Genomic DNA, 461,373 nt, shown 5'->3' on the forward strand with positions numbered 1-461,373 from the left:
GTCCTCCAAAGCTTGTTCCGAGGGCTACACAGATCACTAACGGCATTCCCTGTTTTCTTGCCAGGTCATTCAGATAGCGGAGTCCCAGCATAATATCATTTTCCTGATAACATACGGCATCCTGTGCTATCGCGAAAAATTCTTTCAGATAATTTTTTGCCGGCTTTAATTTGACCATTGCAATAGAAGCCTCCGGTGCGGCCCCGAGAAACTGTTTTCCAACTTCTGCTCCTCCTGCAGCCGCACTTGCAACAAATGTTCCATGTCCGTCTGTATCCACACTCGGTACTATCTGAAGCGGATCCTCCGATCTAAGTGCTGTATTGATCATTTCTTCCGTATATTCCGTTCCATAATAAAGCCCCTGTGGTGTTCTTCCCGTCTGAATCGTCTGATCCCAGATTCCCACAATCCGTGTCGTCCCGTCCAGATTGCGAAACACACGATTCTGATAATCTATCCCGGTATCTAAAAAGCCGATCATGATCCCATCCCCCATCAGCTGAAGTGTCGGATAGTTCTGCAATGTAATAATTCCTGCTGCATCTAACGGCTGCATATCCAGAAGTGTATAACATTTTGGGATCGTACTGTACCAATATTCTCTGAACGATAATGGAAGCAGAATCCTTCTGTCTACAGATACACTTTTATATCCAAAATCCATCTCCTGAATACACGCATTTTCCGGATTCACTTCCTTAAGTTCCTCATCTCTGTATAATGGAATAATAAAATCCCAGTAATCTTCGGAAATAATCTTTTCTTTACAGTTCTCTTCCAAATCAAAAAAAACCTTTCATATACATTTGTTTTATGTATATGAAAGGTTCCCTGTCATTCATTAATCTTTTATTATGAATTCGTATTCTGGTTCAGCATACGTTCAATAATGTCTACCGACTCTTCAATACCATAACTTGCACTGTTAAAACAGATATCATAGTTCATAGCATCTCCCCATTTCTGACCGGTATAATAATTGTAATATCTTGCATGTTGACGATCCAGCTTTTTAAGCAGACGTACCGCTTTCTTATGATCCAGATCATTGACCTCCATAATACGACGCACACGCTGTTCGAACGGTGCCGTAATAAAAATACTGATATGTGGAATATGGTTATTCGCAAGTATCACATCTGCACATCTACCCATTACAATAAAATCTTCTTCTTTTGCCATTTTGCAGATCAGGTCACTCTGATTGAAGAAGATCGCGTCTTCTCTTGTCAATCCATGATAGCGGTCAAAGTCTTTCAGACGCTCTTTGATCGTCCTTCCGGATCCCTGATATTTGTTCTCGATCAGATCCGTTCCCAGATCCGCCACATCTGTCACAGAATCCTTCTCCGCATCCAGTCTTCTTAATACTTCATTAAAGATTTCTGCATCATAGTAGTTGATTCTAAGTGCATCTGCCAGTGCAAATCCAATATCATTTCCGGCACTTCCCTGCGTTCTTCCGATACAAATAATAAGATGATCGTCTTTTGAAAACTTCTGACGCAGATTCGCTGTATTCAACTTCGCCCTGTTTTCATCCAGAATTTCAACCTTACCGAAACTTGCAGGAAGCTCTGCTATTTCCTTTAATATCTCATCGTATTTTTTCATCAGTCTGGAACGGTCTTCATCCTTTCGGATCGTACGTGCCATGTTACTGATCAATGCCAGCTCACTTCTAAGAAGATGTCCCTGCGGCTTGGTACGCATCAGCATAACCAGATTGTTCACACAGGTACGTTTATCTCCTGTAAAGGTACGGCCCAGAGAAGATCCTACACATTCATATACTTCTCCGTCCAGATCATAGATCCGTTCTGCAATGTCATAATATTTATTCTTATTCTCCTGCATTTTCCGCACCCCCTTCTATAAAAAGAATATCAACATATCGATAATAAATACCGGTATCAAAAATGTCAGTGACCATGCCATATATCCGAAGAACGACGGCATACGCACACCGTTTTCATCCGACATAGATTTTACCATAAAGTTCGGTGCATTTCCTATATATGTATTTGCTCCCATGAATACAGCACCACACGAGATTGCCTCCAGCATCTTAACCGGAACAGCACCAAGCGTTGTTGCCACACCGCCCTTGAATCCAAGTGCTCCTGCTGTTGTAAGGAACACAAGATATGTCGGCGTATTATCAAGAAAACTTGACAGAGCTCCTGTAGCCCAGAACATCTGGAATGGTTTGCTGATTCCAAGCTCCGCTCCATTCGCTTTCAGGATCATAAGTGCCGGCTGCATAGTAATAAAGATTCCGATAAACAGAACCGCAACTTCCTGGATTGCACCCCAGGTAAAGTGGTTACGGATACGGACTTCTTCGTTCGTCGTCTTAAACGATAAGAATGCAGCCAGAAGGATGATCACAACCTCAATTATTGACGGGAATCCAAGTGTAACTTCTCCAAGGATATGAAGTCCTTTTACGGTTCCGTCTGCATTCTGGAATGCGGACATTCCCGGAAGTGTTCCACTTAAGATCACGGCTCCGACGATCATCGCTACATAGATAAGATTATGAAGTCCTACAATTTTAAAATGTGTTCCCGGCTCTCTGATATCCGGTTTTCTTCCTTCTGCAATATCTTTTCTGTATGCTCTTCTGTCCAGGAAATAGAATATCACCAGAAGGATCACCATATTAAAAACCAGAATATGGAATAACTTCATACTCCAGAAAAAAGGTACCCCACGCATGAATCCCATCAGAAGCGGCGGATCTCCGATCGGTGTCAGACATCCTCCCATATTAGAGATCAGGAAGATAAAGAAGATCATGATATGACTCTTTCTCTTTCTCCATGAATTCATCTTAATAAACGGACGTACAAGAAGCATACTTGATCCTGTAGTTCCGATCACACTGGAAAGCAGTGTACCAAAAACAAACAACGCCGTATTAATCCTCGGTGATCCGGCAAATTCACCGTCAATCGTAATGTTACCTGCTACACAGAATAATCCAAACAGTAAAACGATAAATGTCAGATAATCATTTACCACACATTCCAGAACAGTCTCACTCATTGTAAATATTCCATATTTCGCTGTAAAAGGAATAATAAACAAGATTGACCAGAATGCAACTGCCAGCGGCTGATGTTTTTCCCACCAGTCCGGCTTGAACAGCGGCATTACCGCAATACTAAGCAACAGCCCTGCAAAGGGTATGCAGAGCCAGATTGGAATAGCTGATAATTCCCCCATCGCTGTCTTTCCTCCATTCTTCTCCAAGTAAAAAAATTATATAATAGTCTATATGTAAAATGTATTATTGAAGTCTTGGTACTTCCTGACCTCTCAACATAATTACCGGTCCTCCGGTTCCTTCGATATATTCCTTCGTGATGATAACCTCTCCGATATTGTCATCCTTCGGGATTTCATACATGATATCCAGCATGAATTCTTCAATGATCGCACGAAGTGCTCTTGCTCCGGTATCTTTCTTCAATGCCTTCTTCGCAATTGCATGAAGGGCATCGTCATTGAATTCCAGTTTTACCTCATCCAATGCCAGCAGTTTCTGATACTGTTTTAATATTGCATTCTTAGGTTCTTTTAAAATCTCTACCAGCATCTCTTCACTCATACCCTGTAAAGTGAACACGATCGGCAGACGTCCTAAGAACTCAGGAATCATTCCAAATGCACGTAAATCTTCTGTTGTTACTTTCTTCAGTATCTCTTTATCGTTATTATACTTGTCTCTTAAGTCTGCTCCAAAACCAATTGCTGCCTGTTTGGTCAGACGCTCTTTGATGATTCCGTTAAGATCCGGGAACGCTCCGCCGCAGATGAAGAGAATATTTCTTGTATTCACGGTTGTAAGCGGAACCATGGCATTTTTACTGGTTGCGCCGACAGGTACTTCTACATCGCTTCCTTCAAGAAGTTTTAACATTCCCTGCTGTACCGACTCACCGCTTACGTCTCTCTGACTTGAATTCTTCTTCTTTGCGATCTTATCGATCTCATCGATAAAGATGATTCCCTGTTCTGCCTTCTCTACATCATTATCTGCAGCTGCAAGCAGTTTGGAAACCACACTCTCAATATCATCTCCGATATATCCGGCTTCCGTAAGTGAAGTCGCATCTGTGATCGCAAGCGGTACATCCAGAATCTTTGCCAGTGTTTTTACCAGATACGTCTTACCGGAACCTGTAGGTCCGATCATGAGCATATTGGACTTTTCAATCTCAATATCATCCATAGAATCAGTAGCCACACGTTTATAATGATTATAAACAGCTACAGACATAACTTTCTTTGCATATTCCTGACCTACCACATACTCATCCAGTTTTGCCTTGATCTTATGTGGTGCCGGAAGATTCTTTATATCTACTAACGGTTTATATTCTTCGCCCTCTTTTTTCTTTTTGATCTTCTGCTGCTTTGGAATACTCTGTTCCATATCAGCCATATTAAATACCTGTACTCCCGGAATATTCATCAGCTGACTGTAATCAATCGGGCCATTTGACATTGCATCAAAGCTTTTCTGCATACAGTCATTGCAGACACAGATATGATTCGGAAGTTCAATCATTTTTCCTGCAACGCTCTCTGGACGTCTGCAGATAAAGCATACTTTTTCATATCCATCGTCATTATTTTGTTTCTTATTATCTGTATCAGATGTATTCTTTGTTGTCTCAACCTCTACATCTTCTACTTTTTCAATTTCCTGATTATTGTTATCATCCTGATTTGCCATTATTCTCTCCTTCTTAACGTAGTTTACGCATTTCACTCTGACTTTTATCCTGCTTTTATGTTTCCTCCTGATTTACCAGTTCCAGAAATGTCTCTTCTGAAATAATCGGTATTCCCAGCTCATTCGCTTTTTTATTCTTGGATGACGTACTCGTCACATCATTATTGATCAGATAGTTTGTCTTTGATGTGACTGATCCAGTCACTTTTCCACCCAGACTTTCAATCAGCTCTTTTACTTCTCCACGATTGGCAAAATGCTTTACGCTTCCGGTAATTACAAAATTAACGCCTTCAAAAATCTGCTGTTTTGTTACAGTCTCTTTCGGAATGGTCAGCTCATTTAAAAGCCTTCTGAAATTCTCCACATGTTTTGCATCTGCAAAATATCCGACGAACGCTTTTGCCAGAACCTCTCCGACTCCCTGAATCTCATTTAATTCTTCTTCCGAAACCTTCAGAAGAGATTCTACATCATATTTTAATTCTCTGCAAATAACTTTTGCATTGGCAAGTCCGATTCCTGCAATTCCCAGAGAATAAATGACTCTCGGCAGGGTCGTCGTTCTTGCCTTTTCTATACTTTCTGTCAGTTTTTTATATGATTTTTCTCCGAATCCTTCCATCTTTTGAATTTTTTCTTTGTATTGATCCAGATGGAAGATGTCTGCAAATGTATGAATATATCCTCTGGAAATGAATTTTTCCAGTGTTGCTTCTGATAATCCTTCTATATTAAGTGCATCCCTGCTGACAAACAATGCAAATGATTTGACGTGCTTCGCCTGACATTCCGGATTCATACAGTACAATGCTTTTGCGTTGCCGACCTGCCGGATCTTTGTCTCTCCCTGACAGACAGGACATTTACACGGAATATCTTTTACTCCGCTTCTTGTCAGATTCTCTGCAATCTGCGGGATGATCATATTAGCCTTATATACTTCAATCTTGTCACCGATCCCAAGTTCCAGTTCTTCCATAATACTGATATTGTGAACACTTGCACGGCTTACTGTTGTTCCCTCAAGTTCTACCGGATCAAAGATTGCAACCGGATTGATCAGTCCGGTTCTCGACGGACTCCACTCAATCTCTCTTAATACTGTCTCTCTGATCTCATCCTGCCATTTGAACGCAAAAGAATCCCTCGGAAATTTTGCAGTTCTTCCAAGCGACCGTCCATACGCTATATCATCATATGTTAATACAAGTCCGTCCGACGGGAAATCATTTTCACTGATCTTAGACGAAAATTTAGCAACTTCGTCCTCAACAGTATCTCTGGTCACCATATAATACTCCACTGTTGTAAATCCCTGTGACTTCAGCCATTCCATCTGACAGGCTCTGGAATTCTGAAAATCAACTCCGTCTGCCTGCACCAGTGTAAATGCATAGAACATTACATTACGTTTAGCCGTGATCTGGTTATTCAGCTGTCTGACAGAACCGCTGCACAAATTTCTTGGATTCTTGTACCTGGCATCTACATCTTCAATCTCCTGATTGATTTTTTCAAAATCCTTATATCCTATGACTGCTTCTCCTCTTAAGATCAGTTCTCCCTGATATGCAATCTGGACCGGCACATTTTTGAATACTTTCGCATTGTTCGTGATCACTTCTCCGACTTCTCCGTTACCTCTGGTGACCGCCTTATAAAGCTTTCCATCACGATAAGTCAGTACAACCGTCAGACCATCCATCTTCCATGATATCAGAACTTTCTGATCTCCCACAAAGTTCTTAAGTTCTTCTACTTCTTTCGTCTTATCCAGAGAAAGCATCGGGCTTTCATGTCTTTCTTTCGGCAGTTCGCTTACCACTTCATATCCGACATTTACCGTCGGACTGTTTGACAAGGTAATACCAAGCTCATCCTCAAGCTCCTTAAGTTCATCATACAATCTGTCATATTCATAATTACTCATGATCTCCTGTGCTTCCTGATAGTATGCTCTGGAAGCTTTATTCAGAAGGCTGACCAGTTCTTTCATTCTCTCGTTCTTTGACTGTCCCATATAATTCTTTTAACTCCTGTTCTGTTAATCCTCTTACCTCTCCCGGTTTCAGATTACCTAGTTCTACATTCATAATGCGGATTCTCTTCAGTGTTGTCACCTTATAGCCAAGTGCCTCACACATCCTGCGGATCTGTCTGTTAAGGCCCTGCGTCAGAATAATGGAAAATGTGTATTTTCCATTCTTTCTCACTTTACACGGCCTGGTCACCGCATCCAGGTTCTTCTCCCTGTCTCTGATATGTACTCCGCGACTCATTTTTTCTATGAACTCCGGTGTGATTTCTTTATTAACTGTGACCTTATATTCTTTCTCATGGGAGAATCTTGCACGCATCATGCCATTGATCAGATCACCATCATTGGTCATGATCAGAAGTCCTTCCGAATCTTTATCCAGTCTTCCCGCATAGGTCACGCGTAGCGGATAATTCAGGAATCTGATAATATTCTTCTTTTCCCTTTTATCTTCTGTGCAAACAATCCCAGCGGGTTTATATACCGCCAGGACTGTCTTTTTTGTCTTGCTTTTTATCCGTTTTTTCCCCACACAGACTTCCTGTCCGTCTTCAACCTTCATTCCAGGTACGGCATTTTTTCCATCCACCGTTACAACGCCAGATTCTATCAGCCGGTCCGCCTCTCTTCTTGAGCACACACCGGCTTCGCTTAAATATTTATTCAGCCTAATCATTCTGTAACACCCCGCTGATACTGTTATCTTTTACAAAAGTATTTCCATTATATAAAAATAATACACTTGTGATATTATCCTTCTTCATGACCTTTTCAATATCATCATAATAATACCTTGGATCGACAACCACAATTTCCCTGTAATAAGGTATCAGGAACGGAATCAGACTATTGGCATAAGAATCCTTGATGATCAGAAGCCTGTCTGTCGAATCTGCCGTCGTCTTGATGTCAAGGATCGGATAATTTCCGCCAAGAAAAAGTGCATATTTGTCTTTTCCTTTAAGCTTGGAAGTATCATAAAGAGTTGCCGTCTTCTTTTTTTCATTTACATTATTTACTACAGCCTCTGTTGCATTCTTAAGATTGTCGGGTGCATAGATATATATCGGTTCTTCATATCCCGTTTCATATCCGCTCGTCGAAGCCAGTGTTCCGTTAAATGCATTGGTCACCGCATAAGGCTTCATGTCAGAGGTTTTGGATGTATCAAGCTTCATGCTTTTTGAAAGAGCCTGATAACCGTAATACGCGCCAAGTGTTGTCCAGTGATGATCTGTGTGATAATAGATTTCTTCTGATCTGTGTTTTTTTAAAATATCACTGACATCCACCCATGTATAAACAGATCCCAGTGTACTGTGAATTGCTTTAAATTGCTTCTCCTGATTCTCTGTAACTGCATATCCCGGAAGTTTATCCGATTCGATATTAGCCGCATTCGGAACCAGCATCATGTACATTGGTATATCTTTATATTGTTTTTGAAACATTTTCATTGCAGACAGATTTTCTTTCATCTGATCTTCATCCGGTTTTGCAATATCCTCCAGAAGATAATGGTCTTTTCCTTTGAACACGCCATTCGCTTTTCTCTTTCCTGCCAGCAGATCCACCCTGCTTTTTAGCATTACCCAGAAATCTCTTCCCGCGAACTGATCTGATACATAGGATTCGTACTGCTCCATCCATCTTCCGCTTTCTATTCCTGAAATTGTAAGTTCCGGTCTCTGTTCCAGTGCCCGGTTCTCTGTCGCCGAGAATTCCCGGTCACCCGTTGCCAGATTCACAACACAGAAAGCGATCATCATTATGACAAATATCACCGCTGCTAATTTATTTCTATGCACTTCTCTTCTTCTTTCCCATTTTTTTCTTGACTGTCTCATTTTTACTCCTAAAATCTGAAATACAGGAACGGATTATATGTCTCTGTCACTAGATATGCGATACACAAAATGAACAGTACCGCATATACGATTCCATTCAAAAGCGTCGTATTCCACTTCTTCTGACGCAGCATATGCTGATATCTGACATCTGTAAGCGGAGTAGAACCAATGATCAGAATGATCCACAATACCAGATTCGTTGTAAGCAGATACAGGCTTTCCCTGTCTGCCACTCCGTGTGCTCCTGCTCCAAACATCATTCCCAGATATCTGGCCGCCCCTCCAAGTGAAGGACTAAAGAATAATACCCATCCGATCACAACCAGCACAATACTGTAAATATGGCGTACAACCGAAGGGAGTTTATCCAGTACCGGTGACAGGATATATTTTTCAATGATCAGTATGATCCCGTAATACAATCCCCATGCCACGAAATTCCATGCAGCTCCGTGCCATAATCCGGTCAGAAACCATACAACCATTAGATTGAAGATATGCCGGCTCTTCGATACTCTGTTGCCCCCGAGCGGAATGTATACATAATCCCTGAACCAGCTGCTCAGAGAAATATGCCATCTGCGCCAGAATTCAGTAATACTTTTCGCTATGTACGGATAATTAAAATTCATACAGAACTCAAATCCAAACATCTTTCCAAGTCCCACTGCCATATCCGAATAACCACTGAAATCAAAATAAATCTGAAACATATAGGCAAAAGCACCAAGCCATGCACTCAGTACCGACACATTGCCCTTTCCAAGTCCGGTTACTTCCGTAAATATCATACCAGAAGTATTCGCAAGCAATACCTTTTTTGCAAGTCCACGTATAAAATACATGCACCCTTCTCCGAACTTGTCCCATGATGATTCGCGGTTTACAAGCTGCTCTTCAACATCTGCATACTGTACGATCGGTCCTGCGATAAGCTGCGGAAACATTGTTACATATAATGCAAAGTTCAGGATATTCTTCTGAACTTTAACATTTCCCCGATAAACATCTATAATATAAGACAATATCTGGAATGTATAAAATGAGATACCGATCGGCAGTGCCAGCGGATGATATGTAATATGCACCGGCAGCACCGCATTCAGTGAATCCAGCACAAAGCCTTCATATTTGAAAAATCCCAGGATTGCAATGTTCACCACAATATTGAATATAAGGCTTCTTTTTGCCAGCCTTCTGTCCGTCAGATTTCTTGCTATATCAAGTCCACTGAAATAATTGAACAAAATGGATAACAGCATCAGGAAAATATAGACCGGTTCACCCCATGCATAAAAAATCAGACTTGCAAGCAGCAAAACCGGATTGTGGAATCTCTCCGGCAGCAGGTAATACAACACCAACACAGCCGGTAAAAATGTAAATAAAAAAACAATACTGCTAAATAACATCTTTCTAATTCCTCTGCCTTCTAATAAATACTATTCTTAAATGCGGCTTCTATGCGGTCCGCATCTTTTGAAACAGCTAATAATATGTAATACCCCCTGGTTTCATCGATTGCAGAATGAAGAAGCCTGGTCTGTTTTACACCATAGCCCTCAAAACTCTTCTTCTGTGTAGACAAACGCTCCTCTACAGCCTTCTCCACATCTTCTACCTGGCTCTTATCTTTTACTTTTACTACCAGTATCTCATTTACACTCATGACATCATCCGGTATATACAACATTGTTCCGGCATAATCGTTGGCATTCAGACCATAATACTTCTTAAGGTCCTGAGAACTTCCCTTTTTCATGCCTTTCAGAGAAACAGATTTTTCAATATTCTTTTGTATCGTATCTACGGATACGGTATTATCTCCCTCTCCGGAAACCAGCAATACCACATAGGCAATCAGTGCGATCACCATCAGATACTTACATGTATTAATAATATCCAGTCTTCCTTTTCTCATTATAATCCTGCTGCCTCCGCCATATGATCTACCCATTTCGTATAATAAGATGGTGACATATGGATCCCATCATCGGCATAATACTCCTGTTTTACCAGATCTGTATTATCGATGAATGTCACTTTTTCTTTTTTACATAATTTTTTCAGTTTTTGATTGAACTTTGGAACATTGGCAAATAAAGGTCTTGTTTCAATCGCCGACTGCGCCGCCGGAAGAATACAATTGACATAAATCTTCGTATCCGGCAGGGACTCTTTCAGATCCTCTATAACATTTTTATATGCTTTCACAAATCCGGACGCATTTCCATTCTGTGCTTCGATATCATTCATTCCATAGGCAAGAAACAGCACTTCCGGCTTCATCTCTTTGGCTTTTTTTATATGTTCCACAATCTTTTTACTGCTGACTTCCGAAACTTCCGTTCCGCGGTCTGCCTGTACATTCGCCTCATCCAGCACTCCGTACTCATATAAGCCCTGTGTGATCGAATCTCCAAGGATCAGACAATCCGCAAACTTTTCGCTTACGGATCTGTTATCTGCTGCTTCTTCCTTCACACGTTCTTCCTCTTCAAGTTTCTGGATTTTTTTATTTACTTTTCCGACATCCGTACGATCCATCTCACTCAGGATCTTCCTGCCTTTCGTTGTGTCCTGCTTTGGATTATTAAGCCTTACTGCTACAACGATTCCTCCAAGCACAATGATCACTGTTGCCAGAATTACTGCAGTCCTAAGCACATGATCCTTTTCTTTTTCCGGAATCTCTGCCGGCTGTTTAGCTTCCTTCTCCTCAGAATTTTTATTATCTATTTCCAAAAAAATTCCTCTCTTCTACATTTCTTTTTGTTGATAAATATATATTCAACTTATTTTACTGTTTTTTCATTCCCATGTCAATTTATATCAATTTTTGTGCTATAATACAGATTACATTTATTTTTATCCGGAGGTTATTCCTTATGAACGTATACCAGTTATCAGCCAAAAATTGTATGTCCCATCTTCTTTTAAAGGATACTTTTGATACATTTCTCTTTATCGAAGGAGAATTCACTACATTTAACAAATTCACCATAAGCGGTTATCTCCAGGAAGACTTCTTCGACGAAAAACTGGAAGAGACTTACTCCCGCTGGGAAAAGATCCGTGACTTCTGCTTCCAGATCATCCGTGGCAAACGCACTCCTCTGAACTTCAAGATTGTCCTTGCTCTCCCGGACGATCAGATTCCTGCCTTCCTGACAGCCCACGGCCTGACCGCTTACCGCCCGGAAGATATTCAGGGACTCTACCTCAATTTCCACTACGATGGAAGCACCCTCCAATGCATCACCGGCACTTCCCTCAAAACCTTTTCTATGGATAAGTCCATCGAAAGAGAATGGGATACCGAAGTAAAATCCATCTTAAAATCCAAAAATATCGAAGGCGAATACTAGAATACAAACAAAAACCATGCAACTATGGATTTCTCTTTCCACAGCTGCATGGTCTTCTTTACTTCAACTCTCTGCCAGACTTACTTCGTAAGCAGCATCATAATCTCATTACTTCTCTTTACAAACGCTGTCATCTCTTCAGGATTCAATGGCTTATGTGCCAGCATTGCCAGATCATACAACTGTTTGCAGATAATACTTGTATTCTCGCTGCCCTTATGATCAACTACATACTGAACCAGCGGATGATTTGCATTCAGGATCAGTGTACTTATTGTACCCATATCCATTCCGCTCATGCCGTACATCTTCATCATTTCCTGCATACGGCGGTTCTCTTCAGATAATGTCATCATAGAAGCTATATTTTCATCTTTTAATTTTTCGATCTTAACATCCAGTTTCTCGTCACCAAGCTCTTTACGGAAGATTTCTACCAGGCTGTCAGATGTCTTCTGGAATGCTTCTTTTTCCTCTTCGGCAACTTCTTCTTTTGCTCCTGCTGTTACATCTGCATCAATTCTCTGGAACTTGATGTTCTGATTGCGCTGCTCTAACTGTGTAATAAACGGTGAATCAATATTGTGGCCGAGGATTACTGCATCCATGCCCTGTTTCTTAAACATATTGATGTACTGGCTCTGCTGGATCTCATCGGTTACATAGTAGATGATCGTCTTGTCTTCTTCTTTCTTCTCTGTGTTCTGATCATCTGCTTTGTTGTCCTCTGTCTTGGCATTCGGATCTTCTACGGTTCCACCATTTGCCTCGATACAGTCTTTCAGTGTCAGATACTTGTGATCCAGATTCTTGAACAGAACCGCGTCTTTCATCTTGTCACAGAACTTTTCATCTTTCAGGCATCCGAACTTGATGAACGGACTGATGTTATCCCAGTATTTCTCATAGTCTTCTCTCTTTGTCTTGCACATTCCGGAAAGCTTGTCTGCAACCTTCTTGGAAATGTATTCAGAGATCTTATTCACAAATCCGTCATTCTGTAATGCGCTACGTGATACGTTAAGCGGCAGATCCGGACAATCGATGACTCCCTTTAATACCATCAGATATTCCGGAATGACTTCTTTAATATTGTCCGCGATAAATACCTGGTTGTTGTATAACTTAATTGTTCCTTCAATAGAATCATACTCTGTGTTGATTCTTGGGAAGTACAAAATTCCTTTTAAATTAAATGGATAATCCATATTCAGGTGGATCCAGAACAGTGGCTCTTTGTAATCCATGAATACTTTGCGGTAGAAGTTCAGATAATCTTCATCACTGCATTCATTCGGATGCTTTGTCCACAGTGGGTGGATATCACTTAATGAAACTGGACGTTTTTTGATCTTTACTTTTTCTTTGGCAGGTTCTGTCTCTACCATTTCTTTCTCGCCGTTTTCATTCTCTTTTTCTTCCATCTTGGCATCTTCGTGAATATGCTCGATTACTTCATCATCATCTTTCAGATCTGCTTCGTCGATCGTCTCATATTCAGGCTCTGCATTTGCCTTGGAAAGGAAGATTTCTACCGGCATAAATGAACAATATTTCTCCAGAACTTCTCTCATTCTATATTCATTAGCGAACTCCAGGCTGTCCTCATTCAGATACAGGGTCATTGTAGATCCGACTTCCTGTTTGTCGCCTTCTTCCATCTCATACTCAGTTCCGCCGTTGCTTACCCAGTGTACCGGTTTTGCGCCTTCTTTGTAAGAGAGTGTATCGATATGCACCTCATCTGCTACCATAAATGCAGAATAGAATCCAAGACCGAAATGTCCGATCATATCATCTTCTGTTGTCTTATCTTTATATTTTTCAAGGAACTGTGTAGCTCCTGAAAATGCAATCTGTGTAATATATTCTTCTACCTCATCGGCTGTCATTCCAAGACCGTTATCTGTAAATTTCAGAGTTTTTTCTTCTGGATTAACCTCAACTTTGATCGCCGGTTTGTAATCATCCGGTAACTGGTATTCACCCATCATATCCAGCTTCTTCAGTTTTGTGATCGCATCACATCCATTGGAAACCAACTCACGTGCGAAAATATCGTGATCGGAATATACCCATTTTTTAATGATCGGGAAAATGTTTTCACTGCTGATTGACAAACTACCTTTCTTTGCTGCCATTGTAAATCACTCCTATTTCTACTTTTATATTTCTATCATATTAGTGACAAAAGATGCCGTATTGCCGACTGGCCCACATCTTTTTGTTACATTTTTCATCTAACAGATATGATAATACTGCATATTTTAAAAGTCAATAGAAAATTAGCACTCTTTTAAAAAGAGTGCTAACAATTCTATGAAATTTATAAACCATTTATAAACTTTGATATTTTTATGATATTTTCGCCGAATATCCTTATATTAATATTATATGTGCCGTACCATTTTTCCGGCTACTCTATGCTTTTCAATGATTCTACCATGTCAATTTTCTTTAACTTGAAATACATTACCCAGTTTACGAATAATGAAAATCCTATCGTAAATAAAAAGCTGTAGATATAACTCGGAAGATAAATGCTTCGTCCAAACATCGCCGCATCCACTTCCACCGTCTGAATTACGAACAGGTGCAGGACTTTACCGAATATCACACCTACGAAAGCTCCAATTAGCGTCAGCAGGATATTTTCCCGGAATACATATTCCGCTACTTCCACATCATAGAAGCCAAGCACTTTCAAAGTTGCAAGCTCTCTCTGACGCTCTGTAATGTTAATACTGTTCAGATTATAAAGTACTACGAATGCAAGCATTCCCGCCGAAACGATCAGGACTATGATCACCAGATTCAGGCTGGCAAGCATATCATCCAGCTGATCCTTAATATCATGCAGATAAGAGATTGTCAGTACCTGATCTTTCGCAAGGATTTTTTCTCCGGCTTTTTTCACCTGCTCTTCTGAATATCCATCCTTTGCCCGGAACATGATACAGTTATATTCTGCTGTCTTTCCATATACTTTCTTATAATACTGCGGCGTAAAATACATGTAATGTCCCATATAGTTCTCACAGATATACGCAATTTTTACTGTGACACCTTTTGCCATACCGTCCTTAAGATTTATCGTATCACCTTCTTTTACATTCAGAAGTTTTGCCGTCTTCTCACTGACAATTGCACCATTGTCTGTAAGTTTGTATGATTCTTTCGTCTTCCTGTCATGGAAATCTTCATATTTTCCGACAATATCCGGATTGCCAAGTACGCACTGATAAACGCTGCGTTTTTTATTTCCCTTTGATGCCGTCACGCTCTGCATCCTCGCATCCATATAAGTCTGAATATCCGTATCTTCTTTCAGATATTCCTTCAACTCTTCTTTCTCTGTCTTTGTTACATCATCCTTGTAGAAAATATGCCCGTCATACAGTTGGATCTCATCGTACTGAATATCTGCGATCTCATATACCGAATCCTTTACCCCATATCCAACCAGCATCAGTGCCATACAGCCGCCAATTCCAAATATCGTCATAAAGAAACGTTTTTTATAACGCATCAAGTTTCGGATTGTTGATTTCCATGTGAAATTCATTCGTTTCCAAATAAATCCAATTCTTTCCAAGAACACTCTTCTTCCCTTTTTTGGTGCCGGCGGACGCATCAGCACAGCCGGTTCTGCAGCCAGTTCTTTATAGCAGGATGCAAGTGTCGCTCCCATGGTACACACGATCGAAGCGACCGATGCCATCACCGCATAACTCATATGATATGGTACATAAATCTTCGGAATATGCGGATACATAATCTCATATGCATAAATGATAATATACGGCAAGATCTTTTCTCCTGTCAGCACTCCCAGAATACTTCCTCCCGCTGTTGCAAGAAACGCGTATCCCAGATACTTGGAAGCAATAGAAAAATTACTGTATCCCAGTGCTTTCATTGTACCGATCTCAATTCTCTGCTCTTCCACCATACGGGTCATACCGGTCAGACTGATCAGAGCAGCAACTAAGAAGAACATCACAGGAAATACTTTTCCGATTGCACGCATACGGTTTGCATTTTCCCCAAATCCATCATATTCTACCAGTGTACTTCTATTGTATACATACCATTTTGGATTTTTTATCTTCTTAATCTGTTCTTTTGCATCAGCAAGCTTTTTCTCACCTTTTGCGATTTCTTCCTCAGACGTCTCTTTTCCGTCCTCATATTCTTTTCTCGAATCGGCAAGTTTGGCTTCATTTTGAGCAATTTCTGTCTCGCCATTTTGCAATGTCTGTTCCTGTGCTTTCAACTCTGCTTTACCGGCATCTAATTGTTTCTGTCCGGATTCTATACTTGCGGCTGCACTGGTAAGCTTTGCCTCACAGGCGTCCAGCTTCGCTTTTGCCTGGTCAAGCTCGGCTTTCCCATTTGCGAGCTTTTGCTTTGCTGCATCAAGTCCGGCCTTCTGGGTCTGATAATCCTGTTCTTTTGCATCCAGTGTCTTCTTGGTCTCCTGCGCCTGCTGCTCCATTACCTGGATCTTCTGTAATAATTCCTGATTCTGGTTGGGATTCTCCTGATCCGGATCCTGTCCCGAACCGCCTGCTGCCTGTGCTTTTAGTGCCTCAATCGTATTCAGAAGAGTCTGATATCCCGCCCAGCCTTTATCCAGTTCGGCTCTGTATGTAACCAGGCCTTCCTCTCCTGCCTGAATCTTTGCCTGCGCTTCTGCATACTGGGAATCATACGCAGCTTTTCCTTGTTCGTACTGTTTCTTTCCCTGGGAAAGCTCTTTCAGTCCATTTTGATACGTCTTTTTCGCCTGATCCAATTCTTTTTGTTTTGTATCTATCGTCTGCTTTGCTGCTGCAATCTGCGACTTTCCACTCGCAATCTTTTCTTTTGCCTGCGAAACCTGCGTCTCTCCATCCGTAATCTGCTTTTTGGCATCCTCAAGCTTCTGCTTCGATTCCGCTTTGCCATCATCCAGCTTTTTCTGCGCTTTCGCAAGTTTTTCATTTGCCTTATCTTCAAGTTCCGACTTCCGGATCTTTCCTCTTTCTTCTGTGATTGCTTCGATTCTCTTTTGGACGGTCTTTACTTTCTCTTTATATGCCTTCGTATAAGCAGTCAGATCTTTTGCACCTGCCACCTGTACGTACATTTCCGTATACACATCCAGATCAAAGGTTTTCTCCGGAACCACTACGAATCCGCTTATCGTACCGGTTCCAATGGTTGTGCTTCCTCGGCTCAGTGAAATGTAGTATGGGGAATTTCCTTTTCCGACTACTTTTAATTCGTCCGTCTTCAATGTATCTGTCACCTTGTCATCTGTTCCGGACTTTAATTTTATCGTCTCGCCGATTTTATAATTCATCTGGTCATCAACCAGACATTCCCCTGCTTTTTCCGGCATACGTCCTTCCCTTACCGTGATCTTATTCATATCCTCCATCGCTGACATCACATGAAGTACATATTGCTTCTTATTCTTTATATTCAGGAAATCTGCACTGTAGGCACCTTCAGCCTTTCCCACTCCCTTTATGTTTCCGACCGCACTTACATCCTCTTTCGTAATTCCAAGCGTACTGACAGCCTTAATGTCCATCAGATCCGATTCATCAAAATACGCATCTCCCGTAATTCTCATAGATGGTTCCGATGCCCGGATTCCAGAAAAGAACGCAACCCCCAAAGCAACAATAAAAAGAATTGAAATAAAACGGCCAAAATTCCGTCGGATCTCCATGTAAAAATTCTTTCGTGTTATCTTTCTTGCCATCTGTTATCCTCACCTCTTTGTCTTACCATTCTATGGTCTCAACCGAAACCGGCTGTGGATTTTCGATGATCTTATCAACCCGTCCGTTCTTGATCTTGATCACCCGGTCTGCCATCGGTGCTATTGCCGAGTTATGTGTGATCAGTATAACTGTCATACCATTGTTCCGGCATGTATCCTGAAGTAATTTCAAAATGGATTTGCCTGTATTGTAATCAAGCGCTCCCGTTGGTTCATCACAGAGTAATAATTTCGGATTCTTCGCAAGTGCCCTTGCAATCGACACTCTCTGCTGTTCTCCTCCTGATAACTGAGCAGGAAAATTATCCAGACGGTCCCCAAGTCCTACTTCTTCCAATACCTCTTTTGCATCCATCGGATTCTTACATATCTGGAGTGCAAGCTCCACATTCTCCAGTGCCGTCAGATTCGGTATCAGATTATAAAACTGGAACACGAATCCGATATCATCTCTTCTATATGCAGTCAGCTGCTTCGTTGAATACGTAGCAATATCCTGCCCATCTACCAGCACCTGCCCCTCAGATGCCGTATCCATGCCGCCAAGAATATTGAGAACTGTGGTTTTCCCGGCTCCACTCGGACCAACAACAACTGCAAATTCTCCCTTTTTAATCTCAAAATCAATTCCTGCGGCCGCCATGATCTCAACTTCGCCCATCTGATATATCTTCTTAACATCTTTCAAAGTCACAAATTCACTCATGCATACTTCCTCCGTGTGCGTATATTCGTATGTCAATTATACCATCTTTTTCGTGGAAACCACAGGGGCAATTTTCTATTTAATGCATTAAGCGGTTGATACCCGGCCGGAAGAAAAGGAAGAGAGTCCCGCTGCGTGCTGATTCAATCATGGAGTATTTCTAAAGCATAAAAATTGTCCTAAAAGCAGCAGTCAAAAAAACATAACTCGCAAGCTCAGACAATGATTTTTTGACTGCTAACGGCCAATTTTGATGCTTAAGAAATACTAACCATGATCTCATATGCACGCAGCGGGACTCTCTTCCTTTTCTTCCTTACGTTATCGCATACTGTAATGATTCAATAGTGGAAGCGTAACCGGCGTGATACCGAAAGTGTACAAAAAATCCGGAAAATCAAGGCTTCCACCTCAACTTTCCGGCTGCACACAAAGGTTACAACCCTCTATTGAATTCATTATCATTGGCCAAGCACGACATGAGAAAGACTTGGTGCTCTGTTTGTCGCGTATATGGAGTGATGTTTAGAAAAACTTAGGGTGTTCAAATCTCCGTTAAAGGCATGGAACGAATTGTTTGAGCGAAACGAGTTATGAGTGGAATGCCTTTGCTTTTAGGAGATTTGGACATCCTTAGATTTTCTTACATCACGGAATCTTAGTAGCAAACAGAGCACCAAGTTTTTCTCATGGACTGAGAGGCCGCGATAATTAATTAAATAAAAAATTACTTCAACATCTCCCGCAATTTCTGATTCACCATTCCAGGATTTGCCTTTCCTTTCATGGCTTTCATAGTCTGTCCGACCAATGCGCCGAGTGCTTTTTCTTTGCCGCCTTTGTAATCGGCAATGGCTTTTGGATTCTTCGCAATGACTTCTTTTAACACTTCTTCCAGTGCGCCTTCATCATTGACTGTCTTTAATCCGTGTTCTTCTACATAACTTTCCGGATCTACATCTTTTTCAAATACCTGTTCGAACACTTCTTTGGCAACGGAACTGTTGATGGTTCCTGCTTCTGTAAGCCCGATCAGTTTTGCAAGATTTGCCGGTGAGAAGCTGATATCTTCCGGTTCCATGCCGTGTTCTTTTAACAGACGCATGGTTTCTACCATCAGCCAGTTGGATACTTTCTTCGGTTTTCCACAAATTACTGTTGTCTCTTCAAAGATATCCGCCATATGCTTGGACTCTGTGAGAATTTCTGCATCGTACTGTGGAATATCGAACTCTTTCTTATAACGTTCCAGTTTTTCATCACGGAATTCCGGCTGTTTTGCTTTGATCTTTTCAATCCACTCATCGTCGATCACGATCGGTACAAGATCCGGTTCCGGGAAATAACGATAATCCTGGGCATCTTCTTTGGAACGCATTGCGTGAGATGATTCTTTATTGTCATCCCATCTTCTGGTCTCCTGGATAACAGCTTTTCCTTCTTCGATAAGTTCGATCTGACGCTCTCTTTCTCCTTCAATGGCTCTTGCGATTGCCTTGAATGAGTTCAGGTTCTTCATCTCTGTTCTGGTTCCGAATTCCTGTGTGCCGACTTCTCTTACCGATAAGTTCACGTCCGCTCTCATCGAACCTTCCTGAAGCTTGCAGTCTGATGCTCCCAGATACTGGATGATCGTTCTTAATTTTTCCAGATAAGCGATAACTTCTTCTGATGAACGCATATCCGGCTCGGATACGATCTCTACAAGCGGCACACCACTTCGGTTAAAATCTACCAGAGATGTATCATCCCATTCATCATGAACCAGCTTTCCGGCATCTTCTTCCATATGCATCTCATGGATGCGAACTTTCTTCTTTGTATCACCAACTGTGATCTCTACATAGCCATTTCTTGCGATTGGCTGATAGAGCTGTGAGATCTGATAGTTCTGCGGGTTATCCGGATAAAAATAGTTCTTACGGTCGAATTTGCACACTCTTGTAATATCACAATGTGTTGCAAGGCCGATTCCCATTGCATATTCTACAACTTGTTTATTTAATACCGGAAGTGATCCAGGCATACCGGTACAAACCGGGCATGTATGTGTATTCGGTGCTCCTCCGAATGCCGTGCTGCATCCGCAGAAGATTTTTGTCTTTGTTGCAAGTTCTACATGGACCTCAAGTCCAATGACTGTCTCATACTGTTTTGCCATGACTATCTGTCCTCCTTTGCAAGTTCTGGTGCTTCATATGCCTTCGTCTGTTCAAATGTATATGCGGTCTGAATGATTTTGTTTTCTTCGAAACAATTTCCGATCAACTGCATACCTACCGGAAGTCCTTTGGAATCTTTTCCTACCGGAATTGTGATTCCCGGAAGACCTGCCAGGTTGACAGAAATTGTGTAAATGTCTCCCAGATACATCTTGATCGGATCACTTAAGCTCTTTCCAAGTTCCGGTGCTGTCGTCGGAGCCGCCGGAGCTACGATCACATCATATTTTTCAAACGCTTTATCAAATGCTTTCTTAATTAACGCTTTTGTTTTCAATGCTTTCAGATAGTATGCGTCATAATATCCGGAGCTCAGAACGAATGAACCAAGCATGATTCTTCTCTTTACTTCCGGTCCGAAACCTTCAGAACGGGATTTCTTATACATATTGTGAAGGCCTTCATATTCTTCTGTACGGTAACCATATTTCACACCATCGAATCTGGCAAGGTTGGAGCTTGCCTCAGCGGATGCAATGACATAATATGCAGGGATCGCATATTTTACAAGACTTAAGTCAAATTCTTCTACAACCGCACCTTTTTCTTCCAGTACTTTCACTGCCTGTAAAATATTTTCTTTCACCTCAGCGTCCAGTCCATCTCCAAAATAATCTTTCGGGATACCGATTCTCATGCCTTTTACATCATCTACCAGTGCAGATGTGAAATCATAGCTTTCGCGTTTGATCGATGTACTGTCCTTTGGATCATAGGATGCAATCGTCTCTAAGATTGTTGCACAGTCCGTCACATCTTTCGCAACCGGCCCAATCTGATCCAGTGAAGAACCATAAGCGATCAGTCCGTAACGGGATACCGTTCCATATGTTGGTTTGATTCCGACTACACCACAGAACGAACTTGGCTGCCGGATAGATCCGCCTGTATCGGATCCAAGTGCATATGGTGCTTCTTCTGCTGCAACCGCTGCACAGCTTCCTCCCGAAGATCCCCCCGGAACATGCTCTAAATTCCACGGGTTCTTTGTCGGTCCGAAATAAGAAGTCTCTGTCGTACTTCCCATGGCAAATTCATCCATGTTCGTCTTTCCTAAGATAACTGCTCCTGCTGCTTCCAGATTCTTAACTGCCTCTGCGGTAAACATCGGTTGGAAGTTGCCGAGAATCTTCGAACTACAGGTTGTCAGCATTCCTTTCGTACACATGTTATCTTTGATCGCCACCGGTACACCTGCAAGCGGTCCTGTAAGTGTTCCATCATCAATCAATGTCTGCACTTCTTCTGCACGCTTTAATGCACCCTCTTTATCAAGTGTTACAAAACTATTTACATCTTTTTCTACTTTTTCAATCTGTGCAATGGAGGCTTTCACGGCTTCCACAACAGATATTTCTTTTGCTTTGATCTTCTTTCCAAGCTCTACTGCTGTAAGACTTGTAATATCCATAACCGTTTTCCTCCTATCCGATCGTCTTTGGTACTTTGAAGCTCTGGTCTTTTTCCAACGGTGCATTCGCCAGTGTCTCCGCACTGCCGTCTCCATTTGTCACGACATCTTCCCGGAATACATTCTTCACCGGAAATACATGTGACATTGGCTCGATTCCATCCGTATCCAGTTCATTTAAAGTATCTATATAATCTAACATTTTTTCCATATCTGCTTTGGCATCTTCTTTTTCCTGACCGGATAATTCCAGTTTTGCAAGAATACCAACGTATTCTATGGTCTCATCTGATATTTTGTTTGCCATCTTTCTGCTCCTTCTTTCCTGATGTTATCAATTCCCCTATACTTTATATTCAGTAAACTTATCTGTTATAAAAGCCATAATAATCTGTTGATGCAATCTGTTCTGACGGTGTAAGCCTTATTTTCAAGTCTTCTGACACTTCCATTGTTGCATTTTCCGGAATTACCAGATAATGGAATGTCTCTCCGTCTATTCCATCTTCCGACAGACACTGGCTCCATGAATTTATTTCTTCCTGTTCGTCCGAATAAATAATTACATCCACATTTCCAGCCCCTGATACACGGCTGAGATCATATATTCCCGGTTCGAGATTTCTTCCAGCCGTCAACGTTTTCTGACCTGTGATATCCACTGATTCTGTGAGCGGATTACTCTGTCCGGCCGTTTCCATTGCCTCTACATCCTGTGCATTATCGGTATGCAGTTTTACTGTTGTCCTACAATTTAATGTAAGATGCGCTCCTTTATAAAGACGGATATCCTTAATCTTGTCTTTCTTGCCCTCGGTATATTCATACAGATAGATGCTGTTCTCAGGATCATCGATCTGCACGGTGTCATAGTCATCTTGCGGTGTCACTGTATAGATTCCCTCCGGGATCTCCACACCTGCCACATAATTGCCGGAAGCAAGTTCATAGTCTGCACTTTCTCCTTCTTTCGGGATTTCCCAAGTCACATACTGATAATGATCATAGTCTGTTTCATCCGTATCATTTGTCTTTTGATCTCCCGTATCCTGAAATACACCTTGAACTGCATCTCCAACTGCATATTCTATATCGTACTTATGTTCCTCATAGAGATTACCCAAAACTGCAATCACGATAATTGCCAAAATCACTATTTTCAATGGTCTTCTCCGGTTTGTAATATCCGGAGTCTGCACATGCTTTCTCCGTTTTTTCCCGGTCATATCAGACTCATTCATACGGTAGCCTTGTTTTCCGTAATCTCTTTTTTTATGATTTGTCTCTTTGTGATTTATTTCCCTGTGATCTGCTTTCCTGTCCGGTCTGTGTTTTTCTTTCTCCTCATGTACATGTGTAAGCGGCATTCCGTCACAATCACTCCGGTTGATCCGGTAATTCTTATCCGATTTGCTGTTATCAAGCCCACATTCCGTACAGATTCCTCTACTGTTTAACTTTCCTCCGCATAAACTACATCTTTTTCCAAACATATGATTTCCCTCTCATGATATGTTATCACCGGTATCATATCTATGATACCTTACTTCCCGCTATGGTTCCAGTCTGCTTAAATCTCTTGGGAATAATGTAGTCTCTCTTACGTTGTCTTCTCCTAACAACTGCATCGTCAGACGTTCCAGTCCGATTCCAAGTCCTCCGTGTGGCGGCATTCCGTGCTTAAATGTCGCAAGATACTGTTCCATTCCTTCTTCTGTCATTCCCCTTGCCGCAATCTTGTCTGTCAGCATCTTATAGTCATGAATACGCTGTCCGCCTGTCGTGATCTCCAGTCCTCTGAACAACAGGTCAAAGCTTAATGTATATCTTGAATCTTCCGGATCATCCATAGCATAGAATGGACGCTTCTTGGATGGATAATGTGTAACAAATACAAAATCACTTCCCCACTCTTCTTTCGCATAACGTCCGATCAGTACTTCTTCTTCCGGCTCAAGGTCGAATGGATTTCTCATCTTATGGTTGTATTTCTCTGCAACAATTTCTTTGATATCTGCAAATTTCACTGCCGGGATCTGACTCACATCAGGGAGTTCAACACCCAATACTTTTAACTCTCTTGCATAATCTTTTTTCAGCAATTCCATCGCATACTGGAGGAATCCTGTCTCCATTGCCATGATGTCTTCAAATCCATCAATATATCCCATTTCAAAATCAAGACTGGTATATTCGTTCAGGTGACGCTTTGTGTTATGTTTCTCTGCCCTGAATACCGGAGCTGTCTCAAATACTCTGTCAAATACGCCGACCATCATCTGCTTATAGAACTGTGGACTCTGCGCCAGCACTGCCGGTCTGTGGAAATATTCCAGTTTGAAAATGTTGGCTCCCCCCTCGGCTCCTTTCGCTCCGATCTTCGGTGTATGGATCTCTGTAAATTCCTGACTGTAGAGGAAATCTCTGAATGCTCTTGTAAGTCCTTCCTGGATTCTGAATTTGGCACGCTCCCGGATATTTCTAAGGGAAATGGAACGGTAGTTTAATTTCGCTTCCAGAGATGTATTCAATTTCCATTTTGAAATTGCAAGCGGCATCATCTCGTCTTCCGGCTCACTTAAGATTTTTACGCTCTCCATACGGATTTCAATTCCATTTGGTGCTTTTTCATTCTCTTCTACGACGCCTTCTACTTCGACTGTTGCTGCTTCTTTGATGTCTTTCAGTTCGAAATCAGCACTGCCTTCTTCATAGACACACTGAAGCAGACCTTCTCTTTTTCTTAAGATCACAAATGCAACAGTTCCCATGTCACGGATCGTATGCACTGCTCCGTTGACTTTTACCTTTGCTCCTGCTTCTGCCTGTTCCAGTAATTCACTGATTTCTTTTGTCTCTTTTGGCTTTACACCTGTTAAATACTCCATGTTCTTTTCCTCCTTTTCTTCCCGGGACGAATAACGGTTATAAACATAAAAATCCGCCCTGGAATACATACTTGTATCCCGGGACGGATATCATCATCGTTATCCGCGGTACCACCCGCATTGAATCTCAAAGCTGTATAGTGCTTTCTAAGATTCCTCTTTTCGTGCGTAACGTGCAGTCTACGTACCAACCTACTTTTCATTCAGCTTTACCATATTTACTTGTTCAGCTGGTCTGCTCCAGAGTGTTCCCTATTGTCCTCATTCCCCAAGCAGTGCTCTCAGTCGGTGACACCACATTCCTGTCAGGTTCCAGAGTCCAGAGTCTCTTTCATCGCTTTACTATACTAAAATTTGTTTTAAATGTTAGCACATGTTTTTTCAGATTGCAAGAGGGTATTCTGAATTTTATGTAAAATGTCTTCCTGGCTTTTCATTTATGACTTGTTATGGTATTATTTACTAAATTAGTGCAACTCTATTTTTGAATGTAACCCTATCATTCCACGCAAGGAGGATATATTATGACTCAGAAAAAGAAGTATTACTTTTGTTTTGCACTTGCCATATCCATCTGTATGACCGTGCTGATTCAGGTATTTCAGTTGTATTCTTTACCGATACTTGGTATATTGGAGCTTTTTATGCTCGTGAATGTATGTATGATCGCAGTGAATATATTTAACCGCAAGTGTTTGAATCATGTTGGAACGCTGATTATTACAGGAAGTTTGTTTCTTTTCCTACTTGCGCGGAATACATTTTTATTTTTGTTTTCTTTTTCTATTTAGTTCATCATCGTGGCTTACCCCGGTCCATGAGAAAGACTTGGTATTATGTTTGTTGCTGGATGTCACGATGCAGAAGTTCTAAGGCAGTCCGCCTTCCCTAAGAACGAAAGGGTCTCCGCTCAAAACTCACCCCTACGGGGTTCAAACAGTTCGCTCCGTCCCTTTAACGGGAAGTCAAACTGCCTAAGAACTTCTACACATCGCGCCAAAATACGCATCAAACACAATACCAAGTCTTTCTCATGTCGTGATTGGCCAATGATAATGAATTCAATAGATGGATTGTAACCGTTGTGTAGCCGGAAAGTTGTGGTGAAACCATTGATTTTCCGGCTTTTTCGTACACTTCCGGTATCACAAAGGTTACGGTTCCTCTGTTTAATTATTATGGCATGCGAAACCTCAGGAATAAAACTACAAGGTCCCAGCCTGTGCATACGGACTCATGGTTGGAAATTCTTAAGTAAAAAAGTTGACCGTTTGCTCACAAAAATCCACTGTCTGAGACGAATGTCGAGTTTGGATTTTTTGTGAGCTCGTTTTTAGGTCAACTTTTTTGCTTTAGAATTTCCCCATGTTGGAGTCAGCACAGGCTGGGACCTTGTAGTTTTATTCTGGTCGGTGACAGCCGCCATGATGCATTAAATAGAAATCAATTCTAAAATCCGGAACTCCTCTGCCTCTTTCCCTATCTGACACAACAAGCACCGCATTCCCGCATCCGTGATCTTACCATCCAGTGTCATAGTTACTTTCTGATTCCCATTTTCTGTCATCAGATTCATAGCATCAATCTGGATTCCATTTAACTTTGTCATGTTCACGAACAGGTTCAGATCACTTGTCTCTTTTGGGCAGGTAAATCCAATCTTTACCTGTGTATGTTCGGTCTCAGCTGTCAGTCCTGCTGCCGCCAGAGCTGCCGTCATAACTTTTTCCTGCATCTCTGGTAATAATTCATATTCATATTTTCTGCAAAGGCTCATTAAGTGTCTCAGGAATGTTTTATATTCTTCCTGAATCTCCGGATCCACATCCGTGGCTCTTTTTTCAATGATTTCAAGTTCTCTTTCGAGAACAAATACATCTCCTCCGGTCTGAGCTTTTACTTCTGCTACATGTTTCCCACACTCCATGCGTTTCAGAAACAGTGGTTTCATCTGTGTATCCACCGCATCAATACCTGCACGTACTTCTTCCAATGTCATAACTTTTTTCCTCTCTTACTATCAACATATACGATCGGCATACCAGAATATCTTCTATAATAAAGCTCTCTGTCTGTCCAGTTCTGCTCTGATCTTTCTTATATCTGCTTCGCCGTATTCTGCCTGTACAGCGGCTGCCACTCCGGCCGAATGTCCGGTGGCAAAACAGGTTCCCATAACCCTTACTGCCGCAAATGCTGCTTCATCTGCAGATATCATCCTTCCGGCCGCATACAGATTCCCGATATTATCTGACTGCAAAGCCCCAAGTGGTATATCGAACCAGCTTCCTTCTTTCACATCCATATATGTTGCCATCTTATCTGTATCTTTGTGGATCTCCGGCTTCCATCCGCCTCTTGCCACACCATCTTCACATTTTTTTCTGTTCAGTACATCTTCCGCTTTTATCATCGACTTTCCTTTGATCCTTCTTGTCTCACGGAAACCGATAGACGGACCGATCATCGTCAGTTCACATTGCTCCATCCCCTTAAGATATCTGCGGAATGCCTCTACATAATACAACACCTGCCTTCTGGTGTCCAGTTCCATCTTCGTAAGTTCCTGACTGCTAAGCCCGGTCGGCATAACACTTGGAAGTAATACTGCTACCTGATTCGATCCTTCTCTTTTAAGAATAAATCCTTTTTCTCGCGTGAGATGCTGGATTCCTGCTTTTTTTGCCTTGATCACGGCCTGTTCTACAGCTTCCGGAGTCAGATCACAGGATATATCAACGCCACTTAACCGAAATGGAAGAGTTGCAGCCTGTACATTTCCCTCTTCATCCCGCCAGACGTATTCTCAATGATATGATACAGAGCAGTTAAAATACAGCATGTTAAAATACAGTTCTTTGCAGACAGGAACTCTGAAACTAGGCATGTTATGGGTTGGAGGTTATCTGAATCTTCCACAGCTGATCACGGATTATCATGACCGACATCCACTTGTCACCTGCCATCTTGATGTAGAAGGAAGCAAAACACTGTTTCATATGCTTAAAGCAAGAGATCTGCATGCAATCTTCATCATCGGTTCTGAAAAACAGCTGCGAAACCAGTCAGTCTGATATTGTAATACAGCTTGTCTCCAACAATCTGGCCATTGGATTTTCTTCAAACTCAATTGCAGTCCGGTTAAAGAATCCGGGATGTAAGATCGTGCCGCTTGAAGTTACTTTATCAAGACCGATCTACTATGTAACACACAAAGATATGCTGAATTATCCGACCGTTCATTCCTTTACAGACTTTATAAAAGACAGATTTCAGCCAGATAAACCAATACCGTAAAATGACTTGCGGATTTCTCTCTTCACCAGTTATAATAAACAGGAGAGAATCTATCTTTGGGGGATTATTATGATAAAAACATTGTTCAAACACATTTCAAAATACTACAAGGACACTTTTGTCCTGGCCATCGCAGGTGTTGCTGTCGGCGTCCTTGTCGGACTCGTTGATGCAGCATTCGGGCTGGGACTTAATGCCTGTACCGCTATCCGGACGAAATACTTCTGGTATCTGATCTGGTTCCTGCCTCTTGGCGGCGTCTTCATCTGGTTCATCTACCACCAGTTTGGCAAATCTGTCGCCAATGGTATGAAGATGGTCTTTCACGTCGGCCTTGGTAAAAACACCAAACTTCCAATCCGTATGGTGCCACTATCCGTCATCGGAACCTGGACAACACACCTGTTTGGAGGAAGTGCCGGACGAGAAGGTGTTGCTGTTCAGATTGGTGCGGCTGTTTCTAATAATATAGGACGTCTGGTTGATAAGACCATCGATATTGAGAACAGCCGTAAAATGTTCCTGATCACCGGTATGGCCGCCGGATTTTCTGGACTTTTCTGTACTCCGCTTGCTGCAATCTTTTTTGCATTGGAAGTACTGGTTGCCGGAAAACTTGAATATCATGCTTTGATTCCAGCAACGGTAGCCTCCATCAGCGCTGCATTTACATCCAGAGCACTCGGGCTTCGGAAATTCCATATTAATATACTGGAAACCTTGAATTACCACCCTTCTACCTACAATGCCGTTTTACTCTTAAAACTGGCTGCGATGGGACTGGTCTTTGGTATCGTTGGTTCTTTATTTGCTCTGATTCTTCGGTATCTGCGTTTAAAATTCGCTTTCCGTTTTTCTTCGCCTGTAAAAAAGGTTCTGATTATGGGATCTGTTGTCGCAATTCTTATGATGATCTTTCATCAGGGAAGATACTCCGGAACAGGCTCTAACCTGGTTGCTCTGTGCTTTGACGGTATTACAGACGATATATATGCTTATGACTGGATTCTTAAGATGGCTCTTACGATTCTGACACTTTCCTCCGGATTCATCGGCGGTGAAGTTGCACCTCTGTTTTCCATCGGTTCCTGCTTAGGATATGTACTTGGACCGGTATTCGGATTTGATCCGATGTTCGGTGCAGCTCTTGGATTCGCTTCCGTGTTCTGCAGTGGATCAAATACTTTGCTTGCAGCTATCCTGGTCGGCGTGGAAAGTTTCGGATATAATATGCTCCCATTCTTTTCGGTTGTATGTTTTGTATCGTTTATCTTTAACTTTAATAATTCGATCTTTACAGCACAGAGAGTTGCATTTACGCATCCTGTACGGCATCAGCGGTTGAAACAGCGGATTGCACCAAAGGGGAATTAACGTATTAGCATATACATAATAGTTCCTGCAAGTAGCAATGTATCTTACATACTTTGTATCTACAGGACTTACCACTGGCAGCTCTTTACGAATGCATGACAATAAAAAATAAGTGTACATCCTTCCACCGAAGAATTGTACACTTATTTTTATTTTCTTATTTCAATCTTAATTTCTTATAACACAACTTCCGTGTCTTCCAGAACCTGCCTCAGACTCCTATGCCATGATTGGTTTCAGTGCCTCAGCAAGCTTGTCCTTCTCAGCCTGTGCCTCAGCAAGATCATTACCAAGTGTTGTGTAGTAAATCTTAATCTTAGGCTCTGTTCCTGAAGGACGTACGATAACTGTCTCATTGTTCTCAAGCTTGTAAACTAATACATTTGCTGCCGGAAGTCCTGTTTCTTCTGTCTTAGTATAATCTGTTACTTCTGTTACCTTGTATCCAGCGATCTCTGCCGGTGCATTCTCACGCAGGTTCTGCATGATTCCAGACATCTTGTCCATTCCACTGAGTCCAGGGAATTCAAAGCTGTCGATCTTGTTGAGGTAACGTCCGTACTCTGCATAGATCTCTTCCAGTCTCTGTTTCAGAGAGCTGCCGATACTTCTGTAGTAAGCTGCCATCTCACAGATCAGCATAGATGCGATAACGGCATCTTTGTCACGTACATATGGTCCTGCAAGGTATCCGTAGCTTTCCTCAAATCCAAAGATGAATCTGTCTACTTCGCCTGCTGCCTCTAACTGTGCGATCTGGTCTCCGATCCATTTGAATCCTGTCAGTACGTTTCTTAATTCTACTCCGTAATGAGCTGCTACTGCATCAGCAAGTGGTGTAGATACGAGAGATTTGACTGCTACTGCTTTTTCAGGCATTGTACCTTTCTCGATACGTCCTGCACATATGTAATCCAGAAGAAGTACTCCGACTTCGTTACCGCTTACTAATTCATAAGATCCATCCGGGCACTTCATAGCGATACCTACACGGTCTGCATCTGGGTCAGTTGCAAGCATAAGGTCTGCATCTGACTCTTTTGCAAGGTTCAGTCCAAGCTCCAGTGCCTCAAAGATCTCTGGGTTTGGATAGCTGCATGTTGTAAAGTATCCATTTGGATATTCCTGCTCCGGAACGATTGTGATATCTGTGATTCCGATATCTTTTAATACCTGTGTTACAGGAACAAGACCTGATCCATTTAATGGGCTGTATACCAGTTTTAATCCGGCTGTCTTACACAGTCCCGGACGAACCTGACGGGATTCGATCGCATCATAGAGTGCTCTCTTGCAGTCATCTCCTACAAATCTGATCAGTCCTTCTTCTACACCTTCTGCAAATGACATATATTTTGCTCCGGTCAGAACGTCTGTCTTCTGGATCTCTTCGTATACGATTGCAGCCGCATCGTCTGTCATCTGACATCCGTCCGGTCCGTATGCTTTATATCCGTTGTATTTTGCCGGGTTATGAGAAGCTGTTACCATAACACCTGCATTACAGTTATAATAACGTGTTGCAAATGAAAGTGCCGGTACAGGCATCAGTGCATCGTAGATTCTTACTTTGATCCCATTTGCTGCAAGTACACCTGCTGCTGTCTTGGCAAATACATCACTCTTTAAACGGCTGTCATAACTGATTGCTACAGTCTGTGTTCCGCCCTGTGTCTTTACCCAGTTAGCCAGTCCCTGTGTTGCCTGACGTACTACATAAATATTCATACGGTTCGTTCCTGCTCCGAGCACTCCGCGAAGTCCGGCTGTTCCGAATTTCAGTGCTACCGCAAAACGTTCCTTGATCTCATCATCGTTACCCTCAATTTTTGACAATTCCGGCTTCAGATCTGCATCTTCAAGATCTGCCGCAAGCCAGCGTTTGTATTCTTCCTGATACATTTTTTATCACTCCTACTTATTTCTTTTCCGGGCTTTTTGTATATTTTCACAACAAACCTATTAATAATATACCATTTTTTATACTTTCAGGCAATAAATGTACTGTAAATTATGTGAAAACTTTTCGTCATTTTTCTCAAAAATCAGAAAAAGGCGGAGGGCACATTTTCTGTGCTGTTTCCGTCTTTTTTCTGAAATTCCAAATTCTTTCTATTGATATGTTTTATTTATCTACCGACATCATATTTTCTACGATTGAACTTCCGACCTCATATACCATATTGGAATCTTTAAGCTGTACATAACGGTTATCACCATTTACATTTCCAACATAGACAGTACACGTTTTCTTATCCCCTGAAGTACTATCCTTATAAGTTGCCGTTACCGTAATCCGGTTTGCTTCATCCAGACCATATTTTGCAAGATCTTTTACATTATAATCTGCACACTGGGTAAGTGAGATGGTTCCCCATCCGCCTGCCAGTTCGGCCCGCTCTTTCTTTTTCTTATAAGTCGTAGTCTTACCGTTTTGTGTTACCTCTACCTTCTTAAGGTTTCCACTGCTGATCGATGGCAGTGTGTCATTCTCCGTCAGAGATGACAGGTCGAATACAAGATCCGATACCAGTGTACCTGAGATGGTATACACCGCATCCGAATCCTCGATCATTGCATAATAATTGTCTCCGGCCGCATTACCAATCTGAATCGTTCCTTTGGTTCCGTCCTTTGCTGCGTAGGTAACAGTGTAATCCGGACTATCCAGTCCATAGTCTGATTTTTCATCCGGATCACTTAACTTGCGGACTGCCGTAAGTCCTGTGATTTCTTTTGTCGTACTCTTGATCGTGCTCTGGTTCAGACGTACTCCGTCATCCTCATCGTATACCCATTCGCCATTCTCTTTGGTAAAGCTCATCTTACTTCCGCCGCTTTCATAGGCAAATGACTTCAGACTCTTTACATCTACCAGGCTGACTTTTTCTTTGTCTTCTTTTGCCTTCTTCTGCCTGTCACTGTGACTGTTCCATGCTTTCAGACCTCCGTACAGTACCAGCAGTACAGCAAGCACGACCACCATGATGAGCATTGTCTTTTTCTGTTTCATCAAAGTTCCCCTTTTCTGTCCATAAATATTCTTAATTTACGCTTTTCTTCTCTTCCACCAGCGCATGAATCCATAGATCAGAATTACAAGCGGAATTCCGAAGATTGTCAGGATGCTAATGATTCCCGCATGCTGCATCGTGTTGTTACTTACTTCCAGGCTCTTTGCCTTGATTGCTACGTTCTTTGTCTTGTCAAAGTTCGCTGTCACCGCGTTCATGAACAGGTCCAGGTTCTCCAGTGTTGTATACGTATCTGTAATCTGCGAATCGATCATGCTTTCAGAAGAAATCACTGTCAGACGGCTGGTCTTTGTCGCATCAGACGAGCTGTCTTTGGAAGAACTGCTGTCGGACGAATCGTCGGATGTGATCTGCTCGGTTGCGACTGCTCCCAGTGTATAGGTTCCTTCTTCCTGCTTATCCTCTGTCACGGCATAAGAATTATCGGATGTCTGCATAAATGCCGTTGTTGTGATCGTATCTCTTGCCGGATCTGTTGTAATCAGACCGTGTGCATTGATCATCAGTACCATCTCTGATTCCAGATTATTGGCCAGATCATCTGTTGCTGTGATCTCAGGAAAGATATAATAGTAGTTGCCCTGGTAGCTTCTCTGCATATCCGCAATGTAACCATCTGCTTCCTGCATACCATATTCTTTCAGTACTTCATCCAGGTTCGGTGTCTCATCCTCAGAATCTCCAAGAATGATAAATACCTTTCCGCCCTTTTTCAGGTAATTCAGAAGTAATGTTTTCTCATCATCGGAAATGTCTTTTGATGAGGCATCCATAAATAACAGATCACAATCGTCAGGAATTTCACCTGTCATCATCAGATTCACTTCATCTGTCGTCAGATTATTCTTACTGAACAGTTTTATCACAGAATCTGAAAATGTTGCTTCTCCGTGTCCTGTTGTATAATATATCTTCTCTGTCTGTTCACTTGTAACCGAATTGATCGCACTTGTAAACTGACCTTCTCCGTCGAATTCAGATGCAGAACTGCTTCCTGTCGTATAGTAGGAATAAGAATCCGAAACTAAAATATCATCAAAAGAAACGGATTTCGTTTTTCCGGTATCTTTACAGGAGATTACGATCGTATTCTTATCGACTCCCGCTTTCGTAAGTGCTGCCGGATGCAGAACAGGATCGATCCATTTTACACTGATCTTATCGGACAGCGCCGTATATTTCTTAATGAATGATTTGATCCTTGTATCTGTCGAATCTTTTTCTGCATAGATTTTAAATGTTACTTTTTTATCCAGTTTGTTCAATACCTTTTTACTGGTCTTTGATACTCCGTAAATGTTGTTATCACTGATATCTATGCTCTTAACATTCTCCGGAAGCTGACCTGCGATCAGATTGACAACGATCACCATGCAGATCACAAGTACGATCATTCCCACACTGTAACTTCCGTTTTTCGATGATGCACTCCGGAATGACTTCTTGATTTTTTCTAACATTATGCCCCTCCTAACTCCAACGTCTCTTCTGAATCATCTGCATCGTCAAAAAGAAGAACAAGACGATCAGCGACAGGTACAATATAATCCCGCTCACATCCAGAAGATGGTTATCGGCAATATTGGAAAATACTTCTGTCAGTTCCAGTTTGCCAAGTACTGTGGAAAGCAGACTTTCAAACACTGTTTTCTTTACAAAGTAAGTAATCAGTGTTCCTGCCAGTACGATCAGCTCCAGTACCCCGCTGATCACGACATTTTTCGTCATATTCCAGACTGCAAGTACGACCAGCGTCAACAACACCGCAACTGCCAATGCATTTGCCCATGCTGCCGAAGGGATAAAGTTCAGGATGCCGCTCCAGAGATAAGTCAGAAGCAGGATACCGAATGCGCCGATTGCCGCAATGATCACACTTTCTGTCAATGAAGAGACAAACATTCCAATGGAAATATATACGCATCCGAGTAAGAAGAACACAAGGATTGCCAAATAGTCTACCTTAATGTATGCCGTCCCCTGCGCTTTAATGATCAGTGGAAAGATCAGATAGATCACACACGGTACAGCCGTGATTGTTACCATTGCAAGATATTTTCCAAGCACGATCTCGAACAGGCTGACCGGTGCTGTCAGTAACATCTGATCCGTCTTATTCTTCTTATCTTCTGCAAAGCAACGCATCGTCAGGATCGGAATTGCTACCAGGTATACGAACAGAATCCCTGACAATACATAAGAAAAGTACGGATATCCATAGTTCAGGTTATACGCCAGGAAATAGATTCCCGTATAAGCTACCAGGAAAGCGATAAATACATATCCTATCATAGAATGAAAATAGGATCTTAACTCTCTTTTATAGATGGCTCTCATCTTACTTCTCCTCCTTTATCATTCTATTGCCTGACCCTTGTGTCAGCTCCAGGAATATCTCTTCCAGTGTTGTCTTACTCTGATTCAGGGTAAGCATCGGTACATCTGCATGGGAAAATGCAAGGAATAACTCTTCTCTGATATCTTCCCCGCCTTTTGCTATAATCTGTGCAGTTGTAATGCTGCTCGCACTGGTGCGGTATTTTACTTCTTTGATCTTTCCTGTCCGGCGGATAATATGATCCATCTCATCCCTGGAAGCCTTTGCTTCCACCTCGATCTGACCTTTGCCACTCATCATATTCTCCAGATTCTCGGTCGTATCACTGGCAACCAGCTTTCCTCCTGATATGATCATGATATAATCGCAGACTTCCCTTACTTCCGCAAGAATATGGGAACTCAGGATTACGGTATGTTTCTTCGCAAGCTTGCGGATCAGTTCACGGATCTCTATGATCTGCTTCGGGTCAAGACCTACCGTCGGCTCATCCAGGATGATAATCTCCGGAAATCCCAGAACTGCCTGTGCAAGCCCGACTCTTTGTTTATAACCTTTTGACAGGTTCTGGATCAGCCGGTTTTCTACATCTCTTAATTTGGCAAGTCTTATAACCTCTTCTATCTGCGATTCTCTTTTGTCTTTCTTAATTCCTTTTAATTCAGCGGCAAATTCCAGATATTCCCGCACCGTCATTTCCATATATAATGGCGGGATTTCCGGCAGATAGCCGATATTCTTCTTGGCCTCTTCAGGCTCTTTCAAAATGTCATGTCCGTCGATCAGCACCTGTCCTTCTGTAGCTCCCAGGTAACCGGTCATGATGTTCATGGTCGTAGATTTTCCTGCACCGTTTGGTCCTAAGAATCCATAGATTTTACCGGATTCTACGGTGAAATTCAGATGATCTACCGCCAGATGGTCACCATAACGTTTGGTAAGATTCTTTACTTCTATCAAATTTCCTTCCTCCTGTTAAACTCAATCTTGTAACAATATAAGAAATTTTTTTGAAAAGTATGTGGAAAATTTATGTTTATTCTGTGAAAGAAAGTTCATCGGCTAAACAAAAAAATAGAAAGAATTCCAGATTTTATAAACATAATCTTATAATCTCCAAAATTCTTTCTATCTTTAGCAACTTTTCTATACGTTTGTCTTCATAAATAATTTCATTTCTTTCAAGTCCATAACACCTGAGGTACTATCTTCTTTAGAGAGTGAACATGCAGCTGTAATAGCACCATAATATAATGCCTTCTCTATACTTTCTCTTTGATACGCTGCATATAAAACGCCCGAGCAAAATGCATCACCTGCCCCAGTCGTTCCTTTTATAAATCCTTTTGGGAGTTTAAAACTTGGAACTTTTACAAATTCTCCTGTTTGACAATTCAAACCATATCCACATTCAGGTGAATGTATTATAGCCCACTTTTTTACTCCCAATTCTTTTAATTTTTCCAACCCCTTTCTCATATTTTCTTCTTTTATTCCATCCTTATCATATAATTGAATTCCAGTCACACCGGTTCCTTCTACTTCATTTACCACACAATAATCTGTATACTTCAATGCAGGCCATACAACTTTTGGGTATCGATTTCCTTCTTCTGAAACCATATCTACTGAAGTTTCCATTTCATATTTTTGTGCAGTTGCTAATACCTTTGCGGCTTTAGTTCCATAGTCTTCATCCGGTTGATCCAGCGTTCCTAATAAAAGTAAATATTCTAAATGAAAAATATCCGCCTTTATTTTCTTAAAATCTATCTGCTTTTCATTGAATTCCAAACTGGTTCCTGGATCAAAAAAGAATGTTCTCTGCTTGCTTTCTTTTTCTGTCATTGCAAATGTAACAGCTGTTCTTCCTTTTTTTACAATCCCTTCAATGTTTATATTCGGATACTCTCTTAAAGAATCTACTATAAATTGACCATTTTCATCATCACCCACAACTCCCGATACTTTTATTGGTATTTTAGAATCTAACCTTGCCAAATCAATAATTAAGTTGTTAATACCTCCGGTATGGGCAACCGGATTTCTCATCCATGTTAAATTGCCTTTTTGAGGATATACATCTATTGTGTATACTACATCTGCAATAAGATTTCCTGCAACCGTTATTCCTTCTTTATTCATAGGTCTTCCTCCTACAAAACCTTTGGATATTCATTACATAATAAACGGTATGGTTCTTCGTCTTCATCTATAGCAGGAAAACGTCCTACTTTTTTATTATAGAAATAATTATCCGTATTATCGTCATTACACATAGAAACTTCTCCCAACAAAACGGATCCTTTTCCTTCTTCTACAGAAAAGTCATGGTACAATCCTCTTGTCACAGTAATACTTTCTCCTGGCGTTAGTCTTATCTGAGTTCCCGCCTTCACTGTATAAACACATCCATCGCTATGTACAATGACATCTGTATCTGCCATTTTTCCATCTTCCGTCGAATTATATACACGAATTAGTACATTTCCACCTCCGCGATTAATAATGTCTTCCATTTTATATACATGATAATGCATTTCCGCATGCTGACCTTCATGGAGCATCAATAACTTTTCTGCATATGGTTTATCATACTTATCGTTTTTTATATTTCCATTTCTTAACGTAATTAACGAAAATCCTGTATGTTCAAAATCTCCGAGTCCAAAATCTGTTATATCCCAGCCAAGCATATTATCTCTAATTTCATCGTATTCTTTCCCTTTTGTTTTCCACTCTTCTGGTGTCCATTCACAAAATGGAGGAAGTGATACATGAAATTTTTTGATCAAATCATGCATATCCTTCAAAGCTTTGTTAATCTCTGATCTTTTCATCTTTCACACTCCCTAATTTTTTAGTGCAAATGTTTCAATTGCCACTTTCACATTTTCTTTCATAGCTTTCATAGCAATTAACGGAATGTCATGATAGAAAATATTTTCTTCTACACTTTTTTTATCCAATGCAGCTTTGACTGCTTTTCCACCAGCCAATGTCATATACGTGTAATAATTAATTTTACGTATTCCATTTTTTACAGCTGTCTGAAACTCCTCTTTACTAAGTCCTGAACCACCATGCATTACGAATGGGATATCAATTTTGTTTTTAATTTCTGTAATACGATTCAAATCCAAAACTGGCTTCTGTGTATAAATCCCATGACTTGTTCCGAAAGCAATTGCCAACACATCCACTCCGGTTTTTTCAACAAAATCTTTTGCCATATCTGGACTTGTATACACATCATCTAAATTTGAAAAACTGTCCGCTGTTTCAATTTCTTCTGTATCTCCTAATCCTTTGTCAGATGAGAAAATATGTCCAAGTTCTGCTTCAACTGTAACATCGACTGCATGAGCCAACCTCACCACTTCTGCAGTTATTCTTATATTTTCTTCATAATCACTGCCTGATGCATCAATCATCACAGAGCTAAAACCTAACTGTATTGCTTTAATACAACTTTCAATAGACTCACCATGATCCAAATGTACACAAACTGGAACAGAGGCTTTTTTTGCAAATTGAAGCATAACTGGTGCGATATCTTCCATGGATATCAAATTTCCATGCACCTCTGCATAGTTTAATATAACTGGTGAATTTGTTTCCTCTGCAGCCTGTATGATAGCCATTACTGATTCCATATTCGGACAATTAAATGCTCCAACTGCATATCCTTTTTTCATTGCATCTTCCATCAACGGCTTTAATGAAACTAACATAATCTTTCTCCTTTTCAGTTTATCTTATTTCTTTCCTTTATTTCTAAAGTAATCAAGGAATACAGCCAGTAAAATCACAACTCCTTTTACTACATACTGCCAGAATGAGTTTACATTCAAAAGATTTAATCCGTTATTTAAAACACCTATAATCAAACCACCTATAATAGTTCCACCAATTTTACCACTACCACCAGCCATTGAAGTTCCACCAACAACAACTGCTGCGATAGCATCCATTTCAGCTCCATCACCGGCTGTAGGCTGTCCGGAATACATACGTGAAGCCAAAACAATTCCAGCAAGACCTGCCATCAATCCAGAAAATGCATGTACAAAGAATTTTACTTTTTCCACTTTAATTCCTGAAAACTCGGCCGCCTGTTGATTTCCTCCGACAGCATACATATGACGTCCCATTTTCGTCTTATTCATAATGATTGCTGTAATAATAAGAACAATTACTAAAATTACAACTGGTGTAGGAAAAATTCCAACATAACCAGCTCCTAAAAATTGCCATTCTTTTGTTACTACTCGTACAGGCGAACCGCCAGTATATACATATGCAAGTCCTTTTGCTATATTCATTGTAGCCAATGTTACGATAAATGCTGGAATTGTAGTTTTACTGATTACAGCACCATTAAACATACCAACTAAAAGTCCAACTAAAAGTCCCATAAGTAATGCTATCGGTAATGGGAGATTATATCTTGCTACACATCCTGCCGAAATACAACCTGATAATGCAATGATTGATCCAACAGACAAATCGATTCCACCAAGAATAATTACCATTGTCATACCACATGCCAGGAACAGGTTCGTAGAAATCTGTCTTAATACATTAAATATATTCTGTCTTGTAAAAAATGATCCACTTGTTTTTGGAAAAACTGATAAAAATACACATAATACCAAGAAGGCTACGATTATACCAAGATTTTCTTTAAAGTATATTTTAACAGCATTTCCAACTCCAGCTGTCGCTGTTGTTTTTTTTGTTTTTTCTTCCATTTGTTTTTTTCCTCCTTTATTATGCCCATCCTATTCAGCTGCCAGCATCATAACGCTTTCCTGCGTTGCTTCTTTATGACTAATACAGCCTCTCATCTTTCCATGTGCCATTATATAGATTCGATCACTCATTCCTAAAATTTCTGGTAACTCAGAAGATATCATAATAATTGACATTCCCTGTTTTGCCAATTTATTCATAATTGCATATATTTCTGATTTTGCACCTACATCTACACCTCTTGTAGGCTCATCAAGAATTAAAATTTTCGGATGTGTTGCAAGCCAACGACCAATTAATACCTTTTGTTGATTTCCTCCTGACAGATTACCTATAGCTTGTTCCTGTGAAGGTGTTTTGGTTGCCATTTTATCAATATATTCTTGTGTAATTTCTCTTTCTTTAGAATTGTCTACAAAAATACCTTTAATGAACTCGTTTAAAACTTCTATCGTTGAATTAAACCTGACACTTTGTACCAAATATAAACCTTCGAGTTTACGATTTTCCGGAACAAGTGCAATGCCATTTTTCATAGCATCAATTGGTGAATTAATAGTAACTTTTTTACCCTCCAGATATATATCTCCTGTACTTTTTGGCATAAGCCCAAATATACTTTTCATTACTTCACTTCTTCCAGCTCCAACCAATCCGGCAAAGCCTAATATTTCACCTTTTCTAAGTTCAAAACTTACGTTTTCTGCCAGCTCACCATCTGAGATTCCTTCGCATCGCATAATAACTTCTTCATGTTCTTCAAAATCTCTTGTATAGTAATTAGTCAATTCTCTTCCAACCATCATTGCAATTAATGCATCTTTTGTAGTGTTTTTTACAACTTCAGTACCTACATATTCTCCATCTCGCATAACAGTTACTCTATCGCAAATTTCTTCCAATTCACTCATCTTATGAGAAATATATATAATACCTACTCCCTTGGAAGTAAGACTCCTCATTGTCTTAAACAAAAATGCTACCTCTTTATCTGAAATCGAAGAAGTTGGTTCATCCATAACTAAAATTTTTGAATTATAAGAAATTGCTTTTACAATTTCAACCATCTGCTGCTGTGCTATCGTTAATTCTTTAATTAACTGATTAGCTTGTATTCCCATTTGATAGTCATCTAACAATTTTTGCGCATCATGATTCATTTTCTTTTTATCAACAAATCCGGAACTCATCGGTTCTCGTCCCAAAAAAATGTTTTCAGCTACAGTCATATACGGAACCAAAACCAATTCTTGATGAATAATCGCTACTCCATTAGCCTGTGCAGCCTTTACACCATCTATATTTACTTTTTTACCGTTTATAATTATCTCGCCTTCATCTGCTGTATAAATTCCGCCTAACACTTTGATAAGCGTAGACTTTCCGGCTCCATTTTCACCTAGTAATGCATGAACTTCCCCCGTTCGAAGTTCGAAATTAATATCCTTTAATGCATATACACCTGGGAATTTTTTGTGTATATGTTTCATTTCTAGCAATGTTGTACCACTCAAAATATCACCCACTTATATCTTTCTTTTATGCAAAAAGGTGCTTTATCCAGTTCATTTGAATAAAGCACCTTTCATATTTTTGTTAATGACTATCGTTTACTGCCAACCATCTGTACCATAATCGTTAACATTATCTGCTGTAATCAGGAATGTTTCTACTGGATATTTGTCTTTCACTTTCTTGCCATCTAAGATTTTATACATAACCTCTACAGACTTATCAGCAATACCAACTGGAGACTGTGCTCCTGTTCCTTCCATTAAAGAATCACCTTTTGCAAGCTCTGATTTAACATCCGGTGAACCATCTACTCCGTAAATTTTGCAATCCTTAATTCCTGCTGCATTTGCTGCCGCTAATGCACCAAGCGCTGTAGGATCATTTCCACCAAAGATTGCAACTACATCTCCATGTGCCTGTAATAAATCTTCTGCAATTCCCATTGACGTTTCAAGATTCCCTTTTGCATCCTGCTGTGCAACAATGTTAAATCCTTTTCCTTTGATTGCATCTGTAAATCCTTTTGTACGATCTACAATTGAATTCATAGTCGGTGAATCAAGAACAATAATGTCTCCACCCTTCGGGCATTTCTTAACTAAATCTTCTCCACAAACTTTACCTGCATTGTAGTTATCAGATCCAACATAACTTGTTACATACGACATATCGGCAACTTCTGTATCAAAGTTAACGATTGGAATGTTTGCTCCTTTTAAAGCATCCAAAGCTGGAAGAATTCCTTCAGCTTCTGCTGGATTCAGGAACATTGCATCAATTCCCTGTGAAATCAAATCCTCTACCTGCTGTACCTGAAGACTTACATCATTTGCCGGATCTACAGATACAAGCTCGTCCCCATTTGCTTCGACTTTCTTTCTGATTTCATCTTCCAATGTTACAAAGAATGGGTTCGTTCCGTCCATACAAGTATACCCAAACTTGTGACCTCCCTTTTTGTTTGACGTCGATTCAGTTTTCGTCGAACTAGATTTCTTGTCCCCATCACCGTTGCTGCAACCCATTACCATTGCTGCAACTAATGAAACACTCAATAACACGCTCACTAATTTTCTTTTCATTTCTTTTCCTCCTTGCTTGTTATTTGTTGTCTTAATATTACTAATTTTCCTTTTCCTGTACACCTGTATTTTGTAACTAAAAAAGCATTACATTTCTCACAAAAAAATGTGACAAATGTAATGCTTTTCTTATTGATTTAAAAATTTAGTAATACTTCTCTGAAATACCTTAAGCGAACTATCAATATTCTTTTCATTTTTGTAAATATCATCTATTTCATTCTCTGCTAATGCCATAGCCTCTGGATATTTCGAGAATTTTGGATTTATCCGTCCATTCTCTATCGCATCAATTAACAAACGATTATCAATAACCCTCTCATCTACATCCATATCCTTCCGAATCATGCTTTCTGCATATCTTGATCCAGTTACATATTTCAATACTGATGCACCTTGCGAATATTCAAATATTTCTCTTTGAATTGAAGAATCCGAAGTTAACATTTTCAGAAATTCCCATGCTAATTCCTTATGTTTACTTTTATTTCCAATAGTCATCAAAAGTGCATCTACTTCTGAAGTATTATGACCTCCTGGGCCTGCCGGCATGCTTGTGCAATCCCACTGAAAACTTGTATATTTTTTTATTTTATACGGATAAGTTTTATATGTCCTGTACTCAGAAAACGCTAACGGCATAAATGCCACATTTCCCGAATCAAAATCATTTTGTGTTACTTCACGGCCTCCATTCATTTCATTTAACTTTTTCACGAATTTAACTGCTTCATTCACTTTTGTTCCCGAAAAAAAAGCTTTTTTCCCATCTTTATCAAAAAGCTCTGCACCATTTGAATATACAGCTTCTTTCCAAGTATAATTATATGTCCCAAATTGATCGATCACACCATCACCGTTTTTATCCTTTGTAATCTGATCAACAATTTGCTCCATTGTACTCCATGTCCAATTTTCATTTGGGACTTCTATTCCTTCTTGTTCCAACAATGTTTTATTTACGAACATCAAAGTCGGTACTACCTCATATGGTAACGCATACTGACTTTCATGATATTTTCCAATATCTAATACTGTATCAAAAAAATACTCCTTTTTAAAATTCCTATCATTAGCAATCTGATTATCTAAATCAGATATAACATTTAATGACACATATTTATAAAAATCATCAGACAACACCATAAATACATCTGGTGTTTCTCCTTCTAATATTTTTCTATCTAACCATTCTGAATAATCTTCCTTTCTAATCCCTGTCTCATAATGAACTTTAACACCTGGATGTTCTTTTTCAAATTTTTTTATTGCATCATCTATTATTACATATGCATTCGCATTCTTAACATCCCAATTACTCTCAGCAAACATGCCAAATTCCAATACAATTGGTTTATTTTTTTGTCTATAGTTCCATGCAAGTATTATTAATATTATGCTCAAAAAGCAAACAACTAATCCGTATATACTTTTCTTTTTCATTTACTATTGCTCCGTTATTTTTGTTGCTACTTTATTCTGTACTGCCCAAATTGCCAATTGCGTTCTGTCTCTGAACTCTAATTTGTTTAATATCCCACTCAAATAATTCCGTACAGTACCTTCTGAAAGATTCAAATTTTCCGCTATTTCTTTATTCGAACTTCCCCGTCCAACTTCATTAATAATTTTCCATTCTGTTTTAGTCAGATTTTCTGTTCTCTTCTGATCTACATCAACTACATAATCAGCCTTTGCCATCTGTGAAAACAATCTTACAACTTTTGTAGCAATATCTGGATTTATCATTGCCTGTCCACTATATACAGTACGTATTGCATTAGTCAATCCGTCCATCGATACTCCTTTTAAAAGATATCCACTTGCTCCCCATTTTAATGCATTATATACATACTCATCATCATCGAAAGTTGTGAGTATAATAATTTTTATTTCTGAATAATTATCTTTTATTATTTTCGTACACTGTACGCCATCCATTTTAGGCATTCGAATATCCATTAAAATAACATCCGGTCTATTTTTTCGTACACTTGCAATTACTTCTTGTCCATTTGCAACCGTATCTGTTACTTCTATTCCTTCCTTTGTATTTAATACAATTGACAAACTTTGCCTAATCAATTCCTGATCATCTGCAATCAGTACTTTAATCATATTCTTCACCCCATCTTATAGGAATTACAACATTTGTTGTAAATCCATCACTTCCATCAAACTCTACTGTCCCATTTAATAACTTTATCCGCTCAACAATATGTCTTGTACCAAATCCTTTCTTCATATCAGTACATCCAATTCCATCATCTTTGATTGAAATATAAATATCGGAATATTTCTTTTTTATAGTAATATAAACATTTTTTGCATGACTATGTCGTACAGAATTCGTCATACTTTCCTGAACAACACGATATATCGCATTTTCTTCATCTTCATCAAATTTCAATTTTTCGACATCACATTCAAAATGTATTTTTGTATTTGTTATTGAATTTGTTTCATTTACCATCTTACGAATTGCCGGTTCCAAGTTTAAACGTTCCAGAGAATCGGGTCTTAATTCACTTACTGACCTTCTTACTTCTTTTATTCCATCCCTTGTAACTTTTGAAATAAGCTCCAATTGTCCTTTCGTTACCTCAGGAGAACTATCGATCATCGCTATACAAGCATCTACCCCCGCTGATATACCCGTTAGCGTATGCCCTAATGTATCATGAATTTCTCTAGCCAACCGGTTGCGCTCCTTTGTTTCTCCCATTTTTTCTTTCATTACAGCATATTCCTGTAATTTTTCATTTGCCTGTTGTAGCTCTTCATTTGTTTGCGATAATTTAAAATATAATTTTTTTACCTCATCTATCGTTCCACTCTGTTCGATAATAATGAATACACAAAAAACAAAAAATAAAATAATATTTAATGATGTAAGCAAATTATATAGCCAATATAATACTTTTTGGACTCCAATATCATATACATTTATATAATCACTAACAGAAAATATTTTCGTACTTACCGAGATAATACCGTGATTGGTTCCTATATAGCTTAGTAATGATATCACTGCTAATGCATATTTTCCTCCCATGTCTTTAATATGTGCAATGAGATTCGTAAAAACCCACAAAAGTATCCCATTATAATTAAAATCTAATCTATAAACAATAAAAAAACTTGCACAAAAATCTATAAGTAAAGTCAAATAATATACTCCTGTATTTTCCCTAACAAATTTTTCTCTGCATATAAAAGAAATTCCCATTATAGCTACTAATACCAAAATTTCTCCTACTAATGCAGAAGGGTTTGCCGGAATCGCATTGACTTTTTCTAAGAAATCACTTGCAACATATGCATCACATATTTTTCTTGTTGTATACAAAATAAATATTGCAATTCCAATCACTGATATACTATTAAAAGCAAATATTATCTTTCTCAAAATTAAACTATAATTTTTTTTCATTATTGCCATCCTGTCATGTCATAAAACTTTAAGTTATCTGCTGTAATTAATTCGACAGGTATTGTAACATGTTTTTTTACAGTTTCCCCTGCCAAATAGCTGTATGCTGTCTGAACTGCCTTTTCACCTATTTTAATTGGTGATTGTGCTGCTGTTCCTTCTAAAAATCCTGCCTTTATCATTGCTTTTCCATCTGGCGAACCATCCACACCATAAACCATAACCTGATCCGTCTTATCAGTCATTTGCATCGCTGCTATGCACCCTAAAGCAATTGGATCATTTCCACCCATTACAACATCATAATTTTTCTTTTCATAAATAATTTTCTCCATAACTTTCATTGCAATTTCAAACTCTGCGGCACTCTCTTTTTCTTCTACTATCTTATATTGTGGATGCCCTTTAATAGTATCCCTAAAACCTTTCACTCTCTCATTAATTGAATTCAATGCTTTCTGATTTACAATTATTATATTTGCACTTGTTTTTTTCTTCATCATATCTTTTGCACATTGAACCCCCGCATCATAGTTATCCGAAACAATCGTGGATACAACCGCTTCTGTATCCGACACTTCAGAATCAATAACAAATACAGGTATATGCTTTTTTTTACATAGTTCAAGTGCAGGCCGAACTTTATTTCGATCTACAGGTTGCAGAAAAAGTACATCAATCCCTTCATTTATCATATCTTTTATCTGTTCATTTTGTTTTTTCTGATCCTGCAGGGGATCTCTTGTAATTAAGATATCCCCCTTTGCCTGCACTGACTCTTCAATATTTTCATCCATATTAACAAAATATGGATTATTCATTGTCATATAAGTAGCTCCAAATTTTAATTGTTTTCGTGTATCTTTTTTTTCATGTATTCCTATTGCTATGAAAAGTGTTGTGCATGCCACAATTGTGGCAGCAATCATTTTTTTCTTATCTAATCTCACGCTTACTTCTCACCTTTTTACTTTTTCATATACATTCTTGTAAATCCCTGATATATCCTGCTGGATAACACTCCACGCAATACATTCGCTGCACTTCTTTTTACATCCTCTTCCAGTATCACTCCCTTGGACACCGCTTTCACAATCTCATCCACCGCACCTGCACTTCCCGGCATAATCAGATCATTCCCGGATGCAATCGCATGTGCCGAATTTCCATATTTACGCCCGGTTGCAAACCAGTCCGTCATTACAAAACCATCAAATCCCCATTCATTTCGAAGCACCTGTGTCAGAAGTCGGTAACTGTTATTGACATATTTACCATTTACTTTGTTATAACTGCTCATAATGGCTCCCGGACCCGCTTCCTTTACCGCAATCTCGAAACCCTTCAGATAGATTTCTCTAAGCGCTCGTTCATTGACATTCACATTGGTCTTATTGCGATTATCCTCCTGATTATTGCAGCAGAAATGCTTCAACGTCACATAACACCCACGATTCTTCTGCACACCTTTTGTAATGGCAGCTGCAAATTTTCCTGAAACCAGTGGATCCTCCGAATAGTATTCAAAATTGCGTCCACAAAGTGGATTTCTGTGAATATTAAGTCCTGGTGCCAGCCAATAGGTTACACCATAACATTCCATCTCTTTTCCAACTGCATTTCCCACTTCTTCCGCCAGTTCCAGATTCCAGCTCGATGCCAGTGAAATCCCGCTTGGAAATGCCGTAGTAAACTGATAGAGCAGATTCGGGCTATCCGGATTTCCAAGCATGATTTTTTTAACCGGCTCCGGAAGATATTTCATACATGAAATATTCGGCTCTATCCCTTTTACCTTTCCGGTGAATGACACAGATGAAACCTTGTTCAGACGAAGCCCTGCCGGTCCATCTGCCATTACTACATTTGGAATTCCTTTTTGTTCCAGTGTTGTGCACGTAACCCCGGCTGCACCTGGCGCTTCAAAGAATCTTGATCCAGTCATACCTCCGCCCACAGACAGTTCTGCCATGTCTCTGAGTGTTAAACGCTCCATCACGGCATCTGTCTCTTCTGAGGAATATATTTTAACCGGACCATATTCATGCACAACTTCTGTTATCTTATCCTCTTCTACCGGAATGCTTCGAATTTTTTCCATATTTTCAATAATAATCTCGCATCCTCTTCCCCAGTTTTGTCTGCAGTCACAGGTTGCATGAAGGATATCTTCTTCCTTTTGTTCCAGTTCTGTCACATGCATTGGGATTTTGCAGATATGCGAGTGTTTTTCTGTTATGATTTCACTGGATAATCTCAAGATTCCGCATACTCTGGTATTCCTGCTGGAATTACCGAGACGAATTACATATTCTCCTTTTTCAAGGACCGTTGCTGCATCTTTTTCCCTGTAGCTGGTCATATCCCGGAGATCAAAACTAAGTATAAGTTTTTCCTTTTCTCCCGGCTTTAATAACTTCGTCTTATGAAATGCAGTCAGCCGCTGTGCTTCCTTTTTAAGCTCCCCGTTCGGACAGCTTACATAGATCTGCACAACTTCTTTACCATCATAAATTCTTCCGGTATTTTCCACTTCTGTATACACATGAATCTTCGTGCCTTCCATCTGCATCTGTTCAAACCGTATTGCAAAATTAGTATACGACATTCCATAGCCAAACGGATATCTTGGTGCCACATGAAATGTATCAAAATAGCGGTATCCTACATAGATACCTTCTCTATAATATTCCTCATCCAGATTACCATTCAGGTAACTGTACTCATCTGCAAACGGAAGATCCCGGTAATGTTTTGCCCAGGTATCTGTAAGTTTCCCTGATGGCGTCTGTTTTCCTGAAATAACATCTGCTAGTGCCAGACCTCCCATTGTACCTAGCTCTCCCATAAAAATAACTGCATTAATTCCGGATATTTCATTTAAGAAATTCAGATCAAATACTCCACCTACATTGATCACTACGATCAGTTTCTTATATCTTTCTGCGCAGAATGCAATATTGATCCGCTCTATCTCTGATAGCCCATATTCATTTTCATCCAGTTTTCTGTCTGCCCCTTCACCAGCCTGTCTGGATACCACATAAATACAACTGTCTGTATCCGACTCTTCTATATCCTTCTCCTGTATGGCACGGCCATAAGGATATCTATATGGACTGCTCATCAGGTTCATAAAATCTGACAGGTTCTTTGGACTTAGTTTTTTCCTGAATTCTTCTGCATATTCCTGTTCACCCTCTTCGAATGTCTGGTCATAATCTTCGATCCACCGCATAGTAGTAACTGTAAATCCTGATTGTTCCAGTCCTTCAAAAACAGAGACTGCATGGCGCTCATTTACTTCTCCTGATCCTGTTCCACCCTTAATCGTCTTCTTCGCACCAGCGCCGTACAAAGCTATCTTTCCTGCCTTCAATGGCAGACTTCCGTCATTTTCTAAAAGAACGATTCCCTCGACTGCCGCTTTATATGCCAGTTTCTTTCCAGACTCTTCCAGTGGTGTAACCGCATCCGTCAGTGCTGCTTTATGAATACTTCTTGTTCTCATACTTCCTGTCCTTCCAGGCATTATTTACCGGATGTTGTAATATATGGTCCGAGTGCTCCTGCTACATTTGAAATCGGCATTGTCTGAAGCCATACCCTTCCTGGTCCATGAACCACGGTATTAAAGATTCCCTCTCCTCCAAACAGCATATTTTTTACTCCAGGAACACTCTTTATCTCTATCTGGCATGAAGCATCCATTGCAGCCAGATGTCCAGTATCTACGACAATTTCCTGTCCGGCGTTCAATTCATACTCCACTACATGTCCGTCAAACTCAGCAAATACAGTTCCCTGACCGGATACCTTCTGCATGATAAATCCCTCTCCGCCAAATAATCCAGAGCTGAACTTCTTATTAAAGAACACAGACAATTCTACCCCTGCTTCGCTTGCAAGGAATGCGCTTTTCTGGAATACCATCTCGCGCCCCGGTCCGATTTCAAATGCTTTGATGGATCCAGGAAAGCACGATGCAAATGCAATCATCCCTTTGCCACCTTGTGCGGTATAAATATTCTGGAATATATGCTCACCGGAAAACATTCTTCCAAATGCCTTGCCGATTCCTCCATTCGTAGTCGTCTCCATCTTCATATTCGGTGACATCCAAGACATTCCGCCTCCTTCTGTGATCATCTTCTCTCCGCCCTCCAGATAGCAGATAACTACCGGTAATGTGTCTCCTTTGATTTCATATCTCATATAAGTTTCCTCCTGAAATTTCTCTTTTAATATACTTTTTCCCGAAAAATTATATTTACATTATAGCATCTACTATCTCTATTCACAATCAGCACTTTATATTTACGTAAAATTTTGTTATATTTTCATCATAACAACTCAAACATGACAAAACGCCAAAAATCTTCCGGGCTTTTCATCCCTTCTGATTTTTGACGTTTTTCTAACATCTTATAATGTTTTTACAAATCTTAAAAATGCTTCTCTTCCCTCTTCTGTACATTTATACACTCCGGCATCCTCAAGTACATGTACAAATACTTCACCGACTTCTTTTTTCAATATATCCATTACATTTTCTTCTGTAATCCCATCATATTTTTTACAAAATGTATCTGCCCAGTCCGCATGCTTTGCAATCTTTTCATTACTTCTGATATCTTTTTTCTGAACCAGATAATCCGCAAGAATCTCCAGCTCTTCTTTTAATCTGGATGGAAGCACCGCAAGTCCCATAACTTCGATCAGTCCGATATTTTCCTTTTTAATATGATGATACTCTGCATGTGGATGATAAACGCCAAGTGGATGTTCTTCGGTTGTGATATTATTCCGAAGAGTCAGATCCAGTTCAAACAATCCATCACGTTTTCTTGCAATCGGGGTAATGGTATTGTGTGGCTCTCCATCTGTATTCGCATAGATGAATGCATCTTCATCTGTATAGTTTCGCCAGCATCTGAGGATATGATCTGCCAGATCTATCAGGCGTTTCTCATCTTTGTGACGGATTCGGATGACAGATAACGGCCATTTTACGATTCCAGCCTCAACATCTTCATATCCCGGGATTGTAATTTTAATCTCGATCGGCGCTTTTGCCATTGCAAATGTATAGTGTCCCCCCTGGAAATGATCGTGACTTAAGATAGAACCGCCAACGATTGGGAGATCTGCATTAGATCCCAGGAAATAATGTGGAAATAATTTTACGAAATCAAATAATTTCTCAAATGCTTTCTTATCAATCTTCATCGGGATATGCTGTCCGTTAAATACGATGCAATGCTCGTTATAGTACACATATGGTGAATACTGGAATCCCCATTTTCCACCTGCAATCTCGATTGGTATAATCCTGTGGTTTTCTCTTGCCGGATGGTCAAGACGTCCTGCATATCCTTCATTTTCCATACAAAGCAGACATTTCGGATATGCGGTATTCTTTGCATTTCTTGCTGCAGCGATCGCCTTTGGATCCTTCTCCGGCTTGGACAGATTAATTGTGATGTCAATCTTACCATATGGGGAATCTACTTTCCACTTCATGTCCTTTTTCACACGGTATCTGCGGATATAATTGCTGTCCTGACTTAATTTGTAGAAATATTCTGTCGCAGCTTCCGGAGATTCTTCATATTTTTCCGCAAATGTCTTCTGTACCTGAGCCGGTCTTGGTACCAGACAATTCATGATCTTCGTATCGAAAAGATCACGGAATCCGATACTGTCTTCAATGATTCCTCTTTTTACCGCCTCATCCAGTAATCCTTCCAGAACTGCTTCCAGCTCGATGGAACTGCTGTCGATTTCTACATCTTCATATGAATCTTCCTGGAATAATTCTAACAATAAATTTGTTGTGTAAATTCTCTCACATTCCGGTGTCAGTCCGGTCTGAATACCATATTCTACCAGTTTCTTAATATTTTCATACAACATATTCTGATCCTTCCGTTCTTTTTTCTATTCTGTGAATTTATACAATCTTTGCTCCGTCACCGATATCTACTACATAGAATTCTGCTTCATGTCCGACTTTTTCTTTATATGTCTTTCCAATCTCCTCGATAAACTTATCTACCGTTCCTTCTTCAACGATGCTGACCGTACATCCACCGAATCCGCCTCCGGTGATACGTGAACCGATAACCCCCGGCATTGCCTGCGCCAGATCTACCAGAATATCTATCTCTTCGCAGGACACTTCATAATCATAACGAAGTGACTCATGAGATGCATTCATAAGCTGTCCGAATAATTTCACATCGTTGTTACGGAGTGCTTCTACTGCACGAATAGTTCTCTGATTCTCATATACCGCATGTTTCGCACGCTTCTGTCTGACCGGATCTTTGATCGCATCCTTGTACTGTTCGAATCCGTCCTCTGTAAGATCTCCAAGTGTCTTTATATCTGTAACCTTCTGAAGTTCCTTTAATGCAGTCTCACATTCATTTCTTCTGTCATTGTAAGCAGAATCAACCAGACTGTGCTTTACCTTACTGTTGATGATCACAATCTTCGCATTTTCAAGAACGACCGGTGCATATTCGTATTTTAATGTATTGGTATCCAGGAAAATTGCATGATCTTTCTTACCCATCGCACTTGCGAACTGATCCATAATTCCACAGTTGCATCCATTGAAATTATTCTCCGAATACTGTCCGATCAATGCAAGATCGATCATGGAGAGATCTTCAAATCCAAATGTATCTTTTAACATCAGTCCTGTCAGCACTTCCAGTGATGCGGAAGAAGAAAGTCCAGAACCATTCGGAATATTTCCATAGATCAGGATATCCATTCCATGTGTCAGTTCATACCCTCTCTTTTCGAATGCCCACATTACTCCCTTCGGATAATTCGTCCATCCGGCATTTTTACTCGGAATCAATTCATCGAGACTTGTCTCAATGATTCCAAGCTTTTCAAAGTTCAAAGAGAAGAAACCTAATTTTCTGTCTTCTCTGTTCCTTACCACTGCCCATGTTCCCATTGTCAGTGCACATGGGAATACATGACCTCCGTTATAATCTGTATGTTCTCCGATCAGGTTTACTCGTCCCGGTGCAAAATAAGTACGGATTTCCCCGCCTTCTCCGTATAATTCCTGAAATTTTGCGATCAATTGCTCTTTCTGCATTCCATTACCTCCATTTTTAATACATTTTTATCATTTTTTCTTTCATACCTTAAGTTTCAGGCCTTCTTTAACATCCACTTACATACTTTTTTGTAGTTGACTGTCTTCTGTTATTGCTATAATATAATCATAATGAGATATGCAAATTCTCACAATAAGAATATTGGCATATTTTATAAGAATATTGAGATTTTATTTGTTTTTGACTTTTATATACGGAGGATGATATGAAAGGTATTCAGATTCTTACAGAAAAAAACAAAAAAGAAGTAAAAGAACACGGAAGTTACACTTTCCCCGTTCAGGTATCCCCAGAGGCAATACAGTCTTATGAACAGCATTCCTTCATGTGGCACTGGCATCCGGAGATCGAACTTACATGGTTCGTATCCGGACAGATGGAATATGTCGTCAATGACCAGCGTTATATTATCTCAGAAGGCGAAGGGATATTCTGCAACAGTAATGCTTTACATGCCGGATATATGATTGATGACCAGGACTGTAATTATATCTCTGTCACATTTCATCCCAAATTCATCTATGGCTACGAGAACAGTATCCTGCAGACCAAATATGTCGATTTTATCACTTCCAACGAATTCTGGTCTTCACTTGTATTAAAACCGGAAATTCCATGGCAAAATGAAATTATCGAATACATAAAAGAAATATATACATTAACCTGCCAGGTTCAATCTTCTTCCGATGCCTTCATTCCCGGATATGAAGGCATAGCGGAACAGCCGGAACTTCCTGACTATGAATTCCGTATTCATCTCCTGCTCTGTGAGATCTGGCACCGGCTTTATCTGCATTATGTCCAGATTGCCCAGGATACTCCGCATCCACAGAAGCATTTACAGCGTTTGAAAGACATTCTTTCTTATCTTCAGGAGCATGCTTCCGAAGAACTCAGTCTCGAAGATATCGCCGCCCACGCCGGACTGTGCAAAAGCGAATGCTGCCGCTTTTTCAAAAAATATATGCGGATGACCATCTTCGATTACCTGCTGTCTACACGGATTCAGAACAGTATTCCACTTCTTATGGACGGGGAGAATATTACTACGATTGCCGGACTTGTAGGATTTTCCTCACCGGCATATTATGGCCAGATTTTCAAGCGTTACATAGGCATGTCACCCAGTCAGTATAAAAAGAATGCCGCCCAGTCACCTTCCGGTGACTAAGCGGCATCTTTTATACATTTTTGCCCTCTCTGTCAAAGTATTCTTTCACAAGTCTGACCACAACTCCTGACAGCAGGAAGACTGCTATCAGGTTCGGGATAACCATCAGACCATTAAATGTCTCTGCAATATTCCACATCAGTCCCAGTTCCATAGTTGCGCCGACAATCGCTACCAGTGCATACAATATCATAAATGGTCTGTTTGCGCGGGTACCAAGCAGGAACTCCACACAACGTGTTCCATAAAGTCCCCATCCAATGATCGTAGAAAATGCAAAGCAGCACATTGCAATGGCCGTAAATATCGATACCCAGCTTCCGTAAGTGGAAGTAAATCCAAGAATCGTAAGTTCTGCACCGGCCGCATCTCCATATCCAACCGGTACGCCGCTACACAGAATGACAAGTGCCGTCAGTGTACAGATCACAATTGTATCTACAAAGACTTCGAATATTCCAAAGAATCCCTGCTTTACAGGCTTTCTTGTATCCGCACATGCATGAGCAATCGAACCGGTACCAAGTCCTGCTTCATTTGAAAAGATTCCCCTGGATACACCTTTTTTCATACTCATGAAGAAAGATCCTACTGCACCGCCGGTCACAGATGCGGGTGAAAAGGCACCTTTAAAAATAGAAGCGAATACTGTCGGGATATTTCTGTAATTCAAGATCACAACTCCGATTGCAAGAATAATATAAATGACCGCCATAAACGGAACCAGCTTTTCCGCTACCTGCCCGATTCGTTTGATTCCTCCAAGAAGGATCAGCCCGATCAATACTGCCAGAATAATTCCGATCACCAGATTCAGAGTACTCACATTCTGTTCACTGATCACACCATAATTATACAGAGCTGAATCAATTGCTGTCGTGATGGTATTGACCTGTGTTGCATTCCCCGTTCCGAATACCGTCAGTACACCAAATGCCGCGAACAGATAGGCCAGCCAGTGCCATTGCTTCTTCAGTCCATTTTTTATGTAGTACATAGGTCCTCCGACCAGATCGCCTTCCGCGTTTTTCTCCCGGAAATGTACCGCAAGCGTTACTTCTGAAAACTTTGTACACATTCCAAGAAGTGCTGATATCCACATCCAGAAAACTGCACCCGGGCCTCCGATCGCGATTGCTCCTGCCACGCCTGCAATATTACCGGTTCCGACGGTCGCAGCCAGTGCCGTACATACTGCCTGGAATGGTGTCAGTGCTCCGTCTGAAGCTTCTCTTTTTTTCAACATCCGGCCGATTGTTACTTTCATCGCATATGGGAATTTACGGATCTGAAGAAATCCGGTTCTGATGCTTAATAAAAGCCCTACTCCTACGATGCAGATCATGGCCGGTACTCCCCAGATGAAGTTATTTACCACATTGTTGATTGATTCGATTGTTGCCAACATTACTTCTAGTCCTTTCCTATTTATAAATCATATTTTTGATTTTGTATCGCATTACCGCATTATCACATTAAATTTCAACTGTAGCAGTATAGCACGATTTTATATAAAAGTACAGGATTTCTTTTTCTTTATCAAAAGATTACCCGAAATTTCATACACGTACTTCCTTTCTTTTCTAGTATTTTTACAACTGGTATGGTATATTTTCTCATAACTGGCTCTTTATCTCATGCCACTACTATTGTACAGTAATGGCAATTACGAAAGGAAAGAAGGTTTTGGTTATGAATTCCAATCTGAAAAAAATAATTATGACAGCATTATTCGCTGCGTTAGCCTGTGTTGCTACAATGTCCATCCGTATTCCGACACCGGGAACCGGCGGATATATCCATCCTGGTGATGCAATCGTAATCCTCGCAGGTATCATCCTTGGTCCTGTATATGGTATGCTTGCCGGTGGTATCGGTTCTGCACTGTCTGACCTGATCGGTGGATATTTTGTATACGTTCCGATCACACTGGTGATCAAGGGGCTTGTCGCATTGGTATCCGGACTGATTTACCAGAAGATGTGCCGTTACGGTAAGAACCGTTACGTCGCAGTTATCCTTGGAGGTATTACAGATATCGCATTCGTCGCCGGTGGATATTTTATCTGCGAGTTCTTCCTGTATGGAAGCGGCGCTGCTGCAAGTATCCCTGCTAATATTATCCAGGGAGTCGGCGGACTTATTATCTCTGCTGTATTATATCCGGTACTGATCGCAATCCCGGATGTACGCCAGGCAGCATACGAGACGAAGAATTAAATTCACTTACATACTTTGCCACATATAGGACTTGCCATTGGCATCTTCTTTCGAACGCATGGCGAAAAAAGGATAAGTTCTTTCTCTCTTCATGAAAGAACTTATCCTTTTTCCACATCTTTTTACTTTTTCACTTTACTTATCCACTTTTTCCGCATTACTTTTTCCACAAGAGCATCCGATCACAAATGCAAGGAATAAGAATGCCACGATCATCCAACCAATCAGTGTCTTCGTTCCCATTGGTTGAAATTTATCATAATATCCCTTCAGGTAAATGATAATGATCAGAAGCGGCAGTCCGTAAGACATATAACCCTTGATTCCTGCCGGGAACTTCCATCCTTCTCCTTGATTGATTTCTTCAAGGAAGCTGTTCCATCCCCAGCCATTCTTCTTTGTACAGAACAATACATATCCCAGACTTCCAAGCGGAAGCAGGTTATTCGATACGATGAAGTCCTCCAGATCCATGATTGTCGATCCTTCTCCAAGTGGAGTGAATCCGGCCAATACATTGAATCCCATAACACATGGCATACTTAAGATAATGATCAGAATCAGACTTACCAGTGTACTCTTCTTTCTTGACCATCCGAATAAATCCATATCAAAAGAAATAATATTTTCAAATACCGCAACCAGTGTCGTAAATGCAGCAAAGCTTAAGAACAGGAAGAATAATCCTCCCCATACACACCCGCCTGCCACCTGCGCGAAAATATTCGGGATCGTGATAAATATAAGGCTCGGGCCTGCTCCCGGTTCAATTCCGTATGCAAAGCATGCAGGGATAATAATGAAACCTGCCATCAGCGCTACGATTGTATCAAGCACGGTAATATTCACAGCCTCTCCGAATAATCTCTGGTCTTTTTCCATATAACTTCCAAAGATCAACATCGCTCCGATTCCAATTGATAATGTAAAGAATGCCTGGCTCATAGCCCCGAAAATTACATTTCCGATTCCAATCTCTGCCATCTGTTTGAAATCAGGGATCAGGTAAAAACGAATTCCTGCTCCGGCACCTTTCATCATCACAGAATGGATCGCAAGTACGATCATGATCAAAAGCAGTGCTGTCATCATGAACTTGGAAACTTTTTCGATACCTTTCTGGATTCCAAACGCACATACACCGAATCCAATGATACATATCAAAATCGTCCAGAATGCCATAAGCGGCATATTTCCTAGCATATCACTGAATCCTGCAGATACAGTCTTCATATCCGCACCCACAAAATCTCCTCTGAAGCTTCTGACGCAATAATACAGCATCCATCCACCAACTGTGGTATAGAACATCATCAGGAAATAGCATCCGATAACACCGATCCATTTCGTAATATGCCACTTTGTTTCTTTTGGTTCCAGTGTCTCATATGCAGCGGCAACACTGTGTCTGCTGGCACGTCCGACACCAAATTCACAGACCATAACCGGGATTCCCATGATCAGAAGGAACACCAGATAGATTAAAATGAATGCAGCCCCGCCGAACTGTCCACACATGTACGGGAACTTCCACACATTTCCAATACCAACGGCACATCCTGCAGATACAAGGATGAAGCCCAGTCTTGATCCAAATGTCTCTCTCTTCATTCCATAAACCTCTCTTTACTTTTTAAGTCAAGCATTTTTTATTATATCGTATTTTGTCTACCAAACGCAAGGACTGTCATTATGGAATTTTAAGTTTAAAAAAGATCAAGAAAAGGACCAGGAAATGTACCCTACTCATCTCCTTGTCCTTTCTTTCTCTTTTTATATGATTTTTACTATTATCAGCTCATGGAGTTTTATAAAGCTTTCATCTGGTATGAGCTGCCCCACATTCCAGATACTTATGCCGTACAGGCATTCTGAAGAATCTCATTTAAAGCATTTCCGCTGCTTGTGTGGCATCTTACGATTTGTGCATTACATTTTTCCGCTTCTGTTACTGCACAGTGTACCATCTTATGAGATACTGTATTGGTAAATAAGATTAACAGATCGGGACTTCCGATCTTCTCACTTAAGTTTCCTGACATCTGTGTGAATACTTTTGCTTTGCATTTGTACTCTTTACAGATCTTTTTATACTGATGAACCATTCTGTCATGTCCGCCTACGATTACTACACTCATGTACTGCCTCCTTTTATGTAAGTATATTAGTTAGCTTTATCTAACTAATATGATACACTTTTTTTCCGAAAATGGAAGAGGGTGTATTGAAAACTTTTCTCAATACACCCTCTTCCATTAAACACACGGAAAACAAAATCTACAGAACCTGCCACTGGCAGCTTCTTTCGAATGCATGGTGATAAATAAAAACCGGAACCACTCACCTCCACAGCATATGATCCCGGCTTCCACTCACATCATTCTCTACATATCTTCATATTTCATCAGATACTTACAAATCTTCTGCAAATCTTCTTCCTCACTTGCAACGATCTCCAAATGCAGTTCATCTGCTCTGGAGAAAAGCTGTGTCATAGACATAAACTGGCAGAGTTTTGATTTCATGTTCAATCTGTCTCCCTCACCTGTCAGTAATTCTACACGACCTTTGCAATCGTCAACAACTTTAAAGAATTCCTGCGCATTTGTAATTTTATTAATTTTCATAGCTGGTCTCCTTTTACAATGTGTAATAATCCGTTTCTTTTGATATTCCATCGATTCTTACACCTAGTGTATCATATAATGATTTCTTCAATCTTTCTGCATCTCTATCTTTCAGAGCATCGATATATCCCTGATGTTCTGCAATCATATTCTTGGCTCCATTCGTATTCTTTATCACATCCCGGCCATATATCAGTTTAAAAAATGATAACGTATCCCATAATGATTCTATCATCGCACATACTCTGTCCATTTCGCTGATGGAATAGATTGCAAAATGAAATTTTCGATTTTGCAAGTATAACTTTTTTGCATCAATCTCATCTGCTTCAACAATTGGAATATATTCCTTATGTATCTCTTCCAGTTCGTGTATCTGTTCTTCCGTAATCTTTTTACACGCTTCTCCAGCTGCAAGCGGCTCTAACAACTGACGCATCAGATATATTTGTAAAACATCCTCCTGTTCCAGCGAAACAAGTTTTACCCCTACATAAGGAATCGATTCAGCCAGTCCCATTTTTTCCAGACTCTTCAAAGCCTCTCTGATTGGCATACGACTGACTCCAAGCTGACGGGCAAGCTCTTCTGTATTCAGCTTTTCCCCCATCTTCAACTTTCCATCCATAATCCAATCCATCAGTTTGTTCAATACCTGCATTGGCAATGTATCTCTTTGCAGCATCATTGAATCATCTTGACCCATTGTCACTCGGTTACTCATATATAGCACTACTCTCTTATCTAAAATATTTACAGACCAAGCTTTTCTACCACTTTGTCCAAAATAGCAACCTGAGCTGTCTCTTCGACTAACTCAGCTGTATGCTCTGCAGCCAGTGGATCTTTTCCCATTGCAACTACACCATGATCTGCCAGTAAGAAGGCATTGATATTCGGTGTCTTTTCAAACATTGCTTCTACCATCGGTACGTCTTCCGGTCTCACCATTGCTGCATGTACGTCTAAGGTTGGATATCCTTCCGGATTCTTCAGTTTGGAATGCCATGTTACAAGCGGCAGGTCTTTCTTAGAGGATGACCATCCGATCGCATATGGAGAATGTACATGTACGACAGACTGTACATCTGGTTTCAATTTATAGATGTAGCCGTGCAGTAATGCTTCTCTCGTCGGCTTTCCTGTTCCTTCGATCACATTCCCGTCAAAATCCGTAATTAAAAATCCTTCTGGTGTGCAGTCACCCAGAGAACCGCCGCTTGCTTTTACAAGCATTGTCTCTGTTCCAGGTATTCTGGCACTTACGTTTCCTCCACTACCAGTCTGTATCCCTCTATTATAAGCTCTTTTACTTGCAATAACAAGTTTTTCTGCGATTTCATATGCTTTCTGATCCATAACTGCTATATCCTCCTGCTTTTTTAATTCTCCCCAAAGTTCTGTGGTAATTTTCCCTGTTTTTTCATTTCATCTACAATATAATGTGCTGCTTTCACGCCAAATTCCGGAGTATCCAGATTATGTGGAATCACGATAACTTCTACGTTGTCATTTACGTTTTCAATGATTGTCTGAATCAGTACTGAATCACTCTTTGGCTCGTATAATTCCTGTCCTTCCAGAGTATTGTGTCTCATTCCCTTGGTAGGAATCAGAAGTTTCACCGGATAAGTAACCTTGCTGAGTCTTTCTGCCAGGATTTTTCCTAATGCTTCGGCTTCTTCTGGAAGGATCTTGATATGTGCTGTATTAGCATTGTGAAGCATATATTTTCTTTCGTCCATTCTATCTGGAAGTTCGCTTGTACTGAAGTCTACAAAATCAAGTCCACCAAGGCTGATAACCAATGGTACTTTCTTCTCTACAGATTCTACCAGACGGATTTTTGCTTTCGGACCATATGAGAATCCACCTCCGAAATATTCGGATGTCAGTTCATGTAAAGTCAGATCCAGAATTCCATCTACCAGGCCATTTGCTGCCATATCTTCCATTGTTGCTCCACCGACTCCTGTTGCGTGGAAACCAATCACTTCAAGTCCCATCTTCTCTAATTCTTCTACTGCTGCAACAGCTCCTGTATTTGTTACACCCATCAATGTAACTGCAACAACCGGTTTATCACCTTTTGTCAGAACCTGTCCTGCACATTTTACCATTCCCACGCAACAAGCACAGGCATTGGAGATGACCTGACGTGTTACAATATTAAGTCCTGTAAAATCACAGATTGCAGGCATAACCGTAATATCTTTATCCCCTACAACAAGGTCAAATTTTCTTGTTCCGCTTGCTACAGTTGTAGCCATAACTTTTGGAAAACCAATCGGCAGTTTCTGCATTGCATTTGCCGCCATGACTGTGTTCTGAAGTCCTCCGACAGAAATTATTCCGTCAATCTTTCCTTCTTCATATAATTTTACTACATAAGCTGCAACGGCATCTTTCATGTAGTCTATCTTTTCACCTTTTGATTTTGGTTTCATCTCTTCCCAAGGTGTGCCATAACTTTCTGCGATTTCTTCTCTTGAGATGTCATAATTATAAGATGGTGCAGGACCTGTTGCTGTATTGATAACCAGAGCATTTAATCCTTCATTTTTAATAAAATCGCTGATAAACTTCGCTTCTTTGAACTTTGTATCGCAACTTTCGATTACCGCTATCGTCTTCATATTCTCCATTAATCTCCTTCTATACAGATATTGTGAAGACCACCCCTTTGGATAACCTCCACAACATCCCACTCTCGTCCAGATTCTTATTCTCTCTCGACTATATCACATATTAGTTCTGGCTGAAATATTTTGTCTCAGCTTTCTTTGCTGCTTTTCTAGCATCTTTGTCAATGATTGCTGTCTTGTACTCATCGAATACGAAGTCAGTATCTTTCTTTCCGATTACCGGAAGTTTATTGTCATGAGAATCTTCATATTTCTCTACTGCTGCAGATAAGATTACGTCATGAGCAAGTAACAGATGTTTGTGAGGATCTACTCCTGCCTCTTTACAACGACGGACTGTATCACGTACTGTCTTCCATGCAGCTACGATATCAACATAACGTCCTGGAGGGCAGATGTCGTAATGTAATTCATCCTGCATTTCCTGTGGAGCATCAATGTTACCCATTACGAATACGGAATCTCCAACGCAGAAGTATGGTCCTTCTTCTGTCTCAACAACAACTGTCATATGTCCTGGACAATGTCCAAATGACTCGTATACGCTTACGCCCGGTGCGATTTCAACTTCGCCTTTTACGGTTTCAAATCTTTCATATACGCCTGGCTGATCGTATGGTGCAATGAACTGGTCTCCACATGTTACATCACCATCTTTTGCGATGATCGGACGGCAGTATGATTTGTAGTGAAGCGGTACTGGATTGTGTGCATAATCCCATTCAACTTCGTTGCAGATAAAACGAGCTTTTGTAAATTTCTCAAGGTAGAAGATATGATCCCAGTGAAGATGTGTAAATAATACGATATCTACATCTGATGGTTTGTATCCTACCTGAGCCAGACGTGACTCGATGTCATCGATTCCTGGTCTCTGAAGAGATGGTCCGTGATGATATTTGTCTGCATGCTCTGTCCATGACATACCTGTGTCAACCAGGATCAGCTGATCGCCGCCTTCAATTAAGAATGTCATATCTGGAAGCTGATCTGATTCATTTGTGATACCCATTTTTTCAACATATTTCTTGCATGAGAAATGATACCAGTATTCCAGTGGTTTTGTTGGGATGTAGCCTGAGTTAAGTGGTCTGATTGTTAATGACATAATATAGTCCTCTCTTTCTTATTGTATATGTAGTGTTATTTGTTTCCTATTAAAATTTTGAATATATTTAATAATTTATATTACTTTTATGCTCCTTGTTTTTCCTTTGCCTCGCGTTCTGCGATCGCTGCATCAGAATAAATACCAAGTTTTTTCTTTCTCATGTGTTTATCACACATAGATGTAATGATTGGTGCGGTAAACGCTGTTACAATGGCTGCTACTGCAAGCTGTGCTGTTGCCGTACTTGCTGCTGACTGCCATGCCGGATCAACCTCTGCAAGAGAAGCCGGAACACTTGTTGCATTTGCTGCTGTCGTACCGATTGCAGCTCCCATAGCATTTCTCTTGTTCTTTGGCAGTGTAAGCTGGAACAGGAAGTAGAATAAAAATGCTGACAGTGCTGAGATGATTGCCAGTACTACTCCGCCAACTCCACCTAATGCAATACTCTTAAGACTCATTCCTGCTCCGATTGGGATCATCATGAAGAATGTGATGATCGGCATTGCATCTGCTGCAACTTTACGGAATGTCTTGTCCAGATTTCCCCAGATAATACCGATGATCAGAGGAATCAGTGTTGCGATAAATGATTCGATCGGGATGGAAGCCATACCAGCTGTTCCCATAGCAATCATTGTAAAGAATGGTCCGTCGTTCAGTGATAAGATAGAAATTGCTCCGGCATCTGTTTCATCACCATACTGCTGCGCAAGTCCTAAGTACAATCCTCCGGCTGAGTTTGTGATACCGGCGATCATTGCCATGGAAGTGATTCCACAGAATCCTGCGGCTCCGCCGATCTTTGCTACCAGAAGTCCGAGTACAATACCAACTACAAATTTCATAAGAGTCAGTGTACATCCTTTGTACAGCGGCATTCCGATCTTCTTTACATCGATGGATGCTCCGTTCAGTAAGAGGAACATTCCTAACAGACAGGCGGTTCCGGTTTTGAACATTCCAGATGTAAATCCTCCGATCTCAAGTACATTTGGAATAAATGTGTTAGCAAGTACTCCGATCAGCATTGGCACAATGATTAATCCCCCAGGTACCTTCTGCATAAGTTTAAAAAAACTTTTTTCTTCCTTCATCCTTTCTTTACCTCCTTAGTTTTGTTGTTTGGATATTGGATATTGGATACGATTCATCGTGCTTTTATCATACAGCTGGATCCAATCTTTGTCAACATGACTAATTATCTAATTTCCCTATTCGTTTTTTGTGCATTTTTAACAATTGTGTTCTGCATATACTTTCATTGCATCACGAATCAATGTGTCGAACTTATCTGCATCCCATGCAGCTCTTCCGACAAAAAGACCATCTATCGATGGCTGTACGATCAGTGACTCCGCATTGCCCGGATTGACACTTCCACCGTACAGGACAGGAATTTCCTCAGATTTTTCACCAAAGATCTCGTATAATGCAGTTTTGATTTCCTTGTGCATAGCTTCTGCATAATCCGCAGATGCAGGTGTTCCATTGACACCGATAGACCATACCGGTTCATATGCCACCCAGATATTCTTGCACTCTTCCGGTGACACACCGTAGAATCCTATTTTGAGCTGGCTGCGCAGAGTCTCTGCACTGATTCCATATTCTTTCTGCTCTGCTGTTTCGCCGATACAAAGTAACGTCTTAAACCCATGTGACAGGGCCGCTTTCACCTTTTTATTCTCTTCTACATCACTTTCGCCGAATACATGCCGTCTCTCAGAGTGTCCGATCATCACAAGATCCAGCCCCATCTCTTCTAACATGCATGGTGAAATCTCGCCTGTAAACTGTCCCTGGTCTTCCCAGCACATATTCTGGGCACCAAGTCTTACAAATTCACGGTCACAGCAGCTTGTTGCAGTCTGAAGCGTCGTATAAGACGGAATGATAAAAAGCTCGATATCATCTCTGCTGATGTCCTTTGTATTTTCAACCAGTTTCTGAAGATATTCTCTGGTCGCACTGATGCCCTTATACATCTTCAGATTACTTCCGAAATATAGTTTTTTCATAGAATTTTCCTCTCTTTTAGCGGTTCTGATCATACTCTCTGAATGCATCTACTTTAGGCTGTGAAGAACATCCCGGTACGAATTCGTTCGTAAAGAAAGCGTCCACAAGCATCTCACGTACTTTTGCACCTGTCGTGAATGCTCCCATACAGACAATGTTGGCATCGTTACTGAGTCTTGCTCTTGTCGCAGAATATACGTCAGATACCAGTGCGGCATATGCACCTTTTACCTTATTGGCAGCAATAGATACCCCAAGCCCTGTTCCGCAGATCAGCACACCTCTGTCATATTCCCCGGATGCTACATGTTCTGCTACATCAATTGCTACATTCGCATAGATCGGATCTTCACTTCCGAAGTCTGTCACCTCTCCATAGCCTTTCTTTTCAATGTAAGCAATGATTTCCTGCTTTGCTTCTTCTGCATTTGGATCACAACCGATTGCAATTTTCATGTTCATTTCCTCCTTCTTTGTATCGGATATTGGATATTGGATACGATTTATGTTTTTTATAATAGCACCGGTTGTTTTTTATGTCAATAAATGCTGCTTTCTCCATTCATTTTCTAATAAAATGCACAAAAATAAAGTTCTGTTATCGTGCATATAGCCAATTAACAGAACTTTATTTATTGTATCATCATTATTATATTTTTACGCATCCACCTCATCCAGCGGCATCTCACAGTTGAACACTTCGATATGATGTCTCACATTCTCATACGTTCCCTGTACCATAGCCAGATTCAGATCAAAATAATTATGTGCTCCTTCTGACTTCAGATACTCTTCCGCATGTTTTGTCAGACGATTAAAGCTTGCTGTCGCAATATTCACTTTCACAATTCCAAGCTCGATTGCTTTTCTAAAATCTGCATCCGTGATTCCACTTCCACCATGAAGAACCAACGGAATTCCTGTCTTATCATGGATCTGCTCCAGTACATCAAATGCAAGCTTCGGTGCTACCGGATAATTGCCGTGTGCATTTCCGATTGCAACTGCCAATGCATCGATTCCGGTGCGTTCAACAAATATCTTTGCATCATCCGGATTCGTACAGCGGATTCCATGATCTTCACTTCCGTCTTCGCTTCCACCTACCAGTCCCAGCTCAGCCTCTACGGTTGCCCCGTATTTCTTTGCCAGTTCTACTATCTTTACTGTACGCTCGATATTTTCTTCAAATGGATATGTAGAGCTGTCGAACATGACGGAGGTAAATCCAAGTTCCAGTGCTTTCTCTACTGTCTCCATGGTAAGTCCATGATCCAGATGCACTGCCACGTCTACTTTCGCCTCTTTTGCAGCCTGTACCATCATTGGTCCCATAAGTGCAAGCGGGGAGTGTTTCAATCTTACTTCTGCAATCTGCAAGATGATCGGAGTGTCCAGTTCTTCTGCTGCCTGGATTGCTCCTTTTACCATCTCCATATTTCCAACACTGAATGCGCCGATTCCTCTGTAATTACTCTTCGCACGCTCCAGTAATTCTTTCATCGTTACTAATGCCATTGTTCTTCTGCTCCTTTCCATGTTCTTCTTTTTTCAGGTTATGTCCCAATATTGTCAGACAGATCAGGGCGATCACTGCAAATACAATTCCCATCCCGAATACCACATGCATGCCATATCCTTTTCCGGTAATGAATCCTGATAATGCCGGTGCGCCACATGTTGCGATTACGATACCAAGCATTACGAATCCGTAATTTTCTCCGGTATGCTCAATTCCAAAGATGGAACTTGTAAAGGATGGGAAACTTCCCATGATTCCGCCATAGCATCCATACATCAGAATGATTGCTGCGGTTACGGTATAGGATCTGGTAAATGTAAGTATTGCCATTGCCACAACAGATACTGCCAGCACGCCCTTGATACATCCCACTCTTCCTACTTTATCGGAAAGTGTCGGAAGTACCAGCCGGGTTCCGGCATTCACAATGGAACCGATCATAACTGCACTGACCGCAATTGCCGACGGGATTCCAAGTTCAATCTGATATGTCTGTGATACCGGTGACACCAGGAAATAAGAAATCAGCCCAAACAGCATCGTCGCCAGAAGAAGATAGAAGTTCTTTGTCTTCATCATCTCTGCGGATGTGTACTGCTTTTGTTCTGTCTGTGCTTCTGCATTTCCATTTGCCACGTTTTGTTCTCTTAATGCCCGTTCGGCTTTTCTTCTCCACTCTTTATCCGGAGCGGTAAAGAAGATACCGCATAAGATCCAGGAGATTGTAATCGCTGCACCAATGATCAGGAATGTCTTTCCCGGTCCCTCTGCCTGCAGGATTCTTCTGCTGATTGGTGCCAGAAAGAATCCACACAGTCCGTTTGCCGTTACGACCACACCTGATGCGAATCCCGTTCTTCCCGGGAACCATTTCTGAACAGTCGAGATAATTACGGTATAAATGAGTCCCTGTCCGAATCCCTGCATCACACCATAGGTCACATACATAGGAAGCGACGAAGGTACGATCAGGAATGCGGATGCCAGAATTCCAATGGCGAAGATACCGCCTCCGATCCATACAACAATCTTCGGATTATATTTATCCTGTAATCTTCCACCGATTATATTTCCAAATACGAATGTACTCAGTGCCAGGTAAAAACACATAGACGCTGCTGTCTGGCTCCAGCCGGCCTGTTCCATCACGTATGGCTGATAGATCGACCATACGTGAGGATAGCCGGTAAAAAAGATAGCAATGGCACCAAATATCATCGTCAGTAATCTTTGTCTTTTCTGTGTAGTTGTTAACTCCATAATTTTTTCCTCTTAATTAATAAATAAGTCCGAACTTCTGCATCTCTCTTTTTAAGATTTCTGTATGCTCCGGCTCAAGCTCTGTCAGAGGTGCTCTTACGGTTCCTCCGCATAGGCCCATCAGTTCTACCGCTTTCTTTACCGGAATCGGGTTTACTTCTGAGAACAATGCATGAATTAATGGCAATGCCTTTAACTGCAGCTCCAGACTTTCTTTTACCTTTCCATCCAGATAAAGCTGACAGATATCATGGGCTGCCTGTGGGGCTACATTGGAAAGTACGGAAATCACTCCTTTTCCGCCCAGTGACATCAATGGTACGATCTGGTCATCATTTCCGGAATACAGATCTAATTTTCCATCTGTCAGATCCATCATCTTCACGATATTGGAGAAATCTCCACTTGCTTCCTTGATTGCCACGATGTTATCCACATGATTCACAAGATAAGCCACAGTCTCTGCTTCCATCTTACATCCGGTTCTTCCAGGTATGTTATAAAGGACAACCGGTATTTTCGCTGCATCTGCTACCTGAGTGAAGTGTGCGATCATACCTTTCTGGGTTGCCTTGTTATAGTATGGTGTCACGACAAGCACGCCGTCTGCGCCATATCCGGCGGCTTCTTTTGATAATTCCATTGCCGTCTTCGTACAGTTTGAGCCGGTTCCTGCGATAACCGGAATTCTTCCTTTTGTTCGTTCAACCGTAAATTTCACACATTCCATGTGTTCACGCTCTGTCATCGTTGCAGCTTCCCCGGAAGTTCCGCAGATTACGATGCTGTCGGTTCCGTTTTCACAGTGAAAATCGATCAATTCGTCCAATCTGTCATAATCGATAGATTCATCTTCTTTGAACGGAGTAACGATTGCTACTCCTGCACCTGTAAATATTGCCATATTGCTACCTCTCCTGATTTTTACAAATGCCACACGGAACCCGTATGGCATCTGTAATATCTTCTTACATTCTAACTTTTATACTTACCACAGATTTTTATACATCTGCTCTACATCAGCCTGTGTAATCGTACGCTGTGTATTCTGCGGACTTCCGCTGTCCATTGCATCATATGCCATTTTCTCGATCACTTCGAAAAATTTCTCTTTGTCAATTCCGAACTCAGCAAGTGTCGGTGTCTCTAATTCTTCTGTCAGCGCTACGACTGCATCCAGGAATTTCTCACTGGCTGCCTGATCCGAATCTTCCGGTGTTGCAACTCCGATAGCTCTTCCGAGATCTGCAAATCTGTCATAGGCTCCCTCTAATGCGAAGCTTAAGCACTCTTTCATCAACATTGCGTTAGAAAGTCCGTGTGCTACATGGAACAATGCTCCGATCGGACGGCTCATTCCGTGGATCAGTGTTACAGATGAGTTGTTGAATGCGATTCCTGCTTCCAGAGCTGCTACAGACATCTGTACTCTTGCTTCTTCATTCTTTCCATCATGGAATGCTACTGGGAGGAATTTGAAGATTCTCTTTACAGCTGACATTGCAAAAGTATCTGATAATGTCTGTGCTTTTCTGGATGTATAAGCTTCTACTGCATGGCACAATGCATCAAGCCCTGTTGCTGCCGTAATCTTCGGTGGTGCTGTCATAGTGAACTGGGGATCGATAATGGCTAATGAAGGAATCAGCACTTTACCTTTCAGCAGCATCTTAATGTCTTTTCTGGTATCTGTAATGATCGTGAACTGTGTAGCTTCAGATCCGGTTCCTGCTGTTGTCGGGATAGCTACCATCGGAGGCATCTCTACATCGATCACTTTTCCCATGTAATCAGAAATGCTTCCGCCATTTTTCACGAGGGATCCGATTGCTTTCATCGAATCAATCGGGCTTCCTCCACCAAGTGCTACGAGGAAATCACATCTTTCTGCTTTGTACTGAGCCAGACCTTTTTCGATCATTACGTCTGTTGGTTCTCCTGCGATTTCAGAGTAAATAGTATATTCTACACCCTGGCTTTTTAATGCATTCTCTACTTTTGCACAGTTTCCAAGATCGATCATCACTTTATCTGTAACAATCATTGCTTTCTTTCCAAGTGTTCCAAGTGTATCCTGTGCCATATCAAGTGCTCCTGATCCTGAAATCATCTGTCCAGGTACGATAAATTCTCTTGCCATAATAATTATCTCCTTTTCTCTCTAAATAAGCGTTTTGCTATCTTCTTAATTAAAACTGTGCATCATGCATCCACACATATCTCTCGTCTTCACATCTGTCCGTCTGAAGCCATGGATTGCCATCAATGTGACGGATCATCCAGCATGTGTACATCTGGAATCCAGGTGCCACTGCCTGTGGATGAAGCTCTCCACCAGGAATTGCGGAAAAACTGTTGTCTACACTTTTGAATACCTGATCTCCGACAAAGCTTGCTCCGAATCCTTCCGGTCTGTCGAACTTGAACAGGTAAGTCTCCGGCTGTGGATGTCTGTGTGGCAGGTATCCTGACCAGTTTCCTCTGTCATTCAATACTTCTCCAAGTACCATATTCGACTCCGGACAGATATCGTGATCAAAGATTGTATTTACACGGCGCTTTGCCACATTTCCGAACTTTCCGACACTTGAATAGCCCCAAGGTGCATCGTCCGGTGAATACAATTTGCTTGCAAATGTTTTGTCATTGTGCGTGCACTGTACCAGAATTTCAGTATCTTCTTCTGCTGTTACAGTAATCTCTTTACTTCCGCTTACGTGCAGTGCCCATGGACCTTCGGTAAATACATCTTTTCTGCTGACCGTTGCTTTCTCATCTTCCCATGTATAGGTTACTTTTCCGGAGAGAAGGAGAACCGCCGTCTCCTCTTTGTCTCTCTTAAATGTTCTTATCTGTCCGGCCTTCATGCTGTACACACGGATGTCCATCATCATTGCCTTATATTCATTGTCATAAGTGGTAAGAATCATCTCGCCATTTTCATCGAATTTTGGATAACCAAATACCTTACTCACTGTCTTTCGCCTCCTGAATCTATCTTTATAAATCTTAATAATCTCTTGCTTCTCTTCTTCCTTCCAGAACACCAACGCATGCCTTTCTTACAGACTCCTTAGAAGAAGTAGTTGCAATTCCTACATTCCACCATGATTCATATCCGTCTGTCATGGTCTTTGGAATAACCTTTAAGTCGAATAAGCAAGCAATTTCCTGCTTCTTCGCATCTTCCAGTGCTGCCTCTAATTCTGCGATCGTCTTACATGTGTATGTCTTAAGCCCGTATCCTTCACCGATCTTCGCATAGTCAACCGGGATCAGATCCCCACAAGGCTTCTTGCCGTCTGTGTAACGGAACTCTGTTGCGATACTTCCGATACCATGATTCATTTCCAGATTGTTGATACATCCGAATCCACAGTTATCGAATACCAGAATATTGACTTTCTTTCTCTCCTGCATGATCGTCATAATCTCGCTGTGTAACATCTGGAAGCTGGAATCCCCAACTACGCAGTATACTTCATTATCCGGTTCTGCGAATTTCACACCAAGTGTTGCTGCTACTTCATATCCCATGCAGGAATATCCGTATTCTGCATGATAGCCGCCGCGCTTGTCTGTTGTCCACATTCTCTGCATGCAGCTTGGAAGGGAACCGCCTGCTGTAATAATAGTCGCATCTTCATCGATCACTCTGCGGATTGCTGCAAGTGCTGCTGTCTGTGTGATCTTTCCGTTTGTCATCTTTACGAATTCCGGAATCGTTCTTGGATCTCTTGCCTTGATGATCGGCTCGAAATCATCTCCTGTATATTCAATGCCTGCCAGGCGGACCATTTCTTTGTCCCATACCTTCTTGGCTTCTTCGATTTCTCCGTTGTATGCAGATACATAACCGCGTGCACGAAGTTTTTTGGTAAGTGCTTCTACTGTAACCTTTGCATCTCCGACTGCTTTTGCTGCATCCATCTTGTATGCGTGGAATCTGCAGTTGTTAATCGTCACGAATTTTACATCCGGATTCTTGAACAGTCTCTTGGAGCTTGTTGTAAAGTCTGACATTCTCGATCCGATTGCGATCACTACGTCTGCATCTTCAGCGATAATATTGGAAGCATAAGTTCCCGTTACTCCGATACCTCCTAAGCAGTACGGATGACTAGACTTGCAGGCACTCTTTCCTGCCTGGCTTTCGCCAAATGGAATCTTGAATTCTTCGCAGAACTTTTCAACCGTCTCACCGGCTTCTGAGTAACGGACACCGCCGCCTACGATCACGAGTGGTTTCTTAGCTTCTGCAATGATCTCTGCAAGATCTTCCAGTTCTTCTTCTACCGCTACAGGTCTTGTGATTCTATGTACACGTTTCTGGAAGAAATATTCCGGATAATCATAGGACTCACCTTCTACATCCTGGCAAAGAGCGATGCAGCATGCGCCTGTCTCGGCAGGATCTGTCAGAACTCTCATTGCATTAATGAGTGCTGTCATGATCATCTCTGGTCTTGTGATGCGGTCCCAGTACTTACACACCGGCTTGAATGCATCATTGGTTGTTGTTGCCAGGCTGTTGCTCTGCTCTAACTGCTGCAATACCGGATCCGGCTGTCTGGAAGCAAATGTATCTGCCGGGAACACCAGAAGTGGAATGTTATTAACCGTTGCTGTTGCGCATGCTGTCACCATATTTGCTGCTCCAGGTCCTACGGATGAAGCACATGGAATGATTTTCTTACGATTGCTCTGCTTTGCAAATGCGGTTGCTACATGACACATTCCCTGTTCGTTTCTTCCCTGAAGGACTCTTAACTGTCCAGGATCTGTATCCAGCGCTTCTCCAAGTCCTACTGCAATTCCGTGTCCGAAGATGGTGAAGAATCCTTCTACGAATTTTGTCTCTTCCCCGTCCATGGAAACGTACTGATTATCAAGAAATTTCACAATTGCCTGTGCAACTGTCATACGGATTGTCTTTGTCATTGTTCTCTTCCTCCTGCTGCTTTTTTATACTCTTGCGATCATTTCGCCAAATTTTTCTTTTTCTTCTTTAATAAATGCATGTACTGCGTCCGGTCCCGGAAGGGAATCTGAACAGTTGTTGCTTCTTACCATCATGGATGCTTCTGCGGAACCAAATTCCAGACAGTCGATCACTTCCCAGCCCTGATATAATCCATATAAGAATCCGGAGCCATATCCGTCTCCTCCGCCGAATCCCTTTCTTGCTTCTACCGGGAATGGCTTGATACTGAACTTCTGTCCGTCACAGGTATATGCGGTAGACCCTTTCATTCCGTGCTTGATCACTACGATCTTAGCGTTGTATCCCTGCCATAAGCTTGCGCTTTCTTCATCTGTCATGCCTTCTTTGATCAGCTTCTCTGTCAGGTCGAATTCTTCTCTGGATCCCATGATGATATCTGCTTCTTTTGCTACAATAGAGTAGTAAATGGAAATCTCATCACTGTTCTTCCAGTTATATTCTCTGTAGTCAACATCGAAGATAACTTTTGTATCATTCTTCTTTGCCAGCATCACTGCTTTGATCGCAGCTTCTCTCGAAGGACTTTCTGCAAGTGCTGTTCCAGAGATCAGGATTGCTTTGGACTGTCTGATGTATTCTTCATCGATGTCATCTACATGTAACTGAAGGTCTGCGATGCAGTTTCTGTACATCAGGATATGGCTTTCTTTTTCTGAGAGCATCTCGGTAAATGTAAGTCCGAGCTTCTCGCCGTTTGTACATCTTGTGATGTGTGATGTGTCAATTCCCTGTTTGTCAAAATATTCTGTTACATAATCACCGAACTGATCATCGGATACTTTTCCGAGGAATCCTGCTTTTAATCCGTGTCTTGTAACACCTACTGCAATGTTCGCCGGAGATCCGCCGACGAATTTTTCAAATGTGTGTACATCCTTTAATGGTTTGAACTCTTCTTTTACCTGATCGTTGTAAGCTGGGTTGAAGTCGATTGCGACTCTTCCGAGAAGTATCAGGTCCATTGGTCTTGTCTGGTCAAATTCTACATATTTCATATCTTGCATCCTCCTGCTTTTTCCTTTTTTGCTTTTGCGTGCTTTATTGTTTTATTTGTGTGCTTTTTTGCGTGTTTCATTTGTTGACTGTATATTAGCACACGCGTTTTGAATGTGCAATAGGATTTTGAATTATTTTTTATTTCCCGCATTTTCCACAATTTATGGCGTGTGTTATTGTTGTTTTTGCACAATCGCGGTTTGTATTGCACGCATTTTAGCACGCAGTGACATGGGAACGTGGGGGCCATGGGGACGTGAAAAATGGCTTTTTTAGTGTCCCCGATGGCTTTTACAGGATACTCTGACGGCTTCTCTTGCATGCTTTTGCAACAAAAAAAGCCTTGCCGTCTCCCCCTACAAAACAGCAAAGCTTTTTCTTACTCTATCTCTTTCTTCTCCTGCAATACATTTTCTCCCACATATGTATTACATCTTTTTTTCTCAGTCACTGCCTGATACAGCCAGTTTCCTCCATATTCACAGGCAAATCCTGAAAATGCCCCGATCACCAGCGATACCACTAGCACACTCCAGTTTCCATCCGCTGCGAATGTCGTAAAACATCCCATGAATGTTCCCGGACAGAAGTCAAACCACTCGTATTTTGCAATGATGCACATCACGAATGTAATGATCCCGCACCAGATTCCAAGATTCCCGAATAACGGATTGATCTTACTAAGTGTGATGATCGTCATTCCACATAGGACGCCTGTCAGATTCGTAATCATGGTCTTTTTCACCCCGCTCATGCCATGTTTTCCACAGGCAAAGTAGGTGGTGCATCCTGCAAAGCCGGCCCAGCCGATCAGTCCGGCAATTCCTGCAAGATAAGACCAGATACCACAGAGGACTGCTGTTACAATGCTTAATGCACACAAAGAACTCATATCTTAGTATCCTGCACCGTTATCTGTATTTTTCATGATCTTTACCAGACGGCTTGTTCCAAGTCTGTCTGCTCCGAGGCTCATGAATTCTTTTGCGTCGTCGAATGAGCTGATTCCGCCTGCAGCTTTTACCTTCACACCTTCTCCAACATGATCATGCATCAGTTTTACATCTTCAAATGTTGCTCCGGCTGTAGAGAATCCTGTAGAAGTCTTGATGAATTCTGCTCCGGCTTTTGTTACGATCTCACACATTTTGATCTTCTCTTCTTCTGTCAGAAGGCATGTTTCAATGATGACTTTTAAGATCTTTCCGTCGCATGCTTCATGGATCTGACGGATTTCTTCTTCTACTTCATCGTATCTTCCGTCTTTTAAGAATCCGATGTTGATTACCATGTCGATCTCAGATGCTCCGTTAGCGATCGCATCTTTTGTCTCGAATACTTTTGTTGCTGTTGTGCTGTATCCGTTCGGGAATCCGATAACTGTACAGATTGGAAGTTTTCCCTCTACGTATTCTGCTGCCTGTTTTACGTATGCAGCCGGAATACATGCAGAAGCTGTTTCATATTTGATTCCATCGTCGAGAATCGTTTTAATATCTTCCCATGTAGCTGTCTGTGTTAATAATGTATGGTCAACAATTTTTAAAACTTCACTTGTATTCATAATTTCTTGCCTTTCTTTTTTCATTCATTGTGATAGGTTTACTAATTTTCAGTTTGTCTGATTCAGTTCTTTTATTTCAGTTTGTCCAGGATCGAATGTCCGATCGTTCCTTCCGGCATCTTAACACCGAAGTTGTCTGCGATTGTTCCTCCGATAATGGCAAATGTGTCTGCTTCCTCAAGTTCTCCTGCTTCCTTCATAGATGGAGAATATGCAAGGAACGGTACCTTTTCTCTTGTATGGTCGGTTCCGGTATGTGTCGGATCATTTCCATGATCGGCTGTAATGATCAGAAGATCATCCTCTTTCAGTTCTCCTAATAATTCACCGAGTTTGACATCAAATTTTTCAAGTTCCTGTGCATATCCTTTGACATCTCTTCTGTGTCCCCACAGTGCATCGAAATCTACCAGGTTGACAAAGCAGAATCCTTCGAAATCTCTCTTCGCGATTTCGATTGTCTGCTCCATTCCGTGTACGGAACTCTTGGATTTGTTCGACTCTGTGATTCCTTCTCCGTCAAAGATATCGAAAATCTTACCAACGGAAATGACATCCAGACCTGCATCTTTCAATGCATTCAGTGCAGTTCTTCCGTATGGCTTTAATGCGTAATCATGACGGTTGCTGGTACGTTTGAACTCGCCTTTTTTCTTGCCGACGTATGGTCTTGCGATGACACGTCCGACTTTCCACTCGTCTTTCATCGTAATCTCACGGGCGATCTCGCAGCAGCGGTACAATTCATCCAGGCCAAATGTCTCTTCATTTCCGCAAATCTGAAGAACAGAGTCTGCAGATGTGTAGACGATCATATGTCCGGTTGCAATCGCTTCTTCTGCCAGTTCGTCCAAGATCTCTGTTCCGCTGGCACTCTTATTACCGATGATCGTACGTCCGGTTCTCTTTGACAGTTCATCAATCAGTTCCTTTGGGAATCCCGTCTCTGTAAATGTCTTGAACGGAGTTGTGATGTGAAGTCCCATCATCTCCCAGTGTCCGGTCATGGTGTCTTTTCCGTTGCTTGCTTCTCTTAATTTTCCATAATAAGCCAACGGTTTTTCTACAGGTGCAATACCTGCAAGATCTTTTAAGTTAGCAATTCCAAGTTTCTGCAAATTCGGAATTTTAAACTCTTCTACATTTGCCGCAATATGTCCCAGGGTATCTGTCCCCGCATCACCATAAGAAGCGGCGTCCGGCATCTCTCCGGTGCCGAGTGAATCTATGACTACGGTAAATATTCTTTTATATTTCTTTTCGTTCATATTATACACCTTCTTAATTCTCGTATGTCAAATATCTGGAACAGTAACGTATTTGCATTCCTGTTCCAGAATTCTCTATTAACTGATCTTATATTAGAACAACGTGATCAGTCCAACGATCATCGCACTTAAAATACTTACAAATACACCACCGAGCATTGCTCTGAATACCAGTCTTGAAAGTGTACTCTTCTTTTCCGGGCAGAGCACCGCAATACCGGATACACAGATTCCAAGGCTTGAAAGGTTTGCGAATCCGCACAGGGAGATGGAACATACAATTCCTGTTCTGTAGTCTAATGTTGATAAGATTTTTCCCAGATCCTGGAAAGCAACGAACTCATTTACGATCAGTTTGTTTCCAAGAAATGCACCTTCCATCAGTACCTGATTGGTATCAAGTCCCATCAGGAAACCAAATGGTGCAAATACATAAGAGAAAATCTGCTCTAGGCTGATTCCTGCAAATCCAAGAATCATATTAATTACTGCAACGATACCAATGATACCAACCAGAGATGCAGCGATAGCGATTACCATCTGCATACCTGTTCCGGCTCCTTCTGCGATGGCGTCGATCACGTTGGCGTTATTGCCCTTGTTGTCCATCTTTACGTCCGTGATAGACTGTACAGGCTCTGTCTGCGGCAGTAACATTTTTGCAACGAGGATACTTCCAACCGGTACCAGTGCGCTGGCGATCAGAAGATACTCCATCGGGATACCAAGTGCATGATATCCTCCGAGGATGGATACTGACATACTTCCCATACCGGATACCAGGATAACTAAGATCTCACTGTCTGTCAGGTTTCCGATATATTTGCTGACCAGAATCGGGCTGTCCGTCTGGCCTAAGAACATGTTGGCAACTGCAACGAAGCTTTCTACTTCTGTTGTCCCCATCAGTTTTCCAACTGCTTTACCGATCCATTTTACTACGAATCCAAGGATTCCAAGATAATAAAGTAAGCTTACCAGTGCAGATACGAAGATAATATTACCAAGTGTCTGTACGATAAAGATACTTCCTGTTGAAGCACTGCTGTCTGCCAGGCTTCCGAATACAAATGACAGACCATTCTGTCCGCAGTTGATAACTGCTGTTACACCGTCCGATATGGCAGACACAACCATCTTACCAACCGGGACTTTTACAAGTAAGATTGCAATAACAAACTGTGCAATGATTGCTTTTCCTACTGCTTTCCAGCGGATATTCTTACGATCCCAGGAAATCAGAAAGATCAGTCCGATTACAACCACAATCCCCAATAAATTTAAAAAGACTTTCATCTCGTTCCTCCGTTCTGATCTTATTTCTCGCGGTCTGCTTTGATCAGTTTTCTGATTGCTTCTACAGCAACTGTGATAGCTGCTTCTGTATCATGTACGATTGGATTTTCCATTCCAAGTGCATTTCTTTCCTGATTTCCTACTACAAGGAAGTTAGATCCGCAACGTACTCTTAAATGGCTTGCAGCGATGAAAAGTGCTGCTGACTCCATCTCAGAAGCTTTGCATCCCATACGTTTCCATGCTTCCCATTTATTAAGCAGTTCATAGCTTACCGGCATTCTCTCCGGCTCATGCTGTCCGTAGAATGCATCTTTACACTGTACCACACCTGCATGGTATGTATGTCCAAGTTCTTTTGCTGCTGCAACCAGTGCATTTGTTACATCAAGGTCTGCAACTGCCGGATACTCGATCGGTGCATACTCTCTACTTGTTCCTTCCATACGGATTGCTCCTGTTGCAACTACGATATCTCCACCTTTGACATCCAGTTCAATTCCTCCGCATGTTCCGACACGGATAAATGTATCTGCTCCGCAAAGTGTCAGTTCTTCCAGTGCGATAGATGCTGACGGTCCGCCGATACCTGTTGATGTTACACTTACTTTTTCTCCATCTAAGTAACCTGTGTAAGTGATGTACTCTCTGCTGTCTGCAATCAGTTTTGCATCGTCAAAATGTTTTGCGATCTTTGCACATCTCTTTGGATCACCAGGCATGATAACGTAACGTCCAACATCTCCCGGTCTGATCTGTAAATGATACTGTAATCCTTCTTCTCCTGAATAATTCTGCATGATATTCATCCTCCTGAAAATAAAATGTTAAATATTGTTTTATACATGTCTACTACTTGTCTCGCTGTTGTCTATTCTATATCTATACTTGTATATTTGCAACACGCAATATTTTACAAATATCCTTGTCTGTTTTTGTGCATCTTTTACAATGTCTGGTTGTGTAAATTAGACAAGTCGGAAATAACATTGACTTTTGCCATATTTGCTTTTATTATTTTAACAGGGTTTGAATCGGATTATACATGCTCATAATATATAAATAGAAGCTTCTATATAGATCTTATTCCCCTGCTATTTCTATATCTTTAATCTACAGGAGTAACTGAATTTATGGAAACAAAAACAGACAAGTCTAAAACAAGAAAATTAAAACATGTAAAAATATACAATGAATTATATGAACTGATCCAGAACGGAACTTATGAACCCGGTTCACAGCTTCCGTCAGAAACTACACTTTCCGCGACTATGAATGTCAGCCGTATGACACTGCGGAAAGCACTTACTTTATTAAGAGAAGACGGACTGATCAAAGATGTACAGGGTGTCGGACATTTTGTGCGTGAGCCTAAAGCTGCCGGTTCCAGGGGACGCAAACATCCCCAGAGAGCCGGTTCTGCAGATTCCGCAGCTGTTGCAGATGCGGAAGACAGCGCTTCAGATGAAATGCTGTCTTCTGATGGCAGTATGACACATCCTGTCTACGACAGTTGTCAGGAAGAACTGGACAGTGTCGAACTGGATTTCCGTATCGAGCCGCCGTCAAAATCCATTTTAGACAACTTCGACCACTACACCGCCGCTGTTGTCATCGTCGACCGCTGGTATAAGCATGAAGGACATACCATTGCATATTCTTTAAGCTTTATTCCGATTGAATTGGTCGGCAGGCTGCAGATCGACCTGAACAGCACAGATGCACTGTTGGAATTTCTGGAGCATACCTGCTATGAACAGGGACATCACTGCAGCCGCTGTGTTACATATTCTACTGCCGGTAACTTCTCTGCAAAGAATTATAAGCTTTCCAGCCACGATTCTTTCCTTATGACACAGGAGAATGTGTATGATGAGAATGAGGAGATACTTGTGGTTAGTAAGCATTATATACCGGCGGAGGTTTTTGAATTGAAGTTTTCCATTTAATTTATCAGGCTGGCGGATACCCGGGTCTCCATAAAAGTCAGGAACGCTTTCCTGTTCAGGTTCCGTCGGCGGGTAATACTAAAGGGTCAAAATTCTGCTAAAAGCAGGTTTCCAAAATTTGCAACTCGAATAGCTCAAAGAGAGTGTAAAATATTTTGTGTAAATCTCTTAGATTAATGAAAAAATCATAATGATTTACATTAAGTTAAAAAAAATGAATTAGGCTTGAATGGCATGATTGCTGTTTAAGCCTTATTTACTATTTAGCATGAATAAGCAGACATGTCAAGAACGCCCGCTGAAAACGGGCGTTTTTGACCCTTACTCATAGTTGCTTTTTATTCTATTCGAGATCTTCTGGTTGGATTCTGTCTCCAAAATATATGCAGAGCTGATCCAAGGTCTGTCCCCAATCCCATGTTTTTCCAGTCCATTTCTTTGTGATGTCGGTCATGGCAAGATACAGAATCTTAAAAAGCGAATCATCTGTCGGAAAGATGGTTTTTGATTTCGTCACTTTTCTTAATTGACGATTGAAATTCTCTATGGAATTCGTGGTATAAATTAGTTTCCTAATCTCTCCAGGGTATTTGAAATATGTAGAAAGTTGCGGCCAATTATTACGCCAGGACGCTATTGAAGATGGATATTTTCCACCCCAATTTTCTTCCAGCATATCTAACGCTTCTAATGCAAGCTGCTCTGTATCTGCCTTATAAACCAGTTTCAGGTCTTTCATGAAGGCTCTGATATCTTTGTAGGAAATAAACTTAGTGGAATAACGAATCTGATGTACAATACATCTTTGGATTTCCGCTAATGGGAAAACTGCATGAATTGCATCCACAAAACCAGTCAGTCCATCAACAGATACAATCATGATGTCTTCCACACCTCTATTTTTGATTTCATTCAGTACACCAAGCCAGTATTTTGCACTTTCATTACCGCCAATCCACATACCTAAAACTTCTTTTTGACCAGAAAGTCTGATACCTATAGCTACATATACAGCTTTCTTTACCGTTCTATTATCTTCTCGTACATAAAAATGAATGGCATCCATGAAAACGATGGCATATTTCTTCTCCAAAGGGCGATTCTGCCATTCTTTGGCAATTGGAAGAATGCGATCTGTCATGTGAGAAATCATCTCTGCAGATGCATCCACCCCATAGACATTAGAAAGGTGTGTTGATATGTCTCTGGTAGTCATTCCCTTTGCATACATGGACAGAACTTGATCTTCAATGTTAGAAATATCTGTTTGATGTTTTTTTACAATCTGTGGTTCAAATTCACCTCTGCGATCACGGGGAATATCAAGATCAATATCGCCCATCGAAGATGTAACCGTTTTATGGCTGTAACCGTTCCGGCTATCATCTGTCTCCTTATTTTGATAATCATACTTCGAATAGCCAAGTTTCTGATCCATTTCTGCTTCTAGCATTCCTTGCAGGGTATCTCCCAAAAGATCCTTCAACATTTCTTGAACATCTTGAGCATCGGTTGGTTGATAGTGTTCCAATAAGCCGTTAATAAACTCTCTTCTTTCTGGTGTCATTTTTCTTCTTCTTGCCATAAAAATATCCTCCTGAATTAATATTTATTTTAACATCAATCCAAGAGGATACATATCACGTATTTAGTTTACACAGAATTATTTACACACTCAGCTCAAACAGGCAAATTTTGAAAACCTAACGCAGAATTTTGACCCTTAAGTATTACCAACACTTTCTCCACATTCACTGGAAAGAGTTCCTGACTTTTATTCCGTGGATATAGAATGCCTGAAGAATTAAGTGGCAGAAGCGGTAGCCTTTGTAATATTGATAACATATTTACGCTCTCTTTAACAAGAAATTTTATTTTTATTATTGAACTTTTCTACTCTAGATTTAAAGACTCTTATATATTTTTCTACACCTTTAGACACCTTTAAATATTCTGCTCCTTTTTGAGACTCTTCCAACTCTCTATAATAATTCTCCCATTTTTCAACATTTCCTTCAAATCCCAATTCTTCATTATTTCTATAAATATACCTTCCTGCTGCCGGGTGTAACATTTCAATCCCATTTTTCTTTTCTAAGATTTTTCCCATTGGCTTTTCACCCGCACACCAGATAATATAATCTGGCTGCAAAATTTCAATTTCTTCTTTTATCTCGTTTTTATATTCTTCTACATAATCATTAAGTACTTTCTCATTAACTTTCTGTGATCCGCCACGTTTATTTAAATTCATAAATGCGACCTGCTTTACAGCATCTTGAATTTCTTTTCCGCTAGGTCTATTGGCATCTATTTTTTGATTTTTTGTGTACTTCTGTAACAAGTATGCCATTCTTCCAATTGATTCTTTTTGCGGTATGTTGTCAGATTTTTTTCTACACCCATTTTCATCTGTCCAAACACCCTCTTGTATAGTGCCATTAACAAATTCCCGATACCAGTATCTCTGATCGTCTATCCTATGCTCCTTTAACCATTCTTCCGTTTTATTATCCGCAATATTAGCTTCCTTAAGTACGACCAGAATTTTACAAGAAGAAACTTCATAAGCTTCAGGATCCACCATTCCATCCTTTGTAAAATGTATCCGTAATATTTCACGTCCTCCTACAGTAGTTTTTTCCCATCCTTTCTCTTCTCCCTGTTTTTTCATCCATCTCTGAAATAAATCTTCTAATTCTTTTTCTCTTTTAGTCATGATGCTACCTCTATTTTTATAAACATCCAAGATCCATGAAACTAATCTCGTTAATCAGTTAAATAGCAGCTATCACATCTGTCACAAGTTTTTCAAAATCTTTCGCTACGCGGTCCGCTGTCTCCTGAACTTCGGCGTGATTCAGTTTCGCATTGCTGACACCTGCCGCCATATTCGTAATGCAGGAGATTCCACACACTTCCATTCCCATATGTCTTGCTGCCATGGCTTCGCAGGCGGTACTCATACCGACTGCATCTGCGCCCCAGCTTCTGACCATGCGGATTTCTGCCGGTGTCTCGTAGTTTGGTCCGGTCAGCTGCACGTATACGCCTTCCTGAAGTGGTATTCCACAGTCTTTGGCACTTTTACGGATGATATCCTGCAGTTTTTTACTGTATACTTCACTCATATCCGGGAATCTGGTTCCGAGTTCTTCGATATTCGGTCCGATCAGCGGACTTGGTACTGCTGTCGTAATGTGGTCTTTGATCAGCATAAAGTCACCCGGTCTGAATGATGGATTGACTCCGCCTGCCGCATTGGTCAGAAGGATCTTCTTTGCTCCCATCATCCCCATCAGTCTGGTCGGAAGTACAACGTCCTGCATCGGGTAACCTTCATAATAATGTACCCTTCCCTGCATCAGTACAACCGGAACATCTTCCACATATCCGAATACAAACTGACCTTTATGCCCCTGAACAGTCGATACCGGAAAGTCTTCGATGTCTGTATATTTTACGATCTTTTCTATCTTGATCTTCTCGGCATAATCTCCGAGGCCCGATCCTAAGATGACTGCTTTTTCTGGTTTGAAATCCGTCTTTTCTCTTATGCTTTTTAAACATTTTTCCAGCTTTTTATACATACTTCAACATCCTTTCTTTCACCGCATCATCTGCAAATGCCACATCCACTGCGTTCCGCATCATAAGATGAATCTCTTCATCGGTGATTCTATAATTCTTCTGGATGAATTCCAGTTCTTTTGTCAGTGTCGTATTGCTGACTGTACGGTTATCGGTATTTACTGTTACCTTTAATCCGGCATTCAGGAATTCCCGCATCGGATAGTTCTTTGTACTTTCCACTGCCTTGGTCTGCAGATTACTGATCGGACACATCTCGATACCGATACCCTTTTTCTGCAATTCTTTCTGCACATCTGCGTATCCTCTCATTGCGATTCCATGTCCGATTCTTCCGGCTCCGGTTTCCACAGAATCAAGGATATTCTGTACACTTCCGCATTCACCGGCATGTAAGGTAAATGGCATGCCAAGTGCTTTCGTCTTTTTGAACAGTTCCATGAATTCTGACATTGGATACAGGCTTTCCGCCCCGGCAAGATCTGCCGCACACACGCCGTGTCCCAGATATTCTCTGGCAGTCCGCAGCATCCGGGCATTCTCTTCTTCACTGTGATGGCGCATCGCGCACGTGATCACTCCGTACTCTATGCCAAAATCGCGTTTTCCTTTTTCCAGTCCTGCAAGCAGTGCTTCGATCACTTTATTGCAGTTCATGTCCGGAGTCTCGGACAGAAGCGGAGCAAAACGGATCTCTGCATAGCATACATTTTCCTGTTTCATACTTTTTAATACATCATAACCGGCTTCTTTCAGTCCTGTCTCATCCATAATGCATTTGCCCGGAAGGTCGAATTTTTCCAAATATTCATTCAGACTTCTGCAGTCTTCGGATACACTCAGCTCACTTTGTGATACTTCCCGTCCCAGCCTCTTTTCTATAAATCCACGGCTCAGCGACCCGTCCAGATGACAATGCAGTTCTACTTTTGGTAGTGCTGTTAATTCTTCTGTTGTCATATTGCTTTTATCATTTCCTCCATTTTACATTCTTCATTTTTCTTCTATTTCAACATTCCACTTTTTTCCTGAATATTGCCTTTCCCCCTTATACGGTCTTCTTTTCTTTCAGATTTCCAGGTCCGAAGCCCAACGGCAATAACTCCTTCAACGTATAGATATCATAATGTTCTACATCCGTTGCAAGAATGATCTGAAATTCTTCCGGATCACAGAATTCCATCATCACCTGTCTGCACACTCCGCACGGCGGTGCATATTCTGTCAGGACTCCGTTCTTTCCTCCTACGATACAGATTGCATCGAATTCCTTCACGCCTTCACTTACCGCCTTGAAAAATGCCGTTCTTTCTGCACAGTTTGTCGGTGTGTATGCCGCATTTTCAATATTACATCCGGTATAAACCGTTCCATTTTTTGCCAGCAGTGCTGCCCCGACCTTGAAGCCGGAGTACGGTGTATAAGAATATTTCAACTGTTCTATCGCCGTCTCAATCAACTGACTTGTATGATATGTTTTGCTTTGTTCTGTCTTCCCCATCTTGTTTCCCCGCTTTTATATTCGTATTCCATTTCTGGTAATCAGTATTATACATGATTTTCCGAATGATTCTACTTATTTTTTTCATTATCCTGCCGGATCAGATTCCGGACTGCCCCGACCGCTGTCCTAACTGCCATATCAGTATCATGTACCACCGGATTTTCCAGTCCGAGTTTCTCTCTTTCCTGATTTGCCATAACAAGAAAGCATGCACCTGCTCTGACACGTAATTTACCGGCCACGATGAACAATGCCGCTGATTCCATCTCGGAAGCCAGACATCCCATCTTCTTCCAGGCCTCCCATTTGTTCAGCAGCTCATAGCCGACAGGCATTGCTTCCGGTTCATGCTGTCCGTAGAATGCATCCTTTGACTGTACCACTCCTGTATGCCAGGTGCAGCCATCTTCTTTTGCAGCCTGCACCAGTGCATTCGTTACTTCCAGATTGGCAACTGCCGGATATTCGATCGGTGCATATTCTTTACTTGTCCCTTCCATGCGGATCGAACCGGTCGCGATCACGATATCGCCGCTTTTTACTTCCGGCTGCATTCCACCGCAGGTTCCGATCCTGACAAATGTATCTGCCCCGCAGCGTACCAGTTCTTCCATTGCGATTGCTGCCGACGGTCCTCCGATTCCGGTCGACGTCACACTGACTTTTTCCCCGTCCAGCATTCCGGTATAAGTGGTGAATTCCCGGTTGCTTGCAACCAGCACCGGATCATCCAGATACGCAGCAATCTTTTCGCATCTGCCCGGATCTCCCGGCATGATCACATAACGTCCGACTTCACCTTTTGCAACCTGAATGTGATACTGTCTGCTTGCATCTTCTGAATAGTTTTTCATACCGATCCTTCCTTTCTGTACATTCTTATCTTACCATTATTTTACCACAATTCATATCAAAACGTTTTATATTCTGACTTTTTCACAAAAAGCTTTCAAATATAACCGTATCTGCAAGACCTGCCACTGGCAATTTCTTTCAAACACATGGTAATACAGAAAACTTGCCACTGGCAACTTTTCTTGCATACTATGGTATAAAAAAGCCAATGAGGACAGAAAAAATATATTTTTCACGTCCACACTGGCTCATCTTTTTTATGTCTGCTTTTTTATTTCTTTATTCACTTTGTACTTTCTCGATATAATCTATGATCAGATCTGCCGCATCTTCCAGGTCGATCTTACCGGTATTGATCATCAGATCATAATTCAATGGATCGCCCCATGTCCTGCCGGTATAATAATTATAATATCTCTGTCTGGATACATCTTCTTTATCCATCTCTTTCAGGGAAATGCCCTCGTATGCTTCTTTACTTCTTTTTTCTCTAAATGCATCGTCTGCATAAATGAAGATATGATAACAGTCCGGTGTATCTGCAAGTACTGCATCTGCACAGCGTCCCAGGAATACTCCTCCGAATTTATCTGCAAGTCTGTGGATCAGTGCTGCCTGCTCTTTATACATCTTATTATAGTCCGGGATGACATCGCTTCCGATTCCAAGTCCGCCGAAGAAACCGCTGTGACTGCCCGGCACCTTATATGCTTCTTCCAGAATGCTTTCCACATCCAGATCACCATTTCCGATTTTCTCTGCTGCCAGATATACGATCTGTCTGTCATAACAGCGCACCTGCATCTTCTTTGCAAGAATCTCTGCAACTTCTCTTCCGCCGCTTCCGTATTGGCGGCTGATGGTAACAATCGTATGTTCTCTCATTTTACAGTTCTCCTTTCGCTTCACGTTCGATCAGTTCTTTCATGATATCCGGATACTGTTTATCCAGATGATAGAACAGAAGTACTACAAGCACACCACCTGCAACGATCAATGGACCGCCTTTGTAAATGTTCACAATCATATGTAATGCACTGTCCGGCTGAGTGACACTTCCGGCCGCCGTACTGATGTATCCACCCATAGAAAGAAGTCCTGTCATAACTGCAGATGCCACACCGGCACCGACTTTCGTTCCGATCGAACCACCGGCAAAGATCAGACTTTCCTGACGTACATGTGTCTTCCACTGTCCGAATTCTACTACATCACCAATCATACCGAATACAACTGCATTCAGTGGAGCAAGGCCGACTGCTCTTGCAACACAACTCATCACCATCCATGGAATGCTGTATGGATTCAGGAAGTATAACAGATGACCCACCAGGGCAATGATACTTCCAGCCAGAGCAATGTTTCGCTTTCCGAACTTACGGATCAACGGTGCACATAAGAAAATACATACAACCAGTGTCAGAATTTCTGTCAGATACAGTGCACTGTAAAGCCATGTATCATTGTGGAAAATGTATTTGCAATAATATGGTAAGATCGTTCCTGATACGCTAAATGACACACTCTGGAACATCCAAAGTAATAATACAGCCCAGAAATACTGGTTGGTAAGAAGAAGTTTTAACCCTTTCTTTACCGGAACCTTTTCCGCCTTATCCTGTCCTGCGATCACAACAGTCTCTTTGCAGTTTATAAAGCAGATCAGAAGTAAGATCAGGGCGATGACTGCCCATACCGTCATCGTCTTTACCCATGCTGCCTGGTCATTACCGAATAGTTTAACCAGCGGAGTGGTACAGGTAACGGCAATAATCTTACCGAGCGGTGATAATCCCATTCGTACTACACTTAACATATCTCTTTCGGATGATACACGTGTCATCATGGCCGACAGACTTCCGTATGGAAGATTGATTGCTGTATAACATACAGTTGTACAGAAGTTATAAGTTACAAAAATATAGATCGACTGAACCACTCCCATCGTATGCGGTACAGTAAATAACAGGATCGCAGACAGCGCATATGGTACACTCATCCACAAGATCCATGGTCTTGATTTTCCCCATTTGGAATTGGTCTTTTCTACGATGATTCCCATGATCATATCGGAAAATCCATCGAAGAATCTGGATAACAGCATGATCAGACCTACGGTTGCTGCTGCCACTCCTACATAGTCTGTATAAAATAATGTCAGAAGTGTTCCGACCATACCGAATACTACATTACATGCCACGTCGCCTCCGGCATAAGATAATCTGACCGGCCATGACAGTTTTCCGTTTGCTGCATTGTTCGCCTTTTTTTCTTCCACGTCTCTTCTCTCCTTTTCCTCCATAAAATGACTTCCTTTTCCGGTTCATTTCATGTCTCTCTTGATATGCGAAAAGATCTGTAAATTCATGCTTCACAGATCTTTTCTTTTTTATGCCTTATACTACTTATATTCTAGACTGTGATCTCAGATATTTTAACCGGACGGTGTTCTTCCAGAGATTTCTTAGCTGCAAGTCCCATCAGTACCGGCTGCAGTCCGTCCATAACGCCAAGCGGTGTGTCTGTATCATTTTCGATTGCTTCAATGAAGCACTTGATCTCTTTTGCATAAGCTGCCATGTAACGCTCCAGGAAGAAATATAATGGTTTCTCACCTGTTACGCCATCTGCATTGCTGATGACTGCGGATGATGTAGAGTCATTGGATACGGCAACCATTCCTTTGGATCCGAATACTTCGGCTCTCTGGTCATATCCGTAAGCTGCTTTTCTGGAGTTATCGATCACTGCGATCGCACCATTTTCCATCTTCAGTGTGATGACTGCCGTATCTACATCTCCGGCTTCTCCGATTGCAGGGTCTACCAGTACGGCTGCCTCTACGTATACTTCTGTTGCATTGCATCCTGCAAGGAAACGTACCATATCAAAATCATGGATTGTCATGTCAAGGAAGATTCCTCCGGATACTTTTACATAGTCTGCACATGGCGGCTCCGGATCTCTGGATGTGATCTTGATGATATGTGTATCTCCGATCTTTCCGTCTGCTACTGCTTTCTGTACTGCTTCAAAGTTATGGTCAAATCTTCTGTTGAATCCAACCTGGTATTTTACATTGCTGTCTTTTAATGCATCGATGACTTCTTTGATCTTTGCTACATCATGATCGATTGGTTTCTCACAGAATACATGCTTTCCAGCTTTGATTGCCTCTACCGAAATTGGTGAATGTGTATCTGTGGATGAGCAGATCAGCACTGCATCGATCTCCGGGTCTGCAAGGATTTCTTTATAATCCTTTGTAACTGCTTCTACGCCCATGTCTTTTGCCCATTTTGCAGTCTCATCATTCATGAATGGGTCTGCAAGCATCTTGACTTTTGCATCCTTTACCTGTGTGCAGATACTTTCTACATGTACTTTTCCGATTCTTCCTGCTCCGATAATTCCTACGTTAACCATTTTTTCTTCTCCTTTTCGCGTTTATAATCTTTTTATTTCTATATTTTTGTTCAGTTCCGTTTTTATCCCTTTGGAAAATCTCCCGGTATTTTTCCTGGATGATTTTGTCTGCAGATTGTATTTTTCTTCTATAATCCTGTCTTTTCAGAAATGAACTTTCTTGCTTTCAGTGCATATTCCAGTGGATTGGCTTTTGCCGGATCCTGTTCTGCCTCTACTACCATGTATCCGGTATATCCTGATTCTTCCAGAACTTTGAAAATTGGATCAAAATCAATATCGCCGTCTCCAGGTACTGTGAACGTTCCCATTCTGACTCCGTCTAAGAAACTTAATTCTTCTTTCTTTACTTTCTCTACCATGTCTTTTCTGATGTCTTTCAGATGTACATGTTTGATTCTGTCTGCGTATTTCTTCACCATTTCCAGTGGGTCTTCTCCACAGTATGCGAAATGTCCGGTATCGAATAAGAGACTTACATATTCCGGATCCGTATTGTCCATCATGCGCTCTACTTCATCTGCATTCTGTACAACCGTTCCCATATGATGATGGAAGGTAAGTGCAATTCCGTATTCCTCTTTTGCGATCTTTCCAAGCTTGTTCATTCCGTCACAGAATATCTTCCACTCTTCATCATTCATCACATATTTGTGTCCGAAGATCGGTGTATCAAGCATGCCCTGTACGCTGTAGCTCTGCTCGGAAGCTCCGATCACTTTTGCTCCCATTTCTTTTAAGTATGCAAGCTGTGCACGGAACTCTTTTTCTACTTCTTCGAATGGCTTTGTGATCAGGAATGCTGAGAACCACTGGTTGCAGATCTCTACACCTCGAAGATCCAGTGCATGTTTCAGGACTTTCGTATCTTTTGGATATTTGTTGCCGACTTCCGATCCTGTGAATCCTGCAAGTGCCATCTCGCTTACGCACTGTTCAAATGTATTCTCACTTCCAAGGTCCGGCATGTCGTCATTGGTCCATGCGATTGGTGCGATTCCAAGTTTTACTTTCTTTTTGTCAAACATTTTTCTTACCTCTTTCTTTATGATGTTTTTTCTATGTCTTTCATGTTTTTCTTTGTAACTATATAATACTAAGGATCCGCCTGTTCCGGCATTGGGAGAATCTTTTGAAATGTGTACTTTATTTTTAGATGGTATTTTTCTGATTTTTGTGTCTTTTTTTCAGGTATTGCTTTCCACACTTTTTGTGTCTTTTTTTTGGGTTTTATTTTTTGATTTTTCTTTGTGCTTTCTTTTTTGCCAGGTATTTGCACGCAAAAAAAGATACAGTTGCTTTTTCCTTTACATATAGAAAAACAACTGTATCTTTTATTTTTAAGAATGCTTCCGGTACTGCGCCGGGCTCATCCCCTCTGCTTTTTTAAATACTTTTGAAAAATAATGGTAATCATTGAATCCCGATTCTTCTGCTACCTGCCACATCTTAAGATTGGTCTCTCTTAATAACTTCTTCGCATGTTCCATCCGCAGATTCAATAGATAGTTGGCAAATCCAATCCCCATCTCCTGACTGAACAGATAACTCAGATAGGTGCTGTTCACGCCTGCCGCTTCTGCCGCATCACCAAGTCCCACTGCTTCCCGGTAATGTCTCGCCGCATAATCCGCTGCAATCTTAACTGCCTGGCTTAAATCTTCCGGGATATTCGGTTCGCCACATTCAAATGCCTGCTCTGCCAGATGTTCCAGCTCTTTTTTCACCTCTCCGATATAGCCAAAATGCTGGTCCGCCCTTGAGCCGTCTACCTGTAACTTATGTTCCAGCTTCCGGAACCACTGCCGTACCAGCTGACTGTCGCACCGCTCTTTTTTGAACGCCTGTATTACTGTCCCGGCCATGAGAAGAAATTTATCCTTTTCACTTTTCTTCTTTAACAGCTCTGCCTCCTCCAAAAGTGTTTCTGCTTCTTTCGGAAGTTCTTTTCCCATCGCTCTATCTGCTTCATAATAGGCAATTCCATCCTTTTCATAGAAACTATTCTTTATCATCATCCTTGCCTGCTGATATGCCTGGCGAAGTGCATCTGCTCCAATACAGATATTACTGACACCGATCTTGTAGGCTTCCTCTTCTTCCGCACAGATCTTATAACACGCCGATGCCGTTCCGGTCAGATGCTGATACATCACACTGCTTTTGTATTCATCTGACAGATCCAGAAAGCAACAATATGTTCCATTTCCTAGATAGATCATTTCTTTTTCCGTCTCGGATTCGCCGGGTCTTGACTGTAACTTTTCCTGCATACGCCTGTAGAATTCCAGACTATACTGCTCTTTTCTTGCTTCTTCCAGCGGATCCTCGGTATACTCTGTTTCTTCTCTTTTGATCACGATCACTGCACTGTTCTTATATTTTCCACGTATTCCTGCCCGGATTCTTTTTTCTTCCCGTTCCTCTCCGGACAGGGTTCCCGCCAGGATCTGGTTAAAAAACAGGAATTTTTCATTCATATTTCCTGTCTGATCCGACTTCTCTCCCGTTTTCCCGTCAGCATCTGCATTGTTATCTTCTTCTGGATCCTTTTTCATATCCGCATGTTCCTGCGTCTGCTGTTTCTGATCTTTCACACCTGCTTCTTCCTTGCTCTGCCGGATATGTTCTTCCGCCGCTTCAAGAACCGTATACAGACTTTCTTCATTCAGTGTATTCTTTAATACATACTCGTCTGCTCCTTCTTTCATCGCCTTTTTCACATATTCGAATTCATCATGACAGCTAAGTACGATCACATAGATGTCCGGATATTTTCTCCGGATTTCCCGGATCAGTTCGATCCCGTCCATCAGCGGCATTGCAATATCAGTAACAACCAGATCTATCTTTTCCCGGTCCAACACCTCCAGTGCTTCTTCCCCATCTCTTACATCCGCCGTAATCTCAAATCCTGCCTTTTCCCATGACGACAACATCTTCAGATAACTCCGCACAAGAAAGTCATCGTCCGCCAGTAATGCTTTTCTCATGATTCTTCATCCTCACTTCTGTTCACAGGCAGATAGATCGTTGCCTCTGTACCTTCTCCGCTGCTTTTCAGCGAAAGCTTTGCCTGTGTTCCATAATATAATTGCAGTCTTTCCTGAATATTCGGTATTCCGACTGCCGTAAGTCCCTTCGTCTTCTTTCCCTTCTTTTTCAATAATTCTTCAATCTGTTCCTGTGTCATTCCTCTTCCGTTATCCCTGACCTTCATATAAAGTCTGGAGCCGGAAGTATACGCTTCTATCGTTAAATGTTTTCTGTTATTTTTCAGATCCAGTCCATGAATCAACGCATTTTCTACAAGGGGCTGTAAGATCAGTCTTGGTATCAGACATTGCTCTGCTTCGCGCTCTATCGCGTAAGCTGCCTGATATTCTTCTCCATTGCGGAATTCCTGCAGATGAATATAATTCTTCAACACCTGTATTTCCTCTGCAACAGTCAGAAATGTGCCCTTTTTCCGTATACATGTCTGCAATAACTCTACAAAATCCCCGATGACCGTTGCAATCTCTTTCTCATTGTGGATCATTGCATAACACTTGATCGAATTCAGTGTATTATACATAAAATGCGGTGTGATCTGATACTGCAGTGCCTCCAGTTCCGCATCCTTTTTCTTCTTTTCTTCCTGAATAAGCTGTCCGATCAGTTCTTCGATCCGGTCTAACATCCGGTTAAATTCTTCCGCAGCAAGACCAATCTCGTCTTTGGATACGACCTCTGCCCTGGTGTCCATCTCGCCATCCGCAATTGACTGCATTGCAGTCATCAGCTTTCTCACCGGTTTATAGACAATCCTTGAAATGTATATCGCCGCCAGCATTGCGATCAGCCCGAACACGGCCGCCACACCGAATACATATTTCCGCATCTGCGCCAGGTCACCTAATACGGCACTTCTCTTTACACTGGCAAAAATTCCGCAGCCGGAAAAGCTTCCTTCACAGTAAATGTATATATTTTCTTTATCTGCCCCGGTAACTTCAGAATGACTGATAAAATTTTTATACTTCTTTACCGGAAATTTATTGCCCATCCGGGACTGCTCTCTGGCTGCAATGATCCTGCCGTCTTCGATCAGTTCGATCTGTCCCAGTTCCTGATTCGACGGATCTTCCAGATAATCATATCTTAAGTTCTGTTCTTCGATATTCGCACACAGATAACCGATCACCTGTCCATCTTCTCCGGTTACCTTTTCCGTAAACTGTAATAATTTATCTTTGCTGTGCACCAGATCATCCATGATCGCCGGTCCGCCATTTTTTCCACATAGTGTTTCAAATTGACGAAGGTTATCCTCCTTAAGTCCACTTCTGTACACCGGATAATCCAGCGTTGTAACAAACTGACTCTCGCCTGGGATCACCAGATACATACTGGAGATTGCCTGATCCATCTTGGAAAATGTACGTAATCTTGTTGAGATATTGTTCAGCCGTTTCTCATCTTTGTCATTCAGATATTGTTCCAGTTCCTCTTTGATCTCTTTGTCACAGGATGCTTTGATATCGATATTGCATACATTTTTTAACATATCATCTACGGTATCCGTAAGCAGCCTGGTTCTCTGACTGAGCACTGTTATGTAATTTTCCTCAATCATCCGGGATGACCTTCCATAAAATACGAAAGCCATGGCTGCTGCCGTAAGCAGTGTGATCCCGGTGATTGCGATCAGGACCTTACTTCTTATACTTCTGACTTTCATCTTTTTTTCTGTACTCCTTTACATTGTCCTGTGTCAGTATCTCTGCATTCAGATAATACTTCTTTTTCAGATGCTTTCCGTTCCGCAGATTCTGGATATAGTGAATCGTTTCATAACCAATCTCATATCCCGACTGTGCCGCAAGCGCCAAGATCTGCCCATTTTCTACTGCCTTAAGGGAATCTTCCTGTTCATCCACTGCCACAATTTTGATATCAGTATCTTTCAATTCATCAACAAGTCCCATCGCAGTGACAGCACTGGTCGCCATAATTCCCCTGATTTGCGGATATTGTCCCATAAGATCCCGTACTTTCTGTTCCGACATCTGCAGATTGGCATAGCCGCTTTCTACGAACTTCACCGTCATCTCCGGTTCGGACTTCATATATTCTTCAAATCCTTCCACACGTTCTCTGTGGCCTTTCTGTTTTAAATCACCTGCCACAATTCCTACCTGGCCTTTGTGGTCTAACTGTTCTGCCAGTTCCTGTGCCAGCTGATATCCTGTCTTATGATTGTCGATTCCGATATATGGAAGTTCTCCGCCCACCATTCCATTGTCAAAACATACTGCCGTAATCTTCTTTTTCTCTATTTCATCCAGATAGTCCGGAACATGATAAGAGTCAATCGGTGCAACTGCCAGCGCATCCACATTCTGATCGATCAGCTTTTCCACCTGCTTTTCCTGAACTTCCCGGTCCAGTTCCGAATCCGGAGCAAGCGTGATCACATCCATGTCATATTTTGCAGCTGCCGCTTCCATGCCGGAATTCACCGACATCCAGTACTCACTGGTATTGGATTTGGTTACAACTCCTACCACATACCGGTCTTTTGCCTTCTGCCAGGAACTGTGATTACTGCAGCCGCAGCACAGAATTACCGTCATGAGTAATAAAGCTGATATCTGTTTTCCTCTTCTCTGTCTTATTATCATTCTAATCATCCCTTTATCTGCAAAACCTGCCACTGGCACCTTCTCTTGCATCTCTGGTATCAGGGCTGTGTACCCCGGATTATCTTACAGGTTGTATTTTGTCTTAATATCGATTCCTGTATACAGATATTCTGTGTCCGGATAGGTTCCGTTCAACAAGATATCTGCAAGGATCCTCGGCGGCCGGTATCCCTGTTCGAACCCATTCTGATCGATCAGGAAATCTGCGGTTCCTTCTTTTAACAGTGTTTCATTCTTTGCAGTCTGGTCATAGATCACAACATATGGCCGCTGCTCTACACCAAGTTTGCGGAATGCCTCGACGATGCCTTCCTGTCCGCCGGATACCACAAAGATTCCGTTAATCCCGGATATACTCATCATGGCATTCTCTATAATGTGTTCCACTTCATCTGCATTGTTAAAGCTTCCCTGCACGCCGGCAATCTCAAGCTTTGGTGAAATATTCTTTATCTCTTCTACGAATCCGTCTACACGAGAGTTATTCAGCATACTGCTGAAATATCCGGTAATGACAAGGATCTTTCCGACGCCTCTGGTCATCATCCCGAATAACCCTGCTGCTGTCTGCCCGCTTAACTTATTATCCATTCCGACAAAACAGCATCTCTTTGTTCCTACGATATCCGAGTTGAATGTCACGACCGGAATCTTCTTTTCATTCACCAGCCAGTTTAATTTCTCCCTGACGCCTTCGGTATCTACCGGCATCAGTGCCAGTCCCTGGATTCCTTCTTTCACCAGTTCGTCAATTGCACGCAACTGGTCCTCTTCACGAACGGAAGTATTCTCTTTTACGATCACTTCTACGCCAAGTTCTTCCAGTTCTTTTTTTCCGGTCTGTATTCCTCTTTTGACTTCCAGCATGAAGGAAGATCCCGAAAGCTGTGTTACGATCCCGATCTTTTTCTTTCCTCCGGCACTTTTCTGTCTCTTTCTTGCTTTGTGCACATATCCCATCTCTTCGGCGGTTCTTTTCACCATTTCTGCCACTTCCGGGTTGATCCGGCCGCGGTTATTAAGTGCCCGGTCTACGGTTCCTCTTGATACACCTGCTTTTTCGGCGATCTGTTGTATTGTTACTGACATATACGCTCTCCTTATAACTACTGATTCACTGTGTAAATCTCTGATTTCTTATCTTGCATACTATACTATAATAATATCACGCACTCAAAAAGCACGCAATATCCCACTGCGTGCTTTTCTTATTTCGTAACATTTTACAATTCTGTTCTCTCTGTAACAGGCCTTACCTCCTGTTTTTCGGCATATTGCCGATACTATCTATTCAGGCGGTATCCTGCTCCCCATACTGTCTCTATGATCTTCGGATCTCTCGGATCGTCTTCCAGTTTTTCTCTTAACCGGTTGATATGCACCGATACGGTTGCCGCATCCGACACATAATCGAATCCCCATATCTTTTCAAATAATGCTTCCTTTGAAAATACAATGTTCGGATTCTTTGCCAGAAATACGAGAAGTTCAAATTCCCTGTGAGGAAGCTTCACTTCTTCTCCTGCTTTCCATACTCTCCATGTCTGCGGCTCAATCACGACATCTTCTACTTTGATCTGCTCCTGTGCATTTTCTTTCTCTTCTCTTTCTTTATGCCTGGTCGTCAGCCTTTCATAACGCTTCAGATGTGAACGTACTCTTGCGACAAGCTGTGACGGATCAAATGGCTTCGTGATATAATCATCCGCACCAAGTCCCAGTCCCCTGATCACATCAACGCCTTCTGTCCGTGCCGTCACCATAAGGATCGGAATGTCTATCTCATCCCTGATCTTCCTGCAGATATCATATCCGCTGCATCCCGGAAGCATCAGATCCAGAAGTATCAGGTCATAATGATTCGTTTTCAATTCGGAAAGTGCCTTTTTCCCGTCTTCAATGATTTTTGTCTCATATCCGTTACTCTCCAGATAATCACTTTCTAACTGTGCAATCTTCCTGTCATCTTCTACGATCAGTATTCTGGACATCCTACATTCACTCCTCACATATTTTTATCAGCTCTTGGAAAGCGCAGTATCAATTTCAGCCCGCCGTCATTCACAGCTTCCACACTTCCTCCATGCTCTTCCATAATGTATTTTACCACATAAAGTCCGACACCGCTTCCCTTCTTTGTTCTGGCCTCATCGCATCTGTAAAACCTGTCAAATATCCTGCCGATCTTTTCTTCCGGCACGCCGTCTCCGTTATCTTTCCATTCCAGGATTACATGACTTTCATCCTTTCTGACACGCAGCCAGATCTCCACCGGTTTTCTTTCTACATATTTCCTGCTGTTCTCCAGAAGGTTCTCCAGTATACGTTGGATCTGCTCTATATCCACATTGACATCCGGAAGGATTTCTTCTTCCTGTTCCATTACAAGCTGGACTTCGGACGGATCCAGGGTCTTTTCTTTTTGTGCTGTGAATCCCTGTACATATTCTGCAAGATCGATCTGTATCATATGAACTGGCATCTGCCCGCTTTCCATTCTGGAGAAATCGAACAATTTCTGTAGCAAGATATTCATATCTTCCGTAGATTCATAGGCCGTCTCCAGATACATTGTCCGTTTGTCTTCCGTATTTGCCACACCATCCAGAACCCCTTTGATATAGCCCCGGATTGACGTAAGCGGAGTTCTTAGATCGTGAGAGATTCCTGTTACCATATCTGTCCTTGCCTTTTCATTCCGTTCCCGTATCTTCTGATCTTCCAGAATTGTCCTCTGCATCTCATTGAACGCACGGCAGACCCGTTCGAACTCTTCCTGTCCTTCATATACGATCTCTTCTTCCAGATTGCCGTCCTGGATCCTTTTTGCACCTTCAACCAGGCAGTCTAACGGCTCCATGACAAGACGGTTCATTCTTTTTGTAAATATGGATGCCAGGAGAAGCAATGCCAGAATCGCTATAATGCCTACAACCAGCACGATCAGTACCAGAAATGAAAAAGACTCCCGGATGGCTTCTTTCCCGATATCCTTCGAGATATCCCATACATCCCCGTCCATCTTTTCATATCCGATCTCTTCAAATGTTCTTTCAAATCTGTCTTCACATGCTCCTATCACAGCTGTTCCGATTAGAAGCAGCGTAACCATCGACAGGAATAAAAACAGCATATTGGAACGAAATAATTTCTTTTTTAACGGCATAGCTTCTCACCTTCTTGTTGTTCTTATCTCTTTTCTTCATCATAGCATATTCTTATCTTCTATGCATTGCCGGTCTGCAGATTTTACTTTACGCTTCTCTTTTTATTTTTTTCTTACGCATATGTGCTTTGTATTCTTCCTGCTGTCCTCTTAAATTTAATATGATCAGCAGTCCGGCAACCGATGTAAGACTTCCGATCAGGAAATGTCCCCACATTGCAACCGACATCGCACTGATCTCAAATAATCCCGGCAGGATCACAAGTGCTCCAAATGTTCCACATATCATTGTAACACAGATAAATCCACGCAATACATTAAACGGAATACAACTGCGGATCACTGCTGTCATGGAAATAATAATCAGTGTCAGGTACATGATTGTCTGTTTCTCGCCGGATGCCATCGGAAGAAAGAGCGTTGTAACACCTATCATCACCGCGGCCACAATTCCGAATGGTGCCGCATTCCAGATCGCAGTGGAAAGGAATCTTCCTTTGATCCGTCTCGTATCTGATTCCAGAATTGTCAGGAAGGACGGATAAGCTTCTATACACGCATCGATCAATGTAATCTGTATCGGAATGAATGGAAATGGCGTATTCGTAAGGACACAGAAGATGGATACCAGTACCGAATAAATCGTTTTTATAAAGAATACTCCTGCTGTTCTTGTTACATTATGGATGACCTTTCTTCCTTCCATTACTACCTGCGGAAGGTGTGTAAAGTCAGAATCCATAAGGACAACCTGCGCGATCTGTCTGCTTGCATCACTTCCGTCTGCAATTGCGATCGAACAATCTGCTTCTCTGAGTGCGAGAAGATCATTCACTCCGTCTCCGGTCATTGCCACCTTGTGCCCCTGTCTCTGGAATGCCTTTACCAGTTCCTGCTTCTGCTTAGGTGTCACTCTTGCAAATACGGTATACTCCCGGCAGATTGCATCATAATCCGGCTCCTCACCGACGGATGACATATCAATTGCATCTGCCCATCCTCTCAGCCCTGCACGTTTTGCTATCATAGCAACTGTCTTGACATGATCGCCGGAAATGACTTTGACATCTACTCCCTGTCTGTGGAAAAATTCCAGTGTCTCTTTTGCATTGCGACGGATCTGATCCTCAAGCACGACACCGTATAATGGCTGGATCTGTGCCGGTAAATGTTCCTCATCTTTCCATTCTCCGTCATAATATCCGATCGCTACCAGTCTTCTTCCATGCTCCAGTTCATTTTCCAGACTTTCCGGAAGTGTTCCAAGAATCCGCTCCGGTGCACCGACAAAAACGGTTCCCTTTCCAATAAAACTGATACTTCCCCATTTTCGTTTTGATGAAAAGGATATTTTATTCTTTATAAAGTACGTTTTATCTGTCCTGTCATTATATTTTTCTTTATATCTGATATTTTTTTCTTCCACATTTTTCTCTTCAGACTTCTTCTCCGCAAATGCTTTTTTCAGTGCCTGGAATGTTGCATTATTATCATCACTTGCATCCAGATAAGCCCGTACCAACTGTTTTTCTTCATCTTCCGTCAGATTAATTTCTTCATCTCGGTCCATCGGGATCACATATTTTACTTTCAGTTTTCCATCTGTAATGGTTCCGGTCTTATCCAGACACAGCACATCTACATGCGCCAGTGTTTCCAGTGAATAGATATTCTGAACCAGGATTTTCATCTTCGCCAGACGGATCACACCGGTTGCCAGTGATACAGAGATCAGTAACACCAGTCCTTTTGGAAGCATTCCGAGAAGTGCCGCCGCTGAAGCGACAACCGATTCATTTACCGGTGCTTTCCGCAATACAAACGCTTCTAAGAATAAGAGGATTCCAAGTGGAATAATCAAGCTACTTGTAAATCTTGTAACCTTTCTCATAGAGCCTAATAGCTCTGACTGTACCTGCTTTTCTTTTTTTACTTCGTTTACAAGACTAGTTGCATAGTTATCATTTCCTACATGGATGACTTCCGCACAGGCCTTACCGGAAATCACGGAACTTCCTGAATATAACGTACTTCCCACTTCCTTTATCACAGGATCACTTTCTCCTGTCAGAAGGGATTCATTGACCTCCAGACTGCCGCTTGTAACAATACTGTCATTGCAGATCTGGCTTCCGCTTTCCAGGATCACGATATCTCCTTTTACGATATCTTTTAATTCAATCTCCTGATCTTCGCCTTCTCTTCTTACTTTTATAGCTGGCCGGTTCAGAATAGATAATTCATCTACCAGTTTCTTGGCTTTGCATTCCTGTGCGATCCCAATCACGATATTCAGTATAATGATCGCGATGAAGATCATGTTGGTATACGCTCCCACTGCGAATAACAATCCTGCAATGATGAAATTCAACAGATTGAATAATGTCAGCACATTTTCCCGGATGATCTGTTTCTTGCTTTTTGTAATGCTTTCCGGTTCTTGCTCTCCTTCGCCTTTTTTCCTTTTTTCTTCTACTTCCTGCATGGACAGACCATATATCTTTTTTTCCATAATACAATCCCCTCCTGTACGACTTGACTTTTTTCAGTCTCTATCCTACAGAAGGGGATTAAATAAACGGATATGAAGTTTTAAATATTTTTTAAACTCTTATTATTTCTTCACATTAAATGCTGCTTTTCCAGGATATACAGCACTTGTTCCAAGTTCTTCTTCAATTCTCAGCAACTGGTTGTATTTTGCAACTCGTTCTGATCTGGAAGGTGCTCCTGTCTTGATCTGGCAGGTATTAAGTGCTACTGCAAGATCTGCAATTGTTGTATCTTCTGTCTCTCCGGAACGGTGAGATGAGATAGCTGTGTAGCCGGCTTTATGAGCCATCTTGATTGCTTCCAGTGTCTCTGATACTGATCCGATCTGGTTTAACTTGATAAGGATTGAGTTACCGCATCCAAGTTCGATACCTTTGGAAAGTCTCTCTGTATTCGTTACGAACAGATCGTCTCCGACTAATTGTACCTTATCTCCAAGTTCAGCTGTCAGTTTCTGCCATCCTTCCCAGTCTTCTTCGTCTAATGCATCTTCGATAGAGATGATCGGATACTTGTCTACCAGTTTCTTCCAGTGCTCGATAAGTTCTTCGGAAGTAAATTTTGTACCTGCTTTTGGAAGTACATATTCGCCCTTCTTCTCACCTTTCCATTCAGAAGATGCTGCATCCATAGCAATCATGAAGTCTTTTCCAGGCTCATATCCAGCATCTTTTACTGCATCTAAGATGTACTGGATTGCTTCTTCATCAGATGCAAGGTCCGGTGCAAATCCACCTTCATCACCTACGGAAGTTGCAAGTCCTTTTGATTTTAATAATGCTGCCAGTGCATGGAATACTTCTGCACACCAGCGGAGTGCTTCTTTGAAGCTTGGTGCTCCTACAGGCATGATCATGAATTCCTGTACGTCAACTGTGTTGGCCGCATGTGCGCCTCCGTTTAATATATTCATCATAGGTACCGGAAGTCTGTTACCATTTACGCCTCCGAGGAAACGGTAAAGCGGGATCTCCAGTGCATTTGCTGCTGCACGTGCACTTGCGATCGATACCGCAAGGATTGCATTTGCTCCTAAGTTCGATTTATCTTTTGTTCCGTCTGCTGCGATCATTGCTGTATCTACTGCATAAATGTCTGATGCATCTACACCTTTCAGTGCATCGTTAATCACTGTATTAATATTCTCTACGGCTTTGGTTACACCTTTTCCGCCGAAACGTGATTTGTCTCCGTCACGAAGTTCCAGTGCTTCGAATTCTCCTGTAGATGCGCCGCTTGGTGCTACACCTCTTCCTACAGTTCCATCCAGAAGATATACTTCTGCCTCTACCGTCGGATTACCTCTCGAATCAATAATCTCTCTTCCAATAACCTTCTCAATTGCTAAAAAATTCTCCATGTCAAGATCCTTTCCCATGGAACTACTTCTGCCTCTCTTGCTCAGGGATGAGACAGAAGGAGTATGCCATGATTTATTCACACGATAGTTAGATTATTCTAACTATCGTCAGCATATCATATCTTTTTAGGTGAATCAAAACGCGGCTAGCAAAGTGCCTTTCCAAGTGCCTGGCAAGCTGCAACTGCATCATCATCCGGTGCTTCATTTGCAAGTACACTATCACATGCAAGAACAGCTCCATCAGCCTTGCATGTCTCTTCCCATGTTCTCATCCATTCTCCGTCTCCCCATCCATAAGATCCGAAGAGTGCGATCTTCTTGCCTCCAAGTTTTCCTTCACAGTCAGAGAACATTGGCTCGAATTCGCTGTCTTCCAGTTCTTCTGCTCCCATAGCCGGGCAGCCGAATGCCACTGCATCGTAAGCGTCCATCTTGTCTGCGCCAAATTCTGAAGCCGTTAATACATCAACTTCTGCTCCTGCCGCCTTTGCTCCTTCTGCTACTTCGTTGGCCATTGCCTCTGTGTTACCTGTTCCGCTCCAATATACTACTGCAATTTTACTCATTGTTTCTACCTCTTTCATTGATAAATTTATATGTCAGGCAGCTACCGTAAGCTGCAAAACACTTCTTCCCTGCTGCCAGAGACGTACATAGACATCTCTGCATTTTTTATATTTTGCAAATGTTTTCCGGCATGCACACTCATCACAATATACCTTCCAGCATCCTGCGCATTTGAAATTGCGTCCCTGATTCACAATGAATCCGATCACGTCACCAAGCGGATAATCCAGAAAAATTCCGATTTCATGTGGAAATTCATTATTTTCCCCTATTCTTGACTTTAACCGGCTCAATGCATATTTGATCTCTGTGCTTTCATAGCCGTATTTCTTCAGGAACTTTGCTACTCCCGGCCGGTTCAGACTGACCTCGAGCTGTTTCTTCCGATAGACATAGACCAGTACACGTTTATCCTGTCTCTGTAATATATAGAGACGGATTCCTTTTTCTTTCATGCACTGATTCCAGAACTCAATCTGATCTTCCACGTCTGTATCATCTGCAAATGTCATATTAAATAAATTTGCTGATTTCATAGATGCCAGTGTTGCCGAACAATGTTCCACCAGACATTTTTCAATCAGATATCTGTCCATCACCTTAGTACCTCCTAACAAGCGTTAGTTATATCTAACAATCTATATTTGAATACTATATCATTCTTCCCTTGCTGTCAAGAATTATGTATAAAAAAAGAAGCTTAATGACATAAATCCTCATTAAACTTCTTAGATTGTAAATATTTTTAGCAAAACCGTCTCATATGTATAATATTCCAAATACAACTCTTCCTTATAATGCTTCTAACGCTGTATTAGATCCAACCAAAATCAAAACCATATCTTTTCGCAATACTTCTAAAGGATCCGGGTTGACTTCTACATGCGCCCCACTTTTAATTCCTACGACATTCACTTCATAGTTCCGGCGCACATCCAGTTCTTTCAAAGTTTTTCCACTCCATTTAGCCGGCATTGGAGTTTCCACTATACTATAGGCCGGAGATAGTGCAATCCAATCTGTAAAACTGGCTGACATAAGATTCTTTGCCAGACGGACTCCCATTTCTTTCTCCGGAAAAATGATGGTATCCACACCGATTTTCTTTAATACAGTTGCATGACGGTTATTTTTTGCTTTTGCGATTACGTTCGGTACTCCAATTTCCTTACACTCAAGTGCTGCCATAATACTTGCTTCCAGACTTTCTGCTTCAGCAATCACAACAGCGTCCAGATTTCTTGTTCCAAGAGATCTGATAAATTCTGGATCTCCAATATCTGCCTGCATCGCATATGATACAGAATCAGCAATTCCATTTACCCGCTCCATATCTTTATCTACAGCAACTACCTCACATCCAAGTTTTTGTAATTCTAATGCAATGCTTTCTCCAAAACTTCCCAAACCAAATACTGCAAATTGTTTCTTCATAATCTTTTCCTCCTTGTTACCCAATCATAATCTTTTCCGTTGGAAGTGTCCGCATCTTTTCTTTTAAGTTCACCTTTCCTGCAAATAATAATGCAATGGTCATAGGCCCGACACGTCCTATATACATCATTATCATCAGCACAATCTTGCTTCCCGTCCGCAAGTGTGTTGTCAGATCCTGCGAGAGTCCAACTGTCGCCATTGCAGATGCGGTCTCATACATGATTCTCTGAAATGAAATTGTATCTGGTTCAATGACAGCAACAAATGTTGTTCCTGTTATGTATATAGCTAATGCCAACATAATTGTAACAAATGCTACATGGAAGTTTTTTTCATCCACTTTTCTCCGGAAACATTCAATATCATGCCCTCCCCGAAGCATTGTATGAAATGCGAGAAATAAAAGTGCAAATGTCGTCGTCTTCAGACCACCTGCAGTTCCTCCCGGAGAACCGCCTATAAACATCAAAATAATATTTAAAAAACCAGTTTCTTCGTACATCCCAGATTGCTGAAATGTACTAAACCCAGCCGTTCTTGTTGTCACAGCCTGAAATGCGGAAACCATCAATTTCTGTCCGGTATTAAGATGCCCTATCGTTGCCGGATTATGATACTCCAGTGCAAAGTTCAAAACTGTCCCTGCTATCAATAAGAATCCCGTTGTAATGATCGCTATTTTTGAATGTAACTTAAGTCTGGTAAACCAGCATTTTCCGGGAATTTCCCGATGCCAAATCTTCTTTCCGTTATCAATCACGTCATACCACACGGTAAAACCAATTCCGCCAAGGATAATCAACAGCATTGTTATAATATTAATCAAAGGATCTGTTGCGTATCTTGCCAGACTGTCATCTCCAAGGATGTCAATTCCTGCGTTGCAAAATGCAGAAATTGAATGAAAAATTCCATACCAGATTCCTTTTGCAACCCCATAGTCCCGAATAAATTGTATGGCGTAAAAAACGGCCCCAATTCCTTCTACTACTACTGTCCCAATCAAAATTTTACGTACCAGACCTACCAGACCACCGAGAGAATTCATATTATAAGCTTCTTGAATAACAACTCTCTCTTTTACCGTAATCTTTCTTTTCAGAAGCATAAAAAATGCGGTAATACATGCAATCACGCCCAATCCTCCAATCTGAATTAAAATCAGCAAAATTACTTTTCCTGTAATTGTAAATTGGTATTTGGGAACAATTGTAACCAATCCGGTCACACATACCGATGATGTTGATGTAAAAAGCGCATCCAGAAAACTGATTGATTTTTCGTTAGATACCGGCAACCATAAAAGCACCGCTCCAAGAAAAATTACACTTAGAAAACCTACTGCCAGAATTTTCATGGTATTCCATCTGATATTTTGTTTTCCTGTTTTCTTCATTTATATTTTTCCTCTTTTCTGTCTTGTTCTTCCAAAATTGACTATCTTTTAATCTACACTTGCGCTTCGCAAAAGTCAACAGTTATTCTTCCTTCGTACAGAGAACTTGCCACCGGCAACTTCTCTTGCATACTTTGATCGGGTAGGAGGTCAATAATTATTCCCACTACTAGAGCGGATTAGGGACTTTCACCCGTTAGAAACGTGCGCCGCAAGGCGCACGTATTAAAATGAACAGGGACGACTTTTGTCATCCCTGTTCATTTCTTTATCCATTATTTTTTAGATATTTTTTCATATTGTATCTTTACTCATCGAGCAGATTCTGCATACTTCTAAGTCCAATGATCAGAGTGGATGTATTATGAAGTAATGCGGATGTTGTCGGCATGATGATACCTGCTACACCAAGTGCGATCAGTCCTGCATTGAATCCTACAATTGAATGATAATTGTGGCTGATTCTCTTGATCAGACCGTTACTGATCTTCTTTAATGTAACCAGTTCTTTTAAATTGTCTGCGCCAACTGTAATATCAGCAATTTCTCTTGCAATCTCTGCTCCATCACTGATTGCGATTCCTACATTGGCTGCGGAAAGTGCCGGTGAATCGTTGATACCGTCACCAATCATGATAACTTTACGTCCGGCTGCTTTTTCTCTTTCACAGAATTCTGCCTTATCTTCCGGTAATACCTCCGCATAATATTCATCTACACCAACACGCTTTGCAATAGCCTTTGCTGTACGTTCACTGTCACCTGTCATCATGACAATTTTGCTAAGTCCGGCCTTTCGCAGTTCACGAATCACTTCTACTGCTTCTTCACGCAGTGGATCTTCGATACAGATCACGGCTGCAAGTTTTCCTTCAATTGCCATATAAAGATGTGAATATTCTTCGGGCAGATTCTCAAATTTTTCTTCCATGCCTTCCGGTATTACTACTTTTTCATCTTCAAATACAAAGTGATAACTTCCGATTACGGCTTTCTTTCCTTCAATCTGTGTTGAGATGCCGTGAGCAACAATATACTCAACTTTTGAATGCATTTCTTCGTGATCCAAATGTTTTGTCTTTGCCGCGCTTACCACTGCTTTTGCCATTGAGTGAGGGAAATGTTCCTCCAGGCATGCAGCAATACGGAGCAGTTCATCCTCACTCATTCCGTTAAATGATACCACTTCTGCTACCGTCGGTTTTGCCTTTGTCAGTGTACCGGTCTTGTCAAATACGATCGTATCTGCTTCGGCAACCGCTTCCAGATATTTTCCACCTTTTACAGTAATCTTGTACATACCTGCTTCACGGATTGCAGAAAGTACGGAGATTGGCATAGCGAGCTTTAATGCACATGAAAAGTCTACCATCAGAATCGACAGTGCCTTTGTTGCATTTCTTGTAAGCAGATAAGTAAGGGCCGTACCGCCAAGCGAATACGGAACTAGTTTATCTGCAAGATGCTCTGCCCTGCTTTCCAGTCCGGATTTTAATTTCTCGGATTCTTCGATCATTGCTGCAATCTTCTCATAACGGCTGGAACCGCCGACTGCTTTAACATCGACTGTCACTTCTCCTTCTTCTACAACAGTTCCGGCATAAACATAATTTCCTGTAGTTCTTCTTACCGGAACAGATTCTCCTGTCAGTGAAGCCTGATTGATCATAGCTTCTCCATCCACAACCTCTCCGTCAAACGGGATGACATTTCCCATATGTACGACAACCTGGTCTCCGGATTTGATCTGATTAGAAGAAACCAGAACCGTCTGATCTCCGGTCTTTAACCATACTTTTCCTACATTTAATGACATGGTTCTTGCCAGGTCATCTACAGACTTTTTATGTGTCCACTCTTCTAAGAGTTCACCGATTCCAAGCAAGAACATGATCGAACTTGCCGTACTGAAATCACTTCTGAAGATTGATACTCCGATTGCTGTTGCATCCAGTACCGGAACTTCAATCCTTCTTTCCATCAGGGTCTTGATGCCTTTCCAGATATATTTTGCCGACATGATCGTTGTATATGCTGCCGAGATCGGATATGGCAGTAAGAATTTTCTTCCATAATGGAACAGAATCTTATCCACCAGTTTCTCCTGATACTCTGCATTCATTGCTCTTCCGGATGTCTCTAACAGGCCATTCGGCACTTCTACTTCCTCATAACGGAATCTGCGGAGTCCTTCGATGATTGTTTCTCTGTTTCCCTTATAATGAATCGTTGCGTCCGCCGTTCTGTCATAGACATCTGCGCGGAATACGCCGTCTATATTCTGCAAATAAAAGAGAAGAATGTCCGCCTGTTCATGAGTCATGCGTTTCTGCTCCATGTGGATACGGATTCTTCCTCTTATCTCATGCTTAATCTTAAATTTCACTCTTGTCACCTCTTGCTAGTCTTACAAAAGCACCTGCAGATGTTCCGCAGGTGCCTGTGTCTATGTATTTTCGGCAACTTTTCTTTATCTTCAGTGCCGGATTTTTATTCTTCTGTTGCTTCAGCAGTATCTTCTGCTGTCTCTTCTGTCTCGCAAAAATCATCTACAACTTCTGCTGCTCTGTCTTCATTGATCTGCTTTGCTTCTGCTAAAATATCTCCTGCATTCTCCTGAACGCTTGTTGCAGTCTTCATCACACAAGATTTTGCTCTTAATACGGCTGCTGTACAGTTTGTATATAATTTCTTTGCATCATCACTTGTCAGGATCTTGATTCCCGCTGTTCCGAAAGCTACTCCTGCCGCAAAAAGTCCTGGTTTTTTCCAATTAATGTCTTTTAAATTTAACATATGTATTTCCTCCATTGTATATTTATTAATTCATCACTACAAACATTATAACAAAAAGGACATCCCTTCATTTGTGTCCGGCAGTCGTTTTTGTTTCTGCAAATTATAACACCAAGGAATGTCCTTTTCAAATATTTTCAGGCTATTGATAAATTTTATCAACTGCATATTTATGACTGCACTGTTATGTTCCGTACTTTCTGATCTTCTACATAACCACATGCTTTCAGTCCTGCCTGTATCACAGCATTCCAGTTCTTTGCAGACAGATGCTTGATCGTATCATCGTCCAGTTCAACCGTACATGCATTCTGCAGGTCACAGTCCGGATCACATGCTACTTTATACATATTTCTTCGATTGATCGCTCCGATTTCCTCCAGCTTGTTGATCATCCGGTATACGGTTGCTGTTCCGATGCTTGGATCGATCCGAGATGCGCGGTAATAGATTTCTTTGCAACAGGAACAGTTTTCTTCCAGTATAATATCCAGAAGCATCAGTCTCTGCTTGGTGATCCTGCATCCACTGGCTTTTAGTTTCTGTACAATCGCTTCTTTTGCCTTATCCACCTGTCATCCTCCTATCGTATCTACTCTGTAATAGAAGCAACCTGAAATCCTGCTTTTTCAACTGTTTTTTTCAAAACATCATTTGCAATCTCACGGTCATAAGACACCACTGCTTCTTTCTTCTGTAAGTCCACTCTTGCCGAAACACCTTCTATCTCATTTAACGCTTTCTTTACTGACTGTACGCAGTGCTCACAGGTCATACCTTCGATATGAACTATCTTCTTTCCAATCACCGGATTCTTCAGTTCTTTATCGTCAGTTTTGATGATACCGGTTCCGCCGCCACAGCAGGGACTGTCACCTTTAAAATGCCTGATTGCTCCTCTCAGTGCAAATCCAAGAAGAACGATCACGATTAATACAACTATAATATCTGCCATATCTCTATCCCTCTATTCTTTGTTCTCCTCATTATCCATGCTGAACTTTTCGTCTCTTTTTTTCTCCTGCCATTTCCTGAACCAGAGAAATGCCTGATAGATAGAAGCACCGACAATGTAAAGGACAATCACGATCACGAACAGGTAGAACATAGAGCTTGTCGAATTGCCCATGACTGCCAACTCCTTTATTTACCATACATATTTTCGATCATTTTTTTCACTTCATCAGGATCTGAACTGCAGCATCCACCACCGCATCCACTGCATCCGGCACAGCTGCCGCCGCATCCCTGGATGACTCCATTTTTAAATCTCTTCACAATTCCGTATACCAGGTATGCGCAATACCCTAATATTAATGCTAAAATAATGATATCTGCTAAAATGGCTACCATGAAAACTGCCTCCTTCAAAGGGAAATCCGGACGTAAATGAGTTACGTCCGGTCCGCTCTACTTATGCATTTACAGAACGTTTGGAATAAACTTTCTGATCTTTATACGGATCAGGTCTGAATAACAGGAACAGCATGACTGCTACTACCACAAATGCCACTGCTGTACCAACTCCAAATCCGCCGCCGGTTACTAATGTACCGATCTGGTATACACAAAGTGTTACGAGATAAGCGAATACATTCTGGAACAAGATTGCAAACCAGAACCATTTCTTAGACTGCATCTGCTGTGCCATCGTTGCTATGGCTGCCAGACAAGGGGAATCTAACAGGTTGAATAACAGGAATGAAAATGCTGCTACTGCACTTGGGAACCAGTTCTGGATAGCCTGAGCTACTGTTACAGTATCTTCTGACTGGCTCTCTGCTACGTTCGCAAGTACACCCATTGTTGAAACGATTGCTTCTTTTGCTGTGAATCCGGAAAGAGAAGCTGCTACTGGCTGCCACTCTCCAAATCCAAGTGGTGCAAAGATTGGTGCGATAAATCCACCGATTGCTGCAAGTAAGCTGTCTGCACTGTCGTCTACAAGTCCGAATCCGCCATTTGTGAATCCGAATCCACCAAGGAACCACATTACTACACAAGCAAGGAACAGGATTGTTCCGGCTTTGATGATGAATCCTTTCAGTCTTTCCCATACATGGAGAAGAACTGTCTTAGCCTGTGGAATATGATACTGTGGAAGCTCCATAACGAATGGTGCCGGTTTTCCTGAGAATGGTTTTGTCTTCTTCAGGATGATTGCTGCTACTAATACTGCTACGATACCTACGAAGTACATGATAGGTGCCATAAATCCACCTGCCGTGTAGCTTCCTGTTGCATAGCTTGTCATAACTCCACCCATTAATGCGATAACCGGTAATTTAGCTCCGCATGGGATGAATGTTGCTGTCATGATTGTCAGACGTCTGTCATTGTCCTGCTCAATGGTCTTAGAAGCCATAATTCCAGGGATACCACAACCTGATGAGATCAGAAGTGGAATGAAACTTTTACCAGACAGTCCGAAGTGTCTGAATACACGGTCCATAACGAATGCGATACGTACCATATATCCGCAGTCTTCCAGGATAGAAAGGAAGAGGAACAGGATTGCCATCTGCGGAACGAATCCGAGAACAGCTCCGATACCGCCGATGATACCATCAACTACCAATCCTTCGATCACGCTGCTTACGCCGGCTGCTTCAAGTCCTTTTGAAGCGATATCCTGAATTGCAACTACGAATGTATCATTCGTCCAGTCTGTAACGATTGTACCGATTGTTGTTACGGAAATGTAATAAACAACAAACATAACTGCGATGAAGATCGGGATACCAAGAATACGGTTTGTAACAATTCTGTCGATCTTATCGGATGTTGTCAATTTGTCTTTTCCTTTTTTGACAGTTGTCTCAACGATCTTCTGGATGAATTTGTAACGTTCATCTGTTACGATACTTTCCATATCATCGTCGTGCTTTGTCTCAAGTTCTTTTCTGTCTTTATCAACTGCTGCCTTTGCTGCTGCGGAAAGGTTCATACTTTCTACAACCTTGCTGTCGTTCTCAAGGAATTTCACAGCATACCATCTCTTCTTGTCTTCTGAGATTGTATCCGGAAGAACTCCCTTCACGTCTGCAACTGCTGCTTCCATTTCTTTAGAGAAGATTTCTCTTGGAAGATCAACTTCTTTTTTATTAGCTACTTTGATTGCTGTCTCAATCAGAGTATCCAGTCCTGTCTGCTTCAAAGCAGAAGTTTCAACAATCGGGCAGTCTAATAACATTGAAAGCCTATTTGTATCAATCTTGATTCCTCTCTTCTCCAGAAGATCTGTCATGTTCAGTGCGATAACTACCGGCACACCTGTCTCGATAAGCTGTGTAGTAAGATACAGGTTACGCTCGATATTCGTTGCATCTACAAGATCGATGATAACATCCGGATCATCATTTAAGATATAATCACGACTAACTACTTCTTCCAGTGTATATGGCGAAAGAGAATAGATACCCGGAAGGTCTGTTACGATGATGTCATCGTTCTTTCTCTTTCCTTTTAATTTTCCCTCTTTTTTCTCTACTGTAACACCTGGCCAGTTACCAACATACTGGTTGGCACCCGTTAAGGCGTTAAACATTGTGGTTTTACCACAGTTTGGGTTTCCCGCAAGTGCGATCTTGATTCCCATTCCTATTTACCTCCTTGAACGTGTAAATTCTAATGCGACAATATGTATCTGTCAGTTCCTTCGGTAAGTCTTATTTTACCTGGACACACTGAGCATCGTCTTTTCTTACTGAAAGCTCATAGCCTCTTACTGTAATCTCTACAGGATCTCCAAGTGGAGCTACCTTTCTGATATACAGCTCGCTTCCTTTTGTAATGCCCATATCCATAATACGGCGCTTGTATGCGCTGTCCCCTTCAATCTTCGTTACAACAACTGTACTTCCAACTTTTGCATCACCTAAAGTCATTGCTGTTTCTCCTTTCCTTAGATTGTTAGTATCTATAATACAGCAGACACCCCGGTACTAAACCATGATGTGCCGCGCCATATCCTCATTTACTGCCACTCTGGAGTCTTTGACATTTACGATCACATTGCCTCCGATCTTCGACAGTACAACAACTTCCGCTCCTGCAACAAATCCAAGATTTGCCAGAAAACGTCTTGTCTCTTCATTTCCACCAATACGTGAGATTGTGTTTGTTTCACCGATACCGGCCATTGTAAGCGGCATAATAACACCTCGTTTTCTTTATGTATGATTTTTTGCATTTTCTCTGCCTGTTTTGATAATGATTTTGATAATGATAAATGTTTTCATTATCTCCTGCAATAGTTAGTATATGCTAACGTTCGTTAGCTGTCAACCACTTTATTTCATTTTATTGATTATTTTTTCTCATTAAGATTTTTCTTTTATTTGCCAGTAATTTGGAACTATGCTATACTAAATTCAATGTTAACGTATGAAGGAAGGAATGACTTATTATGAGCAATGTATTAAATGAATCTGCTGAGAACTACCTTGAAACGATTCTGATTTTAAGCCAGAAACTGCCTGTAGTGCGTTCCGTAGATATTGCCAATGAGCTTGGATTCAAGAAATCCAGCGTCAGTGTTGCCATGAAGAACCTTCGCGAGAAGGAACATATTAAAGTAGATGAGCAGGGATTTATTCATTTGACACCATCCGGCCTGGAGATTGCAAATATGATTTACGAACGCCACACACTTTTATCATCCTGGCTGATACATCTCGGCGTACCTGCGGATGTCGCTGCTGCCGATGCATGTAAGATGGAGCATGTGATCAGTAAAGAAAGTTTCGAAGCGATCAAGAGACATGTATACGAGAACAAAGAAGTGTAAATCATCCGTTTCGTTTTATTTTCTTTTTATATTATGAGATTTTATTTTTTCACTGTATTCTAAAGGAGTCTTGATTTATGAACGAAAGTATTAAAAACATGATCGAACGCCGCAGTGTACGCGGTTACAAACCGGACATGATCCCGAAAGAAGATCTGGATCTGATTCTTGAAGCAGGCACTTATGCCGCAACCGGCATGGGAATGCAGTCACCGGTTATTGTTGCCGTTACAGACAAAGCCACCCGCGATCAGCTTTCCAAAATGAATGCGGATGTCATGGGAACTGATACAGATCCGTTCTACGGAGCACCGGTTGTCCTGGTTGTATTAGCTGATAAGAACAGACCGACACATATCTATGACGGAAGCCTTGTCATGGGCAATCTGATGAATGCTGCCGCTTCTCTTGGAATCGGAAGCTGCTGGATCCACCGGGCGAAAGAAGTCTTTGCATCGGAAGAAGGTAAGGCTCTTTTGAAAAAATGGGGCGTGGAAGGTGATTATGAAGGCATCGGACACTGCGTGCTCGGATATCCGGCCGGAGATGTGCCGAAAGCGAAGCCTCGTAAAGAGAATTATGTGTATCATGTAGATTAAATGAATAACGAGAACAGAAAAAGAGGAATCCCGGATCAATGTGATCTTTGGGATTCCTTTTTTCTTCGAGCAGCGTATTGTAAATCTGCTGTTTGATACTTCGGTATGTATGGTCTTATGCGTCCTTCCATACCTCTTCTGCGATTTCTTTCACCAGTTTTAATTTTGCCCACTGCTCTTCTTCTGTCAGTTTGTTACCAATTTCACAGGATGCAAATCCGCACTGCGGGCTTAAACACAATCTCTCAAGTGGAATATATTTTGCTGCTTCATAGATTCGTTTGATCACTGTTTCTTTGTCTTCAAGTTCCGGTGACTTAGTTGTGATCAGTCCCAGAACGACTTTCTTATCTTCTGAAACCTTTGCCAGCGGCGCAAATCCGCCCGATCTTGCATCATCATACTCCAGGAATAAAGCGTCTACATTTTCCTTTGCAAATACATAGTCTGCTACGGAATCATATGGGCCGCTTGTGAAGAATGTAGAGTGATAGTTACCTCTGCAGATATGTGAAGTAATCACCATATCTTCCGGTTTTCCTTCTAATGCAAGGTTATTCACTTCCAGTAACTGTGCTTTTACTTTGTTCAGATCCAGCCCCAGTCTCTCATATCTCTGCTTTGCGGCATCTCCTACGATTGCGCCCCATGTACAGTCATCTAACTGAAGGTTACTGCACCCCGCTTCATAGAACTGTCTGATAACTTCCTGATATGCTTTTCCGATGTCCTGAATCAATTCTTCGTTTGTTGCATAATATTTTCTTGTATTCTCAAAGTTTGCCGGAACGATCATCTGCTGGAACATCTGTGCCGGTGCCGGGATTGTATATTTTGCAACGGTGTTCTCATCTTCGAACTGTTTTAAGAATTTGAATCCTTCTACAAATGGATGTGCTTTTGCCTTTACTTTTCCTGTCAGGTAAGTATCTTCTACTGCTGCCATCTCTGCATTGAACTGTACGCCGGCTCCTGTCTGCTCATGACCAACGCCTTCGAATCCCCACATAAAGTCCAGATGCCAGTAAGTTCTTCTGAATTCTCCGTCTGTAATGATGTGGAATCCCAATTCTTTCTGCTTTGCAACTACTTCTGTGACTGCCTTATCAACGATTGCATCACATTCTTCTTTTGTGATCTTTCCTTCGCTGTAATCTGCTTTTGCCTGTTTTACTTCCTGTGGTCTTAAAAAGCTTCCCACAAAATCATATCTGTATGGTGTCTGGTATTTGCTCATTTTCTATATCCTCCTGTGCTTTTCTTCCTGTTGTTTTTGTCTGGATATAGAGTAGCATGATTTGGATGATTTGGATAATACATATAACTTGTGTGTTGCTATAGCTTTAAGCTATAGCAATTAAAGCATCTATAAACCATATATCGCTGACGTTTTTACAAATACCAAGAATTACACTCTTTGACATAAAAAAATACAGTACCTATATCAGATACTGTATCATTCAATCGGAGTGACGTGATTCGAACACGCGACCTCTACGTCCCGAACGTAGCGCTCTACCAAGCTGAGCCACACTCCGATATATGCAATTTTAAAAAGTAACCGGACACTTTCAAAAGCATCCGGCGCCCCTGCCAAGGAACTACGGATAGAGGACTCGAACCTCTACTAACAGAGTCAGAGTCTGCTGTGCTGCCATTACACCAATCCGCATCAGTGTTATGTTCTGCATTGTTCAGCGAACAAATATTATTATACTGATTTTTAGAAAAAAGTCAATAGGTATTTTTGATTTTTTTCATACATTTCCGACAATATGAAAAACCGGATACTTCTTAATGAAGTATCCGGCATTGTAACTACGGATAGAGGACTCGAACCTCTACTAACAGAGTCAGAGTCTGCTGTGCTGCCATTACACCAATCCGCATCAATGTGACTTTTCTCTGCTGTTCTTAAGTTGTCCAGCGAATATTAATTATACTCGGATACAGAGAAAAGTCAATAGGATTTTTAAAAAAAGTTATTTTTTGTCATAAATTTTTGGTTCTACCGTTTTATTTTCAAAGTCTATGAATAACTGGAACGCATATCCGTCATCACTGGTATCCCGGACTTCCACATACTTTGGCTGTACTTCAATCAGAATCTCTGTATCTTCATGGCTGTATTTGTTATAACTTTCCCAGAGATGTTCTTTGTATCCCTTTTCAAAGCGTCTTCCCGGTTCTTCGACAACCAGGCCTTTATTCACAGCAATTTCTTCTACCTGCACACCGCTCCAGCATAATAATTGTGATTGCAGTAACATCATCTGCTAGATTTCATCTATATTCCTCTATGCTATATATGTAAATATTTCCAATTGAAATATTTTATCATTTTTCTCTTTTCCTGTACCACCGATAAAGCCCCAGTGCCAGCACCACACAGCAGCTCTCCGCAATCACCGGTGCCCACCAGATCGCTTCTCCTCCAAATACTGCCGTAAGGAACACCAGACTGATCACCAGTGCAACCAGACTCCTTGTAAGCGAGATCATCGTTGCAAATCCGGCCCTTTCTACAGAAGTAAAATATCCGCCAAGAACCACATTGAGTCCCGCAATCAGGAAAGACAGGATAAAGATACGGAACACCCTTACGGAATACTTAATCAACGATGCTTCACTTTCTTTCAAAAACAGTCTTACAATGCCGCCTGCTCCCATATAACATACGACAACTGCTCCTACGGAACCCACAAGAGCCGCCGTGATTCCATATTTCAAAAGCTTTTTATATTTACCCGGTTCATTTTTCCCATAATAATAGCTGATCAATGGCTGTGATCCCTGTGCAATGCCTGCCATGGACATGACAACGATCGTATTCACATACGAGATGATCGTATAACTTACCAGTGCGTATTCTCCGATGTACTTCAGGATTGCCTGATTAAAGAAGAAGATAATGATTCCACTTGAGAATTCCGTCACGCCGGACGACATACCATTGCGAATCTGACGCCAGATTTCTGACGGCATCAAATGGAACTTCGAAAATCTTATCGTTCCTTTCGGTCCGAGGAAATGCCACAGATACAAGAGGATCACTGCTGTCTGCGAGATTCCCGTAGCAAACGCTGCCCCCCAGACACCTTTATGTAACACCATGACCAAAATATAATCCAGGATACAGTTCAGTACGCTCCCGGACGTTACATAGATTGTTGCAAGTTTTGGATAGCCATCCGTCTTGATCAACGTCTCAAATGAATAAGAGAGAATATATACCATGGAAAATGGTGCAATTGTTCCAATATATGTTTTCGCATAAGAGAGAATATTATCAGTTGCTCCCAGAAATCTGGCAAACGGCTCTAGAAACACTATTACAAGAATTGTGATCAGAACCGATAATGTGCAAAGCAGCACAACATTCTGGGTAAACACTTCATTTGCACGTTCTTTTTCTCCCTGTCCCAAAAGAATCGCCACGATTGTCGAATTTCCCACCGCAAACAGGATAGAGATGGAAAACAGCCCCGTTGTAAATGGCATTGAGATATTGACGGCAGTTAATGCCACTTCTGACACTCCTCTTGCCACAAATATTCCGTCTACCATGGTATAAAGCGAGAATACCCACTGGGCAATGATCGATGGGATAATAAAACGTAAAAAATCACTTTTTAAAGACTTTCCCTCAAGTCTCATTCATAAAACCTCATTTCTTTTTGTTCTTTTCTTTCATTTATAGTTTAAACCTTGGTATAATACTAAGGTCAAGTATCATATTTTCATATACACAGGAGGTTTTCTTATGAATATTTTAATTTTAAACGGAAGTCCACATCCAAATGGTACAACTGCACAGCTTCGTGCCGCATTCGAAGCAGGTGCACTATCTCTTCCAAACAGTAATTATATTGTAGAAGCCGAAAAATCAGGCGCCTCTCTTTCTTAGTTCCATCGCACAAAACATATGAAGCAGTTTTACAAAATTAATGAAATATCCAAACTATACAATATCGGACCAGATTCTCTCCGCTATTATGAAAAGCTGGGCCTTCTGGCACCAAAACGCGGGAAAAATAATTATCGGCTATATACTCTTGATGACCTGTGGCGACTGAACATCATCCGCGATCTGCGTCGTCTGGGATTCCCTATGGAAAAGATCCGGGAATATATGGACAACCGAAGCGTAGAAAATACACGTAAACTACTCACGGAAGAGCTCGATGCCATTCATCAGCAGATTCAGGAATTAAATCGCCTGCAGAAAAACGTTGAAGAACGTCTGCAGACATTATCCGGTGCCGAAGACCAGACATTACTTAAAATCCGGCTGCAGACGTTCCCTGACCGCTATTGCCATACATTGAATACACCTTACCATACAGATGAGGAGATGGATCTTCTGGTAAAACAGTTGTTGAATAAAAATACGGAGAATCTTTATATTATCAGCAACCATAACATTGGCTCATTCCTTCCGCTTAAGGAAATCAATAACGGGCAGTATGAAAATTATTCCGGTGTATTTATCATCGATAATTACGGAGAGTATTGTCTCAGTGGCGGCACTTATCTTACATTCACCTACGCAGGGGATTACCGTCAGAATGTTACTTATATTCCAGAACTTTTAACTTATGCAGCCCGTCACGGTCTGGTTCCGGATGGACCTCTTCTGGAGCTGATCTGGGTAGACAACCATCAATCGGCAGATATCAGCGAACATATTACAGAACTTCAATTACGAGTATATCCGAAAGACTGATTTCAAATCTTTCTGTATGAATTGTAACCGCATGTGCCGGACACATAGCAATAAAAAAACGGTCAGTATTCGCATGCTTTTATTTTTTCAGCATACGAATACCGACCGTTTTTTTATTTCATATTTTTTCTTATGCTATAACTTTCAAGATTTACACCGTAAATGCTTCCGGATTATTACATCTTCTTAATTCTTTCAATCGCTGCAACCGTATTCTCATATGTTCCGAATGCAGTCAGACGGAAGTATCCTTCTCCGCTTGGTCCAAATCCTGATCCAGGAGTACCTACTACATTCGCCTTATCAAGCAGGTAGTCGAAGAAATCCCATGAGGTCATTCCCTTAGGTGTCTCAAGCCAGATGTATGGTGCATTGACACCGCCTGATACATTGTATCCGGCATCTTTTAAGCCTTCTTTGATGACTTTTGCATTGTTCATGTAATAAGCAACCTGAGCGCTTAATTGCTCTTTTCCTGCGTCAGAATATACAGCCTCTCCTGCTTTCTGGATAATGTAAGATGTTCCGTTAAACTTTGTACCGTGACGTCTTGCCCACAGAGAATGTAACATCACATCTCCGGATTTTACATCTTTTGGAATTACAGTGGCACTCAGACGCACGCCTGTAAATCCTGCATTTTTAGAGAAACTTCTGATCTCGATTGCACAGGTTCTTGCTCCGTCACATTCATAGATAGAATGCGGCACTTCTTTTTCTGAAATATATGCCTCATAAGCTGCATCATAAATGATGACTGCACCGACTTCATTTGCATAATCTACCCATTTCTGCAGCAGTTCTTTTGTAATCGTAGAACCTGTCGGGTTATTTGGGAAGCACAGATAAATGATATCCGGTGTCTCTTCCGGAATCTCCGGTGCGAAGTTCGTCTCTTTTGTACAAGGCATATAGATGACATTACTCCATGTTCCTGTAGCAGCATCATATGTACCTGTACGTCCTGCCATAACATTTGTATCTACATAAACCGGATATACTGGATCACATACAGCGATCTTGCTGTCCTTTGAGAAGATTTCCTGGATATTACCGCAATCTTCTTTTGCTCCGTCGGAAATGAAGATCTCATCTGCATTGATGTCGCATCCTTTTGCCTGATAATCGTTCTTAGCCATTGCACTTCTTAAGAACTCATATCCCAGATCCGGTGCATATCCGTGGAATGTCTCTGCATGTGCCATCTCGTCAACTGCTCCATGAAGAGCTTCAACGATTGCCGGTGCCAGAGGCTGTGTTACATCACCGATACTTAACTTAATAATCTCGGCTTCCGGATGTGCTGCCTGATATTCACGCTGTTTTCTTGCTACTGTTGAGAACAGATAGCTTCCTGGTAACTTCAAATAATCCTGGTTTACTTTAAACATCTTCTTACTCCTTTATCTCTGTAATGTCTATCACGCCGTCGAATACAACTTTTGCAGGGCCTGTCATAAATACATGATTCTTCTTCTGGTCCCATTCGATCTGCAAGTCTCCACCTAATAATTTTACCGTAACACGCGTATCTGTCAAGTTATTTAATATACTGGCTACGGCTACGGCACATGCTCCTGTGCCACATGCAAGTGTCTCACCCGAACCGCGTTCCCATACACGCATCTCTACTGTATTCCGGTCAATGCAATGTACAAATTCTGTATTAATACGTTTTGGGAATCTCTCATGATTCTCGAATTTCGGTCCGATCTTTTCCAGATCCAGATTCTTTACATCATCCACATAGATGACTGTATGTGGATTTCCCATAGATACACCTGTCATATGGTATACCTGTCCATCTACTTCGATTGGCTCATCAATTACTTTTTCATTTTCTGATATGATAGGAATCAGATCTGATTTCAGTTCCGGTTTTCCCATGTCTACTTTGACAAGTACCACTTTTCCATCTTCTACGGTAAGATCCAGATATTTGATTCCGCCAAGTGTCTCTACAGAGATCTGTGTCTTATCCGTAAGTCCGTAATCATAGACATATTTTGCCACACACCGGATCCCATTTCCACACATCTCACCGCGGGAACCGTCTGCGTTATACATCTCCATCTCAAAATCAGCTACTTCGGACGGATTGATCATGATCAGTCCATCCGATCCAATTCCGAAATGTCTGTCACTTACATATCTCGCCACCGCCGGCGGGTTTTCTATCTTTTCTTCAAAACAGTTCACATAGACATAATCATTGCCCAGTCCCTGCATCTTTGTAAACTTCATGCATTTCTCTCCTTTTATTGTCTCACATATTACTCTGCCATAATGCTCAGTACCATCTCTGCTGTTTCAACCATATTCGTCCCGCTGTCCATGCTGCTTTTCTGAAGATACCTGTGTGCTTCTTCCTCCGACATATTATTACGTGTCATCAGAAGTTCTTTTGCCTTTCTGATCGTCTCCTGCTGCTTCGGATCTCTGTTTTTCAGTTCTTTCCTTCGTTTCTTACGTCTCCGGTCCATGGATTGCAGCATCATATTCACAGTATTCAGAAGATCATATACTTTAATCGGCGTAGAAAGGCCTACGATTCCTTCCACATCACCACTGCTCCATTTGTCCTGTGATGCTACCAGAAGCATTTCAAATGACTCTGGTAAATATTCACGAAGCTGTGTATACATCATATCTTTCATCCGATAACCGCAGACCACGATCCCATCGTCTACAGTATCTGCATAATGCATGGCCTGCGCACCGGTGGTACACACACCAATTACATCCATGCCTCCTCTGGCCAGCAGGTTTCTGATATTGGTTGCATTATCTTTATTCGGGAATACAACAATAAGCCCTGTCACTTACGCCACCTCCTGTCAGATACTCTTTTGCCCGTTCCTTTTTGTGCAAAATCTGTATTACAGTAAGTGCAGGTATTTTTCAAGTTCCCAGTCTGTAATCTGGATTCTGTAATCCTGATACTCAGATGCCTTAGCTTCTATATATTTTCTTGATAGGTCTTCTCCTAATATCTCCTGGATAAATGTATCCTTCTGAAATTCTTTTGCTGCCTCTATTAAACTTCCCGGCAATTTTTCAATTCCGAAAATCTTGCGCTCTTCATCTGTCATCTCATATACATTACGGTTTACTGCCTTCGGCGGCATCGTTCCTTCCTTGATTCCGTCCAGTCCTGCTGCCAGGCATACCGCCAGTGCAAGATATGGGTTAGCCGACGGATCCGGGTTACGAAGTTCGACTCTTGTATACTCCCCTCGTGTTCCCGGAATACGGATCAGAGGTGTACGGTTCTTTGCAGACCATGCAATATATACCGGAGCTTCAAATCCAGGGATCAGGCGCTTGTACGAGTTAACACTTGGATTCGTGATAAAAGTCAGTGCCTTCATGTGTTTCATAATTCCGCCGATAAAGCAATATGCTTCTTTGCTAAGTCCATATTCATCACTGGCATCCTGGAATACATTGATTCCGTCTCTGCTAATAGACATGTTCAGGTGCATACCAGAACCATTGATCCCGAATTTCGGTTTTGGCATAAATGTTGCATGTAACCCATGACGTTTTGCGATCGTCTTAACTACAAGTTTAAATGTCATAATATTATCTGCGGTCGTCAGCGCCTCATCATAACGGAAATCTATCTCATGCTGCGCCGGAGCCGCCTCATGATGGGAAGATTCAATCTCAAATCCCATATCTTCCAGCGTCAACACCATATCACGTCTTGCATTCTCACCAAGGTCCAGAGGCCCGAGATCAAAATATCCGGCACTTTCATGTGACAGCGTGGTCGGCAATCCGTCATCATCTGTATGGAACAGGAAGAATTCCAGCTCAGGTCCGACATTAAATTCGTATCCCATCTCTTTCGCATCTTCCATTACTTTTTTCAGGATATATCTCGGATCACTTTCATAAGGCGTTCCATCTGGTTTATACACATCACAGATCAGTCTGGCAACTTTTCCCTGCTGCGGTCTCCATGGAAATATCTCAAATGTATTCAGATTCGGATACAGATACATATCCGACTCTTCTACTCTTGCAAAACCTTCTATAGATGATCCATCAAACATGATTTCATTATCCAGTGCTTTTTCCAGCTGGCTTGTGGTTATCGCGATATTTTTCATGGTTCCGAAAATATCCGTAAACTGCAGCCGGATAAATCCTACATCCTCTTCTTCTACCATTCTCAATATATCTTCTCTTGTGTAATTGTTCATTCTATCGACCTCCACTCAATACACGTCTTTCATATCATGACATCTGCATTCTATTGTTCTTCACTGCTTCTTATATGCATTTACATAGCATCTATGATCTGCTGTGCAAATGCATCTAAGTTATCTTCCTGATCCGCTTTTAATGTAGATTTGATCGACAGTTTCTGATCGAGTACCGTCATATTTTTCATCTCTTCTAACTGTTTTACGATCTGCTTTCCTGCTGTTGCAGCCCAGGTTCCGTTATCCATAACAGCAACCGTTCTGTTCTGTACAGCCAGTGCCTTCATGTGCGCCAGCAGATTTTCAATCGGTGGATAGATGCCTCCGTTGTATGTCGGGCATGCGATCACCACATGGCTGACACGGAAAATCTCGGCGATCAGTTCTGATACATCTGTCTTGGATGCATCATAAACTGCAATATTTTTTACACCTTTTGCACCAAGCTTTACTGCCAGTGCATCTGCTGCCTGCTCTGTATTTCCGTAAATAGAACCATAGATAATGGCAACAGCCTGGTCTTCCGGCTCGTATTTGCTCCACTTATCGTGTTTCTCAATAAAGTAATTCAGATTATTTCTCCATACCGGTCCGTGAAGCGGGCAGATCATCTGAATATCCAGCCCTGCTGCTTTTTTCAGAAGTGCCTGTACCTGCATGCCATATTTTCCTACGATATTCGTGAAGTATCTTCTTGCATCATCGATCCAGTCCTTTTCGAAATCAACCTCGTCGTTGAACAGATTGCCGTTCAATGCGCCAAATGTTCCGAATGCGTCTGCAGAGAACAGGATCTTCTCCGAATCTTCATAAGATACCATAACCTCCGGCCAGTGTACCATCGGTGCCATCACAAAATGAAGGGTATGATTTCCAAGTTCCAGCGTGTCGCCTTCTTTTACCACAACCTGTCTGCCTTCCAGATCTGCATCAAAGAACTGGCTGATCATCTGCATGGTTTTTACATTTCCAACTACTTTTGTCTCTGGATATAACTCCAGAATTCTCTGGATATTGGCACAATGATCCGGTTCCATATGCTGTACGACAAGGTAATCTAATTTCCCGCCGTTTAATGCATAAGCTACATTTTCAATAAATTGTTCGGATGCGGATGCATCTACTGTATCCATCAGGGCATTCTTCTCATCTTTAATCAGATATGCATTATAGGATACCCCTCTTGGAATCGGGAATAAATTCTCGAATAAGTTTAATCTTCTGTCATTTGCGCCCACCCAGATCACGTGATCTGTTACATTTCTTGTACATTTCATAGTTCATTCCTCCTCGTCACATAATATCACATTTTTTACCACATTAACGCACAAACTTTTAGAATTTACGCATTATTTTTAATACAATTTTTCCAGTATTCCGATTTTCTTTTTTTGTGTTATAATCTAACAATATGAAAAGAATATCTGACCGGCTTTCGGAGAAAGGAGCAACATTGAAAAAAACAGCAAAAACCGACAATTCATCTGACCCTAAGACTTTATGCTATAATATTCTTTCTACTATCTGTATCCTGACACTGGCAACGGTTCTGGCTTTCTCATTTTTTCATATTACCAGAAGCGATCCTGCCAATATTGCACTTATTTATATTCTTGCTCTTATTATCATTGCCAGAATTACCAGTGGATATGTTTTTGGTATTATTTCTGCTTTGTTTTGTGTTATATTCATCAACTGGTGCTTTACATATCCTTATTTTAAAGTTAATTTTCAGATCAGCGGATACCCTGTCACATTTGTATTTCTGCTTTCCATTTCACTGATCGTATCCACATTGACAACACAGTTAAAGAAACAGGACAAAATGATTCTGGAAAGAGAGCGTGCGATCAATGAGGCAGACAAAGAACGGATACGTGCCAATCTTCTGCGGGCAATCTCTCATGATCTTCGTACACCGCTTACTTCTATTATAGGCTCTTCGGATTCTTTTATAGAAAATTATCAGAATCTGACTGATCCGGAAAAGCAAAGTCTTGTATCGTCTATTAACGAAGATTCACACTGGCTTTTGAATATGGTCGAAAATCTTCTGTCTGTCACAAGAATTCAGGATGATACCGGAACTGTTAAAAAAGAGGACGAAGTCGTAGAAGAAGTCGTTTCCGAAGCAATCATCCGATTAAAGCGGCGGCTTCCGGATATTGAAATTCACGTAAGCGCTCCGGAAGATGTCCTGATCATTCCGATGGATCCGCTTCTTATCGAACAGGTTCTAATGAATCTGATGGAAAATGCTTTTGTTCATTCCGAAAGCGACAGGCCTATCGACCTTCGTATTACAGAAAACCCGGATACCGTTACCTTTCATATCATAGATTATGGAAAGGGTATTGACGAACAGACCATCCCACTGATTTTAAAAGGCGAATATACAGCCCCACGTACATCGGATACCCACCGTGGCATGGGAATCGGTCTTTCTATCTGCAACACTATTGTCCAGGCACATGGCGGAAAAATTGCCGCACATAATCATGCAGATGGCGCTGAATTTCTATTTACATTACCAAAGGAGGATACTTAATCATGAATGACAGCTATTCTATTTTGATCATAGAAGATGAAAAAAATATTCTGGACTTCATGTCCAGAACATTAAAGGCCAATGGATATAAAACAACTACCGTCACTTCCGGGAAGGCCGGATTGTCCATTATCAATTCACAATGTCCGGATCTGATCCTTTTGGACCTTGGACTTCCGGACATGGATGGAAATGATATCATAGCTTCTGTCCGCGAATGGACCAGTTGCCCGATCATCGTCATTTCAGCAAGAACCGGAGAACATGATAAGGTGGCCGCTCTGGATCTTGGTGCCGATGACTATATCACCAAGCCATTCGGAACTTCGGAACTGCTTGCCAGAATCCGTACTTCTTTACGTCACAGCAACCGTATGGCATCAAACTCGCCTCTTTATATCCGTCCTTACAAATGTCAGGGACTTATACTTGATTTCGAAAAAAGAATGCTGACTCTGGACGGCGAGGAGATACATCTGACACCTGTAGAATACAAAATTGTTGCCTACCTTGCGCGCAATTCCGGAAAGGTTATGACCTATGCTTCTGTAATGGCAAATGTATGGGGACCTTTTACCGACAACAATAATCGTATTCTGCGTGTAAATATGGCCAATATACGCCGCAAAATAGAACGGAATCCATCACAGCCACAGTTTTTATTTACCGAAGTCGGTGTCGGTTATCGTATGTGCGAAGATGAGAATGAAGTGTAATTTACTGCTCTATCTGCCGGGTACCCTTTTATATATACGATTGCTAAGAATGTGTTAAGGAACCCTGTCGGGTCTATACATTCACTTTAAATGTGTTATTATAATTAATGAAGTGGCATATCGAAAAGAAAAGCCTCATTCATTATTCTCTCAAAAAAGGATGCAAATTGATGCATCCTTTTTTACTATCTGTATTTATTTCCTGTATTTATTTCGAATTGATATTCAAAATGAAAAGTGTAGATAATACCAGTGCAAATCCCAGAATATCTATTGCCGGGAATGCAGTTCCTAAAAAGATCGCCGCCACGATCGTTGCCGCTACCGGCTCCACGCTTGATAATAATCCTGCATATACACTTCCTGCGTATTTTACTGCTGCCAGATACAGACAGAACGGTAAGATTGTTCCCACGATTACGATTGTCAGGAATCCTACAATCACAATCATATCCAGATGTGCCTCAATTCTCCACGGTCTTAAGAATACCGCCAGCACGCCTCCGCCGATCAGCATCGCCCATGCGCATACTGACTCGGCCGGATATTTCTTAAGAAGCGGTCCCGGAAGTACTCCGTAGAAACAGGTCGTAATCGCCAGCAGCATTCCCATGATCAGGCCTTTCGGTGAAATGGATAATGCATGGATATTTCCCTGCGTTGCCACCAGAAAGATACCTGCATTCATTTTCCGATTGTTTTTGTGCGGCTTATTCCCTTGCACACATTTTATACATGCCAGATATCTCTGTTATACTCGGCGATCGTACGATCTGATGAGAAGAATCCTGCTTTTGCAATGTTCACGATCATCCTCTTTGCCCATGTCATACGGTCTTCGTAATCTGCAAATACTCTTTCTTTTGTCTGAATGTAATCTTTTACATCCAGAAGTGTCATGAACCAGTCTTTCTGGATCAGTTCTGCGTGAATCTCAAGAAGTGTACGCACATCACCGATTTTCAGCATCTCAGGGCTGATAATGAAGTCTACCCACTTACGGATGTCTTTGTCATTGATATAGTAATCTGCTGCCACATAGTCTGATTTTGCATAGTGCTCGATTACCTGGTCGCTGCTCTCTCCGAAGATATAGATATTCTCGTCCCCGACAAGCTGATGGATCTCTACATTTGCACCGTCCTCTGTTCCAAGCGTTACAGCACCGTTCAACATGAACTTCATGTTACCTGTTCCACTTGCTTCCTTAGATGCCAGTGAAATCTGCTCAGATACTTCGCATGCCGGGATCAGTTTCTCTGCCATTGTCACATTGTAGTTCTCTACCATAACAACCTGCAGGTACGGTGCCACTTCCGGATCATTCTTGAGCAGTTCCTGTAAGCACAGGATTACATGAATAATGTCCTTTGCAATAATGTAAGCAGGTGCTGCCTTGGCACCGAAGATCATTGTAATCGGTCTCTTTGGTTTATTTCCGGCTTTGATGTCCAGATATTTGTAAATGATATACAGGACATTCATCTGCTGTCTCTTATACTCATGGAGACGTTTGATCTGAATATCGAAGATTGCGTTGTCGTTCAGTACAACTCCGGATTCTTTTTCCAGATATTCTTTTAATGCTGTTTTATTCTGCTGCTTAACATCCAGAAGCTCGTTCAGTGCTTCTTCGTTATCGATCTGTGCAAGAAGTCCTTCCAGTTTGGAAGCATCTTTACGGAACTCACTGACTCCGTATTTATCCATCCATTCTACCAGTTTCTTATCACAGTGCATCAGCCATCTTCTGAATGTGATACCATTGGTCTTATTGTTGAATTTCTCCGGATAAATGTCATAGAATGGCTTCAATTCTACATTTTTCAGGATCTCTGTGTGAAGTGCTGCAACACCATTGACACTGAATCCGTAATGCATATCCATTCTTGCCATGTGTACACGGTTCCACTCGTCGATGATCTGCACATCTTTGTTATCATATTTTGCTGCCACTCTTGCTGCCAGTTCACGGATGATCGGCATTAAGTGCGGAACAACCGCCTCCAGATAGTCGATCGGCCATTTCTCCAGTGCTTCTGCAAGGATCGTATGGTTCGTGTATGCACAAGTATTTGTCACGATCTCGATTGCTTTATCCATAGAGATTCCTCTTGCTGTCAAAAGACGGATCAGCTCCGGAATTACCATAGACGGATGTGTATCGTTGATCTGGATTACAACGTGTTTATCAAGTTCTTCCAGTGAATAGCCCTTTTCTTCACATTCTTTTAAAATGAACTGTGCACCATTACTTACCATGAAATACTGCTGATAGATACGAAGCAGTTCGCCCTGTTTGTCACTGTCGTCCGGATAGAGAAACAGCGTCAGGTTCTCACGGATATCATTCTTGTCAAATGAGATTCCGTCGCCTACGATATTTTCATTTACAGATTCGATATCGAATAAGTGAAGTTTGTTGGTTCCATTTTCATATCCGGTTACATCGATATCGTATAATTTTGAATGCAGGCTGAAATCTTTGAATGGTACATCGAATCCGATTCCTGTATCAGTAAGCCAGCTTGTATTCTGGATCCATGGGTTTGGAGTCTCTTTCTGTTTGTGATTTTCAAATACCTGTTTGAACAGTCCAAGGTGATAGTTCAGTCCGATTCCGTCTCCTTCCAGACCGAGTGTTGCAATGGAATCTAAGAAGCATGCTGCCAGTCTTCCAAGTCCGCCGTTACCAAGTGACGGTTCCGGTTCTACTTCTTCGATCTCGCAGATGTCTTTTCCATTTGCTGCAAGAAGCTCTCTTACTTCATCGTATACGCCAAGGTTGATCAGGTTGTTGGATAACAGTTTTCCGATCAGGAATTCTGCTGATATATAATATACTTTTCTTCCTTTTTCGGAAATATTTCTTCCTTTATCTGCTGCAGCTTCTTTTACTGTGTTAAGAAGTGCTGCGTAAATCTCTTCATTCGATGCATCTTTGATTGCTTTGCCAAGTGTCTGCTGTAACTTTTCTGAGAAATTCATAATTAACCTCCTGAATGTGTGCTGTCGCATGATTGTTTTTAATATTGATCTGAATCTTTGTTTCATCAGTTTTCTTTTGTTTTACACTGATATTATAATAGGATTATACATTTTATCTCTTGCATCATAGTAGTAAAAAGTAATACAATACTATCAAATATACAACTTTTTGATCATCCCAATTACTTCAGAAAGGACTTATACACATCCATGAACACACTTACCTATGAAAACCTCCATGAAACTAAAAAACACGTCAGCATCCAGTTTCCATACAATACCTATCTGTGCTCCATCCCGCTGGACTTCACACAGGTTCCGCTTCACTGGCATAACGACGTGGAGATCATTGTAATAAAAAAAGGCTGCGGCATCATTTCTGTTGATACCAAGCCCAGAGTTGTAAAAGCCGGCGACATCGTCCTTGTCCGTCCGGGCCAGCTTCACTCCATCTCCCAACATGGGAAAGACTGTATGGAATATGAAAATATCCTGTTCCAGACCAGTCTTTTATATTCTGCGGATTCCGATCCCCGGACAGTTGGATATTTCCAGCCATATTTTTCACTGGAATATGAACTTCCATGGCTCTTTGACGATACCTGTTTCTTCCATGAAGCACTTTCTTCCTGTATTGATGCGATCGATGATCTCTGCAGCAAAAGACCTGATTATTACGAATTATCGGTAAAAGGGCATCTGTTTCATTTCTTTTACCTGTTATTCTCTTCTCAGGGAACACCGGTCACTTTCAACCGGGATAAATCTCTGGATAAGGTAAAACAGATCGTGTCCTACATTGAATCACATTATACAGAACCGATTACCGTTCAAAGTACCGCTGATTATCTGGGCTTTTCCGAATCTCATTTTATGAAATTCTTCAAGCAGCATCTGCACACAACATTCACCAGCTATCTGAATGGCTACCGGCTTACCATTGCCGCCAGGCTTCTGCTCACGGAAGATGACAGCATCCTGTCCATCTCGGAACGCACAGGATTCAATAACCTGTCCTATTTTAACCGGCTGTTCAAAAAAGAATATCAGATGTCACCAAGAGCATACAGGAATCGCTAAATAACCAGTAATATAGAAAAGGGGCCGCATATAAGCGGCCCTTTTATGAAATCCTACTCAACCTCTTCCGGTTCCATACTTCTCATATGTTCCCCGTCTTTTTTAATCTCATATTTCTGATTATATTCATTCAGATATGTTTTATATTCAGAACTGTCAGAAGGATATACCTTCGAATCATGGATATGTGTATCCATATTCTCTTTGTCACTGTTCATAAGTGCAACCATCGCACTTGCACAGTGAGCTGCAATACGGTTAAAACTGTTCAGGATATCCGTAAATACAGTTCCTTCTTCCAGACCACATCCACCACTGCTCATACGTTCCACATGACGCATCTTCAGTTCATCACAAAGTGTTGTAATAACCATACCAAGCGGTGCTACTCTCTGCGCCATCTCTTTATCATTCTCAAGGAATGCCTTGCATGTAAGATTGATTTCTTCACGTACTGCTTCCATAACAACATTCAGTTCGTCCCATGCATCTTCTGAGAACTGTGTCTTATTCTCATGCATATCACTGGACATATATGCAATATAAGAAGCATGATCTCCGATACGTTCAAAGTCATTGATCGTATGCAGATAAAGTGAAACCTGTCTTGTCTGTGCTGTATTCATCTCATGCTTTGTCAGCTTGATCAGATAATCGCCCAGGCGGCTTTCATATTTGTCGATCAGGTCTTCTTTTCTCTGAACCTTGTCAAACTTGCTCTGCTGATACTCATTCAGAAGGTTCATTGCACGGTTGACATTCTTACGAAGCTTCTTCGCCATGCCACTCATTGCTCTGTGACACTGTCCGATTGCCAGTGCCGGATAATCCAGAAGACGTTCTTCCAGAAGATCGAAATCCGCTTCGTCTTCCAGTTCTTCTGCGCTGTCTTTTACCAGCCAGCATACCAGCTTCTCAAGTTTATTAATAAACGGAAACAGAATACATACCGTTACCAGACGGAACACGGTGTTCAACAGGGCAATCGATACCGGCGACATAATATTATCCAGAAAATCAAAATGGACAAATGCACTGATCGTATAGAATCCGATCGACCAGATCAACATTCCGAAGGTATCATTTAATAAATACACAAGTGCGGTTCTCTTACCATTCTTATTTGCTCCGATCGCTGAGACCAGTACCGGACAGGATGCTCCTACACCGATACCAAGAATAATCGGAAATGCACTGGAAAATGTAAGGATTCCTGTTACCGATAAAGCCTGCAATACACCAACGGTAGCAGATGCGCTCTGCAGGACGGCCGTAAATGCAATACCTACCAGGATACCTGCGATTGGATTCGAGAACATCGTCAGCATATCAATAAATACTTTACTCTCTCTTAATGGTGTAACCGCACCACTCATTGTCTGCATGCCTGTCATCAGAATTGCAAAACCAAGCATGATATTACCGATGTTCTTGTGTGTCGTTCTTTTACAGATCATCCGCATGATCGTACCAATTACCGCCACGACAGCCGCTATCGTTGCAGAAGATAAAATCTTTGCAATACCATTCGATCCTTCAATATAGGAAAGACATAAGATCCATCCGGTGATACTGGTACCGATATTGGCTCCCATGATGATACCGATCGCCTGTTTCAGTTTCATCATACCGGAGTTAACAAAACCGATGACCATAACGGTTGTTGCGGAAGATGACTGAATGACACTGGTCACTCCTGTTCCAAGTGCTACTCCTTTGAGCGGTGTGTTTGTCATTTTGTAAAGGAATGCTTCCAGTTTATTACCGGCAACCTGTTTCAGCCCATCTCCCATAAGGGACATTCCGAACAGAAACAAAGCAACTCCACTTAACAATGACAATACCATAGAAAATATTTCCATAATTTTCTCCTTTGTTGTCAGCTTATTTTACGCTTACTTAACATTCTTTTAAAATATTCTTAACCTTTTCTTTTTTATTATGTCACGTTAAACGTTTGATTACAATCGTATATTTGTCAGAAATCACATTTTTTCACATCCCGTAGAAAAATGAATCCCGTCAATTCCTCTTTTTTCATCAATTTATCCAAAAATTACGTTCTGATTTTATAATTCTTACCTTGCACTCAGACTGAGAATAAGCTATCATTTTGTCTATATGGGTAAATGTTTATACGGAGGAATATATTTGTGAGAAAAAAGGAACAGGAACACCTGATACAGACCGTCTATCCGGGTTCTATTGCTGAAGAACTGGAAATCGAACCCGGCGATGTACTGTTAAAAATAAACGGACAGAAAATTGAGGATGTCTTTGATTATCGTTATCTGATGAAAGATGAATATGTCGAAGTCCTGATCCGCAAGCCTTCCGGGGAAGAATGGCTTTTGGAAATCGATAAAGAGTACGACGATGAACTTGGAGTTGAATTCGAGAATGGACTGATGAGTGAATACCGCTCCTGCAGTAATAAATGTATGTTCTGCTTCATCGACCAGATGCCTCCGGGCATGCGTGAGACTCTGTATTTTAAGGATGATGACTCCCGTCTTTCATTTCTGCAGGGAAATTATATCACCATGACAAATATGAAGCAGGCAGATATTGACCGCATCATCCATATGCAGCTCGCACCGATCAATATCTCTGTACAGACAACCAATCCGGAGCTCCGCTGTAAGATGCTGCATAACCGTTTTGCCGGAGAAAAGCTAAAATTTCTGCAGGATCTGTATGAAGCACATATTGAGATGAACGGTCAGATCGTATTATGTAAAGGCGTAAATGACAAAGATGAATTAAAACGTTCCATTGAGGATCTTTCCAGCTATCTTCCTTTTATGAGAAGTGTATCCGTTGTACCTGCCGGACTTACAAAATACCGTGAAGGTCTCTATCCGCTGGAACTCTTTTCAAAAGAAGAAGCCGGTGAAGTCATTGATATGATTGAAAGCTATCAGCCAAAATTCTATGAAGAATATGGTCTGCACTTCATACAGGCAAGTGATGAATGGTATATTCTTGCCGAACGTGATTTTCCGGAAGAAGAACGCTATGATGGATATATCCAGCTGGAAAACGGAGTTGGCATGATGCGTCTTTTAAAGACAGAATTCCATGACGCTCTGGAAGCACTGAAGCAGAATGACAACTATGAGACCTGGAAAAATGAGACCTGCCGTACACTTACCATTGCAACAGGCAAGCTTGCCTACAGTACCCTTGCCGGATTCGCAGAGGAGATCATGAAAGCATTCCCATATATTAAGATCAATGTATTTGCGATCCGCAATGATTTCTTTGGCGAGACTGTTACCGTATCCGGTCTGATCACCGGTCAGGATCTCAAAGCCCAGCTTCTGGAAAAGAAAGCCTCCGGCACCGATCTTGGTGACACCCTTCTTATCACATGCAATATGTTAAGAAGCGGAGAACAGGTATTTCTGGATGATATGACGGTACAGGAACTGGAAGATGCATTAGATATGACTCTGGTCGCCGTAGAAAACCAAGGACAGGAACTTATCGAAGCCATGCTCAATCATCACTATACAATGCAGCGTGACAATGATACAGACAGCTTTGTATACGTAAAAGGTTATAACTCATAGCACAAACGCAACCGTACTTTCATTAACAGGATTAAATTTTTCAGACAACACCAACAAAGAAAAAATACCACAGCTTTTTCAAAATTTGAAAGCTGCGGTATTTTTTTCCATTATGCCGGATTTACATGAATCATAATATGCTTTGTATTCGGAAACTTCTTTTCTACATTGTCGTGCACATCCTCTGCAATTGCATGCGCATCTTTCAACGAAAGTGTTCCATCTACTGCAATCTCTGCATCGATATACACCTTGTTGCCGAACATTCTCGTTCTTAACAGATCCAGTCTTTCTACTCCCCGGCTCTTTCTGATATAGTCTGCCAGTTTCTCTTCATATTCTTCACTGCATGAAGTATCCAGCATCTTATCCAGTGCATCTTTGAAAATATCAAATGCTACTTTCAGGATAAAAATACAGATAACTACACTTGCCAGCGGATCCAGCACAGGAAATCCAAACATTGCACCACCTATACCAATCAGTGAACCAACGGAAGAAAATGCATCTGATCTGTGATGCCATGCATCTGCCATGAATGCTGCGGAATCTAGAATCTTCGCATAATGTCTGGTATACCAGAACATCCCCTCTTTTGTAAGAATCGACACGATAGCTGCCACAAGTGCGATTGTTCCCGGTGCCTGCAAATGACTGTAATCACCGGCTATGATCGTCTTCACACCACTCATTCCAATACCAATACCCGTTGCAAGAAGAATGGCTGCAAGCACCATCGATGCTACACATTCCAATCTGTCATGACCGTATGGATGTTCGCTGTCCGCCGATTTCTTAGATAATTTTACCCCGAGAAATGCAATGAATGTGGCAAACACATCCGATAATGAATGAACCGCATCGGATATCATGGCTCCCGAATGTCCGATAATTCCTGCCAGCAGTTTGAACGCTGTCAGAATGACATTTCCAAGAATTCCCACGGTTGATAAATGATTGATCATTTTCTGTTCATTTAATTGTTGTTTTTGACTTGTCATAAGATAACCTCCATTTTTAATAATGTCATGTCTCCTATGGCACCTAAGGTAAGACTACTGTTCCTCCGTATTCTATTTACAAGACTGCTTTTTTGCAAAAAAATACACCTGTGGAACTTTTTACTTACTGTCCCACAGATGTATGAATCATCGTCTCATCTGCTGCCGGTAATTGACCGGCCCGGCATGCACACCATTTTCTTAACATCATCTTTTTGAAAATGAATGTAGCCTGATCAGTTTGTACTGCTATCCCTTATCCTTATTGGATATATTCAGTGCAAAGAGATTCTATATATAATATTCGATTTCAAGGAAAAAGTCAACTGTTTTTTTCGGTTTTCATTCTCTTTATAAGCTCTTAAGCTCTTCTTAAGATTTTTCCGATTTCTTTAAGGAATTTAACATACTTTAGACATATTTGTTTTTTATAATAAACTCAGATAGTTGAGAGAGACAAAATCAGCTATCTCCCCCTCATAAAGTAGCACACCGGGAATTCGGTGCAACACTTTACTCTCATTCCTTTAGATAACTATAACGACAACGAACGCCACGAGCCGGAAGGTTTGTGGCGTTCGTCGTTTCTTTTTTCAGCAAAATTTAATGCTTGTTTAAAAGTTATATGCTATAATAAATTATCAACAAAACCCTTATATAGCTTATCATTTTCTCTCGTTTCCCAAAAAGAATGTTTCAAAGAAAGCGGTGGTTACTATGAAAGGAAAATATCTTTTTACAAGTTTCATTATGATTTCACTTATCATGATAGTCTCAGCCTCTTGCGGCAGTTCCAAAACTGACAAAACCTCACAGGAAACACCGGTAAATTACACCGGTGAAAATATCAATCAGCTTCTGACCTATACCGTTCCAGATGGATACCATATCGATACAGAGAATTGTACAGATAAAAACGAAGCTTCATACACAATTAATTTATCCTCTGATGACTTAGATGAAGAAGTATTTACTCTTGAGATTATCTCTTATAAAAAGCAAGGTGTATCAATCACTGACGATTGCGACATTGATATGGACTACCTGTTAAATGTTTCCAAGGATTCTGTGATTAAAAAGATAACCTTAAACGACACATTTACAGTAGATGGGCATACCTGCAATGAAGTTACAGTGTACTGGCCATATGATCCGGTTGAAGAATTCATCTCTCCATCCCAGAATCCTGTATCATATCTTTTACATGCCCTTGGATTCAAAAAGGAACAAAAAACGATTGCTTTTGAACAGGCATATATTCAAAATGGTGATTATATTATCGGAGTAGGCGTCCGAAGTTTCAATGCAGTGCAAGATATTGAAAATGATGTATTAAAAAAAGATTTGTATAAAATACTGAATTCCATAAAATTTTCAGGCAACCTATAACAAATCATCCTGAATATCTTCCTCCAGCATTCGTATCCCCGCAACACTGGTCACCGGCAGCGAGAACACTATCGTACGTTCTTTGCTGTCGAGACCGGCCTGCTCCATGATTGCTTTCATGATCTGATTCTTCTCTCTGCTCTTCGTTACGATCAGAATGACTTCTTTTTCTTCCACCAGTGACACCCCGAGATACTTTTTTGCAAGTTCCATCCCGGTTCCTTTTGCATGGATCACAGTTCCGCCTCCGGCCTTTGCTGACCTTGCCGCATCCATGACCGTGTCGATATATCCCTGATTTGCGATTGCTACCAGAAGTTCATAATCTGTATCTTTCATCGAAGTCTCCTCCTCTTTTTCAAATTCCTGTTCATTTACAAGAAACTGCAGTGTCTTTCTTCCGCCCACGCTGCTAAGCGACACAATGAACGATACCCCTGTCCCCGGTACATCGATCAGCATCTTCGTGATCAGTCCCCTGCGCAGCTTTTTCCACGTCTCTCCTGTTACGATTGCAAGAAATAACAACTTTTCCGATTCTTCCAGACCGAAATAATCCAGCACTTCACTCTGTGCCGTCCCCCTTCCGATCGTTTCCAGAAATACAGGAAGTCCGTACTCTTTAAAAAATGTCTGGAAATCTTTTCGTTTGTTTCTGTTCGTGATGGTCACCATCATATATACCTTGCTCATGAATTCTCCCTTACAACTCTATGATATCCGCATCCCCATATGCCTCCAATGGCAGTACTTTGACCGGCTCTGCGAGCATCTCTTCTTTATTCTTCTTACGCTCCTGATACTGATACACCACACCCAGGATCTGTATCGTGATAAGCGGTGTCATTGCTACCATTGCCACGACTCCGAATGCATCGGTTACTACATTTCCGCCAACGGCTTCACAGGCTCCCTGTGCAAACGGAAGTAAGAAGGTTGCCGTCATCGGTCCGGATGCAACACCGCCGGAGTCAAATGCGATCGCCGTAAATATCTTCGGCACGAATAACGTCAAGATTAGTGCCAGTGCATACCCCGGTACCAGAAACCACAGGATCGAGATACCTGTCAGCACACGTATCATCGCCAATCCAAGGGAAAATGCAACGCCAAGCGACAGGCTATATCCCATTGCTTTTCCCGGTATTGCTCCAGAGGTCAACTCTTCTACCTGCTCCATCAGCACATATACCGCCGGCTCTGCCTTTACGATAAAGTAACCGATCAGCATACCGATCGGGATGATCACCCAGCGGTAAGGAAGCCCTGCGATCACCTGTCCCAGATAATTACCTACCGGCATAAATCCTACATTTACCCCTGTCAGGAATAATACCAGTCCAATGTATGTATACAGGATACCGACCAAATTTTTGATCAGCGTTTTCTTTTTTAATTTCAGGGATACCACCTGAAAGAATGTGAAGAACAGAATGATCGGAAGCAGTGAGCCACCGATTTCCTTCATATAATGTGGGATTCCGGACTCGAATAATTTCCATAATGCTACAGATGTCTCTGCATCCGGTATTACAGTCTCGGAATAGCTGCCACCTTGTGGATGATAGATAATACCAAGAAGCAGTACCGCCAGCACCGGGCCGATCGAACACAACGATACCAGACCGAAGCTGTCCGTCTCTGCGTATTTATCACTACGTACCGCAGAGAATCCGATTCCCAGTGCCATGATAAACGGTACCGTCATCGGTCCGGTTGTCACACCACCCGAATCAAATGCAATCGCCAGAAAATCCTTTGATACAAAAAAAGTCAGGATGAACACCACCGGATAAAAGATCAACAGCATATAGGACAGCGGTTTTGAAAATAACATACGCAATACAGCGGCCACCAGAAAAATTCCGACTCCCACGGCAACCGCCAGAATCAGTGTCATATTTGATACCGAAGGTACCTGCCCGGCCAGCACCTGCAGATCCGGTTCCGATATTGTGATGATAAATCCAAGTACAAAACACAACCCGATGATCACCGGCAGCCTTTTTGACTGTGCGATCCGGGTTCCGATCCTCTCTCCCATCGGTGTCATCGACATCTCTGCCCCCAGTGTAAAGAACATCATTCCTACTATCAGAAGGATTGCTCCAATAATAAAAGCCATCAGAATGCCCGGCGGCACCGGTGCGATCGTAAAGCTTAATATCAATACGATCGCGATGATCGGTACCACCGCTTCCAATGACTCTTTTAATTTCTCTGATAATTTTGTCCGATATAAATTCAATAAATATTCATGCCTTTCTGTGTTAATTATTCTACAATTTTCTGACTATTCAATATATTCTTTATATTATCACAGAATTTCAATCCTATCTATTTTTCTACTGTTAAGATCTTGCTAAGAACGCTTACTCTGTAACCATATCCTTAGCAAATAATGCAGCTCCCAGTGCTCCACAAAGCTGTGCCTTATCGCTGATCACCAGTGTCGTTCCAAGCTTCTCTTCCAGTGTCTTCACCAGTCCCTGGTTCTTTGACACTCCTCCGGTCATCATATAGCGTTCCTCGCCGCCGACACGTTTTGCCAGTGCTGCTGTCTTGGACGCAACAGCCTTATTCAGTCCATGTACGATATCATCGGTTGCCTTATTCTGTGCGATCAGTGATACCACTTCCGATTCTGCAAATACGGTACACATGCTGGAGATTGTAATATCTTCCTTATATGACAGACCTGCCTTTCCCATATCGTCCAGACTCATTTCCATGGTTCTTGCCATCATCTCCAGGAATCTTCCGGTTCCGGCTGCACATTTATCATTCATGACGAAGTTGGCAACGGCTCCATTTTCATCCAGGCGGATGACCTTACTATCCTGTCCTCCGATATCAATAACGGTACGGACTTCCGGGTTCAGGAAATGTGCCCCTCTTGCATGACAGGTAATCTCCGTAATACTCTTATCACCATCTGAAATAGCCGTTCTTCCGTATCCGGTTGTAACCATTGCATCGATGTCTCCTCTTTGAAGTCCCGCATCTTTCAGCGCTTCCTCCAGCGCACGCTCTGCTCCGATCGCTGCTCCTGCACCTGTCGGCAGGATGATCCCTGTCACGATATTTTGGTCTTTATCAAGAATTACTACGTCTGTACTTGTTGATCCGCTGTCTATTCCGGCGAAATATCCTTTTCCCATCTTCAGTTCCTTCCCTTCCAGTTCGTCCATATTCATGCTCTCTGCAAATGCTTCTAATCTTGTCAGAAGCTGTCCGCTGCTCTGTACGGTATAATCCGATTCGATCTTCAAAAGTGGTACGGTCACATTCTGTTTGATCTGTGCGTATTCAAAACTGTAAAAATCGCAGAATTTCACGGTATGATAAATAATCCCCTTTAATCCCGGGTCATTGTATAATCTCTTTCTTCCACTGTGATCCATCATACGCATACATGGAATCTGTCCGAGAAGTTCTTTCGCATACCATACCATCAGTTCATCAAATTCCAATTCCTTTGGCGGCTCTGTCTCGCCCACCGAACGGTTGTTGACACAGGTATCATTTTCCACCGGATACGGCATACTCTTCTGCACCATATCGAAAAGTTCATTTCCCATACGTGCACCCAGCACACTGATATGCGGCTTTACAATGTGTTCCGGCTTCTTGAATGCCTGACGGAACTTTTCTTCATCAAATGTTGTGCCTTTATATTCTCCATATGCTTTCGCAAGACCTTTTAACTGCACTGCTGTACGTTCTCTGCTGCACTCTGCATCACAATGAAGCACATCGATCATATATAAGAAATCCAGTTTTCCACTGTCTTCCAGAATATCATAGACACTCCGGATCGTATCACAACAGTTGACCAGCACCAGTTCCTTTACCTTTCCGCTCATCACAGCTTCCAGAAGAGCCTTGCCGAATCCGCAGATGTTCGGATGCGCTATCTGATCCGCATGGTCAAAGCCCTGCGGCATCTCATTCAGGTTCTGGCATTCCCCGCCGAACGCTTCTAAGAGTTCGATTGGGGTATATTTACAGACATAATATGTTTTATTCATCGTGCAATTCCTCCTGTCTGTCCGTATTTTCATCCGTTTCTGTATTCAGCATCTCTAAGAATGCCCCGAGTCTGGTAGATGTCTGCCCTTCTCCGCCATGACTTCTGTCACATCCGTCGCCGTCCAGGATCAGAAGCGGGATTCCCTGTTCTTCGAATTTGCGCTTGGCAAGCTGTGCTGCTCCAATGGTATGCTTACATCCCCAGTGTCCGAACCAAACAGCACCGTCTGCTCCTGTCTCCTTTGCATGACGGATTCCTGCTTCGATTCTTCTGATTGCACTTCCATTTAATGCATGATACACCATACGTCTCGCCATCGCTTCATAAGGCTTCTCTGGATCAAAATCCGGCTCACAGACACGGCTCAGTTCACATCCGACGATCTGCGCTTTTTCCTGAAAGCAAAGTTCATTCTTCACCGCATCTGACCAAAACGGAATGGTGTGCATCCAGTAAATCTTCTTTCCCTTTTTTGCCGGGGCCTTCTTCACATCGTTCAGGAGACGGTCCACATACGTTTCCTCTTCTTCTGTTCCCAACAGCAGATTATTTGTCATACCTGCATAGAGTGGCGTAACAAGGTCTGCAGGAATATATCTGTCCGCACTTTCCTTTTCATACTGTGCGAATTTTTCCAGCGTCCGCTTGCTTCTTCTCAGTCGTTCTGTTAATGTCTCATCTGTAATCTTTTTGCCTGTGCATTCTTCTATAAAGTCTTTCAGTTTACGAAGTTGGTCTGCCACATACTGTACATTGTCTTCGTTCTGCTGCATCGGCACATCGATAGCAAAGATCGGTACATCATACATCTTTGCCAGCTTCTTAAATGTCAGAAGATTTGCATCACAGGTCAAATTCGTGTATACAATACACTTTGGTTTCGGAAGTACTTTCTTCTGCGCCGCTCCGATAAATGTCTTGTGATAACTGCAAAGTGTCTCGGATATGCCCGTATTCTCCGCCTGCTGTAAAAATGCTCTTTCTGCCTTAGATGCAGAAAGATAGCAGGAAAATCCTTCTACATTGTATGGATGTAATCCTGCTTCCTGTAAAATTTCACAAGGAGTAAAGATACTGACAATTGCACTTTCTTCCGGACGTTCCAGCGGTCTTATCATCGTATCCATCATAAGCCTTGCCAGATACTGCTCTGCCGACATCAGTCTTTTGTCCGGTGCGAACCGGAACTTCAGATTCTGTGCCTTCCATCCGGTCTTTAAAAGCCATCTGGCTCTGCCCGGATTCTCATTACTCCATTTTTCTATATAATTTCCATATGTTTCTATGATCTTCATGTTCTCATCCTCGTCTTACCCTGTTGTCTGTTTCCATTTTTCTTCCTTATTCAAGTATAAAAAAACATTTAACATCATACTCTTCTTTTTTATAAAATGCAAATATACAGCAGTGATTTTCCGCAAATCTGCTGCTGCATATAGATATCATCGTGTCATTACAATACAAGTAATAACACGAATCCGACTATTCCAATCATTGAAAATACTTTTCCTGCTGTTGCCCCCGGTGCATGATAGACGATCCTCACTTCATGCTTCCCACTTCCGATCTCACATCCAAGAAATGCTGTATTTACCTTTTGTATCTTCGTCTCTTTTCCATCGATGTACATCTTAAAATGTGTGTCATATGGGATGGATGTAATGAACCAGCCATCATTCTTTACCTGTATCGTTCCCTGTATCACATTATCTTTCGTCAGCTTTTTATCCACCTGAACTTCTGACTGATATAACGTTTTTGACCGTTCCGGCAGACTGCCGAGATATGCCTGTACATGGCTTAATTGATATTTTCCTTTACCAAATGTTACAGAAATAGTATCTTCTCCATCCTTTAACGACACTGCATAGATAAATGTTTTATTTTCATTATAATATACATGATCTTTTGCGCTTAGTTTGTTACGGATTCCGTGTGCTGGGCCTGGAATCCGCTTTTTCTGCTATATTCTATCTTTTTACTTCTTATTTCATAACCTGTCTGTAGTTTCTCAATTAAAATATGAGCTCTATCTTCGTTCCTTCGCCCAGTTTACTGTCTACATGGATCTTGGCTCCGTGAAGCATGGCTCCGTGTTTTACGATTGACAGTCCAAGGCCGGTTCCGCCGGTTTCTTTGGAATGGCTTTTATCTACACGATAGAAACGTTCGAAGATACGATCCGTTTCATTTTCCGGTATTCCGATTCCGGTATCTGTGACACAGATTTTCTTGCCCTGCAGGGTATTGCCTACCCAGACGGTTAACTTTCCGCCTTCTTTGTTATACTTGATCGCATTTTCACAGATATTGTAGATCATCTCATCCAGGATCTGGCGGATTCCCACGTATTCTACCGGCTCTCCCGTCACCTCTACATGTACTTTTCTCTTCGCTGCCTGTGGCGAAAGTCTGGTCAAGATCTCTCTTGTCAACTTATAAAGATCTACTTCTTCTTTTTCCAGCTCTACATTGCCCTCATCCAGTTTGGATAACTTGATAATATCTTCTACCAGCGTGATCAGGCGGCTTGCTTCATTATAAATACGTTCTGCAAACCCCGTCATATCTTCCGGTTTTACCAATCCATTTTTCATAATCTCCGCATAACCTGAAATAGATGTAAGCGGAGTCTTTAATTCATGCGACACGTTTGCCGAGAATTCTTTTCTCATATTGGCAACCGCATCTTTTTCTTTATTCTGCTTATCGATACTCTGTAAAAGTGGTGTTAATTCTTCGTACACGTCATTCTCCAATGGATTCTCAAGATCCAGTCTGTTGATCGGACGGATCAGTCGCGTTACCTGCCATTTTACAAGTGCACTTGCAAATGCAAGCATGATCACTGCGATCAGTCCCATCACCGGAAATACTTTCATCGCTGTCCGGAATGCGGTATCTACCGTCTTTGATACACGCAGGATATCTCCATTTTCCAATTTCACTGCATAATAGAACATCTCTTTATTCAGCGTATTGGACTCTCGAATGTCCTGTCCGCTTCCTGTTTTTAATGCTTCTTTTACTTCCGGACGGTTCTTATGATTCTGAAACGTTACTTCATCTTCTTTGGAATCATATTTTACATTTCCGTCTGAATCGATCAGTGTAATTCTTGTATCCTTATGCACCTTATCCATTATCTTCAGATAAGATTCTCCGGAGGTATCGATTGCTACATTGATATAATCCGCCTCCTGTCTGACTTCGCCTTCCATGATATGGATCGTCTGGCGATATACGACCAGTGTAGTAATCGCATAGGCTATGATCAATGTCAGCGCAATCACAAGGATCATACTGCTCTGGATCTTTTTTCTCATACTTTGTTTCATATTATTACCTACTCATACGGTATCCGACTCCCCGGACCGTCTCAATCTGTTCACCTGCATCTCCGAGCTTCTGTCTTAAGGTTCTGACATGCACATCCACGGTTCTCGTCTCCCCGTCGAAATCATAACCCCAGATATCCTCCAGAAGCTGGTCTCTGGTAAGCACAATGTTCGAATTCTTCATCAGGCGCTTCAGTAATTCATATTCTTTCAGGGTCAGATTCACTACCTCTCCATGAACTGTCACTTCATGTTTCTTTGGATCTAACCGGATCTCTCCGATCTCAAATGTATCTTCACTGGATACACTTCCCTTCGCACTGCGTCTTAATACCGCCTTGATACGTGAGATCAGTTCCATCATACCAAAAGGTTTCGTCACATAGTCATCAGCCCCGGCATCCAGTCCTTTTACTTTGTCATATTCTGCACCTTTTGCCGTAACCATAATAACAGGAATGTCTTTCGTTTTCTTTGATGCTTTTAACTTTCTCAAAAGCTCCATTCCGTCTTCTCCCGGCAGCATGATATCAAGCAGAACAAGCTCTGGCGTCTCTAATGCCAGAGCTTCAAGGAATGAACTTCCATCTTCGAATCCGCGTGCCTGAAACCCTGTACTTTCCAGGGTATACACCACCAGTTCCCGTATATTACCGTCATCTTCTACACAAAAAATCATTCCTCATTCTCCTTCTTTATACTACAGATGATTTGTGGATTCCTGTAATTGAGAATTCCACCCACTCTGCGATATTCGTTGCATGGTCTGCAATACGCTCCAGATATTTGGCAACCATAATCAGATCGATTGCTTCCACACCTTGCAGACCTTTATTTTCAGCAATGAAATTAATCAATGTCGTCTTCACTTCCTCAAAAAGTTCATCTACCACATCATCATTTTCCATTACTTTTCTTGCCAGATCCAGATCTTTCTCTACGTAAGCATTGACACTGTCACGGACCATTTTACTGGCCGCCTCTGACATCTTGATGATCATCGGAATATCCTGCGCTTCTGATTTGTCTTCAGTGATAATAATCTCTGCAATATCTGATGCCTGATCTCCGATGCGCTCCATATCGGTAATCATCTTAAGTGCTGCGGATATCTGTCTCAAATCTCTTGCTACCGGCTGCTGCTGAAGAAGAAGTCTTAAGCAAAGTCTTTCAATATCAGTCTCCGCCTGATCGATCTCTTCATCTGCAATTCTTACCTTCTCTGCCTGTTCCATGCTTCCTTCTTTTAATGCAGTCGTTGCTTTTCCAATCGCCTCTTCACACAACTCACCCATGTGAATAAGCTGTTTATTAAGTAACTCCAACTGTTGATCAAATCGATTACGCATATCTTAACCAAACCTCCCTGTAATATAATCTTCTGTTCTTTTATCCGCCGGAATGGAGAATAATTTTTCTGTCTCATTATACTCGATCACTTCTCCCAACAGGAAGAATGCTGTGTTATCTGATACACGTACAGCCTGCTGCATATTATGTGTTACCATAACGATAGTATAATCTTTTTTCAGCTCCATCGCAAGGTCTTCAATCTTCGATGTAGAGATTGGATCAAGTGCGCTTGTCGGCTCATCCATCAGAAGAACTTCCGGCTGTACAGCCAATGCTCTTGCGATACAGAGTCTCTGCTGCTGTCCGCCTGACATTCCAAGCGCGCTTGTCTTTAATCTGTCTTTACATTCATTCCAGATGGCTGCATCTCTTAAGGATTTTTCTACCAGATCATCCAGCTTTGCTTTCGAACGGATTCCGTGTGTTCTTGGTCCGTATGCAACATTGTCATAGATGCTCATCGGGAATGGATTCGGTTTCTGGAATACCATTCCGACTCTTTTTCTAAGCAGATTCACATCAATATCATGGAAAATGTCCTGACCGTCCAGAAGAATCTGTCCGTCGATCCTGCAGCCTTCTACCAGATCATTCATCCGGTTGATGGATTTTAACAATGTAGATTTACCACATCCGGATGGTCCGATAAATGCTGTGATCTTATTCGCTTCTATCTCAAGATTCACATTTTTCAGAGCATGGAAATCACCATAGTGCAGATCCATATTCTTAATACTTATTTTACTCATTTAAGATTCCTTCCTGTTCCTCATCTATTCTTTTCTTTACGATTTCGTGATTCGTTTTGCAATCATACCTGATATAGTATTGATCAGTACAACCAGTACCAGAAGCACAACTGCTGTTGCATATGCCTGATTCATATAAAGTCCTTCACTGGATAAGTTGTACATATGAACCGCAAGAGTACGTCCGGAGCCGAATACACTACTTGGTACCTTTGCAACGGTTCCCGCTGTATAGATCAGCGCTGCTGTCTCTCCGACGATTCGTCCGATCGCCAGGATCACACCTGCCAGGATTCCCGGTACCGCTGACGGAAGTACGATGCGGAATACGGTACGGAGTTTTCCTGCACCAAGTCCAAAGCTTCCTTCTCTGTATGAATCCGGTACGGCTTTCAATGCTTCTTCTGTACTTCGCATGATCAACGGAAGTACCATGATCGCAAGGGTAAATGCACCTGCTAATATGGAAAACCCCCACCCGCAGGTTGTTACGAAGAATAACATTCCGAAAAGTCCATATACAATGGATGGAATTCCCTGCAATGTCTCTGTCGTAAGTCTGATGACTTCTACGAATTTGTTTCCTCTCTTTGCATATTCCACAAGGAAGATTGCTGAGAAGATACCAAATGGAACAGCGATCAAAAGTGATAAAAATGTCATAATCACGGTATTAATAAGCGCCGGCATCAGGGATGCATTCTCTGATGTATAATGAAGCGAAAAGATCGACGGCTTCAGATACGGCACTCCGTGGACAACTACGTACACGATCAGGAATATCAGTACTGCAAATGTAAGGATCGCTGAAAGCATGACCAGAAGCATCACGATCAGAGAACCCGGTGTTCTCGTATAGGCTTTTAATTTGTCTTTCAAAGTCATTTCATTATTATTCATGATTCTTCCCCCTGTTCAAAAGTGCCACACAGAAGTTCAAAAGCAGGATGAATACGAAAAGTACCACACCTGTTGCGATCAGTGCCTCTCTGTGAAGTCCCGATGCATATCCCATCTCGATTACGATATTGGCTGTCAGCGTTCTGACTCCCTGGAAGATTCCACGCGGCATTCTCGGCTGGTTACCTGCTACCATGATCACAGCCATGGTCTCTCCGATCGCACGTCCGATTCCAAGAACGATTGCTGCGACCACACCAGATTTTGCTGCCGGAAGTACAACTGTAAAGATTGCTCTTTCATGTGTTCCGCCAAGTGCCACAGCACCTTCGTAATACTGTGTCGGAACTGCTCTGAGTGCTGATTCTGTCAGACCGATGATCGTTGGCAGGATCATCATTCCAAGCAGAATGGATGCAGTGATCATACTGCTTCCGTTGCCGCCCCGGTGAAGACTTCGTCCGATTTCTCTTACCCACGGTACCAGAACGACCAGTCCGAAGAATCCATATACAACGGACGGAATTCCCGCCAGAAGTTCCGTAGCCATTTTCAAAGGTCTGTAGATTGCTTTCGGACAATAGAAAGCCATAAATACAGCTGTCAGGATTCCTATCGGTACACCAATGATGATTGCACCTGCTGTCACATATAAACTTCCGACGATCATTGGAAAGATTCCGTAAATATCATTTTTCGGTCTCCACAACTCGCCGGTTAAGAATTTTCCAAATCCAATCTTACTCATTGCAGGAATACCATTTGCAAATAAGAATATACAAATGAGAGCAACCGCCAGCACCGAAGCGCAGGCGGCAACTGCAAATATTACCTGCATGAATTTTTCCGTCCATGCTTTTGATTTCATATTATTTTACTACCTCATCCCAGGCAACTGCATTGCCTGTGTAAATGTCTTTTACCTGATCGCTGCTCAGCTCATCTGTTGTGTTGTTTTTATTCACAATAACTGCGATACCGTCTGTTGCGATTGCCTGACTGTCAAGTTTGTCTTTCTCATCATCCTGTAATTCACGAGAAGCCATTCCGATATCATAACTTCCATCGATTGCTGATGTCATACCTGTTGTAGAGTCTGTTGTCTGAAGTTCGATCTCTGCTCCTGTGTTGACTTTCTTATAAGCCTCGATCAGTTTTTCCATAACCGGTGATACAGAAGAAGATCCACCGACTACAACTTTTCCGGATGGTTTTGTTCCTGCATAAGCTTCTGCTGAATCATCTCCGATATATCCGTTATCTGAGATTACCTGCTGTCCTTCTTTACTCATGATATATGAGATGAAGTCTTTTGCCAGTTCATTGTCTGCACCTTTCTTTGTTGCAATGTTGAATGGTCTGCAGATCTTGTATTTTCCATCTTTGATGTTCTGCTCTGTTGCTTCTTCACCATCGATCTTTAAAGCTTTTACAGTATCATTTAAAGATCCGAGTGATACATAACCGATTGCGTAATCATCTCCGGCTACTGTTGTAAGCATTACGGATGTGCTGTTTGTGATCTGTGCATCATCTGTTGTCATGTCTACTTTTTCGCCGTCTTTCTTTTCTTCAATTCCGAAAAGTTCGATGAACGCTCCTCTTGTTCCTGAGCCATCTTCTCTGGAAACGATTGTTATATCATTGGAAGAATCCCAGTCACCTTTGCTGCTCTTATCATCAGAAGAACCACTATCTGAACTTCCACATCCAACTGCAAGTCCTGCTGCCATTGTTGCTACGGATAAAACTGCGATAAACTTTTTCATTTTCATAATCATACTCTCCTTAGATTCTCATCTTTTTTTATTCTGATTTTTTTCTTTGTCGCTTTCGACAATAGCTATCTTATAAGACGTATGTTAAATCCAAAATCTGCGAATTGTTAAATGTGTGTAAAGTGTATGTAGGAAATGTATGGAAATGTAAAATTGAATTTCTTAATTTTTCATGCTATAATTCCTCTGCAGGACTTTTCCTGATCAGCTTTTTCAAAAAATATATTCGATATTAACCTTTATACAAAAAGCTGACAGTAATATGTTCTACAGATTCGAACACAATGAATACAAACATATGAAAACTTATTATTTGAGAAGAAAGAGGATATAATTCTATGTGGATTGCAGATCAATGGAAAGATTATGAAGTAATAGATTGTAGTAAAGGTGAGAAATTAGAGCGCTGGGGACAGTACACTCTGGTCCGTCCTGACCCGCAGGTTATCTGGGATACCCCGAAAACCGAGCGTGGATGGAAACATATGAACGGCCATTATCACCGCAGCAAGAAAGGCGGCGGGGAATGGGAATTCTTCAGTCTCCCGGAACAGTGGCAGATTCATTATAAAGAACTGACATTTAATCTGAAGCCTTTCAGCTTCAAGCACACCGGACTTTTCCCGGAACAGGCAACGAACTGGGACTGGTTCTCTGAGAAGATCAGAAATGCAGGAAGACCGATCAAAGTACTGAATCTCTTTGCTTACACAGGTGGTGCTACTCTCGCAGCCGCTGCTGCCGGAGCAAGTGTTACACATGTAGATGCTTCTAAAGGAATGGTTGCATGGGCAAAGGAAAATGCAGCCTCTTCCGGATTATCTGACAGACCGATCCGCTGGCTGGTCGATGACTGTGTAAAATTCGTAGAGCGTGAGATCCGCCGTGGCAATCACTATGATGCCATCATCATGGACCCTCCGTCATACGGACGTGGACCTAAAGGTGAGATCTGGAAGATCGAGGATGCAATTCATCCGCTGATCAAGTTATGTACACAGATTCTGTCGGATGACCCATTATTCTTTCTGGTCAACTCCTATACAACAGGTCTTGCACCGGCCGTTCTGACTTATATGCTTGGAACGGAGCTCAAGAAATGGAACGGACATGTGGATTCACAGGAGATCGGACTTCCTGTTACGCATTCCGGACTGGTGCTGCCTTGCGGGGCTTCTGGGAGATGGGAAGCGGTTTAACGCAATAGGAACTGACTTTCCCGGTCCTGAATAAAAATATAGAAGCGCTTTCTGTGCTGATTCAATCATGGAGTAACTCATATGCACAGAAGGCGCTTCTATATTTTTATTCAGTTACGTTTTCGCATGCTCTACTCATTAATCTTCCTTCTTCACGGCCACGTTCTATCCCCGGCTTCTGTAAAATCAATCAGCAGTTCGCCTAACGCAACAATATCAACCTCTTTTTCCATTCTTCAGATCCTCCACAATTTCATTATACCGTTTTTTATTTAACCGGTAGAAAAATAATACAATAGCTGTTACAATCCACAGAATCCCCGGAATGGTTGTAAATGCATATTTCATAATACTGATAACCGTATCATTTTGTGCCTGATTTGCCACGTATCCATATTTTCCAAGTAATGCCGCAAGCATCGCTGTACCGATCGCCATTCCAATCTTATTTCCAAGAGAAACGAATGCATATTGAAATCCATCATTCCGAAGTCCGGTTTTCCATTCTCCGTATTCCACACAGTCCGGAATGATCGCATAGATTGCTGTATTAAATCCTGAAAAAAAGAACTGTGTAACACCTGCCAAAATATAGAATACAACTGCTGAATCTTTTACATTAAAGAAATACATTGCCAGCATTGAAATACCTGTTAAAAAGGCAAATATCGAAGCTGTCCTTCCTTTATTGTTAAGTTTTCGGAATACCGGTTGAAAACATGCGGCACCGATAATGGATGGAATAATAATGCACATAGAATAAGTAGTATAATAAGATGCATTTCCTTCTACATATGTAAAATAATATAAAATGTCAGCATTTCTTCCATATAATGTAAATCCAAATAAAACCTGTCCGATTAATGCAAGTATATACGGTCTGTTCTGCATCACGGCTTTTAACTGTACTTTAATTGATATTTTTTCCTTTTCCGGAATTGTCACCTGCTCCTTCGTCTTCGCAAAGCAGAAGAAATGGCATGCCGCAAATATACATCCATAGATAATTGCTACAAATAAATATCCGTTCTTCGCACTCTGGCTTCCCAGCTTTCCAATCAAAGGTACTGTAATAATGTTGATAATCCCGATTGCAATCATAGCCGCAACCGAACGCGAAGTGTTAATTTTTGCCCGTTCATCAATGTCCTGTGTCATCGCACCGCAAAGTGTTCCATACGGAATATTTACACATGTGTATCCCAGTACAAGCAGGCAATATGTAATAATCATATAGATAACCTTTGCCGTATCTGGCCAGTCCGGATGTGCCCAGAATGTCAACATTAAAAGCACTGCCGTAATGGGTGCTGCAACAAGCAGCCATGGACGGTAACGTCCCCATCTTGTTTTTGTCTTATCCGTCAACCCTCCGACAATCGGATCATTAATCGCATCCCAGAATCTTGAAAATAACATCAATGCTGAAACAGCCGCCATACTGATTCCAAACACATCTGTATAAAATATCATTAAAAAATTACTTACAAACATCCAACTGAAATTGCATCCGACATCACCAAATCCATATGCAATTTTACTGATCAATGGCACTTTTCCATTCTTACCCTCGTTTCCCATGGCTCCTCCTTATCAGCGTTTCTGACAAAACTTCTGTTCTCTCCTGATCTAATCTTTATTCCTGTACATTAATGATTACTTTCATCGTTGTTTCCCGGTTATCATCGATATACTGATAAGCTTTCAGATACTCCTGGAATGCAAATGTTTTTGAGATCAGTGGTCTTAAATGAACCTTTTCTTCATTTACAAGTCTGATTCCGTCAACATAGTCATCGTGCCGGTACATCATTGTGCTCTTGATATCCAGTTCATGATCATTAGCCACTGCAAGATCAATCTCTGCCATTCCTGCAAACACTGCAACCAATACAATAATGCTTCCTTTTCTTGCATACTTGATTGCCTGTCCCATTGTGATGTTATTTCCTGCACAATCATAAATCACATCGGCTTTGTCTGGTCCGAATGTTTCCAACATTGCTTCACCGAAATCTTTTTCTTTTGTATTCACACAGACATCAATGCCACATTCTTTCGCCTTATCCAGACGGAGATCACTGACATCCGTGATCATAACTTTTGCTGCTCCCATTCCCTTTGCTGCCTGTGCCACAAGATTACCAATCGGACCGGCACCAAGCACGGCAATGTTCATTCCTTTCACATCACCAACCTGCTTTACTCCGTGAACTGCAACAGCCAGTGGCTCGATCATTGCACCTTCTTCATATGACATTTCTTCCGGAATTGGTGTTACTTTCGATGCATCTACTGCAAAATATTCTGATGCTGTTCCGGTTGTCTGGAATCCCATAACTTTTAATTCTTCACACAAATTGTATTTTCCGTGTCTGCATGGATAACATTCTCCGCAATAAACCTGTGGCTCAATTGTTACTTTCTGACCTTCGTGAAATACTGTCACATCTTTCCCAAGTTTTACAACTTCACCGGATACTTCATGTCCCTGTGTTACCGGATATGACGTAAATGGATGCTTACCGTGATATACATGAATATCAGAACCACAAATGCCGATATTCATAATCTTTACCAATACCTGATCATCTTTTACCTCCGGAACTGGTACCTCTCTGAAAATAATCTCTCCTGGTTTTGTCATTACCTGCTGTAACATATTGTTTTCCTCCTTCATTCTTTTGTTTTATCTTTTATTAAATGTTTTATTAAAGTAATTACATTATTGTACAACCACTCTATTTTGTCAATATATGAATGCCTATTTCTACTTGTTGCACAAGTTTGATCAACTTTTTTATGCATATTTACCAACTGGATATGCATAGAATTTGCCACTGGCAACTTCTCTTGCATACTTAGATATCTATAAAACCTGCCAATTGCAGCTTCTTCCGAACATCTGACAATAAAAAAAGAGGTAAATATTCAAAGTCCGTAATCATTACGAGCCTTGAATTTCACCTCAGTTTTTCATTCTTATTCTTTTTCCTACAACATATCAAATTTATAAATGCTGTATATATTCAGAGAGGAAATGTTTTGCCGCTCCGACAGCTGATGCCTCTCTTTTATAGGAGCAATTTTTTAAGTAACGTACATCATGTTCAAAACCATTATATGCCATCACTTTTTCCCCCAGTGGTATCATATACTCTGATAAATACCCCCCGACTTCTCCTCCAAGTATGATATCTGTGTCATACGCCATTCGCAGATTGGAAATCAAAATAGCCAGATTATCCAGATACTGATTCCATTTTTCCACAGTCTTTGTATTTTTCTGCTCCACTTTTTCCATAAATTGTTCCAACGTCATTTCCTGCTCTTCATCAGTCAATGCACTGGCTGCGCAATAGGCATCTGCACACCCGGCTTTTCCGCAATAACATTTCTTTCCTCCCGGCACCAGAATCATATGTCCGAATTCTCCTGCTTTCTGATTCTGACCAGCCACCAGTTTTCCATTAATACAGAATGCGCCGCCTAATGTATTGTTGAGCGAAAGATACACAGCATCCTGATATTCATGCATATCTTCTGCCATCATCGCAGCATTTGCATCATTTGCAAAATACACCGGATAAGAAAATACCTGTTCCAGAAAGCTCAGACTGAAATTCTCCAATTGCAGTGCATGAGATTTCACAACCATTCTATTCGCCTGATCAATAATACCGGGAATCGAAATTCCGATTCCTAATATCTTTTCCCGGTCTTCTACATCTTTCAGGAAGTCCTCCACCATTTCAGCTACTTTTAAGCAATAAGATGTTTCTGTTGAAAATTTTAACCGCATCCGGATTGTTTTTTCTATTTCATACTGCATGTTCAGCAATACGATTCCCAGATGATTTGCTGTGATCACTACACCGACTGCATATTTATATGCCGGATTAATCCCTATCCGTTTTGCTTTACGACCGCCGGTAGATTCATATTCTCCTATCTCGATGACCATATTCCGGTCGATCAGTTCGTTTACATTAGAAAGCACCGTCGGCATACTTAAGCTCAGATTCTGCGCCAGTTCTGCCTTTGATGTAATTTTATTATTGATGATATAGTTTACAATTTTAGATTTTGTAATATTCTTTTTTTCATTTCGCCCTGCCATATCAGACCTCTTTTATAAATTATTTTACAAAAGTATCTTAGTCCTTTTTTGCTATTCTGTAAAGAATAAATATGTTGCTTCTGAAAAACTTTTTTCCAAGGCACAACGATATAAAACAAGCCACCGGGACAGATACCACTCTTTTTTCTCCATCCCAATGGCTCAATTTAATATTCCTATTACATCCGCTAACGAATCACAGACCCGATACGTAAGTTCCCGTATCTCCTGTGTCGGCTGCACAAGATCCGGCACCATGATCACCTGCATGCCCGCCTGATGTGCCGACAGGATTCCTCCTGGCGCATCTTCAAACGCCATACAATATTCCGGCTGTATTCCCAGACTTTCACATGCTTTCTGATAAATCTCCGGATCCGGCTTCGCTTTCTTCACCATATCTCCACAGACCACACTGTCAAAATACGAATCTATTCCGGCCCGGATCAGATTCCCCATGGCATACTCTCTGCTGGAAGATGTCGCTACTGCCATCTTATGTCCTTGCGATTTTCCATAAGCCAGCAGTTCTTTTGCACCTTTTTTCAGCGGAAGACCTTCTTTATCCACAATTTTCCAGAAGTTATCCCGTGTCAGTTTTCCAAATTCTTCAAACGGAAAGTCTTCCCGGATATATTTTCTGAAATATTCATTCCGGCCTGCGCGGTTCATTCCGAGTGTGTGATAGATGACGTCCCCCATATGCGGGATTCCCAATTCATCACCTGCAATCTCCCATGAGCGCTGTACAATACGCTCAGAATCGAACAACAGACCATCCATGTCAAATATAAAAGCTTTTATATCCATCCTAGAACTCTATGCCTCTTCCAAGTGCATCCTTCAGATAATCTGCAACTTCTTCTAATTTATGTACGGCCTCCATCTTCTCTTCAAACTCGTCCCCGACAGATTCTTTATTAATAAGTGCCTGTTGGATTTTCTTTACATCTTTAATCAAATTCTCTGTCATATCAAAAGCCCCCTTTTTATTATCTTGCAGGAAATTTACTTTCCGATAATCGATTTATCCTAATGTATATATTATGATTATAGCATAATTTTTTTACTATTCTCTGAAATTATGTTACATTTTAATTAATTTTTACATATTATCATTTTTTTCAGATTTGTTCATGCATCATTCTGATAAATTCCTCCATCACACGTGTTTTGTACTTGTGTGTTTTGTAGTAAAAGAAGACTTTTCTCTTCGCTTCTTCTCCGTCTAATTTATAATACACCAGGTTTTCAAATGCCGGGAGCTGGCTTACCAGGATATCACTGATGAATGTTGCTCCAAGCTGCGTAGACGAGGCCATATATGCTGTCGACTGCTGATTGAATTCCAACACGATATTGGGCTTAAATCCGACGTTTCGGCACAGCCTGTCTCCTCTGGTTCTGGTATCATTTCCCTGTGTCAGCATAATAAACGGAAGATCCGCAAATCTCCCTAACGGAACTGCCGGATATTTCTGGTTCAGATAATTTTTATTTTTGATATTCTTATAAGAAAGCTGATACATTCCCAGTTCTTCATTTACGGCAAAATGTTTTGGAACCGCAAGTAATATATTTTCTTCGCAATATAATTCTTTATTATATAGAATACTGTCATAGTGATAATTATCAATGACAAAATCCAGCGCATTACTGCCCAGCATTTCTTCCAGTTCGGCTGTATTCCCCTCTATCAGCTGAATATGTACATCCGGAAATTTCTGATTAAATTGGGTGATCAGAGACGGTACCACATATGCGGCAAACAGCGTACTTGCTCCTACTGCAAGATTCCCCGTCTTCAGACCCGCCAGGTCATTGATGTAATTCTCTACCCGTTGTTCGATCTGGGTGATCTCCTCCGCTGCCTCAATATATACTTTTCCGACCTCTGTAAGCTGAAGCGGTGTTGTACTTCTGTCAAATAACGGTTCCCCGATAATCTCTTCAATCTTTTTGATCCTTGCACTCAAAGACGGCTGACTGATGTACAGATTCTGTGCCGCTTTGGTAAAACTTCTTTCTTTATACACTTCATAAACATATTTTTTCCATACAAACATACACGTAACCTCCCATATCCTGCTATCATCTGTTTCCTCTTTTCACATGACAGCTATAGTCAGACTCTTATAATTGTTATAACACTATAAGTATTGGATTCTCTGTCCACACGGACGTATCATTATATTAATGAAACAATTATTCCAATATGAATTTGGGGTTTATTGGAATAAAGATAAAATAATAAAGCGGGGAATAAAATTATGAAACCAATCGTACGCGCCGGGCGCATGAAACCAGTACACTCTGATATCCGTGGTCCATTATTCGTAGAAGCTATGAAACGCCAGAAACAGGGGATCGATATCTTAAAATTAAATACCGGGAATCCTGCAACCTTTGGCTTTTGTCTGCCTGACAGCATCAAAAACGCTCTGATGGAACACATGCAGGACGGTGTCGGCTACTGTGACTTCAAAGGAATGCCTCAGGCAAGACAGGCAATCTGTGATTATGAGACCAGTAAAGGTATCAAAGGTATCACATCAGATGATGTATTCATCGGTAACGGTGTCAGCGAAGTGGTATCTTTCGCCTTAACACCTTTGTTAAATGATGGAGATGAGGTCCTAGTTCCTTCTCCAAGCTACTCCCTCTGGGGAAATTCCATATATCTTGAAGGTGGAAAACCGGTCTTCTATACCTGTGATGAAAAAGCCAACTGGTATCCTGATATCAAGGATATCAGGTCTAAGATCACAGATAAAACTAAAGCAATCGTTATCATCAATCCGAATAACCCGACCGGTGTACTCTATCCAAAGGAACTCCTTCTTGAGATCATCCAGATTGCAAGAGAATCCGGACTTCTGATCTTTGCAGATGAGATCTATGACCGCCTCGTTATGGATGGCAAACAGCACATCTCTCTTGCTTCACTGACAGAGGATGTTCCGGTCATTACATTAAACGGTCTGTCCAAATCACACTGTCTGTGCGGATACCGCTGCGGATGGATGGTCATCAGCGGTCCAAGAGAACTGACCGAAGATTACAGACAGGGCATCATCCAGTTAACATCTCTGCGTCTGTGCGCCAATACCATGGCACAGATCGTCATCCCTGCAGCTCTTGATGATATGGAGACACCTGCTTCTATGGTCCGGCCGGGCGGCAGAATCTATGAGCAGCGTGAAGCAACCGTTCGTGAACTTGAGAAGATCGACGGTCTGTCATTTGTAAAAAATGACGCTGCATTCTATGTCTTCCCGAAACTGGACGTGAAGAAATTCAACATCACCAATGACAAGCAATTTGCTCATGATCTGCTGGATGCCACCAATATTCTGCTCGTTCCGGGCAGTGGATTCGACTGGAAAGATCCGGATCATTTCCGTATTGTCATGCTTCCGCAGGCAGATATCTTAAGTGATGCGATTCGCCGGATGGGAACATTCCTTGACGGATATAAGCAGAAATAATATGAGCAGCAGTCATCCTTAAATAGTACATAGATAAAATACATTCCCGGTAAAAATCCAATCTCTCTTTTTTCGTCGATGTTTCAGTTATCTGGGAATGTATTTTTATCTGCTTTTCACTGTATTCCAGGCTCCGACTACTTCATTTACGGTACTGACTGTCACAAATGCATGTTCATCTGTTTGGTGGATGAAAGATAATAATTTTCCATATTCATTCTTTTCTAATATCGTTACAACTTCTACATGCTCTGCATGATCCAGGCCTCCATATGCCGGATAAATCGTCGCACCTCTGCGTAATTCCTTCACAATATAATTCTGAATTTTTTCATGCTCCTTTGAAAGAATGGATACTTTCTTACGCACATGGAATCCATCACAGAACCGGTCTAATACCTGACCGTAGATCAACGTACCAACAAGACTTATTACCATTGTCTCCCGATCATATACAAAGATCGCTGCCATCGATATGAGCACACCTATGATCGTAATACTCTGTCCTATTTTAAATCCAAGATACTTATTGATCAACTTCGCAACAATATCAATTCCCCCGCTGGATGCATTCATGTTAAATAAGACGGCCTGTCCTGCGCCAACCACGATCATGAAGCATACCAGATCGATCACGATATTCCCGGACAAGGATTCCACATGCGGAGTCAGTATCTCAAAAATCCTCAGATACATCGGAAGCATAAGTGATGCAAGAACGGTCTTCACACCGAATTCCCTGCCGATAAAAATATACCCTATGACCAACAGTATCATATTTAAGACAAATGTAATTGTCGATACCGGTAACGGAATGATCTTTACCAGAACAAGAACCAGTCCTGACAGACTTCCAAGCACCAGATTATTTGGCATCATTTCATAATATACAGCTGCCGACATTAAGAACATGCCGCCCAGCATCATAATAAATTCTTTTTTTGTTATCTTCATTTCATTCTTCCTTAATTCAATATTTCCGCACAAAGATGTACTCCTCTTTTTTTGTGCAAAGAGGAGTACATCTTTTTCTGAAGGGTGTCTATGCCTAAATCTGTTTCAGGCATATCTATACAATTATCATTGTTTTTATCCAGCACCCGGCGGTTAGTCCACCAATGCCGATAATTTCTTGTCCAGAGCTATCATGATCAGTGCCGCTGCAAACGATACAACCGCAACTCCAATACATGCTACTTTGAATTCAATCTTTCCGCCAAACAGCAGTCCATATACCGGACCATAACTCTTTGCTGCGATAAATGTTGCAAATCCCCATACTGACATCATAACAGCCAGATAACGGCTCGGTGAATATTTACTGATAAATGAATGCCCCAGTGGTGAGAAGAACATCTCTCCCATTGTCAGAAGGAAGGCAAATACGATCAGCCATAACACACTTGCCTTTTCCCCACCACGCATGATATCAATTGCTGCGTAGAAGAGATATCCGACACCGATGATTGCAATTCCAAGTCCGGTCTTTCTGAACAGACTCATATCCCCCTGCGGTCTTGCCGCCAGTTTCTTCCATAATTCCGCTGTTACAGGTCCCAGGATAACACAGAACAGTGAGTTGGCTGCATCAAACCATGTAGACGGTACCTGATAACCTGCTACTACCCAGTCCATATTCTCTGCCCAGTAGAAATATACCGGCATATATCCCAGATACCAGAATATCCAGAATACGATGGAGAATAACGAAGCTACAAAGATTGCACCGATACGTTTCTTCTCGATCGTTGTAAGCGGCTGCTTTGTTCCTGTCTCTTCTTTTTTCTTTGCCTCTGCTGCTTTTTCCTCTTCTGTCAGAGTCTTCTTGAATGGAAGCTTTCCAAGATCACCTAAGAATCTCCAGCACACAAAGATATACCAGAGTCCTCCGAGAACCATCATCAATGCTGCCATCTTAAAGCATGGTGCAAATCCAAGCACACCATCTTTTGCAAATACATCCTTATACAGGATTCCCACCAGGAATGTTCCGATGAATGCACCCACATTTACCAGTGTATAACGCATCGAAAATGCCGGATCCATCTGTGATTTGTCCGTGATAACACGTCCGATGATCGCACCGTTTTTGAATAATGCAAGTCCCAGGCTTACCAGGAAGATCATCGCATATACTCCGGCAGAACTCTTTGCGATTCCTCCGGTGAAATATCCTGCCGCAGCAATAAACATACCAACCGGTGTCGTATATCTCGCACCGATATACTTATCTACGATCACTGCCCCAAACAGTGGAAGCAGATAAGAAAATGCGGTCAGATTTGACTGCATATTGGCAGCCACTGTATCCGAAAGTCCGAGTCCTCCGGTTGCAACCGAAGCAGTTACAAAAATCAAAATCAGCGAACGTCCCAGATAATATGCCAGACGTTCAAAAATCTCTGTACAGGCACATACCCAGAACGCTGCCGGAAAGCCTTCCTTTTTTGTCTCCATATTCTTTTCCCCACTTTTTTCTAAATTCAGTCCTTACTTTTTATGTACTTTTATTTTCTCTTCCTTATTTTGTACATATATCCTTGTCTGTCTTATTTTATATCTTTCAAGAATGCTTTATATCCTCTGTAAGCTTCATAAATATCAGCCTTACTTGTCACTTCATACGGTGCATGCATAGAAAGTACAGCAACACCGCTGTCAATGACATTCATGCCATAATTTGCCATGATATATGCAATGGTTCCGCCGCCCCCAAGATCGACTCTTCCCATCTCCGCTGTCTGGAATCCGACTTCGTTATTGTCTAATACCTGACGCACTTTTGCGATATATTCCGCATTGGCATCGTTACTGTTATTTTTTCCGCGGCTTCCGGTAAATTTATTAAATACCAGACCTCTTCCAAAGTATGCTGTATTCTTTTTCTCAAATGCATCTGCATACAATGGATCAAATGCTGCACTTACATCAGAAGAAAGCATATAAGAATTTCTCAGAGCTCTTCTGACTTTTAACGGATTGCCATCTTCGGTAAGTGCCATCAGTTCTGCCACATAATCTTCAAAGAATCTGGAATGCATACCTGTTGCCCCAACGCTTCCGATCTCTTCTTTATCTACCAGAATACAACAGCTTGTTCTTTCCGGATTCTCTGTTTCCAGCATTGCAAATAATGAAGTAAAAGCACAGACCCTGTCATCCTGTCCATATCCGATCACCATACTTCTGTCCAGTCCGCAGTCTCTTGCCTTTCCTGCCGGCACGATCTCCAGTTCTGCTGAGAGAAAATCTTCCTCTTCCATATCAAGATTCTCCTTTAAGAACTGTACTACGGCTGCCTTTACCAGCTCTTTTTCTTCTTTTTCTAACTCATCATTGCCTGTAAGCGGCTTTGTTGCAACGAGGATATCCAATCCTTCCCCTTCGACTACCACGCCCGCCTTTTTCTCAATCTGCTGCTGTGACAGATGGATCAGAAGATCTGAAATCACAAGTACCGGATCATCTTCCTTTTCCCCAATAATAATGTCCTGCACTGTTCCGTCTTTTTTTGCAATCGTTCCATGGATTGCAAGCGGAATTGTAACCCACTGATATTTCTTGATCCCACCATAGTAATGCGTATCCAGATATGCCATATCACTGTCTTCATATAATGGATTCTGCTTTACATCTATTCTTGGTGAATCAATGTGTGCTCCAAGAATATTCATACCTTCTTCTAACGGTTTCTTACCGAGCTGGAACATTACAAACGCTTTCCCCATGCAGTCTGCATACACCTTATCCCCGGTTTTTAAAGTGGTTCCCTCAGAAATACAATCTTCCAGATTCTTATATCCCCATGCATCTGCCATCTTCTTTCCAAGCTTTACACATTCACGCTCTGTCTTTCCGATATCTAGACATTCTTTATAGCGGACACTCAGCTCTTCTAATTCTTTCTGCTGAATTTCTGTGTATTCTTTCCACATATTTTTTCGCTGCATCTTTTCGCTCCTCCTTTTTACTTTGCAGTCTTTCTATAAAAATAGTATCTCCGTTCACAGAATATATCCAACAAGAAAAGCGCATGTACTATAAGAAAATCTTATTTTTTTCATTGTTCTGTCAAATATAAAATATGTATTTTCCCATTATAAAATCGCAAAAAATTATCGATCGTTTTTCACAATCGATAATTTTTTCTTATGAGTTCACTACATTTTTAATTTCTTCCAGAATCTCTTTTACTTTCTTTTTGTTTCTTTTTTTTCTGTAGAATGCTTTGATCACGCACTCTCCTTCATATCCCGGAAGCAGCAGCATATCTCCATCACTATAGGAGAAATACTGACTGTCTGCCAGTGCATATCCGTCGTTAAATTCTACCTTTAATTTCATGGTATCCACATTGTCAACCAATTCTATTCCTTGTGTAAGCAACTGCGGATCATTCTTTTGTCCATTCATCATACTGCATAAATATGACTTTGTTCCATATCTGGTATAACGCTCAAGATCCTTTGCTTTAAACTCCGGCTGCTCATTTATCGATGATTCCAGTCCGATATATGCTCCGATCCGGCTGGATATCAGCGGCTTTTCTCCTATTTCATCCGGCTGCTCCAACTCATTTAGTCCGTATCCAATATAAATATCCAATGTATTTTCTCTCAGCATCCGGCTGCCTATGTAGGAATCCAGTTTACTGAAGTGGAAGTCTGCTTCGGAATGCTTATCATTAATCATCTTCTGCATCTTTGCCCAGAACAATTTGTTTATAGAACTATCGATTCCGATACGGACTACGCTGCTTTCTTTATATCTTTCTATCTCATGCAGCATCCGTTCGTGCGTCTGCACCATCTCCCTGGCATACTCATAGACAATCTCCCCTAATTCTGTCAGGCAGATCTCACCATTGCCTCTCTCCAGCAGAGTCCCTCCCGCCATTTTTTCCAAAGAGGCGATCTGCTGACTTACTGCCGTCTGTGTTACATAATTTCTTGCTCCGGCCTTTGTAAAACTCTTGAGTTCCACTACATCCAAAAAATATTTATATTTCCAAAGACTCATTTTGCATACTTCCTTCCGATGACTGCTTCAGATGATATATTTTTCTTTTATATCTTTTGTCGACAATCGTCAATGAGGTTGAATGTAATATACCATATATTTGTATATTTTTCAACATATTATTTGTATTTTATATCTCTTTTTGTATTTTATGCACAACATCTGTCATTTTAAAACCTGCTGTATGTTAAAAAGATCGTTACAGGCATCTCCTTACAACACATGACAATAAAAAAGAAATGCCTGTGTCATTACACCAACATTTCTCTTTTTCATCCATCATTCATTTTCCCGGAATCATACTCTCCAAGATCCCTCTACGACTTCTTTATGAAATCAGAAAGTCCAGTGAAAACTTCGTGTCTGCTTCCGTCATTCCCTGTTCTTTTAAAAGTCTGTGGATCGTACTCATATAATGATCCGACAATACCCTGCAGATTTCTTCTTTCTTCCTGCTCTTGCATGCTTCCAGCAGTTCTTTATGTATCGGATATTGTCGTGTGATTACTGCTTTTTTGTCCGATGCCAGATTATACCCCGTTACGATATTCCCATAATTCAGACTTTTCCATGCCTTATACAGACTTTTCATTCCGGTCATTCTGATCAGACAGCTGTGGAACTTATTATCATATGAAAACAGCTGATCATATTCGTCCACATCCAGATTCTTCATGCGTTCCAGGATTTCTTCCATCTCCTGCAGCGTTTCTTCCGGTATCTTTCCTCCCAGAAGACGCACTGCCATAATCTCATAATTCGCACGCATCAGATAGATTTCAAATGATTCTTCGAATGTGATCTCTTTCACGGAACATCCGGCATTTCTTACATATTCTACCAGGCCTTCGTTCTCCAGTTCGCGCAGTGCCTCTCTGATCGGCGCACGACTGGTCTGGAATTCCTTTGCGAGTTCCTGTTCGACAATCTTCTGCCCCGGCTGCAATTCCCTGTTAATGATCCGTTTTCTTATAATATCTACAATACTTTCACGTAATGTCTTGTATCCTAATTCTGTCATAACTTCTGTTATCCTGTCTTATTTTTCTAACTACTGGTTAATCTGATAATTTCCATCCGAATCAGCCTGTATATGCGATGCATAAAATGTCTCTACCGCTTTCACCATATACTCCGTGTCCTTTACACCGGCCGTCTCATAGGCCGAGTGCATGGCAAGCTGCGGTAATCCAATATCCACTGTATTCATTGACACCTGCGTCATCGCAATATTCCCCAATGTACTTCCCCCGGCCTCATCCGAACGATTAGCAAAATACTGTAATGGTACGCCTGCTTTTTCGCAGATCATCCTGAATACTGCCACACTGACCGCATCACTCGTATATTTCTGTCCGGCATGTGATTTGATCACAATGCCGTCATTCATATAGACGCAGTTTGTCGCATCCGTCTTCTGCCTGTAATTCGGATGTACCGCATGGGCATTGTCACAGCTCAGCATAAAGCTTCCTGCTACTGCACGGTGAAATTCCTCTTCGTTCTTTCCAAGTGCTTTGTTCATCCGCCACAATACATCATAAAGAAATGTAGATGCAGCTCCCTGTTTTGTTCCCGAACCCACTTCTTCGTTATCAAAACAGGCATAGACATTGATATTCTGTTCATTTTCCGCTGCCAGGAATCCTTTCATAGATGTAAATGCACACTGCAGATCATCCAGTCTCGGACACCCGATAAATTCACGGTTGCTTCCCCATCTGACCGCTCCCATACGGTTATACAAGAACAGATCCATGCCATAGATATCCGTATCTTTTAATCCCAATTCTTCTGCAACTAAGGATCTTACCTCTCCTTGTTCTTTCACGCTTCCCGATAATACCGGTAACATATCAATCTGTTTATTAACAGCTCTTCCTTCATTCACTTTCCGGTCCATATGAATTGCAAGACTCGGTATCATCAGAAGATCTCTGTCCACCTTCACAAGTCTGGTTTCGATTCTTTCCCCATTCTTAACCATAACTCTTCCGGCCAGTGACAATGGTCTGTCGAACCATGTCTGGCAGATCATACCGCCGTAACCTTCGGTATTCAGTACCGTATATTTCTTTGCAACCTCAATCTCCGCATTTTCTTTCAGTTTAAATGCCGGCGAATCACTGTGTGATGCTGTCACATGGAAACTGTAGTTGTCCAGTTCTTTTCCGGCTTTTACTGCAATGATACTGGAATTATTTCTTGTTACATAGTATCTTTTCCCAGGTTTGACCTTCCACTTTTCTGACTCTTTTAATTCTTCGAATCCTTCCTGCTTCAGGATCTCTTTTAATTCTGCAACCGCATGAAATGCTGTCGGTGCATGTTCTATAAATGTTGTCAGTTCTGATATGATATTTATTTCCATTATATTCCTCTTCATCTTCCGTTTTGTTCCGTTCCTGTCTGACAAATGTAAACGGTTCTTTACTGTACTTCCCCATAATACAGCAGATCGTCATTACAAACAAGCACCAACCGCCAAAGAAATCCCTGTTTATTTTGCAAACATACCAACGATATCTTTTACCATCACAACAGCTTTATCCATTCCTTCTACTGTAATGTGCTCATATACCCCGTGGAATGCATATCCGCCGGTTCCAAGATTCGGACAAGGAAGCCCTTTGAAGCTTAATCTTGCACCATCCGTTCCCCCGCGGATCGGCGCAACATCTGGAACGATATCCGCATTTTCTGCGGCCTTCTTTGCATATTCAATGAGCTGCATGCATGGTTCGATCTTCTCACGCATATTGTAATAGGATTCTACGATCTCAATTTCAACCGTTCCTGCTCCATACTTTTCATTCAGACTGCCTGCGATCTCCTGCATTTTTGATGCTCTTGCATGGAATCCGTCTGTATCAAAGTCACGGATAAAATACTTCATCTTTGTCTCTGTAACATTTCCATGAAAGCTTACCAGATGATAGAATCCTTCGTACCCTTCCGTTGTCTCCGGCCTTTCTGATACCGGCAGCATCTGGTGGAATTCTGTTCCAATCGTCTGTGAATTCACCAATACATCTTTTGCAGTTCCTGTATGTACACTGACACCATGGATCGTGATAAATGCTGTAGATGCATTGAAGTTCTCATACTGGATCTCACCTTCGGCGCTTCCATCTAAAGTATATCCGTAATCTGCTCCGAATCCTTCTACATCGAAATGCTTTGCTCCCCTTGCAATCTCTTCATCCGGTGTGAATCCGATACAGATCTTTCCATGTGGAAGTCCTTCTTTCAGAATCTCATCTACGACAGTCAGCACTTCTGCAATTCCGGCTTTGTCATCCGCGCCCAGAAGTGTTGTTCCGTCTGTCGTGATCAATGTCCGTCCCTTTAAATCTGCCAGATATGGAAATTCTTCTACTTTGATCGTCTTTCCACTTGTTCCAAGTACTACGTCTTTGCCATCGTAATTCTCGATGATCTGCGGATGAATATTGTCTCCCGGCGCATCCGGTGCTGTATCCATATGCGCGATCAGTCCCAGTGCCGGTGCATTTTCACATCCCAGTGTTGCAGGAACAGATCCGTATACATATCCTTTCTCATCCACTCTTGCATCTTCAATTCCCAGTTCTTTCATCTCTTCCACCAGTAACTCTGCAAGTACCAGTTCCCTGTCTGCCGATGGAACCGTCTCGCTCGTCTCATCACTTGTCGTCCATACAGACACATACTTTAAAAATCTTTCGTAAGCTTTCATCTTACTTCCTCGCTTTCTGCATTTCTTAACTTTATTGTAAATCATTCTTTTATAAATGTATAATGGTGAATGTCGACAATTTAATGTTCTTAATTTTGTTATATTTTTCCCGGGATTTATGTTAAAATTCTTTTAGGTGCTCTGATATCAGATCTCCTGATATTCATTCTGATATTAGATGCTCTGACAACAGATACTTATATAATATCAAAGTGAGGTATATACATATGAAATTAATGATTGCATCCGATATCCACGGCTCTGCTTACTACTGCCGTAAAATGCTTGACGCTTACAAACGTGAAGGTGCTGACCGCCTTCTTCTTCTCGGAGACATCCTTTATCACGGTCCGCGTAATGACCTGCCAAAGGATTACAATCCAAAGGAAGTCATTGCCATGTTAAATCCTATGAAACAGGAGCTGCTCTGTGTCCGTGGTAACTGCGACACGGAAGTAGATCAGATGGTACTGGAATTCCCGATTCTTGCCGACTACTGCTTCCTTGAAATTGACGGGCGCACCATCTTCGCTTCTCACGGACATCATCACAATCCAAAGAATCCTCCGATGTTGAAAAAAGGAGATATTCTTCTGAATGGTCATACACACATTCCTGCAAATGAAGATATGGGGGATTTTATCTATATGAATCCAGGTTCTGTATCAATTCCTAAGGAAGGTTCTGCTCATGGATATATGATCTGCGAGGGCGGCAAATTCACCTGGAAGGATCTGGACGGAAATATCGTTGGGATTTAATTTAGAAGGCATGACTACCCGGACCTGCATAAAAAGTAGGAAGCCGTTCCTGTTCAGGTTCCGTCGGTGGGAAATACTAAAGCGTCAAAATTATGCTAAAAACGGGCTTCCGAAATTTGCAACTCGCCATTCGGCTCAAACAGGCAAATTTCGAAAACCCAACGCATAATTTTGACGCTTAACTATTTCCAACACCTTCTTCACATTCACAGGAACGGCTTCCTACTTTTTATTCCGTGGATATCAAATGCCTTAAGAATGAAACCTGCTAAGAAAAGTCAATAATTATTTTTATCTTTTTTATTTTCTGTCACAAAATATATTTGCGTACCACAAATAGACTGTCTGATTGGCAGTCTAAAAAATTATTTATTTTATATAAGATTATATATTTTTATATAGTTCGGTTACTCGAGCATAATAAATGCGTAAAAACTTATTTAATCCGGCTATCTTTGCTGATTTTTTACTTTTACCTTCTGATTCCTTTTTTACAACATATCGGTAAACCGGATCTTCTGGCCTGGAACGCATTTTTAAACTTCTCATTGTTTCGTATCCTACTTTGCGCAATGATGCTGAACCACGTTTCGAGATTTTCCTATTACAACCTACAAATTGGCCAGATTCATACGGTGGTGGATCAATTCCTGCGAATGCAACCAATGCCTTCCCGTTGCGAAATCTGCGAACATCTCCTATTTCTGCAATTAACTTTGGGGCTAATGTATTTCCCACTCCACCCATTTCTCTTACAACCGAATATTCTGGCAAAGTCTTGGCTATTTCCTGCATCCGTGATAAAATTAGACCAAGGGTTGCATCAACTTCCTTGAGCACCCGAACTGCTTCAGTCACCAGCATTTTGACCGATGAGGTTTCTGAAGGTAATGTGGGAATACTTTCCTGAGCCAGGGTGTATATAACTTTGGCTTTTTCCTGGCTTGGGACGTATTTCTTTTCTTTTGCCCAAAGTATATACTTTTCAGTAAATTCCTGTTCAGACATAGATGTTATTACATCATAATGCCAAAAACGTTCCACAAAATCACTTCTTTTATCTTTCCGATTTGTTTCATTCCAACTTGCAAGAAGATTCTTTATTCCAGGCATGGTCAAATCTAAAAGATGGGTCAATTCAGCGAGAGATAAAAGATGAAGCTTCATATAATGCCGATATTGCTGTCCAAGCAACTTCAACTCTTCATAAATCACTCCAGAAATTTGAAATTCTTTCATTTTAAACCAATGATCAATTCCATAATTAGCAATGATACGGGAATCAATCTTGTCGGTTTTGGCTTTTCGCAGACTTTCGTTACGATAACTTTTCATAAGATACGGATTAATTACAGAAACAAAAAATCCTTTTTCCTGTAAATATGTAAGAACTGGAAGATGATAAATTCCGGTTGCTTCCATAACGATTTTGACTTCATCATTTAGTCTGAAAAGCATGGAAGATAATTCGCTTAAATCCTTTTGGGTATGGGTAATATTGAAAGGCTTACTAACAATCTCTCCATATGGTTTCAAAATACATACTGTACTTTTCCCTTTTGATACATCAATTCCTACGCTGATCATAATATACTCCTTTTCTTTTTATAGAATTGCAGTTGTTTATCCCATCTACACTTATTATGATTCAGTTTAGTTCGTTACGCGAAAGCTCCTGCGAGTTTCAACCTGCTTAAATGAATGTTTATAATAAGGGGATGGCTGACGGTTTCATTCACGGATGTGAAAATCCTAATGGCAATATGTCATACCAACTACTTCCCTTATTATAATAAAATAAGTGTAGATGTTAGAGTTAATTCCTCTCTAACAACTACACTTTTATGGTACTAAATGGCAATTGCGTAACGGTTGTGACAGCGGAAGGTTACAGTAATCAGCTGTCATTAGCGGATTTTCAAGGCTTTTGACAAGATTGTGTACCGTAGTGGACTACACCAGGTTATAGTTCCGGGTATTTCATTTCTTAACATCCGCTGCCAGTCACGACTTGAAGGAAACAATAGATAAGGATTATTGTGAATGTGGAATGCCGTTAGAAACAGTTAGAGAGTCGGAATCACCGTTAAAGGAACGAAGCGAACGAGTTTGAGCGTAGTTCCTTTGCTTTTAGGTGATTCTGACTCTCTTAGTGTTTCTTATGGTATGGAACCTGAACAAGAAGCCTTATCTATTGTTTCCTTCAAGGACTGAGAGGCCGCTTCCCAGTTAATAAATGAAATCCCAATCGACTTATTCTTCTCTATGCCTTATCTTCCGATATCCTTTCTGCAATCCTCTTACCAAAAGTGTCAGGTATCGCAGTACTGCCTCGGTTGCAATCGAGAATACTACGAATAACATGATACACTTCGTTGACATTCCCGTAATTGCGAATAATTTCGGCAGGAAGATGATACATAAGATACAGCCGGTCAGGCATCCTCCCCAGACTACACCGCGGAAGATATTGACCGGTTTACAGATATTGAACAGGATGATGAATCCTACGATCAGAAGCAACATCGTTGCTGCTGTCGAGATATCTGTAGTATTTACATCAAATGTCTTACCGAATACGACCAGTGCGCCGACCATTAGTACATCGGTCAGGCCTGCCGGCAATGCCTTCAGGAATACATTGGTCAGGAAATGTCCCTGTATTCTTTCTTTATTTGGCTGGAACGCCAGGAAGAATCCAGGTACTCCGATCGTAAACATGCTAATCAGCGATATCTGGGATGGTTCCATCGGATAGGTAATCATCAGCACTACGGAGAATAGGGACAACAGGAAGGAGAAGATATTCTTCACCAGGAACAGACTGGCTGAACGCTGGATATTATTAACCACCCGTCTTCCTTCCATTACTACCGACGGCATACATGCAAAGTTGGACTCCAGTAATACCACCTGCGAAGCCTGTACTGCCGCGTCACTTCCGGATGCCATGGCTACACTACAGTCGGCATCTTTCAATGCCAGTACGTCGTTGACACCGTCTCCGGTCATTGCTACTGTCTTGCCCTGGTCTTTAAGGGCGTGTACGAATTTACGTTTCTGATCCGGTGTTACACGTCCGAATACTGTATAATTGGCAACCGCATCTGCAATCTCTGCATCACTGTGAAGAGTCGCTGCATCGACATAACGGTCTGCATTTGCAATTCCGGCTTCTTTTGCCACTTCAGAAACGGTCAGGGGATTATCTCCGGATATAACTTTCACTTCTACACCCTGCTCTGCAAAGTAAGCAAATGTCTCCGGTGCTTCTTTTCGGATTGGATTGGCAAGAAGGACATATCCAAGCGGCGTTACCTTGCCGGTCAGTGCTTTTCCGTCCAGTTCTCCGTCATACGTACCGAATACCAGCACACGGTTTCCTTTTCCTGCATACCCTTCAATCTCTTCTTTATATTCATCAAAATCATCTCTCAGCACGAATTCCGGTGCTCCAAGTACATGTACTTCCTCTTCGTATGTGACACCACTGTATTTGGTTGCAGATGTAAACGGAGTTACAGACCCGGCCTTCTTTCCTGTTCCTTCTTTAAAATATTCTTTTAATGCCTCCATAGTGATGTTATCACTGCTCATTGCTTTCGCAAAATCACCAAGCATTTTCGGAAGTTCCGGCATTTCATCTTTTTTATAATTGGATGTCGGAACCACATCCTTTACACTCATGTTTGTCTCTGTAATCGTTCCGGTCTTATCAACGCAAAGCACATTAACTCTTGCGAGGGTCTCAATACTCTTCATATCGTGAAGTAAAACCTTCTGTTTTGCCAGACGCATTGCACTGACTGCCATTGCTACACTCGCAAGAAGGTATAACCCTTCCGGAATCATACCGATCACAGCCGCCACCATAGAAGTAATACTGCTTCGGAATGGATCTCCGTTAAAGAAGAAGCTCTGCACGAACAGTATAATTCCGATTGGGATCAATGCGATACCGACAAATTTTACCAGTTTGTCAAGTGAACGGATCATTTCTGACTGCTCACCTTTCTGCATTGCTTTTGCTTCCAGTGTCAGTTTGGAAATGTAGGAATCCACACCTACTGCATCCAGTCTTGCATGACATTCTCCTGCCACAATAAAGCTTCCCGACATCAGATGATCTCCCGGATTCTTGGTAATCTCATCTGATTCTCCTGTCAAAAGAGATTCATTGACCTGCACACTTCCATGTACCACTTCTGCATCAGCACAGACCTGATTTCCTGCTTTAAAGATTACAATATCATCCAGAACCAGACTCTCCGAATTGACCCGTGAAGTCTTTCCGTCTCTGACCACTGTTGCATGTGGTGCATTTAGCATATTTAATTTTTCCAGTGTCTTTTTGGAACGGATTTCCTGTATGATACCGATCAGTGTATTAAAAATGATGACCGGAAGGAATGTCAGGTTGCGGAACGAGCCCACAATTATCAGAAGGATCGCCAGAACCAGAAAGATCAGATTAAAATATGTAAATACATTTTCCTTAATGATTTCTTCCGTTGTCTGCGCCGGAGGATCGACTGATATGTTACCCCACCCGTCACGCCTGTGTTCTTCTGCCTGCGCCGACGTCAGGCCTTCCTCATAATCCGGCTCGTATCTGGTTGTCGGTGTACGTTCTATTTCATAATCACAGGCTTCTTCCTGCAGTTTTCGTTTTCGCCTGTCGTTTTTTTTCATAGAGTTCCTCCTTATCAGCTGCATTCTACTGTTACATTCTGATTTTATCTATTATTTGTATTTAGTATACACCAGAATATGCCAATATTGTATTAACACTTTATGAATTCTGTATGTATTTTTGCTGAAAATGCAGTTCACATCTTCATGTAAACTGCATCTGCTTCCTCTATATACTCACATTTTCATCCGTACGAAGCAATGCACTTTTCGCAAGCTGATCCGCTTCTTCGTTATAATGATTTCCTGTATGCGCTGCGACTTTGCAGAAAGATATCTTTATCTGCTCTGCTGCTTCCTGCATATGTGCCGCATACTTGCTGGTAAGCGGTGTCTTGGCCCGCCACACGCCTGTCACCCATTTTTCCACACCTTCGTAATCATAGCGAATCTCTACTGCCGGATACTCATGCTCTTTCGCCCATTGCACTGCATTCATCGCGCCGAGCATTTCTCCTGCTACATTACGGATCTTCACGCCTTCCGGATCACAACCGCTTCCAGATTTTCTGAATTCTTCTCCGGCCGGTGTCAGGATCACACAGCCAAATGCATATCTTCCGATGCTTTTTTCAAAGCTTCCGTCCACATAGGCAATCACCATATTTTCCGGCACTTCAACAATTCCTGCTGCTTCTTTTTCTTCATCCTTAGATACATTTGCAGTAGTTGACATTTGCAAGAATGCCATCGCTTCTTCTCTGTCTGTGAAGCCTCTGAACTCTGCTCCGGAGTATCCGGACGTCGCTTTCTGACACTCTGCCCAGGTCTCAAATAATCCTGTCTTATGTCCTTTTCTTACTGCATATATTTTCTTTTTTGCCATATCTATTATCCCTTTCTGAGAATTTCTAAGAATCTATCTCCATACTTTTCCAGTTTATGCTCTCCGACACCCGATACTTCCAACATCTCATCCCGTGTCGCCGGACGCATTACACACATGCCGGCAAGTGTCTTATCTGCAAATACCATATACGGCGGTACCTTTTCTTCCGATGCGATCTCACGTCTGAGTTCCCGTAAGCTTTCGAATAATTCTGCATCTTTTTCTGAAAGTTCCGCTGCCACTGCGCCTTTTTTGCGTCTGTTCTTTTTCTCTTTTGATTCAGATTTCTTTTCTGTCTCTTCTTTCGGAAGCTTCATGATCAGCGGTTCTTCCGTTTTCATAAATGCTTTCCCTTCCGGTGTCAGACAGATTACCGGATATTGTTCGCCCTTTTCTTCCACATATTCGCGGAACTGTAATTCCCTTAATATCTGTCGTAATCTCGGAACCGTCCGCTCACTTAACACTGCATATTCCGGATTCTTATCCAGATTCTTGCCCAGGATCTTCTGACTCTTTCCGCCGTGCACAATATCGATCACCATCGCTGCCCCGTAATTCCAGTCCAGTGCATCCAGACACCGCAGGATTGTATTCGCCTCCAATGTGATATCTACCTCTTCAAACTGTGTCTGGCAGTTCAGACAGTTTCCGCAATAAGAACTGCTCTTTTCTCCAAAATAATTCAAGATATATTGTCTTAAGCATTCCGACGTAAAGCAGTAAAATGTCATCTGTTTCAACCGTTCCAGATCCCGTTCTTTCACAATTTTGCGCGTCTCTTCATCCAGTTCGCTGTTCTCTTCTCCATTTTCAATAAAGAGACGGTTCGTTCTTACGTCTCTCGGCTCGTAATACAGGATACATTCCGACGGCTCCCCGTCTCTTCCTGCACGTCCGGCCTCCTGATAATAGCTTTCCATATTTTTCGGCATATTATAATGAATGACAAAGCGTACATCCGGCTTGTCGATTCCCATTCCGAATGCATTTGTCGCCACCATGATCTGCCGCTTTCCATATATGAAGTTCTCCTGATTTTCCTTCCGTTCTTCATCCGATAATCCGGCATGATATCTGGTTACGGAGAACCCTTCATTTCTCAGATCGTAACAGACCTGCTCCACGCTTTTTCTTGTCAGACAGTAAATGATTCCACTGTCACCGGATGTATCACATCCTTTTTCCTTCAGATAACTGACTAATTCCTTATACTTATCCACAGGTTTCTTCACTGCGAAGAAAAGATTTCCACGATCGAACCCGGTTGTTTCCACATACGGGTTCTGAAGCTTTAAGATATCAAGGATGTCTTCTCTTACTTCTGCCGTCGCTGTCGCCGTGTATGCACCGACCACCGGACGGTACGGCAGACGATCCAGAAAATCCAGGATCTTCAAATACCCTGGGCGGAAATCCTGTCCCCACTGTGATACGCAGTGTGCCTCATCTACTGCAACGAAAGATATCTTTACATGCTCAGACAGTGCAAAATCCAGAAAACTTTCTGTCTCCAGACGCTCCGGTGCCACATATATGATCTTGTACCTTCCCTGCTTTGCAAGCTGCAGTGCTTTGTAATACTGTCCTGCAGTCAGAGAACTATTTAAGAAAGCGGCATGGACTCCCATCTGGTTCAGCGTTCCCACCTGATCTTTCATAAGCGAGATCAGCGGCGAGATCACGATTGTAATTCCTTCCATCATAAGTGCAGGCACCTGATAACACACCGACTTTCCTGCTCCGGTCGGCATGATTCCAAGCACATCCCTGCCTCCCAGTACCGCTTTGATCACCGGGATCTGTCCCTCCCGGAAATGGTCATAGCCGTAGTATTGTTTCAGTATCTTTTCCGCTTCTTTGATTGCCTCACTCATTCTGTCCTTGCTCCTTACATTTCGTCTTTTTCTACTCATCACTTTTTTGATCCGCAGATTTTCCCACACCCACTATGTCTTACTATCTTATCACATTTGCCCCTGTCTTTCATCCCATCTTTCATAGACAAATTCTTTTGACTTTCCAAACTTTTTTCAGTATAATTGTTTCAGTTTCTGAATAAACAAAATTATGTCTTAACAATATCAAAGTATTACAACAACAGCAGATTTTTCTATAATCTGTAATATTTACTGAAAAAAAAGGAGGATAAACACATGGATTTCCGACAGATCACCATGATGCAAAAGATAAAATCAGGCATGGATCGTTTTCGTGCCAACCATCCAAAATTCCCGCTGTTTTTACGCGCCGTATCACAGGACGCATTAGTAGAGGGATCAATCATCGAGATCAATGTTACTACACCGGAAGGGAAAAATTATTGTACCAATGTCAAGCTGAAAGCCGATGACATGGAACTTTTTGATTCGTTTAAAAATATGCAGGGTTAATTTTCCCTGCATATTTTTTATTCTTTGGAAACATACTAATTCTGTCATAAATATATAGCAAGGAAGGTATTTATTATGGAAGAAATGTTTTGTTTCCAGTGTCAGCAGACCGCTCATAATTCCGGATGTGAAGGGCGTGCCGGTGTCTGTGGAAAGAAAAGTGACACCGCCAATTATCAGGATGAGCTTACCGGTGCGCTGATCGGCCTGTCACGTGCCGTGCGTAAAAAGCTTGCCCTGAATCCGGATGCTTCTTTCGAACATGCGGATGAACTTATCTTAAAAGGGTTATTCACCACGATTACCAATGTTAATTTTTTCAATGATACGATTATCGAACTCATTCGTGAAGTAAATGTCGAAAAGGACCGGATCTATCCGGATATCATGAATTATGATGTCCACCATATCTGGGAAGATCAGGAAGATATCCGCTCGTTAAAGTCTCTGATTCTTTTCGGACTGCGCGGCATGGCTGCTTACGCTTATCATGCTTATGCGTTGGATTATGTAGACAGAAATGTCCTTGATTTCTTTTATGAAGGACTCGAAGCCCTCGGTTCGGAAAAAAGCAGTGACGAATTACTTGCTCTCGTATTAAAAACGGGTGAGATCAATTTCCGCTGCATGGAGCTTCTGGATCATGCGAACTCTGGTACTTATGGCAATCCGGTACCGACAGAAGTTCCACTGACCATCGAAAAGGGGCCTTTCATCGTTGTCAGCGGACATGATCTTCATGATATGGAACTGTTATTAAAGCAGACGGAAGGAAAAGGAATCAATATCTACACCCACAGTGAGATGCTTCCGGCACATGGATATCCGGAATTAAAGAAATATTCTCATTTAAAAGGAAACTTTGGAACTGCCTGGCAGAGTCAGCAGTCGGAATTTCACAACATTCCGGCACCTGTGTTATTTACTACCAACTGTCTGATGCCGGTCCGTCAGAGTTACTGCGACCGGGTATTTACCACCTCCATCGTGTCATATCCGGATCTGGTGCATATCGGAGAGGACAAAGATTTCACTCCGGTTATTGAGAAAGCTCTGGAATGCAAGGGATATCCGGAAGATCATCCGATGACCGGAATCAACGGCGGGTCTACAGTCACAACCGGATTCGCCCACAATGCTGTTCTTTCTAATGCCGGGCATATCGTGGAACTTATAAAGGCCGGCAAGATCCGCCATATCTTTCTGGTCGGCGGATGTGACGGTGCCGCTCCGGGACGAAGCTACTATACGGATTTCGCCAAAGCTGCACCTATGGACACCTTGATTCTGACTCTTGCCTGCGGAAAATACCGGTTGAATGACCTGGATCTTGGTTCCATCGACGGTATTCCAAGGATCTTGGACATGGGGCAATGTAATGATGCTTATAGCGCTATTAAAGTTGCTCTTGCACTTGCAGAAGTCTTTGACTGTACCGTAAACGACCTCCCGCTCACCCTGGTTCTTTCCTGGTATGAACAGAAGGCCGTATGTATCCTGCTTACGCTATTATCTCTCGGTGTGAAAAATATCCTGCTTGGTCCAACACTTCCTGCATTCGTCTCTGAAAATGTATGGAAGATACTGGTGGAGAATTATAATATTCAGAAGATCAGTACTGTGGAAGAGGATATGAAGAAAATCCTTGGTTAATGATCTTCAAGATTTGCGAAGAACAATTCATAGAAATCATCTTCAGCCTCGATCATCGGCGAGTTCTCCCCTCCGCCATTGGTGCTTCTTTTCATTGCGGCATGGAATTCTTCTCCTGCCGCAATTAATTCCATTTCGTATAATTCGTAACCAAGATTCCGGCAGGTCTTGCAGAAGGCAGATAGCGGGTCTGCTTCTGTTCTGGTTGCGAGGAGCTGTTGTTTTAACTTTTCGTCTTTTAATGCTTTGTTTTGTAATTCGTCTAATATACTTACTACGTCTGCCATAATCCTCAATCCTTTCCTGCTAAAAAAGAGAGTAACACATTTCCTATGCTACTCCCTCGTCTCTAAGACTATTATATGAATTTCATTTTACTTGCGCAAGCTTTATTTTCATAAATGCATTTACTTAAATATGTTTCCCACAGATATCTGCCAGACAGCATTTCTCACAATGCGGCTTCGTCCTCGCTGTACAGACGTCTCTTCCGTGATATACCAGCCTGTGGCAGAAATCACTGCCTTCTTCCGGCGGGATGATCTTCCAAAGTTCCATCTCTACTTTCTTCGGTTCCTTGATTTCATCTACCAGACCGATCCGGTTACAGAGTCTGATGCAATGCGTATCCGTAACAATCGCCGGTTTGCCGAACACATCCCCCATGATCAGGTTCGCACTCTTTCTTCCGACTCCCGGAAGTTTCAACAATTTATTAAAATCATCCGGGACTTTTCCATCATATTCATCACGGAGCATGCGCATACATGCACTGATATCCCTCGCTTTACTCTTGCCCAGTCCGCATGGTCTTACAATTTCTTCGATCTCTTCCGGTGTGGCTTCTGCCAGTGCATTGACATCCGGGTACTTTGCATATAAGCTTTCTACTACTACATTGACTCTCGCATCCGTGCACTGTGCTGCCAGACGTACACTGACCAGCAGTTTCCACGCATCGTCATAATCCAGCGTGCATCCCGCATCCGGGTATTCTTTTTTCAGGCGGTCGATGACCACCAGTGCCAGTTCTTGTTTATCCATTTTTATTACTCCTGTTCATTTCCATCCGAAAGCTTCACCGTAATATAATCATGATGGATTTCTTTCAGAAATTTATCAAATACATCCGCTGTCTTCATCTTGATACTGGAAGTGTTCACACATGGATGACATCCGAATTCTTCCTGTTCCAGAAGTTCCTCATCCACCAGAAGCTGCACTTTATTCTCCGGATCAAATATCAGTCCCATGACAGTAGCTGAGCCCGGCGTTACATTCAGATATGTTTCCATGTCTTCTCCCGATGCAAAGGATAATCTCGTGGTCGGGATCTGCTGTGACAGTTCTTTTGTCTTGAGCGCTTTGTTTCCTGGCATCAAAAGCAGATAATATGACGTTTTCTTCCGGTTACATAAGAACAGATTCTTACAGATCTCCATTCCCAGCGCTTTATCAATCTCTTCACAGGCTTCCATTGTCATGACTGCTTCGTGATCCGCTCTGATGTAGGGGATATGCAGACTGTCCAGTATATCGTAAACTTTTATTTCTTTTTCTTTTCGTCCGGATGTGTCTTCCGGGCGTCCATTGTATAACTCCATTTTATCTCTTATCCTATATCAATTTTCTTGTTCCTTCTTTTCTCACTATTATACAATTATCAATTTAGTACTACAAGTAATTTCCAGTTTATAGATTCGATTGCCACACTGTTTTGAAATGCCTGTACCCTTTATTCTCCTCTATTCCACTTTCAGATATTTCTCCATCCACACTTCTGCAAGCTGCGTCCAGCTCTGTACTTCTTTCAGCGTTTTGCGGATTCCCTCTTTCTGCTTTTCCGTCCATCTTGCCGGCTTTTTACGTCCGATACCGAACTTCACCAGAAGTTCCTCTCCTTTTTCCTTTGGAAATGGAGTCTCGCCGGCCTCGATTGCCTCTGCAAGCATCTGCACCTGTTCCTGTGTATATCTTTTTCCTTCTTCCTGCCCTATATTCTGCTCTAACCACTCTTCGGTTGCCACAGATAGTCCATGGATTCCTTCTGAAAATACATGCTGTGCAAATGGTACACCAGCCTGTGCACAAGCCTGTGCAAAGAGATAACTGTTCTCCACCGGAACTGTCTGATCTGTTACGGTCTGCCACAGGAAACATGGCGGTGTATCTTTTGTCACATGATTTTCCAGCGACATATAGTCCAGTTCCTGCTCTGACGGCTCTTTTCCAAACAGTGCAACAAAGGAATCTCTGTGTGCATATTTTCCTGAAGTGATGACCGGATAAGACAGGATTGCTGCATCCGGGCGGTTGGATACATTCTGATATGCTTCTTCCGGATCTTCTACATCCTTGTTATGTACACAAAGACTCCCACACAGATGCGCTCCTGCCGAGAATCCGCAGACTGCAACCTGATCTGGTTTGATATGGTATTCTTCTGCCCGGGAACGGATCATCCGGATGGTTCTTGACATGTCATTTAATGGCTGCAGCTTCAGTGGTGCTTCATCCAGCTGGTTTACCGTGTATTCCAGAACGAATACATTGTAGCCTGCCTGATAGAATTCCATTGCCGGCAGGTGTGCTTCCGACGGGGATGTTTCTCGGTACGCACCACCCGGCGCAATGAGCATTGCAGGATGCTTCTTTTCATCCTCATGGATATAGCTGAACATCACCGGTATGAAACCATGTGCTGCCGGATAATGGTACTCCTCTTTTTTCCATATTTCGATTCTTTCATTTATCATACCTTCCATTTCTCCTTCTATCATACACTGCTCTGATCAGCTATAAAATCTCTTTTCCAATATTTTCCAGTTCTTCCATTGCTTCCACATTTTTCACAAGTTCATCTTTTCCATTTGCATAATAAGATTTCTGGAATAATACATCCCAAGACAGATACGAAGCCATGCATTCAAACTGTTTGCGGATCAGTTCATACTGTATGTTGTCAGTTGGAGAACCACCAACGACAATCACTCCTATCTTTTTCTCCTTTAACTGCATTCCTCTGCAGTAACATTTATCAATGATCTGTTTCATCTGTGCAGACATTCCCCACCAATAGACCGGCGTTGTGAACAGAATCATATCCGCAGCTGCAATCTTATTGATTGTTGGATTGGTATCATCCTGGTCTACACATCCCTTATAGCATTGACAGACACCGCATCCTTTGCATGGAGCAATCTTTAATTTGTCCGGAGCAATGATTTCAATCTCATTCTTTTCAGCTGCTCCTTTCATAAATGCATGGATTGCTGTTAATGTGTTGCCTTTTCTTGCACTTCCGTTAATAATTACAATTTTCATTCATTACTACCTCTCTTTCGTAATATGCCTCCATTTATTATAATCCTCTATGTTTTCAAAAACAAATACGGATATTTTCTCATTTGTGCAAATATAATCGTTTCCACACGTTGTCTTATCTCTTCCGGATATTCTTCTGCATTTGCAAGCAATTCCGTCACATCTTTTTTTGTAAAACAGAACTTTAAATTTATTTTATATAAAGATTCGGAAATATCTAATTGTTCATCAAATGCACTGCATATTGTTTTTGACCGAACCTTATCCATAAGTATATAAATATTTCCTGTCAAAGGATAGTCCATCGTCGTATCTGCCAAAAGTCCTGCGCCGTTATCAAAAATCGGACAGTATGCATAATCGCCTTTTCCATTCATCAAGACAGCTATGTTGTGCATATGTCGGTCTTCATTCAGGAAAAATGCATCTATCGTCAACAATTTATTCATATATATTCCAAAATTCTGAAGTCCCGTCATCCGTTCTACCTGTTGCACTAAGAAACGTAATCTTTCCTCATGATCTGGTATTCTATACAGGCTTTTATACAAACTTTCTCCAAAAAAATTATGAAACAGCCTCTCTAAAGTTATGATCTGCCAGTCTTCACTCAGGAAATTTTTACTTTTTGCTCCGTTATAAATTACCGTTCCGTATTTTATTTCTTCCAGGTCATAACATACAAATTCTTGTTCAGACAGCGTAGATCTTTTTAGCAGATGCGATATCATATACTCTGTCAGTCCTTCATATCCTGTATAATCAGCTTTGTACCAGATTCCTTTATTCTCCCATTTTAACTGATTCCCTTTTGACGACTGCCGCTCATTTGTCCTGATATTCTGTTCAAAAAGTTCTATCATTCATTTACCTCTCTATACGGATCCAAAAATCATCCTCCGCCATCCGTCCTTCCGTTTTCTCTATGATCATGATTGGATCATAAAACGGCAGTTCCAGCTCTTTCAATATCAGTTTCATCTTATCTCTGCTTTTCGGAAAACATCTGGATTCCAGAAATTCCATATACTGATTATAATCCGGCTCTTCCATAACCCCAAATGCTCGAAACATAATCTTATCTGTATAATTTTTTATTTTTACTTTCCGTTCCCACTCATTCACATCAATTAAAGTACATACATCCTGACCATACATATACCATATCCTGAGCGGCCATACCTTTTCCGGAACTTTGACTTCCTGCTCATATTCCGGATATTTTTGCAGCATCCTAAGAAATGGAACAATTGGCCCACGGATAACTTCTTCACTTCTCTCCCAACGCTCTACTGTCGGTTTTGAACAGTTGATAAATTCCGCAAATTCTTTCTGTGTCAGATGTAATTCTTTCCGGATTCTCTTGATTTCCTTTGCTGTTGTATATTCTGGTGTTATAAATAATCTTTCTTTCATAACCTCACCTTCTGTTTTTATGATACCCGTTTTTTCTTTATTAAATCACAAACTTTATTATTTGTAAAGCAAAAGTAATTAAAATGATTGTTTTTTAATCATCAAAAACCATTATTTTAATTGTTTCATTGTTTTTAACAGCTCAAACAAAGTCTTCCGAACACATAGCAAGAAAAAATACCACCAGATTCCATTCTCGGAACCTGATGGTATCTTTTCACATAATTTCGTATTCAAAGAATCTTCTACTGCGCTGCCAGCTTCAGCATCTTCTCCAGCGGAAGCGCCGCTTTCTGGCGCATCTCTTCACCGAGATTCACCTCTGGCTGCATAGTCTCGAGTGCTTCTTTTACACCTTCCAGACGTACCATCTTCATATTCGGACAGAACTGTCTGTGTCCTACAGAGTAGAACTTCTTCTCCGGATTCTTCTGGTGCAGTTCATAGAACACACCCATCTCGGTACAAATAATGAATGTATTGTTTTCTGACTTTGTCGCATAATCAATGATCTGTGATGTACTTCCGATGAAGTCGGATAATTCCAGAATATCGCCTGTACATTCCGGATGTGTCAGTACCAGCGCTTCCGGATGCGCCTCTTTGGCTTTCTGGAGTTCTTCTTTATGGATACTCTTATGTACATGACAGAAACCATCATTAAAGATGAAGTGCTTCTCCGGAAGCTGGCTTGCCACATAACGTCCAAGATTCTCATCCGGGATAAAGAAGATATCTTTATTCGGAAGATTCTTCACGATCTTCAGTGCATTTGACGATGTTACACATACGTCTGACTCTGCTTTGATCTCTGCGGTTGAGTTCACATAACAGACTACAGATACATCCGGGTATTCATTTCTCACTTCCCTGATCTTATCTACGTCTACCATGTGTGCCATCGGACAGTCTGCATGACCGTCTGCCATTACGACTCTCTTCTTTGGATTCAGGATCTTCGCACTTTCTCCCATGAAAGAGACTCCACAGAAAACAATCGTGCTCTCCGGAACTTTGGTTGCAATCTCTGCAAGATAATAAGAGTCTCCTACATAGTCTGCAATCTCCTGCACTTCCCCATCTACATAATAATGTGCCAGGATTACAGCATCTTTTTCCTTTTTCAGTTTTTTGATTTCATTTTTGATCTCTTCGTTCATTTCCGACTTTCACCTCTAAATAAAGTATTCGATGGTCTCTTCTTCCGTAAGTCTTGTCTTTTCATTAAATAAAATAACAGCTTCCCGCCCATCGTACGGTCCAAGGGAATACATGTTAAGTGCCGTCTTATTAAAATACTTCCACGGTACGATCCGGTTACAACATGTAGGCTGATCCAACACTCTGATGATATCTTTCTGTTCATACTCCTGGTCGCAGTAATAAGGATCAAACATCCGCACATTTTTACCATCTATTCCAGTCAGCAACACATAATGCCACTCATCTGTATACAGACGCAACACAACTGCACCACCGCGTTTTAATGCATCGTTCACGTAACTTTCATTTCCGATATAGACTGACTTTCCGGACAGATATTTGCTGGAAACCGCCAGCTTGTCAATATTTCCCATGCTGTTCAGCCAGTTACTTAAGAACATCATTGCCGCACAGGAAGTTCCGCTTTCACCCGGATTGCCGTCAGAACTATAACAGTCCAGACAATATAACATGATATTTCGTAATATCTCCGGCAGGATTTCCTCCCTCTCAAATAAAAAACTGATTGCATTCTGCATAGTTGTCGGTCCGCAGTCATACTCGGAAAATTGATAGTGCAGTGGATTCTTCATGAAAAATTCCCTTCTTTAACGTATTTTCACTTATCTATCATGCACTGATTCAGCCAGTTGTGTCAATGCCTGTTTTAAAATTTCTCGCGGACACGCAATATTTATACGCTCAAATCCTTCTCCGTCCGGTCCGAACATGGCCCCGCTGTCGAGCCACAGCTTCGCTTTGTTCTCCACCAGATCTTTTAACTGCTCTTCTTTCATACCGAGACTCTTGAAATCCAGCCACAGAAGGTAAGTCCCTTCCGGCTCTGTCAGCTTGATCTCCGGCAGTTCTTCTTTTAAGAATGTACGCACATAATCCAGATTTTCTGCCAGATAGATCTTCAGTTCTTTTAACCATTCTTCTCCTGTCTCATATGCTGCCTGGCATGCCACCAGTCCCATCAGGTTCACCTGGCTGTATCCGGCAGCCGTCACTTCTGCCTGGAATCTTGCACGAAGTTCCGGGTTCGAGATCCAGATATTGGAAATCTGAAGTCCTGCAATGTTAAATGTCTTACTTGGCGCAGTACAGGTTGTAGTGATTGCAGCATATCTCTCATCCAGCGCTGCAAATACATGGTGTACATTGTCTCCATATGTAAAGTCACTGTGGATCTCATCACTGACTACCAGTACGTTATGCTTCAGACAGATATCTCCGATCTTACGAAGTTCCCACTCTTTCCAGACACGTCCGACCGGATTGTGCGGACTGCACATCAGGAATAATTTGACATTTTCATCGACGATCTTCTGCTCGAATTCTTCAAAGTTGATCTCATAATGTCCGTCGATCTGCTGAAGCGGGTTATTGATCAGGCGTCTGTGATTATCTGTAATAACTTCACTGAACGGATAATAAACCGGCTGCTGCAAAAGCACTGCATCTCCTTCTTCTGTGTAAGCCTTCACTGCCATCGCAAGTGCGAACACCACGCCCGGTGTCTTGATCAGCCATTCTTTTTCTACTTTCCATCCGAAATGCTTCTCATACCATCCGGCTGCTGCCTGGAAGTAATCATCTTTTCCTTCGCTGTATCCGTAGATTCCGTGTGCGACTGCGTCACTTAAGCTTTTCTGGATTCCCGGTGCTGTCGGGAAATCCATATCTGCCACCCAGAGCGGAAGCATATCATCACTTCTCCCTCTTTCTTTTGCGAAATCATATTTCAGGCATTTTGTTCCATGTCTGTCCACTACTTTATCAAAATCGAACTTCATCTGTGCATCCTCCTACGCAAGTGCCTGCTCAAGATCTGCGATTAGATCATCTGCATTTTCAATTCCAACTGACAATCTTAAGAAATCTTCTGTGATTCCAAGTTTCTCTCTTACTTCTACCGGCAGATCTCCATGTGTCTGAAGCATCGGGTAAGTGATCAGTGACTCTACGCCTCCGAGACTTTCTGCATAAGCGATCAGTTTCACACTTTCCAGGAGTTTCCTTGCTGTTGCTTCACTATCTACTTTGAAAGAAATCATACTCCCGAATCCGCTTGCCTGTGATGCATTTACTCCATACCCCGGATGCTCTTTCAAGCCTACATAATAGACCTGTTTTACTTTTTCATGTCCTTTTAACCAGTTCGCAATCTTTATCGCATTATCCTGCTGTGCTCTTAATCTTACAGACAATGTCTTAATTCCACGCAAGATCAGATAGCTGTCAAATGGTGCAAGACAGCTTCCGACTGTCTTATATATATAACGGATCTTCTTCGCTGTCTCTTCATCCGCCGAACACAGGAATCCTGCCAGTGTGTCATTATGTCCACCAAGGAATTTTGTCCCGCTGTGGATAACCAGATCCGCTCCCAGTTCAATCGGTCTTTGAAATAATGGTGAAAGAAATGTATTGTCAACAATAATCTTCAGATTATGTTTATCTGCGATTTCTTTCATCTTTCTGAGATCTGTGACACGCATGGTCGGGTTACTCGGTGTCTCGATATAAAGTGCTTTTGTATTCTCCCGGATACCTGCTTCTACAAGATCTGCATCTGCAGTATCTACATAAGAGAACTCCAACCCTCTCTTCCCGCCAACAGATTCAAACATTCTGACAGAACCGCCATACAGATCATCTGTACAAAGGATATGATCCCCGCGGTCAAATAACTCCAGACAAAGACCTACCGCAGCCATACCGTTTGCGCATGCTACAGTATCTACCGCACCTTCCAGTGCCGACATCGTATGCTCAAGCTCTGTTCTTGTCGGGTTGCTCTCTCTCGTATAGTCATATCCGGTAGACTGTCCAATACCAGGATGGGCAAATGTCGCTGCCTGGTAGATCGGTACTGCTACTGAACCGTAAGAATGTGTCTTTTCATCTGTTCCGTTTCCGTGTATACATCGTGTCTCAAATCCGTAATTCATTATTTATTTACCTCTTTCATTGTAATCATCCAGGAAATTATATTCCATGTCATCTTTGTGGTATCCGATAATCGTTCTTAAGTTGACATTATGCACACTCCGGAAAATATTCTTTTCGATAATATCTCCCTGTTTTCTGAATTCCTTGATCAGTTCCTTCATCTCGTCACGTTTGGAACCTCTTCCGCCGCCACAGGATACACAGTTCTCTGTGAATCTGCATGCGCACTGAATGAAGTTGAGCTGATTGTAATCCCTCCATGCTATAATGTCATCTTCCTTGATCAGATACATTGGTCTGATCAGCTCCATACCCTCGAAATTCTGGCTATGGAGCTTCGGCATCATCGTCTCCACCTTTCCGCCGTAGAACATCCCCATAAGGATCGTCTCAATCACATCGTCGAAATGATGTCCGAGCGCAATCTTATTACATCCCAGTTCTTTTGCGTGAGAGTATAGATAGCCTCTTCTCATTCTCGCGCAAAGGTAACATGGATTCTTGTCAATATCTGCTACCGTATCAAATATCTGTGTCTCAAATACCGTAAGCGGAATTCCAAGTACTTTGGCGTTATCCTGAATGATCTTCCAGTTATCTTCATTGTATCCCGGATTCATTACCAGAAATACTAATTCAAAATTCGCTTTGCCATGTTTTAACAGTTCCTGAAACAGCTTTGCCATCAGCATGGAATCTTTTCCACCGGAAATACAGACTGCAATCTTATCTCCGTCCTGGATCAGATCGTATTCTCTGATTCCTTTCGTGAACTTTCTCCAGATTCCCTTGCGGAATTTCTTGATGATACTGCGTTCAATTTCTTTCTGCTTCTCTCCGGTAGTATTTTCATCCTGTACGAACTCACTTAGTTTCTTTCTCAAAAAAGAACGGTATCCGCCTTCAATATTCGCCGCATCATATCCGGCTGCTTCCAGTTCATAAACAGCATCGACACTCCATTCACCGGTATGGCATAATACATACACCGGCTTTTCTTTCGGAAGTTCTTCCATACGTTCTTCTACTTCTGCAAGCGGGATGCTGACCGCTCCCGGTACAGAGCCTCTGGTATATGCATCTGCAGGACGGACGTCCAGCACTGTGATTGTATCCTGATCTAATTGTAATAACTCTTCTATCGTGATTGTCTTCATATCTTTTAACCTCTCTTTGTGAGTTGCTGTTCATGCAGCAGCTATTCCTATTAACCAGATAGGTTTTGTTATTTATCTGGTATTATATGACGTTTTTCCCTGTCTGTCAAGGAACTGAAATGTGTTTTAAAAACATTTATCTTTCAAATATACGCTAGAAAAGTTTACCACAAAAAAGAATACTGTACCAGTGGTTTCCCACTAATACAGTATGTTTTGTTGTGTGAACTGATATTATATATAATACATATCCTGTCCATAATCAATGTATTCCTGATACTCTTTCTCCAGATCATGCAAGGTTACTGACTGGAGGATCTCTGTCACACTGTCATTTACCCTGTCGATCACCAGTTTCTGGATTGCTTTGACACTCCCGGTATATTTTCCTTCTTTCGGAAGTTCCTCATCTTCGATGCGGTAGTCACCTTCCAAAGCTTCTATAATAGAAGAAACGGTAATCTCCTGTGGCGGACGGCTTAAGAAATAGCCGCCCTGGGAGCCTTTGATACTCTTTACGATTCCTGCTTTTCTAAGACTTGCAAATACCTGTTCCAGATACTGTGGAGATATCTTGTTCCGCTCTGCAATGCTGTTGAGCGCCACCTGTTCAGTTTTTGAATTGATGGCCAGGTCGATCAACGCTCTCAAACCATATCTGCTTTTCATTGAAAGTTTCATATATATCTCCACACTCCTTCATTATTTCTTATTCTACGGCTTTGAATGCCTCATCCAGATCCTGGATAATGTCATCAATGTGCTCTGTTCCGATTGACAGACGGATTGTATTAGGCTTGATTCCCTGATCCAGTAATTCTTCTTCTGTGCACTGGCTGTGTGTTGTTGTTGCCGGATGGATAACCAGAGATTTTACATCTGCAACATTAGCAAGCAGTGAGAAGAGTTCCAGATTATCGATGAAATCTTTTGCTTTCTGTGCGTCACCTTTGATCTCAAATGTGAAGATAGATCCTCCGCCATTTGGGAAATATTTCTTATATAATGCCTGCTGCTCCGGATCATCAGATACAGCCGGATGGTTAACCTTCTCTACCAGTGGATGGTTGTTCAGGTAATCTACTACTTTCAGTGCATTCTCAACATGACGCTCTACACGTAATGATAATGTCTCGAGTCCCTGTAAGAAGATAAATGAATGGATCGGAGAAATGGTTGCTCCTGTATCTCTTAAAAGGATCGCACGGATCTTTGTAACAAATGCTGCAGGTCCTACTGCTTTTGTAAAGCTGATTCCATGGTAGCTCGGGTTTGGCTCTGTAAGAGAAGCAAATTTTCCTGATGCTTCCCAGTCGAATTTACCGCTGTCAACGATGACGCCGCCGATTGTTGTTCCGTGTCCACCGATGAATTTTGTTGCTGAATGGATAACAATGTCTGCACCGTACTCGATCGGTCTTACAAGGTAAGGTGTTGCAAATGTATTATCTACAACGAGCGGAATCTTATGCGCATGTGCGATATTTGCAATCTTCTCAATATCTACAACGTCTGAGTTTGGATTTCCAAGTGTCTCGATATAGAGTGCTTTCGTGTTGTCCTGGATTGCTGCTTCTACTGCATCATAATCAAAGATGTCAACGAATGTGGTTGTAATTCCGTACTGTGGAAGTGTGTGCTCTAACAGGTTAAATGATCCACCGTAAATATTCTTAGCTGCTACGATATGATCTCCGTTCTGTGCGAGATTCTCAATCGTGTATGTTACTGCTGCTGCTCCGGATGCTACTGCCAGTGCTGCAACTCCGCCCTCCAGTGCTGCAATACGTTTTTCGAAAATGTCTTCTGTAGGGTTTGTAAGACGTCCGTAAATGTTACCTGCATCTGCCAGTCCGAAACGTGCTGCTGCATGATCACTGTTGCGGAATACATAAGAAGATGTCTGATAGATCGGCACTGCTCTTGCATCTGTAACCGGATCCGGACTTTCCTGTCCTACGTGTAACTGTAATGTTTCAAATTTTAACTCTCTATTCTCTCTTGTGATTTTTTCGCTCATTGGGTTGATCTCCTTTTTCTTCATAATTTTATCGTTATTTGTTGATACTGTCCGTTCTGTTTCGGATTCTATATCTTTTTATTCTGTAAATAATGGTGTTGAATAATATCTGTCACCTGAATCTGGAAGTAATGCTACGATTGTCTTACCTTTGTTCTCCGGACGTTTTGCAAGTGCGATAGCTCCTGCAAGTGCAGCTCCTGATGAAATACCTACCAGAACTCCTTCTTTCTTAGCAAGAAGTTTTGCTGTCTCAAATGCTTCGTCTGCTTCTGCTTTGTAGATTTCGTCATAGATCTTGGTATCTAATGTATCCGGAACGAATCCGGCTCCAATTCCCTGAATCTTATGCGGGCCTGCTTTTCCTTCTGAAAGTACCGGTGAGGAAGCCGGCTCCAATGCTACGATCTGAACTTCCGGTTTCTGCTCTTTTAAGTAAGCACCGATTCCGGAAAGTGTTCCGCCTGTTCCGACACCTGCGATCACGATATCGACTGCTCCGTCTGTATCGTTCCAGATCTCAGGACCTGTTGTCTTCTTGTGTGCTGCCGGGTTAGCAGGGTTTACAAATTGTCCCGGAACGAAACTGTTTGGAATCTCTTTTGCAAGCTCATCTGCTTTTGCGATGGCTCCTTTCATTCCTTTGGCTCCTTCTGTCAGTACGATCTCTGCGCCGTAAGCTTTCAGGATGTTTCTTCTTTCCACACTCATCGTTTCTGGCATTGTCAGGATGATCCTGTATCCTTTTGCTGCTGCGATGGATGCAAGACCGATTCCTGTATTACCGGATGTTGGTTCAATGATCACAGAACCTTCTTTTAAGATTCCTTTTTCTTCCGCATCTTCGATCATTGCTTTTGCAATTCTGTCTTTGACGCTTCCTGCCGGATTGAGGTACTCAAGCTTTACAAGAAGTGTTGCTTCCAAACCAAGTTCTTTTTCTATGTTTACTACTTCCACCAGTGGTGTATTTCCGATCAGTCCTAATGTTCCTTTATAAATCTTTGACATTTTGCTTCCTACCTTTCCTACTTTTTTGGTATGTTTTCTTGATGAATTTACTATACTACCTTAATTCCTATTTGTCAACTATGTTTAGTATGTTTTTTATATTTTTATTTTACATGCGCGCAAGCGCAACAACATCGCATTCGTCCCCACATTCGCTTTTCTTTTGTCATTATCCTGCACGCTCCCTTCCGTTCTTTAAACTAAATAAAGCCAATCCTTATATTTCCTATTGTTTTGATAGGTTTTATGGATTGGTTTTATTATATTACCGCTATGTCATATTTGTCAAGTATGTTTTACAGTTTTATCTGTATATCAAATCAATAACATTTAATATTCCATAATGCTCCGCAACCATCTTCAGCCCTTTTTTAATTTTTTCGTGACTATAATTCTTCGACAATAATGCATCTTCCGTCAGTTCATTTAGATATCCATAGAATACAAGCGCTTTTTCTAAAGCTCCTTCTTTATCCGCATCTACAAGCGTTAATATCTCCTCTTCTATCTTCTTAATGTTATCTATACCACTTTGTCCGTTTGCAGCTTCTAACATTTTTTTGTTTTCGCTTTTAATTGTTCCCTCTGAAATATTTACAGGTACACCTGTATCCTTGTTTAATAATAACTTCACCATTGTTCTTATAACTTCATTATTCATTCTTATTATATAATCCTGCTCATACATATATTTCACTCCTCCGATTATTAAATCATTCCAAAACTGGATGTTCCGAAATTTTAATACTAGTGTATCTCCGAAAAATACTTTCTCTAAAATATTATACATCCCGGTATCTTCCCGTGTACACTTTTATATCACAAAAAGCTGTCTGGTTAGCATACCTTCATAACCTGACAGCTTTTTTATTTTTCTAATCTCTTATATTTTATTTTTCTGAAAGCTTCTCTCTTCCATGTGGAAGCAGCCACGCTTCTTCATCCGGTCCTTTTGCAATGATCTGATGAATATTTCCAGGATTGCAGTCAATGTGATAATGTTTTTTGATTGCCGCAAAATCTGTCGTATCCCCGAATCCCGGTGTCTGATACAGGTCTCTTGCATAAGCCCACAGATTATCATAATCTCTCAGACGCTTCTTATTCACACGAAAGATATTATGATAAGCCACATCGAATCTTGTCAGTGTTACATATAACCGGACATCCGATTCTGTAATCTTATCTCCGAACAGATATCTTCTGTCGGCCAGTCTTTCCTCCAACCAGTCCAGACGGTTGAATACCATATGATAAGCTTCCTCATATGCCTCCTGGTTTCTCGCAAATCCTGCTTTGTACACTCCGTTATTTACTTCTCTGAAAATGATATCATTCAGGGCATCGATCTCTTCCCGGAACTCTTCCGGATAAAGATCCGGAGCTCCCGGTTTGTGATATTTCTTCCATGCAGTCTCAAAATACAGTGTCAGATGAAAGTAATCATTATTTACAACTTTCTTCGTCTTCAGATCAACCAGTGCCGGTACGGTAAATCTTCCCTGATAATCCGGGTCTGCGTTTAAATACACTTCGCTGATGTAGTGGATTCCAAGTACCGGATCTACGTCACCTTCATCCAGGGTAAATGCCCAGTCGCTTCTTGATACATTCGGACGCTTTGGGTCTGCTTTTCCGACACTGATCACATCCTCCAGTCCCAGTAATTTTCTCACGATAATACTTCTGTGCGCCCACGGGCATACCGGTGCCCAGAGAAGTCTGTATCTACCGGCTTCTACCGGGAGTTGTCCTTCTTCTTCTCCGAATGGTGTATCAAACCGGTTCTTCTGCCGTACGAATTTTCCACTTTTATCTACTTCTTTTCCAGTCCATTTATCTGATGATATTCTCATTCTTTTGTTCTCCTCTCGTATTCATTGTCTCCGAATCTATATCCGTCCGGCAGTCTACATTTTCTTTATCTGTTTTTATCCAAATGCTCATGTTCTAAATCTCCTGCTTATACACTAAGAACCTGCCCGCAGCAGGTTCTGTAACTAGATAGAATATTCCGGTTCCACCATACGGTTGATCTTTGCAAAGAACTCTCTCACACGATCACTCTTTGGATGATTGAACACTTCCTTCGGAGGTCCGTCCTCGATGATCTTACCATTCTCAAGGAAGATAACTCTTGTTGCAACATTCTTTACAAAGTTCATCTCATGAGATACTAAAAGCATTGTATATCCTTCATTCGCTGCCTTCTTGATCGTATCCAGTACTTCTCCTACAAGCTCCGGATCCAGTGCAGATGTCGGCTCATCGAGAAGTAACAGTTCCGGCTCCATTGCGAGTGCTCTTGCGATCGCAACTCTCTGCTGTTGTCCTCCGGATAAATGTGCCGGATAATGATTCGCCCATTCCAGAAGTCCTACGTTCTTAAGCTGTTCTCTTGCGATCTCTTCTGCTTTTTTCTTGTCCATTTTCTTTACGATGATCAGGCCTTCCATTACATTTTCCAATGCTGTCTTTTTGGAAAAGAGATTGAATCCCTGGAATACCATGCTGGTCTTTTTTCTAAGCTCTACCAGTGACTTTTTATCACTGCGTGCCAGATCTACGCTCAGGTCTCCGATGCTGATGCTTCCGCTTTCCGGCTTCTCTAACCTGTTCAGGCAGCGTAAGAATGTTGACTTTCCGGTTCCGGATGGTCCGATGATCGCTACAACATCACCTTTGTTGATGTTCAGGTCGATGCCGTTTAAGACCACGTTATTATTGAATTTTTTGGAAATATTTTTCACTTCAATCATTGGTTCAATGCCCCCTCATCTGTCTGTATTGCCGGTGCATTCTCCGGTATGCGGATCTTCTTCTCAATCAGTTTGATTCCCTGCTCTACGATGATCGTAATGATCCAGTAAATGATCGCCAGAGATACATAGACTTCAAAGTAACGGTATGTACGTCCTGCGATGATCTTTCCTGCTGCCGTCATCTCTACAACCGCACAGACGAATGCAAGCGATGTTCCCTTGATCAGTCCGATAAAGGAGTTACCAAGTGAAGGTAATGCAACTACGATTGCTTCCGGAAGAATCACTCTTCGTAATGCCTGGAAATATGTCATGCCAAGTGCATTGGCTGCCTCGATCTGTCCCTTCGGTACAGATTCCAGTGAAGCTCTGATCACTTCTGCATTGTATGCCGATTCATTGACTGCCAGTGCGATAAATGCATAGATGATCGGTGCCACGCCGTTGGCATTATAATTCGTTTCATATTTCAAATTGATGGCTTTTAAGATCATCGGGATTCCAAAGTATGTTACATACAACTGTACCAGTACCGGAGTTCCACGGATCACTGAAATATACAGATTGGCAAGCTGTTTTAATACCGGTATCTTTTTCATCTTGATCAGTGCGAGGATCAGTCCGAGGATCAGGCTGACGATCATGGATACCACTGCCAGTTCCAGTGTCACCGGCAGATAGGTTAACAGATCCGGTATCTGGGTAAATACCATCTTAATATCAAATAAATTACTCATGCTGATTCTTCCTTTCTGGATTCCAGACTGATGTTAGTTTGAAGTTTTTTCAAACTGATCATCTTCCGGAGCTGTATCCTGTCCGAAATATTTCTGGCTTAATTTGCTAAGTGTTCCATCCTTTTTCAGTTCTTTTAACTGCTCGTCTACTTTGTCTCTGAGTTCTTCCTGATCTTTCGGGAAAATGTAATAAGCATAGCTGTTATCTGCGATTGCTTTTGCATCTTCATCAGAGATCTGATTAGCAACTACATCATAGTTGTATTCTTTCTGATATGCGTTGTACATTGCCACATCAATGATTGCAAGATCTGTTGTTCCATCTTCGATATGCTGTAATGTGATTGCTGTATCTGCATCAGTATAAGTAATGTCGATTTTCTTATCCGGATTCTTTTCATTCCAGCTCTCGATTGCTGTTGTAACACTGACACCGGACTGTCCTTCAAAGGATTTTCCTGCTGCATCTGCAAATGTTTTTACTTCCGGTGCACCTTTTTTGGTAATGAATACATATCCGATTTTGTCATATGGATAAGAGTACAGATAAGATTTCGCTCTTTCTTCATTGTATGAGAAGTTATTGACTCCGATCTGATAAGTTCCGCTTGTAACTCCGGAGAATACAGAAGGGATATCTGTTACTTCAATCTGAAGATCATATCCGTCTAAACGGTCAAAGATTTCTTTTAATACTTCGACATCATATCCTGTTGTCTCATTGTCATCCCCTACATAGGTATAAGGCTTTACATTCGCTCCGGTTCCTGCTTTTACTGTTACCGTCTTCGTTCCGCCGGAACTTTTGCTGTCACTTTTGGAAGATCCGGATCCTCCGGCACATCCGGTTGCCAGTACTCCAAGTGCTACAGTGATTGCTGCTATGCTTACCAGTTTATTTTTTTTCATAATACATTCTCCCTCTTTATACTTTGTTCGTTTCTCTGTTTTTCATCTGTATTTTCTGTTCGCTGCAGGTTACAGCTGTTTTTCCGTCATGATACACTGAAATGCTCCGGTTCCTGTAATCTGCTTTGGATCAGCCACATAACCAAGCTTTTCATAAAATCCAACTGCTTCGGTTCTGGAGTTGATAAAGATCTTTTTCACACCGCGTTCTGCAAACCACTCTTCTGCCGCAGTGATCGCCGCTGCTCCATAATGCTGTCCGCGATATTCCTTAAGTGTTGCGACTCTTTCAATCTTTCCGGTATTTTCATCCAGCTGATGCAGTCTGCAGGTCGATACCGGATGGATTCCATCCAGCACCAGTATGTATTCATCGCCTGCCTTATCTTCACCGAATTCCATCTCCAGTGACACACCAAATCCATTGCACATGGCCTCAGTCCTCACATAATGGACTCCTGCGATCTCCCATTCTTTATCTGTTACACGGATTGCTTCCATCGGTTCTTCCTCCTGTTTTTTGTATCTGTTTTCTGCCTATTTTTCTGCTTTCCACTTATGAGCCGGATCCTTACTTAGTGCTTCTCTTCCGGTTGGCTGGCTCCAGATTGTATCCCAGTCCGTCTCCTGTACAACAATGTCGTAATATACATTCTCCCAGTAATCTTCCGGTGCATGCGTAAGATCCTCAGATGCTGCGAAATCTTTGAAATATGTATTGTGTCTGAATGCCGGGATCTGATACAGATCTCTTGCATATGGCCACAGGTTCTTGTAATCTACCAGTCTGTGTACGCAAGGTCCGATATTTCTGGAATAGCTGTAGTCAAATCTTGCAAGTGTTGTATACAGACGGATGTCACTGTCTGTGATGTAATCACCAAATAAGAATCTCTGATTCTCCAGACGCTTGTCCATTGCTTCCAGTCCTGCGAAGAATGTCTCATATCCGTCCTTGAATGCCTGTAAACTTTCTGCAAACTGTGCGCGGTATACGGCATTATTGACATTTTCGAATAACCATACATTCAGCTTATCGATCTCTTCTCTTAATTCTTCCGGATAAAGGTCCGGTGCGCCTTTTTTATGAAATGGTTTAAATGCTGTCTCGAAATGATTCGTCAGATGGTGGTAATCGTTATTTACTACCTTTTTCTCTTTGTAATCTACCAATGCCGGTACGGTAGTTCTTCCTTCATAATCATCATCTGCGTTGTAATATAATTCACTTAAGAACTGTGCTCCCGTCTCCTTGTTAATATGATTCGGTGAGTTTACGAATTCCCATCCAAGTGGTTTTTCATAATCGCCCCAGTCTACGATTTCAACTTTGATTGCCTTATCAAGTCCGAGTAACTCTCTTGCGATCGATGCTCTGTTGGACCAGTTGCATCCTTTTCCCCAGAATAAGATATATCTGTCTGCTTCTACCGGGTTTTCTCCTTCTCCGAATCCTTTTGTGAAATGATTCGGCTGTCTGTGAAAGTTTCCATATTCATCTATTTCCTGACCAGACTCTGTAGGTCTGACTCTGATCTGTCTTCCGTTTACTTCATAATATTCATGTTCTGCCATCTTACGATTCCTGCCTTTCTGTATTGTTCTTCTATATCGCTGCTGTATATTTTCTTAATCCTGTTTTTCTGTTCTGAATTTATTACCCGGATCGCTGCTGAGTCTTGCTCTGTTATGAGGTGCTCCCCAGTATGCATCAAAGTCAATCTCATCTAAGAATCTTGCATTGAATGACTCGAATGTTCTTCCCTGTTTCTTGTTATCCGGATTTGCAAAATCTTTAAAATATGTATTGTTCTTGAATGCCGGAATCTGATACAGGTCTCTTGCATATGCCCACAGGTTCTTGTAAGTGAACAGTGGACGTTTGGTGTGTCCGAGCTGATGTGTATAACGGATATCCAGTCTTGCAAGTGTTACATAAAGTCTCACATCACTGTCTGTTACATAATCTCCGAATAAGAATCTTCGGTTCTCCAGTCTTTCTTCCAGCAGATCCATTGCTGCATAGAAGGAATTGTATGCATCCCAGTAAGCTTCTTTTGATCTGCAGAAGGTTGTCTTGTATACTCCGTTGTTGATGTTATCGAACAACCAGTCGTTCAGTTCATCGATCTCATCTCTTAGCTCCTCCGGATACAGCTCCGGCGCATTCTTTTTATGGAATGGTTTGAAATCTACTTCAAAATAATTAGTCAGCTTATGATAATCGTTATTTACTACTTTTCCTGTCTTTACATCGATCAGTGCAGGTACGGTAGTTCTTCCTGTGTAATCATCGTCTGCTTTATAATATGCTTCACTTAAAAACTGGATGTCCAGAACCGGATCTACGTTATCTTTGTCATATACGAATTCCCATCCGAGGTTCTTTTCGTGCTCCGCATGATCTACCATATTCACGCTGATCGCTTCATCTAATCCAAGAAGTTCTCTTACAATAGAAGCTCTGTTAGACCAGTGGCAAAGCTTTGCCCACACCAGCCTGTATCTGCCCGCTTCTACCGGATTCTTTCCTTCTCCGAATCCTTCAGTGAAATGATTCGGCTGACGGACGAAATATCCATTCTCATCTACTTCTGAAACTGTCTCTACCGGACGAACTCTAATCTTTCTTCCATTTACTACTTCATAATCAAATTCTGCCATGTCACTGTCTCCTTTTTTCTGACTTTCTTCTATCTTTTCTTCTGTTTTATTCGAACAGATCTGTAGACAAATGCTGTTCTCCTTCTTATCAATACTGTATATTCTAAGCAAATTTCTCTGCTCTGTTGTTCGGTTCATTCCAGTAACTTTCATCCGGTCCAAGTCCTACGATCTGATATGGATTTTCTTCTTTGGTTCCGAGAAGTTCTTCTTGTTTGATCTTTTCGAAATCTGCAAATTCTTTATACTCCGGAATGCTGTATAATTCTTTTGCGTAATTCCAAAGGTTGTCATAATCCCTCAATGCCTTTCTATTCAGTCTCTGTTTGAAATAATAGACTGCATCGAACCGGATCAAGATGTCGTATAATCGCTTGTCTTCCTCTGTAATCTCATTTCCTTCCAGGTATCTGTTGTCATTCAACAACTTTTCCAGATTATCGAGGATCTGAAATACATGATCATATGCTTTTTCATACGCTTCCTGCTTAACTGCTTCGCCGGCCGCTTTTATTTCTTTTTGTAATTCATCAATCAGTTTTACTGCCATTTTCGAACTCCTTTCATCGTGTCCGCCTATCTGGATATAATAAAAGCGGATACATCCTGATATCGTGTACCCGCTTCTTCTTATCTCTATCTTATCTCAGGTAACATGATATGCATGATTAACAAGCTGTATCCATCATCGACATCATACAGCAACAACACATCATGTTCTTTTTGCTTGTTTCTACATATCTTCTTACCATCGCTTTGTTCTCCTTTTTTGTATTTTAGTTTTCCTATCTGTTTGATATGTTTTGTATTATATTCATATATTTCCTATTTGTCAACTATGTTTTGTGGATTTTATTTGTTTTTATTTTTGTACAATTTTAACGTGGTAAATTATTTTCTCTTATAAATGAAAACAACAAGCGCAAAAAAGGGGATGTAAAAAAACTCAATCGAGTTTTTTACATCTCCTTTTCAAAAACACAGTACTATCCTATTACATAAAATGTCGTTCCGTCTTCATATTATAAATGACGTTTCTATACAGCCTGTGCCTTGCTTCCTTTTATCATTTCTACAAAATATGCATGCACACTTGTATCATCATTCAGTTCCGGATGAAACGCAGTTGCAAGCTGGCTGCCCTGTCTTGCGGCCACAACTTTTCCATCTACTACGGCAAGTATCTCTGCCTCTCCGTAGACATCGTCAATATACGGTGCACGGATGAATGTCATTGGAATCTTTCCAATTTCTTTCATCTCATCTTCTATATAAAAGCTTCCAAGCTGTCTTCCATATGCATTCCGCTTTGCCAAAATGTTCATTGTGCCAAAGCATGGAACACCATCTTCTACCTGCTCTGCCAAAAGGATTAGTCCGGCACAGGTTCCGAATACCGGAAGTCCGTCCTCGATTTTCTTTTTCAATATATCGTAAATGTTCAGCTCGATCAGAAGCTTTCTCATAACGGTACTTTCTCCGCCCGGAAGGATCAGTCCGTCAAAAGAACGATCCAGATCTTCTTTTTTACGGATTTCGAAATGTTCCACGCCCAGGCGGTCCAGCATCTGTCCATGCTCTAAGAATGCTCCTTGCATTGCCAAGATTGCAATCGTCATCTTATTTTCCTCTTTCTGCCATTAATAATTCAATTTCCTGTTCGTTGATTCCCACCATTGCTTCGCCAAGATCTGTTGAAAGTTCAGCGATCAGTTTGGCATCTGTGTAGTTCGTAACTGCTTTCACAATAGAAGCCGCACGCTTTGCAGGATTACCAGATTTGAAGATTCCGGAACCTACGAATACACCTTCTGCTCCAAGCTGCATCATCAGTGCCGCATCTGCCGGTGTCGCAACTCCGCCTGCCGCAAAGTTTACGACCGGAAGTTTTCCATTTTCATGAACATATTCTACCAGATCGACCGGAACCTGTAACAGTTTTGCTGCTTCGAATAATTCGTCTGCTCTTAAGTTCTGGATGCGACGGATCTCCGCATTCATGGCTCTCATATGACGTACTGCCTGTACAACATCTCCGGTTCCCGGCTCGCCTTTTGTACGGATCATGGATGCACCCTCTGCGATACGGCGGAGTGTCTCACCGAGATCTCTTGCACCACATACGAATGGTACTTTGAACTCTTTTTTATTAATATGGTAAATGTCATCGGCCGGTGAAAGTACTTCGCTTTCATCAATATAATCAATCTCAATTGCTTCCAGAATCTGCGCTTCTACAAAATGTCCGATTCTGCATTTTGCCATAACCGGTATGGATACTGCTTCCTGAATGCCACGGATCATCTTCGGATCGCTCATACGGGATACGCCGCCTGCTGCGCGGATATCTGCCGGAATTCTTTCCAGGGCCATGACTGCACATGCACCTGCTTCTTCTGCGATCTTTGCCTGCTCCGGAGTTGTTACATCCATGATAACTCCACCTTTTAACATCTGTGCCAGCTGCTTATTTAATTCATATCTGTTCTCTTTCATAGTTCCTGTACCTTTCCTATATGTTTTGTCTGTAATTTCTATGAGTCTTATCATACTCTTATCTGGTATTTTTAAAACATCCAGTTTTTATGTTTTTGTGCATACCAGTTTTGTTATACTAATTTGAAATTATTTCGATACACAGAATCTGTTACTTGAGGCTTCACTTACAAATCTTCGCCAAAAAAACAGCAGGTTTCCACCTGCTGCACACAAAATTTCCCATTTTCTGTTATTTTCTCTCCACCTCTTTACAGATCCAGCTTCTCACACTTCTCTTCATGATTTTTTACCAGATCTGCGAGTGTCACACCGTCCACATACTGGTCGATTACTTTCTTAAGTCCTTCCCAGAACTCAAGTGTGGAACACTGATCCTGTCTCTCGCAGCGATTCGGCACGTCATCCAGACACGCAATCGGCGCAAGGCTTCCTTCCGTTGTACGGATAATATCTCCGGCTGTATATTCTTCCGGCTCTTTCGCCAGCATATAACCACCGTTATTGCCACGATAACTTCTTACATATCCGGCCTTTGTCAGCATCGGCATAATCTGTTCCATATATTTTAATGTAATTCCCTGTCTTGCCGATATGTCTTTCAGACGAATATATTCCCCATTTGCATTCTCTGCCAGATCAATCATAATTCTCAGTGCATATCTGCCCTTTGTTGATATCTTCATAGTACTTCACCTTTCATCCGGGTCTCTTCTCCCGGCTCATCTCCTACTTAATTACTATGATATCACATTTTTTGACAAATGCCAATCCTCCGAACCATTCGTCCGTTATCCTTTTTCGCCTTTTTTAATCCTGGAATGTCTTCAAAGCATCAATTGTTCTCTGAATCAGATCTTCCAGTGTCCATCCAAGCATATCCGCTCCGCGTTCGATGACTTCTCTGGAACATCCTGCTGCGAAATTCTTGCTCTTGTATTTTTTCTTTACAGACTTTAATGTCAGATCCTGTACACTTTTTGACGGACGCATCAATACAACAGCTCCGATCAGACCCGTCAGTTCGTCAACCGCATACAATATTTTTTCCATCTCGTGCTCCGGTTTGATATCCACTGTAATCGCATAGCCGTGACTCGCCGTTGCATGGATGATCTTCTCATCAATTCCTCGTTCTTTCATGATCTCCTGCGATTTGATACAGTGTTCTTCCGGATATTTTTCAAAATCCAGATCGTGTAAAAGTCCTACGATTCCCCAGAAATCTTCCTCATCCGCAAACCCGAGCTCTCTTGCGAAATAACGCATCGTATTCTCTACTGTCTGTGCATGCAGGAGATGAAATTCATCCTGGTTATATTCGGTTAATAATTCCCATGCTTCTTCTCTTGTCATATGGCAGTCCTCCGTTTATTTCATGTTATTTTTGTGTTCCTTTATTATATGAACATAGTTTTCTTTCTTTTCCTATATGTTTTATATGATATCACGGAACTGCCATTTGTCAATCAGATATTGGATCTACTTTATTTTATACTGAGAATACATTGCAATGGAATCACTTAGTTTTTGCCAGAAATTTTTTGTAACTGCTATCAATCGCAAATGCTCCAAGCGGTGCAGTCAGTACAATTGCAAGCACTGCTACCGTCAGAACCACATCGCCACAGGCAAATCCAAGCGCCAGAGGAATTCCTCCGATTGCAGCCTGTACGGTTGCTTTCGGTGTGTATGCCATCATCGTAAATAACTTTTCTTTTCCATTCATATCCGTTCCAAGCAGACATACAAAGACCCCTGTCATTCGGAAGATCAGTGCGCCACAGATTAAAACGACTGCCTTGAGTCCTACATGAGATAGATATCCGATATTTACAGTCGCACCAACCAGTACGAATAAGAATACCTCTGCTGCCACCCACATCTTTCCACATTTTACTGCAATCCTTTTTGCAGCCACTTCCCTGTATTTCTGTAAGCCCACTCCCAGAAACATCACTGCAATTAACGCCGAGAACGTAATTGCAGTTGTCATATGATCTTCTGCCACTACCAGTAAAAATGAAATACTGAGTAAGATTAATACCTTTACGGTATCCCGGATATGTACTTTCTCAAAATACCGTGCAAGAAGCCATCCGGCAAGTAATCCAATGATCATTCCCAGGATAATAGATATCGGAATATTCAGGAAACTCATAACCGATACGCTTTTTCCCTGCATAATCCCTGAAAAGGTCGTAAATAATACGATGACATATACATCATCCACCGAAGCGCCCGCAAGAATCAACTGTGGGATTCCTTTTTCCGTTCCATAGCCTTCTTCCATCAATCTTACCATACGCGGCACGACAACCGCCGGTGAAACCGCCGCAAGTACAGATCCTAATATTGCCGCTTCCAGCACAGAAAGTCCCAGTAACCTTGGTGCTAGCACTAACATTCCCAACAGCTCAAAACTCGCCGGTACAAAGCACATCATTACCGCCGGACGCCCGATTTTTTTCAAACCGGAAATGTCAAGCCCTAATCCGGCCCTCATCAGAATAATGATCAGTGCCATCTTCCTAAGTTCCGATGAAATATTTAACAGATTTTCATCCAGAAGATTCAGCACATACGGTCCCAGAACGATACCGGTGAGAAGCATTCCCAGAAGCCCCGGCAGTTTTAATTTTTTACAGATCCAGCTCATCCCCATACCACAGAGCAGGATCAGCGCAACGCTTAGTAACATTTTATATTCCTCCTTATCTACAGAATCTGCCACTGGCAGTTTCTTTCAACCGCATAGCGATCTATAAACGCAGAAAAAGCTGAGACTTTCTGCGTCATTATTCGCAGAAGTCATCAGCTTTATAAGCGGTTCTAGTATGATCACTAAGGGAGAACTTCATTCCCTTCTAAAAGTTATAACATACCTGTATGGTATTTTGCAACTGTAGTTTCAATTTTAATGCCTGTCCATCTCCTTATCACCGTCATTTTCTTTCTTAAACCAGGATAACAGATCTCTCCTCATCAGCTTTTCCATCAGGTTCAGATTCGGATCGGAATGCTCCAGTTCTCTGGAATAACGATATACGGTATCTATCACATCCTCCATCTCCAGTGTCTTCTCATTCTTCAGCCACTGTGCCAGCAGAAGTTCGTGGATCAAAAGTACACTGACAACCGCCATCTGTACCTTTACATAAGCTTCCCCGTCATACACTGCACCACAGAAATAAGTGCTGATAAAGTACACCAGTAACTGCTCATACTGGATCTCATAATCTGGCATATATGTATTCAGCCATTCGTGAAATTCTCGTTTGTTCTTTGTATACTGTTCTTTGTACTTTGTACATTGTTCTTCACTGTCGCTGCAACCAATATCTCCGTAAAGTAAACTTTCTGCCTCAAGAAGATGCGGTTCCCAGTCATCCCTTAAGCGTTCCATCAGATACTGATTCCGGAACATTTTCTTAATAAATGCATAGTTCTCATCTTCTGATAATTTTGCTTCAACGAATTGAACCGCCTTCTCCGTCTGATATTTTTCAAATACATCATCAATGGAAAAGATATCTTCTCTTTTGATCCGCACCTGCAAGTCATGTGCGATCGCCAGCACCAGACCAACCCGCAGATCCAGTCTCTTACTTCTGTCCTGAAGGATATTGATCATCACTTTTCTTGCATCTACCAATTTTGAATACAAGAATGGATCAAAATCATCATATTCTTCTTCCTTGTTGCTTTCATATGTCAGAAAGCGCACCGGTTCCTTTTTACCAAGCAGAATTCTTGCCACCTCCGGACAGGATACAGACAACGTCATCTCTCGGACATCTTCAAATTCTTCTACGTGTCTTGGATACATCTTACAAGTCCGGCACAGACTTTTTTCACCGAGTGCTGTATACATATCACAAAGATTTTCATCATTTAAAAAGGCACAGCGCTTATTCCTGTCCTGCTTAAAGGTTCCTTCTTTCCAGTTAATGGACTTTCTTAATCTTTTTCTAAATGATCCGGTTACTTTCTTATATTTTTTCAACGCTGCTTCGTCCGCCACAATCTGCCAGCCGGCGCAGCATGTATCTTCACATTCGCCTGCAATACAGGAAAATTCATGGTAATAATCCGGGATTGTATATAACATTGATTCTTCCTCCAGTTTTTATACAAAATCAATTCAACTTTGAGCATTATACCACATAATTTTTGTTAGAGGACAGAACATTTTTAGTTTGGTATAAAAATCCCCCGGGCTCTTTAGGAGGAATCGCCCGGGGGAAAACTGCATAACTTACATTAGTATAAAAGGGTTCTCAAGGATTTACTGTAATTATTATCCTAATTATTTAATAAAGCTTACATGCTTACAAATCTCTTCTGTAGCAGCATCTTTCTTCTTATTGTATTCAATCTTTCTTTCTTCAAAGAGGTTGTCTCCGTTTGCATCGATAGAAACAATCAGTGGTCCGAATTCTTTTACGCGGCAGTTCCAGAGTGTCTCTGGCATTCCGAGATCTCTCCACTCAGCTCTTACGATCTCTTCTACTTCTGTAGCAGCTACTACAGCGTTACCTGCAGGGAATACGCAGTGGATTGCTCCGAATTCTTTACATGCACGCTCTGTATTTTCTTTCATACCACCTTTACCGATGATCACACGTACACCAGTCTCTTTTACGAATTCGTACTCGAATTTTTCCATTCTCATACTTGTTGTCGGTCCTACAGATACCATTTCGAATTTGTCATTTTCCAGTGGACGGATAATCGGTCCTGCGTGGAAGATTGCATTATTTCTTACGTCTACAGGAAGCTCTCTTCCTTCTTCTACCAGACGGCGGTGTGCAACGTCTCGGCATGTTGTCATGCTTCCGTTCAGATATACGATGTCGCCAATCTTGATGTCTTTTAAGTCTTCTGCTGAAATAGGTGTTGTTAAGATTTTTTTACCGTTCTTTACTTCTACCATTATAATTCTACCCCCGTATGTGTTGTGATTGTGTAGTTCAGGTCCTTATCAAATACAATATGTCCTCTTCTGTGGCTCCAGCATCCTACGTTAACAGCTACACCGATTGTAGATGGGTGACGTGCTGTATTCTCGATGTTAACGCCCATTACAGAATATTTTCCGCCCATACCCTGTGGTCCAAGGCCGATTGCATTGATTCCGTCTTCGAGAAGAGTCTCCATCTTAGCTGCTCTTTCGTTCTCATTGTGTGATCCGATCGGACGCATCAGTGCTTTCTTAGAAAGAAGTGCTGCCGTCTCAACAGATGTTGCCACACCTACGCCAACGAGAAGCGGAGGGCAGGCATTCAATCCGTATGTTGTCATAACGTCCATAACGAACTTTGTAACTCCTTCGTATCCTTCACCCGGCATCAGAACCATAGCTTTTCCAGGAAGAGTACATCCGCCCCCTGCCATGTATGTATAGATCTCACATTTGTCTGAGTTCGGAACGATATCCCAGAATACAGTCGGTGTTCCTTTTCCTACGTTCTTTCCTGTGTTGTATTCATCAAATGTCTCTACACTGTTGTGACGGAGAGGTGCTTCAAATGTTGCTTTCACAACAGCGTCTTTCAGAAGTCCTTCCAGTTCGTCGATAAGTGGGAATTTTGTTCCACATTTTACCCAGAACTGTAATACACCTGTATCCTGACAGCTTGGTCTGTTCAGTTTTACAGCAAGTTCCTGGTTCTTGAACATGGTGTCATAAATTACCTTTGAAAGCGGGCTGTCTTCTTTCTCACGCAGCTCTGTTAATTTTTCAATGACATCATCCGGCAGTTTCTTTGCAATATGTGCAATAAATTTTGCCATATAATCTGTAAGTTGTGTTACCTGTTGTTCTTTAGACATTTTCATATCCTCCTTGAAATTCTATTAAAAATTTTTAGTTCCTATCTATATTCCCACAACAGTATTGTGATGAAAGACAGCGAAAACTTTTATCACAAACTGTCATGAGAGGTATGTCTGCTTACATCTTCCGTTTTTATGGAGATTAGAGGTCAAATACTTCCTTATGTTTATGGGAAGAATGGATAGAAGATTGGAAGCAAGATCATACTTACTATGGTTGCTACTACGATCATAGGAATACCTGCTTTCGCATAATCCTTGAACGTATATCCTCCTGCCGTTACTACCATGGTGTTGGCCGGCATTCCGATTGGTGTTGCAAATGCACAGGATCCTCCGATTACACATGCCATCAGTACGGCACTTGGATCTGCACCCATGCCCTGTGCGATGGATACTCCGATCGGAGCCATCAGTGCTGTCGTTGCTGTGTTTGACATAAAGTTTGTCATGATACAGCAGAGCATGAAGATTACAAATGTTAATATGTATGGTGAAGGGTTATCTCCCAGCATTCCGATTACTTTATCTGCGATCAGTTCTCCGGCACCGGTTGCTTCCAGTGCAGACGCAAGGGAAAGCGTACCTCCGAATAAGAAGATCGTCTTCAAGTCGATGGAAAGAAGCGCGTCTTTCTCACTGATAACGCCTGTAACGATCAGTGCAAGCGCTCCCACGCATCCTATGACACATAACTTAATACCAATCTGCTCTTCAAAGATCATTCCCAAAAGTGTTAATAACAGGATGATCAGTGAAAGGTTCTGTTTCCACTTTGGAACATTGCTGAAATCTTTTGTCTCATCGAAGATTCCCTCACTGCTTGTGTCCACTTTATCCGGCAGAAATTTGTATCCAAACAGTGCGAAGAAAATAATTCCTACGATCAAAATCGGAAGTCCTACTTTCGCATAATCGAAGAATCCGAATTTCAATCCGATCTTCTCCATAGATGACTGTGCGATCATGTTACCAGGTGCACCGATCAGTGAAAGGTTACCTCCCATGGCTGCTGCAAATACCAGCGGCATTAACAGTCTTGATCTTGAATATCCTGATTTTGCGGCGATACCGATGACTACCGGAATCAGGATTGCGGCTGTTCCTGTGTTGGAAAGGAAACCGCTCATCGCTCCAACGATCACCATGATCGCAACGATCAGCTGCCTCTCTGTCTTGGCGAAATGTGTAACCACTCCTCCGATCTTGTTGGCCATCCCCGTCTCAAAAAGTGCCCCACCGACAATGAACATTGCAACAAACAAGATTACATTGCTGTCGATGAATCCCGAGAATGCAACCTGCCAGTCCAAAACTCCTGTGACTACCAGTCCTACACAGACAATCATCGATGTTACCCCAAGTGGAATCTTTTCAAGCATGAACATGATGATTGCGAATGCCAGAAACAGTAATGTAATTGTTATCTGACTCATCTTCATTACCTCCTTGTAATTATTTCGTTCGATTTCTCGGATACGTTTTCGTTTGATGTCTGATATTTGATTTTGTATCCAAATCTTGATTATAAAATACTCCTTAATGATAAAAATGTCAATAGGTATTTATAGATTTTGGCATATGTTATAAAACTGTATATCGTCTTTTGTTCAAAATCACCATATTCAGCGTTTTTTGTATTGAAAGGACCTGCCACAGGCAACTTTTCTTGCATACTTAGACAAAAAAAGTGCATTGTTATTCACCACAAAGGTAAATAACAACGCACTAATTATTTATAATATGTAAGCATATCATCCCGGCTCCGCATAATATGATCATACATCGCCTTCTGTGCTTCCTTCTGATCATGAGCCTTGATTGCTCTCCATATCCTTTCATGTTCTTTAATCGACACTTTCGCATAATCCTCTTCTGATACCATGCTGCCCATAGACAGACCATTCCATAATTCAGAAATCATATTTTTCATCTTCTGGTTACCTGCTGCAGACCAGATCTCATGATGAAATGCACGGTTCAGATCTGTATATTGCTTTAAATTGCCTTCCTTCAGAGCCTCTTCTGCTTCTTCGTACACGGATTCTATCTCCGATATGTCCGTCTCCGGCTCTGCTGCAAGCAATGCTGCCGCACTTTCCAAAATTGCACGAAGTTGATAATGTTCTTTAATATAAGTTTCCGTAATTCCAAGTACTACAGCTCCTTTGTTCTTGCGCAACTGTATTAACCCATCTCTTGCAAGTATCTGAAATGCCTCTCTTACCGGCATCGCCGATACATTTAACTGTGTGGCTACACTTTCCAGTGAAAGGACTTCTCCTTCTTTCATCTGCCTGGACAAGATTGCCTTCCTAAGTTCTGCCGCTACCTTTTCCTTGGCCGACGGCATCTTAATTGGTTTTAATCCATTCATTCATTCATCCCTCTCTCTTCATTGACCGCTCTTGCAAGCAATTTAAAATATACATCCAGAGATTTTTCTACTTTCTTCAGTTCCCCATTTTCTAAAAGTTCTGTCATCTTATCCTTTTCTTCTTTTATCTTATCTGCATAATGTCCCGTTGATAGTGCAAAACGGATATAGCTGTCACTGGCATTTCTTAAAAGTCTTTTGATATACTCATTTTCCACCAGATCACACATGGCTTCTGCAGGCTGTACCTCTCCTGACAATCCCGATGTCATAAGCAACTCTTCCAACTGCGCAGTCTTTCCACTATGTTTCAGACTCTTCAATGCCTTCTTTGTCATCTCCGAAATCATACTGTAGATCAGACATATCTGTTCTTTATCCAATTCTGTCACAGTAATTCTTCTGGTTGCAAGGCGGATAATTAACCCCTGATTTTCCAGGATCTGGAAAGCTTCCCGGATTGGAATTCTGGAAGCTTCAAACGCTTCTGCCAGTTCTTCTTGTTTTAACTGACTTCCTCCGGGAATTCTTCCGGACAATATTTCATCAGCGATCTGTTCCGCCATATAGTCGCTCAATCTTTTTTCTGATATATCTTTCATAATTTTCCCCTTGATTTAAAACCTTATAACAATAATGTATCCAAAATCAAGGAAAATGTAAAGAGTTATTTTTTCGTTTTCTAATATTTTGGGCTGCATATTCCACGAAAAAATCATAATATTTTACAAATATTTCTTCATATCCTGAATCAGTTTTTCACATGTCTTTTCAAATTTCTTTGCAAGTGAAATGCTTTCTTTTTCCGCTTCCGGATAACGATTTAATTTCTCTGTAATGGATTTTATTCCCATATTTGCCCCGTCGATCATCATTTCCGCAATCTTCGAACTGTCATCATTGAGCATCATCTTTACTTCAGCACTGATCCAGGCAAATGTCTCTGCTGCCTTTTCTGACAGCTTTTCCTCCTGCAATTTTCCTTCTGACAATCTTATTGATTCCTTCTCCATTTTTTCATAGTCTTCTTTATATTTACAGAACAAGTCCTGAAGCTCCTGACTTTTCAGATATACCGCCAACTGCTCGATACTATTCAGTGCCATCCGGCATCCAGAATTACATTCCTTCAGAATTTCGTATGTTGATGTGTCCATGATACTTCCTCCTTTTTAAATTGCTTGCTATCTTTTTATACTTTGTCTTTCTTCATGTATTTTTCATTATTTTTCTTTTATAGTATGTCTCGAATTTTGTTTTCTATGTATTTACCCTAAATAACACTGGCAATTTTTCTTGCATACTTAGCTATCTACAGAACACAGGATGATTAAAAAAAGCCCTTGCAGATATCATTTTAATATCCACAAAGGCTTTTCTATCTCTCATATTCTTAATTTACCATAAAATACTTCAGACTGATTTCATTAGACGCAACATCTGCAAGGTTGACACAGCTGTTTCCCATACGATCGATCAGATGCAAGATATTCGTAAATGGTGTCGTAAGGCTTGCTTTACATTTTCCTTTATTGACACGCTGTACATGTGCTTTTCGCATCTTCAGATCCAGATCCATGATCTTATCTTTCCGTTTGATCAGCTTCTCTGTCTGAACTGACTTATCACCCTGTAATGCCTTGATTGAATCGGTAAACATCTTCTCCAGTGTCTTCAGGCTTTTCTGCAACTCTTCCATCGCTTCCGGTGTATATTTGTATCTGTTTTCAATCTTTTCCTGTACACATTTGGCAACTTCTACACTCAGCGTTCCCATACGTTCCACATCGCTTAAGATGTACATAAGACTTGCCGTCTGTGCAGCCTGCTGCTCTGTCATTGTTCCGGCAGAGAACAAAGCTGCCAGATATTCCGTGATCTGATCCGTCAGTTTCTTAATCTGCAGTCCCTTTTCCTGCAGTGGTTCCAATTCATTCATATCTTCAGTTTTGACAATTGTGATCGTATCTGCCACAACAACTTTAACCATTTCACTCACACGAAGAATTTCCTTTGCAACCAACTGAAGTGCCGCTGCCGGCTGGTTTATGATCTTATCATCCAAAAATACCGGTTTTGCAGAATCCATATCGACTGCTTTTCCATCCGGAATCAACGTCATAACAATCTTCACCATGAATTTGATCAGACAGACCCAGATTAGTGTCATTGTAATATTGAATAATGTATGCGCATTTGCAATCTGTCTTGAGATCACCTCAACTTCTGGTCCTTTCGGAGAAATATGCTGGATCAGCGCTGCAAATGGTTTCACAAACCAGATAAATAGCAAACATCCGGAAATGTTGAAAATACAGTGTGCAACTGCTGTACGTTTCGCATCTTTTGTCTGACCGATACTTGCCAGAAGTGCTGTAATTGTAGTACCGATATTATCTCCAAGAAGGATTGGGATCGCACCTGCAAGTCCAAGCATACTTGTCACACCATCAGGTCCCGGCTGTGATGCAAAGTTCTGCAATACTGCAATCGTCGCACTACTACTCTGTACTACCAGTGTCATTAGTGTTCCGACAAATACCCCAAGTACCGGAATATGTGCTACTCTTTCAATCAGATTCGTGAACACTGGGCTGGATGCCAGCGGTTTCATAACATCTCCCATGGTCTCGATTCCAAGGAATAACAGACCAAATGCGAAGATTGTCTGACCGATACTCTTCACTTTTTCAGATTTCGCAATAAACGAAATGATAAATCCAATAAAGATAATGATATAGATGTAATCGCTGATCTTAAATGCGATGATCTGTGCCGTCATCGTCGTACCGATGTTCGCACCAAAGATGATTGAGATTGCCTGTGGAAGACTCATAAGTCCCGCACTGACAAAACCGATCGCCATAACGGTTGTCGCACTACTGCTCTGTAATACCGCTGTAGTAAGTGCTCCTGCAATAACCCCAAGTACCGGATTCTTAGTCAGAAGTGCCAGGATGCTTTTCATCTTTTCTCCTGCCGCTTTCTGCAGGCACTCACTCATCATATTCATTCCATAAATAAAGACTGCCAGGCCTCCTAAAAGCCCGAATATTATCTGCAATTTTTCATTCATAATATTTTCCCATTCTCCTTCATTCGTCTTCTGTAGAACCTGCCGCCGGCAGTTTCTTTCGAACACATGATGTTCCCTCGACGTTACGGGCTTATTGTAACGAAGGTGTATGCAGCCTATATCAAATCTATGTTAAATCTATGTAAAATTGTACCCGGAGTTTATATTACATTAAATTCTATGAAATTATTTTCGAAAAAATGTAAAGGAATCATCAAATGTATACAAAATTATCTGAATACTTAAGATGATTCCTTTTTATTGTTTACTCCTATTGTTTCTAATATAACGGTTCATTCTCCATCAGATATTGCAAGAATGCCTCGCAGCCTTCTTTCACATCGTCATAAGTCACGTCAAAATTCCCCGTGTACCACGGATCTGCAATGTCTCTTGCCTCTCCTGCATATTCCAGTAACAAATGCACCTTATGCTCCGGGTCTTTCCGGATGATGCGGTTGATGTTGCGGATATTCCACTGCTCCATGCCGATCAGGTAATCAAATTCTTCATAGTCTTTTTTCGTCATCTGGCGTGCTCTGTGGTTACCGCATGGGATTCCTTCTTCTCTTAACTTGTTCTGCGTTCCGTAGTGAACCGGATTGCCGTCTTCTTCGTTGCTGGTTCCGGCGGAGTCGATGTAGAAGGATGACTCTAGGTTCGCTTTCTTTACTAGATCTTTCATTACGTATTCTGCCATGGTTGAGCGGCAGATATTGCCGTGGCAAACAAATAGTACTTTTATCATTGTTGCATAACCTCGCATTTCTTAGTTTTTCTTGGTTTTTCGGGCTTTGTAAGCCTTTGTAAATTTTTGCTTTCTGGCATAACCTGGTTTATTTTCGCATAATATCGTCAGCAAAAGGTGTAAAATAAGGTGTATGTTTTTCCATTTTACACCTTGCTATTTTCAATTAAAAATCGTAATTACACAACCTGAATCCGGGCAACTTCTTCCCTGGCATCCTCAAGATTTACATGCGTATATGTATTCAGCGTTACGCTGATATCTGAGTGGCCCATCAAATATTGCAATGCTTTTGGATTCATTCCGGATTTTGCCATATTTGAGCAATAGGTGTGTCGGCATACATGCGGTGTAATGACAGGCATCTGTACTTTGTAAGTATTATTATACTTCTGAATGATGTGTTGGAAATAATGCTCCCAGTGCAGGGAATAACAGATACTTTCATTTTTATCAAAGTATAAGAATCCACTTTTTCCATCTACCATAGGTTCTGCTTTGGGTGGGTTTCGTTTTTCTATTATTTTCCGAAAGCATTCCTCTACATCTGCAGTCATAGGTATCTTTCTCGTTCCGCTGGTTGTTTTAGTCTCTTGAATATAATATCCGATTTTTGATTTTTTCTGCAATTGATGATCAATGTTGATCGTATGCTCCTTAAAATCAATGTCAGAAATGGTCAAACCACAAAATTCCGAGATGCGAAGGCCGGTTTTAAATAATATGTAAATCCCCTCATAATACCTGCAAAAATGAGGATCCTCCTTCACAAACCGTAGGAACTTTCGTTCCTCAGCCCTGCTGATTGCCTCTCTTGTCACACTGTCATTCACAACCACTTCCATTAGCTGAAACTGAAATGAATTTTTCCTGATCAGGTCATCATCCACTGCCAACTGAAATGCCGGACGAAGAACTCCTCGGATTGAATGGATGGAACTATAACTTTTCTTTTCTACCTGCTGAAGATGTATCAGCCAACATTTTGCATCCGAAATCCGAACCGTATCAATCCTTCTTTTTCCAAATGGATCTTTCTTCAATAAATTGATAACTGTTCCGTATCCTGCAACTGTAGTAGGTCTGACACCGGTTTTTGTTGATGTATATTTTTCAACCAGTTCCAGTACCGTCATATTTCCGCCATTTGTTGCAATCTGCTCAAAATGGTCCGCCTGGATTTTCTTCTCCATCTCCCGAAGCGACAAAGTACGGCGCTTTCCTTTCGGAGTTGCATCGTTATGGTCTAAGCGCCAGCTATATACGCAGCACTCCTTTCCCATCTCATCGACATACTTAAATCGATATCTGCCATCAGATAACTGTATTTCTCCATTGTGTAATATACGTCCTCTATGATCTCTCCTTTTTTCACTCATAATTTTTTAGTCTCCTTCATCAAATGTTCATTTAACTTGGAAGACCTTCTCGGTTTATTCATTATACCACAAGACCTTCTCTTCGCTAAGATAAAATGAACATTATTTTCATTACTATTTCTTCTATTCTGTCACTTAAACTGTACTGGCTGTATCCAGATAATCTTCAAATAATTTCCTTTTAAATCGGATATGAGAACCCACTTCCAAAATAAAATCTGCTCCTTCATTTTCACCTGCAATCTGTCTTAATCTCTTTTCTCCGATTCCGTAATATTCAGCTGCTTCGGAAACATTTAAAGAATATTTCTTCCAAACAGGTATTGTTTTTTCTGTATGATTCATTCGCATTTCTCCTCCCCTCTGTTGGTATTCAACAGCGTTTTCGCTTTCTCCATTTTCATACTTGCAATCGCTTCTCGTTTGCTTGTGCCTCCAACATACATTGGCGTACACATTTCTAAAATACGGTCATAGATACGCCTTTTATCCAACATGGTCTCGCTTTTTATTTCTTTCAGTGGAAGATTAGTCGTAATGATCAATGGTCGTCCCGAACGGATCCTACGATCTATGACACTGAAAATAATTCCTAATGCATATTCTGAATTTCGTTCCACTCCAAGATCATCAATAATCAAAAGCTGATATGAAGCCAATGCATTGATATATTCCGTTTTGTCTGCCAGCGGAAATATATCATCGATAATGGTATTGAAGTTGGTCATCTTTACCGTTACCTCCTGCTTTAGAAGTTCATTGGCAATGCACCCGGCAATATAACTTTTCCCGGTACCAACCGGTCCCCAGAACAAACAGCCTATATGATTTCTTTTCATTTCCTCCCAGTTATCAACATAGCTTTTTGCCTTATGCATTACTGCATCTGACATATCTGCATTCTCAAATGTCCACTCTTCCATCCTGCTCTCGTCAAAACAGATGCTCGTATTTCTGCTGACTAATTCCCGGTGCTCTTTGTCTTTAAAATATTTTTGTTCTTCTTCATACGCTTTTCTGTCACAAGCACATTGCCTAGAATGTTTCTTCATCCCCATAAAGTCACCCTTAGGAAAAAATGCTTCTTTCGCTTCCCCACAGACTTTGCAATATTGCAAACCATCACTGCCTACACATACGGTATCTTCTTCTCTCATCACAAACTCTCTCCTTCCCCATAGCAATAATTTACTTCATGATATTTATTACTTTTATATTTCTCAGTTACTTTACTAGGTGCCACATTTCCGACTCCTGTACAGCCATTTTTACGACCAGATGAAGGTTGCTTTTCCGACTCTGTTGTAACCATCTTTTCAACCGCCTTATCGTCAACCGGCTGTAAACCTATCTCATCAGATGGAATTTTTACATATAAATGATTGGGTTTTGAAAATCCACCGGATCTACGAACCAATAATCCCTCATCATCTAATTCCTTCAATGCTGTTTTTACAGAAGATTTGCATTTGTCGATTTGAACAGACAATTCATCTATCGGAAAAATCAGATAAACATTTCCATACTTATCTATCCAGCTATTCTTTCTCGATATCCGCGCCCGGTCATACAAAACCATATAAAGAAATTTTGCAGTTTGAGAAATTCGCAACTTTAGCAAAAATTTCGGAAACTGGAAGTACTGAAGCATCTGCTCAGACTCCTTCATGTATTCATATTTCATTCTTTTCTCGCCTCATTTCTGTTTCTAATTGTTGTAAAAATCATTTTTATGCCGGCTAAAAAATCTCCTTACATATATTCAAAAGATGAAGGGCATAAATACAGCCTCTTGACGAAAAATTTTTATTTTTCCTGCAAAAAATACCCTTTCATTAATACGAAACGCTGAGAGGCATTTTTACAGCCCCCTGATGAAAATTTTTTTATTTTTTCGGTTAATTGAATATTTGAAAACAAAAAAGCACTCACCTATTCCAGGTGAATGCCTTATCAAAATTTCCTTATTTTGTTGTCTGTAACGCTTATCCAGATATGCCTGCATATCTGCTAAAATATAATTGCCAGCAATTATATTTTCACGTGGGTATGGGGACGTAACCCCCATCAAGTCCGCTACTCGTAAGTAATACAAAATTGTCAAAATGACAATACTGTTTTACACGGGTGGATCTTGCTCTTTACAATTTTTTATAACATACTTCTTTCTTTGTCATATATCTCTTTCCTCTACTCCTACCAATATCTCCGAATCATCCGCAACATATTTTCTCTACCAACAGGATTCATCGTATGAAGCCTGATTGGATAAAAACGTTCATTTTCCACCAGCCAATCCAATAATTTAATCCCATCCCCGCCATCATAAGCATAATCTCCCAAATCATGATCACAGTCAATTAACACAATCGGTTCCTCCGCTGATTCAATGGTTCTCTTGGCAATATTCACACTTTTACACCATACATATCCTTCCGGAGCCGGTCGTATATCATCCAGCCATATCTTCATACATTTTTCTCCTGACAATAATAATCCTCATTTTTTATCTGCCTTCCATCCATTGTCCAGATAAGATCTATAATGACTGCTATTATCGTAAATTATTTTTGATACGGAAACCAGTCCAAATTTCTTCATTATTTCGTCCATATATTCTTCACCTATATTGGGATTCATATATATAATACATACATTTTTTGAAGTAATTTCAACTCGCCCTCTAGGATAATAATTATATGGATATCGACACTTTCGAGGCTTTATCTCCTTCCAGATTTTTCTGTGCACATAAGAATCCCCTGATTTTGAAATCCCAGATTTATATTTTTGATTGTCAAATGGAACTGCCCAGATTTTTCCGTCTATTAACCAAAATACTCCTTTATGTGGTCTTGCTAACATTTTGTTTTCCTTTAATATAATCATCCCAATTTAATTCATCTTTTGAAACAATCTTTGCCTTATATAGCGGTGATAAATATTGATACACTTCTCTATGATTAAAGAAATAATCCCCATGTTTTAACGCACCGGTTTCAATCTCTCCTTCCGGATTCACATATTCACATTGTATTCCACAGCAATCATCTCCTACTTCTTTGAGCCGACAATAAAAAGCATCTGGTGCATATGGTCTGCAATCTATAAACAGAACATCTCCCGTCTGATACGGAACAGGCAGGTTTAAATCTGGGCATACAGAATGAAACAGCCACTCTGCCATACTTCCTAATGGTCCTTTCAAATAATTTGACGATACTTTTTCATGAATAAAATATTGAATCTCTCCATCTTTATTCATGATGTATGTGTACATCGGTGATAAAAATTCGTTTTTCTTAATCTTATGCTCACCATCAAGATATAATTCAACCCGCCAATATAAAGTGTTCCATGTAGAATCCGGTTCATTCCAGTAATATTCCTGTACTGCCTTTTTCATATCTTCAAGAGATGTCATAATATATGGACCATCTACAATATCACTTTTATTATCATCGTCATATCCCATCAATTGTATAAGAAAAATCTTTTCGCTTTCCATCGTTAAATATTGCACTGCCTGATCTATACACTCACAGCATAATTTCAAATAATCCGTATCCTGTTGCTTTGTGTCTGATGTTGCTCTCAGCTTATACAATAATCCCTGTTTTCTTTTTAAACCGACTGGTGCTCCGGCAATAATTGACACATAGTCTCTCAACTTCAGTCGTTCTGTATCTTCCATTAAATATGCATGCAATTTCGGTGATTCAATCAAATCCAAAATCTCTTGCTTTAATTCTATCATCATATAAATCTATTCACCACTTTCTCTTATCACATTATTTTCAACTCCATATTTTTCAAGCGCATCGTACACCTTGTGATACACCATCTGATTCGGATAATATCTATAATCAGCAAATATCTTAATACCGTCTTTATAGAAATATTCATGGATAGCTGCCGCACATCCTGAACTTCTACTTTCACCATATTCACATTGACAGATAATATCCTTTCCTTCCCTTTTCGCATTAAAGATAAACTCTGCAAGATCATCTGCTTCTGGAAGATATGTCTCGTAAGTCAAATGATATTTCGGCAGTACTGCCAGATCAATGTCATATAGTGCTATCTGGAATACACAGTTTGTTTTCGCCGTATAGTCTACCGGCCTGTATTCCGCATCACGGAATTTTCCTGGCGGATCATAGAAACTGATTACCACTGCATTTTTCGGGAAATCTTTTTTCAATAATTTTTCTATTGATTTTCTTGAATAAATGGATATTTTCAACTTTTTCACTCCTATCTGTGCTTGATAAGTAATAGGATATATGATTGTATGGGGCAAAAATGGGGCATTACTTCTGTACACAAAATAAAAAAACAGTGCCGAAACACTGTTTTACAACTTATTTCTTTTTGTATATTGTAGAATCGGCACTATCACATATCAAAGGTCTGATTTTAATTAATCGCTTTTCTAATATCTCATTCATATTTCCTATATCATACTTTTCACAACCTATAGCTTTTTGAACCCATTTATCATCATCCTCTTCAAAAGTTTTTATAAACTCTTCTGTAGCCATAATTTTCTGCATTTTGGGCCAAACAATAAAATCTAACTGTAATGGCGAAATCTGTCCATCATATTTTTGCTCACAATATTCTTCAATATTCTTTAAATATGTATTATAACCATATTCTTTATTTTCAAGATCCTCTTTTTCCATATGACTCCATGATTTTACACTTCCTTTTTTGAAATATCTTTTCACCCATTCCAGACTAAATTTATCTAAAGGCATATGACAGTATTTAAATCTTTCTTTTTTCTCTTCAAGTTTTTCTTTTGCATCAAATATACAATACAAATATTTAAAAGCCATATTAATAATTTTTTGAGCTTGTCCATATGTTAATTTCTCGTCCAGATACGAACTATAATCCTTTATCAAGCTTTCACACCATTCTGTATGTTTTTTATTAAATGTTTCTTTATTCTCCTCTTCTTTATTTTCTTTAAAATACTCCTGTAACTCTTCTGCAACTGTTTTTAAAGGTTCTCGCATAGGATTCTCTTCTTCTAGGGAACTTCCTTTTTTATCTCTTTTTTTGTCCCATTCTTTTTTTTCCTTTAACAATTTTTTACCGTCTTCATTTGCTTTACTATTCCAATGAATTGTCCTACAAGCATCCAAATATCCCTGATATAAAGCATCTATATAAACCTCTTTATTATTCCAGTTTACATCTGCCGGCTCTTTTGGATCAAAGTATTTTTGACAAGGTTCTTTTGTAGTTATTTTTCTAAACTTTAGCGCCTCTTCTTCAACTTCTTTTTTAATATCAACTATCTTTTTGCTTTCCACATCAATCTCCATCTTCCGTATCTCCTTCCACAACTCTCACAAGTTCTCCCCACACTTTCACCATCGCATATGTATCCAGCTCGCAATACTTCAACAAATTATGTCTTGCCTTCTTCTGTTCCTCCGCAGGCATATCTTTTATCCTCGGAAATATCGTCATTGCCTCTGAGCCATTGTGTACACCTTCCAGATTATGATAATTCAATTCCGGATCATCCGGAAATATCGCCGGCAGAACACTTTTAATTGAAAATGATCCTCCCATCGCCCGGTTATAATAATGACCTGCCTGAAATGGATCCAGTAAATCTTTGATATTCTCTTTGATATTTAATAAATGCTCAGATAAATCCGGGAACATTCCCGCCAATTCTTTAATTCTGCTGCATTCAAACGACTTATTGTACGCCGTTACACACACATTCATCGGAATATCCCTACACAAAGCTTCTGCAATTGCCTGCAATGGATTTTCCCCTGATTCTGCCAGAAATTCTTTATGTAATAACGGTCCACCTGCAGACTTTATATAATGTAATGAATACTGGAATGGTATCTGCTGATATGGCTTTGTTCCCGGGAACAACGGTATCACTGGTTGCATGGTCTCAAAATCCAGAAAGTACAACGGATAAGACAATGTACTTAAAAATTCCCGAATTCCATCAATATTTACATATGTACCTTTGTCTTCTAACGCAAATTCTATCTGCCTTAATTGCTTTTCATTCTTAATCTTTCTACAGTCTTTTAATTGTCTATAATCAGAATTTCCTTCCCGATAATACTCTAATTTCTTTTTCAACGGCATCCGATATAAGTCAAATACGGACGGAGTTGGTAATTCTTTTGCACAATATTCCCAATACGGACATCCATATGGATCTTTACAGTATAATCCCAGTTCCCGCTCCGGCTCATTCTCTGATTCCAACAATGTATCTTCCTGTAATAAATTCTTCTCTACTTCCCCAATCTCATTTCTCACAAATTCAGACACATCCGTAATTTGAAACAGCCTTTCCAAATCCAATTTTCCATCATATACATAATCGTTATTAATGGAAACTATGTACGTTCCTGTAATCCGCACTCCGCAATGTTCCAGTACGTACTCCTGATAAGCAACGTCTGCCACATATACCGCTTTCATATTTTTCTCATTTACCGTCGAACTTTTTACTTCATATATTGCCCATCCGTCATTTTCTCTTTTCAAAATATCTACCGCACAATAGCACCCCTGATAAGAAAATGATGCTTCACATATGACAGATGTCTCGTGTTCTATTTCCACTTGTGTCCGGTCTGTCATTGCAGGTAAATTTAATTGTCCATTAACAGTCTCTGTTACATCTACCGGCTTTCCAAATAATTCTCTTGCCAGCTTCCCTACTTCTGTTCCCGCTTCCATTCTGGAATCATCTGTGGCATCTTCGGCTTTCTCTTCCGGCTTGTATTTATCCATCCACAACATCTTCGGACATTGCCACAATCTGCAATATTTCGACTTTGAAAAATGATTCTTCATCTCTTATGCCTTTCTTTTAATCTTCATATGCTTCCCACGCTTTTTTCAAGTCATCCCTTAATTTATCTCTTAATCTCTTCGGCTGCAATATCACCACATCCGGCGCATAATTTTTTGCGAACTGCTCCGCTGCACGTTCATTTACATGCACGCTCACCGATACATGCGTATCCGTTTCTTCTGAAAACTTCACCCCTTTTCCAAATAAATCAATCACATCGGATATCATTGCTTTTACGATTCTAAATTTAACAAACGCATTTTCACTGGAATACATATACACATGCTCTTTCATATATTCATTCAGATTCATTGGCTGATGTCCGGACCATTTCAAAGTTTCAAATGGCTTACCTTTTTCCTCAAGAATCTGTATGTTTCGAATCCTGTCTACACGGTAATTCGAGATATCATCATATTTATCATAGTTGCAGATCAGATAATACTTTCCCTCCTGTGCAGCCATTTGATACGGTGTAACAACATATTCCCGTACACTTCCATCTTCCCGCTTTTTCAAATGCATCTTCTTATCCGTATGATACTCTGCATATTCAAATAACACTTTCTGCTTTTTGCGAATGGCTTCATCCAATATACTAATATTATAAAACACCTGCTTATTGTCCGTCCGGTCAACCGGCAACGGATAAATGTATTGCGAGCGTGATTTAAAATATATATTAGATAATGATTCTAATTTTGTAATCAATTTTTTTGCCTGGCTATAGGGTATATGCTTTGAAAATAATAGGCTGTCTATTAATAGACGCAATTCTTCATTCGTGAATTTCTGCTTCAAATAAAAATCTGTCCATAACAAATCGTCTTCCGGGATTCCTTTATCCTCCAAATCTAAGCTATCTTCGTCTGATACTACACTCTTTTTTCTGAAAATTTCTTTCCGTGATACTTCTCTATATTCAATACTGCTGCCATATTCAATCAGATTTAAGAGATTTCTCTTTATAGCTTTCCGGTCAACCGGCATTTCATACTCTTTTTTCAAGATATCCTGTATTTCTTTCTGGCTCAGCCTATGTTCTTCATCCGTATATTTCTGTAAGATATCTAAAATATACAAAATCAACAATTTTTTTGGATGTATATCACTCATACTTTTTGCTCTCCGTTCTGCGCAGTTCATATAGTATCATTGTATGCCTACATTTCACAGATTTCAACGGGCATAAAAACGAACAGCAAAATATCATTCAACATCTCATCTCTTGTACATAATTTTCGACTCTATAATTTTGTATAATCCGGCATAACAAGAAATCCGTTTTTATCGTATTGAATTTTATTATTTCCTTCATAAGTATCTATCCATGTCTGAGCAGCGGCTTCATATCCTGTCACCGCTTTAATATTACTGTTATCAATAATTGATGCAATCCAATTTCCATTACATTCCCTCGTCAATATATAGATTAGTTCTTCCTTTTGTTTTGTTGACAACCTTTTAGAATTCTTTTCTGGAACATACTCCGGTTTATCCAATCGAATAAATGCACAATTCTTCAGATTCCATGTATTATCTAAAAATACATGCAGATATGGTACTGCTGTCTTCGTATCATGCTGCTCTACTGCAACCTTAATACTTAACTTTTTACATAGCCTTGGATTTATAAGTGCCAAACAAAGATTGTCCTGCTCACCTTTTGTATTATTCCACATTTATCATTCCTCCACTACGAATTTTTACTAACTATATCTTAATGGATCTAATGGGGCAAAAAAGGTACACAGCTTGTGTTATTACTCATTCCAAATTTCTTTCGTTTTCCCTCATGATCATGAGGATTTTTTCGTTCAAATTGTGTGATTATATGCAAAAAGCGTAGGATTTTTCTCCCACGCCTTTATCTATTATTATTTCAACTATTCCGATCCGATCTTCCAAAGGTGTAAATAAGGTGTAAATTCTACGTTTCCATCCAAGAAACCCAATAAAGTCAAGGCTTTTTCCCCCGTTCCTTAAACACTGCCGTGGCAGATGAAAAGTATTTTTATCATTGTTTTGTTTCTCCTTGTTTTGCCCTGGAATGCCCTGTTTTGCAAGGGATTTCGGGAGTTTGTAAAATGTGCGTTTTAGCTGACATCTTGGCAAAATAGGGCAAGATGATGCAAGTTATTGCGGGCTGTTAGTAGTAAAGTTGGTAGTAAAACAGGGATGGATTACTACTAAGGATTTACATGTAACCTAACATCTCTTTCTACTCTAATCGCTTATTCTCTATAGATATGTAAAATAAGAAGAATTGACAATACAACTATTAATATTATATGATTTGACATCAATATCAGATTTTATCATTTCTAAATCATAGTCCGCAAGCAATGTACTTATTTCCAATCCAGTTAACTGCTTTAGATACACAATATTTATCCCATTATTAAGCATTTCATATATTGCCGTTTTCTTATAACTTTCCAGCGGATAAAGTGAAACGTTTTTTGTTCCTGACTTATAAGTTTCTAATAGTTCATCCATTTTTAATTCCTTATATAATTTTTGTAATTCTGCTGTAATTGTGCTTGGGTTCACTTTTTTCCCAATTGCATTATATAAGAAAATAAACAACGAATCTTTTTCAGAATATTTTGCATCATACTGTTTCTCTGCAAAATCTATGCTTTCAATAATATGTGTACGTACACTTTTAGGTAACTGTATCGAAATCGAATTATGTACTATTGTTCGAACTGTTTCATTCCTTAACTCTCCCACTTTTATTTCTAGTAAATCACTAGGTTTTAGTGGAATTATCAATGATAATTCTATGTACACTCTCGCTATCAGCAAATGGTAGATTTTATCTTGAGACTTACCATGGTCTTTAGAGAAATAATAATCCATTTTATATAATAATTTTTGTAATATATCCATTGGAATAATTTTTTTCTGTGATCCATTTTCAAGTTTATCCAAATATTTTTTTCTAAATTCTGCCGAACCAATATATCCTAATAAATCTCTAAAATTATACTTTTCTCGCATCAAGTATTCAAATAAACAAGATAAGGCAGCAATATATGCATTCAAAGTGCTTGATACGCCCATTTTTATCCCTACAAGCGAGTCAAAAAACTGATCAATATCATATAATGATAAATCGAAACATTTATTTAATAGATCCCTCTGCTTTAAGTAATCTAAAAAGTTTTTCAGTTCTGTATCATACTGTTGATTTTCTCTTAATAAGTTATTTAACAATCTTGTAAATTCTTTTCCTGTTTCCATTGACTTTCTCCTTTAACTTCTATTTTTTATCACATCCAAACGCTCCATTACTGTTGATGTATTCTCTCCATCTTTTACAGATTGCAAATCATCATGTAAAGACCTATGTGCCAATATATTTAACTCATCAAACGGAGCTACTTGACAACCATCCAAATAATTCGCAGTTCGTAAATTTGCCTTTGCCATAACATTCATATTTTTATTAAGTTCTCTCAAATCTATATTAAAATCCCCATATATCTTATTATCATATGAAGGTGAAAAAATTACTGTTCTCTCCATATTCACCAACTTACCTGTAACACCTTTTTTATATTGTACATTAATATCTATTTTAGGAAATGCACTTGAACAAACTGTCTCGCCCCAAAAAGCAATTCGTCCCTGTGTTGATTCACCTGGATATAACTCAAATTCCTTGTCAAATAATGCATCAAGATTTAACTCATTCCTATCACCATTATTTTCAATTTTTTTAATTTCTATTGCAATATCATTGGCTGCACTTTTCCCTGTATTAGTAATCCTTAAATACAATTCGCTCTTCAATTCAAGTAATTTAAATGATAACAATGGTTCTAAGCTTTTTAAATACTGTTTATTATTTTTGTGATTATAATATATAGATACAATAACAGCAATCAAAGATATACATGCTGCAACAATCGAAATTATAGTTTGTATCGTAATATTTTTCATGTCTGTCACTCCTTAAAATATGATTATCTTGACAATTGTTCATACATATATTATATCGTCATTTTTCCTTCTTTTCCATAGAAAAAACGCCCCAGCCAAGCCGGAGCGTTATCCATCTTCTATATCAAATTACCTTGAACATCTTCTGTGACATCGGTTTCTCCTTCTTCTGTTCAACCTCCGCCTGCGCCTTCCTAAACTCTTCCATACGTTTCAATTCTTCCTCAGCATCATCGAATCCGATATGCGTGTACACATTCATTGTAACCGATATATCCGAATGCCCCATGAGGTACTGCAACGTCTTTGGATTCATTCCCGATTTTGCCATATTTGAACAATACGTGTGTCGGCATACATGAGGCGTGATATTTGGCAACTGCACCCGGTAGATGTCATTGTATCTGCCGACCATATGATTGAAACGATGTTGCCAGTGCATTGCCACAAGTGGCATTCCATTATCATCGTAAAACAGAAATCCACTATATCCGTCTATGGTTTTCTCCACTTTCGGTGCATTTCTGTCCTCAATAATTGCCTGAAACATCTGTGCCACATCCTCTGTAATCGTCAATACTCTTGTTCCGGCATCCGTCTTTGTAGTTTCTATGATGTATCGCATATCCGATGTTCTCTGCAATTGGTGGTCGATATTTACAGTTCTGTTCTCAAGATCAATGTCCTTTAGTGTCAGTCCACAAAATTCCGATATTCGCATTCCCGTATGAAAGAGTATGTACACCACTTCATAGTATTTACAGTACACCACATCGTCATGCACAAACTTTAGAAACTTTCTCATCTGCTCTTTTGTGACTGCCTCTCTTGTGACTGCGTCATTTACCAATACCACGTCAAGCTGGAATCCGAATGGATTTTTTACCAGAATGTCATCATCCACCGCCATCTGAAAGGCTGGTTGCAGCACTCCCCGGATGGTATGAATGGAACTGTAGCTTTTCCCATCTTCCTGTTGCAATTTTATAAGGAACAGCTTTGCATTTATACACTTAAATGTTCTTTCCAATCCGTAGGAAGATTCATTGCTGCGAGACTGACCACACCATTATTATTTTGAATCAGCTTATCGAAAGCATTTACAAATACTGTCCATTCCTCATCAGATGAACGCAGGTACTTCATCGCCAGTAAGATTTGATACCAGCCATTACTTTAATTGTACTGGATATACATTTGTAGTCTTCATCTTCGGCAACGGAAATTCCCCCTCGTATTGCCTACCACCAAAGGTGGTCGGGGCTATCAATGGCTGCCCCAACACAATCTTCTTCCTGTAAAATTACTTTTTCTCCTTCGCCACATGGTTCTTGAAAATCGTTATAATGATGCTCTAGTATCTCATTTGTTATTATGAATGGAGAATTAGCATTCAAAGACTGATTCCTTTTATACAATCTTTTTTGTAAGGTTCCTTTACTAGCCTTCATATAAACAAGTTCTGGTGTACCGCCAGCTTTTTCTATAAGCCTTTTATAATACGCTCTGTTTGCCTTATTCCAAAAGCTGAAATCAAGGACTACATGTTTTCCTTGTTGAATGAGAGACAGGAGTTCCTTCTGGAGTGCCATTTCCACTATTTCTGAAAGTTTCTCATACTGTTCGTTTGGATAATCAATCCCCTTTCTCCCGTAAGTTTTCCACATTTCCTCATCAATGGACAAGCGAACATAGCCTTCTTTTTCTTTCTGCTTTGCATAAGTTGTTTTCCCGGAACCGCATATTCCACACATCATAATAACTTTAATCATAAAAATCTCCTTGTTTTACTAATCAATACAGCCTTCTATTGATACTATCAAAGCGTTATTTCTTCAACAGCTTTATCTAAAAATATTTCTCCGTCTAAATGTTCTAATTCATGGCAGAAGCACTTTGCCATTTCTGGTCCTATTTTAGTTTTCTATATTCTTCATCACTTACCGGTTCAAGCCATTCATTGGAACTATTTTCGCCCGGCACTACTATTGCCAGATGTGAAAACCATTCATCCGGTGCGGCTCCATGCCAGTGCTTAACACCTGTAGGAATATTGATGCAGTCACCTGGCTTCATTTCTACAGCGTCTTTGCCTTCTTCCTGATAATATCCTCTTCCAGCAACACATACCAGAATCTGTCCGCCTCCACTTTTTGCATGATGGATGTGCCAGTTATTTCTGCATTAAACTGGACTCCCTATTCGCAATCCCTTGTAGTTACTGGCTTTAACGGCATACACGTCTGTGCTTTGTGCGAACTTTTCGTGACGAGCAGTTTTGCCAGGTTATTCCTCTGTTTCGTCCTCGTTCCAAACCTCTTTTGCAAGGTTGAACACTGCCCAGCCTTTTGGCCAGCCTGCATAGAATGCTACGTGGGTGATAATCGCTGCGATTTCTTTCTGCGTTACCCCATGATCCTTGGCATTCTGTAAATGGAATTTCAAAGAGGAATCTGTGATTCCCTGTGCCATCAGTGCTACGACTGTGATGATACTTCTTGTTTTTAAATCAATATCTTCGTTATTCCAGTTCTCTCCGAACAGAACGTCATCGTTAAAATGTGCAAACTCCGGGGCAAATGTTCCCAGAGCATTTCTTCCCGCTGTCTGTGTGATCTTTGCCATGATACTAAACCTCCGTCTTTCTTGCTTTATGGTAATTTGTTATACTCTTCTTCCGGTAAAAACTCAAGCCATTCATTGGAAGCACCCTCTGCCGGAACTTCAACAGCCAGATGCTGGAACCAGCTGTCTTTCGCTGCTCCATGCCAATGTTTTACTTCTGGTGGAATATTTACTACATCTCCGGCTTTCAGCTCACGAGCCGGCTTTCCTTCTTCCTGGTACCATCCTCTTCCACCAGTAACCATAAGGATCTGTCCACCTTTATGATGGATGTGATATGCATTGATGGTTCCAGGAGCGAAAGTAACGAGACCAACTGGTACTCTCTCTGTTGTAAGCATATTCAGATAGCACTCACCTGTAAAATATTTTGCAAATACTACATTTTCTTCACCGATTGGAAATACGTTACCTCCACCTAAGTCTTTTTTCATCTGTTCAATATCCATAAAAAATTCCTCCTTGCTCTTTTTCTTTTATGGTACAACCTGAAGTAAACTCCAGGTCAATAGACTTTGCAGCTTTTTACATAAAGTTCATAATTTTCCTGTGGCAGTTTGCTTTTCAGGTACGCTCTATTTCTTATCGGCTCCATCATACACCCATATTACTTTCTATGTCCAATACCCATTATCATGGGTTGCTTAATGCCTTTTAAGCATAATCTGTTTCTATATCACAATGCAAAACAGATCTGCTGTATTCTGGCAGACCTACTTTGCATTATGATATAGCTTAAATCTGTTTGATAAGATTCAACTCTTTCTTGGATAGTGCTTTTTTTAACTTCTGGTTTTCCTTTATTAGATTCTCATTTTCGCTTTTCAGTTTCTGTAGCTGTTGCCGGAGCAGATTCATTTCCGCTTCCATCGCCTGACTGATAATGTTTCTCCTTGGATCCACCATACCAGCCTGCTGTTCCATTGCTGCATCAATCTCACCTCTTACAATCGGATTCTTGTAAAAGAATCCTCTAGATAAACCAGTCTTTTGCATCAGTGCTGGTACGGACACCTTTTCTCTCTCCAACACCATTGTCCGTATTGTCAGGACTGCCCGTTCCACTTTTTCTTCGCTCTTTCTTTTATTCAATTCCAGCATCTTGTCGTATTTGCTCATATTCTTCTCCCCATCCGTCCAGACTTGCCAGTATAATCTGTGACATAAAATTTCTAACTTCTCTTGTTTCATCTGCCATCCGCTGATTGCTCATTTTTCGGTAATATTGGACACTTCGTACTCCCTTATGTCCCAGGAGCTTCGCTATCGTCCAGTCATCCACATGGAGTTCCGTTAATTTTACCCCATAGCAGTGCCGGAACATATGCGTTCCAAATCCGAATAAGTTTCCGCTGTCATCCCGGATATCTTTTTCATAGATCATTCGAAGCACTTTATCCTGCAAGGTTTGGTAACTGATTGGTCTCTCCGGTTTGTTCTCGTCCGCAAAGATATAAATGCTTTCAGGATAATGCTCATTTGCATAACTGACTGCCTTTCCAATCAGCTGTGCCAGCTCCCGGCTGATCGGTTTTTCATATCTTCTTGTTTTCGGCTGGTATATGATAATCATATCCTGACGGTCATGTTTATAAAGGCAGTCTTTCCGCAAGGTCAGCGTGTCGGAAATTCTGGTTCCAAGCATCTGGTGGATGATCATTGCCCTTGCTATCTGCTCTTCCATTTTTACAATCTGGGCATTCAGTCTTTTCAGCTCACTGTCCGAATAAGATTTGAATTCTGCTTTCCGTTCTGGCGGAAAATCAGATTTTAAAAACAGTTTTGTAAGATGTGGAAAATCATAAATTTTTCCGATTGTTTCCAGCACATTTCGAAGCTTTAGCAGGTCATCCCGGATGCCATTCCCTCCGTTTGATTCTACCTTGATGTTGATTAAAAATTGTTCTATGATCTCCCGGTCAATCTCTTCGCAGGTGCTGATCTTGGAATGCTTTTCATCCAAATACTTTGAAAATTTATTCATTGCGGACAGTTCACGTTTTATACTGCCAAGGGCTTCGGTTTTCAGATGATGGTAAATTGCTTTTTTTACTTCTTCCCGAATATCTGGTTGCCGGATTCCTCTGAAATTTAGTGTCTTATGGTTGACAATCGGATTTGTCCGCAGGATAAGCGGAAGCCTTTCCAGATGCCAGATATCCTTTGCCAGCTCATTGGTTTCTGATCGATCCAGTGTAAATTCCAGAAGGCTTTCAAAATACCGGATCAGGGCAGCTTTTTCCACCGATTCAGTCTGAATGTTCGTCACTTTATGCTTCGTCAAAGCCCTACCGTTTTGTATCATCCACATTTTCAACTGCTTTATCCAGAAGTCTTTTTCTCTGTCAAGCAGGCTGTTCTCCTGATGGGATGACTTCTGAAAAAATTCACATAAGCTGTTAAAATAATGTCTTTCCCTTTTTATGGTCAGGATGGATACCTGCGTTCCACGGTAGTAAATGTATTCGACAAATTCTGTCTGAAGCTGGTTTCCCGGCAGTTTATCCAGATCAAAATATTGTTCCTTATTCAGCTTTTCCTTTTGCTCATCGGTAGCCAGCTTATAACATTCCAGTTGTTGGAATTTCAGTTTATTATCCATGCTTCTCTCCTTTCTGCATACAGGCAAGCAGGCTGTTTTCCTCTTCCTCAAAGTATGCGTCATTTTCTTTAGCAATTTTTCTTGGCATATAATCTATATACTGCATGGTCATTTCCTCAAACGTATGTCCCAGATAGTCCCGGATGCTTTGGATTGATACGCCATGCTCATAAAAATTGGTTGCTACGGTATGTCGGTAATCATGAGACTTAAAAATATATTCTCCATTCTGTATGCCTATCTGGGAGCAGTATTTTTTCATCTGCCCCATGAAGGTGCTTTTGGAAAATGCTCCACCTTTCCGATTCCGAAAAATGTATGCTTCTTTTTCGGTAGGGTGCTTTTTCAGATAAACCTGCATCAGACGATACAATGTTACCGGAATGGGAACCCTTTTATAATTTTTCATTTTCACCTGGTAGACCTTCATCCAGCAGTCACCATTCTGGATATAATACGCATCCCCTTTTAAGGTGCAGACCTCACTGATCCGGAGTCCCACACACCAGAGATGTAAAAACATCATTCTCAGGTGTTCAGGAAACTGTGAGAGGTTTTGGATAATTTCCATATACACATCCTCTTCCACACTTCTGTCATGGTGGACTGGGATCTGTTTTTCCAAGTAATACGATGCATAAAACGGAACCTTTTTTATATACCCCTTTACTTCCAGAAATTTCATAAAAAACTGTATTCCCGAAACATTGGTATTAAATGTCTTTGCTCCCATAGCACCATTCTGCAAATTCTTTAAATATACATCAATCAGGCTGGCATCACACTTGGTAACTTCCAGTTCGCTGATCTCCTGCAAAAAATTTCGAATGGTTCGGAATCTTTCGTACACCGTACTGAGCGCTAGTTCTCCGATTCCAATTTCGTACTTCATATATTCCTGAAGCAGCAATCGATTCTTGGGCTGTAGAACTTCCTGAAATGATATTTTTTCTATACTGTCACTCTGGTTTATTCTTTCTTTGGCAATACGAAACCGCTCTAAATACCAGATGGTAGCATCCCATCTTGTTTCATCAGTTTCTATAAAAATCACTTTACGGGCAGTTTCCACAATGCTCTTCAGTCGTTTTCGCCGTTGCTCTTTCTCGACTTTCTGCTTCAGGTAGTCCTGAAATGCTGTTTCCTGTTCCAGCTCCAGAAGCTGGATATCTGTAATCTGCTCCCGGATGCAAAATTCGTAAAAAAGCTGTAGCCCGGTCAGTTTATATTCCCTCAGTCTGGAAATTTCATAATTCTCCAGAATATATTCCAGCACGGTAAAAATCTGACGTTTCAGTTTCTCACTGGCTGCCGCTTTAAAATTCCAGACCATGTTGCTCCGACACCGTACCGTTTCCACACTCTTTACGATTACAGGATCTGAGTGGTATGGAACAAAAAGTATTTCATTTTTATATTTCCATTCACATTCCCTCTGTCCAGCCGGAGTTTTCATCCGTTCCCGGATGTACGCCTGCCGTATCCGGTCGAACGTTCCGGTATATCGGTAAATGTAATTTCGCTTTATCAGCGGTGTTATGTATAATTCAAATTTCATTCGCAGTTCATAATCTATTTCCGAAAGATGTTCTACCATCTCATCTGCCAGAAACAGCAGAATCTGTTCTGTAATGGAACTTCCTGCTTCCTCTTTTGCAAACTCCCGGATTTCTTTTCGTAGCTGCTCAATCCGCCTGCTCCGTTCTTGTTCTGCCTCTATAAAAGACTGTAAAAACGCAGGCATAAAAACCACCTCCTATAGCAATTCCTCAATCCCATACAGGGAGGAGTGTTTCTCGTAGAATTCCTGGCTGGCATCCAGCAGTTCATCATCCACAATGTCCAGATAATTGATGGTTGTCTGGATGTGGCGGTGTCCATAGGCCAGCTGTATCAGTTCCAGCGACCATCCTGCTTTTCTCCGCTCATTTCCAAAGTAATGCCGGAGCATATGAGGCGTGATCTTAATCCCTGTTTTCTTATCCATTCTTTTTAGCATGGAGTATACTGCTTCCACGTTCATTGGTTTTCCGATATTATCTCCGGAAATATTCACAAACAGGCTTGTCTGGTGCTGAAGGAGTTTTCGGTACTCTGCAATATACAGATTTAAAAAATCGAAGGTATCTTTGCTGATCTTCGCACTTCGGTATTCTGCATTCTTGGCTCTCGCTCCATTTTCATTGTCCTCACGGAAATATACCCGGATTATGTGGTTCCGATAATCAATGTCCTTACTATAATCAATTCCCAAAATCTCACCGATCCGGTAGCCTGTCTCTGCCAGAAGCAGCATGAGAAGCCGATCTCTTATATTGGTACACGCTTTCAGGATTTCTACAATTTCATCTTTCTTTGCTGCCCTTGCCTTATGCTCTTCCTCTTTTAAATAGCCTTTGAAGCTCCTTGACCGTATGCTTTTCTTTACACCTACCGCATCGACTGCCATAAAATAATTATAGGACAGTGCTTTCAGTTCCCCGAACTGCTGGTACTCTTCTTCTATAAAAAGATAGAACCTGAACACATCTTTTAAGTATGCGTTGCAGGTTCCATTGTTCGGAGATCTGTGATTTTCATCTTGCGTATGTTTCCCAGCTTTCAGCCAGTATAAAAACTTTACAAAGTGTTCTGTCTGTTCGACATAAGGCATTTGATATATATCTATCAATTCCTGTTCTTTTTCATGGATGTATTCCAGATAATACAGGATGGAAAGTGCGGAGCGCCGTATCGTATTCGGCGAACATTTGCTCCGTATCTTGTGCATCAGATATTTGGTAGGAAGCAGGACAATGTCCAAAGTTTCTATATCTCTGATGAAGAAATAAACTGCAGAGCCTTCTCTTTCTGTTTCCAGCTCATATCTTCTCATTTCTGCTCACTTCCTTTCCTCTAACGCTATACACAGTATACCCAACTCATGCCGATAAAGCTATCACCAATACTACCAATTCGCTCCAAACCGCCCCTGAAATACCACTAAACTTTTTGTCCTGTCTGCTACCCGGATCTGGGCAGAACCAACAACGCCACGGATGCTCTCAGCTGTAGTAACGCTCCACTTTCCGGCTTCGGATAAAATCTTCTACTTCTTCGATCCGTTCTGCCATCTGGCACTTTGGCAGTGCTTCCAGAACATCACTCCGATACCTGCCTTTTTTCGTGGCACGGTGATCTAAAATAGACACAACGCAGGTGTCCTGCTCCGTGCGGATTGCCCGGCCAAATCCCTGACGCAACTTCTTCTGCATATCTGGCACTACGATGGTCTGGATGTAGGATTTCAGCGATCGGTACTGCTCCCTCTGGGCTTCATGGATAGGGTCCGGAACAGAAAACGGTAGTTTTACGATAATCAGGGACGATACCATGTCACCCGGAAAGTCCACACCCTCCCAGCAGGAGCCGGCTGCGAACAACACGGCATTCTCCATCTTCTTAAACCGGGCGATCTCTTCCTGGGAGTTTCTCCATACCTGCACCATCGGAAACGGGATCTGATCCCGCAAAAGCTGCTGCACATTTCCCATCAGGGTATAAGATGTGAACAGTACCAGCGTATGCCCGTAAGTGGAACACACCAGATCACGGATCTGCCCGGCAAGCTGCTCGGCCTCTTCCCGGCTCCCCTTTTTTCTTGGTTTTAAATGCTCCGGGATGTAAAGCAGACAGTTCTCCTGATAGCAGAATGGGGATTCTGCCACACACTCCCGGACACCTGTTTCTTTTTCCAGCCCGGTCATCTGTCTGGTCCTTGCAAAACCGTTCCCGGCTTTTAAGGTGCCGCTGGTTAAGATCGCCGGAAATCCCTGGCTCCATAAGGTGGTGTCCAGATACTTCGGGATCTCCCGGTTGACTGCCATAAAGGTTAAATGTCCCCGGCTGTCCTGCTGCAAAAACAAAATATACCGTTTGTCGTTCTTTAAAAACCAGCCGAACAGCTCTTCCATCTCTTCCAGCCGCCGGAAAGTCCAGTAAGGAATATTCCCGGCGAGCCTTTTAATCATAAGCTGAAGTCTTTCCTGCATCTGGGCTAAGGCTGTGCCAGCTCCCGGCGGAAAATAAAAACTTTCTTTTCCAGCCATGTCCTCGATGCCATCTTTCCGGTGCTTTCGAATCTCCATCTGAAGAGCGGAAACCCCTTCCAGCAGCCGTTTTCCATCCGTGCCTTTATGCTCTCTGACTAAAAAGTAAGCAATCTCCTGCACATCTTCCCTTCCAATGCTTCTTCCATACATCTGGCTGGCGGCTTCCGGGAGTTTATGGGCCTCATCCACGACCAGAGCCCTGTAATCTGCCAGAAGCGGACGGTACCCATTTGCCCGGTGCATGGCATCTGCCAGAAGATAATTGTGATTGCAAATCTGTAAAAAAATATCCTCTTTCCTGGAAATATCCAGATGCTTCTGATAACGGCATCCTGCTTTCCCCGGACATTCCCTGGGGCAGAATTTCGGTACGCACACCAGCCTGCGGTCAAAACCGCTCAGGTTATGTACGGAATCTAAATCAAAGTTATGCCGGAGGGACTTCAATGCCTCCATCTGTGCCTGATTTTTATTCTTGTCCCGGACTGCCTCTAATCTCTGGGCCAGCCTGTAATCGCATACAAAATGTTCCTTTCCCTTGCGGACGACCGCTTTTAACTCTCCCTGAAGCAGATCTGCTTTTAACAATACGTCCGATAAGAAAGGAACATATTCCTCTATGATGGCTTTCTGTAAGGCGATACTGGAAGTGGATACCACTACAGACCGCCTGTCACATCCCGAATAACCGGAATGCAGTACACTATATTTCCGCATCAGGATGCAGGCTGTCAGATAGGCATAGGTCTTTCCGATGCCGACTCCTGCATCACAGAGCGTGATTTCATTTTTCATAAGGGCATCCAGCATTTCATGGCAGAGACGGATCTGTTCTTCCCTTACATGAAGCCCGGCTTCCGGGAGAAGCTCCCGAAAGATCTGTTCCACTTCGCCATGTGCCCTTTTCTGATATTCATTTTTATAACACATTACTTCTCCTTGTCAGAAATCTTATCTTACCGTACCCTTACAGACGGGTCTGGTCGCTTCCGGTGTATTCTGTCCCTGTTCCTGCATTTTCTTTATGGCAGCATTCCCTCTTGCCATCATCCTTCGGATATCCGTCCGGGAAACATTCCATGTCCTTACTTTCTGAGGAGCTTTCCTTACCTGCTCAGACAAATGGCATTCACAGAGTTTCGGATATACCACCATTGCTTCCGGTAATTCCAGCGGATACTCAATCATGGGATGGTACACAATATCCCGGATCACCTGCTCATAACATTCCATCTGCATTCTTGCCGTACTGTCCTGATAGATATTTTTCCCTTTCATGGCACTGTAGACCTGCGATGAGATGTATCCCAACGCTTCAAAACTACAGTACCCATACGGAGTCACGCCGGAAAGGGAATCCGGATCTTTTAAGGCATTCAGATAAACTTCTTTTCCCTGGGCGATCAGCCACATCCGAAAATCGGAAAAACTGTCATCACTGCACCCTGCTTCCATCATAATACCTGCCGCTGTCCATAAGCCGTACTTATAAGCCGCATCCCGGTAACTGTAAACAAGATTGTGGAATTGGAGGACATCCTCCGGTGTCATATAGAAGAGCTGCTGCTTGATCCACACTGCCGAAGCATCCAGATCGGTGCCGCACACTTCCTTTGCTTTTTCAATCAGATTCCAGAATTGATCCTTGCTCATTCCACTTCTTTTTGTTTCTTCCATCTGTTCTCTCCCCTTGATGTGACGTTAATACCACAAGAATACGGCTGTAGTCTCCCACAGCCGCATGGTATCTGATATCAACGACACACTTCTTCATTGATTTCTTTTTTATCTTGCTGTTCCGCATTTGACCTCGCACCCCCGGAACTATCCCTGTATTTCTTCTGGGAAAGGGGACACTACAGGCGGGCGGCTGGCCTGCCGCCGCTCACAGATGTCCTAGGGGTCTTTCTGATTACAACCCGGAGTCCATCTTCCGCTCTCTGGCTGGTAACGTGTATCATTATCCCCCGTCCGTGATCCTGGCGAAAGGCTGCCACCGCCTTATTCACAGCTATGCTTTCTCGCTCCAAGTCTAAGAATCTTTACCCTATACTTAATCATGGCGCTCATACTGTCACGCTTCTACGGTTGGGAACGTACCTGTAGTGCCGATATTCACTTGCCAAAGAACAGCCGAGGGATGTCCCTCTGCTTACTAGCCGATGGCAGTGTATTTTTTTATTCACTTCACAAAAAAATATTTTATCTTGCATCCCCGGATCTGTTTTTCTTCTTTGCCGGATTCTTTTGTTTTTCATCGTTCTTACGGCTTTCTTTCTGTTTTTTTGCTTCTTCCGGCGGCATCTTCATCACATGGAGTTCTCCGTTAAACAGAGTAAAAATTTCCGGTGACTGGTATTTTTCTTTAAATTTTTCAATCTGCCCCGGTGTCAGCGAAGTAAAATCATCTTCTGTCAGCCCTACTACAAGGAAAGTCCCGGCTATCGCATCATAGACCTGTCCATGATCATCATATAACGCCCGGTTCAGTGGCAATCCCTCAAATTTTCCATTGCCGTTTAAAAGGATTCCAACTTTATCATCAAACGGATAGGTCATTTCAATGTCACCGCCTACCGCCTGCTGCAGTTCCTCCAGCTCATTGGGGATGTTCTTGACATAGGGAGCTTTCATCGGCTCGACTACCAGTACCGTCATCATTTCTTCCTGCATTTCGGACCCTTCTTTCTCATCCATCGTATCAATCCTCCTGTCTGTTCGTTCTAATAGTCAGCCGATGAGAACCTTTTGTTTTATTCAAATTTCATGGACTTTTTGATCTTTTCCCGTAACCTCCGCAATCTTGTATAAACCGTCTGCTCCGGCAGTTCCATGTGATGACTGATCTCTTTTGGTGCATATCCCATCATCTTCAGGACAATCATCTGAAGAGTTTTCTTATCAGTTGATAACAGGATCTGAAGCAGTTCTTCGTTCTCCACGGTATCCAGCAGGGCTTCTACGCTCTCCGGCTGGGACTCTTTGGTTTCTTTTTCTTCCAGGAGCAGTTCCATACAGTCCAGAAGCGAGGTCTGGTGTTCCCGGAATCTCCGCTCTGCATTGAAATCGTCCCAGTCATACTCCCGAAGCTTCTGGATCGTCTCTTCATCCACGCCCTGTTCACGCAGGATCTTCTCTTCCTCTGCTTTCCACTGGTTCCATCTATATTCTTCTTTTGCTTTATTGTAAGCCACTTATGTTTTCCTCCGATCTGAATTTTTGCGAAATCAAATCGGAGTGTGGCGGTGCTCTGGTCCGTTCTTCCTGTCTACAGGAATGTCCGGCATTTCTGCTGTCTCCCTGCAAACACGGATCTCCTTTGTAATCATATCTTTACAAAGGCACAGTGTATCGGATGCACCTGTCAGTTAACGGTCAGAAAACTGTCAATTGACGGTCAGCTTTTATCACCTTCTTTCCAGAATAAATAAAATAAGACGAACAATCTTTTTACGGATCATTCGCCTTACTGTTGTTCGTTTTCTTTATTCAATTCAAATTTGTAACCTATATCCCTGACACTGACGATACAATTCCCAGCACCATCTTCAACAACATTCAGCTTTTTTCTCAGTCGCTTTACCAGACACCAGATGATATTTTTAATATCACCAACAGGATAATCTTTCCAGACAAGCTGGTAAATCTGTTCAAACGTGTATACTCTCATCGGTGTCGCCGCTAATAAGTATAAAAAATTATATTCTTGTCGTGTTAAATGTAACGCTACATCATTCCAAAATACTTTATGTTTCTTATGATCCATTACAAGTTTTCCCTTATTAATCATCGTTTCGGATTGCTTTTGAGTTATTTTTTGTTTATTGTTTCGTCGTGCCAATGAAAAAATCTGCAGATCTACTTCTTCTATAGTGCTATTTATATCCATTACACAATCTGCACCAGCGTATATTAATTCTTTTTTCCATGACATACACAATAAAGAAGATGCATCCGTCAAAATAATAATTGGTATCTGCGTTATCTTTCTAATAGCAGATATAATATTACTTATGTTCTCTTTATAAACGATTACTCCTATTACAAGCATATCATAAGAAAATAAACTCAAATTATGCAGTAAAATTTGTAGATTTTCTGCATAATCTGAGTTTATCTCATTGAATAGTTTTCGATATGATTGATTGTCAAAATATGCTAATATCTTGTATTTTGTGTCTTTCATATTTAATCTATTTTAGCAAAGCAACATTTTCTACTTCTTCACAGGAAAATCATCAAATGTATTGTCAATTTTTTGTGAAGCAATCTCTCTCATCGCATGCTCTTTCAGTTTTTGAAAACTTTCATCACTGACTGCATGTTCCATGCGACAAGCATCAACTTCTGCAATTTGTGGATTAACTCCAACGGATATAAGTTGATGAGTAAAAAAACAATGGCGTTCGTAAATTTTTTCAGCCACATCCCAGCCAAGGTCGGTCAGGTGTATATAATGGTTTTCGTCTGTTGTCAAAAAGCCACCCTCTCGTAAAGTTCCTACTGCGTAACATACGCTGGGTTTTGAAACTTCCATGTACCGGGCAACATCCACAGAGCGCACCATACCGAGCTTCTTTTGGAGTATAAGCACGGCCTCCAAATAATCCTCTCCGGCAGTATGAAGTTTCATAGGCAGCTCCTTTCGCCATTAAGCAAGACTCCAGCCAGCCGCACTCTTTCGGATATTGACAAAATCCTGATAGATACCAGGCTGTTTCAAAAGTTCCTCATGGGTTCCTTGCTGTGCAATCTGGCCGTTGTCTATAACTAAAATCTGATCGGCGTTCTGGATGGTATTTAGGCGGTGAGCAATTACAAGCAGGGTCTTTCCCTTCACCAATTCGGAAATAGCCTCCTGAATATAGCTTTCATTGTCCGTATCCACACTCGCGGTAGCTTCGTCCAAAATGACGATAGGCGCGTCTTTCAGGATACAGCGGGCAATCGAAATACGCTGCTTTTCGCCACCAGAGAGTGTCGCACCGCCTTCGCCAACCACTGTCTGGAACCCATCAGGCAGAGCCATAATGAAATCATAGCAGCGGGCTTTTCTGGCAGCCTCATAGATTTCTTCTTCCGTGGCATCTGGCTTTCCCATGATGATATTGTTGTAAATGGTGTCCTGAAACAGATACACGCGCTGGAATACCATGCTGATCTGATTCATCAATTCCGACAGAGGTACATTGTGAATATCCACACCCCTTATCGTCACATTGCCGGATTTTATATCCCAAAGCCGCGCCAGTAAGTTTGCAATGGTGGACTTACCACTACCGGATGGCCCAACCAGCGCTGTCATAGAATTTTTCTTCATGGCAAAACTGATATGGTGCAAAACCTCTTTATCCTGATAAGCAAATGTAACATCGTTGAACAGGACTTCCGGCTGTCCCGGCTGTGCCTGAGCCGGAATATGCTGCTTGCCGTTGTCGGAAAGTTCCGGTTCATCCAATACCGCTTCAATACGATCAAGGGCAGCGTTCATAACGGTTAGTCTGGATGCTTCTCCATAGAGAGCCTTCAACGGGCCAAAAAGATCAAATACAAATAGCAGAACACCCAACACATAAGCCAAAGAAAGCGCACCGCTCTGTTCCAACACAATAGACAGGCCGAAAATTGCCGCAATACCAATACCGTAAAGGATATTCAGCCCCATTGTCCACGGGGTCATTTTCCGTTCAAAATCAAGCGATGTATTTCTGGAACGTTTGAAATTGCCGGACAGTTCTTCGGATTTTTCTCCAAGCAGGTTATAGCTCTTAATAACACCAATGCCCTCCACAAAAGACAGCACCGCATCGGTCAGCCGTTCACTCTGCTCCTGACGGCCTGCTGCTTCTCGTAGGGAAACTTTGTTCATTCCCTTAGATACCAGCCATGCCAAAATAGTAACTATCGCAGCAATCAAGCCAAGCTGCCAATTCAGATAAAACATGAACGCCAGCAAAACCAGCGAGGACAGCAGATAGCTCATCATGTTTCCCAGCGTACTCATAGCGACTTCTTCAATGAACACCATGTCGGTACTGAGGACAGAACTGATCTTGCCAATATTGCCGGAAGTGAAATATCCCATCGGAAGTTTCCGCAGATGGCCGCCCAATTCGATACGCTTGTCAGCGAACATCAAATATCCCGCTGCACTTTGCAGGCTGTCACTAAGATAGTGGACGAGCATCTGAACCAGCACAATAGCGGCAAGGCCAAGTCCCACATAAAGACAAGTCTGCCCGGTAATCGTCTTATTTGCAAATCCACTCAAAACCACAAAGGCCAGAAAAATCGGCATTTTGGACAGAATGGATTCCAGAAACGCACAAACAAATGCGCCCTGAATACGGCTCTTATAATGGTCGGAAAGTTTCAATATTCTTGAAAACAAAGCAAACATTTATTTCCCCTCCTTTGCAGTATGTACTTTCCACTCGGCGCTGTCCTGTGCCGCTTTCCACAACTTTTGATATTCTGGGCAGGACTGGATCAGCTCCTGATGTTTGCCCGTTGCAACCAGCTTTCCGTGATCCATAACACAAATCTGATCTGCGTTCATAATGGCTGGTAATTTGTGCGCGATAACCACAAGGGTCTTACCTTTTACAAGCTCTGCAATGGCAGCTTCCATCTTTTCCTCATTTTCGGGATCGGCATAGGCAGTTGCCTCGTCAAGCACCACAATTGGAGCATCTTTTAAGATTGCCCTTGCCAGAGAAATACGCTGGCGCTGACCGCCGGAGAGCATTTTTCCTGCATCACCAGCCATTGAATGAATACCCTGCGGAAGTTTCTCAAGGAACTCCATACACTGAGCTTTCTTTGCGGCCTCCACCACTTCTTCATCCGTTGCGTTCAGCCGACCAAGCCTAATGTTTTCAAGCAGAGAGGTGTTGAACAGGTATTGATCCTGCGCCACATAGGAAATACGGCTGTTGAGTGCTTCAAGGCTCATATCGCATAATTTCTGCCCACCGATGGAAATACTGCCTTTCTGTGGGTCATAATAGTGAATCAGCAGTTTCGCTAATGTACTCTTGCCGGAGCCAGATTCACCAACAAGGGCTGTTTTCTGTCCAGCTTTTGCCGTAAAGGAAATGTCATGGAGAACTTCATCCTCAATTACAACAGGCTTTCCATCCGGGCCGGGCTGTGTGGTCTGATAAGCGAAAGAAACATGGTCATAAGTAATGGTGTCATCTTTCCCGTGGAACGCATCTTCTGTCTGCTGGAGCTCTGGCGCATCCAACACCTGCTCCAATGCAGAAATTTTATAGTTGAGCTGGGGCATGGTAGGCAGGAAACCGAGAGATTTCAGCAGTGGCATACCAATACTTAAAGAAAGACACAGTACCAAGATCAAATTAGGCAAAGTAGACCAGCCAGAGAGAACGAACCATGCGCCAACAGGTAAAGTCAGAATAATGGTGCATGGAAGCAGACTGCTGTAAATTGCCATCCACGGCCACGCCGCCTTGTACCACGCCAGAGTATAGTCCCGATAATCTGATACATCTTTGCGGAACCGCTCATAGGAATCTGCGTCCTTATTGAATACCTTGACAACCTCCATACCATTGATGTACTCAATGATCGTGTTGTTCATTTTCTGTGCAGACTGATAGTAGGGACCCATGCGCTTCATTCCAACAGAGTACATAATGACCATGGAGAGCAGGCTGATCGGGATAGAGGCCAAAGACATAAGAGCCAGTTTCCAGTCCGCACAAAACATAGCAACATAAATCACCAGCGGGATCAGTAAATTTGCGATACCCTCCGGGACTGAATGAGCAAGGAGCAATTCCAAGCTGTCCACATCATCGACAAACAGCTTTTTGATTGTCCCTGTCCCTTTTTCCTCCACAATGCCAAGGGGAAGTTTCTCAAACTTCTTTTGCAGAGATACCCGCAGCCGGAACAATGTGTTATATGCTGCTTTATGAGAAATTGATAATCCCCATCCATAAAAAAACGCCTGCAAAACAAGACAGATCAAAACCCCTATAACACGCAATAAAACAAATTCTGTTTCAACAGAATCGCCCATAACCAATGGCGAAATGACCTGATAGGCCAGCACAAAAGGCAGGATGCCCATAAGAACGCTGACCAGTACGACAACCGTGGCCACATACATATTTTTCTTATATGGCCCTGCGTACTCAAAGATTTTTTTGAACATAAGCCCTCCTTATATTGAGCCGTACTGTCTGTGCTTCAAAAAAAAGAGGCCGCCAAAGTAAAGCGGCCTCTTATCATTATCTTTCTGTCCAGTCAAGGCGGCCCTGACATTCATAATTTCTAAAATTCACTGGCGGATTCGGAAAAAATCCAAAACCTTTTTACTGCCGGATTCGTCCAATGGATAGCTTTCTTTTACTTGCCCTTTTTCCATATGGACTACATACGAACATCCCGCCATCACCAACTCCGGATCATGCGTAATAACAAGAAGCGTTTTGCCCTGATCCGCGAGTGACTTCAAACTCCGCGCAACTTCCCGCATATGTTTGAGATCAAGCCCGCTGGTTGGTTCGTCAAACACAATAATCTCCCGGTTACTCACAATGGCAGACGCGATCGCTACCCGCTGTTTTTGCCCGCCGGAAAGAGAAAGCGGGTGCCTGTCTTTATATTCCAGCAGATCAAACTGTTTAAGAATTTTATCCACAACAGTTTCATCCTTGTTGTCCATGCTCAGAAGCACTTCATCCGTCACGCTTTCGGTAAATAGCTGATGGCTGGTATCCTGCATTACCATGTAGCAATGTTTGAGCCGGGCTTTCCAATCAAGGGTTTTCCCGTCAACCTGCAAAAGGCCACACTTCTTTTCCAGTCCGCAAATACAGCGGGCCAGAGTAGATTTTCCAGCGCCATTCAGACCGATAATGGCAATCGTTTCTCCAACAGGCAGTTCTGCACTCGGAATATGGAGGCTTTCCGGTTCCCGCTTTTTATACGCAAAGCAGAAATTTTGAAATTCCATCTGTTTAGCTGTATGCGCCTGATACTGATTCGCAGGCTTCAACTTCGAGAGAGAAAACGGCCGCAGCCCCATTTCTTTTCGAATGCCATCCGATAAGCTGTCAAATTCAGCAGGCGTGTATTCCCGTTCAATCTCCCCATCTTTTACATACAGCACACGATCTGCAAGATCGTGAAGGTAGTAAAGGCGGTGTTCTGCGATCAGAATTGTTTTGCCCTGCCTTTTCCAGAGGCTCAGGACCTGCCGCAGGTCATCAATAGCAGCCATATCCAAATTAGAAGATGGTTCGTCCAGGACCATAATTCCCGGCAGCAATACACTTGATGAAGCACAGGCTATTTTTTGCTTTTCGCCCCCGGACAGAGCAAACACGCTTCGCCCCATCAAATCTTCAATATGATAATCGGAAACTGTCCGGTCAATCCTTTTCAGGATATCCTCCTGAGGATAGCCTAAATTTTCACAGGCAAAGGCTAATTCACTATCCGTATCCACGTTGAAAAACTGACTTTTGGGATTCTGGAATACAGATCCCACCATAGCAGCCAAGTCATAAAGCGGCGTATCTGATACGCTTTTTCCGTCCAGAAGGACATCGCCCTCTAAATTGCCCTCGTAATAATGAGGCACCAGCCCGTTTACCAAACGGGTAATCGTTGTTTTCCCACAGCCGGATTCTCCCGTGAGTAAAACAAATTCCCCTGTGTTTATGGTGAGATTGACATTTCTAATCCCTCCGCCGCTGGATTCTTCACCATAAGAAAAAGAAACATTTTGAAAATCTATCATGGCAAAATCCCTCCTGCGGAAATTATCGGGGAAGCAATCGCCCAAAACACTACAAAGCAACAAAACAAGATCAGCACCACATCGGCAAAATTGAATTTAAGCTGGCAAATGTTTGTGCGTTTGACAGGAGCGCCGAGGCCACGGGTAATTGCCGCAGCGGAAAGTTCCTCACCGATTTTCACGGAGCAGGTAATCATCGGGATCAGCTTATACTCCAATATTTTTGAAGATTTTTTCCCTCCAAGTTTAATCCCACGCATTTTCATAGCGTCACTGATTGCTTCTGACTCCTGAAAGACAGTTGGAAAGAAGCGGAACATGACCGTTAAGGGGATCGTCACTTCTTTAGGCATATGGATTCTTTCCATGCCGGAAATCAATTCACTGACCGTTGTTGTTTTCACTGCATAGGCAGCAATCGCAACACTGGGAAGGATTCGGCAGAAGAATCCTGTTGTAAACAGAACGAGGAAATTCAATATTCCCGTAAGGTGCGGCAAAACATAAATTTGAACAGCATAAAAAGCAGAAAACACAGCAATATAGCCCACAGCTTTTGCACATTGTTTCGAGGTAAGCAGCAATATAGCCGGAACCGTACAAAGAACAAGGCGGATCAGCCCCATAGCTTCTCCGCCTGTTCCACCCATGACAAAAATGCTTATGATGAAGATGAGCAACAGTTTTGTACGCGGATCGAGCCGTAACCCTTGTTCTGTTTTTTTGCTGAGCAGAATTTCCCGCGCCATTATGCAATACCGGCACGCTGGAAGTGCTTTTTGCAAATGGCTTTCCCAATCACACCTCCGACAAGGCCAAACACAAAGCAGGCAACCAGCAGAATAGGCGCAATCCACATAGGCATATATGTATTAAGGGTAGCTGCATATTCAGCGCCGTATCCTTCAGTCAACATTACCATATAGCTTTCACGGTTCAGGAAAATGGGAGCAAAGTTGCCAAACACCCAGATGCTGAACACGCCGCAGGAAAGAACTGTGCTCTTTGCACTTTTGTAGTCCGCCTTTTTCAGGATCACGTCGGCCAACAGGCCGCCAACGAGACCAGTTACCATAGTAAGATAGCCGTTGCCGAAGAACACCATGATTAGGCCAATCAGGAAACCCATGATTGCAGTCATCCCGAATTTTTTAGCCTTTGTAACATACAGCATATAGGGGATGCCGCCAATCAAAGGGCACAGCACCGCCATCAGCGGAATAAAAATGGGGATAAAGCCAAGCATCGCCACCAGCATAACAATCACGACATAGATGACGGTGTAGATGCCGATAGTAATTAAATCTTTTCCCTCAAGCCGGGAACTTTTTTTCTGGGAACTCATACCAGTATCCTCCTTATATCTGAGAAAATGAAAATGTGGTGCGGTTAGAGTGTTCTAACCACACCACATATAATAGCAATTTGCGCCCACGATTCCAACCCAAAACCAATTTTATTCTACCCAAAATCAGTATTTTTGCATTTATCCAATCGTAGCTTCTGCTTTATAGTTTTTCGGATTCACTCCGTATTTCCTTTTGAAGGCCGCTGCGAAATTGCTCGCTTTTGAATATCCCACCAGTATAGCCACCTGGCTGACATTCAAATTACTTTCTAACAACAGGCTTGCCGCCTTTTCTAACCGCTGGTCGATGACATACGCATGAACCGATGTTCCGAACAGGGAGGAAAAGCCCTTCGTCAATTTTGAAGTGCTGATATTGACCTGCCGCGCCAATTCCTCGCAGCTCGGAGCCAGGGCAAGCTGGCTGTCAATAATTCGCTTTGCCTCTATGATGGAATCCCGGTCACTTCTGGAAATTGCAACGTAGGTTGACGCGAGAATACTCAGCTCCAGGACCTCGCTCAAATATACCGATAGCAGCTCAAAGACCTTGCTTTCCAGAAACAGGTATCCCAACCCGCCGCGATATTGCGTAAAATCTTTTACCTCCGCAAAAATGTGTTCCATATACGGGGTAACGCTCACTTTTGAAATTCCTGTCAGTAATTTCTTTTCATAAGCGTTTATTTCACTATCTTCAAAGTAGTCATTCAAAATTTTGTGAAAATAGGGCATGGGAATTTTTATATTCTTGAAAAGAAAATCTTTCTTCCCGGAATAACACAAGTATTCCATTTTACCATGTCCTCGATAAATGCAGGATTCGCCTTTCTGGATGCTGACACTTTGACGCGCATCTGCAATATTCCACGATACGCCATCATTGAAGCAAAATAAAAGTTGAATATAATCTTCGCAGCTTACACCCTGCACATTCATATCTGAAAAATAGTTCATTTTCCAGTCTGATACAACAGCTCCTTGCTTTGTAACAACTTGCGAAATCTGACCTGTTCCCATATCAGCCGGAATATCTATTGTCACTGTCTGCGGAGAGTTGGAGAGCAGATCGTGATACAGCTTCGTCATATATTGGTTTGTCATCGTGCACCCTCCTTTTTCTAGTTAGTCGAAGCTAATCACATAATACTTTATATTTGTTTTTTAGTCAAGGTAATCTAAACTATTGACTACTCTCTAAGAGTCAACATATTAATTTTCAAAGTATGCCGTATCCCATGATCGTTCCGTTATTGATATCATAGCTTCTCTTGTTCACGGCATCACTGGAGTTTCCCTCTACCGTATATACGGTACTTCCCTCAGTTTTCTCCACGATTCCCACATGGTCTGAGGTTCCGTCCCCGTTCCAGTCAAAGAAGATCAGGGTTCCGGGTGCTGGCGAGTATCCTCTGCTCTTCCATTTCCCCTTGCTCTGGAACCATGCGATTCCGTCATCGCACAGGGAGAACTTCGGCATCTTGCCGCTCTCGATCAGTCCTGCCTGATCCCCACACCAGCTGGCAAAGCAGGCACACCACGCCACATGGCTGTCAAATCCATACCATGACCAGAACTTCTGGCCTCCTTCATTTCCAAGCTGGGTAAGTGCCACGGATACGATCTGGCCGTTGCCTCCAAACAAGCCGGCAAACAATCCGCCGCTGGAATAATACCGCAGAACGTGAGGGACGTATTCTGGATCACCATAGGCACTCCAGCCATGCGAAGCAGCCTGCTCATTGGAAAACTGCAGGGCATTTTCTGCACTGTAGCCGCCATATTTCTGAATCGCCCACGTTATGTACCCGTTTCCGTAGTTATACCCTTGCAGGGACAGCTTCAGCTTGTCCATGTCCTGTGGGCTGGTGCATCCGGCTTCTCTTAGGCAGTCCGCATAATACTGGATTCCTACCTGTATGGAGTAGTCCGCATCCTGGATGGCATTCGGGCTGTTGGAATACCGGGTGTTGTATGGGCACTCACTGCTCTGCATGGGATCGGTCCCCCGGCCGCCAGATTCCTGCATCATGATTGCCTGTATCACGGAAACGTATTCGGGGATTCCATACTGGTTGGCGTATTTCTGGATGGTTGCCGTATAGGAAAGTACTTCCTGGCTGAGTGCTTCGTTGCTCTCTGAGCTTCCAGAGAATGCCGCACCGCCAATGATCCCGACCATGATAACCAGAAGCAGAACCATGACCGCTCCGGCGGCTCCCAGTGCAGCTATCATGGACTGCACGGTTTTCGCTACCACTTCCACGGCGGCTCTAGCTGCCTTGAATGTATTCTCCCCTGCCCTTGCCGTTTTCTGTATCCGACGGATTCCATCAGAAGTCTGCAAGGCTGCTTTCTTCGCCGCCTGTTTCGCTGCCCTTCGTTCCATCTGCTTCTGCATCCGGGTTGTCAGGGCATTGGAACTGGCTACACGGAGCTTCTGCTCTGGCTGGATGCTAATCTTCGCAGATGGAGGGGCGGTCTTAATAGTACGCCGCTGTATGGTCTTCGGCTCCAACTGTTTCCGTGGCTTTTCCTTGATCCGGATGGTTTCCGGCTGTTTCTGGCAGATGGCATTCTGTCTTGCAGTATCTGCGACTGCCTTTTTCCGGCTCTGGTCTCGGATGGAGAACTGCTTCGTTCCTGATAGTTCCTGTCCATTCTGGATTCTCGGTGTCTCTCTGGCTACCCGAATTTTCTGTTCTTTTGTTTTGATAGCATCTGAAACCGCCTTTTGCCGCTTGGCTTTCTGGATCTGGACATCTTTGATCTGTGCTTCCTGAGCTTCCCGGCTTTTAATCTTCACGTTCTCAGATGTCTGTTCCCGATTCTTTTGCTCTGGTGCTTCCCGACTGACCGGATCGGGAGCCTGTGTGTCCCCTGTTCCTCTGGCAGCTTCTTTCTCCGCTTCTTTTTTGCCAGTAACTCTCAGTTTGATCTTCTCGTAGGAAGTCTGTGCTGCTGTCTTTCCGGCGCTGGTTACAGTTCTGCCAGACTTTCTGGCAGCCCATTCCTCTGCGGATGCGACTTTTCCACTGGCATACTCGGATGGGGACTGTTCCTCCATGTCATTATCCCTGGCATTTGCGATGGTCTGGGACTTTTCCTTGCTCTCCAGTATGGCCGTCCGCATCAGCTCCTTCGGGATTCTGGAGGCAGGATTTTTAGTCTTTGGTTTTGTTGTGACTTCTTTGGTTTTGATATCCTTCATCTCTCACCTCCAGTCCCGGTCTGTACTGCTCTTACGCTTCGCCCGGCTTGGTCGTCATCAGGCGGTACAGTTTTGTATTTCTTGGAAACGAGTTTTCAAACGGCACCAGATTTCCGGAGCAGCGGATCAGTCCGTGGCCGGCACCTACATTGGTGATGTAGGATAACTGGTTGTCTGAAATATTCAGAAGTGCCGCCAGCTCATCCCGGTCGGTGGTAGCCTGATTCAAAAGGATCAGGAACTCACTGTTCGCCAGCATCAGGCGGGCGGTATCGGATTTCAGAAGTTCCTCAACGTTCTGGGTAAGTCCGGTTACAAATCCGGAATACTTACGGATACGCTTGTACAGGCGGTAGAAAAAGTCCGCACTGTATTCATAGCGGAACAGCAGATAAAACTCATCCGCAAAGATCCATGTCGTTTTTCCCTTCTTCCAGTTCTGGATCACACGGTTAAAAATCGAATCCAGTGTGACCAGCATGCCAAGGGGCATCAGCTGTTCGCCCAGTTCCCGGATGTCATAGTCGATGATACGGCTCTTCGTGTTGACATTGGTTTCCTGGGCAAAGGTGTTCAGACTGCCATTGATAAACAGTTCCGAAGACAGAGCCAGCCCTCTGGCTTCTTCCTCCGGCTGGAGCATGAGTTGTCGGTACAGGTCCTTTAAGGTCGGCACCTGCCCTTTGTAACCGCCCCTCATGTAATCCCGGTACACATCTGCGGTGCAGCGGTCAAGGATGGATTTCTCCTTTGCCGAAAGGTTTCCGGCTCCTACGAGCTGCTCAAACAGGGAAAGGATAAATTCTGACTTTTCAATCAGAGGATTTCGGTCATTGCCATAGGCAGAATCCATATCCAGTGCATTCAGATGGGTATCTGAGGTTGCCGAGATCCGGATGACCTCTCCGTTTAAGGCTTCCACCAGAGAAGCAAACTCCGACTCCGGATCGAGGATGAGGATGTCATCTTCCGTGGAAAGGGCAAGGTCTACGATCTCCTCTTTTGCCGAAAAACTCTTACCCGAACCGCTGACTCCCAGTCGGAACGAGTTTCCATTTAACAGCTTCCTTCGGTCTGCCACCAGCATATTTTTGCTGACTGCATTCTGCCCATAATAAATACCGCCCGGCTGCATGATCTCCTGTGTATGGAACGGAATCAAGACGGCAGTGGACTCTGTGGTAAGGGTACGCACCGCATCGATCTTCCGCAGACCATACGGCAGGACGGTATTCAGTCCATCGACCTGTTGCCACTTCAAAGTTGCCATCTGGCAGAGGTGTTTTCTCGCAATGGAATACAGGGTTTCCGTATCGGAGTCCAGTTGTTTCTTGCTGTCTGCCATATGTACCATTGTCAGGATGCCGAACATCATCCTCTGATCCCTGGTGGTCAGATCGTCCAGCATTTCCTTGGTCTCTTTTCTCTGCAGCTCCATGTCATAGGGAACTACGGCTGAAAAGTTATTGTTGGCATTCTGGCGTCTCTGCCAGTTGGTGACGTTTGTCTCCACGCCCAGCAGTCGGTTCTGGATCTCACGCACCGCTTCGTCTGTCGGTACGGGGATGATATCAATGGACAGCATCAGGTTCCTGCCAAGGCTGCACAGTTCGGAGATCATCTCATCCTTTATATAGCTGGCGTAATCTTCCATAAAAAGGACTCTGCCGTACTGCTCGCCCAGCTTGAAATGGTCGTTGTGGAACTCCATCGTGTCCGGGCAGATCCAGTCCTTGAAGCTGTGTCCCTTTTTCGCGAAGGCTTTCATGTCAAACGGAAAGCTCTGCGGAACGTCTGCCTTGAAAAAGTCCCGGAAGATCTGGAGCCTCTGTTCTGCATCCAGCTCTTCCCCGATGGAGGACAGCTTGGCCAGATGGGTGATGATATCCGTTCCCACACGGGCGAAGTATGTCCTGGCTTCATCGATGTTCTTCTTGTGGACGCTGACGGTCAGATAGCGTTCCTGGTAAATGCTGTTGTTGGTACCGGAGATCTTGGAAAGGAGCATATTGTTATACTCTTTCCGGTACTCGTCCAGTCCATCTCCTTTCATTGGAATCAGCAGGGACTGCTCAAACTCTTCCTTGTTGATCTTACGGTTGTTCAGGGTGATCTTCGCCGTACAGCCGGAATCCAGTGCATTTAAAAGTTCGGAGTAGTCCAGGAACATCTCTGTCTTATCCGCTTTGCTGGCAATGGAATAGTTGATATCCGTAAACCGGAATGTCCGGGAATACTTGCTCTCCACCTGAAAAATACCGTCCGGCCAGATCTTGCGGATCGGGATCGCCTGCTGGGCAGACCTCGGTACTTTGAATTTTTCTTTGTCCTGTTTCAGTGTCTGACTCAGGGTTTTAATCAAAGGCATCACCCCTTCCTCCTGGCTTCTTTGGCTTCTTTGGTTTCTTCTGTTTCGTCCGCTTCTTCTCCAGAAGCTCCGCTCCGTTTCCCATCATCTTTTCACCCAGCCGCAGGCTCTCTTCCATGCAGGAAAAGTACAGGTTCTCTGATTTGAATACCAGCCGTTTCGGGTACAGCAGTTCGGATTTGATGACTGCCCATGCGAACTGTTCTGCCGTCATGCCGTGGTAACGAAAAAAGCCGCAGGCTGCAAAGGGAGCCGCCCCAAGGATGCACAGCCATCCGGTTACCTGTTCCCCGGCATATTTCCGGGTGACAAAATAGATTCCAAGGGCTGCCAGGATCGCCAGTACCGAAAATAAGCACTGCCGGAAGCTTAAGCCCCAGAACATTGACTCCTGATAGTCTCGGATTTCTTTATTCATTTTCACTTCCATGTTGTTTTCTACCTTTCTCTTTGTAATCTCTGTTTTTTCTTTTGTTTCTGTTTTGGTACATCCCTTTGCCGGATGCCATTTCTTTCCATAAATCTTTTTGTTCCTTCCGGATCAAGCTCTGCCAGTTTTTTCAGGTCGAATGCAACCCTCTGGAAAATGCAGTAACCGGAGGATGCGGTATCCGGCTGTATCGTTCCCAGCTTATGCTGCTTTATAAAACGAAGCTTTTCTTTACTGAAATTGTGGTCGATATAGGCTTCATTGATACCGCCCAGCGGAGCAAAAGGCAGGTTTACCGTAAGGTCTGCAAAGCTTTCCGGGTATCCATCTTCCATATGGTAAAGCCCGATATAGAGATTGTCATCGCTCATGTAACCGTCTACCCTGAGAAATAATTCCTCCCGGCCATACTGCCAGTCGTAGCTCAGTGTCTTTGGTTCTTCCATTTTTTTCGCCTCCTATAATCCCATGATTTCTTTTACGATACGGTCGGATGCCTTGACTGCCCCGACCAGTACCAGCAGGTTAAATACCAGTTCCCCGACGTAATTCCAGACAATGGTCACGGCGGACAGGCTGGTGTCCCCGATGGCCGGCGGACTTGATGCAAACACCGAAAAGATGATGCAGGCCAGTGCGATGATGGCTCCTTCCAGACATACCCCGGCGTAGGAACGGATAAAGTTCTTTCCTACAGACTGGGTTGGCTCCCCGGCAAAGGTTGCCAATGGAATCGGTGCGATGGCCGTGTACATGTACAGCTTGAACATTCTTCCATATACGGTCAGGATCATTACAAAGGAAAGCACGGTAATTAGCAGACTGCCTAACAGGGTTACGATCCACAAAGGGATGGATTCCAGCATCCCGACCGCTTCGATCTTGTCCACGATCTCCGAGGGCAGTTCCGTTACGGTTCCCCCTGCCATCCCGGAGTGGGACATGATGTTTGTCACGATGCCCTGCACAATGGAAAAGATCGCAGTCAGAAGCTCCATGCCGGACATAACGGCTCCCTGTGCCAGTGCAAAACGGATAAAGGCTTTCACTACGTGTTCCGGCTTTTTCATATCCGTGAAGCTCCCACAGGTTTTTATCAGCCCTGCCGCAAAGAACAGAACCAGCAGGCCGTACCCGATGGCTTTCAGTCCACCGTTGATGTTCGTCATCACGCTCCAGATTGCCCCGCCCTTGAAATTCTCCGGGCTTTGCGTCAGCAGTGTCCAGATTTCAGCCAGCTTGTCGCTCCAGGTCTGCAAGGCAGAATTTAGATTCTGTACGATCCAGTTATCACTCAAACAGTTTCACCTCCCATCCTCAAAAGTGAGCAGGGAGCCGGCATTTCGCATGGCTCCCCTTCTGGACTCTTCTCCTATCCCATGATCAGGTCCAGGATCTCTTTTGCAAAGGTAATGATGATACCGCCTGCCAGTGTCAGAAATCCGTTTGCCCTCTGGCTTGGATCGTGGCTCTTTAAGGACAGACCGACCTGCACGATACCAAATCCCAGCAGGATCAGGCCAATGGCGCGGATCAGGGAAAAGATAAACGTGGACAGGTTATTGACTACGGTCAGCGGATCGCCTGCGGCATAAACGCAGGTCGCCCCAATGCAGATCGACAGTACCGTAACTGCATACAGAGCAAACAGTTTCTTCTGCCCTCTCTTCATCTTCAGCGGTGCGGTCTCTTTCCTGATTTCTGTGTGTTTCTTATTTTTCAGTAAATTCATTGGCATTCCTCCCATCAAAAAAGCTCCCCGATGATGTCCTCATCCAGAAGCAGTTCGTAATCGTCATATCTTGTTTCGTCAAATGTAAAATCATCATGCGCCAGCGGTGCTTTCGCATAATTGAACGGGCCGGCACCTCCGTCCTCGGTATACCGGATGTTGGGATGCTTCATCAGGTCATACTTGGCATCCAGTATGGGCCGCTCCCCGCGGATAAACAGAAGTGCATTCTGGTTATCCAGCATACGGACTTCATCCGGCTGTAACAGCTCCCTTCCGCTCTGCTGGAAGTTGGTGGAGTAGCTGCCGGATTTTCCTTTGGTCTGCCCGTAGGTGTTGGTGTCTATGGTTTCTTTCCCCAGTAATTCTGATACATATTTGTGTGTCTCTTTTTCATTGCCGCCCAGGTATAAAAACTCATCGCAGTTGCCCACCAGACTTTCCCAGGAGTCCTTGAACAGAGCCTTTAGCTGGCTCATGTTCTGGATGATGATGCTGCAGTAAATGGAACGGGAACGGCAGGTTGCCAGGATCTTCTCAAACTCATTTGGCAGGGATACGTTTGGAAACTCATCCATGATGCAGTTGACCGGAACCGGGAGGGCACCGCCATGCACACGGTCTGCCATGTAATAAAGCGTCTGGAAAAGCTGGCTGTAGATCATGCCTACCAGATAATTCAAAGAGGTGTCTGCATCCGGGATACAACAGAAAAGGGCAACTTTTCTTTCTCCCATGTTGGAAAGATCCAGTTCATCAGTATTGGTCAGCTTGGCGATCTGCGGCAGATTGAAGGCTGCCAGCCGGACACCTACACTGATCAGGATGGACTTGGCGGTCTTTCCAGAGACGAAAAGTCAAGGACTTTTTCATCAAATTCAAAAAGAAGTTACATTTTGCGGACTTCCTCACGGAGCAGACGCTTGATTTTGTCCTCCATCGTCTCTTTTGCGGTCTGGCTGAAATGCACACGGACGATATAGGTTGTCTTTCCGATCTGCTTTCTGACAGTCGGGCAAGTGGCGGTGTTGGTTGCGGTATTGTTCATTCAAAATCCTCCTGTAAATGAAAAATGCCCGGTGACTGTTCATCATCGGGCGGTGTCGGTATGAGGGAACAAGGCAAGGCGGCAACATTAAGGTATCTATAAAAACCTTGCCGTCTTTGCCATGCTTGCCGTGTTCCTGTTGTCAGTTGCGGAGATAGCAGATCCATGCTGTGCCGTCTTTCTCGGTCACAAGCCTGTCCCCGATACGGCTCTTTGCCGTTCTCATGGTGCGTGAGGAAATCCCACGCTCATTGACCGTCTTTTCCAGCTCTGCACTTGGCATACGCTTTCCATCTGCCAGCAGTTCCAGAATGAGCATTTGCGCTTGTGCGGTCTTGCTCTCGGTCTTGGCGGTGTCTGTCCCGGCAAGAAGCTCGTCGGCGGTAATGTCATAAGCTCCTATCCATTCAAAGCCTTTCTCGTCTCCCAGAGAAAAGGCAAGGGACTGTCCGGGCGGCGCAAGGGAGCTTTTCTCATGGATAAGCACCCTCGTTGTGGGGCTGTCCTTCAGCTTGCCGATAAAAAGCAGACTGCGGACTGCCGCCGTAATGTCGATAGACCCTAATCCCCGATAGGTGCTTTGCGTTCCTGCGGCTTTGTTCAGGTGTCCGATCAGCACGATAGCGCATCCGGTAGCCTGTGCAATGTCTCCCAGACTACGGAAGATGGGACGGACTTCATTTGCCCGGTTCATGTCCACATCTGCGCCCAGAAACGCCTGCATCGGGTCAATGATAACCAGCCTTGCGTTGTTCTCTCGGATTGCTCTTGCGATGCGCTCATCAGCAAGGGTCAGCGGCGTGTCTCTATCATCAATAACAAGCACTCGTTCAAGGTCTGCGTCAGCTTCCATCAGCCGGGGCTTAACGGTATCGCCCAGACCGTCCTCGGCGGTCTGATAGATGATATTGAAAGGCTCAAGTGTCTCCATACCGGGTAAGGGCTTTCGGTTGGTGCAAGCCGCCGCAAGGCGCATAGCAAAGTAGGTCTTGCCCTCGCCGGGGTTGCCCTGTATGATGGTCAGCTTTCCAAATGGGATATACGGAAACCATAGCCAATCCACGCTCGTCAGCTCCACATCTGCCATACGGAGCATGGGGACAGGCTGGGCGGTGGGCAACTCTCGCAGCGTGATTGTCTCGGCTATGAATTTGCGGCTGGGAATGTCCCCCTGCTGACGGAGAACATCGTTCCAGTCTTTCCTTGCCGGGACAAGGCGAATGACGGCGATCTCGCCGGGAATGGACTGTGCCAGTCGGGTACAGGCTTCGCTTCCTGCGGTGTCGCTGTCAAGGCAGAGGAACACTTTTCGTGTGTCCTTGCGTTCAGAAAGGAAACGGTCAAGGGCTTTGCCCGAAACGCCGCCCAGGGCAAGATAATTTCTTGTCTGCCAATCCTGCGGATAAAGGCAGATAAAGGACAAAAGGTCTATCGGTGCTTCAAAGACAAAGAGCTGGTTGCCGTTTCCCTCATAGCGGAACGGATAGGACTTGTCAGACCCGGCAATGTCCTGTCTGAATGGGTCTGCCGTTCCTCGCACATGGGCGTATCTCGGCGTACCGCTTCGGTCTCTGCCGACAAACACAACATTGTGCCGCTTTGCGTCCTCGTAAATATCCCCGGAAAGAAGAAAAGCCTCAACAAGCGTTTTGTTGAGACCTCGGCTTTCGCAAAGATATTGAATTGCTCTGTCGGCTGTTCTGTTGTGCAAGGGCAAGTGAAACGCTGTGGGCGGTGCTGTGCTGGCTTCGCTCTGTCCCTCGGCGCTTTCGCCGGTTAAGAGCTGGACTGCTTCGGGAAAGGACTTGCCGTAAAACTCCATGACAAAATCAATGGGATAGCCGCCCTTGCTCTGGCTGTGGCGAAACCATTTGTTTCCCCGGACGGTCAGGCTGTCATGTTCTTTCCAGCGGTATTCCCGTCCGCTTTTGATAAGCGTCTCTCCCTGTGTACGGAGAAAATCTTCCAGACTAGCGGCATTTGCCCGGTCAATCTGCGCTTGGGTGTACTGCATGAGCGTCCTCCTTACTTCTTGAAAACAGCGCATCGTCTGCAAATGCCATGCTCACGCTCGTCCAGCGTGTAGGGGCAGTTCGCACATTCCTCGCCGTTCTGTCTCATGATAACAGGCAGATAGCCCAGCTCCTGCAACATATCAATCTGGCGGTCGGTGAGGGTGGCTTCAAAGGCAAGGCATTTCCGGGTGTGTTCGTCCAGCTCGATCAGGTCGGAAAGCGGTCTGCCATCGGTCAAAGGTTCTCCGCTCAAAAGGAGTTTTGCCGTTCTGCGGATGGGGTTGTACTCGTTCTTCCAGTCGTATTTTTTCATCGTGTCATATCCTCCTTTTTGTGTCGTGTTTGGGGTCGATTTTGGAGCTTTTGTTCCTCTGTGCGCTCGTTAAATCGGGCGGCAGTATCTACACATGACTTGACCTTCCAAAGGCGGTGTAAATCGTCTCTGACGGTCTTAAACTCGCCATAGGTGGTGTTGTGCGCCTGTTCCAGCTCGTCATACTCTTCGGTCAGCTTTTTCATATCCACCTTGCCGTCCGGGAACTCTCCGGTCAGCTTACGTCTGGCGGCGTAGAACTGTTTCAGTTCCGCTTCATGCTCTGCCTTGTACTTAGCTCTGGGCTTCTCAAACTTGATTTTCTGCAAGCCGTCATAGACAGGCTTCAAGCTCTGGAAAGCAGCGGAGCTGTCATAGAGCTGCTTAATTGCTTTCATTCGGGCGGTCTGTTCGTCCAGCGTTTTCTTCAAGCTCTCTGTGGCAGCACTGTGTTCGCTGACACGGCGTTCCAAATCCTCAAGGGAGTAAATGCCGTTTGCCCGGAGATAATTGAAAGTATCGTTCATCTCCTTTAGGTTGCTGACCTTGCCTTTCTGCGAATATGCCCCGGCTCTGCGCTGGGTGTAATAGGCGTTCAGCAGAGAAACAAGGTCGGGTGCCTGCGGCTTGGCAAGCTCCGCTTTTGCTTCGGCAATCCAATCAAACAGGAGAGCGATTTTCTTCTTGATGTCCCGGATAACGGCATTGGTTGCTCTGATCCAGCGGTTGAACTCGCCTTTCTCGGTGCGTATGCCTTTCTTCTCCATTGCCCGGACGGTTGCGCCCTCATGGACGGTGGGAAGAAGCTCCACGCCCTGACGCTCATAGCTTCGGTGGTCGATACGAACATCAAGCCCTTTCTCCGCAAACTTGGCGTTGCATAGTTCCGCCCATGTCTGCCGCCAATGTTCCAGCGTTTCGGGACTGCCCCAGTCGGTAGTGGGAACGGCGTTGAACACAAACTTTCCGTCTCCGTCTCGGATACGGTTGCCGTCCTCGTCCAGCTCATACACCCGGCGTTGCTTTAGTCCCCATTTGCCGTTCTGCTCGATGGGGCGGATAGGGCAAAGCACATGAAAATGTGGATTGGGTATGCCGCCGTCCTCCCGGTCTGGCTGGTGTACGGCGAGGTCAACCACCATGCCCCGGCTCACAAAGTTCTCCAATAAAAATTGCCTTGCAAGAGCGATGTTTTCCTCAAGGGAAAATTCATTCTGCAAGGCAATGTCAAAGCTGTATGCAAGCTGGGCGTTCTTTCCACGCTCGGCTTTTTCCACGGCGTTCCATAGGGTCTGGCGGTCTGCGTATTCGGGCGGTGCATGGGACGGCAGGAGAATGTCAGAGCAGATCACGCCGCCCTTGCGGGTGTAGTCGCTGTATTCGCCGTAATACTCGCTATACAATCGCTCCCCGGCACGGTAGGCGGCAGAAGCAATAGCGGACTGTCCTGCGCTTCGCTTAGTCTGCGTGACGCTCAGATGAAATAGTGCCATCGGCTTTCAGCTCCTTTTCTCTGTTCGCTTGGTTGGTGTGAGTAATCGCCATGTGCCGGACGGCTCGCTGGACTTCGGACAGAGAAAAGATGTGTTCCATCAGCTCTGTCATTTCGGTGCGTGTGAGATCTTTGACCTCCGGGGCAAGGCTCTCAATCGTGCCGCCCAGATTGCAAAGGCGGTGGGTGCGCTTGGTGCGTTCGCCTTTCTCCAGATACTTCTTTCTGTTCTCCAGACGCTCCAGCTTGTGCTTCTCCTGTGCAAGCTGCGTCTCAGCTCGTTCCTTTTCGGCTCGAAGCTGATCGAGGGTTTTCGGTTTTGTCATTGTGATTGACCTCCTTTTTTGATTTTTGGGATAAAAAAAGACCGTCAACTTTTCGCACATTGCGACCAGTCAACGGTCTGATTTTCGGTATTTATTTTTCCAAACTTGCTGGCGGCGAACAGCATTTCATGCTGTTTGCGGACGGCAAGTCCACAAGGGATAGACGCACAAGCGTCGCAAGGGAGTGTAGCTCCCTTGACGGAACGAAGTGACGAAACATTTTCGGTCAAGCAGTTTTTCTCTGCTGACCGGGAATGAAGCTCCGCAGGACGCACATACTCCCGATAGGAGAGTATAGAAGTGCGCCCTTTAGTTCCTAAAGGGATTTTCTTCTGACCCAAATTACATAAAATGTAGATCAAGACATTTCTAAGAGGTACTCTCAGATTTTCACAACATAAGGTTCATCTTCAATAATACCCTGATCGTGGGTAACAATGATAACCGTTTTACCTTCTTCATTGAGTTCGTGCAATAACCTCATAACAATATCTCTATTTTTCTTGTCAAGTGAGCCAGTAGGTTCATCTGCCAAAACAACAGAACATTTTTTCATCATAAGACGAGCTAAAGCAACTCTCTGTTGTTCACCACCGGAAAGCTGATAAACTTTTTTGTTAACTTCCTTTGATAACCCCACACGATTAAGAGCTTCTTTAAGTGATACTTTAGTTCGGCTTGATTTTTTAATCAAACTTAAATTTTCTTTAACTGTCTTATTTTCAAGCAGTGCAAAATTCTGAAAAAGAAACCCCACTGTATCCGCAAAAAAACTGTTTTTATTTTTAAGCCGGGTAATATTCAGCCCTTCGATTATGATACTGCCGCTATCCGGCTTTTCGATACCACCAATCATATTGAGCAAAGTGCTTTTTCCACTGCCGCTATCCCCGCTGATTACTACAAAACTTCCATCCGGAATTTCCAAATTAAAGTTGGAGAAAATTATTTTCTCTCCAAATGCTTTATTTAAGCCACGAATTATAATCATAAACATCCACCTTTCAAGGACTTTGAGATATTTGTTTTTTCAACCCACATAACATTTGTGAAAATGATTGCCATTTCAATAATGGTGAGCAATGCTCCAACCAGTAAAGCAATCCCGACACTTGCGTTAGATATAAAAAGCGAAACAATGCAAATCAATATCACAACGGCTATATTTTCTAAGAGATTAACGGAAATAAATCTTTTGTGCCTTTCATAAAAGCGATAGCCCAAAACCTTTTTGAGGGAGATTTCCATCGCATTAAGTCTAAATTCCATTTTCACTTCAGATATGATGATAGCGATATCTAACAGCAATACTAATACGCAAAGAGAGCTTATAAAGCCAATCAGTTTCACGAGGAAACTATGACTATAAGTATAATCCTCCCCGACATTCGTCAGCATAAAATAGTGTGGACCAAGCTGTTCTGCATATTTTTTCGCAGCATTACGAATTGTGCTTTCATCGCATCCGTAGATCACCTCACCATTATATGTTCCTGTTTCGATATAACTTCCATTCAAAGCAACAGCCTCATTTGCCTGATAAATAACAATCGGATTTGTTGCTCTTGACAATCCGTCAATAGCCTCTTCTCTGTTCGAATTGAGATAATAAAATTGCTCTCTGCCAGAATATTCTTTATAAACAACACGCAGTTCTTCTGCATTTTGGGTAAGAGAGTCAATTTCCTCTTTTGCGATATCTTTGTATGATTCCGCATTTTTTCCCTTTGGCACGAAGACCACGATATCCTCTTTTTCATCATCTTCAGTAAGCATATCAGAAAACCCTTGCAGCATATCTCTGGCATTATGATTTACAAAAATATAATTATCCGTATCGCTTATCCGGCTGCCTATGCAGACCACCGGATTTATAGTGTTGTATTCATTTTCGTAAAGGTCATTCCAAAATTCGCTCTCTTTGGATTCCTCCTCATTTTCTTCAAAAGGAGGTTCAATCTGCATAACTCCAAAATAGTAATCATTATAATGATTTTCTAAAAGAGTAGTGTTTGTAAGTAAATTACCTTGAATGCTACTGAGATTTGTAGTTATTGTAAAAATCGTCATAGCAGTAGCAAATACTTTAAGACCGTTCAGAAGATAAAACATACCTTTTTTATCTGAAGCATTGGCAAAGGCTTTTTTTACATCAAAGCGGACAAAAGCAGCATAAGGAATTACGGAAAGAACTGCTCCGGCACAATACACTGCCAAAATGAGATGATCTTCATACGCTCCCGATATAAATTGAGAAACAAGCAACTTTGCTAAGACGAATAATGCAGCATATGAAATCATATCAGCCACTACAGCTTTTAGAGCAATCACAGCAGCATTTTCGCCCAGAGAAGCTCGTACAACTACTTCCTTTTGTCTGCGTATCACCTCAATCATATTAAGTACAATCATCAATATGGCAACCAGGCCCCAAACAATGAACATCATATCAGTTTCGGTTGATTGCCAAAACTCTGGCTGCGATATAGAATATTCTTTTGCCAAATCTTGATATGTGGCAATAATGTCATCATCGTCACCGATATAGCTGACCATTATTTCCTGTCCATTGCCTGTGTTTTTTGCTTCTCTAAAATCTTCAAATTCTATTACGGTGATTCCGCCTATCAAAGCCGTATATGTTTTTTCCTCAATATCCATTGTGCTTTTAAGACTATCCCGAACAACGGTATCATCACCATAAATATAAAGTCTTGTCTGATAATTAGAAACTCTCTGATTAAAAGTCGAAAAAATATGAACACCATGCTTCTCAGCTGTATCTTCTGCATTGGCTAAAAATGAATCCATATCGTCATTAGTAGTTGTGTATCTGGACGATAAATAATAAGCACCATTAAAGTTCCAGAGCATATTTTGATATACTTCAGCTTGCATAACAAAAGCAAAAATAATCGTAATCAACAGCAATATATTTCTTATATGTTTCATTTAAAATTCTTAAACCTCCTTTGAATAGGTAACAGACACACGATTGCCCAAAATACTAATATGGATTTTTTCATACAACCACATTCTCTTGTTAGATTCTAATTTTCCGTTTTCTTTATTCGCATAAATTGTACCATAAAACTCGTGAACAATTCTACCGCAACTTTGGACTACATGAGAAAAGTCCGAACAGTTTTCTGCCCGGACTTCCTCGCTCAATCATAAATCAATTCCACTTTCACAATCTCCTCTGCCTGTGCCTTGCAAGCGTTCATCTGCCGCACCCATTCCATTTGGTTTTCGGCTTTCAGTTGCTCGGTCACGCCGTTTTGCTCTGCCAGTGACCGCACGATCAGCTCCATGCGGTTTCGTGCTGTTTCGTCAATCTCGGCGCAATGCTCAAAGAGCTTGTCGGATAGCACCAGCTCATTGAACAGTATCGGACGGTGCATTTCCAGATACGCCTTGCGAAGTCTGCCGTAGTGTCCGAGGGGCTTGGTCTTGCGGATAATGATGTTTGGGATAAGATAATCGCCGTTCTGTGTGTAAGTGATATTCATGCTGTTTGTACTCCTTTCATCGGCTCTCTCTGCGGTAAACTGCTGACAGGGACGAACACGCCCTTTGCAATGTCCTCCGCACGAATGGCGGCTTTCTTGGCTTCGATTTCTGCCTTTTTCCGCTTTTTGATTTTGTCCTCGTATCGCTTCTGTGCTCCGCTGGCTTTACGCTTCAAGTAGTTCTGATGAAGCCTGTCCTTGCGTTCCTCACGTTTGCGGATTTCCTCTAATTCTTCCGGGGTCAGCTCCACTTCTCCAAACGCCGGGGGAACAAATCGCCCGACAAAATTGAAGTAAATCTCGACCTCCTGTGTGGTCTGTATACTGCCTTTGCGGTCACGCTCATGCACAAGGATTTTCTCGATAAACTCGTTGAGCATAGCAATGGTCAGCTTGTCGAAGTTCTCGTATTTGTCAATCAGAGCGATAAAACGGTCAGCGTCCTTTTCGTGCTTCTCGTAGCTCTTGACTGCCTTTTCCAGAGCAGAGATTTCAGCGGTAAGCTCGGTCTGCTCCTTTTCGTATTGAGCGTCCAGAGTGGCGTATCTGCTGTCGGACAGCTTTCCTAAAATGTTGTCCTCATAGATTTTGCAGAGCAGGACTTCCAGCTCGGAAACTCTCTGCTTTGCTGTGGCAAGGCGTGTCCGCTGTTTCCTGACCTCTGCCGTCTGCTGGCTGGACTGTGCTTCCTGCACCACACGGACAAACTCGGCTCTGTCATGCTTGGCATACTCTGCAATGGCTTTCAGCATTTCAGAGACAAGGGACAGTACCACATCTTCATTGATACGGTGCTGTGTCGTGCAGAGCTTTCCAACTGGGACTTTGCTGTATTGGGAACAGGTGTATTGAGAAATGCGCTTGCCGTTATTGGTGCGGTGAACATACATCTTGCCGCCGCAATCGGCACAATAAAGCAAGCCCGTGAGGGGAGCTGCTTCGCCCCAGCCGTCCGGGTAGCGTCTGACATTCCCACGGATTTTCTGCACAAGGTCAAAGGTCTGCTGGTCAATAATGGCTTCGTGCGTATTCTCAAAAATCGTCCATTCGTCCTCTGGGACATAATGGCTTTTCTTGTCCTTGAAGTGCTTTCGGGTCTTGAAATTGATGGTGTGTCCCAGATACTCACGCTTTTCAAGAATGTTGCAAATGGTGGAAGAACCCCAGCCGTACACATCTTTGAAAGTCTTGTTTTTGTTCACGCCCTCGCCGTGTTGGGCAAGGTAAGCAGACGGAATAAGCACCTTTTCCGATTTCAGTTTGCTGGCGATCTGATACGGACCGTAACCCTCAATCGTCATGGCAAAGATGCGCTTGACCACCTCTGCGGCTTCGGGGTCAACCAACCATTGGTCTCTGGCTTCGTTCCAGAGATAGCCGTAAATGACCGTGCCTGTGAGGTGCTTGCCGGACTTGCCTTTTGACTGGAAAGTGGAACGGATTTTACGGCTGGTGTCTCTGGCGTAATACTCGTTCATAATGTTGCGGAAAGGGGTAAAATCATCGTCCCCTCTGGCACTGTCCACGCCGTCATTGATGGCGATAAGGCGAACGCCACGCTGACGCAGGATTTCCATAATCTGACCGACTTTCAGATAGTCACGACCCATGCGACTCATGTCCTTGATACACAGGTACTCCACATTCCCGGCTTCAACCTCTTTCATCATTGCCAAAAATCCGGGGCGGTCAAAGCAGGTGCCGCTAATGCCATCGTCTGTGAAATGGACAATGTTTGTAAAGCCCTGCCGTGCGGCGAACTCCTCCAACATAGCTTTTTGATTGGAAATGGAATTGCTCTCACGCTGTTGGTCATCATCTTTGCCAAAGTCATCACGGCTCAGTCGTTCGTACAGAGCAGTGATTTTCTCGTTTTTTCTCATAACTTGCGCTCCTTTCTTCGGTTTTAAGTTGTGTGTTCTAAGAGACTTCCCAACCGCTTGATTAAGAAGTCTTTTAGAGCATACAACACCTGCCGCCTGCTTGTAAATGTGATACTGCTTGACGGCAATGCTGTCCGGGTCCCGCATCTCCAGACGGTCAAACAAAATGTCCAGAGGGGACTCGTAGTCCTCGTCCTCTTCTTTTACCTGTGCCGAGCCTAACATCTCCATGATCATGGCGAAGTTCTGTTCTTCCGGTGGAGCTTCGTGGAGCAGATACAGCATCAGTGCCTGAAGCAGTGCGGTTTCGCTCTTCTCCCAGAAGGGATCGGAGGACTGGGAACCTTTGGGTGTGGTGTTTTGTATCAGATTGGAAATAAGACGGAGCACGTCTTTGTCATCGTGGACATACTCGAATGGATTGTAGCAAAAAGATGTGTCGGGATTGATGAGGTCAAAGACACGCACCTCATATCCTTTCTTTTCCAGCAGACCGCCTGTCTTTCGGAGCAGCTCGGCTTTCGGATCGGTGATGACCATCGAACAGCAGCACTGCATGATGTTTGGCAGGGCAAAGCCTCTGGATTTTCCTGCACCGGAGCCTCCCACTACGAGAATGTTGAGACATCTGCGGTGCTTGTGGGTGTCAAGGCTAATGCGGAAGTTCTGTGTCAGCAGGATGTTCTGGGAGTACGGCTTCTGGCTATATTTCTTACAGATCTGCCGGGCATCGCCCCATCTGGCAGAGCCATGTTCTTCCCCTCTGCGGTAGTTCTTCTGACTGGAATAAAAAATGCCGATCCCGGCTGCGTAAAGTAACGTGCAGACCAGCATCGACTTGATGGTATATTCCGTATAATGAAACTGGAAGGGATGGTTCAGCTTTTCTGTGAGAACCTCCATTAGCTCGAAAAGATTCCTGCCCGGCTGGATGGCATCCGCAAGCAGGATTGCTACCCACCAGATGACAGGCAGTCCGGCAAGCCAAATCACCCAGTCTGACTTCCGGCTGTTTGTTACCGGGATGGCTGCTGTTTGGGCCTCTCTGCTCTTGGCAGGTCCGTAATGTGGAAGCTGTCCACTCCCGGAACGAGGGCAAGGCTGCTTCCATTCTCCCAGTTTACGTGGATCTGCCCTGCATCGTCTACCATATCCACCTTACCTTTTAAGCCGGGTGGCATGTGGCTCTCCCCCTCCATGCTGTTAAGCGTGACCTCGGTTCCCGGCGGATATCTTCTCCGCATGGCTTCTATTCTTTCTTGTGTCATATTTCTGTATATTTGTACCACATCCTTTCTTCATCTTCCCCTTCCACGGTATGGGCGGTATCTGGATTTCATGATCTTTAACAGGACGCTGTCGATCCCATCGGAATAGCGTCCGTTTTTCAGGTATGTGTCCCGGAGCTGGTTTAAGGCTTCCACGGATTTGCTGTGTTCGGCTTCTGTCAGGTAGAGCTTTCCCTCTTCCTGCTCTGCCAGCTTCAGAACCAGATCCCGTGTGGTATCCACCGGAAGCCCCTGTTCTTTTTCCTGCCGGAACACTTCCCGGAGTGCATGGATCAGCATGTGGTTCATGATCCGGTCCATCTTTACATATCGCATTCTTGTCATAGGCGAGCCTCCTTTTTTCCTCTTTTTTCTCAACCACAACATACCACACTTCCTCCCGGAAAGCTACTGCAAAAGAGCCGGAAAAGCCCCTTTTTATCAGCGTTCCGGGGACTTTTTACTCTTGGCAGGTTTCTCCGTTTTTTCCTCCGGGATGGCAAATTCATCGGTCATAAATTCCTGCTCGCTTTTGCCAAGGTTGCGGTCTACCTGCTTGCCAATGGAATAGGCTGCACTCTTTACATCCTGGATAAAGGAGCGGAGTTCTTTCGGATCTTTCTGTCCGAATGCCTGCATCTGGCATACCTTGTCAAAGGAAAAACCGGAGACATCCACGCCGTATTTCTGTGCTGTCACATACGCCGCACAATAGGCCTGTGCCGATACCCCTGCCCGGCTGTAGCTTCCATCGTGATGGTCAAGGGATGCACAGGCCAGCTCCCGGCTGATGGAATGGAACGTTGCATTTTCGCTCATGCCATTTCGGACATAGATCGTCCGCTTGTTCGGGATATACTGTGCCTGTACCTTATCCGGCAGGTGGTCTGCAATCTGAATCCGTACCTCGCTGTCGGTCAGCAGTGCTTCCATCAGCTGGTCCATCGGCTTTGGCTCTGCCTCTTCCGGCTGCTTGGTACGGATCTGGCTGATGTCATAGGCTTTCTGGATGGAGTACCCCTGCTGGATGACACCGTCCTTTTCATATTCCTGTCCGACAATGAAGTTGTATCCCTTGCTTCCGGTCTTGACTACCTTACCTTCTTCCTTCCATTTTTCAAAGGTCTTGACCTGCCGGATCTCCGGATTCTGTGCATAAAGCAGGAACAGGTTGTCTGTCCTCTGCGGCTTGCACTGTCCCATAAAATCAAGGAATCCTTTTAAGGAGTCCCCATTCTGGAAGACCTCCTGTGCCTTTCCATCGATCATACCCCAGATTTCTTCCCTCTCCTGCTTTTTCTGTGCGGCATATTCTTCTTTCGATAACCGCTGGGTGGACTGCTCCTGCGTGTCCTGCCCTAAAAATTTTGTCAGGTCCATCTTCTACCTCGCTTTCACCTTTCGTTTATTTCTCGCTTTCTTCTGCGTTTTCTTTGGTCCACGGTTCTTTTCCCGGCTCTTCTTCTGGGATTCCTCTGCTTTCTCCCGTTTGATGTTCTCCAGCTCCCGGCGGACACTGGGACGCTCCTGTTCCCTTGGCTTTGCTCCATCAGTCCCGTTTTCCTGCCCGGTAGAAATATTTCTGCTGTGCAAGGAAGAGCCGGACAGATTCTCTTCCCCCTCTTCCTGCACCGGGATAAAATTTTCCAGTTCAGAAAACTCCTTTTCGGGGTGGTTCTGATTCTTTTCCCCTTCCGAAAAATCCATATCACCGACCTGGAATGCTTCGTCCAGATCGCTGATCTCGAACTGCACCTCGCCCTCCGGCATCTGTACGGTTTCCTGTACTGCTTCGGTTTCCGGTGCTTCCATTCCGGCAGTTACCTCATGGACAGCTTCCCCGACTTCGCTTCTTACAAAATCAAGGTTCATCTTATCCATGACACGGTTGACTTTGGCTGCGTCATCCGCAAAGACCATGACCTCGCTCATCTCCGGGTTCTTTTTATCCCGGATGATCACATAGAGCAGTCCCCGTTTCCTGCCCTCACTGCAGAATTCTCTCAGGCGGTCGGACGGCACGGTAAAGAACTTCAATGGCTTGTTCTCCTTTAACATCCGCACCATCCGGGTTCTGCCCCTCGTTTTCTTCTGGTCTTTTAATACGGCGGCAACAAATACCGCCAGATGCTTTGCCAGCGTACCCGAAAGCCTGAGCCCGTGGTCCACGCCGTCCAGCGAATACCGGACGATCTGGTCCGCCGCATCGCCTCCATAATTCATATCATTCACCTGCTTTCTGTTCTCGGTTGTCTGTTTTTCTCCGTCTGCTCTTCCTGTTCTGCCTGCCTCTGGATCTGCTCTGCCAGACGCATCTTTTCTTCCATCTCTCTGGACTGCTGTTCGATCCGGATACAAAGGCGGATATCCTTCCGAAGCGGCTTTAGTTCTTCGGTGATCTGACCGATCCTGGCACTGTCCGGTTCGCTCCGGTAGAGCCGCTTCCGTTCTTTGGTGAGTGCCTGCACCTGTTCTTCCAATGGAATTCGGTAGACAAGCAGCTCTTCACGGGTGGTGATCTGATGCTTCTGGAGAAATTCCATCTGCTCGATCCTGGCATCCAGTTTCCGGATATCTGCCCGGAGCACCGGGGAGATCCTTTTGGGTTTCTGCTTCAGAACACCCATCTGGTACAGATAGGAATAGTACAGGGCCTGTATCCCTTTTAACTTCTTTTTCGGGGGTCGGGAAGCTCCTTCTTTTCCAGCAGGTGTCCTGCTCTTTGGCTGCAAGATCCACTGTCGGATGCCCTCTTCCGAATAATTCTTCCCAAGGCTCCGCAGACGGATATACCGTTCCATTCCCGGTGCTTTTAATGCAATGTACTTCCGGTTCAGCTTCCACTGGTATCCCCTCTGCTTCATCTGATCCAGGAACTGTTTCCATGTGAAGCTCTCTGCCACTGCATCCCGGATATCCAGACGGATCGAGGTTCTCCAGGTCGGCTTTCCGTCCTGTTCTGCCATCCACTGGGCGTAGGATTTCCCCTTGCCGTTTTTCGGCTCGATGACGGATAAGCCGTATTTCAGGCATAAGGCATCCGAAGCTTTCCGCACATCTTCGTAGTAACTCCTGCTGTTGCTGTGATATTTTTTCCCATCTTCCATGCTCACGGAATTAAACACAATGTGGTTATGGTAATGCTCCGTGTTCAGATGGGTAGTGATCACTGCTTCGTATTTTCCCTGCAGGAGCCTTTTTGCCAGCTCCATGCCGATCCGGTGGGCCAGCTCTGGGGTGACTTCCCCTTTGGCAAAGCTCTGCACCAGATGGAAGCCCTGCACCCCGTCCATCTTGTGGTATCGTTTCTTTGTAGCTACCATATCTTGATAGGCAGTCTCACAGACACAGCCGATGGCATCCTCAAAAATGGAACGCTCCGTCTTGTCCCGGTTCATGGCGTAATCAATGGCTTCTTCCAGAGAGCCGGCACTTTGCCCTTTTTTTGTGGTCTTATCCTTGTTTCGGATGTACGTGATGGAATTGTCCAGACGGCTGACCGGGATGATACTGGTGTATGCCATCGGCTACCATTCCTCTTTGACCAGCCTCCATGTTTCTTTTGTCATGCGGAGCATTTCCCGGATGCTCTCTTCCCCGGCCATCCCACAGCCGTTAGCTACATGGGCAAGCTGGTTGGCATTGTTGCACAGACCGGATATTTTCCGCAAAAGCTCCGTATGATGCTCACAGGGTCTTGCCCGGACTTCGCCGCCCATGACAAGGGAACGGATATATTCCTCACGGGACAGGCCGCTTTTCTCTACCTGCTCTTCCAGAAAACGCAGCTCCTTCGCATTGAGGCGGACTGGTATCACATGGTTTCTTTTTCTCATCTCTTCACCTGCTTTCCAACGGGTTATTGGTTGTTGCTCCATTACATTTCACGATTTTTCCAGATCAGGAAACCTGCCAGGACGCCGATGGCTACCGCTGCAGCAATGATTTTTTTCTTCATATGGGCCTCACCCCCTTTCCGATACCTGGCACAGCACCATCGGGGCGAACATGATCCCTCTCTTTTCCATCTCTTTTGCAAATTCCAGAAGGTTCCATTTCTTCCCATCGATCATGGCAGAATCGGCATCCAGATAATGGCAGGTGGATACATTCCGCTCTCCATTTGGGGCATTCTGCACAAGGCTTTCTCCGTCTGCCAGACGGAATAGTTCCTCTCCCTGGCTGTTTACAAAACAGATGCACACGCCGTGGTCGATGATCTCCTTCCGTTTCATCCGGCACCGCTCCAGTGCCTCATCCTCACGCTTCCCAGCTATGAAAAGACACATTGCAAAAATTCCCATTACTCCTCCGGTCATTGTGCCAAGTATAAATCCCAACATTTTTTCGTTCTCCTTTCGTCTGTTTACGGCTCGGTATGGGGGATTGGGGTTCTCCCCAAAGTGCGTTTGGATATCCAAACGCTATGCTTGCAAAACCAGTCGCATCCGGTTTCGTCCCCTCTGAACCAGTTGTTTTTCTGAATCATTCATTTTCCTTGATTTTGCTCAACCCATCCAGTGTGGTACAGATGATATGGAGTCTGTCAGCCATGCTGATCTCCGTGTTCATCGTCCCGGTGGTCTCTTTTCCGCAGACAACCACCATCCTGCACCGCCTTAATATCTGGTGGGACATTCTCCGCATGGCCTGCATATCCTCTGCATCCCCGTCATCAAGGAATGGGGAAAAGCTGTACTGCGGGCAGATCGGCACATATCCCAGTTCGTAGATCTTCCGGCAGTACCGCTGTACTTTGGTCTTTCCTTCTTCTGCAGAACAGCAGACATAAGCAAGTGCCTGTTCCAATACGACCATCTCCTTTCCTGGCCGGACAGGTTTCCTCTGCCCGGCGTTTTTCCAAAAAGAAACACCCACAAAGCATTCCGCTCTGTGGATGTCTTGTGGACATCTGGATTCTTTTCTTCTCTTTTTCAGATGTCTGCCAGACATCCGGCTACTGTGGTTCTTTGTTTTCCGCTTCTTCCCCAGCTTCCAGTGCAATGCGGACACGGTCGCTTCCCAGCTTATAATACGCATCGGTCACTTCAATGCCGACTGCCTGAAACCCCGACTCTGCCGCCGCAAGGATGGTAGTACCAGCTCCGGCAAACGGGTCTAAGATCAGGCCGCCCGGCTCACAGATCTGGATGACATCCTTCATCAGCTGGAGCGGCTTTTCTGTCACATGGATGCGGTTCTGGGGATTCCCATAACGGAACACACCCGGAAGGCAGGACACCGGGCGGTTGATCGGCATCGGTCCGTTGCTTCCCCATACAATATATTCTGCCTGCTGGCGGAATCTGCCTTTCTGCGGACGAGAGTTCCCCTTGTCCCAGACGGCAGTCCCTCTCCAGATCCACCCTGCCCACTGGAGGGCATCGGTGATGGACGGGTACTGTCTCCAGTCAATAAAGAGGCAGATCGGAGCCCCTCTCTTGCAGGCTTTCCGCACATCGTACAGCCATTCTGCCATCCAGTGGGTCCAGGAACGCTGGTCTTTATTATCCCCATCAAAATCCGGCAGGGCATTTTCTGCTTTCATGCTGCTGTACTTCTGGTTGGTAGTTCGGTTGCGTTCGTTCTGCTTGGTTCCCCCGGACGCATAGGGCGGATCGGTTATAACTGCATCAAAGATCCCCGGCTGGAATCCTTTGACCAGTTTTAAGGTATCTCCATGCAGGATACGCCAGTTCTCCCCTCCGGCAGACTCATCCGGCACACAGTCCGGTTTTAAAAGATCTTCAAGTTTCAGGGTATTTCCCATAGGCATCATCCTTTCGGTCGCTTATTTTCCAGATTTCTCTGGAAGTGCTTTTCTTTATGGAACTGCTCATCGGCAGGTATCCTCTTTTTTCAGTGTTTCTTTTCTTGGCGTTCTGGGCTGTTCACGGTGGTCCGACAGCTCGGTTTCCACGTATTCGCTGATGATTCCCAGCGCTTCATAGTAATTGCTGCTCTTGTGGACACGATCCGCCATTTCGTTGGCCTGTTCGGACATCCCGGCACGTCTAAGCAGTCTTGCGGCATCCCCAAGGATTGAGAAAATATTTCCGTCATGCCCTAAGAGCTTAAGTTCTGGACGGGACGGCTTTTGTTCCGGCTGCTTTTCCTGCACACCGTTTTCCGGTGCTTTCACCTGTATCTGGAAATCCGAACCGGCACCAACATAGAAATGTAAGTATAATTCACCACCGTCTACCTTGATCTCCCGCTGTTCCAGACTTTCTCCCCAGCCATCGCTGTACTGCCCTCTCAGATACTGCCCCACCACACGGTATTCCTCTGGTGTCAGATTCTCCCGGAGTGTCAGGTTTGCACAGCCATATAAAACGCCCTCCTGTTCCTTTACCGCCATTGTAATGCGTTCCACTTTTTCCTTAATGTCCTTGTTTTGGTCAAAATAATCGATCAGGTTGCATGGCTGGTTGTCAGGCATACCGAGCCGATTGATCTCGTCAACCTTTTCTGCGATGGATGTCTGATACTGCACCAGGTCAGGTCCTTCCAATGGCTCCGCATCATCCAGATTCACAATATCTGAATAGTCCGGAATAAACTCTGCCATCAGAGGTGACAGCATTTCCACTTCTATTTTATCTTTCAAAGCATCACCTCGCTTCCCTATTCTGCCGTTTCTCCGGTGTACGGGCAGCCATTTTTGCCATGTCTGCCCAGTCTGCCCCTTCGATTTCCGGCAGGTTCTCGATGATCCGATAGCTTCCCTCGTAGGCTTTTCGGATATGTTCACACGCCCACCGTCCGGCAAAGTCATTGTCGGTACACACTTCGATCTCGGTGATCTCCGGGTGCTGGGACAGAAAATGTTCCAATGCCTGCGGCTTTTTCATGCTCCGCTGGCTCTGCCCTTCTTTTGGTGCGCTGATCCCGCCAAGCTCCAGACGGTACTTATCCCGGCTTCCCTGTCTCTGTTCCAATGTCATGTGGGCAAGCACATCCACACAGGCTTCATAAACAGCAACCCGTCTGCATCCCGATTTCGCCGGAACACAAAAAGCGTATGCCTTTTCACTTCCGGCCTGTTCCATCTTAAAAGACTTTCCGCTGGCATCGTAAATCCCACGCAGGAAAGCATATCTTGCCACCTGGTTTTCATCCCGTCCTATGAACACGGCATTGTGGTAGGGCAGACTCTCATATAAGATTTCCAAATGAACACACCGCTGTAAGACCTCGCCACTGATGCCCCGCTCTTTCAGATAGCGGAACACCCTGCGGCAGTCTGGGCTGGCCGTAGGCAGGACAAATGGCTTCTTTGGCTTTGCTTCCACTGGAGGAGGGATATAGGTGGGATACTCATCTTTCAGCATTTGCACTGCCTCCAGAAAAGAACACCCGTCTACATGAATCAGGAAATTTAAAGCACTGGTGCCCCCGATATCTCTGGATTTCCAGTGCCACTGGCTGGTCTGCTCGTTAATCTTAAAGCTGTCGTGGTCTGTCAGCTCCCATTCATTTCTGGCTGAAGATTTTTTCAGACGGTTTGGCTGATATTTCTTCAGGTATTCAATGGCGGTGATCTCCCTTGCACGTTTGATTTCTTCTTCCGGAATCCACGGCATTACATCACGGTATCCCGGAGCTGCTCTGCCTTATCCGTTTTCTCCCACGGGAATTCCTTTCTTCCAAAATGCCCGAACACCGCACTCTGTCGGTAGATTGGCCGCTTCAGGTGCAGGGTGTCACAGATCTGGCTTGGGGTAAGCCCGAACACCAGAGGGATCGCTGCGGCGAGGCAGTCATCCGCACAGATCTTTCCCGTTCCAAAGGTATCCACCTGCACCATGACTGGCTGGGCAACCCCAATGGCATAGGCAAGGGACACCTGGCATCGGCTGGCAAGTCCGGCAGCTACCATGTTTTTGGCGATGTAACGGGCCATGTATGCCCCGGAACGGTCAACTTTGGAACAATCCTTCCCGGAGAATGCACCGCCGCCATGCGGTACCAGGCTGCCGTAGGTATCCACCATTAGTTTCCTTCCGGTCAGTCCGGTGTCTGCATCCAGACCTCCGCACACAAATCTACCCGATGGGTTAATCAGGATCTTGGTATCCTCATCCGGTGGCAGCATACGGAGTGCCGGGCGTAACACTTTCTCCCGGATCTCATGCTCCAGCTTCCGAAGGGATTTTTCCTTTTCATGCTGGCAGGACACAATGACGGTATCCAGCCGGGCAGGTCTGTCATCTTCATACTCCACGGTCACCTGCGCCTTTCCATCTGGCAAGATTCCCGTGATATATCCGCTTCTACGGCTTGCAGACAGTTCCCTTACAATGCGGTTCGCCAGAACCACTGGCATCGGCATAAGCTGCGGTGTCTCATCGCAGGCGTAACCAATCATGATGCCCTGATCCCCGGCACCGCTGGCAAGTCCGCTCTGAACAGAAACAGTCCCTGCCCTTCGTTCTCTGGATCTCTCCACTGCCCCGGCGATATCCGGACTCTGTTTGTGGATGAGGGCATCCATGTGGATTTCCTCTGCTTCATAGCCTGCACTCTCCAGCACCTTTTTGATGATTTCAAACACCTGTGGCTCAAATCGGCTGGTGATTTCTCCTGCCACAATGATGTTCCTTTTGGTCGCCAGCACCTCGCAGGCCACTCTGGAATTTTCGTCCTCTTTCAGACACGCGTCCAGAATGCTGTCTGCGATCAGGTCGCAGAGCTTATCCGGATGTCCTTCTGTTACGGATTCTGCTGTATAAAATCGTTTCATAATCGTTACCATCCTTTCCAAGTAAATAATAACGGCAGGAAACGCTCCTTTCTGGAACACTTTCTGCCGGATCTGGGTTATAAGTTGTCTCACATTCTGCACTTTTCTGGTACTTTCAGACACTTTTTTCAACCTAAATACTACCAATGCACACCCTTACATAATCCCCCTGTTTTGAACACATCCCTGCCCGTGCGGTCATTATTTGTCTCATTTTCTGCACTTTTCTGGTACTTACGAACACTTCTGACTCCACACTGCCCCGGAAACCGGCACCGCCAGGACGATGTTCCTGGCACCGCTCCATTCATATGAACACGTGACGAGCGTCAAAACCTTATCGTATATACACTTCAGGTAATCATCCCCGGTTTCGAACACTTCCCTCTGCTTAGCTGCTTTTAAATATTCCTGCACTGCCTCCGCATCTGCGAGTTTCTGCTGGAATGGGAACAAATTCCTGTCTGCTTTCAGCACCGTGACAATTCGGTATTCCTGAATGCTATCCTCTGTCTGAAGATAAGCAAAGGGATGCTCCTGATAATATGTTTCATCTGCATAGAAGTCCAGATTTCCGAACATTGCCCCACTGTTCATGTTGTGACCGTAAATGATAAGGTTCCGACTTTCAGACACTTTGCAGTCTGCCTGTAAAAACAGGCTTCCGTTGATGTCATATTCCTTTTTGTAATTCCGTTTCAGGTAAAACTCCCCATTCTCCTGTTCGGACTGAAGCACCGGATAATCGATTCCGGTATCTGGTATCGTCAGCCATCCCTGCACATCCAGGTATTGTTTCCGAAGAGTAACAAGGTCTACCGCAGCCACCGGGCATTTTCTTCCAGCTGGTTGGTCTTTCTTTTCAGAGCCTGAGGCTCCCGGAGCTTCCGGCTCCGGGAAATTCCCTTTCAGCTCTGCCACCAGCTTTTTGTTTTCCATTGGAAGATATACCATGTGGTAAATCAGAAATCCGGCACTTAAGAAAAGAGCAGCAAGACATACCGCTTGAAAAAGTTTTTTCACGATTTTCATCGTTCCTGTCCGGCTTTTCTCTTCTTTGGCTGACTCTTCTGTGTCTGTCCCGGCACAGGCGGTTTCCTTGCTGCTTTCAGGATTGGTTCTGTTGGAATCTGATTCTGCCTGCAGCCCTTTAAGATTCCGGTCAGGTACGACCGTCCGGGCGGATTAAAGTTCTGCATGTAATCTTTTGTCATGATATAGACAATGGCTTTGATCTCTCTTCCGCCTTTATTCTTGACGGTGATTTCCTGTTTGTCGTAAAAATCAGGATAGCCTTCATAAAGATCCAGACTCTTTTCGCAGTCCCCGGTCAGTGACCAGAGGACGCCGTCCACATGGCTTCCCTCTTCCGGGAAGATGGTGGCAAGACCGCTTCCTGCGGCTGCAAAGGTCAGCCGATACCCCTCCAGGCGGACGGTTTCTACCACCTCCGCCTTTGGGCACCGATATGCCATCTGGTCCAGATCCATGTTGCTTCCATACGCAAAATATAATTGTTTCAGCCTATCTGCCCCCTTTTTTCTTCTTTCTTCTGGATGCCACACTCATACCAATCAGACCGCCTGCGGAAAGAATCAGGCACAGGGCCGGAATCCAGAGGTTGGTGTCATCACCTGTTTTCGGGTTGCTTACAGACGGGGTATCCTCCGGCAGCTTCTCGTTCGTCACTTTCTGGATGACTTCGATCACTGGAGTTTTGTCATCTACATAGGTAAATGTCACCTCATGTTTGGTCCCATCCAGCTGATAGCCCTCCGGTGCTTTGGTCTCAACCAGATAATAGGTGGCTGCCTTATCAAATTTGCCGTCCTTATAAGTTCCGATTGCAAGCAGTCCGCTGGTTGCATGGCCGTTTTCATCAGTGGTTAGGGTTTCTACCACTTTGCCATCCGCATCCCTCAGTTCAAATTCCGCATCTTTCAGTGCAGCTCCGGTATCCTTATCTGTTTTCTCAACGATCAGACGTCCCTTTGCGGTATCATCTTTCATGGCTACCTTCTGGATCTCTGCGGTATCTGCCACCTCGAAGGTGATCTCTTCTGCAACAACATAACCGTTTGGAGCCTGCTCTTCTTTCAGGGTGTATTCACCGATCGGAAGTTTTTCGATATAATGCGGCTCTTTACCGGAAGTCCAGGTTTCTACGATGTTGCCATTTTCATCTGTGATGGTCAGTTTAGCTCCTTCGATCTCAGTATCTCCGGTAATATCCGTTTTGCTAATCTCCACTTTGGTCACGTCATCTTCCATTATCTGTTTCTGGATCTCTACAGTATTCTCCACGGTGAATGTGATGCTTTCCGCAGTGGCATATCCATCGGTCGGCTTGGTTTCTGTCAGGGTGTACGATTTTCCTACAACCAGTTCTTTGATGATGTGCGGCTCCTTGGTGGATGTCCATTCCTCAACAACAGCCCCGTTTTCATCCGTCAGCTGTAATCTGGCTCCCGGCAGTTCCTCGCCTGTGGTCAGATCGGTTTTGGAAAGTTCCACGGTTGTCGGCTCATCTTCAAATACGAACTCATAGGACACTTCTGCTTCTTTGTCTCCCTGGTACTCAAAAACAAATTCCTGTTCTTCTCCGGTGGTGACAAATCCATCCGGTGCATACAGCTCCTTCACATAATAGGTTCCGTCAATCGGCAGGTCTGCAATAAAGGAAATCTTTCCATCTGCATCCGTTGTTTTTAATTCGATCAGGGTATCGGCCTCCATCAGCACCTTTCCAGATGCGGACAGGATATCGTTTCTGGTGTACAAACCAAAGATGCCGCCTTTTAATACACGGTCGGTATCCTTTTCTTTCTTCAGGACGTTCACTTTTACCTTCTGGCGGTTGTTCTGCCAGTCCTCATCGTATACGACAACAGGGGTATCCTGGTCACGGTAGGAAAGATCTACATATCGTGGTTCATCATCCAGGACGTAACCATATGCTGTGCCGACCTCTTTGACATAGTATTTTCCAACCGGAAGATCAGATACTTCTGCAATGCCGTTTGCGTCCGTTGTCACAGTTGCTACCAGCTCATCTTTGGAATAGTAATCCGGGCTTACGCCATCGGCTGCTTTGATATCCTCTGCAGCGTAAATCTCAAAGGTAACGTCTGACAGGCTTCCTGTGATGTACTCAAACAGATGCTCTACAACGCCTTTGACATTGTCCAGCAGGGTGATCTTATCAAGGAATTCACCCTTCTTGTTTACGATCAGCAGTGCTTTCGGCACATCGTCTTTCATTTCCACTTTCTGTACTTCTGCGGTATCCTGAACGGTGAATTCCACATCTGTGGTCTTTAAATAACCAAGCGGTGCAAGGGATTCACGGAGGATATAAGTTTTTCCAACAGTCAGATATTTGATCACATGAGGCTCATCCTTTACGGAAGTCCAGCTGTCGATCACATTTCCATCCTTGTCCAGAACAGAAAGGGATGCCCCGTTCAGCTCTACGCCTGTGGTCAGATCGGATTTGGTCATCTCGATGGTGGTCGGCTGGTTCTTCTTCACAGATTTCAGCTTGATGGTCGGAATGTCCTGCCCCTGATAGGTGGCATCAAATTCCAGTACCTCATCAGAGGATACAAAACCGTCCGGTGCGGAAATCTCTTTTACATAATAAGTTCCAAGCGGCAGGTCCAGGGTAAAGTGTGCCTGTCCTTTTTCATCGCTTGTGATCTCCTGTAATAAGGTATCTGCTTTCACGATGACCTTGTTGCCTGATTTGATTTCCTTCTTATTGTAAAGTCCAAATACAGCTCCGGCTACCACGCTTCCGGTTTCTGCGTCCTGTTTTTCCACGGTGATGCTTACTTTCTGGCGTTCATTTTTAAATGTCACTTCTTCGTCTACGACCGGGGTATCCTGTCCGGCATAGGTAAAGGTTACCTCTTCCCCTTTGGCATTCCAGGTGTAGCCTTCCGGTGCTTTTTTCTCTTCTACCCGGTATGTTCCGAGCGGAAGATTCTCGATTACGGCACTTCCGGTTTCATCAGTTGTCACCGTTGCCACCAGTGTATCTTTGGCATATTCCAGATAACGGTTGCCGTTCTCATCTTTCTGATGGTCTGCGGTATAGATATCTTCTGCGGCATAAACCTCAAACACGGCTCCTGCAAGGCTGGCTTCCTCATAGGTGAAATCCTTGTCAAAACCTTTGACTACTTCTCCTTCCTTGTGGATGGTCAGTCTGCCTTTTGCCGGGTGGTTCTCGAATTCCACCTCGATGATCAGGTCACCGCTGACCGGATCTTCCTGGTATGCGGTATCGCTGTCTACCTTGATTTCCACGGTATTGGCACTGTGGGTGTATCCATCCGGTGCAGTCACTTCTTCGATGCGGTAATTTCCACAAGCCAGATTCTGTGGCAGGATCAGGTATCCATTCTCATCCGTAAAATAAGATTTATGTACCGTAGTAGATGGGTAGGTGGTCACCTGTTCCACATATTTCTTGTTATCCAGATTGTATACTTTAAACTCGGTATTCGGAACCAGGACAGATTTCTTTGTCTCGTCATCTTTTTTGACGATCTTTAATTTTGCTTCAAACTCTTCGTCCAGAAGCACACGCCATACCTGCGGCTGATCCGGATTGTTTTCCGAGATCACAACCTTAAAGTCATCGACTGGTTGGAAGTTGTGCGGTGTGGTGGTCTCCCTTACAATGTAGGTTCCGTATGCAAGCGGAATGGAGCATGCATATCCACGCTCATCCGTGAACATTTCTGTCTGTCCGTCTGCGGTCAGCACGACCGGAGTAGCAGATGCAAAGTCATAGGAACCGTCCTTATTTTTCTTCAGGCTGCTCTCCAGATATGCACTGAATCCCACACCTTTTAACAGATCGGCATCGGTCTTACCATTGTTGGCTGCTTTAATGACCTGGAACGGCTGTTTGATCACATCTTCCAGAGAAGTTGCGGTACGTTCTACCGTCTGAACCAGATCTCCCTCGTCATTACACTCCAGATCATGTTCTTCCGTGTCTGCCAGATATCCGACAGGCGGAGTCAGTTCTTTCACATAATACTTTCCGAGATAGAGGTCTGCGACTTCTGCATTTCCCTCTGTATCCGTAGTCAGGGTTGCAATCTGTGTTCCTGCCGGGTAAAGAACACCTGTCTGTCCATCTGGATGTACGATATCTTCACGGGCATACAATCCGTAAACAGCACCCTCAAGTGTTGCATCTCCCTGTGCGGTCTTTCCGGTTTCGGAATCCTCTTTTACCAGTTTGATCTTCGCATTGATCCGCTCATTCTGGAACGTATGGTTGAAAGAAACCGTTGCCTCTTTGTCTGTTGTGTACTGGAAGGTAAAGGAGTACACATCCTCGCCGTTTCTCACATATCCAGCTGGTGCACCCAGCTCTTTCATGTAGTAGCTGTTGGCGATTGGCAGGTCTGCCTGATATACGGCTTTTCCGTCTGTTCCGGTCACTGCTTTCTCAATGAGAGTATCTTTCTTGACCACAATGGTTCCGTCCGCTGCTTTGATGTCATTTCCGGCATACAGACCATAAGTGCCGCCCGGAAGATATTTCCTGGTTTCTTTATCCTGTTTGTATACACTCACGCTTGCTTTCTGGCGGTCATTTTTGAATGTCACGCTTCCCATGACCTTTTCCACATTACTTCCGGCATAGGAAAGGGTGATCTCCTGGCTTTCACCAGTGCATACCAGATTTTGTGGTGCCTGCATTTCTTTTACCACATATTTCCCCAGATATAACTTATCCAGTGTGGCACTTCCGTCATCCCCGGTGGTGAGTCCGGCTTTAACCAGTGCATCTTTTTTGTAGATGATTGTTCCGTCTGCGGATACAATTTCCTCTGCAGCATAAACGTTGTAAACCGCGCCTTTTTGTTTCTGCTCTGTATAAACAAAGGAAACACCATCATCGGTCACCTTTGCTCCGGTCAGGACTTCGCCTAATTTGTAAACGGTCAGGCTTGCCATCTGCTCTGCATCGGTAACGGTCTGTTTTACGGTATCCCCGATGACCAGTTTCACATCGTAGGCTTTGGTATCCAGCAGATATCCGTTTGGTACGGAGATCTCTTTCAGGTATACGGTATCCTGTGTTTTGGTGATCGTAACGCTGGAAGCTCCGTTAGCATCTGTGGCCGGCATCTTTGTGATCAGGTTCTTTCCATCCTTGTCACTATAAACGCCATAAACTGCACCTGCGATGGCTTTGTTGCTCTTACGGTCTTTCTTTACGATCTCCAGAGTTGCCTGTTTTACCCATGATACTTTAAAATCTACATATTTCTCATCGGTCACACCCTCGCCAAATACCAGGGCAAGGTCCTGTGTCTCGCTTCCGGTTGTGATCTTATAAGCGGAATAATCTTTGATGATGCTTCCCTTCATGGTGACAGACCATTCCCCTTTGACATTCACTGCCTGTGTCAGCGGTGCAGATAAGTAGAATTTGGTACCGCCGCAGATCTCCACGGATGCACCTGCACTGCTTGTTTTTCCCGTTGTCACATTATGCAGTTTGACACCGGACGGCAGCTTCATGGTGATGGTCTGCAGTTCGGATGCCTTGAAGGTGATCTCTTCTGTTCTCTGGCTGTTGCCGCTGATATATGCGGTAACATTTGCATTGGAGAAACTCATGTCCACTTCCGGTATCTCCGGCTGGCTCATGCAATAATTGTAGAGTTCCATTGCCAGAGCCTGTCCGGTTGCATTCGTACCGGAAAAAGCGTCACTACTGTTATTGGCATAAGACGCAGCCAGATGGACAATGATAAACTGTTTTCCAGCGGAAAAATCAGGATGTTTCTCTGAGAAAAATCCATTTTCGCCGGATGCTTTTGTGCCGTAGTAGCATACTTTTGCCAGTGCTTTGCTGTCACCCAGTTTGGTGATCTTATAGACACCATCCCCAGGTCCTGCCTTGGACGGCTGCACACAGTAGGCAGTTGCAGACACGTTTCCAAATTTTACGGTATATTTATAAGTTACATAGGAACCCAGACCGTAGTCTGCATAATAGTATGCAGCCCCTCTTGTCACACCTACGTCCTGTGTTGCTCTTGTACTGGTATTGACTGCGGTGAATGAAACGGTTTCCCCATCTTCCATTGCCATCAGGTCAATATCCTGTTCCCCTGCCTGCTCCAGAACATCGCTGAGTGTCAGCCCGGATTCTTCATCGGTTGTATTTTCCGTTTCGGATTCCTCTAATGCAGCATCAAACTCGGATTCGGAAAGTCCGTCCTGAAATTCGGGTTCTGTTTCTTCCGGTTCTTCTGTTTCAGATTCAGCTGTCTCCGGCTCAACAATTTCTGTCTCTACAGGCACTGTCTCAGTTTCTTCCTGCGAGGCAGCTTCCTCATCATCAGAACCTGTATCCTCTTCGGTAACTGCCTGTTCTGTCTGCGGTTCACTCTGAGCTGCTGTCACAGGCTCTTTTACGATCAGGTTTCTCCCAATCTGATAAACCGGCTGGTTCTGGTTGACTGGCTCCACATAATAAACGGCATGGTAAGTGTCTGCATGGCTGGTGCTGAAGTTCTCCCCGGCGTCATTCTCTGCTTTCTGGAATGTCACTTTGACTTTGCTTTCGTCCTTGATTTCCAAATTTGTAAAATCCGTGGAAACATCAAAGTCCTGTCCGACTTCCAGCTCCAGATCGGTGGCTTTTACCACTTCATTTTCATCCAGCTGATCCTTTACGGATTCATACGCTGGCGGTTCCGCCGCTTTCGGCTCTTCCGAAGCATACACCGTCAGCGGTGAAATGACCGTGGATAAGATGGTGACTGCCGCCATCACCCCTGAAAGGATTCGCCTGAATCGATATTTACTCTTCATGTTTTCTACCTCTTTCTTCTTTTTCTTCATTTTGCATAAGAACAGCCGGATGTTTCCACCCGGCCTGTCTGTTCTCATTATTCTGTTATCTCGCATCATCTGTCCGTCTTGGATTCTGCAGACAGGCATAGGTACTTTTGTCATACCGCCATGCCTTATCCCCGTCCAGATTGGCAAGCAGATGCTTCCGCACATTTTTGTATTCGTCCCCGATCAATCCGAGGCGGAGCAGAAAGGTGCGGAACGTAAATGCCGGGTTATCCCCGATCTCCGTCTTTTTTGCATGGGTACAAGATTGGTTGATCGCCTGTGCGGATATGGCAAGTGCCAGTGTGATATTCGACCGGACTTTTCCTGCATGGAGGGTGCTTTCAAAACAACGCCATTCCAGTGTTCCCTTGGAAAAAACAGCATGTAGGTTTAAGGCATAATACCTTGTCCAGTTGTAATGCTCGGAGCTTCCGTCATTTCCCTCATACCATGCCCTTTTGAATTTTTCCATCGTGATGGTGCTGTTTGGCATCCGGCGGATCTTCTCCAATACCATAGGACGGACTTTCTGGCAATACTCATCTTCCCTTCTCGTCTGTACATTTAAGGCTTTGAACAGAATATCCTCTTTGCAGTACATGATCGTCAGTGCATTTTTCAGACTCCTTGGTGTATGATTGGATGCGTCCACATGGACATGCATGCCACAGGATGAATTGACAAAAGCACCTGCGTTTTTGACACACCGCACCACTTCCTGGAGTTTCCCCATTTCCGAATATTCCAATTTCGGGGATACCATTTCTGTCGAATAATCTCCATCGGCATCTATTACAGTACCATTTGCCAGCCTTTCACAGTCGATACTGCTGTCTCTTGAAAATTTCCACGTTTTTCCATCTGAATCTTTTACACACCATGAATCGTAAGAACGGATATGATATGGCTCTGTTCCGAACATTCTTCCAATCGCAACAGCCGCATCATAGCGGCTGATACCTGTCATCTCAATCTCTGTACCAAAATACTGGTCTTTTAGGTCGATCTGCTTCACCCACCCTTCGCTTCTGGAACAGGTGAGCCGCTTTGGATCTCTTCATCTACTGCTTTCAAATTTCTGCCTATTGCTTCAATAACATTGACAGTGACACCATTACCGGCCTGCTTGTAAAGCTGGTTATCCGATGTTTCTTTTTCCATCTTGGAAATCTGACCATCCCGATATCCCTGCAGCCGCAGACACTCCCTTGGCGTCAGCCTGCGGATTCTGCCGTGGTAAATCACTCCATGACGGTCAGTTGCCGTAATGGTGAACATTGGCTCTTCCGGTTCTTTCATCCTTCTTCCATTCTGGCGGACTTTTTCCTTGGCCGGTGTCAGCACTGCCCTTGGCGCTTCTTCCACCAGCACCCCGGAACTTTCGCCTCTGTGGTTATGGATGCTGGAATCCTGTCTGGTATTCAGACATCTTGCAACGTCTGTCACCAGCGGCGGAGGGGAGATATCTACAAAATGCAGTGTTCCCTGCTGGTTTCCGGTCGTCAGGGTATGGGCGATCTCATGCCCGACTCTCCCCCTGCGACTGTTGATTCCCGGATATCCGAGATCGATGCTGTCCCCCTCGTAGGCCATCTTGTATCCTTTTCGGGTGTTTTCCTTGATTGGGATACCGACTTCGTATAATCCGGTCTTGCCGCCCATACCACCAGCCCCGCTGGTCAGCGTGCAGCTCAGTCCTTCTTCTGCGTAGACTCTTTCTCCCTGTTTGCCAGCATGGACTTGTATAAGAGCTGTTCCATTTGCTTTTGGGAAAGGTAATATTTTTCCGGCACATCTTCCATCAAGATATCCGACAATATACACCCGCTTCCTTGACTGGGGGACTCCGAAATCCTTGCTGTTAAGCACTTTCCATTCGACATGATACCCCAGTTCAGATAGCGTACTGAGGATGGTGTGAAACGTCCGCCCTTTGTCATGCGAAAGCAGACCGGGTACGTTTTCAAGGAGAAAATACGCAGGTCGTTTGTCTGCAACCAGTCTGGCAACTTCAAAGAAAAGGGTTCCTCTTGCATCGGCAAATCCTTCCCTTCGTCCAGCGATTGAGAATGCCTGGCAAGGAAATCCCGCACATAAAAGATCAAAGTCCGGCATTCGTTCTGTTTCAATATTTCTTGCGTCATTGCAGAACCACTCTCCTTCCGTATCAAACAGCACCCGGTAGTTGTGGTCTGCATATGCATCTGCTTCACAGTGTCCGACACAGGTGAAGCCCCCTGCCCTGTGCAGCCCTTCTCGGAATCCTCCGATTCCACTGAACAGGTCAAAAAATCGAATTGTTCCGGCTATCAGCCTCCCTTCGCTGCGAAAAAAACAGTGCAGATTTCTCTGCACCGTTTCCGTCTCTTGGTTTCTGTTTTGTGATGTCTATTCTTCTGATTCCGCTTCCTCTGGCTCAGATTCTTCTGCTTCTTCGGTTTCCAGTTCTGTTGGCTCTGCTTCCGCTGGCTCTTCGTTTTCTGGCTCTGTCGGCTCTTCATCTGCTTCAGCTTCGTCCGGTTCTGTCATTTCTCCGTCTGTTTCAGCTTCCAGTGCTTCTGTCTCAGGCTCTTCTGCTTCAGGTTCTACTGACTCTTCATCCGGTTCTGATTTCGCAGTCTCAGGATCTTCCATTTCTGTTTCTTCGGCTTCCTCTGACTCTGCTTTCCATTTGGCTTCTTCTTTTTCGATTGCATCTTCGATAAGCCCGATTAAGAAGTCTTTCTGTTTCATGCCATTCCTGGCGAGGACTGCTTTCAGTCTGGAAAATAAATCCTCGGTTACCTGTACTGCTACTGTTCTTAAATCTGCCATGTTCGTCTTTTCTCCTTTTCTTGTCATGTGTTCTTCGATTACCATTTCAAGGTATTTTGGTATGCTGATTCCTAACTCTTCGACTTCCAGTTTTAGCTTTTCATGCAGCTCTACCGGGATTTTTCCGCATATGTTTTTCATCTCCATTGTGTTCGTTCTCCTTTCTTTTTTCTACATACAACATACCCTAAAACCTGACAGAAAGCTATTCACAATACCCAACGAATATGAGGCTCTCAAAAGCTCCCAAAGGATGCAGATCCAATAACATTCAATAGGCATCACCCCTTTCAAAAATCCGTGATTTATACTAATTTGACTGCTTGAAATTTGGCTATTTTATCACCAGGAAAGACTTGACTTTTTCAGAATGCATCCTCAAGCCCGGAGAGAAAATCCAGCATCTGGGACGGGATTTCTTCCTTTTTTGAAACACTCTCCCCGGAGCCAGAAATGGAAACACCTGCCAGTTCTTCCCGGATTGCCTGCCGGATGCTTTTCTCCAGCTGGTTGTTTTCCTGATCTTTTAAGATCACCTGAACCAGATAGCTGCTCTTCTGTCCATCTGGAACACTTTGCAGGATCTCCCATGCCTTTTTGTGATCTGGGTTATCAAGGTTCAGGCGGAACGAGAAAACGGGTCTCTTTACTTCGCGCACATCTGCCCCACAATCCGCTCATAGCCGGAAGCATTGGCGTGTACGTCTGTCAGGTAAATCTGCCGACACAGCCCGTCCTGCGGTGTCACGTGCCGTTTCAGAATGCTGGCTCCGCCGCCCATGATCACGGACGGAATTGCCTTCAGATCGAACCCGGCTTCCATAATTGCAGACAGTATTTTCTCCGTGTAGAGCCTTCCCTGCCGGACAATGATTTCTTTTGCGGCCGGGTCCATGCTGCAGCTCTGGCCGTTCAGAACACGTTCGATCTGAATATCCGTTACAGACAGTCCGGTATTTCTGCGTACCTGCTCGGTGATCTCATCCACACACCGGATCACACCAAGTTCCAGGCTGCGGCAGGTAGCGGCATTTGGAACACTGTTGTCCAGCCGCATCAGGTCTACGGTCCAGCCACCGATATCTGCGAGAAGAACAGAAGGCTCGTCCCGAACACATTCCGGGTGGAGAGCCAGGGCTGAGTATCCCTGTGGGAACAGTTTTACATCCTGAATCCGGATCTCATAGCTCTCATCCTCGTACCGGAAACGCAGAGGCTGCTCTTTCCGAAACAGATATTCCCGGAAGCCTTTTTTCTCCCTGCCAAAACTTGCCAGTGGAAGACCGGCTGCCAGAACTACATCTGTTTTCCGCTCTCCCCGGCGATAGCGGATTTCCTGGGCAATGGCTGCCATTGTCAAAAGATAATAATTGTCATTGGAAGTCTTACTTCTCACCAGCGTCTGCCGCCCGGTTCCACACACATAAAATTTCCCATTGTACTGCAGGACATTCTGCATGGTATACGGCTCGTAATCGTATCCGGTCAGTCCGGTCGGGAAACATACATGGGGAGTTTTTATGGCATAATATCCATGGTCAATTCCTATAATGATAAGTCACCACATCCTTTCTGGTTTTTCTTGTTCTTTTCCAGCAGGTGGTCTTTTGGTCTGGAAAAAGAGAAAAAGGGCAGAACCCCGAAGAGCCCTGCCCGTAATAAAAAATACAGTTATGTATATTTACAAACAAATATGCATAACTGTATGCTATCACTTTTAATTAATTTATAATTTGGATTCTCTATTTCTGTTCTTGTAGCACATAAATACTGCTTTAAAATGTTCCTACTAGCTGCCTATGTTACTATTCTTTATTTCACCAATTCATGAATAGCTTTTACCATTGTAAGTCCATAATCAACAAGGAAATTTTTTTGTTCTTCGGAGTATGTCTTTCTTTCCTCTATTGCTTCATCTGTGCAATGTCTAAAGCACTGCATTTTCTTTCTATAATTCTTTACTATCGTATCGTCAATGAAGCCACAACATACATCTTCATATTCTGGTGTGATAAATTTTCCATCTTGTTTCAACAGGTTTTCAATAAGGTTTGCAATCTCAGCAATTTTTTCATCTATATGCATACTATTGAAAGATGCCTGTCTAGTAGAAATTTCAATAAATTTCTGATTTATAGAATCGTTCACCTCAATATTACAAGACTTTTGCTCAAATGTCAGATCTGCTACAAAGGTTCTTCTAGTCGCATAACGAACAGTTCCATTATCATCTCCACCTAGAGCAATAATTCGATTTCTAATATCTCTATATGTAAAGTCTGTTGGATCAACAGGGGGCCTTGCTAGTATTCTAGGAAACTCTTTTATCTCATAACCGAGCATATGTAGATAATATGTTATTAGATAAAACCAACATTTATTTTCACCTGAAAAATCAACATCTGGCTGACACAGTTCTTTAAATTTAGTTATTGCTTCTTCAACATCATAAATCTCAAATTGATAATTCTGAGTTTCCTCTTCACCACAAAAAATATTATATGTATAATTTACCTTTTTAACAGATTCCAGAAAACGATAATGGTATTCGGATTCCTTTATATTTTGAAAATAAAATTCTTTTAAATCCATGAACATACTCCATTCAAAAATCAAGCCACAACATCGACAATTCAGCATCTCTTCTCATTTTCACAAATTCTTCTGCAAATGTTTTTGCTGTTTCTCTATTATGATCTACATCCCAATGTTCCTTATTATAGTTTGCAGCGTTTGTCCAATTGAAAGTACCGTGCATTGCAACTTCTAAATCGATCACACAAAACTTCCTATGCATTATATTTTTGTACCGCTCTGACATCACATCCACCCGATAAACCTCAAAGTGATCTTCCAAAGTGAACGAAGGTTTCTCCTTATTAACACGATTATTATCAATAATAATTTTTACATCTAACCCTTCATTTCTTTTTTTCAATAATTCATCAAATATTTTTTTATTGGTGAACCATGCCATTGCTATCCAAATTGAGAACTTTGCTTCTCGAATTTCATCAATTATCCGATTTTGTATATCATCAAAAAGTATCTCTTGGCTTACTTCTTCTGGTGCAATATTAAGTATTCCGGGTTTTAATACCAATCCGCTATACTCATTATAATCGTTTGGTTCATAAACCTGTTTGCACAAATCATCAACAAAATCTTCATGTTCTTTCAAGACAATTAATTTATCTGGAACAACGCTAATAATAATATACTCTTGACGATGATCTGGCAAATGATATGTAAAAGTCCATTCCTTTTGAAATGAAACAGAAGCAACTTTAAGCGCCTCCACCACCTCATCTTTATGCTCATAATCACTCATCTTTGCTGTTGCTATCAATAAATCCTTATACTGCTGTTCTGTCATAACATCCCCCTATAGCTTTATATATCGCAATGCTATGAGCAATTTCTTTATCACTACTCATTATCGTATCATTTCCTAACAAAATTCGATTTCTACCACTAATGATATCATATTTTTTATTTATAATCTAGGTCTTGTATCCACTCTCCGATCTCTTTTGGTGTGCTTTTGCAAAAATCCTGAATCCACATCTCATGGAGTTTAACTTCTGATTCTGTACTATCTATGTTTCCAACACACCCACCTGTTTCCTGAAGTGCTTCCAGGCAATCCCATTCCTTTTGGAAGTCCCCAGCAAATTCCATCCATACTTTTATATGATATTCCTTAAAACCTAAATGGTAAATCAAGTAGGTCAACCTGTCAAAATCAGCTAACGGCATTTTTTCTTTTTTCAGCAATAACCTTTTATCATGCTCGCTGCATAGATATAAAAATGCAAGCTGCTCTATTTTTGCCTGCTCCATATATTTCTCCCTTCTCTTCTGTCCTTGTCTCACTTTTACAACCGATTCTACCTTGTCCAATCGTTAAAATCAATACAGATGGTGCAAAAAGTGAGACAAGCCATCCTTTACCAGAGAGGAAGAGATTTAAGATGCCAAAGCCAAGGACACAGTCTGGTGAGAAGAATCTGATTAGCCAGCGATTGATTGAACTTCGCAAGACCCACAATATGTCTCAGCGTGATCTTGCCTATAAACTCCAGTTAGCTGGTTACGATATGGATAAAAATGTAATCACCAGAATCGAAACAAACAAGCGTTATGTCACTGATCTTGAATTAAAAGCCATTGCTGAAATCTTTCAGGTTTCATACATATTTCTCATTGATGGCAAAGATGAATAGAAGTGACAAATGGGGAAGTTCCTTTCGTGCTTCCCCATTTTATCCGTCCCTTTTTTACAAATTTAATAGTTCCAGAATTTTCTGCATGCCAGCCTGATATAAAGATTCCGCATATAATATCCATCTCTCACTAACTTCAGTAACGTATTTGTCTATTGTTTTTCGCTTTTCTTTTGATAATCCCATTGTCTGAACCTGTTCTTCATATTTCGATATTTTTTCAAGCATTCCCTGGTACACTGTATTTTCTTTCAGCTGATCTTCAACCTCATCAATCCAGGTATCCAGCAGCAACTCCAGCAGTTTCTTTGTGTCACCGTCATCATTTCCCAATATTGCTTTTTTAATTTTTCCAAGCATTGCTCCATAGGAGATCATTTGAGCCTGTCCCATATAAAAATGGTACTGTTCTTCTATCATTTCCTTTTCGCTTTCCAGTCGGAAATATTGATGCACTGCCTTATGCTCTTCTGTCGTTAGACTGATTGCCTGATTCGACTCCATAAATGTTTCTATTACTGGATACCTCTCTGTAAGTTCCAGTATTTTATTTTGCAGTCTCTGGTATTCCGCATCATGCTTTTTCAGATAGGTGCAAACCTGTTCTCCTATCCGTATCCCCAAGCATTGCTCATTCCAGATGATATCTGGCTGTGTTGTCATATCGGTGTCTCCCTTCTGTGTAGTTTTCCTGTTCCAAGCACAAGACTATACCACACTTCTGGGAGAAAGCTATTCACCAAACCTACTGAAATCTCCTGGCAGATCCTGTGCAACCTATCCCTTTTCCCACAAAAAAACTGGTATGAAAGACTCCTTGTTCTCTCATACCAGCTATCTATTTCTTATTTAACTGAATACACATTCTTTTCTATTCTCTGTGTATCCTGTACTTATTTATGGCAAAAATCAGACTACAGACACGCTATACACTCTTATGCTACATAATCCAGTTTACTGCATCCAGGTTCAAATGTCACATTAAAAATTCCAACCTGAGAAGTAGAAATCGGTGCAAGAAAACTTCTGCCGGAAAAATACTGTGCAAAACCATCATTTGGTGCACCGATTGGAAATACCATCTCTTTAGCATGCGCACGCATCGCTTCCTCTTCGTATGGCAAATCTCCTTCGCCTGTTTCCCACACTTCCTTTGCAAGATTGAAAACAGCCCATGCTTTTGGCCAACCTGCATAGAATGCGGCATGTGTGATCACTGCCGCAATCTCTTTTTGTGTCACACCATGATTTTTTGCATTTTGAAGATGATATTTTAAAGAAGAATCCGTAATTCCGGAAGCCATCAGAGCAACCACTGTGATAATGCTTCTTGTTTTTACGTCGATGTCCTGGTTATTCCAGTTTTCGCCGAAAAGTACATCATCGTTAAAATGTGCAAATTCCGGTGCAAATTCGCCAAGTGCATTTCTTCCTGCTGTCTGTATTATTTTTCCCATTTTCTGTATACCTCCATAATACTGTTGTTTATAAAGAGTTTCCCCATTCATTGATTTCCTGTTTTGTTCCACGATTTAACAGTCTGCCTTCTGTAATAACTGCATCTGGTGCAGATGACTGCAATTCTCTCACAGTGTTCCCAAATCCACTTCCTCCGGATGTTGCAAAAAGCACAATCTTTTTACCACTGAAATCGTAAGCTTCTAAAAATGTATTGATGATTGTCGGAGCCACATACCACCAGATTGGGAATCCCAGAAGGATCTCGTCATAAGAACTCATATCCATCTCTTTTTTCATAATCGCCGGTCTATATTTTTTATCACTCATTTCCACACTGCTTCTGGATTTTTTATTCATCCAGTCAAGATCAGGCTTTGTATATGGAACTTTCGGCTCAATCTCAAACAAATCCGCTTTTACTTCCTCTGCGATCATCTGTGCTACTTTTTTTGTTGTTCCGCTTGCACTGAAAAATGCCACTAATTTTTTACTCATAATAAAAAGCCCCTTTCTTTGCGTATTTTTCACAAAAAATAGATGTATAAGATTTACATTCATCTTACACATCTATTTTAAGCTCTATCGCTTCATTATGTCTAATGCTTATATTGAATTTTGTTTTATGCCTGGAAAGCATTAATCTCCTCGATCATTTTACGGACTGCCAAAGAATATGGGATATTCCGTCGCCAGGCAATCACAGTGCTTGTCGTGATTTCAGGAGAAATTCTTCGCTGTACAAGAATATCCTCTCGCCAATACTTTGCAGCACCTTCGATTGATATTGGATAGCCCAGTCCATTTGCCGCCATGACTCCGGCATTGGTTCCGAGATTACTTGTAAAAGCAATCTGAAGTTTTGAATAGTCTTTTCCAAACCAATTGGCAAGTTCACTTTGAACACTCACTCTTTCGGGCAGTATCAATGGTTTTCCTATGAGATCTTCTTTTTTTATAAACTCTTTTTCTGCCAGTGGATCATCTGGCCGCATTCCGACACACCAGTGATCACAATCTGTGATTCTGATATAATCCAGCCCTTCGGTGTCCACCGGCTCCATGAATAATGCAATATCTACAAGTCCTTTGTTCATCATCTCATACACTGCATCTGCTGTTGCAGTATGCAATACAATCTGAACCAGCGGATATTTTTCTTTATATGTTTTACATATCTTCGCCAATGTCTCCACTGCTGCAAATTCACCGCATCCAATGGTTATCGTGCTCTCTACAACCTCTTCTTTTCCTTTCAGTTCCTCAAGCGTCCTTTCCTCAAGATTAAGAATCTCCAAGGCACGCCTTTTTAATAAAATTCCTTCATCAGTGAGCGATATTTTCTTCCCGTTTCGAATAAATAATGTTATTCCCAGGTCCTCTTCAAATGCCGCCATTTGTCTGGATAGCGTTGGCTGGGTAATATGCAATTGTTCTGCTGCTTTTGTAAAACTCTGTTCTTTTGCTACTGTCAGAAAATAGCGTAATAATCTTAATTCCATATCTTTATATTCCTACAAATTTTTCTTGTAATCATTCTATCATATTGCGTCCCAAGCATCATCTATATTTACATGTAATATCTGCACAAAATACCGTGTGTTATTTTCGGGTTATTTTTCAACTGTCTATGCCTTCCAGGCCTTGATTTTACTGGCTTTTTGACGAAGCTTTCAAAGAGTGCCGTGGCAAATGAAAAGTACTTTAATCATAAAATTCTTCTGTTCTGAAATGCCCTATAATGCCGAGTTTTGCAAGGTTTTATCGGCTTTTTCGAGCATTGTATTTTTCTTGTTAATTACTACACTTTTTGCAAACCACTTCAAAATAGGGCAAGGTATACTTGCCTTCATGCTTTTCATTTACAAAAACATCGTCTTCCGATATGTAGAAATACTCCTGCATAGCTTTTCGAATAGAAACAAGAGTATCCTGCCTGCATTCTAGCAAATATCCCAATATTGGGTTATACAATTCTTGTATTCCAGGTATTCCCATTTTCCTTTCTCCTTTATTCTATCCAATAAACAAAACAAAAAATCTCTTAACTGTTCATAATAAAAAATTGTATAGAATGTTACTCCTATCATCTTTTTATTTTAATGCATTTTTATCCGTCCCCACTTGAACAAGTTCAGACTCAAATAATTCATATGGGCTTTTATTCAATTCGACAACAAGTCCATTGATTATTTTTATCAAATCATCTATCTCTCTTATTGTTTCTACCACCTCATATTTTTTTTCAATTCATCGGTCCAATATTCAGAAACATAATATTCCTGCTCCACTTCTTCACTTAACAAAATATATGGTGTGTCCTCGTCAATCCATGAGTCACAAGAATTAACACCCATTCTTTCCTTATGATACTCCTCATAATAATCCGCAAAAAACTCTATATCTTTTTCATATCCTGAATCAAATGCATCGTAGATCTGGCGACTTATATCCTCCATAACATTTTGCACTCCACATATATCTGATAATACAGTTTCCATTAGCTTTCCATCACAAGATTCAAGTTGCATAATAACTTCCTTCATCTTATTCAAGAGCATCATATATGTTTTCTTCATATTGTCTGCATTTTCAGCCCTATCCTCAAAATAATATATAAAGGTCTCAATATCCATTTTTAAATTTTCTAAGCCCTCAGCAATTGATAATATTTTCAATCTGATAGTATCGTATTCATCTGAATAATACCTAACGGCCACGATTTCATCAAAATATTTTTCATAAATCTCCTTTATAACAGACTTATCCCTTATAATCATACCTGCTTCATAATTTTGAACGCTATTATCAGAATAGTTTGCAGAACCAATATAAAGAACATTTTCCGTCCCAATTAACTTGGCATGATTTTTAAAGCAGACATACATTTCTACATCCTTTGACGAATATTGGCTTATATCAAATTGTTGCTTGATTTTACCCAATTCCATCACGATGGAGTCCTCTCTAAACTGGTTATGTTCATACTGACCATCAATCTTTGGATTCTTCAATCCGGGTAATGCAACAATAATACATAATTTTGTTTCAGGCGATAGTGTTTGTAATTCTCTCAGTTTAAGATTATTATTTCCATAACCTATTCTACTATATGTTAATATTCGGACTTCCTTAGCATTTGGAAAATCGTCAACGACCTGAGCAAATCCGTATTTTCCTTTTGTCCCTACAAACATTGCTGTTATCTCAGGTATTTCAACATTTATTTCAGCTTCATTATTCATAATAGTGATCCTTCTGTATACTAAATACAACCTTTATAACATCAGTTAACTGCTGCCTTGTTCTATCTTCGTCCTCTTCAAATATAAACGGCATTCTTATAAAATGAACATTTATATCTCCGCTAGGACTTTCACTCACCGCCACAGGAAATTCTTTCTCTTTTTCCTCGTACCTGTACATTGGGTAAAGCAAATAAACATCTTGAATATCACGCTTTCTCGCATATTCAAGGACTTGGTATAAATCACCTTGTTTATTGTTAATGATTGTTTTGGATACTGATACATAAAATAATCCACAAATAAAAAGTCCCACCGGGTTGCGCATAAAAATCAGAGGCGTGGTGGGTTCTGTTAACATTATTGTACAGCATTCAATGTTACTGTCAAGATTTCTTTTGTAAAAAATCGGCAACTTCCCATTGTTCCTTAAAATTATGCCAGCATTCTTGTCTCCGTATGTTCCCACGGTTCTCCCGAAAAATCAAGCAGAGACACAGGCTGCAATCCCACATAACCGTCATCTGAAAGTGTAAATGCCACAGCACAATCATCACCCACTACAAGATAATAGTCCCATTCTTTGATCCGGAACTTTGGTGCTTTGATCTGTGTTCTTGAATATTGCTGCAACTGCTTTCTCGACCAGCCCGGCTCCGCAATATTGCCATATTCATCTAAAAGCTGCTGACTTTTTATAACTTCATGATTTCTTTCTGACATATGCGTTCTCCTCCTTCCAAGGCGCATTGAAGTGCTGTAACCACAAAAATTAGCATCAACGGCTTTACTTATATACTCCAGACTTAAAAGCTTGTTCTCCACAGTGGTATCACATTGATCACCGGTTCTTCATACGGATGTACTTTCTTCACGGCTTCAATTGTCTTATCAACATTTTCTGTATACACGGTTACTTCCACCTTCAACTCCGGTTCGCAGCTGATCTCACCGTTGGTTCCGATATACGGATCACATCCGTCAAGCGGACGCCAGTAACCCGTTACCGGACTTACCGACATGCACGAATCATAGTTCCCGATATGTCCCGCATCAACCTCCTGCAGTGCTTTCTGCACAACTTCCAGATGCGTCGGCGGGAGAAATATTTCTAATTTACAGTATTTAAACTCCATGTTCTATACCTCTTTTCTACACCGTTCTCTATGGTTTTATCTAATTTCTACTCCGGCCATATAAAATTACTGTTTCCTGCTTCCAGTCCATCGATCAGAATATTCTGGCCTGTGCAAAATCTGTTTTGCACCGCCATAAAATAAATCCATTCTGCAGCTTCTTCCACACTCATCCAGCGTTTTAAAGGAGTCAGATCCATGATCGCATTCCACAGTTTTTCATCTTCCATCACCGGTTTATTTAACTCTGTCATCACTCCGCCGAAATCCAGACTGTTGCAGGTCGCCTGATACGGAGCAATTCTCATCGCAACATTTTTGGTATATGAAAGGATCCCACCTTTACTTGCCGCATATTCCGGGAATTCAGATCCGGTATGGCCGCTTGCAGATCCAATCATGATCACAGATCGGATCTCCGGCTGTACTGCGTAATGTTCTGTGACCGCAATGGTTCCTTTCAGATTGATATCAATATCATCTTCATTTTGTACACCTGCGTTGTTGATCACGATCTGCATGGGCGGAAGTTCTGGATACATCTCTTTATCACGGATGTCCAGACAATAATGCTTATAATCCGGATGTTCTATTGTAGATTCTCTCCGGTCAAATCCATAAACTTTATGTCCTTTTTTCAGAAAATATTTCGCACACCCTTTTCCAATTCCGGAGCTTGTACCTGTTATCAATACATTCACTTTCTACCTTCTCCTCTATAAGTTCTCTTTTTAATTTCTCTATAAATTTTCCTCTATATAATCGCCTTTATGAACTTTTCTCTACAAATTTTCCTTATAAGGTCACCTTATAATCTCTCCATCATATTCCTTGGCAGTGCCTTTGTAAGCGCGCTTACCACGAACAGACAGATCACACGGTCAATATAATCTGTAAAGAACTGAACCACAAAGCATGCTCCTACCATTCCCATCGGGGTTTTGGCAAGAAGCTGCACCAGAACCGTAGAACCTGATGATGTAATCCCGCCAAATAAGAATGCCGTAATGCAGGAACTTACAATGGTTGACGGTAATGTAATTACCAGCGCTGCTACAAATATCCACCATTTTTTCGGCTTATATTTCTGATATACCAGACCTGTCACCAGACCAAGAATGATACCGACAGGTGCATAGTATAAAGAATATACGTCAACCGTCATTCCCATGAACAGACCACTGATCACATTCGGAAGCATTCCATAAATCGGGCCTAATGTGGATGCAATGAATACGGTTCCGATACTGTCCAGATAAATTGGAAGCTTCAGAAATAATGCGATCTGTCCTCCAACCAGGTTAATGCAGATTGCAAATGCAACGATGCAGATTTTGTATGTTGATACTCTATATGTTGATGTTTTTTTCATGACTTACTTCTCCTCGCTTATAACATATTTTTCAAAATATCCAGACTCTCCGGTTCTACTTCCTGTACTCTCGAAAGCATCATTTCGAAAAACCGGTATGTATCTACCTGTGTCAGTACCTTTGCATTCGGTTCTTTCCGGTAAAAATTCATCGAATCGACAACCGACTGCCCCAGTGATATCCCTTCTGTCTCAATCTGGACAAAGGACTCAAATCCTTCACAGATTGAAGGATCAATAAAATATGCTACAGCAAGAGGATCGTTGATCACACATCCGACGATGTGTTCCCACTGCCAGTGAAAATCAAAATAAAACTTTGTGATCTTCTTAATAAATACACCTCTTTTTGCATTTATCCGGCACATATACTCAAGAATCGTTGGTGTCAGAACAATTTCTCTCGTCACATCCAGACCGATCATATGGATCTTCCGTCCATTCTGATACATTGCATCATATACTTTCGCTGCCGCATCCGGATCACACCAGTAATTGTATTCCGCTACCGGCGAACAATTTCCATGGCTTTTGAACGTTCCGCCCATAGACACGAATTCTTCGATCTGATCAAACGCAACTCTGTCTTGTTCGAGCAATGTTGCAAGATTCGTCATCGGTCCAAGTGCTATTATGGAAATGTGTCCTTCTTTCAGCTTTGATGCAAGGAATTCTACTGCTCCCATCTCCTGACGAAATCCTTCTACTTCTGGTAAAAAGCTTTCACCAAGTCCATCTTCTCCATGCGTGTCAAGTGCGTTGACATACTCCCGGCGAAGCGGTTTTTCTGCACCTATATAGACAGGAACATCTAACCTGTCCATATGCTTCAGCACTTTTTTCGCATTTCCGAATCCCATCTCTACCGGACAGTTCCCGCATACAATGGTGATTCCAACTACCTCGAGTTCTTCCGACTGCAATGCCAGCATGATAGCCAGGCTGTCATCGATACCCGGATCACAGTCGATGATTACTTTTCTTTTTTCCATTTTTTCTTTCCCTTTCTCAACCATTCAAAAGGCAAAAAAATACTTTTGCTTACAGAACCCCCATAAACAAAAGTAATCATACATGTTATGTACTTTGCCTAGTTTTTTATACTGGGAGGTTTTCGAACCAGTTCAAGGCTATATTTTAGCATGTTTAAGCAATATTGACAATATATTTACAGATAATCTACAGGACTTGCCACCGGCCTTTTTCGAATGTATAACGACATACAGAAAACCTGCCACTGGCAGCTTTTCTTGCATACTTTAGTATCAAAAAGGACCGGCTGACCGGTCCTTTTCATTTGTTATATGCTAATATTCTTAAGTCCTTGTCTTACTTCGGTAAGAATCCCTTACTCGTCTTCACGATCACCTTATCAAATACCATGAACATCGACGGCAGTACAAAGATAACCACGATCATACTGATGATCGCACCTCTCGCCATCAGGATACACAGTGAGCTGATCATATCAATATTCGAATACAATCCGACACCGATCGTTGCTGCGAAGAAGCTCAGTGCACTTACCATGATCGACTGTGCCGATGCGCGGTGTGCAGTTGTGATCGCATCATATTTTTCTGCTCCGTGATTGCGTTCTCTCTTATATCTTGTCGTCATAAGGATCGCATAATCTACGGTAGATCCAAGCTGGATCGTACCGATAACAATCGATGCAACGAATGGCAGCTTCGTTCCTGTATAATATGGTATTCCCATATTTACAAAGATAGCAAATTCAATCACGCCAACCAGAATGATTGGAAGTGAAATGGACTTGAACAGTATTAATATGATCACAAAGATGATACCGATCGATACCACACTGACCGTCTTAAAATCTGTATCTGTAATGTCGATCAGATCTGCCGTCAGCGGTCCTTCACCGATCAGCATACCGCCTTTGTCATATTTGTGCAGAATCTTATTCAGTTCTTTAATCTGGGCATTCAGTTCATCCGATGCAACCTTATACTCAGAATTGACCAGAAGCAGCTGATACTTATCATTCTTCAGCATCTCGGTTACGGAATCCGGGATCATACTCTGCGGGATCGCCGGTCCGATCAGCGCGTCCAGGCCAAGTGCCCATTTGACACCATTCACATCATCCATCTTGTTGATCATCTTTGCCACATCTGCGGATTCAACCGAACTGTCCACGAGGATCATGTGTGTCGTGTTCATGTCATAATCTTCCTTCAGTTTTTCATTTGCAATGATACTCGGAAGATCCTTTGGAAGCGTCTCATCCAGATTGTAATAAACGGATGTATGATTATTTCCATAGATTGCCGGGAATAAAAGTACAAGGAAAATGATCACATAGATCATATACCGCTTTGTAACTTTATCCGATATTCTTCCGATGTCCGGAAGAAACGGCTTATGCATGGTCTTCGTGATCCATTTATCACAGCACAGGATCATGGATGGAAGGATTGTCACACAGGCGATCACGCCGAGGACGACACCTTTTACCATAACCACACCGATGTCCATACCAAGCGTAAATGTCATGAAGCACAATGCGATAAATCCGGCTACCGTTGTAACGGAACTTCCGATTACGGATGAAAATGTCTGGGATATCGCATGTGCCATTGCACGCTCTTTGTCTCCGTTATATCTTGCCTGCTGCTCCTCATAACTGTGCATCAGGAAAATGGAATAATCAAGTGTAACGCCAAGCTGCAGTACCGCCGCCAACGCTTTCGTAATATAGGAAATCTCTCCTAGGAAATAGTTACTTCCCAGATTATAAATGATCGCCATTCCGATACTCAGCATAAAAAGTAACGGGATAAAATACGAATCCATCGTAAGTCCTAATACGATCACCGCCAGAACAACTGCGATCAGTACATATAACGGTGTCTCTTTCTCAGCCAGGTTCTTCGTATCCGTAACAATTGCAGACATACCACTTAAGAAACACTGCTTTCCGGCCAGTTTACGGATCTCCCCGATTGCTTCCATCGTTCCGTCGGAAGAAGTACCCTCATCAAAGAAGATTGCCATCATCGTGCCCGTATCTGAATTGAATACTTCGTAGACATCTTTCGGCATCATGCTCTTCGGCATGCTGATATCTGCAAGTGAATCGTACCACAGAACCTTCTGCACATGATCTACTTTTTCGATCTTTGCTTTCAATGCCGATACATCTTTATCTTCCATTCCGTCCACGATAAACATTGAAAAAGCACCGGTTCCAAAGTCTTTTACCAGGATATCCTGACCCTGCATCGTCTCAATGTCTTCCGGTAAATATGTCAGCACATCATAATTGACTCTTGTATTCACATATCCAAGTCCCGCCGGAATCAAGAGTAAGATACTGATGATCAGTATCGGAATTCTGAACTTCACTACCTTTTTACCAAATGCAACCATATTCATAACCGCCCCTCCTTTTATGATCATTTTTTTACATCCTTTTTTATTTCTTCTTACTCTTATCAGCATTTTTGACCATTGGTCATTTTTGTACCTAATTGCAATATACATCAAAAAAGACCAACAGTCAATACAATTTTTGACTATTGGTCATTTTTTATTCTTATATTTCCAGCATCCCAAGTCTTGCCAGAACTTTCAGATCCATGTTCTTTACATTGTCTCCGAACTGGATACGGATGTGCTCACCTTCCATGTCTACAACGACGCCCTCACCGAATTTCTTATGCTTTACAACCATGCCTTCACCAAGTGCATCCGCAAGTTCCTGATAGCTTTTTCCAGGTTGCTTCTGAGATCCATGCCCGGTGCCATATCCATGATACATTCCATTTCCCTTTATGCCATATGTTCCCGCCGGACTATAATCTCCCCATTTTTTTATTCCTGCATATTCTTTTTGCTGATTCTCTCTCAGATTCCTCTTTCCCAGCAACTCACTGCAGAATTTGGACGGCTTATTCGTCGTAAATACATTCAGCTGATTCTTTGCTCTGGTCACACCTACATAGAAGAGTCTTCTTTCTTCCTCATAAGTTTCAAGTTCTTCCTTTGATGCCGTCCGCGGATTTGCCAGTACTTTTTCCGGCAATATCCCATCCATAACATCCAGAAGATAGACCGTATCATATTCCAGTCCTTTACTTGCATGCATGGTAGACAGAATAAACGGGCAATCCTTATCTGATACTTTTTCCTGAATGATCGTTCTCAGTTCTTCCAGTCGTTCCAGTAATTTTTCCGGAGATTCTACCCTGCTTCCGATCAACTTGACCGTCTCCAGCTTGTTGGCATTCATGCCCATTTTCTTCAGATAATCCTGATATCCCATATATGTCAGGATCTGATTGACAGCCTCATCCCCCGGCATATTTAAGATACGTACCATCTGCCGTTTCAGATTACGGATATTATCTTCCTGATATTTCTCCAGATTGCCGTATTTTAATGCCACATCCAGCACCTCCATATCTTTCTCCTGACTGATCTGTGCATATCTTAATGCATCTTTCTTGTTAAAGAACAATTTCAGCCGGTAATAGATCTGCATGAACAGTTCCGTATCTTTTGGATCCATTGCAAACCGGATGATATTCTGTACATCCAGAACCGTCCGGTGGGTAAAAAAGGAAAGGTCTGCATTCCGCATGCGATACGGAATATTCTTTCTTTCCAGCAGATCGATCAGTGGAATCGCACACTCATTATCCCTGTACAGAACTGCTGTCTCCGTCACCGAAGCATCTGCCCTGCCCCTATGTTCCTCCGATCCGCTCATGCCGGCCATTCCGGTCGTACATTCCTGTGCAGCTTTCATCAGATACACATACTGTGCTTTCCTCGATTTTAGAGAAATTTCCCGGATATCCGCTCCGGCTTCTCTTGCCGCTCTCATATGCTTCTCATGTCGGAGTGTATTCTTCTGAATGAATTTATCTGCCGCTTCTACAATCTTTGCATTTGAGCGGAAATTTTCTTCCATCAGAAGGACTTTTGCTCCCGAATGCTTCTTTTCAAATGACAGCAATGCCTCCGGATATGCCGCCCGGAATCCATAGATACTCTGGTCTTCATCTCCAACCATAAAAAGATTGCCTGTTCCGGCTGCCAGCAGCGCAATAATCGCATGCTGGATCTTTGATGTATCCTGCGCTTCATCCACACATATATATGGATATCTATTTTGAAAATATGCAAGCACACCCGGATCTTTTCGCAGAATATTATAGGCATACAACATCTGATCGTCATAATCCATCAGCTTCTGTTCTCGCATCTGCCTACAGTATTCACGGTAGATTCCTACAATCCGGATATCTGACTCTTCCTCTAATTTTTGAAGTTCTTCTTCGTTCAGCATCATATTTTTTATATATGTGATCAACGTTCTTACATTCTTAAGATCACTCTCCGTCGGATATCCCATGCCATGATCCTGACAGATTCTGATCAGCATCCCCGTCGTTGCCTTTTCATCCTTCACAAGTTCAAACGGTGTCTTTCCGATCCGTCTTCCGTAATACTGGATAATCCTTGCGCAGATTCCGTTGATCGTCCGAAATTCCAGTCGCTTTGCCATATCCTCGCCAAAACGGACTGCAAATCTTTCGGACATATCTTTTGTCGCTGCCACCGTATATGTAACCGTAAGTATTCTCTCCGGAGGAATATTCTTACAGTAGATCATATAACCAAGACGTGTCACCAGTACCGTGGTCTTTCCTGATCCGGGCACAGCAAGAAGCAGTACCGGCCCTTTTGTGCTCTGTACTGCTTCTTTTTGCTGTTGATTTAATTTTACCGAAAATGTTGTTTCAAATTCTTTCCATTCCATACTTCTTTTTATGTTAATTTGTGAATCCACTTATAGCTCCTAAACCGTAAAAATACCGGAATCCCCTTGAACAACTGATCTGACTGCACTGCAACCACAACCAGTTCCACCGGAAGTTTCCATACAAATGCCGCAAGAAAAGAAAGCGGCATAACGATTCCCCAAGTAGAGATCATATTCATATACATAGAGAATCTGGTATCTCCACCACCTTGAATTACACCTACCGATACCGGCATCTGATAAGACATTCCCACCATAACAACACTCATGATCATAATAAAATGATTTGCCAGTACTGCTGCCGTATCCGTTAATTTATACATAGACAAAAGTGGTCCTCTTAGTACAAATAACAAAGAAGCGAGTACTATACCGATCAGAACATCGATCACAGAAAGTGTCCTTCCATCGGATTTTACCCTTTCTATATCTCCCTCTCCGATATCTTTCCCGATCACAACGGCCGATGCCGATGATATAGCGATTACAATGACCTTCAGATACTGGAAAAATGTGCTGGATACAGAATTTGCGGCAATTGCATCCGCAGACAAATGCCCCAGAATCGCCGTCTGCATCGGTACCGAGATTGCCCAGATCATCCCTGAGCACATGATCGGAAACGCAACTTTGAAAAATGCTCCCCATATCTTTCTGTTCTCCGGCAGAAATATAGTTCTGAACAAATTAATGTCAAATAATCTGACTTTCGTATCTATCTTCCATATATATACTACGATGATCAGAAGCTCCAGCATCCTTGCTGTCAGTGTTCCGACTGCAGCTCCTTGGATTCCCATCTCCGGGAATCCAAAATGTCCAAAGATCAGAGTGTAATTAATACAACCGTTCGTGATCAACGACACTACCGATATAACAAACGAAATCTTCACTGTCTCCACACTTCTAAGCATGGCGATCAGCAGATTACTTATCATGAACAGTAAAAATGTCCATTTCAGAAGTCCAAGATACGCCTTTCCTTCGGCAATAATCTCCGGTGATGTCGTAAATATTCTCAAGAGCTGCTCCGGAATACGGGTGCATGCTGTCACGACTATTGCCCCGATCAGGACACTAAGCGCCAGTGCCACTCCCGTCATCTTACGAATCGCTCCTGTCTCCTGCTTTCCCCAGTACTGAGAACATATCGCTACCAGTGCATTTCCGATGGAAAGTGCCAGCTGATTCACAATAAAGAAGATCTGATTTACCGTCGCCGCACCGGACAGCGCATTCTGACTGTAACTTCCAAGCATAATATTATCTAACATATTCACGCTGTATGCCACCAGATTCTGAAGTGCTACGACCAGCATCAACCGGAAAAATGTCTTATAAAATTTTTTATCTCTTGTAAAAAATGTTGTTCTTGTAGTTTTCATTTATTTTAACAGATTTCTTACCATTTCTGCATCAAATGTAACAGACTTCACATGATCTACCTCGATCTGATACAGGGCATTTGCCGCAATATGCTCAGCTGCCTGCTCCAGATCACGGATTCCGGATGTATTCGAATATAATTCGATCACTTCGTCCAGACCTTCTTCACTCATGATGCACTCATCTTCCTTAAGGCTCATTCGCTTTAATACCTTCGGAAGTGCGAATTTGGAGAAGATCACTTTCTTCTCTTCCGGTGTATAATCCGGGATATCGATCACGGCGAAACGTGACATCAACGGTGCACTGATCTGAGACTTGTCATTAGCAGTCGCGATCGGGTATACACCTACCGTCGGAATCATACACTCGATATAGTTGTCTGTAAATCCAAGGTTATCCAGTAATGTCAGAAGTACATCGGCCGGATTGCCATTGCCTTTACCGGATGCTGCTTTATCCAGCTCGTTGATGATAAATACCAGATTCGATTCTCCGGCCATGGCAAATGCATCCATGATGATACCCGTCTTTGCATTGGCATAGATACGGGAACTTCCGGTTAACTGTTCCGGATCATTGATCGAACTCATATCCAGTGTTGTCCAAGGAAGCTTCAGGATACGTGCTACCGCATAGGCAATCTGGGATTTACCGGTTCCTGCAGGTCCTACTAACAGAAGTCCGTAAGCCGGTAATGTATGGGTACGGTTGATCTGGATGATCGTCTCGATGATTCTCTGTTTTACACGTTCCATTCCGTAAAGTTCTTCGTCAAGGATACGACGCGCTTCATCCGGATCGATTGCTTCAAAATAATTGCTCTTCCACTGTACATTCATCATAATGGAAAGTGCTCTCTGTGCATGGCGTCTTTCCTCCGGTGATACTTCGTGCGAACGTGCCACCGCAAGGTTACGTCTTGCCCACAGACGGATATTATCCGGAAGTGTTCTTCCCGCACAGTTCATGAAGTCCGTGATGCTCTGAAGACTGGTCAGCTTCATGTCATCTCCTGCCTCGTCTTCATCTTCGTCGTCCACCTCTTCTGCCGGTGCATTGCTTGCAAGCAGACGCTCGATCATAAACTGAAGGAATCCGTCTTCTGCAGATAATTTCGTACCGCCGCCAAATGCGATCTCGCGGATCTTATATACCGCATATCCTTCTTCTGTATTCTCCCCAGAGAGACGTACATTAATATGATTCTCTCCAAGCCATTTTAACAGGCTTACGAATCTTGCATCGATTTTTAAGATGTCTGCACTTACGGTTCCGTCTTCCTGCTGGAATTCGAAAGAGGTTCTCTTAATCGGGTTCGTAAATACACCGCAGGAATGATGATCCCACTGGCAGATCTTATTATCGAGAACCATCATTGGTTTCTCGGCTGTTGCTTCATTTTCATTCGAACGGATGACTGTATATGTACATTCCGCTGGTTTCTTTTCATCTGGTGTTGAATTAAAATCAAAAACTGGCATTGGTTTCTCCTTTTTGTATCTTTACTTTCTTTAATATCATTCTGTATTTTTATGTTCTTGCATATTCTTACATATTTCTTGTATATTCCATGCATACTATATTAGTTTATCATTCTTCCGGATTCTTTCCAAGTCTGATTTTTTCCATTTTTCTCACGAATTCCTCATCCGCATGGTCAAACAGATAATTCCTGTCACTCACTCGTTGCTTTTCATTATCCTCTTCGATCAGCTTTCTGGTATATTCGATCTCCTCGAGAAAATCTCTGGAAGAAATACGGGTTCCACCCTGTCCCATCGTGATCACCTGCTCTACTCCGTCAGACGTCACAACTGTTACATGATACTTTCTTCCTATATGATGAACAACCTTTTCGATGTACTGATCGGCTGTCTCTGCTTCTTTTGTATATACAACATGGATATTGTGGTATTTCTGGATCTCAAGCGCATAACCCTCTACCTTGTATGCATCGAACACAAGAATCAGAACGCATTTCTTATATCCCTGATAATTACACAGGATGTCCATCAGCTTATCCCGTGCCGCCTCAATACTGACTTTCGCCAGTTCTTTCAGCTCTTCCCATGCGAAAATGACATTGTATCCGTCAACCAGCAGATATTCCTGCATGGCTTCTTCTTTTTTAAGTTGCTTTTTGGCATACTCACTTTCATAAGTTTTCGGTGTCAGTCCGCCTTTTCTTTCTACTTTTCCATATGTCCGGATAAATATCTCTTCCAGCTCTTTTTCTTCCGCTTTGGAATAGACTTTCGGAGTTCTTGCTGCTCTTGGCATCTGACGGGCTGCCTGCTCCGACTGTCTCTTTGCTTCTTCTAATGCACGTTCCTTTTCTAACTGATTCTCCAGATGCATATATTCCGGTACCTTGTCCCATGAAACGTTAAATCCTGCACCATGGGAACAGAATACGGAACCGGTCGGGTTCTCAATGTCGCGTTCCGGATCATAACCAATCTCTTCGATCACTGCTTCTGCATTCTGGCAAGGTTCATAACCGCGGAATGTACAGGTCAGATGTCCCTGTCCTCTTGTGTAGGAATTCACTTCCATCTGATAATCCCGCATATCTGCAACCGGTGCATAGCCTTCGATCGTCGTCATCTCTCCTTCTGTCTGCGGCGTACCGGCCTCCCCATTCATCCGCTGGATATCTGTAAGTGCCCGTCCGATCATTCCTGACGGGACCTCCAGCTGGAAATCATAATACGGTTCCAACAGTACACTCTCTGCCTGCATCAGTCCCTGACGCACCGCACGGTAAGTTGCCTGCCGGAAATCTCCTCCCTCGGTATGTTTCAGATGCGCCCTTCCTGCCGTCAATGTAATCTTCATATCTGTGATCACAGAACCGGTCAGCACACCTCTATGTTCTTTCTCCAGAAGATGGGTAAGGATCAGACGCTGCCAGTTTTTATCTAGCATATCTTCACTGCAGTCTGTTCCAATCACAATACCGCTGCCTCTTTCTCCCGGTTCCATCTTCAGATGTACTTCCGCATAATGCCGGAGCGGCTCAAAATGTCCCACACCTTCCACGGTATTCTGTATAGTCTCTTTATATACGATATTACCGGTGTCAAATTCTACTTCTACGCCGAACCTGTCTTTGATCAGGCTTTTTAATATCTCAATCTGGACTGCTCCCATGAGTTTTGCATGAATCTCTCCCAGTTCTTCATTCCACACGATCTTAAGCATCGGATCTTCTTCTTCGAGTATCCGTAAGTTTCCAAGCATTTTGTGAACGTCACAGCCTTCCGGGAGTTCGATTTTGTAACTTAAGACAGGTTCCAGTGCCGGTGCTTCGGAATCGCATTCTATGCCGAGGCCTTCCCCCGGATAAGTGTAATTCAGTCCGGTTACCGCACAGATCCTGCCGGAGCCTGCTTCCTGTACCATCTCGTATTTTTCTCCAGAATAGATCCGGATCTGGTTGACCTTTTCTTCCCAGCCGTTCATAGCTGTCTCGGATGTATCTTGTGTACGGTCAGATTCGTTCTTGCTCTGCTGCCTTCCTGTCGTTCCCGTCAATGTATCTTTTACCTTCAGAGTTCCGGATGTCACTTTCAGATGCGTCAGTCGGCCGCCGGATGGGTCTCTCGATATCTTGAAAACTTTTGCACCAAAATCACATGTACCAGTGTCTGTATTATTTATCTGCTCATTTCGTCCTATATAAGCAGACATCCCGTCCATAAATTCCTGCACACCTTCAATCTTTAGCGCCGAACCGAAATAACACGGATACACCTTTCTGCTTCCGATCATCTCCGCAATCGTATTTTCTTCCACTTTCTCCGATTCCAGATACTCTTCCATCGCTTTCTCATCACACATGGCAATGCTGTCATATGTTTCTTCCGACATTTCCGAAAAATCAATGCATCCTTCATCCAGTCTGTTCTGCAGATCTGCCAGTACCTTTGCCTTATCTGTTCCCACCTGATCCATCTTATTGATGAATATGAACGTCGGTATCTGATATCTTTTCAACAGGCTCCAGAGCGTGCGTGTATGTCCCTGCACCCCGTCAGCTCCGTTGATCACCAGGATCGCATAATCCAGTACCTGCAAGGTACGCTCCATTTCTGCGGAGAAATCCACATGCCCCGGTGTATCCAGAAGCGTTATCCCCAGATTGCCCATTTTTAATTCTGCCTGTTTGGAAAAGATCGTGATTCCTCTTTCCCGTTCCAGTTCGTATGTATCTAAGAATGCATCTTTATGGTCGACTCTTCCAAGCTTTCTAATCTGCCCGCTTAAGTAGAGCATGCATTCCGATAATGTCGTTTTCCCAGCATCCACATGCGCCAGAATTCCAATTGTAATATGTCTCATAATTTCGTTCCTTACTGTCTTTTATTTTTTCTTTCTTTTGTCTTTTCTCTGCTTCATATTTTCACCGATTTTCCGCTTATTATCTGTCGTTATCAGTCACTATTACCATTACTTATCAGTATTCTTTTTTACGATATTGTTATTATACAACATAATTTATATTTTGTACTTTTTTTCGAAATTTTGCAATTTACTATTGTTTTTTTCCGCAAAATCTGTTTGACTATTAGTGAAGACATATTAAAAAAAATAATAAATAAGCGAGGTATTGTTATGAAACCAATAAAAGAAGGTAAAGTCCGTGAAATTTATGATAACGGAGACAGCCTGATTATGGTTGCCACTGATCGTATCAGTTGTTTTGACGTAATTCTTAAGAACGTTGTTTCCAAGAAAGGAACCGTTCTGACACAGATGTCTAAATTCTGGTTCGACCTGACAAAAGACATTCTTCCAAACCACATGATCTCTACTGATGTGAAAGATATGCCTGAATTCTTCCAGAAACCAGAATATGACGGAAACAGCATGATGTGCAAAAAGCTTGAGATGCTTCCAATCGAATGTATCGTACGTGGTTACATTACAGGAAGCGGATGGAAGAGCTATAAAGAAAATGGCACTGTATGCGGTATCAAACTTCCGGAAGGATTAAAAGAATCCGACAAGCTTCCAGAGCCAATCTACACACCATCCACAAAAGCTGAGATCGGAGATCATGACGAAAATATTTCTTATGAGCAGAGTATTGCCCACCTTGAGAAATATTTCCCTGGCAAAGGCGAAGAATACGCAGCCAAACTTCGTGACTGTACAATCGCTCTCTATAAAAAATGTGCAGACTACGCATTAAGCCGTGGTATTATCATCGCCGATACAAAATTCGAATTCGGTCTTGATGAGAATGGTAACATGGTGATCGGTGATGAGATGCTTACACCTGACAGTTCTCGTTTCTGGCCAGTAGAAGGTTATGAACCGGGACATGGACAGCCATCATTCGACAAACAGTTTGCACGTGACTGGCTGACTTCTCACCCGGATAACGACTGGACTCTTCCGGATGACGTAGTTCAGAAAACAATCGACAAATATCTTCAGTGCTACAAGATGATCACAGGCAAAGAACTTGCTTAATTTTCCTGTATCCAGAGAATCAAACTCCTTGCGGTTCTCTCAGATATCTGATTAGGTAGCGATACATACTCCCGTCGGCAACTGTCTCATTGACAGTTTCTGACGGGAGTTTTATTATATTTACAGAACTTGCCATCGACAACGTCTCTTGTATATTTGGATATCTACAGGATCTGCCGATGACAGTTTTTACATTTTTATACAAAATTCTATAGAAAGAAGTGGCTTTATATATGCAAAAAACATATTTTTACCGTGGACTTTTCTATCTCATGGGACTTCTTATTCTCGCTCTGGGAATCACGCTGAACACAAAAACCGGACTCGGTGTATCTCCTATCATCTCAGTGTCATTCAGTATCTCTACGATCTGGCATTTTAATTTTGGAAATACTACACTGGTTCTTTATGCTCTTTTTGTTGTCGTAGAGATGATCCTACATACGATCCGAAGTCTCCATGCCAGACAATCGGAAGGTCTTCCTCTGGAACACGCTAATCAGATGAACCTGAAACTGGTCCTTTTTATGGACATTTTACAATTCCCGCTAAGCCTGATTTTCACCCGGTTCCTGAATATATTTTCCGGTATGATCCCTGATCTTTGGACAACTTATCCTGATTCTTTTTCCGGAAGTTTTCCCGGAAGGATCCTCTTTCTGATCATTGCCATCATTCTGACAGGCGTCGGTGCCGCCATGTCTTTGAACATGCGTATCATCCCCAATCCCGGAGATGGAATTGTTCAGGCAATCTCCGATTTCATCCACAAAAGCGTAGGATTTACCAAAAATTGTTTCGACCTTTTTAATATCTGTCTGACAATCTCTGTTGGTCTTATCTTTGCGCATCACCTGGTAGGCATCGGAATCGGAACGATCCTTGCCGTGATCGGGGTCGGACGTGCTATCGCCGCATTTAATCATTTCTTCAAACAGCCGATGGCAGTACTTTCCGGTATGAACGAATCTTAATGATCTCTTAATCCGGGTTCACAGCTATTTCTTCATCTTTGGCTCAAAGATCAGGGACGCCAGATAGCCAAAGATGAGAGCCGCTGATATACCTACTGCACTGGCTTTAAATCCTCCCATAAAGATTCCGATAAATCCTTCTTTTTCTACGGCTTCTTTTACACCTTTCCACAGAAGATTTCCAAACCCCAGTAACGGTACACTGGCTCCTGCTCCGGCAAAATCCTGAATAACCGGATATATCTTAAATGCTCCCAGTACAGAACCGCTGCAGACCAGAAGCACCATGATTCTTCCGGGCATCAGCTTCGTCCTGTCCAGCAGTATCTGCGTCAGAGCACAGATCAGTCCCCCTACCCAGAATGCATTGATATAATCCATAATCTTTTCCTCCTAGCAATGTTCTAAGACAATTCCATGTGCGATCCCCGGTACACTGGCTCCTTCATTATAACTGACGGTTGACATAAGTGCTCCCGTCGGTACAAAGAGTACACGTTTCCACTCTCCTCTTGATATCTTTGGCAGGATATAAGCGGATAATGTTGCGGCCGCACAACCACAGCCACTTCCTCCGGCATGTGTATCCTGCATATTCTGATCAAAGATTGTCATTCCGCAATCCATATGATTTATCTTGATATCATGTTCTTTTCCCCTCATAAGGTCGAATAAAATACTCTGCCCCACATAGCCAATATCTCCGGTAATGATCCTGTCGTAATCCGTTTCTTTTCTTTCAAAATCCTCCAGATTCTGAATGATCGTATCACATGCGGCCGGAGCCATACATGCTCCCATATTCTGTGAGTCTTTCAGACCGTAATCCACAATTTTTCCTACTGTCACCCCGGTTATCCTCACATGACTTCTATTTTTCCCCACGATAAATGCTCCGCTTCCGGTCACTGTCCAGTGTGCCGATAATGGTCTCTGATTCGCATATCCGAGAGGAAAACGGAATTCTTTCTCAGCACTTCCGAAATGACTGGATGTTACCGCCAGCATCCGTTCTCCATATCCCGCAGCTACACTCATCGAAGCCAGGGCAAGTGCTTCTCCGGAAGTCGAACATGCTCCATATAATCCGAACATCGGGATCTGAAGTGTCTCTACTCCCATTGAAGTTGCCACTCCCTGCCTTAACAGATCTCCACCGAACAGATAACGGATACTCTCCGGTGCCAAATGTGCTTTACCAAGAGCCAGAAGACATGCTTCCTTCTGCATGGTGCTTTCTGCTTCTTCCCAGGTATTCTCCCCGAAAAGATCTTTCTCTGCCACCATATCGAACATACCGCCCAAAGGTCCTTCTCCTTCTTTTTTCCCAACAACCGAAGCACTCTCTTCAAGGTACGGAGATACCTCAAAGGCTATACTTTGCTTTCCCTTTATCATTCATCTTATCCTTTCCCGACATATTTACATATCTGAGATCCTCTGCCGTCATAATACTCCGACAATTCTTAACAGCCAGTAGAACAGTCCCAGAACCCAGCTTGTAAAGATTCCATACAGAATCACCGGACCTGCAATCGTAAATATCTTACAGCCGATTCCCATAACCTGTCCTTCTTTTTTGTATTCGATTGCCGGTGCTGCCACCGAATTGGCAAATCCGGTGATCGGAACCAGCGCTCCGGCTCCGCCCCATTTTGCAATCCTTGGATAGACATTGAATCCCGTCAGTACTGCACTCAGAAATACCAGAAGCATAGAACACCAGCCGCCACTTATATCTTTATCTAATCCTGCCTTCTCACAGATATTCAAAATTCCCTGTCCCAGCACGCAGATTGCGCCTCCTGTTACGAATGCTTTTGTCATATTAGCAGGCAGATTATGCACCGGTGTTTTTTGCTTTACATAATTTTCATAAGCCTGCTGCTGTCTTTTTTTATCCATTTTTTACCACCTTTTCCAAAAAAACAGTAATGCTCCTAATCCTTTTCCAAAAGCGATTCCTATAATGATCGCTCCAATCCCTCTCACAAGCCGGATTCTCCTGATGAAGATTGGAAAGAGATCCAGCATCTCAGTAAGAGCCATCGCCCAGCATCCTACAAAGATTCCACCGAAAAGTCCCGCCAGCGGAACCAGCCAGCTTCCGTATGGTATCGTGGGATGATAGACAGAGATGATTGCTCCGATACTGCCGCCCACTGCAATGGCATCTTCATAGAGCATAACATGCTCACCTGTATGTGTCCTGTCCGCAAAATCCGACACCACCCCCAGTCCGATAATAAAAGAAAATAAACCTCCGGCCGCCGTAATTCCGGCACTAAGTCCCAGAATTGCCAGGAATATGTTTTTCATCCACATCCAATTCTTTCTCCTTTCTGGAGTACGTTTCCACAAGCGTCGTCTGTATATCATTTTCATACAGTCGCATCTCTACCTCCATTGGTGTCGGATCTACCGACAGCCGTTTTTTACCGAAATGATTAAAGAATGTCAGAATTCCGATGATAATACCAATACAATACATAAATTCCAGAATCGTAAATCCATTCGACTTTGTTCCGGTCAGAAGTTCGTATATCTGTCCGAACATTTTTGTCACGCCTACATCATTATTGAATGCCATTGTTGAAAATGCCGCTCCGAAAAAACTGATCATCACCACCATGACAATCTTCGCCACGTGAATAACTCCGCCTTTCCCATCCTGTTCTTCATATGTCACGATGAAATCCGTCTCCCCGATATTTTCCACAGAAGCCTCCGGATAGATTTCATGGATCTTCTGTATCACTTTTAAGACCGACATGACCACTCGTCTTTCCCTTTTATTATCCGGGTGATGAAATGTCAGAAGATGCGTACTTCTGATTCTGGCCAGCATTGCAGGATTGACGCATTCAATCTTCAATACATCTCCAAGCGTTACCGACTTTTTTGCGACCTCTATATTCCGGTCTGCTTTTATATATATATCATCAGAATTCGCGGTCATCTTCTTCACCTCCTGTTTATCTCATCATTTTTTGCAGTTATTTCCATTCTTTTTATCAGTGTTCCTTCATTGACTCCGTGATTGCCTCTTACATCATGGAAGTAATAAATCAGCCCGATGATCACTGCCAATGTCACAACAAAGATCAGGCACATCCTGATCTTTCTTCTGGCATCCTCCATCTTACTCACCCTTTCCATCCAAGTTTCATGAGTTAGTATGGCTGATTTTCCAGAATATATTCATGATGTGCCTGTCAGATACGTTCTCTTAGATTTTTTAATATTTTCTTTTCCATTCTGGAAACCTGAACCTGGGAAATTCCCATTTCCTTTCCTATCTGAGTCTGTGTCTTTTCGGCAAAATATCGCAGATAGATCAGTTTTCTTTCTTCTTTATCCAGACTTGTCAGGAGCTCTTTTAACAGCAGATGATCCAATACTCTTTCTTCCGCACCGTCCTCCTTTCCTACTTTTTCCATCAGTGAAATCTCCTGTCCTTCTTTTTTGTATACCGGCCGGTGTAGTGATTCCACATCCGTACATGCATCCATCGCCATCGTAAGTTCTTCCGGTGACACATCAAGATACTCTGCAAGTTCTGTGACCGACGGCTCCCTTCCAAGCTTTCTTCCGAGTACTTCCTGGGCCTGATATCCTTTATAAGACAGTTCTTTTAACGACCGGCTTACCTTTATCATCCCATCATCTCTTAAGAAGCGCTTGATTTCTCCACTGATCATCGGAACAGCATAAGTTGAGAATTTCACTTCATAACTCAGATCAAACTTGTCGATTGCTTTCAGTAATCCAATCGTTCCAATCTGAAACAGATCTTCCAGCTCTGTTCCCCTTCCCGTAAATCTTCTTACAATACACCAGACCAGTCCTGTATTTTCCTCCACAATCTGAGCTCTTGCTTCTTCATCCCCTTCGTGAGATTTCTGAATTAAAGCGATTGTGTGGTCCATACCTTTCGTCCTTTTCCAATTGTTTTCTGCATTTTCACAATAGTTCCTTTTCCCGGCTTTGAACTTACTTCTACCTGATCCATGAAAGCTTCCATAAAAGAAAATCCCATCCCGGACCGGTCAAGCTCCGGTCTTGTAGTAAATAACGGTTCCATCGCCTTCTTTACATCTTCCATTCCTTTTCCATGATCTTCTATCTCGATATACAAAGTATCCCCGCATGTCTTACAACGAAGCGTGATCTTCTCTATCCGGCTTTCGTATCCGTGGATGATCGCATTGGTTACAGCCTCTGATACCGCAGTCTTTACATCTGCTACTTCCTCCACTGTCGGATTCAGCGATGTCATAAATGCAGCAACCGCCACTCTTGCAAATGCTTCATTGGATGAATAACTGTCAAAAATAATCGTCATTTCATTGGTATTTTCCATTTATTTCTCCTCCTCATAAATCTGCATAATCTTTGTTACTCCTGACATCATAAGAATCTTCCTGATCCTCTCGCTTGTATGTACCGCACACACTTCACCGCCCAGCATATAGATCTTTCTGTAACGACCCATGATCACTCCGATTCCGGAACTGTCACAGAATTTTGTATCCGCAAAGTCAAAGATCACATAACGTATGTGATTGTGTTCAATCAGATGATCTGATTCTTTTCGTATCTCTTCTGCATTATGATGATCCAGCTCCCCCGGTAAAAATATAGTAAGACAATTTTCCTGTACCTGATATTTCATGTTATATACTCCCCTTACATACTTAAGTATAAAAGAAAAGGACATACACTTTACCGTGTATATCCTTTTCTTTCGTACATTTTCTAATTATTATTGTCTTTGGTCTTTTTGGCATTTTGTACATCAAGAGCATTCTGTGCCTCTGTTGCTGCCTCTGTCCCGTTATATTTTTCGATGATCTTCTGATAATACGTATTCGCCTTATCCTGCTTACCCTGTTTTTCATAGGACTGTGCAAGAAGAAGCATAGCCGCACCATCCTGATATCCTTCGTCCATCTGTACGACTTGCTCCAGATTCGTCACTGCCGTATCATAATTTGCCACCTGATAATTCTTCTGTGATGTTACATACAGACTCTCACAGACTCTTGGATATATCTTTCCTGTCAGTGTATCATACTCTTCTTTTCCAGATGCTCCAAGTGTCTCTGAATTAATCTTCAGAAGTTCCTCTGCCAGTGCCGAATTACTCATATCTCCGGTTGAATAATGAGATATAACGGTCATCAGTGATTCATAGCTTGTCTTTGTGATCTCTGCTGTCTGCTGCTGATTCTCTGCTTCTTTACTGCTGCTCCGGTAATTATCCAGCTCTTTTTTCAGTGCACTGATCTGTGATTTCTGAGTTGCGATCTGATCACTGAACTTAACGGTCTGCTTATTCAGCTTACTCTGTCTTGATGCAGACACAGCCGGCATGATTAAGAATCCCATAACTGCCACACCTACAATAACACCGATTGCAATATTAACCATTGTATGCAGGCCGACATTATCTTTTAATCCTGAAGCAACCGGTTGAATGATCGTCTCATTTCCGATATTATAAGTAACTGTCTGTCTGCCCTTTTTCTTCTTTCCGGTATCTTTATCGTCTATCAGGCGGATGTTTCTTGACTTCCGTACCTGATTCAACTCATGCATGTAACGCATCGTGATATCGTCGGTCTTATCCAGTTTGTGAGCGATCCGGATATTCTTTCTCGCTTCTGCATACTGTTCTTCCATAATGTAAAGGAGCGCCAGAAGCTGGTATGCTTTCACATACGTCGGATGCATCTCGATTGCTTTCTTAAGCTGCATAACTGCCAGATCTTCACATCTCTGATAACAGTAATCCAAAGCCTGATTATATCTTTTTATAGCCTGATTGATTCTGTCCAGATCATCTCTTTTTTCTTTTACTTTCTGGATATAATAATTCGCAATATTCTCCTTAGGCTGAAGATTCTTGCTTAAGACCCATTCTGCCAGCGCTTCTACCACATCGCCTCGTCCATAATAAACAAGTCCCAGAAGATTTCTTGACGCAATATTATCTCTGTTATATTGTAAACTCTTCTTAAGCGATGTAATGGCACCGGTCAGATCCCGGATATTCGCTTTGTTAAGTCCGTCATTATACCAGTAATTCGACTGATACGCCAGTTTTGTTGTGTAATCCATATACTTCCCTCTATATTCTCTCTACCGCAGTTTACTGTGGATCATCCTGCTTTGTCTGTTCGATTACTTCTCTTAAAAGATCTGTCATGTCTGTCAGATCATCCTGGTAAATCGCATCTCCCAGTTCCTCTACTTCCAGACTTGGCTGGAACTTCTTTAATTCTTCTTCAAAATCAAGCATCTATGGCACCTCCTGCCAGTAACTTCTTCATCATTCCTACGAGGTACAAAGAGCCAAGACAGTATATCTCTCCCGTCTCTCCCCGTTCATTCATTGCTGTTCTCACGGCATCTTCTAATCGTTCTTTACAGTACACCGGTCTGTCTGTGTATCTTCGGAAGACATCAGCAAGTTCCTCTGCCGGAACACCTCTTTCGTCCTCGATCTGTGTGACAACATAAGCTTTCACATCCAGATTCTCACACAGATATTCTATCATCTGATCGTACTTTTTATCCGATACTGCTGAAAATAGTAATACCATTTCTCCACGTTCGGACTCATCCAGTGCTTTTACGCTTTCTACAAACGCTTCCATTGCGCCCGGGTTATGTGCACCGTCTACGGTAATATGTGCTCCTACCCGTTCCATTCTTCCTTCCCAGTGAAGTTCTGCAAGTGCTTCCTTCCACCGGTCCATATGTATCTCTTCTCCCGCAAGCAGATATTCCGACGCCTCCAGTGCAAGCTCTGCATTCATCGCCTGGTAACATCCGCACATCGGTACCTGAAAGATAACATCTTTATCATACGCACTCCGTCTGGAAAATGCAATATATTTGCGGTGAACTTCCTGAATTTCATACGCATTTTTCGTAACTTCTCTACAAGATACGCCCAGTTCCGAAGCTTTTGCCTTAATGACTTCCGCTGCTTTTTTACTGCTTCCGTCAAAGAACACCGGAACACCCGGCTTAATAATTCCGGCTTTCTCACCCGCAATCTTCTCGATCGTATCACCGAGGATCGCCGTATGATCCAGACTGATTGATGTTATGATGGCAAGTGCCGGATTGTCTATTGCGTTTGTCGCATCCAGCCGTCCGCCAAGTCCCGTCTCCAGAATGATATATTCTACATCTGTCTCTGCAAATGCTGTCATACCCATTCCAAATAGAAATTCGAAATACGAAGGATGTTCGATCCCGTCTTCCACCATCTGACGTACTATCTTTAAAACTTTTCGAAACACCTTCAGAAATGTCTCATTATCAATCTGTATATTATCTACCCGTATCCGCTCATTTACAGATACAAGATGAGGGGATGTAAAGAACCCTGTTCTCTTCCCCTCTGCCATAAGTATGGCCTGTAAGTATGCACATACAGACCCTTTTCCATTTGTACCGGCGACGTGGACAATTTTTCTGTCCGCCGCCGGATTACCCAATCTTTTTAAAAACGTTTTTGTGTGCTCCAGCGTATGTTTCTTTGTAAATTTCGGAATTTCTTCGATATACGCTGCTGCCTCTTCATATGTGAACGTTTCCGGTTCTTTTTTAGTTAACATCATAATCCTGATCCACCCAAGATTTGCTCTTATCGGTTGCTGTGCCTTCCTGTTTTACAAGCTGTCCGTTCTGATATGTGTACTTATCCGACATCCGGAATATCGTATCACTGGAACCAACCTGTCCAACCTGAATCACATCACCGTCTTTTAATTCTGTCTCCGACAGATTAATACGCGTATTATTCAGGAAGCTGCTCTTCTGCTTTTCACCATTGACATATACGCGGCTGTATTTTGTGAAGTTCTCACCGTACAGACTATATCCACTGTTCAACTGCGGAACAATACTGCTCAGTGACACATTACGGATTCCCATCACCATATGGCCTTCGGTGATTGGTGCTTTTCCGTTATATACATACTGCTTTCCATACAGGATATCATACTGCAGGAGTTCCAGATCTGAAAGGTAATTCTTTGTTCCCTTTCTCTGCTGATGATAATTGAATACGGTACCGGAATGGATATCCAGTCTGTTCAGTACCTCTGACATCAGCTGATATGCCGGGATATTCTTATCATCCTTCTGAAGTCCGATATTATCCCAGATTACATAATTCGTATTATATAAGTAACGGCTCTTTAAGTCTTCTGCCTTCAGTCCCATAGTCGGAAGATGATCTCCGTAGAATACGACAACAGATGGTTCATTTCTTTCTTCCACTGCCTTGATCAGATCACCTACAAACTGATCCATCTCATAGACCTGGTTAACATAATATTCCCATTTATTTTTCAGCGCTTCGTCTTCGATTCCTTCAACCTTGATCTTCGGATTCTCGATCACCTGTGTCTCCGGATAGTTTCCATGTCCCTGTACACTGACAGTAAATACAAAATCTTCCTGTTTTGTTGTATCCATGGCTTCCATAATATGATGTGTCAGAATCTCATCTTTTGCCCATCCATTCTCTGTCGTCTGCAGGACATTCATAAACTCCTTACTGGTAAATGTATCAAATCCCATGTTATTAAATACATTGGCACGGCTGTAGAAATTTCCTGTGTTATCATGTAATGCATGTGTTCCGTATCCAAGAGAAGCAAGCGCTGTCGCCGCACTCTCCGTCGGATGTTTTTTTGAATAAGTCTTATACGGATATTCTCCAGGTCCGAAATAACGAAGGTTCATACCTGTCAGCACTTCAAACTCTGTATTTGCCGTACCTGCTCCTACAGACGGTACTTTAAAATATCCGTTTGAATAATTCTGATATAAATTGTGCAGATTCGGGCATGCATCTTCAGATGTGGTGAAAAACTCTGCGTTTGCAACGTCAAAATATGACTCCAGCTGCACAACAATGATATTCGGAAGTTCATCAGAAGAACGGCTCGTAGCCGTCTGATTTAATTCTCCGTCCTTGTCAATCTTTGCCATTGCTTTCTTCGTATATCCATTTGGCTCACTGATTCCCGTGTTAAAAAGACTTGCCGAGAAGCAGTATGGAAGACCATAATCCTCATAAGCAAATGCAATATTTCCAAAATAAGTAGATACCACTCGTTTATCTATTGCTATATTCGTTACAAAAGTGTAAAGAACGCCACATACAATAATTCCGATCAGTGCTGCAATATGATGTATCTTACCTGCATACTGCCCACCGCGTCTCCACATAGATATCAGCCAGATCAGAAGTGCTACCGCTCCGACAGCGATCACAACCACTTCAAATCCATTACAGTAATTATTGATCAGCGCAATTCCATCCCCTGCGATCTTAAGATCCTGTGCATTGAACGGTGTAACTCTCTTTAACAGGATATAACCATTCGCGATTCCAAGAATCACCCAGATCGCACCGATGATCATACGGACAAATATCCTTCGTTTGAACAGATATACAATCGAAAATGTCACAAAGATCATAAATGCATTGTATAAGAATACCAGCGGTGTTCCTGTCATATAGTCCCAGGCTGCAACAACGGAGTGTCTGGAAATTGCTTCTATTACAAAGTTAATGATGCATGCAAGCAACGCATGAAATATCAAAGAGAATCTATTCATGAATGCATAGACCGGCTGCATCTTCTTTGCAAATGCACTGTTGCGTCTTGCTTCCAGTATTCTCTCACGTCGTTCATGTCTGCCTTTCCAGTATGCAATGACATCCTCTTTCTTCAAATTTTTTATTTTGCGGATTTTACCCTTGATATCCGGTTTTTTTAACTGAAGTTTTTTCATATAATCCCCTTTGATATCTAATCCGCAGTTATCCTGTTACCGATAACTGCGGAAATGTATTGTTTATGACTGTTTTGCTTTTAATCCTTCCAGTCTTTCTTTTACCTGTGCCATCATCTGCTGGTAGGTCTCCAGTTTGTCTCTTTCTTCCTGAACCTTTGCAGCAGGTGCTTTACTTACGAATTTCTCGTTATTTAACATACCGTTAGAACGTGCGATTTCTTTGGTAAGTCTTGCCTCTTCTTTTGTCAGACGCTCGATCTCCTGTTCAAAGTCGATCAGCTCTTCCAGTGGAAGGTATACGGTTGCATCCGGAACTACGATAGATACTGCATCGTCTGCAATACCGCTCTTGTCTTTCTGGATTACCAGTTCGTTCAGAGCTGCCATGTTCTGTGCAGCATGTCCAAGAAGTGCAAGTCCTGCTCCCAGTTCTTCATCCTCACATACAACGAATGCTGTAGCTTTTCTTGAATTTGGAACGTTCATCTCGGCACGTACGTTACGGATTCCGCGGATAATCTCTTTGTAGTGGTCTACAATGTTCTCATCTACTGGGAAGTTCCACTCTTCTTCATATACCGGCCAGTCAGACATCATCAGTGATTCTTCTTCCGGTACTAACTTGCTGTAGATCTCTTCTGTAACGAACGGCATATATGGATGCAGCAGTTTCAGTGATTTCTTCAGGACTTCTCTTAATGTCCACAGTGCCGCATTGGCTGCTTCCTGATCTTCATCTGCATGATAGATCGGATATTTTGCCATCTCAATGTACCAGTCACAGAACTCATCCCACATAAAGTCGTAAATCTTGGAAAGTGCGATACCAAGTTCGAACTTATCCATATTTTCTGTAACATCTTTTACAAGGCTGTTGCATTTTGACATGATCCAGCAGTCTGCAGGACGTTTTTCAAAGTTCGCCGGTTTCTTCAATTCTTTTTCATCCAGGTTCATCATGATAAATCTGGAAGCATTCCATACTTTATTGGCAAAGTTACGGCTTGCCTCTACACGTTCGTTATAGAAACGCATATCGTTACCAGGTGCATTACCTGTCATCAGTGTCATACGAAGTGCATCTGCACCATACTGATCAATGATCTCCAGTGGATCGATACCATTTCCAAGAGATTTACTCATCTTACGTCCCTGAGAGTCACGGACCAGACCGTGGATAAATACGGTGTGGAACGGTGCCTTTCCGGTATGCGCGTATCCTGAGAATACCATACGGATTACCCAGAAGAAGATGATGTCATAGCCTGTTACCAGCACATCTGTCGGATAGAAGTAATCCAGATCTTCTGTCTGATCCGGCCATCCAAGTGTTGAGAATGGCCACAGCGCAGAACTGAACCATGTATCCAGTGTATCTTCATCCTGTGTAAAGTGTGTGCATCCACATTTCGGGCATTTCTCCGGTGCGCCGTGTCCAACGACTACTTCACCGCACTCATCACAGTAGTAAGCCGGGATTCTGTGTCCCCACCAGATCTGACGGGAAATACACCAGTCACGGATATTCTCAAGCCAGTGCAGGTAGATCTTGTTGAAACGTTCCGGTACGAATCTTAAATCGCCGTTCTTGATTGCTTCGATGGCTGGTTTTGCCAGTTCTTCCATCTTAACAAACCACTGCTGCTTGATCATTGGCTCTACAGTTGTATGGCAGCGGTCATGTGTTCCTACGTTATGAGAATGTGGAACAACTTTTACCAGGTATCCCTGCTCTTCCAGGTCAGCTACCATTGCTTTTCTTGCTTCGTAGCGGTCCATTCCGGCATATTTTCCACCATACTGCTCATTGATCGTTGCATCATCGTTCATGATGTTGATCTCCGGCAGGTTGTGACGTTTTCCGACTTCAAAGTCGTTAGGGTCATGTGCCGGTGTGATCTTAACCGCACCTGTTCCGAATTCTTTGTCTACATAGTAGTCGGCAACGATCGGAATCTCTCTGTCTGTCAGAGGCAGTTTACACATTTTTCCTACGATGTCTTTGTATCTTTCATCATCCGGGTGAACTGCGATTGCAGTATCTCCAAGTAATGTCTCCGGACGTGTGGTTGCGATCTCCAGATAATCATCTGTTCCAACGATTGGATATTTGATGTGCCAGAAGAATCCGTCCTGTTCCTCATGTTCAACTTCTGCATCGGAAAGAGAAGTCTTACATACCGGACACCAGTTGATGATTCTGGATCCTTTGTAAATATATCCTTCGTTGTATAATTTGATAAATACTTCTTCTACGGCTTTGGAACATCCTTCGTCCATTGTGAAACGTTCTCTGTCCCAGTCACAGGATACACCTAATTTCTTTAACTGTCCTTCGATAGTTCCGGCGTATTCTTCTTTCCACTGCCATGTTCTTTCCAGGAATTTCTCTCTTCCTAATTCTTTCTTGTCAATTCCTTCTTCTTTTAACTGATTTGTAACCTTAACCTCAGTAGAGATAGCCGCATGGTCTGTTCCCGGAATCCAGAGTGCATTGTATCCCTGCATTCTCTTATAACGGATCAGGATGTCCTGCAGTGTATTATCCAGGGCATGTCCCATGTGAAGTTTACCTGTAATGTTCGGTGGCGGCATTACTGTAGTAAATGGTTTCTTGCTTCTGTCTACTTCGGCGTGGAAATATTTGTTATCACACCATTTTTCATATAATTTTGCTTCAATCGCTTTGGGATTGTAAGTCTTTTCCAGGTTTTCGCTCATAGTTTCCTCCTCATTTCACACATTTTTCACATTTTTTTATTAAATGAAAAAACCCTTTACATCGACGTAAAGGGCGATTGTAGTCGCGGTACCACCTTCATTATATAGGAAGAAATCCTTCGCTATATATCTCATCTTATTCTTTAACGGGAACGACTCCGGGATGAACTAATTCTACTTTATCATAAGTTACAGGTTCATTCATCCGGCTCCGAAGCTACCTTCCGACGTCTCGTATTCCTTAAGTGTCTCTCAGCCGATGGATCACTCTCTCTGGTATGGACGAACTTACGTGTACTCCTCTTCATCAATGCCTTTACGTATAAACTACTGAATATGATAGCCATCGAATCCCCATTTGTCAAGGATTTTAGGGATTTTTCAGAAACTCTTAAGGGTTACACCAATCCGAAACACTTCATGATATAGAGCCATCCCGTCAGGGTAAATGCGCTGCACATAGTCGTCAGCATAACTACACTCGAAGACACAACTCCTTCATGTCCCATATTCTTAGCCATAACATAACTGCTGACTGTTGTTGCCGATCCGAGCATGACTAAGATTGCGATCAGTTTCTCTCTCCGAAACCCGGTTGCCACTGCAAGCGGCATGAACACTGCTACAAATCCCACTAATTTGATAAACGCAGCGATCACGGTCGGTTTAATCTTGCCAAATGCTTTCTTAATGTCAAATGTAGCTCCCATCGCCATCAGTCCCATCGGTGTTGCTACGCCGCCAATACCGCTGACGGCCTTATGTAAGATCACCGGCATCGGAAGTTTCAGTGCCGACCATAACAGACCTGCCACAATACCGATGATGATTGGATTCGTAATGATACCGATCAGTGTCTTCTTGATCAGTGCTTTATCCATGCCTTTTTGTCCCGGCTTGAAAAATGACAGTACAACCACCGCCATAATATTATAAAGCGGCACACTTCCAATGATCATAAGCGGTGCCTGACCGGAATTACCATAGATATTCTGGATAAATGCGATCCCCAGAAGTGCCGCACTGCTTCTGTACGCTCCCTGGATAAATTCTCCCTGAATACTTCTGTCTTTCAACAGGCAGGAGATTCCGATTGCGATCGTGATACTGATCAATGTAATAATAAAACAGAAGATTACAAATTTCGTATCCCACGCCTCTTTAATGTCTACAACTGCCAGATCGCCAAATAATAATACCGGAAGCGGAACACGGAACACGAATTTGTTCATCTTATTAGCAAATTCCTCATCCATCCACCCGATCTTATTGAAGAACAGTCCCAGTATCATCATTAAGAAAATGGGGACTGTTGCATTTAAACTGAATACCAGATTGTCCATTTCTTTATTTCCTCTCTTGTTCCTTTACTCTTATGCAAATATCTTCTTATATATATTATAGTCCTCTTCTTTAAATACGTTGAAAATCACTCTTTCCAGTTTTGAAGAAGACAGATACTTGTCCACCGTCTTCACCGCAATCTCTGCCGCCAGTTTATTCGGGAAATGGAATTCTCCCGTTGAGATACAGCAAAATGCAATCGACTTAAGTCCTTCTTTTTCCGCCAGTTTCATACAATTCAGATAACACGACTTTAATTCTTCTTCCTGCTTTTCTGTCACCTGCATGCCAACAATCGGACCTACGGTATGGATGACATGTTTCGCCGGGAGATTATATCCTTTTGTAATCTTCGCTTTTCCGGTCGGTTCTTCATGTCCTTGTGCTTCCATAATCTGTGCACATTCATTACGAAGCTGGATACCTGCTGCCGAATGGATCGCATTGTCGATGCATCCATGACACGGCACAAAACATCCAAGCATCTGGCTGTTCGCCGCATTTACGATCGCATCTACGGAAAGTCTTGTAATATCTCCCCGCCAGAGAGATATCTTATCCACATTCTTGATCGTCTCACATGGGAATTGTCCACCGATAGTCGGAAGTTGTCCCCATTCTACGATTCCTTTCTGTTCTGCTTCTTCCTTTAGCAGTTCATCCTGGATCCTGGTATACTCCGGATCTGCCTCGCCCGGCCAGCGGACATTCATAAGACTTCTTAGAAGTCTTCTTCTCCCGGTATAATCTACCGGATCTGCAAGTGATGCATAACCTGTATTTTCTTTTTTCAGATAGTCGATCAGTATTCTTACTCGTTCTTCCCGGTTCATATGGTCTAATACGCCTTCTTTCTTGATTCTTACTTATTTAGAAATCTTATTTATTTTCATCGTTGTTATATATATTTCTTAATTTCAGAATATGCCTCGAACAACTGCTCATACGATGTTCTGCAGTTCGCCGGACTCGTAGACGGCAATCCAATTGCCATAATCCCAGTCTTAGGATAGCAAAATTTCTTATATAGTTGAAATGCTTTCGTTCCTGTCGTAAAAATGGCCTTAATATCTGCACATTCAAGGATCCGGCTCAGATCATTCGGCTGTGGATTACGGATACTGCTGTCATCTGCTCCTTTAATATCACACCCCGCCAGCACATCCCAGACTGCAATACCATTTCTTAATGCAAATGCGATCTTGCCTTCTCTCGTCTCCGGATACGCTTCGCCACAGACATCGGATACAACTTTCCAGAATCTGTTTCTTGGGTGTCCATAGTAGAATCCGACTTCTCTGGATTTCGGCGATGGCATAGTTCCGAGCATCAGAATCTTAGAATGTTCATTATAGATTGGCTCAAAATTGTGGATAATGTGTTGTGTTTCCATGTCTGAATTAACTCCTCTGTTTTCTATTGTATTCCATACATCTACGGAAAAAGACATTACTTTTATGATAGCATGCCCCATATAATATTTCCAGTATGCTATCCGTATGTAATGTAAAACACCTATAATCAATCCGATTACTGCTCTAAAAGATACAGGATGTAAAATATAACCTTTCTCATACCTGTTACATTTACATCCTGTTCATTCACTCTGTTACACTTCTATATCTTCTGTATCAAATGTTCCGAATACTTCATTATAAAAATCTGTTACTCATTTACATCTATCCTTTTTTGGTCTTTCCACTTTATTATAAATCCCGCAAGCAGGAATATCACACCTGCCCCGGCAAATATACAGCCCATCCAGAAATATGACTTTAACCCTATATCTACCGTACGCCCCAGCATCTTGTCCGATAAGAAGCCCATAGTCCGGCTTCCCATAACTCCTATAAGTCCGGCAAAAATTCCTCCACAAATCAAACTTTCCACTCCGAGTGAAAATAATCCTCTGTGTCTTGGATACCCAAGCAATACCGTCAGGATTGCAAAGAGCAGAACTGCTGCTCCCGATACGGCCCGGCAGGTCGTTGATACCAGCGTCGTATATAATCTGGCAACTTTCCCCTGTATCGTACTGGTATCTTTCATATTACCATACAGATTAGATGCATAACTATTCAGTACATCCTGAACGTCATCCATCTCATCTTTTAACTGCTGCTTCATAAGTTTCAGCATATCTTCCGTTAACTCCGGATTTGAATCCTTAATTTCTTTCATGCTGTCTTCCAGTAACTGATTCAGTTCTTTGGAAATATCTACATCCTTATAGCCCGTTCCTTTTGAAAGATCATTCACCATTTCATCCATGACCTTTTCTGTAATTTTCTGTACTTCCTCGTTCTTCTCAATCTTGTTCTGTATCTTCGCAATCCACTGTGTATCATCTGCTCCTGCATAGCCAAATACTGCATCCATCATTCTGTGAGAGATTGCCGTATCAATCCCTGCCTGACTGATTGCTTTGACAAGTACCTGCTTTGCAAGCAGACTTCCTCCAAGTACCGACACACTTATAATGAAGAGGATACCGATCAGTACACTTAATATTCTTTTACCAATTCCCATGATTTCTTCCTTTCTTTATGATTCATTAATTCGCCGTAACTAATCTGTATACTTCTATTAAAAACGCATCTGCATGAATTGTCAATTTATATTTTTTAATATATTTATCTTATTTTTCTATTTCTCCATATCACTTCTTTCTTTACATTGTTCGGCAAGTAATTGTTTGTTATAATAATGTGAGATATTATGATCAATAACATACGGGCAAAGGAATGATTTTCATGAATGAAACGAACTTATCTTTAAAATATCTGATCGATCAATTGCATAAAGAACAGACCCTGACCAAAGAAGAATGGATCACACTGATCGAGGGACACACTCCGGAACTTTCCGAATATCTCTTTTCCCTGGCCCGCGAAGAACGCCACCGTTATTATGGACACGATGTCTACGTCCGCGGTCTGATCGAATTTACCAATTATTGTAAAAACGACTGTCTGTACTGCGGTATACGGAAAAGCAACGGCAACGCACACCGGTACCGCCTGTCAGAAGCCGATATCCTAAAGTGCTGTAAGGAAGGTTATGAACTTGGATTCCGCACCTTTGTCCTGCAGGGCGGCGAAGACGGATATTATACAGATGAACGCATCATACATTTGATCCGGATAATTAAAGAACGCTATCCCGACTGTGCCATTACACTTTCCATCGGGGAAAAATCCAAAGATAGCTATCAGGCTTACTATGATGCCGGCGCCGACCGCTATCTTCTGCGGCATGAAACTTATAACCACGAACATTACAGAAAGCTTCATCCACCGAACCTTAGTCCTGAACACAGGCAGCAATGTCTGCGGGATTTAAAGGACATCGGTTATCAGATTGGCTGCGGATTCATGGTTGGCTCTCCTTACCAGACTTCGGAACACCTTGCAGAAGACATGCTCTTCATGAAAGAACTGAATCCACACATGATCGGAATCGGTCCGTTTATCCCACATCATGACACTCCGTTTGCCGGAGAATCTGCGGGAACACTGGAACTTACTTTATATATGCTCGGCCTGATCCGGCTGATGATCCCGAAGGTTTTACTTCCTGCCACAACCGCACTTGGAACCATCCACCCAAAGGGGCGTGAACTTGGAATCCTGGCAGGCGCCAATGTCGTAATGCCGAACCTTTCACCAACGGAAGTACGGAAAGATTATCTTCTATATGATAATAAGATCTGTACCGGTGATGAATCCGCCCAGTGCAGACACTGTCTGGAAATGCGGATGAAATCCATAGGCTATCAGGTTGTAACAGACCGTGGCGATTCTTTGAATATTTAGGTAACATCAACTTTTTATACAGTCAGCTTTTATATACAGCTGTCAGAAAGTGAGGAACATATCATGAGTTTAAACAGCACACCTTCTTCAGAACGTATACATATCGGGATCTTCGGCAGACGCAATGCCGGAAAATCAAGTCTTATTAATGCTCTCACCGGGCAGAATCTTGCGATTGTCTCCGATGTGCGCGGAACAACGACCGATCCTGTATTCAAATCCATGGAGCTGCTTCCACTGGGCCCTATCGTCATGATCGACACTCCGGGGCTCGACGATGAAGGCGAACTTGGAAAACTCCGCATTCAGAAAGCTTATCAGGTCCTGAACAAGACCGACATCGCTGTGCTCGTGATCGATGGCACCTCAGGAATTACGCCGCAGGACAATGCGATCCTTACACGCATACAGGATAAAAATATTCCCCTCTTACTCGTCCTTAATAAAGCCGATCTGGTATCGGAACATACACATCAGGAAATGATCGTGTCCACTCATCTGAAATATAAGATTCCTTTAGAGCATATCCTGTGGACCAATACAACTGAAAATCTTCATATTCATGAGTTGAAAGAACATCTCGGAACTTTAGTCCCTGCGGAAGAATCTTCCAGATTCATCGTCCGGGATCTTGTAACCCCCGGAGATTTCATTGTACTTGTTGTTCCGATCGATTCTGCCGCGCCAAAGGGAAGGCTGATTCTCCCACAGCAGCAGACGATCCGCGATCTTCTGGATGCCGGAACTACTGCAATCGTTGTAAAGGAAACAGAACTCAAAAGTACGTTGGATTCACTCGGGAAAAAACCTGCACTGGTGATTACCGACAGTCAGGCATTTAAAGAAGTTGACAAAGATACTCCTTCCGATATCCCGCTTACTTCTTTCTCCATTCTTTTTGCAAGATATAAGGGGAATCTGGGAACCGTCGTCCACGGCGCAAGAGCACTGGACACGCTGGAAGACGGAGATACGATCCTGATCAGCGAAGGCTGTACACACCACCGCCAGTGTGACGATATCGGTACTGTCAAGCTGCCACGCTGGGTTCGTGAATATACGGGAAAAGATATAGATTTTGAATTTACCAGTGGAACTGAATTTCCACTGAAGCTGAACCATTATAAAATGATCATTCACTGCGGTGGCTGTATGCTGAATGAGCGCGAAATGAAATATCGCCTGAAATGCGCCGGTGACGCCTCTGTACCAATCACCAATTACGGAACTGCGATTGCTTATATGAAAGGGATACTTGAACGCAGTATTGAGATATTCCCACAGTTACGAAAATAAACAAAGTAATGAATAACAAAAGGAGATTTTTATGCAGATCAGAAAAGCGACAATGAATGACCTTCCGGACATCCTTGCAATCTATGCTTATGCCCGGAAATATATGAAAGAACACGGCAATCCGGACCAGTGGCGGGACAGTTATCCTCCGGTTTCACTTACCACACAGGATATCCAGTCCGACTGCTTATATGTCTGCATCATTCAGATAGAAGAAGATGAGCAAATCGGAGGCGTATTCTATTTTCACAGGGAAGAAGACCCTGATTACCAGACAATTGACGGTTCCTGGTTAAATGACAGACCCTATGCCGTTGTTCACAGAGTTGCCACGGCACCTGGTACAAAGGGCGTAGCTACCTTCTGTCTGAACTGGGCTTATGAACAGTTCCCAAATATTAAAATTGATACACACGATGATAATATTCCCATGCAGCATCTGCTCGTCAAATTAGGCTTCACCTGCTGCGGGCATACTACACTGCAAAACGGTGATATCCGCCTGATCTATCAAAAAGCTGACTAAATAGAACCCGGCAGCCGGAGATATTATACATTCTATGTAACATCCCCGGCTGCCAGGTTTTTATCTATTCTTCTTTTTCTTCTAATGCTTCCACATTCAATCCCCTTGGCTCAACCGGTGTAGAGAATACAATCTGTGTCTGTGTCTTTCCGAAATGCTGGAGCTGTCCGATGAATCCATCCAACTCAATCGTACTCGGGAATGCCACCTTCATAAGCATAGAATTCTTCTTGTTATAACTACAAGAAGGCGGCAACACTTGGAATTTAATGCACCCTTCCAAGTATCTCCCCAATCGGTGCCGCTATCGTAAGCTTTGCACCTACTTCTCTGGCTGTTGCACTCTTATTGATCACCACAAGATGTTTCCCACGGAAATAATCAATAAATCCTGCCGCGGGATACACAACCAGAGACGTGCCTCCTATGATTAGCGTATCTGCTTCACTGATCGCTTTGATACTCCTGCTGATCACATCCGAATCCAGTCCTTCCTCATAGAGTACTACATCCGGTTTGATCATTCCGCCACAAGTGCATCTTGGAATTCCGGATGCATTTTTTACATATGCCGCATCATAGAATTTGTGGCATTTCATACAATAGTTCCGGTGAATACTTCCGTGCAGTTCCAGTACATTCTTACTTCCGGCCGCCTGATGAAGTCCGTCAATATTCTGTGTGATCACGGCCGTTAATTTACCCGCCTCTTCCAATTCTGCAAGTTTCAAGTGTGCAGCATTCGGTTTGGCATCCAGAAACATCATCTTCTCCTTATAAAATTCATAAAACCCTTCTGGGTTCCGTACAAAGAAACTATGACTTACGATCTGCTCCGGCGAATATTTATACTTTTGTTGATATAACCCGTCCGCACTTCGGAAATCCGGAATATTGCTCTCTGTAGAAACCCCTGCTCCTCCGAAGAATACGATTCTTTTACTGTCATCAATAATATTCTGTAATTGTTCTACTTCTTTCTCGTACATATCTGTTCCTCCTGAATCTTTATATTTTTTATTCCTTACAAATGCATGGCGATGCAAAAAAACTGCCCACAGCCTCCAAAGGCTGCATGACAGTCATTTTCCTTCTTACTTTTTATTCTCTTTTCTGATCCATGCAGCCACTTCATGCAAGTCCGCCAGTTCTGCCGTAATTCCTTCTTTTGCCTCTTTTGACACAACTGCTATGTCCGGCACATAGATCGTATATCCGCCCGCTGCCTTTCCTGCCAGAAGTCCCGGTGCACTGTCCTCCAGTACCAGGCATTCCTTTGGATCCTGCCCAATCAGCTCTGCTGCTTTCAGGAAAATGTCCGGCTCCGGCTTCCCACGCTCCACCATATCTCCGTAAATCGCATTCGAAATCAGATGTTCTATACCGGACATATGTATCAGCCTGCTCGCACGCTTTCTTTCTGTGGATGTCGCAACCACAGCCGGAATCTCATGTTCTTTTAAATATTCTAATAAATCCTGCAGTCCTTCTTTATGCGGAACAGATTCTTTTGTCACTTCGTCGAAATACTCATGCTTCATTGCACGCGCTGTATCGTAATCCAGTCTGTCTCCAAAATATGCTGCAAATTTTTTTCGAATCGCCTGTGGATTTCTTCCCCGAAAAGAATCTGTCAATGCTACCGGAATATCCACGCCCAGCTTTTTACCTGCGTAAATCCATCCTTTGGTAGAAAGACATTCTGTATCGAACATCGTTCCATCCATATCAAAGATTACACCTTTTACCATATACTTTATGACTCCTTATTCTCACTGTAACCGGTAAAGAATTCGGATAACGCATCCAATGTCTTCACAAGCACCGGAAGCTCGGTATCATCCAGTTTATCCAGAATGGCCTGTGTCATCTGTCTGTGATAATCTTCATGATGGTGGTAAGCCTTCACACCTTTTTCTGTCAGCTTGACAAGAACGACTCTTCTGTCTTCTTCGCTGCGATGACGCTCTACATATCTTTTGTTCACCAGACTGTTCATGGCAGTCGTAAGGGATCCTACGGTAATATTAAGCTTTCTGGCAATCGAAGACATATTATTCCCGTCGCCAAGTCCGACTGCTTCGATCACATGCATATCATTATTCGTAAGGTCTTTGAACTCATCCGTAATGATTGCCTTTTCTTCCAGTTCCCATATTTCATTGATCAGACTGACCAGTGTCTGATTAATCATCTTATATGCGTCATCCATTCCCATCTTCTGTAATTTCCTTCACTTTAACTCTTCATTCTTTACTCTTATTTTTTATTATACCCTTTCTGGTATCAGAGAATCAATAACTTCTTTTACAGTTTCCAGATGAGTTGCCTGATATGCATACGCTCCACAGAAAAGTAACGCATCATCTATCTTTCCTTTTGCCGCATTGATCAGTGCCTGAGTGATACAATACGGCGTGGTTCCCGGATTACAATGCTTCAGACACTGAAAACAATGCGCCGGTGCAATACGCCCCAGTTCTTTTACTTTTTTCATAAATGGATTCAAGATTGCACGTCCCGGCATTCCCACCGGACTTTTTACGATCACGATGTCTTCTTTTCTTGCATTCAGGTAGGCTTCTTTATAGCGGATATCTGCATCGCATTCTTCTGTTGTAACGAATCTCGTCGCCACCTGTATGGCATCTGCTCCGAGGGAAAATGCACGCGCTGCGCTTTCACTGTCATGAATTCCTCCCCCCATCGCAACAGGAATCTTTTTTCCATATTTTTCCGAAAATGTATGAATGACCTGCATGATGGCTATGATTTCTTTTTCGTAGGAAGTTCGGCATTTTACATAGTCTTCTGCCCCAGCATCTATACCATACGTTTCCAGCTGCTCTTCATGAAATCCAAGATGTCCCCCTGCGAGCGGTCCTTCGATCACAACCAGATCCGGGATTCTGTGGTATTTTTTGTCCCAATATTTTAATATCACATTTGCCGATTTTGCAGTCGATACGATCGGTGCGAGTAAGATGTCTGACTCACCCACATATTTCGGAAGATCCGTCGGAAGTCCCGCTCCCGATACGATCAGATCTGCTCCTGCTTCTACCACCGCATGCACATATTCTTCATAGTGCTCCATGGCAACCATCAGATTGAATCCAATGATTCCGTCCGATGCAATCTTTCTTGCTTTCTCATACTCTGATTTTATCGCTCTTAAATTCGCTTTTAATGGATCTTTTATAAAATCTTCTTCTCTAAAACCAGGCTGAGCGGCAGAGATGATCCCTATGCCGCCCTCCTTTGCAACTGCTCCAGCAAGATTTCCAAGGCTGATACCAACTCCCATACCACCTTGAATGACTGGAACTTTTGCTGTCTTTGTTCCTATTTTCAGTGGTTGTATTTTCATATATTTTCCTCACTCTATTATAGAATCTGTTCGTCCATAAACATTGCCTGTAAAATACATCGTTTTCTTATGATATATAGCAGTGATTTACTCTGCTCCATATTACATATTCCTGAAACGCTCATATCTATGTTCTATTAACTCCTGCTCTGACAAACTTTTATATTTCATCAGAAATTCTTCGATTGCCTCATCCATCTGCATGATCACAACATCCATATTCTGAACGATATATTCCTCCGGCTCTGCAAAGACACGCTCTACAATTCCCTGTGCCTTCAGATTCTCTGCCGTCAATTTCATCACTTCTGCTGCTTCTTTGGCCTTGGAGCTGTCTTTCCAGAGGATACTTGCGAATCCTTCCGGTGAGAGGATGGAATAGATGGAATTTTCCAACATCCATACTTCATCTGAAGTGGCCATCGCAAGTGCTCCGCCACTTCCGCCTTCTCCAATGATGATTGAAACAACCGGAACCCTTAATCCGGACATCTCATAGATATTTCTGGCAATGGCTTCTCCCTGTCCGCGTTCTTCTGCTTCGAGTCCACAGAATGCTCCCGGTGTATCAACCAGACAGATGACCGGACGAGAGAATTTCTCTGCCTGTTTCATAAGTCTTAAGGCTTTTCTGTATCCCTCCGGCTGTGGCATACCAAAGTTTCTTTCGATATTTTCCTTCGTATTTCTTCCCTTTGCCTGTGCAATCACTGTTACCGGCGTGCCATGGAATCTTGCAACGCCACCGATGATAGCTTTGTCATCTGCGAAATACCGGTCTCCGTGGAATTCTACAAAATCTGTAAAGAGTGCGTCAATGTAATCACTGCCTACTGGCCGGTCTTTGCGTCTGGAAAGTTCTACTCTCTGCCATGCGGTCATATTCATCTTGCTGCCTGATGTCAGTTCCACATCACATTTTTTTCTATTAAATCCTGTTCCTTCTCCTACCTCATGAAGTGCCAGAATCTTAGAAAGTGTCTCTTTCATCTGAGGGCGCTCCACAATGGCATCCAGAAATCCATGTTCCAGTAAAAACTCTGCTCTCTGGAAACCATCCGGAAGCTTCTGTCCGATGGTCTGCTCGATCACTCTTGGGCCTGCGAACCCGATCAGAGCTTTTGGCTCTGCCAGGATCACATCACCGAGCATCGCAAAGCTTGCGGTTACTCCGCCAGTCGTGGGATCGGTCAGTACGCTGATGTAAAGAAGTCCGGCATCACTGTGGCGCTTCAGTGCTGCGGATGTCTTTGCCATCTGCATCAGAGAGACGATTCCCTCCTGCATACGGGCCCCTCCGGAGCAGGCAAATAAGATGACCGGAAGTCTTTCTTTCGTTGCCCGTTCTACCGCCCTTGCTATCTTCTCTCCAACTGCCTCTCCCATGCTGGCCATCAGGAATCTTCCATCACAGACTCCGATAACCGCCTCGCGGCCGTCAATCTTTGCTTTTCCTGTTACAACTGCTTCTGAAAGCCCTGTCTTTTCCTGTAATTTCTTCAGTTTTTCTTCGTATCCTTTGTATTCCAGAGGATTTCCTCCCTGAAGATCCGAATCCCATTCTTCAAAAGAACCTTCATCTGTGATCATCTCGATTCTGCGTCTTGCATGCACGCGGAAATATCCTCCGCACTTTGGACAGATATAATGATCTTTCTTTACATCCTCCGCAATGATCGCTCCCCCACATTTATTACATTTGCGAAGTAATCCTTCCGGAACTTCCGGTCGTCTGGTAAATGTAATATAATTCTTTCTTCCGACAGCAATTCTGGTCTTTTTAAATACGTTGTCCAGCTTCATCAGCAGTCACCTCTACAGCCTTTCAATAAATTCAATATCTATATTTCCCTCAATATAATCCGGATGATTGACAATCCCATACTGATAATCAACATTCGTATCGATTCCTTCTATAATGACTTCTCCAAGTGCACTCTGCATCTTACGGATCGCTTCCTGACGATTCTTCGCCCACACGATCAGCTTGGCCACCATGGAATCATAATACGGCGGAATCGTATAGCCGCTGTATATCGCAGAATCAATACGGATACCCTTTCCTCCCGGAAGATACATATCTGTGATCGTTCCCGGGGACGGACGGAATCCTTTCTCTGGATTCTCTGCATTGATCCTGCACTCGATCGCATGACCGGTCAGTCTGATATCTTCCTGTGTATAGGATAATTTCTGTCCGGATGCAATGCGGATCTGTTCTTTCACAAGATCTACACCTGTCACCCATTCTGTGACCGGATGTTCCACCTGGATTCTGGTATTCATTTCCATGAAATAAAAGTTCCCGGATTTTTCTAATAAGAATTCGATGGTTCCGGCATTCTCATAACCTGCCGCTTTGGCAGCTTTTACCGCAGCGTCACCCATCTTCTTTCTCAGTTCATCCGATAATGCAACAGACGGAGATTCTTCGATCAGCTTCTGATGATTGCGCTGAATAGAACAATCTCTTTCTCCCAGATGGATCACATTGCCATATTTATCCGCCAGGATCTGGAACTCAATGTGTCTTGGATTCTCTACAAAATGTTCAATGTACATCGTCGAATCGGCAAATGCCATCTCGGTCTCTTTCTGAGCCGTCTGGAATGCAGACTCGAACTCTTCCGGTGTCCAGGCGGTACGCATACCTTTGCCCCCACCTCCTAAAGCTGCCTTAATGATAACCGGATAGCCAATCTCTCGGGCAAGTTCTGCACCGGTCTTTGCATCGTAGACGGGTTCTTTGCTTCCCGGAATGACCGGTACTCCCGCTGCCATCATCGTATTTCTCGCAACCTGTTTATTTCCAAGACTTGCAATGACTTTGGAATCCGGCCCGATGAATGTAATATTGCACTGCTCGCACAGCTCTGCAAATTTACTATTCTCTGACAGGAATCCAAATCCCGGATGGATTGCATCTGCACCGCTTATGATCGTTGCACTGATGATATTTTCCATACTGAGATAGCTGTCCTTTGACGGAGCCGGCCCGATGCAGATGGCTTCGTCTGCAAGCTTGGTATGCAGTGCTTCTTTGTCTGCCTCTGAATAGACCGCTACGGTCTCAATTCCCATCTCACGGCAGGCGCGGATGATACGCACCGCGATCTCTCCTCTGTTTGCGATCAATACTTTTTTAATCATCTTTCTTTACACTCTCCTATGTTGCTCTTATCTATCCGACCATGAATGTAAGCTCTGCACTTACGACTACTTTTCCATCCACGCTCGCAACTGCCTCGCCGACACCGACAGGTCCTTTTCTGCGGATGATCTTCGTCTCCAGACGTACCTTGTCTCCCGGGACGATCTTTCCTTTGAATTTGCATTTATTGATACCGCCGAAATATGCAATCTTTCCTTTATTTTCTTCCAGGCTTAAGATTGCAACCGCACCGGCCTGTGCCAGTGCTTCGACCGTCAGCACGCCCGGCATTACAGGTTCTTCCGGGAAGTGTCCCGCAAAGAATTCTTCTCTGTAAGATACGCATTTATATCCCACTGCATATTCTCCCGGCACATAATCTTCGATGTAATCCAACAGAAGAAATGGATGACGGTGCGGAATGATTTCTTTGATCTGATTGATGTTCAAATGATTCATATTGTCCTCCTACACGATGCGAAATAACGGCTGTCCGTATTCCACGCCTTCCTGATTATTTACCAGAATCTCTGCAACCGTTCCGCTGTAATCGCTTTCGATCTCATTCATCAGCTTCATGGCTTCCACGATTCCGAGTGTCTGTCCTTTTTCTACTCTGTCTCCGACTTTTACGAAGCTTTCTGCATCTTCTGCAGGTGCTGAATAAAATGTTCCTACCAGCGGAGACTCTACAATATTTCCTACGACTGCTTCTTCCGCAGCTGCTCCCAGTGTCTGATCCCCTTCTGCATTCGTTTTTCCCATCTCAGCAGAAACCACTCCAGCAGAAGCTGTTCCGGTCATATTCACCGGTGCAGACACATTTTCCGTCACATAGCATGTATTTTCTTTCTTGCTCAAATGCAGTTTGATACCGTCTTCCTCATATTTAAAGCCTGTCAGATCTGACTTTGACACAGCATCTATGAGTTCGATCATTTTCTCCATTTCCATATGTCTTTGTCCCTCCTGCAATTCTCCGCTAGTCTTCATATCTCTTTAACAGTAACACCGCATTATGTCCGCCAAATCCAAGTGAATTTGTCAGTACATAATTGACTTCTTTTTCTACCGGCGCACCGATCGCATAGTTCAGGTCACACTCTTCATCCGGAGTTTCCGTTCCGACTGTCTGATGGATGAAGTTGTCCTGGATTGTCTTCACACAAGTGATAAATTCCACACCTCCAGCCGCACCGAGCAGATGGCCGATCATGGATTTTGTCGAGTTGATCACAACATCTTTTGCCGCATCGCCAAGAGCCAGTTTGATCGCACGTGTCTCGAACAGGTCATTGTGATGTGTACTGGTTCCGTGTGCGTTGATGTAATCCACCTGGGAAGGTTCGATTCCGCCTTCTTCCATCGCAAGTTCCATTGCTTTGGCTGCACCGCTTCCGTCTTCTGCCGGAGAAGTAATGTGATATGCATCTCCCGTAGAACCGTATCCGACAAGTTCAGCATAGATGACTGCACCACGTTGTTTTGCATGTTCCAGTTCTTCCAGAACAACTACACCTGCACCTTCTCCGAGAACGAATCCATCCCTGTCTTTATCAAATGGTCTGGATGCCTTCATCGGATCTGTAGAAGTCGAAAGTGCTGTCAGACTTGTGAATCCTGCGACTCCGGTCTCACAGATACATCCTTCTGCTCCACCCGCCAGCATCACTTCTGCGTCACCATACTGGATCGCACGGAATGCATCACCGATGCAGTTTGTTCCACTGGCACATGCTGTAACGACATTCGTACATTTTCCCTTCAGACCGAGCTGAATGGAAATATTTCCTGCTGCCATGTTCGAGATCATCATCGGAACCAGAAGCGGATTAACTCTTCCCGGTCCTTTAGTCCGGATTTTTTCGTATTCTTTTTCTACAGCCTGCAGGCTTCCGATACCGGAACCCACAATTACACCGACACGGAACGGATCTTCCTTTGACATATCAAGTCCGGCATCTTCGAATGCTTCTTTTGCCGCTGCCACCGCATACTGGGAAAATGGTTCCATTCTTCTTGCTGCCTTAAAATCCATTCTGTCTTTTGCCTGAAAATCTTTTACCTCTGCTGCAATCTTTACTTTATATTCTGTGGTGTCGAATTTGGTAATCTCTCCGATTCCCACTTTTCCTTCTTTGATGCCGCTCCAGAACTCCTCTACCGTATTTCCGATCGGAGTCACTGCTCCAAGTCCTGTCACTACAACTCTTCTCTTCATATATCTTAATCTCCTTTACATCACCATACCGCCGTCTACATGCAATACCTGTCCAGTAATATATCCCGCATCCTCTGACGCAAGAAATGCAACCGCATTCGCCACATCTTCTGCTTTTCCGAATTTTCCAAGCGGAATCTGTGCGGCAGACGCTTCTTTTATCTTTTCCGGAAGTACTTCTGTCATGTCGGTCTCGATAAATCCCGGTGCAACTGCATTGACCGTGATTCCTCTGGATGCCACTTCTCTGGCTGCTGTTTTGGTCAGTCCGATCACACCTGCTTTGGACGCCGCATAATTTGCCTGTCCTGCATTACCGCTGACACCTACAACAGATGCCATATTTATGATGCGTCCGCTTCTCTGGCGGATCATCTGGCGGAGCGCAGCTCTTATTGTATGAAATGTTCCCTTCAAGTTTGTGTCCAATACCTTATCAAAATCTTCTTCTGACATCTTCATAAGGAGTCCATCCTTTGTGATTCCTGCATTATTAACCAGAATATCAATTCTTCCCTGCTCCTTGATCACCGTCTCGATGAATTCTTTACAGGCATCAAAATCGGCCACATTACATTGTATGATCACCGCTTTACCGCCTGCAGACTCAACTTCATTCTTTACTTCTTCGGCTCTTTCTCTGGAACCGTTATAGTTGATCACAACTGTTGCTCCTTTTGATGCAAGCTTTACAGCGATTGCTTTTCCGATTCCTCTGGACGCTCCGGTTACAACTGCAACTTTTCCTTCCATTGTCTGACTCATCTTTAAGCTTCCTCCATCATCTTTCCACTATCTGCAAGTTCGGTGCAGACTTTATCCACATCCTCCCACTGGGAAATGTGGAATACTTTCACACTTCGGTCGATTTTTCTTAAAAATCCTTCCAGTGTCTTGCCCGGTCCGATCTCAACAAATGTATCAACACCGTCTGCGATCATGCGTTCCATGCTCTGCATCCAGCGCACCGGTGAACTGATCTGTGTCGTAAGAAGTCCCGGAGTTTCTCTGATGTCTGTTACCTTCTCTGCTGTTACATTCGTTACATACGGAATTCTTAATTCGTGAAATCTGGTATGTTCCAGTTCTTCCGCCAGTTTCTCTCCTGCCGGAACCAGCATCTGAGAATGGAACGGTCCGCTGACATTTAACATAATGGTGCGTCTCGCCCCTGCTTCTTTTAACTTTGCAGCCGCTTCTTCTACAGCGTCTGTCTTACCGGTGATGACGATTTGTCCCGGACAGTTATAGTTCGCGACCGACACATCAGCAATCGGTTCGATCACTTTTTCGATTTCCTCTGCCGCCATAGAAATGACCGCACACATGGCTCCTTCTCCTGCCGGAACCGTGTTCTGCATCAGGATTCCTCTTTTTCTTACCAGGCGGATCGCATCCATATCGTTCATTCCTCCGGCAGCTGCGATCGCCGGGTATTCTCCCAGGCTTAATCCTGCTGTGATATCTGCTTTCAGTCCTTTACTTTCCGCAACTCTTGTCATTGCCAGACAGGTCGTGACCATTGCTGCCTGTGTATATTCCGTCAAATCCAGCCTGTCATTTTCTTCAAAGCAAAGTTCCTTCATATCCAGATCAAGTTCCTCACCTGCCTGGTCAAATATGTATCTTGCAATCTCACTGTTTTCATAAAAGTCGGCTCCCATGCCAGCTTTCTGAGCACCCTGTCCCGGATAAATAAATGCAATCTTACTCATAGAATCCCTGTCCTCCGATTAATGCATCTGTCTCTGTTACCAGTTTCTGGATCAGATCTTTACATGACATTCTTTCTTTTACCATGCCGGCAATCTGTCCTGCCATTACGCTTCCGTTCTTTACATCACCCTCTACGACTGCTTTTCTGAGGCCGCCAAGTGTGAGCTTTTCCAGTTCTTCGAATTCTGCTCCGGCATTTTCCAGTTCCAGATATTTTCTCGTCATATCATTGCGAAGGGCTCTGACCGGATGTCCTGTGGTTCTTCCTGTTACTCTGGAATCAATATCCTTCGCTTTGATGATTCTTTCTTTGTAATTCTCATGTACCTGGGATTCATCTGTTACAACAAAATGTGTTCCCATCTGGACGCCTTTTGCTCCCAGCATGAATGCCGCAGCAATTCCTCTTCCATCGGCAATTCCTCCGGCTGCAATAACCGGAATACTGACTGCATCTACAATCTGTGGAACAAGTACCATCGTTGTACTCTCGCCGATATGTCCGCCGGCTTCACAACCTTCTGCTACCAGTGCATCCGCACCACAGCGTTCCATTCTTTTTGCCAGGGCCACAGAAGCAACGACCGGAATAACCTTTACGCCGGCTTCCTTCCACATCTTCATGTATTTCTCCGGATTACCCGCACCGGTGGTAACAACCTTTACGCCTTCTTCGACAATCACCTTTGCAACTTCATCTGCATAAGGACTCATCAGCATGATGTTGACACCGAATGGTTTGTCTGTCAGTTCTTTTGCCTTGCGTACCTGATCTCTTACCCAGTCTGCCGGAGCACTTGCTGCACCGATGAGTCCCAGTCCGCCGGCTTCGGATACACCTGCTGCCAGATGGTATTCTGCCACCCAGGCCATACCGCCCTGAATGATCGGGTATTCAATTCCTAATAATCTGGTTACTTCTGTCTGCATAATCTCTATACTCCCTGTCTTTTTATAATTTTCTTACTCTTTATGAGCGTTCACATACTCTACAACATCACCGACTGTTACGATCTTTTCCAGATCTTCCGACGGAATCTCGATTCCATATTCATCTTCCAGTGCCATTGTCAGTTCAAAAAGATCTAAGGAATCTGCTCCGAGGTCATCTTTGAATGATGCGTTTTCTGTGATTTTGCTTTCCTCTACTCCTAAGTTATCTGCTACCATTTTTTTAATCTGTTCTAACATATCTTTGTTCTCCTTTTATTTCTGTTTTTGTCTCTCTTTTTTAGCTTTGGTTCCTTTTTAATTCTTTTGCACTTATAAGGGTTGCTTATCTGAGGCTTCTTACCACTCCAGAATGCTGGCCCCCCAGGTGAGTCCTGCACCAAATCCTGCCAGGATAATCTTCTGTCCTCTGTTCAGTTTCCCGGCTCGGTTCAGTTCATCGAGAAGAATTGGAATACTTGCGGAAGATGTATTTCCGTATTCTTCCAGATTCATCGGAAATTTTTCTATCGGTTCACCCAGCCGCTTTGCGATTGCTTCTACAATTCTTCTGTTCGCCTGATGCAAGATGTAAAAACTGATTTCTTCCTGTGCCGTGTCATTCTTTTCCAATACTTCTTTTATTGCCTGCGGCACGCTCTTTACAGCAAACATAAATACTTCTCTTCCATCCATCTGCATCAGATATTCTTTTTCTTCCGGCTTTGGCATATCTTCCGGTGATAATTCACTTCTGTCATATCTGCTTTTACAGCGAAGTGCTTCTCCTCTAAAACCATCGGAGTGTGTTACCGGAAGATAATATTCCGTATCTTCGCGTTTCAGCACTGCCGCTCCTGCGCCATCCCCGAACAGGATACACGTCCCGCGGTCCTTCCAGTTCGTCAGATTCGATAAACTCTCGCTGCCAATGATCAGTGCAGTCTGATACACGCCCGCATTCAGATAAGCCGCTGCCGTATTATAAGCAACCACAAATCCAGTGCATGCCGCACTCAGATCAAAACATGTCGCATGCTTTGCCCCAAGGTCTTTCTGCACTTCACAGGCTGTACAGGGAAGTATTACATTTGAAGAAATCGTAGACACGATGATCAGATCCACATCTTCTGCAGCAATTCCCGCATTTTCAAGTGCCTGCCTTCCGGCTTCGGCTGCCATGGATACCGTCGTCTCTTCTCTGATAATATGACGTCTCACGACTCCGGTTCTCTCCCGGATCCACTCATCACTGGTATCAACCAGTTTCGCAATGTCATTGTTGTCCATTGCAAATGATGGTACGCAAGATCCTGTCCCACATATTCTTCCAGTCATTATAAATACCTCTGATTTATTTTGATTCTAAATTATTTTGACTTTCAAAGTATATATCAAGAAATTTTGTTTGTCAAGTATTTTGAATATCAAAATATATTTTTATTTTTCCGGGCGTCTGGTGTTTACCTGAAATTCATATAATTATGATAATATATTTTAACTTATAGCAGTTTCTCTTCCCATTCTTTTTCTTTGAAGCCGGTCAGAACGAAATTATCTCCGATTACTAATGGGCGTTTTACGAGCATTCCGTCGGTTGCCAGGAGTTTTAACTGGTCGTCTTCGGTCATTTCTTTTAATTTGTCTTTCAGGTTCATCTGTTTGTATATCATACCACTGGTATTGAAGAACTTTTTGAGTGGAAGTCCGCTCATTGTGTACCATTCTTTTAATTCTTCGTAAGTTGGATTTTCTTCTTTAATTGCTCGTTCTTCAAATTCTACGTTGTGTACTTCCAGCCACTTTAATGCTTTCATACAGGTGCTGCATTTTCTGTATGCAAATACTTTCATCATAGATTCTCCTTTTCCATCTTTCTAATTTTTTACAATATCATTACTGACGTTTCATATCGTTCTTCCAACGTTTTATTTCTTCTACACTATGTCCTACTGCTTCTGCAATCATGTCTTCCCTTGCTCCTAATTCAAGCAACTTCATTGCTGTTTCATATTTTCCTTTTTCTTTTCCACGCTCTTCTCCTATTAACTCTCCCGCTTTGTAAATCTTATCCATCTCTTTACACATAATCTCCACTCCTTCCTGTGTCTCTTTCAATACTCTTACCCGCTCTGCCAATACTTTGCTATACATGTCTTCTGCCTTTGTACAATGAAAATCATGCATCAATCTGCCCAGATCTGTATTTTCTTTCATCCGGGCGTTAATATATATAATTTCGCTTTTATCATTATAATCTCTGCCGGTTTCTCTTACAGTCCGTTTGATATGTAAGATGGGTGCAACTTCATTTTCTACTTCCTCATCTACGATAAAAATAACCTTTGATTCCGGCAGTTTTTCAAAATCTTCTCCCGCAAACAGACTATGTGCGTCTATTATACTGCTGTGGTAGCGCAATCTTTTTGGGCCTGCTCCGGCTTTTTCCTGCTGTACTTCTATATCATATATTTCTTTTCTGCCATTCACAGCCACACAGTCAAGTACAGCCGATCTTCCCTGTAAATTCTTGTAATCTTTCTGAACAACGACTTCTGTTAATTCCAGATCATCATTTTCAGTAATAACTCTTAATACATATTCCGCACATTCCAGAATATTTAACACGTTCCGCATGAACATATCACTCATCATTGTCAGCTCTGCGACTAACTTCTCATAATATCGGAACCGTTCATTAACAAAACCTGTCTTTAACAAATTCGTATTATTCATAGGCTTCTCCTCTCAGTATAAACTTATCTTTACAGTATTTCAATGCGATAATAATTATATTATCAAGTATATTTGCAAATGATTTTAATCTTCCGTTTCCATCCTTCATAATGGAATCCCACATTTCGAATATCTGATAATTCAACATTTATTTGCTTATTCTTTTGTTATATATTTTGAAAAATTTTGATATATTTATCGATGTATTTCATGATTGGAACGAAATGTTCCTTAACTCAACGAATTATAATATAGAATGATATGTTATAATCATGAATGCACCAGTTTTATCTGATGCATTCACCTAATATGACTTTTTATTTTATCCAATCCTTTTTGCTTTAGAAACCATGCTGGATCTGATATACGTCATTCCTGTGACCAGATAAATGACAGCTACAACAAGAACCGCCAATATACCAGTATTCAAGAACATATTTGCTATTAATGTAAGCAACAATAATATCGGTATTACTTTGTTCAATACAATATACGTCTTATATGCACTTTTGTATATAATTTCTTTTTCTGCTTCATCACAGCTTTCCACCCACTGTTCCGTAAATTTGCTTGAAGTTGGATCACCTTTTTTCTCCGGATGTGCCGCCTGTATCGCTTTTACATAACGTACAGAAAGATAAATATCGTAGAAATAGCACAGTATAAATATAATGCAGGCGAATAAAAAATATCTGGATTTTCCTGATTCTATATACTTCAAAGAATATCCAAAGGATAAAATTATGATGCAGGCCACCTGTGACACCAAATTAACCCCACTGGTCCACGCTCCCCATTTTTCTTCTTCGTAATCCAGTTCATAGAATCTGTCCTCATCTGCATCCTTCATTTCTTTGTATGCATTCTTTAACCGGTATAAACTGTATTCACCAACAACTACCGTAACAACCGCGATTATAATCAGAGCTGGAAATATATATTGCTGAATCGTTCCGTTAATCGTTCTGATTCCTGCATCTATTCCTTTTTTCATCAGTTCATAGATGACTACCGACACGCCTCCGGCGATTCCCCCGATTATCACTGCCGCAAGCATCTTCCACGTTGCTGTAAAATAACTACTTTTCTTTTCCTTCATCGTTTATCTCCTCCTCATATATAAAAATATCTTCTACATTGACTTCACAAATCTTCGCAAGCTTTAATGCAAGTGTTACTGACGGCGAATAGTCTCCTCTCTCTATCTGGCTGATCGTCTGTCTGGATACGCCTGCGAGCTTTCCCATCTCGGTCTGATTGACGCCAAGTCTTGATCTGTATTCCTTCAATCGGTTTAGTAAAGGCAAATGCTCATCTCCTTTATCAATCATATTTTGACAACTTTTCTTGTCATTTAAATTCTAACAGATGACAACTATAGTTGTCAAGTTTCTATTTAATTCACTAGGCCAAATCCCCGAACCCTAATAAAAGCTTACAGTTCTCCATTTAATTATTATGGCATGCGAAACCGCAGGAATAAACTTACAAGGTCCTATCCTGTGCATACGGACTCATGGTTGGTAATTCTTAAGTAAAAAAGTTGACCGTTTGCTCACAAAAAATCCACTGTCTGAGACGAATGTCGAGTTTGGATTTTTTGTGAGCTCGTTTTTAGAGACTTTTTTGCTTTAGAATTTCCCCATGTTGGAGTCAGCACAGGATAGGACCTTGTAAGTTTATTCCGATCGGTGACAGCCGCCATAATGCATTAAATAGAAAACATTCCTCCAAACTGTGAAAATCCCAATATACAAGCCGCACATACCAGCATAAATACAATGATTACTTTTACGCCTATAGATATCTTCGCATAACTTTCACAGATCGGGATCTGTTTATACTCCCACTCCGTCTGCATTTTTCTTCTCTTCCATTTCTGAACCAGTGTGATGCAGTCACATATGAAGAATGCGATAATAAATCCAAAGCTGAATACCATGGCTGCTATATAATATCCCGCATCGGCACCTTCGATATCTATCTGCCGTTTGCACAATACTACAGCCGTTACAATCAATAAGAAATTTAGTAATGTATCCACAATAATCATCTTATCTACGATACTTTTCCTGCCGATTTCCTTCATACGCTCCGCTCCTTCCTGTAACAACCGCTTTTCATCCAGATCTTCTTCTTTTTTCTGTTTCACCGCTTCCAGTTCCGTCTCTAATTCTTTCATATATTTCCTGCATTCACTACATTCTGCTAAATGCTCTTCCACCAGTTTTCTGCTATCTTCGCTGCATACCTTATCCAGATATAACGGTATCAGATCTCTGATAATCTCACATTTCATCATTGCCTGCGCCTCCCATCTTTTCTACAATCATTTTCTTGGCTCTGTAATAGGTCACTCTCGCCCAGCTTTCACTTTTTGAAAATAACTGTCCGATATCTCTGTATGATACCTCTCCCATCACCCGCAGCATGAATACTTCTTTGTACGGTTCCTGTAAGTCATGTAGAATCTTTCGGATGATCTGTCCATTTTCCTGATTGATTATGCCATTTAATAAATCCTCCCCTTGATCTGCATGATTTTCATCTAATTTATTTGCATATCTTTTCTGCTTTTTTGTCCACGCATAATATTCATGCTTCGCAATCTGACATAACCACACCGATAATTTACATTCACCTCTGAAATTTTCCAATTTTTCAAATGCAATGGCAAATGTCTGCTGGGGTAAGTTCTTCTGCTATTTCTCTGTCTCCGGATAATCTCAGCAGAAAACAATATACCTCTTTTAAATATTTCTGATATACTTCCTCAAAAGATTCCATGAACTCACCTCTCTTCTCTCATTTATATCTTCTTTTACTATTAAGAGTCATTTTTCCTCAATTCGTTACAAACTTTTTTATTTTTATAAACCAAAGGTACTTCCATAGATCCCCTTGACATTTTCTCCTATATCTATTATAGTACTTATCGCAATTGTTTACAAAGTAAACTATTATAAAGGAGCAACTATGAAAGACAAAAACTGGACCGATATCGTATCAAAACAAGGCGACCTCCGGCATTTCGCAAGTATGGCGATCCGGAAATCCGGAAAATCAGAGCACACTTCTGCTCAGGAGATTGATTTTCTGTTCCGGATCGCGCTTTCGGAAGAACCACTGACCCCAAGACAGATTACCAACGCTATGGGCATCAGTAAGACTATCGTAAGCCGCCTGACCGACCATCTGGAATCCAAAGGGTTTATCTGTAAAGAGGCCTCTGCGTCCGACCGCCGCAGTTACTGCATCCGCATTACCGGTGCCGGAAAAGATGAGATTGACCGTATGTACTATTACTATCTGGATCCACTCTATACATTACAGAAAAATATGAAGAAAGAGAAATTCGAGACTTTATTCCAACTAATCCGTGAAGCGAACGAGATTCTTTCTTCACAAAAAAAATAAAGGAGATTTTATTATGACATTTTACCAGGAACTACAACTAAGCTCGACCGGCTCTAAACAGCTGATTAAAAACACAACCGATAAAAAAGAAAAACGCCGTCACATACTCATTTACAACTTTAAAGTATATCTTGTAATGGTATTCTGTGTCGCCGTTGTATCTTTATATAGTAAATTCATCGGAAATGACAACAGTGTTGTCGGAGTTACCGTGCTTCTGGCCGTGCTGGTTCTCAGGCAGGCCGATTTCGGAATCCGTACCACACACGGACTTGCCTCTATCGCAGGTATCTACGCAATCCTTATGGCGGGTCCCCGTCTTGCCAACATGGTATCCCCGGTTCCGGCATTCTTTGTCAATGTGGTCTGTATCATGCTGCTGATGATCCTCGGATGCCACAATGTGATCATGTACAATCACTCTACTTTTGTCCTTGGCTATCTATTATTATTTGGATATGATGTAAGCGGACATGCCTACATTTTAAGACTGGAAGGACTCCTTGTCGGAATGATCCTCTGCATGATCATTTTCTATAAGAATCAGAAGAACCGTCCTTACCGGCGTAAATTTTCTCATCTGTTCCAGGAATTCAACATTCATTCCGCACGCAGCAGATGGTATATCAAGCTGACATTCATCGTATCATCAGCGATGCTCATCATGTCCCTGCTCGGACTTCCAAGAGCTATGTGGGCAGGTATCGCATGTATGTCCGTGTGTCTTCCGTTTACAAATGACTGTGTCGCACGTTCCGGAAAGCGTTGGATGTTCAACATCGTAGGAGGTCTGTTATTCATTGTTCTGTATACGGTTCTTCCGAAGTCTATGTATGCCTATATCGGAATCATTGGCGGAATTGGTGTCGGATATTCGGCAGGATATTCCTGGCAGACAGTGTTCAATACATTTGGAGCGCTTTCCATTGCGTCCGGTCTGTTTGGAATGCCATACGCAGTAGCACTCCGAATTGGTGCCAACCTGTTTGGTTCTGTTTATACGGTCCTGTGCAACAAATTATTCGATAAAGCACACGCTTATTTTCATAGCACCGATTTAAAAACAACGCTCTCTTAAAAAGGGGATGTAGCTTACGCTACATCCCTAATTTTTCTACTACTTCCTGTGCTGCAGCTGTTCCGGCAACACCACCGACACCGGTTTCTCTCAATGATACGTCCATCTTGTCCCCGACTTCTTTCATCGCATCTATCACCTGGTCAACAGGTACCTTACTTGTAATCCCTGCCAGTGCCATGTCCGCTGCCGCCAGCGCATTCACTGCACCGCCTACATTACGTTTCACACACGGTACCTCTACCAGACCTCCTACCGGATCACATACAAGTCCCATCAGGTTCTTCAATGCCATCGCACAGGCATGTCCGATCTGATCCGTATCTCCGCCTTTGATATAACAGATTGCCCCGGCTGCCATTCCCGAACCGGAACCAATCTCTGCCTGACATCCTCCCGATGCTCCCGCAAGATATGCCCGGTTGGCAATGATCTGACCAAGTCCGGCTGCCACATACATGGCTTCTATCATCTTTTCTTCCGGAACATTATATTCTTTATAATAAGTAACAAGTACTGCCGGAAGTACACCGCAGGCTCCTGCTGTGGGTGCCGCAACAATTCGTTTCATACAGGCATTATTACACCCCATCTTCAGTGCATTAGACATCACCTTTGAGACAAAATCCCCACACAACGGTTCTTCATTCTCACGGTAATTGTCCATAAGCCCGCCTTCTGTTCCGACCAGACCACTTCTTGATACCTTGTCTGGTTCATAAGCATCCAGCGCATCCAGCATGGACTGCCACATATACTTCATCTTTTCCCAGGAATCTTCTATCTTCACATCCCTCTCCTGTGCATCCTCTAACTGGATTGCTTTCCAGAATGGAATGTTCTCTTTTTCCCCTCTCAGTTTCGCCTCTTCCATTGACTGATATGACATATGTTCTTTTCCTCCATTATCTATACCGATCCATTCGGATCAAGAAATTTCACACGGATAATTCCCGGCTTGCTCTCCAGTTCATCGATCGCACTCTGCGGGATCACCTGGTCTGTCTCTACCACCATAACGGCCGTTCCGCCACGTTTGTCACGGAACACTTGCATGGTCGCCACATTGATCTCGGCTTTACTGAGCGCAGCAGCAACCTCCATGATTCGTCCCGGTTCGTCCACATTACGGATAATAAGCGTACAGCTCTCTCCGCTGAAATTCACATCAATCCCGTCTAATTTACAGACGCAGATACGTCCGCCTCCGATGGAATGTGCCTGGATTTTCATCTGTGGTACGCCCTCTGCTTCCATAATAATCTGGGCAGTATTCGGATGTGCACCCTTGATGTTCTTATTCTTCATTACAAAATCCATCCCCATGTCTTTTGCAACTTCGTAGCTGTCCGGTATCCGCATATCGTCCGGCATCATCCCCAATAATCCGGCGATCAGCGCCCGGTCCGTTCCATGCCCCTTTCCTGTTGCAGCAAAAGAACCATGTAAATAGACTTCTGCCCTCTCCGGCTGATGGCCGAACAACTGTCTTGCAACCATACCTATCCTGACTGCTCCCGCTGTGTGCGAGCTGGATGGACCTACCATCACCGGTCCTAAAATGTCGAATATATTTCCCATATTCTTATTTCCCTTTCTTTTTTACTATAACTATCCCTTTCCCCATATTTTCCAGTGTTGAATAGTTACGTATTTTGACATATTCTATCTATTATTATACGTTCCCGCCCCATCTTTTACAATGGTCTATGATTGTTTTTTCCCGGCTGATATGCTAACATTTTATGATACCGGGGTTAAAATATCCTCCCAGCATATAATAATAAGGAAGTGACAAATATGAACAAAAAAGAAGTATTAGAGATCCGCAAACAGTTTTCTCCTGAAAATTGCGCCATCACACGTATCTGTGGATGCTATGTCGATCACGAAAAAGAGAAAAAAATGGAAATGAAAAAAGCCTTCTTATCTTTACCGGAAGAAGAGGCTTTCAAATATTTTGATATCTTCAAACATACACTTTCCGGAACGATCGGAAAGAACCTCATCAACATGGAATTCCCACTCGACCAGGAATTGAACGGCGGCACACAGGAATTTCTGATGAAATTAAAGAACAGCAAGCTTCAGGACGACCTTCTTCTCGAAGAATTCTATGATAAAGTTGTGGAAAGTTATGAATACGGCGAGAACTACTATATCATCCTGATCCATGCCGTATACGATGTTCCGGGCAAGACGAAAGATGGTCTGGAGATGGAAGATGCATCCGACACTGTATACGAACACATCCTCTGCAGTATCTGCCCGGTCAATCTTACAAAAGCCGGACTTACATACAATGCACAGACAAATAACATCGAAGACCGCATCCGCGACTGGTTCGTAGAGGCTCCGGTCAAAGGATTCTTATTCCCGGCCTTCCAGGATCGTGCAGCCGATGTACATAATGTTCTTTATTATACGAAGAAACCGGAAGAGTTACAGCCATATTTCGTAGAACATGTCCTTGGAAGCACAACACCACTGACTGCAGGCGACCAGAAGACAACCTTCCAGGCAATCGTAAGCGACACCCTCGGCGAAGACAGTAACTACGAAGTGGTCCGCAATATCCACGATAACTTAAACGAAATGATCGAACAGGCCAAGGAAGAACCGGAACCGCTGGAATTATCCAAGACCGATGTCAAGAAGCTCCTGACACGCAGCGGTGTTGCCGAAGAAAAGCTGGAATCATTCGATGATGAATTTGATGAAACAGTCGGTGTACATGGTACACTGCTTGCATCCAACATTGCCAGTGCTAAGACTTTCCAGATTGAGACACCGGACGTGGTAGTCAAAGTTAATCCCGAACGTGCCGATCTGGTAGAGACACGTGAGATTGACGGCCGCCGCTGTCTGGTGATTGCGATTGATGATCATCTTGAGGTAAATGGGATTGAGATTAATTAGAACGGCTAAAAATCGTATTTGAAGAAAAAATTAAAAAAATTTCAATTTTTTACAAAAAACGTTTGCATTTTCCGTCAGACTATGGTAAGATACTTTTTGTCAAGCGGAAATGGCGGAATGGCAGACGCGCTAGATTCAGGTTCTAGTGGGAGCAATCCTGTGAGGGTTCAAGTCCCTTTTTCCGCATGAAAAAAACCTTGAAGATTCATTCTTCAAGGTTTTTTTGTTATTTAATTGATTAACGAAGTTGGCCTCTCGGTCCTTGAAGAACACAGTATATAGCCGGTTTGATGAACTAAATAGCCATTTATTTACTCCGCCGCACCCGCTCCCGCAGCTCCTCAAATATCTCCTTATGCTGCCTTACCTGCATCTTCGGGAACGCTTTCACAAGACGTTCGCCAACCTTTGTACGGTTCTCTGCCATCTCTTCGTATTTTGCTTTTAACTCTTCCATACGGGCCTTCATCTCTTCTACATTGATCTTCGGAGCCAGTTTCTCCATACGGGCTTTTGGTTCTTCCAGGCGTTCCTTTACTCCGTCTCTGAGACCATTCATGATCGCCTTCGGCTCCTCCAGACGTTCCTTCAGCTCTTCTCTTACATTACCAAGCTGCTCTTTCTTCTCTTCCTGGAATTCCATACCTTCCATTACATTTTCATAGATATTCTCTCCGACCTTGTTAGACAGATCTTTCAGCTCGGCTGCAATCTTCTCCATCGTTTCAAGTTTGCGGTTCATCTTCAGAATAGCGGAAGCTGTTACATACAGGTCTGCCAGAAGTCCGACAGCCAGACATGCCATAACTATAATTCCAAGAACAAATGGAATCATTGTCAACACCTTGTAGATCAGCGGATGGATCACTTTTACGATCAGAACACAGAACACGCCCCATATCAATGAGAACAACACGCATACATATCCACCGATATTCAACGGCTGGTCTGAATAATCCCACCATTTATTATGAAAGATCTTCTCCAGCAGGAATCCGGTAATTCCTTCTATTGCCGTCACAAGTATGGTCGAACTGATATACAATAATACCAGATTATTCTCAACCGGTGTCAGAAACTGTACTACAACACCAACTCCGATTCCATATACCGGACAGATCGGTCCGTTTAAGAATCCTCGGTTCACGAATTTTCCCTGTTTCACAGCTGCATATGCAACTTCCGTACACCATCCCAGAAATCCATATACAAAAAATGATAATGCAAAATAATAAAACTCTGTCAAATATACTCTCTCCTTTTTATTATATGATAATAGGATCAAAAGACATTTTATCCCCGTATCATTATATTAATAAACTTCATTATACGTGATTCTTTCTTATTTCTCAATAAACATCTTTTCATATCTGTTAAGCTTTTATTGCATGTAATACAAATCTAAAGTTTTTCTTACAACTTCGTGAATATTCTGTGACCACTCTTGAGAGTTTTTTTCAAACATTATAGAATAAGAGATGGGTATAAATAGGAGGGACTAATAATGAGTTTAAGTAATAAGAAGAAAACACAATCTACTTCCGATATCTTCGACGACGATTTCGAAGTGATCTACGAAGGTGATCTTCCTGATATTTCTATTGATGATGACGATGACTACCGCGATGTACTATCAGGATTATCGGATATTGATCATACAGATTACATCAAAAAAAATGATTACGACAGACTAACAAAGAAATTAAAGAATAAAAATAAGAAGGCTGGTAAGAAAAACAAAAAACAAAGTAAAAAAGATAACTTCTTTGATACCGCCTACTATGATGACGACATCTTTGACGAGCTGGATGATGACCTTTACGATGATGAATATGAAGACGACTACGATAATGAGTATGAAGACGACTGCGACGATCCTCGTAACAACCGACAGAAAGAGAAAAAAAGCCGCAAAAATCGTGGTGTAAAAGTTCCAAATGTTGCAAAACCGGTTGCAAAAACCGCTAAAGCCGGAGGAAAGATCCTATTCAAATTCATCAATCTTCTGTTAAGAATGGGAACACTTCTGCTGATTGCCTGGATCATCTATCTTTTGGGACTGCATTTTCTGGCCAATGCCGGTTCGTTTGGCAATATTGTTTCCCGCTTAACATCAGCGGATCAGGAACTGATCGCATATCTCGCGGTTGGTGCGGTATTATTGCTCTATGAAGTGATCATCTTTTTCTGCGTTCTCGGAGGAAGCAAGAAACAGGGACGCAGAGGAAACAGTATTGATAATGGGCGTGGACTTACATCCTTTATTATCATTGCTGTCGGATCATATCTGTCCGCAATGTTTGCCGTACTCATCCCACAGGCTCCTGCCGCACTTCTGGGTATTCATAATGCTCTGACTGTATACGGCGGATTAAAAGACACACTGCTTCCGATCTGTATCGCCGGAGTTGTAAGCTGTATCATACGTAAATTTATAATCAAATAATATAGAAGCTATACACAAAAATCCTGAAGTTCTAATCAAGAAAAACTTCAGGATTTTTATTTTGCTATACAGTGAACTTGCCACCTACCGGATCTACCACCGGCAGCTCCTTACGGGCGCTTTGGCAACCGGCAACTTCTCTTGCATACTTTGGTATCAAAAAAGACACTGCCTGCAACCGGCAATGTCTCTGCAAATGCGGATAACAGGACTTGAACCTGCACGTCATGGACACTAGATCCTAAGTCTAGCGCGTCTGCCAATTCCGCCATATCCGCGTGTAAACAAAATGCAGATTCTTCATTTTGAAAAACCTGCATTCGTACTGAGCGTGCGGGGATTCGAACCCCGGACAACTTGATTAAAAGTCAAGTGCTCTACCACCTGAGCTACACGCCCATAATAAACTGGGCTAGTTGGATTCGAACCAACGAATGCAGGAGTCAAAGTCCTGTGCCTTACCGCTTGGCGATAGCCCAATAAAAAAGAAAAAGGGTGGGTAATGGGACTCGAACCCATGATATCCAGAACCACAATCTGGCGCGCTAACCAACTGCACCATACCCACCATATTACTTATCGAACTGTCTTTTGTCCAACTAAGTATCACCATATTAAATTTAGTGGTTTAAACGAGCCTGGGGGGATTCGAACCCTCGACCTACGGCTTAGAAGGCCGTTGCTCTATCCAGCTGAGCTACAGACTCATATTTCTTAACCACAACCCGAAACAATTGTTTCAGGAGAGCGGGTGATGGGAATCGAACCCACGTATCCAGCTTGGAAGGCTGGTGTTCTACCATTGAACTACACCCGCATAGCGTATCGGGGTGACAGGATTCGAACCTGCGACCTCCTGGTCCCAAACCAGGCGCTCTAGCCAAGCTGAGCCACACCCCGATGGTGTTTCTTTTGTGTCACATTTTGTATCAGCTCCGTGACACAAGACATATTATATATGACCTCATACTAATTGTCAACAACTTTTTTTGTTTTTTTTATATTTTTTTCAAAAGTGCGGATTTTCTTGAAAAATCAATGGTTTCCGCACTTTTTATTATATTCTAATTTAAATATTCCTGCGTAATTTCAAGTTTTCCGTTACTGTCAATCTGCATGATCATATAACTAGGCTTTCTCCCCGGCTGTCTTGGATAACAAAGGCTTCCCGGATTCAATGTAATAAGCCCTTCTTCCTTTTCATAAAACGGACGATGCGTATGGCCATACATCACAATATCCGCTCCTCGCCCTCTTGCCTCCTGTTTCAACCGCGTTTCTCCCATAGATACATAATACCCGTGTCCGTGCGTTGTAAATATATGATATCCCTCTACCATGAATTCTTCTTCTCCAGGCAGATTTGAAAAAAAGTCATTATTTCCACGCACCATATGTACCGGACAATCTGCAACAGCCGGAATATAATCCTCATCCCCCTCTACATCTCCAAGATGGATCAGCATATCTAAGGGCCGTTCTTTCTCTATTACACGGTCAAAATTCTTATGAGAGCCATGTGTGTCACTTATGATCAATATTTTCATATCTATATCTTCACCCTAACTTTTATTTATGCTCCAGAATCTTACGAATCTTTCTTAGTCCCTCGCCTCTGTGGCTCAGTTCATTTTTCTTTTCCGGTGAAAGTTCTGCGCTTGTACAGCCATACTCCGGAAGGAAGAATATCGGATCATACCCAAATCCGTTTTCTCCCGCGATCTCATGGCCAATAATTCCCTCCATAGTACCTCTTACCACTTCACAGGAACCATCCGGCATGGCCGCTGCAATCGCACATACAAATCTTGCCGTACGTTTTTCATCAGGGACTCCCTCAAGACGATCCAGTAATGTCTGATTCTTAATGTCATAGGAAGTATCTTCTCCCATATAACGTGCAGAATAAATCCCCGGTTCCTTGTTCAAATAATCAATTTCAAGTCCGGAGTCATCTGCCAGAACCACTGCATTCTTATATTCTGGCATCTGATTTGCAATCTTTGCAATCTCTGTAGCTTTGATCATGGCATTTTCTTCAAAAGTTGCCCCGTCTTCTACTACATCAGCCTTAATCCCCGCTTCTTTCTGTGACAGGATCTCTGCTCCCAGATCACTCAGGATTGCACGGATCTCTATCATTTTATGTTCATTTCCCGTCGCAAATATAATTTTTTCCATCTTATCTTTTCTCCTGTTTTTCTCCCGGACGCTTTGCCTTAGGTGGTTTTGGTCCCAGGAACTGGTAAAAATATGTCTTCAACATTCCATTGTAAATTTTCCGGTTACGATCTGCTTTTCGTCCGAAATAGCGTTCTGCATCCTCATAAGAAGTAATCATGTATGCTGACCACGAATCCAGATTTTTAAAACTCTCGCCAAATGTTTTATATAATGCCGGCAGGTCTTTCTTATCTTCCAGCCTCTCCCCATATGGCGGGTTCGTAATAATAAATCCATATTTCTTCGGGTGGCTCAAATCTTTTACATCTCTTTCCTGAAAATGTATCAGATGATCTACTCCTGCTTCTCTTGCATTGCGTCTTGCAATCTTAATTACAGAACCATCTGCATCATACCCTTGAATGTCAACTTCTATGTCATCATCGATCAGTTCATTTGCCTCATTCACCGTATCATACCAAAGCTTCTTTGGGATCAGATTCGTCCATTCTTCCGCTGTAAATGACCGGTTCATTCCGGGTGCGATATTTGCTGCGATCATCGCTGCTTCTATAGGAAATGTTCCACTTCCGCAAAACGGATCTACAAGAATCCTGTCTTTGTGCCATGGCGTCAGCATGATCAGTGCCGCTGCAAGTGTCTCTGTGATCGGAGCTTTTCCCGCAACTTCACGATACCCTCTCTTATGCAGTGATACTCCCGATGTATCGATACCGACCGTTACCACATCTTTTTTCAGAAAAACTCTTACCGGATAAGCCGCACCGTCTTCTTCAAACCACTCTACATGATATTTCTGTTGAAGTCTTCTTACCATTGCCTTTTTCATTACTGACTGGATATCCGATGGACTGAATAATTTACTTTTTACAGATGCTGCTTTCGCAATCCAGAATTTTCCATTTTCCGGTATATAATTTTCCCAGTCAAGTGCCTTTGTATTCTCAAATAATTCTTCATAACTGGTAGCCTTAAAGCTTCCTACTTTTAAGAGCACCCTTTCTGCAGTTCTCAGGAATATATTAGCACGGCAGATTGCTTCCGCATCTCCCCAAAACCCAACTCTTCCATCTTCTACTTCTGAGATATCATATCCCAGATCCAGTATCTCTCTTTTTAATACTGCTTCCAATCCAAAATGACAGGGAGCGATCAATTCCATTTTTTTCATCTATTTCTCCATATAATAAATATTAATTTCTACTTCTTTATCTTACTGACAAGTAATAGTTTTTGTCAATATGTTTTGCTATATCGTATGTAAACCCCAAAACAGGACGTGCGTTTGCACGTCCTGTCCGGAAAACTTTTTCCTAATACTGACTGTTTTCATTTCCGTAATTATAAGAATTCTTGTCTTTCGCATCTTTATCATATGCGTTTTTGTTCGATGCATTCTTGTCGTATGCATTTTTTCCATATGAATTCTTATTTGATGTGTTTCTGGATGCATTTTTGTTTGATGTGTTCTTGTCTGATGCGTTATGACAGTTTTCTGATGAGTTGTAATTTTTAGCCATTTTGAATTCCTCCTAATCTTTTTTGCTACGAGATTAGTATGTCCTGTCATTCACTGATTATACATCCGGCGATATATTAAGAATTTTTTAATATTTTTCTTGATTTTTACATTTTACTATATTATACTGTTGTTGTAGAAAGAATACTTTCTACAACCCCTTATTAATTATTTATACTCCCCTCAAAAGACCGATGGCTCCCCCATCGGTCTTTTATTTTTGCATATATCAAATTTTCCAAAAATCAACGAGTCTTTCCGCTCTCTCACCTTCTGGAACCCTTCACTAGCTTTAAGATCAGACACAGGATCAACAGCGGAATAAATATCGGTGCCAGAATACTGATGATTCCTCCAATTACAGCCACAACTAATACGATAACACCAATGATTCCAAGAAGAAGCACCAGTTTCTTCCACCATGTATCAAGTCCGAAGACATGCACTCCTCTGTGTCCTGATTCCTCGTCATAGCCCTGTTCATACGTCTGGCTTCTCTGTCTTTCCGGCTCATAGCTGTCATATGTTTCCCCCGTATTTCCCTTGATTTCTTCCGAGGTAATGATATTCTTCGCAATTGCCCATGGATCGCCAAGCTCTTCTATTACTTCTGACTCTTTTCTGCCTTTTCGCACTTCTTCTGTAATATAATCATTATAATAATCCACATTATCCCGAATTACATTTCCCGAAAGGTCATTCGCAAGCGCTTTTTTTAATTTATCTAAAAATTCCCGTTTTGTCATGATTGCCCTCCTTACAGGATTTTACATACTTTGGTATAAAAAACCCTGAACTTAGAATAGCACAATCATGTGTCCATTCCAAGTCCAGGGTTCTTAAATTTTTCTAATGTATTTCTAAAATAATTTCTTCGTCTAACGAATGACCTGCTCTTTTTTGTTTATACTTCAAATATCAGATCTCCGTAAGAAGGCATCGGCCATGCTTCTTTATCAACAATCATTTCCAGTTTATCAACCGGTGCACGGAGTGCTTCCATAGCAGGTACTACATCGGAGTGATAGAATCTTGCCTGATCTTCTCCCTCTTCCATAGCTGCTGCCTGATCTGTTACAACCTTCAGTGCTTCCAACGCTTTCTTAGACTCTGCTAATAATCCGGATACTTCTGTCAGAAGTTCTGCCTGAACAGATGCATCTGCGCCGGCTTCTTTTACTGCAACTACTGTATCTGCAAGTTCTTTCGTATATTTAATAATTGCAGGAATAATCTGTTTGCTTGCCATATCGATCATAGTACGTGCTTCAATATTGATTGCCTTTGCATAGCTTTCAAATTTGATCTCTGCACGGGATTCCAGCTCAGCTTTTGTAAATACTTTGAATTTTTCAAACATATTGATAGCCTTGTCTGTAGTCAGGGCAGGTATTGCTTCTACCATAGATCTGATATTTGGAAGTCCACGTCTTTCAGCTTCCTCTACCCATGCATCTGAGTATCCATTACCGTCGAATACCACTCTCTGATGCTCTGTCGCATATTTCTTGATCAGGTCATGAACTGCTTCATCAAAGTTATCTGCTTTTTCAAGGACATCACAAGCCTCTGAGAATGCTTCTGCAACGATTGTATTCAGTACTACGTTTGGTCCTGCGATTGAATCACGGGAACCTACCATACGGAATTCGAATTTGTTACCTGTGAATGCAAATGGTGATGTTCTGTTACGGTCTGTTGCATCTTTTGCAAGATCCGGAAGTGTGTCAACTCCTGTCTGAAGTTTTCCACCTTTCAGACTGTGTGTAGCTTCTCCTGTACTGATCAGCTGTTCCAGCACATCTTCTAACTGTTCTCCAAGGAATACAGAAATGATTGCCGGTGGTGCCTCATTGGCTCCAAGTCTGTGATCATTTCCCGGGTCTGCAGCAGATTCACGAAGAAGATCTGCATGTGTATCTACAGCTTTCAGGATACATGTAAGTACCAGTAAGAACTGAATATTTTCATGAGGAGTTTTTCCTGGCTCTAACAGATTCTTTCCGTCGTCTGTTGTAAGAGACCAGTTATCATGTTTACCAGAACCATTGACTCCTGCAAATGGTTTCTCATGAAGTAAGCACTTCATACCATGCTGGCATGCAACTCTCTTCAGAGTCTGCATTACGATATGGTTATGATCCAGTGCTACGTTACACTCTGCATAGATTGGTGCAAGTTCATGCTGAGCAGGTGCAACTTCGTTGTGCTGTGTCTTAGATGTTACACCAACTTTCCAGAGTTCTTCGTTAACATCTTTCATGAATCCTGCGATTCTCTGGCGGATGGTTCCGAAGTAGTGGTCATCTAATTCCTGTCCTTTTGGAGGCATTGCTCCGAACAGTGTACGTCCTGTATAGATCAAGTCTTTTCTCTGTAAGAATTTATCTGCATCTACAAGAAAATATTCCTGCTCTGGTCCTACAGAAGGAGTTACTTTCTTAGATGTTGTATTTCCAAACAATCTTAACAGTCTCAGCGACTGCTCATTGATTGCCTGCATAGAACGAAGAAGTGGAGTTTTCTGATCAAGTGCCTCTCCTTTGTATGAACAGAATGCTGTCGGGATACAAAGTGTTGCGCCTGCTGCATCATGTCTTACGAATGCTGGTGATGTACAATCCCATGCTGTATATCCTCTTGCTTCGAATGTTGCACGAAGTCCGCCTGATGGGAATGAAGATGCATCCGGCTCACCTTTGATCAGTTCTTTTCCTGAAAAGCTCATCAGTACTTTTCCATTTGGAAGTGGTGCTGAAATAAATGAATCATGCTTTTCAGCAGTTACACCTGTCAGAGGCTGAAACCAGTGAGTATAATGTGTAGCCCCTTTCTCAATTGCCCATTCTTTCATCTCATGTGCAATTACATCTGCTGTAGCAAGGTCTAATTCCTTACCTTCTTCAATTGTTTTCTTCAGATCCTTATAGACTTTCTTTGGAAGACGTTCCTGCATTACAGTATCATTGAATACGTCTTCGCCAAATATCTTGGCTACATTAATTGCTTCACTCATGTCTCCTCGTTTCCTTTCTCATTGTTATTTATAGTATAAGTTTCACACTATGGTATACATAAAATCTGTTGTATGTACTTTCTGTGCATACCATGATATGAAAAAAGGCACTCCAACTTCCGTTGGAACGCCTTTGTTCTTCCTATGCCAGTTAGTATAACTCAACCAGTCAAAAAAGGCAAGTGAAAATTTTTAATTATTCAGCTTTTCCTACTGAACCAAATAATTCCATCTTCTCTTTAACTGTTGCCTGGATAGCTTCAGCACCTGGTTTCAGGAGTTTACGAGGATCGTATCCTTTTCCTTCCAGATCTTTTCCTGCTTCAATATATTTACGTGTAGCATCAGCGAATGACAGCTGGCACTCTGTATTAACATTAATCTTAGCAACTCCGAGACTGATTGCTTTCTTAATCATATCGTCCGGAATTCCTGTACCACCGTGAAGAACTAATGGCATTTTTCCTGTCAGCTGCTGAACAGCATCCAGAGTCTCAAAGCTTAATCCTTCCCAGTTAGCCGGGTATTTTCCATGAATATTACCGATACCAGCTGCAAGCATGTCAACACCGAGATCAGCAATCATCTTACACTCGTTAGGATCAGCACATTCACCTCTACCGATAACTCCGTCTTCTTCTCCACCGATAGATCCTACTTCGGCTTCGATAGACATTCCTTTTTCTCTGCAGATAGCGATAAGTTCTCTTGTCTTCTCTACGTTCTCTTCAATTGGATATTTAGATCCGTCGAACATGATTGAAGAAAATCCTGCATCAATACATTTTTTACATCCTTCGTATGTTCCGTGGTCAAGGTGTAATGCTACAGGAACTGTGATGTTAAGTTCTTCCATCATAGCTTTAACCATAGCTGCTACAGTCTTGAATCCTGTCATGTATTTTCCAGCCCCCTCAGATACACCTAAGATAACTGGTGACTTTAACTCTTCTGCTGTAAGGAGAATAGATTTTGTCCACTCTAAGTTGTTGATGTTAAACTGTCCTACTGCGTAATGACCTTCTACTGCCTTATCGAGCATTTCTTTTGCTGATACTAACATATGTTATTCCTCCAATTCTTGATGCCATAAGTATTACTACTTTCACTATGACAAATTTGTTTCACTTGCATTATATATCATAACTTCTAAAAAAACAAGAAACTTATCCGGCCAATTATGAAAACGGCAAGATATATCAAGATAACAATGTATCCTGCCCTGTCTTCTTTTTTATATGTCAACGGATACATTCTTGAAGTTTCTGTGCTTCCGGTATATCCCCGCGCTTCCATCGCCATAGCCAGATCCGATGATCTCCTGACCGTCATCAGAAACAGCGGAAACAATAACGTCATAACCCCTTTACATTTTTCGACAACATTTCCCTCTTCAAACCTTGCACCTCTTGCCGCCTGTGCATCCATCAACACATTTAACTCTTCCAGCATAATCGGGATAAAACGAAATGCTATCATCACGATCACTGCCATCTCATGTACCGGGACTCCAATCTTCCCCAATCCCGAAAAAGCCTTCTCCAGACCATCTGCCAGTTCTTTCGGCGTTGAAGTGTAAGAAAGCAGAGACGCACCTGTGATCATCAAAGCTATCCTTGCTGTCATCTGCACTGCTTTCCATATTCCCTGTTTTGTTATGGTAAATATCCAAACAGATGCGACCGCATCTCCCGGTGTATACAGCATACGGAACAGAAAAGTAAAGCAAAGCAGAACAAGAATTCCTCTTAATCCTTTTAACAAATATCCCACTGGAACTCTTGCAAGCCTATAAAGAACCAGCATTACAATCAGACATCCGAGATACCACCAGACATTTTTTACAAGAAATAAAGAAATAATATAAACCAGAACTCCCATCAGTTTTGTTCTCGGATCCATCCGGTGAATCACAGATTCCGAATCATAATATCTTCCAATCGTAATATCCCGAATCATCTTTCCTTCTCTCCTTTAAATATTCTCACCAGCATCTCTTCAGCATCCGCTATATTGATTGCCGGCCTCGACAAAGGCAGACCTTCCTGTATCAGCGAATATGTCAAATGCGTAATCTGCGGGATTCCTATATGCATTTCTTCTAACTCTTCCACTCTTCCATATACTTCTTCCGGAGTGCCATCCATTGCGATCTTTCCTTCATGCATCACCCATACCCGATTAGCAAATTGAGCTACATCTTCCATATGGTGCGAAACCAATACAATTGCATTATTTCGTTCTTTCCTTATCCTGCACAACAACTCGAATATTTCATTTTTTGTTTCAGGATCAAGTCCTGCTGCCGGTTCGTCTAACACCAATATCTCCGGCTGCATCGCCAGTACTCCCGCAATCGCAACGCATCGTTTCTGACCTCCCGAAAGTTCCATCGGACTCAAATGATAATACTCTTTTGAGATTCCGACAAGCTCCAGACTTTCTACTGCAGACTTTTCAGCCTCTTCTTCACTCATTCCAAGATTCAGCGGCCCATACATAACATCTTTCAGAATCGTCCTGCCAAATAATTGCTGCTCCGGATACTGAAATACAAGACCAACTTCTTTTCTTAATTTTGAAATCGGATATTTTTTACTATATATATTTTCCCCATTGAAAAAGATCTCTCCCGATTCCGCCTTCAGCAGACCATTCAGATGCTTGATCAATGTTGTCTTTCCCGACCCGGATGTACCAATCAGTCCTATAAAATCATGTTCTCTAATCTCAAATGAGACATCTTTCAAAACATCTATCTTCCCTTTTGCCGAATCTGAATAAGAAAATGTGATATGTTTACCTTGCAGCATCCTTTTTGCCTCCACATTTACTTCTGTATAATTTCACGATTTTTTCGATCATTTCCTGTTCCTGTAAAACCGGACCCTCTAATCCAATTTGCTGTTTTTCTAATCTCATTCCCAACTCTACAACCGGCGGAATATCCATTTTTGCCTTTTTTAACAATTCGTAATCCGCAAATATTTTCTTCGGAATGTCATCCCCGATGATTTTCCCATCCTTCATCAATACAATACGGTCTGCATCTACTACTTCATCCGTGTGATGCGTAATCAGAATAATCGTCATTTCTTCTTTTCGATTCAATTCTTTCACGATATTTATTACTTCTTTTCTTGAATCCGGATCAAGCATAGCTGTCGGTTCATCTAACACCAGACATGCCGGAAGTCCTGCCAGCGCATCGGCCGTTGCCAGTCTCTGTTTTTGTCCGCCGGATAATCTGGAAGGTGACGCCTTTCTCCGATCCCACAGCTTCACTTTTCGCAAAACAGTTTCTACAATTTTTCTTATTTTTTCCGGTTCTATATTTTTGTTTTCCGGACCAAATGCAACATCTTCTTCTACACTCGTCCCAATGATCTGGTTATCCGGATTCTGAAATACCATGCCAACCTGACTTCTGATTTCCCAGAGCCTTTCTTTTGCATGTGTATCTTTCCCGTCAATCCATACCGTTCCTTCATTCGGAAGCAGCAGTACATTTAAATGTTTTGCCAATGTAGACTTTCCGGAACCATTCGGTCCTAAAATTGCCACAAACTGACCAGACGGAATATCTAATGATATTCCGTCCAATACTGTCTTCTCACTTTTTGTATTTTCATCTTTCCATATCGTATACTTATGTACCAGATTTTCAATCTTTATCATATGAGATTTATGCCTCTTTCTTAAAATTATCCATGAATCTCATCGGCATTGCCTTAATGAGCAGGCATCCAATAATACATGTTCCGATCTTATCGATTAAGTTTGATGCAACATTTCTAAGGAATGAAGCCTGGAAAATTGTTTTTCCGCCCTGTACCAGTGACATTACCAGCATATCAGATACAGATCCATTCAGTCCACCATATACATAGATTCCGATTGGTGTTCCAATTGCCGGGCAGATAAAGCTAAGCGCAATACCTGTAATCACTGCTGGTACGATTCCAAATTTCCATTTTTTTGCCACAAGACCTACGATCAGACCGACTGCCATATTTACCAGACAGAATGGGATATCTGACACACTGTAGATCAGCCCCGTAATAATATTGCTCAATGCTCCTACAATGATTCCCGGTACCGGACCAAGAATTGCTGCGGAAAGCACAGTTCCCAGTGTATCCAGATATAACGGGATTCCCAGTGCCGATGTGATAATTCCAAGCACGATGTTCATTGCTACTGCAACACCGCAAAAAGTTGTTACATAGACTTTTCTGTTTTTCATTTTGTTCTCCTCTTTTCTCTCTAACCTTTAGTTGTTCAGCAGTTGCACTGCTTCTTTCATCGTCACAATAGGAATTTTCATATTTCTTTTTTGAAGTTCTTTTTCCAGTACTTCCATATACACACCCGGATTTTCTGTCATTTTCAGAGATTTCTGAATGTCCTGTATTCTTTTTTCATCCGTACCAATCTCACCTTTCCATTCTCCTTCACAGGTCAGATGATATCCACAGTTCGGACTGCCCTCTACAGAAACAATCCCCAGAACATGGAATTTTTCCACATGTTGTGCGTATTCCTGCAACTGAAGCAGAACCGGTTCAAGAATTTTACGGCATTGTTCCATGTAAAATGGATGTTGAAACTGGTTCTTCACATGTCCCCATCTTTGAGATCCATACATAATAAATTCCGGACAAGGCAATTGAAGCAGCTGTACATCTTTTTTCAAAATAAGCTGCATCAGTTCTTCACGGATTTTATATTCTTCAGCCAGCTCAGCTTCATCCTGTTCTACTTTTGCCGCATTATTCAAAATACAATGAGATACTATCAAAAGATTTTTCATAATTCCTATTCCTTTCTGACTGCTTCAATAGTAGCATTTATTGTCTGTTTGTTGAAATTGTTTTTCTTTATATAAAGGGTATATTATAGATTTCATCTATAATATTAATAAATAAATTTTATTAGATTTGCTTCGAGTATTTTAGTGATATACCGAGAACTTATCCTCAGCCTTTTCTCTTACATACTTAGATTAAAAAGAAAAAAAAGATCTACAGAACATTCTGCAGATCTTCATCAGTGACTCCGAGGGGAATCGAACCCCTGATTCCAGCGTGAGAGGCTAGCGTCTTGACCGCTTGACCACGGAGCCATTTGTTTGGTACTTGCCTAGTATAGCAAGGATTTTGCAAAAAGGCAAGTACTTTTTTTAATTTTTTTAAATTTTTTGGATTTTTCTACAATTCATGGATTTTTAGTCTTCTTCATGCGTTCCCGGAACCATGATCTGAAGCTCTTTATTCAAGTTCTCAATCACAACCTCATCATGTTCACCGCCGAATTCCCCATCCAGTGTCCACGGAATCTCCTCAATCGATTCAAACATGATCCGTCCGCTCTTGAACGTATACATATATTTGGAATCCATCTGCTGAATCATCAGTGCAGCAATAATCTCCTGTAATTCGATCGGATTCTTTGGTGTCTTGATCAACGTTACTTCAAACACGCCATCATCAAACCCCACCTGTTTTCCGACCAGATTACGGAATCCGCCGACTGATCTGGAATTCGTAACCATACCATATACGAATTCATCTTCGATCACTTCATCATCATGTGTTACTTTCACTTTGTAAGAAGGAATGTTGAACAGACGCTTCGCCCCTTCCAGAACATACGCCAAATGTCCCAATACATTTTTCATTGACTGTTTGGTCTGGTACGATACATCCGTAAAAAGTCCAAATGCCGCAATATACACAAAAATATCATCATTAAATCTTCCTGCGTCGCAGGAAAATACCTCTCCATTCACAGCATTATCTGCCGCTTCCAGCAAACCTCTCGGGATGTGAAGACTGCTTGCAAAGTCATTCGTTGTTCCGGTCGGGATATAGCCGATCGGATCCCTCTTATCCCTGTCTCGCTTCATCATACCGGTCACAACTTCATCAAGCGTTCCGTCTCCTCCGCTGCACACGACCAGATCATATTCGTTTGAGTCATATTTTTTAATCTTTTTATAGGCATCACGGTATGCCTGCGTCGGATATGCTACAACCTCATATCCCGCTTTCACAAAGATATCAATAACATCTGCAAGTTTCGGTTTTAAAAGTTCTTTTCCTGCATGTGGATTATAGATAAAAAGCAAACGCTTCATAAACATTCCTCCTCCTTATCTTTCTTAATAACGAAGAGGCTATTGCAACTTCCATCACAACGGCCCCTTTATTTTACATATCGTTTCTATATTATTCTCCCGTATTACTTCTGTGCTCCAAGAAATGTTGCCACACCACTTACGGCTGCATCTTCATCCTGGCCATCTGCTATGATCGTAACATCCTCACCTTTCTGAAGTTTCAGGCTCATCATCCCCATAATACTTTTTGCGTTAATCTTTTTGCTTCCCATCAGAATGTATACCTGGCTCGCGTACTGGCTTGCTTCCTGTACAAGATGAGCCACCGGACGGTCTTCCATGTCCATATTGTTTTGAATGGTAACAGGCTTTCTAATCATAACGACTTGCTCCTCCTTGCTGTTCCCTTAACCCTTGTGCTATTTCACTTAACTTCCTGAGTCGATGATTAACCCCTGATTTACCAAGCGGGCTTGCCATCAGTTGACCCAGTTCTTTCAAAGCTGCTTCCGGATACGCCAGACGCGTAAGGGCAACGTCTCTTAATCCCTCCGGCAACTTATCAAAACCGATCTGATCTCTGATATATGTAATATCCTCCATCTGCCTTACTGCAGCAGATACGGTTTTATTAATATTAGCCGTCTCACAATTTACTTTACGGTTCACTGAATTGCGCATCTCTTTCACAATACGTACATTCTCCAGTTCCATCAGAGCCACATGTGCTTCCATCACATTCAGCATATCTACAATCTGTGACCCTTCTTTCAGATATACCACATATGTTCTTTTACGCTGAACGATCTTGGCATCCACGCCAAAACTGTTCATCATCTCTTTCAGATGTTCTGCCTGATTCTCATCATTGCAGACAATTTCAAAATGATAGGACTTACTTGGATCACTCATAGACCCCGATGCAATAAATGCCCCTCTTATATATGCCCTTTTACAGCAGACTGCCTGCACGATCGTGTCACGTATCGCCAGCAATTCTTCACCTTTTGCGTAAATATAATAGCTGTAGTTATCCTTTCCCGTATTTCTGCGGACTACGACATCAGTTTTTATATTAAACGTTTTTACCAATAATGTAAAGCATTTTCTCGCAACTCCAAGATTTTCCGTATGCACCTTAAGGCAGCATACACCTCCGTGTCCCACCTTAAATTCTCCCGCCATGTGAACAATTGCCGATAATTCCGCAATATCACAATGTCTCGCACGGGCATAATGCTCTAACAATTCTTCTTTAACTTTTCCAGAAAATGACATCTGATCTTCTACCTCGCTTTGGTAATAGCATCCTTTCCTATATCTCGGTGTTCTATCCGGATACCATAATTATCATTCTTCTGAAGCGCCTCGTACAGCTCATTCGCGAGCGTAACCGAGCGGTGTTTTCCTCCCGTACATCCGATGCCGATCACAAGCTGTGTCTTTCCTTCCTGTACATAATTAGGAATCAGAAATTCTATCATATCCGTCAATTTTGCAAGGAACTCCCTTGCTTTGTCATTATTCATAACATATTCTCTGACTTCTCTGTCATTACCACTCTTTGGACGAAGTTCATCTATGTAATAAGGATTAGGAAGAAATCTTACATCAAATACCAGATCTGCATCTGCCGGGATTCCATATTTGAACCCAAACGACAGCACAGATATATACAGATTCTTATATTCCTTATTTTCCACAAAAATCTTCGACAGCTCTGCACGCAGTTCTCTGGTCAGCATATGACTGCTGTCAATCAGATAATCTGCCCGTTCTCTTAAGAACTTCAGGCGTTTTCTCTCTTCCCTGATTCCTTCTTCCACCCTGCCGCCTTTTCCGGACAACGGATGAAAACGTCTCGTTTCTTTATATCTTTTGATCAGAACATCATCACGGGATTCCAGATAAAGGATCTCAAATCTGGTTCCTGACTGGTCCAGATCTTTTAAAATCTTTTCAAGTTCAGAAAAATTCTGTCCGCTTCGAATGTCAACTCCAAGTGCCGCTTTATTAATCTCTGTGCCCGGAACACTTAACAGCTCCGCCATCTTCGGTATCAACGGCACCGGCAGATTATCTACACAGAAATATCCCATATCTTCCAGCATCTTAAGTGCTGTACTTTTTCCAGCTCCGGACATTCCGGTAACAATCACACATCTCATCTTAGAATTCTCCCAGTCTCTTTACTTCCGGCTGAAGCCGTACTCCAAACTCTTCATATACCTTATCAGACACCTGGTTCATCAGATTCATCACATCTGATGCTGTAGCCTGATCTTTATTGATCACAAATCCACAATGCTTTTCAGACACCTGTGCTCCTCCTACCTGGAAACCACGAAGCCCTGCATCCTGGATCAGTTTTCCTGCAAAATACCCTTCCGGACGCTTGAATGTACTTCCTGCACTTGGATACTCCAGTGGCTGCTTTGTCACACGTCTTTCCTTCAGATCATCCATCACTGCCTGGATCTTTTCTTTCTCGCCTTTTTGAAGTTCGAGCACTGCCTCTAATACGATATATCCTTTTTTCGCGATCACACTGGTACGGTATCCCAGTTCCAGTTCTTCTTTGGCAAGCGTCTTCACTTCTCCTTTACCTGTCAGTACTGTTACAGACTTAAGGACGTCTTTCATCTCTCCACCGTATGCTCCTGCATTCATTACACAGGCTCCGCCGAGCGTTCCTGGAATTCCTGCCGCGAATTCAAATCCGGTAAGTTCTGCATCCAACGCTCTCTTTGCGATCATCGAAAGCAGCGCACCAGCCTGTGCATGGATCTGTGCACCTTCCACTTTTACCTGATTCATCTGCTTATAGATCTGGATAATCACGCCCTCATATCCTTTATCCGATACCAGAAGATTGCTTCCATTTCCCACTATATAATAAGGAACTTTTTCCTGTGTACATGCTTCTATCACCTTCGCAACTTCTTCTGCTGTCTGCGGTGTCACAAAATAATCTGCCGGACCTCCCACACGAAATGTCGTGTGACTTTTCATCGGTTCGTCTTTTTTTACCTGTTCCTCTTTTAAAATACTTAATAATTTCTTTCCTAATTCCTGATTCATTCTCATCTCCACCCTTTTCATCAGCAGGTTGCTTTTTTCCAACCATTATTATATCATACAGAATTTTCAGTCCAAAAAATTCCCACCCTCAAACAATAACTACATCTTACACTAAACGTATCGCAAATTCAACGTACACTTGCAAATTTGGCGTAAATGCTGTATATTAATGCCAAGTATTTATTTTTTAAAGGAGTGGATTTTACAATTGGACACGAGTGTCGCGATACAGCTCATTATTCTATTGATTTTACTGATACTTTCAGGATTTTTTTCATCTGCGGAGACAGCTCTTACGACGGTCAACCGGATGCGTATCCGTGGTCTTGCCGACGAGGGAAATAAAAAAGCGAAGACCGTCATGCACATCACAGATGACACCAGTAAAATGTTAAGTGCGATCCTGATCGGTAATAATGTGGTGAATCTTTCCGCCGCTTCCCTTACCACAACCCTTGCTTACAACCTTGGCGGTTCTATGGTAGCAGTGGCAAGTGCTGTTTTATCTGTACTTATTATTATCTTTGGGGAGATCACACCAAAGACGATGGCTACACTGCATGCAGAGAAGATGTCTCTTCGTTATGCTCCGGTCATCAATCTGTACATCAAGGTCATGACACCATTTGTATTTATTATCAACAAGCTTTCTGATATCATTCTGCGTGTCCTCCACATTGATCCAAATGCGAAGAATAACCAGATGACAGAATCTGAGCTTCGTACGATCGTGGACGTCAGCCATGAAAGCGGTGTCATCGAATCCGATGAAAAAGAGATGATCTATAACGTGTTCGATCTCGGCGACGCAAAAGCGAAAGATGTCATGGTACCGAGAGTCCATGTTACATTCGCCGATGTAAATGCTACTTACGAAGAATTGATCGACATTTTCCGCGAGGACAAATTCACACGTCTTCCGATTTTTGAAGATACAACAGACAACGTTATCGGTACGATCAATATGAAAGACCTTCTCTTATATGATAAGGAAAAAGAGTTTCATATCCGCGACTTTATGCGTGAGGCCTATTTCACTTACGAATACAAGAACATTTCCGAATTACTTGTGGAGATGCGTCAGGCTTCTTTTAACATTGCCATCGTTCTGGATGAATACGGTGAGACTTCCGGTCTGATCACACTGGAGGATATTCTGGAAGAGATTGTCGGAGAAATTCATGATGAATATGATGAGAATGAAGAAGACTTCATAAAGCAGATCGGAGAGCGGGAATACATCGTAGAAGGCTCCACGAATCTGGATGACTTAAACGACAGGCTCGATCTTGACCTGACCTCAGAAGAGTATGATTCCGTCGGTGGATTCATTATCGAGCATCTGGACCGTCTTCCTGAGATCGGCGACGGCGTCACCACCGAAGACGGCATCCATCTGGTTGTAGAAAAATTAGATAAAAACAGAATCGAAAGCGTACATTTATATCTGCCGGAACCGAAACCGGAAGATGAAGAAGGAGACGAGGATTAACCCCGTCTCCTTTTTCATATCTCATTATTCTTCGTCTTTTACCTCTTCTCCGGCAAGTTTCAGAATATCTTCGATCTCATCCTCACTGATTCCGAGACGTTCTGCCACTTCGTCTACACTGACTTTCCGTCCGTACTCTTCTTTCATACTCTTAATTGCTTCATCAAGTTCTGTCACTTTTTCAACCATCTTATGATCTCTTCTTTTCACCTCTGTCTGCGACTCCAGGGAAGCCATCATTCCGGCACGCACCTGCTCCAGAATCTCTTCTTCGTCTTTTTCCTTCGGAATCTCTTTCAATGCGACCATCAATGCTATATTTCCCTCCTGGATCATGTCACCGATAAACACTTCCGGATGATGCAATCTGACCGCTTCTTCCACTACTTTCGGCAGATAATAAGCCATACGTACTTCTTCCTGTGTCTCTTCTTTCATATCCCCGAGTCCGCGCAGATATTCTTCCACGTATTTCTGTTCTTCTGCACTTAATGGCTGTTTTTCTTCTTTCTCAGCCTCTTTTACCGTCCCTCCGGTCTGTTTGTATCCGACTACCGCCATCTTCATCGATAACAGATAATCACAGACCAGATTCATCTGTTCCTGCGAAAGTCCGTCTTCTTCAAAGTATTTTTCCACTTCATCTACTGTGATTTTTCCATTCTGTCCTTCTGCCAGCGCCAGAATTCCCGCCAGTTTTTCTTTAAATTCCAATCTATCCGCCATATTGATAATCCTCCGTCTCTCCTGATACTCTTGTTTCTTCATCTTTTCTCAAAGTAATTCCATCATATTATGAAAATACTGCCATGTCAATCTGCTTTCCATTCCTCATCATACAGAAAACCTCTGTACACAAAAAGATCTACCCTACATTTTTCTGTAAAGCAGATCTTTTTATTACATTATAATTATATATTTATTCTTATTATTCCATAGAATGATGTCTGTATAACTCATACAGATACAGGATTCCTCCGATCAATCCCACGATCAGACCGCCATAGATTCCCGCACACATAAGATTCGTCATGTTACCGCCAATCGAGAATCCAAGGAACTTACAAACCAGCATCCCTACTCCCATTGTGATCAGCGTCCAGGCAATGATATTGATCACCAGAAATGCACTGACCGCTCCTTCTATTGTAAATTCTTTATTCAACATATTCCATAAACTTTTCATCTCAAAACGCCTCCCGTTTTCCTTGAATCTTCTCTCTATCTCATTTGCTGATTCAAGTATAAGAAGGCTATGTTAAATAGAATATCTCAGTAATAAAAAATCTATGTTAATTTTTTCATTGTACGATCAATGTCTGATATCCTGCCCGTTTCAGGCGCCGTTCCATCTGTACCGCATCATTCAGGTTGTCAAATTCACCCACATAGACTCTGTGATACGGACCGGACCGGTCAATGTATGCCGGATATTCCTGTTCCAGCAGCTCATTCAGCAGCCGGTTCGCATAGCGCTGATTGCGGAACAGTCCCACCTGCACCCGGTACACCGGAACTTTTTCTTCCTGGATCAGGCCGTTACTTTCCAGTGTATCCAGGATTCCATCCGCGATTGCCTGTGCAATATCCTGGAAATTATCATCAAACAGCTGATTGTCTGTATCCGAATTGATGAATCCGACTTCTACCAGCACCGCCGGCATCTTTGTACGTTTCAAGACTACAAGATTCGGTCTTGCTTTCACCCCCAGATTCACAAACCCTACACCTTCCAGCTGCTCATTGATATTCTGTGCCATTTCATATTTTAACCCGGACAGATCATAGACCAGGCTTTCCACACCTTCCACTTCATTATCTACAGGAAACGAATTCCTGTGAATAGAAACAAAAAGATCAACTCCCGCATTATTTGCTTTCATCGCCTTCTCATAAGGTGTTTCATAGACATCTGTTGTCCGCGTATATTCTACATCCAGTCCTCTGTCCGACAGTATCTCTCCAATTGCCAGCACAAGTTTCAGGTTGTCATCTTTTTCCTGACGTCCTTCATAGACTGCTCCAGGATCTTTTGCACCGCCGTGTCCGGCATCCAACATGATCGAATACGCCATAGTTCCATTCCTTTCCTATTATAGATATGCAAAATAATAGCAGACAGGATATACTCCCATCTGCTATAAAATATGAAATTATATGTCAAAAGTTCTTCTATCTGACAGTAATTTATAACTGTGCAACTTTGTGTGGATTCAAAATATTCTTCGGATCAAACACCCTCTTAATTCCGTTCATCAATTCCAGGTTTTCTGTCGGAAGGGATTCTCTGAGATATGGCTTCTTGGCAAAGCCTCTTTCCTTTTATGCTCCCTATATTTTTCTATTTTCCCGCTCTTCCAGAATCTCATTGATCAGCATAAAATGGCGTTTTAATGCTTCCTGACCTTTCGTTTCATCTTTCTCTTTCAGTGCTTCTATCAATTTTTTATGACATTCATTTAACAATTTTTTCCGTTCTTCCGTGCGCAGAATCGCTGCACGCATATCATGAATAAACGAATCTATAACGCCGGAACACGCTTCCAGAAAATCCAGTACCAGAATATTCCCCGAACTTTGTGCAAGCATAAAATGAAGCTTCTTATCCAGAGCCGCATTCTTTACATCATCGGTACTTTTATCCAGCTCTTTTACCAATGATTCCATTTCTTTTATCTGTTCGTCCGATGCATGTTCTATGGCAAGCGAAAATGCCAGGCATTCCAGTGCCTGACGAATCTGGCTGATCTGCTTATAATCGATCTGATCCATAGCGAACATCATTGTCATGGTCTCCGCAAGGCTCTTCTGGAACTCACATGTAATGTAATTTCCTGATCCCTGCTGTGAAGAGATCACTCCTGTCATATCCATGATACGAATTGCTTCCCGCACCGAATTACGACTCACGTTCAGTCGTTCTGCAATGTCTCTCTCCGGCGGCAATTTTTCTCCCGGACGCAATTCTCCGTCCATGATCTTCTTTTTAAAATAGTCTATGACACCTTTATAGGCTTTCTGCTGTCTTTCCATCCGTACCTCTCCCGTTACGCGATAACCAACGGTATATCCAGTTCTTTTGCCTTCTGGATATCCTCTTTTGATACTCCATCATCTGTAATAATCTTATCCACTTCATTCGTTGGACAGATTACAGACAGATAGCCTCCGCCAAACTTACTGCTGTCTGCCAGTACATATACTTTCTCTGCCGCCTTCATGATCGCCTTTTTCACTTCCATCTGTGGTGTGGCAATCGATGTAAGTCCTACATTGAAATTAATACTGTGCACTCCGATAAACGCTTTATCTACATGAAATTTTGACATATTCTGAATTGCCACATCTCCCATCGTGGCAGCGAGATGCCCGGTTACATATCCGCCGATCATGAACAATTCCACATGTCCGACTCCCGCAAGTTCATTTCCCGCAATCAGAGAATTGGTTACAACTGCGATCCGCTTCTCCGGATGATTCTTAATCTCCTGTGCAAGGTAAAAGCTGGTTGATGCATCATCAATAATGATCGTATCCCTGTCATCCAGAAATTCATATGCTGCCTCTGCAATCTGCTTCTTCTGTGTAACATTCCGGTAGATCGTCTCTGCCGAATACTTCCGTTCCGTCTCTGTCTCGACCTTTACTGCTCCGCCATGGGTACGTTTCAACAACCCTTCTATATCCATCGCTTTGATGTCATTTCTTATCGTTACCTCTGAGCAGCCGAATTCTTTGCTCAGATCTGTAACTTTTACTCTTCCTTTTCTGTCAAGTTCTTTTAATATCTCATTTCTACGTTCTTCCATGGCAGCCTCCCCGCAACTATCCTCTTAATAAATCAGTTTACACTTTTTATATCAATTGTCAAGCATACAGACAGCTCCTTTTTGAGAACATTTGTTATCTCATTCTTACCTTACTCTGTCCTAACTGTGTTGCAATTGTTGTAAAAATCGGTACAAACTGATCTCCGAAATCTTCTTTTGGAAGTATCATCGCACATTCCGGTGCATAATAGATTCCAATTGTCTTTGGCGTAACTACCGCACGTTCGATCTGTTCCCACTCGTATGTCTTACTTTCTCCATTCTGCTCGAGTGTGATTCCTTTTTCGGAAAATGTATATTCTACCGGCGCATTATATTCTCTGTTTACAACAACCTGTTTTTTTGCTCTCATCTTAAGCTGGAACGGTGTGCCGCCAAGGAATATTACCGCTGCCACCAGATAAAGCGCCGCTCCTATGCCACTCACTCTTCCGGTTGTATACGAGAAGATTCCCATAAATGCAACTGCAAGTCCCAGTATATTTACCAGAAATCCGCTGAATTTGGAATATGCGTGGAATAAAAGGAAGTCATACAATGCTTCTTTTGTCATATTCACCATCATCTTATTCTCATTCACTACTTTTGTCTCTTTTTCTACCATACTCATTTAACATTACCTCCTGTTGATTTTTATTTATCTCTTTTTTAGAAAAGTCCTTTTATACTTTGACATATAAAAGGACTGGAAATGTTTGTACTACTCGTACTATATTGCTATTTCAGATTAGTTTGCTTTTACTTTATCGTAAGCCCATCCTTCCGGACTGTAAATACCTTTCTGTCTCTTCTGCATCCATTTATCAAATGCTGCTGTAATGAACGGGCAGAGGAACAGGGTAATGATAGAAGCTGTTGCACACTGTGCTGTTGCCATACTTACCATTCCTTCCATTGAAGGGTCAGCTTCTGCAACTGCAGCAGGTGTCATAGCTGAGTTCAGGGCTGTTGTACCGATGGCTGCACCCATCGCATTTCTTTCCTTCTTTGGAAGAAGAAGGTTGATTACGAAGAAGAAGATAACTGCTGTTGCTGCAGAAATCAGTCCAAGTACGATACCGGAAGCACCTGCTGTCAGGATTGTCTTGATATCTGTCTTCGCACCAATTGAAATGGTCATGAAGAATGTTACGATTGGCTGAGCTGTCTTACAAGCATCACGGAATCCTTTGTCAAGATTTCCCCAGATAAATCCGATAAGCAGTGGAACTAATACTGCGATCAGGGATTTGATCGGGATATTTGCAAGTCCTGTTGCACCAAGAGCGATCAGTGTGAAGAATGGTCCATCATTCAATGACAGGATTGAGATAGCCCCTGTATCTGTAGCATTTCCGAACTGTGAAGAAAGGGAAATGTACAGTGATCCGTTTGAGTTTGTAATTGTTGCAATTAATACAAATGGTGCGATTCCGAGGAATCCTTCTGGTCCGCAGATCTTACCAACAACGAGACCAACAATAACTCCAAGTAAGAACTTGGTACCTGTCATAATTACACCTTTGTAAAGCGGCATACCTACCTGTTTGATGTCGATCATAGATCCACATACGATCAGGAAGAATCCCATCATACATGCATTTCCTTCATAGAAAAGTGCTGTTACATATCCACCAATCTGGAATACCTGTGGTACAAATGTTGCAAATACAACTGCGATTACCAATGGAATGATTACCAGACCTCCCGGGAGGTTTTTCATTTTATTCAGAATGTCTAAATCTTTTCTTGCATTCTGAACCTGTGTTTTTTCTTCGCTCATTTTCTCTCTCCTTTTCTCTTTATGATGCGTTTTTCGTTTATGATCAGGATGGTTCCCCCTGATGCTATCTTGCTGCTTCCTTAAACAGACGCTCTACGATATCGCAGGCTGTATTGTCATTACCTGTAAGTCCGCCCTTTCCTACGACCGGAAGTCCGTCATATTTTCCGACTAATCTTCCGACGTCTGTCTGTGGAATTACGTAGTCCATCACTTCGATGCACTCAACTCCAAGCTGATAGCATACATTTACCATCGTGTCACCACCTGTAGTATACAGACCGGCGATTTTCTCTCTTCCTACCTGTTCCAGTACCTGTGAGATAATAGTTCCAAGTCCGGCATTGATACGGTTCGCACTCATTCCGCCTGCATAGCCACGTTTTTTATCTTCTTCGTCCAGATTTAAAATTTCTCCGTGAAGTGCTGTTTCGAATAGGATCGCTCTTGGCTGCTTGTCACTTTCGATCAGTTCAACTGCTTTGTTCACAGCTTTGAACGCTTCATCTAACGCTTCATCTCCACCATTGATCAGTGGGATTGGTTCTACACTGATTCTGACATGTCTGGAATCTTCACATAATACCTGCATCTGCTTCTTCGTAACCGGTGTTGCACTTCCGGCTGCGATCAGAACAGTCTTTCCTGCTTCACTTGCTGCCGGTGGTACATTCGGCTGTTCTTCCTGAATGAGTCCTCTTCTGTATGCAAGTTTTGAAGTAAACGGTCCCGGATCCACTGCGACTACGTCCCAGTCAAGATCGATACAAGCCTGTGCGATCTGGTCTACATCTTCCAATGTGATCGCATCCACAATAATGACACCTGCGCCATCATTTCTTACTCCGGTAAGAGCTTCTTTGATTCCGTCTTTTCCTTTCAGAACCTGATCTAATGTAACCAGCCCGACCTTTCTTCTGGTCTGGCCTGCAAGAAGTCTTGGTATGTAATTCTCTTTTACCGGTGTACGTACATCCTGCGCAACCGGTGTGTTAATCAGTGCAACTCCGTCGATCACTGAATATCCGCCAACAAGGATTCTTCTGGACTGTGGCATTGCCGGTACGACAACTGCTATCGCATCTTCATTTAACTGATCTAACATTGCGTCGATCTCTACTCCTACGCCGCCACGTAAAGTTGTATCGATACGTTTTGAAAAGTATTTTACGCCCATTGCTTTTAATGCATTGGTAGCTGATTTTACTTTGTCATATGCTTCCTCTTTTGGAAGTGGTCTTGAGTTACTGCTGATCAGGATTGCATCCAGAGATGCTGTCTCTCTTGCTTCCTGTGCTGCTTCCTCATTAAAAAATACTGCTGTTCTTGCTTTCGATCTCGCTAATAATACGCCTGTCGTTGTTGCTCCTGTCAGGTCATCTGCAACTGCTCCTATCAAAGGCATGGCACTTTCCTCTCTTTCTATCCGTTCACATATAAGCCATTCATAAAAGGGATCCGACACCCCTTTTATGAACCTCTGTTATTACCTTGTTATCACTTTTGATTAAGCTTCTTTTTTCTCGTGCTGTTTTGCTGCGTATTCTGCAACTACTTTTGTAGACTCGATCATACTGATGCATCCTGCAATTCCTTTACCTGCAATATCAAATGCTGTTCCATGGTCTACAGAACTTCTGATGAATGGGAGTCCGAATGTAAGTGTTACAGATTTTTCAAAGTCTAATGTCTTACAAGCGATGTGTCCCTGATCATGATATAAAGAAAGGATTGCATCAAATTTACCTGATTTTCCAATGTGGAATACGGAGTCAGCCGGGCAAGGTCCGATTGCATTGATTCCTTTTTCCTGAGCTGCTTTTACCGCAGGCTCGATCTCATCGATCTCTTCACGTCCGAATAATCCGTTATCTCCGTTGTGTGGGTTTAATCCTGCAACTGCGATCAGTGGATTCTCGATTCCGACTTTTCTTAACTCTTTATCGATGTTGATGACATCTTCCAGGATGACATCTTTTGTAGCGTAGTGACATGCATCTACCAGTGACATATGTCTGCTTACGAAGAATACTCTTAATTTGTGACATGAGAACATGGTCAGTGCATATGGAGAATGTGTTGCATTCTGATAGATCTCTGTATGTCCAGGTTCTTTTACTCCGATCAGCTTGATTGCTCCTTTGTGAATTGGTGCTGTAGAAACTGCATCGATCTTTCCTGCCTGTCCAAGTTCGATGGATTTCATGATCCAGTCAACTGCCATACGTCCTGCAAGTGCCTGAACTTTTCCCCATTCGATAGAGTCTGTATCGTAATCACCAGTCTCAATGATGTCTACTGTTCCGAATTCATATTTTGCTTCTGATGGATCTTCGATCTTGTTGTATTTCAATTCTTTTCCGAGAACCTTTGCAGCTCTTTCCATGATTGCGATGCTTCCGATTACGAATGGACGGCAGCAGTCGTGGATTTCTTCACTTAACATTGTTCCTACTACGATCTCAGGTCCGATACCTGCAGGATCTCCCATTGTGATTGCTGTAATTGGTTTATACTGTGTACTCATAATTCTTTACTTTCCTTTCTTTTTCGTTTCGCTTTCGGTTTTGTTTTCGTTTCGATGTCTATATCTTACATTTCTTTTTTGTTTTTTGCAATAGTTTTTATCACTTTTTCGTAACTTTATCACAATTGCATAGATTCGTTTTTCATTTTTTGTGCATTTTTCAATAGTTTGTTAAGGTTTTGTCACTTTTTTGGCTTTATTTTCATTTTGTTTCGTTTATTTTCGTTTTTATTATTGCTTTTCTTCTATTTTAGAGATATAATCAAAACAACCAAAAAAAAGCAAAATATCGAAACTGGAGGGTATCATGAGTAAAAAACTTTTCTTTGGAAGTAACTTGAAAATGTACAAGAACATAAAAGATACCGTTTCCTATCTTCAGGAGCTGGAATCTCTTACAAAAGATATAAGCAGGGATGAGATTGAACTTTTCATTATTCCTTCTTATACAACTCTGGACAGTGCTTCAAAAGCTATTGACCAGAAGAACATCCGCTTAGGCGCACAAAATATGTGCTGGGAGGAACAGGGACAGTTTACAGGAGAGATTTCTCCTCTGATGTTACAGGAGGCTGGCATCGGACTTGTCATGATCGGACACTCTGAGCGTCGTCATGTATTTGGCGAAACGGATATCGAAGAGAACAAGAAAGTTCTCTGCGCACTGGAACATGGATTCAAAACTCTTTTATGTATCGGCGAGACTGCTGAAGAGAAAGAATTCGGCATCAGTGCTGAAGTACTCCGTACACAGTTAAAAGTAGGATTCCATGGTGTATCTGTCGAAGACGCAAAGAACATCTGGGTAGCATACGAACCTGTGTGGTCTATCGGAGTCAACGGAACTCCTGCTTCTGCCGATTACGCAGAAGAGATGCACAAAGTCATCAAACAGACATTACACGAGATCTTCGGTGATGCAGCCGATGAAATTCCGACACTTTACGGCGGAAGCGTAAATCCAGGAAACGCATGTGATCTGATCGTTCAGCCATCCATCGATGGTCTGTTTACAGGACGTGCTGCATGGCAGGCAGACAAATTCGACACTTTGATCCGCGATGCGATCAAAGCGCACGATGCAAAATAAAGCTGCTTAATATAGAAGACATATATTAAGCAGGAAAACATTTCAGCAAACAGTAATTCATTAAAACATTTTAATTTTTATATCTAAGGAGGATATTCACTATGAAAATCGCAATCGGATGTGATCCAAACGCACAGCAGGCAAAAGAGGAACTGATCAAATTTATGGAAGATAAGGGTTATGGAGAGATCAAAGACTTCGGAAGCGAAGATCCGATCTATGCTAACACAGCAGTTGCAGTTGCAGAAGCTGTTGCTTCCGGCGAGTATGACCGCGGAATCCTGATCTGTGGAACAGGTCTTGGAGTTTCTATCGCAGCTAATAAAGTAAAAGGCGCTTATGCAGCATTACTTTCAGACATCTACTCAGCGAAAAGAGCCCGTCTCAGCAACGATGCCAACATCGCATGTATGGGAGCTTTCACAATCGGTAACAAATTAAGAGAAGAATTAACAGACGCTTTCCTGACAAACGAATTCGTTCCGGGATGCTCTTCTCAGCCAAAGGTAGATGCTTTCAGAGAGTACGAAGCAGCTCACCAGAAATAAGTTATAAAAGGTAATTTTAAAACAGATATTATCATTTTTTTCATTTCTCCAATATAATATGATATAAAAGGCGGCATGCAGATCACACAACCTCTGCGTGTCGTTTTTTGTCCTAAAAAAGAGACCACCGTCAGCAGTCTCTTCCTCCATATCCATAATATGTCTATATCTCAAAAATGTATTCTATAAATTATGATTTCTCTTTTCCACGTCCATGATCATGTCCACTCTTGTGGCATGTCTTCCGCCTTCAAACTTAGCATTAAGCCACTCATCCACGATGCATTTCGCAGTCTCGATACCGATCACACGTGCCCCGAATGCGATCACGTTCGCATCGTTGTGCTCTTTCGCCATTCTTGCTGTATATGGATCACTGCACACTACTGCACGGATTCCATTTACTTTATTCGCTGCCAGCGAGATTCCGGCACCGGTTCCGCAGATTGCGATCCCCTGCTCTACTTCACCGCTTGCCACTGCATTCCCGATCTTCTCACCGAATTCCGGATAATTACAGCTTTCATAAGAATCTGTTCCATAGTTCACGACTTCATGTCCCAGACTTTCCAGATATTCTACAATCTCATTTTTCATGTCTACTGCAGAATGATCATTTGCAATTCCAATCTTCATATTCCTGTTCCTACCTTTGTCTTTCATATTTTACTCATTTATATTATAATTAGTAGCGAAATAAATATCAATGTTTTCAGAAATGTTTTATATAAGGAGTTATTTATGATTAAATTAATCGCCAGCGACCTTGATGGCACACTACTTCAAAATGGCGCACACGATGTCAATCCAATTGTGTTCGACCAGATCCGTACACTGAAAGAACACGGGATCATGTTCGCCACTGCCAGCGGACGCCAGTACCTGAATCTTCGCAGACTGTTCACTCCGGTTCAGGACGATATTGCATACATCGCCGAAAACGGTTCTCTCTGTATATACAACGAAGAGACTATTTCCAAAGGAATTATTGAGCAGGATCTTGCTTACCGTATCCTGGATGAAGTTGCAAAATATCCACAATACAACTGCATCATCTCCGGCGAACGTGTCTGCTACAGCACCTCGAAAAATCCGAAATTCTATAATCACATGGTAAATGTCATCCAGAATAATATGAAATTCATCGATGACCCAAGAACTGAGATCCCGGAACCGATCCTTAAGATTGCAGTCTGCGATTACAGCGGAACCGATGCGTGTGAAAAACATCTAAAAGAAATGTTTTCATCTGACATCAAGGTTGTTACTTCCGGCAATCTCTGGGTAGACTTCATCTGCCCGACCGCCAACAAGGGAAGTGCATTAAAAGATCTGATCGATCATTTACATATTGAAGCAAAAGACTGTGTCGTATTCGGAGATCAGTATAACGATGTCGAAATGCTGCAGACCGCCGGTACAAGCTATGCCATGGCGAATGCTGCTCCCGGTATCGATAAATACGCAACCAATGTTACCGATTCTGTAGAAAAAATTCTGCAGCAGATTATTGACGAATTACCAGCCGTATAACACCACAGAACCGGACAGCTCTGCCGGAAGATTCGCAAGGAACCGCCCCTGACAGTTCCTGCAGGCGGCAACTTATCCTGCATACTTTGATCTCTGCAGAAAATGGGCAATATTACATACAAGCGGCAGCTTTGAATGAAGCAAATATAGCCGTATGTATATAATATTGCCCATTTTCCGTCCTCTTTCCGAGGATCTTATTGGAACACTACTAATACAATTTACTTTTCATATTTTTCAAAAATCCTGCACAGGAGAAACGCCTGTACATATGCCAATACCGCAAATCCAAAGAACACCCATATAATACTTGCGATCACAAAGGATCTGGATGTGAACAATGTTAAGATGAGCGATCCGACACTTAAGCCTACGATCACGATCGTAGATGGAATATGCGCTGCCGCAAGAAGCAGTGCATTGCGCAGTGTTGCAAAGATTCCATTTTCAAATCTTGCAATATATGGAAACAGATACTGGAACATCAGCATCCACATTCCAAGGATCACTGCAAGTACAATACGCATAATACTGTACATACTTTCGCTGCCTCTTTTCAGAACTCCGATGATCCGGAAATCCACAAACAGCAGTATGGCAATGACAGCCATGACCAGCCAGCAGATGGTTGCCGGTCTGAAGTTCCTCTTATAGGCTTTCCAGAATTCCTTCCACACCGACGGGTCTTCACCTCTTGCCATCTTCATCGCCACCGCATACAGAGCACTTAAGGAAGTTCCGATGGTGATCACCGGAATACATCCGACCACAAAGATCATGTTCAGTATAATAATATCCCCCAGTCGTCCAAGCACTCTCATTACCGGACTGTCAATTGCCCAAAATTTCATATCTTAACCGCCTCTACTTACTTAATCTGATTACATTCCAAGATGCTTTTCCAAGAAGAGTTGTCATGATTCCACCATCCATCTTTGAACGGTTTACTGTCTTTGGTACTACTTTTTCTTCGTAAGAACTATTTACCAGCTTCAGATCAGATTCTTCCATGACGATATGCTCTACCAGATGGAATCCTTCCATACCTCTTAAGTCTGTTGTCAGTTCAATATCATCTTCCAGTGTACGGTTAACAGCGAAGATTGTAAGCTCTTCTTTCTCTTCATTATACACTGCAACGCTTTCTACGTCAGTAACATTTTCATGTTTTGCTGTATCATGCTTTGTTGTCTGTACCAGAGGCATCAGTGCTACGCCACGGCCATACTTGGAAGCGTGAAGGAATGGATAGAAGATCGTCTGCTTCCATGCTGCTCCGCCGCCCTGATCTGTCATGATCGGTGCGATAACATTAACCAGCTGTGCCAGGCAGGCAATCTTTACTCTGTCTGCATGTTTTAACAATGTGATCAGCATCAGTCCGACTGCCAGTGCATCCTCAAATGTGTAAATGTCTTCCAGCATCGGAGGTGCTACCTGCCATGGATGGTTCTGTGTGATGTCATCATCGGCTGCATTCGAATGGAACCATACATTCCACTCATCAAAACTGATATTGATATCTTTCTTACCACGTTTTTTCGCTTTTACATAATCACATGTTGCGACAACGGTACGGATGAATTCATCCATATCATCTGAGCATGCAAGGAAATCAGCAGTATCATTATCACGGTTTCCATAATACTGATGCATAGATACATAATCAACATAATCATATGTACTTTCCAGTGTTGTAGATTCCCATTTCGGGAATGTCGGCATATCAAGAGCAGAACTTCCGCAGGATACCAGCTCGATAGACGGATCGATCAGTTTCATTGCTTTTGCTGTCTCTTCTGCAAGACGTCCGTACTCTTCCATTGTCTTGTGTCCGAGCTGCCAAGGTCCATCCATCTCATTACCCAGGCACCATACTTTGATATTATGTGGATCTTTTACACCATGTTTGATACGAAGATCACTATATTTTGTTCCGCCCGGATGGTTGCAGTATTCCAGAAGATTGCAGGCATCTGCAATTCCTCTTGTACCAAGATTGACTGCCATCATCATGTTGGAATTTACTTTGTCTGTCCATTTTGCGAACTCATTTAATCCGATCTTATTCTCTTCCAGACTTCTCCATGCAAGTTCCAGACGCGCCGGACGCTCTTCTACAGGTCCTACACTGTCTTCCCAGAAGAAGTTGGATACAAAGTTTCCACCCGGATAACGGATGATCGGTACATCCAGTTCTTTTACCAGATCAATGACATCTTTACGGAATCCGTCATCATCTGACAACGGATTGCCCGGCTGATATAATCCATCATACACGGCACGTCCGAGATGCTCGATGAAAGAGCCATAGATTCTTTCATCTACTTTGGAAATCTGGAAATCTTTATCAATGATCATCTTTGCTGTCTTACTCATTTTCAACCTCCTATTATTACAATGATTACTCTTTTACCGCACCTGCTGTCATACCTTCGATGAAATACTGCTGGAAACATACAAACAGTATAAAGATAGGAATGATTGAGAAGAACGAACCTACAACCAGGAGTGAATAGTTATCTCCGTATGGGTTGATCAGGGTGTTCAGTCCAAGTGTCAGTGTGTATTTTTCTGAAGAACGGATTACCAGTAATGGCCACAGGTAGTTATTCCATGCATTCATACCATTTAAGATCGCCATAGCTGCAAATGCCGGCTTCATGATCGGCATGATCAGCTTGAAGAAGATACCATATTCTGTTGCTCCGTCGATTCGTCCTGCTTCCAGAAGTGACTTCGGAAGTCCCAGAAGATACTGTCTGAAGAAGAAGATTGTAGATGCATGTGCAACGAATGGTAATACAATTGCGATATAGTTATCCATCAGTCCCCATGTTGTCATCTGTTTGTACAGTGGAAGCATGATAACCTCCAGTGGAACAGATAAGATCAGGAGAACGATTACGAACATAAAGTTCTTTCCTTTGAATTCATAGGCTGCAAATCCGTATCCTACAAATGCACTTACAAGAAGTGTTGCCACTACTGTAACGACTGTAAGAGTGATACTGTTAAAGAACCATCTCCAGTAATCATGCTGGCCGGTAAACAGCAGTACATAGTTATCAAGACTCATACGGCTCCAGTCAATTCCAAGGTTCAGACCATACTGAAGAAGATCTCCGCCCGGTTTAAAGCTGGCAAGAAAGATTGTATAAATCGGAAGGATCACCAGGATAGCCAGGATCGAGAAGAAGACGATCATCAATATTGTACAAAGCCGGTCTTTATTTTTTCTCTTTTCGCCCATACTATCTTTCCTCCTTCTTGAATGTTCCTGTAGCTGCCAGCTGGATCATGTTGACGATCATAACAATAATCAGAAGTACAAGACCTACTGCGCAGGCATAACCCATCGCTCGTTTTTCAATTCCCTGCCTGTACAGATATCCGACGATCGTAAGTCCGATATTCTGCGGTGAGTTGTTACCTTTCCATAACATGTAACTTTCATTGAACATTGCAAGTCCTGCATAGATACTGATCGTTAACACATATACGGTTGTTGGTTTCAGAAGTGGAAGGGAAATCTTTGTAAACTGCTGCCACTTATTTGCTCCATCGATAGAAGCCGCTTCATAAAGATCTGTTGAAATACTCTGTAATCCGGCAAGGAAATACAGGATGTTAACACCTGTCCATCTCCAGCATGCCAGAAGTAACAGTGCAAAATAACCGGTCAGATCATTCTTTAACCATTTAATTGGTCCAAGTCCGAACATTCCGATCACCTGGTTGGCAAGAGAAGTCTCCATCTCACCAAACATCAGACGGAAGATTGTACCTGCAACTACGACTGATGTAAGTGCCGGAAGGAAATAGATGGATTTGAAAAATCCAGGTTTCTTCATCAGCTTACTGTTCAGAAGTGTTGCAAAAAGCATCGGAAATGGGATCAGAAGTACCAGTGTTCCGATCATATAACGTGTACTGTTAAACAAAGCTTTTAAAAAGATCTTATCGGACAGAAGTCTCTTATAATTATCCAATCCAACCCATTTATCCTGTAATACATCCTGAAAACTTAAAAGGACTCCGTTCGCGATTGGAACTGCCCAGAAAAATATAACAGTGAGGACAAAAGGAAGGATAAACACATAAGGAGCTAATTTCTGAGAATAGAAAAATTTCTTCATGGTTTTATGTATCCTCCTTCTTAAAAAGAAGGGGATGCGGCAGTTTTTGCACGCAACCCCCTGATTATTACATTACTAATTTCTTAATTGCAAATCTTATTTGTCGCCGAATTCATTTTCAAGAGTTTCCTGAGACTGTTTCAGTGCATCTTTTACGTCCATTCCTTCTTCGAAAATGTTGTTCAGTGTTGTTGTGCAGAACTCGTTGTTGATAGATGGATATTTAGAACTTGTGTAAGAATTAAGTCCGCCAATGCTATCCTGGAGCTCTAACAGAGTGTCAAATGGTTTTGTCTTGAAGTATTTTACGAACTGGTTGTCCGGATTCTGTGTAAGGTCTGTGTCTGTCCATACAGATGTATTAACAGGGTCAAATCCTAATACATTCCAAACTTCTTTGTTAGCGTCTTCAGACAGTTTGATGTAAGCGAATACTTCAGCTGCAAGGTCTGCATTCTTAGAAGATTTTACAACTGCTGTACCGGTTCCACCACCACCGATTGTCTTAACTGCATCGTTGTCTCCAAATACCGGAGGAGCTGCGATTGCAATCTTTCCTTCAAGGTCAGACATGTAGTTTGTAAATCTTGATGTCTGCCAGAAAGGCATGATCTGTACTGCGAAGTTACCACTGTTGTATTCTGGATAAGCTTCTTCGTTATCCGGCTGTCCACCAGCTACTGTTGCAAGTGCGCCTGCATCCTGCATATCTTTGATGTACTGAAGTACTTCTACAACTTTATCATTTGTAAGGTCAAGGTTACCATCTTTGTCAAGGTAATCAGTACCTTTCTGAGCTAACATAAGGTTAACCATCCACTGAGCTGTTGTCTCAGCACAAGCGAAGTTCTTACCTGTTTTCTCATGATATTTCACACCGGCTGCTTTGAAGTCATCCCATGTCTTAATTGTTGTGTAATCAATTCCTGCTTCTTTTAACAGATCATCATTGTAGAATGCAACTGTTGTACCAACGTGTGTTGGGAATCCGTAATATTTTCCATCTTTTCCGTAGATGTCAAGACGAGATTCAACTACGTTGTCTTTGTATGGTGCGATTGCATCTGTCAGATCCATAAGTCCGATCTTACCATTTGTGAATGAAGGGAATTTTCCAAGCTCGATATCAACTACATCCGGAGCTCCTTTTCCTGATTCCAGTGCAAGCGATAATTTGTTGTGCATATCATCGTACTGCATATTAGAAAGTACTAATTTAACCTTCTTATCCGGATGTTCCTCATTCCATTTCTTAGCCATCTCTGTGTAGAATTTCTGGTGTAACTCGATGAATGTCCAGACATTAATGGTTGTTGCATCCCCGTCAACCTTCATCTCTGTTGTTCCGCCCGACTCGCTCTTAGATGATTTCTTAGAATCACTCTTTTCACTTCCTGCGCTACATCCAAGCAGCATAGTTGCTGTCATAGCTACACAAAGAAGCACTGACACTACTTTCTTTTTCATAGATTTTCCTCCTTTTAGATATATATTTCTCTACAGGGTCTATGTTCCCTGACAGATTCAAAATAATTAAAACATTTCTTTCATCCATACCAGCATCTCACCTGTTTTACGGTTATCCCAGCAATGATATGGAATTGCTTTGAGTTCTATATCTTCGAATACCTGTTCTCTGGTATCATATAATGCACCATCCTGCCATGTATCCATGTTCAGTTTCTTTCCTGTGAACCGAATCGTCGTTACTCCTCCAAGAAGTTCGGATTCAAATGTTTCTTTCAGCTCCTGTTTCGTGTTAACGAAGATAGATGGAAGATTTTCCCCATTGTCTGCTTCTTCCAGACAATATACTAACGGTCCTTTTACCAGAGCAACTTTTCCTGCATCTTCTCTGACATTCGGATTCGCTCTTACGAATTTCGCGGGTACCTCAAAGTCAATCTCGATCTCTGTCTGTTCTTTGATGTCTTCTATTAAAAGATAAGACTGACTGATTCTGGCATTTCTTAGAATCTTACCATCTCTTTTGATCGTATAGGTCTTCACATAATCCGGTATTCTAAGTGCCAGTCTGTGTTCACCCTCTCCATCAGGAGTTATTGCCATCCGAATATGTCCTGTATTCGTCAGATCACTTTCTATCTGAATCTTTAATGCTCCTTCTTCCAGTTCGATCTGAGCTTCATTAGAAATGTATAAGTTCACATATGCTGTGTTCTTATCAGTGAAATATATGTACTGTCCCATGGACGCCAGTGTTCTCGCTATATTTGGCGGACAACACGCAACTCCAAACCATTTCTGTCTCACCGGTTTTACATGCTCTTTGGAAGTTCTGTCGATACAGTTATCCGGCCACACTTCCAAAGGATTTACATAGAAGAAACTCTTTCCATCCTGTGCTATTCCTGATAACAAGGTATTATAAAGCGCTCTTTCTACCATATCCATGTATGAAGCATCTTTTGTGATCTGTGCCATTCTTCTTCCGAAAAGAGCAAGTCCTATCGATGCACATGTTTCTGAATAATTACAGTTGTTCGGAAGATCATAGTCTGTTGTAAACCGTTCCAGAAGACCGGATGCTCCGATGCTTCCTGTAATATACATCTGACGTTTTGTCATGTCCTCCCATAATGTCTTGCAGGCATCTAACAATTCTTTATCCTTGTATTCATATGCCAGATCTGCCATTGCGCAATACATATATACGGCTCTTACTGCATGTCCTTCTGCCGTCTTCTGCTCTCTTACCGGCTCATGTGACTGTGAATATCTCGGATCATATCCGGCAAATTCCGGGAATATCTGTTTATATTCAGGTCTCTTTTCTTCTTCCAGGAAATAATTTTCTCCCACGCCTCTGGTATCAATAAAATACTTTGCTGTTTCCAGATATTTCTTTTCACCGGTTACATGATACAGACGGATAAGCGCAAGCTCGATTTCCTGATGTCCCGGATATCCATGGATCTGACCTTCATCCGGTCCGAATGTCTTGCAAATGAGATCTGCAAATTTCTTCATGATATCGAGAAACTCTGTTTTTCCGGTTGCTTTATAATACGCAACTGCTGCCTCCGTCATATGTCCTGCCGTATATAATTCATGTCCCTCTTTCAGATTTGTCCAACGTTTTGATGGATCCTTAATCGTAAAATAAGTATTCAGATATCCATCTTCACATTGGGCACGTCCTATAAGGTTAATCGTTTTATCCGCAAGATATGACAAATGTTCATCCGGCTCTGCTGCCAGTGAATAAGCTACCGCTTCCAGCCATTTCGCTACATCTGTATCCTGGAATACTGCCCCTTCAAAATCTCCGTCAGTTTCTCCCGCCGCAATCTTAAAGTTTTCAATACAATGACTTGTCTCCACATCCGGAAGTCTGTCATTTAAAATGTCCCACTGATACGGAATCAGTACATCTTTTACCAGATGTATATATCTGTTCCAGAACTGATCCGATATCTTGATCTTATTCAATGGTACTGTTTTCAGTTTCTTGTCATCCATAACCTTTTCCTCAGAACATTAACTCCGATTTCTTTTCCTTAATCGTTTAATATCCTTTTTTTACAATTTTCCTTTTTTCCCAATATACAATGCAAATTTCTTTTTACAGGTTTATATTTTTTTATCTTATTTACCTGTTTCTTTGTTTGATTAGATTATACGCTCACTTTTATGATAAGTGCAAGTAAAACTTAAACGTTTTATTTTGTGCAATATGCACAAACCTATTATAAAATAAGCACTTACAGACATTTTTTTCTTCTGTAAGTGCTTATTTTTTTCTGATTTTCATTATTTATTGTTTTGATTATGAATTTTCTTTAAGATTTCTGACCGAACTACGCTCCAGCATATAACATCCTACACGATATATACCATCCGGTTCTTTCAGCTCTTTCTCCTCTACCATACGCATAATTACCTCGCTTGCCGTATAACCTATATCATGAAGTGGAAGAGATATCGTAGTAAGCGGCGGCTTATAATATCCTGAAAGTTCACGGTTATCATATCCGGTTACCGAGACCTCTTTTCCCGGAAGCATTCCTCTTTCTTCCATTCTGTCATACACTCCACCGGCCATAAGATCATTCATGCAGCAAATCGCTGTAACCCCCTGTTCCAACAGCTGATCCGTACCATTATAACCACTTTGTCTGGTCCAGTCCCCGTAATATACACTTTCGGGATTATACAGAATCTGATTCTCATAAAACGCCCTCTGCATACCCAGAAGTCTTTCCTGTGTATGAATACTATCCGGTTTTCCTGTTATAATTCCTATCTTCCTGTGGCCATTGTCGACCAGATGTTTGACGATCTGATGTGCCCCGTCTTCATCATTTACTACAATGGACGGGATATTTTTGTTTTGTGTATATCCGTATGCCATAACGGCCGGTACCGGAAGTTTTTCCGGAATACACTTCATTACACGTTCATGAGCAGCTACATATATAACTCCCTCAACCTGCCTTGCGATTAATTTATCAATTTCCTGCTCAACCTGGTCGTAATAATCATCTCTGTGATAATAAAAATCATTGTATTTTTTAAATAATCTCAGATTGATCAAAAGTATCTGATAATTATTTTCCTCACAATGTTCCGTAATTCCGTCTACAATATCCGGAATACTGAAGATCGTCATATCCTCGACAATTACCCCTATTGTCCTGGTATTCTTAGTCTTCAGATTTCTCGCCACAGTATTGGGCTTATAATTCAGCTCTTTTATCTTGGCCATCACAATTCTTCTGGTCTCATCACTGGCGCCAGGCTTGTGATTCAAGATATTTGATACTGTTGCGACAGAGACATTGCATTCTTTTGCAATCTCTTTAATCGTAACCATCTTTTTATTTCCCCTTTGCACATTTTTTTGGCTTAAAGCCACATATTCGTTACCCTTTCCTACTATCTTAGACTACTTTTTTCTGTCTTGTCAATCAATTAATTCTATGCTAAAATGAATCAAACCTTATTTTTCTAATAAATACAATGCCCAAGGAGGATTTATGAATCAATCACTTACACTTCCTATGGCAGATAAATTCTATCATGATAAGCAGACATCTGCTTTCATACGATCCGTGAATGTCTCATGGGAAAAACCAGAAAAAGACCATTATTATCTTGAATACAGCTATAATCAGAAGGACTGGTATGCACTTAACGGCGGGTTTCCGATTGTACTTCCCTGCGATGAACTTTCTGTTACTGACGCACTCAAAACCCAGGATTCTAATGGGGAAACAATCTCTGTTGCAGCCCTTAGTTCTTTACAGAATAAATATGGAAAGCCAGAACCAGTATGTATTCAGTCTGTAGAAAGATGCGAATCAGACCCGGAGACCGTACAGGTTACGTATACAAACGGAATGAAAGAAATCCGTAACATCATCCGAAGTGAAGATGGCATCGGACACATTCAGGATAATGATTATGCGGCACCGATCATCAGTCACCGCGCCGATCCTTACATTTATAAACATACCGACGGAAAGTATTATTTTCTTGGCTCTCATACAGATGCCGGGCACAACTTAAATGGTACCTATCAGTATCTTTACATCATTCTCCGCTGTGCCGATACACTCGAAGATCTGACTGATAATTCCGGACGTTACACAGAAAAAGTCATTTATGAAAGAGAGCCCATCGGTCCTGACCGTGTCAGTCCACACCTCTGGGCTCCTGAAATCCACTATATCCAGGGTGGCTGGTATGTATATTACACCACAACCGTTTCCGACCATTCTTCATGGCGGATCCGTCCACACTGCCTTGCCTGCACCGGCGACGATCCGATGAACGATCCTTGGATCACCAAGGGACCAATCCAGACAACTGTGGAAAATGATATTGCTTTTACCGACTTCTCTCTGGACCATACTTTCTTCCATCATAAAGGGGAGGATTATTTTGTATGGGCACAGAAAACGAATAATATTTCTGATATTTTTATTGCAAAATTATCCAATCCGTGGACGATTTGTACTCCATCTGTTCTTCTGACCCATCCTGAGTACAACTGGGAACTTCATGGATTTGCGGTAAATGAAGGACCTGCCGTTATCAAACATGGCGGCCGCATCTTCCTTACATTCTCTGCAAGTGGTACAGATGCACTTTATAATATGGGACTTTTATATGCAGATGAAGACTCTGATCTTCTGGATTCTTCTTCCTGGACCAAACTTCCTTATCCCGTATTCCAAAGCAGCCGTGCTACCGGATTCTTCGGACCAGGACACAACAGCTTTACCCGCTCCACTGACGACACAGAAGATCTTATGGTCTATCATGCACGTCAGGAAGAGCGTTACTTAGGTGAGGGTGATTATCAGCCGCTCTACGATGCCGGAAGAAATGCCTATATAGGAAAAGTCTTCTGGGACGAAGACGGCATGCCGAACTTCTCCGTTCCGGGCGCTTCACTCGCCATGAGAAAAGAAGACCTTACACTTCCCGATCATTGGTAAGCTTTAATTTATCTAAGATATAGAATATCAGGCTAAGTGCCATGGCAACAACACATGCCAGAACCATCCCGGTTAATGACACGGTTCCGATATTCACAGATATTCCAGACAGACCGGTTACAAATACGATGGATGTTAACATCAGGTTTCTGGATCTTCCGTAATCTACTCTGGAGTCTACCAGAATACGTAAACCAGAAGCACCGATCATACCATACAGAAGGAATGAGATTCCTCCGATAACCGGTCCCGGAATTGTCTGAATCATCATCGACAATTTCCCGACAAACGAACATATAATAGACAATATTGCAGCTCCTCCGATAACACGGACGCTGTATACTTTTGTTACAGCCATAACCCCGATATTCTCTCCGTATGTAGTAGTCGGCACTGATCCGATCAGACCTGACACCATTGTAGAAAAATTATCCCCGAATAAAGATCTGTGAAGTCCGGGATCTGTCAGAAGATCTCTTCCTATGATCTTACTCGTTACAACCTGATGCCCGATATGTTCCGATGTAATAACCAGAAGTACCGGCAAAATCATTAAAATTGCCCCCATATCAAACTTCGGCGCCTGAAAATTCGGGATTGCAAACCATGAAGCCTCTACTACCTGTGTAAAATCTAGGATTCCACAGGCAAGTGCTGTCAGATATCCTGCAATTACTGCAATTAAAATCGGAATTACCGACAAAAATCCTCTAAATAAAATATTTCCAAATACAGCAACGCCCAATGTCACAGCAAATACAATCACATTCTTTGGATCAATCTTATCATCCAAAAGCCCGGCATTACTTGCAGCCGAACCAGACAATTCCAGACCTATCAATGCAACAACCGGTCCCATAGCCGCCGGCGGGAGTACGATATCAATCCACTTTGTTCCGCATTTGTAAATAATAAAGGACAGAATACATCCGCATAAACCGACCGCAACAAATCCTCCCAGTGCATACGGATATCCCATCTTACTGATAACAACACCTGCCGGTGCAAGAAATGCGAAGCTCGACCCCAAATATGCCGGTGACTTTGCTTTTGTCACTGCAATAAAAATCAGCGTTCCTACGCCGTTCATAAAAAGTACGATTGCCGGATTGATTCCAAAAATAAACGGAACCAGTACAGATGCCCCAAACATCGCAAACATATGCTGGATACTAAGCGGCAGCAATAGTTTCAATGGTACTTTTTCTTCTACCTGGATAATCTTATGACTTTCCATGTTTCATTTTTCTCCTCTTTTCTTCATTCATTTTGTGATCCATCTCAGAACTCCTTCAAACCGGCTTCTATATGAATTGCCTGATTTTTTCCTGGCCATTTTATATTGCCGTTTTTCAAAAAAGAGGTATGAGAATTACACATCTCATACCTCTTTATCTAAGATTTCACTCTTTAAATTATTCTAACATATCCGGCTTATCTGCGGAAGTAAAATTCTTATTTTTCATATAAGCATTTCACAGTTGGATAGATTTTTCTGAACTGCTGATAACGTTCTTCATATTTTGCTGTCAGCTCTTCATCCGGCTCCACGGTGTCTACTACTTTTACAATCTTCGCTGCCGCCGTCTCTACATCCGGATATTCACCACAGCCAACTGCTGCCAGCATTGCTCCGCCAAGTGCCGGTCCTTCTTCATTTTCAACTACATCAACCTTCAGGTTCATGATATTGGCAATCATTTTCTTCCAAAGTGGACTCTTGGCTCCGCCACCACAGATCTTGGTCCTCTCGATCTTAATTCCAAGGCTCCTTGCAACTTCCAGAGAATCACGAAGTCCAAACGCTACACCTTCCAGCACCGCCTGAGTCATATCTTCACGGGTCGTATCCATTGACATTCCGATAAACATCGCTCTTGCATCCGGATTATTATGTGGTGATCTTTCCCCCATCAGATATGGAAGATAGAATACACGATTCTCGCCAAGATTTGTAATTCCGGCCTGTTCTGCAGCAAAATCCTTTGTCTTTAAAATCTCTTCATTCCACCATTTATTACATGATGCCGCACTTAACATACATCCCATCAGATGATAATGACCATCTGCATGTGCAAATGAATGCAGTGCATTATTCTCATCTACCCCAAACTTGTTGCTTGATATAAAGATAGTTCCGGATGTTCCGAGGGAAATATTACACATTCCGTCTCCTACTGTCCCTGTTCCTACCGCTGCTGCTGCATTATCTCCAGCTCCTGCAATTACTTTTACATTCTCTGAAAATCCAAGTTCATCTGCAATTTCTTTTTTCAGAGTTCCAACTACTTCATAACTTTCATATAATTTTGGCAGTTTATCTTCTGTAATTCCACAGATATCCATCATCTCTTTTGACCAACAGCGGTTCTTCACATCCATAAGCAGCATTCCCGATGCATCCGATACATCAGTACAGAACGATCCTGAAAGTTTATATGCCAAATAATCTTTCGGCAGCATAATCTTTGCGATCTTTTCAAAATTCTCCGGCTCATGCTTTTTCATCCAGAGGATCTTCGGTGCAGTAAATCCTGCAAACGCAATATTTGCCGTATATTCTGATAACTTATCTTTTCCGATCACTTCATTCAGGTACTCTGTCTCTTCCCCTGTTCTTCCATCATTCCAGAGAATTGCCGGACGAATAACATTATCATCTTTATCCAGAGCAATCAGACCATGCATCTGGCCTCCAAAGCTGATTCCTGCTACCTGTGACTTATCACACTCGGCAGTCAGTTCTTTGATCCCTTCCATTGATTTTTCAAACCAGTCTTCCGGTTTCTGCTCTGACCATCCCGGATGTGGGAAGAAGAGCGGATATTCTTTCGAAACAATCTTTTTAATATCTCCTGTCTCATCCATCACCAGAAGTTTTACTGCTGATGTTCCAAGATCTACGCCTATGTATAACATCATTTACCTCCATAATCACTTTTGGGACTGAAAAATTCAGTCCCATCTATTACTTATTACCTGTCCGTTATTATCCCCATGGATTCTCTGTCGGATATTTTACCCCTGCCGGCTGGTTATAACCAATCTCATCTACCGGAACTCCGATATATTTGAATACTTCAAACAGTTCTTTTCCGAAATGTCCAAATGCAACAGCTCCGTGATGTGGGAATCCTTTTTCTACCAGTACGTGACGATAGAATCTTCCCATCTCTGGAATTGCGAATACACCGATTGCACCGAATGATCTTGTCGCTACCGGAAGAACTTCTCCCTGTGCAACGTATGCACGGAGTTTGTTGTCTGCTGTGCTCTGCAGACGATAGAATGTAATATCTCCAGGCACGATATCTCCTTCCAGAGTTCCCTGTGTAACTTCTTCCGGAAGAGTTCTTGCCATGATCTTCTGGTATTTCATCTCGCAGAATGAAAGCTTGCTTGATGCAGTATTTCCACAGTGGAATCCCATGAATGTGTCTTTCTGTGTATAGTTGTATTTTCCTTCAATATCGTTCTTGTACATATCTTTAGGTACAGAGTTGTTGATGTCGAGTAATGTTACTGTATCCTGACTTACAACAGTTCCGATGAACTCACTTAATGTTCCGTAGATATCAACCTCGCAAGATACAGGAATTCCCTGTGCTGTCAGACGGCTGTTCACATAACATGGCACAAATCCGAACTGTGTCTGGAATGCAGGCCAGCATTTGCTTGTGAGTGCTACGTATTTGCGATATCCTTTGTGTTCTTCTACCCAGTCTTTTAATGTAATTTCATACTGTGCAAGTTTTGGAAGAATCTCCGGTTTCTTATTTCCGGCTCCAAGTTCTTCTTCCATTTCTTTTACGATTGCAGGGATTCTTTCATCTCCGGCATGCTTATTAAATGCCTCGAAAAGATCCAGCTCAGAGTTTTCTTCAATCTCTACTCCGATATTGTAAAGCTGCTTGATTGGTGCATTACATGCAAGGAAGTTCATCGGTCTTGGTCCGAAGCTGATGATCTTCAAATTCTGAAGTCCTACAACAGCTCTTGCAATTGGAAGGAACTCATGGATCATATCTGCACACTCTTTGGCATCTCCAACCGGATATTCCGGGATATATGCTTCGATGTTACGAAGCTGTAAATTATAGCTTGCATTTAACATTCCGCAATATGCATCTCCACGTCCATCTAATAAGTTATCTCCGCTTTCTTCAGCTGCTGCTACGAACATCTTCGGTCCATCAAAATGTTTTGCAAGTAATGTCTCAGAAATCTCTGGTCCGAAGTTTCCAAGATATACGCAGAGTGCATTACATCCTGCTTTCTTGATATCTTCCAGTGCCTGTACCATGTGGATTTCGCTTTCTACAATACAAATCGGACATTCATAGATCCCTTCTGTTCCGTATTTTTCTGTGTATGCTTTCATCAGATTCTTTCTTCTGTTAACAGAAAGACTTTCCGGGAAACAATCTCTGCTGACTGCTACTACTCCAATTTTTACTTCTGGCATATTGTTTATTGTGTGATTCCTCCTAAATATTTATTTATAATTATTCTAACGGGTTTTCGTCCCGCTTTATTTCATCTGTAATACTTTTGCCGTTACACTGTTACATTGACTCCGCAAAGGCCGTTAAATGCGCCTTCGATCTCAGCTTCCTCATGTGCGATCAGCCATTTATTCTTTGCGGTAAGTAATCCATCTTCCGGCATCTTTCCTTCTGCTTTTTTGGCTTCCTCAATTGTCTTTTTCTGCACTTCTGTCAGTTCTGTATTCGTATCTTTCGGAAGTACAGCATCCAAGCAAAAGAATCAGATCATCTACGGCAATATCAAGCTCTGAGGAGCGGTGATATTCTACTGCATTTAATTTTTTATTATTACCGTTGCAGTATCCGATCTGGATCTCCAGTCCGCCGTAAGCACGTTCTTTCATCTCATCTGCAATCTTCTGACCTTCCAGTTCTTCAATCGATGGTTCATAGATTACTTCATCCAGTGGAAGTGGTGCATGCTCCATTGCTTTGAGAATCTCCATTTGATTTCCTCCGTGCATTTGTCGTTCTCTTATTTACAATGTCATTATATCAACCTGATTTTGTACTTACCACCTATAAATTAACCTGATTATGGCGATTTCTTATCTTTTTTCTGTCATTACAACTTACACCACTAAAATACCTTTAATTCTTTTTCCGATATTCACTCGGCAATACTCCATACTGCTCCTTGAATACCCTCGCAAATGCCTTACTTCCCGCAAATCCATTTTTTTCCGCAACCATACCGATCGAAAGATCCGTATTCATCAGATCATTATACGCATGCCGGAGTCTCAGATCGTCCAGATAGGTTTTATAACTCATCTGTGCATATTTCCGGAACATACGTGATAAATACGTCGGAGAATAATTAAATGTCCTTGCAATGCTTTCCAGCGAAAGTTCCTTGCTATAATTTTGTTTCATATAATCCGTAATTGTTGACAGCTTATTTAATTTTTTATTTGCACGTATCTTTTCCGCATCCAGATCCGTCTTGCGGTACTTACTTACCAACAGATACAGCAGACGATAATACAGACTCTGAACCTTATATTCATATCCATTCTTCTTCTCCGCATATACATGATACATTTCTTCAAACAGACCCATCACCTCTTCATCCTGGATCCTGGAATTGTGAGAAAAATATATGAATCCGTCGTCTGTATAATATCTTTCGAATGTCGCAACCGGTATTTGTATGACCAGCGTTTTATTCTTTTTGGGCGCATAGATGGAATGCAATTCATTTGAATTCACAAGCATAAATTCTCCCGGGTGAAGCGGATATCTCTTGTCATTCAGATAAAATTCCATCTCCCCATCAAATACTGCAAATATTTCTATTGATCTGTGCCAGTGTTTCTGGCGGATATATCCTCCTTGACTTCCCTCAAATATGAACATTTTAAATGGGAGATCATCGTTGGGCACAATGATCTCATGTGAATATTCCATACCCTTTTACTCCATATCATCATTTATTCATTTCAATTCTCAGAGTCCACCATTCAGCCATGCAGTCGCTCCGATATGCTGAACCGCCTCTGCGCCATAACGGTTTCCCTCTTTCGCACATCTTTTCACACCTTTTCCATCCAACAGTGCATTCAGAAATCCCGCCGCAAAGCTGTCTCCGGCTCCAGTTGTATCAATACAATTTACATTCTCTTCCGCAGCTATCCAACACTTTTCCACATCTGTCCGAATGTAACATCCCCGCTTTCCACATTTTATGATCACATTTCCCACACCTGTGGATTTTATGCATTCTGCTGCTTCTTCGACTGATTCCGTTTCCGTCAGAAGCATCGCCTCTTCATCATTTGGAAACAGATAATCAATATACGAAAAAGCTTCCGCCATATCTTCCAGCGTCTCGCCCTTTTTACGCTTTGTCATATCCGCACAGACAATTTTCCCCTGCATTTTTGCCTGTGAGAATATTTGCACTAATTTATCAGGACCAATCTTCGGAAATACAAATATGCTTGCAAAGCATACGATCTTTGCACTCTCAGGAAATGGCATCTGGATATGTTCTACTTTCAGGCTTCGAAGTGTACCATGCGGATTCGTCAAGAAACTTCTTGTTCCATCTTGCTCCACAAGAACAATATTCACACCTGTCTTTTCATCTTTTTTGATGCACGCATCCCGTACCATGATCCCTGCATCATCGCAATGAGCCTGTATGAATTTTCCTGCATCATCCTGACCTATCACTGTTTCCAACTGAACTCTCCGCCCTTTTTTGGCAAGTATAGTGGCTTCATTTAATGCATCTGCCCCTGTCGTCATATGTATATCTTCTGTCGAATACGATCCCGTTTCAAATACTTTCACGTTTACAGGATATGCCAGAACATCAATAATTGCTGCTCCTATAATTACTATTTCCGGATTTTGCATACTGCTCTCCTCTTAATTTAATTTTATTTTATATTTTTAAGTATACATAACTGGATTATTTTCTTCAAGATTATTATATCCATCTGTCGAACTTTCGCTGATCGTTTCTTTCTTAAGCCCAACAAGTTCTCTTGTATACTTTGGTATAACAAAAACCCCAGAGGTTTTAGCCTCTGGGGTATATATTTGAGTTAATATTCTGATAACAGATTATAATTACTCGATGATTGTAGCAACACGTCCTGATCCTACAGTACGTCCACCTTCACGGATAGCGAAACGAAGTCCCTGCTCCATAGCAACTGGGTGAATCAGTTCGATTGTCATTTCTACGTTGTCACCAGGCATGCACATTTCAACACCTTCTGGAAGTTCGCAAACACCTGTAACGTCTGTTGTTCTGAAGTAGAACTGTGGACGATAGTTGTTGAAGAATGGAGTATGACGTCCACCTTCATCTTTTGTCAGAACGTAAACCTGAGCTGTGAATTTGTGATGGCATGTTACTGAACCTGGTTTACAAAGAACCTGTCCTCTTTCGATTTCTGTTCTCTGGATACCACGAAGAAGAGCACCGATGTTGTCACCAGCCTGAGCTTCATCAAGAAGTTTACGGAACATTTCAACACCTGTTACAACTGTCTTCTTAGTCTCTTCGTGAATACCAACGATTTCTACTTCGTCAGATACATGAAGAACACCACGCTCTACTCTACCTGTAGCAACTGTACCACGTCCTGTGATAGAGAATACGTCCTCTACTGGCATAAGGAATGGCTTATCTGTATCACGCTCTGGATCTGGGATATAAGAATCTACAGCATCCATGAGTTCCATGATCTTGTCTCCCCACTCTGAGTTAGGATCTTCAAGAGCTTTAAGAGCTGATCCCTGGATGATTGGAGTATCATCTCCTGGGAATTCATACTCGTCAAGGAGTTCACGGATTTCCATTTCTACTAATTCAAGAAGTTCGTCATCGTCAACCATATCACATTTGTTCATGAATACAACGATGTAAGGAACACCTACCTGACGAGAAAGCAGGATGTGCTCTCTTGTCTGAGCCATAACACCATCAGTAGCAGCTACAACAAGGATAGCTCCATCCATCTGAGCAGCTCCTGTGATCATGTTCTTTACGTAGTCAGCATGTCCTGGGCAGTCAACGTGTGCATAGTGACGTTTCTCTGTCTGGTACTCAACGTGAGCTGTAGAAATTGTGATACCACGTTCTCTCTCTTCTGGAGCTTTATCGATATCTTCAAAGTTCTCTGCTGTGTTTCCTGGTACTCTTGCTGCAAGTGTCTTTGTGATAGCAGCTGTAAGAGTTGTTTTACCGTGGTCAACGTGACCGATAGTACCGATATTACAATGCGGTTTTGTTCTTTCAAATTTAGCTTTAGCCATTTTGAATATCCTCCTTAATTTAGTGCCATATGGCATATTAACAAATTGTTCGTTTGCTCGGCTACATTTGATTATATTTCAAATGTAGCACTTTTTCAAGCATTTTATAAATAATTAGTCATTTTTGCTGGATAAAATCTTTTCCTGTACTGACTTCGGTACTGGCTCGTATTTCTCGAAGAACATTGAGTAGTTACCACGTCCCTGTGTTCTGGAACGTAAGTCTGTAGAGTATCCAAACATTTCTGACAATGGAACGAATCCACGAACGATCTTTCCGCCGCCGAGGTCATCCATACCTTCGATACGTCCACGACGTGAGTTAATGTCTCCAATAACGTCACCCATGTACTCTTCCGGCATAGTAACTTCCACTCTCATGATAGGCTCAAGAAGAACTGGAGATGCCTTCTTCATAGCGTCCTTAAATGCAAGAGAACCTGCAATATGGAAAGCCATTTCACTTGAATCGACTTCATGGTAAGATCCGTCATATACGTTAGCCTTAAGACCTACAACTGGGAATCCTCCAAGGATACCAGACTGCATAGCCTCTTCGATACCTTCACCTACAGCTGGGATGTATTCCTTCGGAATAGCTCCACCAACTACAGTAGATTCGAATTTGAATGTTTCCTCACCGTTAACATCCATTGGCTCAAATTTAACTTTACAGTGTCCGTACTGTCCACGTCCACCTGACTGTTTAGCATATTTGCTATCAATGTCAACTGGTTTTGTAAATGCTTCTTTATAAGCAACCTGAGGAGCACCTACGTTAGCTTCTACCTTGAATTCACGAAGAAGTCTGTCTACGATGATTTCAAGATGGAGCTCTCCCATTCCGGCGATGATTGTCTGTCCAGTTTCCTGATCTGTATGAGCACGGAATGTAGGGTCTTCTTCAGCCAGTTTTGCAAGAGATTCACCAAGTTTACCCTGGGAAGCTTTTGTCTTAGGCTCGATAGCAAGCTCGATAACTGGTTCTGGGAATTCCATTGATTCCAGAATTACAGGATGCTGCTCGTCACAGATTGTGTCACCTGTTGAAGTGAACTTGAATCCGATTGCTGCTGCGATATCTCCTGAATATACTTTATCAAGCTCCTCACGCTTGTTGGCATGCATCTGAAGGATACGTCCAACACGCTCTTTTTTATTCTTTGTAGCATTCAGTACATAAGAACCTGAGTTCATTGTACCAGAGTAAACTCTGAAGTATGCCAGCTTACCAACGAATGGGTCTGTCATAATCTTGAATGCAAGTGCTGAGAATGGCTCTTCGTCTGAAGAATGTCTTACAACATCGTTTCCATCCTCATCCACACCTTCGATTGGTGGGATATCTGTTGGTGCAGGCATATACTCAACGATTGCATCAAGGAGCTTCTGTACACCTTTGTTTCTGTAAGCTGATCCACAGCAAACAGGAACTGCTGTACACTCGCAAGTTGCTTTTCTGAGTGCTTTCTTCATATCATCGATAGATGGTTCTTCACCTTCGAGATACTGCATCATCAGATCATCATCAAGATCGCAGATCTTTTCTACCATTTCTGTATGGTAAAGTTCTGCGTCGTCTGCCATATCTTCCGGGATATCTGTAACTGTGATGTCATCTCCCTTATCATCGTTGTAGATGTAAGCTTTCATTTCCATCAGGTCAATGATTCCCTTGAAGTCGTCTTCTTTACCGATTGGTAACTGAAGACAAATAGCGTTCTTTCCAAGTCTGGTCTTAATCTGGTCTACTGCATTGTAGAAATCAGCACCCAGGATATCCATCTTATTGATGAATGCCATTCTTGGTACATTGTATGTGTCAGCCTGACGCCATACGTTTTCTGACTGAGGCTCAACACCACCCTTAGCACAGAAGACGCCGACAGCGCCGTCAAGTACACGGAGTGAACGCTCAACCTCTACGGTAAAGTCAACGTGTCCCGGAGTATCAATGATGTTGATACGGTGCTCAAGAGCTCCCTTTTTCGGTTTTGTGAACTCTTCAAGTGTCCAGTGGCATGTTGTAGCCGCAGAAGTAATTGTGATACCTCTTTCCTGCTCCTGTTCCATCCAGTCCATGGTAGCAGTACCTTCGTGAGTATCTCCAATCTTATAGTTAACACCGGTATAGTACAGGATACGCTCGGTAAGAGTTGTCTTACCAGCATCGATATGCGCCATAATACCGATATTTCTTGTTCTCTCTAATGGATATTCTCTTCCAGCCAAGATTTTTTCCTCCTATAATTAGAAACGATAATGAGCAAATGCTTTGTTTGCTTCTGCCATCTTGTGCATGTCTTCTTTCTTCTTTACAGATGCGCCTGTGTTATTTGCTGCATCCAGGATTTCGTTAGCCAGTCTTTCTTCCATTGTCTTCTCTCCTCTAGCACGAGAGTATACTGTCAGCCAACGAAGTGCAAGAGTCTGTCTTCTTTCAGGTCTAACCTCGATTGGTACCTGGTAGTTAGCTCCTCCGATACGTCTAGCCTTTACCTCAAGTACTGGCATGATGTTATTCATAGCCTCTTCAAATACTTCGATAGCTGGCTTTTCGGCTTTTGCTTCAACTCTTTCAAACGCTCCGTATACGATCTTCTGTGCAACACCCTTCTTACCATCAAGCATAATGTTGTTGACAAGCTTGGTTACCACTTTATTGTTGTATACTGGATCCGCTAATACGTCTCTTTTCTGAGTATGTCCTTTACGTGGCACGGTCCTTCCCTCCTTAAACATCTTAATTTAATTCATCGGTACTCACATGTGTCTTTCTAATGATACTGTGTAGTGCATAGGGCATACAATATATATACCTTGCAACTTACATAATCATAGTTCTGTTTGTGATTACATTTTTAATTGGTTCGAAATCTTATCTACGCTTTACGCAACAGATTTATTTCTTATCTTTTGGTCTCTTAGCGCCGTATTTAGAACGAGCCTGTCTTCTCTTAGCAACACCTGCTGTATCAAGTGTTCCTCTTACGATATGGTATCTTGTACCTGGAAGGTCTTTTACTCTTCCTCCACGGATCAAAACAACGCTATGCTCCTGAAGGTTGTGTCCTTCTCCTGGGATGTAGCTTGTTACTTCGATTCCGTTAGACAGACGTACTCTGGCGATCTTTCTAAGAGCTGAGTTAGGTTTCTTAGGTGTAGCAGTCTTAACAGCTGTACAAACACCTCTCTTCTGTGGAGCAGAAGTATCAGTGCTTCTCTTCTTTAAAGAGTTGTATCCTTTCTGAAGTGCCGGTGCTGTAGACTTCTTTACAGATGTCTGACGTCCTTTTTTTACTAACTGGTTAAATGTTGGCATTTCTTTCACCTCCTACGATTATAATAAGTTGCTTATTCATCTTGTGAATAGTCGTACATCAAAACAAAACGTTCCTATGCACGCTTGTTTAGTTTATTACGAATCATGATACTTGTCAAGGGATTTTCCTTGATTTTTTCACGTTTTCTGCCACTTTTTTCTTAGTTTTACAAGATTTTTTCTTTTCCTTATATTTTACGATTTCATGCTTTATCAAGCTAAATACTAATACTCCCGCCAATACACCGGCACTATCGATGCATACATCTCTGAACTGACAGCTCCTGCCCGGCACAAACAACTGATGTAATTCGTCACTTGCCGCATATGCTGTACCTGCACACCAGCAGATCAGCATGGACCGTTTCCCGCTGTCTTCCGAAAAAGAATACGCCGTCCTCAGTATCAGCACACCAAGGACCGCGTACTCTGTTGCATGCGCACATTTGCGTACCGGGAAATCAATCATTTTCGCAAACTGCTCCTGCCGTTCTTCTGACCAGGATGTAAATTGCGGGACTATCAGCCTCCCGATCTCTTTTCCTACCGAATGGCTCATTCCCTCCGATTCTACCGCTTTTTTAGCCGAAAAAGAAAAAATCACTGACATCCAGATGATCGTAAAGATCAGCCAAATCATTCCTGTCTTTTTTCTCTTCATCCTGTTTTCTGTCATATTTTTTCCTGTCTTTTTGATTCTTTACTATGTCTCGGATATCTGACTCCGGATTTTATGCCTGCAGATCTGAGAACAGATCTTTTCGATATACGCCATCTGCGATCAATTTTGCAAATGACTCTACTACAACAGGTTTATCTTCTTTATAAGTAACACCAAACCATTTATCCTGTGTCTCCAGAAGTTTGACACTTACTTTTCCTTTTTTCAAAAGCTCGTCAATATAGATTGGAAGCAGGTATTCTCCTTTCAGTTCTTTTGCTTCGTCTCCCTTGATATTTTCAAAGAATTCTACAAAGCCTTCTTCCAAAAGTCCCACAAATTCCGGTGTCAATCCCCACATATTCATAGATACATGCGAATTCACATTTATTTTATTTCCCTGTGATTCTGCTCCGTCCTCTGTTTTTTTGATTTCATAGGTTTCCATAACATCCGTCAGATAATCATTCTCATCCACTGCACAGATTCCTCTTGTAACAGTTCCATTATCACTTAAAGTATTACCAAGAATAAAACCTGCCATGCAGAGTTCTTTCGATCTTTCCGGAGTATAATTATTAATCAGAAATTCATGGATCTTTACAAATGCTTCTTTTCCATAATAATCATCTGCATTAATAACAACAAACGGTTCTTTGATGATGTCTTTACACACCAGAACTGCCTGTCCCGTTCCCCATGGTTTACTTCTATCCACAGGTTTTTTGATTTCTTCCGGAAGATCATCTAATTCCTGATAAGCGTAAGCGAATTCTACGTTCAACCTATTACAGATCCCTTCGATACGCTTTCCGATCGCGTCATGAAATGCTTCCTTAATATCCTTACGGATGATAAATACAACTTTATTAAATCCGGCTTCAATTGCATCATGGATAGAATAATCCATAATAATCTCTCCATTCGGGCCAACCGGTTCTAACTGCTTGATTCCACCACCGAAACGAGACCCCATTCCCGCAGCCATGATGACTAATGCTGTTTTCATAATCTTCTTTCTCCTTTATTCATTTGTCTTTTTCACGGTTAGGATTAGTATAGCACAATTTCGGGACCTATTCTACTGTTACACTCTTCGCAAGGTTTCTCGGCTTATCTACATCAAGCCCTTTTGCCACAGATACATAATATCCAAGTAACTGGAGCGGAATCACTGCAAGTGATGTTGCAAAGTGTGGATCTGTCTTTGGAATATATACAGAGAAATCTGCATTTTCTTCAATATTATAGTGTCCAAATGTCGTAAGACCCATCAGATATGCGCCACGGCTCTTACACTCTACCATGTTACTCAGTGTCTTTTCATATAATGCCGGCTGAGTCAGTACTCCGATAACGAGTGTACCGTCTTCAATCAGAGAAATCGTTCCATGTTTTAATTCTCCTGCTGCATATGCTTCAGAATGAATATAACTGATTTCTTTCATCTTAAGACTTCCCTCTAATGAAATTGCATAATCAATTCCACGTCCGATAAAGAAAATGTCTTTTGCATTCACCTGTTTGGATGCAAACCACTGAAGTCTTTCTTTGTCTTCAATGATTCTGCTGATCTTATCCGGAATCGTCTTCAGTTCTTCGATATATCCAGTATACTGTTCCTCTGTAATCTGACCTCTGATCTTAGCAAACTGAATTGCCAGTGTGTAAGTTGCGATCAGCTGTGTACTGTACGCTTTTGTTGTTGCAACCGCAATCTCCGGTCCTGCAAGTGTATAGAATACATTATCTGCTTCTCTCGCAATAGATGAGCCGATCACGTTCACAATTCCAAGTGTCTTTACACCCTGTTTCTTAGATTCTCTGAGGGCTGCAAGACTGTCGGCAGTCTCTCCTGACTGACTGATGATAATAACCAGTCCCTTAGGATCGAGGATCGGATTACGATATCTGAACTCTGATGCAAGTTCTACACGTACCGGGATTCTTGCCAGGTCTTCCATAACATACTGTGCTGCCACTCCGACATGATATGCAGATCCACACGCTACAATATAGATCTGGCTGATCTCTTTAATCTCTTCTTCTGAAAGTCCGACTTCTGAAAGATCGATCGCACCGTCTTTTACAACAGAATTCAGAGTATCTGAAACAGCCTTCGGCTGTTCATGGATCTCTTTGATCATAAAATGCTCATATCCAGCTTTTTCTGCTGCCTCTGCATCCCATTCAACTGTTTTTAATTCTTTTTCGATCTCATCGCCATCCAGATTATAGAATGTAATCTCTCCTTTGCGGACACGTGCCATCTCCTGGTTTCCAATATAATATACATCTCTTGTATATTTCAGGATCGCAGGAACATCTGAACCGATATAAGATTCTCCGTTTGCAACTCCTAAGATCATCGGGCTGTCTTTTCTTGCTACATAAATTTCTTCCGGATAATCTTGGAACATCATTGCAAGTGCATATGATCCACGGATACGCACAAGTGCATGATTAATTGCATCTACCGGTGTTCCTTCATATTTTTTATAATAGTAATCTACCAGTTTTACTGCTACTTCTGTATCTGTCTCTGAGTAAAATGTATATCCTTTTCGTACAAGTTTATCTTTTAATTCCTGATAATTTTCGATGATACCATTATGAACAGCTACTACATTTCCGTCATCACTTTTATGCGGATGTGCATTGTTCTCAGACGGTTCTCCATGAGTTGCCCATCTGGTATGTCCGATACCACAAGTTCCTTTTACAGTTTCTCCATCATTGGTCTTCTCTGCTAAAACTTTCAGTCTTCCTTTTGCCTTAATAACTTCTACATCTGCATCACCGTCACGTACAGCGATTCCTGCAGAGTCATATCCACGATATTCCAGTTTTGCCAGGCCATCTAACAAAATGGGTGCTGCCTGATGTTCACCTGTAAATCCTACAATTCCACACATATTATCTTTTCTCCCTGTAAAAATTCTTAATATAGTCTATTCTTCCAGTGTCATTCATGTATCTTTCTAACTTGCAATATGTCCTTTAGCCTTTACAACATCCACAACCTGGTCTACATATTTTCTACAGACTTCCTCTGTCTCGGCTTCAACCATTACACGAAGAAGCGGCTCTGTTCCTGATTCACGCACAAGAATACGACCGGTATCTCCAAGTGCTTCTGTAACAGCTTTTACTGCTGCCTGCACATCTGCGTCATCCTGAGCAGCCTTTTTATCTGTCACACGTACATTTTCAAGAACCTGTGGATAAATGGTAAGTCCATCCAGCAGTTCGCTCATCTTCTTCTTTCTTGCCATCATAACTTCCATCATCTTAAGACTTGTAAGGATACCGTCTCCTGTAGAAGCGTATTTTGAAAAAATAATATGACCTGACTGTTCTCCACCAAGGATACAGCCATTCTTTGTCATATATTCGTATACATATTTGTCTCCGACTGCAGTCTTCGCATAACCGATTCCAGCCTCATCAAATGCTTTGTATAATCCAAAATTAGACATAACCGTTGTAACAACTGTATTATTCTCCAGTTTGCCTCGCTCTTTCATATATTTTCCATAAATGTAAAGGATCGCATCTCCATCTACCAGATTTCCTTTTTCATCAACGCAAAGACATCTGTCTGCATCTCCGTCATAAGCGAATCCGACATCCAGACCATTCTCAACCACGAATTTCTGCAGGCCGCCAATATGTGTAGATCCTGCATTATTATTAATATTAGTTCCATCAGGTTCTGCATTGATAACATAAGTCTTTGCTCCCAGAGCATCAAATACGGATTTTGCGAGGTTCCATGAACTTCCGTTCGCACAGTCAAGTCCGACTTTCACTCCCTTGAAAGAATAAAGTCCCAGTGAGATCAGATAACCGATATAACGATTTCTTCCTGATACATAGTCTACCGTACGTCCGATCTTAGATGTATGTGCAAACGGAATCTCTTCATAATTTTCCCCAAATACTTCCAGCTTGCCATCCAGATAGTCTTCTACCAGTGCAATCGTTCCTTCATCCATCTTCTCTCCATTACCGTTGATCAGCTTGATTCCGTTATCATAATACGGATTATGGCTTGCCGAGATCATAATACCACAGTCAAACCCATCGGTTCTTGCCACATAAGCTACAGACGGTGTCGTCGTAACATGAAGCAGGTAAGCATCCGCTCCCGAAGCTACCAGACCTCCAACCAGTGTATATTCAAACATATAGCTTGAACGTCTTGTATCTTTTCCGATCACAATACGAGCTGGTGTATCATCACCGTTACGACGCTTTACTTCTCCGTAATACCATCCAAGAAATCTTCCGATCTTATATGCATGATCTGCTGTTAAATTATTATTGGCTTCTCCACGGAAGCCATCTGTTCCGAAATATCTTCCCATATGTATTCTCCTAAAATAAAAATTTTTAGTCATTCCGTTATCAAGTAACTGCCACCATTATAGTTGGTATCAAGATTAAGTTCAAGCAAAAGTGGCAAAAAAGTACGCATATGTGCAAAGACATCTTTCGTACATATGCATACTTTTTACTCAACAATCACTATTCTGCTTTCATTCCAAGTTCTTTTTCACACAGTTCCAGTGATGATGCAATCACTGCATCCATGTCATAATATTTGTATTCTCCAAGGCGTCCTCCAAAGATCACCTTTTCTTCTTTTTCTGCCATTTTTTTATATCTGGCATAAAGGGCACCATTCTTTTCATCATTAACCGGATAATATGGTTCATCCCCCAGTTTCCACTCCGAACTGTATTCCCGGCTGATTACAGTCTTTGGAATGTCATTTCCTTCTGAATCTTTTCCAAACTCAAACCATTTATGCTCAATAATACGAGTCCATGGTGTCTGACGATCTGTATAATTGACTGCGGCATTCCCCTGATAATTTTCCTGATCCAGAAGTTCTGTCTCAAATCTTACTGATCTGTATTCCAGTGTTCCAAGTTCATATCCGAAATATGCATCGATCGGTCCGGTATAAATAACTTTCTCGGCCAGCGCATCTAACGCCTCTTTATTCTCCAGATACTCCGTATTCAGACGGACTTCGATTCCATCCAGAAGATTTTCAACCATCTTTGTATATCCTCCGACAGGAATTCCCTGATATAACGCATTAAAATAATTATTATCAAATGTCAGACGCACAGGAAGTCTTTTGATAATAAACGCCGGAAGTTCCCTGCAGTCACGTCCCCACTGCTTCTCCGTATATCCCTTGATCAGCTTTTCGTAAATGTCTCTTCCAACCAGGGAAATTGCCTGTTCTTCCAGATTCTCCGGCTCTTTTGTTATCTCTTTTCTCTGCTCTTCAATCTTCGCTTTTGCTTCCTCCGGAGTAACTACTCCCCACATCTTATTAAATGTATACATATTAAAAGGAAGTGAATACAATTCACCCTTATAATTAGCCACCGGTGAATTCGTAAAACGGTTAAACTCTGCGAACTGTGTAATATAATTCCATACTTTTTTGTTATTTGTATGGAATATATGTGCACCATATTTATGTACATGGATTTTTTCTATCTCTTCCGTATATACATTTCCGGCAATATTCGGGCGTTTATCGATCACCAGAACGGATTTTCCCGCTTTCCTGGCCTCATGTGCAAACACTGCTCCGTATAATCCGGAACCAACTACCAAATAGTCATATTTTTTCATGTTCAGTTCTTCCTCTTCTTCATTTATATTCTTTCAGGTAATAGGATTATTCTATCATATATCTTGGTTAACTGAAAGATGCTGCCCTGTTTTCTGCCTTATTTTTTGTATCATTTCGCTCTTTCACTTTATCACGTTACCAAACGATTGCATTTCTTTACCGAACATATTATACTATTTAAAAATGAAATAGTTCAATTTGAGGTGAAATTATGCATAAAGAATTTTTAATGGGAAATGCTGCCATTGCCCTCGGTGCTGTTGCCGCCGGCGTCAATGTTGTGGCAGGCTATCCCGGAACACCATCTACCGAAGTGCTCGAAACAGTTGCCAAAAACCGACCTGACGATGTCTACGTAGAATGGTCCGTGAATGAAAAAGCCGCAATGGAACTGGCTGCCGGAGCAGCTTATGCCGGAGCCCGGTCAATGGTAACTATGAAACAGGTCGGACTAAATGTGGCATCTGATCCTTTGATGAGCCTGGAATATGTTGGAATCAAAGGAGGAATGGTCATTCTTGTCGCAGATGATCCTGGCCCGATCTCTTCTCAGACCGAGCAGGATACCAGGCATTTTTCCAGATTTTCCAAGCTCCCTTGCTTTGATCCATCATCCGCTCAGGAAGCGTATGAGATGATCCAGGAAGCTTTCGAGTATTCTGAAGAATATGGTACTCCTGTGTTCTTACGACCAACCACAAGAGTCTGTCATGGCTATGCCTCCGTCACAGTAAAGGACGAGAAAGAATTTACGCAGCATAAACCCGAAGGATTCATCAAAGATTCCAAACGCTGGGTCATCTTCCCAAGATTATCTTTCATGAATCACCAGAAGATCGAAGCGCGAAACAGAGAATTATCAGATGTCTTTTCTTCTTATGACAAGAATAAGATTCATCCGTCCTGCGAAACATTTAAAGATTCAAAGAAAGGGATTGCAACCGGAGGAATCAGTTATACCTATGCAATGGAAACATTAAAGAACACTGGTATGGTAAAAAACTTAAAAGTTGCAACTCCTCATCCATTTCCGGAAAAACTGGCCGTTGAATTTCTGACTGGTCTGGATGAAGTTCTTTGTCTGGAGGAATTAGATCCGGTCATCGAGCGGGAACTTACCTACATCTGTGGGAAATACCACCTTCCGGTAAAAATACGTGGAAAACTAAGCGGAGACACTGCCTGTGCCGGAGAAAATACCAGAGACAGCGTAACTTCCTATATTAATACTTTTCTCGGCCTTTCCGCCCGGAAAGACGCCGGACTTCCTGTAGCGCCGGAACTTCCGGTCCGTCCGCCGGTACTCTGTGCCGGATGTCCGCACCGTGCTTCTTTCTACGCGGTCAAAAAAGCTATGAAGGGAAAGAAAACTATTTTCTGTGGGGATATTGGCTGTTACACACTTGGAAATGCCATGCCGCTCGACATGGTTGACACCTGTCTGTGTATGGGTGCCGGACTGAATATTGCACAAGGGGTAGAAAAAGTTGAACCCGATACAACTTGTTTCGCATTCGTCGGCGACTCTACCTTTTTTGCATCTGCAATCACAGGTGTTGTTAATGCCGTTTATAATCAGGCCAATATGGTACTCATTGTACTGGATAACTCCACAACTGCCATGACCGGTCATCAGCCTCATCCCGGAACCGGACGCACTGTCATGGGAGAGATTGTCCAAAAAATCAATATCGAACAGGTACTTCACGGAATCGGTGTAACAGACGTTGAAACTGTTAATCCATTAGACCTGCATACATCTGTAGAATGCGTACAGAAGATGGCAGAGCGTTCCGGTGTGAAGGCAATCATTTTCAAATCACCTTGCATTGCAGTCACAAAACCGGCCGCACCTCTTCATGTTTCCTCTGACAAATGTATCGGCTGTAAAAAATGTATAAAAGAACTGGGATGCCCGGCTATCGTTCTTAATAACGGCAATGTCTGTATTGACAGTTCAATGTGTACAGGATGCGGCCTTTGTAGTCAGGTCTGCCCGGTAACTGCTATTACAGGAGGTGAAGATCATGAATAATCAGAAAAATATTGTCCTCTGTGGAGTTGGTGGTCAGGGAACTGTCCTCGCTTCCAAGCTGCTCGCAGCAGCAGCCATGAGTAAAGATATTCCGGTCATGAGTGCCGAAACGATCGGTATGGCACAACGAGGCGGAAGTGTATTCAGTCATCTTCGTATGGGAAATGATCTGTATTCTCCTATGATTGAAACAGGAACTGCTGATCTTATTATAGGATTTGAACCTGGTGAAACGGTCCGGATGCTTCCTTACCTGAAAACCGGTGGACACGTTGTTGTAAGCACCCGTGCAGTTAAACCTGTTACTGCTACTCTAAGTGGTTTTGACTACGATGCCCCCCAGATGCTCGATTACCTGAAAGCAAATGTTCCGAATCTCACCTTTGTAAATGCTGATCAGGCATGCAGCGATATTGGTTCCTCCAAGGTACTGAATATGGTACTTTTAGGAGCCGCCATCCGTACCGGAGTATTGGATTTTACCATCTCTGAAATCGAAAGCATTATGAAGCAGACACTTCCGGAGAAGTTCCACGAGATGAATCTTCGGGCACTGAATTACAATATATAACAATCAGATCTATCATTAACCAACTGCTCCTGCATTATCGATATATAGGAGCACACCAAAAGAAAGGCGAGGGCATACATATGCAAATTACTGAAACACAAATCGCACAAGTCAACAAACAGATCAAGGCACTTCTTTCCGCAGAAAGTTTTTATGGAAAGAAATTAGAAGAAGCCGGCGTTACCAGCATCCAGTCTGCTGAAGATTTTCAGAAGCTTCCGTTTTCCGAAAAAAATGATCTGAGAAATGCTTATCCTCTTGGACTTATGACTGCCCCGGAAGAAAAAATTGTCCGCATTCATTCATCTTCCGGTACAACAGGACTGCCTGTCATCATCCCATATACCCAGAAAGATGTTGATGACTGGGCTGTCATGTTCAAACGTTGTTATGAAATGGCCGGTATGACAAATATGGACCGCATCCAGATTACACCGGGATATGGTCTCTGGACCGCCGGAATCGGTTTCCAGGCAGGAGCAGAAAGATTAGGCAGCATGGTTATTCCAATGGGACCTGGTAACACGGACAAACAGTTACAGATGATGATGGATATGAAAACAACCGTTCTTGGTTCTACCTCATCTTATGCTCTTCTTCTTGCAGAAGAAATCCAAAAACGAGGGATTAAAGACAAGATTCATCTTAAAAAAGGTATCATTGGTTCCGAACGCTGGGGTGAAAAGATGCGGAAACGTATTACAGAGGAACTTGGTATAGAAATCTATGATATCTATGGCCTGACCGAGATCTACGGACCAGGAATTGGAATCAGTTGTTCCCATGACTGTGGTATGCACTACTGGGATGATTATATTTACATCGAAATTATTGATCCTGTTACAGGCGAAGTATTACCTGACGGTGAACTTGGAGAGATTGTCATTACTACATTAGTAAAAGAGGGGGCTCCTCTTATCCGTTACCGTACCCACGACCTTTCCCGTATTATTCCTGGAGACTGCCCTTGTGGAAGCAAATTCCCTCGTCTTGATACCATCATGGGACGTACAGACGATATGATGAAGATTAAAGGTGTCAACGTATTCCCTACACAGATTGAAGAAATCCTGAAAGAATTTCCTGAAGTATCCAGTGAATACCAAATCCGTATCTCTCATCTGGAAGGAAAAGATACCATGCGTATCTATGTTGAGACAAACGGAACCGTAGACTTCCTGGATCTCGCAAAACGTATTGCTTCTAAAGTTAAAAGCCGTATTGGATTTACACCGCTTGTAAAAGTAGTAGAGATCGGCTTGTTGCCTCGAAGCGAGAAAAAGACCAAACGTGTCATCGACGAACGTTACGAATAATAATATAATATAAAAAGAAATACATCATTGAAGCTGATTCTTCGTTTTTTGAAGTACCCTGCGAAATGATGTATTTCTTTTTATATTATATTGTTTTCGTTTATAAACCAAGTTCATCGGATATAGCGCACATTTCTTCCAGACCTATATCAATCAGATCTTCCAACATCAAACCTGTAAACTCAATACTTTCCATGTAATCTCTGTTGGCTCCTTTTGCGAATCTTGCTTCGTTAAAACGCTTTAATACGGATTTTCTTTTTACACTTGCGATCTTTTTATCCGGATAAATCTGTGCAACCGCTTTTAAAAATCCACTCATCGGATCTGCTGCAAGAAGTGCATACTGAATCTTAGTTTTAGCTTTTACACCGCTTTTTGGATTGTGTGCACAAATGGCTCCGAAAAGAATCGGATCATCAATTCCTTCTTTCTTTAGGATTTCTACAGATGTCGGTCCATGTACGCTAAGATCATGCTGCCAGTCACACTGCTCCTCATCAAGATCATGCAAAAGTCCTGCAATTCCCCAATATTCTACATCATCCGGTGCAAGACGTTTGGCAAGTCCCCTCATAATTGCCTCCACAGCCAGAGAATGTGTGATATAATGTTCTCCTTTCATATATTTGGTTAAGATTTCATACGCCTGATCTCTTGTCATCTTTGTTCCCTCCTGTAATATTTTCTCGATAATACTGTTTACCGCCATTTTAACACACTAACAGAGTAATGTAAACAAGTGTAAAATCTGCCGATAATACATACAGAGAAAAAGAGCAGTGATACATTTTTTGTTCCACTGCTCTTGCATTACGCTGTTACTGACTTATCTGCGATTGTCCCCGAAGGCATACAATACTGTTCTTCTACTCTTCTGGTACAACAATCAGTTCTTTTGTATAGTCATTCAGGACTTCGCATCCATCTTCTGTAATAAGTACAAGGTCTTCAATACGAACACCGATATTCTCATCTGGAAGGTAGATTCCCGGCTCTACTGAGAAGCACTGTCCAACTTTGATGATATCTGTGTTAACAGATGATACATCACCGAACTCGTGATCTTCCAGTCCGATAGAATGTCCTGTTCTGTGTGTGAAGTATTCTCCGAATCCTTTTTCTTCGATGTAGTTTCTTGCTGCAAGGTCAACATCGCACATTCTGTTACCTGGTTTTGCAGCTGCAATACCACGTAAGTTAGCCTCTAATACTACATTGTATACTTCTCTTGCACGGTCAGATACTTCTCCAATGAATACAGTTCTTGTCATATCTGATGCATAATTGTCTTTGAATCCACCGATGTCAAGGATTACACAGTCTCCGCGTTTTCCTTTTGAATCATCTGTTACATGATGTGGATCTGCAGCACCGTGTCCATATGCTGTAATTGGATCGAATGATACGTCTTCGCATCCGAGTTCTTTGTAGATCTCACGCATCTTTGCATTTAATTCTTTCTCTGTTAATCCTTTTGCTACCCATGGAATGATCTTGTCCATAGCAATATCATTTATCTTAGAAGACTTTCTCATGAGATCCTGTTCTTTCTCATCTTTTACCATACGGATGTAATCGATGATCGGAGATCCGTTCACGAATTTGCTTCCTCCGCCCAGTTCCTGCAGACGAATAAGGAATTTAGAAGGCCATGTCTTGTCGATTCCCATAGTCTTATCTTTTTCCACATATTTGCTTAAGATCTCTACTCCGTCTTCGATATCATCATAGTAAATAATATCTACTCCGAGATCTGACTCCTGTGGGAATAATTTGTTGATCATCATCTTATGATTTCCGTTCACATTCAGATACAATGCCAGAAGTCTTTCTCCTGGAAAGATCCATTTTCCTGTCAGATAGAAAATCGCAACAGGATCAGAAATGATCATCTGTGGAATCTCATGCTCCTCCATTGATTTTAATACTCTTGTAAGTTTACCTTGATCCATAATAGAAACCCAACCTTTCTTAAATGTTGACAGAATCTGTTGCTTTTTTTCGCCGATTCTCACTGACAATTATTATAGACTTTCTGAATATAAAAGTCAATTTATTCTATTGTTCTTTGATAAATATCCATAAACTTCTTTTTTTTAAAAAGTCAGAAGATTAATAGATGTTATCTACAGGACCTGCCACCGGCAGCTCCTTACGAACGCATGGCAATAAAAAAGAAATCATTCACACTTTCGCATGTGAATGATTTCTCTTTATAAACTGTTCTATTTTATTCTTCGTCTTCAGATGTTGCAGTTACTGCTTCCTCATCAGAAGCACCTTCCTGCTTCACATCTTCTGCATCTCCGAATTCAAAATCAAAATCATCTTCAAAGTCCAGTTCGTCTTCCATTTCCATCTCTGTATTCAGCTTGATGTCACGGTATTTTCTCATACCTGTTCCGGCTGGGATATGTTTACCGATGATAACGTTCTCTTTCAGACCTACCAGCGGATCAACTTTACCTTTGATAGCAGCTTCTGTCAGGACTTTTGTTGTCTCCTGGAATGAAGCGGCTGACAGGAATGAATTTGTAGCAAGGGAAGCTTTTGTAATACCCATGATGATCTGCTCACCTGTTGCAGGTTCTTTACCTTCTGCTTCCAGAGCTTCATTTACATCCTCAAACTCAAGTCTGTCAACATTTGTTCCCGGAAGGAATTCTGTGTCTCCGGACTCTTCGATACGGATCTTCTTCAGCATCTGACGAACGATAACCTCGATATGCTTATCGTTGATTTCTACACCCTGCAGACGGTAAACTCTCTGAACTTCCTGGATCATGTAATCCTGTACGGCACGAAGTCCCTTGATTCTCAGGATATCGTGTGGGTTTACACTACCTTCTGTCAGTTCGTCACCGGCTTCAAGCTCAGCTCCGTCAGCTACTTTAATACGTGATCCATAAGGGATCAGATATGCTTTGGATTCGCCTGTTTCTCTATTTGTAACGATGATCTCACGTTTCTTCTTAGTGTCATTTAAGTTAGCAGTTCCTGCGATCTCTGTGATGATTGCAAGTCCCTTAGGCTTTCTTGCCTCGAAAAGCTCCTCGACACGAGGAAGACCCTGTGTGATATCTCCACCGGCTACACCACCACTATGGAATGTTCTCATAGTCAGCTGTGTACCAGGTTCTCCGATTGACTGTGCGGCGATGATTCCGACAGCTTCACCAACCTGTACCGGCTCACCAGTTGCCATGTTGGCTCCGTAACATTTTGCACATACACCGCTGTGTGAACGGCATGTAAGGATTGTACGGATCTTAATCTGTGTCAGCGGTTCACCCTTCTCGTCAACACCCTTCTTGCAGATCAGTTCTGCACGCTTAGGTGTTACCATATGGTTTGCTTTTACAAGGATATTTCCATCTTTGTCTACAATGTTCTCACAGATGTAACGTCCTGTGATACGTTCCTGTAAGCTTTCGATGACCTCGTTTCCATCCATGAATGCTTTTACATACATTCCCGGAATCGGCATTCCAGGTTTTGCACAGTCTACTTCGTGGATGATCAGCTCCTGCGATACGTCTACCAGACGTCTTGTCAGGTATCCGGAATCGGCTGTACGAAGAGCAGTATCTGACATACCTTTTCGAGCTCCATGTGCAGACATGAAGTACTCCAATACGTCCAGACCTTCACGGAAGTTAGACTTGATTGGCAGCTCGATCGTATGACCTGTTGTATCGGCCATCAGACCACGCATACCAGCAAGCTGTTTGATCTGTTTGTCAGATCCACGGGCTCCGGAATCGGCCATCATGAAGATGTTGTTATATTTATCAAGACCGTCAAGCAGTGCCTTTGTAAGGGCATCGTCAGTTGCTTTCCATGTCTCTACGACTTCTTTATATCTTTCTTCTTCTGTGATGAGACCACGCTTGAAGTTCTTTGTGATCTTATCTACAGTATCCTGAGCATTCTTGATCATCTCCGGTTTCTGCGGAGGTACCGTCATGTCAGAAATAGATACAGTCATGGCAGCTCTTGTTGAAAGCTTGTAACCCATAGCCTTTACATGGTCAAGTACTTCTGCTGTTGCAGTAGCACCATGTGTATTGATAACTTTCTCAAGGATCTGTTTCAGCTGTTTCTTTCCTACGTGGAAATCAACTTCCAGAAGGAGTTCATTTCCTTCTACTTCACGGTCTACAAATCCAAGATCCTGTGGGATGATTTCATTAAACATGAAACGTCCGACTGTAGATTCTACAGTTCCTGTCTTCACGGTTCCGTCCGGCATCTTCTTAGATACACGTACTTTTACACGTGAATGGAGTGTAACTGCTGCGTTCTCATAAGCAAGCAGTGCCTCGTTGAAGCTCTTGAAGATCATGCCCTCTCCCTTGGCACCAGGACGCTCCTGAGTCAGATAGTAGATACCAAGTACCATATCCTGTGAAGGAACGGCTACCGGACCACCATCAGACGGTTTCAGTAAGTTGTTTGGTGACAGAAGTAAGAAACGGCACTCTGCCTGGGCTTCTACTGACAGTGGCAGATGGACAGCCATCTGGTCTCCGTCGAAGTCGGCGTTGAACGCTGTACAAACCAGTGGATGAAGCTTGATAGCCTTACCCTCTACAAGGATTGGCTCGAATGCCTGGATACCAAGTCTGTGCAGTGTAGGAGCACGGTTCAACATAACCGGATGCTCTTTGATTACTTCTTCCAGAACGTCCCATACTTCTGGCTGAAGTCTTTCTACCATCTTCTTAGCATTTTTGATATTGTGTGCTGTTCCGTTCTGAACCAGTTCTTTCATAACGAATGGTTTGAACAGCTCGATTGCCATTTCTTTTGGCAGACCACACTGGTAGATCTTAAGTTCCGGTCCTACGACGATAACGGAACGTCCAGAGTAGTCAACACGCTTACCAAGCAGGTTCTGACGGAAACGTCCGGACTTACCTTTCAGCATGTCAGAAAGAGATTTCAGTGCTCTGTTACCAGGTCCTGTTACCGGACGGCCACGGCGGCCATTGTCGATCAGGGCATCTACAGCTTCCTGAAGCATTCTCTTTTCGTTTCTAACGATAATGTCCGGAGCGCCTAATTCAAGAAGACGTCTCAGACGGTTATTTCTGTTGATGATTCTTCTGTACAGATCATTCAGGTCAGATGTTGCAAAACGTCCACCATCCAGCTGTACCATTGGACGAAGATCCGGCGGGATAACCGGGATATTTGTCATGATCATCCATTCTGGTTTGTTACCAGACTCACGGAAAGCTTCTACTACTTCCAGACGTTTTACGATTCTTGCACGTTTCTGTCCGGTTGCACCCTTCAGGCCTTCTGTCAGTTCTGTATATTCTTTCTCAAGATCAATGTTCTCAAGAAGCTCTTTGATGGATTCTGCACCCATTCCTACACGGAATGCGCTTCCCCATTTTTCTCTTGCTTCCTGATATTCAGCCTCTGATAATACCTGTTTGTACATCAGGTCTGACTCGCCCTTATCCAGTACAATATAAGAAGCGAAGTACAGTACTTTTTCCAGAGTTCTTGGGGACAGATCCAAGATCAGTCCCATACGGCTTGGAATTCCCTTGAAGTACCAGATGTGTGATACCGGAGCGGCAAGGGCGATATGGCCCATGCGCTCACGACGTACACTTGCTTTTGTTACTTCAACACCACAACGGTCGCAGACCACACCTTTATAGCGGATCTTTTTATACTTTCCACAGTGGCATTCCCAGTCCTTGCTTGGTCCGAAGATCTTTTCGCAGAACAGTCCGTCTTTTTCTGGTTTTAAAGTTCTATAGTTGATGGTCTCTGGTTTGGTAACTTCTCCTTTTGACCATTCCAGAATCTTTTCAGGTGATGCCAAACCGATCTTGATCGCATCAAAAGTCATTGGCTGATAAGTTTGTTCCTTATTATTTTCTGGCATACTTTGGACCCCTTCCTATTCATCGTCAGATGAATCGCCGAAATCATAGTCATCATTTTCTTCAAAGTTCATATCGAAATCATCGTCTGATTCTGGTTCTTCTTCTACATCAACCAGTTCTTCACCCTGGAATTCCTGTTTGCTGTATCCGTGTTTACCAAAGTCTTCGTCATCATCATTACGATATCTTCTGTCTCCCTCGATCAGAGAACGGAAATCTGTCTCTCCCATATCGGAAGTTTCCATGATCTCCACTTCTGTATTGTCATCACGTAAGACACGTACGTCCAGTCCGAGTGACTGTAACTCTTTGAGCAATACCTTGAAGGATTCCGGAATTCCCGGTTCAGGAATATTTTCACCCTTGATGATTGCTTCGTATGTCTTCACACGTCCGATGACATCATCTGACTTCACAGTCAGGATTTCCTGCAGTGTGTATGATGCACCATAAGCTTCCAGTGCCCATACCTCCATCTCTCCGAAACGCTGTCCACCGAACTGAGCTTTTCCTCCTAATGGCTGCTGTGTAACCAGTGAGTAAGGACCTGTAGAACGTGCATGGATCTTGTCGTCTACCAGGTGGTGCAGTTTCAGATAATGCATGTGTCCGATGGTTACAGGGCTGTCGAAGTACTCACCCGTACGTCCGTCACGCAGGCGGACCTTACCATCTCTTGAAATTGGAACACCTTTCCAGAGTTTTCTGTGTTCTCTGTTGTCTGACAGATACTGCAGTACTTCCGGAAGAAGTTCTTCTTTATGTTTTGCTTCAAACTCTTCCCAGCTTAAGTTGACATAGTCATTAGCCAGATCAAGAGTATCCATAATATCAATCTCGTTTGCTCCGTCGAATACAGGAGTTGCGATATTGAATCCAAGTGCCTTTGCAGCCAGGGACAGGTGAATCTCCAGGACCTGACCGATATTCATACGTGAAGGCACACCCAGTGGGTTCAGCACGATGTCCAGAGGACGTCCGTTCGGAAGGAACGGCATATCTTCTACTGGAAGTACACGGGAAACGACACCCTTGTTACCATGACGTCCGGCCATCTTATCACCGACAGAGATCTTTCTCTTCTGAGCGATGTAGATACGAACTGACTGGTTTACTCCCGGTGACATCTCGTCTCCGCCTTCTCTTGTAAATACCTTGGCATCTACTACAATACCGTATTCTCCGTGAGGTACTTTCAGGGAAGTATCTCTTACTTCACGGGCTTTCTCACCAAAGATCGCACGAAGCAGTCTTTCTTCGGCTGTAAGTTCTGTCTCTCCCTTAGGAGTAACCTTACCTACCAGGATATCTCCGGCACGGACTTCAGCTCCGACACGAATGATACCTCTTTCATCCAGATTCTTCAGTGCGTCATCGCCGACACCTGGGATGTCACGTGTGATCTCTTCTGGTCCAAGCTTTGTATCACGTGCTTCTGCTTCATATTCTTCAATATGAATAGATGTATATACATCATCCTGTACCAGTCTTTCACTTAACAGAACGGCATCCTCGTAGTTGTAACCTTCCCATGTCATGAATCCGATCAGTGGGTTCTTACCAAGGCCAAGTTCACCATTTGATGTAGATGGTCCGTCTGCAATAACCTCACCTTTTTCTACTCTGTCGCCCTTGAAGACAATCGGTCTCTGGTTATAGCAGTTGCTCTGGTTACTTCTCTGGAATTTTGTTAATTTATATTTCTTCAGTTTTCCGTCGTCCTGACGAACTGTGATCTCTGTAGAAGTAGAACGTTCAACTGTTCCGCCTTCTTCAGCAACTACACATACACCAGAGTCAACGGCTGCTTTTTCTTCCATACCAGTTCCTACTACAGGAGCCTCTGTGAACAGAAGCGGTACTGCCTGACGCTGCATGTTGGATCCCATCAGGGCACGGTTCGCATCGTCATTCTGAAGGAATGGGATTAAGGCTGTAGCAACAGAGAACACCATCTTAGGAGATACGTCCATGTAATCGAACATTCTTCTTTCATATTCCTGTGTCTCTTCACGGTAACGACCAGATACATTCTTACGTACGAAGTGTCCTTCTTTATCTAACTGTTCGTTCGCCTGTGCTACATGGTAGTTATCTTCTTCATCCGCTGTCATGTATACAACTTCATCTGTAACTACCGGGTTTGTCGGATCATCGTGGTTGATCTTACGATACGGAGCCTCGATAAATCCATATTCATTGATTCTTGCATAACTTGCAAGGGAGTTGATCAGACCGATGTTAGGTCCTTCAGGTGTCTCTACTGGACACATTCTTCCATAGTGAGAGTAGTGTACGTCTCGAACCTCGAATCCGGCACGGTCTCTTGAAAGACCACCAGGTCCTAACGCTGAAAGACGTCTCTTATGAGTCAGCTCACCAAGCGGGTTGTTCTGATCCATGAACTGTGACAGCTGGGAAGATCCGAAGAACTCCTTCACTGCTGCAGTTACAGGCTTGATATTGATCAGGGACTGTGGAGAGATTCCCTCCATATCCTGTGTTGTCATTCTTTCACGAACCACTCTTTCCAGACGAGAAAGACCGATTCTGTACTGATTCTGAAGCAGCTCACCTACAGAACGGATACGTCTGTTACCCAGGTGGTCAATATCATCATCAGTTCCGATGCCATATTCCAGATGCATATTGTAGTTAATAGAAGCTAAGATATCTTCTTTTGTGATATGCTTTGGAATCAGATCATGGATATCTCTCTTGATCGCATCTTTTAACTCATCGATGTCTCCTGCTGTCTCCTCCAGGATTCCTGCAAGTACAGGATAGTATACCTGCTCAGTAACTCCTACTTCTTCCGGATCAACATCAACAACTGCGTCAAGGTCAACCATCATATTAGAAAGAACCTTGATCGGTCTTTCTGTTTCTTCTACGCTGATCCATACATATGGAACTGCGTTATTCTGAATTGTAGAAGCCAGTTCTCTTGTGATCTTTGTTCCGGCTTCTGCCAGTACTTCGCCTGTCATCGGACTTGCAACATCTTCTGCCAGGACATGACCGCTGATACGGTTCTTTAACGCAAGCTTCTTATTGAACTTGTAACGTCCTACTTTTGCAAGATCATAACGTCTTGGGTCAAAGAACATACTTGTGATCAGACTTTCAGCACTGTCTACTGCCAAAGGCTCACCCGGACGGATCTTCTTATATAATTCCAGAAGTCCTTCCTGATAGTTTGTTGCAGCATCCTTTTCAAAACTTGCCAGGATCTTAGGCTCTTCTCCGAAGAGTTCGATGATCTCTGGGTTTGTACCGATTCCTAATGCACGAATCAACACAGTGATCGGTACCTTTCTTGTTCTATCTACACGTACATAGAAAACGTCATTGGAATCCGTCTCATACTCCAGCCACGCACCACGGTTCGGGATTACGGTAGCTGAATACAGTTTTTTACCTAATTTATCATGTGCAATGGCATAATAGATACCAGGAGAACGTACTAACTGGCTGACGATAACACGCTCTGCACCATTGATTACAAAGGTACCTGTTCTTGTCATCAGCGGCAGATCTCCCATGAAGATCTCATGCTCATTGATTTCATCTGTCTCTTTATTGTGAAGTCTTACTTTGACTTTCAGAGGTGCTGCATATGTTGCATCACGTTCTTTACACTCATCAATCGTATATTTTACTTCATCTTCACACAAAGTAAAATCTACGAAATCCAGGCTTAATTTTCCACTGTAGTCTGTGATTGGGGAAATGTCATCGAACACTTCATTTAACCCTTCTTCCAGAAACCACTTGTAAGAATCTGTCTGAACTTCGATCAAGTTAGGCATCTGAACGACTTCTTTCTGTCGGGCATAACTCATTCGTGAACTTTTTCCGCTTTTAATAGGACGAATTCTGTTTTTCTCCATATTGACGTTTCACTCCTCATTTATTTTTCTGGCTGGGCTTTTTACCGCCCATATAACTTGCAGAGTCTCAAAAACAACGTATTTTTTGCTGTTTTTCATACGCAATCATGGCATAACTATCCACAATAGCGCATTTTTTACTATAGCATAAGCTTGTCAAGTATGTCAAGCAAATCTGTGTTATTTTTTCCGGTTTTTTTCAAGGCTTTGCCGGTACTGCTGAACATAAGAAAAAATCCGCTTTGCAGGCTCTTTCTTATATTCAGCATCCCTATAATACGAAAGGGCATCCCGTCACCGGAATGCCCTGATAATTCAATCAAACTCGAATTATTTAAGGTTAACTTCAGCACCTTCTGCTTCAAGTTTAGTCTTGATTTCCTCAGCCTCAGCTTTAGAAGCGCCTTCTTTGATTACCTTTGGAGCTTCGTCAACTAATGCTTTAGCTTCTTTCAGTCCAAGTCCTGTTACTTCACGAACAACTTTGATAACTTTAACCTTAGCTGCTCCTGCAGAAACTAATTCTACGTCGAACTCATCTTTCTCTTCTGCTGCTGCTCCACCTTCAGCTGCTGCTGCAACTACAACACCTGCTGCTGCGGATACACCAAATTCTTCTTCACAAGCTTTTACAAGATCATTTAACTCTAATACAGATAACTCTTTGATAGCTTCAATAAATTCTTCTGTTGTTAACTTTGCCATTTTATTTTCCTCCATTTTTCTTATTTTCTTTTTGAAATAAAATATTATGCTGCCATCAGCTTATTCAGCTGCTGGTGCCTCTGCAGCTTCTTCTGCTGCCGGAGCTGCTTCACAAGCATCTGCTCCACCTTTTTCTGCGATCTGATTGAGAACGCGTGCCAGGTTTGTGATAGGTGACTGTAAGCTTCCAAGTAATTTGGAAATAAGCTCGTCTCTTGAAGGGATCTTAGCAAGTTCATTTAATGCATCTGTATCATATAATGTTCCTTCAACCACACCTGCTTTTAATTCAAGGGCTTTTGCATTCTTTGCGAATTTGCAAAGGATTCTTGCTGGAGCTGTTGCATCATCTTTAGAAATTGCGATAGCGCTTGGTCCTTCTAAGTGCTCATCTAATGCTGCGAAATCAGTTCCTTCAAAAGCTCTCTTCATCATTGTGTTCTTACAAACTTTGTAGACAACGCCTGCTTCTCTTAACTGTTTACGCATCTCTGTATCTTCTGCAACAGTCAGTCCACGGTAGTCAACAAGGACAACGCTTACTGCGTCTTTCACGTCCTCTGCAATAGCCTGTACAACTGGTTGTTTTAATTCAACTTTTGCCACGAATGGTGCACCTCCTTGTAGATTTGTAAGTTTACACCGCCGATAGATATAAATGTAAAAAAACCTCTATATCCAAAGACATAGAGGTTGATAAGTCATACTTTAGTATCGATCTTTCCTCGGTAGGCGTCCGCATAAAATGTGTTCTTACGCTCTTTCAAGCACCTACTGTCTTCGGCAGTCCTTTAGTAGGTTATCATATACATACGTTATTGTCAAGAGGTTTTTTCATTTTTTTGTTTTTTCTTTTACGAAATTTTTTTCAGCACACCGATCTGCATTTGCTCTGCTCCATCTTTTATGTTATCCGGTCTTTTATGCTTCTACCACGGCCGCTTTCATCTTCTGCACATATTCTTTTACATACGCTACACAGTCTGCTCCATGCTCTGCTACGATCCTTACAATTGCCGATCCCACAATTACACCGTCTGAAAATGCCGCCATTTTTCTCCGCCCTCTACACTTTCCAACAGATAGTATCTTTTACTCACCGCCGCAATCTTGCGAAGAAGCGTGATCGGTGTGATAACATCTGCATAAATCTCTTTGCATACCGGAATTATGTGGTAGTCCGGTGCAAGTCTCATGATTTCTTCATATTCTGGATACATAGATATGATTCCTCCTTTAAGTTCTGATTGTCTTGCTGCCTGTGTATGGAAGTGTTGGAACGGATTGTATTTTTCCACAAAAAAAGCTTCTGTCCTTCTAAAGGGACAAAAGCTTAATATCATTCTAAAATATTCAGGTATAAAAAAACTCTGTATACAGCATCACATCTGTATACAGAGTTCTTTATTCATTATTATCTTGCGGATTAAACAAGCTTCATTGGGTTGATCTTTACACCAGGTCCCATTGTAGAAGTAAGAGTTACGCTCTTAAGGTACTGTCCCTTAACTGCTGCAGGTCTTACTTTGTTAATCGCATCAATAAGCGTCTGGAAGTTGTCTGTAAGCTGTTCTTCAGTAAAGCTTGCTTTACCTACTGGCACATGGATAATGTTTGTCTTATCAAGTCTGTACTCGATCTTACCAGCTTTGATTTCCTGGATAGCTTTTGTAACGTCCATTGTTACTGTACCAGCCTTCGGGTTTGGCATTAATCCCTTAGGTCCGAGTACACGTCCGAGACGTCCAACAACACCCATCATGTCTGGTGTAGCTACTACTACATCGAATTCAAACCAGTTTTCATTCTGGATCTTAGGAATGAGTTCTTCTCCTCCTACGAAATCTGCTCCGGCTGCTTTAGCTTCTTCTGCTTTAGCGTCTTTTGCAAATACAAGGATACGAACCTTTTTGCCAGTTCCGTGTGGCAGAACTACTGCTCCACGAATCTGCTGGTCAGCGTGACGTCCGTCACATCCAGTTCTGATATGAGCTTCAATAGTCTCATCGAATTTTGCTGTTGCAGTCTTTTTAACTAATGATACTGCGTCTGCTACATCGTAGAGTGTTCCTCTGTCGATTGTCTTCGCAGCTTCAACGTATTTCTTTCCTCTTTTCATTCTATAAACCTCCTAGTGGTATTGGCGGGATAACCCTCCCACATTAATCTTCATCAATTATTCTGTTACAGTTACACCCATAGAGCGGCATGTACCTTCTACCATGCTCATAGCGCTCTCGATTGTAGCAGCGTTCAGGTCAGGCATCTTTGTCTTAGCGATTTCCTCTACCTGAGCTTTTGTGATTGTAGCAACCTTTGTTTTGTTAGGCACACCTGAACCAGATTTGATGTTGCAGGCCTTTTTGATCAGAACTGCTGCCGGTGGTGTCTTTGTGATGAAGCTGAAACTTCTGTCATTGTAAACTGTGATAACTACAGGGATGATCATGTCTCCCTGATCTGCTGTCTTAGCGTTGAACTGTTTTGTAAATTCAACGATATTTACACCGTGCTGACCAAGAGCAGGTCCAACCGGTGGTGCCGGAGTAGCTTTGCCGGCTGGGATCTGTAATTTAATATAACCTTCTACTTTTTTTGCCATTTCAATTACCTCCTTGTGGTGATGGCGGGGAACATATAACGCCCCTCCCACTTACTGTTACATTTTCTTAACTTCTGCGAAACCAATTTCAACCGGGGTCTCGCGGCCGAAGAGCTCAACATTAATAGTAAGGCTCTGCTTCTGCATGTTGATAGACTGGATTACACCAACCGTATCCGCCCATGCTCCAGCGATTACCTGGACTGTGTCGCCCTCTTCGTAGTCCATGACTACTTCCTCTCTCTGGATTCCCAGAGGAGCCATCTCCGCATCTGTAAGCGGCACCGGCTTAGATCCAGGTCCGACAAATCCTGTCACACCTCTTGTATTACGAACAACGTACCATGTATCATCGTTCATAATCATGTGTATCAACACATAGCCTGGAAACATCTTTTTCTGAGATACTTTCTGGACACCGTTCTTCATCTCAACAACGTCTTCCAGCGGTACTCTTACTTCAAGGATCTGATCCTCAAGATGTCTGTTCTCGATTGTCTTATCAATGTTGGCTTTTACTTTGTTCTCGTACCCTGAATAGGTATGAACTACGTACCATTTTGCCTCTGACATAATCTCACCTTTCTTGTCCGTTTTGAGTTATTTAATTAATAAATCTACTCCGTACTGGGCGAAAAAATCTACAAGTGCGATAATCGCTCCCAGGACCACGGATACAGAAACAACCGCTGCCGTCTCTTTTGCAACTGTCATCTTGTCTGGCCACACGATCTTCTTGAATTCTCTGTCAAGACCCTTGAACCAGCTCTCCTTCTGAGTTTTCTTACTACTCATCGACATTCACTCCTTCTTGCGGCGATTATTTTGTCTCTTTGTGCAATGTGTGTTTCTTACAGAATCTGCAGTACTTCTTGGTTTCCATACGTTCCGGATGAGATTTCTTATCCTTTGTCATGTTGTAGTTACGCTGCTTGCATTCTGTACACTCCAATGTGATTCTTGTACGCACAACTTCCACCTCGCTTTATAATCTTAGTTAACGTGTTTCGTGGCAACTTGCGATGCTGCCCGATTTTAGGCATAAAAAAAAAGCCTACTTCCATTCGCCCGAATATCGTATCATATCCAGGCTTAAAAAGCAAGCCTTTTCCTATATTATTTTCGCGAAAATTTATTTATTAAAACACTTTATCCGTAACTGCCAAACTATTTATTGCGATTCCCTGTACCAGATACTTCCCGGATTCACTGTACGAAGCTGATAGTTTCCGTCTTTATAAACGAATTCGGCACTCATCTGCGAACTTCCATCCACCGTTCCGTTCATATTGCCAACTGTAACATCTTCTTTCTGATATGTTACTCTATAATCATAAGACAACGTTCCTCTCACAACTCCGGTCACACCACTGATCACATATTTTCCTTCATAATTATCAGTTGTTATCTGATCCGCTTTATAACCATCTTTTGAACTTAACTGTTCTTTCAGATCATCATAGAATTCTTTATTCTCTTTTTCATATTTTGAATTCTTTTCAAATAACCCTGATATTTGTGAGAATGATTTTTCTTCTTTTGCCGCTTTGATATAACTGTTCAGAATTTCTTTCATTTTCTTATCCAGCTTCTTTTTCCCGCTTTGTGATACTTTCATTTTAGAGATTGTTGTACTTCCCTTATCGGATGCTTTGAATTCTGATTTATACGTCTTAAACCACGGAACGTCTATCCTTATCTTATGATCTCCTTCAAACAACGATATTTTATATTGATCCAGGCCATCGGAATCATCTTTTATCTTATCGTTTTTTGTAAGCTTCGTTCCATCGATCCAGGCCGTCGATCCAGCCGGAATATAAAGGTTAAAATCATTTGCGATCATCTTGTCCGAAGATACCTTCCAGTTTGCAAATAACAGCAGTCTTTGTCTCTTTTGCTTTTGCAGAACAACGGTTTCTTTGTTCTTACCTTGAGTTTTCGTCTTGTATTCGACCGTAAATGCCCTTTGTTTTCCTCCGGACTCTATCTTTATCTGGCGATTTTCCTTCGTCTCTTTTATCTGATAATCCTCTACACCGATAACGGCATTCTTCTTCATATATGTTGCATATTCATCTTGTGTTGCATATCCATTCTTCGGAAGATCAGACAGATGTCCCGTCTTTTTCCAGTCTTCCTTTACATAAGCCTTACAGTAACGTTCCGCCACTGCTTCCGGACGTCCATAGTAACTTTCAAAAATGCAAAATGCCGCAAATACAGCGGCTCCTGCCACAATTCTTTTCACAGCCTTCTTCTGCTTCGCTGTCAGATCTGACCAGGAATGCTTCTCTTTGATAAACTTCGGTATACGGCTTGGATCCTTCCCTTCACGCTCACGTTTTATCTTTTTTTCTTTGCGTTTTCTTTCCCATGACTGAAGGATCTCTTCATATGCATCTTCTTCCGGAACATCTTCATATTCTCTTTTCTTTTTTATAAAATCTCCGATATCACCGGTAAACATCCGTGTCGGCTCATCCGCCTCTTCCTCTGTCTTCTCTCCGATCATAAGCGTCGGCTCACTGACACCTTCAGTTTCATCCAAATGACTCTGTTCTTTACCGGATCCTTCTTTTAACTTGATCTTCCGGTGAAGTTCCTGCTCCAGTTCCTGTCTTGTAACTTCTTCTATCATCCGGTCCAGGTTCTCAGGAATTGTAAGCTGTTTTTTCATCTGTTCCTGCTCTGTGTCTGTATCCTCATCTTCTTTTCTTTCTTCTTTTTTTTCTTCTTGCAGGAATACCTCTTTTTCTTCTTTCTCATCAGGATTAAGTAACTTCTTCGCTTCATCAATTACTTTTTCTGATTCTTCTTCGATCTCCTGATCGGAAAATTCTGTCTTCGGGGCTTCTTCAAGCTCATCCAGGTCACTGTATAATGTTTCCTCTTTTGATTCGGGAAGCCGCATTCCGCAATAATTACAGAATCTGGCATCGTCTGGATTGTTAGTCTTGCAATTCGGGCATTGACGCATAGAGCTCCTCCTTTTCAAATCACATTTTACATTATCATAACATTTTCTTTCTCTTAAATATAATAATACAGGTAATCATAACCACAACGCTTAAGATGATCACTCCCGGATATCCGTGCTTTAGTTCCGGCATATTATGGAAATTCATTCCATACCAGCTGGTGATGAGTGTAAGCGGGAAGAAAATCGTTGATATTACGGTCAGAAACTGCATGTTGTTATTCTGCTGGGCATCTACCTGCGCCTTATAAGCATCCCTTACCTGCTGGGCATATTCCAGAAGCTGCGATGCTTTACTCATCAGTCTGTCTGCACGGTCCGAGATAACACCGAAATATTTCACCTGTTTCTTGGCAAAGAAACCATTTTCATTCTCTTCGAGCTGTTTTCCCATGTCCATGATCTCATCATAATAACTGCGGAGTGTCAAAAGTTCACGTCGGATCGGCATGATCGCATTCTGGAATCCCTGGATCTTTCCGTCCATGACACCTTCTTCCAGATCCATGATCCGTTTCTCATAATGTCCCAGAAGTTCCAGATCCCGGCTTATGAATTCCAGCATAAAATTATAGATGAATTTTTCTTTCGATTCTCCCTGTCTCGTCTTCTTCCTCTTAATTCTGCGGATCAGACGGTAAGAAAATTCATCATCGTCCACAATCACGATACGATGACGGTTGATAAAAAATAAGATCTTGTATCGTTCTCCCAGAATATCCAGAAGCTTTGGAATACAAAGAGAACCCGCAAGACATTCCTGCTGAGTCTCCATCTTACAAAATCCTACATCTTTCAGATTGATCTCTCCTTCATACTGCATGCCGGCCTGTTCCAGGCAGTCTCTGGCAGTCTGCGATGTCGCCAGAAATACCGATGGTCTGTCCTTCTCCATGATTTCTTCCTGATATTCCTGCAGCGTTTCTCCTAATACGTATCTCATGCCTTCACCATCCTCGTTTGTTCATCCTGTTTTACTTCTTGCATTATAACACTAACTTGGAATTCTAGCACATATTCTCCTGCTGTTTTTCAAAATCCCGTAAATCTTATGTAAAATCTTGTCACAACACATGCATGGCAATAGAAAAATCCGGCAAGCCTCACAAAAAGCCGCCGGATTTTTACTTTTAACTACATTTACAATTAGAATAATCCTGTAATTCTTCCTTCATCATCTACATCGATTCTCTCAGCTGCCGGAACTTTCGGAAGTCCAGGCATAGTCATGATATCTCCTGTCAGAGCTACGATAAATCCGGCACCTGCGGAGACTTTCAGGTTACGTACTGTAATGTCAAAGTCTGTCGGTGCTCCCAGTTTCTTCGGATCGTCTGTCAGACTGTACTGTGTCTTCGCCATACAGATCGGTGCATTGCCAAATCCAAGATCTGTCAGTTGTTTTGCCTGCTTCTGGGCTGCTGCGGTAAGAACCACTTTATTTCCACCATAGATTTTCTGTACGATCTGGTTCAGTTTATCTTCGATCGTTCCTTCCAGTTCATAAGCATAGTGGAAATCACTCGGCTCATCACACAGACGTACCACTTCTTCTGCAAGCTTCAGGCCGCCTTCGCCGCCTTTTGCCCATACTTCGGACAGCGCAACATTGACTCCGACTTCTTTACATTTTTCTTCTACCAGATCCAGTTCTGCTTTGGTATCTGTCGGGAATGCATTGATCGCAACCACACATGGAAGACCGTATACATTCTTAATATTGCTGACATGCTTCATCAAGTTTGGAATACCTTTTTCCAGTGCTTCCAGATTCTCTTCATTCAGATCCGGTTTTGCAACGCCTCCATTATACTTCAGCGCTCTTACCGTTGCTACAATGACTACTGCATCCGGTTTGATGCCAGCCATACGGCACTTGATATCCAGGAATTTCTCAGCTCCTAAGTCCTCTCCGAATCCGGCCTCTGTAATCGCATAGTCTGCAAGCTTCATTGCCATTCTTGTTGCTGTCAGTGAGTTGCATCCATGTGCGATATTGGCAAATGGTCCACCGTGTACGATTGCAGGTGCATGCTCCAGTGTCTGAACAAGGTTCGGTTTCAGAGCATCCTTTAACAGCGCACACATCGCTCCCTCTGCATGCAGATCATGTGCGGTAACCGGTTTCTGCTCTGCGATCTTGCCATAAGTGTAACCTACGATGATCTTTCCAAGTCTTTCTTTCAGATCTGCGATATCCTTTGACAGACACAGGATCGCCATGATCTCAGAAGCGACAGTGATATCATATCCGTCTTCTCTCGGCACACCATTGACTCTTCCGCCAAGTCCGTCTGTGACGAAACGGAGCTGACGGTCATTCATATCGACACATCTCTTCCATACGATCTTTCTCGGATCAATATTCAAATCATTTCCCTGATAAATGTGATTGTCGATCATGGCTGCCAGTAAGTTATTCGCAGCTCCAATCGCATGAAAATCTCCTGTGAAATGAAGGTTGATATCTTCCATCGGTACAACCTGTGCATATCCGCCGCCAGCTGCTCCACCCTTCATACCGAATACCGGTCCGAGAGATGGCTCACGCAGTGCTACCACAGGTTTCTTACCCATTTTCTGAAGTGCATCTGCAAGACCTACGGTTGTTGTTGTCTTTCCTTCTCCGGCAGGTGTCGGATTGATTGCCGTCACAAGAATCAGTTTTCCGTCTTTTTTATCGGATTTCTTTAAGAAATTATAATCAATCTTTGCTTTATATTTTCCATACTGTTCCAGATATTCTTCTGGAATTCCTGCTCTTTCTGCTACCTCTGTGATAGGCTCCATAGTACATTCCTGTGCGATCTCAATATCTGTTTTCATCATTCATTTCCTCCTGATCGTATGTTGTCTTTCTGCATTTCCAGTCCTTTTGATACACTGCTTCCAACTCTTCCGATACCGGGCGGTGTAAAAAAAGGACAACACTCATCCTCTTCGGGATAAATGCTGCCCAGACGGTCGGCTCTTACCAAGTATCTGATTCCCCTGTGGTACTCCACATTATCCGTCAGTCATCAGATCTTCTCTTTGACTCTTACTATATTATAAGGACGCAAAATTGTCAATCCGGAAAATTCATCCGGATCATCGTAACACAGCCATTATTTTTTCTCTTTTTTAATAACCGTAGATTCTTTCCCCATATGATATTCTCTTCCCAGCGCCCGCATAATGCTTCTTGAAATCACATCCACAATGATGAATCCAAACGCAATCCCAAGGCATGTTTCCAACAGTACAAGTGCATGCTCTGCTGCCAGTGAAAAGTTCCTGCTGACTACGCCATACATCAGATAATACAATCTCGCTCCCGGCATCAACGGAAAGACGGATGCTGTCAGGAAGACGGTGGACGGCGCATGATTGACTCTCGACATGACAAATGCATAGCCCGCCACAAAGCAGGATGCAACTACTACCGCAAAGAAATTATCCGGATACCACGCATACACCAGTAAATAGATTCCCCATGTCAGGAAAGCTCCGACACTGGAATACAGGATCTTCTTTCCCCGTATCTTGAACCAGCTTGCATAACCGGTACATCCTATCGTACAAGAGATCAGCTGGATCACTGTATTATTATTCACATCGAATCCTTCCGCCGATATATTTCCCATCAGCATCATTGCAAGGGCAATACCGAATGCGATACCAAATGCACCGAGCATCGAATTCATCACTTCCAGTGAACCCGAGATAAAGTTCCTCTGCATCACATCCCGCATTCCGTTGATCGCACCAAGTGCACTGACTAACAGCATGACAATTCCGATCATGATACGGTCCGGATGATGTCCCAGCCCGCTCCGGACAGCTGTTACGATCACAACCTCTGATAAGAATGCCAGGATCAGATTATAGATCATCGGGTTACCTTCCCGCCTGCTAAGCCATCTGCCTACCAGAACGATCATCAGACAGACGATTAATGCAACAACTGCATCCTGCAGATCACATCCGAAGAATACAGCAAACGCCGTTCCCCCTGTAATCTGTGCAAGTCCTGTGATCAGTTCACTCTGAGCCGGCCGCGCCATTACTTTCTTAAAGCGCCGGACCAGTTCTTTTTCATCCGGATTATGTGAACAGACATACCGCGACATGGCATTCAGATAATTCAATTTATCATAATCTGCCCCTGTAGACTCTATATGCCGGATCTGTGTAATGATCTCACCTTCCGGTGTCTCCACCGTCACCTGGATATTGCTCGGAATCACATATACATCATATGTCATAAAACCATAACTCTTATACATACGATACAGACTGTCTTCCACGCGGAAGATTTCTGCCCCGCACTGTAACATTGCTTCTCCTATATTCAAGATTCCCTGTACTAATTTTTCATAATTCATAGACAGCTGTCCTTTTATAATTTCATGTTTTACACGTTTGTTTCCATTTATATTTCCCTATTTTTCTTTATTTTCAATATATGTAGTACGTTCTGTATAAGCTCAGTTTAACACACACTTTTTCATTTTAATATAGCAGGGGAACACAGATTCCTGAAAATTATTTGTGTCTGTGATACATCTGTACCGGCGTATTTTCCTGCATCTTTTCCCGTAGCTTTTCATATCTGCAGTTCCTGCCACTGGCAGTTTCTCTTGCATACTATGGTTTAAAAAATCTGAGAATATACAGGAAAAGATTGCTTCTCTTCCAGCATACTCTCAGACTCTCTGCTTATTTCTATTTTTTATTTCTATAATTATTTCTTTCCACCGATCAGAGGAAGATTCAATGCACTCTTACCGATATGATATTCTCTCTTCAGTGCATACATGATACTTCTGGATGCCACATCTACGATGATAAATCCGAATGCAATTGCAAGACAGGTTGCCATCAGAACAATCGTCTCATCGAATGCCAGTTGTGGATCCTGACTGACACATCCATACATTACATAGTACAGATTCGGTCCCGGAATCAGCGGGAATACCGATGCTGTCAGAAAGATCGTTGAAGGTGCCTTATTCACTCTGGACATGATAAATGCGTAAAATGCAACGAATACTGCTGCGATCATCGTTGCCAGGAAATTGCTTGGCTTCAGTGCAAATACCACAACATAGATTGCCCAGGTAAAGAATGCTCCGATACTGTTATACCATACCTGCTTTCCTCTGATCTTAAACCAGAAAGCAAATCCCGTACATGCAACCGTACAGGAGATCAGCTGGATTGGTACACTGTGATTCAGGATAAAATGATCGGAATATCCTTCATGGAACAACATGATCGCAAGACCGATTCCGAATGCGATTCCGGCAGCTCCAAGGAACGAGTTCATGATATTAATAAATCCAGAGATAAAATCCCTCTGAAGGAGATCACGGATTCCATTCGTCGTGCCCAGTCCACTGATCAGCAGCATAACGATACCGATCATAATACGGTCCGGATGATCTGCAACTCCCATCTTCAATGCCACTATAATGATCACTTCTGATATGAACGAAAGAATAGCATTATAAACCATTAAGTTGCTTTCACGCTTTGCCAGCCAGTCACCGACGGCCACGATCATCACCGATACGATCAATGCAACAATCGCATCCCAGACGTTACAGCCGAAGAATACCGCAAATCCGGTTCCACCCATGATTCCTGCTGCATATCTTGTAATTCGCTTCTGCGGTTCACGATTGATGACTTCGAGATATTTCTCTCGCATCTCTTTTTCATCCGGTGTATGCTGACAGACATATCTGCACAGATTGTTCAGGTAATCCAGCTGATCAAAATTCGGTTCTGATGACTCGATATGCCGGATCTGTGTAATGATCTCTCCTTCCGGTGTCTCTACCGTCACCTGTATATTACTCGGAATGACAAATACATCCGATCTCTTAAATCCATAGCTTCTGCACATGCGGTAAAAGCTGTCTTCCAGTCGGAAATTCTCTGCACCACTTTGAAGCATCGCTTCTCCGATGTCCAGGATTCCCTGTACAATCTTGTTATAATCCATCTTTTTTACCCCTTGTTCTATTCATAAAATTTCCATTTTCTAAATCCAACATTTGAATCATATCATGGATTTTCTATAAGTCAACAAAATTATTGTAAAATGTAATAACAGTTTGTAATACCCGTCTTAGAAGTTCTTATATTTTTTCTTCTTTCTCTCCTTTTTGCGTATGCTTTATGCAGAATTTCTCATAAGAACGGTTTCGATTATACCTGTTCTTTTACCTGACTTCTGTCTTCTTTTATATTTAAGCTATATTCTACACCCAGAAGCTGAACAGCGGGAAAGATTTTTCTTATAATTTATTAAGAAAACTTTCCCGCATTATCTTTTTATTATATGATAATTCTAATATTTTATTGGCTATGCTGCCTATGCTATATGTTACACTAGAAGCAGCATATCATCCGCATGAAAGCAACTCTATACATACAGAAAGATACAGAAAGGAAACATTATGTCTGATTACTATATTTCACAGATTTCACACTCTGATAAAACTGCAATTCAGGGTGTCACCGCTCTTCTTCAGGCTGAGGAAATCCGCCTGGATACCAACCTTGATTATACGTGCGGCATGTACGATGATGAGATGAATATCATCGCCACCGGAAGCTGCTTCGGCAATACACTACGCTGTCTTGCCGTAGGTTCCGACCATCAGGGCGAAGGACTTATGAACCAAATCATCTCACATCTGATCGAAGTACAATTTAACCGCGGAAATACACACCTGTTCCTCTATACGAAATGTTCTTCGGCCAAATTCTTCGGCGATCTCGGATTCTATGAAATAGCAAGAATTGACGGACAGATCGTGTTCATGGAAAACAGACGGACAGGGTTTAAAAATTATCTGAAGAAACTGAAAGATTCTTCTGCCCTGCAACTTCAGACTCTTACAGAAAGCACATCTGCTACAAACCGTAAGGTTGCCGCCCTGGTCATGAACGCCAATCCGTTCACTCTCGGTCATCAGTATCTAGTAGAAAAAGCAGCCCGCGAAAATGACCTGCTGCATCTTTTCATCGTAAGCGAAGATGCAAGCCTTGTTCCGTTCAAGGTTCGAAAACAGCTCGTAATGGAAGGGACCGCACATCTTGATAACATCTGCTATCACGACAGCGGCCCGTACATCATCAGTAATGCAACCTTCCCGAGCTATTTCCAGAAAGATGAAAATGCAGTCATCGAAAGCCATGCTATGCTGGATCTGACCGTCTTCACCGAAATCGCACGGACACTCGGCATCAACCGCCGCTACGTCGGCGAAGAACCAACCAGTCTGGTTACTGGAATCTATAATAATATCATGTCAGAAAAACTACCGGGAAACGGCATTGAATGCGTGATCGTTCCAAGAAAAACTGATGGTGAAAAAGCCATCAGCGCTTCTACTGTACGGCAGGCGATTAAGGATAATGATATGAATACATTGAAGAAACTCGTGCCGGAAAGTACGCTGCGGTATTTTGAAAGTGAAGAGGCAAAGGATGTGATTGCACGGATAAGAAATGAGGAGAATGTGATACATTATTAATTGCTTCATTGTGGCCTCTCAGTCCACGAGAAAGACCTGGTAACCGCAGCCTGATGCATTAACCCCCCAAAACACGGAGAGAAGGGACCGGCCCATCCAGACCGATCCCTTTTTGCAGAACCAATACCCTTAAGTCCTGCAATGGTAAAACTTTATGAGGAATAACAATATAATTGATAATGTCTATAATTTGATCACACCCAGGATCAGTCCGGATATCAGACAGATAATGCTGACACCCCCATATCCAGAAGAAACATTTCTTAATATGATCTTTGATCTCAACACCCGCAAGACCGACACCAAGGAAGGTTGCAGGCACGACAAGACTGATAAATGTTGCACAGTTACGGCATACAACCATAACAATCGCAATGTGTGTTGCTTCGACTCCGAATTCTCCAGCGATGCTGATCAGGATCGGCATCAGACCGAAGAAGAGTGTCTCAAGGACAACCTTGCGGATCTGATTGCCATACTGATTGATTACTGCACTGTCTAAGGACAGGTCGATCTTTCCTTCTCCGGCCTCTACCATTACCTGACAGTCACTGGATTCTAATGTTCCCGCTATTGCAGGTCTTTTGATCTCCATGTTTGTATCCTCCTCTTTCATTTATCTTGTGACTTTGTTTATCTCTTTATGGGTTTATCATAGTCTTGGAACCTTACAGGAGAGAGTGGGGTTTTCTTAATATTTATTAAGGTACGGAAAAGACTGCAGCCATGTAACAGCTGCAGCCTTTGTTTTTATATATAATCAAATATTCTTTTTCTGGAAAATTTACTGGTAAAATCTTATAATGATTACAAAGAATATACTATGTAAACTCAATTTAAATATATACTTTTGATACGAAAGGAATTCTTTCAATATGAACGGAATAAACGTAACTATCACAGATATGATGAACTGCCGCGACCGGCGTGTAAGCATCCAGAACGAACTGATCAGTAAATATGATAAACCAGTCCTGTCTTTTTGCATGAACATCCCAGGACCGGTAAAAACCAACGAACTGATCCGGAAAGCTTTTGATTCCGGAAAAGCAGAATTATTAAAAGCTCTTTCTGCTCACAATATAACAATCCTTCACACCGAAGAATTCCACGAACCTTCCGGTGATGAACTGATCATGGCATTGGATGCACCCGCCGAAGATATCAAGACACTTGCTACTGAAATTGAAGAAAGCCATCCTCTCGGACGGCTCTTTGATATGGATGTCATTGGAACTGACGGTATGAAGTTATCCCGCGGCACCTACCGTAAATGCATCATCTGCGGATGCCAGGCACAGGAATGTGCGCGGTCACGGAAGCATTCCGTGGAGGAATTGCAGGCAAAGATTGAGGAATTATTAAATCAGTTTTCTATTTAATTAATTATCGCGGCCTCTCAGTCCATGAGAAAAACTTGGTGCTCTGTTTGCTACTAAGATTCCGTGATGTAAGAAAATCTAAGGATGTCCAAATCTCCTAAAAGCAAAGGCATTCCACTCATAACTCGTTTCGCTCAAACAATTCGTTCCATGCCTTTAACGGAGATTTGAACACCCTAAGTTTTTCTAAACATCACTCCATATACGCGACAAACAGAGCATCAAGTCTTTCTCATGTCGTGCTTGGCCAATGATAATGAATTCAATAGAGGGTTGTAACCTTTGTGTGCAGCCGGAAAGTTGAGGTGGAAGCCTTGATTTTCCGGATTTTTTGTACACTTTCGGTATCAACCGCTTAATGCATTAAATAGCAACTCACTCCCGGTTCTTATTATACACAAACATCCAAAGTGCCATCGCACATATGATCACATACCCCAACACGCTATACCTATCCGGCACCTGCCCGAACAGAAAGAATCCGAGGATCGTCGAAAAAATAATCTGCGAATAATCATAAATGGATATCTCTTTCGCAGGTGCATGATAATAAGCCGCCGTAATTCCGAACTGTCCGCCTGCAGCCGCAAGTCCCGCACCTAGAAGCGTTAAGATCTGCAAGCCGCTCATCGGATGGAAATCCAGAAGCAGATATGGCAGTGTAACCACACACGAGAATCCCGAGAAGAAGATTACAACCGAAGAACCTTTCTGTCCTCTCTGCCCAAGGATACGCACCATCGCATAAGCAATACCTGCGCAGATCCCGCCGCACAGTCCGATCAGTGACGGTACCAGTGCCATATTCGTAAATGTCGGTTTGATTACAAATAAGCTTCCGATAAATGCACCCGCAACCGCCAGTGCCTGTGCCGGACTCATCTTTTCTTTCAGCAATAAAAACGAAAAGATAATTACAAAAAACGGCGACATCTTATTCAGCATCGATGCATCCGACAGCACCAGATGATCCACCGCATAGAAATTACACAAGATTCCCACCGTACCGAATGTCGCACGCAGAATCATATATTTCAGATTTCCTTTTTCGATTTTGAATCCATCCTTGCTTCTTATGATCATGATCAGCGCAATAAAAAAAGCTACCAGATTTCTGAAAAAACTCTTCTGTACCGAAGGCAGATCACCGGATAACCTTACGAACGCATTCATAAATGCAAATGATAACGCCGATAATGTAATAAAAAATATTCCTTTGTATCTGGAATTCATAAACTTACACTTCCTTATGATTTATTTCTTTATATCTTATGTTATGTCATTTATCTTACCACGAAAACTTTTGCATGTGAACACATCCGACTGTTGGACTTGATTTTGTGCAACTAATACACCTCTTTCACATTGTCGCATTCCCCCATAAAAGCTTCCCTCTGTTGATAGAATTTCAACTACAGATATGCTAAAATATTTTTGGATAACGAAAGGAGAAATGCAACATGAGACCCCTTGAGACATTTATCGAACAACGCAAAGAACGCTTCGTCAGAAACAGTCTGATGTCTGACGAATTTCTGGATTTTGTTAATAAAAATATGAAACCAATAGAGAAACAGATGTCCTATTATCAATGTGCCATCATGGAAGTAGAGACAAAATTCAAAGTATTAAACGAACAGTATTCCCTGGAATATGACCGCAATCCGATTGAAGATATCAAATCCCGTGTCAAATCCATGGAAAGCCTGATCAAAAAGATCCGTAAAAAGGATATACCGCTCACCCTTTCTTCTATTGAAGAAAATATCCATGATATTGCCGGTGTCCGTGTCATCTGTTCTTTTCTGGATGATATCTATATGCTTGCGGACTGCCTACTTTCCCAGGACGACATCACACTTCTTGAGAAGAAAGACTACATCAAGAATCCAAAACCGGGCGGATACCGCAGTCTTCATCTGATCGTCAGTGTACCAATCTTTTTACAGGACGGAAAACGTAACATGACTGTAGAAATACAGCTTCGTACGATTGCGATGGATTTCTGGGCAAGTCTGGAACATAAACTGCGTTACAAGAAAGATATCCCGGCTGACAAAGCAAAATATCTGGAGGATGAAATGCTTGCGTGCGCACAGATCAGTGCCGACCTGGATATGCGTATGCAGAATGTCCGTGATGTGATTGCTGAGAATACAACACCAGATGAGCGGCCTTTATTATTAAAAGAATTGTCATAAAAAGACATATTGAAAACTACACTAAAAAAGCACTGTGAAATCCGGTAATATTTCACAGTGCTTTGCCACTACGATATTCTAAAGTGCCCGACAATATCCGTTCTCTCCTGCAGGATATCTTCTTCATAATTCTTCTGATACGGATCATTATGATGAATCACATATGGTACACCTTCCACATTCCGTCTGTCAGAAATCACCCCGATATGATTCTTGAACACTACAATATCGCCGCCCTGCCATTGTTCAATGTCATTTACATCCGTGGTCAGGCTGATCGCTGTATGTTCAAAATATATTTTCAGGTTCTTTACTCTTCGGAAATCAATATTTTTATCCGGCTCATCGATATCATAATCCTTCGGATTCTTCCTGATATCTTCGTCTACCAGTTCCCGCAGATCATATCCGCTTTTCTTAAGCGCATATCCGACAACATCTGTACAGACACCATATCTGTCATCCGGATAACCGGTCTGATAATATCTGCTCTTGTAAATCGGCCGCTTCTTCACGTAAACCAATGCATTCGTCAAAATATCGGTCTGATCATCCGTACCGTCACCATCTTTATCCACACTGCTATGATACGGTGTGATCTCTGTGCCGTTATATTCATTCTTTGGCCGGTCTGTCTTCGTCAATCCTACCACATCACGTCCTGCCAGGAATCCGCCAAGGGTCAGCCAGATGATAATAGCGATCGGAACTAAGATCCGGAATTTCATCTTTCTTGTCTTATGATGAAATACAATCATCCCGGCAAATGCACCAAATGCACCGCCGACAAACGCAATCCCTATCAACACTGCCTCTTTGATCCGCCACTGATGATGCATTGCTTTCGCTTTATCCGTTCCATATAAAATAAATGCAACAATATTTACTACAACGAGATAATAGGATATCGGTGTCGCCGCCGTAAGTAATTTTGCCATCTTCCGCTCCCCTCCTTCGCATCTCCATTGTATCTTACCTTTGCTTAGCTTTCAATCAGAAAACGGATATAATTGTAAACTTCTGAGAAATCAATCTCACATTGTCCACCCCATATATATACTGGTACTTTAGAATCAAAGCCATAGATCACTGGATAATTTTCTTCATCAAAAATATATACGAATACACGTCTTCCTTCTATATCTACCATCCAATATTCTTTTACTCCTGCATTCGCATATTTCTGAAGCTTTATAACCATATCTCTTCTTCTCGTAGACTTTGATAATACTTCTAATATAAAATCCGGCGCACCATATATCCGATTCTTATATAGTTTGTCCCGGTCACATACAATCATCACATCCGGCTCCACGATCGTCTTATTATCACAGTCAAGCTGTACATCCAACGGAGCTATTAATGGTATGCAATTTCCTTTATTTTTGGAAATAAATTCAAGAAACCTTGCGTAAATATATCCTCCCACCATCTGATGTAATGTTTCCGGTGACGCCATATCATAGAGCACACCATCAATCAGTTCTGCTCTTTGCTCATCTGGAAGAGCGTAATAATCTTCTACCGTATACTCTCCTTGCCGCTTCACTGTATATGCTGCACTTGCATCCTTTACAACAGATGCATAATACCGTTCCCGTTCCATCGGCAAAAAAATTTTTCCCAAAGCTTTCAATGTATCATAACGAGGTGAAGTTGTCGCACCTCCAAAAATCTTCTGCACGGTTCCAAGTGGTACCCCGGAAAGCTCCGCAATCTGTTCATTGGTGTATCCTTTTTCCTTTTTCTTTTCTTTCATTTCTTGAATATTCATGGCGCACACTCCTTTATAACAAGCCTGGTTATACACCTTTTTTTAGAAGTAATACTTATTTCTTAGTATATATACTATCATATATTCCATTTATATTCAATCATTTTCAATCCATTTTAAATCCATTTTAAATCCATTTCATCAATCCACATCCAATATCCGGAAATGATTCCGCTTCACTTCGATCAGCCCGTCCTTCTGCATTTTCCCCAGTTCATTCGACATTGCCGACCGGTCTACTCCCAGATAATCTGCAAGCTGCTGCCTGTTATACGGAATATCGAACTCTTCCTTTTCACGCTCCATTGCCTGATAAGACAGATAAGACAATAGTCTGCCACGGATCGTCTTCGATGAAGTGTGAAAGATGCGTCTGGACAGATTCAGGTTCTTCTGCGCCGATATCGCAAGCAGGTTCTGCACCAGATTCTGATGAAACTCACACGCATTCGGACACACTTTTAAGATCTTTCTCACATCCAGAAATAACACTTCGCAGTCAGACATCGCAATTACATTGACCATCAGCTTCTCATCCAGTGCACAGGCATACGTCTCTGCGAAAATCTGACCTTCTTTTACATAATCCAGGACACTTCTGTTTCCCCAGATATCATCGTTTTCAATCAGGGCATTTCCTTTTAACATAACACCGATCGATGAGACAATATCCCCCGCATGAAAGATGATCTCATCTTTCTGGTATTTCTTCTTCTTCGCACTTAAGCAATTCAGCATAGAAGATACTTCTTCTTCCGTTGCCCCTGCGAAGATCTCTGTCTTTGTTAATGCTTTTAAATTCACGCTTTCCATTTTTGTTTCCTCTCTACATCACCGTCTGATACAGAAGCACCATAAGCGGCATCGTTATGATTGATAACAATGTCGTCATAACATTGATCGCACTGGCATATTTCGAATCATTTCCATACACCTGACACATCTGCGTGATCGTTGAAGCAGACGGTGTGATCACCGCAAGGAATACGATCAACAGTAATTTTTTTCCATCCGGATGTATGTTCACAAGCCCGCTTATTTTTAAAATTGCCAATGATATCACCGGTATCACGACCAGTCTCAGAAATGAAATAAAATACACTTTTACATTTTCAAATATATTCCTAAGATTCATCTCTGCGATCAGCATTCCCGTTACGATCATACTCGCCGGACCGATCATACTGCCCACAGAACTCAATGCCTGATCTACGATTTCCGGCAGTCTGATCTTTGTAAAGAATAATACAACTCCTGCAAATACCGAAATCATATTTACATTAAAGACAATCTTTTTCCAGTCCCACTTTCCTTCCCGGCTGATCGTATTCTTGCCATGTGTCCACAGAAATACCAGTTGGACACTCATGAACACACAACCATATAATACCCATTCTTTTCCCAGAATAAAAGTCACCAGCGGTACGATCAAATTACCCGAATTTGAATAATAGATGGATGTCGTCTCTACTTCATTTAGTTTCAATACCTTTCCGGCACCCCATACTGCTGCCAGTAATATAACCTGTAATAATACCGACGCTGCAAATACCAGCAAAAGTTCCTTCACCTTTTCACTTGTATAATCCACCTGAAATGCATTGATGATCACACACGGAATAACTAAATATAATACAATTTTAGAAATGACTTTGCTGTCTTCTCCCTTTAACAATCCTGTCTTTACAATAATATATCCCATCAGGATCATAAGAAACAGTTCTGCGATCTGTTCCATTAAAAGTATACTGATTTCCATAATAATCTCTCTTTCCTTTTACAGTCCTACCGAAAATCATATACACTTTCCCGATGATTGTCAATCTCGCAAAAACCTGACATCCTTCTATTAATCATACTTATATTGACATGTTATTTATCATTCATATATTGATTCCTTCTATCTATAAGGCTATAATAGTGTTTATAAAAATATAAAACAGGCTGTATAAAATACAGGGAGGAACTTAAGATGAAATACAAGAATATTATTTTTGATTTTGGAAATGTAATCGGAAAATTTAAAGGAGACTATATTCTGGGGAAATTTGCTTCTACACCGGAAGATTATGATATTCTTGCTGATGCCATCTTTAAAAACTGGGTAGCTTTAGATGCCGGAACTATTGACTATGACCAGAATGCCGAAGATACGATTGCAGGCCTTCCGGACCATCTGAAAGATACTGCCCGTGATTTCTTCGAGAACTGGTTCCAGTATGTCGACCCGCTTCCGGAGACATGGAAATTCATCAAAGAATTAAAAGCCCGCGGGGTTCCGATCTACCTGCTTTCCAATGCCTCCACCCGTTTTGCGGAACGCGCACTGGAAGATCATCCGATCCTGAAAGAATTCGACGGCATCGTGTTCTCTGCTCCGCTTAAAATGGCAAAACCGGGGCACGATATCTATTATCATCTGTTCAATGAATTTAACCTTCTGCCGAGAGAATGCTTCTTTATCGATGACACGGTGGAAAATGTCATTGCAAGTAAAGAACTTGGAATGGAAAGCATCTTATTTACTGGAGATATCGATGCTGTTAAGAGAGCAATTGAATTTTAACCTGCTGCATAGCGATCTACAGAACCTGCCACCGACAGCTTCTTCCGAATGCATGGCAATTAAAAATCCACCTGTCATACAACGACATGATCACTAGCTGAACTAGCTGATCTATCTTGTATAATAGGTGGATCTCTTATATTTATGAAAGTGCTTTTTCCTTAATGAACGCTTCGAGTTCATCCTTAGTATCAAATTACGAATCAATGCACTCATTTCCGGCTTCATTCTTCCTCACCATCTGCCCGATCACATAGCAGACAGCCGCAACCACCATTCCATTGATGGATGCAATGCCCCAGGATACCACGTTTGCAACGATTGCACCGATCACAACACCGGCAACGGCGAACCAGTTGACTGTCTCCAGATTCTCATCCGTTTTCTCGTAATCTTTTTGATTCATAAAATAAGAGATTACCAGGATGATACCAACCGGTGGAAGTGTACAGTTCAGTACATTTAACCAGTTACAGAAATTATAATAAAGCCATACAGACAACAGTGTTCCAACGATTCCTGCGATCAGTACCATCGGCTTTTTCTTCTGATTGAAGATATTCGCAAGACCGAGTCCTGATGAATACAATGCGTTGTCATTCGTTGTCCAGATGTTCAGCCCCAGTACCAGGATTGCAAGGTAGAACAGGTTCAGACGGATCATGACTTCAAAGATGTCATTTCCGCCAACGAAGATATATGCAATCGCTCCGAAGAAGAACATCAGGGAATTTCCGATAAAGAACGCTACAACTGTTGCGATCGTTCCTGACTTCGCATCTTTGGCAAATCTCGCAAAGTTCGGTGTCGCAGTTCCACCTGATACGAATGAACCAACCACCATTCCGGCTCCTCCGATCACACTGATCGTTCCGCTTGATTTGGCAAACTGGTCGATGATCGTTCCATCGCCTCTCTGCACTGCAAGGATCATAGCGACTGTACCAAGAACCGCTACCAACGGAACCGCAATATAGCTGATCAGTGTCAATGAATCGATTCCAAAATATGCCGAAGCCGTCATACATCCACCTGCTACGATAACAAGTCCCCACATAGCGACTTTGCTGCCGCCAAGCAATTCATTCGCGACCGGAATTGCGAACATCGCAACTCCTACTCCGAACCAACCGATCTGTGTAAAGCTGATCATTGCCGAAGAAATATAAGATCCTTTCTCTCCAAATGCACGCTTCGCCAGAAGATCCATACTAAGTCCTGTCTTTGCGCCTACATATCCAAGAAGTCCTGTATACAGTCCCAGGATCATTCCGCCAAGGATCAGTGACTTGATAAATCCATAGAAATCAAGTCCTTCCGCAAGCTGTTGTCCGACCCACATACTTGCCGAGAAAAATGTGAATCCCAACATGATCATGAACATGGTCAGAAATCCTTTTCTTCCCTCTGCCGGTACGGCACACTGTGCGTAATCGATGTCTGTTACCTTCTCTGTTGTATTTTCTTTTTTCATTTTTATCTCCCGATTCTTTTCTCATTCCATTGTCAACTTAATGCATCTGATGCCCACACTTATTCCTGTAAAGCATAGCTCCCGTAAAACGTTATTTACCAGATATATCTTTTACAAAATATATTTTCTCAATGCATCTGTAAATTCACCGATCCGCTGCTCTGCAAGTTCTTTTAATGTAATATTCTTCATGCTTTCTACATAGCCCTGTTCCTGGCGGTACAGCCATTTGGTATCGGCCGGGCGGATCTTCTCATAATGATTATAATGAATCCAGTCCTCGTAGCTTACCGGAAGTTCATATCCAAGCTTTTCTTCCAGAAGTTTTGCGAAATCAATCCGATCGGCACGGTCTCTGATGCCTTTCCAGAATTCCAGCACTTCTTCTACATGCTCATGGATCTCGTAACGTCTTGCACCACCATCGTAAATGATGCATTTTTCAAATAACGGACTACACATAGAAAGTGTCTCTCTTCTGAATTCCGGTGCAACGATTCCACCCTTCCAGTAGAAATCAACATCCGGCAGATTGATTCCGGATACACCTTTGTCCTGATAAGTACTGAAGATTCCTTCGTAATAGACCGTAATGAATCCTTCGAACTCAGGCCAGAACTCACGAATCTCTTCGGTCAGCTTCTCAAGGATCTCAATCCCCTTCGTTCCACCGATCGTAAAGATGATGATGTTGCGAAGCTTTGTTCCGTGGTCTCTGTAAAAATCTGTCACGTAACGCAGGCAGTGGATCAGTGTCTCCCCGCTTGCAATAATATCTCCGATCATCAGAGTGCTGTCAGGAACCATCGTAAGCTTGCTGTATTTGATCTCCAGTCCTGCAATCTCATCTTCCTCAAACACACGCTCACTGGATAAGAAGCTGATGTCATGCACACGGATATGCTCTCTGTAACAGCTTTCCTCCAGTGGATAATTCAGTGCCCCTCTTAAGATAGAAAGAATATTGGCTGTTGTAACTTTCTTTTGTTCTTTCAGATAGTACAGCATCTGTGAAGTAGATGGAATCAGGCAGTCATATACCTCGTATCCTACAACTTCCGGTACATTCAGAAGCTTTCTCGATTCTGCTTCCGACACAATGTAATACTCATTCAGATAGTCGCCCCCGTCCAGACGGTAGCAGGCAACACCCTGTTCATTAAACTCTGGTACTAATACTACTTCATTCCAATCTTTCATACTATTCTTCCTTTGTTCCTTCCTTTTTCTGAATCTTTTTTATTCCAAAAATACCGGCATATTTCAGCCGTAAAAATGTTCCTAGAACATCTTAACTGTAATGTCTGTTCCCGTCAAGAAAAACCACCTGTTATTTCCTGCCAGATGCCATGTTTTTAAAAAAAATACTTGATTTTAAAACAGTTATTATGTATAATTCATATTCGGACAAAAACATAAGATGATTTTGGTTTAATTGGAAACGACACAAGTGTATGCTTGATTAACGAACAACACAAGTGTCTTTTTTGTACCCATTTTTAAATATTTACATAAAAAGGAGAACAAAAATTATGCCAAAAAATCTATTTCAAAACGTTATTTTTACATTAATGATGTCATTTCTGATGGTATACGTCATGATCTGCTACAATATTTGCCTGAATGTGGGAGGAATGAGCAACGAAGTATTCCTGATGGCTTTCGGCGAACTGAAAATCATGTGGCCGGTTGCCTTCGTTCTGGAATTTGCTTTCGTTGACAAACTTGCACATATGCTTGCCTTCCGTATCGTTACACCACAGGACAGACCAATCTTCATCACGCTTGCAATCTCTTCCATGATCGTATGCATCATGTGTCCTTGCATGAGTCTTGTTGCAACGATTCTGTTCAAGAACGCAGGAAGTAATGTGATCGCTACCTGGTGTCAGACAACATTCATGAACTTCCCAGTTGCTTTCTTCTGGCAGATCTTCTACTGCGGACCATTCATCCGTCTGATCTTCAGAAAGATGTTTCCTGAGAAAGAAAACGTTGCCGCTTCCGCTGTAACCGAATAATTGATACAAAAAAACCGAGCCTGTTTCTATACAGTGCCCGGTTTTTCTTTCTTCTTATTCTGTTCTTCCTGTCTATACAAAAAGCAATGCTATATTCAGCCCTGTTACAATCACAGCAATCACCAGAAGCAAAAAATTCAAACGTCTGCTGTTCACATATTTTCCCATTACCTTTTTCGAAGCCGTCAGATATATCTGTGTAAATATTGTAACTGGAAGCTGGACGGCAAGCAGCATCTGGGAATATACCAGACCTTCGAATGGCTGTCTGATAAACAGGATGATCACCGCCGCCGGAATCATCGTCAGCAGTACTCCTCTTTTTGTTTCCTTTGTCTTAATATCATATGGCTGGTTAAAGATTCCGGAAAATATCGTTCCACCGGCCATTCCTGCAGTGATACTGGATGAGATACCCGCCAGCAAAAGTGCCAGTGCGAAGACCACCGTTGCCGCATTTCCCAACAAAGGCGACAGCATCTTTCCCGCAACAGTCAGATCATCCACCTGTTTTCCACTTCCGTTCTGATAAAGCGTCGCTGCCGCCATCAGGATCATCGCACTGTTGATTGCCCATCCAATGATCATGGAAAATAATGTATCTTTAAATTCATACTTCAACTGCTGCTCGATCACCGAACTGTCTTCCAGATTCCACTGTCTGCTCTGAATAATCTCCGAATGCAGAAACAGATTATGCGGCATCACCACCGCCCCTAATACGCTTAAGATCACCGGCATGCTTCCCGACGGGAATGACGGTTTCACCCATCCGACCACAGCTGCTCCCCAGTCGATCTTCGCAATTCCAACTTCGAATAAAAAAGAAAATCCAATCAGCGACACGAATAATATGATCAGTTTTTCTATTCTCTTATATGCATTCGTAAATGCACAGAATAATACCAGAACCAGGATCAGGATACTCCCCAGTCTGATTGGTATATGGAACAACATCTGCAGCGCAATCGCTCCTCCAAGTATCTCTGCCATCGCCGTTGCTACCGCCGCAAGCATTGCAGTCAGAAGTATCAGGTCTTTTAACAGCCTTGGCATATATCTGCTCGCCGCTTCCGACAGACACAGTCCGGTTGCAATTCCCAGATGTGCCGCGTTATGCTGCAGTACGATCAGCATAACTGTAGATAATGTCACCATCCATAATAACTCATATCCGAAACCTGATCCCGCCGCAATATTCGAAGCCCAGTTTCCCGGATCTATGAATCCTACCGTAACCAGAAGCCCCGGCCCCAGATAACGCAGGAAATTAAGTGTCTTATTCTTGGATTGATTCTTGGATTTCCGCTTCATATATAATGAACTCCTTTACTTAGTAGAATCTAAGTTAGTTGTAACTAACTTAGATTCTACTAAGCATTTTCATCTTTGTCAATTCATTATATGAATATCATTTCTCATTTAGAAACAAAACGCTGAAAAATCCGTCCTCACAGGTTAAATAGCTCTTGTGTATTTCTTCAGCCACTCCTGCTCTTCCTCGTTCAGGTAAGGAGCAATCACTTCGTATACTTTTGCATGATAATCATTCAACAGTTTCTTGTCTTCCTGTGTCATAATATCCGGATTGATCGCATCCAGATCCATTGGAATCAGGGTGATTGCTTCGAAGTACATGAACTGACCATATTCATTCAATGTTCCTTTGCAGGTCAACAGTTCGTTCTCCAGACGGATTCCGTGAGATCCTTCAATATAGATTCCAGGCTCATCTGTGATGACCATGCCTTCCTGTAATACTTCTGTCTCACCCTTACGATATTTCCAGCGGAAACCTGCAGGTCCTTCGTGGATGTTCAGAAGGTATCCGACTCCGTGTCCTGTACCATGGTTGAAGTTTAAGTCTCTGTCCCAGAATGGTTTTCTTGCAAGGATGTCAAGAATCATACCGGTAGAACCTTCCAGGAATTTTGCACTGCCAAGCTGTAAGTTACTGATCGCAACCAATGTGAAGTGATCTTTCATGATCTGCGGAACTTCGCCGAGTGCGTAAGTTCTGGTTACATCTGTGGAACCTTCATAGAATCCAGCTCCTGTATCCGTTAAGAATAACTGTCCTTCTTTTAACTCTACATCTGTCTCCGGTGAAGATGTGTAGTGTACGATCGCACCATGCTCTCCAAATGAAGAGATTGGTTCAAAGCTTGGACGGATAAATTTGCCCATCTCAGCACGGAATTCATCCAATTTATCAGATGCGCTCATCTCTGTGATCCTCATCTTGCCAACATTTTCTTTCAGCCATTTCATGAATCTTACATGCGCAACACTGTCTTTGATCTGTGCCTTGCGGATGTTCTCGATCTCAACCGGGTTCTTGATTGCTTTCATGAGAATTGCCGGATTTCTCTTTTCTACTGTCTTAACATTTTTAGGAATATTGTTGAACAATGCATAATTCAGTTTTCCAGGATCGATCATTGCAATCACATCACTGCCAAATTTCTTCACGTCTTCGTAAATGTCGTTGTATGGGTGTAAGTTTACGCCATCTTTTGCAAGTTTGGCTTTTAACTTGTCATCTAATTTTTTCTCATCGATATACAGCTCGAAACTGTCCATTGTGATGATTCCATAAGATAATACCAGTGGGAAGAAGTCTATATCATTTCCACGGATATTTAACGTCCAGCAGATGTCGTCGATCGTAGATACAACGTGCACATTGGTTCCTGCTTCTTTCATCTCTTCACGGATTCTTGCAAGTTTGCTTGCAACAGTTTCTCCGGCATATTTTACATCCAGATTAAATGCAGGCTCTTCGGATAATACCGGGCGGTCTTCCCAGATCTCATCGATTAAGTCTACCTGATAATTTACTTTTGCATTCTTCTTCCTAGCGATGGCTGCATAACCTTCTCCTTCACCGACAGATACGACTCTTCCGTCGAATCCAAGTGTCTCTCCTTCCTTTAATACCTCTTCAATATATGCATTCATCTCTGGCACACCAGGCTCACCCATTTTCATAAGTTCTACAGTTGTCCCCTTCAACTGTGCTGCTGCCTGGATGAAGTAACGTCCGTCTGTCCAGAGTCTTGCTTCTGTCTTTGTGATCACGGCCGTTCCCGCTGATCCAGAGAACCCTGTAATGAACTTTCTCGCTTTGAAATGTTCCCCAACATATTCGCTCTGATGAAAGTCTGCAGTCGGTACTACATACACATCAATGTTCTTTTCTTCCATACACTTACGAAGTGCGGAAAGTCTTTCTGGTACTGTCATGTTTTTGTTCCTCCTTGATATATACAGTGTATTGTTATTATAACGCATTTCTTATCATTAATCTTCTATTAAATCAGATAATTTTTCTTATCTTTCATAAGTAATACTTCTTTTGAATGGATGACAAAAAAAAGACTTTGAAATAGATTTTTCCGAATCCCTTTTAAAGTCTTTTTTGCTAATATTATTCTATTTATTTTTATATCCGTCCTGCTTTTCCAAGTTCCACCATCACCGGTGTAAGCCCTGCAACATCCCAGCCTTCAAAACTGATCATACATAATGCACGGAATAATAACTTCACCGTCTCAGATTCTTCTGTCTGATCTGCATGATACAATTTTGCTGCAGTCTGGCAGATTACCATCAGGATTGTATTCTTAAATGCTCCGATTTCTTCGGATTCTTTCCACAGATTCTCCATATCATAGTCATCCGTATTGCCACATGGCGCTGCACATGTTACACATCCCGGTGAGACTGTATATTTTTCATTTCTTACCTTTTCTAACATCTCACTCATATCAAAGATACTTGCCGACCAGTCTCCGGCCACCGTCAGTGCTTCTAGGAATACCCGGTTAGTGTTCTCTGTCTTTTCGTTATTCTCACAGGTTCTTGCAAGTCCGATGACTGCCCCTGTCAGTTTCTGTCTGATCTCTTCTTTCACGATTTACCTCTCTTTCTTTGCCGGAATCACAAAGATAAATATCATAGAACTCACAAATAATAAAAACGGATAAAAAAGCTTCGGCATGATCTGAAATGCTGACACATTATATCCCAGTTCACTCGCCGCAGATATCGCAACCAGCATCTGTGCTCCATAAGGAATGATCCCCTGAAAAACACATGAAAATGTATCCAGTATCGAAGCTGCTTTTCTCGGTGTGATCCCATATTCTTCCGCCATATCCTTTGCGATCGGATTCGCCATTACGATCGCCACAGTATTATTCGCCGTTGCAATATCCATCGTTCCTACCAGAAGTCCCATGCCGAGCTGACCACCTTTGCGTCCTTTGAATACCTTATGGATTCCCGCCAGCAATGCATCGAAACCGCTATATTCACGGATCAGTGCACACATCGCTGCCACCAGGATTGCCACCATACTCGTCTCGAACATCCCGGAAGCTCCGGAACCCATATTGGCAAGCAGATCTGTCGCCGCAATGTGACCGCCGGCCAGCATAATAATAGAACCAGATACAATCCCGATCAGAAGTACCATGAATACATTGATCCCGATAATTCCTCCTATGAGAACCAGTACATATGGAATAATCTGCACTAAGTTATAACTCTTACTTACCCGTCCTGCAATATCCGTCTGAAATGAAAGAACCAGGATCAATACCAGGGTTGCAATCGCTGCCGGAAGTGCAATTCCAAAGTTCTCCCGAAATTTATCCTTCATCTGGCATCCCTGTCCGTTGCATGCCGCAATCGTTGTATCCGAGATAAATGAAAGATTATCACCAAACATCGAACCGCCCATAACCGAGCCGATACAAAGTGCCATATCAAATCCAGATGCCTTGGATACGGACACTGCGATCGGCGTGATCAATGTAATTGTCCCAACCGACGTTCCCATGGCAACCGACACAAAACAGGCTACCACAAATAATACCGCAACTGAAAATCTTGCCGGAATCAGTGACAACATGAAATATGCCACACTTTCCGCACTGCTTCTTCCTACCACTCCGACAAATGCCCCCGCTGTCAGGAAGATTAGAAGCATTGTAATAATATTCTTATCCGCAAGTCCCTGTGCCATAATTTCCAGTTTCTCGTCAAAACTCACCTTACGATTCTGCAGACACGCCACCAGAATTGCCGCAAGAAATGCGATAATGATCGGGACATTATAGAATCCCATCGGAATCTTCATCACATATTCGAATAAAATTCCAAGTCCCAGATAGATACACAAAAATACGCCGATTGGCAGTAATGCTATTGCATTTCCTTTTTTCATTCTTTATCCTCTCATTCTTTCCAATAAACTTTTATGAACATTTCTTGATCTTCCTTCGGCTTTTTCTACCCGATTCCTCCAAGTACAATTCCAAGAATTAACACAATAAAACATACCGGAACATAAAAATATTTACATACCGTATGATACCATGATACATATGGTTTCTCTCTCCCGGTATTGACCTGTTTTTCCACAAATGCCTTGCCACATACCCAGAAGAACATGATTCCCGCAAGTCCGGCTCCGAGCGGACAGATATAGATAGACAGTACGTCCATCCAGTCTGATACAATCCCCTGGATCAGGAGTGACACGACCACTCCCACGATCCCCGTAAGTGCACATGCCGGAACTCTTCCAAGCTTTAACTTCTCCTGCACTGTAGCAATCGGAGCCTCGTACAGATTGATCAGCGAAGTCATACCTGCAAGCAATACTGCGACAAAGAAGATGATCGCGATCAGCCATCCCCCAGGCATTCCTTTGATCAGATTCGGAAGGAAGATAAAGAGAAGTCCGGGACCTCCCTGATCCAACTGCGCTCCCGTTGTTGCCATCGCCGGAATGATAACGAGTGCGGCAAGAATTGCTGCAATCGTATCAAATAATGCAACTCTTCCTGCAGAAGCCGGAATGTCCTCTTCATCCGAAAGATAAGATCCATAGATCAATGTTCCATTTCCTGCTACCGACAGGGAAAAGAATGCCTGACCAAGTGCAAAGATCCACGTTGCCGGATCTGCAAATGCCTTCGGATCTACTCTGAAAATATAACGGTATCCTTCACTTGCTCCCGGCTGGAATCCGACATAGATTCCCAGAATCACGAACAATGCGAAGAATATCGGCATCATGATCTTATTTGCTTTTTCAATGCCGCTTCCGACACCTAACATCAGAATCAGCATACAGGCCACAAGCGCAAGTATCTGCCATATATTATTACCAAATGCTGACGCCATCTTACCAAATGCCGCCCCGAATTCATCCACATTTTCAGGCGAAAGTGTTGCTCCTGTAAATGTTCCAACGGCATATCTTAGGATCCACCCCATTACAACCGTATATCCGATCGCCATGGCAAGTGATCCGAATACAGGGATCATCCCCAGTGCTTCTCCGACTTTTCTCTTTCCTTTTTTCTCACAGGCAATTCCAAATGCATCGATTGGACCGGCCTTTGCCGCACGCCCAAAACTCATCTCCCCGATCACTCCCGTCGAACCGATCAGTATTACAAATATAAAATATGGTATCAGAAATGAACCGCCTCCATACAATGATACTCTTGTTGGGAACATCCAGATATTTCCCATACCGACCGCTGAACCGATACAGGCACAGATAAATCCCCATCTGCTGCTAAATGATTCTCTTTTATTCATAATTTTCCCTCTCCAGCCATTAGGGACGGGGTTTTTGGTCTTTTTACTGTCCCTGCCGGCTCAAAATATTCCATACACATGGTAGATTTCTCTATTTTAGCATGATTGCTATAAAAACGTCAAAAAAAAGGGGATATAAACTTATCCCCTTAGTGTCGCCACCATCCTTTTCGGCATTGCAAGCACATCCAGTGCTTCCTCTATCGATCTGGTACAGATATCAACATTTGCAATCAGTCTTCCATACGCACCTTCCGCCTCTATAATTCCAACACTGAGTTCTGCTATCCTGCACATAGGCAGGTCATTCCGTCCGTTTCCTACTGCAATACACCGTTTTCCACCCAGTTGCTCTATGATTTTTCTTTTTTCTTCTGCTGCCGCATTACCAGGAAATGTCTGTATCTTTAACGGTAGTCCTTCACATATCTTTCTCGCAGTTCCATGTGTATCTGCTGTCAGAACATAAATCTCATATATTCCACTCAGCTTTTTCAGCCGTTCCTTTACACTTTCGGGTATTATGCCATCTTTCGCAATAGTTCCGTTATAATCCAGAATCAGATATTTTAGATCCATCGTTTTATATCCGGGAATTTCTATTCTCATACGTTCTCCTTTACTCTTACATATACTGTATCTGCTCTCTCGCAGGTTCGGATGACGGATGCTCAAAGAATGTCTTTGTGTCTGTCACTTCCAGTACTCTTCCCTGATCCATAAAGATAATCTGATCTGCAATTCTTTTTGCCTGTGCCAGATTATGTGTTACGATCACAAATGTATATTTTCCCTTTAATTCCAGAAGTGTCTCTTCTATCGCAATGGTATTCTTCATATCAAGCGCAGAACACGGCTCATCCAACAGCAGAATTTCCGGATTCACACACAAACTTCTTGCTATGGCAAGACGCTGTTTCTGTCCACCGGATAATTTTTTTGCAGACTTCTTCAGTTGGTCTTTTATTTCATCATATAGTCTTGCTTTCTGCAGACACTCTCTGGTGATCCGCTCTATTTCTCTGGCTTCTCTAATTCCATGATATTTCAGGACGTATGACAGATTCTTCTCTATACTGTACGGAAATGCGATCGGCTGTTGAAATACCATTCCGATTCTGGTTCTTAATACTTCCGTTGAAAGTCCTTTAATGTCTTCGCCGTCAAGAATGATCTTTCCTTTATAAAAGCCGCCCTCCTCTTCTATCATTCGGTTTAATGTCTTTAAAAATGTTGTTTTTCCACAGCCGGATTGTCCTACGATTGCCGTAATCTTTCCTTCCGGTATCGTAAGACTGATATCATGCAATATCTCCTGTCTGCCGAATCCACAACTTATCTGTTCTATCGTTAACATATCAGTAATCCTTTCGTATATAAGTAATACATTTACATATGATCTGTATGAGCAGTAAGAATAACATCAGTACGAACGCCGTTCCATATGCATAATCCAGAGAAAATCCATTATTTACCAGCATATACAGATGATACGGCAATGACATAAATGGATCCGTAAGTTTTCCCGGAACATCTGCGACCATAACCGCACCCGTATACAAAATCGGTGCAACCGCTCCCATTCCGTATGCCATTCCAAGCGCCACCGTTCCAAGCAATTCCACTGCACAGACCGGAAGAATTAATCGTATGACCGCATATTCTCTGGACATTCCAAGTGCCAGTGAATTCTTCATGTATTCTGTTCCCTTTTCTTTCAGTATCTTTTCTGCACGGATTGCAATAAACGGCACGATCATAACAGCCACACAAATAGCTGAACATAAGAGACTTCTTCCCAGACCAAACTGATAGATCAACAATGTATAGCCGACCAGTCCGAACAGAATAGAAGGAATTCCGGACAGTCCTGTAATGCAGGCACTGATCACATGGTAAAATATACTTTTCCTTGTATAAAACACAAGATAAACAGCCACACCGATTCCGATGATTCCCCCCATGAGTGCCGAAAGTGCGCCAAGATAGATAGATCCCATCAGTGCCGGATAGATTCCACCTGCTGTTCCAAGCGGTACCCCCGCCGGCTTATCCAGAATAAACGAAAGACTCATCACATTCTTTCCCTTCCAGAAGATATACAGGAATAAGAACAACGTCACTGCAATTGTAAGAATTCCAAGGATCCCTGCCAGGATGCGTATCACATACTTTGTCAGTTTATTTTTCATGTTCTGCAAACCTCCTCTTCAACAACTGCCCTGCCAGTGTCACTACAACAAGTATCACAAGCAGCACAAGATTTGCCACATAAAGCACCGACAGATGTATACTTCCGTATTCAATGCTTCCCATCTCAAGAGCTGTCAGCGCCGGAAGCGTCTGCCCGCGTCCCAACAGCTTCGGGAAAATTGCAGAATTACCGATCACCATCATTACTGCCATCGTCTCCCCAAGCGCACGTCCAAATGCCATCATCGCACTTGCTACAATTCCCGGCCGGATTGCCGGAAGTATCACTTTGATCAACACATATTCTCTTGATAAGCCAAGTGCCAGTCCGGATTTTTCATATGTCCGTTTTGCATTTACTAGTGATTCCTGACATGTCGATACAACATACGGCAGAAGCATGATTCCCAGTACAATACCTGCCACCAGTACACACTGTCCCGCTGCCATCTTCAGATATTTTACAAATGCTTTTACCAGTACGGTTAATCCGATAAAGCCAAAGATTACCGATGGAATACCTGCTACCAGATCTATAAAGGCCAGGCAGACAGATGCAAGTTTCTTTGGCATGAAAAAAGTAAGAAAGCAGGCACATGCCACTCCCAATATCATCGCAAACAGTACTGCCAGTCCGGACACATACAAAGTACCTGTAACAGCCGGGAGAAGACCATACTGCGGAGCCGCACTTACCGGACGCCATTCCGATGACGGCAGAAACATTTTGATTCCTACTTCTCTTAATGCCGGAATACTTTCCTTCAAAATATGTATCAGCATAATCCCCATCAGTGCCGCTACCACAAAAGCAATCATATATATCAAGACTTTACAAAATGTATTTGCTATTTTTCTGTACATAACAAAGTCCTTTCTTGCATACTTTGGTAAAAAAAAGGATGTATCTATACGACACACCCTTTTTCATATTTTTCTATTTCATTGGAATGAATCCCATATCTTCTACAGTCTTTTGTCCTGTCTCTCCAAGGATAACATCCAGGAATGCCTGCTGAACATCTGTCGGATCCCCTGAACCAACGATCAAAAGTGGTCTCTGGATAATATAAGAACCATCAATGATATTTTCTTTTGTCGGCTCTACACCATTTACCTTCAGAGTAACTACTTTACCAGCGTTCTGATTTGCAACACCAAATGATGCATATCCGATTGCATATTTGTTATCAATGATATCCTGTACCAGTTCTCCCATAGAAGATGCCTGAATTGCTTCGCTGGATACCTCTGTATCACCCATGATGTTCTTCTGGAATACTTCATGTGCCCCACCATTGATATCACGTGTGATCACTACAACCTTTTCATCAGGAAGAGAAGGATCAAGATCCTTCCATGTTGCATATTTACCTGAGAATAATGAAACGATCTGCTCTGTTGAAAGATCATCCAGAACACCTGTTACAGGGTTTTCAGGATTAACAGCGATTGTTAATGCATCAATACCTACCTGATATTCTTTTTCGTCTTTAATTGCTTCTTTTTCCTCATCTTTTACACTTCTTGCCACCATACCAAATGTAGAAGTTCCATCGATGACTGCTTTTGTTCCCTGTCCGGATCCACCTGCTGATACATAGATGGCAATGTCTTCTTTTGGAAGTGATGAATCATATGCATCCCATGTTCCATATGTGTCGAAGAAATCTGTCGCAATCGATGTAATAACCGGTGCTAATGTAGATGATCCGTTAAATAAGATCTGGTTACTCTCTGTTTTCTTCTCTGTGCTCTCTGTCTTCTTTGTATCCCCAGAGTCAGAAGATGCCTTTTTGTCTGATCCACATCCTACAGCCATTGATGCAACCATGGCTGCCGCAAGAAGGACAGACATCAATTTCTTTTTCATAGATATTTTTCCTCCCATTAATAAATTTTATCTATATTGAATAGTATAGACTTGAATCCAATTATTTTCAAGTTAATAATGCCTATAAGTGCATCCACTTATAGGCATTATCAATATATTTATGTAAGTTTTTTCGGAATTTTGCCTTACTCTTTCAATTCTACCTTAAATTGCATCCAACGCATTCGAAATATCTGCAATCAGATCCTCTTTATCTTCCAGACCAAGACTGATACGAATCAGTTCAGCCGGTACTCCTGCTTCTTTCAACTGTTCATCCGTCATCTGTCTGTGTGTAGACGTTGCCGGATTCAGACAACAGGTTCTTGCATCTGCTACATGCGTCTCGATCGCACCAAGCTTTAATGTCTTCATGAAGATAGATGCTGCTTCTCTTCCACCTTTTAATCCAAACGATACCACTCCACATCCGCCGTTTGGAAGATATTTCTGTGCTCTTTCATAATATTTATTAGAAGGAAGTCCGGAATAGTTCACATATGCTACCTTTGGATGTGCTTCCAGGAACTCTGCAACTGCCTGCCCGTTCTCTACGTGCTTCGGCATACGTACATGCAGGGATTCCAGACCAAGGTTTAAGATAAATGCATTCTGTGGTGACTGCATAGATCCAAAGTCTCGCATCAGTTGAGCCGTACATTTGGTAATGAATGCACCTTCTTTGCCGAATTTCTCCGCATATGTAATTCCATGATAGCTTTCATCAGGTGTGCAAAGTCCCGGATATTTGTCTGCATGTGCCATCCAGTCAAACTTTCCGCTGTCTACGATTGCACCGCCAAGTGCAGCTCCGTGTCCGTCCATATATTTTGTAGTCGAATGAGTTACAATATCTGCTCCCCATTCAAACGGCCTGCAGTTGACCGGTGTCGGGAATGTGTTATCTACGATAAGCGGCACACCATGTGCATGTGCCACTTTGGCAAATAATTCAATATCCAGTACGGTAAGTGCTGGATTGGCAATTGTCTCACCAAACATTACTTTTGTATTTGGCTTAAATGCTTCATTTAACTCTTCTTCTGTTGCATCCGGTGACACGAATGTTACATCGATTCCCATCTTTCTCATCGTTACATCGATCAGGTTAAATGTTCCACCGTAAATGGATGAAGATGCTACAATGTGATCTCCGCACTCACAGATATTGAACAGTGCGAAGAAATTGGCTGCCTGTCCGGATGAAGTCAGCATCGCTGCCGTTCCACCTTCCATCTCTGCAATCTTTGCCGCAACCATATCATTAGTCGGATTCTGCAATCTGGAATAAAAATATCCTGACGCTTCCAGATCAAATAATTTTCCCATATCTTCACTGGTTGCATATTTGAATGTTGTTGACTGTACGATCGGAATCTGTCTTGGTTCTCCGTTTCCCGGAGTATATCCGCCCTGTACACATTTTGTTCCTATTCTGTATTCATTCATGAATTTTCCTCCTTAGTGCATGTTTTTTCACGCACTCGCTAAATCATACCTTTTTAGTATACTTTAGCACTATACCGAGGAAATTTCAAGGAAAGATAATAAGACTAATTTATCGTCTTCTCAAATCATACAATGGGTTCTTGCCGAAGAACATGGGAATAAAGAAAAAACTGCCAAACGTCTTGGCATAAGCAGAAGCACTCTCTGGAGAATGTTGAAAAAATAAAAAAAGAATCACAAACGGAAGAGGATGAAGTAATACGCCCCTCGTCTAATTAACAGGGAACATATTACTTCATCCTCTTCCACCTGTGATTCTTTTTATTTCATATTCATATTATTTACTCGATCGCATCCGTCTCAATCACAAATTTTACATTACCATCCATTGCTTTATCTTTACCGCTGAATGTACTATATTTGCAATTTTCTGATGTCAGTACATCGATTCTGTCAAGTACATCACCAAGTTCATCTTCCACGGTGCTCTTCAACTTGCTTGTTCCTTCTTTGTCAAATTTCGCCATGCCTTCTGCAAGTTCTTTTGCCCCTGACTGAAGTTCGGAAGCTCCGCTTCTAAGTGCACCGCTGTTGGCTGCAAGTGTTGCAGATCCGGAAGACATCTGGCTTCCCAGTGTGTTCAGTCCGCTTGCCAACTGATTCGTTCCACTCTGAAGTGTATTGACACCGGCTACTAATGTCGGACTGTTGGATTTCAGTTTATTTGCACCGCTTACCAGGGAATCATTGTATCCGCTTAACTGAGCGAATCCTTTATTCAATGCTGTGATTCCCCGGATTGCTGTCGGGAACTGAGCGGATGTTGCATTATTCAATGTTGCCAGATTGCTGTGCAGTGTTCCGATCGCACTGTTCAGTCCCTGCATACCTGCATTTAACTGATCTACACTTCCTGTCAGTGTACTTAACTGTCCTGCCTGTGCAAGAACACCTTCTGCATCTTCGATACTCTTCAACTGTTTTTTCAATTCCGGAAGAGCTTTTGACAATGCTTCCGAAGATTTCTGCAATGTAGCTGCATTTGTCATGATCGTTGCAGCACCGGCTTTTAATGAATCTACATCTATTGTCGGCATCTTTGTAGTATCAATGCCTGTTAACTCTTTGAGATTCTGTACGGAATCTGTGGAAGCTTTTGCGCTCTTCAGTGCACTGATCGAACTCTGTAATTGTTTTGCTTCTTCGGAATTCTTATCTGAAATTCCTGCATACTTTGCTTCCAGTGTTTTTATAGATGCTGCAATAGAATCGGAACTGTTCTTCGCTGCTGTCTTTGCAGCCTTAATCGTCTGATTATCAGAAGCAACTACCTCATTGATATTCTTGCATGCATTCTGTAATGCTGTCTGAGCTGCATCTATATTTTTCAAGGATTCCTGCATACTCTGTAATGTCTGGCCGATTGTTGTAAGTGGTTTTTCGATACCTTCCGTAAGTGTTCCGCTTAATGTCTTCGTCTCTTCCATCAGCGTATTTCCGGTTGTTACCATAGAATTTACCTGAGACATCAGACTCTTTACTTCTTCTGTTCCAAGTGCTGCTTTCATCTGTGCAGTTCCTGCCGCCAGTGCTTTGGATGCTGCCTGAAGGTCTTCTGTCGTTGCACCCTTACCATCTGTTGCAGCTTCAAGCTGTGAGATAGCGCTTTGTACCTGCTTCAGTCCTGTACTTAACTGTGTCAGCTGTGAAGCTCCGACTGCCAGCTGCTTCTCGCCGTCTACATAACTGCTCACACCGTCTGCAAGTGTATTCACACCACTTGTATAATCCTGTACACCTTTGACAACTTTGTTTACACCATTCACATACTCTGTGACGCTGCCATTCAGCTCTCCGTTAGAACCAAGGTATTTCTGGATGCCGGCGTTCAATGTATCAACGCCTTCTGTATAGCTGTTCACACCATCTGCAAGTGTTCCTGCTCCATCTGCAAGTGTATCGGAACCACTTACTAACTGAAGTGCCGCATCCTCCAGATCATCCAGAGCGTTCTGAAGATCATCTACATTTACGATACTGTCCATATCCACATCATCTAACAGATCAGATAATGCAACAGTATAAGTAGAAGACATTGTAAAATCTTTTACATCGGCTTCGATACTTAAGCTTTCCGGAATTGTAACTTTGTCTGTCTCTTCGCTGCTTAAGTTCAGGCTGTCTTTTAATCCCGGCATTCCGAATCCGACTACGATATTCTTATTACCATCAGAAATGATCTTGCCGTTATCAATTGTTACATTACTGAATGTCTCATTCGGAAGGATCATACCTGTCATCATGACGAATGGTGTATATACTTCTGTATCTTTTCCGTCTACAGATACATTCTTCTTTTCATTATTCTTATAATCCACCGTGATCTTCAGGTGTCCGC

Annotated in this window: 428 protein-coding genes, 12 tRNA genes, 10 pseudogenes, 4 riboswitches and 2 other annotated features (2 of these 456 running past the window's edge); of the genes and pseudogenes, 46 read left to right on the forward strand and 404 right to left on the reverse strand. The window is 42.3% G+C overall.

The window, feature by feature from the left end; all coding sequences use genetic code 11:
- The 10 genes from NQ508_RS10320 to NQ508_RS10365 form a co-directional block, all read right to left on the reverse strand.
- A protein-coding gene (locus NQ508_RS10320; RefSeq protein ID WP_006427910.1) for a S8 family peptidase crosses the window boundary here: on the reverse strand, positions 1-667 show its 5' portion. Its footprint begins 917 nt before the window's first position; 667 of the gene's 1,584 nt are visible here — the first part of the coding sequence; it begins with the start codon at positions 665-667; its stop codon lies beyond the left edge, outside the window.
- Between the two features lie 188 nt (positions 668-855).
- Positions 856-1,860, reverse strand: a complete 1,005-nt coding sequence (locus NQ508_RS10325; protein WP_006427911.1) for a cytidylate kinase-like family protein — start codon at positions 1,858-1,860, stop codon at positions 856-858.
- Between the two features lie 15 nt (positions 1,861-1,875).
- Positions 1,876-3,234 (reverse strand): sodium:proton antiporter, encoded by a 1,359-nt coding sequence (locus NQ508_RS10330; protein WP_006427912.1) that lies wholly within the window; start codon positions 3,232-3,234, stop codon positions 1,876-1,878.
- Between the two features lie 64 nt (positions 3,235-3,298).
- Positions 3,299-4,750 carry an ATP-dependent Clp protease ATP-binding subunit ClpX gene (gene clpX / locus NQ508_RS10335; protein WP_006427913.1) on the reverse strand — a complete coding sequence of 484 codons (1,452 nt, stop codon included), beginning with the start codon at positions 4,748-4,750 and terminating at the stop codon, positions 3,299-3,301.
- A gap of 55 nt (positions 4,751-4,805) precedes the next feature.
- Positions 4,806-6,749 carry an NAD-dependent DNA ligase LigA gene (ligA, locus tag NQ508_RS10340; protein WP_006427914.1) on the reverse strand — a complete coding sequence of 648 codons (1,944 nt, stop codon included), beginning with the start codon at positions 6,747-6,749 and terminating at the stop codon, positions 4,806-4,808.
- Positions 6,721-7,467, reverse strand: a complete 747-nt coding sequence (locus tag NQ508_RS10345) for a pseudouridine synthase (protein ID WP_006427915.1) — start codon at positions 7,465-7,467, stop codon at positions 6,721-6,723. The genes ligA and NQ508_RS10345 overlap by 29 nt, the downstream gene beginning before the upstream one ends.
- Positions 7,460-8,638, reverse strand: coding sequence for a DHHW family protein (locus tag NQ508_RS10350; RefSeq protein ID WP_006427916.1), 1,179 nt, complete (start codon positions 8,636-8,638; stop codon positions 7,460-7,462). Before NQ508_RS10350 ends, NQ508_RS10345 begins: the two co-directional genes overlap by 8 nt.
- An 8-nt stretch (positions 8,639-8,646) precedes the next feature.
- Complete coding sequence (locus NQ508_RS10355) at positions 8,647-10,053, reverse strand: MBOAT family O-acyltransferase (RefSeq protein ID WP_006427917.1); 1,407 nt, start codon at positions 10,051-10,053, stop codon at positions 8,647-8,649.
- A gap of 20 nt (positions 10,054-10,073) precedes the next feature.
- Complete coding sequence (locus NQ508_RS10360) at positions 10,074-10,562, reverse strand: DUF4358 domain-containing protein (protein WP_006427918.1); 489 nt, start codon at positions 10,560-10,562, stop codon at positions 10,074-10,076.
- The gene (locus NQ508_RS10365; RefSeq protein WP_242654761.1) at positions 10,562-11,386 is read right to left on the reverse strand and encodes a GDSL-type esterase/lipase family protein; all 825 of its coding nucleotides are present in this window, start codon (positions 11,384-11,386) and stop codon (positions 10,562-10,564) included. Before NQ508_RS10365 ends, NQ508_RS10360 begins: the two co-directional genes overlap by 1 nt.
- Before the next feature lie 143 nt (positions 11,387-11,529).
- Here NQ508_RS10365 and NQ508_RS10370 point away from each other — a divergent pair, with 143 nt between their 5' ends.
- Positions 11,530-12,009, forward strand: a complete 480-nt coding sequence (locus NQ508_RS10370) for a DUF5721 family protein (RefSeq protein ID WP_022416288.1) — start codon at positions 11,530-11,532, stop codon at positions 12,007-12,009.
- Between the two features lie 80 nt (positions 12,010-12,089).
- Here the strand turns inward: NQ508_RS10370 and htpG are convergent, their stop codons facing one another.
- The 10 genes and pseudogenes from htpG to NQ508_RS10420 all read right to left on the reverse strand — a co-directional run.
- Positions 12,090-14,150, reverse strand: coding sequence for a molecular chaperone HtpG (htpG, locus tag NQ508_RS10375; RefSeq protein WP_006427922.1), 2,061 nt, complete (start codon positions 14,148-14,150; stop codon positions 12,090-12,092).
- A gap of 275 nt (positions 14,151-14,425) precedes the next feature.
- Positions 14,426-17,764: an ABC transporter permease gene (locus tag NQ508_RS10380; RefSeq protein ID WP_006427923.1), complete on the reverse strand. Its 3,339-nt coding sequence runs from the start codon at positions 17,762-17,764 to the stop codon at positions 14,426-14,428.
- A gap of 22 nt (positions 17,765-17,786) precedes the next feature.
- Positions 17,787-18,491, reverse strand: coding sequence for an ABC transporter ATP-binding protein (locus NQ508_RS10385; protein ID WP_006427924.1), 705 nt, complete (start codon positions 18,489-18,491; stop codon positions 17,787-17,789).
- A 727-nt stretch (positions 18,492-19,218) separates the two neighbouring features.
- Positions 19,219-20,652 carry an Asp-tRNA(Asn)/Glu-tRNA(Gln) amidotransferase subunit GatB gene (gatB, locus tag NQ508_RS10390; protein ID WP_006428032.1) on the reverse strand — a complete coding sequence of 478 codons (1,434 nt, stop codon included), beginning with the start codon at positions 20,650-20,652 and terminating at the stop codon, positions 19,219-19,221.
- A gap of 2 nt (positions 20,653-20,654) precedes the next feature.
- Positions 20,655-22,124, reverse strand: coding sequence for an Asp-tRNA(Asn)/Glu-tRNA(Gln) amidotransferase subunit GatA (gene gatA, locus NQ508_RS10395; RefSeq protein WP_044920270.1), 1,470 nt, complete (start codon positions 22,122-22,124; stop codon positions 20,655-20,657).
- A gap of 13 nt (positions 22,125-22,137) precedes the next feature.
- Positions 22,138-22,431, reverse strand: coding sequence for an Asp-tRNA(Asn)/Glu-tRNA(Gln) amidotransferase subunit GatC (gene gatC / locus NQ508_RS10400; RefSeq protein WP_006428030.1), 294 nt, complete (start codon positions 22,429-22,431; stop codon positions 22,138-22,140).
- A 58-nt stretch (positions 22,432-22,489) separates the two neighbouring features.
- Positions 22,490-23,617, reverse strand: a complete 1,128-nt coding sequence (locus NQ508_RS10405; protein ID WP_044920269.1) for a hypothetical protein — start codon at positions 23,615-23,617, stop codon at positions 22,490-22,492.
- Between the two features lie 60 nt (positions 23,618-23,677).
- Entirely contained in the window at positions 23,678-25,012 is a 1,335-nt protein-coding gene (aspS, locus tag NQ508_RS10410) for an aspartate--tRNA(Asn) ligase (protein ID WP_044920267.1), read from the reverse strand.
- Positions 25,013-26,444: 1,432 nt separating this feature from the next.
- Positions 26,445-27,011, reverse strand: coding sequence for a chorismate mutase (locus NQ508_RS10415; RefSeq protein WP_006428531.1), 567 nt, complete (start codon positions 27,009-27,011; stop codon positions 26,445-26,447).
- A 54-nt stretch (positions 27,012-27,065) separates the two neighbouring features.
- Positions 27,066-27,785 (reverse strand): annotated as a pseudogene (locus NQ508_RS10420) (FAD-dependent oxidoreductase); the annotation flags it as partial.
- Between the two features lie 67 nt (positions 27,786-27,852).
- Between NQ508_RS10420 and NQ508_RS10425 the strand changes: the two are divergent.
- The 3 genes from NQ508_RS10425 to NQ508_RS10435 all read left to right on the forward strand — a co-directional run bounded on the left by NQ508_RS10425 (position 27,853) and on the right by NQ508_RS10435 (position 29,683).
- On the forward strand, positions 27,853-28,086 hold the full coding sequence (locus NQ508_RS10425) for a LysR substrate-binding domain-containing protein (protein WP_049940536.1): 234 nt from the start codon (positions 27,853-27,855) through the stop codon (positions 28,084-28,086).
- Positions 28,034-28,309 carry a LysR family transcriptional regulator substrate-binding protein gene (locus NQ508_RS10430; RefSeq protein WP_044920418.1) on the forward strand — a complete coding sequence of 92 codons (276 nt, stop codon included), beginning with the start codon at positions 28,034-28,036 and terminating at the stop codon, positions 28,307-28,309. The genes NQ508_RS10425 and NQ508_RS10430 overlap by 53 nt, the downstream gene beginning before the upstream one ends.
- Positions 28,310-28,378: 69 nt before the next feature.
- Complete coding sequence (locus NQ508_RS10435) at positions 28,379-29,683, forward strand: chloride channel protein (protein ID WP_006428526.1); 1,305 nt, start codon at positions 28,379-28,381, stop codon at positions 29,681-29,683.
- A 219-nt stretch (positions 29,684-29,902) separates the two neighbouring features.
- On the opposite strand, the gene NQ508_RS10440 is transcribed toward NQ508_RS10435, so the two are convergent.
- The 19 genes from NQ508_RS10440 to NQ508_RS10530 all read right to left on the reverse strand — a co-directional run bounded on the left by NQ508_RS10440 (position 29,903) and on the right by NQ508_RS10530 (position 52,964).
- Positions 29,903-31,585, reverse strand: a complete 1,683-nt coding sequence (locus NQ508_RS10440) for a phospho-sugar mutase (protein WP_006428525.1) — start codon at positions 31,583-31,585, stop codon at positions 29,903-29,905.
- 223 nt (positions 31,586-31,808) lie between these two features.
- A complete protein-coding gene (locus NQ508_RS10445; protein ID WP_006428523.1) occupies positions 31,809-32,696 on the reverse strand; it encodes a DUF4340 domain-containing protein in 888 nt (295 codons plus the stop codon).
- A 36-nt stretch (positions 32,697-32,732) separates the two neighbouring features.
- The gene (locus NQ508_RS10450; protein ID WP_006428522.1) at positions 32,733-34,178 is read right to left on the reverse strand and encodes a GldG family protein; all 1,446 of its coding nucleotides are present in this window, start codon (positions 34,176-34,178) and stop codon (positions 32,733-32,735) included.
- Between the two features lie 10 nt (positions 34,179-34,188).
- On the reverse strand, positions 34,189-35,055 hold the full coding sequence (locus NQ508_RS10455; protein WP_022415059.1) for an ABC transporter permease subunit: 867 nt from the start codon (positions 35,053-35,055) through the stop codon (positions 34,189-34,191).
- A 1-nt stretch (position 35,056) separates the two neighbouring features.
- Entirely contained in the window at positions 35,057-36,016 is a 960-nt protein-coding gene (locus tag NQ508_RS10460) for an ABC transporter ATP-binding protein (RefSeq protein ID WP_044920416.1), read from the reverse strand.
- A 186-nt stretch (positions 36,017-36,202) separates the two neighbouring features.
- Positions 36,203-37,201, reverse strand: a complete 999-nt coding sequence (locus NQ508_RS10465; protein ID WP_006428519.1) for a carbohydrate kinase family protein — start codon at positions 37,199-37,201, stop codon at positions 36,203-36,205.
- Positions 37,202-37,212: 11 nt separating this feature from the next.
- On the reverse strand, positions 37,213-37,896 hold the full coding sequence (locus NQ508_RS10470) for a D-lyxose/D-mannose family sugar isomerase (protein WP_006428518.1): 684 nt from the start codon (positions 37,894-37,896) through the stop codon (positions 37,213-37,215).
- A 12-nt stretch (positions 37,897-37,908) separates the two neighbouring features.
- Entirely contained in the window at positions 37,909-38,790 is an 882-nt protein-coding gene (locus tag NQ508_RS10475; protein ID WP_006428517.1) for a class II fructose-bisphosphate aldolase, read from the reverse strand.
- Between the two features lie 24 nt (positions 38,791-38,814).
- Complete coding sequence (locus tag NQ508_RS10480; RefSeq protein WP_022415055.1) at positions 38,815-39,810, reverse strand: ABC transporter permease; 996 nt, start codon at positions 39,808-39,810, stop codon at positions 38,815-38,817.
- A 30-nt stretch (positions 39,811-39,840) separates the two neighbouring features.
- Positions 39,841-41,325 (reverse strand): sugar ABC transporter ATP-binding protein, encoded by a 1,485-nt coding sequence (locus tag NQ508_RS10485; protein ID WP_044920482.1) that lies wholly within the window; start codon positions 41,323-41,325, stop codon positions 39,841-39,843.
- A gap of 96 nt (positions 41,326-41,421) precedes the next feature.
- Entirely contained in the window at positions 41,422-42,408 is a 987-nt protein-coding gene (locus NQ508_RS10490) for a sugar ABC transporter substrate-binding protein (protein ID WP_044920413.1), read from the reverse strand.
- Positions 42,409-42,537: 129 nt separating this feature from the next.
- Complete coding sequence (locus NQ508_RS10495) at positions 42,538-43,851, reverse strand: ABC transporter substrate-binding protein (RefSeq protein WP_006428512.1); 1,314 nt, start codon at positions 43,849-43,851, stop codon at positions 42,538-42,540.
- Positions 43,852-43,854: 3 nt separating this feature from the next.
- Complete coding sequence (locus tag NQ508_RS10500; protein WP_006428511.1) at positions 43,855-44,526, reverse strand: response regulator transcription factor; 672 nt, start codon at positions 44,524-44,526, stop codon at positions 43,855-43,857.
- Positions 44,519-45,841 (reverse strand): sensor histidine kinase, encoded by a 1,323-nt coding sequence (locus NQ508_RS10505; protein ID WP_242654790.1) that lies wholly within the window; start codon positions 45,839-45,841, stop codon positions 44,519-44,521. Before NQ508_RS10505 ends, NQ508_RS10500 begins: the two co-directional genes overlap by 8 nt.
- Positions 45,841-46,791, reverse strand: coding sequence for a sugar ABC transporter substrate-binding protein (locus NQ508_RS10510; protein WP_130096176.1), 951 nt, complete (start codon positions 46,789-46,791; stop codon positions 45,841-45,843). The genes NQ508_RS10505 and NQ508_RS10510 overlap by 1 nt, the downstream gene beginning before the upstream one ends.
- A 17-nt stretch (positions 46,792-46,808) precedes the next feature.
- Positions 46,809-49,352, reverse strand: a complete 2,544-nt coding sequence (locus NQ508_RS10515; RefSeq protein WP_155116000.1) for a glycoside hydrolase family 3 protein — start codon at positions 49,350-49,352, stop codon at positions 46,809-46,811.
- 20 nt (positions 49,353-49,372) lie between these two features.
- On the reverse strand, positions 49,373-50,056 hold the full coding sequence (locus tag NQ508_RS10520) for a TIGR00266 family protein (protein ID WP_006428507.1): 684 nt from the start codon (positions 50,054-50,056) through the stop codon (positions 49,373-49,375).
- Positions 50,057-50,266: 210 nt separating this feature from the next.
- Positions 50,267-51,757 carry a UDP-glucose--hexose-1-phosphate uridylyltransferase gene (gene galT / locus NQ508_RS10525; protein ID WP_006428506.1) on the reverse strand — a complete coding sequence of 497 codons (1,491 nt, stop codon included), beginning with the start codon at positions 51,755-51,757 and terminating at the stop codon, positions 50,267-50,269.
- 37 nt (positions 51,758-51,794) lie between these two features.
- Positions 51,795-52,964, reverse strand: a complete 1,170-nt coding sequence (locus NQ508_RS10530) for a galactokinase (RefSeq protein WP_006428505.1) — start codon at positions 52,962-52,964, stop codon at positions 51,795-51,797.
- A gap of 227 nt (positions 52,965-53,191) precedes the next feature.
- Here NQ508_RS10530 and NQ508_RS10535 point away from each other — a divergent pair, with 227 nt between their 5' ends.
- Complete coding sequence (locus tag NQ508_RS10535) at positions 53,192-54,157, forward strand: AraC family transcriptional regulator (protein ID WP_006428504.1); 966 nt, start codon at positions 53,192-53,194, stop codon at positions 54,155-54,157.
- 10 nt (positions 54,158-54,167) lie between these two features.
- Here the strand turns inward: NQ508_RS10535 and NQ508_RS10540 are convergent, their stop codons facing one another.
- Positions 54,168-55,565 (reverse strand): alanine/glycine:cation symporter family protein, encoded by a 1,398-nt coding sequence (locus NQ508_RS10540; RefSeq protein ID WP_006428503.1) that lies wholly within the window; start codon positions 55,563-55,565, stop codon positions 54,168-54,170.
- Positions 55,566-55,849: 284 nt separating this feature from the next.
- Between NQ508_RS10540 and NQ508_RS10545 the strand changes: the two genes are divergently transcribed.
- Complete coding sequence (locus tag NQ508_RS10545) at positions 55,850-56,377, forward strand: ECF transporter S component (protein ID WP_044920411.1); 528 nt, start codon at positions 55,850-55,852, stop codon at positions 56,375-56,377.
- Positions 56,378-56,512: 135 nt separating this feature from the next.
- On the opposite strand, the gene NQ508_RS10550 is transcribed toward NQ508_RS10545, so the two are convergent.
- The 22 genes from NQ508_RS10550 to udp (NQ508_RS10655) all read right to left on the reverse strand — a co-directional run bounded on the left by NQ508_RS10550 (position 56,513) and on the right by udp (NQ508_RS10655) (position 78,493).
- Positions 56,513-57,988 (reverse strand): sodium-dependent transporter, encoded by a 1,476-nt coding sequence (locus NQ508_RS10550; RefSeq protein WP_006428501.1) that lies wholly within the window; start codon positions 57,986-57,988, stop codon positions 56,513-56,515.
- A gap of 242 nt (positions 57,989-58,230) precedes the next feature.
- Positions 58,231-58,515, reverse strand: a complete 285-nt coding sequence (locus NQ508_RS10555) for a DUF2325 domain-containing protein (RefSeq protein WP_006428500.1) — start codon at positions 58,513-58,515, stop codon at positions 58,231-58,233.
- Between the two features lie 246 nt (positions 58,516-58,761).
- Positions 58,762-59,004: a hypothetical protein gene (locus tag NQ508_RS10560; RefSeq protein ID WP_006428499.1), complete on the reverse strand. Its 243-nt coding sequence runs from the start codon at positions 59,002-59,004 to the stop codon at positions 58,762-58,764.
- A 13-nt stretch (positions 59,005-59,017) separates the two neighbouring features.
- Positions 59,018-59,728 (reverse strand): GntR family transcriptional regulator, encoded by a 711-nt coding sequence (locus tag NQ508_RS10565; RefSeq protein WP_022415635.1) that lies wholly within the window; start codon positions 59,726-59,728, stop codon positions 59,018-59,020.
- A 29-nt stretch (positions 59,729-59,757) separates the two neighbouring features.
- Entirely contained in the window at positions 59,758-60,363 is a 606-nt protein-coding gene (locus tag NQ508_RS10570) for a class II aldolase/adducin family protein (RefSeq protein ID WP_006428497.1), read from the reverse strand.
- A gap of 23 nt (positions 60,364-60,386) precedes the next feature.
- Complete coding sequence (locus NQ508_RS10575; protein WP_044920481.1) at positions 60,387-61,640, reverse strand: Tm-1-like ATP-binding domain-containing protein; 1,254 nt, start codon at positions 61,638-61,640, stop codon at positions 60,387-60,389.
- 112 nt (positions 61,641-61,752) lie between these two features.
- Entirely contained in the window at positions 61,753-62,757 is a 1,005-nt protein-coding gene (locus NQ508_RS10580; protein WP_044920409.1) for an N-acyl homoserine lactonase family protein, read from the reverse strand.
- Between the two features lie 86 nt (positions 62,758-62,843).
- Entirely contained in the window at positions 62,844-63,857 is a 1,014-nt protein-coding gene (locus NQ508_RS10585; protein ID WP_006428494.1) for a 2-keto-3-deoxygluconate permease, read from the reverse strand.
- A 138-nt stretch (positions 63,858-63,995) separates the two neighbouring features.
- A complete protein-coding gene (locus tag NQ508_RS10590; RefSeq protein ID WP_044920407.1) occupies positions 63,996-64,781 on the reverse strand; it encodes a triose-phosphate isomerase in 786 nt (261 codons plus the stop codon).
- A gap of 16 nt (positions 64,782-64,797) precedes the next feature.
- On the reverse strand, positions 64,798-65,238 hold the full coding sequence (locus tag NQ508_RS10595) for an RpiB/LacA/LacB family sugar-phosphate isomerase (RefSeq protein WP_044920405.1): 441 nt from the start codon (positions 65,236-65,238) through the stop codon (positions 64,798-64,800).
- Between the two features lie 201 nt (positions 65,239-65,439).
- Entirely contained in the window at positions 65,440-66,300 is an 861-nt protein-coding gene (locus tag NQ508_RS10600; protein ID WP_044920403.1) for a class II fructose-bisphosphate aldolase, read from the reverse strand.
- Entirely contained in the window at positions 66,254-67,564 is a 1,311-nt protein-coding gene (locus tag NQ508_RS10605) for an MFS transporter (RefSeq protein ID WP_006428490.1), read from the reverse strand. Before NQ508_RS10605 ends, NQ508_RS10600 begins: the two co-directional genes overlap by 47 nt.
- Positions 67,565-67,580: 16 nt before the next feature.
- Entirely contained in the window at positions 67,581-68,468 is an 888-nt protein-coding gene (gene dapA, locus NQ508_RS10610) for a 4-hydroxy-tetrahydrodipicolinate synthase (RefSeq protein WP_044920401.1), read from the reverse strand.
- 84 nt (positions 68,469-68,552) lie between these two features.
- Positions 68,553-69,704, reverse strand: coding sequence for an iron-containing alcohol dehydrogenase (locus tag NQ508_RS10615; protein ID WP_006428488.1), 1,152 nt, complete (start codon positions 69,702-69,704; stop codon positions 68,553-68,555).
- Between the two features lie 49 nt (positions 69,705-69,753).
- A complete protein-coding gene (locus NQ508_RS10620) occupies positions 69,754-70,539 on the reverse strand; it encodes a 5-deoxy-glucuronate isomerase (RefSeq protein ID WP_044920398.1) in 786 nt (261 codons plus the stop codon).
- Between the two features lie 34 nt (positions 70,540-70,573).
- Positions 70,574-72,505 carry a 3D-(3,5/4)-trihydroxycyclohexane-1,2-dione acylhydrolase (decyclizing) gene (iolD, locus tag NQ508_RS10625; RefSeq protein ID WP_006428486.1) on the reverse strand — a complete coding sequence of 644 codons (1,932 nt, stop codon included), beginning with the start codon at positions 72,503-72,505 and terminating at the stop codon, positions 70,574-70,576.
- A 24-nt stretch (positions 72,506-72,529) separates the two neighbouring features.
- Positions 72,530-73,564 carry a 5-dehydro-2-deoxygluconokinase gene (gene iolC, locus NQ508_RS10630; RefSeq protein ID WP_044920396.1) on the reverse strand — a complete coding sequence of 345 codons (1,035 nt, stop codon included), beginning with the start codon at positions 73,562-73,564 and terminating at the stop codon, positions 72,530-72,532.
- A gap of 380 nt (positions 73,565-73,944) precedes the next feature.
- On the reverse strand, positions 73,945-74,457 hold the full coding sequence (locus tag NQ508_RS10635) for a DUF1097 domain-containing protein (RefSeq protein ID WP_006428483.1): 513 nt from the start codon (positions 74,455-74,457) through the stop codon (positions 73,945-73,947).
- 3 nt (positions 74,458-74,460) lie between these two features.
- On the reverse strand, positions 74,461-75,129 hold the full coding sequence (gene deoC, locus NQ508_RS10640) for a deoxyribose-phosphate aldolase (RefSeq protein WP_044920393.1): 669 nt from the start codon (positions 75,127-75,129) through the stop codon (positions 74,461-74,463).
- A gap of 71 nt (positions 75,130-75,200) precedes the next feature.
- The gene (locus tag NQ508_RS10645; RefSeq protein WP_006428481.1) at positions 75,201-76,397 is read right to left on the reverse strand and encodes a phosphopentomutase; all 1,197 of its coding nucleotides are present in this window, start codon (positions 76,395-76,397) and stop codon (positions 75,201-75,203) included.
- Positions 76,398-76,490: 93 nt separating this feature from the next.
- Positions 76,491-77,693, reverse strand: a complete 1,203-nt coding sequence (locus NQ508_RS10650; protein WP_161159040.1) for a NupC/NupG family nucleoside CNT transporter — start codon at positions 77,691-77,693, stop codon at positions 76,491-76,493.
- Between the two features lie 20 nt (positions 77,694-77,713).
- Positions 77,714-78,493, reverse strand: coding sequence for a uridine phosphorylase (gene udp / locus NQ508_RS10655; protein WP_055193363.1), 780 nt, complete (start codon positions 78,491-78,493; stop codon positions 77,714-77,716).
- A gap of 333 nt (positions 78,494-78,826) precedes the next feature.
- Here udp (NQ508_RS10655) and NQ508_RS10660 point away from each other — a divergent pair, with 333 nt between their 5' ends.
- Positions 78,827-79,642 carry a GntR family transcriptional regulator gene (locus NQ508_RS10660; protein ID WP_006428476.1) on the forward strand — a complete coding sequence of 272 codons (816 nt, stop codon included), beginning with the start codon at positions 78,827-78,829 and terminating at the stop codon, positions 79,640-79,642.
- Positions 79,643-79,985: 343 nt separating this feature from the next.
- Here the strand turns inward: NQ508_RS10660 and NQ508_RS10665 are convergent, their stop codons facing one another.
- The 31 genes from NQ508_RS10665 to NQ508_RS10815 form a co-directional block, all read right to left on the reverse strand.
- Positions 79,986-81,227, reverse strand: coding sequence for an IS256 family transposase (locus NQ508_RS10665; RefSeq protein WP_006426866.1), 1,242 nt, complete (start codon positions 81,225-81,227; stop codon positions 79,986-79,988).
- 273 nt (positions 81,228-81,500) lie between these two features.
- On the reverse strand, positions 81,501-82,361 hold the full coding sequence (locus NQ508_RS10670) for a hypothetical protein (RefSeq protein WP_006428475.1): 861 nt from the start codon (positions 82,359-82,361) through the stop codon (positions 81,501-81,503).
- A 58-nt stretch (positions 82,362-82,419) separates the two neighbouring features.
- Positions 82,420-83,232, reverse strand: a complete 813-nt coding sequence (locus NQ508_RS10675) for a purine-nucleoside phosphorylase (protein WP_006428474.1) — start codon at positions 83,230-83,232, stop codon at positions 82,420-82,422.
- Entirely contained in the window at positions 83,225-84,193 is a 969-nt protein-coding gene (add, locus tag NQ508_RS10680; protein ID WP_006428473.1) for an adenosine deaminase, read from the reverse strand. The genes NQ508_RS10675 and add overlap by 8 nt, the downstream gene beginning before the upstream one ends.
- 88 nt (positions 84,194-84,281) lie before the next feature.
- Complete coding sequence (cdd, locus tag NQ508_RS10685; RefSeq protein ID WP_006428472.1) at positions 84,282-84,734, reverse strand: cytidine deaminase; 453 nt, start codon at positions 84,732-84,734, stop codon at positions 84,282-84,284.
- 71 nt (positions 84,735-84,805) lie between these two features.
- On the reverse strand, positions 84,806-85,591 hold the full coding sequence (gene udp, locus NQ508_RS10690; RefSeq protein ID WP_006428471.1) for a uridine phosphorylase: 786 nt from the start codon (positions 85,589-85,591) through the stop codon (positions 84,806-84,808).
- 280 nt (positions 85,592-85,871) lie between these two features.
- Entirely contained in the window at positions 85,872-86,477 is a 606-nt protein-coding gene (locus NQ508_RS10695; protein WP_006428470.1) for a cytidylate kinase-like family protein, read from the reverse strand.
- A gap of 1 nt (position 86,478) precedes the next feature.
- Positions 86,479-87,894, reverse strand: a complete 1,416-nt coding sequence (locus NQ508_RS10700) for an MFS transporter (protein ID WP_006428469.1) — start codon at positions 87,892-87,894, stop codon at positions 86,479-86,481.
- A 110-nt stretch (positions 87,895-88,004) separates the two neighbouring features.
- Positions 88,005-89,018 carry an inositol 2-dehydrogenase gene (gene iolG / locus NQ508_RS10705; RefSeq protein WP_006428467.1) on the reverse strand — a complete coding sequence of 338 codons (1,014 nt, stop codon included), beginning with the start codon at positions 89,016-89,018 and terminating at the stop codon, positions 88,005-88,007.
- A 128-nt stretch (positions 89,019-89,146) separates the two neighbouring features.
- Positions 89,147-90,046: a myo-inosose-2 dehydratase gene (gene iolE, locus NQ508_RS10710; RefSeq protein ID WP_006428466.1), complete on the reverse strand. Its 900-nt coding sequence runs from the start codon at positions 90,044-90,046 to the stop codon at positions 89,147-89,149.
- A 312-nt stretch (positions 90,047-90,358) separates the two neighbouring features.
- A complete protein-coding gene (locus NQ508_RS10715) occupies positions 90,359-92,011 on the reverse strand; it encodes a response regulator transcription factor (RefSeq protein ID WP_006428465.1) in 1,653 nt (550 codons plus the stop codon).
- Positions 92,008-93,741, reverse strand: coding sequence for a sensor histidine kinase (locus NQ508_RS10720; RefSeq protein WP_006428464.1), 1,734 nt, complete (start codon positions 93,739-93,741; stop codon positions 92,008-92,010). The genes NQ508_RS10715 and NQ508_RS10720 overlap by 4 nt, the downstream gene beginning before the upstream one ends.
- On the reverse strand, positions 93,716-94,684 hold the full coding sequence (locus tag NQ508_RS10725; protein ID WP_070099001.1) for an ABC transporter substrate-binding protein: 969 nt from the start codon (positions 94,682-94,684) through the stop codon (positions 93,716-93,718). The genes NQ508_RS10720 and NQ508_RS10725 overlap by 26 nt, the downstream gene beginning before the upstream one ends.
- An 84-nt stretch (positions 94,685-94,768) precedes the next feature.
- On the reverse strand, positions 94,769-95,794 hold the full coding sequence (locus NQ508_RS10730; RefSeq protein ID WP_022415946.1) for a LacI family DNA-binding transcriptional regulator: 1,026 nt from the start codon (positions 95,792-95,794) through the stop codon (positions 94,769-94,771).
- Between the two features lie 194 nt (positions 95,795-95,988).
- Positions 95,989-96,696, reverse strand: coding sequence for a response regulator transcription factor (locus NQ508_RS10735; protein ID WP_006428460.1), 708 nt, complete (start codon positions 96,694-96,696; stop codon positions 95,989-95,991).
- A 14-nt stretch (positions 96,697-96,710) separates the two neighbouring features.
- Positions 96,711-97,871 carry a HAMP domain-containing sensor histidine kinase gene (locus NQ508_RS10740; protein ID WP_006428459.1) on the reverse strand — a complete coding sequence of 387 codons (1,161 nt, stop codon included), beginning with the start codon at positions 97,869-97,871 and terminating at the stop codon, positions 96,711-96,713.
- A gap of 88 nt (positions 97,872-97,959) precedes the next feature.
- Positions 97,960-100,383 (reverse strand): cation-translocating P-type ATPase, encoded by a 2,424-nt coding sequence (locus NQ508_RS10745; protein ID WP_006428458.1) that lies wholly within the window; start codon positions 100,381-100,383, stop codon positions 97,960-97,962.
- A 102-nt stretch (positions 100,384-100,485) separates the two neighbouring features.
- A complete protein-coding gene (gene eno, locus NQ508_RS10750; RefSeq protein WP_022415943.1) occupies positions 100,486-101,784 on the reverse strand; it encodes a phosphopyruvate hydratase in 1,299 nt (432 codons plus the stop codon).
- Positions 101,785-101,930: 146 nt separating this feature from the next.
- Complete coding sequence (locus tag NQ508_RS10755) at positions 101,931-102,353, reverse strand: flavodoxin (RefSeq protein WP_022415942.1); 423 nt, start codon at positions 102,351-102,353, stop codon at positions 101,931-101,933.
- A gap of 33 nt (positions 102,354-102,386) precedes the next feature.
- On the reverse strand, positions 102,387-102,950 hold the full coding sequence (locus tag NQ508_RS10760) for a DUF3793 family protein (protein ID WP_006428455.1): 564 nt from the start codon (positions 102,948-102,950) through the stop codon (positions 102,387-102,389).
- Between the two features lie 196 nt (positions 102,951-103,146).
- Positions 103,147-103,788 carry a potassium channel family protein gene (locus tag NQ508_RS10765; protein WP_006428454.1) on the reverse strand — a complete coding sequence of 214 codons (642 nt, stop codon included), beginning with the start codon at positions 103,786-103,788 and terminating at the stop codon, positions 103,147-103,149.
- 16 nt (positions 103,789-103,804) lie between these two features.
- Positions 103,805-105,187 carry a TrkH family potassium uptake protein gene (locus NQ508_RS10770; protein ID WP_006428453.1) on the reverse strand — a complete coding sequence of 461 codons (1,383 nt, stop codon included), beginning with the start codon at positions 105,185-105,187 and terminating at the stop codon, positions 103,805-103,807.
- Positions 105,188-105,494: 307 nt separating this feature from the next.
- Positions 105,495-107,573 carry a heavy metal translocating P-type ATPase gene (locus NQ508_RS10775; RefSeq protein WP_044920389.1) on the reverse strand — a complete coding sequence of 693 codons (2,079 nt, stop codon included), beginning with the start codon at positions 107,571-107,573 and terminating at the stop codon, positions 105,495-105,497.
- Between the two features lie 104 nt (positions 107,574-107,677).
- Complete coding sequence (locus tag NQ508_RS10780; protein ID WP_044920387.1) at positions 107,678-107,983, reverse strand: DUF6110 family protein; 306 nt, start codon at positions 107,981-107,983, stop codon at positions 107,678-107,680.
- 170 nt (positions 107,984-108,153) lie between these two features.
- Positions 108,154-108,555 (reverse strand): transcriptional repressor, encoded by a 402-nt coding sequence (locus NQ508_RS10785; protein WP_022415938.1) that lies wholly within the window; start codon positions 108,553-108,555, stop codon positions 108,154-108,156.
- A gap of 20 nt (positions 108,556-108,575) precedes the next feature.
- A complete protein-coding gene (locus NQ508_RS10790; RefSeq protein WP_006428449.1) occupies positions 108,576-108,938 on the reverse strand; it encodes a heavy-metal-associated domain-containing protein in 363 nt (120 codons plus the stop codon).
- Between the two features lie 12 nt (positions 108,939-108,950).
- A complete protein-coding gene (locus NQ508_RS10795) occupies positions 108,951-109,112 on the reverse strand; it encodes a hypothetical protein (RefSeq protein WP_155115999.1) in 162 nt (53 codons plus the stop codon).
- A 14-nt stretch (positions 109,113-109,126) separates the two neighbouring features.
- Complete coding sequence (locus tag NQ508_RS10800) at positions 109,127-109,336, reverse strand: FeoB-associated Cys-rich membrane protein (protein WP_022415935.1); 210 nt, start codon at positions 109,334-109,336, stop codon at positions 109,127-109,129.
- Positions 109,337-109,397: 61 nt separating this feature from the next.
- Entirely contained in the window at positions 109,398-111,581 is a 2,184-nt protein-coding gene (gene feoB / locus NQ508_RS10805) for a ferrous iron transport protein B (protein WP_006428446.1), read from the reverse strand.
- A 70-nt stretch (positions 111,582-111,651) separates the two neighbouring features.
- Positions 111,652-111,870 (reverse strand): FeoA family protein, encoded by a 219-nt coding sequence (locus NQ508_RS10810; RefSeq protein ID WP_006428445.1) that lies wholly within the window; start codon positions 111,868-111,870, stop codon positions 111,652-111,654.
- A 57-nt stretch (positions 111,871-111,927) separates the two neighbouring features.
- Positions 111,928-112,137: a FeoA family protein gene (locus NQ508_RS10815; RefSeq protein WP_006428444.1), complete on the reverse strand. Its 210-nt coding sequence runs from the start codon at positions 112,135-112,137 to the stop codon at positions 111,928-111,930.
- A 254-nt stretch (positions 112,138-112,391) separates the two neighbouring features.
- Between NQ508_RS10815 and NQ508_RS10820 the strand changes: the two genes are divergently transcribed.
- Positions 112,392-112,772 (forward strand): metal-dependent transcriptional regulator, encoded by a 381-nt coding sequence (locus NQ508_RS10820; protein WP_006428443.1) that lies wholly within the window; start codon positions 112,392-112,394, stop codon positions 112,770-112,772.
- A gap of 77 nt (positions 112,773-112,849) precedes the next feature.
- The gene (locus NQ508_RS10825) at positions 112,850-113,371 is read left to right on the forward strand and encodes a nitroreductase (protein ID WP_006428442.1); all 522 of its coding nucleotides are present in this window, start codon (positions 112,850-112,852) and stop codon (positions 113,369-113,371) included.
- A gap of 115 nt (positions 113,372-113,486) precedes the next feature.
- Here the strand turns inward: NQ508_RS10825 and NQ508_RS10830 are convergent, their stop codons facing one another.
- The 6 genes from NQ508_RS10830 to NQ508_RS10855 form a co-directional block, all read right to left on the reverse strand.
- A complete protein-coding gene (locus NQ508_RS10830) occupies positions 113,487-114,608 on the reverse strand; it encodes a 5-methyltetrahydropteroyltriglutamate--homocysteine S-methyltransferase (protein WP_006428441.1) in 1,122 nt (373 codons plus the stop codon).
- Between the two features lie 227 nt (positions 114,609-114,835).
- A tRNA-Pro gene (locus tag NQ508_RS10835) sits at positions 114,836-114,909 on the reverse strand.
- Between the two features lie 63 nt (positions 114,910-114,972).
- Positions 114,973-115,043, reverse strand: a tRNA-Gln gene (locus NQ508_RS10840).
- Positions 115,044-115,189: 146 nt separating this feature from the next.
- A tRNA-Gln gene (locus NQ508_RS10845) sits at positions 115,190-115,260 on the reverse strand.
- 93 nt (positions 115,261-115,353) lie between these two features.
- A complete protein-coding gene (locus NQ508_RS10850) occupies positions 115,354-115,644 on the reverse strand; it encodes a hypothetical protein (RefSeq protein ID WP_006428440.1) in 291 nt (96 codons plus the stop codon).
- Positions 115,645-115,708: 64 nt separating this feature from the next.
- On the reverse strand, positions 115,709-117,028 hold the full coding sequence (locus NQ508_RS10855; RefSeq protein WP_006428439.1) for an MATE family efflux transporter: 1,320 nt from the start codon (positions 117,026-117,028) through the stop codon (positions 115,709-115,711).
- Positions 117,029-117,134: 106 nt separating this feature from the next.
- On the opposite strand from NQ508_RS10855, the gene NQ508_RS10860 reads away from it, so the two are divergent.
- Positions 117,135-117,278 carry a hypothetical protein gene (locus NQ508_RS10860; RefSeq protein WP_022415930.1) on the forward strand — a complete coding sequence of 48 codons (144 nt, stop codon included), beginning with the start codon at positions 117,135-117,137 and terminating at the stop codon, positions 117,276-117,278.
- Between the two features lie 18 nt (positions 117,279-117,296).
- On the forward strand, positions 117,297-118,097 hold the full coding sequence (locus NQ508_RS10865) for a MerR family transcriptional regulator (RefSeq protein ID WP_006428438.1): 801 nt from the start codon (positions 117,297-117,299) through the stop codon (positions 118,095-118,097).
- A 176-nt stretch (positions 118,098-118,273) separates the two neighbouring features.
- On the opposite strand, the gene NQ508_RS10870 is transcribed toward NQ508_RS10865, so the two are convergent.
- The 5 genes from NQ508_RS10870 to NQ508_RS10890 all read right to left on the reverse strand — a co-directional run bounded on the left by NQ508_RS10870 (position 118,274) and on the right by NQ508_RS10890 (position 123,588).
- A complete protein-coding gene (locus tag NQ508_RS10870; protein ID WP_006428437.1) occupies positions 118,274-119,488 on the reverse strand; it encodes an LL-diaminopimelate aminotransferase in 1,215 nt (404 codons plus the stop codon).
- 4 nt (positions 119,489-119,492) lie between these two features.
- Positions 119,493-120,341: a diaminopimelate epimerase gene (gene dapF / locus NQ508_RS10875; RefSeq protein WP_006428436.1), complete on the reverse strand. Its 849-nt coding sequence runs from the start codon at positions 120,339-120,341 to the stop codon at positions 119,493-119,495.
- Between the two features lie 29 nt (positions 120,342-120,370).
- Positions 120,371-120,919 carry an ANTAR domain-containing response regulator gene (locus tag NQ508_RS10880; RefSeq protein ID WP_044920385.1) on the reverse strand — a complete coding sequence of 183 codons (549 nt, stop codon included), beginning with the start codon at positions 120,917-120,919 and terminating at the stop codon, positions 120,371-120,373.
- A gap of 57 nt (positions 120,920-120,976) precedes the next feature.
- A complete protein-coding gene (gene glnA, locus NQ508_RS10885) occupies positions 120,977-122,308 on the reverse strand; it encodes a type I glutamate--ammonia ligase (RefSeq protein WP_006428434.1) in 1,332 nt (443 codons plus the stop codon).
- 80 nt (positions 122,309-122,388) lie between these two features.
- A complete protein-coding gene (locus NQ508_RS10890) occupies positions 122,389-123,588 on the reverse strand; it encodes an FprA family A-type flavoprotein (protein WP_006428433.1) in 1,200 nt (399 codons plus the stop codon).
- 134 nt (positions 123,589-123,722) lie between these two features.
- On the opposite strand from NQ508_RS10890, the gene NQ508_RS10895 reads away from it, so the two are divergent.
- Both NQ508_RS10895 and NQ508_RS10900 read left to right on the forward strand, forming a co-directional pair.
- Complete coding sequence (locus NQ508_RS10895) at positions 123,723-124,859, forward strand: sensor histidine kinase (protein WP_006428432.1); 1,137 nt, start codon at positions 123,723-123,725, stop codon at positions 124,857-124,859.
- A 2-nt stretch (positions 124,860-124,861) separates the two neighbouring features.
- The gene (locus NQ508_RS10900; protein WP_006428431.1) at positions 124,862-125,575 is read left to right on the forward strand and encodes a response regulator; all 714 of its coding nucleotides are present in this window, start codon (positions 124,862-124,864) and stop codon (positions 125,573-125,575) included.
- 208 nt (positions 125,576-125,783) lie between these two features.
- Here the strand turns inward: NQ508_RS10900 and NQ508_RS10905 are convergent, their stop codons facing one another.
- Positions 125,784-126,263, reverse strand: coding sequence for an EamA family transporter (locus NQ508_RS10905; RefSeq protein WP_006428430.1), 480 nt, complete (start codon positions 126,261-126,263; stop codon positions 125,784-125,786).
- Positions 126,264-126,304: 41 nt separating this feature from the next.
- Positions 126,305-128,563, reverse strand: coding sequence for a glycogen/starch/alpha-glucan phosphorylase (locus tag NQ508_RS10910; protein WP_006428429.1), 2,259 nt, complete (start codon positions 128,561-128,563; stop codon positions 126,305-126,307).
- Between the two features lie 210 nt (positions 128,564-128,773).
- Here NQ508_RS10910 and NQ508_RS10915 point away from each other — a divergent pair, with 210 nt between their 5' ends.
- Positions 128,774-129,643 carry an AraC family transcriptional regulator gene (locus NQ508_RS10915; protein WP_044920383.1) on the forward strand — a complete coding sequence of 290 codons (870 nt, stop codon included), beginning with the start codon at positions 128,774-128,776 and terminating at the stop codon, positions 129,641-129,643.
- Between the two features lie 53 nt (positions 129,644-129,696).
- On the opposite strand, the gene NQ508_RS10920 is transcribed toward NQ508_RS10915, so the two are convergent.
- Positions 129,697-131,505, reverse strand: coding sequence for a Na/Pi cotransporter family protein (locus NQ508_RS10920; RefSeq protein ID WP_006428426.1), 1,809 nt, complete (start codon positions 131,503-131,505; stop codon positions 129,697-129,699).
- Positions 131,506-131,796: 291 nt separating this feature from the next.
- Here NQ508_RS10920 and NQ508_RS10925 point away from each other — a divergent pair, with 291 nt between their 5' ends.
- Positions 131,797-133,218, forward strand: a complete 1,422-nt coding sequence (locus NQ508_RS10925) for a DUF512 domain-containing protein (RefSeq protein WP_172674940.1) — start codon at positions 131,797-131,799, stop codon at positions 133,216-133,218.
- Positions 133,219-133,328: 110 nt separating this feature from the next.
- On the opposite strand, the gene NQ508_RS10930 is transcribed toward NQ508_RS10925, so the two are convergent.
- Positions 133,329-134,219, reverse strand: a complete 891-nt coding sequence (locus NQ508_RS10930; RefSeq protein ID WP_006428424.1) for a cation diffusion facilitator family transporter — start codon at positions 134,217-134,219, stop codon at positions 133,329-133,331.
- Positions 134,220-134,344: 125 nt separating this feature from the next.
- Positions 134,345-134,469, reverse strand: a riboswitch (NiCo riboswitch).
- Positions 134,470-134,936: 467 nt separating this feature from the next.
- Between NQ508_RS10930 and NQ508_RS10935 the strand changes: the two genes are divergently transcribed.
- Positions 134,937-135,608: a hypothetical protein gene (locus NQ508_RS10935; RefSeq protein ID WP_006428423.1), complete on the forward strand. Its 672-nt coding sequence runs from the start codon at positions 134,937-134,939 to the stop codon at positions 135,606-135,608.
- On the opposite strand, the gene NQ508_RS10940 is transcribed toward NQ508_RS10935, so the two are convergent.
- The 12 genes from NQ508_RS10940 to NQ508_RS10995 form a co-directional block, all read right to left on the reverse strand.
- Entirely contained in the window at positions 135,603-136,301 is a 699-nt protein-coding gene (locus NQ508_RS10940) for a P-II family nitrogen regulator (protein WP_006428422.1), read from the reverse strand. The genes NQ508_RS10935 and NQ508_RS10940 overlap by 6 nt on opposite strands.
- 10 nt (positions 136,302-136,311) lie before the next feature.
- Positions 136,312-137,856 carry a DUF1538 domain-containing protein gene (locus NQ508_RS10945; RefSeq protein WP_044920380.1) on the reverse strand — a complete coding sequence of 515 codons (1,545 nt, stop codon included), beginning with the start codon at positions 137,854-137,856 and terminating at the stop codon, positions 136,312-136,314.
- A 124-nt stretch (positions 137,857-137,980) separates the two neighbouring features.
- Positions 137,981-139,639, reverse strand: a complete 1,659-nt coding sequence (locus NQ508_RS10950) for an acyl-CoA dehydratase activase (RefSeq protein WP_006428420.1) — start codon at positions 139,637-139,639, stop codon at positions 137,981-137,983.
- On the reverse strand, positions 139,632-140,936 hold the full coding sequence (locus tag NQ508_RS10955) for a 2-hydroxyacyl-CoA dehydratase subunit D (protein WP_006428419.1): 1,305 nt from the start codon (positions 140,934-140,936) through the stop codon (positions 139,632-139,634). Before NQ508_RS10955 ends, NQ508_RS10950 begins: the two co-directional genes overlap by 8 nt.
- A 158-nt stretch (positions 140,937-141,094) precedes the next feature.
- Positions 141,095-141,592: a YfhO family protein gene (locus NQ508_RS10960; protein WP_080543149.1), complete on the reverse strand. Its 498-nt coding sequence runs from the start codon at positions 141,590-141,592 to the stop codon at positions 141,095-141,097.
- Positions 141,593-141,656: 64 nt separating this feature from the next.
- On the reverse strand, positions 141,657-142,967 hold the full coding sequence (locus NQ508_RS10965; protein WP_044920470.1) for a sensor histidine kinase: 1,311 nt from the start codon (positions 142,965-142,967) through the stop codon (positions 141,657-141,659).
- A 16-nt stretch (positions 142,968-142,983) separates the two neighbouring features.
- The gene (locus NQ508_RS10970) at positions 142,984-143,658 is read right to left on the reverse strand and encodes a response regulator (protein ID WP_006428416.1); all 675 of its coding nucleotides are present in this window, start codon (positions 143,656-143,658) and stop codon (positions 142,984-142,986) included.
- Positions 143,659-143,674: 16 nt separating this feature from the next.
- A complete protein-coding gene (phoU, locus tag NQ508_RS10975; protein WP_006428415.1) occupies positions 143,675-144,328 on the reverse strand; it encodes a phosphate signaling complex protein PhoU in 654 nt (217 codons plus the stop codon).
- Positions 144,329-144,331: 3 nt separating this feature from the next.
- Complete coding sequence (pstB, locus tag NQ508_RS10980; protein WP_006428414.1) at positions 144,332-145,081, reverse strand: phosphate ABC transporter ATP-binding protein PstB; 750 nt, start codon at positions 145,079-145,081, stop codon at positions 144,332-144,334.
- Between the two features lie 36 nt (positions 145,082-145,117).
- Positions 145,118-145,981: a phosphate ABC transporter permease PstA gene (gene pstA, locus NQ508_RS10985; protein ID WP_006428413.1), complete on the reverse strand. Its 864-nt coding sequence runs from the start codon at positions 145,979-145,981 to the stop codon at positions 145,118-145,120.
- The gene (gene pstC / locus NQ508_RS10990) at positions 145,974-146,849 is read right to left on the reverse strand and encodes a phosphate ABC transporter permease subunit PstC (protein WP_006428412.1); all 876 of its coding nucleotides are present in this window, start codon (positions 146,847-146,849) and stop codon (positions 145,974-145,976) included. The genes pstA and pstC (NQ508_RS10990) overlap by 8 nt, the downstream gene beginning before the upstream one ends.
- Before the next feature lies 1 nt (position 146,850).
- Complete coding sequence (locus NQ508_RS10995; RefSeq protein ID WP_044920376.1) at positions 146,851-147,756, reverse strand: substrate-binding domain-containing protein; 906 nt, start codon at positions 147,754-147,756, stop codon at positions 146,851-146,853.
- 341 nt (positions 147,757-148,097) lie between these two features.
- Here NQ508_RS10995 and NQ508_RS11000 point away from each other — a divergent pair, with 341 nt between their 5' ends.
- Positions 148,098-148,958 (forward strand): class I SAM-dependent methyltransferase, encoded by an 861-nt coding sequence (locus NQ508_RS11000; RefSeq protein ID WP_006428410.1) that lies wholly within the window; start codon positions 148,098-148,100, stop codon positions 148,956-148,958.
- 216 nt (positions 148,959-149,174) lie between these two features.
- Here the strand turns inward: NQ508_RS11000 and NQ508_RS11005 are convergent, their stop codons facing one another.
- The 6 genes from NQ508_RS11005 to NQ508_RS11030 all read right to left on the reverse strand — a co-directional run bounded on the left by NQ508_RS11005 (position 149,175) and on the right by NQ508_RS11030 (position 155,144).
- On the reverse strand, positions 149,175-150,539 hold the full coding sequence (locus tag NQ508_RS11005; RefSeq protein ID WP_006428409.1) for an MFS transporter: 1,365 nt from the start codon (positions 150,537-150,539) through the stop codon (positions 149,175-149,177).
- Positions 150,540-150,594: 55 nt separating this feature from the next.
- Complete coding sequence (locus tag NQ508_RS11010) at positions 150,595-151,620, reverse strand: zinc-dependent alcohol dehydrogenase (protein ID WP_022416385.1); 1,026 nt, start codon at positions 151,618-151,620, stop codon at positions 150,595-150,597.
- Positions 151,621-151,968: 348 nt separating this feature from the next.
- Complete coding sequence (locus tag NQ508_RS11015; protein WP_006428406.1) at positions 151,969-153,078, reverse strand: ROK family transcriptional regulator; 1,110 nt, start codon at positions 153,076-153,078, stop codon at positions 151,969-151,971.
- A gap of 162 nt (positions 153,079-153,240) precedes the next feature.
- The gene (locus NQ508_RS11020; protein ID WP_006428405.1) at positions 153,241-153,888 is read right to left on the reverse strand and encodes an HAD family hydrolase; all 648 of its coding nucleotides are present in this window, start codon (positions 153,886-153,888) and stop codon (positions 153,241-153,243) included.
- A 1-nt stretch (position 153,889) separates the two neighbouring features.
- On the reverse strand, positions 153,890-154,051 hold the full coding sequence (locus NQ508_RS11025) for a hypothetical protein (protein WP_006428404.1): 162 nt from the start codon (positions 154,049-154,051) through the stop codon (positions 153,890-153,892).
- A 151-nt stretch (positions 154,052-154,202) separates the two neighbouring features.
- Positions 154,203-155,144 carry a LysR family transcriptional regulator gene (locus NQ508_RS11030; protein ID WP_006428403.1) on the reverse strand — a complete coding sequence of 314 codons (942 nt, stop codon included), beginning with the start codon at positions 155,142-155,144 and terminating at the stop codon, positions 154,203-154,205.
- A gap of 204 nt (positions 155,145-155,348) precedes the next feature.
- Between NQ508_RS11030 and NQ508_RS11035 the strand changes: the two genes are divergently transcribed.
- Positions 155,349-156,566 carry an aminotransferase class I/II-fold pyridoxal phosphate-dependent enzyme gene (locus tag NQ508_RS11035; RefSeq protein WP_006428402.1) on the forward strand — a complete coding sequence of 406 codons (1,218 nt, stop codon included), beginning with the start codon at positions 155,349-155,351 and terminating at the stop codon, positions 156,564-156,566.
- A 105-nt stretch (positions 156,567-156,671) separates the two neighbouring features.
- On the opposite strand, the gene NQ508_RS11040 is transcribed toward NQ508_RS11035, so the two are convergent.
- The 7 genes from NQ508_RS11040 to pepT all read right to left on the reverse strand — a co-directional run bounded on the left by NQ508_RS11040 (position 156,672) and on the right by pepT (position 165,303).
- Positions 156,672-157,520 carry a YitT family protein gene (locus NQ508_RS11040; protein WP_006428401.1) on the reverse strand — a complete coding sequence of 283 codons (849 nt, stop codon included), beginning with the start codon at positions 157,518-157,520 and terminating at the stop codon, positions 156,672-156,674.
- 153 nt (positions 157,521-157,673) lie between these two features.
- A complete protein-coding gene (locus NQ508_RS11045) occupies positions 157,674-159,023 on the reverse strand; it encodes a peptide MFS transporter (RefSeq protein ID WP_006428400.1) in 1,350 nt (449 codons plus the stop codon).
- Between the two features lie 92 nt (positions 159,024-159,115).
- Complete coding sequence (locus NQ508_RS11050; RefSeq protein ID WP_006428399.1) at positions 159,116-160,516, reverse strand: aminopeptidase; 1,401 nt, start codon at positions 160,514-160,516, stop codon at positions 159,116-159,118.
- A 199-nt stretch (positions 160,517-160,715) separates the two neighbouring features.
- Positions 160,716-161,585 carry a LysR family transcriptional regulator gene (locus tag NQ508_RS11055; RefSeq protein WP_006428398.1) on the reverse strand — a complete coding sequence of 290 codons (870 nt, stop codon included), beginning with the start codon at positions 161,583-161,585 and terminating at the stop codon, positions 160,716-160,718.
- Positions 161,586-161,913: 328 nt separating this feature from the next.
- On the reverse strand, positions 161,914-162,606 hold the full coding sequence (locus tag NQ508_RS11060) for a GntR family transcriptional regulator (RefSeq protein WP_006428397.1): 693 nt from the start codon (positions 162,604-162,606) through the stop codon (positions 161,914-161,916).
- Between the two features lie 30 nt (positions 162,607-162,636).
- Positions 162,637-163,956: a M18 family aminopeptidase gene (locus NQ508_RS11065; RefSeq protein WP_044920374.1), complete on the reverse strand. Its 1,320-nt coding sequence runs from the start codon at positions 163,954-163,956 to the stop codon at positions 162,637-162,639.
- 129 nt (positions 163,957-164,085) lie between these two features.
- On the reverse strand, positions 164,086-165,303 hold the full coding sequence (gene pepT / locus NQ508_RS11070) for a peptidase T (protein WP_044920372.1): 1,218 nt from the start codon (positions 165,301-165,303) through the stop codon (positions 164,086-164,088).
- A 227-nt stretch (positions 165,304-165,530) separates the two neighbouring features.
- On the opposite strand from pepT, the gene yfcE reads away from it, so the two are divergent.
- A complete protein-coding gene (gene yfcE, locus NQ508_RS11075; RefSeq protein WP_006428394.1) occupies positions 165,531-166,064 on the forward strand; it encodes a phosphodiesterase in 534 nt (177 codons plus the stop codon).
- Between the two features lie 384 nt (positions 166,065-166,448).
- Here yfcE and NQ508_RS11080 read toward each other — a convergent pair whose 3' ends face one another.
- The 4 genes from NQ508_RS11080 to recQ all read right to left on the reverse strand — a co-directional run bounded on the left by NQ508_RS11080 (position 166,449) and on the right by recQ (position 173,462).
- Entirely contained in the window at positions 166,449-167,651 is a 1,203-nt protein-coding gene (locus NQ508_RS11080) for an IS110 family RNA-guided transposase (RefSeq protein ID WP_006426109.1), read from the reverse strand.
- Positions 167,652-168,317: 666 nt separating this feature from the next.
- On the reverse strand, positions 168,318-170,756 hold the full coding sequence (locus NQ508_RS11085) for a cation-translocating P-type ATPase (protein ID WP_044920370.1): 2,439 nt from the start codon (positions 170,754-170,756) through the stop codon (positions 168,318-168,320).
- Positions 170,757-170,925: 169 nt separating this feature from the next.
- A complete protein-coding gene (locus NQ508_RS11090; RefSeq protein WP_006428390.1) occupies positions 170,926-171,582 on the reverse strand; it encodes a ribonuclease H1 domain-containing protein in 657 nt (218 codons plus the stop codon).
- 5 nt (positions 171,583-171,587) lie between these two features.
- Entirely contained in the window at positions 171,588-173,462 is a 1,875-nt protein-coding gene (recQ, locus tag NQ508_RS11095) for a DNA helicase RecQ (protein ID WP_006428388.1), read from the reverse strand.
- Positions 173,463-173,741: 279 nt separating this feature from the next.
- Between recQ and NQ508_RS11100 the strand changes: the two genes are divergently transcribed.
- Together NQ508_RS11100 and hcp are read left to right on the forward strand one after the other, a co-directional pair.
- The gene (locus tag NQ508_RS11100; protein WP_006428386.1) at positions 173,742-173,978 is read left to right on the forward strand and encodes a hypothetical protein; all 237 of its coding nucleotides are present in this window, start codon (positions 173,742-173,744) and stop codon (positions 173,976-173,978) included.
- 84 nt (positions 173,979-174,062) lie between these two features.
- On the forward strand, positions 174,063-175,631 hold the full coding sequence (gene hcp / locus NQ508_RS11105) for a hydroxylamine reductase (protein ID WP_334290497.1): 1,569 nt from the start codon (positions 174,063-174,065) through the stop codon (positions 175,629-175,631).
- Here hcp and NQ508_RS11110 read toward each other — a convergent pair.
- From NQ508_RS11110 to NQ508_RS11660, 112 genes and pseudogenes are all read right to left on the reverse strand, one after another.
- Positions 175,628-175,918 (reverse strand): hypothetical protein, encoded by a 291-nt coding sequence (locus NQ508_RS11110; protein ID WP_006428383.1) that lies wholly within the window; start codon positions 175,916-175,918, stop codon positions 175,628-175,630. The two genes, hcp and NQ508_RS11110, sit on opposite strands and share 4 nt — an antisense overlap.
- Positions 175,919-176,042: 124 nt before the next feature.
- Positions 176,043-176,675: an endonuclease III domain-containing protein gene (locus NQ508_RS11115; RefSeq protein WP_006428382.1), complete on the reverse strand. Its 633-nt coding sequence runs from the start codon at positions 176,673-176,675 to the stop codon at positions 176,043-176,045.
- Positions 176,676-176,680: 5 nt separating this feature from the next.
- Positions 176,681-177,235 (reverse strand): prolyl-tRNA synthetase associated domain-containing protein, encoded by a 555-nt coding sequence (locus NQ508_RS11120; protein ID WP_006428381.1) that lies wholly within the window; start codon positions 177,233-177,235, stop codon positions 176,681-176,683.
- Between the two features lie 141 nt (positions 177,236-177,376).
- A complete protein-coding gene (locus NQ508_RS11125) occupies positions 177,377-178,387 on the reverse strand; it encodes an alpha/beta hydrolase (protein WP_044920463.1) in 1,011 nt (336 codons plus the stop codon).
- A 40-nt stretch (positions 178,388-178,427) separates the two neighbouring features.
- Complete coding sequence (locus NQ508_RS11130) at positions 178,428-178,955, reverse strand: flavodoxin family protein (RefSeq protein WP_006428379.1); 528 nt, start codon at positions 178,953-178,955, stop codon at positions 178,428-178,430.
- Positions 178,956-179,002: 47 nt separating this feature from the next.
- Complete coding sequence (locus NQ508_RS11135; RefSeq protein ID WP_006428378.1) at positions 179,003-179,818, reverse strand: hypothetical protein; 816 nt, start codon at positions 179,816-179,818, stop codon at positions 179,003-179,005.
- A gap of 4 nt (positions 179,819-179,822) precedes the next feature.
- Positions 179,823-180,371, reverse strand: a complete 549-nt coding sequence (locus tag NQ508_RS11140) for a helix-turn-helix domain-containing protein (RefSeq protein ID WP_006428377.1) — start codon at positions 180,369-180,371, stop codon at positions 179,823-179,825.
- Positions 180,372-180,616: 245 nt separating this feature from the next.
- On the reverse strand, positions 180,617-181,531 hold the full coding sequence (gene nadA, locus NQ508_RS11145) for a quinolinate synthase NadA (protein ID WP_006428376.1): 915 nt from the start codon (positions 181,529-181,531) through the stop codon (positions 180,617-180,619).
- Positions 181,532-181,546: 15 nt separating this feature from the next.
- Positions 181,547-182,167, reverse strand: a complete 621-nt coding sequence (locus tag NQ508_RS11150; RefSeq protein ID WP_006428375.1) for a C39 family peptidase — start codon at positions 182,165-182,167, stop codon at positions 181,547-181,549.
- A 30-nt stretch (positions 182,168-182,197) separates the two neighbouring features.
- Complete coding sequence (locus tag NQ508_RS11155; protein ID WP_006428374.1) at positions 182,198-183,373, reverse strand: MalY/PatB family protein; 1,176 nt, start codon at positions 183,371-183,373, stop codon at positions 182,198-182,200.
- 12 nt (positions 183,374-183,385) lie between these two features.
- Entirely contained in the window at positions 183,386-184,531 is a 1,146-nt protein-coding gene (locus NQ508_RS11160) for a trans-sulfuration enzyme family protein (RefSeq protein WP_006428373.1), read from the reverse strand.
- A 3-nt stretch (positions 184,532-184,534) separates the two neighbouring features.
- The gene (locus NQ508_RS11165; protein ID WP_006428372.1) at positions 184,535-185,689 is read right to left on the reverse strand and encodes a PP-loop family protein; all 1,155 of its coding nucleotides are present in this window, start codon (positions 185,687-185,689) and stop codon (positions 184,535-184,537) included.
- Between the two features lie 234 nt (positions 185,690-185,923).
- Positions 185,924-186,370: an RrF2 family transcriptional regulator gene (locus NQ508_RS11170; RefSeq protein ID WP_006428371.1), complete on the reverse strand. Its 447-nt coding sequence runs from the start codon at positions 186,368-186,370 to the stop codon at positions 185,924-185,926.
- A gap of 28 nt (positions 186,371-186,398) precedes the next feature.
- Positions 186,399-187,709, reverse strand: coding sequence for an O-acetylhomoserine aminocarboxypropyltransferase/cysteine synthase family protein (locus tag NQ508_RS11175; protein ID WP_022415468.1), 1,311 nt, complete (start codon positions 187,707-187,709; stop codon positions 186,399-186,401).
- A gap of 78 nt (positions 187,710-187,787) precedes the next feature.
- Positions 187,788-188,720, reverse strand: a complete 933-nt coding sequence (cysK, locus tag NQ508_RS11180) for a cysteine synthase A (protein ID WP_006428369.1) — start codon at positions 188,718-188,720, stop codon at positions 187,788-187,790.
- Positions 188,721-189,024: 304 nt separating this feature from the next.
- Positions 189,025-189,510, reverse strand: a complete 486-nt coding sequence (locus tag NQ508_RS11185) for a DUF6483 family protein (RefSeq protein ID WP_006428368.1) — start codon at positions 189,508-189,510, stop codon at positions 189,025-189,027.
- Positions 189,511-189,610: 100 nt separating this feature from the next.
- Positions 189,611-190,576, reverse strand: a complete 966-nt coding sequence (locus tag NQ508_RS11190; RefSeq protein ID WP_006428367.1) for a glutathione S-transferase family protein — start codon at positions 190,574-190,576, stop codon at positions 189,611-189,613.
- 144 nt (positions 190,577-190,720) lie between these two features.
- A complete protein-coding gene (locus tag NQ508_RS11195) occupies positions 190,721-191,479 on the reverse strand; it encodes an amino acid ABC transporter ATP-binding protein (protein WP_006428365.1) in 759 nt (252 codons plus the stop codon).
- Complete coding sequence (locus tag NQ508_RS11200; RefSeq protein ID WP_006428364.1) at positions 191,476-192,219, reverse strand: amino acid ABC transporter permease; 744 nt, start codon at positions 192,217-192,219, stop codon at positions 191,476-191,478. Before NQ508_RS11200 ends, NQ508_RS11195 begins: the two co-directional genes overlap by 4 nt.
- Positions 192,220-192,252: 33 nt before the next feature.
- Positions 192,253-193,128, reverse strand: coding sequence for a transporter substrate-binding domain-containing protein (locus tag NQ508_RS11205; protein WP_006428363.1), 876 nt, complete (start codon positions 193,126-193,128; stop codon positions 192,253-192,255).
- A gap of 69 nt (positions 193,129-193,197) precedes the next feature.
- Positions 193,198-193,629, reverse strand: coding sequence for a GNAT family N-acetyltransferase (locus NQ508_RS11210; protein ID WP_006428362.1), 432 nt, complete (start codon positions 193,627-193,629; stop codon positions 193,198-193,200).
- A 36-nt stretch (positions 193,630-193,665) separates the two neighbouring features.
- Complete coding sequence (locus NQ508_RS11215) at positions 193,666-194,703, reverse strand: glutathione S-transferase C-terminal domain-containing protein (protein ID WP_006428361.1); 1,038 nt, start codon at positions 194,701-194,703, stop codon at positions 193,666-193,668.
- Positions 194,704-194,757: 54 nt separating this feature from the next.
- On the reverse strand, positions 194,758-195,792 hold the full coding sequence (locus tag NQ508_RS11220) for a glutathione S-transferase C-terminal domain-containing protein (RefSeq protein WP_044920457.1): 1,035 nt from the start codon (positions 195,790-195,792) through the stop codon (positions 194,758-194,760).
- Between the two features lie 103 nt (positions 195,793-195,895).
- The gene (locus NQ508_RS11225; protein WP_006428359.1) at positions 195,896-196,342 is read right to left on the reverse strand and encodes a glutathione S-transferase C-terminal domain-containing protein; all 447 of its coding nucleotides are present in this window, start codon (positions 196,340-196,342) and stop codon (positions 195,896-195,898) included.
- Between the two features lie 487 nt (positions 196,343-196,829).
- Entirely contained in the window at positions 196,830-197,411 is a 582-nt protein-coding gene (gene pdxT, locus NQ508_RS11230) for a pyridoxal 5'-phosphate synthase glutaminase subunit PdxT (protein ID WP_006428358.1), read from the reverse strand.
- A 1-nt stretch (position 197,412) separates the two neighbouring features.
- Entirely contained in the window at positions 197,413-198,288 is an 876-nt protein-coding gene (pdxS, locus tag NQ508_RS11235) for a pyridoxal 5'-phosphate synthase lyase subunit PdxS (RefSeq protein ID WP_044920367.1), read from the reverse strand.
- A 251-nt stretch (positions 198,289-198,539) separates the two neighbouring features.
- Positions 198,540-198,974 carry an RrF2 family transcriptional regulator gene (locus NQ508_RS11240; protein WP_006428356.1) on the reverse strand — a complete coding sequence of 145 codons (435 nt, stop codon included), beginning with the start codon at positions 198,972-198,974 and terminating at the stop codon, positions 198,540-198,542.
- A 124-nt stretch (positions 198,975-199,098) separates the two neighbouring features.
- Positions 199,099-199,644 carry a hydrolase gene (locus NQ508_RS11245; RefSeq protein ID WP_006428355.1) on the reverse strand — a complete coding sequence of 182 codons (546 nt, stop codon included), beginning with the start codon at positions 199,642-199,644 and terminating at the stop codon, positions 199,099-199,101.
- Positions 199,645-199,807: 163 nt separating this feature from the next.
- The gene (locus NQ508_RS11250; protein ID WP_215727180.1) at positions 199,808-200,989 is read right to left on the reverse strand and encodes a cation:proton antiporter; all 1,182 of its coding nucleotides are present in this window, start codon (positions 200,987-200,989) and stop codon (positions 199,808-199,810) included.
- 97 nt (positions 200,990-201,086) lie between these two features.
- Positions 201,087-201,162, reverse strand: a riboswitch (Fluoride riboswitch).
- 43 nt (positions 201,163-201,205) lie between these two features.
- On the reverse strand, positions 201,206-202,399 hold the full coding sequence (gene fliB, locus NQ508_RS11255; RefSeq protein WP_006428352.1) for a flagellin lysine-N-methylase: 1,194 nt from the start codon (positions 202,397-202,399) through the stop codon (positions 201,206-201,208).
- A gap of 198 nt (positions 202,400-202,597) precedes the next feature.
- Positions 202,598-203,224 carry a L(+)-tartrate dehydratase subunit beta gene (gene ttdB / locus NQ508_RS11260; RefSeq protein ID WP_006428351.1) on the reverse strand — a complete coding sequence of 209 codons (627 nt, stop codon included), beginning with the start codon at positions 203,222-203,224 and terminating at the stop codon, positions 202,598-202,600.
- A complete protein-coding gene (gene ttdA, locus NQ508_RS11265; RefSeq protein WP_022416354.1) occupies positions 203,224-204,123 on the reverse strand; it encodes a L(+)-tartrate dehydratase subunit alpha in 900 nt (299 codons plus the stop codon). Before ttdA ends, ttdB begins: the two co-directional genes overlap by 1 nt.
- Positions 204,124-204,293: 170 nt before the next feature.
- The gene (locus NQ508_RS11270; protein ID WP_044920365.1) at positions 204,294-205,562 is read right to left on the reverse strand and encodes an SLC13 family permease; all 1,269 of its coding nucleotides are present in this window, start codon (positions 205,560-205,562) and stop codon (positions 204,294-204,296) included.
- Between the two features lie 296 nt (positions 205,563-205,858).
- Positions 205,859-206,503 (reverse strand): GntR family transcriptional regulator, encoded by a 645-nt coding sequence (locus tag NQ508_RS11275; protein WP_006428348.1) that lies wholly within the window; start codon positions 206,501-206,503, stop codon positions 205,859-205,861.
- Positions 206,500-207,105: a GntR family transcriptional regulator gene (locus NQ508_RS11280; protein ID WP_006428347.1), complete on the reverse strand. Its 606-nt coding sequence runs from the start codon at positions 207,103-207,105 to the stop codon at positions 206,500-206,502. The genes NQ508_RS11275 and NQ508_RS11280 overlap by 4 nt, the downstream gene beginning before the upstream one ends.
- 123 nt (positions 207,106-207,228) lie before the next feature.
- Positions 207,229-207,660: a hypothetical protein gene (locus tag NQ508_RS11285; RefSeq protein ID WP_044920363.1), complete on the reverse strand. Its 432-nt coding sequence runs from the start codon at positions 207,658-207,660 to the stop codon at positions 207,229-207,231.
- Positions 207,661-207,896: 236 nt separating this feature from the next.
- Positions 207,897-209,579 carry a Na/Pi cotransporter family protein gene (locus tag NQ508_RS11290; RefSeq protein WP_006428345.1) on the reverse strand — a complete coding sequence of 561 codons (1,683 nt, stop codon included), beginning with the start codon at positions 209,577-209,579 and terminating at the stop codon, positions 207,897-207,899.
- A 280-nt stretch (positions 209,580-209,859) separates the two neighbouring features.
- A complete protein-coding gene (locus tag NQ508_RS11295; protein WP_044920452.1) occupies positions 209,860-210,327 on the reverse strand; it encodes a low molecular weight protein-tyrosine-phosphatase in 468 nt (155 codons plus the stop codon).
- Positions 210,328-210,506: 179 nt separating this feature from the next.
- Positions 210,507-211,706 carry a site-specific integrase gene (locus NQ508_RS11300; RefSeq protein ID WP_006428343.1) on the reverse strand — a complete coding sequence of 400 codons (1,200 nt, stop codon included), beginning with the start codon at positions 211,704-211,706 and terminating at the stop codon, positions 210,507-210,509.
- A gap of 135 nt (positions 211,707-211,841) precedes the next feature.
- Positions 211,842-212,051, reverse strand: a complete 210-nt coding sequence (locus tag NQ508_RS11305) for a MerR family transcriptional regulator (protein ID WP_004844954.1) — start codon at positions 212,049-212,051, stop codon at positions 211,842-211,844.
- Positions 212,048-212,863 (reverse strand): ATP-binding protein, encoded by an 816-nt coding sequence (locus NQ508_RS11310; RefSeq protein ID WP_006428342.1) that lies wholly within the window; start codon positions 212,861-212,863, stop codon positions 212,048-212,050. Before NQ508_RS11310 ends, NQ508_RS11305 begins: the two co-directional genes overlap by 4 nt.
- On the reverse strand, positions 212,863-213,390 hold the full coding sequence (locus NQ508_RS11315) for a replication initiator protein A (protein ID WP_006428341.1): 528 nt from the start codon (positions 213,388-213,390) through the stop codon (positions 212,863-212,865). Before NQ508_RS11315 ends, NQ508_RS11310 begins: the two co-directional genes overlap by 1 nt.
- Before the next feature lie 512 nt (positions 213,391-213,902).
- On the reverse strand, positions 213,903-214,178 hold the full coding sequence (locus NQ508_RS11320) for a cyclic-phosphate processing receiver domain-containing protein (protein ID WP_006428339.1): 276 nt from the start codon (positions 214,176-214,178) through the stop codon (positions 213,903-213,905).
- Between the two features lie 27 nt (positions 214,179-214,205).
- The gene (locus NQ508_RS11325; RefSeq protein WP_044920361.1) at positions 214,206-214,571 is read right to left on the reverse strand and encodes a hypothetical protein; all 366 of its coding nucleotides are present in this window, start codon (positions 214,569-214,571) and stop codon (positions 214,206-214,208) included.
- Positions 214,552-215,466, reverse strand: coding sequence for a hypothetical protein (locus NQ508_RS11330; RefSeq protein ID WP_006428337.1), 915 nt, complete (start codon positions 215,464-215,466; stop codon positions 214,552-214,554). Before NQ508_RS11330 ends, NQ508_RS11325 begins: the two co-directional genes overlap by 20 nt.
- 6 nt (positions 215,467-215,472) lie before the next feature.
- Entirely contained in the window at positions 215,473-215,964 is a 492-nt protein-coding gene (locus NQ508_RS11335) for a hypothetical protein (RefSeq protein ID WP_416387609.1), read from the reverse strand.
- A gap of 109 nt (positions 215,965-216,073) precedes the next feature.
- Entirely contained in the window at positions 216,074-217,048 is a 975-nt protein-coding gene (locus tag NQ508_RS11340; RefSeq protein ID WP_006428335.1) for a hypothetical protein, read from the reverse strand.
- A complete protein-coding gene (locus NQ508_RS11345; protein ID WP_207635654.1) occupies positions 217,038-218,504 on the reverse strand; it encodes a DUF2779 domain-containing protein in 1,467 nt (488 codons plus the stop codon). The genes NQ508_RS11340 and NQ508_RS11345 overlap by 11 nt, the downstream gene beginning before the upstream one ends.
- A gap of 79 nt (positions 218,505-218,583) precedes the next feature.
- Positions 218,584-219,684 (reverse strand): helix-turn-helix transcriptional regulator, encoded by a 1,101-nt coding sequence (locus NQ508_RS11350; protein WP_044920359.1) that lies wholly within the window; start codon positions 219,682-219,684, stop codon positions 218,584-218,586.
- Between the two features lie 131 nt (positions 219,685-219,815).
- The gene (locus NQ508_RS11355) at positions 219,816-220,250 is read right to left on the reverse strand and encodes a hypothetical protein (RefSeq protein WP_006428332.1); all 435 of its coding nucleotides are present in this window, start codon (positions 220,248-220,250) and stop codon (positions 219,816-219,818) included.
- Positions 220,251-220,809: 559 nt separating this feature from the next.
- On the reverse strand, positions 220,810-221,817 hold the full coding sequence (locus NQ508_RS11360) for a hypothetical protein (protein WP_006428331.1): 1,008 nt from the start codon (positions 221,815-221,817) through the stop codon (positions 220,810-220,812).
- Positions 221,818-221,829: 12 nt separating this feature from the next.
- Complete coding sequence (locus tag NQ508_RS11365) at positions 221,830-222,519, reverse strand: hypothetical protein (protein ID WP_006428330.1); 690 nt, start codon at positions 222,517-222,519, stop codon at positions 221,830-221,832.
- 124 nt (positions 222,520-222,643) lie between these two features.
- Positions 222,644-223,528 (reverse strand): annotated as a pseudogene (locus tag NQ508_RS11370) (site-specific integrase); the annotation flags it as partial.
- 232 nt (positions 223,529-223,760) lie between these two features.
- Positions 223,761-224,291 (reverse strand): P-loop nucleotide/nucleoside kinase family protein, encoded by a 531-nt coding sequence (locus tag NQ508_RS11375; RefSeq protein ID WP_006428327.1) that lies wholly within the window; start codon positions 224,289-224,291, stop codon positions 223,761-223,763.
- 139 nt (positions 224,292-224,430) lie between these two features.
- A pseudogene (locus NQ508_RS14390) lies at positions 224,431-224,706 on the reverse strand (cupin domain-containing protein); the annotation flags it as partial.
- A 123-nt stretch (positions 224,707-224,829) separates the two neighbouring features.
- Positions 224,830-225,144, reverse strand: a pseudogene (locus tag NQ508_RS14395) (carboxymuconolactone decarboxylase family protein); the annotation flags it as partial.
- A gap of 26 nt (positions 225,145-225,170) precedes the next feature.
- Positions 225,171-225,593, reverse strand: coding sequence for a cupin domain-containing protein (locus NQ508_RS11385; RefSeq protein WP_006428324.1), 423 nt, complete (start codon positions 225,591-225,593; stop codon positions 225,171-225,173).
- Between the two features lie 286 nt (positions 225,594-225,879).
- On the reverse strand, positions 225,880-226,263 hold the full coding sequence (locus NQ508_RS11390; RefSeq protein WP_015533403.1) for a DUF6262 family protein: 384 nt from the start codon (positions 226,261-226,263) through the stop codon (positions 225,880-225,882).
- Positions 226,229-227,746, reverse strand: a complete 1,518-nt coding sequence (locus NQ508_RS11395) for a tyrosine-type recombinase/integrase (RefSeq protein ID WP_006428321.1) — start codon at positions 227,744-227,746, stop codon at positions 226,229-226,231. The genes NQ508_RS11390 and NQ508_RS11395 overlap by 35 nt, the downstream gene beginning before the upstream one ends.
- On the reverse strand, positions 227,739-229,490 hold the full coding sequence (locus tag NQ508_RS11400) for a tyrosine-type recombinase/integrase (RefSeq protein WP_006428320.1): 1,752 nt from the start codon (positions 229,488-229,490) through the stop codon (positions 227,739-227,741). The genes NQ508_RS11395 and NQ508_RS11400 overlap by 8 nt, the downstream gene beginning before the upstream one ends.
- A gap of 12 nt (positions 229,491-229,502) precedes the next feature.
- Positions 229,503-230,621, reverse strand: coding sequence for a tyrosine-type recombinase/integrase (locus NQ508_RS11405; RefSeq protein ID WP_006428319.1), 1,119 nt, complete (start codon positions 230,619-230,621; stop codon positions 229,503-229,505).
- Between the two features lie 169 nt (positions 230,622-230,790).
- Positions 230,791-232,767 carry an ATP-dependent DNA helicase gene (locus NQ508_RS11410; protein ID WP_006428318.1) on the reverse strand — a complete coding sequence of 659 codons (1,977 nt, stop codon included), beginning with the start codon at positions 232,765-232,767 and terminating at the stop codon, positions 230,791-230,793.
- Between the two features lie 21 nt (positions 232,768-232,788).
- Complete coding sequence (locus NQ508_RS11415) at positions 232,789-233,514, reverse strand: DUF4240 domain-containing protein (RefSeq protein WP_006428317.1); 726 nt, start codon at positions 233,512-233,514, stop codon at positions 232,789-232,791.
- Between the two features lie 525 nt (positions 233,515-234,039).
- Positions 234,040-234,534 carry a DUF3846 domain-containing protein gene (locus tag NQ508_RS11420; RefSeq protein WP_006428316.1) on the reverse strand — a complete coding sequence of 165 codons (495 nt, stop codon included), beginning with the start codon at positions 234,532-234,534 and terminating at the stop codon, positions 234,040-234,042.
- A gap of 56 nt (positions 234,535-234,590) precedes the next feature.
- Entirely contained in the window at positions 234,591-235,031 is a 441-nt protein-coding gene (locus NQ508_RS11425) for an ECF-type sigma factor (RefSeq protein WP_008400020.1), read from the reverse strand.
- Between the two features lie 272 nt (positions 235,032-235,303).
- Positions 235,304-236,023 carry a winged helix-turn-helix transcriptional regulator gene (locus tag NQ508_RS11430; protein ID WP_006428314.1) on the reverse strand — a complete coding sequence of 240 codons (720 nt, stop codon included), beginning with the start codon at positions 236,021-236,023 and terminating at the stop codon, positions 235,304-235,306.
- 30 nt (positions 236,024-236,053) lie between these two features.
- Positions 236,054-236,470, reverse strand: a complete 417-nt coding sequence (locus NQ508_RS11435; protein ID WP_006428313.1) for a metal-dependent transcriptional regulator — start codon at positions 236,468-236,470, stop codon at positions 236,054-236,056.
- 18 nt (positions 236,471-236,488) lie between these two features.
- Positions 236,489-238,237, reverse strand: a complete 1,749-nt coding sequence (locus NQ508_RS11440) for an ABC transporter ATP-binding protein (RefSeq protein WP_006428312.1) — start codon at positions 238,235-238,237, stop codon at positions 236,489-236,491.
- Complete coding sequence (locus tag NQ508_RS11445; RefSeq protein WP_006428311.1) at positions 238,238-240,022, reverse strand: ABC transporter ATP-binding protein; 1,785 nt, start codon at positions 240,020-240,022, stop codon at positions 238,238-238,240.
- Between the two features lie 126 nt (positions 240,023-240,148).
- The gene (locus NQ508_RS11450) at positions 240,149-241,615 is read right to left on the reverse strand and encodes an ABC transporter ATP-binding protein (RefSeq protein WP_006428310.1); all 1,467 of its coding nucleotides are present in this window, start codon (positions 241,613-241,615) and stop codon (positions 240,149-240,151) included.
- Positions 241,612-242,364 (reverse strand): energy-coupling factor transporter transmembrane component T, encoded by a 753-nt coding sequence (locus tag NQ508_RS11455; RefSeq protein ID WP_006428309.1) that lies wholly within the window; start codon positions 242,362-242,364, stop codon positions 241,612-241,614. Before NQ508_RS11455 ends, NQ508_RS11450 begins: the two co-directional genes overlap by 4 nt.
- Positions 242,364-242,960, reverse strand: a complete 597-nt coding sequence (locus NQ508_RS11460; protein WP_005601664.1) for an MptD family putative ECF transporter S component — start codon at positions 242,958-242,960, stop codon at positions 242,364-242,366. Before NQ508_RS11460 ends, NQ508_RS11455 begins: the two co-directional genes overlap by 1 nt.
- Before the next feature lie 141 nt (positions 242,961-243,101).
- Complete coding sequence (locus tag NQ508_RS11465) at positions 243,102-244,067, reverse strand: helix-turn-helix domain-containing protein (RefSeq protein ID WP_006428308.1); 966 nt, start codon at positions 244,065-244,067, stop codon at positions 243,102-243,104.
- Positions 244,068-244,182: 115 nt separating this feature from the next.
- Positions 244,183-246,174 (reverse strand): lysozyme family protein, encoded by a 1,992-nt coding sequence (locus NQ508_RS11470; RefSeq protein WP_006428307.1) that lies wholly within the window; start codon positions 246,172-246,174, stop codon positions 244,183-244,185.
- 31 nt (positions 246,175-246,205) lie between these two features.
- Positions 246,206-248,536 carry a VirB4-like conjugal transfer ATPase, CD1110 family gene (locus NQ508_RS11475; protein WP_330371066.1) on the reverse strand — a complete coding sequence of 777 codons (2,331 nt, stop codon included), beginning with the start codon at positions 248,534-248,536 and terminating at the stop codon, positions 246,206-246,208.
- Entirely contained in the window at positions 248,529-248,972 is a 444-nt protein-coding gene (locus NQ508_RS11480) for a PrgI family protein (RefSeq protein WP_006428305.1), read from the reverse strand. Before NQ508_RS11480 ends, NQ508_RS11475 begins: the two co-directional genes overlap by 8 nt.
- A gap of 8 nt (positions 248,973-248,980) precedes the next feature.
- Positions 248,981-249,418: a DUF4313 domain-containing protein gene (locus tag NQ508_RS11485; protein ID WP_006428304.1), complete on the reverse strand. Its 438-nt coding sequence runs from the start codon at positions 249,416-249,418 to the stop codon at positions 248,981-248,983.
- Positions 249,419-249,430: 12 nt separating this feature from the next.
- Positions 249,431-250,270 carry a VirB6/TrbL-like conjugal transfer protein, CD1112 family gene (locus tag NQ508_RS11490; protein ID WP_044920352.1) on the reverse strand — a complete coding sequence of 280 codons (840 nt, stop codon included), beginning with the start codon at positions 250,268-250,270 and terminating at the stop codon, positions 249,431-249,433.
- A 74-nt stretch (positions 250,271-250,344) separates the two neighbouring features.
- Positions 250,345-250,719: a hypothetical protein gene (locus tag NQ508_RS11495; protein ID WP_006428302.1), complete on the reverse strand. Its 375-nt coding sequence runs from the start codon at positions 250,717-250,719 to the stop codon at positions 250,345-250,347.
- A pseudogene (locus NQ508_RS11500) lies at positions 250,719-251,552 on the reverse strand (VirD4-like conjugal transfer protein, CD1115 family); the annotation flags it as partial. The gene NQ508_RS11495 and the pseudogene NQ508_RS11500, both read right to left, overlap by 1 nt.
- 41 nt (positions 251,553-251,593) lie before the next feature.
- Positions 251,594-251,752: a transposon-encoded TnpW family protein gene (locus NQ508_RS11505; protein ID WP_006428300.1), complete on the reverse strand. Its 159-nt coding sequence runs from the start codon at positions 251,750-251,752 to the stop codon at positions 251,594-251,596.
- Positions 251,753-251,894: 142 nt separating this feature from the next.
- Entirely contained in the window at positions 251,895-253,766 is a 1,872-nt protein-coding gene (locus tag NQ508_RS11510) for an AAA family ATPase (RefSeq protein ID WP_006428299.1), read from the reverse strand.
- A gap of 11 nt (positions 253,767-253,777) precedes the next feature.
- The gene (locus NQ508_RS11515; RefSeq protein WP_006428298.1) at positions 253,778-254,080 is read right to left on the reverse strand and encodes a hypothetical protein; all 303 of its coding nucleotides are present in this window, start codon (positions 254,078-254,080) and stop codon (positions 253,778-253,780) included.
- Positions 254,077-255,573, reverse strand: coding sequence for a MobQ family relaxase (mobQ, locus tag NQ508_RS11520; protein ID WP_006428297.1), 1,497 nt, complete (start codon positions 255,571-255,573; stop codon positions 254,077-254,079). Before mobQ ends, NQ508_RS11515 begins: the two co-directional genes overlap by 4 nt.
- Positions 255,539-255,898 carry a DUF3847 domain-containing protein gene (locus NQ508_RS11525; protein ID WP_002593329.1) on the reverse strand — a complete coding sequence of 120 codons (360 nt, stop codon included), beginning with the start codon at positions 255,896-255,898 and terminating at the stop codon, positions 255,539-255,541. The genes mobQ and NQ508_RS11525 overlap by 35 nt, the downstream gene beginning before the upstream one ends.
- Before the next feature lie 382 nt (positions 255,899-256,280).
- Positions 256,281-256,889 carry an ATP-binding cassette domain-containing protein gene (locus NQ508_RS11530; protein WP_002593328.1) on the reverse strand — a complete coding sequence of 203 codons (609 nt, stop codon included), beginning with the start codon at positions 256,887-256,889 and terminating at the stop codon, positions 256,281-256,283.
- Positions 256,886-258,850 carry a DUF1430 domain-containing protein gene (locus NQ508_RS11535; RefSeq protein WP_002593327.1) on the reverse strand — a complete coding sequence of 655 codons (1,965 nt, stop codon included), beginning with the start codon at positions 258,848-258,850 and terminating at the stop codon, positions 256,886-256,888. The genes NQ508_RS11530 and NQ508_RS11535 overlap by 4 nt, the downstream gene beginning before the upstream one ends.
- Before the next feature lie 215 nt (positions 258,851-259,065).
- Positions 259,066-259,410: a TnpV protein gene (locus NQ508_RS11540; protein ID WP_002593326.1), complete on the reverse strand. Its 345-nt coding sequence runs from the start codon at positions 259,408-259,410 to the stop codon at positions 259,066-259,068.
- Complete coding sequence (locus NQ508_RS11545; protein ID WP_044920440.1) at positions 259,407-262,283, reverse strand: type IV secretory system conjugative DNA transfer family protein; 2,877 nt, start codon at positions 262,281-262,283, stop codon at positions 259,407-259,409. Before NQ508_RS11545 ends, NQ508_RS11540 begins: the two co-directional genes overlap by 4 nt.
- Positions 262,284-262,309: 26 nt before the next feature.
- The gene (locus NQ508_RS11550) at positions 262,310-262,582 is read right to left on the reverse strand and encodes a DUF4314 domain-containing protein (protein WP_330371039.1); all 273 of its coding nucleotides are present in this window, start codon (positions 262,580-262,582) and stop codon (positions 262,310-262,312) included.
- A 9-nt stretch (positions 262,583-262,591) separates the two neighbouring features.
- Positions 262,592-262,906: a hypothetical protein gene (locus NQ508_RS11555; protein WP_015513376.1), complete on the reverse strand. Its 315-nt coding sequence runs from the start codon at positions 262,904-262,906 to the stop codon at positions 262,592-262,594.
- Positions 262,907-263,002: 96 nt separating this feature from the next.
- Positions 263,003-263,941, reverse strand: a complete 939-nt coding sequence (locus NQ508_RS11560; protein WP_006428291.1) for an ArdC-like ssDNA-binding domain-containing protein — start codon at positions 263,939-263,941, stop codon at positions 263,003-263,005.
- A 3-nt stretch (positions 263,942-263,944) separates the two neighbouring features.
- A complete protein-coding gene (locus tag NQ508_RS11565; RefSeq protein WP_006428290.1) occupies positions 263,945-264,784 on the reverse strand; it encodes a PcfB family protein in 840 nt (279 codons plus the stop codon).
- 5 nt (positions 264,785-264,789) lie between these two features.
- Positions 264,790-266,085 (reverse strand): relaxase/mobilization nuclease domain-containing protein, encoded by a 1,296-nt coding sequence (locus NQ508_RS11570; protein ID WP_006428289.1) that lies wholly within the window; start codon positions 266,083-266,085, stop codon positions 264,790-264,792.
- 3 nt (positions 266,086-266,088) lie between these two features.
- On the reverse strand, positions 266,089-266,397 hold the full coding sequence (locus NQ508_RS11575) for a plasmid mobilization protein (protein ID WP_044920349.1): 309 nt from the start codon (positions 266,395-266,397) through the stop codon (positions 266,089-266,091).
- Between the two features lie 129 nt (positions 266,398-266,526).
- The gene (locus NQ508_RS11580) at positions 266,527-266,904 is read right to left on the reverse strand and encodes a DUF3789 domain-containing protein (RefSeq protein ID WP_006428287.1); all 378 of its coding nucleotides are present in this window, start codon (positions 266,902-266,904) and stop codon (positions 266,527-266,529) included.
- A 142-nt stretch (positions 266,905-267,046) separates the two neighbouring features.
- Positions 267,047-267,379 (reverse strand): DUF7768 domain-containing protein, encoded by a 333-nt coding sequence (locus tag NQ508_RS11585; RefSeq protein WP_044920437.1) that lies wholly within the window; start codon positions 267,377-267,379, stop codon positions 267,047-267,049.
- 139 nt (positions 267,380-267,518) lie between these two features.
- Positions 267,519-268,331 (reverse strand): DNA-methyltransferase, encoded by an 813-nt coding sequence (locus tag NQ508_RS11590; RefSeq protein WP_015513369.1) that lies wholly within the window; start codon positions 268,329-268,331, stop codon positions 267,519-267,521.
- 66 nt (positions 268,332-268,397) lie between these two features.
- A complete protein-coding gene (locus tag NQ508_RS11595) occupies positions 268,398-269,171 on the reverse strand; it encodes a hypothetical protein (RefSeq protein WP_044920348.1) in 774 nt (257 codons plus the stop codon).
- A gap of 4 nt (positions 269,172-269,175) precedes the next feature.
- Complete coding sequence (locus NQ508_RS11600) at positions 269,176-270,147, reverse strand: DUF3991 domain-containing protein (protein ID WP_006428283.1); 972 nt, start codon at positions 270,145-270,147, stop codon at positions 269,176-269,178.
- A complete protein-coding gene (metK, locus tag NQ508_RS11605; RefSeq protein WP_015533350.1) occupies positions 270,147-271,307 on the reverse strand; it encodes a methionine adenosyltransferase in 1,161 nt (386 codons plus the stop codon). Before metK ends, NQ508_RS11600 begins: the two co-directional genes overlap by 1 nt.
- A 234-nt stretch (positions 271,308-271,541) precedes the next feature.
- A complete protein-coding gene (locus NQ508_RS11610) occupies positions 271,542-272,339 on the reverse strand; it encodes a class B sortase (protein ID WP_006428281.1) in 798 nt (265 codons plus the stop codon).
- Positions 272,336-272,797 carry a gamma-glutamylcyclotransferase family protein gene (locus NQ508_RS11615; protein WP_006428280.1) on the reverse strand — a complete coding sequence of 154 codons (462 nt, stop codon included), beginning with the start codon at positions 272,795-272,797 and terminating at the stop codon, positions 272,336-272,338. Before NQ508_RS11615 ends, NQ508_RS11610 begins: the two co-directional genes overlap by 4 nt.
- A 34-nt stretch (positions 272,798-272,831) precedes the next feature.
- Entirely contained in the window at positions 272,832-279,161 is a 6,330-nt protein-coding gene (locus NQ508_RS11620) for an LPXTG cell wall anchor domain-containing protein (RefSeq protein ID WP_242654783.1), read from the reverse strand.
- Positions 279,162-279,246: 85 nt separating this feature from the next.
- Complete coding sequence (locus NQ508_RS11625) at positions 279,247-280,197, reverse strand: amidoligase family protein (protein ID WP_071849528.1); 951 nt, start codon at positions 280,195-280,197, stop codon at positions 279,247-279,249.
- 5 nt (positions 280,198-280,202) lie between these two features.
- Positions 280,203-281,504: a DNA (cytosine-5-)-methyltransferase gene (dcm, locus tag NQ508_RS11630; RefSeq protein WP_243257341.1), complete on the reverse strand. Its 1,302-nt coding sequence runs from the start codon at positions 281,502-281,504 to the stop codon at positions 280,203-280,205.
- A 75-nt stretch (positions 281,505-281,579) separates the two neighbouring features.
- Positions 281,580-282,152: a hypothetical protein gene (locus NQ508_RS11635; RefSeq protein ID WP_006428276.1), complete on the reverse strand. Its 573-nt coding sequence runs from the start codon at positions 282,150-282,152 to the stop codon at positions 281,580-281,582.
- 218 nt (positions 282,153-282,370) lie between these two features.
- The gene (locus NQ508_RS11640; protein ID WP_006428275.1) at positions 282,371-282,664 is read right to left on the reverse strand and encodes a hypothetical protein; all 294 of its coding nucleotides are present in this window, start codon (positions 282,662-282,664) and stop codon (positions 282,371-282,373) included.
- Positions 282,652-283,560, reverse strand: coding sequence for a ParM/StbA family protein (locus NQ508_RS11645; protein WP_161208660.1), 909 nt, complete (start codon positions 283,558-283,560; stop codon positions 282,652-282,654). Before NQ508_RS11645 ends, NQ508_RS11640 begins: the two co-directional genes overlap by 13 nt.
- 257 nt (positions 283,561-283,817) lie before the next feature.
- Positions 283,818-284,597: a hypothetical protein gene (locus NQ508_RS11650; RefSeq protein ID WP_015513365.1), complete on the reverse strand. Its 780-nt coding sequence runs from the start codon at positions 284,595-284,597 to the stop codon at positions 283,818-283,820.
- Positions 284,598-284,610: 13 nt separating this feature from the next.
- Positions 284,611-285,381, reverse strand: a complete 771-nt coding sequence (locus tag NQ508_RS11655; RefSeq protein ID WP_006428272.1) for a phospholipase D-like domain-containing protein — start codon at positions 285,379-285,381, stop codon at positions 284,611-284,613.
- A gap of 116 nt (positions 285,382-285,497) precedes the next feature.
- Positions 285,498-285,848, reverse strand: coding sequence for a hypothetical protein (locus tag NQ508_RS11660; protein WP_006428271.1), 351 nt, complete (start codon positions 285,846-285,848; stop codon positions 285,498-285,500).
- A gap of 131 nt (positions 285,849-285,979) precedes the next feature.
- Between NQ508_RS11660 and NQ508_RS11665 the strand changes: the two genes are divergently transcribed.
- Positions 285,980-286,231, forward strand: coding sequence for a helix-turn-helix domain-containing protein (locus tag NQ508_RS11665; protein WP_015513363.1), 252 nt, complete (start codon positions 285,980-285,982; stop codon positions 286,229-286,231).
- 54 nt (positions 286,232-286,285) lie between these two features.
- Here NQ508_RS11665 and NQ508_RS11670 read toward each other — a convergent pair whose 3' ends face one another.
- The 17 genes and pseudogenes from NQ508_RS11670 to NQ508_RS11750 form a co-directional block, all read right to left on the reverse strand.
- Entirely contained in the window at positions 286,286-286,894 is a 609-nt protein-coding gene (locus tag NQ508_RS11670; protein ID WP_006428269.1) for a DUF6664 family protein, read from the reverse strand.
- A gap of 296 nt (positions 286,895-287,190) precedes the next feature.
- Positions 287,191-287,688 (reverse strand): annotated as a pseudogene (locus NQ508_RS11675) (carboxymuconolactone decarboxylase family protein); the annotation flags it as partial.
- Positions 287,689-287,716: 28 nt separating this feature from the next.
- Entirely contained in the window at positions 287,717-288,187 is a 471-nt protein-coding gene (locus NQ508_RS11680; RefSeq protein ID WP_044920341.1) for a flavodoxin, read from the reverse strand.
- 125 nt (positions 288,188-288,312) lie between these two features.
- Positions 288,313-289,191, reverse strand: a complete 879-nt coding sequence (locus NQ508_RS11685) for a LysR family transcriptional regulator (RefSeq protein ID WP_006428266.1) — start codon at positions 289,189-289,191, stop codon at positions 288,313-288,315.
- A gap of 292 nt (positions 289,192-289,483) precedes the next feature.
- The gene (locus NQ508_RS11690; protein WP_006428265.1) at positions 289,484-289,687 is read right to left on the reverse strand and encodes a hypothetical protein; all 204 of its coding nucleotides are present in this window, start codon (positions 289,685-289,687) and stop codon (positions 289,484-289,486) included.
- A gap of 227 nt (positions 289,688-289,914) precedes the next feature.
- Positions 289,915-290,934, reverse strand: a complete 1,020-nt coding sequence (locus NQ508_RS11695; RefSeq protein WP_006428263.1) for a phospholipase D-like domain-containing protein — start codon at positions 290,932-290,934, stop codon at positions 289,915-289,917.
- Positions 290,927-291,403 carry a hypothetical protein gene (locus NQ508_RS11700; RefSeq protein WP_155115995.1) on the reverse strand — a complete coding sequence of 159 codons (477 nt, stop codon included), beginning with the start codon at positions 291,401-291,403 and terminating at the stop codon, positions 290,927-290,929. Before NQ508_RS11700 ends, NQ508_RS11695 begins: the two co-directional genes overlap by 8 nt.
- Positions 291,370-291,657 carry a DUF2804 family protein gene (locus NQ508_RS11705; protein WP_006428260.1) on the reverse strand — a complete coding sequence of 96 codons (288 nt, stop codon included), beginning with the start codon at positions 291,655-291,657 and terminating at the stop codon, positions 291,370-291,372. The genes NQ508_RS11700 and NQ508_RS11705 overlap by 34 nt, the downstream gene beginning before the upstream one ends.
- An 83-nt stretch (positions 291,658-291,740) precedes the next feature.
- On the reverse strand, positions 291,741-292,070 hold the full coding sequence (locus tag NQ508_RS11710) for a YqfO family protein (RefSeq protein WP_006428259.1): 330 nt from the start codon (positions 292,068-292,070) through the stop codon (positions 291,741-291,743).
- 47 nt (positions 292,071-292,117) lie between these two features.
- Positions 292,118-292,771, reverse strand: a complete 654-nt coding sequence (locus NQ508_RS11715) for an SDR family NAD(P)-dependent oxidoreductase (protein WP_044920337.1) — start codon at positions 292,769-292,771, stop codon at positions 292,118-292,120.
- Positions 292,772-292,878: 107 nt separating this feature from the next.
- Positions 292,879-293,442 carry an ECF transporter S component gene (locus NQ508_RS11720; RefSeq protein ID WP_006428257.1) on the reverse strand — a complete coding sequence of 188 codons (564 nt, stop codon included), beginning with the start codon at positions 293,440-293,442 and terminating at the stop codon, positions 292,879-292,881.
- A 17-nt stretch (positions 293,443-293,459) separates the two neighbouring features.
- A complete protein-coding gene (locus NQ508_RS11725; protein WP_044920432.1) occupies positions 293,460-294,434 on the reverse strand; it encodes a nucleoside hydrolase in 975 nt (324 codons plus the stop codon).
- 92 nt (positions 294,435-294,526) lie between these two features.
- Positions 294,527-294,571: riboswitch (PreQ1 riboswitch) on the reverse strand.
- Between the two features lie 200 nt (positions 294,572-294,771).
- Positions 294,772-296,838, reverse strand: a complete 2,067-nt coding sequence (locus NQ508_RS11730; RefSeq protein WP_044920431.1) for an efflux RND transporter permease subunit — start codon at positions 296,836-296,838, stop codon at positions 294,772-294,774.
- Between the two features lie 166 nt (positions 296,839-297,004).
- A complete protein-coding gene (locus NQ508_RS11735) occupies positions 297,005-299,266 on the reverse strand; it encodes an ATP-dependent helicase (protein WP_242654781.1) in 2,262 nt (753 codons plus the stop codon).
- Complete coding sequence (locus NQ508_RS11740) at positions 299,245-300,624, reverse strand: MATE family efflux transporter (protein ID WP_006428252.1); 1,380 nt, start codon at positions 300,622-300,624, stop codon at positions 299,245-299,247. The genes NQ508_RS11735 and NQ508_RS11740 overlap by 22 nt, the downstream gene beginning before the upstream one ends.
- Positions 300,625-302,109: an AAA family ATPase gene (locus NQ508_RS11745; protein WP_006428251.1), complete on the reverse strand. Its 1,485-nt coding sequence runs from the start codon at positions 302,107-302,109 to the stop codon at positions 300,625-300,627.
- 109 nt (positions 302,110-302,218) lie between these two features.
- On the reverse strand, positions 302,219-304,972 hold the full coding sequence (locus tag NQ508_RS11750) for a translation factor GTPase family protein (protein WP_006428250.1): 2,754 nt from the start codon (positions 304,970-304,972) through the stop codon (positions 302,219-302,221).
- A gap of 273 nt (positions 304,973-305,245) precedes the next feature.
- Between NQ508_RS11750 and NQ508_RS11755 the strand changes: the two genes are divergently transcribed.
- Together NQ508_RS11755 and NQ508_RS11760 are read left to right on the forward strand one after the other, a co-directional pair.
- Complete coding sequence (locus NQ508_RS11755) at positions 305,246-306,109, forward strand: phosphoribosylaminoimidazolesuccinocarboxamide synthase (RefSeq protein ID WP_044920335.1); 864 nt, start codon at positions 305,246-305,248, stop codon at positions 306,107-306,109.
- Positions 306,110-306,342: 233 nt separating this feature from the next.
- On the forward strand, positions 306,343-307,083 hold the full coding sequence (locus NQ508_RS11760; protein ID WP_006428247.1) for a DUF6198 family protein: 741 nt from the start codon (positions 306,343-306,345) through the stop codon (positions 307,081-307,083).
- Between the two features lie 24 nt (positions 307,084-307,107).
- On the opposite strand, the gene spoVAE is transcribed toward NQ508_RS11760, so the two are convergent.
- From spoVAE to NQ508_RS11850, 18 genes are all read right to left on the reverse strand, one after another.
- A complete protein-coding gene (gene spoVAE, locus NQ508_RS11765) occupies positions 307,108-307,464 on the reverse strand; it encodes a stage V sporulation protein AE (RefSeq protein WP_006428246.1) in 357 nt (118 codons plus the stop codon).
- A 12-nt stretch (positions 307,465-307,476) separates the two neighbouring features.
- Entirely contained in the window at positions 307,477-308,481 is a 1,005-nt protein-coding gene (locus NQ508_RS11770) for a stage V sporulation protein AD (protein ID WP_006428245.1), read from the reverse strand.
- A 48-nt stretch (positions 308,482-308,529) separates the two neighbouring features.
- Positions 308,530-308,988, reverse strand: coding sequence for a SpoVA/SpoVAEb family sporulation membrane protein (locus NQ508_RS11775; RefSeq protein ID WP_006428244.1), 459 nt, complete (start codon positions 308,986-308,988; stop codon positions 308,530-308,532).
- 3 nt (positions 308,989-308,991) lie between these two features.
- Positions 308,992-309,408: a stage V sporulation protein AB gene (locus NQ508_RS11780; protein WP_022415886.1), complete on the reverse strand. Its 417-nt coding sequence runs from the start codon at positions 309,406-309,408 to the stop codon at positions 308,992-308,994.
- Positions 309,368-310,042, reverse strand: a complete 675-nt coding sequence (locus NQ508_RS11785) for a stage V sporulation protein AA (RefSeq protein ID WP_006428242.1) — start codon at positions 310,040-310,042, stop codon at positions 309,368-309,370. The genes NQ508_RS11780 and NQ508_RS11785 overlap by 41 nt, the downstream gene beginning before the upstream one ends.
- 5 nt (positions 310,043-310,047) lie before the next feature.
- Positions 310,048-310,233: a hypothetical protein gene (locus tag NQ508_RS11790; protein ID WP_130096232.1), complete on the reverse strand. Its 186-nt coding sequence runs from the start codon at positions 310,231-310,233 to the stop codon at positions 310,048-310,050.
- A 65-nt stretch (positions 310,234-310,298) separates the two neighbouring features.
- Positions 310,299-311,012 carry a SigF/SigG family RNA polymerase sporulation sigma factor gene (locus tag NQ508_RS11795; RefSeq protein WP_006428240.1) on the reverse strand — a complete coding sequence of 238 codons (714 nt, stop codon included), beginning with the start codon at positions 311,010-311,012 and terminating at the stop codon, positions 310,299-310,301.
- Positions 310,991-311,446 (reverse strand): anti-sigma F factor, encoded by a 456-nt coding sequence (gene spoIIAB, locus NQ508_RS11800; RefSeq protein ID WP_006428239.1) that lies wholly within the window; start codon positions 311,444-311,446, stop codon positions 310,991-310,993. The genes NQ508_RS11795 and spoIIAB overlap by 22 nt, the downstream gene beginning before the upstream one ends.
- Complete coding sequence (spoIIAA, locus tag NQ508_RS11805) at positions 311,447-311,758, reverse strand: anti-sigma F factor antagonist (protein ID WP_022415889.1); 312 nt, start codon at positions 311,756-311,758, stop codon at positions 311,447-311,449.
- Positions 311,759-311,841: 83 nt separating this feature from the next.
- Complete coding sequence (locus NQ508_RS11810) at positions 311,842-313,206, reverse strand: tetratricopeptide repeat protein (RefSeq protein ID WP_006428237.1); 1,365 nt, start codon at positions 313,204-313,206, stop codon at positions 311,842-311,844.
- A 31-nt stretch (positions 313,207-313,237) separates the two neighbouring features.
- Positions 313,238-313,387 carry a hypothetical protein gene (locus tag NQ508_RS11815; protein WP_006428236.1) on the reverse strand — a complete coding sequence of 50 codons (150 nt, stop codon included), beginning with the start codon at positions 313,385-313,387 and terminating at the stop codon, positions 313,238-313,240.
- Positions 313,380-314,720 (reverse strand): bifunctional folylpolyglutamate synthase/dihydrofolate synthase, encoded by a 1,341-nt coding sequence (locus NQ508_RS11820; RefSeq protein WP_006428235.1) that lies wholly within the window; start codon positions 314,718-314,720, stop codon positions 313,380-313,382. The genes NQ508_RS11815 and NQ508_RS11820 overlap by 8 nt, the downstream gene beginning before the upstream one ends.
- Entirely contained in the window at positions 314,707-316,911 is a 2,205-nt protein-coding gene (locus tag NQ508_RS11825) for an LTA synthase family protein (protein ID WP_006428234.1), read from the reverse strand. The genes NQ508_RS11820 and NQ508_RS11825 overlap by 14 nt, the downstream gene beginning before the upstream one ends.
- Positions 316,912-316,974: 63 nt before the next feature.
- Entirely contained in the window at positions 316,975-319,635 is a 2,661-nt protein-coding gene (locus NQ508_RS11830) for a valine--tRNA ligase (RefSeq protein ID WP_006428233.1), read from the reverse strand.
- A 66-nt stretch (positions 319,636-319,701) separates the two neighbouring features.
- Positions 319,702-319,955 (reverse strand) — a binding site (T-box leader).
- 78 nt (positions 319,956-320,033) lie between these two features.
- A complete protein-coding gene (locus NQ508_RS11835; RefSeq protein WP_006428232.1) occupies positions 320,034-320,978 on the reverse strand; it encodes an AEC family transporter in 945 nt (314 codons plus the stop codon).
- A 30-nt stretch (positions 320,979-321,008) separates the two neighbouring features.
- On the reverse strand, positions 321,009-321,812 hold the full coding sequence (locus NQ508_RS11840; protein WP_006428231.1) for a protein-ADP-ribose hydrolase: 804 nt from the start codon (positions 321,810-321,812) through the stop codon (positions 321,009-321,011).
- Between the two features lie 65 nt (positions 321,813-321,877).
- Entirely contained in the window at positions 321,878-322,372 is a 495-nt protein-coding gene (locus NQ508_RS11845; RefSeq protein WP_044920429.1) for a DNA-deoxyinosine glycosylase, read from the reverse strand.
- 272 nt (positions 322,373-322,644) lie between these two features.
- A complete protein-coding gene (locus NQ508_RS11850; protein ID WP_006428229.1) occupies positions 322,645-323,508 on the reverse strand; it encodes a hypothetical protein in 864 nt (287 codons plus the stop codon).
- 215 nt (positions 323,509-323,723) lie between these two features.
- Between NQ508_RS11850 and hydE the strand changes: the two genes are divergently transcribed.
- The 3 genes from hydE to NQ508_RS11865 all read left to right on the forward strand — a co-directional run bounded on the left by hydE (position 323,724) and on the right by NQ508_RS11865 (position 326,616).
- Positions 323,724-324,794, forward strand: a complete 1,071-nt coding sequence (gene hydE, locus NQ508_RS11855) for a [FeFe] hydrogenase H-cluster radical SAM maturase HydE (protein WP_006428228.1) — start codon at positions 323,724-323,726, stop codon at positions 324,792-324,794.
- A 63-nt stretch (positions 324,795-324,857) separates the two neighbouring features.
- Positions 324,858-326,090, forward strand: a complete 1,233-nt coding sequence (gene hydF / locus NQ508_RS11860; protein ID WP_006428227.1) for a [FeFe] hydrogenase H-cluster maturation GTPase HydF — start codon at positions 324,858-324,860, stop codon at positions 326,088-326,090.
- A 31-nt stretch (positions 326,091-326,121) separates the two neighbouring features.
- A complete protein-coding gene (locus NQ508_RS11865) occupies positions 326,122-326,616 on the forward strand; it encodes a GNAT family N-acetyltransferase (RefSeq protein WP_006428226.1) in 495 nt (164 codons plus the stop codon).
- 64 nt (positions 326,617-326,680) lie between these two features.
- On the opposite strand, the pseudogene NQ508_RS11870 reads toward NQ508_RS11865, so the two are convergent.
- The 21 genes and pseudogenes from NQ508_RS11870 to NQ508_RS11970 form a co-directional block, all read right to left on the reverse strand.
- Positions 326,681-326,839, reverse strand: a pseudogene (locus tag NQ508_RS11870) (Lrp/AsnC family transcriptional regulator); the annotation flags it as partial.
- 43 nt (positions 326,840-326,882) lie between these two features.
- On the reverse strand, positions 326,883-327,605 hold the full coding sequence (locus NQ508_RS11875) for an NAD-dependent protein deacylase (protein ID WP_006428224.1): 723 nt from the start codon (positions 327,603-327,605) through the stop codon (positions 326,883-326,885).
- Positions 327,606-327,710: 105 nt separating this feature from the next.
- Positions 327,711-328,367 (reverse strand): HAD family hydrolase, encoded by a 657-nt coding sequence (locus tag NQ508_RS11880; RefSeq protein ID WP_006428223.1) that lies wholly within the window; start codon positions 328,365-328,367, stop codon positions 327,711-327,713.
- Between the two features lie 5 nt (positions 328,368-328,372).
- A complete protein-coding gene (locus NQ508_RS11885) occupies positions 328,373-328,828 on the reverse strand; it encodes a MarR family winged helix-turn-helix transcriptional regulator (RefSeq protein ID WP_044920427.1) in 456 nt (151 codons plus the stop codon).
- Between the two features lie 57 nt (positions 328,829-328,885).
- Entirely contained in the window at positions 328,886-329,986 is a 1,101-nt protein-coding gene (locus tag NQ508_RS11890; RefSeq protein WP_006428221.1) for an NAD(P)H-dependent flavin oxidoreductase, read from the reverse strand.
- Positions 329,987-330,088: 102 nt separating this feature from the next.
- Positions 330,089-331,789, reverse strand: a complete 1,701-nt coding sequence (locus tag NQ508_RS11895) for an acetyl-CoA carboxylase carboxyl transferase subunit (protein WP_006428220.1) — start codon at positions 331,787-331,789, stop codon at positions 330,089-330,091.
- Between the two features lie 12 nt (positions 331,790-331,801).
- The gene (locus tag NQ508_RS11900; RefSeq protein ID WP_006428219.1) at positions 331,802-333,136 is read right to left on the reverse strand and encodes an acetyl-CoA carboxylase biotin carboxylase subunit; all 1,335 of its coding nucleotides are present in this window, start codon (positions 333,134-333,136) and stop codon (positions 331,802-331,804) included.
- Positions 333,137-333,167: 31 nt separating this feature from the next.
- A complete protein-coding gene (gene fabZ / locus NQ508_RS11905) occupies positions 333,168-333,596 on the reverse strand; it encodes a 3-hydroxyacyl-ACP dehydratase FabZ (RefSeq protein ID WP_006428218.1) in 429 nt (142 codons plus the stop codon).
- A 9-nt stretch (positions 333,597-333,605) separates the two neighbouring features.
- Positions 333,606-334,091 carry an acetyl-CoA carboxylase biotin carboxyl carrier protein gene (gene accB, locus NQ508_RS11910; protein WP_022415905.1) on the reverse strand — a complete coding sequence of 162 codons (486 nt, stop codon included), beginning with the start codon at positions 334,089-334,091 and terminating at the stop codon, positions 333,606-333,608.
- Positions 334,092-334,119: 28 nt separating this feature from the next.
- Complete coding sequence (fabF, locus tag NQ508_RS11915; RefSeq protein WP_006428216.1) at positions 334,120-335,358, reverse strand: beta-ketoacyl-ACP synthase II; 1,239 nt, start codon at positions 335,356-335,358, stop codon at positions 334,120-334,122.
- Positions 335,359-335,373: 15 nt separating this feature from the next.
- On the reverse strand, positions 335,374-336,123 hold the full coding sequence (fabG, locus tag NQ508_RS11920) for a 3-oxoacyl-[acyl-carrier-protein] reductase (protein ID WP_006428215.1): 750 nt from the start codon (positions 336,121-336,123) through the stop codon (positions 335,374-335,376).
- A 2-nt stretch (positions 336,124-336,125) separates the two neighbouring features.
- Positions 336,126-337,073 carry an ACP S-malonyltransferase gene (gene fabD / locus NQ508_RS11925; RefSeq protein ID WP_006428214.1) on the reverse strand — a complete coding sequence of 316 codons (948 nt, stop codon included), beginning with the start codon at positions 337,071-337,073 and terminating at the stop codon, positions 336,126-336,128.
- Positions 337,066-338,004, reverse strand: a complete 939-nt coding sequence (gene fabK, locus NQ508_RS11930; RefSeq protein ID WP_006428213.1) for an enoyl-[acyl-carrier-protein] reductase FabK — start codon at positions 338,002-338,004, stop codon at positions 337,066-337,068. Before fabK ends, fabD begins: the two co-directional genes overlap by 8 nt.
- A 33-nt stretch (positions 338,005-338,037) precedes the next feature.
- Positions 338,038-338,265, reverse strand: coding sequence for an acyl carrier protein (locus NQ508_RS11935; RefSeq protein ID WP_006428212.1), 228 nt, complete (start codon positions 338,263-338,265; stop codon positions 338,038-338,040).
- A 99-nt stretch (positions 338,266-338,364) separates the two neighbouring features.
- The gene (locus NQ508_RS11940; RefSeq protein ID WP_022415906.1) at positions 338,365-339,342 is read right to left on the reverse strand and encodes a beta-ketoacyl-ACP synthase III; all 978 of its coding nucleotides are present in this window, start codon (positions 339,340-339,342) and stop codon (positions 338,365-338,367) included.
- A gap of 164 nt (positions 339,343-339,506) precedes the next feature.
- Positions 339,507-339,857, reverse strand: coding sequence for an arsenate reductase family protein (locus tag NQ508_RS11945; RefSeq protein WP_044920331.1), 351 nt, complete (start codon positions 339,855-339,857; stop codon positions 339,507-339,509).
- A 43-nt stretch (positions 339,858-339,900) separates the two neighbouring features.
- Positions 339,901-340,740 (reverse strand): PD-(D/E)XK nuclease family transposase, encoded by an 840-nt coding sequence (locus tag NQ508_RS11950; RefSeq protein WP_006428209.1) that lies wholly within the window; start codon positions 340,738-340,740, stop codon positions 339,901-339,903.
- 322 nt (positions 340,741-341,062) lie between these two features.
- Positions 341,063-341,839: a DUF3169 family protein gene (locus tag NQ508_RS11955; protein WP_006428207.1), complete on the reverse strand. Its 777-nt coding sequence runs from the start codon at positions 341,837-341,839 to the stop codon at positions 341,063-341,065.
- Complete coding sequence (locus tag NQ508_RS11960) at positions 341,820-342,047, reverse strand: helix-turn-helix transcriptional regulator (protein WP_022415909.1); 228 nt, start codon at positions 342,045-342,047, stop codon at positions 341,820-341,822. The genes NQ508_RS11955 and NQ508_RS11960 overlap by 20 nt, the downstream gene beginning before the upstream one ends.
- Positions 342,048-342,451: 404 nt before the next feature.
- Positions 342,452-343,042 (reverse strand): zf-HC2 domain-containing protein, encoded by a 591-nt coding sequence (locus NQ508_RS11965; RefSeq protein ID WP_006428205.1) that lies wholly within the window; start codon positions 343,040-343,042, stop codon positions 342,452-342,454.
- Positions 343,029-343,397, reverse strand: coding sequence for an RNA polymerase sigma factor (locus NQ508_RS11970; RefSeq protein ID WP_242654776.1), 369 nt, complete (start codon positions 343,395-343,397; stop codon positions 343,029-343,031). Before NQ508_RS11970 ends, NQ508_RS11965 begins: the two co-directional genes overlap by 14 nt.
- Before the next feature lie 319 nt (positions 343,398-343,716).
- Here NQ508_RS11970 and NQ508_RS11975 point away from each other — a divergent pair, with 319 nt between their 5' ends.
- Entirely contained in the window at positions 343,717-344,157 is a 441-nt protein-coding gene (locus NQ508_RS11975; RefSeq protein ID WP_006428202.1) for a MarR family winged helix-turn-helix transcriptional regulator, read from the forward strand.
- A 13-nt stretch (positions 344,158-344,170) separates the two neighbouring features.
- Positions 344,171-345,235: an FUSC family protein gene (locus NQ508_RS11980; protein WP_006428201.1), complete on the forward strand. Its 1,065-nt coding sequence runs from the start codon at positions 344,171-344,173 to the stop codon at positions 345,233-345,235.
- A gap of 19 nt (positions 345,236-345,254) precedes the next feature.
- Here the strand turns inward: NQ508_RS11980 and sdaAA are convergent, their stop codons facing one another.
- The gene (sdaAA, locus tag NQ508_RS11985) at positions 345,255-346,124 is read right to left on the reverse strand and encodes an L-serine ammonia-lyase, iron-sulfur-dependent, subunit alpha (RefSeq protein WP_022415912.1); all 870 of its coding nucleotides are present in this window, start codon (positions 346,122-346,124) and stop codon (positions 345,255-345,257) included.
- A gap of 20 nt (positions 346,125-346,144) precedes the next feature.
- Positions 346,145-346,816, reverse strand: coding sequence for an L-serine ammonia-lyase, iron-sulfur-dependent subunit beta (sdaAB, locus tag NQ508_RS11990; RefSeq protein ID WP_006428199.1), 672 nt, complete (start codon positions 346,814-346,816; stop codon positions 346,145-346,147).
- A gap of 219 nt (positions 346,817-347,035) precedes the next feature.
- Between sdaAB and NQ508_RS11995 the strand changes: the two genes are divergently transcribed.
- Complete coding sequence (locus NQ508_RS11995; RefSeq protein WP_006428198.1) at positions 347,036-348,154, forward strand: DUF4317 domain-containing protein; 1,119 nt, start codon at positions 347,036-347,038, stop codon at positions 348,152-348,154.
- A 103-nt stretch (positions 348,155-348,257) separates the two neighbouring features.
- Positions 348,258-348,340: transfer RNA gene (locus NQ508_RS12000), tRNA-Leu, on the forward strand.
- 121 nt (positions 348,341-348,461) lie between these two features.
- Here NQ508_RS12000 and NQ508_RS12005 read toward each other — a convergent pair.
- Positions 348,462-349,400: a putative ABC transporter permease gene (locus NQ508_RS12005; protein WP_022415913.1), complete on the reverse strand. Its 939-nt coding sequence runs from the start codon at positions 349,398-349,400 to the stop codon at positions 348,462-348,464.
- Between the two features lie 258 nt (positions 349,401-349,658).
- Between NQ508_RS12005 and NQ508_RS12010 the strand changes: the two genes are divergently transcribed.
- Positions 349,659-350,600: a hypothetical protein gene (locus NQ508_RS12010; RefSeq protein WP_006428196.1), complete on the forward strand. Its 942-nt coding sequence runs from the start codon at positions 349,659-349,661 to the stop codon at positions 350,598-350,600.
- A gap of 197 nt (positions 350,601-350,797) precedes the next feature.
- Here NQ508_RS12010 and NQ508_RS12015 read toward each other — a convergent pair.
- The 25 genes from NQ508_RS12015 to murB form a co-directional block, all read right to left on the reverse strand.
- A tRNA-Leu gene (locus NQ508_RS12015) sits at positions 350,798-350,878 on the reverse strand.
- A 48-nt stretch (positions 350,879-350,926) separates the two neighbouring features.
- Positions 350,927-350,999 (reverse strand) — tRNA-Lys (locus NQ508_RS12020).
- A gap of 8 nt (positions 351,000-351,007) precedes the next feature.
- A tRNA-Gln gene (locus NQ508_RS12025) sits at positions 351,008-351,079 on the reverse strand.
- Positions 351,080-351,094: 15 nt separating this feature from the next.
- Positions 351,095-351,168, reverse strand: a tRNA-His gene (locus NQ508_RS12030).
- 65 nt (positions 351,169-351,233) lie between these two features.
- A tRNA-Arg gene (locus NQ508_RS12035) sits at positions 351,234-351,307 on the reverse strand.
- A gap of 39 nt (positions 351,308-351,346) precedes the next feature.
- A tRNA-Gly gene (locus NQ508_RS12040) sits at positions 351,347-351,417 on the reverse strand.
- A gap of 8 nt (positions 351,418-351,425) precedes the next feature.
- Positions 351,426-351,500, reverse strand: a tRNA-Pro gene (locus NQ508_RS12045).
- A gap of 164 nt (positions 351,501-351,664) precedes the next feature.
- Complete coding sequence (locus tag NQ508_RS12050) at positions 351,665-352,147, reverse strand: metallophosphoesterase (protein ID WP_006428194.1); 483 nt, start codon at positions 352,145-352,147, stop codon at positions 351,665-351,667.
- Positions 352,148-352,169: 22 nt separating this feature from the next.
- Complete coding sequence (gene rdgB / locus NQ508_RS12055; protein ID WP_006428193.1) at positions 352,170-352,781, reverse strand: RdgB/HAM1 family non-canonical purine NTP pyrophosphatase; 612 nt, start codon at positions 352,779-352,781, stop codon at positions 352,170-352,172.
- 1 nt (position 352,782) lies between these two features.
- Entirely contained in the window at positions 352,783-353,955 is a 1,173-nt protein-coding gene (locus tag NQ508_RS12060) for a THUMP domain-containing class I SAM-dependent RNA methyltransferase (protein ID WP_006428192.1), read from the reverse strand.
- A 142-nt stretch (positions 353,956-354,097) separates the two neighbouring features.
- Positions 354,098-354,304 (reverse strand): hypothetical protein, encoded by a 207-nt coding sequence (locus NQ508_RS12065; protein ID WP_022415135.1) that lies wholly within the window; start codon positions 354,302-354,304, stop codon positions 354,098-354,100.
- Positions 354,305-354,569: 265 nt separating this feature from the next.
- Entirely contained in the window at positions 354,570-355,049 is a 480-nt protein-coding gene (locus NQ508_RS12070) for a DUF1700 domain-containing protein (RefSeq protein ID WP_006428190.1), read from the reverse strand.
- Positions 355,050-355,207: 158 nt separating this feature from the next.
- Positions 355,208-357,319: a glutamine synthetase III family protein gene (locus tag NQ508_RS12075; protein ID WP_006428189.1), complete on the reverse strand. Its 2,112-nt coding sequence runs from the start codon at positions 357,317-357,319 to the stop codon at positions 355,208-355,210.
- A gap of 196 nt (positions 357,320-357,515) precedes the next feature.
- Entirely contained in the window at positions 357,516-358,382 is an 867-nt protein-coding gene (gene fba / locus NQ508_RS12080; RefSeq protein WP_006428188.1) for a class II fructose-1,6-bisphosphate aldolase, read from the reverse strand.
- Positions 358,383-358,468: 86 nt separating this feature from the next.
- Positions 358,469-359,278 carry an energy-coupling factor transporter transmembrane component T family protein gene (locus NQ508_RS12085; RefSeq protein WP_022415727.1) on the reverse strand — a complete coding sequence of 270 codons (810 nt, stop codon included), beginning with the start codon at positions 359,276-359,278 and terminating at the stop codon, positions 358,469-358,471.
- The gene (locus NQ508_RS12090) at positions 359,275-360,132 is read right to left on the reverse strand and encodes an energy-coupling factor transporter ATPase (protein ID WP_006428186.1); all 858 of its coding nucleotides are present in this window, start codon (positions 360,130-360,132) and stop codon (positions 359,275-359,277) included. The genes NQ508_RS12085 and NQ508_RS12090 overlap by 4 nt, the downstream gene beginning before the upstream one ends.
- A complete protein-coding gene (locus NQ508_RS12095; RefSeq protein WP_006428185.1) occupies positions 360,119-360,997 on the reverse strand; it encodes an energy-coupling factor transporter ATPase in 879 nt (292 codons plus the stop codon). The genes NQ508_RS12090 and NQ508_RS12095 overlap by 14 nt, the downstream gene beginning before the upstream one ends.
- A 7-nt stretch (positions 360,998-361,004) precedes the next feature.
- On the reverse strand, positions 361,005-361,565 hold the full coding sequence (locus tag NQ508_RS12100; RefSeq protein ID WP_006428184.1) for a CD3073 family putative ECF transporter S component: 561 nt from the start codon (positions 361,563-361,565) through the stop codon (positions 361,005-361,007).
- A 27-nt stretch (positions 361,566-361,592) separates the two neighbouring features.
- Positions 361,593-362,132 (reverse strand): CD3072 family TudS-related putative desulfidase, encoded by a 540-nt coding sequence (locus NQ508_RS12105; protein WP_006428183.1) that lies wholly within the window; start codon positions 362,130-362,132, stop codon positions 361,593-361,595.
- A gap of 240 nt (positions 362,133-362,372) precedes the next feature.
- Positions 362,373-362,444 (reverse strand) — tRNA-Glu (locus NQ508_RS12110).
- Positions 362,445-362,546: 102 nt separating this feature from the next.
- Positions 362,547-363,458, reverse strand: coding sequence for a diacylglycerol/lipid kinase family protein (locus tag NQ508_RS12115; protein ID WP_044920328.1), 912 nt, complete (start codon positions 363,456-363,458; stop codon positions 362,547-362,549).
- 104 nt (positions 363,459-363,562) lie between these two features.
- Complete coding sequence (locus NQ508_RS12120; protein ID WP_006428180.1) at positions 363,563-363,820, reverse strand: HPr family phosphocarrier protein; 258 nt, start codon at positions 363,818-363,820, stop codon at positions 363,563-363,565.
- Positions 363,813-364,718 (reverse strand): DNA-binding protein WhiA, encoded by a 906-nt coding sequence (gene whiA, locus NQ508_RS12125; protein ID WP_006428179.1) that lies wholly within the window; start codon positions 364,716-364,718, stop codon positions 363,813-363,815. The genes NQ508_RS12120 and whiA overlap by 8 nt, the downstream gene beginning before the upstream one ends.
- An 8-nt stretch (positions 364,719-364,726) precedes the next feature.
- Positions 364,727-365,608, reverse strand: coding sequence for an RNase adapter RapZ (gene rapZ, locus NQ508_RS12130; protein WP_006428178.1), 882 nt, complete (start codon positions 365,606-365,608; stop codon positions 364,727-364,729).
- 1 nt (position 365,609) lies between these two features.
- Positions 365,610-366,521 carry a UDP-N-acetylmuramate dehydrogenase gene (gene murB, locus NQ508_RS12135; RefSeq protein WP_044920325.1) on the reverse strand — a complete coding sequence of 304 codons (912 nt, stop codon included), beginning with the start codon at positions 366,519-366,521 and terminating at the stop codon, positions 365,610-365,612.
- A 208-nt stretch (positions 366,522-366,729) separates the two neighbouring features.
- Between murB and NQ508_RS12140 the strand changes: the two genes are divergently transcribed.
- Complete coding sequence (locus NQ508_RS12140) at positions 366,730-368,013, forward strand: HlyC/CorC family transporter (protein WP_044920323.1); 1,284 nt, start codon at positions 366,730-366,732, stop codon at positions 368,011-368,013.
- Positions 368,014-368,037: 24 nt separating this feature from the next.
- On the opposite strand, the gene NQ508_RS12145 is transcribed toward NQ508_RS12140, so the two are convergent.
- The 10 genes and pseudogenes from NQ508_RS12145 to pdxA form a co-directional block, all read right to left on the reverse strand.
- A complete protein-coding gene (locus NQ508_RS12145) occupies positions 368,038-368,739 on the reverse strand; it encodes a sigma-70 domain-containing protein (RefSeq protein ID WP_022415718.1) in 702 nt (233 codons plus the stop codon).
- Between the two features lie 202 nt (positions 368,740-368,941).
- Positions 368,942-369,199, reverse strand: coding sequence for a hypothetical protein (locus NQ508_RS12150; protein WP_006428174.1), 258 nt, complete (start codon positions 369,197-369,199; stop codon positions 368,942-368,944).
- 115 nt (positions 369,200-369,314) lie between these two features.
- Positions 369,315-370,088, reverse strand: coding sequence for an N-acetylmuramoyl-L-alanine amidase (locus NQ508_RS12155; RefSeq protein ID WP_006428173.1), 774 nt, complete (start codon positions 370,086-370,088; stop codon positions 369,315-369,317).
- 112 nt (positions 370,089-370,200) lie between these two features.
- Positions 370,201-370,314 (reverse strand): annotated as a pseudogene (locus NQ508_RS14290) (FAD-linked oxidase C-terminal domain-containing protein); the annotation flags it as partial.
- Between the two features lie 30 nt (positions 370,315-370,344).
- Positions 370,345-371,046, reverse strand: coding sequence for a FadR/GntR family transcriptional regulator (locus NQ508_RS12165; protein ID WP_006428172.1), 702 nt, complete (start codon positions 371,044-371,046; stop codon positions 370,345-370,347).
- Between the two features lie 14 nt (positions 371,047-371,060).
- The gene (locus tag NQ508_RS12170; protein ID WP_006428171.1) at positions 371,061-371,822 is read right to left on the reverse strand and encodes a DeoR/GlpR family DNA-binding transcription regulator; all 762 of its coding nucleotides are present in this window, start codon (positions 371,820-371,822) and stop codon (positions 371,061-371,063) included.
- 94 nt (positions 371,823-371,916) lie between these two features.
- Entirely contained in the window at positions 371,917-372,453 is a 537-nt protein-coding gene (locus NQ508_RS12175) for a YcxB family protein (RefSeq protein WP_006428170.1), read from the reverse strand.
- Positions 372,454-372,570: 117 nt separating this feature from the next.
- Positions 372,571-373,605, reverse strand: coding sequence for a 2-keto-3-deoxygluconate permease (locus NQ508_RS12180; protein ID WP_006428169.1), 1,035 nt, complete (start codon positions 373,603-373,605; stop codon positions 372,571-372,573).
- A 64-nt stretch (positions 373,606-373,669) separates the two neighbouring features.
- The gene (locus NQ508_RS12185; RefSeq protein WP_006428168.1) at positions 373,670-375,010 is read right to left on the reverse strand and encodes a four-carbon acid sugar kinase family protein; all 1,341 of its coding nucleotides are present in this window, start codon (positions 375,008-375,010) and stop codon (positions 373,670-373,672) included.
- A 102-nt stretch (positions 375,011-375,112) separates the two neighbouring features.
- Positions 375,113-376,132, reverse strand: a complete 1,020-nt coding sequence (gene pdxA, locus NQ508_RS12190) for a 4-hydroxythreonine-4-phosphate dehydrogenase PdxA (protein WP_006428167.1) — start codon at positions 376,130-376,132, stop codon at positions 375,113-375,115.
- A 307-nt stretch (positions 376,133-376,439) separates the two neighbouring features.
- On the opposite strand from pdxA, the gene tpiA reads away from it, so the two are divergent.
- Complete coding sequence (gene tpiA / locus NQ508_RS12195; protein ID WP_006428166.1) at positions 376,440-377,222, forward strand: triose-phosphate isomerase; 783 nt, start codon at positions 376,440-376,442, stop codon at positions 377,220-377,222.
- 101 nt (positions 377,223-377,323) lie between these two features.
- Positions 377,324-377,770 (forward strand): RpiB/LacA/LacB family sugar-phosphate isomerase, encoded by a 447-nt coding sequence (locus tag NQ508_RS12200; protein WP_006428165.1) that lies wholly within the window; start codon positions 377,324-377,326, stop codon positions 377,768-377,770.
- A 183-nt stretch (positions 377,771-377,953) separates the two neighbouring features.
- Here the strand turns inward: NQ508_RS12200 and rpiB are convergent, their stop codons facing one another.
- Positions 377,954-378,406, reverse strand: coding sequence for a ribose 5-phosphate isomerase B (gene rpiB, locus NQ508_RS12205; protein WP_022415704.1), 453 nt, complete (start codon positions 378,404-378,406; stop codon positions 377,954-377,956).
- Positions 378,407-378,511: 105 nt separating this feature from the next.
- On the opposite strand from rpiB, the gene NQ508_RS12210 reads away from it, so the two are divergent.
- Positions 378,512-379,303 carry a Cof-type HAD-IIB family hydrolase gene (locus tag NQ508_RS12210; protein ID WP_006428163.1) on the forward strand — a complete coding sequence of 264 codons (792 nt, stop codon included), beginning with the start codon at positions 378,512-378,514 and terminating at the stop codon, positions 379,301-379,303.
- A 221-nt stretch (positions 379,304-379,524) separates the two neighbouring features.
- Here the strand turns inward: NQ508_RS12210 and NQ508_RS12215 are convergent, their stop codons facing one another.
- The 7 genes from NQ508_RS12215 to NQ508_RS12245 all read right to left on the reverse strand — a co-directional run bounded on the left by NQ508_RS12215 (position 379,525) and on the right by NQ508_RS12245 (position 388,279).
- Complete coding sequence (locus NQ508_RS12215) at positions 379,525-380,154, reverse strand: YesL family protein (protein ID WP_006428162.1); 630 nt, start codon at positions 380,152-380,154, stop codon at positions 379,525-379,527.
- 13 nt (positions 380,155-380,167) lie between these two features.
- Complete coding sequence (gene arfA, locus NQ508_RS12220; RefSeq protein WP_006428161.1) at positions 380,168-381,682, reverse strand: arabinosylfuranosidase ArfA; 1,515 nt, start codon at positions 381,680-381,682, stop codon at positions 380,168-380,170.
- 25 nt (positions 381,683-381,707) lie between these two features.
- Positions 381,708-382,556 carry a carbohydrate ABC transporter permease gene (locus NQ508_RS12225; protein WP_006428160.1) on the reverse strand — a complete coding sequence of 283 codons (849 nt, stop codon included), beginning with the start codon at positions 382,554-382,556 and terminating at the stop codon, positions 381,708-381,710.
- A gap of 1 nt (position 382,557) precedes the next feature.
- Positions 382,558-383,442, reverse strand: coding sequence for a carbohydrate ABC transporter permease (locus NQ508_RS12230; protein ID WP_006428159.1), 885 nt, complete (start codon positions 383,440-383,442; stop codon positions 382,558-382,560).
- 96 nt (positions 383,443-383,538) lie between these two features.
- Positions 383,539-384,909, reverse strand: a complete 1,371-nt coding sequence (locus NQ508_RS12235) for an ABC transporter substrate-binding protein (protein ID WP_006428158.1) — start codon at positions 384,907-384,909, stop codon at positions 383,539-383,541.
- A gap of 66 nt (positions 384,910-384,975) precedes the next feature.
- Positions 384,976-386,925: a glycoside hydrolase family 127 protein gene (locus NQ508_RS12240; RefSeq protein WP_006428157.1), complete on the reverse strand. Its 1,950-nt coding sequence runs from the start codon at positions 386,923-386,925 to the stop codon at positions 384,976-384,978.
- Positions 386,926-387,232: 307 nt separating this feature from the next.
- The gene (locus NQ508_RS12245) at positions 387,233-388,279 is read right to left on the reverse strand and encodes a LacI family DNA-binding transcriptional regulator (RefSeq protein WP_006428156.1); all 1,047 of its coding nucleotides are present in this window, start codon (positions 388,277-388,279) and stop codon (positions 387,233-387,235) included.
- 163 nt (positions 388,280-388,442) lie between these two features.
- Between NQ508_RS12245 and NQ508_RS12250 the strand changes: the two genes are divergently transcribed.
- Positions 388,443-389,909, forward strand: a complete 1,467-nt coding sequence (locus tag NQ508_RS12250) for a family 43 glycosylhydrolase (RefSeq protein WP_006428155.1) — start codon at positions 388,443-388,445, stop codon at positions 389,907-389,909.
- Here NQ508_RS12250 and uraA read toward each other — a convergent pair.
- The 15 genes and pseudogenes from uraA to glf form a co-directional block, all read right to left on the reverse strand.
- Positions 389,887-391,146, reverse strand: a complete 1,260-nt coding sequence (gene uraA / locus NQ508_RS12255) for a uracil permease (protein ID WP_006428154.1) — start codon at positions 391,144-391,146, stop codon at positions 389,887-389,889. The genes NQ508_RS12250 and uraA overlap by 23 nt on opposite strands.
- 218 nt (positions 391,147-391,364) lie before the next feature.
- A complete protein-coding gene (gene xylB, locus NQ508_RS12260; RefSeq protein ID WP_044920320.1) occupies positions 391,365-392,828 on the reverse strand; it encodes a xylulokinase in 1,464 nt (487 codons plus the stop codon).
- Between the two features lie 70 nt (positions 392,829-392,898).
- On the reverse strand, positions 392,899-394,383 hold the full coding sequence (locus NQ508_RS12265) for an L-fucose/L-arabinose isomerase family protein (RefSeq protein WP_044920318.1): 1,485 nt from the start codon (positions 394,381-394,383) through the stop codon (positions 392,899-392,901).
- Between the two features lie 83 nt (positions 394,384-394,466).
- Positions 394,467-394,920: pseudogene (locus NQ508_RS12270) on the reverse strand (DUF4867 family protein).
- A 127-nt stretch (positions 394,921-395,047) separates the two neighbouring features.
- Positions 395,048-395,866: an AraC family transcriptional regulator gene (locus NQ508_RS12275; protein ID WP_006428149.1), complete on the reverse strand. Its 819-nt coding sequence runs from the start codon at positions 395,864-395,866 to the stop codon at positions 395,048-395,050.
- A 39-nt stretch (positions 395,867-395,905) separates the two neighbouring features.
- Positions 395,906-396,820: a carbohydrate kinase family protein gene (locus tag NQ508_RS12280; protein ID WP_006428148.1), complete on the reverse strand. Its 915-nt coding sequence runs from the start codon at positions 396,818-396,820 to the stop codon at positions 395,906-395,908.
- Positions 396,821-397,036: 216 nt separating this feature from the next.
- Positions 397,037-398,230 carry an elongation factor Tu gene (tuf, locus tag NQ508_RS12285; RefSeq protein WP_028087889.1) on the reverse strand — a complete coding sequence of 398 codons (1,194 nt, stop codon included), beginning with the start codon at positions 398,228-398,230 and terminating at the stop codon, positions 397,037-397,039.
- Between the two features lie 114 nt (positions 398,231-398,344).
- Complete coding sequence (gene fusA, locus NQ508_RS12290; protein ID WP_022415686.1) at positions 398,345-400,462, reverse strand: elongation factor G; 2,118 nt, start codon at positions 400,460-400,462, stop codon at positions 398,345-398,347.
- A gap of 18 nt (positions 400,463-400,480) precedes the next feature.
- A complete protein-coding gene (gene rpsG / locus NQ508_RS12295) occupies positions 400,481-400,951 on the reverse strand; it encodes a 30S ribosomal protein S7 (RefSeq protein ID WP_022415687.1) in 471 nt (156 codons plus the stop codon).
- Between the two features lie 181 nt (positions 400,952-401,132).
- The gene (rpsL, locus tag NQ508_RS12300; RefSeq protein WP_006428144.1) at positions 401,133-401,552 is read right to left on the reverse strand and encodes a 30S ribosomal protein S12; all 420 of its coding nucleotides are present in this window, start codon (positions 401,550-401,552) and stop codon (positions 401,133-401,135) included.
- Positions 401,553-401,667: 115 nt separating this feature from the next.
- Complete coding sequence (locus NQ508_RS12305; protein WP_006428143.1) at positions 401,668-402,228, reverse strand: VanZ family protein; 561 nt, start codon at positions 402,226-402,228, stop codon at positions 401,668-401,670.
- Between the two features lie 55 nt (positions 402,229-402,283).
- The gene (locus NQ508_RS12310) at positions 402,284-403,222 is read right to left on the reverse strand and encodes a nucleotidyltransferase family protein (RefSeq protein ID WP_006428142.1); all 939 of its coding nucleotides are present in this window, start codon (positions 403,220-403,222) and stop codon (positions 402,284-402,286) included.
- Positions 403,223-403,289: 67 nt separating this feature from the next.
- Complete coding sequence (glmS, locus tag NQ508_RS12315) at positions 403,290-405,128, reverse strand: glutamine--fructose-6-phosphate transaminase (isomerizing) (protein ID WP_006428141.1); 1,839 nt, start codon at positions 405,126-405,128, stop codon at positions 403,290-403,292.
- A 66-nt stretch (positions 405,129-405,194) separates the two neighbouring features.
- Positions 405,195-406,583, reverse strand: a complete 1,389-nt coding sequence (gene glmM / locus NQ508_RS12320; protein ID WP_022415690.1) for a phosphoglucosamine mutase — start codon at positions 406,581-406,583, stop codon at positions 405,195-405,197.
- Positions 406,584-406,743: 160 nt separating this feature from the next.
- Complete coding sequence (glf, locus tag NQ508_RS12325) at positions 406,744-407,874, reverse strand: UDP-galactopyranose mutase (RefSeq protein ID WP_006428139.1); 1,131 nt, start codon at positions 407,872-407,874, stop codon at positions 406,744-406,746.
- 212 nt (positions 407,875-408,086) lie between these two features.
- Between glf and iorA the strand changes: the two genes are divergently transcribed.
- The 3 genes from iorA (at position 408,087) to NQ508_RS12340 (ending at position 411,797) form a co-directional block, all read left to right on the forward strand.
- Positions 408,087-409,910, forward strand: coding sequence for an indolepyruvate ferredoxin oxidoreductase subunit alpha (iorA, locus tag NQ508_RS12330; RefSeq protein WP_006428138.1), 1,824 nt, complete (start codon positions 408,087-408,089; stop codon positions 409,908-409,910).
- Positions 409,903-410,481 (forward strand): indolepyruvate oxidoreductase subunit beta, encoded by a 579-nt coding sequence (locus NQ508_RS12335; RefSeq protein ID WP_006428137.1) that lies wholly within the window; start codon positions 409,903-409,905, stop codon positions 410,479-410,481. The genes iorA and NQ508_RS12335 overlap by 8 nt, the downstream gene beginning before the upstream one ends.
- Before the next feature lie 80 nt (positions 410,482-410,561).
- A complete protein-coding gene (locus NQ508_RS12340) occupies positions 410,562-411,797 on the forward strand; it encodes a phenylacetate--CoA ligase family protein (protein WP_006428136.1) in 1,236 nt (411 codons plus the stop codon).
- Positions 411,798-411,897: 100 nt separating this feature from the next.
- Here the strand turns inward: NQ508_RS12340 and NQ508_RS12345 are convergent, their stop codons facing one another.
- The 18 genes and pseudogenes from NQ508_RS12345 to NQ508_RS12430 all read right to left on the reverse strand — a co-directional run bounded on the left by NQ508_RS12345 (position 411,898) and on the right by NQ508_RS12430 (position 433,881).
- Positions 411,898-412,461 carry an HD domain-containing protein gene (locus NQ508_RS12345; RefSeq protein ID WP_044920315.1) on the reverse strand — a complete coding sequence of 188 codons (564 nt, stop codon included), beginning with the start codon at positions 412,459-412,461 and terminating at the stop codon, positions 411,898-411,900.
- Between the two features lie 205 nt (positions 412,462-412,666).
- A complete protein-coding gene (locus NQ508_RS12350; protein WP_006428134.1) occupies positions 412,667-413,752 on the reverse strand; it encodes a M24 family metallopeptidase in 1,086 nt (361 codons plus the stop codon).
- Positions 413,753-414,030: 278 nt separating this feature from the next.
- Positions 414,031-417,708, reverse strand: a complete 3,678-nt coding sequence (rpoC, locus tag NQ508_RS12355) for a DNA-directed RNA polymerase subunit beta' (RefSeq protein WP_006428133.1) — start codon at positions 417,706-417,708, stop codon at positions 414,031-414,033.
- A 15-nt stretch (positions 417,709-417,723) separates the two neighbouring features.
- On the reverse strand, positions 417,724-421,602 hold the full coding sequence (rpoB, locus tag NQ508_RS12360; RefSeq protein ID WP_006428131.1) for a DNA-directed RNA polymerase subunit beta: 3,879 nt from the start codon (positions 421,600-421,602) through the stop codon (positions 417,724-417,726).
- A 330-nt stretch (positions 421,603-421,932) separates the two neighbouring features.
- A complete protein-coding gene (gene rplL, locus NQ508_RS12365; protein WP_022415697.1) occupies positions 421,933-422,307 on the reverse strand; it encodes a 50S ribosomal protein L7/L12 in 375 nt (124 codons plus the stop codon).
- Between the two features lie 60 nt (positions 422,308-422,367).
- Complete coding sequence (rplJ, locus tag NQ508_RS12370; RefSeq protein ID WP_022415698.1) at positions 422,368-422,913, reverse strand: 50S ribosomal protein L10; 546 nt, start codon at positions 422,911-422,913, stop codon at positions 422,368-422,370.
- A 48-nt stretch (positions 422,914-422,961) separates the two neighbouring features.
- Positions 422,962-423,109, reverse strand: a sequence feature (ribosomal protein L10 leader region).
- Positions 423,110-423,228: 119 nt separating this feature from the next.
- Positions 423,229-423,360 (reverse strand): tryptophan synthase subunit alpha, encoded by a 132-nt coding sequence (locus tag NQ508_RS12375; protein ID WP_006428127.1) that lies wholly within the window; start codon positions 423,358-423,360, stop codon positions 423,229-423,231.
- Positions 423,348-423,527: pseudogene (locus tag NQ508_RS12380) on the reverse strand (anthranilate synthase component I); the annotation flags it as partial. The gene NQ508_RS12375 and the pseudogene NQ508_RS12380, both read right to left, overlap by 13 nt.
- A gap of 206 nt (positions 423,528-423,733) precedes the next feature.
- On the reverse strand, positions 423,734-424,426 hold the full coding sequence (gene rplA / locus NQ508_RS12385; RefSeq protein ID WP_006428125.1) for a 50S ribosomal protein L1: 693 nt from the start codon (positions 424,424-424,426) through the stop codon (positions 423,734-423,736).
- A gap of 57 nt (positions 424,427-424,483) precedes the next feature.
- Entirely contained in the window at positions 424,484-424,909 is a 426-nt protein-coding gene (rplK, locus tag NQ508_RS12390; protein ID WP_006428124.1) for a 50S ribosomal protein L11, read from the reverse strand.
- Between the two features lie 57 nt (positions 424,910-424,966).
- Positions 424,967-425,482, reverse strand: coding sequence for a transcription termination/antitermination protein NusG (gene nusG / locus NQ508_RS12395; protein ID WP_006428123.1), 516 nt, complete (start codon positions 425,480-425,482; stop codon positions 424,967-424,969).
- 27 nt (positions 425,483-425,509) lie between these two features.
- Entirely contained in the window at positions 425,510-425,710 is a 201-nt protein-coding gene (secE, locus tag NQ508_RS12400; RefSeq protein ID WP_044920309.1) for a preprotein translocase subunit SecE, read from the reverse strand.
- 19 nt (positions 425,711-425,729) lie between these two features.
- Positions 425,730-425,879 (reverse strand): 50S ribosomal protein L33, encoded by a 150-nt coding sequence (rpmG, locus tag NQ508_RS12405; RefSeq protein WP_028086482.1) that lies wholly within the window; start codon positions 425,877-425,879, stop codon positions 425,730-425,732.
- Positions 425,880-426,080: 201 nt separating this feature from the next.
- Positions 426,081-427,889: a zinc ribbon domain-containing protein gene (locus tag NQ508_RS12410; RefSeq protein ID WP_044920307.1), complete on the reverse strand. Its 1,809-nt coding sequence runs from the start codon at positions 427,887-427,889 to the stop codon at positions 426,081-426,083.
- Positions 427,890-427,923: 34 nt separating this feature from the next.
- Positions 427,924-428,832, reverse strand: a complete 909-nt coding sequence (locus NQ508_RS12415; protein WP_006428119.1) for a magnesium transporter CorA family protein — start codon at positions 428,830-428,832, stop codon at positions 427,924-427,926.
- 203 nt (positions 428,833-429,035) lie between these two features.
- Positions 429,036-430,715, reverse strand: coding sequence for a formate--tetrahydrofolate ligase (locus tag NQ508_RS12420; protein ID WP_155116001.1), 1,680 nt, complete (start codon positions 430,713-430,715; stop codon positions 429,036-429,038).
- 121 nt (positions 430,716-430,836) lie between these two features.
- A riboswitch (ZMP/ZTP riboswitch) is annotated at positions 430,837-430,920 on the reverse strand.
- A 76-nt stretch (positions 430,921-430,996) separates the two neighbouring features.
- Complete coding sequence (locus NQ508_RS12425; protein WP_006428115.1) at positions 430,997-432,256, reverse strand: threonine/serine exporter family protein; 1,260 nt, start codon at positions 432,254-432,256, stop codon at positions 430,997-430,999.
- 359 nt (positions 432,257-432,615) lie between these two features.
- Entirely contained in the window at positions 432,616-433,881 is a 1,266-nt protein-coding gene (locus NQ508_RS12430) for a threonine/serine exporter family protein (protein ID WP_006428114.1), read from the reverse strand.
- 457 nt (positions 433,882-434,338) lie between these two features.
- Between NQ508_RS12430 and citC the strand changes: the two genes are divergently transcribed.
- Positions 434,339-435,421 (forward strand): [citrate (pro-3S)-lyase] ligase, encoded by a 1,083-nt coding sequence (gene citC / locus NQ508_RS12435; RefSeq protein ID WP_006428113.1) that lies wholly within the window; start codon positions 434,339-434,341, stop codon positions 435,419-435,421.
- A gap of 58 nt (positions 435,422-435,479) precedes the next feature.
- Here citC and NQ508_RS14400 read toward each other — a convergent pair whose 3' ends face one another.
- Positions 435,480-436,016, reverse strand: a complete 537-nt coding sequence (locus NQ508_RS14400) for a citrate lyase ACP (RefSeq protein WP_044920305.1) — start codon at positions 436,014-436,016, stop codon at positions 435,480-435,482.
- Between the two features lie 280 nt (positions 436,017-436,296).
- Between NQ508_RS14400 and citX the strand changes: the two genes are divergently transcribed.
- A complete protein-coding gene (citX, locus tag NQ508_RS12445; protein WP_055303822.1) occupies positions 436,297-436,803 on the forward strand; it encodes a citrate lyase holo-[acyl-carrier protein] synthase in 507 nt (168 codons plus the stop codon).
- Positions 436,804-437,178: 375 nt separating this feature from the next.
- Here the strand turns inward: citX and NQ508_RS12450 are convergent, their stop codons facing one another.
- Positions 437,179-438,036 carry a DMT family transporter gene (locus NQ508_RS12450; protein ID WP_006428073.1) on the reverse strand — a complete coding sequence of 286 codons (858 nt, stop codon included), beginning with the start codon at positions 438,034-438,036 and terminating at the stop codon, positions 437,179-437,181.
- A 227-nt stretch (positions 438,037-438,263) separates the two neighbouring features.
- Here NQ508_RS12450 and NQ508_RS12455 point away from each other — a divergent pair, with 227 nt between their 5' ends.
- Positions 438,264-439,004, forward strand: coding sequence for a GTP pyrophosphokinase (locus tag NQ508_RS12455; RefSeq protein WP_006428072.1), 741 nt, complete (start codon positions 438,264-438,266; stop codon positions 439,002-439,004).
- A gap of 68 nt (positions 439,005-439,072) precedes the next feature.
- Here the strand turns inward: NQ508_RS12455 and NQ508_RS12460 are convergent, their stop codons facing one another.
- From NQ508_RS12460 to NQ508_RS12475, 4 genes are all read right to left on the reverse strand, one after another.
- A complete protein-coding gene (locus tag NQ508_RS12460; RefSeq protein ID WP_006428071.1) occupies positions 439,073-439,942 on the reverse strand; it encodes a DUF1287 domain-containing protein in 870 nt (289 codons plus the stop codon).
- Positions 439,943-439,986: 44 nt separating this feature from the next.
- Entirely contained in the window at positions 439,987-440,778 is a 792-nt protein-coding gene (locus tag NQ508_RS12465; RefSeq protein ID WP_006428070.1) for a Uma2 family endonuclease, read from the reverse strand.
- Between the two features lie 141 nt (positions 440,779-440,919).
- Entirely contained in the window at positions 440,920-441,591 is a 672-nt protein-coding gene (locus NQ508_RS12470) for a Crp/Fnr family transcriptional regulator (RefSeq protein ID WP_022416455.1), read from the reverse strand.
- Between the two features lie 13 nt (positions 441,592-441,604).
- On the reverse strand, positions 441,605-442,537 hold the full coding sequence (locus tag NQ508_RS12475; RefSeq protein WP_006428068.1) for an AEC family transporter: 933 nt from the start codon (positions 442,535-442,537) through the stop codon (positions 441,605-441,607).
- A gap of 213 nt (positions 442,538-442,750) precedes the next feature.
- On the opposite strand from NQ508_RS12475, the gene NQ508_RS12480 reads away from it, so the two are divergent.
- Complete coding sequence (locus NQ508_RS12480) at positions 442,751-443,344, forward strand: HAD family hydrolase (protein ID WP_006428067.1); 594 nt, start codon at positions 442,751-442,753, stop codon at positions 443,342-443,344.
- A gap of 196 nt (positions 443,345-443,540) precedes the next feature.
- On the opposite strand, the gene codB is transcribed toward NQ508_RS12480, so the two are convergent.
- Together codB and NQ508_RS12490 are read right to left on the reverse strand one after the other, a co-directional pair.
- Positions 443,541-444,818, reverse strand: coding sequence for a cytosine permease (gene codB / locus NQ508_RS12485; protein WP_006428066.1), 1,278 nt, complete (start codon positions 444,816-444,818; stop codon positions 443,541-443,543).
- 111 nt (positions 444,819-444,929) lie between these two features.
- Positions 444,930-446,018 carry a hypothetical protein gene (locus NQ508_RS12490; protein WP_006428065.1) on the reverse strand — a complete coding sequence of 363 codons (1,089 nt, stop codon included), beginning with the start codon at positions 446,016-446,018 and terminating at the stop codon, positions 444,930-444,932.
- Positions 446,019-446,350: 332 nt separating this feature from the next.
- Between NQ508_RS12490 and NQ508_RS12495 the strand changes: the two genes are divergently transcribed.
- On the forward strand, positions 446,351-446,839 hold the full coding sequence (locus NQ508_RS12495) for a DUF2798 domain-containing protein (RefSeq protein WP_006428064.1): 489 nt from the start codon (positions 446,351-446,353) through the stop codon (positions 446,837-446,839).
- 72 nt (positions 446,840-446,911) lie between these two features.
- Here NQ508_RS12495 and NQ508_RS12500 read toward each other — a convergent pair whose 3' ends face one another.
- The 11 genes from NQ508_RS12500 to NQ508_RS12550 form a co-directional block, all read right to left on the reverse strand.
- Complete coding sequence (locus NQ508_RS12500; protein ID WP_006428063.1) at positions 446,912-448,153, reverse strand: Nramp family divalent metal transporter; 1,242 nt, start codon at positions 448,151-448,153, stop codon at positions 446,912-446,914.
- Between the two features lie 144 nt (positions 448,154-448,297).
- Positions 448,298-450,085: an aminopeptidase P family N-terminal domain-containing protein gene (locus NQ508_RS12505; RefSeq protein ID WP_259828777.1), complete on the reverse strand. Its 1,788-nt coding sequence runs from the start codon at positions 450,083-450,085 to the stop codon at positions 448,298-448,300.
- 199 nt (positions 450,086-450,284) lie between these two features.
- Positions 450,285-450,755, reverse strand: coding sequence for a hypothetical protein (locus tag NQ508_RS12510; RefSeq protein WP_022415117.1), 471 nt, complete (start codon positions 450,753-450,755; stop codon positions 450,285-450,287).
- Positions 450,756-450,758: 3 nt separating this feature from the next.
- Positions 450,759-452,072 (reverse strand): Na+/H+ antiporter NhaC family protein, encoded by a 1,314-nt coding sequence (locus tag NQ508_RS12515; RefSeq protein ID WP_006428060.1) that lies wholly within the window; start codon positions 452,070-452,072, stop codon positions 450,759-450,761.
- A gap of 65 nt (positions 452,073-452,137) precedes the next feature.
- Positions 452,138-453,460, reverse strand: coding sequence for a sodium-dependent transporter (locus NQ508_RS12520; RefSeq protein ID WP_006428059.1), 1,323 nt, complete (start codon positions 453,458-453,460; stop codon positions 452,138-452,140).
- A gap of 141 nt (positions 453,461-453,601) precedes the next feature.
- Complete coding sequence (locus NQ508_RS12525; RefSeq protein ID WP_006428058.1) at positions 453,602-454,069, reverse strand: HAD family hydrolase; 468 nt, start codon at positions 454,067-454,069, stop codon at positions 453,602-453,604.
- Between the two features lie 16 nt (positions 454,070-454,085).
- The gene (locus NQ508_RS12530; RefSeq protein WP_006428057.1) at positions 454,086-454,817 is read right to left on the reverse strand and encodes a phosphate ABC transporter ATP-binding protein; all 732 of its coding nucleotides are present in this window, start codon (positions 454,815-454,817) and stop codon (positions 454,086-454,088) included.
- Position 454,818: 1 nt separating this feature from the next.
- Positions 454,819-455,652, reverse strand: coding sequence for a PstA family ABC transporter permease (locus NQ508_RS12535; RefSeq protein WP_006428056.1), 834 nt, complete (start codon positions 455,650-455,652; stop codon positions 454,819-454,821).
- Positions 455,642-456,517 (reverse strand): phosphate ABC transporter permease subunit PstC, encoded by an 876-nt coding sequence (gene pstC / locus NQ508_RS12540; RefSeq protein ID WP_006428055.1) that lies wholly within the window; start codon positions 456,515-456,517, stop codon positions 455,642-455,644. Before pstC (NQ508_RS12540) ends, NQ508_RS12535 begins: the two co-directional genes overlap by 11 nt.
- Before the next feature lie 73 nt (positions 456,518-456,590).
- Entirely contained in the window at positions 456,591-457,526 is a 936-nt protein-coding gene (locus tag NQ508_RS12545; RefSeq protein WP_022415123.1) for a phosphate ABC transporter substrate-binding protein, read from the reverse strand.
- A gap of 165 nt (positions 457,527-457,691) precedes the next feature.
- Positions 457,692-458,975: an O-acetylhomoserine aminocarboxypropyltransferase/cysteine synthase family protein gene (locus NQ508_RS12550; protein WP_006428053.1), complete on the reverse strand. Its 1,284-nt coding sequence runs from the start codon at positions 458,973-458,975 to the stop codon at positions 457,692-457,694.
- 127 nt (positions 458,976-459,102) lie between these two features.
- Here NQ508_RS12550 and NQ508_RS14300 point away from each other — a divergent pair, with 127 nt between their 5' ends.
- Positions 459,103-459,201: a helix-turn-helix domain-containing protein gene (locus NQ508_RS14300; protein ID WP_238024875.1), complete on the forward strand. Its 99-nt coding sequence runs from the start codon at positions 459,103-459,105 to the stop codon at positions 459,199-459,201.
- Between the two features lie 115 nt (positions 459,202-459,316).
- Here NQ508_RS14300 and NQ508_RS12560 read toward each other — a convergent pair whose 3' ends face one another.
- Positions 459,317-461,373, reverse strand: partial view of a methyl-accepting chemotaxis protein gene (locus NQ508_RS12560; RefSeq protein ID WP_006428052.1) — the 3' portion only. 424 nt of this gene lie beyond the right edge of the window; the window shows 2,057 of its 2,481 coding nt (coding positions 425-2,481); its start codon lies beyond the right edge, outside the window — the gene reads right to left on this strand; the stop codon is at positions 459,317-459,319.

This window comes from Dorea longicatena, from assembly GCF_025150085.1.
GTDB classification, from domain to species: domain Bacteria; phylum Bacillota; class Clostridia; order Lachnospirales; family Lachnospiraceae; genus Dorea_A; species Dorea_A longicatena.

Coding starts and splice junctions, on each gene's coding strand:
- NQ508_RS10325 (WP_006427911.1), bottom strand. CDS start 1,860: ATGCAGGAGAATAAGAATAAATATTATGACATTGCAGAACGGATCTAT.
- NQ508_RS10330 (WP_006427912.1), bottom strand. CDS start 3,234: ATGGGGGAATTATCAGCTATTCCAATCTGGCTCTGCATACCCTTTGCA.
- clpX (WP_006427913.1), bottom strand. CDS start 4,750: ATGGCAAATCAGGATGATAACAATAATCAGGAAATTGAAAAAGTAGAA.
- ligA (WP_006427914.1), bottom strand. CDS start 6,749: ATGAAAGAACTGGTCAGCCTTCTGAATAAAGCTTCCAGAGCATACTAT.
- NQ508_RS10345 (WP_006427915.1), bottom strand. CDS start 7,467: ATGATTAGGCTGAATAAATATTTAAGCGAAGCCGGTGTGTGCTCAAGA.
- NQ508_RS10350 (WP_006427916.1), bottom strand. CDS start 8,638: ATGAGACAGTCAAGAAAAAAATGGGAAAGAAGAAGAGAAGTGCATAGA.
- NQ508_RS10355 (WP_006427917.1), bottom strand. CDS start 10,053: ATGTTATTTAGCAGTATTGTTTTTTTATTTACATTTTTACCGGCTGTG.
- NQ508_RS10360 (WP_006427918.1), bottom strand. CDS start 10,562: ATGAGAAAAGGAAGACTGGATATTATTAATACATGTAAGTATCTGATG.
- NQ508_RS10370 (WP_022416288.1), top strand. CDS start 11,530: ATGAACGTATACCAGTTATCAGCCAAAAATTGTATGTCCCATCTTCTT.
- htpG (WP_006427922.1), bottom strand. CDS start 14,150: ATGGCAGCAAAGAAAGGTAGTTTGTCAATCAGCAGTGAAAACATTTTC.
- NQ508_RS10380 (WP_006427923.1), bottom strand. CDS start 17,764: ATGGCAAGAAAGATAACACGAAAGAATTTTTACATGGAGATCCGACGG.
- NQ508_RS10385 (WP_006427924.1), bottom strand. CDS start 18,491: ATGAGTGAATTTGTGACTTTGAAAGATGTTAAGAAGATATATCAGATG.
- gatB (WP_006428032.1), bottom strand. CDS start 20,652: ATGGCAAAACAGTATGAGACAGTCATTGGACTTGAGGTCCATGTAGAA.
- gatA (WP_044920270.1), bottom strand. CDS start 22,124: ATGGATATTACAAGTCTTACAGCAGTAGAGCTTGGAAAGAAGATCAAA.
- gatC (WP_006428030.1), bottom strand. CDS start 22,431: ATGGCAAACAAAATATCAGATGAGACCATAGAATACGTTGGTATTCTT.
- NQ508_RS10405 (WP_044920269.1), bottom strand. CDS start 23,617: ATGTTTGGAAAAAGATGTAGTTTATGCGGAGGAAAGTTAAACAGTAGA.
- aspS (WP_044920267.1), bottom strand. CDS start 25,012: ATGGAGTATTTAACAGGTGTAAAGCCAAAAGAGACAAAAGAAATCAGT.
- NQ508_RS10415 (WP_006428531.1), bottom strand. CDS start 27,011: ATGACATTGGAAGAAGTACGTGCAGGTATTGATGCGGTGGATACACAG.
- NQ508_RS10425 (WP_049940536.1), top strand. CDS start 27,853: ATGTTAAAATACAGTTCTTTGCAGACAGGAACTCTGAAACTAGGCATG.
- NQ508_RS10430 (WP_044920418.1), top strand. CDS start 28,034: ATGCAATCTTCATCATCGGTTCTGAAAAACAGCTGCGAAACCAGTCAG.
- NQ508_RS10435 (WP_006428526.1), top strand. CDS start 28,379: ATGATAAAAACATTGTTCAAACACATTTCAAAATACTACAAGGACACT.
- NQ508_RS10440 (WP_006428525.1), bottom strand. CDS start 31,585: ATGTATCAGGAAGAATACAAACGCTGGCTTGCGGCAGATCTTGAAGAT.
- NQ508_RS10445 (WP_006428523.1), bottom strand. CDS start 32,696: ATGAAACAGAAAAAGACAATGCTCATCATGGTGGTCGTGCTTGCTGTA.
- NQ508_RS10450 (WP_006428522.1), bottom strand. CDS start 34,178: ATGTTAGAAAAAATCAAGAAGTCATTCCGGAGTGCATCATCGAAAAAC.
- NQ508_RS10455 (WP_022415059.1), bottom strand. CDS start 35,055: ATGAGAGCCATCTATAAAAGAGAGTTAAGATCCTATTTTCATTCTATG.
- NQ508_RS10465 (WP_006428519.1), bottom strand. CDS start 37,201: ATGAATAAAGAAGGAATAACGGTTGCAGGAAATCTTATTGCAGATGTA.
- NQ508_RS10470 (WP_006428518.1), bottom strand. CDS start 37,896: ATGAAAAGATCAGAGATTAACAAAGCTTTGAAGGATATGCATGATTTG.
- NQ508_RS10475 (WP_006428517.1), bottom strand. CDS start 38,790: ATGTTAGTTTCATTAAAGCCGTTGATGGAAGATGCAATGAAAAAAGGA.
- NQ508_RS10480 (WP_022415055.1), bottom strand. CDS start 39,810: ATGGAAGAAAAAACAAAAAAAACAACAGCGACAGCTGGAGTTGGAAAT.
- NQ508_RS10490 (WP_044920413.1), bottom strand. CDS start 42,408: ATGAAAAGAAAATTAGTGAGCGTGTTATTGAGTGTTTCATTAGTTGCA.
- NQ508_RS10495 (WP_006428512.1), bottom strand. CDS start 43,851: ATGAAAAAGAAAAGTATATACGGATTAGTTGTTTGCTTTTTGAGCATA.
- NQ508_RS10500 (WP_006428511.1), bottom strand. CDS start 44,526: ATGATTAAAGTACTGATTGCAGATGATCAGGAATTGATTAGGCAAAGT.
- NQ508_RS10505 (WP_242654790.1), bottom strand. CDS start 45,841: ATGAAAAAAAATTATAGTTTAATTTTGAGAAAGATAATATTTGCTTTT.
- NQ508_RS10515 (WP_155116000.1), bottom strand. CDS start 49,352: ATGAGAACAAGAAGTATTCATAAAGCAGCACTGACGGATGCGGTTACA.
- NQ508_RS10520 (WP_006428507.1), bottom strand. CDS start 50,056: ATGAGATATGAAATCAAAGGAGACACATTACCGGTAGTTATCTGCTAT.
- galT (WP_006428506.1), bottom strand. CDS start 51,757: ATGTTGTATGAAAATATTAAGAAACTGGTAGAATATGGTATTCAGACC.
- NQ508_RS10530 (WP_006428505.1), bottom strand. CDS start 52,964: ATGCAGAAAGAGCAATTGATCGCAAAATTTCAGGAATTATACGGAGAA.
- NQ508_RS10535 (WP_006428504.1), top strand. CDS start 53,192: ATGAAAGGTATTCAGATTCTTACAGAAAAAAACAAAAAAGAAGTAAAA.
- NQ508_RS10540 (WP_006428503.1), bottom strand. CDS start 55,565: ATGTTGGCAACAATCGAATCAATCAACAATGTGGTAAATAACTTCATC.
- NQ508_RS10545 (WP_044920411.1), top strand. CDS start 55,850: ATGAATTCCAATCTGAAAAAAATAATTATGACAGCATTATTCGCTGCG.
- NQ508_RS10550 (WP_006428501.1), bottom strand. CDS start 57,988: ATGAAGAGAGAGACATTTGGATCAAGACTGGGCTTCATCCTTGTATCT.
- NQ508_RS10555 (WP_006428500.1), bottom strand. CDS start 58,515: ATGAGTGTAGTAATCGTAGGCGGACATGACAGAATGGTTCATCAGTAT.
- NQ508_RS10560 (WP_006428499.1), bottom strand. CDS start 59,004: ATGAAAATTAATAAAATTACAAATGCGCAGGAATTCTTTAAAGTTGTT.
- NQ508_RS10565 (WP_022415635.1), bottom strand. CDS start 59,728: ATGAGTAACCGAGTGACAATGGGTCAAGATGATTCAATGATGCTGCAA.
- NQ508_RS10570 (WP_006428497.1), bottom strand. CDS start 60,363: ATGGATCAGAAAGCATATGAAATCGCAGAAAAACTTGTTATTGCAAGT.
- NQ508_RS10575 (WP_044920481.1), bottom strand. CDS start 61,640: ATGAAGACGATAGCGGTAATCGAAAGTTGCGATACAAAGTTCAAAGAA.
- NQ508_RS10580 (WP_044920409.1), bottom strand. CDS start 62,757: ATGTCATTAACAATCAGACCACTTAACTCAGGCTACATCCCAACAAAA.
- NQ508_RS10585 (WP_006428494.1), bottom strand. CDS start 63,857: ATGAAGGAAGAAAAAAGTTTTTTTAAACTTATGCAGAAGGTACCTGGG.
- NQ508_RS10590 (WP_044920407.1), bottom strand. CDS start 64,781: ATGAAAAAACTATATTTCGGAAGTAATCTGAAGATGTATAAGGGCATC.
- NQ508_RS10595 (WP_044920405.1), bottom strand. CDS start 65,238: ATGAAAATTGCAATCGGTTGTGATCCAAATGCAGAAGAAGCAAAGCAG.
- NQ508_RS10600 (WP_044920403.1), bottom strand. CDS start 66,300: ATGGCATTAGTAACGATGAAAGAATTACTGGAGCGTGCGAAGAGTAAT.
- NQ508_RS10605 (WP_006428490.1), bottom strand. CDS start 67,564: ATGGAGTTAACAACTACACAGAAAAGACAAAGATTACTGACGATGATA.
- dapA (WP_044920401.1), bottom strand. CDS start 68,468: ATGGCAATATTTACAGGTGCAGGAGTAGCAATCGTTACTCCGTTCAAA.
- NQ508_RS10615 (WP_006428488.1), bottom strand. CDS start 69,704: ATGGCAAGAGAATTTATCGTACCTGGACAGATGATTTCAGGATCAGGA.
- iolD (WP_006428486.1), bottom strand. CDS start 72,505: ATGACAAAGACAATCCGTATGACAGTTGCACAGGCAATTGTGAAATTT.
- iolC (WP_044920396.1), bottom strand. CDS start 73,564: ATGAAATATGTAGAATTTGACCAGACAAGACCAATGGACCTGATACTT.
- NQ508_RS10635 (WP_006428483.1), bottom strand. CDS start 74,457: ATGAGTTCTTTGTGTGCATTAAGCATTGTAACAGCAGTCCTCTGTGGT.
- deoC (WP_044920393.1), bottom strand. CDS start 75,129: ATGAATACAAGTGAAGTTTTAAAAATTGTTGACCATACATTATTAACA.
- NQ508_RS10645 (WP_006428481.1), bottom strand. CDS start 76,397: ATGAACGAAAAGAAATATAAAAGAATATTTACCGTAGTCATAGATTCA.
- NQ508_RS10650 (WP_161159040.1), bottom strand. CDS start 77,693: ATGAAAGTCTTTTTAAATTTATTGGGGATTGTGGTTGTAATCGGACTG.
- udp (WP_055193363.1), bottom strand. CDS start 78,493: ATGCAGAATTATTCAGGAGAAGAAGGATTACAGTATCATTTACAGATC.
- NQ508_RS10660 (WP_006428476.1), top strand. CDS start 78,827: ATGGAAACAAAAACAGACAAGTCTAAAACAAGAAAATTAAAACATGTA.
- NQ508_RS10665 (WP_006426866.1), bottom strand. CDS start 81,227: ATGGCAAGAAGAAGAAAAATGACACCAGAAAGAAGAGAGTTTATTAAC.
- NQ508_RS10670 (WP_006428475.1), bottom strand. CDS start 82,361: ATGACTAAAAGAGAAAAAGAATTAGAAGATTTATTTCAGAGATGGATG.
- NQ508_RS10675 (WP_006428474.1), bottom strand. CDS start 83,232: ATGTATAAAAAGCTGGAAAAATGTTTAAAAAGCATAAGAGAAAAGACG.
- add (WP_006428473.1), bottom strand. CDS start 84,193: ATGACAACAGAAGAATTAACAGCACTACCAAAAGTAGAACTGCATTGT.
- cdd (WP_006428472.1), bottom strand. CDS start 84,734: ATGGGGAAGACAGAACAAAGCAAAACATATCATACAAGTCAGTTGATT.
- udp (WP_006428471.1), bottom strand. CDS start 85,591: ATGAAAAACTATTCAGAAGATGCAAGCAGACAGTATCACATTCAGGTT.
- NQ508_RS10695 (WP_006428470.1), bottom strand. CDS start 86,477: ATGAGAGAACATACGATTGTTACCATCAGCCGCCAATACGGAAGCGGC.
- NQ508_RS10700 (WP_006428469.1), bottom strand. CDS start 87,894: ATGGAGGAAAAGGAGAGAAGAGACGTGGAAGAAAAAAAGGCGAACAAT.
- iolG (WP_006428467.1), bottom strand. CDS start 89,018: ATGGTTAACGTAGGAATTATCGGAGCAGGAAGAATCGGAAAAGTACAT.
- iolE (WP_006428466.1), bottom strand. CDS start 90,046: ATGTTTGACAAAAAGAAAGTAAAACTTGGAATCGCACCAATCGCATGG.
- NQ508_RS10715 (WP_006428465.1), bottom strand. CDS start 92,011: ATGAGAAAAGCATTACTGGCGGACGATGACTTTCTTGTGCGGAGTTAT.
- NQ508_RS10720 (WP_006428464.1), bottom strand. CDS start 93,741: ATGAAAGTCAGAAGTATAAGAAGTAAGGTCCTGATCGCAATCACCGGG.
- NQ508_RS10725 (WP_070099001.1), bottom strand. CDS start 94,684: ATGATAATAAGACAGAGAAGAGGAAAACAGATATCAGCTTTATTACTC.
- NQ508_RS10730 (WP_022415946.1), bottom strand. CDS start 95,794: ATGTCAGTAACAATACAACAGATCGCCGAAAAAGCAGGTGTATCAAGA.
- NQ508_RS10735 (WP_006428460.1), bottom strand. CDS start 96,696: ATGTCCAGAATACTGATCGTAGAAGATGACAGGAAGATTGCACAGTTA.
- NQ508_RS10740 (WP_006428459.1), bottom strand. CDS start 97,871: ATGCCGTTAAAAAAGAAATTATTTCGTTCCAATATGCTGTTTTTATTC.
- NQ508_RS10745 (WP_006428458.1), bottom strand. CDS start 100,383: ATGGAAAAAAAGATATATGGTCTGTCCATGCAGGAAGTAGAAGAAAAA.
- eno (WP_022415943.1), bottom strand. CDS start 101,784: ATGGAGAATTTTTTAGCAATTGAGAAGGTTATTGGAAGAGAGATTATT.
- NQ508_RS10755 (WP_022415942.1), bottom strand. CDS start 102,353: ATGAGTAAAATTGCAGTAGTATATTGGAGCGGAACAGGTAACACAGAG.
- NQ508_RS10760 (WP_006428455.1), bottom strand. CDS start 102,950: ATGGACAGATATCTGATTGAAAAATGTCTGGTGGAACATTGTTCGGCA.
- NQ508_RS10765 (WP_006428454.1), bottom strand. CDS start 103,788: ATGAAGAAACAATTTGCAGTATTTGGTTTGGGAAGTTTTGGAGAAAGC.
- NQ508_RS10770 (WP_006428453.1), bottom strand. CDS start 105,187: ATGAAGAAAACAGGAAAACAAAATATCAGATGGAATACCATGAAAATT.
- NQ508_RS10780 (WP_044920387.1), bottom strand. CDS start 107,983: ATGTTAAATTTAAAAGACATTAATTGGAAAAAACCAGGACTTTTTGCG.
- NQ508_RS10790 (WP_006428449.1), bottom strand. CDS start 108,938: ATGGCAGATATTATAGTTGTATTAATCGTGATCGTTCTTCTTGGATTT.
- NQ508_RS10795 (WP_155115999.1), bottom strand. CDS start 109,112: ATGGGCAATTCGACAAGCTCTATGTTCTACCTGTTCGTGATCGTGATT.
- NQ508_RS10800 (WP_022415935.1), bottom strand. CDS start 109,336: ATGGTAGCCATTTTAGCAGATATCATTATTTTAGCATTAATATTAGGG.
- feoB (WP_006428446.1), bottom strand. CDS start 111,581: ATGGGAATCAAGATCGCACTTGCGGGAAACCCAAACTGTGGTAAAACC.
- NQ508_RS10810 (WP_006428445.1), bottom strand. CDS start 111,870: ATGACTTTAGGTGATGCAAAAGTTGGAAGTACAGTTGTTGTAACGAAG.
- NQ508_RS10815 (WP_006428444.1), bottom strand. CDS start 112,137: ATGCCGCTTACAATGGCCGGTATCGGTGAAACAAACACAATCTCACGT.
- NQ508_RS10820 (WP_006428443.1), top strand. CDS start 112,392: ATGAGCAATGTATTAAATGAATCTGCTGAGAACTACCTTGAAACGATT.
- NQ508_RS10825 (WP_006428442.1), top strand. CDS start 112,850: ATGAACGAAAGTATTAAAAACATGATCGAACGCCGCAGTGTACGCGGT.
- NQ508_RS10830 (WP_006428441.1), bottom strand. CDS start 114,608: ATGAGCAAATACCAGACACCATACAGATATGATTTTGTGGGAAGCTTT.
- NQ508_RS10850 (WP_006428440.1), bottom strand. CDS start 115,644: ATGATGTTACTGCAATCACAATTATTATGCTGGAGCGGTGTGCAGGTA.
- NQ508_RS10855 (WP_006428439.1), bottom strand. CDS start 117,028: ATGAGACTTGAGGGAAAGTCTTTAAAAAGTGATTTTTTACGTTTTATT.
- NQ508_RS10860 (WP_022415930.1), top strand. CDS start 117,135: ATGAATATTTTAATTTTAAACGGAAGTCCACATCCAAATGGTACAACT.
- NQ508_RS10865 (WP_006428438.1), top strand. CDS start 117,297: ATGAAGCAGTTTTACAAAATTAATGAAATATCCAAACTATACAATATC.
- NQ508_RS10870 (WP_006428437.1), bottom strand. CDS start 119,488: ATGTTTAAAGTAAACCAGGATTATTTGAAGTTACCAGGAAGCTATCTG.
- dapF (WP_006428436.1), bottom strand. CDS start 120,341: ATGAAGTTTACAAAGATGCAGGGACTGGGCAATGATTATGTCTATGTG.
- glnA (WP_006428434.1), bottom strand. CDS start 122,308: ATGAACAATTACACAAGAGAAGATATATTGAGAATGGTAGAAGAAGAG.
- NQ508_RS10890 (WP_006428433.1), bottom strand. CDS start 123,588: ATGAAATGTACAAGAAATGTAACAGATCACGTGATCTGGGTGGGCGCA.
- NQ508_RS10895 (WP_006428432.1), top strand. CDS start 123,723: ATGAAAAGAATATCTGACCGGCTTTCGGAGAAAGGAGCAACATTGAAA.
- NQ508_RS10900 (WP_006428431.1), top strand. CDS start 124,862: ATGAATGACAGCTATTCTATTTTGATCATAGAAGATGAAAAAAATATT.
- NQ508_RS10905 (WP_006428430.1), bottom strand. CDS start 126,263: ATGAATGCAGGTATCTTTCTGGTGGCAACGCAGGGAAATATCCATGCA.
- NQ508_RS10910 (WP_006428429.1), bottom strand. CDS start 128,563: ATGAATTTCTCAGAAAAGTTACAGCAGACACTTGGCAAAGCAATCAAA.
- NQ508_RS10915 (WP_044920383.1), top strand. CDS start 128,774: ATGAACACACTTACCTATGAAAACCTCCATGAAACTAAAAAACACGTC.
- NQ508_RS10920 (WP_006428426.1), bottom strand. CDS start 131,505: ATGGAAATATTTTCTATGGTATTGTCATTGTTAAGTGGAGTTGCTTTG.
- NQ508_RS10930 (WP_006428424.1), bottom strand. CDS start 134,219: ATGACAAGTCAAAAACAACAATTAAATGAACAGAAAATGATCAATCAT.
- NQ508_RS10935 (WP_006428423.1), top strand. CDS start 134,937: ATGAAAGGAAAATATCTTTTTACAAGTTTCATTATGATTTCACTTATC.
- NQ508_RS10940 (WP_006428422.1), bottom strand. CDS start 136,301: ATGAGCAAGGTATATATGATGGTGACCATCACGAACAGAAACAAACGA.
- NQ508_RS10950 (WP_006428420.1), bottom strand. CDS start 139,639: ATGAATAAAACATATTATGTCTGTAAATATACCCCAATCGAACTCTTA.
- NQ508_RS10955 (WP_006428419.1), bottom strand. CDS start 140,936: ATGAAGATCATAGAAACATATGGAAATTATATAGAAAAATGGAGTAAT.
- NQ508_RS10965 (WP_044920470.1), bottom strand. CDS start 142,967: ATGAGAAAAAAGATCCAGAGCAGTATGATCCTTGTGATTGCGCTGACA.
- NQ508_RS10970 (WP_006428416.1), bottom strand. CDS start 143,658: ATGATTTTTTGTGTAGAAGATGACGGTAATATACGGGAACTGGTGGTG.
- phoU (WP_006428415.1), bottom strand. CDS start 144,328: ATGCGTAATCGATTTGATCAACAGTTGGAGTTACTTAATAAACAGCTT.
- pstB (WP_006428414.1), bottom strand. CDS start 145,081: ATGAGTAAAATAAGTATTAAGAATATGGATCTGCACTATGGTGATTTC.
- pstA (WP_006428413.1), bottom strand. CDS start 145,981: ATGAATAATAATGAAATGACTTTGAAAGACAAATTAAAAGCCTATACG.
- pstC (WP_006428412.1), bottom strand. CDS start 146,849: ATGAAATCAAAAGCATGGACGGAAAAATTCATGCAGGTAATATTTGCA.
- NQ508_RS10995 (WP_044920376.1), bottom strand. CDS start 147,756: ATGAAAATGAAAAAGTTTATCGCAGTTTTATCCGTAGCAACAATGGCA.
- NQ508_RS11000 (WP_006428410.1), top strand. CDS start 148,098: ATGTGGATTGCAGATCAATGGAAAGATTATGAAGTAATAGATTGTAGT.
- NQ508_RS11005 (WP_006428409.1), bottom strand. CDS start 150,539: ATGGGAAACGAGGGTAAGAATGGAAAAGTGCCATTGATCAGTAAAATT.
- NQ508_RS11010 (WP_022416385.1), bottom strand. CDS start 151,620: ATGTTACAGCAGGTAATGACAAAACCAGGAGAGATTATTTTCAGAGAG.
- NQ508_RS11015 (WP_006428406.1), bottom strand. CDS start 153,078: ATGGCAGGGCGAAATGAAAAAAAGAATATTACAAAATCTAAAATTGTA.
- NQ508_RS11020 (WP_006428405.1), bottom strand. CDS start 153,888: ATGGATATAAAAGCTTTTATATTTGACATGGATGGTCTGTTGTTCGAT.
- NQ508_RS11025 (WP_006428404.1), bottom strand. CDS start 154,051: ATGACAGAGAATTTGATTAAAGATGTAAAGAAAATCCAACAGGCACTT.
- NQ508_RS11030 (WP_006428403.1), bottom strand. CDS start 155,144: ATGTTTGTATGGAAAAAATATGTTTATGAAGTGTATAAAGAAAGAAGT.
- NQ508_RS11035 (WP_006428402.1), top strand. CDS start 155,349: ATGAAACCAATCGTACGCGCCGGGCGCATGAAACCAGTACACTCTGAT.
- NQ508_RS11040 (WP_006428401.1), bottom strand. CDS start 157,520: ATGAAGATAACAAAAAAAGAATTTATTATGATGCTGGGCGGCATGTTC.
- NQ508_RS11045 (WP_006428400.1), bottom strand. CDS start 159,023: ATGGAGACAAAAAAGGAAGGCTTTCCGGCAGCGTTCTGGGTATGTGCC.
- NQ508_RS11050 (WP_006428399.1), bottom strand. CDS start 160,516: ATGCAGCGAAAAAATATGTGGAAAGAATACACAGAAATTCAGCAGAAA.
- NQ508_RS11055 (WP_006428398.1), bottom strand. CDS start 161,585: ATGAGTCTTTGGAAATATAAATATTTTTTGGATGTAGTGGAACTCAAG.
- NQ508_RS11060 (WP_006428397.1), bottom strand. CDS start 162,606: ATGACAGAATTAGGATACAAGACATTACGTGAAAGTATTGTAGATATT.
- NQ508_RS11065 (WP_044920374.1), bottom strand. CDS start 163,956: ATGGAAATAAATATCATATCAGAACTGACAACATTTATAGAACATGCA.
- pepT (WP_044920372.1), bottom strand. CDS start 165,303: ATGAAAGCTTACGAAAGATTTTTAAAGTATGTGTCTGTATGGACGACA.
- yfcE (WP_006428394.1), top strand. CDS start 165,531: ATGAAATTAATGATTGCATCCGATATCCACGGCTCTGCTTACTACTGC.
- NQ508_RS11080 (WP_006426109.1), bottom strand. CDS start 167,651: ATGATCAGCGTAGGAATTGATGTATCAAAAGGGAAAAGTACAGTATGT.
- NQ508_RS11085 (WP_044920370.1), bottom strand. CDS start 170,756: ATGAAAAAAAACGACAGGCGAAAACGAAAACTGCAGGAAGAAGCCTGT.
- NQ508_RS11090 (WP_006428390.1), bottom strand. CDS start 171,582: ATGGCAAAAAAGAAAATATATGCAGTAAGAAAAGGACATAAGACAGGA.
- recQ (WP_006428388.1), bottom strand. CDS start 173,462: ATGAGTGAGGCAATCAAAGAAGCGGAAAAGATACTGAAACAATACTAC.
- NQ508_RS11100 (WP_006428386.1), top strand. CDS start 173,742: ATGGATTTCCGACAGATCACCATGATGCAAAAGATAAAATCAGGCATG.
- hcp (WP_334290497.1), top strand. CDS start 174,063: ATGTTTTGTTTCCAGTGTCAGCAGACCGCTCATAATTCCGGATGTGAA.
- NQ508_RS11110 (WP_006428383.1), bottom strand. CDS start 175,918: ATGGCAGACGTAGTAAGTATATTAGACGAATTACAAAACAAAGCATTA.
- NQ508_RS11115 (WP_006428382.1), bottom strand. CDS start 176,675: ATGGATAAACAAGAACTGGCACTGGTGGTCATCGACCGCCTGAAAAAA.
- NQ508_RS11120 (WP_006428381.1), bottom strand. CDS start 177,235: ATGGAGTTATACAATGGACGCCCGGAAGACACATCCGGACGAAAAGAA.
- NQ508_RS11125 (WP_044920463.1), bottom strand. CDS start 178,387: ATGATAAATGAAAGAATCGAAATATGGAAAAAAGAGGAGTACCATTAT.
- NQ508_RS11130 (WP_006428379.1), bottom strand. CDS start 178,955: ATGAAAATTGTAATTATTAACGGAAGTGCAAGAAAAGGCAACACATTA.
- NQ508_RS11135 (WP_006428378.1), bottom strand. CDS start 179,818: ATGATAGAACTTTTTGAACAGAATATCAGGACAAATGAGCGGCAGTCG.
- NQ508_RS11140 (WP_006428377.1), bottom strand. CDS start 180,371: ATGAAAGAAAGATTATTTATAACACCAGAATATACAACAGCAAAGGAA.
- nadA (WP_006428376.1), bottom strand. CDS start 181,531: ATGAACGAAGAGATCAAAAATGAAATCAAAAAACTGAAAAAGGAAAAA.
- NQ508_RS11150 (WP_006428375.1), bottom strand. CDS start 182,167: ATGAAGAATCCACTGCACTATCAATTTTCCGAGTATGACTGCGGACCG.
- NQ508_RS11155 (WP_006428374.1), bottom strand. CDS start 183,373: ATGAAGTTCGATTTTGATAAAGTAGTGGACAGACATGGAACAAAATGC.
- NQ508_RS11160 (WP_006428373.1), bottom strand. CDS start 184,531: ATGAATTACGGATTTGAGACACGATGTATACACGGAAACGGAACAGAT.
- NQ508_RS11165 (WP_006428372.1), bottom strand. CDS start 185,689: ATGAAGACAATCACGATAGAAGAGTTATTACAATTAGATCAGGATACA.
- NQ508_RS11170 (WP_006428371.1), bottom strand. CDS start 186,370: ATGAAACTTTCAATGAAAAGCAGATATGGTTTGAGAGCGTTGATCGAC.
- NQ508_RS11175 (WP_022415468.1), bottom strand. CDS start 187,709: ATGAGCGAAAAAATCACAAGAGAGAATAGAGAGTTAAAATTTGAAACA.
- cysK (WP_006428369.1), bottom strand. CDS start 188,720: ATGTCAAAGATTTATAAAGGAACATTAGGACTGATCGGAAATACACCA.
- NQ508_RS11185 (WP_006428368.1), bottom strand. CDS start 189,510: ATGTATAATATTTTAGAGAAAGTATTTTTCGGAGATACACTAGTATTA.
- NQ508_RS11190 (WP_006428367.1), bottom strand. CDS start 190,576: ATGAGAATATCATCAGATAAATGGACTGGAAAAGAAGTAGATAAAAGT.
- NQ508_RS11195 (WP_006428365.1), bottom strand. CDS start 191,479: ATGATTGAAGTGAAAAATATTTCCAAAAAATTCAATAATAACGTGGTC.
- NQ508_RS11200 (WP_006428364.1), bottom strand. CDS start 192,219: ATGAGTAATTTATTTGATATTAAGATGGTATTTACCCAGATACCGGAT.
- NQ508_RS11205 (WP_006428363.1), bottom strand. CDS start 193,128: ATGAAAAAAAATAAACTGGTAAGCATAGCAGCAATCACTGTAGCACTT.
- NQ508_RS11210 (WP_006428362.1), bottom strand. CDS start 193,629: ATGGAAGCAATCCGTGTAACAGATAAAGAATGGGAGATCGCAGGAGTC.
- NQ508_RS11215 (WP_006428361.1), bottom strand. CDS start 194,703: ATGGCAGAACATGAATATTATGAAGTAAACGGAAGACAGATCAGAGTC.
- NQ508_RS11220 (WP_044920457.1), bottom strand. CDS start 195,792: ATGGCAGAATTTGATTATGAAGTAGTAAATGGAAGAAAGATTAGAGTT.
- NQ508_RS11225 (WP_006428359.1), bottom strand. CDS start 196,342: ATGGCAGTAAAACTGATTGATGAATTACAAAAAGAAATAAAAGCGGCC.
- pdxT (WP_006428358.1), bottom strand. CDS start 197,411: ATGACGATTGCAATCTTGGCAATGCAAGGAGCATTCTTAGAGCATGGA.
- pdxS (WP_044920367.1), bottom strand. CDS start 198,288: ATGAAAGAGAACAGATATGAATTAAATAAGCAGCTGGCACAGATGTTA.
- NQ508_RS11240 (WP_006428356.1), bottom strand. CDS start 198,974: ATGAAGATATCAACAAAGGGCAGATATGCACTGAGAATTATGATTGAT.
- NQ508_RS11245 (WP_006428355.1), bottom strand. CDS start 199,644: ATGACAAGAGAAGAAGCATGGGAATTATTAACCGAATATAACCAGGAT.
- NQ508_RS11250 (WP_215727180.1), bottom strand. CDS start 200,989: ATGTTACTAAGCGTTGCGCTGATCCTGCTCTGTGGTATGGGGATGAGC.
- fliB (WP_006428352.1), bottom strand. CDS start 202,399: ATGTTATATACAATCCCGGATTATTACCATGAATTTTCCTGTATTGCA.
- ttdB (WP_006428351.1), bottom strand. CDS start 203,224: ATGGTAGAAGTAAAGAACGGTAAAAAAATCTTAACAACACCTATTTCA.
- ttdA (WP_022416354.1), bottom strand. CDS start 204,123: ATGTCTAAAGAACAACAGGTAACACAACTTACAGATTATATGGCAAAA.
- NQ508_RS11270 (WP_044920365.1), bottom strand. CDS start 205,562: ATGAGTCAGATAACAATTACATTACTGTTTCTGGCATTCGCAATCATC.
- NQ508_RS11275 (WP_006428348.1), bottom strand. CDS start 206,503: ATGAATGGATTAAAACCAATTAAGATGCCGTCGGCCAAGGAAAAGGTA.
- NQ508_RS11280 (WP_006428347.1), bottom strand. CDS start 207,105: ATGAAAGATATATCAGAAAAAAGATTGAGCGACTATATGGCGGAACAG.
- NQ508_RS11285 (WP_044920363.1), bottom strand. CDS start 207,660: ATGGACACATCAACATACGAAATTCTGAAGGAATGTAATTCTGGATGC.
- NQ508_RS11290 (WP_006428345.1), bottom strand. CDS start 209,579: ATGAATGAAAAATTGCAGATAATATTCGGGCTTTTAGGAGGCCTGGCA.
- NQ508_RS11295 (WP_044920452.1), bottom strand. CDS start 210,327: ATGATAAAAGTACTATTTGTTTGCCACGGCAATATCTGCCGCTCAACC.
- NQ508_RS11300 (WP_006428343.1), bottom strand. CDS start 211,706: ATGAGTGAAAAAAGGAGAGATCATAGAGGACGTATATTACACAATGGA.
- NQ508_RS11305 (WP_004844954.1), bottom strand. CDS start 212,051: ATGAATCATACAGAAAAAACAATACCTGTTTGGAAGAAATATTCTTTA.
- NQ508_RS11310 (WP_006428342.1), bottom strand. CDS start 212,863: ATGAGAGAAGAAGATACCGTATGTGTAGGCAGTGATGGTTTGCAATAT.
- NQ508_RS11315 (WP_006428341.1), bottom strand. CDS start 213,390: ATGAAATATGAATACATGAAGGAGTCTGAGCAGATGCTTCAGTACTTC.
- NQ508_RS11320 (WP_006428339.1), bottom strand. CDS start 214,178: ATGAAGATATGGCTGGATGATATACGACCGGCTCCGGAAGGATATGTA.
- NQ508_RS11325 (WP_044920361.1), bottom strand. CDS start 214,571: ATGTTAGCAAGACCACATAAAGGAGTATTTTGGTTAATAGACGGAAAA.
- NQ508_RS11330 (WP_006428337.1), bottom strand. CDS start 215,466: ATGATGATAGAATTAAAGCAAGAGATTTTGGATTTGATTGAATCACCG.
- NQ508_RS11340 (WP_006428335.1), bottom strand. CDS start 217,048: ATGGAGATTGATGTGGAAAGCAAAAAGATAGTTGATATTAAAAAAGAA.
- NQ508_RS11345 (WP_207635654.1), bottom strand. CDS start 218,504: ATGGATAAATACAAGCCGGAAGAGAAAGCCGAAGATGCCACAGATGAT.
- NQ508_RS11350 (WP_044920359.1), bottom strand. CDS start 219,684: ATGAGTGATATACATCCAAAAAAATTGTTGATTTTGTATATTTTAGAT.
- NQ508_RS11355 (WP_006428332.1), bottom strand. CDS start 220,250: ATGTGGAATAATACAAAAGGTGAGCAGGACAATCTTTGTTTGGCACTT.
- NQ508_RS11360 (WP_006428331.1), bottom strand. CDS start 221,817: ATGGAAACAGGAAAAGAATTTACAAGATTGTTAAATAACTTATTAAGA.
- NQ508_RS11365 (WP_006428330.1), bottom strand. CDS start 222,519: ATGAAAAATATTACGATACAAACTATAATTTCGATTGTTGCAGCATGT.
- NQ508_RS11375 (WP_006428327.1), bottom strand. CDS start 224,291: ATGATTAAAGTTATTATGATGTGTGGAATATGCGGTTCCGGGAAAACA.
- NQ508_RS11385 (WP_006428324.1), bottom strand. CDS start 225,593: ATGGATATTGAACAGATGAAAAAAGACTTAGGTGGAGGTAACGTATTT.
- NQ508_RS11390 (WP_015533403.1), bottom strand. CDS start 226,263: ATGAGCAAATACGACAAGATGCTGGAATTGAATAAAAGAAAGAGCGAA.
- NQ508_RS11395 (WP_006428321.1), bottom strand. CDS start 227,746: ATGGATAATAAACTGAAATTCCAACAACTGGAATGTTATAAGCTGGCT.
- NQ508_RS11400 (WP_006428320.1), bottom strand. CDS start 229,490: ATGCCTGCGTTTTTACAGTCTTTTATAGAGGCAGAACAAGAACGGAGC.
- NQ508_RS11405 (WP_006428319.1), bottom strand. CDS start 230,621: ATGAGAAGATATGAGCTGGAAACAGAAAGAGAAGGCTCTGCAGTTTAT.
- NQ508_RS11410 (WP_006428318.1), bottom strand. CDS start 232,767: ATGTGTTATAAAAATGAATATCAGAAAAGGGCACATGGCGAAGTGGAA.
- NQ508_RS11415 (WP_006428317.1), bottom strand. CDS start 233,514: ATGGAAGAAACAAAAAGAAGTGGAATGAGCAAGGATCAATTCTGGAAT.
- NQ508_RS11420 (WP_006428316.1), bottom strand. CDS start 234,534: ATGGATGAGAAAGAAGGGTCCGAAATGCAGGAAGAAATGATGACGGTA.
- NQ508_RS11430 (WP_006428314.1), bottom strand. CDS start 236,023: ATGAAAGACACAAAATACAAGATATTAGCATATTTTGACAATCAATCA.
- NQ508_RS11435 (WP_006428313.1), bottom strand. CDS start 236,470: ATGAAACTTCATACTGCCGGAGAGGATTATTTGGAGGCCGTGCTTATA.
- NQ508_RS11440 (WP_006428312.1), bottom strand. CDS start 238,237: ATGTTTGCTTTGTTTTCAAGAATATTGAAACTTTCCGACCATTATAAG.
- NQ508_RS11445 (WP_006428311.1), bottom strand. CDS start 240,022: ATGTTCAAAAAAATCTTTGAGTACGCAGGGCCATATAAGAAAAATATG.
- NQ508_RS11450 (WP_006428310.1), bottom strand. CDS start 241,615: ATGATAGATTTTCAAAATGTTTCTTTTTCTTATGGTGAAGAATCCAGC.
- NQ508_RS11455 (WP_006428309.1), bottom strand. CDS start 242,364: ATGGCGCGGGAAATTCTGCTCAGCAAAAAAACAGAACAAGGGTTACGG.
- NQ508_RS11460 (WP_005601664.1), bottom strand. CDS start 242,960: ATGAGTTCCCAGAAAAAAAGTTCCCGGCTTGAGGGAAAAGATTTAATT.
- NQ508_RS11465 (WP_006428308.1), bottom strand. CDS start 244,067: ATGACAAACCAATATATGACGAAGCTGTATCACGATCTGCTCTCCAAC.
- NQ508_RS11470 (WP_006428307.1), bottom strand. CDS start 246,174: ATGAAGGATATCAAAACCAAAGAAGTCACAACAAAACCAAAGACTAAA.
- NQ508_RS11480 (WP_006428305.1), bottom strand. CDS start 248,972: ATGGAAGTGAAAATGAATAAAGAAATCCGAGACTATCAGGAGTCAATG.
- NQ508_RS11485 (WP_006428304.1), bottom strand. CDS start 249,418: ATGGAAGAACCAAAGACACTGAGCTACGACTGGCAGTATGGCCGGGAG.
- NQ508_RS11495 (WP_006428302.1), bottom strand. CDS start 250,719: ATGGGAGGAATGCCAATGAATTTACTGAAAAATAAGAAACACACAGAA.
- NQ508_RS11505 (WP_006428300.1), bottom strand. CDS start 251,752: ATGAACAATACCGCAACCAACACCGCCACTTGCCCGACTGTCAGAAAG.
- NQ508_RS11510 (WP_006428299.1), bottom strand. CDS start 253,766: ATGCAGTACACCCAAGCGCAGATTGACCGGGCAAATGCCGCTAGTCTG.
- NQ508_RS11515 (WP_006428298.1), bottom strand. CDS start 254,080: ATGAAAAAATACGACTGGAAGAACGAGTACAACCCCATCCGCAGAACG.
- mobQ (WP_006428297.1), bottom strand. CDS start 255,573: ATGGCACTATTTCATCTGAGCGTCACGCAGACTAAGCGAAGCGCAGGA.
- NQ508_RS11525 (WP_002593329.1), bottom strand. CDS start 255,898: ATGACAAAACCGAAAACCCTCGATCAGCTTCGAGCCGAAAAGGAACGA.
- NQ508_RS11530 (WP_002593328.1), bottom strand. CDS start 256,889: ATGATTATAATTCGTGGCTTAAATAAAGCATTTGGAGAGAAAATAATT.
- NQ508_RS11535 (WP_002593327.1), bottom strand. CDS start 258,850: ATGAAACATATAAGAAATATATTGCTGTTGATTACGATTATTTTTGCT.
- NQ508_RS11540 (WP_002593326.1), bottom strand. CDS start 259,410: ATGAATATCACTTACACACAGAACGGCGATTATCTTATCCCAAACATC.
- NQ508_RS11555 (WP_015513376.1), bottom strand. CDS start 262,906: ATGACAAGAATGCGATATGTAAAGATGGACCGGATCATGAACCACATG.
- NQ508_RS11560 (WP_006428291.1), bottom strand. CDS start 263,941: ATGGACCTGACAAAATTTTTAGGGCAGGACACGCAGGAGCAGTCCACC.
- NQ508_RS11565 (WP_006428290.1), bottom strand. CDS start 264,784: ATGAATTATGGAGGCGATGCGGCGGACCAGATCGTCCGGTATTCGCTG.
- NQ508_RS11570 (WP_006428289.1), bottom strand. CDS start 266,085: ATGGCATACACCAGTATCATCCCGGTCAGCCGTCTGGACAATTCCATC.
- NQ508_RS11575 (WP_044920349.1), bottom strand. CDS start 266,397: ATGAGAAAAAGAAACCATGTGATACCAGTCCGCCTCAATGCGAAGGAG.
- NQ508_RS11580 (WP_006428287.1), bottom strand. CDS start 266,904: ATGTTGGGATTTATACTTGGCACAATGACCGGAGGAGTAATGGGAATT.
- NQ508_RS11585 (WP_044920437.1), bottom strand. CDS start 267,379: ATGGTCGTATTGGAACAGGCACTTGCTTATGTCTGCTGTTCTGCAGAA.
- NQ508_RS11590 (WP_015513369.1), bottom strand. CDS start 268,331: ATGGGAAATACCCTGAAACTTGAAGATCTTTTAAAACCGGACTGTGTG.
- NQ508_RS11600 (WP_006428283.1), bottom strand. CDS start 270,147: ATGCCGTGGATTCCGGAAGAAGAAATCAAACGTGCAAGGGAGATCACC.
- metK (WP_015533350.1), bottom strand. CDS start 271,307: ATGAAACGATTTTATACAGCAGAATCCGTAACAGAAGGACATCCGGAT.
- NQ508_RS11610 (WP_006428281.1), bottom strand. CDS start 272,339: ATGAAAATCGTGAAAAAACTTTTTCAAGCGGTATGTCTTGCTGCTCTT.
- NQ508_RS11615 (WP_006428280.1), bottom strand. CDS start 272,797: ATGGATCTGGACCAGATGGCATATCGGTGCCCAAAGGCGGAGGTGGTA.
- NQ508_RS11620 (WP_242654783.1), bottom strand. CDS start 279,161: ATGAAGAGTAAATATCGATTCAGGCGAATCCTTTCAGGGGTGATGGCG.
- NQ508_RS11635 (WP_006428276.1), bottom strand. CDS start 282,152: ATGGAGATGAAAAACATATGCGGAAAAATCCCGGTAGAGCTGCATGAA.
- NQ508_RS11650 (WP_015513365.1), bottom strand. CDS start 284,597: ATGGATTTAAAAGAATTTTATTTTCAAAATATAAAGGAATCCGAATAC.
- NQ508_RS11655 (WP_006428272.1), bottom strand. CDS start 285,381: ATGACAGAACAGCAGTATAAGGATTTATTGATAGCAACAGCAAAGATG.
- NQ508_RS11660 (WP_006428271.1), bottom strand. CDS start 285,848: ATGGAGCAGGCAAAAATAGAGCAGCTTGCATTTTTATATCTATGCAGC.
- NQ508_RS11665 (WP_015513363.1), top strand. CDS start 285,980: ATGCCAAAGCCAAGGACACAGTCTGGTGAGAAGAATCTGATTAGCCAG.
- NQ508_RS11670 (WP_006428269.1), bottom strand. CDS start 286,894: ATGACAACACAGCCAGATATCATCTGGAATGAGCAATGCTTGGGGATA.
- NQ508_RS11680 (WP_044920341.1), bottom strand. CDS start 288,187: ATGAGTAAAAAATTAGTGGCATTTTTCAGTGCAAGCGGAACAACAAAA.
- NQ508_RS11685 (WP_006428266.1), bottom strand. CDS start 289,191: ATGGAATTAAGATTATTACGCTATTTTCTGACAGTAGCAAAAGAACAG.
- NQ508_RS11690 (WP_006428265.1), bottom strand. CDS start 289,687: ATGGGAATACCTGGAATACAAGAATTGTATAACCCAATATTGGGATAT.
- NQ508_RS11695 (WP_006428263.1), bottom strand. CDS start 290,934: ATGAATAATGAAGCTGAAATAAATGTTGAAATACCTGAGATAACAGCA.
- NQ508_RS11705 (WP_006428260.1), bottom strand. CDS start 291,657: ATGTCAGAAAGAAATCATGAAGTTATAAAAAGTCAGCAGCTTTTAGAT.
- NQ508_RS11710 (WP_006428259.1), bottom strand. CDS start 292,070: ATGGAGTTTAAATACTGTAAATTAGAAATATTTCTCCCGCCGACGCAT.
- NQ508_RS11720 (WP_006428257.1), bottom strand. CDS start 293,442: ATGAAAAAAACATCAACATATAGAGTATCAACATACAAAATCTGCATC.
- NQ508_RS11725 (WP_044920432.1), bottom strand. CDS start 294,434: ATGGAAAAAAGAAAAGTAATCATCGACTGTGATCCGGGTATCGATGAC.
- NQ508_RS11730 (WP_044920431.1), bottom strand. CDS start 296,838: ATGGTTGCATTTGGTAAAAAGGTAGTGAAGTTCAGAATTCCGATACTG.
- NQ508_RS11740 (WP_006428252.1), bottom strand. CDS start 300,624: ATGAAAACTACAAGAACAACATTTTTTACAAGAGATAAAAAATTTTAT.
- NQ508_RS11745 (WP_006428251.1), bottom strand. CDS start 302,109: ATGCCAGTTTTTGATTTTAATTCAACACCAGATGAAAAGAAACCAGCG.
- NQ508_RS11750 (WP_006428250.1), bottom strand. CDS start 304,972: ATGAGACATATTACAATTGGAATTCTGGCGCATGTGGATGCTGGGAAA.
- NQ508_RS11755 (WP_044920335.1), top strand. CDS start 305,246: ATGAAACCAATAAAAGAAGGTAAAGTCCGTGAAATTTATGATAACGGA.
- NQ508_RS11760 (WP_006428247.1), top strand. CDS start 306,343: ATGCAAAAAACATATTTTTACCGTGGACTTTTCTATCTCATGGGACTT.
- spoVAE (WP_006428246.1), bottom strand. CDS start 307,464: ATGGATTATATCAATGCATTCTGGGTAGGGGGACTGATCTGTGCTCTG.
- NQ508_RS11770 (WP_006428245.1), bottom strand. CDS start 308,481: ATGATAAAGGGAAAGCAAAGTATAGCCTTTGAGGTATCTCCGTACCTT.
- NQ508_RS11775 (WP_006428244.1), bottom strand. CDS start 308,988: ATGGATAAAAAAAGACAGCAGCAGGCTTATGAAAATTATGTAAAGCAA.
- NQ508_RS11780 (WP_022415886.1), bottom strand. CDS start 309,408: ATGTGGATGAAAAACATATTCCTGGCAATTCTGGGACTTAGTGCCGGA.
- NQ508_RS11785 (WP_006428242.1), bottom strand. CDS start 310,042: ATGACCGCGAATTCTGATGATATATATATAAAAGCAGACCGGAATATA.
- NQ508_RS11795 (WP_006428240.1), bottom strand. CDS start 311,012: ATGGACCACACAATCGCTTTAATTCAGAAATCTCACGAAGGGGATGAA.
- spoIIAB (WP_006428239.1), bottom strand. CDS start 311,446: ATGGAAAATACCAATGAAATGACGATTATTTTTGACAGTTATTCATCC.
- spoIIAA (WP_022415889.1), bottom strand. CDS start 311,758: ATGAAATATCAGGTACAGGAAAATTGTCTTACTATATTTTTACCGGGG.
- NQ508_RS11810 (WP_006428237.1), bottom strand. CDS start 313,206: ATGGATTACACAACAAAACTGGCGTATCAGTCGAATTACTGGTATAAT.
- NQ508_RS11815 (WP_006428236.1), bottom strand. CDS start 313,387: ATGCTTGATTTTGAAGAAGAATTAAAGAAGTTCCAGCCAAGTCTGGAA.
- NQ508_RS11820 (WP_006428235.1), bottom strand. CDS start 314,720: ATGATGTTAACTAAAAAAGAACCGGAAACGTTCACATATGAAGAGGCA.
- NQ508_RS11825 (WP_006428234.1), bottom strand. CDS start 316,911: ATGAAAAAACTTCAGTTAAAAAAACCGGATATCAAGGGTAAAATCCGC.
- NQ508_RS11830 (WP_006428233.1), bottom strand. CDS start 319,635: ATGAGCGAAAACCTGGAAAAGACTTACAATCCCAAAGCGATTGAAGCA.
- NQ508_RS11835 (WP_006428232.1), bottom strand. CDS start 320,978: ATGGACAATCTGGTATTCAGTTTAAATGCAACAGTCCCCATTTTCTTA.
- NQ508_RS11840 (WP_006428231.1), bottom strand. CDS start 321,812: ATGAACCGGGAAGAACGAGTAAGAATACTGATCGACTATCTGAAAAAA.
- NQ508_RS11845 (WP_044920429.1), bottom strand. CDS start 322,372: ATGGAAACACAACACATTATCCACAATTTTGAGCCAATCTATAATGAA.
- NQ508_RS11850 (WP_006428229.1), bottom strand. CDS start 323,508: ATGGGAATTGGTAAAAGAATATTAAGTGTACTGATCGGTATCCTCTTC.
- hydE (WP_006428228.1), top strand. CDS start 323,724: ATGATTTTCATGAATGAAACGAACTTATCTTTAAAATATCTGATCGAT.
- hydF (WP_006428227.1), top strand. CDS start 324,858: ATGAGTTTAAACAGCACACCTTCTTCAGAACGTATACATATCGGGATC.
- NQ508_RS11865 (WP_006428226.1), top strand. CDS start 326,122: ATGCAGATCAGAAAAGCGACAATGAATGACCTTCCGGACATCCTTGCA.
- NQ508_RS11875 (WP_006428224.1), bottom strand. CDS start 327,605: ATGTACGAGAAAGAAGTAGAACAATTACAGAATATTATTGATGACAGT.
- NQ508_RS11880 (WP_006428223.1), bottom strand. CDS start 328,367: ATGGTAAAAGGTGTAATCTTTGATATGGATGGAACGATGTTCGATACA.
- NQ508_RS11885 (WP_044920427.1), bottom strand. CDS start 328,828: ATGGATGACGCATATAAGATGATTAATCAGACACTGGTCAGTCTGATC.
- NQ508_RS11890 (WP_006428221.1), bottom strand. CDS start 329,986: ATGAAAATACAACCACTGAAAATAGGAACAAAGACAGCAAAAGTTCCA.
- NQ508_RS11895 (WP_006428220.1), bottom strand. CDS start 331,789: ATGAAGCTGGACAACGTATTTAAAAAGACCAGAATTGCTGTCGGAAGA.
- NQ508_RS11900 (WP_006428219.1), bottom strand. CDS start 333,136: ATGATTAAAAAAGTATTGATCGCAAACAGAGGAGAGATCGCGGTGCGT.
- fabZ (WP_006428218.1), bottom strand. CDS start 333,596: ATGAATCATTTGAACATCAATCAGATCAAAGAAATCATTCCGCACCGT.
- accB (WP_022415905.1), bottom strand. CDS start 334,091: ATGGAAATGGAGAAAATGATCGAACTCATAGATGCTGTGTCAAAGTCA.
- fabF (WP_006428216.1), bottom strand. CDS start 335,358: ATGAAGAGAAGAGTTGTAGTGACAGGACTTGGAGCAGTGACTCCGATC.
- fabG (WP_006428215.1), bottom strand. CDS start 336,123: ATGAGTCAGACAATGGAAGGAAAAGTTGCAGTTGTAACCGGAGCGTCC.
- fabD (WP_006428214.1), bottom strand. CDS start 337,073: ATGAGTAAGATTGCATTTATTTATCCGGGACAGGGTGCTCAGAAAGCT.
- fabK (WP_006428213.1), bottom strand. CDS start 338,004: ATGCAGACAGAAGTAACCAGATTATTAGGAATTGAATACCCGATCATT.
- NQ508_RS11935 (WP_006428212.1), bottom strand. CDS start 338,265: ATGTTAGAACAGATTAAAAAAATGGTAGCAGATAACTTAGGAGTAGAG.
- NQ508_RS11940 (WP_022415906.1), bottom strand. CDS start 339,342: ATGACTGGAAGAATATGTGGGACAGGATCTTGCGTACCATCATTTGCA.
- NQ508_RS11945 (WP_044920331.1), bottom strand. CDS start 339,857: ATGAAAGTATTTGCATACAGAAAATGCAGCACCTGTATGAAAGCATTA.
- NQ508_RS11950 (WP_006428209.1), bottom strand. CDS start 340,740: ATGAATAATACGAATTTGTTAAAGACAGGTTTTGTTAATGAACGGTTC.
- NQ508_RS11955 (WP_006428207.1), bottom strand. CDS start 341,839: ATGAAGGAAAAGAAAAGTAGTTATTTTACAGCAACGTGGAAGATGCTT.
- NQ508_RS11965 (WP_006428205.1), bottom strand. CDS start 343,042: ATGATGAAATGTGAGATTATCAGAGATCTGATACCGTTATATCTGGAT.
- NQ508_RS11975 (WP_006428202.1), top strand. CDS start 343,717: ATGAAAGACAAAAACTGGACCGATATCGTATCAAAACAAGGCGACCTC.
- NQ508_RS11980 (WP_006428201.1), top strand. CDS start 344,171: ATGACATTTTACCAGGAACTACAACTAAGCTCGACCGGCTCTAAACAG.
- sdaAA (WP_022415912.1), bottom strand. CDS start 346,124: ATGTCATATCAGTCAATGGAAGAGGCGAAACTGAGAGGGGAAAAAGAG.
- sdaAB (WP_006428199.1), bottom strand. CDS start 346,816: ATGGGAAATATATTCGACATTTTAGGACCGGTGATGGTAGGTCCATCC.
- NQ508_RS11995 (WP_006428198.1), top strand. CDS start 347,036: ATGAACAAAAAAGAAGTATTAGAGATCCGCAAACAGTTTTCTCCTGAA.
- NQ508_RS12010 (WP_006428196.1), top strand. CDS start 349,659: ATGAGTTTAAGTAATAAGAAGAAAACACAATCTACTTCCGATATCTTC.
- NQ508_RS12050 (WP_006428194.1), bottom strand. CDS start 352,147: ATGAAAATATTGATCATAAGTGACACACATGGCTCTCATAAGAATTTT.
- rdgB (WP_006428193.1), bottom strand. CDS start 352,781: ATGGAAAAAATTATATTTGCGACGGGAAATGAACATAAAATGATAGAG.
- NQ508_RS12060 (WP_006428192.1), bottom strand. CDS start 353,955: ATGAAAAAAATGGAATTGATCGCTCCCTGTCATTTTGGATTGGAAGCA.
- NQ508_RS12065 (WP_022415135.1), bottom strand. CDS start 354,304: ATGGCTAAAAATTACAACTCATCAGAAAACTGTCATAACGCATCAGAC.
- NQ508_RS12070 (WP_006428190.1), bottom strand. CDS start 355,049: ATGACAAAACGGGAATTTTTAGATAAATTAAAAAAAGCGCTTGCGAAT.
- NQ508_RS12075 (WP_006428189.1), bottom strand. CDS start 357,319: ATGAGTGAAGCAATTAATGTAGCCAAGATATTTGGCGAAGACGTATTC.
- fba (WP_006428188.1), bottom strand. CDS start 358,382: ATGTTAGTATCAGCAAAAGAAATGCTCGATAAGGCAGTAGAAGGTCAT.
- NQ508_RS12085 (WP_022415727.1), bottom strand. CDS start 359,278: ATGATTCGGGATATTACGATTGGAAGATATTATGATTCGGAATCTGTG.
- NQ508_RS12090 (WP_006428186.1), bottom strand. CDS start 360,132: ATGCTGCAAGGTAAACATATCACATTTTCTTATTCAGATTCGGCAAAA.
- NQ508_RS12095 (WP_006428185.1), bottom strand. CDS start 360,997: ATGATAAAGATTGAAAATCTGGTACATAAGTATACGATATGGAAAGAT.
- NQ508_RS12100 (WP_006428184.1), bottom strand. CDS start 361,565: ATGAAAAACAGAAAAGTCTATGTAACAACTTTTTGCGGTGTTGCAGTA.
- NQ508_RS12105 (WP_006428183.1), bottom strand. CDS start 362,132: ATGAAAAATCTTTTGATAGTATCTCATTGTATTTTGAATAATGCGGCA.
- NQ508_RS12115 (WP_044920328.1), bottom strand. CDS start 363,458: ATGAAGCGTTTGCTTTTTATCTATAATCCACATGCAGGAAAAGAACTT.
- NQ508_RS12120 (WP_006428180.1), bottom strand. CDS start 363,820: ATGATTAGAAAGCCTGTTACCATTCAAAACAATATGGACATGGAAGAC.
- whiA (WP_006428179.1), bottom strand. CDS start 364,718: ATGTCATTTTCTGGAAAAGTTAAAGAAGAATTGTTAGAGCATTATGCC.
- rapZ (WP_006428178.1), bottom strand. CDS start 365,608: ATGAGATGTGTGATTGTTACCGGAATGTCCGGAGCTGGAAAAAGTACA.
- murB (WP_044920325.1), bottom strand. CDS start 366,521: ATGAATCAGGAATTAGGAAAGAAATTATTAAGTATTTTAAAAGAGGAA.
- NQ508_RS12145 (WP_022415718.1), bottom strand. CDS start 368,739: ATGGCGGATAGATTGGAATTTAAAGAAAAACTGGCGGGAATTCTGGCG.
- NQ508_RS12150 (WP_006428174.1), bottom strand. CDS start 369,199: ATGAAAAGTTTATGGAATATGTTGAATAAAGAATTTACAATAGAAGGA.
- NQ508_RS12155 (WP_006428173.1), bottom strand. CDS start 370,088: ATGGCGTATTCGATCATGTTGGATGCCGGACACGGCGGTGCAAAAGAT.
- NQ508_RS12165 (WP_006428172.1), bottom strand. CDS start 371,046: ATGGAAAGACAGCAGAAAGCCTATAAAGGTGTCATAGACTATTTTAAA.
- NQ508_RS12170 (WP_006428171.1), bottom strand. CDS start 371,822: ATGGAAGAACGTAGAAATGAGATATTAAAAGAACTTGACAGAAAAGGA.
- NQ508_RS12175 (WP_006428170.1), bottom strand. CDS start 372,453: ATGAGTATGGTAGAAAAAGAGACAAAAGTAGTGAATGAGAATAAGATG.
- NQ508_RS12180 (WP_006428169.1), bottom strand. CDS start 373,605: ATGAGCGAAGAAAAAACACAGGTTCAGAATGCAAGAAAAGATTTAGAC.
- NQ508_RS12185 (WP_006428168.1), bottom strand. CDS start 375,010: ATGCCTTTGATAGGAGCAGTTGCAGATGACCTGACAGGAGCAACAACG.
- pdxA (WP_006428167.1), bottom strand. CDS start 376,132: ATGAGTACACAGTATAAACCAATTACAGCAATCACAATGGGAGATCCT.
- tpiA (WP_006428166.1), top strand. CDS start 376,440: ATGAGTAAAAAACTTTTCTTTGGAAGTAACTTGAAAATGTACAAGAAC.
- NQ508_RS12200 (WP_006428165.1), top strand. CDS start 377,324: ATGAAAATCGCAATCGGATGTGATCCAAACGCACAGCAGGCAAAAGAG.
- rpiB (WP_022415704.1), bottom strand. CDS start 378,406: ATGAAGATTGGAATTGCAAATGATCATTCTGCAGTAGACATGAAAAAT.
- NQ508_RS12210 (WP_006428163.1), top strand. CDS start 378,512: ATGATTAAATTAATCGCCAGCGACCTTGATGGCACACTACTTCAAAAT.
- NQ508_RS12215 (WP_006428162.1), bottom strand. CDS start 380,154: ATGAAATTTTGGGCAATTGACAGTCCGGTAATGAGAGTGCTTGGACGA.
- arfA (WP_006428161.1), bottom strand. CDS start 381,682: ATGAGTAAGACAGCAAAGATGATCATTGATAAAGATTTCCAGATTTCC.
- NQ508_RS12225 (WP_006428160.1), bottom strand. CDS start 382,556: ATGGGCGAAAAGAGAAAAAATAAAGACCGGCTTTGTACAATATTGATG.
- NQ508_RS12230 (WP_006428159.1), bottom strand. CDS start 383,442: ATGAAGAAATTTTTCTATTCTCAGAAATTAGCTCCTTATGTGTTTATC.
- NQ508_RS12235 (WP_006428158.1), bottom strand. CDS start 384,909: ATGAAAAAGAAAGTAGTGTCAGTGCTTCTTTGTGTAGCTATGACAGCA.
- NQ508_RS12240 (WP_006428157.1), bottom strand. CDS start 386,925: ATGGATGACAAGAAACTGAAAACAGTACCATTGAATAAGATCAAGATA.
- NQ508_RS12245 (WP_006428156.1), bottom strand. CDS start 388,279: ATGGTTACGATTAAAGAGATTGCAAAAGAATGCAATGTCTCTGTCGCA.
- NQ508_RS12250 (WP_006428155.1), top strand. CDS start 388,443: ATGAATCAATCACTTACACTTCCTATGGCAGATAAATTCTATCATGAT.
- uraA (WP_006428154.1), bottom strand. CDS start 391,146: ATGGAAAGTCATAAGATTATCCAGGTAGAAGAAAAAGTACCATTGAAA.
- xylB (WP_044920320.1), bottom strand. CDS start 392,828: ATGTTATACATAGGCGTAGATCTTGGAACATCAGCAGTAAAACTTCTG.
- NQ508_RS12275 (WP_006428149.1), bottom strand. CDS start 395,866: ATGGAATATTCACATGAGATCATTGTGCCCAACGATGATCTCCCATTT.
- NQ508_RS12280 (WP_006428148.1), bottom strand. CDS start 396,820: ATGCAAAATCCGGAAATAGTAATTATAGGAGCAGCAATTATTGATGTT.
- tuf (WP_028087889.1), bottom strand. CDS start 398,230: ATGGCTAAAGCTAAATTTGAAAGAACAAAACCGCATTGTAATATCGGT.
- rpsL (WP_006428144.1), bottom strand. CDS start 401,552: ATGCCAACATTTAACCAGTTAGTAAAAAAAGGACGTCAGACATCTGTA.
- NQ508_RS12305 (WP_006428143.1), bottom strand. CDS start 402,228: ATGACAGAAAACAGGATGAAGAGAAAAAAGACAGGAATGATTTGGCTG.
- NQ508_RS12310 (WP_006428142.1), bottom strand. CDS start 403,222: ATGAAAACAGCATTAGTCATCATGGCTGCGGGAATGGGGTCTCGTTTC.
- glmS (WP_006428141.1), bottom strand. CDS start 405,128: ATGTGTGGAATTGTAGGATTTACAGGTGAACATCAGGCAGCACCCATT.
- glmM (WP_022415690.1), bottom strand. CDS start 406,583: ATGGGAAGATATTTCGGAACAGATGGCTTCCGTGGAGAAGCCAATAAT.
- glf (WP_006428139.1), bottom strand. CDS start 407,874: ATGAAAAAATATGACTATTTGGTAGTTGGTTCCGGATTATACGGAGCA.
- iorA (WP_006428138.1), top strand. CDS start 408,087: ATGCATAAAGAATTTTTAATGGGAAATGCTGCCATTGCCCTCGGTGCT.
- NQ508_RS12335 (WP_006428137.1), top strand. CDS start 409,903: ATGAATAATCAGAAAAATATTGTCCTCTGTGGAGTTGGTGGTCAGGGA.
- NQ508_RS12340 (WP_006428136.1), top strand. CDS start 410,562: ATGCAAATTACTGAAACACAAATCGCACAAGTCAACAAACAGATCAAG.
- NQ508_RS12345 (WP_044920315.1), bottom strand. CDS start 412,461: ATGACAAGAGATCAGGCGTATGAAATCTTAACCAAATATATGAAAGGA.
- NQ508_RS12350 (WP_006428134.1), bottom strand. CDS start 413,752: ATGGATCAAGGTAAACTTACAAGAGTATTAAAATCAATGGAGGAGCAT.
- rpoC (WP_006428133.1), bottom strand. CDS start 417,708: ATGCCAGAAAATAATAAGGAACAAACTTATCAGCCAATGACTTTTGAT.
- rpoB (WP_006428131.1), bottom strand. CDS start 421,602: ATGGAGAAAAACAGAATTCGTCCTATTAAAAGCGGAAAAAGTTCACGA.
- rplL (WP_022415697.1), bottom strand. CDS start 422,307: ATGGCAAAGTTAACAACAGAAGAATTTATTGAAGCTATCAAAGAGTTA.
- NQ508_RS12375 (WP_006428127.1), bottom strand. CDS start 423,360: ATGGCGGCATTTTCAGACGGTGTAATTGTGGGATCGGCAATTGTAAGG.
- rplA (WP_006428125.1), bottom strand. CDS start 424,426: ATGAAAAGAGGAAAGAAATACGTTGAAGCTGCGAAGACAATCGACAGA.
- rplK (WP_006428124.1), bottom strand. CDS start 424,909: ATGGCAAAAAAAGTAGAAGGTTATATTAAATTACAGATCCCAGCCGGC.
- nusG (WP_006428123.1), bottom strand. CDS start 425,482: ATGTCAGAGGCAAAATGGTACGTAGTTCATACCTATTCAGGGTACGAG.
- secE (WP_044920309.1), bottom strand. CDS start 425,710: ATGTCGATGAGTAGTAAGAAAACTCAGAAGGAGAGCTGGTTCAAGGGT.
- NQ508_RS12410 (WP_044920307.1), bottom strand. CDS start 427,889: ATGCGTCAATGCCCGAATTGCAAGACTAACAATCCAGACGATGCCAGA.
- NQ508_RS12415 (WP_006428119.1), bottom strand. CDS start 428,832: ATGAGATACGTATTAGGAGAAACGCTGCAGGAATATCAGGAAGAAATC.
- NQ508_RS12420 (WP_155116001.1), bottom strand. CDS start 430,715: ATGAAAACAGATATTGAGATCGCACAGGAATGTACTATGGAGCCTATC.
- NQ508_RS12425 (WP_006428115.1), bottom strand. CDS start 432,256: ATGAATTATGAAAAATTAGTACAGGGAATCTTGAATATAGGAGAAGCA.
- NQ508_RS12430 (WP_006428114.1), bottom strand. CDS start 433,881: ATGGATTATAACAAGATTGTACAGGGAATCCTGGACATCGGAGAAGCG.
- citC (WP_006428113.1), top strand. CDS start 434,339: ATGTCTGATTACTATATTTCACAGATTTCACACTCTGATAAAACTGCA.
- NQ508_RS14400 (WP_044920305.1), bottom strand. CDS start 436,016: ATGGAGATCAAAAGACCTGCAATAGCGGGAACATTAGAATCCAGTGAC.
- citX (WP_055303822.1), top strand. CDS start 436,297: ATGAACGGAATAAACGTAACTATCACAGATATGATGAACTGCCGCGAC.
- NQ508_RS12450 (WP_006428073.1), bottom strand. CDS start 438,036: ATGAATTCCAGATACAAAGGAATATTTTTTATTACATTATCGGCGTTA.
- NQ508_RS12455 (WP_006428072.1), top strand. CDS start 438,264: ATGAGACCCCTTGAGACATTTATCGAACAACGCAAAGAACGCTTCGTC.
- NQ508_RS12460 (WP_006428071.1), bottom strand. CDS start 439,942: ATGGCAAAATTACTTACGGCGGCGACACCGATATCCTATTATCTCGTT.
- NQ508_RS12465 (WP_006428070.1), bottom strand. CDS start 440,778: ATGAATATTCAAGAAATGAAAGAAAAGAAAAAGGAAAAAGGATACACC.
- NQ508_RS12470 (WP_022416455.1), bottom strand. CDS start 441,591: ATGGAAAGCGTGAATTTAAAAGCATTAACAAAGACAGAGATCTTCGCA.
- NQ508_RS12475 (WP_006428068.1), bottom strand. CDS start 442,537: ATGGAAATCAGTATACTTTTAATGGAACAGATCGCAGAACTGTTTCTT.
- NQ508_RS12480 (WP_006428067.1), top strand. CDS start 442,751: ATGAAATACAAGAATATTATTTTTGATTTTGGAAATGTAATCGGAAAA.
- codB (WP_006428066.1), bottom strand. CDS start 444,818: ATGAAAAAAGAAAATACAACAGAGAAGGTAACAGACATCGATTACGCA.
- NQ508_RS12490 (WP_006428065.1), bottom strand. CDS start 446,018: ATGAAAGATTGGAATGAAGTAGTATTAGTACCAGAGTTTAATGAACAG.
- NQ508_RS12495 (WP_006428064.1), top strand. CDS start 446,351: ATGCCAAAAAATCTATTTCAAAACGTTATTTTTACATTAATGATGTCA.
- NQ508_RS12500 (WP_006428063.1), bottom strand. CDS start 448,153: ATGAAGCGGAAATCCAAGAATCAATCCAAGAATAAGACACTTAATTTC.
- NQ508_RS12505 (WP_259828777.1), bottom strand. CDS start 450,085: ATGACAGTACCAGAAAGACTTTCCGCACTTCGTAAGTGTATGGAAGAA.
- NQ508_RS12515 (WP_006428060.1), bottom strand. CDS start 452,072: ATGAAAAAAGGAAATGCAATAGCATTACTGCCAATCGGCGTATTTTTG.
- NQ508_RS12520 (WP_006428059.1), bottom strand. CDS start 453,460: ATGAATAAAAGAGAATCATTTAGCAGCAGATGGGGATTTATCTGTGCC.
- NQ508_RS12525 (WP_006428058.1), bottom strand. CDS start 454,069: ATGAGAATAGAAATTCCCGGATATAAAACGATGGATCTAAAATATCTG.
- NQ508_RS12530 (WP_006428057.1), bottom strand. CDS start 454,817: ATGTTAACGATAGAACAGATAAGTTGTGGATTCGGCAGACAGGAGATA.
- NQ508_RS12535 (WP_006428056.1), bottom strand. CDS start 455,652: ATGAAAAATAAACTGACAAAGTATGTGATACGCATCCTGGCAGGGATC.
- pstC (WP_006428055.1), bottom strand. CDS start 456,517: ATGTACAGAAAAATAGCAAATACATTTTGTAAAGTCTTGATATATATG.
- NQ508_RS12545 (WP_022415123.1), bottom strand. CDS start 457,526: ATGAAAAAGAAATTGATGTCTGTCCTTCTTGCGGCAGCCATGGTTGCA.
- NQ508_RS12550 (WP_006428053.1), bottom strand. CDS start 458,975: ATGAATGAATACAGAATAGGAACAAAATGTGTACAGGGCGGATATACT.